The following is a 461,373-nucleotide window of genomic DNA, read 5'->3' as shown; positions in this document are numbered from 1 at the left end:
TTACGTGAACGGGAAATTGTTCATTCCCAACGCTTCAGAGAGGCTGTTGAAATTTTAAAAGATGATAGAGATCAAAAGAAAGTTTTCTAAGACAAAAATGGCTGGCTGTATCAAGGTGAACTTGACACAGCCTTGTTGTGGTTATTGAATATTTGAGAATAAGCTAAGATCTTTTCGATGACCAATCATTACTAATAAATCTTCCTTTTCAATAATTTGCTCAGGAGAAGGGGAGATAATAATTTCTCCCTCGCGCACAATCGCAATTACACTGACGTTATATTTTGCACGCAAGTCTAAGTCACGAAGGTTTTGTCCAGCCATTTTGGAAGGAATCATAATTTCTTCAATACTGTATTCCTTTGATAATTCGATATAATTCAACATATTTGGGGATAGGAGTTGATTAGCCACACGTTCACCCATATCCCTTTCTGGGTAAATAATCCAATCAGCTCCTACTTTATCTAACACTTGCCCATGTCTTTTACCCAGTGCCTTTGCAATCACTTTTTTGATCCCTAGCTCTTTTAATAAAGAGACGGTTAAAATACTAGATTGCATATCATTACCGATCGCCACGATAACACAATCGAAGTTACCAATACCAATCGATTTTAAGGCTTTTTCTTCTGTTGTATCTGCAACCACAGCGTGAGTCACATAGGGTTCGGCATCCTCTACTCTTTCTTCATTTATATCAATTCCTAATATTTCCTGTCCAGCTTCATGCAATCTGCGAGCGACGCTTGTTCCGAATCTACCTAAGCCAATCACAGCGTATTGTTTAATGGTCATAGCGTTTTGCCTTCCTCTCATTTGGTTATCCAATCATAATGTTTCCTTTTGGGTGGCGGAAACTCTCTTTTTTTCTTCGTTTTGCAATGGCAAAAGCAATGGTTAGTGGTCCTACTCTTCCTGCGAACATGGTAATAACCAGAAGAAGACGACCAGCAGGTGTTAGATCTGGGGTTAGGCCCATCGAAAGACCAACAGTACCAAATGCAGAGGTAGCCTCAAATAAATACATCATAAAGCTATGATGCTGTTCCGTGATACTGAGAAGAATCGTCACGACTACAACAATTAATCCTCCACACATTGTAACCGTCAAAGCCTTTAAAATAGTTTCAGTGACAATTCTACGTTTAAAGAGAACGACATCTTCTTTTCCTCGAATTTGTGACCACATAGTAGCCACTAAAACAGCAAAGGTTGTGATTTTAATACCTCCAGCAGTCGACCCAGAGCCTGCCCCAATAAACATGAAAATGATCATTAAAAATAATGTAGAATGCGTTAAGTCTCCAATAGCCAGTGTATTGGAGCCAGCAGTTCGTGGTGTAACCGCTTGGTAAAGCGAACCTAACACTTTACCCCATTCGGATAATGATCCAAGTGTCTTTTGGTTGCCATACTCAAACAAAAATATCAAAATGGTTCCACTAGCAGTTAGCAAAAGTGTGGTTACTAAGACTATTTTTGAATGGACAGAAAGCCTTTTAGTCACACGATATTCATACAATTCATTCATAACAATAAAGCCTAATCCACCGATTGTAATAAGAGCACAGATGGTGAAAACAACAAAGGGGTCATCAACATAGGCAGTCATTCCGTTAAAGCCACCCATTAAATCGAAGCCAGCGTTGTTGAAGTTGGATATGGCATGAAAAAATCCAAAATAAAGGGCCTTTCCAATGGGCATATCAAAAGAAAAACGAATCGATAGAATAAGACCACCAATTATTTCAATACATGCTGTAAAAAGCAATATTCTTTTTACTAATCGAACAAGACCAGCTATGGAGATATTATTAAATGCTTCTTTAAGCAGCAGTCTTTCTTTTAATGAAATTTTCTTTCCAAGCAGTAAAAATAATAATGTGGCAAATGTCATAAATCCTAAACCGCCAATTTGGATTAAGAATAAAAGAATCACTTCGCCAAAAGTAGAGAACGTATCACCTGTATCAACTACAATTAATCCAGTGACACAAGTAGCTGATGTAGCAGTGAATAAAGCATCTAAAAAGGGCAAACCCTTCCCATCCTCTGTAGAAAATGGCATTGTTAAAAGAAACGTCCCTATGGCAATAATGAGAGCAAAGCCCAATACGAGAACTTTTGGAGGGTTTAATGCTCTTTTAAAATTGTTCATTTTATTTTCCTCAATTCTGAATAGTAAACAACTGTTTGTTAAATGGCATAATAAAAAGACCTACGATAAGAGCATGAAAATGACAGAAAGCATGCTCATAATGGTGGTCAATAACGACCTCCTTCGCTTTAGCCGACGAAGTTAGCTGACGGGTAGGATGGCGAAAGAGCTTTCTCATCCCTTCTGCTAAAGCAGAATTAACCCCAAAAAATTGGTTCCTCCGTTCTCAAATAGTTGAGATTTGGCCGATATGAAATTGAATGTGATTATTCTACGCCCTTATTCTATTTTTTGTAAACCCCTTAATTGTTAGGAAAATGTAATTATTTTTATTGTGGGCGATTTCTGTATGAATAATTCGAGCAAAAATAAAACCAAAAATTCACTTGATAATTTCGCATACTTTCTATTGACCATTATTAGACAATACGATATAATTTTTTAGTACACAACAGAAGGTGATTTGCCTAATTGTGTATTGACGTGTGTTCGGAGGGAGGGAAAGAGAGATGTCAAAAACTGTCGTTCGCAAAAACGAATCGCTTGAAGATGCTCTTCGCCGCTTCAAACGTACTGTATCAAAAAGTGGTACAATTCAAGAAGTTAGAAAGCGCGAGTTCTACGAAAAACCTAGCGTAAAACGTAAAAAGAAATCAGAAGCTGCACGTAAACGTAAGTGGTAATTTAATTTCCCATTAAAAATCCCTACGTTCATAACACGCAATTGTATGATTCACTGAGCAGACAAAGTTATACCTGAAATTAATCACATTTTTGATTAATTTCAGGTATTTTACATTGCTCAACTTTACGTACATATGAAAAAGCCGAATGAATTCACTTTGATTCATTCGGCTTTTTTGCACATACTGTTGGTAATTGCATTAGATCGAATGATAAATAAGTGAATAAATTTTTAAGATTTGTGAAACTTTTCGCATGATTGACCGTATATACAGAGGAGAGGCATGTTAGAAGGGAGGGGAAAAGATGCGAAAACGGAGAATCCTCAGCTATTTACTAGTGATATGGATGACTTTTTTGTTAGCGTTTCCATTAACTTCGGCTTTTGCCAGTAATAAGGTTTATCATGTTCTGATTCATAATGAAGTAGAACGAGGACTTCATGCATTTTTAGAACGAGCTTTTAAAGAGGCTGAAGAAAACAATGCAGAGGCGATTATCTTAGAAATACATACGCCTGGCGGTTTTGTGAATGCGGCCAATGATATCGCCATGCTTATGGATGCAACGCAAATAAGGACGATTGCTTATATTAATAAGGATGCGCACTCAGCAGGAGCTTTTTTAGCCTTACATGCGGATGAGATCTACATGGTTCCAAATGGAACAATCGGTGCAGCGGCAGTTATCGATTCAGCAGGTAATGCGGCCGACCTAAAGGCTAATAGCGCTTGGCTTGCTCAAATGAAAGCAGCAGCAGAAACGTCAGGGCGCAACCCTAAGTATGCATTAGCAATGGCAGATACCAACTATGAACTACCAGAATACCGTGCTGGCGGAAAGAATTTGTTAACCCTATCTGCCTCAGAAGCATTAAAGGTTAAATATTCTGAAGGGACGGTTAAGGATTTTCAGGAGCTTTTAGACGTAACCAACTTGAATGGTAGTGATGTTGTTCCCATTGAACCGACCTTTTCTGAAAAATTAGCTCGTTTTATTACAAATCCCATCATTGTACCTATTCTATTGTCTATCGCTAGTTTAGGACTTGTGATGGAGCTTTATTCGCCAGGATTTGGTGTTCCAGGTATAATGGGCTTATCAGCACTTGGTTTATTCTTCTTTGGACATATGGTGGCCGGCTTTGCGGGATATGAAACATTATTGTTATTTATTGTTGGGTTAGCCCTTTTAATTGCAGAGTTTTTTGTCCCAGGTGGAATTGTTGGTATTTTAGGTGGTGTCTTAATAGTACTAAGTCTGATACTGGCAGGTGCAAATATGATGCAAATGATAGTAGCAATTCTCATTGCGGTTGTGATAGCGATGATAGGAATGGTGATTCTGATGAAATTTTTCGGAAAAAAACTGCATGTCTTAAACAGGCTTGTGTTAATGGATGCAACCACGACAGAAGAAGGGTATGTATCCAATGTGAATCGCACAGAACTGTTAGGGAAAATTGGGAAAACGCTTACGCCACTTCGTCCATCTGGAACAATGGTACTTGGTAGTGAACGCATTGATATTGTCTCAGAAGGTGGCTATATCGATGTCAATCAACATGTAGAAATTATTAAAGTTGAAGGCTCACGCATTGTTGTGAGACAAACAGATAAAGAGATGGAGGAATAGAAAATGGGTTTTGATTTAGCTTTGATTGGTCCTATTGCTGGACTAGTTATTTTATTCATTGTGCTTGCGGTATTCTTTACCTTTGTACCCGTAGCATTGTGGATTTCTGCATTAGCAGCAGGTGTACGTGTGAGTATTTTCACATTAATTGGGATGCGCTTACGCCGTGTAATCCCGTCTCGAATTGTTAATCCGTTGATTAAAGCACATAAAGCTGGTTTACCTGTAACGATTAATCAGTTAGAGAGTCACTATTTAGCAGGTGGTAATGTTGACCGTGTAGTGAATGCCTTAATTGCGGCTCATCGTGCCAATATTGAACTGTCATTTGAACGTTGTGCAGCAATTGATTTAGCTGGGCGTGATGTATTAGAAGCTGTTCAAATGTCCGTTAATCCAAAAGTTATTGAAACACCTTTCATTTCAGGTGTAGCAATGAACGGGATTGAAGTAAAAGCAAAGGCTCGTATTACCGTGCGTGCCAATATCGAGCGTTTAGTCGGTGGTGCTGGTGAAGAAACAGTTATTGCTCGTGTTGGTGAGGGGATCGTTTCAACTATCGGTTCAGCGACACATCATACAGAAGTTTTAGAAAATCCAGATATGATTTCGCAAACAGTATTATCTAAAGGTTTAGATTCAGGAACAGCCTTTGAAATCTTGTCCATTGATATTGCCGATGTAGATATCGGTAAAAATATCGGTGCTGAATTACAGATTGAACAAGCACAGGCAGATAAAAACATTGCGCAAGCAAAAGCCGAGGAACGTCGTGCTATGGCTGTTGCAAATGAGCAAGAAATGATTGCACGTGTTCAAGAGATGAAGGCGAAAGTAGTAGAAGCAGAGGCAGAAGTACCTCAAGCGATGGCTGAAGCCTTACGTTCTGGTAATCTTGGTATTATGGATTATATGAACTATCGTAATATCCAAGCGGATACAGCGATGCGCGATTCGATTTCAAAAGTGAGCACAGAAAAACCTGAAACAAATGAACCTAATGCTTAATAACGGAAAGGAGCAGAACTAATAATATGGAACAATTAATACTCTTTGCCATAATTGCCATAGTCAGCTCTATTTTCGGAAAATCAAAAAATAAAAAGCCTCAGAAGCAGATGCCTCCTTTTAATAAAGATACTGTGGTGGAGCCTCCGGTTACGGAGAAAGCGTCACATCGTACTGGGAAAGCACAGAGTTTTGAAGATTTTGCACGAGAATTTATAGGAGATTGGATTCCAGAAAATGAGAAAGTCGAGGAGCCTAAAAAATTTGTTGAAGAACAAGTGAAAAGAGAAATACCAAGCTATGTTGCCCCAACTGTCATTCCAGCAGATATCCCTAGCCGTTCTTCTAATCGAGAAAGTCGAGGACGATTAGGTGCTGAAAAAAAGGAAGTGCAGTCAGTTGGCTCACATTCGACTTTACAACTACCTCAATCTAAAAATGATCTTATGCAAGCAATCGTGATGGCTGAAATATTAGGGCCACCGAAATCAAAAAGAAAATAACTAGCATGTCCTCCTTTTTCGATGCATATATTGCCGAAGAAGGAGGCATTTTTTATGAAAAAATTATTTCAATTAACGCCACTACTTGAGTTGTTAGAATACGAATCATTAAAGATTATTGGACCCTACCGTTTTATTCATGCAGATGCGACGACCTGTTCGTTTGTCTATGCAGATTATCATATTACTGTCAATGCGGATTCAGTGACAATCAATGCGCTCAAAGAAGAAATGCTACATCTTACTGTTGACAATCTACAGGAGCTTCATATGAAAATGATAAAGAATATGGGTGTGAGCTAAAATGTGGAATAATCGGCCAATTATTATACGTATAAAGCGCCATGAAAATGTTCATCCTTTTATTCAAGCATTGCACGCTCAACATGTCCCATTAAAGCGTGTTGTCTTTCGTGAGCAGGAAGTTTCCTTTGAAACGACGATGCATTATCTACCAAAAATTCGCCGTGTACGAAGACGTTTTCGCTTAAAAATGGCTGTATTTTATGCAGATGAGCTTCAAGTTTTTCGAGCGCAAATTTGGACTTTATTGGGCTTAGCCTTTATGATTGCTATTCCAATTCTTTGTGCACAAGTCATATGGCGAGTGGACATCGAAGCCGCCACACCAGAATTAGAGCAGCGTTTAGGTAAGACTTTTCATGAAACCTTTCAACTAGAAACCCCTTTATCACAAAAAAAGTTACCTTCCAATACGGTTATACGACAAAAGCTGTTAGAACAACACCGAGAGCTATCGTGGGTTCATATTGATAAACAGGGCGGACGAGTAATTTTGAGACCACAAGAATCACCTAAACAAACTGAGCAAACAACTGATAAATTAGCCTCCCATATAGTAGCAACGAAAAGTGGTGTCATTACACATTTTAATATACAGCATGGTGAGCGAAAAATTTCAGTCAATGATACAGCCTACGAAGGTGACGTCCTCGTAAGTGGTGTATTAGAAAGTGGCACAGATCAAGTTTTTGTCGGGGCGAAGGGAGAGGTTTATGCAGATTATTGGCTTGAATGTTCATTTAAAATTCCAACAAAAATTACCGTGGAAACCTTGCAGCAAAAGCAATGGCGAGTGTTGATAAAGGGTATACATCAGGAAAAGGTGGATTATGTACAAAGGAAGGATTTACCGAATTGGCTATCCCCCTATGTTTCGATTGTAGAGGAGCAACAGACGAAAACCATGCAAGTAGAGTTGGATGAATCGAAAATTGAGTCATTGCTGATTCCTTTATTGCATGAAAAAGTATTACGCTCGTTACCTGCAAAAACAATCATCAAGAAAGAAAACCTTTTACAGGCAAAGTGGGGGAATGGTACAGTTGAAGGGAAAGTTCTATTTTTAGTCAATGAAAACATTGCAAGTCCAATACAAGGCCTACAAGGAGAATGATTATGTCAGAACAGTTAACTGTATTACAGGTGGATAATCCAAACGAAGCGGTTATGCTACTAGGTATTTCCGATGCAAATATGAAATTAGTTGAAGAAGCACTTAATGTTCATATCATTACGCGTGGTGAACAAATTCAACTTGCGGGTGAAGAAAATGCTAAGGAACAGGCAACATTTCTTCTGCAAGCTTTATTGAAGGTCATACGGAAAGGTATTAATATTGATCAACGTGATGTTACAACAGCTATTGAAATGACACAAAAAGGAACAATCGAGTATTTTGCAGAATTATATGATGAAGAAATAGCACGCACGACGAAAGGTAAGTCAATTCGTGCAAAAACAATTGGTCAACGAGAATACATACAAGCAATCCGTCATAAAGACGTCGTTTTCGGTATTGGTCCAGCCGGTACTGGGAAAACGTATTTAGCGGTAGTCATGGCAACACAGGCACTTAAAAACGGCCATGTAAAGAGAATTATTTTAACTCGCCCTGCTGTTGAAGCTGGAGAGTCTCTAGGCTTTCTTCCAGGGGATTTAAAGGAAAAGGTCGATCCATATCTACGACCTCTCTACGACGCTTTAAACGACATCTACGGCTCAGAACAAACACAGCGGCTAATTGAACGTGGAACAATTGAAATCGCCCCTTTAGCCTATATGCGTGGCCGTACATTAGATGATGCCTTTGTTATTTTAGATGAAGCACAAAATACAACACATCAACAAATGAAAATGTTCCTAACTCGTCTAGGCTTCGGCTCTAAAATGGTCATCACAGGGGATAAAACACAAATCGACCTACCCAAAAATACAGAATCTGGCTTGATTGTAGCAGAACGTACATTAAAGTATGTTAAATCTATCCATTTCCAAGTCCTAGAACAAGGTGATGTCGTACGTCACCCAATCGTAGCCAAAATCATTCAAGCCTACGAAGAACAGCAACTTTAGAATTGCATAGCAATTCTAAAGTCTGCCCCGCAAGCGAAGCGACAGGGGCAACGGGTTGTTAAAGTCTGCCCCGCAAGCGATAGGGGTAACGAGGTTTAAAACATCTATATAGTTAAAACCTAAACCACGAATTTAATCAAAATATGGAAAAAAATGTGACAGCTATGCGAAGATGCATAGCTGTTTTTTGCTTTCTTATACATTTTTCGAGAAAAATGTATGTTGAATTGGTATGATAGTAGGTAGATAGAGGAGGTGCCAGATGGAGAAACAACTTCGAAAATTTACAGAGCTTATCGGTTTTCGCTACTTTCTTATCATCATTCTCATTTTAACAGGTGGCCTACAATTTGGGTTCATGTATGGCAATGTTAAAGGAGTTACATATGATTTCAAACCATTACAGCTTGCGCCTGAAACCGTACGATCTACTAAAACGATTGAAGACACTTATAAAACTCAGCTAGAGCGAGAAAAAGCTGCCAATGCAGTGGATTCAGTCTATCAATTTTCGGAGGATGTCGCCAAGCAAAGAGCAGCGATTGTAACATCATTATTTGATTATGTTTTGGAAGTGAAAAAAGATGTTGCAAATAGTAAGGAACCTATTCCTATTGCAGACCAAGTTACACAGCTTCGAAAGAAATTTGAATCCATTGACGAAGACCAGATGCCGTTAATTTTTACAGATTCTCAGCTGGAAGGTCTGTTAGTGCAAAGTGAAGATGATTTAACTAGAACAAGTACGCAATTATCTAAATTTGTAGAGGAGTATTTACAAAAATCCATCCGACCAGAGAACGTCTTTGTTGCACAAAATGATTTTGAGACAAAGATTCGTGGACAACGAGGATATCCTGATAAAATATTCAATACAGTCGTGTTAATAGGACGTACAAGCATTATTGAAAATGAAACAATTAACGAAGAACAAACAAAGATTCGAAAACAGCAGGCCAAAGAAAGTGTAGAGCCAACGCGCATTTTACAAGGTCAGATTATTGTTCAAGAAGGCCAAGTTATTGACAATGAGGCTTTTAGACAATTAGAGCTATTAGGGATGGTTAGTAATAAAGCCTCCTTTAAGCCGATAGCAGGGCTTATTATTTTAACGCTACTGCAAATGATGTTTATGTATATTTTATTTGAGCGTTGGGAGACGAACGAACGAAAAAAACGTAATGCACTGTTAGTGACAGTGATTGTTTATAGCTTGTCTATTTTGCTCATGAAATTTATTAGCTTAGTTTCTAGTGGCTTTGATGTGACGATTGCCTTTTTATTCCCGACAGCACTAGCGACGATGCTTGTACGATTGCTAGCAGATGAGCGAGCAGCCGTATTAATTACAGTTATGACGGCTGCTTCAGCAGGAGTAATTTTTCAAGAAGGCTATTCCTCAGTTATGCAAATGGAAATTACGCTGTATATCATATTCGGAGGGTTTGCAAGCCTATTCTTTTTGCGTAGTGTGGAAAAACGCTCACATATTTTACATGCGGTTGGTGTGATTTCCCTTGTAAACATGGCATTTATCGCGTTTTATTTATTAATGACACAATCATCCTATGGCTTACCAGAATTAGCATTTTACTTAATAGCGGCGATGTTATCGGCCTTGCTTTCAGGGGCATTAACGATGGGACTTTTACCATTCTTTGAATCGGCGTTTAGTTTGCTTTCATCTTTACGTTTAATTGAGCTATCCAATCCCAACCATCCATTATTAAAAAAATTATTAATGGAAACTCCAGGGACATATCATCATAGTGTGATGGTAGCGAACTTAGCGGAAGCTGCGTGTGAAGAGATTGGTGCTGACGGTTTATTAGCGCGTGTAGGTTGTTATTATCATGATATTGGTAAAACCAAACGACCTTCCTTTTTCATAGAAAATCAGATGTCAGGCATCAATCCGCATGATTCTTTACCGCCTGAAACAAGTGCAGAGATTATTATCGCCCATACGACAGATGGTGCCAATATGTTAAAACGTTATAAAATGCCTCAAGAGATTATTGATATCGCTTTACAGCATCATGGCACAAGTTTGTTAAAATTCTTCTTGTTTAAAGCAAAGGAAGAAGGAAAAAATATTGATGAGGCAAAGTTCCGATACCCAGGGCCCAAACCACAAACAAAAGAAGCAGCTGTTATAAGTGTTGCGGATAGTGTCGAGGCAGCAGTACGTTCTATGAAAGAACCAAATGCAGAGAAAATTCAGAAGCTAGTACGAGCGATTATCGATGATCGGGTCCAAGATAATCAGTTTGATGAATGCGATATTTCAATAAAAGAGTTAAAATGTATAGAGAGAGTACTTTGTGAAACGTTGAATGGGATATTCCATTCACGTATTGAATATCCAAAGGCAGATAAGTAGGAGGATCTATGATTTTAACAATTGATTTTACGGATGAAACAAATGAAGTGGGGGCACAACATATCGAACTTGTTGAAAAGCTATTACAGCATGCTGCAAGTGTAGAAAATATTGAGCCAGAAACAGAGGTTTCGGTGACGTTTGTAACGAACAAGGCAATTCAAGATATTAATCGTGAATATCGTGGCAAAGATCAGCCAACAGATGTCATTTCCTTTGCACTAGAGGAGCTAGGGGAAGGGGAAATGGAAGTTACTTTTGAAGGGATGCCACGTGTATTAGGTGACATCATTATTTCGACTGATCGTGCAAAAGAGCAAGCAGAGGAATATAATCATTCCTTTGAGCGAGAATTAGGCTTTTTAGCTGTACATGGTTTTTTACATTTACTTGGTTATGACCATATGAAGCCAGAAGAAGAGAAAGTGATGTTTGCAAAGCAAGATGAGATTCTCCAAACTTATGGCTTAGGTCGAGATTAGATGAATTTTCGAAAATACTTGCGATCTTTTGGCTATGCTTTTGAAGGCATCATAACTGCAAGTAAAGAACAAAATTTGAAATCACATATAGTAAGTGCAATCATTGTTATACTGGCTAGTTATTTGACAGGTTTATCTCGTATGGAGTGGTATATTGTGCTACTATTAATAGCACTAATGTTTGCGCTGGAAATGATGAATACAGCTATCGAACGGGTAGTCGATTTAGCTTCCCCAGAGATACATCCGCTTGCTAAGCAAGCAAAAGATATTGCAGCAGGTGCAGTGCTTGTATTTGCGCTATTCAGTGCTATAATCGGATTACTCATCTTTCTGCCAAAATGGTTTTAATGGAAATGAGTGTCTTCTAATTGAAAATAAACCATAAATGTGAGGGAGAATTAGTATAGATGACAATGGATATGCATGCATTATTAGAAGAATCAAAAAAGGCACGTGAAAAAGCCTATGTTCCTTATTCAAAATTTAAAGTAGGGGCAGCTCTACTAACAAAAGATGGACAGGTTATTCACGGTTGTAATATTGAAAATGCAGGCTATAGTATGACAAATTGTGCTGAGCGTACAGCGTTTTTTAAGGCAGTATCGGAGGGAATTTACGAATTCGAGGCCATTGCCATTGTAGCTGATACGGACGGACCATGCGCCCCATGTGGAGCATGTCGCCAGGTCATGATGGAGTTTTGTACTCCAACTATGCCTGTTTATTTAACGAACTTAAAAGGTGATGTGACGGTAACGTCAGTGGGCGAATTACTACCGTTTGCATTTACGACGGAGGATTTAGAGAATGCAGGAAACTAAAAATGGCTATAAATCAGGCTTTATCTCCATCATTGGTCGTCCAAACGTTGGCAAATCGACATTTTTAAATCGTGTCATTGGTCAAAAAATTGCGATCATGAGTGATAAGCCACAAACAACACGAAATAAAGTACAAGGCGTACTAACAACAGATGATAGCCAAATGATTTTTATTGATACACCAGGTATTCACAAGCCAAAACATAAACTAGGCGATTTCATGCTGAAGGTTTCTAAAAACACATTGCGTGAAGTGGACGTTATTATGTTTATGGTTAATGCTGAGCAAAAACTCGGTAAAGGTGATGAATTTATTCTAGAAATGCTAGCAGGAAACCCAACACCTGTCTTTTTGGTCATCAATAAAATTGATGCCATTCATCCAGATGAACTAATGGGAATTATTGAGAGCTATAAAGAGCGCTATGACTTTGCGGAGATTGTACCGATTTCTGCGCTACAAGGCAATAATGTTGAAAATTTATTAGTGACATTGGCGAAGTATTTACCAGAAGGACCTCAGTATTACCCAGCCGATCAAGTGACAGATCATCCTGAACGATTTATTATATCTGAACTTATTCGTGAAAAAGTCCTACATTTAACGCGTGAAGAAATTCCCCATTCTATCGCAGTGGTAATTGATAAAATTCGTCGTGATGAAGAAAATGAGGATAAAATTCATGTAGCGGCTACGATTATTGTGGAGCGTGATTCGCAAAAAGGGATTGTTATAGGAAAGCGTGGAGCCTTGCTTAAAGAAGTAGGGACACGTGCGCGAAAGGATATCGAAATGCTCCTAGGGTCTAAAGTTTATTTAGAGCTATGGGTAAAGGTGCAAAAGGATTGGCGTAATAAAGCTACACATTTACGCGATTTTGGATTCCGTGATGATGAATATTAAGTTTTTTCCTGGCTTAGCAAATGAATTGTAACGTTCGCGAACATTGCCCGTTGAATCAGGAATAGACGCCAAATTTTGACGTGACGGTTTTAGGTTAACTTCTTCTTGTAGGCACAAAAGGATCTAGAAGTATTTGATCATTTTTATTTTTGAGCTGTCCAAAATTATTTTGGGCAGCTCTCTTTGCATGGATAGTTCTTTTATGAAAGGAGGGGGATTATGCTTCATAAATGGGAGGGGATTGTATTAAAGGTTCGCGCTTATGGGGAATCTAATAAGATTGTTATTTTGCTAACTCGGGAAGCTGGCAAAGTGGCTACGATGGCTAGAGGGGCAAAAAAACCTTCTAGTAGATTGGCTTCCATCACGCAACCCTTTACCTATGGGATGTTTATGGTACAACATCATACGGGCATGGGGACTTTGCAACAGGGAGAACATTTAAATTCAATGCGCCATATTCGTGAAGATATTATGGCTACTGCTTATGCTAGCTATATTATGGAATTAGTGGAGCGAGTTGTGGAAGAAGGAAAGCCAGAGCCTTTTGCATTCGATGTTTTACTACATGCACTACAAGCAATTGAGGATGGCTACGATCCTGAAGCCATTACGCTATTTGTTGAATGGAAAATGTTGCCCTATACAGGTGTACAACCTATTTTACATGCCTGTGCTGCGTGTGGCGCTGTAGATGGGGAATTTGCTTTTTCCTTTGCTCAAGGAGGATTTTTATGCCATCGCTGTTATCAGCATGACCCCTATATCATTCGCTTAACGCCAACACAGCTAAAACTGATTCGTATGTTCTATACTATTCCAATCGATCAAATAGGAAAAATAGAACTGAAAAAGGAAACAAAATATTTTATCAAAAAAATCATTACAACCATCTACGAAGAACAAACAGGTATTCGTTTTAAAACCCGGAAATTTATTGAGCAGCTAGAGCGAACACCTGAATTTCAAATTCGCTCAAAAGACGAAATGCCAGATGAATCATAATGTTCATCTGACATTTCACGTTATTTAAAATTCATCCTCATCCTCTGACACTAAAAAGGCCCATTGTCCAGCAATTTTTTTACTTTCAATATAAAGGTATGCTGTTTGATCATTACTACCTGTTAAATGGAGAATCGCTAGACCTTCAGCTTTTGGCGTAACATGTAGTTGTCCGTTAAGAATTGTAGCTTTTACAGGCACTGGCTCAAAACCAAAGCTTTCGAGTGCTACATGTGTTGGTTTAAAAGGTAATTCTAGCGTTGTTAGTATTAATTCATCTGTCAAATGATATAAATCAATGCTGCGAACAAAATCATAGGAATACACATCTGCAGCCATCTTTTGCTGTTGTGTCCCATTTGAAAATGTAACAATGAATTGTCCATTTTGCAAGATGGATAGTGTTTGATCTTGTTGATTAAAGTTATATAAATTTGAAGCGAGTGGCTGTCCATTCGTGTTTTGCACCGTCACCTCTGCTGGCATGAATGGTAATTTACTCTCAGACAAATCGAGTGGTAAATTTTCGATATAATCATCTTCATTTACTTCTTCAAGCGTTACCTTCAGCTTACCATTTACGTTTTTGACATGTACTAAATAAAAAATGTCAGTAAAATCCTCTGAATCATCAGTAAATCCAGTAATCACTAATTTGCCCGTACCTTCTTTTATAGGGGTTATCGTGATAGACTCTGTCATATCTTCCTCTTCATGCCATGTGAAAATATCCTCTGCTGGCTCAAGACCACCATAAGAGGCAAAAATATAGTCCTGCTTAAATTGATTTGCATAGACGGTTGAATTGCCTTGCAACTTTTCAGCTCGTACAACAAAAGCAGCCAATTGAGAGCGCTTTACATTGCTTTTTGGGCCGAAAGTCGTTGCAGATGTTCCTTTGGTAATCCCATTTGCAAACAATGCTTTAATATGAGGCTCAAATTCATTCCCCTTTTTAACATCTGTAAACGGTAATTGCGTGTTACTCGTACTTGTTAATCCAAAGCCTTTCGCAATCATTTTGGACATTTGCTCGCGAGTTATATGTTGAGTAGGGTAGTAGTAACCATTTGCACCATTAATAATCCCAGCATTTGCTAATGCTGCAATGGCTCCGTAGTTTTCATCGCCAGGTTTAATGTCTTTGAATTGAGGATTTTTTACGTGAACTGTATCTAACTTTAAAATACCTGCTAAAATCTTCGCTGCCTGTGTACGTGTAATAGGATTAGCAGGTTTAAATGTCCCATCCATATAGCCTGAAATAATGCCACGCTCTGCTAATTGAATAATAGCCTTACCTTCCTCAGTGGTTGGGTTGACATCAGGGAAAAATGATGCTGCATGTGCGGGTGGTGCGATAATAATCGCACTTGTTACTAAAGCAGAAGCCATAGCTAGTTGAAATAAACGTTGAGACTGCAATTAAATTCCTCCAAAAAGTACAATAGAAAATTTTATAGTATATATGTTTCTGGTTAGACCTTCCTATGTATCAGTTCAAACTTCCGGACGAATGAATGTTAAGGTGATGTGTCTTTAGCCTGTTAATTATTCATTATTTAACAGCTAATACTAACTATAATAACTTATTTATACCAAATAGATGGAACAACGCATAGAGGGAATTTCATCCATATCATGACGTGTTGGGTAATCAATGATGCCTTAAGTAAAAGGATGAGTTAAAACTAATTAACTTGCGTAGCGCAAAACTCGCTTCATTTTATCTTTTAAATAAAAAGAAATACCTTTGATTTTATAGGAGGATGCAACTATATTACCTTTCTTTTTAATGAATAAATTTCAATTTTTACAAAATAAAATTATTGCAGAAATTTAATTTTATTCGTTATTTTTTTGTCTTTAAATGAATAATATAAAGTCTTATTTATCTATATTTATATTTATATCTATATTTAGGAGTATTTTAATAGGTAAAAAGATTTGTATTTTTGTTTAGTTTTCATTATATAAGTGGTAGAAACTGTTCATTCGAGACCCATATACTAGTTGAAAAGGCATTTTAACCTATGATATTGTAAATGGTATAGATAATGGTAATTATATTTTTTAAATATAATTAAGTCGTTTAATCTCCATCGAAACTGATGTACGCTAGATCACTTTAGACATGCCTATGAAATATAAAAGCCTCTATCAGCAAAACGTATTGTTATACGTTTATCAGAATAGCGCAGTCCTATGGAAGAAGGAGGGAGTCACATAGTGCTTAGTACATTGCGTATGTGGCAAAATATATGCTACGAAAAGTAACCTTAAGTATTCGTGAAGTTGAAGCAAATGATATCTTAGCAGAAGATATTTTTTCAGAGTATCGTTTATTGGCTAAAAAGGATTTAGTTTTAACGGAGCGAATTATTGCCTTACTTAAACTTCGTAAAGTAGATGAATTATCTGTCTATTTGCCATCTGATTCAGTTCGAGTTGTCCATGATTTAAGTGCTCAACGAACAAGAGAATATGAAGATCTATTTGCCCCATTAATTGAAAAAAGAGATCCTGTGGATGATTATAAAGAGACAGTCAGTCAGCTTTTTATGACAACATTGGAAAATGTCGTGCACGAATTACGCTATGGACAAATTCTTAAAAGCATACAAGATACGGCTTATGTAAGAGGTGTTTTTGAAAAGATTTTGGAAAAAAAACATCGCTATGAGCTACTTATGCGTTTAAAGGAATGGGACGAGTATTCATTTGTCCATTCATTTGATGTGTTTGTATTAGGTACAATTTTTGCTAGATACCTAGGTTTAACAGATATTGAAACATTAGCTAGGGGCTACCTGTTCCATGATATCGGGAAGGTTTTTATACCACAAGAAATATTAAATCTGAAACGTAAACTCTCTGAAGATGAGTTTGATATTGTAAAGACGCACACAACAAAAGGCTACGAGCTACTCATGGAACATAACGAGGAAGACATTGCCTATTTGGCACGAGATCATCATGAACGTTTTGCGGGAAAGGGCTATCCAAATCAACTTTGTGCGGATGATATGAGTGATGGTGTACAATTATTACAAATTGTTGATGTATATTCAGCGATGACATCCAAGAGAGTCTATCATGTTGGCTATGGTGCTACAGATGCTTTAGCCGTCTTATACAGAGATCGACATTTATATAATGAGAGCTTTATGCATAAATTTGTAGAATGTTTAGGGATTTACCCAGTCAACTCTGTTGTTATGCTATCAGATAATCGCAGTGCACAAGTAGAACTTGTTTATGATTTATTTCCTACATTACCAAAAGTAAGATTGTTAGATGAGCAAAAATCAATGAATCTACCTTTGAACTATAGTGTGAGAATTACAAAAATGATCGACTATCGAGCTAATAGCTTCGAAGAGATTTTTAACTTATTTGTGGAGCAATTAATCCGCTGTGATGAAAATAATCTGAGAATTCATTTTAATAAATTAATTGACCATTTACATCCTAAAGAAATTGTCTTAAAAATTTTTCTGCCAGCCTTTCGTATTTTACGTTTACTAACAAGAGAAATCCAAACGGATATGACAAAGTATCGCAATTCTATTGGTATTTTAAAAACGCTACTAGAAGAGCAATTAAACGTTTTATATATGGATTATCAACATGAGCAAACGACCATATTAGTTGTGGAGACATCGTTGCGTGAAAATTTCTTCATTAAGCTTGTTCAAAGTATTTTGTATATTGATAAAATTGTGCCATTCTTTATAAACCCAGGTGATGATCAACGTATTACACAATTGATGGAACATTGTGATGTTAATGTCGCTTACTTTATTGAAGATGAACTAACTTTTGACAAACGGGTTCGTCCAATGCGAGAAGGTACATTCCTTTATTACTCACTAGCGGATATTGAGGAGCTATTAGTGAGCTTAATAGGTTTGAGCATGAAAAAGTTTTCATTCGAGGAAAAAATGCAAGAGCGCTTATTTTCAACATATAAAGCATAAGAAAGAGGGAGTTGCCTGCTGGCTACCCCCTCTTTTTTGAGCATTAAAGTGATTAGAATTGTAGGTGTTTTTCAATATAGGCTTTTACTTCAGCAATAGGCATACGAACTTGTGTCATAGAGTCACGATGACGTACTGTTACTTGGCCGTCCTCTTTTGAATCAAAATCATATGTGATACAGAATGGTGTACCAATTTCATCTTGACGACGGTAACGTTTACCAATTGATTGTGATTCATCAAAATCAACAGGGAAGGCTTTACGTAGTTCAGCCCAAACATCTGTAGCTTCATCAGATAATTTTTTAGAAAGTGGTAGCACGGCAGCTTTAAATGGAGCTAGAGCAGGGTGGAAACGTAAAACCGTACGTTTATCATCACCTTCTAGTTCCTCTTCATCATAGGCATCACACAGGAAAGCTAATGTTACACGATCAGCTCCTAATGATGGTTCAATACAATAAGGAACATAACGTTCGTTTGATACAGGATCAATGTAAGTGAAATCTTCACCAGAGTGCTCCATATGTTGTTTTAAGTCGTAATCTGTACGATCCGCTACACCCCAAAGCTCTCCCCAGCCAAATGGGAATTTGAATTCGATATCTGTTGTAGCGTTAGAGTAGTGAGATAGCTCATCATCCTCATGGTCACGAAGGCGCATCGAATCTTCTTTCATGCCTAGGTTTAGTAACCAATTTTTACAGAATTCTTTCCAATATGCATGCCATTCAAGGTCTTCACCAGGTTTACAGAAGAATTCAAGCTCCATTTGTTCGAATTCACGTGTACGGAATGTAAAGTTACCTGGTGTAATTTCGTTACGGAAAGATTTACCGATTTGCGCGATACCAAATGGTGTACGTTTACGCATAGAACGTTGAACGTTTTTAAAGTTCACGAAAATACCTTGTGCCGTTTCTGGGCGTAAATAAATTTCATTTGTAGAGGATTCCGTTACACCTTGGAATGTTTTAAACATGAGGTTGAATTGGCGAATATCTGTGAAATCAGCCTTTCCGCAATCAGGGCATACTACGTCATATTTAATCATTGTTTCTTTCATTTGGTCGAATGTCATACCATCAACGATGATTTCATCGCCCTTCGCTAATGCAGCGTCTTCGATAATTTTATCTGCACGGTGGCGGGCCTTACATGATTTACAGTCGATCATTGGGTCATTGAAGTTTCCTACGTGACCAGAAGCAACCCAAGCTTTTGGATTCATCAAAATAGCAGCATCGATACCTACATTGTATTCAGATTCCTGAACAAACTTTTGCCACCATGCTTTTTTAATATTATTTTTTAATTCAACACCTAGTGGACCATAATCCCAAGTGTTTGCTAAACCTCCGTAGATTTCAGAACCAGGGAAGACAAAGCCTCGATGCTTCGCTAAAGATACGATGGTTTCCATTGATTTGTTAGCCATAAAATAGCCTCCTTTAATTTTTTAATACGTTGTTTTAGCGGTAAAAACGCCAAAGTTTTTTTCATTCAGTTGCAACTAAATGAAAATAGCACCCGTCTCCGGGCACAATGTATGCCCAGGGACGAGTGCTAATACCCGCGGTTCCACCCTGATTGTTTTAAACAAGTAGTTTAAAACCTCTTTTCAAAAAGTTAGCTCAGGGAGTGCCTTTTCTCTGTTGCTGTGTAGACTTTCACCATCTTCTACTCGCTATAGAATGGAACAGATACTTTTTTCCCATCATCGCCTGTATAACGCAATTTGCTCGAAAATACAGATAGAGCAAGCGTATGTGTCAATATTGTAGCATGTAGTTCTTTAATTCGCAATAATTATTAAAATAGTATATAATAATTGAGCATAAGTATAACACTATTAGATTTGAGGCGGTGAGTCCAATCGAACTCAATAAACGTCAGGAAGACATATTACAAATTGTGAAAGAAAATGGCCCTATTACGGGGGAACATATTGCCGAACGTCTCAATCTGACAAGAGCAACTCTAAGACCGGATTTAGCAATCCTAACAATGGCAGGATTTCTGGATGCAAGACCAAGGGTTGGTTATTTTTATTCAGGTAAGAAGGCATCTGTTACATTAATAGATAGTATTCACAATTTAAAAGTGAAGGATTTTCATTCAGGGCCAGTAGTTGTCCCTGAAACAATGACGGTTTATGATGCAATTTGCTTTATGTTTTCAGAAGATGTTGGTACACTCTTTGTCGTAGATAAGAATGAGTTTTTGACAGGCGTACTATCTCGCAAAGATTTACTGCGTACAAGTATTGGTACGCAGGATTTAAATAAAATTCCAGTACATATTATTATGACGCGTATGCCAAATATTTCGTACTGTGAAAGATCAGATTCTTTAATTGTTGCAGCGAACAAACTTATTGAACGTGAGGTTGATTCACTACCAGTAGTTGAACCGCAAGAGGGTGGTTTAACGATTGTTGGTCGTCTTACAAAAACAACGATTACACGGGCTTTCTTATCTCTTGCACAAAATGTCTAAATGAAGGAGAGCTGCATGAAAAGATTACGCGTATTTGTTGTATCTGATTCTGTCGGTGAAACTGGTGATCAAGTTGCAAAAGCGGTTATTAGCCAGTTCCGACCGGGTCTTGAAAATACTGTAATTCGTCGATTTCCACATATTCAATCAGAGGAGCTTATCCGTAAAATTGTTTTTCTTGCTTCGCAACAGCGAGCATTTATTGTTTATACACTGGTTCGCCAAGAAATGCGTAAATTATTACATGATTTATGTGAACAAGAAAAAATTCAGGCTGTGGATATTTTAGGTCCGGCCTTACAATCAATGGCAGCTTTTATGGAAGAAAATCCATTGGAAACACCTGGCATTGTTCATCTGCTGGATGATGATTATTTCAAAAAAATTGAAGCGATTGAATTTGCGGTAAAATATGATGATGGTAGAGATCCACGAGGACTATTACAAGCTGATATCGTACTAGTTGGTGTATCAAGAACTTCTAAAACACCACTATCACAATACTTAGCCCATAAAAAATATAAAGTGGCGAATGTACCTTTAGTGCCAGAGGTAGAACCACCAGAAGAGCTATTACAGATAGACCCTAAAAAATGCTTTGGTTTAATTATTTCCCCTGAGAAGTTAAACTCAATCCGGAAAGAAAGGTTAATGTCTCTCGGCTTGAATGATGATGCTATCTATGCACAGCATGAAAGAATTCTTGATGAGATTCAGCATTTTGAAAAAATTGTCGGTAGAATAGGTTGTCAAGTTATCGATGTGACAAATAAAGCTGTTGAAGAGACAGCAAATACGATTATCGAACATATTTTGACCTGTAAATAAGGATAGAATTTTAAACCACCTCGGTTAGCAGAGGCGGTTTTTTTGAGTGGATTTTAAAAACGGTATAGATAAAAACTAATTTTTGTTTTATAATAAAATTGTGGTAAAAATATTTATAAGAGAAAAATCCTAATTTTTTGTCGAGAAATAAAGGAATTTTAAAACGAATAGCGAATTGTGTTTCTAGAACGCAAATATTAAAGATGGTGATGGATTTGGCAGGGAAGATTCCAGAAGAAGTAATTGAGCAGATTCGCACACAATCAGATATCGTGGATGTTATTAGTGAATACATGCAGCTTACTAAGCGTGGGCGAAATTGGTTTGGTCTCTGTCCATTTCATGGAGAGCAAACACCGTCTTTTTCTGTATCTACAGATAAGCAAATTTTTCATTGCTTTGGTTGTGGTGCAGGCGGCAATGCCATTACTTTTGTAATGGATATTGAAGGCATTTCTTTTCCAGATGCTGTTGTGAAACTTGGGGAACGTGTTGGCATACACTTAGATGTTGAGCCAAGTTTCCCTGGAGGAACGAAAAAGATATCTAAAGCGGATGAAAGGATGAAAGAAGCACACGCTTTTGCAGCAGATTTTTTTCATCATTTACTGTTGAATACAGAGGATGGTGAAGAACCTTTAAATTATTTGCTAGAAAGAGGATTTACAAGGGAACTTATCGAATCTAATAACATTGGTTGGTCTCTCCCAAGCTTTGATGCATTAACAATATTGCTTGAAAGAAAAGGTTATAACTTACAAGAAATTGCCGAAAGTGGCTTAATCATCAAAAGAGAGGGAGAAGAACGTTATTTTGATCGTTTTAGAGGACGTATCATGTTTCCTATTCGAGATGAGAACGGTAAAATTATTGCCTTCTCAGGACGTATCCTTTCATCCAATGGTGAGGAAGCAAAATATTTAAATAGTCCAGAATCACCAATTTTCCAAAAAAGTGAAGTGCTGTATAACCTAGATAAAGCACGAACTTCTATCAGAAAAAATCGTCAAGTAGTATTGATGGAAGGATTTATGGACGTTTTAGCAGCCAACTCTGTAGGTGTAATGAATGTTGTTGCGACAATGGGTACTTCGTTAACAAATCAGCATATCACAAAGCTAAAGCGCTTAGTAGAGCAAATTACGATTTGCTATGATGGTGATAATGCTGGATTTGATGCAGCGAAACGAGCGGCGCAGCTACTGCATACAGAGCGAATGAAAGTCGATATTGCCGTGTTGCCAGAAAAATTAGATCCTGATGAATACATTCACACTTTAGGTGGACAAGTATTTAAGGAACAAATTTTGGAAAAACCTCATGCGTATATTGCTTTTATGATGATGCATGCTAGACGCAATAAGAACTTTCAATTTGAAAATGATACGCTTCAATATATTCAAGAAGTTCTTGAGCATCTAGTGGGAAGATCTTCACCAGTTGAACGAGATTTGTATATACGACAGCTATCAAATGAAACAAACATCTCGGAAGAAGCCATTTATGCCCAATTCCGAAAACTGGAGGCTAATCAGGTACGTTCTGCTAAAGTAGAAATGCCTACACAGATACCTTCAATGCCAGTCACGCAACAACAAAAGCCTATGGACGCAGCTGAACGTGCCGAACGTTTATTACTGGCTCATATGCTTCATAATATAGATGTAGTGGACAGGGTATTACGTAGTGAGCAAAAAGAGCCATTTGTACGAGATGCCTATATGGCAGTTTTTGTTCGCTTAGTTGGATTTTATGAGGAGTATGGTCATCCTGATTATCAACGTTTTGTGGAAATTTTGGATGACGCTGAATTGCGAAAAATTGTCATGGAAGCGGCTTTAGTTGAGCGAGATCCTGATCAAGCAGAGGCAGAGGTTATGGACTCTATCCGTCAGCTTCAAAAACATAGAATTGAGCAAGAAATTTATCAAAAGATGCATGAGTCAAAGGAAGCGGAGAAGATGCATGAGTATGCACGTGCACTTGAAATCGCCCAACAGATTATTCATTTAAGAAAATCGTTATCGGCGATTTAACCCGATTCGGTTGTTTAGAAGGAGGAAGGTTTATGGCGGACAAGTCAGAACGTTCAAAAGAGATAGAAGTAGAAATTACATTAGATGATGCAAAAAAATTCCTACAAGAAAAAGCAAAAACAGAGGGTGAAATTTCAATGAAAGAAATTTCAGAGAAACTAACACCTTATGAATTGGAAAACGAAGAAATTTTCCATTTTGCTGAGGATCTTGAAAAGCATAAAGATATTCAAATCATTGGAAAAGAAGAATTTGAAGAAGAAAGTCTAATGAAAGAAGAAGCGAACGAAGAAACTTTCGACTTAAATGATTTGAGTGTGCCACCAGGTGTTAAAATCAATGACCCTGTACGTATGTATTTAAAAGAAATCGGCCGAGTGGATTTATTATCTGCTGAGCAAGAAATTGCACTTGCTGAACGTATTGAGCAAGGGGACGAGGAAGCACGTAAACGCCTTGCGGAAGCGAACTTACGTCTAGTTGTATCGATTGCAAAACGCTATGTTGGTCGTGGAATGCTATTCCTTGATTTAATTCAAGAAGGAAATATGGGTCTTATTAAGGCTGTTGAAAAATTCGATTACCGTAAAGGATTTAAGTTCTCGACTTACGCTACATGGTGGATTCGTCAGGCGATTACACGCGCAATCGCTGACCAAGCGCGTACGATTCGTATTCCTGTTCATATGGTCGAAACCATTAATAAATTAATACGTGTACAACGTCAACTTTTACAAGATTTAGGTCGTGAGCCTTCTCCAGAGGAAATTGGAGAAGAAATGGATTTAACACCTGAAAAAGTACGTGAAATTTTAAAAATTGCACAAGAACCAGTATCTCTTGAAACACCAATTGGAGAAGAAGATGATTCCCATTTAGGAGACTTTATCGAGGACTCAGAAGCACAATCTCCTTCCGACCATGCAGCCTATGAACTGTTAAAAGAACAATTAGAAGATGTACTAGATACATTAACAGACCGTGAAGAAAACGTACTTCGTTTACGTTTTGGGTTAGACGATGGTCGCACACGTACATTAGAAGAGGTTGGAAAAGTGTTTGGCGTAACGCGTGAACGTATTCGTCAAATCGAGGCGAAAGCACTAAGAAAATTACGCCATCCTTCTCGTAGCAAACGTTTAAAAGACTTCTTAGAATAAAATTTAAAATAGCTGGAGCTATCCAAGTAGTGAGATAATGACTAATTGGTATAGCTCTTTTTTATAGACTTGAAAAGTGAACAAAAAGAAATTAGCCCTGCTATTCACCTATCGATGTTATGCAATCATAGATAATTAGAATGAGGGAAATGCTAGATTTGCGACTTTATACAGATGTGTTTTCAAATAGTGTGAGATAAAATTGTAATACAACCATTATTAAGCAATGTTTGGAGCTAACACTATGACAAATCCTCGCAAAAAAATAATCCTTAATGAAATTTTGTTTTGGAAGCAAAATAAACTTTTACCTGAGCACTATTGTGACTTTTTAGCAGCTCTTTATACGGAGGGGGCTGATATAGAGGAGTTAGAACCAGTGCAACATCCTAAACAAGCGGTCTTGCCATCAGAAAAAAGAAAAATGATCCTATTGGTAGTGGGTCTATGTATCGCCATAATGGCTGTTTTGGCACTTTATTTTACAATGCAATCATTAACATTGATTTTTACAGTAATCGTGGGAGTAGGCGCATGCATCTTATTTATTGCTGCGTGGCAAATGGCTCGAAAAAAACATCTACTAGCTCCCATTTTTCATGTACTAGCGGCCATCCTGTTATTTAGTATGTCGATCCGCATTTGTACTACATATTTTAGTGGAAATAATACGGTTTTATTTTGCTTGATTGCAGCAAATTGTGTCATTTGGCTTTTGTCAGGTATTAAAATGAAACTTCTATATTTCACAGTCTCAGGTGCTTTAGGATTAATAGCACTAGTGGGGTACTATATCATAAATTTATCTTGATTTAGCAAATGTTATTTGTATCGATGTACAAAGGGCTCCATCTACTAAATCAGGTTAGAATCTTAATTGAACTTTAGTGTTTATATAAAACCATAATTTGTGACAATTTATCTATAGTAGGGTAAGTATTATGTTAAAGTTTTTACCTCAGGAGATTCAAAATCTGTACGCTAATTAGAAACGTACAGATTTTTAATTTTGGGTATATGAATGAGTGAAAAGGGTATGATAACAGCATAAATATAATGAAAAAGAAATTGTATAAAAGGATAAATTTGACCAATTTTGGATGTTGGCAAGACATATTTTATCCAATAGATACAGAAATGTCGAATTTGTTACAAACAAAGGAAAACTTAGCGAATAGGGCTTTTCGTTTCTTTGTTAATGAAGTACAATATTAGATGTTGACTGATTCTATATTATAATAGAAGTAGACTTAAAATGAGGAGGGGAAACTTATGAAAAACAATCCAGTCGTTCCTTACATCTTAATTCTTGCATTTGGTATTGGTCTTATTTTCTTCATGTCTTTACAAGGTGCAGATAACAAGAAAGAAATTGCTGCTGAACATGAGGGCGGTGGCGAAACTACAGAAACTACAGACGCAAATGCTGGTGGTGATGGAGCAGCATTAGTACAATCTTGTATCGGTTGTCACGGTGGTGATTTAACTGGTGGTATGGGTCCAAACCTACATGGCTTAGATGAAGCTCGTATCGTAGAAGTTTTAACAAAGGGTATCGAAGGTACTCCAATGCAACCAAACATGAAAACTGAAGAGGAAGCAAAAGCAATCGCTGAATACATTTCTACTTTAGAATAGTAAAACTGACAAGTAGCTGTACTGAAATAGTACAGCTACTTTTTAGATTTAAGCATCATGAAGATGGGGTTGTCCACATAGAAATGTGAGACAACTCCATTTGTTTTTTTTCACGACATCATCCATACTATTAATGGACTCTATTGAAGATAGGCGGTATAAAAATGAACGCACAAAAACTTTCAAAGCGATTAGAAGCAGTAGCAAAATTTGTTCCTACAGGAGCAGTCATGGCGGATATTGGTAGTGACCATGCCTATCTACCATGTTATTTAATTCACAAAGGGACTGCCTCATATGCCATAGCAGGTGAAGTTGTAAGAGGACCTTATGAATCAGCGGTAGGACAAGTACAGAAGGAAAACTTAACAGAAAAAATTACAGTACGCCTTGCAGACGGTTTAGCAGCGATCGAAGAAGCTGACCATGTGGATACAGTGACAATAGCTGGCATGGGTGGACCATTAATTGTTTCCATTCTAGAGAAGCATCCAGAAAAGCTTCAAGGTGTCACACGTCTAATCCTACAACCAAATATTCACGCCAAGGTTATCCGTGAGTGGGCTTTAGCACATCAATGGGCGATTCTTGATGAAGAGATTTTAGAGGAAGATGATAAAATCTATGAAATCCTTGTGTTACAAAGAGGCCAAATGGAGCTCTCTACAGCAGAGATTTTGTTTGGACCTAAGCTAAGCCTGCGTAAATCACCAGCATTTACGAAAAAATGGTTGCGTGAAAAAGACAATTGGCAACGTGCACTACAATCCATTGAAGAGGCAGAACAAACACCTGAAATTGAAGAAAAACGTGCAGAGTTAACGGCTCTGATACATTTAGTAGAAGGAGTTTTGTAAGATGAAAACGGTAAATGGCCAAGAAGTTATTCAAGTGTTCGAAGCATGGTCACCGAAAAAACTAGCTTGTATGGATAATGATCCAATTGGACTAGCGATAGGGACCCTCAACAAACCTGTCAGTAAAGTGTTGGTGACGTTAGATGTCAATGAAGCCGTGGCAAATGAGGCAATAGAAAAAGGCTGTGAGCTGATTATCGCACATCATCCACCAATCTTTAGACGCCTAGCGAATATCCGCACAGATCATCCAGCAGGGCGCTTATATGAAAAGCTGATTAAACACGATATTGCTGTATATGCTGCTCATACAAATTTAGATGTAGCCGAAGGTGGGGTAAATGATTTATTAGCAGATGCCCTACAGCTAAAAAACCGTTCAATATTAGAAGAAACGTATGCTGAGAATTTGTTGAAGCTGGCAGTCTTTATACCAACTGCTAATGCACAAGCATTACGTGAGGCGCTTGCAACAGCTGGGGCGGGTCGTATTGGCGACTATGAAGCATGTAGTTACACAACGACTGGAGAAGGTCGGTTCCGTGCATTAGCAGGAGCTAATCCGTTCGTTGGCTCTGTTGGCGAATTACATGTGGAGGAAGAAGTAAAGGTAGAAGTTGTTTTTCCTGAATCCATGAAAGGCCGCGTGTTAAAGGCCATGCTTACTAGTCATCCTTATGAGGAGCCTGCCTATGATGTGATACGTCTTGAGCAGCAAACAAATGTGATGGGATTAGGGCGTGTAGGTTACTTAACAAAGGAAATGACGTTACAACAATTTGCTGAATTCGTTAAACAGCAACTAGATGTGCCAGCTGTTCGGGTAGTGGGTGATTTACAATCGAAGGTCAGCAAGGTTGCGCTTGTTGGTGGAGATGGTAATAAATATATCTATGCGGCAAAACGTGCAGGAGCTGATGTTTTCTTAACAGGCGATATGTACTTCCATACAGCTCAGGACGCACAAGCCATTGATTTACAAATAGTAGATCCTGGGCATCATGTAGAAAAGGTAATGATTGCAGGAGTAGCAAAAAAAATGGCTGAACTATGTGAGGATAAAAAATACTTGGTTGAATTCATCCAATCAACGATCCATACAGAACCATTTTTATTTGTATAAGTGAGGGAACAAATATGGCTAATAAAAGACCAGCTGGTAATAAAGCCGGCAAGCTATGGATCATGATTGGTTTATTCATCGTTGTTTTTGGTATTGGTATGACGGTGATGACAAATATGGTCAATGATAAGAAAATCGATGCAATGACACAGCAATGTGAAGATGATGGTGGACAAGCGATTGTAGCAAAGGAGAAAAACTTTTTATCCACTAGCTACTCATTTGAATGTAAACAATGAGATGGAGGCTGAACGCTAGCAGTACTAGTGTTTCAGCCTTTTTGAATGCAAGGAATCTATGAACAGTGATAAGATGAAGAAAAAATTGATTAACAGAAGTGGAGAGAGTTGTCTTGTTTATTCGTTTATCTAAAGATCAACAGGAAATGATTCTTGCTGATATCCAACGGTTTTTTTATAATGAGCGTGATGAAGACATTAGTGAATTTGAAGCTGAACGTATGTTAGATTTTATCAAGGAGCATATTGCCCCCTATATTTATAATGCTGCCTTGTCTGATGCCAAGTATGTTGTGGAAAGACAATACGCCTCTATTGAAGAGGAATTAGAGGCATTGGAGCAGCCCATTAAAATAAAATAATCCTCCTTATCCCTCTAGTTTAAATATTTGACAGGTAAGAAAGCTTGATGGTACCTTAATCTTGAATTAGAGATAATTCAATTCTAACTATTCAGAGCTAATTATCAGGTGATGAATAAAGGGATATTTCCCTGACCAAAATGGTTACGAGTGGCGAACACGTATGAAGAACCGTGATGGAGTCACAAGAATGGATGATAAGAGGAGGCGTCATATGTTAAAAATCGGTATTATTTTAGGAAGTACGCGAGAAGGTCGTGTAAGCCCACAAGTTGGAACTTGGGTAAAGGAAGTTGCGGAAAAACGTCGTGATGCGGAATATGAAATAATTGATATCGCTGAATTTAAATTACCATTTTTAGGGGAACCAGGTGGAGATACTTCTGGGGTAGCTACATGGTCAGAAAAAGTAGCAGCTTGTGACGGCTTTGTCTTTATTGTTGCGGAGTACAATCACTCCATTACAGGTGCATTAAAAAATGCACTAGATTATTTACGAGTGGAATGGAACAATAAAGCTGCTGGTATCGTCTCTTATGGTTCTGTTGGAGGAGCGCGTGCAGCAGAGCATCTACGAGGAATTCTCGGAGAATTGCTAGTTGCTGATGTTCGAGTGCATCCAGCATTATCATTATTTACTGATTTTGAAAACGGCTCTGTCTTTAAACCAAAAGAGGTGCAAGCCGATTCTGTTCATCAAATGTTAGATCAGCTTGTGCCATGGTCAACTGCTTTGAAAACAATTCGATCCTAAACTTAAAGCTTTGATTCAGACGGCCGCTTTCAGAAAGCGGTCGTTTTTTGATGAGGTAATCATGAATGTTTGATTTCTTCAAGGACTTTTTCCTTTAAATCATTCTCCATCGAAGCTAGTTTTACTGTATTGGTGAGGCGCTCTTTTAGTTCTTTATCTGTCATAATGCCACGTTCCTCTAAGATTTGTACAAGGAGATTTAATGTCAGTATATTTTTAATATCAGCTGCTTTTGATGCCATATAAAACCCTCCATAATGATAGAATTACTACCTCTTAAGTGTACTCCTTTTTTAGAAGCATGGCACAAAAGGACAAAACAAAGCAAATTTATTTCGCGTTCCGGAATATGTAGGGAAAAATAAGCGATATAATTTCCCTTATGAATAGGGGAAATACTGTATTCGACACTTCACATTTTAGTATGAAAAGTATGTGCTGTTTCAAGCTAGAAAGCGAATATTGTAGTAAAAGGGGACATACCTTCCTATCAGGAGGGATTCAATGGGTAAACGGTTTGGGGTTGTCATCGGACTGTTGGTAGTCATTATATCTATGTTGGTCCTATTTGATAAATTTGCAGGAGAGAAAAGGTCAGAAGAAAATAAAAAGGCTCAATCGCTTATAACAAATGAAGAGTTGAGTCTAGCTCGATTGAAGGATAAGCTACTTGAAAAGTATGTCGGCATTGACGTTAAAACGACGGCAGAAAAGGAATTAGTAATCCAAGTTGTAGGCGAAGAAGACTATTTCCAGTCAATCAAAAAAGATATGGAATCCATAGCAAAAAATGCTTTAAAAACGTCTCCCTTAAAGGACTATCCCATAGTTTTTGAAAGATGGGAGTTTACCTCCTTGCTCGATAAAAACAAGATAATGGGAGATGATATGAACCTTTTGATGGAAGATTTAATTGCGGGTTTAGAAGCTTTTGACGTATATGAATATTTAGTCATTGAAAATCGAACAACTATTACCATACAAACAAGTATAAAGGGCGCTACGCATGAGGCACTTGAGTTAGCGTTAAGGATGGAAGAAGCCATCAAGAAGATTGTACAAGCAAAAGCATCACAAAATGATTCCTATGTTATTAACATATTAAATGCCCAACGAGAAAAAATAAATTAGCTGTATAGAAAAATAACATAGGATTAAGGCATCGAGATGTTAACGCTCGATGCCTTTGACATATTTAAGCAGCTATGTAGTTGTTGCAAAGAGAGCTTGATAAAGAGTTGCTAGGAGTGCAACAAAGCGCATATCATCCGTTTGGAAAAGCTTAAACTGTATGCCTATCTGTACTAGCTCAGTTTCAATAGAGCTTGCACTCGCAATCTTTTCGTCATTGCAATATAAATAAGCCGTAGAAGTAAAATCCTTTTCAAAACGAAATTCTAAATCGTCCATTTTGAATGAATAAGAGGATTCTAATAATTGCACTGTTTTCCGTTGAATGGGTATCAAGCTACCATCAGGCATAACAATTTGATGGCTGACTCCTTTTGTTAGCAGGGTAGATTGTACTTGAAAAAGTGGTACACCTAATGTAGTGCGTGTCTCATAACGGAATGGTAATGTTTGCTGTGCAGCTACCAGCAAGACAGCATTCAGTACTTTACCAGCAGAGGTACGTTCCATTTTTTGAAGTACACATACTGCTTCGTTGTGTTCATTCACGATTGGAATATCAGTAAAGCTTTTAAAGCCCTTCGGATAGGTAAGTGTAAAAGTTGTCATAAAGAGACCTCCAGTCATTATTGATACGAGTATGCAGTCGAGGAGGTTTCAAGAAACTAGCTCTACGGTGTTTTTTATTTACATACCTCTCTATAAATAAATGAACAGGCTGCTGAAGTAGCAAATTATTTCGCTTTCAGCAGCCCTTTTCTTTTTATGATATTTGGGTATGACCAGACAGAGCTCGCTTTTCCTGCTCTGTATCAAATTCTTTTTCCATTTTTGACACGACCACTGTTGCGACACCATTACCAATTAGATTTGTAACAGCACGTGCTTCTGACATGAAGCGATCTACGCCGATTAAAAGGGCAATCCCCTCTACTGGGATCATCGGGAATGCTGCTAATGTTGCTGCAAGTGTAATAAAGCCAGAGCCTGTTACACCAGCTGCCCCTTTAGAAGTAAGCATTAAGATGGCTAATAACGTAATTTGATGCCAAACATCTAAATCCACACCATAGGCTTGCGCAATAAAGATCGCAGCCATTGATAAGTAAATGGATGTTCCATCTAAGTTAAATGAATAGCCTGTAGGAATCACTAGCCCTACCACTTGCTTTGAACAACCATAGTTTTCAAGCTTACGCATCATGGAAGGTAATGCAGATTCAGATGAAGATGTTCCGATAACGATAAAGATTTCATCTTTAATGTACTTGATAAATTTAAAAATACTAAAGCCAAAATAATGGGTAATCAATCCAATAATCACAACAATAAAAATGAACATTGTAATGTAAACAGATAGCATTAAAAATCCTAAGTTTCCTAATGATTTAAGTCCAAAATTTCCGATTGTATAACTCATGGCACCAAACGCACCAATGGGTGAAATTTTCATCACCATGTTAACGATTTTAAAGAAAATATCTGCTACTTGCTCGAAAAATTTAATAACAGGTTTAGCTGGTTCTCCAATCGCCGCAGCAGCTAGTCCAAATAAAACAGCTGAGAACAAGACTGGTAATAATTCACCATTTGCTAAAGCACCAACTACATTTTCAGGAATAATTTGCATAATAAATGCACCTAAACCATGTTCTGCAGACGCCGCTTCGGTATATTGTGAAACATCAGCGCCGCTTGCTGCATCTGTATTAAAACCTTTACCTGGTTGAACAATATTGACAACGATTAAGCCAATTGCAAGGGCAAAAGTTGATACAATTTCAAAATAAATTAAAGCTTTTCCACCAATTTTACCAACCTTTTTGACATCCCCCATGCTACCAATGCCGATTACGACTGTTAAGAAGATAATTGGTGCTATTAACATTTTAATAAGTTTAATAAATATATCCGCCAATATTTTGAGCTTTGCCCCGAATTCTGGGAATGTTGCTCCGACGATAATCCCTAGGACAATGGCGATCAATACTTGTACTGTTAAGTTTTTAAAATTTATCCGCATATAGTTCTCCCCCTACAACATCTATGAATATTGTGTGAACGCTTTCATGTGATTATCATAGCTGAAATTTTCCGACAATAGTGTTTATGACCGTAATGGTTGTATTGTTCATTTTGTTCATTCTGAGAGAAGGGGGGATTAAAGCTAGTAATGTCAAGGGTTTGAAGCTGTTTTATAGTAGTTATGAGATTTTGGAATCTATTATAATACAAAAGAAAAAATCCTTACGTTTTGTAAGGATTTTTTCATTAATGAACAAAAGTATTAGGGAGCAACGATTTTTTCAATCTCTGCTAAGACATGATCGTTTTGAATATGACCTCTATAAAAATCATAAACAGGTACAAGTTGTTCCTTAAAGCGCTGTCTTTCTTGAGGACTCATTGTATATACATCAAAATCATCTAGCTGTTTCAGCTTGTCCATATCTTGTTCATTCATAAGTTCAGCCTGCTCAAATTGCCAATCGGTTGTTTCTTTCATAGCATCCAACAGCTGATGCTGAATTTTGATAGGTAGTGAATTCCAAAAGGTTTCATTCATTAATACAGCATAGCCTAAAATCCCATGCTGGGTGATAGTCATATGCTTTTGTACTTTATAAAAACCCTTTGAATAGATATTAGAAGCGGTATTTTCTTGTGCATCAATGGCATGCTTTTCTAAATCCGAAAAGACCTCACTAAAAGAAATAGGTACAGGTGTTGCATTGACCACTTCAAATTGCTTTTCTAATGTTTTACTTGGCATCGTACGTACTCGTAAGCCCTGTAAATCTTCAAATGTATGTATAGGCTGCTCAACAGAGGTTAGATGCTTAAACCCATTGTACCAAAAGCCAAGCCCTTTAATATGGAACGGCTCTAGCTCATTGACCAATTGTTCACCAATAGAACCCGTTAGGACTTCCTTTACTTGTTCATTTGTATTAAATAGAAAGGGTAAATCAAGCACCTGCCAATTAGGTACATAAGCTGTCATTTTAGAAAAAGTAGGGATGATCATTTCCACTTCTCCCTTTTGCAATGCCTCAAATTCATTTTCATCATTAAATAAAGAGGAGTTGGAGTAGACATGTACTTTGACCTTCCCGTTTGTTTTTTCTTCTACTAGCTCAGCAAATTTGTTGGCAGCTTGACCTTTAGGGGTATTTTCAGCGACGACATGACTTAAATGAATGGTTATCTGCGTGTCTAAACCCTTTTGCTCATCATCATAGGGAAGTGGCTTGGCGAATAGTAATCCTTGTTGAACACTGATAGTGAGGATTAACACAAGCACAGTTATAATCGTTCCAATAATAAATTTTTTCATTGTATACACCCAATTAATTCGTATTTTCTGATGTTTTTGTTATTCTAACATATGGAGTAAGCTAAAATATAGTAGAAGGGAGGCGGTCAGTTGAAATTTCAGAAGTTATCCATGCAAAGAAAAATTATGTCTCTGACTTTTTTTATTCTCATGCTTTCCTTTAGCATTGGCGGTACTTTTTTGTTAGGTTTTGTCATGAATGAGCAAAAGACTAAACTAAGTGATCAAGCACTCCTTGTAGCAAAAACCGTCTCACAGCTTCCTGAAATAAAAACATATATTGCTAGTGAAAATTACTATGATGCCGTACAGCATATTAATCCTGTTGTAGAAGAAATCCGTGATATCAATGGGGCAAAATATATTGTTGTTCTTGATATGCAACGACGAAAATATTCTCATCCTAATAGCCAGGAACTTGGTCGAATATCACAATCTGGCGATTTAAACGCTGCTTTTTCAGAGCACTACTATACGTCGATTGCACGTGGGGAACATGGTAATATGGTTCGTGCGTTTGTTCCGATTATGAATCGTGAAGGACACCAAATAGGAGTTACGGTAGTAGGTTACAGTGTTCTTACGGTAGTGGAGTTACTGCAAACAATGCAAACCGAACTAATGATTACTGTTTTATTATCGTTACTATTTAGTGCATGGGGAGCACGAACATTGGGGCTTCATATGAAAAAACAAATGTTTGGGTTAGAGCCGCATGAAATTGCCAAAATGTATGTAGAACGTACAGAAACGTTTAATGCCATGCACGAAGGCATCATTGCTATCGATAATGATTTGACCATTACGATTTTTAATGAAAAAGCCTGTGATATCTTAGGCGTTTATGAAAAACCCTCTACATTGATAGGACAGAAAATCTTTCATGTCTTGCCAGATACACGACTTCCTGAAATTTTAGAGCTGGATCAGCCGTTATTTAATCGTGAGCTGTATATTAATAATCATAGTATTATGAGTAATCGAATTCCGATACAGGTTAATGGCGAAACTGTTGGGGCAGTAGCCATGTTTAAAGACCGTACGGAAGTGAAAAAGCTTGCAGAAGAATTAACAGGCGTTAGAGCATTTGTCCAAGCCCTTCGTGTACAAACACATGAACATAAAAATAAACTGCATACGATAGCCGGTCTTTTACAGCTAGGTCATCATGAACAGGCACTTTCTTACTTAACACAAGTGAAGGAAGAGCATGATGAAATCACTAATTTTTTAAACGAACGAATAAAAAATGAAAATATTTCTGGGCTATTGCTCAGTAAAATTTCCTACGCGAAGGAACAAGGAATTCGATTGGAAATTGACCGTGAAAGCCGATTAACATCATTTCCAGCTAATTTGGATCATCATGATTTCGTCATTCTCTTTGGTAATTTGATAGAAAATGCATTTGATGCATTAAAGGATGTACAGGTCGAGGAGAAGGTGATTCATGTTTCTGTGGATGAAGATGATGACGTATTAGCTATATTAGTAACTGATAATGGTGTTGGCATGACGGAAGAGGTCAAGCAGCACATTTTTGATAATGGTTATTCTACAAAAGAGAAAAACTACCGTGGAATAGGGTTATTTTTAATAAAGGAAATCGTCGAAAAAGGACAGGGTGACATCGAAGTCATCACTGAGCCTAACAAAGGAACAAGTTTTTTAATCACCTTTTATTATTCTTAATGGGATGGAGGGCTAGCAGTGGCACAGATCAGAGTATTATTAATTGAGGATGACCCAATGGTACGAGAGGTAAATCGTCAATTTATTGAAAAGGTAGAGCATTTTCAAGTGGTTGGACAGGCACCTAATGGATTAGAAGGTATTACGCAAATTTGTCTTCTGAAGCCTGATTTAGTTTTTATGGATATTTTTATGCCAGAGCAAGATGGTATTACAAGCTTACGCAAAATACGTGAGCTCGATCTACCAGTAGATGTTATTACCGTGACGGCTGCAAATGATATGGAGACAGTGAAACAGATACTACATCTAGGTGTTTTTGATTATATTATGAAGCCCTTTTCTTTTGAACGTGTTAAAGGGACACTTGACAATTATTTACGCTTTAACAAGCAAACTCAAACAGAACGTGAGCTCACACAGGGAGAATTAGATCAGTTATTTCATTATCGTGATGGACAAACCATATTGGATCAATCTGTTACATTGAAATCCGAGAAAAATCTCCCAAAAGGTTTTAATCGTACAACACTTGAAAAGGTTGTGCACTTTTTACAATCGGTGGATGGTGCTTCAGCAGAAGAAGTAGCCAGTGGAATTGGCATTGCCCGCGTAACAGCTAGAAGATATTTAGATTATCTTGAAAAACAAGAGGAAATTACAATGGATGTCCATTATGGTGGCATTGGGCGTCCTATAAACTATTACTTTAGTAAATAAAGAAAATCCTGATTGTCATTATGCAATCAGGATTTTTTGCGAGTAATTAATAAGGCATGATTTTATCAACAGGTGTTGCTGTCTTAATCTTTGGCAGAATTTTATCTAGTGTCACTGTACGCTTAATCTCGTGTGTAGATGGATCATTTTCATCAAATTGATCAAGGAAGTTAATAACCTCTTTTACAATTGGCGTTGGCGTAGAAGCACCTGCTGTTACAGCAACGATGTTGATACCTTTTAACCATTCTACTTTTAGCTCTGAAACATCTGCAATGCGATAGGATGGTGTTCCTGCAATTTCTACAGAAACTTGTGTTAAGCGGTTCGAGTTATTGGATTTAGGATCACCAACAACAATAAGTAAATCTGCTTCACCTGCTTGCTGAGCAACAGCCTCTTGACGGACTTGTGTAGCTAAACAGATCTCTTTGTGTACCTCAATATGTGGGAATTTTTCTTTTAAACTATCCATTAAATGGGCGACATCCCATTGGCTCATTGTCGTTTGATTTGTGACAAGTAATTTATCATTCGTTAATTGTAAAGCATCAATATCGTTAGAAGACTGAACTAAGTGGACATGATCCGGGGCAACGCCAATAGCACCCTCTGGTTCGGGATGTCCTTTTTTACCAATATAAATAATGTCATAGCCTTCTGCTGATTTTTCACGAATTAAATCGTGGGTAACTGTTACATCAGGACATGTAGCATCAATGGACACTAAGCCTTTTCGCTTCGCAATCTCACGAATTTCCGGTGAAACACCATGTGCTGTAAAAATGACAGTACCTGTTTCAACTTGTTCAATAATTTCTAGGCGGTTATCACCATCTAACGTGATGATACCATCCTCTTCAAACGCATCTGTGACGTGTTTATTATGCACAATCATCCCTAAGATGTAGATAGGTCTTGGTAATGTTTTATCAAGTGCGGCGTTACGAGCGATCACCATCGCATCCACAACACCGTAGCAATAGCCACGTGGATTAATTTTTAATACTTGCATGGTGGTTGTGACTCCTTTCAAGCTTACCTATCTACATTATAACGGACAGTGACAGTGAATACAAAGAAACGTTCATTTACATTGGTGGTTGGAAAATACGTGGTTTAGATGGAAGTGGCTCGGGAGGCGTAAATGATGCACTTTGCCTAGATGACCGTCTACTTCCAGCAGCCTTACTATCGCTTCCTGCTGCTTCAGTTGCTCCACCGCCAGCGGAAGGAAGTCCTTGGAATCCTTTATACAATTTTAAGAGTGATGGAATATTTTTCACCATCGGCATAGCTTGTTGGATATAAGGGGTATAGGTTTTGGCTGTATTAAATAAACTATTGGCTTGCTGTAAAAATGAACCGACTTTCGAAGCTTCTTGCACAGGTGGCATCGGCATTTGCCCTCCAAATGAACCTATTCCATTAGCCATTGGAAAGCCGCCTGGAATTCGTGGTTGAACAGGGAAGCCTCCAGGCGGGAAAAAGGACTGTGGCGACATCTGTGGAGGTGTTTGCATGGGCATGGGCATTCTCATGCCACCCGGATACATTGGGTATGGATAAGATGGTCGAAATACCATAATGATCTCCTTTCAACTTGTTTTTCATTGATGACATACCTGACTATAGCTATGATATGCAAAGGCTAATAGGAGGGTTCGATAAAGCTAAATAAAATCAAATGTAATATGGAATTTGTAAAGTAGAAGTCCAAATACAACTAGACCTTAGGTTCCAAATTTATTCATCCTCTTCATGATAGCGAAGCATTCGATAGCCTATCCGTACATGTGTCTGAATAAGTTTGGGCTGTGCTGGATTAACTTCTATTTTTTTTCGAAGTGTAGCCATAAATACTCGTAAACTTGGAACATCTGATTGAAGAGCATTCTGCCAGATTTCCTTTAAAATATAATTATGTGTTAGAACTTTCCCAACATTTTTGGATAAAACAATTAAAAGTTTATATTCAATCGGTGTCACATGTATTTCTTTTCCATTTACAAATACTGTATGATCAATATAATTAATTTGAAGATAACCATTTGTGAAAATGGGATTCTCTTTTTCAAGTGGTTGTTCATAGGCCATTCTTCTTAAGGCAACCCGAATTCTAGCTAATAATTCTTCCACACTAAATGGCTTTGTTACATAATCATCTGCACCTGCATCCAAAGCATTAATTTTATCATGTTCTTCTCCACGAGCACTTACGACGATAATTGGTGTTTGATTCCAACTTCTAATTTTTGTGATTAGTTCTACGCCATCTATGTCTGGTAGACCTAAATCTAAAATAAAAACGTCAGGTTTTATGGTAAGAGCCTTTTGAAGTGCACTACTACCATCACGTGCAATGTCGTATTCATAATGGTTTGTCGCTAATGTCATTTTAATTAAATTGGCAATTGCTACATCGTCCTCTACTACAAGAATTCGTTTACTCATCAAATTTCATTACTCCTTTTTTCAGTGAAAAGTTAAAAATCGTTCCTTGAGGTTTATTATCTGAAACGTTTATGCTGCTACCATGTAATTTTAAAATTGTTTGACAGAGTGCCAAGCCTAAACCAAGACCTCGTCTACTATCGCTGCGTTGTACTTTTCCAGTTGTAAATGGCTCAAACAAGCTACTTTTTAAAGCGTCATCGATTCCAGGCCCATTATCAGAAATACTAAAACTTACGAACCCATCAGATTCTTTCACTATAATAGTAATGGCACTGCCTGATGGGGTGTAAGTCAATGCATTATCGATGATATTAATGAAAACTTGTATGATTAATCGAGCATCCATTACAGCAAATAAAAACTCAGGTTTAATTTCATAAGATATTTTATGTGTATTGTTGTGACGAACAACATGGGAAAGTGCCTCTTGAATAATATCTTCTACTAGTTCAATTTGCATTTCTAACGCAAATTGCCCATCCTCTAACTTAGATACAGCTAGTAAATTTTCAACCATTTGTACAAGCCATTTTGAATTTTTATAAATATCTTCATATAATTTATTTTTTTCAATCTCTGGTATTCGTGGTGCATTGTTGAGTAATATATCTGCATTTCCAGAGATAGCAGTGAGTGGTGTCCTAAGGTCATGAGAGATTGCACGTAAAAGGTTAGCTCGCATCTGTTCCATTTCAGCTTCTCGCGCTACTTCCTCATTAAGTTTCTGTAAATACCATTTATCCAAGGCGAATGAAAAATCATTAATAATGGCGTGCAAAATATTGCGCTCAAATGCAGGCAATGGGGAGACTTTAGATAGGGCAATACCTATAACACCCTTCACATCTCCATTAGAGATTACAGGTATATAATAAGCGTTCACTTCAGGAAATATGTCTGTGGATACACCTGCTACATGCCTATTATTTGTCACCCAACTAACAACACCACATTCATTTGGATTATCGAAAAGTACAGCTATTTTTTGATTTTCACTACTAGACATTGTTTCAGTACGAAAGAAAGAGGATTTCTCAATTACCTGGTTATTGATTTCGAAAAATTGTACAGGCTTTTCTACTAATTTAACAATTTGAGACATGCCTTCAACTATTATTTCTTCCATAGACTTAGCATGTTGAAGCCTACGATTTGTTTCAAGGAGTACCTCCATTCGATAAGATTTACGAATGGCTATTATGGTTTGCTCCTTTATCTTCTTTGTTAAGCTACTCGTAATTACGCCAGAGATAAACATGATAAAAAATGTCATTGGATAGTCACGATGATAAGCATCAAATGAAAATCGAGGCTCTGTAAAAAAGTAATTAAAAAGTAAGACAGCAATCATGGAGTTAATAATACTCATCATCGACCCTGTTGACCAAATAGCAAGGATGAGGACCCCTAAAATGTAAATTGTAATGATGTTTGACTCGCTTATACCAATTGTATATAGATATAAGCCGACAACTGATATGAAGCAAAATACGATAAACATTTTGAACAAATCAAGCCATTCAAATGATAATTTATTGCTTATACTAGGAAAATAAAATGGTTCATTTTCTTGATCTGGTACGATGTGTAGAGCTAAGTTCGGAACAAATTCATTCAGGCGGTCACTTATTTTTGTGCTAGGTCGCCACCATTTTTTCCTCATACTGGTTCGTCCGATAACAAGTTTGGTGACCCCACTAATTTGAGCATAATTAGCAAGGGCTGCTGCTACGTCGTCTTCTTGAACAATGACGACATGGCCGCCAAGCTGTTCCACAAGTTTAATGTGTTGTTGTAATCGTTCAGAATTTGCACTATTTCCTTCATTCTCCTGCAGGTTTTGCACATAAAGAGCAGTAAATTTACCGTGTAATGCTTGTGCAAGTCTTGCAGTGGTTCTAATAACTTTTGCATTTGTAGGAGAGCTACTGATACCAACTAGTAGGTGTTCTTCAATTTGTACAGGGTGTTTGACAGATTCATGGTTGTTTAGTTGTTTATAGTTAATTGTATCCGCTGCTCTACGTAATGCGATTTCTCGTAATGACACTAAATTCTGTTTGCGGAAAAAAGAATGCAGTGCTTTTTCCGCTTGTTGCTTTGCATAAACTTTACCTTCTTGTAGGCGTTGTATTAGCTCATCTGGTTCAATGTCTACGACTTTTATTTGAGATGCTTGATCAATTAAGTAATCAGGGATACGCTCTCGTACTTTAATATCAGTAATTTCTTCTACTAAGTCATGAAGGCTTTCAATATGTTGAATATTTACAGTTGTATAAACGTGAATCCCCTTTGAAAGTAGTTCTTCAACATCTCCAAAACGCTTCTTGTGCCGCATTGTTGGAACATTGGAATGTGCCAATTCATCGATAAGAACAATTTCTGGCTTGCGCTGCAATACGGCATCAATATCTAATTCATAAAACACTTTTTCTCTATAGGTTATTTTTTTCGTAGGAATTTGCTCAAGCCCTTCTAGTAAAGCTAACGTATCTGGACGAGGATGTGGTTCTACATAGCCAACCACCACATCTTTACCTAATTTTTGAGCTTGATGGGCTGCATCTAACATTGCGTACGTTTTACCTACTCCAGCAGCATAACCGAGAAAGATTTTTAAATTCCCTACAAATTGTTGCTCCTGTTGAAGTCTTGCTAAAAACATCTCAGGAGTTGGACGTGTATTTTCCATCCTCGTTCACCTCATTTGTATTATAGCGTTAACTCCCATTAAGAAAGTATAAAGATTTTGCCTCTTTATGCTTTCTTAATAGAAAAGTAGATTTCCTAACACTACATTAATTTGAAAGTGAGTATGATGAAAACAACCTAAATGAAGGAGGGGTATTATATTGATGGACTTTTATATGGTTGTATTGCTACTGATAAGCTTTGGAAGTCTTTTGTCATTAACCACATGGTGCTTCAAACTAGTGGATGAGCAATAAGGAGGAAATAGAAATGTGGATTTTTATCGGGATTGTACTTGTATTCTTGTTTGGTTATCTAGGGCATGCATTACTTTGTCCTGAAAATTATTAAAGGCTGCTAGGAGGTAATGCACTATGTGGCAAATAGCCATCGTATTAATTATTTATTTACCGCTCGTTATCTTAACTGGGCATTATCTATATCGGGTAACATTACACCAAAAAACATGGCTTGATCCTATTTTAGACAAAGTTGACGCAGTCATTTATAAATTGTGTGGCATTAAACAAGTAGATATGAATGGTAAAGAATATGTACTTTCATTAATACTTTCAAATGCATTTATGGTTTTTATTGGATATATTTTGTTGCGCATTCAAGCTTTACTGTTTTTAAATCCAAATAATATTAGCAGTATGGAAGCTACACTTTCATTTAACACGATCATTTCTTTTATGACGAATACAAACCTTCAACATTATAGTGGTGAATCTGGACTCAGCTATTTATCACAGATGCTAGTCATTATCTTCATGATGTTTACATCTGCAGCTACGGGTTATGCAGCTTGTATGGCATTCTGTCGTCGTCTTGTTGCAAAAACAGATACTATTGGGAATTTCTTTATTGATTTTGTTCGTGTTATTACGCGTATTTTAATGCCCATCTCCATCGTTGTTGCCATTATTTTAGTATCTCAAGGGACACCACAAACCTTAAGTGCAAATAAAACAGTACAAACGATCGAAGGAAAATTACAAGATATTGCACTTGGACCTGTCGCTTCTCTAGAATCAATTAAGCATGTAGGTACGAATGGTGGGGGCTTTAACGGAGCCAATTCAACAACACCTTTTGAAAATCCAACCGTTCTCTCAAATATAGTGGAGATGTTATCGATGATGCTATTGCCGGGCGCTTGTGTAGTTGCCTTTAGTTTGATGATCGCTTATAGAAAAAAGAAAACTATTTTTGGAAAACAAGGTTTAGCTATTTTTGGGGCAATGAGTATATTGTTTCTACTCGGATTAGTGACTGTGTACATAGCAGAGAAGGCTGGTAATCCAATGATAAGTGAACTCGGTATAACACAGGAGCTAGGGAGCATGGAAGGGAAAGAAATGCGTTTTGGAGTAGTACAATCAGCATTATTTACCACTGTCACTACCGCTTTTACAACAGGATCTGTTAACAATATGCACGATACATTGACGCCTCTTGGTGGTCTAGTGCCGATGTTTAATATGATGCTAAATGTTGTGTTTGGTGGTAAAGGGGTCGGCCTGATGAACATGATGATGTATGTTCTACTAACAATTTTTATTGCCTGTTTAATGATTGGGCGATCTCCTCAGTTTTTAGGTAAAAAGATTGAAGAGAAAGAAATGAAGCTAATTGCTCTATGCATTTTGATTCATCCGGCTATTATTTTGCTATTTTCAGCACTAGCAGTTGTAGCACCGTCAGGAATAGCAGGAATTACGAATCCAGGTGCTCACGGATTATCACAGGTTTTATATGAATTTGCCTCAGCCTCTGCCAACAACGGCTCAGGGTTCGAAGGGTTAGCAGATAATTCCACATTTTGGAACGTGACAACAGGACTTGCCATGTTCTTTGGACGATATTTAACCATTATCATTCAACTGGCGATTGCGTCTCTACTTGCCAAAAAATTTTGGCACAGTGATTCAATAGGAACATTAAAAACGGATAATACTACTTTTACTTTTTTACTAGTGGCTATCGTTTTAATGATTGGTGCGCTAACATTTTTACCAGCTTTAGCACTTGGTCCAATTACAGAGCATTTACAACTTTATTCTTAATTGAGGAGAGAGCATATGGAAACAGTAAGAAAGAGTTTTTTGACAAGTAAGATGCTGAAAAATGCAATGATAGACGCTTTAAAGAAGTTTAGTCCCACTTATATGCTAAAAAATCCTGTTATGTTTGTTGTAGAAGTAGGATTTTTGTTTGTGCTGCTATTAGTTCTTTTTCCAAATATGTTTGGGAGTGTAGTAGAAGAACACGCTCGATTATACAATGGCATAGTTGCTAGCCTACTTTTTGTTACAATTCTATTTGCTAATTTTGCAGAGTCAATTGCAGAAGGAAGAGGTAAAGCACAAGTTCAAACTTTAAAAAAAACAAAGACAGTGACACAGGCTCGTGTTTTGCTTCATGATGGTACGGAAATCCTTAAACAGGCCCATGACCTAAAAAAAGGAGATATTGTATTAGTTCAAGCTGGAGAGGTAATTCCAAATGATGGAGAAGTCATTGATGGCATTGCAACTGTGGATGAATCAGCAATAACAGGTGAATCTGCCCCTGTTGTAAAAGAACGAGGTGGAGATTTTTCATCCGTTACGGGTGGTACAACGGTTACGAGTGATTGGTTGATGATTGAAATTACTTCATTGCCTGGTGAATCATTTCTGGATAAAATGATTACGCTAATTGAAGGGGCTAGCCGTAAGAAAACACCAAATGAAATAGCCCTTAATACACTTCTAGTAAGTTTAACAATTATCTTTCTGTTAGTGGTAGTGTCCCTCTATCCAATGACTATTTATTTGAATGTGCCAATTTCTATCGCAACATTAATAGCACTTACAGTTTGTTTAATTCCTACAACGATTGGTGGATTATTATCCGCAATTGGTATTGCTGGAATGGATAGGGTAACCCAATTTAACGTCATCGCAATGTCTGGGAGAGCGGTGGAAGCCTGTGGAGATGTGGATACATTAATCTTAGATAAGACTGGCACGATAACATATGGAAATCGAATGGCAGCTGAGTTTCTACCAGTAAAAGGAGTTGTCAGGGAAGAGTTAATGCAAGCTGCATGGCTTAGTTCTCTAACAGATGATACACCTGAGGGAAAATCGATCTTATCGCTTGCTTGCGAATTAGGGGTGAATACGGACGGTGAAAAAAGCATTATCCAGACAAGTAAACATATTCCCTTTACTGCACAAACACGAATGAGTGGCTTGGATAGGGCGGATGGCACAAAAATTCGAAAAGGTGCCTATGATACGATAAAAAGAGAGAGTTTGAAGGCAGGGTACAGTATTCCTTCAAATTTAGAGTTGCTGGTTCAACAAGTATCTACAGTAGGGGGGACGCCTCTGGTCGTATCACTAAATGATAAGATTTTAGGCGTAATTTATCTAAAGGATATTGTCAAGTCTGGACTAAAGGAACGTTTTGAACAGCTTCGTGAAATGGGGATTAAAACCATTATGTGTACAGGAGATAATCCACTTACTGCAGCAGCCATTGCAAAGGAAGCTGGGGTAGATAGCTTTATCGCAGAAAGCAAACCTGAGGATAAGATTCAAGTCATTAAGGATGAACAGGCACAAGGGAAGGTAGTAGCAATGACTGGTGATGGTACAAATGATGCACCAGCGTTAGCGCAGGCCAATGTCGGGCTTGCAATGAATTCAGGTACAAATGCAGCAAAAGAAGCAGCTAACATGGTTGATTTAGATTCAAACCCAACTAAAATTATTGAAATTGTAGAGATAGGGAAGCAGCTTCTGATGACTCGTGGCGCTTTAACAACATTTAGTATCGCTAACGATATAGCAAAATATTTTGCCATCATACCTGCTATGTTGATGGTGGCTGTGCCTGAGATGAGCGCATTAAACATAATGAAACTTAATTCTTCAACAAGTGCGATTATTTCTGCCTTAATTTTTAATGCAATCATTATTCCTTTGTTAATTCCAATTGCAATAAAGGGTGTAACGTATAAACCAATGAGTGCTACAAAACTTTTGAATAAAAATTTATTCGTCTATGGTATAGGTGGTATTATAGCCCCTTTTATTGGGATTAAGTTAATTGACATACTAGTTGGTCCACTATGCCGTAGTTTTGGGCTATAGGAGGAAGGTACATGCGAAAATTATTTGTAAACTTAAAGCAAGCATTTCTTATTACTATAACAATGTTTATACTGTGTGGGCTAATCTACCCGTTTGCGGTGACTGCTTTAGCTCAAGGATTACTTCAGCATCAAGCAAATGGTAGTTTACTAGAAATCAATGGTAAAGCTGTTGGTTCAGAACTGATCGGTCAATCCTTTTCAGCACCATCATATTTCTGGGGACGTGTTTCAGCCATTCATTATAATGTTTATACTGAGGATGATACGGTACCAGACAAAAATGGTCAGTTAAATTATAGTGGAGTGACCTCTGGAACTTTTAACTATGCACCATCTAATCCAGAATTGAAGAAGCGAATTGAAGCAGATATCAAGAAGTTTCTACTAGCAAACCCAACAGTAAAACGCCAAGATATACCTGCAGATTTAATGACCGCTTCTGGCTCAGGGCTGGATCCACATATTAGTGTGAAGGCTGCAAACATTCAAGTGAAGCGCATTGCCCTAGCAAGCGGTCTTTCAGAAGAAGAGATTGAAAAAATCATTGAAGAAAATACGGAGAAACGAACACTAGGGGTCTTTGGAGAAAATAAAGTGAACGTTCTAATGGCAAATTTAACAATCATGAAAAAAATGGATAATAAACAACAATAATAACCATAAAATCAGGTAGAGAAATGCTTGGTTCTCTACCTGATCGTATTTTATGCTTGAGAATTTACCAAAATTTTAATATGATTACGTTCCTTCATTAATGCCTCAAAGCCTTCTGTTACCACTTCATCAAGAGCAATTCGTTTCGTTACAAGCTTGTCTGCAGGGAAGTAACCTTGTGTCATCAGCTCCATTACGGCTGGGAAGATATCGCGGTAGGCAATAATTCCTTTGACTGTTCGCTCTGATAAAACGATATTGTTCGGTTGGATAGCCGCTGTAGACTCCCAAATCGACACGATGATTGTTTCACCTTCAAAAGTTGTGGAGTCAATAGCTTGTTGTAATACCACAGGAACGCCCGTTACTTCAAAGGCAACATCTACACCACCATTTGTTAATTCATGTAGACGCGCAACGGCATCTTCCTCTTTAGGGTTAATGACGGCTGTTGCACCAAGTTCTAAAGCTTTTGCGGCACGCTCTGCTGAAAGCTCTACAGCATAAATTTCTGCTGCGCCCGCTGCACGTAATGCTTCAATGACAAGAAGCCCGATTGGTCCTGTTCCAAAGACGGCAGCTTTGTCACCGGCTTTTAATTTACTTTGACGCACGGCATGTAAAGCGACTGCTGCTGGTTCTACAAGTGCTCCTTGCTCATAAGAAAGCCCTTCTGGCATTTTGTGAACCATTTTTTCATCTACCATTGTATATTCGGAGAATCCTCCGCCACCGCCTGAAAGACCATGGAAACCTAAATGTTTACAAATATTATATTTACCTTTTTTACAGGCAGCACATTCGCCACATGCAAGGATTGGTTCTACTACTACAGGATCACCAATTTTAACAGATGTAACACCATCGCCAATTTCAACTACTTCACCTGAAAATTCATGTCCCATTACAATAGGTGCTATGTCTTTACTTACATAGTGAGGTTGCTCCACTGGAATAAAGATTGGCCCAGCTGCGTATTCATGTAAATCACTGCCACAAATCCCTGTCCAATGTACTTTGATTTTTACTTTTCCAGGTGCGATGACTGGTTCTTCAATGTTTTCTACACGGATGTCTTTTGCTTTATACCATCTTGCTGCTTTCATAATCTACCAACCTCCCATAATATCTTACAGCTCTATTATAACATGTGGGGAATCTGCTAATCATTAGTTCCCTATAAATTGACATAAAAATTACATATTACAAGCGTTTTCGAACATTGTTACAGCGCTTTTTTGATTGCATATTCTGCGTATTTCAAGTACCTTTGATAAGGGCTTTGTTACGGTGATAATAAAACATTAAAAATATGTTTATGCTAGTAAGAAATAGAACGTAAATATACCTTAAAGTTCGAATCATGGTACAATGAAAAAGATGTTAGGAGGAACGAATGATGTCAAAATATACTGATTATAATTTTCAGCCATTTTTGCAGGACGCCATTGCAAATCTTGGCTTTACAGAACCGACACCAATTCAAAAAGAAATTATTCCGCTTTTATTAAAAGGGAAAAGTGCTATTGGACAGGCACATACAGGAACAGGGAAAACACATAGTTTTTTAATTCCAATTGTTCAACGTATTGATGTAGAAAAACAGGAAGTACAGGCCGTTATTACTTCTCCTACACGAGAGTTAGCACAGCAAATTTTTGATGCATTAAATCAATTAATAGAAGGAACTGCTATTCAAGCAAAACTATTTATTGGGGGTACGGACAAACAACGCTCCATTGATAAATTAAAAACACAGCCTCAAATTGTTGTTGGAACACCAGGACGTATTCGTGACCTTGTTTCAGCACAAGCGTTATTTGTGCATACAGCACCAATTTTAGTTGTCGATGAAGCGGATCTAGCTTTTGATATGGGCTTTATTGAAGAGATTGATGGATTTGCTTCACAGATGCCAGAAAAGCTTGAAATGTATGTTTTTTCTGCAACAATTCCAGAAAAACTTCAACCATTTTTAAAGAAATATATGGAAGCGCCAGTGCATGTCCATATGAATGATAAACGACCCGTGGCAGAAGGCATCGATTTTGTGCTTGTACCAGTGCGCTCAAAATCGCGTAATAAACGTTTATTAGAAGTCATTGAGGGCATTAATCCTTTTTTAGCTGTTATCTTTACCAACACACGTAAGACAGCAGAACACGTTGCTGGCTACTTAAATGAGCATGGTATCCGTTGTGGCCAAATTCACGGTGATTTAAGTCCACGTGATCGTAAAAAAATGATGAAGCAAATCCGTGATCTTGACTACCAATACATTGTAGCAACTGACTTAGCTGCTCGGGGTATTGATATCCAAGGCATTTCTCATGTTATTAACTACGAGATTCCAGAGGACTTAGAATTCTTTATTCACCGTGTTGGTCGAACAGCGCGTGCAGGCAATAAAGGGACAGCCATTACTTTATTTGAGCCATCAGACGAGGATGCAGTAGTTCGCGTAGAAAAAATGGGCATTCCTTTTGTGCAAAAAGATGTAAAAGATGGCGAATGGTCAGAGTTAAAAGAGCGTCATGCACGTAAAAACCGTGTGAAGCAAGAGAATGAAATTGATGTGAAAGCAAAATCGTTGGTACGTAAGCCCAAAAAGGTAAAACCTGGCTATAAACGTAATATGAAGTGGGAAATGGAAAAAATTAAAAAACGTGAACGTCGCTTAAAGGCACGCGGTAAAAAATAAGGGGGCTTTTATATGTTACTTGGCTCACATGTTTCGATGAGCGGTAAAGAAATGCTACTCGGCTCTAGTAAAGAGGCACTGTCATACGGAGCCAATACATTTATGATTTATACTGGAGCACCGCAAAATACACGTCGCAAAGCCATTGCTGACTTGAACATTATGAATGGACTCCTGCATATGAAAGAGCATGGGATGACCAATATTGTTGTACATGCACCTTACATTATTAATATTGGCAATACGGAAAAACCAGAAACATTCCGTCTCGGTGTAGATTTTCTCCAATCGGAAATTGAACGTACTGCGGCACTGGAGGCAACGCAAATTGTTTTACACCCAGGTGCCCATGTAGGTGCTGGTGCTGATGCTGGTATTGCTAAAATCATTGAAGGTTTAAATGAGGTACTTTCTCAGGACTATCCCGTTCAAATTGCATTAGAAACCATGGCAGGGAAGGGGACAGAATGTGGACGTTCCTTTGAAGAACTTGCTAAAATTATTGATGGTGTAACGAATAACGAGCGACTTTCAGTATGCTTTGATACTTGTCATACACATGATGCTGGCTATAATATCGTGGAAGATTTTGATGGTGTATTAAACGAATTTGATAAAATTATAGGCGTGGAACGCATTAAAGTATTGCATATCAATGACTCCAAAAATGTGCGCGGTGCAGGCAAGGATCGTCACGAAAATATTGGCTTTGGTCATATTGGCTTTGATGCCCTCAACTATGTAGTACACCATCCACAATTAATGGATGTTCCTAAAATTTTAGAAACACCCTTTGTCCCTCTCAAGAGTGACGCTAAATCTAAGGTAGCTCCGTATAAAGTGGAAATTGATATGTTACGAAGCGGTACTTTTAAGCCTGAACATATTGAAGCTTTAAAAGGCTAAAAGCAATAACCCGAAATCAGGCTAGTTCTGATTTCGGGCTTTTTTTATTTTGTAAACAAGGCGATGAGTTGACGAGAGCGCTTTCTTCCTAAAACGGCCTCCACTTCAACAAGAATATCTTTAGGAATACCTAAAAATAGCCAAGAAAATGAGAATTGCTCCAAATAAGGTCGAAGTTTTTTTACTTCAGAAGTCGTAATGCTAAAGCCTTCTTCACGAGCAATCGCGACAATTTCCTTATCCGTGCTTTGTGCTAATTGCTGTAAAAATTGAATACTCAAAGTCAATCCTCCTTTATCTTATTTATTTTCACGAAATCATTTACACACTTGCAATCAGCTGTTCGAAAAAGCATCCATCCTCTTTTCTTTACAAAAACTGCACTTTCCTTTATACTTACAATTTGTAAATCGTAATGATTTTGAATTAGAAAGAAGCGATCATGCATGAAAACAACACTAATTGACATTGAAAATGTGTCATTTCAATATGACTATACGCAAGTTTTAAAAAACATTTCTTTTCGTGTAGAAGAGGGAGATTTTTTAGCACTACTCGGCCCAAATGGTTCGGGAAAATCAACACTACTAAAAATAATTTTAGGTTTGCTGAAACCTTTATCCGGAGAAATAAAATTATTTGGTGAACCAAGTGCAAATTTTAAGCACCGTGAATGGATTGGCTATGTCTCGCAAAAATCCAATGCCTTTAATTCTGGGTTCCCGGCAACCGTGCAAGAGGTCGTGAAAAGTGGATTAACGAAAAAATTAGGGCTTTTTAAAAGACCTGGCCGAGATGCCAAAGACAAAGTACAAGAAGCTTTAAAGGCAGTTGGCATGGATGCTTATATGAATCGCAACATTGGAGAGCTATCTGGTGGACAACAACAACGTGTTTTTATTGCAAGAGCTTTAGTCAGTGATCCCAAACTGCTCATTTTAGATGAGCCAACTGTCGGCATTGATCACGAGAATGTGCAGTCATTTTATGATATGCTGGCGAAATTAAATCGGGAACAAGGAATTACGATGATTCTTGTCACACACGATGTCGATACGGTATCGAATCGTATCAGCCATGTAGCGTGTTTGAATCAAACTATTCACTTCCACGGCTATAAAAATGAATTTGATAATATTTCTCAGGATGCGCTAGACGCTTGGTATGGCCATTCCGTGAGAAAGATTCACTAGAAGGAGCAGGCACATGATTGAAGCAATTTTACATTATGAATTTTTACAAAATGCCTTTTTCTCTGGATTATTAATTGGCATACTTGCGCCACTACTGGGTGTGTTTATTGTTGTACGTAGGCTATCCTTGATTGCGGATGCTTTGTCGCATGTAACACTCGCAGGAATTGCTGGGAGCTTATACATTAGTCAATCGGTAACAGCCTTTGCAATGCTCAATCCTATTTATCTAGGAATACTAGCCTCTGTGAGTGGCTCTGTCTTGATTGAGCGTTTAAGACGTTTGTATAAGCACTATGAGGAGCTTGCCATTCCAATCATCATGTCAGGTGGTATTGGGATTAGCGCCATCTTTATTTCACTTGCCAGTGGTTTTAGCACAGATTTAATGAGTTATTTATTCGGCTCGGTTTCTGCTGTATCTCGTCAAGACTTATGGGTAGTGATTGGCATTGCTGCCATTGTGATTATCTTTTTGTTTTTATTTTTTAAAGAATTATTTGTTTTGTCTTTTGATGAGGAATATGCAAAAGCTAGCGGACTTCCGGCTCGTTGGGTTCATCTTTTATTTATGATTGTGACAGCACTTGTCATTGCGGCAAGTATGCGCATAGTTGGTATTTTACTTGTATCATCTCTAATGACATTGCCTGTTGCAGCCGCAATGCGCTTAGCAAAGGGCTTTAAGCAAACCATCATTTTTGCCATTGTTTTTGGAGAAACAGCTGTACTAATTGGCCTAATTAGCGCATTTTATTTGGATTTAGCGCCAGGAGGCACGATTGTTGTCACTTCTATTCTGATTTTGTTACTTGTAATCCTAGGGAAGAAAGTAGCATTTAAAATGGCTGCAAAGCAGGGGGAGGTAGCGCAATGAATATTTCAAGAGCGTGGGAAATATTAAAGGAAAATGGCTATAAAAAAACAGATAAACGGGAGTTAATATTAGATATGTTTGCAGCAACAGATAAATATCTAACAGCTCGTGATTTATTAGATGTTTTAAAAAAAGATTTTCCGGGAATGAGTTTTGATACCATTTATCGTAACCTAGCTACTTTTGTGAAACTTGGAATATTAGAAGAAACAGAGCTATCAGGGGAACGTAATTTCCGTATGCACTGTGAATCTGCGCATCATCACCATCATTTTATCTGTATGGACTGTGGCAACGTCAAAGAGCTTAATCTCTGTCCAATGGAAATGTTAGGTGAAAAATTGCCTGATTATGAAATTGAAAATCATAAGTTTGAAATATATGGTAAATGTCCTGATTGTAAACATGAAACGCTGTCACATTAAATGTGACAGCGTTTTTTAGTGTTGAAAAACAAAACAGTCAATTGAAAGGTAGAAATGGATTGCCGTTGCAGGCTATTTGATTTTCTGTGGGCGAGCGCCGAGCCGCTTCCTCCGCTACCGCTCCGTTTAGGGGTTCGCCTGTCTCGCTATTCCACGGGAATCAAGTAGCCTTCCACTCCAATCTACAAAAGTGTTATCTTTTTAGCAAAGGTTTTCAAATAAAGTGAAGGTGTTCACTTCTTGTCACTCATCACTTCTCCACATTGAAAATAAGAGCTTATCCCCTCTATGAATACAGATAATGGGCAATTTTAATACTATGCTACTATGAAAAAAGTAAAGACACTTTGCAGAATGGTTGATTGGAGAGGAGCCAGTGTCACTCCTAGGGGATTTAGCGTCACTGATGAAACCCTGGAGCGAACGGAAGTGAGTGAAGCGGCTCATCGGACGCCCCCTGGAAAGGACGCTGGCGGAACGGAAATCAACCCCTCGCCTTGCAAAGTTGCTTCTTCTGTCGTTGACATCTTCTTGTTTCTATGTAAGAAGAGGGTGCCTATAGAAGGCTACCCTCTAAAAGGATTAAGCTACTGCCACTCGACGAATCGCAACAATTTTATTGCAATCTACGATTAAAGGAGAAGCAGCTGCTGCACCTGGCTCAAGGAAGTATGCACAGCAATTTCTTGGATCGAAGGAAATGAAAGTCACACCTAAGAAGCTAATACCTCCAGATAAGAAGATATCTAGTGTAGTAGCTAGTTCTAATTTTCTTAATTGGTGACAAATACACCCTCTACAGTTGCTGCTCATTCTTGGTGTACATTTTTCCTCTTTTTGACAAGGACATTTTTCAACTTTACGTTGACAGCATTTTTCCTCTTTTTTAGGACATTTACAGCCTTGCCAGTTCATATGTGACATGTATCTTTTATCTTCCATTGTCTAGACCTCCCTTCCTCTATTTTCGTAAAGGTAACCCTTACAGTAATAATCTATGTTTGGTGCATAGCTAGAGGCTGGCGATATGTCCGATAGGCAGCTTAAAAATCTATATTTTTCTCAAAAACTTTTGCAATGTGTAAAGCTCTAAGCTGAAATATTGCTATAAACATCTAATCAAGCTAATTGTATAGGGATAGATTTCTTATTTCCTTCTACAAGCGCGAAAAAAAGATGAGTCTTTACATTTCTGTAAAGATTCATCTTTTAAATAGAAGTTTATTGATGTTTTTGTTGGAAATCTACCATGAAATCTCGTAAAGCTTCACATGCCTCAAGGGGTACTGCATTATAAGTGGAAGCACGACAACCACCTACAGAACGATGTCCATTTAGCCCAACAAAACCTGCTGCCTTTGCCTCTGCAAGGAATTGTTTTTCCAGCTCCTCATCTGCAACGCGGAATGTAATGTTCATTAAAGAACGGCTTTCAGGTGTGGCATGGCCTTTGTAGAAACCGTTACTATTGTCAATGGCATCATAAATGACTTTTGCCTTTAATTCATTATGTTTTTCAACTTCTGCTACGCCGCCTTTAGCTTCAACCCATTTCAACACCTCGCCTAGCATATAGATTCCAAATGTTGGAGGTGTATTATAAAGTGAGTTACTATCTGCATGTGTTGTATACTTTAGCATCGTTGGAATATTTTTATTGGCTTTTTCAAGTAAATCTTTGCGAATAATTACGACCGTTACACCTGAAGGACCAAGGTTTTTTTGAGCACCAGCATAGATGATTCCGAACTTTTCAATATCAACTGGTTTAGATAGGATGTCACTTGACATATCTGCCACTAATGGAACATTTCCTGTATCAGGGTAGTTTTTCCATTGCGTACCATATATCGTATTATTAGATGTGATGTGAACATATGCATCATCTTCATTGAATTGGATATCTTCTAAAGCAGGAATATTGCGGTATTTGTTTTCTTTTGTGCTTGCAGCTTCAACAGGTATCCCAAATAATTTAGCTTCCTTAAAAGCTTTCTCAGACCATGAGCCTGATAATACATAGCTAGCTTTTTGCTCAGTTGTTAAGAAGTTCATGGGCACCATTGTAAACTGAAGGCTTGCTCCACCCTGTAAGAATAGTACCTCATAGTTTTCTGGAATAGCATAAAGTTTTTTTAATAAAGTAATGGCTTCGTTATGTACTTCATCAAAAATGGCACTTCGGTGACTCATTTCCATAATGGACATACCTGAATCACGGAAGTTTACTAATTGCTGTTGAGCATTTTCTAATACTTCTTGTGGTAGAGCAGATGGACCTGCGTTGAAATTGTATGCACGTTGTGTCAAAGTGGTACACTCCTTGTTTGGTTAATAACAGAACTTTACTGGATTATAACCTAATTTTCAAGAGAAAAAATAAAATTCTTAATATTTGAGCAGAATGGCGACAGGCTCGCAACAAAATGTACACATTTAAGCAGGTATTTTTCATTAAAAACGAACAAACAGAAGGTTATTTTCGAAATTAAGTTATATTTTCCGTATATTAAATATTTTTTATGGCAATAAAAATGATAATGTTCGTGTTTTATACTCCTTTATTAGAAGTGTGAAATCTACAGGCTAAAGCAAAACCATTAAAATCGCTTGTTAGAGAAATTGCCTTATTACTTTACGAGAGATAAGCAGGTTTTTGTATAATATTATAAAGAAAAGAAAAAGAGGTGTTTAGGATGTTTACCGTAGAGAAAGCTTGTTTAGTAGTTGTAGATGTACAAGGAAAGTTAGCAACAATTGTTGATGACAGTGAAATGGTAATTGAAAATGTGGCAAAGCTCGTACAAGCAATGCAGGCACTGGAAGTACCTATCTTATGGCTAGAACAAAATCCAAGTCGTTTAGGCGGAACGGCGCTTGAGATTGCTCAGCATTTACAAGGGCAACCGATTCCTAAAATGGCCTTTAGTGCGTGCCAAGAAGAGGCATTTGTAGAAGCGATGAAGGAAAATGGACGCACTCAATTCATTGTGACAGGTATCGAAACACATATTTGTGTGTACCAATCGGCTAGACAGCTGAAAGAACAAGGATTTGAAGTAGAGGTTGTTGTAGATGCCGTATCCTCTCGAACAAAGGCAAATAAAGAAATTGGGCTTACAAAGATGCATGCGCTTGGAATTTCACCAACTAGCACCGAAATGATCTTATATGAGCTACTACAACGTGCAGATCATGAACATTTTAAAACCATTTTGAAGCTTGTTAAATAATGCCAACTAAAATTGAAACAATGGGTATATGTATTCCAATCATTGTAATAACAATTTTGTTTTCAAGAGAAATATATACAAAGAAATTAGGTTAGATTGAAAAAGTGTAGATGTCCGAAGAGTCTATAGACCTTTCTCGGGCATCTTTTTTATTTAAGGGCTAGATTATACGTGACATTACTCACATAAAAACTTAGCTATTCCATTTGTTGTATACTATAATTAAAAATCGGGAATTCGTAATGGGTAAATAACATTTAATTAGGATGATGACTATGAATAAAAATGTGAGATGGTTACTGTTAATAGTTAGTGTCGTTCTTATTTCAATAAGTTGTACAGGTAAAGAAGTAGCTTTACAAAAAGAACCTCTTTCACCAACAGAACAATTTGTTATTCAAAATTTACTGAATGATGAAGGGTTAATAAGCACAGATTTAACAAGCCAGAAAGATTTATTTTTATCGGAATCAGTAGGACTATGGCTTGCTTATTTATTAGAAAAAGGCGATCGAGCTCGTTTCGATGACCAGGTCAATGTTATGAAATCCTACTTTTTAAAAAGCGACTTTATTGTCTGGCGAATAGAAGGCACAAAAAAAGCCACAGTTAATGCCCTAATTGATGATTTGCGAATCATCCGTGTATTACTAGAAGCAGGTGAAAAGTGGCATGAATCAACGTATGTCCAACTAGGAAAAAAAATTGGCGAAAATTTGACCATACATGGAATGAATGAAGGATTATTTGTGGATTATGTAGATGTTTCAAGCCATGCTCAAGCCAATACATTGACAATGAGTTACCTAATGCCTTCCGCTTTTTATGCAATGGAAAAACATGGATTGTTGTCTCGACAGCAAGTCCGAGATCAGTTAGCTATTTTAAAAAATGCCCCTCTCACTGAAGAAGGATTCTATCCAAAGTATTATGATATTCCCTCTAAAAGTTATAGATTTGATGAAGAACTACACATGATTGATCAATTATATGTAGCATATCATATGGTTTCCATTGATGAAGATACTGAACCTTTTAAACGCTGGCTATTAAAACTGTTGAAAAGAGACGGGAAATTATTTGGGCGTTATAACGGACAAACGAATCAACCAACCGTGAGCTATGAATCTCCTGCTGTGTATGCAATGGCAGCTCGATATATGCTTGTTTTAGAAGAGCAGCAAAATGCACAGATGTTCATTGAGAAAATGTTATCGCTAAAAGATCCTACTTCAGGTTATGTTGAAAAAAATACACGATCAACGCATAGTTTTGATAATTTACTACCACTATTAGCAGAAAAGGAGGTAGAAAATGCGATTAACAATGAATAGAAATAGAGCAATTTTTATATATGGGTCAATCCTTATCTTACTATTACAAATACCTGCCTATTTTTTATTGCGTCAGGATGCAGAAGGTTATTTACTTTACTTGTTTTTAATGCTTTTAATAGTGCTAACCCTTTGGAGAGGAATGGTATTTGGGCTTATTAGCAGTCTCATCTTTATTTTTATTACAGGTTCAACATTACTCTATACTGGAATAACTGGAACAATGACATTTCTAAACCCTTCATTTTCCATGCAGTTTTTTTTCCTTTATGGCATCGTGCTATTACTCCTCATACTTTGTGCAGGAAAGGTGCATGAATTAATGACAGAACAGGCAAGCTACATAAAAAAATTACAAGAAGATGTTAGAAACTATGTAGCAATTGATGTGGAAACAGGGTTTGATAATGAAACACGTATGCGAATAATTGTGAATGAAGAGATGCGTAGAGCAGATAGGCATAAGCACACTTTTGTCTTTATCATTTTAAAACTTGAGAATTATGATCAATTTCAAAAGCTTTATGGGGCTAAAGAAGTCCAACACTTATGGCAACAACTTTCTCAAAGGATACATCAAACGGTTAGACAAACAGATAAAAAATTTCGGTTTCGCCAAAATCATATTGGGTTATTATTAATTGATACAACAGACCAGTATATGGAAATTATTTATAATAAATTAGACCAAGCCTTAAAAAATCATCAATTGTTAAACGGAAAATGGGTAACATTAAATTATAAAACTAGTTTCTATACGTATCTTCCACTTACGGAGTCGACGTTCGATGAAATTTTATCGGATCTGGAAAGAGAGATGAAAACAAATGCGCTCTAATTATAGTTTTTGGATCGCCATTGGATTGCTTTGTTTTTATACTTTCACTATATGTGACTCTGTACTAGCATCCGAAAAAAATAAGGACATTGCATTGATTTATGTCACTAGTTCCAAGCAGCCTAATATCGATGTATTGGCATTACAAGACATGCTTGAAAATTTTACGTCAGTAGATGTTTTATCGATAGAAGATGTAAACGAACAGTTGCTTCAATCTTATAAACGCCTTGTTGTTATGAATAACTATCCAACTAGAATTCCTCCAGGTGCCTTGTCTGCAATAAATCAATTCTCAGGGTCGGCCATTTTGATTGGTGAAAATGTATTTCAGTTTTCTCCTTTTTCAAAATGGAAGGAGGGGCCAGTAGTGGAACTTCGAGCTATTGGGGGAGAAGTATTAAATAACCCTATAAAATGGAAAAGTGTAATACCATCAGGGGATTTTGAAATAGTAGAGAGAGCTACCTCTTTGAATAAGACATATCCTTTTATCGTCCAAAAAAATAATTGGTCTTTTATCGGTGATTTTATTAATAAAGATACATTGCAATATCAGTGGCCAGCGATCATGGGGGAGCTTTTGCAAATATCAAAGCCTCAGATACACCCCGCTTTTATTGTATTATCAGATATTAATATGAATACAGATATGCAAAAGTTAAAAAAGCTCGTGCTGGAGTTTTCAGCAAAAAAAATACCGATTGCTCTTGAAGTGGCACCTATTGTAGTAGATGAAAGTGATAAAAGATCCTACTATTTGCACGAAAATAAAAAACTATTAAGTTATTTACAAAAATTACAAAAGGAAGGTTATGCATTTATCCTTTCTTCATCTAATTCAACTGAAAAAAACCTTGAGTATTTAGTGCTACGTAAAATCTATCCTACTATAAGTCAGGGGGATAGTTCCCTTTTTACCAGTATTATCCAGAAGGACAGTCAGCAATTATTTATAACACAAAGCGAAGATAACCATACAATTTATCCGATTACAGCGGGATCTATGGCAGAAACATATTCTTTCTATCCGGTGAAACAAAAGATAAACCTTTTATTAAAAGTTCCTAGTTCTATCATCGGTATTCAATATCCTGCCTATTTTAATGCTTCCTATGTTCAGGAGCTTGCCGCTTATTTAAGGGAACATCCACAAATTGAACTACTTAATCTCAGACAGACGAAGCAACAAGTAACATCCAAAAATGTTTCGATTAAGCAACATGAAAACGGTGAACAAACAATACAATTAGCATTTACAAAGATCGAACGTTTAAAAATATTATTTGATGAACGACCATTTGAATTAATTTTATGGGTGCTTGTCTTGATTGTTTCGCTGTTTGTCACATTATTTTTTATTAGTACCTTGCGTTTACGTATTACCTTACGTAAGAGATTATTTGAGGAGAGGAAAACAAATGGCTAATACCTTATTCTTTATATCACTTTTCCTCATTTGGATCATGCTGCTATATCATATGTTTTTAATGGAGGGTGGTTACTTACACTTTCGTACTTTTGAAAAGCCAATTGATGACTGGGCTAAAAAAATGGACAAGGTTCCCTCTGTCAGTGTCTTTATACCAGCGCACAATGAAGCACTTGTGATTGAACAAACACTACGAGCCATGTCACGACTATATTATCCGAAAGATCAACTAGAGGTAATTGTTATTAATGATAATTCTTCAGATGAAACTGGTGCTATTGCAGCGCGGTACGCAGAAAAGTTCCCATTTATTCGTGTCATTGAAACAGTAGAGCCAAACAAAGGGAAGGGTAAATCCTCTGCCCTCAATTCGGCACTAGCTGATTCCACAGGGGATATCGTTGTTGTTTATGATGCTGATAATACACCTGAACGGATGGCCGTTTGGTATTTAGTGATGGGTCTCATGAATGATTCAAAAGCGGCTGCCACTGTGGGGAAATTTCGCGTTATTAATGCGGCAGAAACATGGTTAACTCGTTTTATTAATATCGAAACGATTTGTTTCCAGTGGATGGCCCAAGGCGGGCGTTGGAAATGGTTTAAGGTGGCAACTATACCTGGTACCAATTTTGCAATCCGACGGACAGTTTTGGAGCAATTAGGCGGTTGGGATGTAAAAGCATTGGCTGAAGATACAGAGCTAACCATCCGTGTTTACAATTTAGGCTACCATATTCGTTTTTTCCCAAAAGCCATTACGTGGGAGCAAGAACCAGAAACCTTAAAAGTATGGTGGAAACAGCGCACTAGATGGGCAAGAGGTAATCAATATGTAGTGCTGAAGTTTTTAAGTCAATTCTTCACACTAAAAAGAAAAAGTATCATGTTTGATTTATTTTATTTCTTTTTTACGTATTTTTTATTTTTCTTTGGTGTCATTTTATCCAATGCCCTATTTATTATTAATTTATTTTATGATATTGGATTGACCGTTGGCGACATTGCCCTTGTTTTATGGGTTTTAGCCTTCTTACTGTTTCTAGGTGAAGTGATGATAACCTTAAGTATTGAAAAAACAGAAATGAATCGGAAAAATTTCTTTTATGTCATACTTATGTATTTTACCTATTCTCAAATGTGGATTGTGCTAGTCGTTTGGTCATTACTATTAGAAATAAAGCGCATGTTTACTGGTCAAGAAGTTCAATGGTATAAAACAGAGCGTTTTTCCAAGCAATCAGATAAAGGAGCAGAATAATGAGAACCAAATTCTTCTATTTGTGCTTATTTTGTATTGTTTTTTTTAGTTTTGCTAACAATGCAGTTGCAGCTACCATTACCGTAGATGACAACACAATTGTAATAGAAGGCAATCAACAGCAGAAAAAGCCCTTACTAGCACAGCCAATCGAATTACTGGGACCTTCCTCTTCAAGAGATTTTTATTACAATCTAAACGAGGATGTCCCATCCAATAACCAGCAAGTGACATTTCAAATCCAGCATTCTGAGCTACTTATAGCACCATCCTCCTTCACAGTGAAAGTGGATGATGTAGCAATTAAAACAGTTCCATTGAAAGCAGATTCATTAAAACAGACTGTTACCGTTAACCTTCCAAAAGAAGCACTGCTAAAGGGTTCTCATAAAATCACAGCTAGTTTTTATGGAATTCTTAAGGAAGGAATTTGTGTGCCTCCTGGCAACGCAGGTAATTGGCTACGTATTGAAATACTATCGTCTATATCAGCATTTAGTGAGGAAAGTGATGCTTGGTCATTAAATAGCTATCCTGCTGCGTTTTTAGGCTATGAGGGCTATGCTACGACGGTTATTGTACCAAAGCAGACCTCTGAGGCCACTTTAAACAGTGCATATCAGCTCGCTGCCTTTTTATCCGAACATGGTGACACAGATGTACAGATTGAGCGTGAAGATGCTTTTAATAAGATAAGAGGTCCTATCATCATTGTAGGGGCAAAAAAGGAATTTAGTACAAGCCTATTAAAAAAGATGTTAGCAAACATAAGCGTTGAGCAAGATACTATGACACTTACGATGCAGGAGCTACTGAATACAAATTCGAATCGAAAAGTACCTCTTTTAGCTGTAACCTCTTCAAATGGCCAAGCTATTGAGGAGCGACTATCTTTTTTAACCGAAGCAACCTTATTCGAGCAATTAATTGGTGATACATTAGCGATTAACGATGTTCCTAAAATAGAAGAGTCATCTGATACGACGATTTCATTTAAGCAATTTGGCTTTGAGGATCGACTTTTATCCAGCCAAGCGACAATGACACCTCATTATTATGTGTCGTTGCCAAAGTTAGAGGCAAACAAGGAAGCTTTTATGCGCTTGATCGTTAAAAAATCAGCAACAATACCTGACAGTAAAGAGGATGAGGATCGAAAATTAGAATTGATCGCGTATATCAATAATGTTCCACATGCAGTAGATTTACGAAAATTAGAACAGACTACAACAGATATGTATGAGGCCATTATACCGATCCAAACAAATGTGCTCAACAAACTCTCAATGACCGATATTCAGTTTGAAGTAACAGGCTTTCAACTAGAGGATCCTTGCGAAACAACCAATGAACGCTATTGGATTTACATTGATAGTGATAGCACATTATCGATTACAAAAGATGATGCTGAACCAACGTTTACCTTACGTGATTTTCCTAATGCTTTTCATGAAAATACGTTAATCGTTATACCTGATAATGGAGGAATTGACGATACAACTATGGTATCACTTTATAAATCGTTGATGACGAATGGTAACATGGCAAAAACCTCGCTGATGAAGGATAAAAATGTGACAGAGGAAGCTTTACAAGGGCATGCAGTCATTTTTATGGGAGAAATGGAACAGCTAACATGGCTTTCCAAGCAAGCCTCAAAAATTCCTCACACATCTGAGCAGCTTATCTCGCAAGGGTTTTTACCAGAGGCAATTGGCCAATATGTGTTCATAACGAAAAATTTCTGGCAGCAAAAAGAGCCTTTATTATGGATTCATTCATTAGAAAATGCTTCTGTAAAAGGTGACTTTTATGCTCACTTGAAAGAGACGAATTCTCAGGCAGACGCTGCGATTGAAACAAAAGAAGGACAATTTGTCGTAGCCGTAGATCAAAATGCTGATAAGGAAGACGTGAAAGTAGCTAAAAAAGGTGAAATATCCTATGTTTTAATTGCAGAATTTGTTGGGCTCATCCTTGTCATTGCCGTTATACTGTATATCATCCTTCGTAAACGAAAGAAAAATCAACTAAAACAATAAAAGCAAAGTCGCGAATGTGCGACTTTGCTTTTTTATGCAGGCATGTCCGTTGGTGTTGGTTTTGCATAGCCCTCTTTATACGTGTCATCAATGAACTGACGAATTTCTTTTAAGCTCTTGCCTTCTTTGTGCAGTTGTGCTGATTGGACAGCAATCTCTAAGCACACTAAACAACGTGTCCCGTGATCATCCCAAACAATCGAACCATCCTCACGTTTTTCCTGAATAAAGCAATTTAAATTACTTTTATGGCCAGCAGATTCCCCACAGCCGCAATAGCATGGCATCCATTCGAGAATCTCTGTTGATTGTCCAGCGATTTGATAGACTAAGCGTATATTTTCTTGCTTGCCCTCTAAAAAGGTTGGTAGGACGTCAGCAGAAGCCGTTTCTTCTTGGATATCAACTGATGCCTCTGCATGGTCATGACCTTCATGTGAAGCGTCATTTGCTTTAGGAGAGGTTTCAGCACTGTTTTTATTTTCTCCACAAGCACTTAATAACAGTAACGCCAATACAACAAAAATAGTAATTGATTTCTTCAAAAATAGCGCCTCCTACATGTTAACAATACTTCCATTATAACATCGTTTTCATAAACATTTACAGACGCCTCGTTGAAAATCAGTGAAATATATCTAATCCACGTGTTTTGTTCATGAAATGTTCCATTTTCTCGCTCAATAATTTTTTTAAGAAGAATCCGAACAGGATAAAAATGGACCAGAAACCTAATAGGAAAATGAGGTCCATCCAGACTGTTGACCAAATAATTCCGCCGACAGCTTCACGCATCATTTCAATCGCATACGTAAAAGGTAAGAAAGGGTTGATTATTTGGAAGAACCTCGGCAATAACTCGACTGGATAGGTTCCACCAGAGCCTGCAATTTGTAACACAAGCATCACAATGGCTAATGCTTTTCCTACATTACCGAAGACAGATACGAGTGTATAGACAACCGTTACAAATACGAGACTAATAAAAAGTCCAAATAAGATAAAGTAGGTAGGTGCTTGAATGGAGCCGTCTACTAAGAAAATATCTCCAATGGTAATAATGAGAGTTTGAATAAACGAGAAAGTTGCAAATGTTAAGAGTCGACCAAAGTAAATTTCTCGAATACTATAAGGTGTATCTCCATGGAGATTCACAGACAATAATGAAATTAACAGTAAACAGCCTACCCAAATAGATAGTACTGTGTAAAACGGTGTCATGGCTGTTCCATAGTTCGCAATAGGGAATACGCGATGTTCCTTTAATTTAATAGGCTCCTCAAAGAAATCACGTTCGGCATTGACATCATTTTTAAGTAATTGCACAATCTCTGCTAGATCCGCTTCTTCTTCTAAAGTTCGTAGCTTATTCGCTAATTCTTTGATTTTAGCACTTAAAGTTGGAAATTCAGTTTGTATTTTTTGAATAGCTTGATTTGCTGTTCCTAGCGTGTTTTTGGCCTGTGTCAATTTATCTGTTGCCTGAGGTATGAATTGTTTTACATTTGTCAGCATGGTAGAAGCGTTAGTTAAAGTTTGTTTCGCACTGGTAAGGGTGGATCGAATTTGTGGCTCTAGACTTTCGTTATAGTAGGATAAGAATTTTTGCAAATTAGCTGTAGCATTTTGTGCGATTTGCTGAATAGCTGTAATGTCTTGCTTGATCACATCTTTATCAATTGGCTTTAATTGATCCACTTTATTTAGTAAATCGTCATGTAGAGTCTGTAATTGTTGTAATGAGCTAAGCGCATTTGACGTAGAATTAATGAAGTTTGGAGGATGTTCCAAGGCTTCGCGAATGGCTATAAGCTGTTCGATAATTGGTTGATTCGCTTCTGCATTACTTTCCTGTAAAGAACCAATAAGGGTTGTTAAAGAGTCTTCTAATTGCTTACGAGTCGAAGCATCTGCCTGAATTAATTTTTGCAGTGCCTCAAGCGTTTGAATACTCTTGGTTATGCTGTCTTTAGAAGTTGACAATTGATTTTTAAGTGCCTCTTTCGTTTGTGTAATAGAGGTAGGGTCAACATTTATACGATTGAGCTTATTGATGATCTCTGTAAAATGTTGGGCAATATTTTGAACAGTTGTGACATCCTTTTTGATGATAGGAGATAGTTCATTAAATAAAGCATCTGCTTCATTCACTAAACGTAAACCCTTTTGAATGGTAATTAAACCATCTGTTGTTAGTTGTTCCACCTGTGGAACTTGTGTCAGCGCCTGATTAAGTAATTGATTTGCCTCTTTTCCTTGGGTAGAGGCTTGCGTTAAAAATGAATTAATATCAGGTAAATGCTGTTCTATAGTAAAAACATAATTTTCAAATTTGCGGAAATCAGGAATGTCACGTTCCATTTCAATTCCAATTGTATTAAAAATAGAAAAAAGTGTCCCATTGACGGTGGATACAAATTCATTCGAAACCTGCTGTGTAAGTACGCTCGCGCCTTTACTTGTAATTTTAGGAGCAATAGGATTCTTTTTTTCATTTACATAATAATCAATACGGGCCTTCGTTGGTTTGTCGGTTAGAATAGAGGTTAGTTTTTGCGAAAAATCATTTGGAATGATAATGACTGCAAAGAAATCACCATTTTTTAATTGTTCCTTAGCTTTTTTCTCTGTTTCGAGCTTCCAAGTAAAGCTTTTATTCGTACGTAAAGTCTCAATTACTTCATTCCCGACATTTATTGCTTCATCTCTTACAGTGGTTCCCGTATCTTCATTGACAATCGCAATTTTCATATTAGAGGTGTGGGCGTAAGGGTCCATGGAGGCATAAATATTTAGCCAGGCATACAGAGAAGGAAGAAAAATTAGTCCACCTATAATGACAGCTACGACCCAGTTTGTGACAATATTCCGGATATCTTTTGTATAAATTTGAAAAACATGCTGGAACGAGTTTTTCATCATAATCACCCCACATTCAAATTTGCATGAACTCTCACTATGTATGTTCCCAAATATACTTTAAATTATGTTATAAATGTGAAATATCTTCATTTAAAGGCGAATTAGTTTACTAGGTTTTCAAAACAATTTATAATCAATCGCGAATGCACTAAAACTAGGGCTTTTAGTGTAAAAAAGGAGGTCACTACTTTAGTGAAAAAATTATTAATTATTGGTTCAGTGATTGTTGTTTTATTTGCAGCAATTATTGTGCTTACCAACGTCTCAAACAAAAGTAAATTAGAAAGCGCAAATAACCCTTATGGCGATAAAAAGCTAAAACAAGAAACAATTGATCAATTGGATGATGAAAACTATCAAAACATTATGTTACCAGACGAACTAGAAGCTAAAATTAAAGCGGGCGAACCGGTTAATGCTTACTTCTTCAGTCCAATCTGTGTACACTGTCAAGCATTTACACCAGTATTAATGCCAATTGCCGATGAGCTTGGTGTTGATATTGCTCAATTGAATGTCTATGAATACGATGATTTATGGGAAAAATATAATATTAAAGCAACACCAACATTCATTCGTTTCGAAGATGGTAAAGAAGTAAATCGCTTTGTAGGAGCTCTTAAAGAAGAAGATTTACGAACGTTCTTAAATACGGTTGTGCTAAATAAATAGAAAAGGAAGAGACTGTATCATAATTATTTAGATACGGTCTCTTTTGTTTTTGTAGTGTATACTAAAAATACTGAATAGTTGTACACTGGAGGAATGATGAATGTCAATGGATGATTATTTTTATAATGGTGAACTGATGAGATGCTATGAATTAGCGAAGCAGGTGACAAACGAAGAGGACAAAGCACTAGCACAAAAGTATATTCGATTATTAGAAGAATATGAATATGATCGTTATCCAAAGCCAACTGGTCATATCGAAGTACAGCATGTGGAACGCGCTGATGAAAGCTATCCAGAATCAGATCTAGTTGTAGAACTACGGGCAATAAAAGATGAAGAGTCATTTGCGAAGCGTATTCAGCAATTGGAGGAAGTCGCAAAAACTGGAACACCCGCAGACAAGGCGCAATCCTTTTTTACACAGGGAGAGCTGTTCCTATTCGCACATCAATACAATGAGAGTGTTCACTGCTTTCAACAAGCAGTAAAGGAAAATCCGAATAAGGCTGTCTATTGGGGAATCACAGGGCAGACGATGCATCGTTTTGGTTGGATGCCATTTGATGCGCTCGGTTATTTAGAACAAGCGATACAGCTAGATCCAACAAATCCTCGTTGGAAATGGAATAAAGCGCTTGTACTTATTCAATTAGCTAAGGATTTGCAAATGGCTCCATTTATGGCGAATGCAGCAATCACTTTAGAGGATGCACTAGCTTCTTGTGGCGAACAGCAGCGGTCATTGAAAGATGCCATTCAAAATACAGTAGATAATATGGATAGCTATGTTTTCTCCTAACATTCAGGAGTCTTCTACAGAAAACTAATTTCAATAGTTTTATAATATTATGCGGATGTCCCCAATGTATATGGAGACATCCTTATTTTGTTGAAATAAGATTATGCCAAGAGCGAAAAAAGACCTTTTGGCAAGGTGTGGGGTTGATTTCCGTTCCGCCAGCGTGTCCGATGAGCCACTTCACTCACTTGCGTTCGCTCCATGGGCTCACCTGTGACGAAGTAATCTGTAACGAAAATCTCTTTTCACCTTTCAAAAAATGCTTTAGATGATTTTGTTTTCCAACACAGCGAGGATGTCTCCAATGCATATGGAGACGTCCTTTTTACTGAGAAATCAAGTGAGCGGGGTTCGTTGCCATATTTCACAATCATGGTATGATAAGAAAGAAAATGATTTGTAGATATAAAGGACGGATTTTTTATGGCACAAGAAGCGGCAAATAAGTTTATAGAAAACGTATGTAATCATTTAGTTCGCAATATGAATATTACAAAAGTGGAAGAGCATTTTAAGGAAACAATTACTATGCAGCGACAATCAGCCGCAACATCTATGGACTTTTGGGACATGTTGATGATGAATATGCTTTATTTTACGGAGAATGAACAGGCTTGGGAGCAGGAATTTCTAAATATGCTTCAAGCTAAGGAGTGGCTAAAGCCATCAGCTCTTGAAGAGGAATTATTAATGCATCAGATGCGCATTCGTCAACAAGTGGCAGAGCAATTGGATGCTGCAAAGAATTTATTCCATAAGCAATATGAGACAGAAGGCATGACAGAGGAAGCAATTATTTATGACTATGCCTATAGCTCTGCTGGGCATTCCATGCGTATGGATTTATTAACCGTGCTTGTATCCACGCCAGAGCAATCAAAAATACTCTTTGACGCAGATCCACAAGAAACGATACGAATTGTCAATGGCTATATTGCCTACCATACAGATGGATTAATTAATAAAACAAAATTACACTAATTTTGTTACAAAGCTTCACGCGAAAGGAATTTGATTAAATGAATACACCATTTACTTTTAACCATACACAACCAACAAATATGGACCCTACGAAGAAATACCCTGCTATTTTTTTGCTTCATGGCATGGGCAGCCATGAAGATGATTTACCACAATTAGTGCAGGATTTTCAAGAGCAATGTCATATATTTAGCTTACGAGGGCCAATTACTCAACATCCCGGCTATGCTTTTTTTACCATTCAAGAGGTGGGGCAACCAGATCGTGCAATCTTCGATAAAGTGTTGATTGCATTGCAACGATTTATATTAGAGGCCATCGAAGAATATCAAATCGATCCTCATAAAGTATTTGTTTTAGGCTTTAGCCAAGGTGCGGTTTTAGCACAATCACTTGCCTTTGTTATGGGGAATTTAGTAACGGGTATTGTTGCATTAAGTGGCTACACGCCAAAGTTTGTGACGGAGGAATACGCTATTCGTTCTGTAGAACATTTACATGCTTTTATTTCGCACGGTGATTATGATTATGTAATACCTTCTCAATGGGGAATGGAAAGCAAGGAGATCTTTGAACAATTTGGTGCCACGGTGACATTCAAACAATACCCAGATGGACATGGTGTAACACCTGATAATTTTCGTGATCTAGTGGCATTTTTAGCGCAGCAACTACAGGAAGAAATTCAATAAAAGGAAATCCGAGGCAAAAATTTGTCTCGGTTTTTTTGGCTATCGTAATATGACCTATTATCAAATTATTTTTCTCCAATAGTGTTTGAAGAATCGAGGCAAGAAGGTTCAAATTCACGTCAGTCGGTGGTATCATAGTAGATGTTGTGAATGAACGTGCTTTGTTAGATGAAAACATGTACTTTATGTGAAAAGAGAGACAGAACAGATCTAAAAGGGGTAAAATAATAATTTGATGTGCTAGATGCAAATTTTGTCGCTTTCTATCGATGAAAGCGTGTAGAAATTATGGAGAAAAGGAATTAAGCTGAATGGAACAAAATCTGAAAACGGAGCATAAACCACTATCCTCCGAAAAAACAAGAGGGAAGTCATCACGTTCTTCTATTTTAGCGCAAACCGTCAAGACAGGGATTATCAAATCTAATTTAATACCTATGTGGGCTGGTTTAACGCTAGGCATGTACAAAAATAAAATGACGTTTGTAGACAATATACCAGAAATTATTTTTTCAACAATCGGTTCCGCCCTTGTCATTGGAGCTGCGGGGGCCTTTAATAATGTCTATGATCGTGATATTGATGCAATTATGCCTCGTACACAAAGCAGACCAACTGTAACAGGTGAAATGTCAGCAAAATCGACTTTATCATTAGCTGTTGTAATGTTAATTATTGGCGTAGCTGTGTTGGCACTTGCGTCACCTTTAGCAGCGGCATTTGGATTATTAGGTGTATTCCTATATGTAGTCCCTTATACAATGTGGACAAAGCGTCGTACGATATATAATACAGAAATCGGTAGTATTAGTGGTGCGGTGCCACCATTAATAGGTTGGTCTGCTGTATCTACAGATATTACACACCCAGCGATACTTGGTTTATTTTTTGTTATGGTCATTTGGCAAATGCCACATTTTTATGCTATTGCCATTCGCAAACGTGTAGACTATGAAGCAGCCAGTGTACCCATGCTACCAGTTATCAAAGGGATGCGTCGAACGTATTATCAAACCAATTTCTATTTAATACTATTGATTCTATCAAGCTTTTTATTTGGCTCGTTAAGTGTAGGCATCATGCTTGTGGCATTGATCTTAAGTGTTGCTTGGCTAGTGATGAGTATTTACGGTTATCATAGTAATACAGATCAAGTGAAATGGGCTACCAAAATGTTTGTTTTTTCCCTATTCCATATGACTATACTATTCTCAACAGTCATTGTGTACTCGCTAGTAGGAGTTATTTTTAAGTTATATTAATTTTTTCAAAAACTCTCTGAAAAAAATAACGCAGTGCGAAAACAATTACGAAAATAAAAAACCAACAAGTTCACTCGTTACTTGTTGGTTTTTTATTTTCGACAGAAATGATTTGGCGACTAGGCCATTCGAATGCATGTAATCGTCCGCCAAAAACAGCTCCACCGTCAATGCCAATAATATTATTTTCTCCGAAATAAACACGATAATCAGTTGGATCATGATGCAGGTTATAAGTAGGGGTATGGCCGAAGATTACTGTTTTTTCCCCTTGATAGCCTGCGTGGAATTCCTCACGAATCCAAAGTAAGCGCATGGGGTCAGTTTCGGCTATTGCAGCACCTGGCACAACGCCACCGTGGACGAAAATAGCATCCTCTAACTCAATATATATTTCAAATGTCTCGATTAACTGTAAATGTTCTTCGAGTTTAGGGAGCGTTTTAATAAAGCTAGGCAGAGTATTACTTTGGATGGCTTCCTCAAAGTCTGCCAACTGATAGCCATAGCTTGCTAATGTAGCCTCACCACCACAAAGCCCTACCCAATGGTTCCATGGCTTAGCAAGGCCTGAACGACATGCATTGAGCATGATCGCCTCATGATTGCCTAGTAAAACGCGTGCACCTTTTGTCTGTAATTCACTCACTAAATTTAACACACCACTAGAAGAGGGCCCTCTATCAATATAATCACCAAGAAGAAAAAGCTGGTCGTTCATTGGGTCATAGTTTGCTTTTAATAATAGTTCTTCCAGTAGCCCTAATTCTCCATGTATGTCACTAATTGCTAGTATACGGTTCATGTACGAGCATCCTTTCTAATAGTACAGCTTTACCCTTAAGTATAGAGAATTATTCTACAAGTTTCGACTTTTCTAGCTTCTCCTAGCTTTTTTCATAGAATTTTTAAAGAGACAATTCTCTTACTACTATGTTTATCATATGAAGGATGATTTTATAGCTTTATTCATTTGTCTAGAGAAGATGAGTTATGAGAGGAGGGGAAATGCTTGAAACGTAACAGCAGAAGCAAATTGCAATGCTCCTACTGTTTGACTTAAAAATTATATCTGTAGTTTTTCCCATGCTTGCTTGGCTATTTGTTCATCAAATGTTGAAATGAGGCGAAAATTATTGCTGTCTAAAATGCGATAATGCTGACTGATGACGTTTTGCTGTAGTCGAAAACCACCATACTCCTGAATGTTTTTCCACCATATGTATCCACCCATTGTTTTCTCCTTTGGCTGCAATGTTCCATTATTTGCGATTAAATCTACAACCTCTAATGGATCACCACCAAGCTCATGCTGTAAAATTGTACTGTCTCGACACAATGTGCAAACTGTAACAGTGGTTGTCCAGCCAGCTAGTATACGGCCCTTTTCAATTTGGACAAGTGTTTTTTTTGATAATCCTAGTAAATCACTCATTTGATCCTGTGTGAAAGCTTTTTCTGTACGGATTAATTTCAGTTTTTCTGAAACGAGTGTGATTAATTGTTCACGATTCATCCTAACACCCCTTATTTTCAGATTGTTAAGTTCCATTATACATGAAAGTAAAGAAGCGTGTTTTTCTTTCATCTTAGGAAGTGGCTTAGATCGCGTAAAATTGAAACAGACTGCCCCTAATGGACAGTCTGTTGGATGTTAGATTTCATATTTTTTCGTATCCGAGATCACCCTGAAGTGGATGCCTTTAATCTGAGCGCTGACTTTATGGCGGAGTGTATCAATATCCACAAGCTCCTCTTTATTTTTGACACACACAGCAATCTCTTGTAATAGCTTTGTAAAAGATTCTTTAAATAGTGAGCGCATATTATCGAAATCTAAACTACGAAAACTCCCATCAATATCGAAAGCTTCAACTGAATTTAATTGTTTGGAAGCTCCTGCAAAACGATCATCGTAGACTGTGTAATTTTCATCTGTTACCACGATAATAAATAGAACTTCTCCCGTGATTGTTTTTAACTCAATATTTGTTTTGTGTTTCTTTACGTCAGTAATAATGTGAATACCATCTGAATGATATAGCTTAAATAATGTCATGTGTATGGCCCCCTACAACTAAAATCATTTTTCTCTATTCATTATATAGTGAAATGGCTAATAATGGAATAAGGAATACTGTTTCCTACAGTTACGATTGAACCTCTGTTTTAAGAAGTAGATTTTTTCGAAGAGGACGAACCTCAATATAATGAATTTGATGACCTTGTTGCTCATAGATGCTAAAAATATAGGAGCCTAGTTCAATATTTTTTGATGCTTTAATGCCGTTATTTACAGTTAAGAACCAACCACCTAATGTTTCCACTTCTTCAGCTTCCAGCGTAATGTTTAATAGATTTTCTACATCTTCCACAAGCATTTTTGCATTTAATAAGTAGTGATGATCTGTAATTTTTCGAATATCTGCAATTTCATCATCATCAAACTCATCTCGAATTTCACCAACAATTTCTTCTAAAATATCTTCCACTGTTACAAGACCAGATGTACCACCATATTCATCCATTAGGATGGCCATATGGATTCGTTCCTTTTGCATACGTACAAGTAATTCTTGAACGGGCATTGTTTCAATTACGCGAATGACAGGATTTATGAAATCTTCTAGAACTAATGAGTCGTCTGTAAGTTGTTCAAGTAGACCATGGGTTAATAGTTCTTTCGCATTGATGAAACCTAATATATTATCTCGGTCCCCATCATAGATTGGGTAACGGGTATATTTTTCAGCAGCGATGTAATGAATAATGTTTGTAAAAGATTCATTTTGTTCAATTCCAACAATTTCTGTTCGGGGAACCATGATTTCACGAGCAATACGTTCATCAAATTCAAAGACGTTATTGACATATTTGAGCTCAGATTTATTGATTTCACCACTTTTAAAGCTTTCGGACAGTAATAATCGCAATTCTTCCTCTGTATGAGATAGCTCATGTTCGCTAGCAGGTTTCATACCGAATAAGCCAACTAACACACGTGCAGAACCGTTCAAGAACCAAATAAATGGATACATGATCTTATAGAAAAACATAATGGGTTTTGCAAAAAGAAGTGTAATGGATTCAGCTTTTTGGATGGCAGCCGTTTTTGGGGCTAATTCGCCGACCACTACATGTAAAAACGTAGCGATGGCAAAGGCTGTTCCAATTGTAAAGATTGTCATATATTTATCGGAAATGCCGATCATTTCGAATAGCGGGTGAAGCATAAATTCAAAAGTTTTTTCACCAACCATCCCGATACCAAGAGCGGTTACAGTAATCCCTAATTGACAGGCTGATAAGTATTCGTCTAAGTGTTGAACAACATGTTTCGCAGCAACTGCTTTTTTATTGCCTTCCGCAACCAGCTGGTCGAGTCTTGAGGAACGTACTTTTACAATGGCAAATTCTGTTGCCACGAAAAAGCCTGTTAAAGCTAATAAAATGGTAAAAATCGATAGGTTTATTATGGTCTCCAAATAGTCGTTCTGTAAAAACAGAACGTCACCTCCTAATTATGAATGAGTAATAATAAAGATTGCATTAATGCAATACTTTCGGGTGAAACATTTTTCTTAATCGTTTCAATTCTTTTATCATCTTGCTTGTTCATTTGTGCGAGCAGAGATGTAACATCATGCTCTAAATCTTGCATTTTTAAACGAAGCACCTGGACATCGATTTCTTCATAGGGTGTGATGTTTAGCTCATGTTGGATTTGTACAAGTGAGAGTCCCTGTTGTTTGCGCTGTTCAATAAATTGAAGCCGTTTAATCATGGCTGGGTCATAGTAGCGATAATTTGCTGCAGAACGTTCTGCATCTAGCAAACCAATATTTGTATAGTAATCGATTGTTCGTTTAGTAATGCCTGTTTTTTCTGCAAGCTCGCCAATCTTTAATTTTTCTGTCCCAATGCAAACACCTCCAAACCATCACGTGATACTTTGATTATAACGTGATGGTTTTAGTTTATTCAAATGATAGCCTTTGATATTTCGAAATTATAAGATTTTTTTCAAAAAAAGAACGTTTCTGCCATGATTAAATGGTAGAGACGTTCCTAAGTTTACGGAAGTAAATAAGTATCATATAGGTGATGGAGAGCTTCCTCACCATTTTTTTGTAAGAGAATTTCTTCATTATATGTAAGTGTTATGCTCGTTTGCTCGCTATCAATTTTGTCGTCAATTATTTTACAGGTAACAGTCACAAAGCCTGATTCAGCAAGCTTTTCTTTCATGTCGTCACTCCATGCCTGATCTGAAAATAGCGGAGGCTGCCAAGTACCTCTCACATGTAGCTCATTTTTTTCGAGGTCATAATCCCAGCGTATGTCACGTAAAATAGTTTTAAATAGGTCATTAACCGTAAACAATGTATCTTTATAGTTAATGTCTAGTGCACGTATTGCATGGACATCTCGGCTAACTGCACTAGCTGCGGAATTAGCAGCTGAATTGATGCCTGAAGCAGCATCTTTAATTTCTGAAAATCGACCACCACAGCCAGAAAGTAGTGCACAGATGCATGTGATACAAGCAACTTTTGTCATCCATTTCACAAGTAGTCCCTCCAGTCTAGTAAGTTGTTATAACTATCTTAACGAAAAGAAAAATATGAAGAAAGGGCATGAAGGCGGTAGTTTGTGACGGTTTTGCAACGATGCGACCTCCACTTGATTGTTCGGCATTTGGGAAATATATAAGTCTGAATATTTAGTAAAAAACGAAAAGAATAGGAGCGGTTTGTGATGAAAATTAATGATGAAATGCTTGATCGTTTAGGAACATACTTTGTTTATCATGCTGTTTATGATAATTATGGAATTACGTTTGAAAACTTTGTGGAGCGTTGGCTACGAGGCATACTTGACATATAGCGAGCTGTACTTTTAAAAACTCCTGGAAACAGGAGTTTTTATCTATAAAAAAGACATATTTCCTCTTGATTTAGATACTTTACTCATGGTGACTGATGCTATAATTAGCTTAATTGGTTACGTATCTATTACTTTCTATCTAAAGGGGATGATGCATATGAATTTATTGGGGAAAATTCTCGCAACTGTCATTGGGACAGTATTTGTCGTATTCGCAGTTATAACAGTTGTGAATATTTATCAAACAAAAAATTTAACAATAGAAACAGCTCAAAAAATGGCACAAGCAGAAACATCGGATCACGCCTACCAGATTCAAATTCACCTTGATTATGCTATGGATACAGCACGTACGCTTGCAGCTAATTTAACTACAATGGTGGAAGAACAAAAGGCTGATCGTACTTTAACAGATGCTATGTTCCAACGTATTTTGAAAAATAATGAGCAATTTATGGGTGTTTGGTCTGTATGGGAACCTAATGCCTTCGACGGGCAAGACGAAAAATACATAAACACAGAAAGACATGATGCATCAGGACGCTATGTTCCATTTTGGACGCGCGATGGTGATAGTATCGTTCCTTCTCCTATTGTTGATTATGATACGTCTGATTTTTATCTATTACCGAAACAAAAAGGACAGGAAATGATTTTGGAACCATTTGTTTATCCTATTGCGGGTAAGGATGTGTTATTAACGTCCATCATTGTGCCTGTTACGATTGACAATGAATTTAAAGGCATCGTGGCCGTGGATATGAGTTTAGAAACATTCGCTCAACTAAGCCAACAAGTAAAATTATTTGATAGTGGTTTTGGTTCGATTATCTCGAATAATGGCATGTTTGTGACACATCCAAACAATGATTATGTGACAAAGCCATTTGCTGAGCAAGAACAGTATACATATAGAAACGAGATTCAAACGGCCATTCAGCACGGCAAGGCTTCCGTTATTCAAGATTTTTCAAGCTATTTACAAGAGGATAGCTATATTGTCACTGCTCCCATTCAAATTGGAAAAACGGAAACTCCGTGGTCATTGCTTGTCACAGTACCGACTAAAGAAGTGTTAGCACAAACAACAAAACTCACATGGACAATGGTCATTATAGGTGTTGCTGGCCTGATTTATCTTTTAATCGTGCTAACATGGCTTATTCGTCGAATTGTTCGACCTATCGTAATGACAGTGGAGCAGGTGCAAGCGATTGCAGATGGAAATTTAGCAGTGGAACCATTAGCGGAGGATAGCAAGGACGAGCTTGGTCATTTAGCAAAGGCTGTCAATATCATGACAAGTAATACACGAACATTGATTCAGGAAGCAACGCAAATTTCAAATCAGGCAAGTACCTATAGTGATCGACTCATGTCTTCCACAAATAATATGAGTGTGAGTATTGATCAAGTGCTAACGACAACAGGTGAGTTAGCGACAGGAGCAACCTTACAAGCTGAGCACGCAGCCCTAACGCTAGGTGTAACGCAAGAGGTAGAGCAGAAATTGCATGCTATTCAAGTGGCTATCAAGGAAATGACTCATCGCTCTCAGGAGACAACGCAGGCATCCAAGCAAGGTTTGATTCATGCGGAACAATCGATTCAAGGCATGGAGGCGATGTCGGAGCAAGTCACATTAACAGCATCTGTTGTCCAGCAGCTGAGTGACCAATCGACTGAAATTAATCGTATTTTACAAGTCATAAATGCTATTGCAGGTCAAACGGATTTACTTGCACTTAATGCTGCGATAGAGGCTGCTCGTGCAGGAGAGCATGGGAAAGGCTTCTCTGTCGTAGCAGAGGAAGTACGCAAACTTGCAGAGGAGTCCGCCAAATCGACGAGTCAAATAGCAGCTATTATAGATACGGTTGTGAAGGAGACTGTAAAAGCAGGCGATGCCATGCAAAATGTTGTGGCTGCTGTGCAAACCAATACACAGTATCTTGATGCCAATAAACAAGCACTTGATGCCATCTTACAGCATATCGTTGATACTGTAGCGCAAATTGACGAAGTGACAACTGCCTCTCAGTTAATTCAAACGGAAACAGTAGAGGTAGTCCGGGCAGTGGAAAATATGACAGCTGTCAGCCAGCAGTCCTCAGCAGGAACAGAGGAGCTATTAGCAACGATGGAGCAGCAAAATACCGCAGTTCATGAGCTGAAAAATATGGCAGAAAGCTTATCTGGTATGACGAACTCCTTACAACAAACACTAGCAAAATTCCATTTTTAGTAGAGAACTAAGGCTGCGTGTCATCTTATGTATAACAGGAAGACATGCAGCTATATTGTAAGTTAAATTCTATAAGAATTATTTTTTCTGAATATTTAGTTATTTATTGACGCATAAATGCTATTATTTATTTAGTTGCTATAGGTGGGAGCTGGTACATATGAAATTATTACATAAAATATTACTGACTACGTTATCTACAATGATGATTGTGTTCATCATTATTTTAAGTGTCAATATTGTAAAAACTAATTCACTAGCAGTGGGGGATGCACGACAGCTCGCTCAATCGCAGGCGTCCGAAAGTGCATATCAAATGCAAATGGAACTTGATTATGCGATGGATACAGCAAGGACAGTAGCCTCTAATCTCCAAACAATGGTAGCCAATCATAAGGGAGATCGTGATTTAGCAAACGAGATGCTCAAACAATTACTCGAACAAAATGATACCTTCCTAGGGGTTTGGACGATTTGGGAGCCAAATGCCTTTGATGGACAAGATGCTCATTTTGCCAATTCGAAAGGGCATGATGCATCAGGTCGTTTCCTTCCATATTGGGCACGCAGCAACAATGGTGTGACACTTGCTCCTCTAGAAGACTATGAAACTAGTGATTATTATGTATTACCTAAAACGTTGAAACAAGAGGTTATTTTAGAGCCGCTAACTTACCCAATTGATGGTCAAGATGTATTGATGACTTCCACAGCTATACCTATTCAAATAAATGGAAATGTCGTTGGTCTTGTTGGAATTGATATAAGCTTAGAAACATTGGTTGCCATTAATAATGAAAATGTACTCTATGATACAGGGTATAGTGCCATTGTGTCTCATAAGGGGACATTTGTTGCCCATCCATCTCCTGATTATGTCAATAGACCAGTGACTGAAATGGAAAAATATAAAAGTGCGGATAAAGTTTTGTCTGCTGTTGAACAGGGCAAATCCTATTTAGTAGAGGATTATTCATCCTATTTACAAGAAGCTTCCTTTATTGCTGTCTCACCTATCCAAATTGGTCAAACGTCGACACCGTGGGCATTGCAGGTAATTATTCCATCTGATGAGGTAATGGCAGCCGCAAGTGAGGCAATGTGGTTATCAATACTACTAGCTATTATTGGTATTATTGTATTAGTTGGTGCCATTACTTGGATAGCTCAGCGGATCGTCAAACCAGTGGTTCAGACAGTGGAACAGGTCAAAACCATTGCTGGTGGAAATTTAGCAGTGGAGCCGTTACAGGTTCGTTCGAAGGATGAAATTGGCGAGCTTGCACATGCAATGAATCATATGACAGACAATATGCGCGAGCTGTTACAAGCGGCTACACTTATTTCCAATCAGGTGAATCTATACAGCGGAGAATTACGTGCTTCTACCAATGATATGAGCATCAGTATCGAACAGGTGTTAACAACAACAAGTGAGTTGGCGACAGGTGCTACCGTACAAGCCGAACAGGCGTCTACCACATTAGGCGTTACACAAGAGGTTGAGCAGAAATTGCAAGCAATTCAAATGGCAATTGAAGAAATGCTTCAGGATTCTCAGCTTACAACAACGTCTTCTAAACAAGGTTTAATTCATGCAGAGCAGTCTATTCAAGGGATGGGAGTGATGTCTGAAAAAGTGTCACTGACAGCTATGGTCGTCCAACAGCTCAGCGACCAATCAACAGAAATTAATCGTATTTTACAAGTCATTAATGCTATTGCAGGTCAAACAAATTTATTAGCATTAAATGCGGCGATAGAAGCTGCTCGTGCAGGTGAGCATGGCAAGGGCTTTTCGATTGTGGCAGAGGAAGTACGAAAGCTTGCAGAAGAATCAGCCAAATCAACAAGTCAAATCGCCTCCATTATTGATATGGTTGTGAGGGAAGCAGCAAAGGCTAGTGATGCTATGCAAAGTGTTGTCTTAGCTATGGAAAACAATACGCAATATATTGATGCCAATAAGCAGGCACTTGATGCGATTTTATGCCATATTATCGATACAGTAGCACAAATCGATAATGTGACAGCTGCCTCCAGTATCATTCAAAGGGAGACGCAGGAGGTTGTACGTGCAGTGGAAAATATGACGGCTGTTAGCCAGCAATCCTCAGCAGGAACAGAGGAGTTATTGGCAACGATGGAACAGCAGAATTTAGCGGTTCATGACATCAATAGCAAAGCCCAACAATTAACAGCTATGACGGACTCATTACAGGCAGCACTAGCTAAATTTCAATATTAAATTAAAAGAGCTGTAGGCAAGGTGAAATTTTCATCCAACCTTGCTTACAGCTCTTATACTTATTTGAAAAAGTGTGAAATAAATTGATTCGCTTCTTGCCAGTTATAAACCCTTACAACATTATTAGGAACGGCAAGCCGATTATAAGGTGTATCAAATAACACAACAGGTATTTTTAACTCCTCTGCCAGCATCACCGCATTATCATGTTTATCCTCAAAGAAAGCTTCTACATTATGTTTTTTTGCTGCGGCTAGTTTATCATGGCTGCCGAGAAGCTCGATATGGTCGTAAGGTATAGCTTGCGATTTAAACCAATTAACCGTGATGTCTGCTACATTTTCACCTCGTGCAGAAATATAATACAGCTCAAAGTTATTTTTCCAAGCGCTTAGAATATTTTTTGCATCTTTTGCCACTTCAGAGACTTCATACATGTAAGGTTCATTTTCCTTAAACCAAGTATTAAAGGCACTTCGGTCAATAGGGTGTGGGAAGGCAGATAAAAAATCATATTCACAAACATCATCCAGCGTAATATTTACATTGTACTGTTTATTAATATGTGGAATGAGTGTACTTGGACATGTCACAGTCCCATCAATATCAATACCAAAGCGGGGCTTTTTCATGCTAGCACCTCCTTAGGCATTTGCTTTTTGAGCTTCTTCCGCTGCGCGTTTTTCTTCCATTTCTGCTGCTAATTTATCAATTTCTTTCTTCAGTTCTTCCACCATTGTTTCTTCTGGCACTTTACGGACTGTTTTCCCCTTCATGAATAACAAGCCTTCACCACGGGCACCAGCAATACCGATATCTGCCTCACGCGCTTCTCCAGGACCGTTTACCGCACAGCCTAGAACAGCTACTTTTAACGGTACATTTAATTTTGAAATATATTCTTCTACTTCATTTGCGATAGAAATTAAATCAATTTCAATGCGTCCACATGTTGGGCAAGAAATCAGAGTTGCCATATTAGAAGCGAGACCAAAGGATTTTAATAGTTCTCGTGCTACTTTAACCTCTTCCACAGGGTCAGCAGAAAGGGAGATACGTAATGTATTTCCAATACCTTTTGATAGGATGGCTCCAAGACCTGCTGCTGATTTTACAGTACCAGCAAATAACGTCCCAGATTCTGTAATCCCTAAATGTAGCGGATAATTAAAGGCCTTAGACGCCTTTTCATAGGCTTCAATGGCAAGATTAACGTCAGATGCTTTCATTGATACGATAATATCGTGGAAGTCCAAGTCTTCCAAAATTTTAATATGGTGTAGAGCAGATTCTACCATACCATCAGCTGTAGGATAGCCATATTTTTCTAAAATATGACGCTCTAATGAACCGGCATTTACACCAATACGAATGGGTATACCTTTTGCCTTGGCTGCATTAACAACAGCTTCCACTTTTTCTTTACGACCAATATTACCTGGATTAATACGTACTTTATCAATACCATTTTCAATGGCTTTTAATGCTAATCTATAATCAAAATGAATATCAGCTACTAATGGAATATGAATACGTTTTTTGATTTCGGCAATCGCGTCTGCTGCACGTTCATCTGGGACAGCAACACGAACAACTTGACAGCCCGCTTCCTCAAGACGAAGAATTTCTGCAACTGTTGCTTCTACATCATGTGTTTTGGTTGTACACATACTTTGAATGAATAATTCATTACTACCACCAATTGTTAAGTTACCGACACGCACAGGACGTGTATTTGAACGGTGACAAATTTCACTCATTAACTTTCTCTCCTTTTCGGGCCACTATTTTCAGCCGTCACTGTCATTTATTTTAGCAGTGTAAGAAAATAAGGACAAGGAAGAAACGCTAACTTTTCATTTTCCGCATTTGTTTTCGAGCTCAAATGAGAGAGGAAGCTTGATATTTTCACCTGGAACTAGTGCTTGTAATTGTAAGTGTGGGTTTAAGTTGTAAAAAAGTTGTAAGCGTTCTGGAAAGGTCATGGGAACTTTAGCAGGGTGTAGAGCAAATAAACTATGAATGGTATCTCCTTCAATCGTTTGTACGGTAATATAATTTGGCTCACGCTGTTGTTCACAAAGTCCATTTTCTGAGCTCTTTGTGGATAAAGCCGCAAGTGGGATGGACCCTTCTGTTAAATCTACTTTGACGACAAAGGCAATTACGATGATGATAGTTGTCAAGATGAATGCTCGCAAAAAATCCCCTCCTTTTCTACACTATATTGAGAAGAGAGGGGATTCATGCACATTATTTTATATTTGGTTGTTTTGGATATTTTGTAAAGGCCACAATTAATAGAGAAATGGTTAAAAATAAAGATAGTACAGTGATAACAGTACTACTAACGGGCAGATAGTCTGTTAACATCGAAAGTAACGTAGCCCAAGTGATCGCAAAGGTAGTTGTTCTCCAGATATGGCGATACTCACCTCGACGCTTCATCGCTTTCAAGATAAATAAACCTGCTAAAGCATAAAGGGCAATTTGTGCAAAAATAAGCATTGTTGTCACGACGAAAAGCATTAGGAAGGTGAATGGATATAAGAGCCATTTAATGCCCTCTATGTAATCTGTTAAACCAGTTAAACTGTCCATATCGAATGTATCAACGGACATACCTGCTGCAAAACGACCTAAAGAGAATACAGACACAATGGTAATCAGTAGAAAAGTATATTGAATAACCTTTCCAATAGGTAATAAACGATAGGCTGCTAGTTTTTTAGGATGTATAAGACTATCAATAAAAAGCTGTGAGTGTTTCATGCTATATCTCCTCCAATCGATATTTTAACATGTTCAAAGAGGACAAGATATGAAAGAAATATAAATGAGGAGGGTCTTGATGTTAAAATGTTAACATTATGTAAAGAAGTTAAAGGATTTCTTTACTTTTTGTTTGGAATCATTTAATGATTAGAACGAGGATAGTAGAGATGTAGGAATTGGAGCGAAAACAATTGACAATAGATTGGCAAAGCATTCTCTTTCAGTTTTTAGGCGGGCTAGGGGTCTTTTTATTTTCCATTAAATTCATGGGGGATGGGCTTCAAAAATCAGCGGATGATCGGTTACGTGAATGGTTAAATCGCTTTACCACAAACCCTATTATGGGTGTCCTGGTTGGTATATTTGTAACAATTTGCATACAATCAAGTTCTGCCACAACAGTCATCACTGTAGGATTAGTGAGTGCTGGTTTTTTAACATTGCGTCAAGCAATCGGTGTCATTATGGGGGCAAATATTGGTACAACGATTACTGCATTTATTATTGGTATTAATATTGGACTCTATTTTTACCCTTTATTGGCAATTGGAGCAGCCTGTTTATTTTTCTTAAAGAAAGCAACGTATCAACATATTGGTCAGATTCTATTTGGCTTTGGCGGTTTATTTTTAGGGCTAGAGTTGATGAGTGCTAGTATGCAGGCGTTACATCAGCTTGCAGATTTTGCATCGTTAACGCTTCATTTAAGCAATCAACCGATAGTAGGCATATTTTTAGGAACCATTTTCACCTTACTGGTGCAAAGCTCTACCGCAACGGTGGGGGTATTGCAAGGTTTATATGCAGAACAATTAATTGGTTTAAATAGTGCCTTACCGATATTGTTTGGGGAAAATATTGGCACGACCATTACAGCTGTTTTAGCTTCTCTTGGTGCTTCTATTTACGCTAAGCGTGCAGCAGCGGCTCATGTATTATTTAATGTGATTGGGACGATTATTTTCATGTTATTGTTCACACCGTTTATGCAATATGTACAGTGGATCAGTGGCGTATTTCATTTAGAGCCTCGCATGCAGATTGCCATTGCTCATGGCTCATTCAATGTCTTTAATATGATGATCCAACTACCATTTATCGCTGGACTCGCAGCATTAGTTACAAAGCTACTGCCGGGACATGATGGCAATATCGATGTAACAACTAAGCATTTAGATCCATCATTCATTGATTCCTCACCTGCTATTGCGCTGGGTCAAGCTAAAGAAGAGGTATTGCGAATGGGTGAACATGCATTGCGTGGGTTGGAAGAAACGTTTCTATATATGAAATCTGGAGAGGTAGAGCATATTCCAACGGTGCTACAGCTAGAAGTCGGGCTTAATCATCTAGACAATGAAATTACTGATTATTTAGTAATGGTGTCTAAGCAGCCTCTTTCCCGTGCAGACTCAGTAAGACATCATACTTTATTGACAAATGTAAGGGATTTTGAACGAATTGGGGATCACTTTGAAAATATTTTAGAGCTTTTACAGTACAAGGATCACCACGAGGTAAGCTTAAGTAAATCAGCGCGACAGGACTTAATAGGTATGTTTAGTTTAGCCATAGAGGCAGTACGCAAAAGTATAGAAGCATTAGATACCGCTAGCCTGAGCTTAGCTCAAGAAGTAACAGAGCTAGAAAGCCTGATTGATGATATGGAAGATAAACTACGTCAAAAGCATATTGCCCGATTAAACACAAATGAGTGTAGTGGGGCTGCAGGAATTGTTTATATGGATATCGTTAGCAACTTAGAGCGTATAGGAGACCATGCAGTAAATATTGCAGATTCTATTTTAGGCATTCGTCATTAATGAAACTTTTCACTTTGTTATTTCGTATGAAAGGCAATGCACGTTAAAAGGAGAGAATCTTTATGGAAGTTGTTGGCTGGATCTTAGTGATTGCCTGCTTTATTATTTCATTTATTGGTTTAGTGTATCCAATTATTCCCGGAGTACTGTTTTTAGTCGGTGGATTTTTGCTCTATGGCTTATTTTTCTCATTCGCAGAGCTAAGCTGGTGGTTTTGGGTCATTGAAATACTATTTGTCGTGTTGTTATTTGGGGCGGATACTGTGGCAAATGCGTTTGGTATCAAAAAGTTTGGTGGTTCCAATGCTGGGATGTGGGGGAGCACCATCGGGTTATTAATTGGTCCATTTGTGATCCCTGTGGCAGGGATTTTAATTGGACCATTTTTAGGGGCTGTGATTGCGGAACTAATCGTTGAGAAACGTACATTTAGTGAGGCAGTGAAAAGTGGTGTCGGTTCTTTAATTGGCTTTTTGACATCTACTGTTGTCAAGGCTGTTATTCAAATTGTTATGATTATTGTATTTTTTATCGCCATCTAATGCCTCACTTTTAAGGTTTAGTGTGTGTGAGTAAAGGGTAAGATAGTAAACATATCGGTATTTCGGTCAAAAGGCTGAAATCTTCAAATTGAAGTATTTTTCGTTGAATGGTTTGACCAATTTTGATAATCTAAGGATGTACTAATTATTTCTTATTTTAGGGAGGAACTTAACAATGGCTTACGAATTACCACAATTAACTTACGCTTATGACGCATTAGAACCACATATCGATGCAAAAACAATGGAAATTCACCATTCTAAACACCACAATACTTATGTAACAAACTTAAATGCAGCATTAGAAGGTACTGAATTTGCAGATAAAGACATTAACGACTTAATCGCAAACCTAGATGCTCTTCCAGCTGACAAACAAACTGCTGTACGCAACAACGGTGGCGGACATGCTAACCATACATTATTCTGGGAAGTAATCGCTCCAGGCGGTTCAAATACACCAGTTGGTGAAGTAGCAAAAGCAATCGATGCTAAATTCGGTTCTTTTGATGCTTTCAAAGAAGAATTTGCTAAAGCTGCTACAACTCGCTTTGGTTCAGGTTGGGCTTGGTTAATCGTTGATGGTGACTCAGTTGCTGTTACGTCTACTCCAAACCAAGACTCTCCAGTAATGGAAGGGAAAACTCCAGTTTTAGGCTTAGATGTATGGGAACATGCATACTACCTAAACTACCAAAACCGTCGTCCAGATTACATCGGTGCTTTCTGGAACGTAGTAAACTGGGATGTAGTAGAAGCTAAATTCCAAGCTGCAAAATAATAACGAATAGAATAATTGGCTGTGCCTAAAGTGAGCAATCACGGGGCATAGCCTTTTTTGTTGGATTAAACTGCAAATTAAGGGATAGAATCTGAAAATATCAGGATAATGAAGCCGAAATATTAGGAGAGCGTGGAATAGGGCAACCTTTCTCCATAAAGTACCGTCAAATAAATGATGTTTTACATAAGAAATCGAAAGTGCGTGCTTTTCTGTCATACCTTCGAATGGTATACTAGGTATCGTGTATTGAAATGATCAGAAGATGAGGAGGGGAATACATATGCGCAAAGCACCAGGAAAAAATCGCGCGGCGAGTGTTAAAGCAAAACATCATTCTAACTTAACATTTCGTATGAATATCCTTTTCTTTGCAATATTTATCGTATTTTCAATGTTAATTTTTAGACTTGGCTATATGCAAATCGTCAAAGGGGAAGATTATGTACGTGATTTAGAGCGTAAAGAAGAGGTACCTGTGAATACAAGTGTACCAAGGGGACGCATGTATGATCGTTATGGTCGTATTTTAGTGGATAACCACCCAGAAAATGCCATAACGTATACGAAAATGCAAACGACCACAACAGAGGAGATGCTTGATATCGCGAAAAAGCTGGCACAATTGATAGAACAGCCAACAAAGCGTGTCACATTGCGTGATAAACAGGATTTCTGGATACTACAAAATCACGATGCAGCCTATGAAAAAGTCACAGAGGCAGAAAAAACAAAGATTAATGCACAAGAAAATATTACAACCAGCCAAATTAATGCAGAGATTGATAAACTGGTACGCGAACGTATCACAAACGAAGAACTTTTACAATTAACAGAGGCAGATTTAGAAGTATTAGCGATTTATCGTGAAATGGTGTCTGGCTATAATCTATCCCCTCAAATCATTAAAAGTGAGAATGTATCAGCAGATGAATTTGCTCGTGTATCGGAGCGTTTAACTGAACTACCAGGTGTTAATACAACAACAGACTGGAAACGTGTCAAATTATCATCTTTATCTATTCTTGGACGTACAACGGTCCCAACAAAAGGGATACCGAAAGAGAAGCTCAATTACTATTTAGCACGTGACTACTCACGTAATGACCGTGTGGGAGAAAGTTACATTGAAGCACAATATGAAGAATTACTACAAGGTCAAAAAACAGTCGTCAAAAATATTACCAATAAAAAAGGTCAGGTAGTCGATACAGTCACAACCTATGAAGGGGAGCCAGGTAAAGACTTAATCCTTTCCTTGGATAGTGAACTGCAGGCTGAAACGGATAAGATTGTAGAAGAAGAACTGCTTAAATTAAAAGCTCTTCCAGGTTCCTATCTATTAGACCGTGCCTTCCTAATTATGATGGATCCAAATACAGGCGACATTTTATCGATGGTAGGTAAGAAAATAGAAAAGAATCCCGAGACAGGGCAAAATGAAGTCGTTGACTATGCATATGGATCGTTTACAACGGCTTATGAGGCAGGTTCATCTGTTAAAGCAGCAACAGTTCTCACTGGCTACAATCAGGGCGTTATTTCGATGGGTACTTCAATGGGAGACGAGCCGATTAAATTAGCTAGCACGGATCCGAAAACGTCTATTTTTAACAGGGCTGGATATATTCCGATGAATGACTTGTTGGCATTAGAACGTTCTTCCAACTCCTATATGTTTAAAATTGCGTTGCTGCTTAATGGAACCCCTTATAGTTATGGTATGCCATTACGCTTAAAGGACGATACGTTCTCAAAAATGCGTAATAATTATGCGCAATTTGGTTTAGGTGTGAAAACAGGCATTGATTTACCAAATGAATTTAGTGGAGTGAGTGGTCCATCAGGTCCTACAATGGGTGGTAAAACACTCGACTTGGCTATTGGTCAGTATGATACGTATACACCGCTTCAACTTGCGCAATATATTTCGACAGTTGCCAATGGTGGCTATCGTATTCAGCCACATGTAGTGAAAGAGGTTCGTGACCCATCACAGGATGGAAAGCAATTAGGACAATTAGTAACTGAAGTAGGTCCAACTATTTTGAATCAAATTGATAATCCTAAAGAAGAGATCGATTATGTAAAGCAAGGGCTACGTCGTGTATATACTGGTTCACATGGTACAGCACGAGCACAATTTGCTGATGCTCCATATACAGCAGCAGGGAAAACAGGGACTGCAGAGGTAGTGTATTATGGTCCATTACGTGAGCACTACGGCATAAATACGATTAATTTAACGCATGTTGGCTTTGCCCCATATGAAAATCCTGAAATTGCCTATGCAGTTGTGATCCCATGGGTTAATACAAATTTAGCGCCACACTACTATCAAAATAATGTCATTGCTAGACGTTCTTTAGATAAGTATTTTGAATTAAAAGCTAAATATCAAGCTGAAAAAGTCACAGATAGTAATGTAAAACAGCCAATTTTACCAGCGATTACGGAAGAAAAAATTGGAGAGAATGAGCAGGAATAAAGGGTATTGGATATGCGCTAATACAAAACGGATTTGGAAAAATTATTTTCCAAATCCGTTTTATTTTCACTTTTTTAAGACTAGACATGAATAATGGAAAGGGGCGTTTGGATAGCAAAACGCCCCTTTCAGATATTTAGTGCCTTTATGCGGATAATTGCTGAATGGCTAATTCAAATTGCTCTCTTGGTTTTACACCATAAAGCTCTATATTGTTATAGAAATAAGAAGCTAGCATAAAATCAATCGCCTCTTGAAGTGTGTAGTCCCGATGTTCCATTACTAATGATAAATATGTTTTAAAATAATCGACATTTTGTACTTTTGCATGTTTCATGACAAAGGTCAAACGCTCCTTATCATTAAAATAAATATTTCCTGACACATTTGCTTATTATAACACCTTTCCTATAGGAAGCAAGTTTCCCCTATTGTAAATTCATCTTTACAAACGTTTACAAAGCATTACATTCCTTTACATCTCTTTTACGAACCGTTTATACGACTTCAACAATCAGTCATTATAGTAAAGATTGTAAGACAAATAACTATAAAACAGTTCATGACGGAGGCAAATGAGATGAAAAAGTGGAAGTACTTAACGATGACAGCGGTAATGGGTTCTGCATTAATGCTAGGTGCATGTGGTAGCGATTCTGCACAAAACGGAAACAATACAGAAACGAACGCACCAGCAAGCTCAGGACAAGAAGCTGCTGATGAAAAGCTACAAGGGTCTGTAGCTGGAGATGGCTCATCAACAGTAGCACCAATCATTGAGGCAGTTGTTGAAGAGTATGCAGGTACACAACCAGATGTCAAAGTATCAGTGGGGGTTTCTGGTACTGGTGGTGGTTTTGAAAAATTCATCGCAGGTGAAACAGACTTTTCAAATGCATCTCGTAATATAAAAGATGAAGAGAAAGCGAAATTAGAAGAAGCGGGCATTGATTTTACAGAGCTAGCTTTAGCATATGACGGTTTATCAGTAGTCGTGAACCCAGAAAATGATTGGGCGAAGGACTTAACGGTCGAACAACTACAAAAAATTTGGATTGAAGATGGAACAGAGAAAAAATGGTCTGATATTGATCCATCTTGGCCAGATGAAAAAATCGTTTACTATTCACCAGGTACTGATTCAGGCACATACGACTACTTTGATGAAGTGATTTTAGATGGAGCAGATCTAGTAAGCTCAGCAACATTATCAGAGGATGATAATATGCTAGTGCAAGGTGTAGCTGGTGATAAAAATGCGATCGGCTTCTTCGGTTATGCTTACTACCTTGAAAATAAAGATAAATTAAACATTGTCAAAGTAAATGGCGTAGAGCCAACAAATGAAACAATTGAAGGTGGCGAATATACACCACTTTCACGTCCATTATTCACATACGTAAAAAATAGTGCGATGAAGGACAATGAAGCAGCTTACGACTTCATTAAATTTACACTTGAAAACGCAGGCGATATGGCTGAAGCAGTGGGCTATGTTCGTTTACCTGAAGAAAAATATACTGAAGGCTTAAAAACTTTAGAAGGCTTAAAATAAGAAGACATGCATAGAGGGGAAGAGATGTATGCTCTTTCCCTCACTTATTTGAAAGGAGCTCCCAATGGTTTCTCAAAAGGAAGATAAGACATCATCTGTGCAGCAATTAATTGCAAATTCGCGCAACCAAAAAACAAAGAAAATAGTGGAAAAAGCCATGCCAGCTCTATTATTTTCTGCAGCTATTATTTCGATATTAACAACATTTGGCATTGTTTTCACCCTTATTTTTGAAACGTTTGAATTCTTTAAACGCGTGTCGATTACGGATTTCCTTTTCGGTACTAAATGGTTACCGTTTTCAGGTAACGAACCGTTATTTGGGATACTGCCATTAATCGCTGGTACATTAAAAGTGACACTTATTGCAGTTGTAGTAGCTGTACCATTTGGAATTGCTTCAGCTATCTATTTAAGTGAATATGCAAGTGAGAAAACACGACGTACAGTGAAACCTATTTTAGAGGTATTAGCAGGTGTGCCAACAATTGTTTATGGCTTCTTCGCTTTAACATTTGTCACACCAGTTTTACAAGAAATTGTACCTGGACTTAAACTATTTAATGCATTAAGTCCTGGTATTGTTGTAGGGATTATGATTTTACCAATGATTACGTCTCTTTCAGAAGATGCCATGTCATCTGTACCAAATAGTATGCGTGAGGGAGCCTTAGCTCTAGGTGCGACGAAATTTGAAGTAGCAATCAAAGTAGTATTACCTGCTGCGCTTTCAGGGATTATCGCTTCAGTTGTGTTAGCTATTTCCCGGGCAATAGGAGAAACTATGATTGTATCACTTGCAGGTGGTTCAACACCGAAATTTGACCTCAATGTGACAGACTCTATTCAAACAATGACTGCATACATTGTACAGGTTTCAACTGGTGATGCGGGTTACGGTACAACCATCTATTACTCAATTTATTCAGTAGGATTCACACTATTTATCTTTACGCTAGTAATGAATCTACTTGCTCATTATATTTCGAAACGCTTCAGGGAGGTTTACTAGCATGCGCTATATGGATGACACAGTCGTCATGAAACGAATGACAAAGCGTATTACAGCAAATAAAGTTTGGAAAACTCTATTTTTCTTAGCTACAACGTTTGCACTTGTTACTTTAGCTGTTTTACTGTACCGCATTGTGACACAGGGAATTGATTACTTAAACATCGATTTCTTGACGAATTTTGCATCACGATTTGCGGATAAGGCAGGTATCAAAGCTGCTTTAATCGGTTCGCTTTGGTTAATGGCAGTTGTAGCACCAGTATCGATTATTTTAGGAGTTGGTACTGCGATTTATTTAGAGGAGTATGCCAAGAAAAATAAAATCAATGACTTTATTCGCATGAATATATCGAATCTAGCAGGTGTTCCTTCCATTGTTTTTGGATTACTTGGATTAACTATTTTTGTACGTATGATGGAACTAGGAAAAAGTATTTTAGCTGCTGGCTTTACAATGAGTTTGTTAATTTTACCGGTTATCATTGTAGCAGCTCAAGAGGCTATTCGTGCAGTGCCAAACGAACAACGTGAAGCTTCATATGGCATGGGAGCAACGAAATGGCAAACGATTTTGCGTGTTGTATTGCCAGCTGCCATTCCAGGTATTTTAACAGGAAGTATTTTAGCCTTGTCTCGTGCCATAGGAGAAACAGCTCCACTAGTTGTAATTGGAATTCCAGTTATCCTACAGTTTTTACCGAATGGTTTACTGAGTCAATTTACAGCATTACCAATGCAAATTTATGATTGGGCAAAACGACCACAAGAAGCCTTTCAGTATGTAGCAGCCGCAGGTATTTTAGTGCTTATGACAGTGCTGTTATTAATGAATTCGATCGCCATCTATATCCGAAATAAATTCCAAAAACGTTATTAATGAGGTGACCTTATGGTATTAGATTTTAAAGAGGAAAAAACAATTGTCAAACGGAATCAGGCAACGACTAAGTCTGTAGCAGATGTGGCGAAAAATATTGTCTATGATACACGCAATTTAAACTTATGGTATGGTGACCATCATGGTTTAAAAGATGTTAATTTAAGCATCTATGAAAATGAAGTAACGGCTATTATTGGACCATCTGGCTGTGGGAAATCTACGTATCTAAAAACATTAAACCGCATGGTTGAACTTGTACCAATCGTTCGTACATCAGGAGAAATTTTATACCGTGAGCGAAATATTTTAGATAAAAACTATACGGTAGAGGAATTAAGAACACGTGTAGGAATGGTATTCCAAAAGCCAAACCCGTTTCCAAAATCTATTTATGATAACATTGCCTATGGACCAAGAATTCATGGCATTAAAAATAAAAAAATTCTGGATGAAATTGTGGAGAAATCATTAAGAGGGGCAGCCATTTGGGACGAGGTAAAAGACCGTTTGAATCAAAATGCCTACGGATTATCAGGTGGTCAGCAACAACGTATTTGTATTGCACGTTGCTTAGCGATAGAGCCTGATGTCATCTTAATGGATGAGCCAACATCTGCCTTAGACCCGATTTCTACATTGAAAGTGGAAGAGTTGGTCCAAGAACTGAAAAAGGACTATTCCATTGTCATCGTGACACATAATATGCAGCAAGCGGCACGTATTTCTGATCGTACAGCATTTTTCCTAAGTGGAGAGGTTGTCGAATACGATAAAACGGATGTTATTTTCCAAACACCAGCAGATCAACGTACAGAAGACTATATTTCGGGACGTTTCGGCTAAGGAGGAGCAATGAATGATCGTACGTGAACGTTTTGAACAAGAGTTAAAAGAGGTACAGGGGCAATTTCTTGCAATTGCCAATAGCAGTATCCTTGCATTAAAAACAGCTTTTGAAGCATTGGTAGAGCAGGATTTAGAAAAGGCTTTGAAAATTTTGGAAGACGATTTAATCATTAATCGCCTTGAAGAAGAAATTAATGATCATGTGATCCTAATGATTGCCAAGCAGCAGCCAGTAGCAACAGATTTACGCCGTCTCATGGTTCTTGTAAAGGCAGCTTCAGATATGGAAAGAGTAGGGGACTATGCGGTTAATATAGCTAAAGAAGCAATTCGAATCGGTAAGGAGCCAATGATTTTCCCAATAACAAATCTCCAAACCATGTGTAATAAAACAGTAGAAATGCTAGAGAGCATCATGAAGGCCTTTACGGAGGAAGATACGGTACGCGCTAAAGAGATTGCTGAGTTAGATGATTACGTGGACGATTTATACGGGGCAACGATCACCCTTTTACTTCGTGCTGGGGTAGAAAACCCCTCCCATATTTCACAGATTACGCACCTAACTTTTATTTGCCGCTATTTAGAACGTTCTGCTGATCATGCTACAAATATTGCTGAACATCTATTTTACTTAGTAAAGGGCAAACATTATGAATTAAATAATTAAGAGAGAAGAGCTGCGTTTTAGCTCTTTTTTTCATTTGTCGAAAAAAATCTCCTGAAGCAGCAACATTGTTTTTGGCTGTAGCGTCTTTATAGCGAGCGTTTTTGTATTGTCAAAAAAATTTTTTGGTTATACTATAGACATTATCCAAAAAATGTGGTGCTTAGGAGGTGCTGCTATATGAAAGATGCAATTGAATCCCTCATCAAGCAATTTGACAAGTCGTTGACAATAGAACAACTTGACTATTTACGTTTTCTCTATGAAAACCTACATATAGAGGAGTTAAGTGAAGGGGAACAACATTATTTTATCGATTATTTTTTCAAGAGTGAGCCATTACGAAATATGGCAGCATTTGCTCTGGAATTGACGGATATCATGCATGAAATCCAAGAGAATATTCCTGCTATTGAGAAGGCAGAACGCTTAGCAAACGGCAAAGAGCAACGCCAGCATTATGAACGAAAATGGTCAGAGCTTAGACGTCAAAAGCTTAAGCAACAGACAACGAAAAGCGGAAATATTTACTATGTACCCTTTCATGATTATCAACAAGACCCTGGCCCGATGATTATTTGTTTAGAACAAACGACAGGAATGGCCGCTTATTCTGAGATTTGTAAAAGTATGATTTTAGCGTTATTTATAAGTGCGCATCGGGAAGGCCGTGATTTATACATTGTACCGTATGATCGGCAAATTCATGTCCACTATCGTTTTGAAAATGGGCATTTAAATTTAGCTGATTTTAAGAGTTTTATCGAATATAAGGCAAGGGGAGAGGCGGCCATTTTACCTGTTTTACAATTTGTGAAAGCATTGCTACAGGAAAATCAATTAGGTACAGAGGCAGATGTCATTATTTTTACAGAAGGAGCACCTATTGATGGTCAGCATCTCGTTGGCAAGCAAGCCAAAACGATGCTAAAGGAAATGAAGCAAAAATATCATGCTGAATTTTCAGTGATTGCCATGCATGAACATAATTTTAATAAACAGCAATTTTGGTTTGCTAGTAAGGCTTTTTTTGCAGATGATGCCATACAATAACAAGAAGGGGCTCACCATTCCTGAAGGTCGGCTCCTTTTTGCTGGCGATACATAGGTAGTTATAAAGGAGAAATACATGGATTCATTACATTGGCTATTACCTAAATTTACAGTCCCAACTTGGCTAGATGGCTTAATTGCCGTCATTATTTGTTTAGTCGGGTGGCTTATTCAACGATTCATCATCAAAAAAATTATTCATCGTATCGTGCTATTTTTAAAAGATCGTCAGCGCAATTTCCAAGCAAATGTACTGGCTCAATTTAGTAAAGCAATTGGCTATGCCTTTATGACGACGGTCATTGTGCTCAGCTTATCTTATTTAATAAAAGTTCCTTTATTTACGCATACATCAACTAAGAATTTTGTATTGTCTATTATGGTGTTTCTTGCTTTTAAAGGGATTTATGATGTTTTGAATTTTTATACGAAACAACCATTTGAATTAACGAGCGAAGAGGATCAGAATGTTTTATTACCGTTTTTCCTACGAATAGGTAAAGTACTTATCATGATTTTTGCTATGTTTACGATTGCTTCCTTTTGGGATTTTAATCTGAATGGTTTTTTAACTGGAATCGGCTTAACGGGTGTGGCGATTGCCTTTGGGATTCGCGATACACTAGCGCATGTATTTGGTGGCATGTCCGTAGCTTTAGATAATCCATTCCAAATAGGAGATTGGATAGCGACAGAGGATCAAAAAATTGAAGGAACGATTGAGGATATCAATTTAAGAAGTACGTTAATTCAAACAGGAGACAAAGGACTTGTATATGTGCCGAACTCCTATTTAGTGAATCGTCCACTTTATAATTTATCTAAACGAGAAAAACGGAAATGTGAGCAGTTTTTATATATCGCTGCTGATAATGATGAGGAAGACATCCGTAGCGCTTTAACGGCCATTCATAAGGAAATATATTTACATGCTAAAACAGAGAAAGACATGATTCATGTATTTATAGATGAGTTTCATCATGATTCGTATCGCGTGCTTGTTCGATTCTTTGTTGCCACAAATGATACCGCTGTTATGCTGGAAGTACGACAGGATATTTTATTTGCCATTCGTCAAATAATGGAGGAGCTATCGATTACATTAGCTAGCCATCCTGAAGATGAAAGTCTACGAAATAAAAAATAAATTGAATTGTAAGATAGTTTGCTTTACAATATTACCAAGAAATCAGCTTTGATGAAGAGTAGTAGCTAGTACAATTTGTTATAGAGAGCTAGTGGTTGGTGAAAACTAGTACAAATGTTTAGTGAATGGACTTCGGAGCTCTAATCCTGAAAACAGTACGGATTAGCGGATGCCTACGTTATAAGGCTTAAAGAGGGTTTTCTTATCAGGAGACCAATGAAGGTGGCACCACGGCTTTTCCGTCCTTTTGTGATGGAAAGGCCTTTTTATATTTTTTTCTTTAGACAGCATATATTTTAGCTGAATGAAGAGAAAGCCTTTAGCAGATTTCTGCTGCTAAAGATAGATGAGGTGTAGATGAGCAGAGCTTAGAGAAGGAGAGAAGAGAGTATGACAGTTGAGCTTAGAAAGTATGCTATGAAAGTATTACAGGGGGATATGATGACCCCGATCTCTGTGTATCAATCACTGAAAGGGCAGCATAAAATGTTGTTCGAATCCTCAGCGAAACATGAGGAAAGTGGGCGATATTCCTTTATCGCCATCAATCCAGTGGCTGAACTAAAAGGAAACAATGAAGAATTCGTGTTTTCAAAAGGAGTAGAAAATGACAAGGCTAGGGGCAATGTGCTTGATCGATTAAAAGAACTAATACCCTTTCATGAAGAAAGCTACCCTTTTGCTTTCTTTGGAGGAGCTATAGGTTTCTTTGGCTATGAAACAGCATTTTACACAGAACAAATAGGTGACTATTTACAGGATGATTTAGCCATGCCTGATGTTCATGTTTTTTTCTATGATACATTTATTGTTTTTGATCATCTAACACAGGAAATTACACTCGCTTCAATTGATCTATTTCAGGATGGACGTTCATTACAGGAGATGGAAGCTGCTATTACAACGATGGAGCAACAGCTTTGTGCAGGTACAACCTTTGAGGCATTAAAGGTGGATGAGTTACAGTTTAAGCCAATGATTTCGAAGGAACGATTTATTGCTTTAGTGGAACGTGCTAAGCAGCATATTTTGAGAGGCGATATTTTCCAAATTGTGTTATCGCAACGTTTTTCTGCGCCGTTTACAGGTTCGCCATTCTCGCTCTATCGTCAATTGCGCACGTCTAACCCGTCACCCTATATGTTTTATATGGATTATGGAGACTATGTTATTTTAGGAACATCTCCTGAGAGTCTTGTAAAGGTAAAAAATCGAAAAGTGACAACCAACCCAATAGCGGGTACAAAGCCGCGCGGCACGACAATAGAACAGGATGAAGCAATCGCAAATGCGCTATTAGAGGATAGCAAGGAAATAGCTGAACACCGTATGTTAGTGGATTTAGGTCGCAATGATCTTGGTCGTATTGCAAAAGTCGGTTCCGTCAAGCTAACCAAATACATGAAAATAGAGCGCTATAAATATGTGATGCATATGGTTTCTGAGGTGGTTGCTGAATTGCGAGATGACCTTCATGTTCTGGATGTACTTCGTGCTTGTTTACCTGCTGGTACAGTGTCAGGAGCACCAAAAATTCGTGCCATGCAATTGATTAATGAATTAGAACCAATAAAGCGTGGGGTATATGCGGGAGCAGTAGGCTATATTTCGACAACTGGTGATATGGACTTGGCCCTCGCAATTCGCACGATGCTCATTAAGGACCAAAAGGCACATGTACAGGCAGGAGCAGGTATTGTTTATGATTCGATTCCATTGTCAGAATATCAAGAAACACTGAATAAGGCACGTGCCCTATTGGAGGTAAAAAAATGATTCTAATAATAGATAACTATGATTCTTTTACCTATAATTTATTTCAACAAATCAGTATGCTTGGAAAAAGCGTCAAGGTCATACGAAATGATGCCATTACTATAGAAGAAATTCAAAAACTATCGCCAGAAGCCATCATTTTATCACCAGGGCCAGGAACGCCAAATGAAGCAGGGATAACGATAGACGTCATCAAGGAACTCTATCAAAAATTCCCTATTTTAGGTATTTGTCTAGGGCACCAATCGATAGGGCAGGCTTTTGGCGCAAATATTGTGCAGGCCAAAAACATTATGCATGGAAAGCTGTCCCCCTTACAATACGAGCAAACAGGTTTATTTGCCCAATTAGATGGAGATATCGAGGTTATGCGATATCATTCACTTATTATTGAAGAACAAACTTTACACAAAGATTTTAAGATACTCGCCACAGCGGGTGATGACGGAGAGATTATGGCCATTCAACATAAAGAATATCCTCTTTATGGGCTGCAGTTTCATCCTGAATCAATTGGCACAAAAGAAGGCAGTATGATGATGCAAGCCTTTTTAGAAAGTATAGCTTAATAAAAAAGCTGTCGCCTCATATGAATGGGCGACAGCTTTTTAAGTTATTGTTTCTTGCCTGTAATTAAATTAGCTATTTCTTCTAAGGTCATGGAAGAATTGACCTCATAGGAGCCGATTTGTAAGCTTCTAGCATATTTAGGGTTAGCGAGTAGTAACTCCATTTCAACACTATTGGTAATAATACCACCGTCTTCAAGTTTTTGTGCCACACTATACGGTGTGATGCCACTATAGATTTGCAGAGACATCGTTGTTTCATCCGTAGCTGTTTCTTCATCAGCTTGTTCAGATGCATCTGTTGTAGAAGTTTTTTCAGTCGTATGTACTTGCTTTAATTGATCCTTTAACGAGGCAATTTCTTGATTGGCCTTACTTAATTTGTTTTGTAGTTCTTCTACCTGTTGTTGATTGGAAAATCCCTTGGTAGGAAGACCAATATTTACATCGAAGCGGTTTGCGAGTGCGAGCAATGCCCCAACAAGAAAAATGGCTATACCAAATGCACGAATGGCAGACTTATTCATCAATCAACGCCCCCCGTTTGCAATCACTTGCCGAACTTGCTCTTCTGTTAAATTTGAGCGAATACTAATATCTGCTACAGAAAGACCCTGTTTATTTAATTCAAGTACCTGACTAATAATAATTTGATGAATCGGTTTTGCGGGTGCTGTTGTTTGTCCAACTTTTGAAGCCTGTGCAGCCTGTTGAACGGCCTGCATGACTTGGTGCACTTTAGGATCTTGACCTTTTGGAGGGGTACTTGATTTTGATTTCACTTGGAACTCAGGCTCTAGTAAAAGTTCTTCCTCCACAATCTTAAGGCGACGCTTTAAATTATTCGTTTCTTGGAAAATGGAGATAGATAATTCTTCGACATCTTGTTCGATTTTTTTCGCGCTATTTTTGAAAAAGAACGAAACAATGATCAGAAAAATGCCGATACTCATTAATACGATGGATACATCCATTAGTTTCACCTCAATGTAGTATGTAATTATAAGATATTTTACCATATGCAAACTTAATATGAAATGAAGGTAGATTTTTTTTCAGTTTATGTTATAATAGGTTAGTCGTATAAATCATGCTCAAATTTAAATTCTTGATATAGAGTGGGAGGGTTAATGATGCGCGTAAATATTACTTTAGCTTGCACAGATTGCGGCGAACGTAACTACATTTCTAAAAAGAACAAGCGTAACAATCCAGAGCGTCTTGAACTTAAAAAATATTGCTCTCGCGAGAAGAAATACACTCTTCACCGTGAAACTAAGTAATCGCTCATTAAGCCAAAACCACAAGTGGTTTTGGCTTTCTACATTTTATCAAATCATTCAATGTAACAATTCCAGGAGGATATGACGTTTTACGATATAGGAGGTAGCCTAGATGGATAAAACAACTTTACGAAACACGGTACGCCAAGACCTTGCAACCTTGACAGATGAAGATTATTATCGTCAATCATTAACTGTGTTAAAAAAGGTGCTACAGGAACCATATATAATAGAAGCAAATACAATTGGCATGACCATTTCAAATAAGCCAGAAGTCGACACAATTCTTCTAATTGAGGAATTATGGAAACTAGGGAAAAAGGTCGCAGTTCCTAAATGTCACCCGAAAACAAGAGAAATGTCATTTTATGCAATTGATTCATTTGCACAGCTTGAAACTGTATATATGCATTTGCGTGAGCCCATTCCAGCAAAAAGTGAGTTTGTTGACGCAAATGAGATGGATATCATTATTGTACCAGGCGTTGTTTTTGATCCATACGGTTATCGAATTGGCTATGGCGGTGGTTATTATGACCGCTATGTATTAAACTATAATAAGGGTAAGCTGATGTCGTTGCTCTTTGATGAGCAAATCATTGATTGTGTTCCTACTGAAGCACATGATTGCCCAGTAGATATCATTGTGACGCCCACAAAACGTATTGACTGTGTTGCACAACGAGGAGCGAACGAAAATGGATAAAATGCTAGATATTTATGAACTCTTGAAAACATATGGTACCTATATTTATACACGTGATCCTATTGGCGATTTGATGCTGATGGAGGATGAAATACGTGAGCTCTATAAAGCGAATGTACTAGATATAAAAGATTATCAAATGGCCCTACTGCTTATTCGACAAGAAACAACAAGACTTCGTATGGAAGAGCATAAAAAGTAATGTTTGAAATATAATGTAATTGGGTATTGTAAAATTAATGTAACATGTATGTAATATTCTTAAAAACAGTGGGTTTCCGCTGTTTTTATGTTTTTATGAAACTTTTTACAATGCAAAACGTATATATAGATATCTGGTGCATAGAAAGAGCAAAGAGAAAAAATTTTCCATGAGATATGTGTTGATTATCTGTTAAAAAAGGATTAAGATATATTTTGTTTCCGTAACAAAATGTAAAAAATTATTATTTTTTTGTAAGGAAGTAGGGAGGATGTTAGGAATGAAATCAATAAAGTGGCCTAAACATTCATTTATGATACTAGCAATTATAGCAACTTGGATCAAAACGGTCATTGTTTACCACACAAGCTTTGAAATGAAAATTGAAAATGCAATGCAACAGTTTATTTTATTTATTAATCCATTAAGCTTCTTGCTATTTACGTATGGTTTATCACTATTCTTTAAATCAGCAAAAGCTAGAAATCGTTATTTGATTACGGTCAGCGTTATTTTGTCCATTGTTTTATACGGAAATGTAGCGTTCTATCGATTCTACAATGATTTTATTACGCTACCAGTATTATTCCAAACAAGTAACTTTGGTGACTTAGGAACATCAGTAGCAGCCATTGTTGAGCCTTGGGATGTATTATATTTCGTTGATGTCGTTATCTTAATCTTGGCGAATAAATTTTTACCAAAAATGAAAGATGCATTTAAAGTGAATATTGAATTCCGTCGTGCATTTTTTGTGCTTGCAATAGCAATGACATTCTTAAATTTAGGATTAGCAGAAACGGAGCGTCCACAATTACTAACACGTAGTTTTGACCGCGAATTATTAGTAAAAAACATTGGTACGTACAATTACCACTTGTATGACATTTATATTCAATCTAAATCATCTGCCCAACGTGCGTTAGCCGATGGTAGTGAACTAGTAGAAGTGAACAACTATATACGCTCTAATCAAGCTGCAGTAAATCCAGAGATGTTTGGGAAATATAAAGGTCGTAACCTGATTGTGGTATCGATGGAGTCATTACAAAACTTTGTCATTAATAATGACATGAATGGTCATGAAATTACGCCATTCTTAAACTCTTTAACAAAAGATAAAGATACGTATTATTTCAGTAACTTCTACCACCAAACAGGTTTAGGAAAAACATCTGACTCGGAGTTTATTGTTGAAAACTCATTGTTTGGTTTAGGTCGAGGTGCTGTATTCTTCACGCATGGTGGAAATACGTATAATTCAATGGCTGAACGCCTTGGAGAAAATGGATACTTTACAAATGTCATGCACCCTAATAATAAATCTTTCTGGAATCGTGACATGATGTATCAATCGTTAAAAATTAATAAATTCTACGATATAGATTCATATACTGTGGAAGAGGGGCAAGCTGTAAACTGGGGAATGAAAGATGTTCCATTCTTAGAGCAATCAGCTGCTTTAATGAAAGATATGCCACAGCCATTCTACTCTAGACTTATTACTTTAACGAACCATTATCCATTTACATTGGACCCAGAAGATATTATGATTCCTGAATATGATTCAAATTCAGGTACATTAAATCGTTACTTCCAAACAGTACGTTACATGGATGAGGCTTTAAAAGACTTCTTCCAACAGTTAAAAGATCAAGGTGTCTATGATAATTCTATTATTGTGATGTATGGGGATCACTATGGTATTTCTGAGAACCATAATAAAGCAATGGCACAATATTTAGGTAAAGATCAAATTACACCAATGGATAATGCAATGCTTCAAGAAGTACCTTTATTCATCCACATCCCAGGAGCGGGCGATGGAAAAGAAATGACTGAGATTTCAGGACAAATGGATTTACGTCCAACAATCTTACACCTTCTTGGCGTTGAAACGTCAAAAGATATGCAAATGGGTGCGGATTTATTCTCTCCAGAGCATGAGGACTTTGTAGTCTTCCGTGATGGACGCTTTATTACAGATAAATACGTCTATGCTGGTGAAGCTTGCTATGACAAAGCAACTGGCGAAGAAATAGATGGTGAGCCATGTCAGTCTTATGCTGATCGTGCCACAATGGAGCTAGAAAATTCCGATGCCATCATTAATGGCGACTTACTTCGCTTCTATGACGAAAAAACAGGTAATTTAAAGCAGGATTCAGTTAAGTAATCAATGAGAGATCTCGTATAGGGATCTCTCTTTTTATATAGCTAATATAAAGGAATTAGTCACAATCAACCATTCATAAAATTTTTTTGTGAATCTTATGCTAAAGAAAACACCTTTCGCAATGTTTTACAACATGATGCAACGTGAATACACTTTATTGGGCACTTCTTTTTATTGACAAATAGAAAGATACGATTATAATAAGTGTAAATATCTGCATAACGAAGATTTGTTTTTCGCATTTCGGAGTATAAGAGTGAAAGGCATTGAAAAGAACGAGTAACTTTAATGGAACTAACAGAGAGTAGCCGGTTGTTGAGAGGCGCAAGGGGATATTAAAGTGAATACATCTTGGAGCTGCGTACCGAAACTTTAGTAGGCTACGACGGGGTTGCATCCGTAATCATTGCAAAAGTATCGCTATGGCTGTACTTGTTGAGGAGGGCTATGTGAATAGCTCTCGAAAAAAGGTGGTAACACGTTTATCTACGTCCTTTAGGAATTTCCTAAAGGCGTTTTTTTATGCCTTTTAAGCAAAAACGGTACCCCACATTTACTCTTATAGAACTTGCAATATTAATATTTAATATTACAAGGAGATGTTTCGTATGTTTTTAACACCAAAGGAGCAAATGACGATTATCAAGAAAGGTGCTAACAAGATCGTTGACGAACAGGATTTACTTGAAAAATTAGAGCGATCATATAAAGAACAGCGACCTTTAACGATTAAGCTAGGGCTAGATCCGTCCGCACCAGATATTCATTTAGGTCATGCGGTTGTTCTACGAAAAATCAAGCAAATGCAAGATTTAGGCCATCATGCAGTTATTGTTATCGGTGATTTTACAGGACGAATTGGCGATCCTACAGGTAAAGCCAAGGGGCGAACAGCCTTAAATGACGATACAGTGAAGAAAAACGGCCAAACATATTGTGAGCAAATTTTTAAAGTGCTAGATCCGAACAAGACAACGGTTCGTTTTAATAGTGAATGGTTAGCGAAGCTATCCTTTGAAGAAGTCATCAAGCTAGCAGCCACAACATCTGTTGCTCGACTTTTAGAGCGCGAGGATTTTCAGAAACGCTACCAGCAGCACATTCCAATTGGTATACATGAGTTTTTCTACCCACTCATGCAAGCATATGATTCAGTAGAGCTTGTGGCAGATATAGAGTTAGGTGGAACGGATCAGACTTTCAATATTTTAATGGGACGCTCCTTACAAAAGCATCGGGGATTAGAAAAACAAATTGCTATTTTTATGCCCTTGCTAGAGGGATTAGATGGCAGAGAAAAAATGAGTAAGAGCTTAGGTAATTATATTGGCATCAACGAAGCACCTGAGATTATGTTTAAAAAGGTGATGGAAGTCCCAGATACTTTAATTATCAAATATTTCGAATTAGCAACAGATGAGCATCCACTACATGTGCAGGCTATTCAAGATAGACTACAAAAGGGAGAGAATCCCCGCGATTTGAAATTCCTATTAGCAGAAATTATAACGACTTTATACCATGGATCTACAGCAATGGAGGAAGCAAGAGCTTATTTTGAAGCAGCATTTCAAAAAAAGGAAATACCAAAAAACATTCCTATACTGCTCTTGGAAATTGATAAGGAAAGAATCGTGGATATCATTCCACAACTAGTGGTAATGGGTTTTATTCAAAGTAAGAGTGAGTTTTTGCGGTTAATCAAGCAAAAAGGAGTATCCTTGAATGGAGAAAAAATGGCGATGGATGACTTATCACAAGTGTTAATGAATAATGATATCCTACAAATTGGCAAGAAGCGATTTCTTCAATTCAATAAGTAATAACAGACAAAAAAGAGCAATCTCCGAGGAGACTGCTCTTTTTTTGTCTGAATTTTAGTGTAATTTTGGTGGGTAACCGCTGTGAACAATCGTCATGATGACGAACCATCCGAATACAGCAGCACTTAATAAGTTGAAAACAACGCTTAAAAGGTTCTTTTCTTTAATTGCTTGGAATGTACCAAATACAGCTAAAATCGCTACTAGACCAAAAATAACCATTAATAAGTTCATTAAAAATAGACACTCCTTTCGACATCAGAAAATGAATGTCGCAAACAATATTCCTCCTTAATTGTAAACGTTCTACTTGTTTTTGTCGAGGACTAAAATACTGTAAACTATGAACATTTATCGTCAAATTGTGGCAAAGCCTGTATAATAGGAAATTGAGGTGATAACTATGATGAACGTACGAAGTTATTCTCTTGGTCCCGTCCAAACGAATTGCTATATCGTATCGAATAAAGAAAAAGAATGTATCGTATTTGATCCAGGTGAAGAAGCGGAGCGTCTAATTAAAACAATCCGTAGCAACGGCTTAAAACCTCTTGCTATCTTTTTAACACATGCCCATTTTGATCATATAGGGGCAGTAGATGCAGTACGTGAGGTATTTGACGTTCCTGTATGGATTCATGAAAAGGAAGTTAGTTGGCTAGCAGATCCAACAAAGAATGGCTCTAGTAAATATCCTGCATTACCAGATTATAGGGTAGCTGCACCAGCGCAAGATACAATTATCAAAAAAGAACAGCAAATTGAAATGAGTAATTTTGTGTTTCAAGCAGTTTTTACACCTGGGCATTCACCGGGGAGTATTTCCTATATCTTTGAAAATGACGGTTTTGCCATCGTGGGAGATACGTTATTTGAACAAGGTGTAGGACGTACAGATCTATTAGGTGGATCAACCAAAATTTTATTGGAATCGATCCATCATAAACTGTTGACATTACCTGAGGATACTATTATCTATCCTGGACACGGTAATTATACAACGGTAGGCGCAGAAATGGAGACAAATCCTTTTTTAAATGGATTTTAAAATATGGCTAATAAACTGATTTAGCACAAAAAAAAAGCGTATCTCACCGAAAGTGAGATACGCGATTTTGTTTGTATTAATGACCGCCACCAGGTACGTGAATGAATGTTGTATAGTACGTGAAGCCAGCGAAGAATACAGTTAAATATGCTCCGAAAATGTACATGTACATACGTTCTGAAAGGTTTAAGAAGCCTAATAATAAGAATAAACCTGTATTACCTAAGAATAATAGCGATACCTCGTTCATACCTCCAAGGTAGAACATAACTGCAAAAATACCTGTCCAGAATGCCATAACTTTATACATATTATCCATGAAATTTCCCCTCCTTTTGCCCACGACACAATAATCTCTTACTCATTATAAATGATATGAAAGGTGTCTGTAAACTGGAACTTCTCCATGTTTGTGACAAACAAATGGATTTTTAATCTAGCTATCGATTTCTGTCACGTTTATTTCATATTTACATAAATCGCAATTATGTATCATACTTTCCATTTGCACAAATTCATTGTTCGTAAACAATGCATCTAATTGCCCTTTTAAATAGGATTCATGTAATGAACAAACAATTTTAGAATAGGCTGTCAGTTGCTCCTGGAATGGACAATTGAAAATGGAGAAGATTACTTTTTTTCCATGCTCAGTTTGTTGAATTTGTGGAATATAGCCAATTAAAGCGGCATTGTCCGTTAATAGCTGAAGTTTTTCATCGAAGGAAAGAGAATTACTTAATGTCAATTCAGCACTCATATAATTTTTCATTTGCTGGTAGCCATCTTGGTAGCTAATTTCCTGGCATTTTGTTAATGCAGATGGACCAAAGTCTTCAATTAATTGTATCGTCCATTTTAATAAACGATCTTCATCACGTCTTGGAAAAGTAAGAGATACGCCTTTTTCTGAAGCTTTATAAACACGTCCAGGTCTGCCACCTTTACCTGTTTTTACATAGTCAGCTGTAATAATGTTTATTTCTGAAAGCTTCGTTAAATGAAGTCGAGCAACGTTTGGATGGATACCGAATTTGTCAGCAATATGTTGTACAGTAACTGTTTTTTTCTCTTGCAATATGTACTCATAAATAGAGTATCTTGTTTCATCCGCTAGTGTACTAGTAATTTTTAATGGATGGATCATGAGCTTCACCTCTTTAATTTATTATAAAAATTATGTTCGTCTACCAAGTGTTAGGAAAATAATCATGTTGATACTATTATATTGTATTATTGAAAAAGATACAGTTCATTTCGGCATAAATATTAATTTTTTCATGTATTTATATTCTTTTTTAGTGGAAAATTGCACTTTATCCACATTTTTATAGCAAAAAACATTATTGGCAGAAAATTAACTTGCAAATTTTTATTTTCTGAAAAGGGCTTTTCTCGTGGCGAGTTCCTCCTTATACTAGGAAATAACGAATAGAGCGGTCATATTCGAATGAACTAAAAGAGAGGTGCATATATGCAGAGTTTTGAAACAGTTGTCGAACAAAAATGTGAGCAACTTTTACTAAAGGCCTATCATTTTGGAGCATCTGATTTATTGTTAGTTCCAGGAAACATAAAGTATCGGATCTATTTTCGGAAATATGATAAACTTCTCCACGCTGGTGAGCTACCTCATGAACTTGCAGAAAGAATGATCTCTTACTATAAATTTCTTGCCGAATTAGATATTAGTGAACGTCGTAAACCTCAAAGCGGTGCCTTTCAAAAAGCAATGGAGCAAAATTCTTATTCGTTTCGAGTATCCACACTGCCTTCTGTATTTTCAAAAGAAAGCTTAATTATTCGTTTACTTCTCCAAAATCATGCATTTCCACTAACTTCCCTAAGCTTTTCCAAAAGCGCAGCTCATCAACTCATGGAGCTGGTACAAAACCGACAAGGTCTTCTATTTTTTACGGGAGCAACAGGCTCTGGCAAGTCTACTTCACTTTATTCCCTAATCCATTACTGTTCCACAGAATTGAATCGACATGTAATTTCTTTAGAAGATCCTGTAGAAAACAGCCAAGCCAATTTACTTCAAATTCAAGTCAACGAGCGAGCAGGCGTTACATATGCTGCAGGATTAAAAGCCATTTTGCGCCATTCACCTGATGTCATTATGATTGGTGAAATTCGCGATAGAGAAACAGCAAATATTGCCATTCAAGCCTCTCTAACAGGGCACTTAGTTGTCTCCACTATTCATGCAAAAGACTCCATTAATTGTCTCTATCGTTTAATGGATTTAGGTGTGTCGATAGAGGAGCTTCGTCAAACGGTTATCGGTATAGTTGCCCAAATGCTTGTTCAGACCTCAGCTCTACATGGAGAACGTCGAGCTGTCTATGAAATATTACATGACGATCATCTATCAAGAGCCATCACCGCCATCAAGGATATGGGAAATTACAAACTTCCTTATGACTTAACATTAATGGGGCAAAAGGAATTAGTGGAGAGCCTATATGCAGTTACAAACATACATCGATAAAATTGTTCTTTTTTATAATCGGGCTACGAAATGGCGGGTAAAGGAGCAAGCTCAGCTTTTCAATCGTTTATGTGTATTAATGCAGGAAGGATATTTATTTCCCCAAGCTATTTCCATGTTACTACCTCATCATATCGAAGCACATGAGGACATACAGCACCAAATTGATGAAAAGCTCAGACAAGGAGTAGGGGTTGCAGGGATATTTGAAACATTACAGCTAGGGAATCATTATTTAATGGCAATTAAGGTGGCGGAAAACAATGGCCACATGATAGAAGCATTTAAAGGTGTGGCTAAACAGATAACAGTAAGTGAAAAGACTAAGAAAAAGCTAATCAAGCTGCTGATCTACCCTGTCACACTGATTATCTTTTTATTGTTGTTATTTTTTGTGTTTCGTACATTTTTTTTACCGAACATTGAAAGAATGGTCGTTAGTCGTACCTCTGAAACAGAAGAGACAAGTATTGCATTGTCCAATCTGTTATTACATGTACCAGATGTAGTTATCTCGACCATGTTCATAGTAATAGGTAGCTTAATCATTTTTCGATTCTATCTCAAACGACAAGCTGTTGCTCATCAACTAACAATTTTATTAAAAATCCCCTTTATACAGCGCTATTTTAGGCTGGCATTGACAAGGCAGTTTGCTGCTTATTTAGGCAGCCTACTACAAAGTGGATTTTCATTACAAGCAAGCCTTCAGCTATTAGAGGAACAGCAGCTACAACCATTTCTCCAAGTTCTTTCACAGCGTATAAAAGATAGAGTCATCTTTGGAGAAACACTGACACAGGCGGTAGCGATGATGGCCGTTTTTCAAAAAGATTTTCCAATGTTCGTAGAGCATGGCGAACACAGCGGTTATTTAGGAAAAGAATTAGTATTGTATAGCGATTTATTAATGGAAAAGCAGGAACAGCTTTTACAAAAAATATTAGCTTTTGTGCAGCCTAGTTTCTTTATCCTTATAGCTGCTTGTATAATAGCGGCTTATATCAGTTTATTATTACCCATCTATCACATGATTGAATTAGTTTAGGAGGAAGATGATGAAACGTCTCAAACAACAAGCTGGTTTTACTTTAATCGAGATGCTTATAGTTCTGTTAATTATATCCATTCTTATTTTAATTACAATCCCAAATGTTACAAAGCATTTCGCCACAATAGATAAGAAAGGCTGTACAGCTTATATAAGCATGGTACAAGGCCAAGTAGAGGCGTATCGTGTAGATTATATGGCTTATCCTACCTTAGATGATTTAGTGGCAAAAGGCTATTTAAAGGAAAATGAAACAACCTGCCCAAATAAAGAAGAAATAGTCATTACTAATGAGGGAGAGGTACGCCCAGCCAATGTCAACTTGGAAACAGGTACTGATAGCTAATGAATGTTCATAAAAACGGTGGTTTTACGATTCTTGAAATGCTGGTTGTCTTACTTCTTGTTATGAGTTTAACAGCGATTGTTAGTAAATTCTCATTGAAAATAGCAGAAACCAAGGAATTAGAACGATTTTTTATGCAATTACAACTGGATATTCAATATATTCAAACCTCTAGTATGAGCCAACGACAATATATAGCCCTGAAAATGGAAGGTTCAACAAATCGTTATACTATTCAAAAAGATATTTATACTCATTTATATGAACGCTCTTTTCCAAAGGGGGTTGAATTTTTGCCAGCTGAGAGTTCAATTCAAACACTTGTCTATAACTATAGCGGCAATGTGATGACAGCAGGCACCATGGCATTTAAAACACCACAGGGCAAGAAAAAAGTAATCATAACATTAGGACGAGGGAGAGCTAGGATTGAATGAGTCAGGCTATTCTTTTGTAGAAACTATTTTAGGTGTGGGTATTTTGATGTTACTTTGCACCTCGTTAATCCCCATTACTTATACGATGAAAACAAATCTTGCTAATAAAAAAATGGAGCTAATTGCAGCTGAAACAGCATACGAAGGTTTAAAACAGTACCATGCGATACAAGTAACAGAGGGCTCTCGAATCATTGAACAGGTTGCTTATCATTGGAAAGTTGACGAACAACAAGTTTGTGTCCAATTTCAAAATTTACTGGAGTCACGCCAAAAATGTATTCAAGTGACAGGTGAAGTGCATGAATGAGAAAGGCTATACTTTAATAGAAGCTATGTTTCAATTAGTCGTTTTTGTGCTTATTTCTCATTTTTTTGTCCTTATAATACTTTGGTTTGCTGAAATGAAGTCCACTATGCTAACAGATGAACAAACAAAGTGGGAACTATTTGTTTCTGATTTGAACCTCTCTCTAAAAGATATTTCCACCTTTTCCATTCGGGAGGATCAAAAAAGAATAACTTTCCAAACAGCTAGTACGCTCCATCATATTGATTGCTACTCGAATATTATTCGTGAGCAGGTAAAGGGTGGACATGTTCCTATGCTAATAGGAATCAATAAATGTCAATTTAGCTATTCCGAAAATAAGCTGACGATAGCTGTTGAAATGGATAGTGGTATTCAAAAGGAGCGAACCTTTTATGTGCCAATTATTGAAAAATGACAGAGGGGCTATTTTTTTGATCGCAATTGCATTATTATTTTTTGTAACTACTTTTGTTCTTGCGTATTATATGTCTTATGAAATGCAGTATCGAACATATGATGGGCTAGAAAAATTGAATGTTCGAGCTACGATAAATTTATTGGGACAAATTTTGTCAGACAGTGTAGAATCGTAGTTATAAGAAGGTGAATCGAATTGCGAAAAATATATTTAGTTGGTTTTATGGGTAGTGGAAAAAGTGCATTAGGAAGACGTTTAAGCTATTTATTGAAGATGCCATATTATGATATGGATCATGAGATTGTGCGTCAGCAGGGGATGACAATTCCACAGATTTTTGAAAAATACGGTGAGGCCCACTTTCGAGAAATAGAAACAGAATTTTTGAAAAATTTCAGGGACGAGGCTTGTATTATTTCGACTGGTGGTGGCGTTGCCATCAATGCTGAAAATCGAAAAATTATGAGACGCAGTGGACTGGTGTTTTTTTTAGATGCGTCGTTTGAGGATATTTATAAACGAGTTCAGCATGATCCAAATAGACCCATTGTACAGAGCTCTACAAAGGAGGAGCTAGAAAGTCTGTATCACTACAGAAGGAAGTTTTACCGTGATGCAGGTCATATTCAGGTACTGACAGAAGGTAGGACGATTCGCCAAATTCTAGAGTATTTAGTATTTCAAGTAAAAAGGTTGAAAAACGAACGATAATTTACTTTGTTTTATTTAATGTTCGTGTTTTATTATCTTTTAAAAAATGATTGCCTTTCCAATGCATTTAATGTTAGGATATAGACAAATAAGTAACTAAATGTTCATTGAATACTAAATAGTACCAAGATTTATCTTGGGCGGATGATTGTGCGGGGAGAGAGCGTGTAGACGCCACCGAAGGAGCAAGTAGCAATGGGCTATGAATCTCTCAGGTAAAAGGACTCGTACAAGACGCAACTCTGGAGAGAGCTGTAGTATAACAATAACAGCCACCAAAGGGGAAAGCCGACTGATTGGCAACGTAGAGCTTGCGAGCCAGTCTGGTGTAACTTTCAGGTGCAAGGACAGAGAATCCCGAAAAGGGGTTCGTCTGTCTTTTTTTATGTCTATAGCCTGATTTATGTAATTGACTGTAGGAATACAAAAAGCAGACGAACTACTACCAGTAAAAATGTAACTAACAATAAGGGGGCAAAAAAAGAATGGCGAATGAATTAAAACGTACACCTCTATTTGAAGAATACGCGAAATATGGTGCAAAAACAGTTGACTTCGGTGGATGGGAATTACCTGTTCAATTCTCTTCTATTAAAGAAGAACATGATGCAGTGCGTAATCGTGCAGGCTTATTTGATGTATCACATATGGGAGAGATTTTAGTAACTGGTCCCGATGCATTAGGTTTTTTACAAAATCTTTTATCAAATGATGTATCAAAAATTGTTGACGGTCAAGCACAGTACACGGCAATGTGCTACGAAGATGGTGGCGTTGTTGATGATTTACTAACATATAAATTAGCTGACAATCACTATTTATTATGTGTCAATGCAGCTAACATTGAAAAAGACTATGATTGGATGATGGAAAATCAACATCAATATGATGTGACGATTGATAACCAATCGGATGCCTATGCACAAATAGCTCTTCAAGGTCCACTAGCAGAAGAGGTTCTTCAATCCCTTACTTCGACGGATGTAAGTGCCATTAAATTTTTCCGCTTCCAAGAGAATGTGGAGGTTGCAGGACATAAAGTTTTAGTTTCTCGCAGTGGCTACACTGGTGAAGACGGCTTTGAATTATATGGTGCTCCAGAAGACATCAAAGCGCTTTGGGGTAAAATTTTAGAGGCAGGTCAAGAAAAAGGAGTTGTTCCAGCTGGACTAGGATGTCGTGATACACTTCGTTTTGAAGCTGGGCTACCACTATATGGTCAAGAGCTATCAGCAACAATTTCTCCTCTAGAGGCTGGTATTGGTTTCGCTGTGAAATTAAATAAAGAAGGCTTCATTGGTCATGAAGCATTAGTAGCTCAAAAGGAAAATGGTCTACCACGCAAACTTGTAGGCATTGAAATGGTTGATAAAGGCATTCCACGCCATGGCTACAAAGTGTTTAAGGATGGTCAAGAAATCGGTGAAGTGACAACGGGTACACAGCTTCCTTCATCTAAACGTAATGTTGGTCACGCATTAATTGACAGTCAATTCGCAACAATCGGAACTGAGTTAGAAATTGAAATTCGCGGTAAACACTTAAAGGTAATAACAGTAGAAACACCGTTTTACAAGCGTTCAAAATAATAGTTGAAAAGAGGGACCTACATTTATGAAACATCGTTATTTACCTATGACGGAGCAAGATCAAAAAGAAATGTTAGACGTAATCGGTGTATCCTCAGTCGATGAGTTATTTGAGGATATTCCTGAGAAAGTCCGTTTTAAAGGCCTTTATGATATTAAAGAAGCAAAATCAGAATCTGCTTTATTAAAAGAGTTAACGGCACTTGCTGCTAAAAATAAGGACACAAATGCCAACGTATCATTTTTAGGAGCAGGTGTTTATAACCACTATAAACCAGTGATCGTAGACCATGTTATTTCTCGTTCAGAATTCTATACAGCTTATACACCATATCAGCCAGAGATTTCACAAGGTGAGCTACAAGCCATCTTTGAATTCCAAACGATGATTGCTGAGTTAACGGGAATGGATCTTGCTAACTCTTCTATGTATGACGGTGGTACAGCATTGGCAGAAGCAGGTATGTTGGCAGCTGGTCATACGCGTCGCAAGAAAATTTTAGTGTCAGAAGCAGTGCACCCAGAATATCGCGATGTTGTTGCTACATATGCATATGGTCAATCCATTGATATCGTGACTATCCCGCAAAAAGACGGTGTGACAGATGTGGATGCATTAAAAGAGTTAATCGATGACAACACAGCAGCTGTTATTGCCCAATATCCAAACTTCTTTGGCCAAGTGGAAGATATCCAAGTGATCGGGGATATTGCACATGCTGCAAAAAGCTTACTCGTTGTATCTTCTAACCCATTGGCATTAGGAATTTTAACGCCTCCTGGCAAGCTTGGTGCTGATATTTGTGTAGGTGATGCGCAAGTATTTGGTATTTCTGAAGCCTTCGGCGGCCCACACTGTGGTTTCTTTGCAGTGACAACAAAATTGATGCGTAAGGTACCAGGACGTCTTGTTGGTGAAACAGTGGATGGTGAAGGCCGTCGCGGATACGTATTAACACTACAAGCACGTGAACAACATATCCGTCGTGATAAAGCAACTTCGAATATTTGCTCGAACCAAGCACTACTTGCACTTGCAGCTTCTGTAGCGATGACAGCTCTAGGAAAACAAGGAATTCGTGAAATGGCTACTCAAAACATCGCGAAAACACGTTATGCAAAAAATGCCTTTGAAGCAGCAGGCTTTACAGTAGCATTCCAAGGCGCACACTTCAATGAAATCGTTGTGAAAACGAATAAATGTGTGAAGGAAATCAATAAAGGCTTAATCGAAAAGGGTATTATCGGTGGCTATCCTTTAGGTCAAAATTATGACTCTCTTAAAAATCATGTGCTAATCGCAGTAACTGAATTACGCACGAAAGAAGAAATTGATGCACTTGTTGCAGAAATGGGGGCTCTTAATGCATAACGAAAATCAATCACTCATTTTTGAAATTTCAAAAGAAGGTCGCGTTGGCTATAGTTTAGAAGCACTAGATGTGCCTGAGGTAGACCTAACAGATTTATTACCTGCAAACTTAGTACGTTCAGAGGCAGCAGAACTACCTGAAGTGTCTGAGCTTGATATTATGCGTCATTATACAGCACTTTCTCGTAGAAACCATGGAGTAGACTCTGGCTTCTACCCGCTTGGCTCTTGTACGATGAAATATAATCCGAAAATTAATGAAACAGTTGCACGTCTTTCAGGATTTGCAAATGTTCACCCATTACAGGATGAATCAACAGCACAAGGGGCAATGGAGCTTCTTTATGATCTTCAAACTTCTTTAGTAGAAATTACAGGGATGGATGAAGTTACATTACAACCAGCAGCAGGTGCTCATGGTGAATGGACAGCGTTAATGATGATTCGTGCATTCCATGAAGCGAATGGTGAAGGTCACCGTAACAAGGTAATCGTTCCTGATTCAGCTCATGGTACAAACCCAGCATCAGCGACAGTAGCAGGCTTTGAAACAATCACTGTTAAATCAGATGAAAATGGCTTAGTTGATATCGAAGACCTTCGCAAAGTAGTAGGTTCTGATACAGCAGCACTAATGTTAACTAACCCGAATACACTAGGGTTATTTGAAGAAAACATTATCGAAATGGCAGAGCTAATTCACTCTGTAGGCGGTAAAGTGTACTATGATGGTGCGAACCTCAATGCTGTAATGAGTAAAGCACGTCCTGGCGATATGGGCTTTGACTGTGTGCATTTAAATCTACACAAAACATTTACAGGCCCACATGGTGGCGGTGGTCCAGGTTCAGGCCCAGTAGGTGTAAAAGCAGATTTAATTCCATTCCTACCAAAACCAGTATTAGTAAGAACTGAAGAAGGCACATACCACTTTGACTACGATCGTCCACAATCAATTGGACGCGTAAAACCTTACTATGGTAACTTTGGTATCAATGTTCGTGCTTATACGTACATTCGCACAATGGGTCCAGATGGCTTAAAAGCTGTTACAGAATATGCTGTACTAAACGCCAACTACATGATGCGTCGCTTAGAGCCATTCTACGAGCTACCATATAACCGTCACTGTAAACATGAATTTGTGTTATCAGGTCGTCGTCAGAAGAAACTAGGCGTTCGTACATTAGATATCGCAAAACGTCTGTTAGACTTTGGCTACCACCCACCAACAACATACTTCCCATTAAATGTGGAAGAGGCGTTGATGATCGAGCCAACTGAAACAGAATCAAAAGAAACATTAGATGCATTCTGTGATGTAATGATTCAAATTGCGAAAGAAGCAGAAGAAAATCCATCAATCGTTCAAGAAGCACCACATACAACAGTCGTATCTCGTCTAGACGAAACACGCGCTGCTCGTACACCAGTGCTTCGTTATCAAAAAGCATAGTCTACAAAACCGTTCACATTCATGTGAACGGTTTTTTTGCACCTTAAATTACAAGCTAAATAAATCTTCAATAGTGAAATGTATTACAGGATTATGTGATAGCTAATTTGCATGTTGTAAGTACAAAAGGTAAATCAAAAGTAAAAGATTCATTTTGCTTTATTAAATGTATGAAAAGACAGGCAATAGAGGTTTCGTTGATAAGTATATAAGATTGGTGATAAAAGACACTGATCTTGATTTATTTCCATTAAACGATTTAAACTGGGAAGATACTTGTAATGTTCAGAAAAATTTAAATCATTGTGTGGAAAAGGCACCATAAAGGGATTCGATTTATGGACTTAGAGTTAGTGCCTAACTATCTACAATCGATAGTATAATTAATCAAAATCTTTGATAGGTTTAGGGTGGTTCTATTAAGGGGGTTAAAGTAGTGGAAGAAGATATCAAGTTTGGTGATAGTCTATTATACTATAAATGTGATAATATTGAATTTTTAAAAGGTTATGGACAATTATATACAGAATTTGATGATGGCGTTGCAACTAGGCAGATCAACATAATTAACAACGATATGTATAGTTCTTCATCATTGCATGATTGGAACGAAGATATTGGATTTTTATTGTATGACGGACATATCGATAATTTAGATTTAAGCGATAGTATACCTATTACTCGATTAGAATTTGAGAATAAATGGCAGGAAGGAATTGTAGCTAACAAATCTCAAATTAACTACTTAAAGGGCGATGCTTCTCTTCCTTTAGAAGAACATACACTCATCATCCATGTTGTTAATATTTTAGGAATTTGGGGAAAAGGCTTTGTTTTATCTTTATCAAAGCAATTCCCTTTAGCCAAAAGGGAATATGTAAAATGGTCTAAGGATAAAGAAACTTTTGAGTTAGGAGAAGTTCAGTTTGTATGTGTAGACCAGCAGAAAGCTACTTTTGTTGCTAATATGCTTGCACAACATGGTGTGAGGAAAAATGACAAAGATCGTACAACCTATATGGATTATGATGCGCTTCGTTTATGTTTAAGAAAAGTTGCGAGATTTGCATTAAAAAATAGATTATCGATACAGATGCCTAAAATTGGTTCAGGTTTAACTGGAGGAGATTGGAGAGAGATTGAAAAAATAATAAATAAGGAATTGATTTATTATAAAGTTGAATGTACTGTTTTTGAATTGTGATAATTTAAAAAAAGTTAGGGGTGGTATCTATGGTAGATACAAAATTGCGGGAGCGGGTGTTTGACACTTTATACGGTGGGATTATTGGTGATCTAATGGGCGTACCTGTTGAGTTTAAACAAAGAGGGACTTTCCATGTGCAAGATGTGATGGGGTACGGTACTTATAATCAGCCACCTGGCACTTGGTCTGACGATACTTCTCTAACACTCTGCCTAGTCGAGAACATTATTGAAAATGGGGATACCAAAACATTAATGAACAAATTTGTACAATACATGGAGCAGGGCTATCTCACACCATTTGGCGAAATGTTTGATATTGGAATTACTACAGCGGATGCCGTTTCGAACTATAAAAAAGGTGTTCCGCCAGCACAATGTGGTAAAACGGGCGAGTTTGATAATGGCAATGGTACGTTAATGAGGATAGCTCCTTTAGTATTCATGGTCATGCATGAGGTAGATTTTACTAAAAGAAAAGAATTAGTTCATCAGTATACAGAGATTACTCATGGTCACCCGCGTTCCATAGTAGGGTCCATCATTTACATTGAACTATTATTAAGCTTATACCGAAATAATTCACTAGAAGTGGCCTTAAAAGAGGTCTTTGACTTACTGCAAAATAATTTACAAAATGAAATGAAAGCAGAGTTAAATGCTTATGCAAGGATTTTTCATGAAAACTTTTTAAATACGCCTGAAGACGAGATTCAATCGAGTGGCTATATTGTTCATTCGCTAGAAGCGGCTATTTGGTGTGTAGGTAATTCTACAACATTTAAAGAAGCGATTCTGACGGCAGTTAATTTAGGAGAAGATACGGACACCGTTGGGGCGATTACAGGATCAATCGCGGGTATGTATAAACAGTTGGACAAAATTCCAGAAGAATGGTTAGGTAAAATTGTCAGTAAACAAAAGGTAGATGACTTAATCTTGGCGTTTTATGAATTTTGTGCAGCACAGACGTAAAAAAGTTTATTGGAAAGGACGGTGACGACATGTTACCTATACATAATAGCTATACAGCAAATCCACCAGCAACAGATCACCATATTGTACACATAGAACATAGGCTGAATTGCCAACTTCCTAGTGCGTATACACTTGTATTAAAGGAAAGTAACGGTTTATCGTTTACGAATGGCGTGTTCATTTATGGTACAGAGGAAGTAATAGAAAGAAACGAGACTTGGGAAGTGGAGGAATATGCAAAAGGCTATATTGCAATTGGTGATGATAGTGGAGGAATGGTCTTTTTAATGGACATAAAGGTAGAGGATTCTCGTGTTTTAGCAGTAGATAGTGGTGATATGAATCCAAAGCATGCAACATTGATTACTTGTGATTTCTACAAGTGGCTACAAGAAGGGTGTCAGTATTAGCAAAAGAGACAAATGAAAAGCTTCTTCCTACTAGAAGGAAGGAGCTTTTCATTTGTTTTTATGTCTATTATTGGAGAAAAATAATTGAAAATAAAGCAAAATTATTACGTAATCTATTATTTTTTGAATTTTTTAGAAAATTATGTTGAATTATTGGAGAGAGGTAGTATAATGAAAATATAGTTACATAAATGGTTAATAATTCCTTATTAAAAGGAATTATTGGCAAAAAATAGTGACTATAAATTTAAAAAAATGAAGAAATGAGGCGATTTTAATGATTAACATGATTCAGTATTTAGAGCAAAATCCGACGTTAGTGACATTGTTAAAAGAAAAAAAAGCTTCTCTCATTGGTGTAACAGCATTAGAACAAAAGGCAATTTTGGATTCGTTTGATGAAGATTTCTGTTCTCAAAGTTTAATTTGGTACTAAAATACTTTATAAATAAACCTATATGGATAGCTATAAGTTTTTATTTATTTATTGGTTTATATTTAATTAATGTAACTTATAGCTCTCCTTCAATAAATATTGAAATTCAAGAAGAAGATGGCCAATGGTTCGTAAAGAAGCCATATTTTAAAAAATGGGCAGATAATCATCAAATAATGCTAGGGGATATTGTTTTAGAAGTTAATGGTACGCACACAGAAAATGTTTCTAATCTAAAATATGATTCTGTAATTAGAGCAGCAAATGAATTAGTAATAAAAAAGCCAGATGGCCAGATATTAGTGGTGAAAATAAGGCATTTAGATATTCCTCAACAATTCTATTATGTGTTAGTTATTCCTTCTTGTTATTTTCTACTCACTTTATTTATTACTTTATATATTAAATACAAACAAAAAAATTCTAACTTAATTAAATTACTTATTTTATTTATCCTTACTGTTTCTTTGGCATATGTTAGTAGTGGTGCTTCAAGTCGATTAGATCCTATTGGAATAATAGTAAACAGAAGCAGTATGTTGTTGTGTTTAGTAATTTTAATACATTTTTTAAAAGAGTACTTTTATTTTCTGAATCTCAAATGGATATTTTTTGAAAATGTAAAAATACTTTATTTAATTCCTATATCTGCTGTTATACTTAGTTTTTTTAGTTTAATTATTCCATATACACATTACTACCATTCTTATATTGTACTTGGTATTTTTTTCTTACTCTTGGTGAGCTTATTAACCATTATGATAGTGGGGTATCTAAAATATAAAATACCTCAACTAAAAGTTCTGTTGAGTAGTGTTTTTATACCATTTTTGCCTTTTCTTTTTATGTATGCTTTACCTGTAATAGTATTTAATAGGTATATACTTTCTGCAGAAATTTGTTCCCTATTCTTAATGCTTATTCCTTTTAGTTTTATCTTTACACAACTCACTGAACGTATATTCGATATGGAGTATTTTATTTCACGATTACGATATTACTTCAATTTCTCATTTGGATTTACTATTTGGTTATTAATAGGACTATATTTGCTCACGGATCTTTCAATTACGCGCATGACGGAGATTTTCTTTTTTGCCTTTCTATCGTTAATGGCGTTGTTTTACATCAAAGAGCGGATTGATTATCGTAAGCGGAAAATTTTATTTTCTACAAAAGGCGACTACATCCACCGTTTGTATACGACCGTTGAGAGTATTGGTAGAGTGGTGAAGATTGAGGACTTATTAGAGAAATTTGTACAAGAGGTTGTGGTTCAGCTTGAAATGGAAAGTGTGTATGTGCTCACATATGATTTTCGAACGCATCAAGTTACCTTAACAAATAAATCCAAAGAATACACGCAGCATCAAATAGATGAGGTATTAGTCGAACGATTAGGCTTGGGAGATATTAAAAAGACAGATCATTTCTATATTGCCTTTATTCATCAAGATGTGAACTATAAACGAATCCTTGTTGTGGATCATAATAAAACGATTTATCTCAAGGACGAGGAACTGCTATGGCTAGAATTATTGCTGCTCTATTTAAATAATTTTATCGAAAACACAAAAATGGTTGAGGAGCTTTTAAATCAGTTAAAGCATATGAAAGAAGCCGATAATCGACAGCTACCATGGCTCAATAAATTACTCTGGCTAAGGTTCGAGGAAGAAAAATATCAGTTGGCACAGGAACTTCATGATACGATTTTACAAGAACAATTGCACATTGCAAGGGAGATGGATGTCCTCATGCATACAAAAGAAAGAGAGGAGATCCCATCTAAACTTATAAAGCTTCATGAACATATGATTATCTCTCTGAATGATTTGAGGGGCTACTGCGAAAACTTAAAGCCACCTCTATTAGATACATTAGGCTTAAATGCAGCCCTTGAAAAATTAATACAAAAAATTCATAAACGTGCTAATTTTGTTTTGATATATACGATTGACCGCCTCTATTTAGAGGATGAGCGTTTAAATTTAATGATTTATCGACTGTTCCAAGAACTATTAAACAATGCATTAAAACATTCCTATGCTAATACAGTTGAAATACATTTACTGGGCACCGAAGAAGGATTCCAAATTTTGTATAGTGATGATGGTGTTGGTTGTAATATAGATGATATTCTACTTGCCGATTCTATGGGCATACAAGGAATGCAGGAGCGAGTTCAAGCTTTTAATGGGAAATTCGCATTAGATAGCAAAGTAGGAGAAGGGATGACGATTCGTATTCAAGTAAGTGAAACCCAACATACGAATCCCTATACCTATAAGACCCTGACCCGACCAACTTATATGATACGAGGATAACCAGATGAAGCGGAAGCATAAGTGCATATACTTTTTTAACACCTTTTAATCTCTTCGTAGAGGCTACGAATGTGGGTTAGAAGGCTTTTGTTTGAAAATGTATTTATTTATATAAGTTAATAAATCAAAAATGATAAAATGTTATCAAAAAAATATCATTTGGTAAATAGTAAATCAGGAAAAAATGCACTTTTTGGAGTATTTACCTAATATTCAAGGAAATTATGGCCATATGACCGATATAATCAGGAGAAGGATTGAGGAGGTCAATAGATTTGAATAAAAAATTATTTTTAACAGCAGCTATTCCTGTTGCACTTATTGTTCCCACTGTAGCAGGTGCGGCCGAAACAGTTTCAGTCACTGGAGATAATATTGTCAACGCAACATTAAAAGTAGAAAAATTACCAAATGATAGTATCGTCAATGCCTATCAATGGTATTATCTAGAGGAAATTACTGGGGAAGAGGGTTCAACAAATAAGCCCATTTCTGGAGCAACATCTATTTCCTTAAAAGTGCCTGTTGAAGCAGCTGGAAAAAGCGTTTTTGTGGAAGCAACTACGACAGACGGTAAAAAATTTAAAAGTGCACCGCGCACTATTCAGCCATTAGAGCTCGATATCACCATTCCGACGTTAGAAGGTCAATCCGCTGGTTTTGTAGCACCTGGAGAAACAGTGAAAGTAGCTGGTATTACTGTAACTGATAAGAAAGGTGCAAAATTGCAAAGTAATCAAATTACATATAGTTATCAATGGTTTTATAAATTAGGTGATAACTCCTTTACCATCATAGAGGGTGCTTCAGGTAGTACATATACGATTCCGAAGGATGCTATTGAAAAGGATATTAAAAATATTGCTGTCACTGTCAAAGCAAACGTGGGTCTTTCCTTTGCGGAATCTAAACTATCTGATACCATCACGGTCTCTAAACAACCCACTGATACTTTAACGAAAGAGATTAAAGCTTTACTGGTCAATGATAATAAATACAATGTATCAAGCATAGCAGAATTTGGTGCTAAAGTTGCGGAACTAGAAAAAAACTATCAATCCTTATCAGCAGCAGCTAAAGGTAATGTGTCTAATTATGATGTCTTAAAGCGAGCACTTGCTGATGTTGAATTAATAACTAAGTTAAATGAAAAATGGAGCAAAATAGAGACTAGTAATGAAAAAGAAATAAAGGAACTAGAAGATGCTTATAATAAGCTAGATCTGTTACAGCGTAGCTTAGATGTAGGTGAGACCCTATATACGGGCATTAAAAATCTGTTAAACGAGCCAAATGATCTTGAAGAGATAAAAGAAGTGAGAAAACTCAATCAAGCTATTATTAATTTATTATCTTATGAGAATTCACTTGTGAAGTATGTAGCTTCTGATGTTGATTCCTTACAAGCAAGCGTGAAGACAATCGAAGCAGATATTGAGAAATTATCACAAAGCTACCGAGCTGCTGTTCAAAACCAAGCAATTTTGTCTGAGGCTAAATCGGATATTAAAAAGGTCGAGCAATTCATTAAATCATTTGATAAATTAGCTACAAATAGTACGCCTAATAAACAAGTGACGACTGCTAAATCAATCCGTACAGCCTATGAAAAATTAACATATAAACAATTAAAGTTAGTGCCAGATGTGTATGTGCAGCGTTTGACTACAGCAGAACGTGCAGAAGAAAGCCAAATTATAAATTTAAATAATGTGATAGATAGCTATATTAGCGATGATGTCTATCCGTTTAATCCGTCTGCTGGTTCATGGCAAAGTCATGTCAATAATGTTAATCAAATGATTAAGGAGTATAAGAGCTTAACGAAAGCCTCGGCAGCACAAATTATTGGCTACGATAGTCTTGTTACCTTACAGAAAGATTTAAAAGCAGCTGAAAAAGTAATTAAAGATATGGATGCCTATCAAAAGTTATCTGCAACAACTGGTGTAACGGAAAGTAAACTTAATTCAAGCTATACCAGTACTTTAAAGGCTTATAATAATCTTACAAATTTACAGCAATCACTTGTATATAATGCTGAAGAATTTTTACTAAACACGCCAAAGATTTCAGTTGATGGCAATGGTAAAGTGCCTACAGATAAAGCAGCAGCAGAGTTGTTAAAGGCGGATATTGCCAAATTTGCGGATGTTACGAAATATTCATTCAATCAATTAGAAACCGCTGTTAATACAGCTTCTGAATCCTATAAAAAATTGTCTTCAGCTGCAAGAAAATACGTGACAAATTATTATTTATTAACAGCAGCAAATAAGGATATTACAGGTGTAAAATCCTTCTATAAAAAAATACAGACTGCTAGAGAAGAAACAGATGCTGCGAAAAAGGCTAAAAAAATTGAAACAGTGCAAAAAGCTTATGCTAAATTACCTGCGAATCAGCAGCATTTAGCAAAAGAACAATATGAAGCTTTATTAAAAAATCAAAATATAGATGAAAATGCATCGAAAATTACACAGTTAAATAATGATATTGCCACAATTGTTTCCAATAATCTCTATGTCGTAACGATTGAACGTATTAAAAATCTTTCTACACAATATAGTAGCCTTAGTTCAAGTGAGAAAAAACTGATTACGAACTATGATATTTTAAAAACTGCGCTTGCAGACGTGAAAAAAGTGGAAAGCTTTATGAAGACCTATGAGAAATCCTTTGCTTCAAATCCAAGCACTGTGATCAAGGCATATGAAAAGCTTACATCTAAACAAGTGAGCCTGATTGATGCAGGAACTAGACAATTGATTATTGATAAGCAAAAAGGACAACAGCAAACGAATGAAAATGCATTGTCATTAATTGAATCCATCAATTCACTTCTTGTAAAAGGTGAATATATCAATGGTTTACAGGAGAAAGTAAGTGAAATCCGTAAAGCCTATGATGCTCTGAGTGATGCTGATAAGAAGGTTGTTAAAAATTATTCGAAGCTCACACAAGCAGAGGGTGATTTGAAGAAGGTTGAAGAGGTGCATGCTATATACGAACCAGCAGGGAGCAGTAATGATGCTGCACGTAAAGCGTGGCAAACAGCCTATGGAAAGCTCTCTAAAAGATTAGAGTTACTCTATACAAACATGTATCCAACGGAGCAATAATTGCTACTTTCAGATGGCCTCGAACAATTTTCGAGGCTTTTCTTTATACATAAGATTTGTCTAGTAATTTGATTGTCCGCTATACTATGTACAACAAAGGAAGAAATTTTTTACATAAAGATTGTAGTTTCACAAAGAAGGTAGGAACAAAAGATGTATAAAATAGGTGTTGTTGGTCCCATTCAATCCGTTGAAAGAATTATTGCCTTAGCACGAGAAATCGAACAGGATATGGAATTTATTCCGTATATATATGAAATGGCGACGGAAACAAAGCATCTTGTGGAGACACATAATCAGGCTGTCGATTTCTGGTTGTTTTCTGGTTACATCCCTTATAAGCTTGCCAGTCAAACGAATGTATCCAAAGATAAATTGACCCATATTATTTTTTCCGAAGCGGCTATTTATCGGGGTTTTTTAGAGCAATCCTATCAGCAAAAAAAGTTTATAGAAAATGTTAGTATCGATATTATTCCTTCGCCTTCTCAAATGGCTTCAGAAAGTCTTGCAGAGATTCAGCATAATGTCCATCATATGTATCTAAAAGAATTTGATGTCGCTATTGATCCACAAGAGCTATTTGATTTCCACTATAGTCTTTGGCAGTCGGGCAAAATTGATTTTGCGATTACTTGTTATCCCTCTGTAGATGAAGAGCTGAAGAAACGAGGAGTTCCATCTTATTGGGTTTCCCCGACAAAAACAGAAATTTATCATACAGTTCAACTTTTTACAGAGAAGATCAAAACGTCCTATTACAAAGAGACACAAATTGGTGCAGTCATGCTTGAAATTAAGGACTTCGATTCATTAAAAGAGCGCATGAAGCAAGGCTATCGTATTCAATATTTAGAATTGCGTACGAAGGAAAATCTACTACAGCTCTGTGAACAGATTGATGGCTCTCTTATTGAAGAGGGGAATGGCAAATATACGATTTTTAGTACAAGAGGTGCCATTGAAGGGCAAATACGATTTTTACAGGAAAAAATGTATCAGTTGTCGATTGAAATGGAGACAAAGGTGACAGCAGGCATTGGCTTTGCTCAAACAGTGTTCAATGCTGAGTTACATGCTCACCGAGGACTAAGACAGACGAAGAAAAATGAGGCTATTGACATCGTGATGATACAGGATGATGGCACCATTATTGAATCAGTAGGGAATGTAGAAGAGCTATCCTATTCCTACCGAGCAGAAGACCCTTATATTTTAGAAAAACTAAAAAAAGGGAATATTAGTATTAAAACCTATATGAAAATCCATGCACTTGTACAAAAAATGCATTGGAAGCATTTTACGACAAAGGATTTAGCGACACAACTGCAAATGAGCGAGAGAAATGCCCAACGAATCGTAGCAGATTTATGTAATGTAGATTTAGCGAGAATTTGTGGGGAAGAATTGCAGCATACCCGAGGCAGACCTATTAAAATGTATCAACTTGTCTGAAAAATTACAGAAATGTTCCAAACCAATAAATGGTGTGGGACATTTTTTTATGCTTTTTGAAGCCTTAAATACTGATAAATCACTAAATTCAGCGGTTATTTAGGTAAATAATATGGATTTACGAAGACGATTATCTATTAGAAATTTTCAAAAAAATCTTGTCTTTTTATTGAACTTTGATTATTATACGAATATATAACGAAAATGTCGGTATATAAAAGGGGATTTAAGGACAAGGGGGCAAACATATTCAAGAATAGTCGTGGCAATAAAGAGAGGATTTCTATATATGGGAGGGATATAAATGACAACAAATGAAATAACGAAGAAATCTAGAAATGTCATCCTTGCACTTTTATTTTTAGGCTGGTCTTTAGGGAATTTAGATCGCTATATTATGAACTATGCAGTGGTTTCGATTACAGGGGATTTGCAACTGGATGCATCTTCTACGGGTATTATTTTAAGCGCTTTCTTTTTAGGCTATGCCATTATGCAAATACCGGGTGGCTGGCTGGCCGATAAATTTGGCGCAAAACGAGTTTTATTGATGGCTGTTATTATGTGGTCTATTTTTACGGGTCTAACAGCTATTGCGTGGTCTTTAACAGCGATGATTGTGATTCGTTTTTTATTTGGCATTGGTGAGGGTGGATTTCAGCCATCAAGCTCTAAAATTATTGCTACGATTTTCCCAAAAGAGGAAAGAGGTAGAGCGATGTCCATTATGCTTACTTCTGGTGGCATTGTTTCACTCATCGTCCCTTTACTAGCTGCTTATTTATTGGGAACGATTGGCTGGCGTATGATGTTTATCATTATTGGGGCAATTGGAGCAATAATTGCCTTTTTATATTGGAAATACATTAAACTCCCACAAGATGAGGCAGCTATAGCTGGAACAGAAAATACTACGAACAAAGTGAATTTTAAAGAATTATTGAAAACACCCCTAATGTGGAATTTAATCATTGCTTATTTTTGTATTTATGCAGTGAACTGGGGATTAGTTTCTTGGATTCCAACATATCTTCAAAAAAATCGAGGCTTGGATTTAATGTCCATTGGTTGGGCGCAAACAATACCTGCCATTACAACGATAATTGGTGTATATGGTAGTGGCTATATCATTGATAAGCTACCAAAAGGTATGGAGAAGGTGTTAGGCTCCATCTCCTGCGCAGTCATTGGTCTTTTATTGTATTTAATGTTTACTGCCAAAACAGTGTCGTTATTTATTGGTTACCAAACAGTCGTGTCGATATTTATTGCGTTTGTCATTACATTACTACCTGTTATTGTACTCAAGAAATTACCTTCTTCTATCACAGGTTCTGCAATGGGGATCGCTAATACAGGTGGACAATTAGCAGGATTTGTTACACCAATGGCAATTGGATTTATGGTTGATGCCTTTAATGGCTCCTTTGATGCAGCCTTTTGGATGTTAATTGGCTTTGCGCTTATCTGTATTGTGTCGCTTGTCACACTAAACGACCAAAAAGGAACATTGTTAAAAGCATAATGAAATTGGAGGGACACATATGAGTTATCATGAAAAAATTTCAACGTTAATTGAAGCAAAACAGCAAGCTACAGTAGCATTAAGCGATGCGATTTGGGCTGTGCCCGAGCTTCATTTTCAAGAAAAGAAATCGATGGAATATATGAAACAGGCACTAGAAAAAGAGGGTTTTCAAACACAAGTCGGTGTTGCTGGTCTTGAAACAGCGCTTGTTGGAACTTATGGTTCTGGCAAGCCTGTCATTGCCTTTTTAGGTGAATATGATGCGCTTCCAGGCTTGAGTCAAAAAGGTGGGGCAACACAACATGAGCCTCTTGAGGATGGTGGAAGCGGACATGGCTGTGGTCATAACTTATTAGGTACTGGCGCATTCGCAGCTGCTGTTGCTGTAAAAGATTATTTAGAGCAAAATCATCAGTTAGCAACAATCCGTTTTTACGGTTGTCCTGCAGAAGAGAATGGATCTGGTAAAGCTTATATGGCAAAGGCTGGCCTTTTTGATGATGTTGATATCGCGATCTCTTGGCATCCAGGTACGTTTTCGACTGTGATGACATGTAGTTCTCTAGCAAACTATGCAGCAACGTTTAAGTTTACGGGCAAAAGTGCTCATGCCGCAGCTGCACCACATCTTGGACGAAGTGCTTTAGATGCTGTTGAGCTTATGAATGTTGGGGTAAACTACTTACGAGAACACATCATTCCAGAAGCTCGTGTGCATTATGCCATTACTAATTCAGGCGGGACTTCGCCAAATGTAGTTCAACCATATGCAGAGGTAACGTATCTAGTTAGGGCACCTAAAAAGCAGCAAGTGCAGGAAATTTATCAGCGCGTTGAGAACATTGCAAAGGGAGCCACAATGATGACAGGGACGTCAGTGGACATTGAGTTTGAAGGTGCTGCTTCGAGTCTTATTACAAATAAAACACTTTATGATGTGATGTATCAACAAATACTTGAAATCGGTATGCCAGACTATACAATAGAGGATGAACAGTATGCGCAGGCTATTTTCAATACGTTTACACCAGAAGTACAAGCAGCTTCATTAGTGGGCTTGCGTAAAGAAGATGCCAAGCTATTACAAGGAAAAGTGATTGCTAATCATGTTCCAGGCATGCTACCTGAATTTATTATGGGTGGCTCTACAGATGTTGGAGATGTTAGCTGGAACGTACCAACCGTGCAGTGTACAACTGTATGCATGGCATTAGGGACACCATTACATACATGGCAGGTAGTGTCTCAGGGAGTTACCCCAATAGCGCATAAAGGAATGCTACAGGCTGCTAAAATTATGGCTTGTACAGCCTTAGCGTTGCTGGATAATCCTCTATATATTGAAAAAGCGAAAAAGGAATGGCAAGAACGTCTTGATGGTGAAACATATCAATCTTTAATTCCAGAGGGAACACAGCCACCTAAGCGCTAACGGGATAGAGTCTTCATAGGAGAACTATGGAGGCTCTGTTTTTGCCTCATTTTGAAAGGAGAACACAACATGTCAACACAACCGAATCATCAGCATCAACTTTTAACACAGTGGGTATCACAGTATCGTGCTACTGCCAAAGAAGGGCAATGCGCTAGTTATATCCCTGCTTTAGCCCAAAAAGATCCCAACCAATTAGCTGTGGCGATTGTTGGGACTGAAGGCCACGAAATCAAAGCGGGAGATACCGAAGAACTATTTACCCTTCAAAGCGTTTCCAAGGTCATTACCTTTATTTTAGCCTGTATGGATCGAGGCTTACCATATGTTTTAGAAAGAGTAGATGTTGAACCAACAGGAGATACCTTTAACTCAATTATTCGCTTAGAAAGTCATCAGCCAGGTAAACCCTTTAACCCGATGATTAATGCTGGAGCTATTACGGTATCCTCCATGTTGGCTGGTCATTCTCCACAAGAGAAGGTCACAAAGATTCTACAATTTTTAGAACAAATCATCGGCAAGCAATTAAGTATCAATGAAGAAGTATTCCAGTCAGAGTGGCATACGGCTAATCGTAATCGAGCATTAGCCTACTACTTAATGGATTCAGGGTTCTTAGATTGTCCAGTAGAAGCGGCGCTTGAGGTTTATTTGAAGCAATGTGCAATTGAAGTCAATGTATCAGATTTAGCCATGATTGGCCTAGTTATTGCGAATGATGGCTATCACCCACTGTTAAAGAAACAGCTATTCCCTAAACAAGTGGCAAAATTAGCGAAGGCCTTGATGGTGACATGTGGTATGTACAATGCCTCAGGGAAGTTCGCGGCATTCATCGGCCTTCCTGCCAAAAGTGGTGTATCAGGCGCGATTCTTGCGGCTGTTCCAGGGCATGCAGGTCTGCACTCACCGTTTCCTACTGGCTGTGGTATTGGAATTTACGGACCAGCGATTGATCCAATAGGAAACAGTGTGGCAGGTGTAAAGTTGCTAAAACAGCTAGCAACAGAATGGGATATGACTATTTTTTAATAAGTGAAGATGATTTCAGCGATTAGTCTGAAGTCATCTTTTTTTCATTTTATAAATAATAAATAAAGCGATAAACCAAATTGGTGTTAACAGCAGTGCTGTACGCGTAGCCTCAGAAATAAACATCACCATTAATAAAAAGGCAAAAAACGCAAGCACAACGTAGTTGATAAAAGGTGTCAGTGGTGCTTTGAAGATGGAAGCTTCATGTAAAGCGCGTTTTTTTCGTTTGTAGATGATGTGCGAAATGATGATAATGCTCCACACCCATATAAAACAAATTGCACTAATGGTCGTCACAACACTAAAGGCATTCTCTGGCATCAACTTACTTAACAGAGCACCAATTGATACAACAATAGCGGAAATAACGAGTGCATTACTTGGTACACTGTTTCTGTTGAGTTTTGCGAATGCTGGAGATGCCTGTTTATTGTTACCAAGATTATAGAGCATCCGACTTGTGGAGAATAACCCACTGTTACCTGCTGAAGCCGCTGAAGTAAGCACAACAAAATTTATAATACCAGCAGCAATCGGGATACCTGCTAATGTAAACACTTGGACAAAGGGGCTGCTTGAAGCAGACATCTCATACCATGGGTTAATACATAAAATGACAAATAATGCCCCTACATAGAAAAGCAAAATACGAAATGGAATTTTATTAATGGCAGAAGGAATATTTTTTTGAGGATCTGCTGTTTCAGCTGCTGAAACCCCCACTAATTCCACCCCAACAAATGCAAAGACAACCATTTGGAAGGCCATTAAAAAGCCGTATATACCATTTGGGAACATGCCTCCATGTGCCCACAGATTATCAACTGATACTGCTCCTGAACTAGTTTGAAAGCCAGTTACTAACATAAAAAGACCAATAATAATAAGCGCTACAATCGTAATAACTTTAATAATAGCGAACCAAAATTCTAGCTCACCAAAAAGCTTAACAGTTAATAGATTTAGTAATAATAACAATACGAGGCAACCAATGGCTGGCACCCATTGTGGGATATCAAACCAATATTGTGTATAAACCCCCACCGCAATAATGTCTGCCATCGCCGTCATAATCCAACAGAACCAGTATGTCCAACCTGTTACATAACCTGCCCAAGGCCCTATGTATTCGGATGCAAAATCCGTAAATGAAGTGTAGCCTGCATTGGATAGTAATAATTCACCTAAGGCACGCATCACAAAAAATAGCGCTGTCCCTACAATTAAGTAAGCTAGGATGATCGAAGGCCCTGCTAAGGCAATGGCTTTCCCAGAGCCTAAAAATAAACCAGTCCCAATTGTTCCACCAATGGCAATAAGCTGCACATGGCGATTTTTTAAATCTCGTTTTAATTGTTGCTGTTCCACGTTAATCCCCCTCAAAGATGCATAAAAAACTATGACTGGAAAAATAAAAAGAGACTAGTTGTAACACTAGTCTCGGAAAAACGTCAGAATAACAAATACCATTTACTCGCAGATGTCTACATGAAATAGGTAAAATATTTTATGTAGCATCGCTTATAAAAGCGTATTACTCCTCTGTCCTTTTGCCTGAGATAGTGAACCCTTCGGCGACGCAATGTGCGCTCTCTCCAGAACTGCTCCTGCTATAGTTTGATCCATAGCATTCATAGCTTATTAACTTGATATTCAATTATTATTGTAAGATATTATACATCCTAACAGTGCTTCTAAAATTATTCAACAATAAACTTTAGCTATTTTCAGAAAAATAGAAGAATAGGGTTCATAACTGGTATATCTCTAACGAAAAATAGTATTTTTGGTCATCAAAGTGTTTCGTGAAGGGGTTTTTAAATATGAGGTGGATTATTGGAAGCTCGCTTGGTTATAGCTATCGAAGCGCTCAAACATATGAGAAACCTTCTCCAAAAGAGTATTAAAGCGCTCATTTTGATGAGGACCCGACTCAAGTAGTGAAACTCGTTCAAAGTAGACTTGGTATCAAAAAGGGGACTATATTTCATTTTACTGCTGGATTTTTTCTATCCAACATATTATCACAGACTTAATATACAAAAAGCTCGTACAGCATCATTCGAAATAGATATAATATAGTAGAAACTCTGAATTTTTTAAAAAAGAAGTCGTCTCATAGTACTTTGAGACGACTTCTTTTGATGGGAGCATTAATATTTTTTTGCTTTTATTTTACCTGTCCAAGTTTTGAAACCACCTTGAAGTTGGTAAATTTGGTTGTACCCACGTTTTTTAAGAAATAGTGCAGCACGTGAGCTACGGCCTGTATTTTGACAGTATAGATATACTGGTAAATCTGGGCGGATTTCTTTATAACGTTGACGTAGTGTTGTCGAAGGAACATTTCGTGCACCAAGAATGTGACCAGCATCAAATTCCTTTTGCTCACGAACATCGATCAGCTGCGCTTTACGATAGCCTTCAATAAATTGCTCTTGTGTTAGGTTGGTTACGGCTTTTTTGAGTCGTAGTGCATTAATTCCGATATATGCAATTGTGACTACTAAAACGACACCGATTGTGATAAGTATGTCCAAGATTTTCTTACCCCTTTCTATCTTCTCTATTATTATAAAAGATGCGCTAGCGATAGTCCAATGAGTTTGATAAAATTAACTAGGTTGTAGTGAATTCGCCTTTTTCGTTTCACAAGCAATTGTTTGCAATTTGAATTGTAGCATAATATTCGTTCAAGTTGACCCACGGGTGGGGCCTGATGGATCAGTATATTTGTAGGAGATGAACATATGACAACTTGGTATTTTTTAAATTCAGGGAAATGTAGTCCTTCTTTTAATATGGCACTAGATGAAGCATTACTTGATTGGCATAGTGAGGGGTTAATTCCACCAGTAATTCGTTTCTACGAGTGGGAGCCTGCGACATTATCCATTGGGTATTTTCAACAAGCTAAGAGAGATATTAATTTAGATGCCGTGCGTGAACAAGGCTTAGGTTTTGTTCGTCGTCCAACCGGTGGACGAGCTGTCCTACATGAACATGAGCTAACTTATAGTGTCATCGTGACAGAAAGCTATCCGAATATGCCAGAATCTGTAACAGAGGCATATCGTGTGTTAAGTGAGGGAATCTTGCAAGGTTTCCATAACCTGGGTATGGATGCCTATTTTAGTGTACCTGATACAGAGGAAAAAAGAGCGGATCTGAAGAGTCCAAAAAGTGCTGTTTGCTTTGACGCACCAAGTTGGTATGAACTTGTCGTAGAAGGGAAAAAAATAGCTGGAAGTGCTCAAACGCGTCAAAAGGGTGTCATTTTACAGCATGGTGCCATTTTATTAGATTTAGATCAAGAGAAATTATTATCTGTATTTAATTTCTCCAGTGAAGAAGCGAAGAATCGTATGCGTAGAAAGCTACCAGAAAAGGCTGTTGCCATCAACAGTCTTGTAAAAGAGCCAGTGACAGTTGAACAATGTGTGACAGCTTTTAGAGATGGCTTTGCAAAATCGTTGCAAATTGAACTAAAACCATTTACACTTTCTGAGGAGCAATTAGAATATGTCCGAGCTTTAGAAGAAAAAAAATATGCTTCAGATGAGTGGAACTTTAAAAAGTAAAAAATGGTATGAAAAAAATATTTTTTAACGTTTAATCCTAGTCATAACAAGTAGTTCTGAATCTATTAAAAAAAGCAAGAGTTGAATTAAAAAACTATATATAGTATCTTTTTTAAAGACATATACACAATATGTAGTGTTTAACAACACGAGATATTGTGTATTTATTTTGTAATGAAGAAAATAAGGGAGGCAAAACGATGGTACTCACAAATCATCAACCCGAAGTAAACAATCAATTTGAACAGTTAAACAAGGATATTGAACAATTCCCGCAGGTACACCCCGTAACATCTGATATGCATATTACACACAAAGGTGTATCGAGACTTGTCATGATCGATCGCTATTCGTTTAAAGACACAGAAAAGAAAACATTGAAAGCTGGCGACTTTGTTGTATTAACGGTAAAAGCTGATCCGAAATTTCCTGCACGTGGTTTAGGGACAATTCAAAAATTGGATATGTCTACAAAAACAGCAGAGATTTTGATTGAAGAAGATTATCGTAGCGCATTAGACGATCCGCAAGAGCAAGAAACGGGTGTGATTACGCGTTCAATTGACGTGTTAGAAAAGCCTCTTGAGATATTTTATGAACAAATTGCAAAACGAAATGCAACAGGTCTTGCTGCTGTTGAAAAAACACCAGAAAAACGCCAAGAGTGGTTTGAGAAATTTTATAAGCAATTAGTCTCTTTAAAATTCATCCCTGCAGGGCGCGTAATTTATGGAGCAGGTTCTGAAACAGATGTAACTTTCTTTAACTGTTACGTGATGCCATTTGTCGCTGACTCTCGTGAAGGGATCAGTGATCATCGTAAGCAAGTAATGGAAATTATGAGCCGTGGTGGTGGTGTAGGAACAAATGGTTCAACTTTACGTCCACGCAACACGCTAGCTCGTGGTGTAAACGGTAAATCATCTGGATCTGTCTCATGGTTAGATGATATTGCGAAGCTGACTCATCTTGTCGAACAAGGTGGTAGCCGCAGAGGTAAGCATAATCTAGGTGCTTCTGCGTAAACAAACCTCGTGAATTGCTGGAAACTCTTTAACGGAAATATTGTCACTTTAATCGAGGTGGGAAATATGGATGTTTATGATGCGATACAACCACATGAAAATGTTAAAAAACGCATTATAAATGCACTGCTAGCTACAACGTAATCGGAAACGGTAAACGTGAATGCTTGAAAATAGCAGTGGGATAAAGACAATCAGCAGCCAAGCTCCTTTTAAAGGGGAAGGTTCAACGACCATCGAAAACACGCTAGGTTAGCGGAAGTGAGTAGAGTAGGAGTGAAGCCACTCCGAAGTGCGAGGGCATCTAATAAGATGTAAGATATGGTCTCAACTTCTATGGTGACATAGAGAGTGGGTGTAGCGAACCCGCGTAAGAAATCGGCACAAATGATTATGCTAGCAGATTGGCATCCAGATATTGTGGAGTTTATTATTTCCAAAATGCAAAATCCACGTATTCTGCGTTACCTGATCGAAAATACAACGGATGAAACAATCATCCGTCTAGCCAAAGAAAAATTAAACTTCAAGCCACTTTCTATGCAAGAGGAAGCGATGTATCAAGGCATCGTGAATTATAAAAACATTGAAGGCTTAGGTGGCTTTGATACAGCGATCATTCGTGATGCTGAAAATAAATTACGTGATGGTGGCACGTACACTGTTCATAACCCAGAGTTTTTAACAGGTGCCAACATTTCTGTGACATTAACAAAAGAATTTATGGAAGCAGTTGAAAAAGACGCTGACTTCGAGCTTCGTTTCCCAGCCGTTGAAGAATATACAAAGGAAGAAATGAGCGTTTACAACACGAAATGGCATGAAGTTGGTGATGTTCGTGAATGGGAGAAAATGGGCTATAAAGTCCGCACATACCGTACAATGAAAGCAAAAGAATTATGGAATTTAATTAATGTATGTGCAACATACTCGGCAGAGCCAGGTATTTTCTTCATCGACAACGCCAATGACATGACAAATGCCAAGGCATATGGTCAAAGTGTTGTAGCGACGAACCCATGTGGCGAGCAACCACTTGCACCCTATTCTGTGTGTAACTTAGCTGCTGTGAATTTAGCACAGTTTGCGAATAAAGAAAATCAATCAGTTGATTACGAAGCACTACGTGAAACAGTTCGTGTTGGTGTTCGTATGCAGGATAATGTGATTGATGCGACACCTTACTTCTTAGAAGAAAATCGTGTACAAGCTCTTGGTGAACGTCGTGTTGGTTTAGGCGTTATGGGCTTAGCCGATTTGCTGATTTACTGTGAAAAAGAATATGGTTCAGAAGCTGGTAATGCGTTAGTCGATGAAATCTTTAAAACAATCGCTGAAACTGCGTATGAGGCGTCTACAGAGCTTGCGAAAGAGCGTGGAAGCTTCCCATTCTTAGTAGGTGCTACAGACGAAGAAACAGCTCGTTTACGTAAAGCCTTCACAGAGACAGGCTTTATGCAAAAAATGCCTGCTCATATCAAAGCGCAAATTTTAGCGACTGGTATCCGAAACTCACATCTATTAACGGTTGCACCAACAGGGTCAACAGGAACAATGGTAGGGGTAGCAACAGGTCTTGAGCCATACTTCTCCTTCACGTACTATCGTTCTGGTCGTCTAGGTAAATTCATTGAAGTAAAAGCTGAAATTGTCCAAGAATATTTGAACCGTCATCCAGAAGTAAATGAGCAAGAGCTTCCAGAATGGTTCGTTACAGCAATGGAGCTAAAACCAGAAGCACATGCTGATGTGCAATGTATTATTCAAAAATGGATCGATTCCTCTATTTCTAAAACTGTAAACGCACCAAAAGGCTATACAGTACAGCAAGTTGAAAAAGTGTACGAGCGACTATATAAAGGTGGCGCTAAAGGTGGTACGGTCTATGTTGACGGTAGCCGTGATTCACAAGTACTTACACTAAAAGCAGAAGAAAATGATATGGATCAACTTTCATTTGAAGAGGAATTAGTTGAAGAACATACAAAACGTCCAGTCGTATTAGTAGATACGATTCAAGCGTTAGAGTCAACAACTGTTATTGGCTCAGACGTTGGGAATACATGCCCAGTATGCCGTAAAGGCACAGTCGAAGAAATGGGCGGCTGTAATACATGTACAAACTGTGGCGCACAGTTGAAATGTGGCCTGTAAATAATATTTTAAATTAATTTGTTGTGGCTTTGAAATAAAGTTGCAATCTATATAATGGCAATGAAATACCTCTTTAGATATTTTATCTAAAGGGGTGTTTTTCATGTTCAACACAAAAAGAACATCTAAAATTGGCTATATAACAAGAAGAATTTTTTTAGATGCAAATTACTTCAATTAAGAGACTTTTGTTGAGCTACGGGGAAGCTTAGTCCAACTAAAAGAAGTGTTGTTAGATATATTCAATAAACTAAATGAAAATGATTTTGTGCAGCAATTCATTCAAGTTAGGGGTGGCACTATCAACATCATTTTATGGGTGATAACATTAAAGCAAAATAAGATTTTCCAAAGCATGTCTCGTAAAGCAACCTGTGCAGACAATGCCGCAATGGAGAATTCTTTGGCTAAATGTATTACGGAGAAGAATTAATATCCTACAAAACGTTAAAGAAGAAAATAGAAAAGTATATCGATTACTATAATAATGATCGAATTAAACAAAAATTGGCCGGCATGAGTTCAGTATTTTACTGAACTTATGCCAGCCAATTAGCTGCATAAATAAAACTCTAACTTTAAGGAGTCACTACCAATACAAGCGGTCTAACATTTTTTCTTTTTGTTTTTAGCCTCTTGTATTTGGCTTTTTCTATTCTGAAAGCTGTTCTTTTCCAACTGTATCTTTTATATAAGAGTGAGAGTTTGCGGCTTCTTCAATTTCCTTGAATGCCCAATGTGTTGCTTTGACATCTGGGAAGCTTGGTTTTGTGACGCCGTTTAATGGACCACGTTCAAACATGCGATTCATCATTACGACTACTTGTGCACGTGTTAAAGCAGCATTTGGTGCAAAGCTTCCATTCTCAAGACCATTGATGATGCCAGCAGTACGGTTTGCTTCAATAATCCATTGTGCCCAGTGGTCTTTTGTATCCTTGAATGTAATCGCTGCCCCTTCTTCTACAGAAAGCTGTTTATAGTTGGCTACGACTGCCGCCATTTCAGCACGTGTGATGTTGGCATTTGTATGGAAGTTACCATTATTATCACCATTCATAATGCCCTGTTCTTTTACAAAGGCAATTGCTCCTGCAGCACTATGGTTTTTGGCTACATCCTTAAATGGTGCTTTCTTCAATACTTGTCCTTCTGTATAGCCTAAAATACGAGCCATCATGATCGCTACTTGTGCACGTGTAACATTCTTATCAGGACCAAATGTGCCGTTTGGGAATCCTTTAATATAAGCATCATGCTCGCTTACCTCTGGCTTTTCAAATTGAATAATGGTAAACGTACTGAACTTATCTACAGTGAAGCGTAGACCAAGCTCACCCTCTGCCATTGTGACGACTTCAGGAAAGACCACTTTTTTCTCACCATCTGAGTGTTCAATAAAGACGGCTAGTTGCTCTAAGAATCTTTGACGTGCTGCTGCTTCTGTTGGTACATTTACATCTCTTAGTGGTAGTGTTACTTGTACTGGACGACTTGGCATATTTGTTTCTATTGTCATTGGACGAGCTACCACACCCCAATCGTTACTTTGTAGTGTCTCTCGGACAACTTTTTCTACTTTAGCGCGTTCTTCAATCGCTTGACGCTCGCTTTCTTTCTTCACTGGTACTAAACGGAAGTAGAAGTTATCGTCAAGGCCTTCTATTGAGCTATGTGAAATTGCAATATGACCATTTACTGTTGAAATTTCTAGTGATAAACCATTGTCACGTAATGTTTGTAGAGATTGCTTTGGAATTTCTACTGTTACTTTATCCACTTCATCATTCACATCAGGAATGACGATACGGGCAATGTTATTGCCAATTTGTTTTGCTTTTTCTACAGTTTCTAATGCTTGCGATGGTGTGAAGTTGACGAAGTCTGTCATTTCACCATTGGCATGTTTAGTGCGTTCAATTTCCACTGTTGTTTTTTCAAGTGGATGGTTACCATCAATTTCTAATGGTACTTTGATTTTCGTTGTCGTCGAGCTTGGATTAGTTGTTGCAGGGATAGAATTTGGCGTCCATGTATCACCATTGCTACTTGATTTTTGAACCGTAAAATTAATTTTATATGTTTTTGTTGTAAACCCATCTTCTGCTGTGACAACAATTGTTGTTGTACCTGGTAAACTTGTTGCATTCGTCACAACAGCACTCGCTTTATCCTTATCTGCGACCGTCGCCATTACCTTCGGGACCATTGTAGTACCTGCTGGTAATTCTACGTTGTATATTTCTCTTTGAGATTCGAATTCTGCTACAGGTGAGGCGTTAACAATTAGATTACTTAATGTTGCATTATTGCTTAAAGTTGGTGTTAAATTCTTAACCGTAAAATTAATTCTATATGTTTTGGTTGTAATCCCATCTTCTGCTGTGACAACAATTGTTGTTGTGCCTGGTAAACTTGTTGCATTTGTCACAACAGCATTCGCTTTATCCATATCTGCAACCGTCGCCATTACACCTGGAACCGTAGTAGTACCTGCTGGTAATTCTACGTTGTATATTTCCCTTTGAGATTCAAACTCTGCTACAGTTGAAGCATTAACTGTTAAGTCTCTTAATGTTGCATTATTGCTTACAGTTGGCGTTGAATTATTTTCAACATCCTCTAAAGTCTGTTCAATATTGCTATCTAAACTATAAAAATACTCAACTGTTTTAGCTTCACCAGGTTTCATGTTACCAACAGCAAAAGTTAAACTAATCTGAGAATCATTTGTTGTTTCGGCTACTTTACCGTCATCATTAAATGCAGTTGGATCAAATGGGTTGGAACTATCAATGGATGCGCGTGATTTAGAATCTGTAGACATCAAAATCAATGCATTCCCAGTAATAGGACCCTTCGATAATACAACAGATTTAGCATCATTCGGATAGTTAAATGGAACCGAATTGATAGTATCAAAATTATCATTTTTATCCGCGTCAATATCAGGATCTACAGAACGCATATAACGTACATCTAAAAGTTCTCTATCTGTCATATTCGTCATTTTCACTGTAGCTTTAAAGAATTTATCATTTGCTTTAAATGAAACAGTTTGTTCTATTTTTAATGCACCATCAGATGTTAGCCCACTCGTTTTTGCTACTAAATTATCTTCTGTCGATAAATCTTCATTAGTGCTCATTAGAATCTCCATAGATCCTAAAGCATTTGCATTTAAAAATAATTTTGTGCTATCATCACTTTCTTTATAACCAACATAAAATCCTTCGTATGGGCTTCCAGGTAAGAAATAATCGCCACTGCTCATTGCTTCCCCATTATCAAACCCATCAGAATCCACTGTAAATCCTAAATTTGGACGTCCAGTAGGATGGAAACCTATCGGGGCTGCACTTTCCGTTCCAAACGAACCACCTTTTGAAATCCCCATTTCGATATATTTTCCTCCAAGGAAGATATCATCACCAACTTTTTCATGCCTCGCATAGGAAACATTTTCCGGAACTATCATCTCTTCAGGTTGAGATTTTTCCGGCGCTATCGGCTCTTCAATTTGTGATTCTTCTGCTCCTACAGAATTTACAGGAAACAAGCTAAGTAATAACATACAAATTGTCATTATTAATAATCCTTTGCTTTTTTTCATAACTTTTTCTCCTTTCCGAATAGGATAATGCCTCGTTTTATATTTTTTTATAATGAGGATTCATTAACAAAGTTATTATAAATAAACAAACTCTCAAATAACTCTCAAAAAATTAATGAATTTTCCTATTTAGATAGAAGAGTTTTCAAGTCTTTAATAAATACATTTACTCCATACTTATATTTGAATATGTAATCTTTTCGTGTTATTCAATAATTTATCAGATTTTTATCAGTTATTTTAAATATGCCCCTAAATTTTGCTCTTTGTTTTTAAATGAGCAGTTTTTACAATTATTAAAACAATCATGAAAATTACAAAAAGAAATCATTTCGATTGCTACTCCTTGTTTTTTTTGAGGGAATAGAGAGAGCCAATCATCTAGCTAGATTTGTAGAACGAGATGATTTTTTTGGATATTTATGTTAAATTCACTATAATGTATGTGGAGCAGGTTAGTTTATTGATTTGCTTAGAATATTAAAGCTTAAGGAGACAAGCATATGACGTTATATTCTGTCCTAGTGGCGAACAGTTCTTTACAAACAGTTGATTGTACAGGAATTGCTGAAATAACAGTAAGAGAATTAAAAAAATTATATCCAATTACAGAGAGTACACCAACACAGCCGTGGCATCTGATGGATGATGATGCACGAGTTTTACATGCAGCAGATGAATCGGCTTTTGGAAATTTGAATATATACCAATGGAGTAATCCACCTTATGACTTAGAGCTTTATAATGAAAAACCCTTTGTATACGGAATCGAGGGAAATTGGGGTCCTCAATTTTTAGAAGATTTTTTAAGTTATTTGAAGGAACATATACAACCACAGCAAGGAGCTGAATTAATTAGGTTTTGGGCAGAGGATTATGATAAAAAACTAAAAAGCCGTCGTATCACGATGAAAGACCTTGAATTGCATCACCTTGAAAGCTTAAAGAACGAGGAATACATACGTGTCGCTTTTGTATAGCTAACTCTGAATGATGGAATTCCACATAATAGATGCAGAGGAAAATCAAGCGTTATCAGAAGATGAGGTAGAAATTTATCAAAAGAAGTAGATAAATTATTTCAGGATGATTAATCTTAACTCTCTACATGTTATCAAGACAAAATTGATTAGCCTCATTCACAGAGTGGAAGAGGTTAGAAAAGGTATAGGTATAGTTAGTCGTCTCAAATTAAAATCCAATAATATAGCGGTAGTTGGAGGGAATAGATACCTAATCGAAAGCTGTCATTTTGTTTCAAAATGGCAGCTTTTTGACAATAGGGAGGCCTTTTTATTTGATGATTTTGGAAGGAGTATTCTTCGAAATGTGGAATTAAAATAAAGTTCGATAAAAAAATGCATTTTACCATCATCGATACTCAGTTTTAGTGGTTTGGCACATCACTTTATTAATCATTACATGTTTGGAAACAGAATGAACAATAAAAGGAGAGAAAAACATGAGTATAGAAATTTTTAATGGAGAACGATCTGTAGAGAGTGTGCAATTTGAAAAATTATTGTTTTCACAAAGTAATAAAAAGAGCTTTTCTAGTATTGAAAATGCTCAACAATTTATTAAGCAAAGAGGAACAGAAAATATTCACCCCTATGTGATTGGGGAGGATGTCAATCTTTTAAGCGATGTGAAGGAGCAAACATTTGAGGATATGCAGGTTTTTATTTTAAATGACCAAAAGTCCTCATCACAAATGGTGATTCTTTATATACATGGTGGAGCTTGGACAAATCAACCTTTAAATTTACACTGGTTGTTCATGGATAATATGGCACAAGCCTTAAATGCAAAAGTTATTGCGCCTATCTATCCAAAAGTGCCTCATTTTAACTATCAAGATACGTACCCAAAAATGCTCAGCTTCTATAAAGAGATTCTAGCATCTATTGAAAGCTCCAATCAATTAACCGTTATAGGAGATTCAGCAGGTGGAAATATAGCACTCGGTCTAATACAACAGTTGAAGCGGGACAATCTTCCTCAGCCGCAAGATATTATTTTATTGTCGGCATGTGTTGATATGAGTTTAGAAAATCCACTTATTCAGGAATATGAAGAAAACGATCCCATGTTAGCTAGTGAAGGAATGGAAGTCATAACAAAGATATGGGCAGCTGATAAAGCTCTGAAGGACCCATTGATTAGTCCTATTTACGGTGATTTTCAAGGGATTAGCAAGATTACTCATTTTATTGGGACTCACGAAAGCTTATATCCAGATGCAATACAATTTGATGAAAAGCTAACAGACCAAGGTGTTGCGATCACTACCTTTGTTTATCCTAAGATGAATCATGTGTTTGTTGTGATGCCGATCCCTGAGGCAGTGGATGCTCAACAGAAAATTATAAATATCCTAAGTAAATAATTCACAGAAAAACGTGTTTTGACCTATTCAAAATGCGTTTTTTCTATGTACATTTTTAGCAAGGTTTATTTATCTGTAGATGTTTGAAAAATAAAATTTGTGAATTGCAGATATCGCAGAAGGATTTGTCAAAATTAGTTGGTGTCTCAAAACAATCAATCATTGCAATTGATTTGGGAAAATTTAATCAATCATTAGAGCTTACCGCCAATATTTTAAAAGCTCCCGAATAGGATGGGTGTTTTTACTGTCCTGCTAGTAAGTAGAAAAACATTCTAAGTAAGCTAACTTGTACGTTTAACCCCTTGGATAGGCCTATCTAGAGGAGAGTTTTTTATCGTTCAAAAAAATCTTTTAGATTGACCACTTATTCCTTGATAACGACCAGTTGTCGATAATCCATTTACAACATGTATGGAAAAATTTATAGTGAGGCGTAGAAAGGACAGTGATCATATGAAGGTGGAAATATCGATTGACCCTACATATAAAGAACCCAAAGTAATCATTCTCACAGATAAAATGACTGATGACATTGAGCATCTTATACAAATTATTACTACGACAGCGGAAAGCACTTTATTAGCTTTCTCCCATAAAGGTGTTGAATTGATCGATAGTAAGGAGATCGTGCGTATTTATACAGAGCAAAAAAAGGTTTGTGTCCAGAGTATTCAGGGTGTTTATACGGTACGTTTGCGTCTTTATGAGCTGGAGGAAAAGCTCAATCCTCAAATGTTTCTCCGTATTTCAAATGCTGAAATAGTTAATCGCTATATGATCAAGCATATGGACATTAGTAGAACAGGTACAATCGGAGTTGAATTAAAGAATGGCACGAAAACATACGCTTCTAGGCGTTATGTGAGCAAAATAAAGAAGCAATTAGGAATCTGAGGTGATAAATATGCGAAAAGACATTTTAACACGTATTATTGGTGGATTTTTGATCGGTATAGTGATGGGACAAATTGTGCAATTCTTTGTCTCGATGGGCATAGGGCAAGGAAAATATGTTTGGGTGGTGCCAGAATTTCGTACTTACTTTACAGATGAAATAAGTGCAATTATTACTCAAATTCTATTAACGGGTGTCATAGGCATTACCTTTGCTCTTGCAGCACTTATTTTTGAAATGGCTAGTTGGGGAATGTTGAAGCAATATTTCGTTCACTTTTTCATAACGGCAATGATTTGGATACCGATTGTAACGCTACTATGGATGCCAAAAACAATGGCGAATGTTTTTTCTCTCATAGCCAGCTTTCTCGGAACTTATGTTGTGACATGGGTTTTACAATATCGATTTTCACAGCGTGACATAGAAAAAATTAATGCGATTCTTACTAATCGAGGTGAAGAGCATGATGATTAACATAAGAGATTTAACAAAGCTTTATAAAGAGCGTGTAGTCGTTAATCAATTAAATTTACAAATCCATCAAGGTGAACTTTTTGCTCTTTTAGGACAAAATGGCGCTGGCAAAACAACCACAATCAAAATGTTGTGTGGGCTCCTTTCACCTACAGAGGGGGATGCCACAATAGATGGAAAAAGCATTGTGCAAAATACACAGGCTGTAAAACAAGTGATTAATATTTCGCCCCAGGAAACGGCCGTTGCACCTAATTTAACGGTATATGAAAATTTATTATTATTCAGTCAGATTTATGGCTTTAAAAAAGAAAAAGCACAACAACAAGTATATGACAAAATGGCCTTATTCGGACTGACACCACATCAGCATGACAAGGCTAAGACACTATCAGGCGGCTATCAGCGTCGTTTAAGTGTAGCAATGGCCCTAATGTCAAACCCAAAGGTATTGTTCCTCGATGAACCGACTTTAGGAATGGACATACGGGCAAGGAATGATGTATGGAACACATTGAAGCGCTTAAAAGGACATGTCACGATTATTTTGACCTCCCATTATTTAGAAGAGATAGAGGCTTTGGCTGATCGTGTAGGAATTATGCATCATGGACAAATATGTGCACTAGGCACGATACAACAATTGATCACTGAAACAGGCAAGCATTCTTTAGAAGAAGTATTCTTGGAAAAAACAGAGGAGGTGTTATTGTGAGGGTAGCTGCGTTTGCAACAAGGAATCATAAAGAGATTGTCCGCGATCCAATCACTTTATTATTTGGTATAGGCTTACCAATCCTTTTATTAGGCTTGTTTTCTGTTATGCAAAAAAATATGCCACTTGCTTTATATGAAATGAATAATCTAGCACCAGGCGTCATTGTATTTAGTTTTTCTTTTCTCACACTGTTTTCAGGAATGTTACTAGGAAAAGATAAAAGCTCATCCTTTTTAATGAGGATTTTTGTTTCTCCTTTGTCTGCCGCTGATTACATTTTAGGGTATATGATACCTTTACTACCAATAGCCCTGCTACAAACTTTTGTTTGTTTAGCTACCGCCATGTTTTTAGGGTTGCCATTTAATAAGTCGATCCTCTTTCTAATCCTTGTACTTCTAATGATCTCACCACTCTATATTAGTTTTGGTTTATTATTTGGGACATTATTTACAGATAAGCAGGTAGGAGGGATATTTGCCATCTTTGTTAATGTGACAACTTGGTTAAGTGGAACATGGTTCGAATTAGATATGATTGGTGGAACATTTCAAAAGATTGCGCAGCTTTTACCTTTCGTGCACGGAGTCGATGCAGCTAGGGCTATCCTACATGCAGAGTATGCTCATATGTTTTATTCACTTATTGTCGTCATTAGTTATACAATAATTATGACAATTCTCGCTATCTTTATGTTTAAGCAGAAAATGCAAGGCAGTACAAAATGAAAAAAAGGCAGCTCCGACGTTGGGCTGCCTTTTTTATTAATCATGATTTAATGTCGCAGCGATTTCAGGTTGCTGCTCTACTTGGCGTAGCATATTAAAGGAAGCAATCGCTACTTCTACTTGATCGTCCTTCGGTTCACGAGTTGTTAGTAATTGGAGCCATAAGCCAGGGTAGCCAAGGAAGCGTAACACTGGAATATTACGGCAGGCATTTGTCGCTTGTAAGACTTCAAATGAGATCCCCAGAACAACAGGAATTAATAGAATACGATCTAAAATACGAAGCCACAGTGGATCTGTAGGCACAAAGAAATATAAAAACATCCCAACGAACACTGTGAATAATATGAAGCTACTGCCGCAACGATAGTGTAGGCGTGATTGAGCTTGAACATTTTTTACAGTAATGTCTAATCCAGCTTCATAGCAATTTATCACCTTGTGCTCTGCACCATGGTACTGAAATACTCGTTTAATGAGGGGCGTTAACGAGATAAAATATAAATAGGCTAGCAGTAATAATAGTTTAATACCGCTTTCTAGTAAAATTTGTCCCGTTTTTCCTTCAATCCATTTTGAGAAAAAATCAGCTATAAAAACAGGAATTAATGTAAAGGCAAATTTTCCAAATAAAAAGGAAAGAATACCTACTACAGCAACGCCTAGTATCATTTGAAGTTTAGAGCCTTCTTCTTTATGATCTTCCTCTTCACCAGGTGCCACATCATAACGATCCCCAGCAAATTGCATGTGACGAGAGCCTAAGCCAGCGGATTCAATCAGTGCGACCACGCCTCGTACAAATGGGATTTTTTTAAGCTTTTGTAAAAAAGGTTTTTGTACTTTTTTGAAATGATAATAATCAATGGAATCATCGTTACGACGAATGGCTGTAACAGTATGTTCCTTTCCTCCGAACATCACACCCTCTAATTGTGCTTGTCCCCCGTATACAGGTGAATTGCTCAAGGCTAACACCACTCTCTTTATATATTTCAACTGTACCATTGTACTAAATTTAGTGAAAAACCTCTACAATTACGCATAGTAAATTTTCTATATGGCTACACTAAACGTACATTTTAGGAAATAATTAGTGTGCATAAAGGAGAGGTATATGATGAAAGTAGCGACAATTACAGCACTTGTCAATGCGCTTGTTTTAGCGCTGTGCTTAAAAGGTTTACATTATTTCCATCTCATTAAATGGCATCCGATAGGGTTTTATAAAAAATGGAATTGGTTTGAAGAAAGCTCTAAATTATTTCAATGGACCTTTTTTATTTTTCTACTATTTATTATCGGCTTATTTTTATACATGACTATGCGCTATGTATATATCATTCCAGCTGTCTTTTCTTCCCTTTTATTAGGTCTGTTGGTGACCATCACATTGGAATGGATTGCTTTAGATTTACCATTACAGCTTACGTCTTTTAAAAAACTGTCAATTCCCTTTATGGTGACCGTTATTTGTTTATTACGTTTCTTGCTTGAAACCGCCAATTTCCATCAAAAGGAACATACGGCACAAAAACAAAGTTGAAGGTACAAAATATCCCCTTCGTTTAAGGGGGTATTTATGGCACCACCAGTTGAAATTAGTTGCTGAATGCATGGTGTATGATAAAATAAATGGCAAGTACATAGAAAGAGGCGAATAGAAGCGTGAAGTTATTATGTTTGAATGGACCTAACTTAAATCGACTTGGTAAACGAGAGCCACATATTTATGGACATGAAACATTGGATGATGTTCGAGAAAATGTTCAAAATCTTGCGGCATCTTTAGGTGCTACAGTTGAATTTCGTCAATCCAATCATGAAGGGGTACTAGTAGATTGGGTGCATGAAGCAGAGGACGAAAAATATGATGGTATTATCTTTAATCCTGGTGCATATACCCATACAAGCATCGCATTGCATGATGCGATAGCAGGTATTTCCGTGCCAGTTATCGAAGTACATATTTCCAATATCCACAAACGTGAGGCTTTCCGACATCATTCCTATCTTGCTCCGGCCTGCCTTGGTCAAATTTGTGGACTAGGTACGAAAGGCTATGAACTGGCACTACGTACATTTATCGAGAGGGAGAATTGATTATGTTGAAATTACAAAAGCTACGTAAAGCACTTCAAGAACAAAGCATCGATGGTATTTTAATTACGAATGGGTACAACCGTCGCTATATGACAGGTTTTACAGGGACAGCAGGCGTAGCAATTGTGTCTCAAAATGATGCTGTATTTATTACAGATTTCCGTTATACAGAGCAGGCTGCTGCACAAATTCAGGACTTCCGAATTGTCAAGCATGAAGCCACAATTATTGAAGAAATTGCTACTCAAGTAAATAATATGGGTATCAAATTATTGGGCTTTGAGAAAGATACTGTAAGCTATGGCACTTATGAACTGTATAAATCGAAGATTCAAGCAGATTTAGTGCCGATTTCTGGGCTAATTGAAAAAATTCGCTTGATTAAGACGGAACAAGAGATTAATATTATTAAGGCTGCGTGTGAAATTGCAGATCACGCATTTACACATATTTTAGGCTTCATCAAGCCTGGTAAAACCGAGCTTGAAGTTTCGAATGAATTAGAATTTTTCATGCGTAAACAAGGAGCAACTCAGTCTTCGTTTGACACGATTGTTGCGTCTGGTCTTCGTTCAGCATTACCACACGGCGTTGCAACGAATAAAGTGATTGAAAAAGGCGACTTTGTTACATTAGACTTTGGTGCGCTTTATAATGGCTATATTTCGGATATCACACGTACTGTGGCTGTGGGAGAACCATCTGAAAAATTGGTAGATATGTACAATACAGTCCTTGCTTCTCAACTGTTAGCACTTGAAAAAGTGGGTCCTGGATTAACAGGCATTCAAGCGGACGCGATTGCACGTGACTACTTAAAAGAAAAAGGATATGGCGAAGCATTTGGTCATTCTTTAGGACACGGTATTGGTCTTGAAGTACATGAAGGCCCTGGCTTATCGATGCGTTCTGATACAGTGCTAGAGCCAGGTATGGCCGTGACGATTGAACCAGGTGTTTACTTACCTGGAATCGGTGGTGTCCGTATCGAGGATGATATTTTAATCACAGAAACGGGTAATGAACTACTAACACATTCGTCAAAAGAACTCATTATTTTATAAACTATGGAGGAACACAAATGATCTCAGTAAACGATTTCCGTACAGGTCTAACAATTATTGTTGATGGCCAATTATACCGCGTGTTAGATTTCCAACACGTAAAACCAGGTAAAGGTGCTGCATTCGTACGTTCTAAATTACGTAACCTACGTAACGGCTCAGTGAATGAAAAAACATTCCGCGCTGGTGAAAAAGTTGAAAAGGCACAAATCGATAATCGTAAAATGCAATATTTATATGCACAAGGTGACGAGCATGTATTTATGGACTTGGAATCATATGAGCAAACTGAACTAGCTTCATCTGCTATTGAGTATGAATTAAAATTCCTAAAAGAAAACATGGAAGTGCATATTCAATCTTACCAAGGTGAAATGTTAGGTGTTGAATTACCAAACACTGTTCAATTAGAAGTAACAGAAACAGAACCAGGAATCAAAGGTGATACAGCTTCTGGCGGTACAAAACCTGCTACACTTGAAACAGGTCTAATCGTACAAGTACCATTCTTCGTTAACCAAGGTGACGTTTTAATTATTAACACGGATGAAGGTTCTTACGTTTCTCGTGCATAATGATCGACCTACTCTTTTCGATTAAAGAGTAGGTTTTTATTTTTTTCTTATACATATACTGTCAAACCGTTCATTTAATGTGATAATAGATAGAAGCACTAGTTAATTTTTATTGAAATACTATCAAGTGTCTATCATCAGATAGATGGTCATTACTGGTAGAATTGTTTACAATCAGAGTAAGGAGTGAAAGGTATGTTACAAACAACATTTGATATGCGATATCCAATTATACAAGCACCAATGGCAGGCGTGACATCGCCTAAATTTGTGGCGGCTTGTGCTGAGGCAGGGCTATTAGGTTCAATTGGTGCTGGTTACTTAGATGGTGAACAAACCAAGCAGTTTATTCAAGAAGTGAAGAAGTTAACGACAAAGCCCTTTGCGGTTAATTTATTTGTGCAAGAAGAACCCAAAATTGATGTCGAGGTTTTACAACAAGCCAGAATGGCACTGCAACCTTTTTACGATGAATTAGGATTATCCCCTGTACAGAGCGTAACATCAAAGGAAGTTTTTGCAGGACAGGTTCAAGCTGTGATTGAAGAAAAGGTAGCGATTTGTTCATTTACATTTGGGCTGCCATCTCCGGCAGTTCTTAAACAATTAAAAGAACATGGCGTCTATACGATTGGTACTGCTACCACATTAGAGGAAGCCATACTAGTGGAGCAAGCAGGAATGGATGCAGTTGTATTACAAGGGGGAGAGGCTGGTGGTCATCGAGGCTCTTTTACTGACCCTTTGCAATTAATTCCATTACATGACTTACTACAACAAGTAGTGGGAAAAGTTGCGATTCCGATTATAGCTGCGGGAGGCCTTGTGACCAAAGCGGATATTCAAAAGGCACTTGAAAGTGGCGCACAGACAGTTCAAATTGGGACGGCTTTACTAGTGGCAGATGAATGCGAAATTTCGCCACTCTATAAAAATGCTGTATTGGCATCAAAAGAACAACAAACGACGATTACGCTTGCATTTACTGGTAAACCAGCAAGAGGTTTAGCAAATGATTTTACGAAACGTATGGAGGATGCGACAGTAGCACCCTATCCGCTACAAAATTATCTAACGACTACCATTCGTAAGGAAAGTGCTGAGCAAGGTAATGCGGAATATTTATCCATGTGGATGGGTGAAAACAGTCATCTCATACAGCAAACGGATACGGTCAAAAACATTGTGAGCAAACTATTATAATTTTTAATCGTAGAAGATCTCTATACATCTGTATAGAGGTCTTTTTTTTTGAAGAGCGACATATATTGCTGTACACGAGGGGGCGTAGGAATGGAATTACAAGACGTATTAAGAGTTGCTGGAGTGGGACTAGTCGTTGCGCTTCTTCATGTTTTCTTTGATCAAACAGGGAAGAAGGAGTTTTCATTTTTCCTCTTTTTCATTGCTTATTTATATATGACAGCAGAATTACTTCGATTTTTACGTCTATTCTTTCATGAGATTTTAACCTTCTTCCAATGGCTTACCTCATCCGGGTAATGTGAATGGAAATTGTCATCGTTGCTGTTGTCATGCTGCTTTTATTATTGCTGATAAAAGAAGTTATACAGCCACTCCATGCGCTAATCAGTGTGATGTTTTCTTTTTTGCTTTTTGGCATGTTGTTCTCGACACTTTTATTGCCGTTCACCAAACAATTGTTAGAAACACTTGCGTTTTTACCTTATGCGAAGGCTATTTTAATCAGTGCAAGTATGTTCTATGTCGGGCAGTGGTTGGCATTGCTTTTGGCAGAACATAATTATAAAGTGCTCGGGAACATCGTTTTTGCTGCAGTGAAAATTGTGATTTTGCTGTATTGGTTCAAAGAATTTCTGGCTGTTCTACAGGAGGTGTCGGCCATTTTAAAAAGGCTAAACTAAGGAGCGAAGCCATTGCAGGAGCAAATATTATCGTTTTTAATCGACCCATTCTTTCTCTTGCTCAAGATGACACTCATGCTTTGCAGCTACGTCATCATCATTTTGATTGTGAACATGCTATTACCAGAGTTTGAAAAAGGGACAAGGATACTTTTTTTTCTTATCGTTTTAGCAACAATCGGTCCTGTTGTTGTCAACTCCTTTACATTAATCGATGAAATTGCACAAGGACTAGCCCATCTATTTACAGCATTTTATCCAATCCTTACATCGAGCTTTTTATTATCCAGTAGTATTACAGCGATTGCTTCCTGGCAGCCTTTTTTACTGTTTTTTGTACAAGTCCTCACCATTATCAGTAGTAAGTGGCTTATTCCTGGCGTGCTTTTGGCCATTGTCTTTGATGTATGCAGTGTGATTGTTAAGGAAATATCCTTTACTCGAATAGCTGAATTGATTCGATTTACAATTATGAGCATCGTGTCGGCCTCAGTTATTTGCTATGTCTTACTAATGACCGCAAGCGGTGTAGCAGCATTTAGTGTCAATGCGGCTGTAGCAGAGCCCGTCAAAAAATTAATTGAAGAAAATATTCCAGTTGTAGGTTCTTTTATTGTAGATAGTTTTTCGATGTTTCAGCATATGACTCAATTTACATCTTCTCTTACAAGTATTAGCGCCTTTATTGCCGTCATTACGGTGTCTTTTATCCCAACCGTGCAGCTTGTAGTTAGTGCCTATTCTTTGAAAATGCTTGCTGCTATTTTAGAACCGATTGCCTTTGATGATATTTGTAGACTACTAGATCAAGTTAGCAAATCGCTATTTACTTTATGTGCTGTATCATTTTTAATTGCTTTTTCATTTATGTTTTCTTGTTTTTTCCTCATTGTGTTCGTACAAGTCATGGCAGGGGGGAGATAGATTGATTCTTTTATTAGCATTGCTGTTTGTCTGTCAGATTTTTGTGTTTCTAACGGATGATAAGGAAATAATTTCACTGACAAAGTTGGTCATCACGTTAGTATTTTTGCAATTGCTATTAAAGATTCCATTTATCAATTCATAGGAAGAAACAAGCGTACATACACTTGAAAAAGAGAAGATGAAAGGAGGCAATGTACAAGTGATGTGGAAAAGACACGAAAAAAAACAACGTCATTAATGGTATTAATTTTGATAGCTGCCTCCGTGGGAATTTTCATCATTTTACCTATGTATCAAACGAATTCAACAAGCGACAAAGGTTCACCGCTCACAAATGAAGAAAAACTTGAGCAAACCCTGAAGGCAATGGAAGGTGTTGGGGAGGTTAAAGTCTACTTTTATTATGGAGAGATGACAGATGATCAGGATGCCAATAAACTATTCAGCCAATATTTTCGAGGGACTGAACAAGGCGCGAAAAACGTGACAGGAATGCTCGTTGTTTCAGAGGGTGCTTCCGATATCTTTGTAAAAAATGAAATTCGTGCTGTCGTCAGTCAAGTGATGCAATTACCGATTCATCGAATTATTATCGTTCCAATGGAAAATAAGGAGGAAAAGTAAATGCGCGTACGTAGAAGAACAGTTTGGTTTATGACATTATTAAGTTTAGTAGCAGTCATTTCAGTGTATTATTTGGTAGATCCAGCAAAGCAATTCAATGGTCTTACTATTTTTACAGATGATACACTGCAACAAACAGCTGTCACAGGTGTTACAGATCAGGAAGCAACAAATGATATAACACAAGAAGTATCTTCACCAAGTCACTTATTTGAAGAAATGCGTATGCAGGTTAGTGATGAGAGAAGCCAACTTCGTGAACAGTTAACACAAAAGATTGCCTCAGAAGAATATTCTGCCGAAGAAAAAAATGAGGCATACAATGAAATGGATGGCCTGATTAAACGTGAATCAGCGGAAGCTATGCTTGAGATGCTCGTAAAATCATTAGGCTACTCTGATGCGTTTGTACGTGCTGAGGGAGAAAAAGTGTCGGTGACAGTGATGGCAGAGGAATTGTCAAAAACACAAGCAAACGAAATTATCTATCTGGTAAAAACAGAGATGGAAGGCGCAAATGATGTGCAAGTCAAGTTCAGTGCAAATAATTATTAAAAAATAAAGAAAAAAATAAATTTTTAGTTAATTCATAAAAGGTTGTTATATATCAGCTTCATGAAAAGGCTTTCGCTTAGTAAAGGAAAGCCTTTTATTTTGTTCATATTTACTTAATTTTCATTTAACTATTTCAAATTGATACGAAAAAATATAGAATAGTTATTGTAGTAGATTTTAATTCATAAGGAGAGTTAGAAATGTTCAAAATTCAAGAAATTCGTGAAATTATCAAATTAGTGGATTCTTCTTCAATTGACGAGTTTGTGTATGAAGTAGATGGCGCAAAAGTAAAACTTAAAAAGAATAATGTTGTTGTTACAGAAACTGTAGCACCTAAAAAAGAAGTAGTAGCCCCTGTTGTACAACAATCTGCACCAGCAGAAGCTCCAGCAGTAACACCTGCACCAGCGAAAGAAGAAGCGCCAGCACCAGCTGCAGCGGCACCATCAGTTAACGACCCATCGTTACATAAAATTGTATCTCCAATGGTCGGTACTTTCTATCAAGCACCAAACCCAGATTCTCCTGCATACGTAAAAGTGGGTGACAAAGTAGGGGACGAAACAATCGTATGTATCGTAGAAGCAATGAAATTATTCAACGAAATCGAAGCAGAAGTGCAAGGGGAAATCGTTGAAATTCTAGTTAAAGATGGCGACTTAGTAGAGTACGGCCAACCATTATTCCTTGTAAAAGCTGAGTAAGGAGTGCAAAACAAATGAAAAAAGTTTTAATTGCAAACCGCGGCGAAATCGCTGTGCGTATCATTCGTGCTTGTAAAGAGTTAGGCATTCAATCGGTTGCTGTGTACTCTGAAGCAGATGCTGACGCATTACATGTGAAGTTAGCAGACGAAGCTTATTGCATCGGACCGAAGCTATCAAAAGATTCTTATCTTAGCTTCCCAGCGCTACTTAGTGTAGCTGAAAAGACAGGTGCTGATGGCATCCACCCAGGATATGGCTTCGTATCAGAAAACGCTGATTTTGCTGAAGCTTGTGAAAACGCTGGCATTAAATTTATCGGTCCATCCTCTGATTCTATTAAAATTATGGGCATCAAGGACGTTGCACGTACAACAATGGAAGCAGCAGGCGTTCCACTTGTTCCAGGTACTGGTATTGTACCAGATATCGAAACGGGTAAAGAATGGGCTGCTAAAATTGGTTACCCTGTCATCATCAAAGCAACTGCTGGTGGTGGCGGTAAAGGAATCCGTGTAGCACGTACAGAAGAAGATCTTGTAAAAGGTATTGAAATTACGCAAAAAGAGGCTGCTGCAGCATTCGGTAACCCTGGCGTATATTTAGAGAAATTTATCGAATACTTCCGTCACTGTGAAATCCAAGTTTTAGCAGATGGCTACGGTAACGTGGTGCATTTAGGCGAACGAGACTGTACGGTTCAACGTCGTATGCAGAAGTTAGTAGAGGAAGCTCCATCTCCAGCCCTATCTTCTGAGCGTCGTGCTGAAATGGGTGCAGCTGCAGTAAAAGCGGCACAGGCATGTAACTATGAAGGTGCTGGCACAATCGAGTTTATCTATGACTATCAAGAGGACAAGTTCTACTTCATGGAAATGAACACTCGTATTCAGGTTGAGCACCCAGTAACAGAAATGATTTCTGGTGTAGATCTTGTACAACAACAATTAAAAATTGCATCTGGTGAGAAGCTTCCATTCACACAAGATGATATAAAATTAAATGGTTGGGCGATTGAATGCCGTATTAACGCAGAGAATGCCTATAAAAACTTCATGCCTTCAGCAGGAACTGTTGATACGTATATAACACCAGGTGGCTATGGTGTACGTATTGATTCTGCTGTCTATGCGGGCTATACAATCCCACCATATTACGATTCAATGGTAGCAAAACTAATTGTTCATGCGGATACACGTGAAGAAGCGATTGCAAAAATGAACCGCGCTTTAAGTGAATTCGAAGTATCTGGTCCTGGAATTAATACAACCATTCCATTCCACCAAGCACTCATGAACAATGACGTCTTCAAATCAGCACAATTCAATACAAAATTCCTAGAAGAGAACGATGTATTGGGCGTAGCAGAAAAAGTGAAGTAAGTGTTCGCAAGTTTAAACCTCCTAGCTTTTATTAGTTAGGAGGTTTTTTATGTCTAAGCAAAAATAGATAGAGGACTTACTTGCAGGTAGGAAGATCAATCATAGAAGAAAGATTGACCGTTATAGAAGCTTAAACCGTTACTAATTGAAGTGTGGTGAAAAAGATTATAAAAGTTCTATTTTATAGATAGAAGATCGTTATCTGGTGTTAACATACCATTCTTTGTTGAATAGTCTCCTATGTTTCTGTAAAGCACAGCTGTTTTTATCGCATGGCCTTCTTTCGCAAATACAAGAAGGAAAATATCTTCCCGTACATCTAATCCACTAATACTACCTTTAAATTGAATGTCCATTGTTTCTTCAATCGCATCTTTCGTTGTATAAGGTCCAAAAATTTGCGCTTTTTCCCAATCAAAATCCGTTAATTTATTTAGTGAAACTACAGTTGTACCATTATTTGCTTTTTCCATTATATTTTTCGCAAGCAATGTATCTTCACTAGCACTATTCCCAAAAAATAAAAAACACATTGTAAACATGAGGACAACCCCACCGATACCAAACAACCATTTTTGTAACATACTCTACCTCTACTTTATCTTATATCAATTCTATATTATAGAAAGAATACTATATAATAGAAGATAGTGATAGTAATCCCCCTGAAAAGGAGTTAAACAATGGATGCCTATATACAATAAGCTAGTGAGGGATAAAATTTTAGAAGTAATGGAAGCGAAGGGTTTATCCTATCATGCACGCATTTTAGAACCTAGTGAGCTGATAAAGGCAATAAAAGCTAAAATGATAGAAGAAGCTACAGAATTTTACGAAGCCGAGGATAAAAAAGAAAGTGTTGAAGAGCTCGCAGACATACTGGAGCTCATTCATATGGCTATCGGTGTGCTAGATGTAAGCTTTGACGAACTAGAAGCGATCCGTGAACACAAGAGAAAAGCTCGTGGAGGATTTGAAAAGGGAATTTATTTAATCGATGTAGTGGATCAGTAAAGTCAGTTTTAAATTAAAACGGCTTTCGACAGCCAAACCTTCCTTTTTATAGTATAATAAATGTAAGTACAGCACTTGTTTGTGATGTGTAAGGGAAAGGATGATATTTGTATGGCAGAGAAAGTAGGACAATCTTTCGTACAACCAACACCTTCTGGGAAAGAAGAGCTTGGAAAAATTGAGGTAGCGGCAGAGGTGATCGAGGTTGTGGCTGGGATTGCTGTCAATGAAGTCGAAGGCATTGCTGCAACTCGTGGGAATATTGCGACGGGTGTCGTGGAACGTTTCGGTAAAAAAGTACACAATAAAGGCATTAAATCAGGTGTAACGGAAACTGGTGAAATTGCGATTGATGTATTTTGCTCTGTGAAATATGGATATGCCATTCCTAAGGTAGCAAAAGAAGTTCAAACGCAAATCCGTCAGGCTATTTTTAATATGACGGCACTAGAAACAGCAGAAGTAAATGTGCATATTACAGGTATTCACTTTGAAAAAGAAGAAACCGTAGTGCATGAATAAAAAAGAAAAGGATTGCCCAATGATGATTCGTTCATCAAATGGCAGTCCTTTTTATATGGATTTCTCTAGGGTTCATGTGGATGTATCGCTATTTTTATAATTCTATATGCTTTGGCTTTCTCCAGAATAACGCAAGTATGACGCCAAGCACCAATACGATTGTAGCAAAGTAGTATGGATAGTTCAGATTGATATCGAACAATACCCCACCTAGAATTGGGCCAAAAATATTACCAAGACTTGTAAACATAGAGTTCATTCCACCAACAAATCCTTGTTCATTTCCCGCAATTTTCGATAAATACGAAGTAACAGCAGGTCGAATTAAATCGAAGCCTACGAAAATAAAGAATGTAACGAATAAGATGGCAAAATAATGACTCACGATCGTCATGGCGAATGTTAATATTGCTGAAAGGATTAGTGAGTAACGAATAACATTAATCTCACCCATTTTCTTTGTCAGCCAATCAAATAGTATTAATTGAGCTAGTGCACCTACAATACCACTTCCTGTAATAATTATGGCAATATCCGATGGTGTAAACGCAAATTTGTGATCAACGAACAAGCTAAACAATGATTCGAATGCAGCGAGGCCAAATGATAACACGAAAATAAGAATGAATGGTATGAAGTAGAGTGGACTAAACACACGCTTGACACTACCTAACATGGATGGTGCTGCTTCTTCATTGTCTGTAGCACGTGCTGGCTCTTTTAAAAACAGGAATGACAGGATAGCTGCGAACAGACCAAGTACCCCAGCTGCATAAAATGGGACACGTGTACCAATTTCAGCCAAAAATCCACCGATCCCAGGACCAATAATAAAACCTGTGCTAATGGCTGCACTCATATAGCCAAGTGCCTTAGGGCGCTGTGCCAATGTCGTAATATCAGCTATATAGGCGGTTACGGCTGGCATAATGAAAGCTGCACTCACGCCACCTAACATACGCGAGACAAAAAGAATTTCAACAGAACGACCAAATCCAAATAAAAATTCAGAAAGTCCAAAAATAAAAAGACCTGCAACAATCATAACTTTGCGGCCAATAGTATCAACAAGCTTACCTGCAATTGGTGATGCAATTAGTTGTGTAATGGCAAAGGCTGCCACCATATAACCAACAACAGAACCAGAAATATGCAGTTCATTCATGATGGTTGGTAAAACAGGGATGACTAAACCGATCCCTAAAAAGGCAATGAAAAGATTAGATAATAAAATAGCTAAGGTTATATTTTGCTTCTTGCTCATAAACTTCTCCTTCTAATTGTTCGCGATACATGTTTTCAATCTACTAGAATAGAATATTTCCATGTAATACGATAAACCCTATAGTAACTATAGGGTCAAAAGATTTGTTTTTATTTTTTAAAATTTTTATCAGTTTGGGAGTTCTAGTAGGGAGTTATACGAATGCGCCACTAATTTTTCGGAGCATTTTTGTGTCTCTTGTTTTTGCCTAATCTTTAATTCTACTATAAATTTCTTTTCTTGCTCCATCGTGAGCGTTGCGGGCATGTATAGCTCATATACTTGCGACTCAAATAATTCCTGCTGAGCTAATACATGATTTCTCAATTTTTCATAGAATGAAAAATAAGTATCAGGGTCGTAAATAAAGGCAATGCATACATATTTACCTCCAGGAATAATGGTTTGTTGTATGTTTGGTGAAAGCTGCGAAAATGTGCGCTCCGTTAATAGAGGAGTGAAAATAGCATCATAAATGATGTCATTGACATCTTTATAAGGCTCTAGTGGATAAATACAACCATAACGACTGTTTAAGACACTGCCTTCCTTTTCGATGATTTTAATTAAAGTGGCATAGTATGTACTGGTGCTCGATGTGGGTGTTAATTCAGTAGTGGTTACTTGAAGAACGGGCATTGCTTCCTCTATCTGCACATAAATCTCACCGAAGACTGGGATATCAATTTGCTCTTGTAATTGCTTTTTTGTTTTCAGTAAGGTATTTTTTGCTTCGTTTAAACGTGAAATTTTTTCATTGATGCGTAGCTCCTGCTGTGCTAAAAAATCAAGCAATTCCTCAGAGGTTAATCTAAGTGCTTTTTTTATATCATCGAGCGTCACGCCGATATATTTAAGGGACTTTATAATGTCTAAATAGAATAGCTGGTTGCCTTTATAATATCGATAATTGGTGAAGGTATCGATATAAGCAGGCTTAAATAAATCAATTTGATCATAATAACGTAATGTCTGAACCGATAAGTTTGAAAGTTTGGCAACCTCACCTATCGTATAATAATGTTCCTTCATAAATGGCCTCCACTAATAAAAGCTAAAAAAGTTTCGAATGGCATCAAAACGAATTTTATGCTTGCAATCCACCTAGTAAAATAGGAGAGATTTACGTTCCTTCATTTGTTGATATTGTTCTTCTCTGTCAACCATTTTAAATGTTTTTTGCAGCTAGGACATATAGCTTCATGTTGCATTGTGACACCTCTAAAGTTTTTTCTTTATTATACCATTACGAACAGGAAACATTCATTTTTGAGTACCACTATTCCATGAGAAGTGGGCTTAAACAAAAAGTTCCTTGAAAAAGGTTCAGATTATTGAAAACTTGCTTGAAATCGTGTTTCTCGTGTGATTTTATGCTATTATAAACCTTAATGCCACTTAAGAAGGAGAGCTTTACATGAAACGACATGAAGCACGCGAAAAAGCGTTGCAAGTTTTGTTTCAGCTAGACAATACGGATCTAACCGTTGAAGAAGCAATGGGCCATATTAAAGGTCAACCTACCAATGCCTTCTACGAAAAGATCGTGAATGGAACAGCTGAACATCTGGAGGAAATCGATGCTACATTAGAACAGCATCTTGAAAAGTGGTCACTTGCCCGTCTACCCAAAATTGAAAGAACGGTTTTACGTTTAGCTGTATATGAATTGTTATACATGCCAGAAACACCAAAAAGAGTAGTACTAAACGAAGCAATCGAGTTATGTAAAACATTTGGCGATGATAGTTCATCTAAATTCGTCAATGGTGTACTTTCTAAATTTACAGAACAAGAATAATGTGTTGAATTGGAAGGAGTAACGAAGGTTTATGTCAAGTGCAATTATTAATGGTAAAGAGATTGGTCAAGAAATTCGTAATGCTGTAGCAGAGCGTGTCATTCGTTTGAAAGAGCGAGGGTTAACACCTGGTTTAGCGGTTGTGTTAGTTGGAGACAACCAGGCATCAGCTACATATGTGAGAAATAAACAAAAATCTTGTGAAGCGATTGGTATGTTTTCAGAACTCATTAAATTACCAGAAAAGACAACGCAAGAGGAATTACTAGCACAAATTGAGCTTTTAAATCAACGTGAGGATATTCATGGTATCTTAGTTCAATTACCACTCCCAAAACATATTGATGAGGATACAGTCATTGCAACGATTGCTGTCGAGAAGGATGTCGATGGATTCTCACCTGTAAGCGTTGGAAAAATGATGCTTGGCCAAGAAACATTTTTACCTTGTACACCGTTTGGCGTGATGAAGCTTCTTGAGTATTCAGGAATTGAAATCGCAGGAAAGCATGCTGTAATCGTAGGTCGTAGTCATATCGTTGGTAAACCAATGGGACAACTACTTCTACAAAAGGATGCAACGGTAACCTATACACACTCTAAAACGCCAGATTTACCTTCATTTACAAAACAAGCAGATATTTTAATTGCTGCAGTTGGACGTGCAAACTTTATTACGAAAGAGCACGTGAAAGAAGGGGCTGTTGTTATTGATGTAGGCATTAATCGCGATGACAACAATAAATTATGCGGTGACGTAAACTTTGCAGAAGTAGATGGAATTGCGTCTCATATTACGCCTGTACCAGGTGGTGTAGGACCAATGACCATCACGATGTTACTATTCAACACAGTGCAAGCAGCTGAAAATACGCTTGCAAAATAAAAAACCTTTTGAAGAAAGTCATCTCAACATTGTGTGAGGTGACTTTTTTGTTGTGTAAAATCAGAACTTTTCTTCGATTTGGTCGTCTAATGTAACGTTTGGGACATACATACTGAGGAGGAGGTTTTTATGGAAAATATCGATATGATGTTAATTGTCAAGCATATCATTATTGGACTTGTCCAAGGTTTTACAGAGCCAATTCCTGTATCGTCGAGTGGACATGTAATGATTGCTAGCGAAATGCTGGGACTAGGTGAACAAGGTTTTACTTTTGCCATCTTAACCAATACAGCTTCGTTACTCGCTATTATGTATATTTATCGTAAGGATATTGTTCGTCTGATCAGTCATTTTTTTCTTTACTTGAAAACTGGAGAAAAGCGGTATAACGCAGATTTTCGCTTTGCTCTCTATATTGTCATCGGTTCAATTCCTGCTGGCGTTTTAGGGGTGTTATTAAGTGATGTGATTGCAGATAACGTAAGTATGACGACGATTGCGCTCATGCTATTTGTGACAGGGACTGCATTATGGTTAATTCGTAATATGCGTGGCAAGAAGAAAGATGCAGATTTACGTGCTAAAGATGCCATCATTGTAGGGCTGGGGCAAGCAGTTGCTTTAACGCCAGGCATTAGCCGTTCAGGAGCTACGATTATTTCCGCCATAGCAGTAGGGATGAAGCAGGATACAGCCTTACGTTTTTCCTTTATGCTTTATATTCCTGTAAGTTTGGGTGGGGTAGTCCTTGGCATTACAGATTTTTTAGACGAGCCGAATAAAGGTGCCTTAGCTCTTCCATATGCCGCCACTTTCTTGGCAACACTCATTATGACTTATTTTGCGATGCGTTGGTTTATGGGCATTATGAAAAGTGGCAAACTTAGCTACTTTACGTATTATTGTTTTATTGTAGGAACTCTTTTATTACTATTTTATTAAAATATAAAGTCTCATAACGTATGAAGTTATGGGGCTTTGTTTGTTATTTGTCATAATATACGGTTTCTAATAGTGAGAACGTGTAGGAATGTGTTATAGTTGTTTTTCGATAGAAGAAAGACAGTCATTTTTTCTACCGAAACTGCATTTTGGCACGTCAACGACTGCAAAAAATGTTATGATAGTTGTAGTTTTGTGAAAAACTTGATTTTAGTAAAGGAGCCGAAAACATGTCCTCTGCTTCTTATTTAACAGTAAAGGCGTTAACAAAATATATTAAACGAAAATTCGATGCAGATCCACATTTACGTGAAGTGTATGTAAAAGGTGAATTATCGAATGTGAAAATTCATCAATCTGGCCATATTTACTTTACATTAAAGGATGATGGTGCCCGAATAGCTGCGACGATGTTTAAAACAGCTGCTACCAAATTAGCGTTTGAACCAAAGGAAGGTATGCAAGTATTTATCCGAGGGGATGTAAACGTTTACGAAGGCTATGGAACCTATCAGCTATATGTACAGGAAATGCAACCGGACGGCATTGGTAGCTTATTTGTTGCCTTCAATCAATTAAAAGAGCAATTACAAAAAGAAGGTCTTTTTAAACCTGAGTGGAAACAACCGATACCAAAATTTCCTGAAAAAATTGGTGTGCTCACATCAACAACTGGTGCAGCTATACGGGATATTTGTACAACCTTAAAGAGGCGTTACCCACTTGCTGAAATTTTGATTTATCCAACCCTTGTACAAGGAGCTCAGGCTGCACCGAATATTGTGCAAAATATTCAACGGGCTAATCAAGAGGGAAGCTGTGATGTGTTGATTGTCGGGCGAGGAGGAGGCTCCATCGAGGATTTATGGGCTTTTAATGAAGAAATTGTGGCAAGAGCTATTTTTGAAAGCCGAATCCCTATTATAAGTGCGGTTGGCCATGAAACAGATACAACGATCGCCGATTATGTCGCCGATTTACGTGCACCTACACCAACAGCTGCTGCTGAGATGGCTGTGCCAGATCAAGCGGATCTCTACCAACGAGTGCTTACGCAGAAATCACAGCTTCATCAAATGGTTAGGTCGCAACTTATGGCAGAGCGACAACGTCTAAATAAGCTCCAACAGTCTTATCCATTGTCAATGCCGGAAAGACTTTATCGACCTTTTACAGAAAGATTGGCACAGCTTGAGTCAGGATTACAGGCAGCAATGCAAATGAGCTTGATGAAAAAAGCTACCCAACTTCAACAATTACATAGTACGGTGGAGCAACATTCACCCAAAAAGGCACTTGCTTTTCATCAGAGAGAGCTTGAAGCGCGGATCCAACAATTATCACGTGCTACAACGTATTATGTGGCAAAACAGCAACAACAATTTGAGTCAACCGTTAGAACATTAGAAGCTTTAAATCCACTGTCTATTCTAACAAGAGGATTTACAGTAGCATATAAAGATCAGCAAATGATCAAATCATCCACTGAGGTGCAAAAGCAAGATCAACTGACACTGACCTTCCATGATGGAAAGGTTGTGGCTAAAGTGACGAATATCTTGCCAAAGAATGAGGGGGAATTGTTGTGACTGAAAAACAACAAACATTTGCAGAAGCCATGACGTCACTAGAAGAAATCGTTCGCCAGTTAGAACAGGGTGATGTGCCATTGGAAAATGCGATTGATTTATACAAGCAAGGAATGGAGCTATCAAAGTTTTGCCATAGTAAGCTGCAACATGCTGAGGAGCAGCTTGTATCAATTGTCCAAGAGACTGGTGAAACAACAGCATTTGATCCACTAAAGGGAGAGAATTAGGAAATGAATGAGCCATTAAAGTACTTTATTGAAAGCAATACACCACAAATTGAAGAGACGATGTTTTCGCTTGTTGAACAAATTGATGCACCAGCAGATTTAAAGGAATCTATGCTTTATTCATTAAAGGCAGGGGGTAAACGAATTCGTCCGCTTTTTGTGTTAGCGGTACTAGAGCTTTACCGTGAAAATCTTCAGGACGGTTTGATTGTCGGTTCGGTCATTGAAATCATTCACACGTATTCTTTAATCCATGATGATCTACCAAGCATGGATAATGATGATTTCAGAAGAGGCAAGCCAACAAATCATAAAGTTTATGGAGAAGCGCTCGCTACGCTTGCTGGTGATGCATTAAACACACTGGCATTTGGCATTTTAGCACGCATGGATATCGCTGCTGAAAAGCGTATTGAACTTGTCCAATTGCTAAGCATTGCAGCAGGTGCAGAAGGCATGGTTGGTGGTCAAGTACTAGATATGGAAGGGGAGCAACGTCAGCTTAATTTAGCTGAATTGGAACAAGTCCATGTCAATAAAACAGGTGCTTTATTGCGTTTTAGTATTGAAGCGGGAGCCGTACTTGCAGATGTATCAGCACAAGACCGTGCTACATTGAAAGAATATGCGCATCATATTGGTTTAGCTTTCCAAATTCAAGACGATATTTTAGATATTGAGGGAACGACTGAAGAACTAGGAAAAACAGCTGGAAAAGATGTCGCTAGTGATAAAAGCACTTATCCAGCCCTCTTAACCCTAGAAGGAGCGAAAGAAAAGCTTGCTGAGCATTATCAACATGCCATTAACGCACTCGATCAATTACCAATAGATGTCAGCCTATTACGTGACTTTGCTGCTTATATCGTTCATCGTAAAAACTAAGAGAAAATCAAGGCGTTGAAGGAAAAGAATATGCTAGAATAGGTGGGAACGTTTGCAATATGTAAACAATGAAGTGCTCGTACTTTTAGCATATTGATAACACTGCTATAATGGTGGAAACACAATTGCGGTGAATATTTTATTGAAAAGGTGTGTGAGAAAGGTGGATTTAAATAAAATAACTAGTCCATCCTTTTTAAAAAACTTAAATAAGAAGGAGCTTGAGCAGCTTGCCCAAGAAATTCGTACCTTCTTAATCGAAAAATGTTCTGTCACAGGTGGGCATATCGGGCCGAATTTAGGCGTAGTTGAGTTAACGATGATGCTGCATAAAATGTTTGACAGTCCTAAAGATAAGTTTTTGTGGGATGTTGGCCACCAAGCTTACGTGCATAAAATTTTAACAGGTCGTGCGAGTCAATTTGACACACTACGTCAGTTCAAAGGGCTTTGTGGATTTCCAAAGCGCGTGGAGAGTGAACATGATGAGTGGGAAACAGGTCATAGCTCGACATCTTTATCAGCAGCCATGGGTATGGCAGCAGCACGTGATATAAAAAAAGAAAACAACTTTGTTATTCCTATTATTGGTGATGGGGCTTTAACAGGTGGTATGGCACTTGAGGCTTTAAATCATATTGGCCATGCAAAAACAAATATGATTGTCATCCTCAATGATAATGAAATGTCGATTGCACCAAATGTTGGTGCATTACACAATGTTTTAGGTCGTCTACGTACAGCCAAGGAGTACTCAAAAGCCAAAGAAGAGCTGGAGTCACTTATTAATAAGATTCCAGTATTAGGTGGAAAGCTTGCCTCTACTGTTGAACGCGTAAAGGATAGCTTAAAATATTTAGTAGTATCTGGAGTGTTTTTTGAGGAGCTAGGTTTTAAATATCTTGGTCCAATTGATGGACATGATTTTGAAGCGCTTGAAATGACATTATCACATGCGAAAAAAGTAAAAGGGCCAGTCCTTGTTCATGTGATTACGAAAAAAGGAAAGGGCTATAAGCCAGCCGAGGATGATACAATTGGGAATTGGCATGGAACAGGTCCTTATAAAATTGAAAATGGTGCCTTTGTAAAGTCTGAGACTACTGGACCGGCTTGGAGTAGTTTAATTGCTGAGACGGTTCGTAAAATTGCTCATGAAAATGAGCGAGTGGTAACGATTACACCTGCCATGCCTGTAGGTTCAAAGCTACAGGGTATTCAAAAGGACTTCCCAAATCGTTTCTTCGATGTAGGGATTGCGGAGCAACATGCGGCAACGATGGCTGCAGGATTAGCTACGCAAAAGATGAAACCATTTTTAGCGATTTATTCTACGTTCCTGCAACGTGCATATGACCAAGTATTGCATGATATTGCTCGCCCAAATTTAAATGTCTTTATTGGTATTGATCGGGCTGGTTTAGTGGGAGCAGATGGGGAAACACATCAAGGTGTATTTGATATTGCTTTCCTTCGTCATATTCCAAACATGACCATCATGATGCCAAAGGATGAGAATGAAGGGCAACATATGGTAAAAACAGCGATTGATTATGATGGTGGTCCAATTGCACTTCGTTATCCACGTGGTAATGGAATGGGTGTGCCATTAGATGATGAGCTGATAGCTTTACCAATTGGTAGCTGGGAAGTTTTACGTGAGGGCAAAGACGCATCTATTTTGACATTTGGAACAACGATTCCAATGGCAATGGCTGCTGCTGAAATGCTAGCGCAACAAGGAATCGATATTGAAGTGGTCAATGCTCGCTTTATCAAACCGATGGATGAGGATATGCTACATCGTATATTATCTAGTCAAAAACCGATTTTAACAATTGAAGAAGCTGTTCTACAGGGTGGGTTTGGTAGTGGTGTATTAGAGTTTGCTCATGACCACGGCTATTTAAATGCGTTAGTTGATCGAATGGGCATCCCAGATCAATATATTGAGCATGGCAACGTAGATCAGCTACTCGCGGAAATTCATATGACAGCAGAAGATACGGTTGCACGTATGCACGTATTACTTCAACAAAAACAGCAAGTGGGTTTGAATAAATAATGACAAAACAACCAAAAGAACGAGTAGATATTTTACTTGTAGAGCGTGGACTATGTGAAACAAGAGAAAAAGCAAAACGGTCCATTATGGCAGGCCTTGTCTTTTCAAATGAAATACGAATTGATAAGGCAGGCGAGAAAATTGCCGTCGATGCACCGCTACAAGTAAAGGGCTCAGATTTAAAATATGTGAGTCGTGGAGGCCTTAAATTAGAAAAGGCGCTACAAATTTTTGATATGTCTGTAGAAGGGAAGCTAATGCTTGACATTGGCTCCTCTACAGGTGGCTTTACAGATTGTGCCTTACAACATGGTGCAAGACATTGCTATGCACTAGATGTTGGTTCGAACCAATTAGCATGGAAAATTCGCTCTGATGAACGAGTGACAGTAATGGAGAAAACGAATTTTCGCTATACAACGGCAGCCGATTTATCAGAAGGTTTACCTGATTTTGCAACAATCGATGTTAGCTTTATTTCATTATCACTGATTTTACCAGTATTAAAAACATTATTGCTGCCAGGCGGGGATGTTATGGCTTTGGTGAAGCCTCAGTTTGAAGCTGGGAAAGATAAAGTAGGTAAAAAAGGAATTGTGCGTGATAAAAAAGTACATTTAGAAGTTTTGGAAAAAACAGCTGCCATGGCAACTGAGGTTGGTTTTGTAGTAAAAGATGCTTCGTTCTCTCCAATCACAGGTGGAGAAGGGAATATTGAATTTTTATTCCATTTAGTGAATCCTATTGGACAAGAAGTGCTACCTGCATATACAGCTTTTAATGCACTCGTTGAAGAAGCGCATAATTCTTTAAAATAACACGTGCTCGCTTATAGAGCCGTGTTTTTTCTTGTGCTTTTTTGTTGAAAATGGTAGTGTGATTATACACATATACAATTATTTATAAGAGGTGATTTCGTTGAATAAAGGACAACGACATATACGGATTCGGGATATTATCGCCAATCATGAAATTGAAACACAAGATGATTTAGTCGATTTTTTAAAAGAAGCAGGCTATAATGTGACACAAGCTACAGTATCACGAGATATAAAAGAGCTTCATTTAGTAAAAGTACCATTACAGGATGGGCGCTATAAATATAGCCTACCCGCAGATCAACGTTTCAATCCAGTCCAAAAATTACATCGTGCATTAGCGGATGCTTTTGTAAGTATTGATGGGGCATCACATTTTTTAGTCATGAAAGCTCTTCCTGGGAATGCGAATGCCATTGCTTCCCTACTTGACCATTTAGATTGGCCGGAAATTTTAGGTACAATTTCTGGAGATGATACCATTTTAATTATTTGTCGAAATGAAAATGAGCGTGAAAATACAAAAAATCGTTTATTAGACATGCTATAAAAAATGGTTAATTTGATTTAGAGGTGACAATTTGTGTTAAGAGAGCTTAGTATTCGAAACTTTGCCATCATTGAGGATTTGACTGTCAGCTTTTTAGAAGGCTTAACAGTTCTCACTGGGGAAACAGGCGCCGGAAAATCCATTATCATTGATGCGGTGCATTTACTTGCAGGTGGACGAGGCAACACTGAATTTATTCGTCATGGCGCAAGAAAAGCAGAATTGGGTGGCTTATTTCAAATTTCGAGTTCAGTTCATCCTGTTCTGAAAAAGTTAGAAGAAGCAGGCATTGAAATAGAAGAAGATACAATTATTTTACGTCGAGATTTGAATGATACTGGTAAAAGTATTTGCCGAGTGAATGGTAAGCTTGTGCCTTTATCGGTACTAAGAGACATTGGGGCAAGTCTCATTGATATTCATGGCCAACATGAAAATCAAGAGCTAATGGATGAAAAGCAGCACATTAATTTGCTTGATCAGTTTGCAGAAGAAGAGCTGTCGCCGATTCAAAAAAACTATCGTGCCCAATATGATGAATACCGTTTGCTCAAAAAAGACTTAGCTTCTATATCCATTGATGAGCAGTTGATGGCACAACGTATCGATTTGTATCAATTTCAAATGAAAGAGTTGGACGAAGCTAATTTAAAGTTAGGTGAGGAAGACGAGCTTCTAGACGAACGCCGTCGTCTGATGAATTTTAATAAAATTTTTGAACGCTCTAGTGCAGCCTATGAAGCCATTCAGGGTGAAACAAAAGGGCTTGATTGGATCGGGACGGCAATGGGTGCTTTAGAAGATGCTGCAACGGTTGATGAGCAATTCAAAGAATCATCTGAGGCAGTTACAACTGCGTTTTATGCATTACAGGATGCAGCCTATCAGGTCAAAAATGTGTTAGATGAATTAGAATTTGACCCTGCACGTTTAAACGAGGTTGAGCAGCGATTAGCGTTGTTGCAAACTTTAAAACGCAAATATGGTTCGACAGTGGAAGAGATCTTGGCTTATTATGAAAAAATTAAAAACGAGTTAAATGAGCTGTTGAATCGTGATGAGATTTTGCAGGTGAAAGAACGACGTGTGTTAGAGATGGAAGCTGTACTCAATGAGCTGGCTAGTGAACTTTCAACTGTACGTAAAGCTGCAGCCCAACAATTGAGTGAAGCAATTATGGCAGAACTACGTGAATTACATATGGAAAAAGCAAAATTTATTGTCAATTTCGATGAATTACCCTATTTTGATGCCAATGGGAAAGATCAAATTATCTTCTACATTTCCACAAACGTTGGGGAGCCACCAAAGTCTTTACCGAAAATTGCATCAGGTGGAGAATTATCACGAATGATGCTAGCGTTGAAAACCATTTTCTCTTCTTCCAATGGAATTACTTCCATTATATTTGATGAGGTGGATACAGGTGTCAGTGGTCGTGTTGCGCAAGCGATTGCAGAGAAAATTGCCGCAATTTCTGTTAATTCTCAAGTTTTATGTATTTCACATTTACCTCAAGTTGCAGCGATGGCTGATCATCATTACTTCATCAAAAAAGAAGTCGAACATGATCGAACGTTTACTTCCTTATCAGAAATTGATCAAGATGCTCGTATAGAGGAAGTTAGCCGTATGATGTCTGGAACTGAAATTACAGCTTTGACACTACAGCATGCCACGGAGCTTTTAAAAATGGCAGATGAACGAAAAAAACAAATGCGTTAACCAAAAGCCAGAAACAGTTTCAGCTGTTTCTGGCTTTTTTCATTTTGCACAAATATTTACCGCTTATAAGAACGTCACAACAACACATAGTAAAAAGACAAAAATGAAAAGGAGGTGTCGTATGAATCGTCATTGGCGTCAATTAGTCATTTTGCCTATGCTCATCTTTTTATTAGTGATGCCTATACAAGCTTTAGCCGCCAAAAAGCTTATACCGATGGGCGAAGCAATTGGAATTCAACTTCAATTGTCACATGTATTTGTCGCACACGATGTACTGTTAGCTTCCAATCAGTGGATGAAAGGAGGCGCAGTTATAGAAAAAATAAATGATATACCAGTAAAATCCCTTGCTGATGCCAAGCAGGCTGTGGCAAAAGATGGCCAACAGAAATGGACGATCAATAGTGAAGGTCAACAAATCACATTGGAATTACAAAACCAAGAAGCAGAGCATGTCATTTCCTTTTTAAAAGATGAAACAGATGGAGTAGGAACACTGACTTATATTGATCCAGAGACAAAAAATTACGGTGCACTAGGTCATCAAATTGTCGATTCAACTCTACAAGAAGCCCCTGTTTTTAGAGCTGGCTCCATTTTTTTAGCTTCTATTCAGCAAATCCGAAAAAGCACACCAGGCCAACCAGGCTATAAAATTTCCTCCATTGAAAAGCATCAAGAACGTCTAGGCAGTATAGATAAAAATACTATTTATGGTATTTTTGGCCGCTGGGAAGACGGTTATCAACAAAGATTACCCAAAGCGATCGAAATTATGCATGAAAAAGATATAAAAACGGGGAAAGCTGAAATCTATACAGCCATTGAAGGCAGTAAGGTGGAAACCTTTTCAATAGAAATTACCAAAGTGGAAAATGAACGCCTTGAATTTATAGTATCTGACGAAAAGCTCATTGAAAAAACAGGTGGTATTTTGCAGGGAATGAGTGGCAGTCCTATTATCCAAGACGGTCGTTTTGTCGGTGCTGTGACACATATGTTTGTGGAGGAGCCGAAAAAAGGTGCAGCGCTAACAGTAGCGGAAATGTTAAGAAGGTCTTCATAAAAAGGTATGAAAGGTAAAAATCCGTTTAAATTTCCCCAGGCAGGACAAAAGCCGCGGGAAACTACACGGATTTTTTACCCTTATTTCATCGAAACCAACATGTATTTCCGATAATTTCCTGAAGAAGGCATGATATTTAAAAAAACTGTAGTTTTATCTACTAAATTTATCTAAAATAAGTTATAAGAGCATTCGACAAGTCGCGTCATTTAGCGTAACTTGTCGATATTAAAAGAAAGTATCGGACTACATACTCATTTTTGGAAATAGAAAAGGTTTTTAAAACAAAAATGTCGAAAATTCCACAGTGTGCCAAAAACGGCATTTAGGGGTTTAGGTTATCGCTTTGAGGTGTTCAAAGCAAGTCCAGAAGGAGGAATTGAAATGACAAAGGTAAAAGTAGCGATTGCAGATGATAATCGTGAGTTATTAAAAACAATGGAGCAGTATTTTCAAGGACATGCCGAAATAGAAATTATTGCAACTGCTTCAAATGGAAAAGTATGTCTACAAATGCTTGAGGAATTTACACCAGATATTTTACTTCTAGATATAATAATGCCTCATCTTGACGGTTTAGCTGTATTAGAGTCCATGTATCAAAATGAAAGAATGTCATCAATTCAAGTCATTATGCTAACGGCTTTTGGCCAAGAGGATGTCATGAAACAGGCGGTGGATTTAGGAGCTTCTTATTTCATGCTAAAGCCCTTTGAATTCGACCAATTGGTACAAAAAATTTTACATTGTGCTGGACAGAAGGCGACACTTCCGAAAAAGACAAGCGTATTACAACCAACAGTACCTCAAAAATTAAATCAGCATCAATTAGACAGTACGATTACAGCCATCATCAAAGAAATCGGTGTACCTGCACATATTAAGGGCTACTCCTACTTGCGTGAAGCCATTCAAATGGTCTTTGAGGATATTGAATTATTAGGATCTGTTACAAAAATTTTATATCCAGAAATCGCTAAAAAATTTAATACGACACCTTCCCGCGTGGAACGTGCGATTCGTCACGCCATCGAGGTAGCCTGGAATCGTGGCAATTATGAATCCATTTCCTCAATGTTTGGCTATACAGTCCATCACTTGAAATCCAAACCAACAAATAGCGAATTCATCGCCATGATCGCAGATAAAATTCGTATCGATATGATGGCTAGCTAGTCTAGCTAGTACCGATATATATCATTAACATATACAGCAATTATACTTCGCATAGTATAGCGCCTTTTTAAATCTTATTGTTTAAAGGGGCGCTTTTTTTGTTACTTGAACAAATACTGTGGAAATTTCTGTGGCTGATCTTTAACATTGAAACCGTTAAAAGAACGTCTAAATCAGCTAAAAATACACGATATATACATGAATAGTGAATTTAAAGTCATATTCTAAAGTTGAATAATTTGAGACCTTTTCATAAACTTATAAGTAGGTGATCACAATAAAAAGTATAAATTTCCAATTAGAGGGAATGAATTCGCTTGAAATCACACAGATAACAGAAGAGCTATTTGAGGTGCGTTTAGTATTCGATGGTAAAATAAGTATACAATATATGAATCGACAGCAATTGATACAACTAGGATCTACTTTCCAAATTGAAAGAAATATCAATACATTATTAGCTAAAAAGACCTATAAAGACCTATAGTTTAGTGGAAAGCACCCCCTGATACCTGTACTTGGAAGATGATTTATTCAAAACAGCCTGATGGAATTACTTTGAATTTATCGGTAATTTTAATAAAAAAACTCAAAAACAAACAATTTATTAGAATTAAATACCTACATTTTTTTAGAAAAAATAAAATATTGTCTTATATTTTAATGATTAAGTGGTACTATTTTCTTTCTCGGTAGTGACAATGGTCTCTAAACAAATGTAAGTGGATTGTATATACTTACATATAGAGGGAAGGAGGAGGTAGCTTGATTCTAGTTCGAAATGAAAACTTCGAAATTTCTGAGGAAAATGGCAAGGTATTTATGCTTACTTTTAGCGCAGGTTTCCCATTAAAAGAATTTGATAGCATCCTACGTAGTCATCCACGACTGAAATTATCTAATTTTTCAATTTTAAAAAATGTGTTATCAACTCAGAATACAAATCCTGTTGAAATTGGACGCTGGCTTCCGAACATTGAAGCAGAAGTGGCACGTGATAAGATGTCAGCCTCTGTTTTTATATATGAAACGCATGATTATATTCAAAATAATAAAGAAAAATTAACACAACAAATCCGAGAAACACTCAATGAAAATGGAATTATACACGGCATATTAGATTTTGATATATTGAAGGCTGAACCAGGAAAAGCATTCTTAATTGCTCAAGGCGAGCAACCTATAGCAGGAATAGATGCACAAATTACATATTTACCTAAACCCGAAAGAAAGCCGGTCATTCGTGAAGACGGTAAAGCGGATTACTATGATATGAATTTTATTTCGGAAATTTCAGAAGGCTCTTGGCTAGGTGAAAAGATCCCTGCTACATTAGGTAAACCGGGGAAAAATGTGCTAGGTCAAGAAGTTGCTGCTGTACCTGGTCGAGATTATCCTATCAAATATGATACAAAATCGGCCTATGAAGTGGAAGAAGACGGAAAAATCGTCATTCGCTCGAAAATTGCTGGCGTTTTAGATGATGTCAAAGGCATGATTGGTGTAAACAGGCATCTTCCTATAAATGGTGATGTTGGGGTAGAAACAGGAAACCTTGAATTTAATGGTTCACTTAGTATTAAAGGTACAGTAACAAATGGCTATACAGTTATTGCGACTGGCGATATTTCCATTGAAGGGGCTGAGGGTGTAAGCGGTGCTAAGCTTATTAAATCCATTGAGGGTGATGTATATATTCGTGGTGGCATCTTTGGGCTTGGTTCAACAGTGGTAGAAGCAGGTGGCAATATATTTGTTAAACATGTGAATGAAGCAAATTTATTTGCTGCTAATAGTATTCATATTGGTTTTTATGCACTAGGATCCCAGCTTTCTGCTCATTCGATATATGTGGATGAACGAAAAGGGAAAATTATTGGGGGACGTGCAGTAGCTAAAAATACGATTGTGACGGCCATTTCAGGAAACCGATTAGAGCGTCGAACAGATTTAATAATAGAAAGTATTAATAAGCAAGAAAATAATACCATGATGCAGGAAAAAGCAGCACAGCTAAAACAATTGCAAACAGAGATTTCCGCACACGAGAATAGCCTGAAAAATTTATTACCTTTTCTCAATCAAATGTCCAAAGAACAATCAGCGTCATTTGAGGTAACAAAACAAGCCTTAACTAAATTAAAGGCTGAAGCGATTACATTAGATCGTGAAATAAAACTATTAATGGATGAAATGCGTCATGTAGGGAAAGAAGAGATTACTGTGACAAAAGAGGCCCACCCTGGAACTTATATTCAAATTGGTAGAAAATCATCTTTATTAAGCAAAATGACGAATGGTAAATTCCTACTAGAATTTGGTGAGTTAAATGTCTAAGGCAGCTTTTATCCCTGTTTTTGCACATCGAGGTGCTTCTGCTTATGCATTAGAGAATACCTTTCAAGCTTTTGAAAAGGCATTAGAGCTAGGTGCTGATGGGATTGAACTAGATATTCAATTCTCAAAAGATGGATTACCTGTAGTGTATCATGATCCACAATTATCGAGGTTAGTAGGCACCAATAAATTGGTGAGCGATTGTACGATGGAGGAGCTTCTGCGCTTTAAACTTGGCAAGCCTTGGAGACGTCTATTTTCGTCCTATAAAATGCCAGCGTTTGAGGCAGTTTTAGCATGGGCAAATATACAGCAGATGCCGTTGAATATTGAATTAAAATCAACGATCTTGGACAATACGAGTGGGCTAATTCATTTTCTTGGAGGCTTGGCTCTGCCAAAAGGTAGTCATTTTTCATCCTTTCACTATGAGCTTTTAGAGATCGTAAAAAAGCATAGACCTGAATTTGAAACGGCCCTTATTGCAACGAAAAAAATAAAATGGGATCTTCTAGCTGATTATAAAGCGGCTGATAGTGTGCATATGCATAAAAGGTACTACAAACCAAGATATTTGGAGGCCTGTGTTACAAGTGAAAAAGCATGTCGTTTTTATGCTATTGATGGCACAGAACCATTTTTAACCAATCCGCACCCTTCTGTTATTGGTTGGATTACGGATTATCCTGATAAAATCATCACATCTCAGCAACGGGTATAAAAAGAGCTATCCAGTAAGTCTTGCATGACTTATTTGGATAGCTTTTTTTATTTTTTTTGGAAGCGTGGTGCTACTTTTCCGTTTTTTCGATCGCGATGCAGTAAAAATCCAGCGAAAAACCCAAAGCCTATGACGAAGAAAATAACACCAACTACAAATTGCAGCCATAAAAATGGGAATGGTGAAATGAGCTTACCAAATAATGTATCACGCATAAATTTAATGCCACCTGCAGCCATAAGACCTGGAATAAGCATTACAATAAATGCAGCTAAACGGGCCATGTATACCCCTCCTTATTCCTATGATTAATTTTACCTGTGGATGGGGGAATGTCAAGGAAGGGTATAAACCAATATAATATTTTTAGCTAAAAACATGGCAGGACAGAAAGTAGCAATTGTAACTGAATCTTTAGAAAATTCTTACTTAAATAAGAATATGTAATAATAGTTGCGAAATTGTGAATTTGTCAGTATTGTAAAAATAAGTGGAGCAATATTATCCATTACTAAACAATTTCTTCTGTAAGTATTAGGGTCTAAACACCTACTACCAAATAGGAGCTCAGAATTTGCTGAGTGAGGACGCTATGAAGATTAGATTGTTAGATAAAACTTGATTGGATGGGCATTTGGGGATGCACTTTCCAAAGCAAAGGGGCGAGTTTCATGGAAATCTTCAAGTATATGGAAAAGTATGATTACGAACAATTGGTATTTTGCCAAGATGAAGCATCAGGGTTAAAAGCGGTTATCGCTATCCATGATACAACACTTGGACCAGCACTAGGTGGAGCACGTATGTGGACGTATGCGTCGGAAGAAAATGCAATTGAAGATGCATTACGTTTAGCACGAGGAATGACTTACAAAAATGCTGCAGCTGGTTTAAACCTTGGCGGTGGAAAAACGGTCATTATTGGTGACCCATTTAAAGATAAAAATGAAGAGATGTTCCGTGCGTTAGGTCGTTTCATCCAAGGATTAAATGGCCGCTATATTACAGCTGAAGATGTAGGTACAACAGTATTGGATATGGATTTAATCCATGAAGAAACAAATTATGTAACAGGAATTTCTCCTGCATTCGGTTCTTCAGGTAACCCATCTCCAGTAACAGCTTATGGTGTTTACCGTGGTATGAAGGCAGCAGCAAAAGAAGCATTCGGTTCAGACTCACTAGAAGGATTAAAAGTTTCTGTACAGGGTCTAGGAAATGTAGCCTACAAGCTTTGCGAGTATTTACATAATGAAGGGGCAAAACTTGTTGTAACAGATATCAATCAGGCAGCTATTGATCGAGTTGTTAATGATTTCGACGCGATTGCAGTGGCACCAGATGAAATCTATGCGCAAGAAGTAGATATCTTCTCACCTTGTGCATTAGGGGCAATTTTAAATGATGAAACAATTCCGCAATTAAAAGCGAAAGTGATCGCTGGATCTGCAAATAACCAATTAAAAGATTCACGTCATGGTGACTACCTACATGAATTAGGTATTGTCTATGCACCAGATTATGTAATCAATGCTGGTGGCGTTATTAATGTTGCGGATGAATTATATGGCTATAATCGTGAACGTGCAATGAAACGCGTTGATGGCATTTATGATAGTATTGAAAAAATCTTTGCTATTTCAAAACGAGATGGCATTCCAACATATGTGGCAGCGAACCGCTTAGCGGAGGAACGTATCGCTCGCGTAGCAAAATCTCGCAGCCAATTTTTAAAAAATGAAAAAAATATTTTACACGGTCGCTAATTTACACAGTTGATACAAGAAGAGAAGTCGCATTGTCGACTTCTTCTATTTTCAACAAGAAATTGAGGTTTTAATGAAGTAAAGCTAAAGTTTTTCTAATGCAAGCACTGACTGTTAAAAAAATCACTTGGTTATTGTTTAATAGAATCCTTTAGCACTTTTCTCAATAGGGGGAATAAACATGGCTCAAAATTATGATGTTGTCATTTTAGGTGGAGGTACAGGTGGATATGTTGCAGCCATCCGAGCTGCTCAGCTAGGCTTAAAAACAGCCATTGTAGAGCGTGAGCGTTTAGGGGGTACATGCTTGCATAAAGGTTGTATTCCAAGTAAAGCCTTACTCCGAAGTGCCGAAGTATATCGTATGGCTAATAAAACAGCTAGCGAATATGGTGTCGATATTGAAGGTGTGACATTACAATTTGACAAAGTACAAGCTAGGAAGCAAGCAATCGTTGAGCAATTAAGTCAGGGTGTGAATACACTGATGAAAAAAGGCAAAATAGATGTTTATCATGGTACAGGGCGAATCTTGGGTCCATCTATTTTCTCACCAATGCCAGGTACAATATCTGTAGAAATGTCCAATGGCGATGAAAATGAAATGCTTGTGCCTACGAATGTTGTCATTGCAACGGGCTCAAAGCCTCGTGGTATGGCAGGGTTAACAATAGATGGGCAATATGTGCTGAATTCAGACCACGCATTACAGTTAGAAAGTTTACCAAAGTCACTGCTAATCGTTGGTGGTGGTGTTATTGGAATTGAGTGGGCATCTATGCTATGCGATTTTGGTGTATATGTAACAGTGATAGAATATGGTCCATCCATTTTACCAGCAGAAGATGCGGACATCGTTAAAGAAGTGACGAAACAGCTTGAGAAACGAGGCGTTCGTATTGTTACGAATGCTCGCGTAGATACAAATACATTCAAAATTGAAAATGATAACGTTTTCATTTCTGCGAAAGTGAATGAAAAAGAAGAAGTTTTTGAGGCTGATAAACTATTACTTTGTGTAGGACGCGAGGCGAATACGCAAGGTATTGGTCTAGAAAATACCGAAATTGAAGTGGAAAATGGCTTTATTAAAGTGAATGGTTCCTATCAAACGAAAGAGTCTCATATGTATGCCATAGGAGATGTGATTGGTGGCTTACAATTAGCGCATGTTGCTTCTCATGAGGGGCTTTCAGCTATTGAGCATATAGCAACAGGGAAAACCGAGACATTGGATGCACTAAAAGTACCGAAATGTGTCTATTCCTATCCAGAGGTTGCTAGCATTGGATTAACAGAAAGTGCTGCTAAAGAACAAGGATTTTCATTAAAGATTGGTAAATTCCCGTTTAAGGCCATTGGTAAAGCATTAGTAAATGGAGAGACAGAAGGCTTTGTCAAAATTATTGCTGATGAAGAAACAGATGATATTTTGGGTATTCATATGGTAGGGCCTCATGTAACAGATTTAATTGGTGAAGCATCCTTAGCAAAAGTGTTAGATGCAACACCATGGGAAATTAGTCAGGCCATTCATCCACATCCATCCTTAAATGAGGTGTTAGTGGAATCTGCTCTAGCAGTGGATGATCGCGCTATCCATTTTTAATTTTCTGAATTTCATAACTAACATATCCAAATGTGGGGATATAGGATAAGATAGTTATTTCTCTATAATACGAAAGGGGTGTTCGTATGCAAGATGTTCAAATCAAACATGAAGATTTAGGTTTGTCAAATGAAGATGTGCTTGCTATGTTCGAAACAATGTTAATGGCCAGAAGACTAGATGAGCGTATGTGGTTGTTAAACCGTTCTGGTAAAATTCCGTTTGTAATTTCCTGTCAAGGTCAGGAGGCGGCACAGGTTGGAGCAGCCTTTGCACTGGATAAAAGTAAGGATTATATTGCACCTTATTATCGTGATATGGGTGTTGTTTTACATTTTGGTATGACACCAAGAGAACTGATGCTATCTGCGTTTGCTAAAGCAGAAGATCCAAACTCTGGGGGTCGTCAAATGCCAGGCCACTTTGGTCAAAAGAAAAATCGTATTTTAACAGGTTCATCACCTGTTACGACTCAAGTTCCACACGCAGTGGGCGTTGCACTTGCAGGACGTCTACAAAAAGAAGATTTTGTTTCTTTCGTTACGCTTGGTGAAGGTTCATCCAACCAAGGAGACTTCCATGAAGGAGCGAACTTTGCAGGTGTGCATAAGCTACCAGTCATTATTATGGTAGAAAACAATCAATATGCGATTTCTGTGCCAGTAGAGCGTCAACTTGGCTGTGCAAAAGTATCTGATCGTGGGATTGGCTACGGAATGCCAGGTGTGACCGTGGATGGGAAAAATCCGTTACAAGTATATAAAGTGGTAAAAGAGGCTGCAGATCGTGCACGTAATGGGGAAGGTCCAAGCTTAATCGAAACGGTAACATATCGTTTAACAGCCCATTCTTCAGATGATGATGACCGTCAATACCGTACGGCTGAAGATATTGCAGAAGGCAAAGCAAAGGATCCAATTGTATTATTTGAAAAGTATTTAATGGATGCTGGCGTGATGACTGACGCGATACGTACTGAAATCGAAGAGCGTGTTATGGCAGAAGTAAATGAAGCAACTGATTATGCTGAAGCGGCTCCATATGCACAACCAGAGCATGCACTTAAATATGTTTATGCACCAGTGGACGGAGGTGACATGTAATGGCAGTAATGTCTTATATTGATGCGATTACATTGGCAATGAAAGAAGAGATGGAACGTGACGAACGAGTTTTCATTTTAGGTGAGGATGTTGGTCGTAAAGGCGGTGTATTCAAAGCCACTACGGGACTATACGATCAATTTGGTGAATACCGCGTGCTTGATACACCTCTTGCAGAAAGTGCGATAGCCGGTGTAGGTATCGGTGCTGCGATGTACGGTATGCGTCCGATTGCTGAAATGCAATTTGCTGATTTTATTATGCCAGCTGTCAATCAAATCGTCTCAGAGGCAGCCAAAATACGTTACCGTTCTAATAATGACTGGACTTGTCCAATGGTCATCCGCGCACCTTTTGGCGGAGGTATTCATGGGGCACTTTATCATTCACAATCCGTTGAAGCACTTTTTGCTGGTACACCTGGTTTGAAAATTGTCATTCCATCAACACCGTATGATGCAAAAGGTTTACTGAAAGCTGCTATTCGTGATGAAGATCCGGTATTATTTTTCGAACATAAACGTGCCTATCGTTTAATTAAAGGGGAAGTACCACTAGATGATTACACATTGCCAATTGGTAAAGCAGATGTAAAACGTGAAGGAGATGACGTGACAGTCATTACCTATGGTTTAGCAGTCCACTTTGCTTTACAAGCGGCAGAACGCTTAGCTGCGGATGGTATTTCTGCTCATATCCTTGATTTGCGTACAGTTTACCCTCTGGATAAAGAAGCGATTATTGAGGCTGCAAGTAAGACAGGTAAAGTATTGCTTGTCACAGAGGATAATAAAGAAGGTAGTATCATGAGTGAGGTTGCTGCAATTATTGCGGAACATTGTTTATTTGAGCTTGATGCACCAATTCAACGTCTAGCGGGACCTGATGTGCCAGCCATGCCATATGCACCAACGATGGAGAAATATTTTATGATTAATCCTGATAAAGTGGAACGTGCTATGCGAGATCTTGCTGCGTTCTAATAGATCACAACAAGGCTGAATGAAAATATAAAAGCCTCAGACGGAACAACAGATTTTGACTTTACCATATGAAAGTCAAAATCTGTCTATATGCCTATCTACGTTTAATGTTTTTAGCGCTACATCAGGTACAATGACGCCTAGGCTTATTTGATGGGAGGAATAAAGGATGTCGGTTCAAAATATTACAATGCCACAGCTCGGCGAAAGTGTAACAGAAGGTACAATTGAAAAATGGCTTGTAAAGCCTGGAGATACAGTTAAAAAATATGATCCATTAGCAGAGGTTGTTACAGATAAAGTAAATGCTGAAATCCCGTCATCATTTGAAGGGGTTATCACGGAGCTTCTGGCGCAAGAAGGTCAGACATTACCAGTTGGAGCAGTCGTTTGCTCGATTGAAATAGCGGGAGAAGGTGAATTACCAGCACCGCCACCTGAAAAAAAATCAGCGGTAAGTACGGCTATTTTAAATGCAGGTGTTCAAAAGAAACAGGAGGCACCACAGCAGGTAGCGGCTCCAGTATCTGCACCAAAAGAGGCACGTACGGGTAAAGTACGTTATTCACCAGCAGTTCTTCGACTTGCGCAGGAGCATGATATAGCTTTAGACCTTGTAACAGGTACTGGCGAGGGTGGTCGTATTACACGAAAAGACCTGTTAAAGCTAATTGAAACAGGTAATATCCCAACGGCAAATGATGTAGCACAAGCAGCTTCAACCGTTCAAACGACATCGGCACCCGCAGCAGCTTCAGTACCACAGCAACAAGTGGAAAAAGCAGCTGCACCTGTACAACCTATTCATCCAGGAGATATCGAAATTCCAGTGACGAAGATTCGTCGTGCCATTGCGAATAATATGGTGAAAAGTGTACATGAAGCGCCGCATGCTTGGATGATGATGGAAGTGGATGTAACAGATTTAGTGACTTATCGTGATAGCTTAAAGAATGAATTTAAGCAAAAAGAAGGCTTTAATCTTACATATTTCGCCTTCTTTGTAAAAGCGGTTGCTCAAGCTTTAAAAGAATTCCCAATGCTGAATTCGATGTGGGCGGAAGATAAAATCATTCAAAAACATGACATCAATATTTCGATTGCAGTAGCAACGGATGATGCCTTATTTGTACCTGTTATAAAACACGCGGATGAAAAATCCATTAAAGGAATTGCGAAAGAAATCAATGAACTGGCTATCAAAGTTCGCGCAGGAAAACTAGCAATGGATGACATTACTGGTGGTACATTTACAGTGAATAATACAGGTGCATTTGGCTCTGTTCAATCGATGGGCATCATCAATTACCCACAAGCAGCGATTCTGCAAGTGGAAAATATTGTAAAAAAACCTGTTGTTTTACCAGGTGGAATGTTTGCTGCACGTGATATTGTGAATTTATGTTTATCATTAGATCATCGTGTGCTTGATGGACTTGTCTGTGGTAAATTCCTAAATAGAGTAAAAGAAATACTCGAAAATACAAATAAATCTTCAACGTCAGTCTACTGATGACTCGTCGGAAACCTGCTGTATAAGGGTTTCCGATTTTTTTTATACTTTTCGAGTCGCAATTTGTCATGTAGAATAACAAATAGAAACTACTAAGGGGGGAAGCTGATTAAGCGTCCGCATGTCAAACAACATGAAAAATATTGAATTTGAAATACCAGCCTATTCAGACTGGCAAGATGCAGCAATCAAAGCTTTAAAAGGGAAACCATTTGAGTCACTATTCACAAAAACAAATGAAGGTGTTACACTACAGCCGCTTTACACGCAAGAAAGTTTAGTAGCTAAGCTTGGAGAAGAACTTGATTTACAAGTTGCCACAATCCGTTCCCTACAAAATGATCAAGTATTTCAGGTGGCACAACAAATTCACGCTGATTCAAGCGAAGCTTTTTTTGAACAGCTTGAGGATAGCCTAGCTCGAGGCAATGAAGTTATTACGATTGATAGCCGAGTGAGCTTTGCTTGGACAGAAGAAGTATTGGTCAAATTAGCATCATATTTCTCAGAATATTCGTTTAAAATTACTATTGAAAATTCAAAAGACCCGTTATTAGCAGTATTCGACAACATTCCAGTAGATCAACAAGAAGCCATTAAAGGTTACATTATTTCAAAAGACCCTATCACTTTGACTGCATTTCCGAACGTGCGCTCAGTCAGTGCAGACACAACGATTTATCATAATGAAGGTGCTAACGCTGTACAAGAATTAGCCTATGCACTTGCATTAGCAGCCAAATTTGCAGAACAAGAAGAAAGCTTTGAAGCGTTCTCGAAGAAATTCTTTGTATCTTTTGCCATTGATACACAATTCTTTACGGAGATTGCAAAACTACGTGCTTTTAAAGTACTTTGGAAAGCGTTCTCATCGGCTTATGGCGTAACAGATCATGTAAAAATCCCTACTGTTGCTGAAACATCATTAAGAAGCTTTTCTAAATTAGATGTGTATGTAAATTTATTACGCTCTTCAAATGAAGCACTTTCTGGTTTAATCGGTGGTGCTGATCTCTTTACGGTTCATCCACATGACGTGTTAACGAAGCCTACGGATCAATCCATTCGTATCGCTCGTAATGTGTCATTAATTTTAAAAGAAGAAACCAATGTCTTAAAAGTAAAAGATCCAGCAGGGGGCTCTTACTTTATCGAGTCGTTAACAGCAGATTTTGTGAAAGAAGCATGGGCATTATTTTTAGACATTCAGGCAGCTGGCGGTATCGATGAATATACAGCTTCTGGCAAGCTTGCAGAAGAAGTGGAAGAATCCTATCAAAAGCGAATCAAAGCTGCCCAAACACGTAAGCAATCATTAATTGGAACGAATATTTATGCTAATCCAGCTGATATCCTTGAACAGGATACAAATCCATTATTTGCTGATATTAAGCGTATTGCTGCTCCATTTGAGGATTTACGTGCAGACATGACAGCAGCAAATGTGAAAATAGGTATTTTAGCATTAGGATCATTAAAAAGCTCTAAACCACGCGCAGATTTTGTAGCGGGCTTCTTAAACACAGTTGGTCTTGTACCAGAAAAAAGTGAGCCAGTGACAACTGTAGAAGAGGCAGTGGCTTGGCTGAAGGCAACAGAGGCTAAGTATGTAGTGATTGCAGGCAGTGATGATGATACAAAAGCATTGGTATCGTCCATTTTAGCTGAGAAACCAGCGAATGTGCTTGTAGATGTAGCAGGCAAATTTAAAGACGAAGAAGAAGCATGGTTAGCCAATGGCTTAAACGGCTTTATTTTCGCAGGACAAAACATCATTGAAAAATTACAGTCCGTGTTTGCGAGCATGAAGGAGGTCCAACGATGAGCAAGCCAAATTTTAATGCAGTAGAAATAGAAAAGGTTTTAACAGCTGAAGCACCTCAAGCGTCTGAAGACAAGTTCATGACAAATGAGGGAATTGAAATTAAAGATATTTACACAAAAGAAGATATTAAAGAGGCTAAACATCTAAATGATGTGGCGGGGATTGCACCCAACACACGTGGGCCATACCCTACTATGTATGTAGCACGTCCATGGACGGTTCGGCAATACGCTGGTTTCTCAACTGCTGAAGAATCCAATGCCTTTTACAAACGAAATTTGGCTATGGGACAAAAGGGTCTTTCTGTAGCGTTTGATTTAGCAACACATCGAGGCTATGACTCTGATCATCCACGTGTAACAGGGGATGTAGGAAAAGCTGGGGTTGCGATTGACTCAGTAGAGGATATGAAAATCCTTTTCGATCAAATCCCGTTAGACCAAATGTCTGTTTCAATGACAATGAATGGTGCGGTATTACCTGTCCTTGCGTTCTATATTGTAGCAGCAGAAGAACAAGGGGTAACGCCAGATCAATTAGCAGGTACCATTCAAAATGATATTTTAAAAGAATACATGGTGCGTAATACATACATTTACCCACCAGCTATGTCAATGAAAATCATCGCAGATATTTTTGAATATACAGCGAAGTATATGCCGAAATTTAACTCTATTTCAATTTCGGGTTACCATATTCAAGAAGCAGGCGCAACAAATGACATTGAGCTTGCCTATACATTAGCTGATGGCTTGGAGTATGTACGAACAGGATTAAAAGCAGGTATTGATATTGATGCATTTGCACCTCGCCTATCGTTCTTCTGGGCAATTGGTATGAACTATTACATGGAAGTTGCTAAAATGCGTGCAGCACGTCGTATTTGGGCACAAATGATGTCTACGTTTAACCCAAAAAATCCAAAGACATTAGCATTACGTACGCATTCCCAAACATCTGGATGGTCATTAACTGAGCAAGATCCATTTAACAATGTTGCACGTACATTAATCGAAGCAAATGCCTCCTCGATGGGACATACGCAATCCCTTCATACGAATGCACTGGATGAAGCGATTGCACTTCCAACTGATTTCTCTGCACGTATCGCGCGTAATACACAGTTATTTTTACAAGAGGAAACAGCGATGACAAAAGTCATTGATCCATGGGGTGGTTCGTACTACGTGGAGAAATTAACAGAAGAAATTACGAAATCTGCTTGGGCGTTAATCGAAGAGATTGAAGCGCTTGGTGGTATGGCTAAAGCGATTGAAACGGGACTTCCAAAAATGAAGGTTGAGGAAGCAGCAGCAAAACGTCAAGCGAAAATTGATTCTAAAACAGAAACGATTGTTGGCGTGAATAAGTATCGCTTAGCAAAAGAAGAGCCAATTGATATTTTAGATATCGATAATACAATTGTTCGTCAAAAACAAATTGAACGTTTAGAAGCGATGAAGGCAGCTCGTGATGAAGCGGAAGTTCAAAAACATTTAGCTCGCTTAACAAAAGCTGCTCAAGATGGAGAAGAAAACCTGCTAGCGGTGGCAGTGGATGCAGCGCGCGCTCGTGCTTCTTTAGGTGAAATATCTGATGCAATTGAAGCAGTTTCTGGTCGCCATAAAGCAGTCATTCGTTCGATCTCTGGTGTTTACTCTGCAAACTTCTCTGATGAGGAGCAAATTGCGGAAGTGAAACAAATGACAGAAGAATTCCTTGAAAATGAAGGACGTCGTCCACGTATTTTAGTTGCTAAAATGGGACAAGATGGACATGACCGTGGTGCAAAGGTTGTCGCAACTGGTTATGCAGATTTAGGCTTTGACGTAGATATTTCTCCATTATTTATGACGCCTGCTGAGGCTGCTCAAATGGCTGTTGAAAATGATGTTCATGTTATTGGTGTATCTTCACTAGCAGCAGGACATAAAACTTTGGTGCCTGAATTGATAGCTGAGCTTGAAAAACTAGGTCGTGAAGATATTATCATTATTGTGGGTGGTGTTATACCAGCACAAGATTATGATTTCCTTTATAATGCCGGTGCAGTAGCCATTTTCGGACCAGGTACAGTGATTCCTGTATCCGCACAAAAAATTATTGAAGAAATCTACAAACGTTTAGGCTATGAGGAAGTGTCTGAATAATGGACAAAAATAAAGGAATGGAAGACAGTGCGCTATTTGTTATGGACGGAGTAGAGGCGACTCACGACGGGATGCAATATGGTACACCCAAAAAGTTCCGAAAGAAAAAGGCAGACATTCTAAATGTAGGAGAGCTTGCGCAACAAGTACGTGCGGGCTCTCGCACACATTTATCAAAAGCCATTACCCTCATTGAAAGTTCAAACGCTACCCATAAAGTACAGGCACAAGAACTATTGCAGGAGCTTCTTCCACATACAGGCAATAGTATCCGAATTGGCATAACAGGTGTGCCTGGGGCAGGAAAAAGCTCATTCATAGAGGCTTTCGGCACTATGCTTTGTGATATGGGGAAACGAGTTGCTGTTCTTGCCATTGATCCAAGTTCTTCTCTATCGGGAGGAAGTATACTTGGCGATAAAACGCGTATGGAAGAGCTCGTGAAGAAGCCTAGTGCATTTGTGCGTCCATCGCCATCGGCAGGTACCCTAGGGGGTGTTCACAAAAAAACACGGGAAACCATGTTAGTTTGTGAGGCAGCAGGCTATGATGTGATTTTAATTGAAACAGTTGGTGTTGGACAAAGTGAAACCTATGTCCGTGGCATGGTTGACTTCTTCCTGCTTCTTGTTTTAACAGGAGCGGGGGATGAATTGCAGGGCATGAAAAAAGGCATCATGGAATTAGCAGATGCAATTGTCGTGCATAAGGCGGATGGTGATAATGTTCGTCTAGCTAAAAAAACGGTTGCAGAGTACAAACAAATTTTGCACTTTTTACAGCCAGCTACACCTGGTTGGATGTCAACTGCCATGCCTGTTAGTTCACTAGAAAAACGAGGACTTGATAAGGTTTGGGAAACAATTGGGGAATTCAAGCAAATCGTAGAAGCAAATCACTATTGGGCTACCCGACGCCAACAACAAACAAAAGAGTGGTTCCAATCGATGATTACCGATCATTTAATTGATCTATTTTATGGAAACCCGCAACGTAAAGCACAAGTACAACAGCTTGAACGTCAAATTTTAAGTGGACAGTTGACAGTTACACAAGGTGTGGATCGTTTATTTAGCGAGGAGCGGGAAGACAAGTAAACGAGTCTTATTGAAATCGTAGTAATTTCAACTGAAATGTGTTGAGCAAGTAGGTGCACAAATTGCTTGCAAACTGCTATGATAAGAGATGGATAAGCGTCAAAAACCTACTATCTGAAATATAACTAAATTGGCGCGAACTTGAAAGGAGCTATCGCTATATGAATATGGATTACGATTTATTTATGCAGGAAATTTTAAAAACAGCACGTGCTGAAATTGAGGCAGCTGGTTATGAACAATTAACAACACCAGAAGCTGTAGAAGAGGCGTTTGCTCGTCCAGGTACAACATTAGTAATGGTGAACTCAGTATGTGGTTGTGCAGGTGGTATCGCTCGTCCAGCAGCAGCACAATGCGTTCATTATGATAAACGTCCAGACCATTTAGTAACAGTGTTTGCAGGGCAAGATAAAGAAGCAACTGCAGCAGCGCGTTACCATTTTGGAGAAGATCATTTACCTTCATCACCATCATTTGTTCTATTAAAAGACGGACAAGTTGTCGCAGAAGTGGGACGCTATGAAATTGAAGGGCATGACCCAATGTCAGTTGTGACAAATTTACAAGCAAACTTTGAAGAATATTGTGACGAGCTTTAAGTCCATTCTTGCATAAGAAAAATAATTTTCAATCAAGTAGAAAAGCCTCATAGATCATGCTATCTATGTAGGCTTCCTACTGATCCTCATGTATAGATAGTTTCATTATTGTTAAAATTTTTGTAATATTGGCTAAATAATTAGCTGAATGAGTGAAGAGTACTAAAGGATGGGAGGCAGTCGGCCTGAAGAAGTTTTCAATCGGCTATCGGACTTTAAAAACAGCAATTGGTGCGGCCATCGCTATTGCCATTGCACAGTATTTTGATTTAGCCTCATATGCATCTGCTGGTATTCTAACCATATTATGTGTGCAGCCAACAAAAAAGAAATCCATTTATGCAGCCTATACACGATTGGTTGCAAGTATTGTAGCAATGCTTTTTGCCTTTGTAAGCTTTGAGTTATTTGCTTACCATCCACTTACACTAGCAGGCATGCTTATATTCTTTATACCTACCATTGTATCTTTAAAGGTTGCGGATGGATTTATCTCCAGTGTCGTAATTATTATGCATATTTACGCTGCTGAAGGTTACTCATTGACACTTGTTTATAATGAATTAGCGTTGATGGCTATCGGTTATGGAACAGGGATTGCCATTAATATGTATATGCCAGACATTCAAAAGGAATTAAATTACTACAGAGTCAAAATAGAGGAACTATATAGTAAGATTTTTTTAGAAATTGCCAGCTATTTACGGCAAGGAGATACGTTGTGGAACGGCCAAGAAATTATCGATGCAATCAAAGCACTAGAAGAGGCTAAATCATTAGCGTTTAAAGATGTTCAAAACCATTTTACAAGACGTAAAAATGATTACTATGTATATTTCGATATGCGAGAGCAGCAGCTAGAAATTATCGAAAGAGTGCTACCCAAAGTGACGACATTACCTGTTATAGTACAAGAGGCTGAAATTGTGGCAGATTTTTTACAAGACCTAGGTGAGCATGTTCATTCGGGGAATACGGCTAGTCATTACCGTGAAAAGCTCGAACATGTTAAGCGCGATTTTTCTCAGCTTCCTTTACCACAAAGCCATGAGCAATTTATCGCTCAGGCAGCCCTCTATCAGTTTATAGAGGAGATGGACAGGTATTTAGAAATAAAGCAGTCATTTAAAGGGTTAAAGGCTAAAAAAGAGCGCCCACAGTAGTGTGGACGCCTCATGCTTTGCCTTAAATTATCATAGATAATCCGAATGCTAGAGATGAGATTAGCATAATTGCGATCATACTATAAATAACGACTTTTTGAAATTTTTTATTACTCATATGCTCGTTCGCTCCTTCTTTTCTTATAAATAGTTTAGCAAATCTGAAAAATTTCTCAAGTAGTAGAGTTTTGACAAAAAAATCTGTAAAATAGAGTATGTACCATAACAGAAGGAGATGTCACCATGGAGAAAGTAGACCATATTGGGATTGCAGTGCGCGATCTTGATGAACGCATTACATATTATACAGAAACTTTAGGCTTAAAGTTGATGAAAGTGGAAGAAGTAGAATCTCAACAGGTTCGTGTGGCATTTATCGATGCAGGGAACGTGAAAATTGAGCTATTAGAACCAATGAGTGATAAAAGTGCCATCCATGGTTTTATTGAAAAACGTGGAGAAGGAATTCATCATGTTGCGTTTGGTGTGACGGGAATTCGTGAACGAATGGCAGAGCTTCGTGAAAAAGGTGTACGTCTCTTATCAGAAGAGCCAGGGCCAGGTGCTGGAGGGGCAGAGGTTGCGTTTATGCATCCTAAATCCTCATTTGGGGTGTTGTATGAATTATGTGATAAAAGTGGAAAAGGGGATAAGTGATTAGTATGGATATGTTCGACAAAATCAATGACTTGTATGACCGTAAAACGGTAATTGAACTTGGTGGGGGCTATGATCGCATCGATAAGCAGCATGAGAAGGGGAAACTTACTGCTCGTGAGCGTATAGACTTGTTGCTAGACGAAGGTACATTTTTCGAAATTAACCCATTTATTACACACCGTACAGTAGACTTCGGCATGGAAAAAATGGAGGGACCTGGTGATGGTGTCGTAACTGGCTTCGGTAAAATTAACGGGCGTCCAGTATACTTATTCTCTCAAGATTTCACAGTGTTTGGTGGGGCACTTGGTGAAATGCATGCGAAAAAAATGGCAACAGTGATGGATTTAGCTGCTAAAAATGGTACACCATTTATCGGCATCAATGACTCAGGCGGTGCACGTATTCAAGAGGGTGTTCTTTCATTAGATGGCTATGGTCATATCTTCTACCGAAATGCCATTTATTCTGGTGTGATTCCGCAAATCTCTGTGATTATGGGACCTTGTGCTGGTGGAGCTGTTTATTCTCCAGCTATTACTGACTTCATTCTAATGGTGGATAAAACATCTCAAATGTTCATTACAGGACCTAAAGTAATCGAAACGGTAACAGGAGAGAAAATTTCTGCTGAAGATTTAGGTGGTTCAAAAGTAAATAATGCGGTCAGTGGGAATGCTCATTTCCGCGCTCCTTCTGAAGAGGCAGCGATTGATGAAATTAAAAAACTATTAAGCTACTTACCACAAAACAATAAAGAAAAGGCACCTCGTCAAGCTAGACCTGAAGGGGATGACTACCGTCCAGAAATCGTGGATACAGTGCCAATCGAAACAACACGTCCATATGATGTACGTAAAGTTGTTGAGCAAGTAGTGGATGAAGGTTCGTTCATGGAAGTACATGCAGAGTTTGCTAAAAACGTAGTAGTCGGTTTTGCACGTATTGCTGGCGAATCAGTTGGACTTGTTTGTAACCAACCAAAAGTTCTTGCTGGTGGCTTAGATATCGATTCTTCTGATAAAGCAGCTCGTTTCATTCGTACTTGTGATGCATACAATATCCCAATCATCACATTTGAAGACGTTTCTGGCTTCTTCCCAGGCGTTAAACAAGAACATGGTGGTATTATTCGTCATGGTGCGAAAATTCTTTATGCTTATTCAGAAGCGACTGTTCCAAAAATTACAGTGATTTTACGTAAAGCTTATGGAGGCGCTTACGTTGCCTTAAACTCGAAATCTATCGGTGCTGACCTTGTATTTGCATGGCCAAATGCTGAAATTGCTGTTATGGGTGCTGCTGGCGCAGCTAACATCATTTTTGCCCGTGAAATTGCAAAATCAGATGACCCAGAAGCAACTCGTGCAGCGAAAATCGAAGAATATAAAGAAAAATTTGCTAACCCATATGTTGCAGCATCTCGCGGTATGGTAGACGACGTAATCGATCCACGAGATACACGTATCAAGCTGATTCAAGGACTTGATATGCTGTCAAACAAACAAGAAACACGTCCAGAGAAAAAGCACGGTAATATTCCTCTATAATAGTAATACAAGCCTAGCAGCTCAAAAGTTGCTAGGTTTTTCATTGTCAAAAAGTGAAACATTTTTCTTTGTCATCCGTACTGATAGATAGGAGGAGTTGAGATGAATGGAATGGCAGCATTTACAAATAGAGCAAGAAAAGATTCATGCACAACTTAGAAAAGCATCTAGATTAAACGAACAAAATCAGTTAATTGATGGGCAAATTAAACATACACAACAGGAAATAGACAATCATACGGCAGCACTCCATCAAATTCGATCCAAACTTGATAAATTGGATGGTTTCTCGTTTATGAATATGATTCGTACGTGGACAGGGCAACAAGATGAACTGAGGGCAGAAAAAATTGATAAGGCGGCAGTACTTGAATTAAAGCTAAATGAAGCAAAGAAAATGCAAAAAGATTTAGCAGAGGACAACGTGCAAGTGATGAATCAGCTAGCCCAAATTGATGAAAATGCGCTTCAGCAATCACTTCAACAGGTCTTTTTTAAAAAGAAGAAGTATTTACAGATTCATGATGCAGCCCAAGCAGAAAGGCTAGAGTATTTAGCACATGAGGAAATGCTAACAAAGCAGCTCATAAGAGAAATTAAAGAGGCGGAGGAAGCAGGAGAAGTAGCTCTTACAAGGCTAGGGCAAGCAGCAGCTTCATTACATTCGGCCAATGGGTATTCCACATGGGATACATTTTTTGGTGGTGGGCTGATTGCTACGCACTTAAAGCATGATGCGCTCGATCAATCTGAAAACTATTTACACAGTGCTCAAATTGCCTTACAACGGTTTCATAATGAATTATTAGATGTTCATGAAATGTCTACGAAATCGTTGCATATTGAAACAGATGGGTTTGTGAAGTTTGCGGATTACTTTTTTGATGATATTTTTTCAGCATGGTCTGTTCATTCTAAAATCTCAACAGCAAGGGAACAGGTCTCACGTGTTCAAGATGATGTACATAATACGATTTGGCGCTTACAGGATAAACATAATAAAGCTGTCAACTACCTACAATCATTAGAAAAAGAAAAAGAGCGTATTTTCAATGACTAAGGAAAGTCTGAGATTTTTCTCAGCTTTTTCATGTTGTTGAAAAAAGATCGTGTCACTAGCAGAAAAAGACCTTTTGGCAAGGTGAGGGTGTGATTTCCGTTCCGCCAGTGTCCTTTTCAGGGGGCGTCCGATGAGCCGCTTCACTCACTGAGTTCGCTCCAGGGTCTCATCTGTGACTAAATCCCCTAGAAGTGACACTGGTGGAACGGAAATCAACGATGTGGCAAAGTGTCTTTTCATTATCTTTCATACTAGCTAGCCGTAGCAATCAAATTAACCCAATATTTGTATAATTAGAGAAAGAATAGACTCTTAATTTCATTGCGAAGAAGTGATTAGTTACAACCCCCCTCCATAAAATGGGTAGTGAGGACCTTCACTTTATTTGAAAACCTTTGCTAAAAAGTTAACATTTTGTAGGTTGGAGCGGGAGGCTACTTGATTCCCGTGGGATAGCGAGACAGGCGAGCCCTGCACGAAGCGGCTCGGCGCTCGCCCACAGGAAAGCAAGTAGCCTGCAACGGAAACCATTTTCACCTTTCAAAAAATTCTATTGATGGTTTTGTTCTTTAACACTATGGGAAAGTCTGAGATTTTTCTCAGACTTTTTATTTTGGTAGTATTGTTCAATGATTTCAACTCTTCTGACGTTGTGCTAAAATAATACGTATACTATAACGTGGAAATACACGTAAACTAAGGGAGTTTTACAACATGACAAGTCGTTTAGTAGAAGAGTTTTTTGAGCTCGTACAAATTGATTCAGAAACAAAACATGAACAACTAATAGCACCAATTCTTGTAGATAAGTTGACTGCACTTGGATTTTCAGTGATTCAAGACGATGCACATACGCGTAATGGACATGGGGCAGGTAATATTATTGCCACATTAAAGGGCACATTGGATGTAGAGCCAATCTATTTCACTTCTCATATGGATACTGTTGTTCCAGGGAAAGGCATCAAACCGTCTTTACGTGAAGATGGCTATATCGTATCAGATGGTACAACCATTTTAGGTGCCGATGATAAAGCAGGTCTAGCTGCTCTATTTGAGATGGTCAAACGTTTGAAAGAGCAAAATATTGCACATGGCGATATTGAATTTATTATTACGGCTGGTGAAGAAAGTGGCCTTGTTGGCGCTAAAGAGTTAGATCCAGCGAACATTAAAGCAAAATATGGATTTGCGGTTGATAGCGATGGCAAAGTTGGTGGTATCGTGACAGCAGCACCATTCCAAGCGAAAATTTTCACAAAGATTATTGGAAAAACGGCACATGCAGGAGTTGCTCCTGAAAAGGGTATTTCGGCCATAACAGTCGCATCAAAATGCATTGCTCAAATGAAACTAGGTCGTTTAGACGAAGAAACGACTGCAAATATTGGGCGTTTTGAAGGTGGACAAGCGACGAATATTGTTTGTGACGAAGTGACAATCCTTGCAGAAGCACGCTCTATAGACAAAGCTAAATTGGATGCGCAAACAAAGCATATGCAAGATACGTTTGAACAAGTATCTGCTTCGTTAGGCGCACGTGCAGAGGTAGAAGTGAAGCTAATGTATCCAGGCTTCCGTGTAACGGAATCTGATAAAGTAGTTCAGGTAGCTATGGCTGCTGCACGCAATGTTGATCGTACACCGACACTAGGCATTTCTGGTGGAGGCTCAGATGCAAACGTTATCGCAGGTTTTGGCATTCCTACAGTTAATTTATCTGTTGGATACGAGGATATCCATACAACGAATGAAAAAATACCAGTAGAAGAGCTTGAAAAATTAGCAGATTTGCTAGTAGAAATCGTCAAAGAATCGGCAAAAAACTAACAGTCGAATAAGGATGTGACCCTATGGAAAGTGTCAAAGCAGTCGTTTTTGCTTGTGGGACAGAGGAGTATGCTGTGCCTGTGGAGCAAGCGATTTCAATTGAAAAATTAGAGCAAGTAACACCTATTCCTCATTTACCTAACTATCTTCTAGGCTTTACAAGAATTCGCGGTGAGCTTGTACCTGTTCTTGATTTTGAACGCATACTGTACAATCGTTCATCGAATACAGCAACCGCACGTATCATTGTGTTGAATACTGATGTGGTTAATTATGGATTACTTGTTACAGAAGCACGAGAAATTCTTGATTTCGATGAATCAGTACTTCAGCAATTGGGTCTAGTCAATTATAGTAAAACGCGTTATTTTACAGCGGTAGCTAATCTTGAAAATCGTATGATAACATATGTTGATCCAAAAATACTGGTTAATTCATTAGAGGGCATTAGGGAAATTATCAATTATTTACACAAAATGCTTGAAAATGAAAAGGAAAACGTAGAGGCATAAGTACTCTACGTTTTTTTATGTTTGAATAGTAAATTTAACCTGTATTTTGTCGTTTTTACCTGATCATACATGTGACAATTATGCATTATACCTACAGACAAACCATTGCTAACCGCGTATGATAATGATTAAGAAAAAACTGAAAAAGGCAAACTTCATCGAAAGGGAGGGGCGCCAAGCTATGAGTCAAAACACTATAATTTAGTGCATGATTGTCAGGTTGCCAGGTTCTGTTCTAGGAGCCGTGGCGAGTAGAATGGAGTTAGTTCGTATGAAGAGACAATTAAAAGTATGGACCGCACTAATCGTCATTATGATTAGTTCATTAGCTTTATCAAGTGGAAAGGTTGATGCAATGGCTATACAGGGAAAGGCTACGTGGCTGTGGGATACATCCCTTATCATGGATGATCAAGAAAAAATATTATTATTTTTAGAACATAATGATGTCAATAAAGTTTATCTGCAAATCGATCAAGGCATAGCGAGCGATAACTATAAGCATTTTATTAGTAGCGCTTTTGACAAAGGTATACGCATTTATGCATTGGATGGTGCTGCAAGCTGGGTTTCAGCTGAGGGTAGTCGAAGCCAAGAAAAATTGTTTAATTGGTTACATACATATAATGAGAATTCAACTGAATCTGAGCGATTTTCTGGGGTTCACCTTGATGTAGAACCTTATTTAAATAGTGGATGGAGCTTACATCAAGCACAAACGATAGAATCCTATCAAACACTAATAATGAAAGCAAGTGAGAAAGCAAGTCAGTTACAACTTACTTTAGAAGTAGATATGCCATTTTGGTTTGATGAAGTTCAGTATTATAATGCATTTGGAAAAGGGTTATTAGCTGATTGGGTCATTGACCATGTGGATAGTGTGACGATCATGGCCTATCGTGATGCTGCAAAAGATATTATCTCTATTGTAGAACATGAAATCGCTTATGCTTCCACTGTGAACAAATCAATTGTAATTGGTGTAGAAACAGGCGCTTCAGAGGAAGGGGAAAATATTACTTTTTATGATAATGGAGAAGCCTTTATGAATGAACAGCTTATACTTGTTCAGCAACATTTTTCAAATAATGATGCTTTTCATGGAGTAGCCATTCATTATGTGGAGAATTGGATGACCATGCGTCCATAAAAAAAGTCCTTCCAGTGTTAAACTGGAAGGGCTTTTCTATTGGTATTAGGACAGTCGACCACTGTAGTCCTCGAATTTAAATTCTCGAATGACTTTAATACCTTCTTCATCATTATAAGAAACGATAGATGGTAGGTTGACACCGTTAAACATATGGTTTTTAACCATTGAATAATGAGCCATATCTGTGAATACAAGACGATCACCTGGTTTTAATGGCTGTTCAAACGAATAATCGCCAATCACATCACCAGCTAGACATGTTAGCCCGCCTAAGCGATATGTGTGTGCTAATTCATTTGCTTGTCCAGAACCAATAATCATTGGACGGTAAGGCATTTCAAGTACATCAGGCATGTGACATGTTGCTGATGTATCTAAAATAGCAAGATCCATTCCATTTTCTTGAATATCTAGCACTGTTGCTACTAAATAGCCTGTATTAAGGGCTACTGCTTCACCTGGCTCAAGATAAACAAGCAGGTTATACTTCTCTTGAATATAATTAATGATGTTCACAAGTTTTTCTACATCATAATCATCACGTGTAATATGGTGACCGCCACCGAAGTTTAACCATTTCATTTGGTGTAAAACATCACCAAATTTTTCCTCAACTACTTGAATAATACGCTCTAATGTATCCGAATTTTGTTCACACATCGCATGGAAGTGTAAGCCATCGATACCGTCAAGCTGTGATTTATCAAAGTTAGCCAATGTTGTACCAAGGCGAGAGTTTGTGTAGCAAGGATCGTAAAGGGCTGTTTCAATTTCAGAGTATTCAGGATTCACGCGAATACCACATTCAATTGTTTTACCAGCAGATTTCACTTTATCCTTGAACTGAGCCCATTGGTTAAATGAGTTAAATACGATGTGATCCACATAGCCTAGAAGCTCGTCCATTTCATGCTCAATATAAGCAGGTGCATAAACGTGAACTTCTTTGCCCATTTTTTCATAGCCAAGACGTGCCTCATGCAGTGAGCTAGCTGTAATGCCTGCTAAATATTCCCCTACTAGTGGGAATGTTGAATGCATAGAGAAGCCTTTAAGGGCTAATAAAATGCGGCAGCCTGTTCGATCTTGAATTGATTTTAAAAGCTCAAGATTCTTTATTAATAATCGCTCATCCACTACATAAGAAGGGGATGGAACTTTTGAAAAATCAATTGGTTTCATCGGCTTATTTCCTTTGCATCTAAATCAAGGTCTAATAATTCTGGGTTATGGCTTTCTTGCCATGGTAGACCCCATTTATTTAGTGCATCCATGAATGGATCTGGATTGAAATCTTCCACATTCCATACACCTGGTTTACGCCATTCACCGTTCATCACAAGCATTGCACCGATCATAGCTGGTACGCCAGTTGTGTAAGAAATCGCTTGTGAACCAACCTCGTTGTAGCACTCTTCGTGGTCACATACGTTGTACACATAGTACGTTTTTTCTTTGCCATCTTTTAGACCGCGAATGATACAACCAATGTTTGTTTTACCTTTTGTACGTGGTCCAAGTGAAGCTGGATCTGGTAATACCGCTTTAAGGAAGTGGATTGGTTGAATCATTTGCCCTTCAAATTCGATTGGCTCAATTGATGTCATACCTACATTTTCTAATACTTTTAAGTGTGTTAGGTATTTTTCAGAGAACGTCATCCAGAAACGGATTTGTTTTAAACCTTTGATATTTTTTGCAAGTGATTCTAGCTCTTCATGGTATAGAAGGTAAATATCTTTTGGTCCGATTTCAGGTAGGTTATACACTTCTTTTTTCTCAAGTGGTGCTGTTTCAATCCACTCGCCTTCTTTCCAGTAACGACCATTCGCTGTAATTTCACGAATGTTAATTTCTGGGTTGAAGTTTGTTGCGAAATGATATCCATGATCTCCCGCATTGGCATCCACGATATCGATATAGTGGATTTCATCAAATTCATGTTTTTGTGCATGAGCTGTGAAAACGCCTGTTACACCTGGGTCAAAACCGCTTCCAAGTAATGCAGTTAAGCCAGCTTTTTCAAACTTCTCTTTATAAGCCCATTGCCATTTATATTCAAATTTTGCCGTTTCAGGTGGCTCGTAGTTTGCAGTATCCACATAGTGCACACCTGTCGCTAAGCAAGCATCCATAATCGTTAAGTCCTGATAAGGTAAAGCCACGTTAATCACTACATCTGGTCCGAAAGCTTTAATAAGCTCAATAACCTCTTCTGTATTGTCTGCGTCTACCTGTGCAGTATGAATTTTTGTTTTTCCGCCGTCTAGTTTTTCTTTTAGAGCGTCACATTTTGAAACAGTTCTACTTGCGATACAAATTTCCTCAAATACGTCCGAATTTTGAACACACTTGTGTACCACAACACTGGCAACTCCGCCAGCTCCGATAATCAATGCTTTACCCAATTGTCTACCCCCAAGTTCATATAAAGTATTGTCAAACAAGCTGATTATACAGAAAATTGATATACTACTCAATCATTGTTTTAAAATTTTCTACAAAAAATTTTATTTTTCTACAACAATTAGACGTATATGGAGGGGAATACCTCGGAAAAGAAGGGAATCATGAATAAATCTACAACGTCATTTTAGTAAAAATAGAGGGAAATAGCTGTTGTATATACCCAAATAGATGGTGAAGTTTCATCACAATTCATCCTAGATTTTACGACATCAAGTAAATAATTGTCTAAATGAAAGTTATGACATATTTTCTCTCCCGATTGACTATTTGATTCCTGCTCCTAAATCATTTCTACTGACCTTACATAAAAAAATCCCTCTACCTATAGAAAGGGAAGGAACAGGAAACACATTAAACGTGCTACAGGTATCTGTGTAATGGAAAATGATGCATATTATTTCAGAAAACGATTGGATACTTGTTGTTTTTCTTCCCCCCATATATAGAAGAAAACCACAAGCAAAGTACTAAAAAAACCCACCACAAGAGCATACGTACTGAGGGCTACTCCCACTTGACTTTGCATGGCATAAATAAAAATGGCCCCTATTGTTAACAAGTTTCCTGTAACAATCGATATAAGATGAAAGCGTTTATTCATAGCAAGCCCTCCTATTAGATGAATTGGTAATGCTCAGGATTTAAGATAATTAACTTCAATTATCGCACAATTCAGAACTTATTCCAATGTTTTTATCTTACTAGAATGATTAAAGATGCTTTTTTAATACATCTTTTTGTAGTATGATGAAAAACAAAAGGAATATTCATAGATTATTACAAGAAAGGGGAGAGGATGGATCGTGAAATTACGCAATTCATTAACTTTTCAACTTGGGACGATTATCGCTGGTATTTTAGTGGTGATGCTAGGGATTACTTCGTTCGCTACATACATAACTGCTTACAATAAACTTTATGATGCTGCTGGTGTTGAGGCCTATGGCTGTGCCAATATTACGACAGGTTTGCTCGATCCACAACAATTGGACAAGGCCATTCAAGGCGATAAGGCTGTACAGGAAAGCATCGGGAACGATTTGAACTGGACAACAGGTCATAAAGATATTTTCCAAACGCAATATATAGTATCATTGGATGGCACATTATTAGCGCTTGATGATCATTTGGCTGAAAAAGGCTATGCCCCTGGTGATCAATTTTATTTAGATAAAGAAGCTATTGATATGTTGCTTACACATAAGCATCCAACATACTCACAGCCTTATACTTATGCAGGGATGGACCGTTTATCTGGCTATGCCCCTATTTTTAAAGACCATGATTCCAGTAAAGAGATTATTGCCATTAGTGTCATCGACTTTGATGCCAATATCGTGAAGGAGCGAACATGGGATGTTGTACGAAATGGGATTTTAATTAGTATTTTCCCTATGCTAATTGCTTCTATCATCACAGGCTTTTTAATCCGTCGTAAAGTAAGACCGATTAGTGTGCTGATTCAGCAGGCGAAAGAAATAGCCAATGGTAATTTAGCTGTACCTGAAACAAAAATTAACAGTAAAGATGAAGTAGCAGATTTAGCCAATACATTAAATCGAATGACAGCTAATTTACAAAATATGATTATGACGATGCGATCCACTTCTAATACTTTAACGAATAACGCAGATGAAACCGCTTCCACTTTGAACGATATGAGCAATACCATTCAAGGTGTCACCAATAATATCGAAGAGGTAACAAGTGCCGTGACGGCAGGGATGCACCATGCTGAAAATGCGACAGATGTTCTTACTTCTTTAGCGCAGGACCTTCAAAAGATTCAAAGCAATGCCAATAACAGTGCCGATAATGCTCGACAAACGATGGAATTAGCAACAGAGGGTGAGCGACTAGCAAAAGATATAAGCAATGATATGGCATTAATTCACAGCGGATCAGGTGAGGTACGACAAACAGTAGAAAACCTGGTTACATCTGCAACCAAAATTCAAACCATTACAACGTCTATTGCGAACATCGCATCACAAACAAATTTGCTAGCACTGAATGCTTCCATTGAAGCGGCTAGAGCAGGGGAGCATGGTAAAGGCTTTGCTATTGTTGCTGAGGAAGTACGGAAGCTTGCTGAGCAATCTAATCAAGAGGTATTGCAAGTTGAACAGCTTATTCAGGATATAATGAAGCATGTGCAGCAGGTCATGTCATCTACGAATGATAATACGCAATATATTGAAAAAGGAACAGAGACAGTGCGTCTAACAGCACAATCTTTAGGAAATATTTCGACAGCAGTGGCTGCAACAGTAGAAGAAATGATTACCATTTCTAATGCTATGACCGCTGAAAATCAAAAATCTACACGTATTGTGCAAATGATTCAACAATTAACAGAATCTATTCGTGATATAGAAGAAACGATGAATATGATTACTGTCGCAGCGCAGCAAACAACTGCAAGCATTGATGAGGTGGCACAAGGCTCTAATGAAACAAATCACATGGCACACACACTCGAACAGCATGTAAAGGCGTTTAAATTAAAAGAATAATAGAAAGATTAGGACATGTTGGCTTTTGCTTATACTACTTAAATGGTAAACTAGCAATAAGATTTTTCTTTTGCGAAGGTGAGGATTTTAATGGTGGTAAAACAAATGAACGAGCAAGTTCAACAAGTCAATGACTTATTTTTGAGTGGTCAAGTAAAGGAAAGTTATCAACTAGCTAAAGAAATATTGGGCAATGTTACAGCGATCGAAGAAGAGGCCTATCAAGTCATTCAGCAGCATGTGGCAATGCTAGAGGCAAATGGGTATGCAAATATGCCTCAGCCTACTGACGACAAAGTAAAGCAAAATGTGGAACGAACAGATGGCTCGTATCCAGAACGAGATGTTCTCGCAGCTTATATAGGTAGTCAGGATGATGAGCAATTTGGTAAAGTGGTCGATGAATTATTAGCAGGACCTTTAGAAGCGCAGGCGAACGCCTATTATACAATGGCGGAATATTATGTCCTTGCAAAAGAACAGGATAAGGCATCCGTACAATATGCGGAGGCAATCAAATTGCAGCCCAATAAGGCATTGTATTGGGGAGCATTTGCACAGTTTTTAAATCGTCACGAAGGTAGCCCATATTTGGCATTAAGACTGATTGAAGAAGCAATACTCCTAGATGGAATGAACCCTCGTTGGCACTATATTCAAGGTAATATATTTTTTCAGCTAGTAGCAGCGACAAAAAATTTAAGCTATTTACCTGCCTTGGAAGAAGCATGGGAGAAAGCTAAAAAACGTTGTACAGCTAAGCAGGTCACATTGAAATTGGATTTGGAGAAGTCAAAAGATTTGTTAGCGCAATGGAAAAAGCAAATGCTCTAACAGGTAAAAAGACATGTAACTTTTAATAATTATTTCCTTTCAAGTATAATTATGCTATAGTGAAACCATAAACGGACGTATGAAGCTTATCGATGACATGAAAGAAGTGTTTTTTTGAGTTTATATGTAGCGTATGTATTGGTAGGACTTGCCATTGCCATGCCTGTAGGAGCTATTACAGTAGAAATGACAAAGCAAGGACTCAAAAATGGTTTTATGCACGGCTGGGCTGTTGGGCTTGGTGGTATGACCATTGATATTGTATTGGTTTTTGCTCTGTATATGGGACTAGCCTCCATCTTGGCTATGCCTATGATTCAACTCCCTATGTGGATTATTGGAGCGGGCTTTTTATTCTTGTTAGGCTATGATTCTATCAAGAACGCTGACCATGATATTACATTGGCAGGAGAAAAAGTAACCAAATCGTTTTTTGCCTCTTATTTTAACGGCTTACTAGTGGCCATTTCACCTGGTAATCTCGTTTTTTGGGTCAACGTATTTGGTGTGGTGCTAGCAAAATCTTATGGACAAGGGGAGTCAACGAGCTTTTTAATTATTGCTGCTGGTGTTTTAAGTGGAATTTTACTCCACGATATCGGTTTACTGACCATTATCTCGGTTACTCGTAAAGCTATGAATCGGAAGATGATTAGGACATTTACAATTGTCGCAGGCTTCTTATTGATTGGTTTTGCTTGTTATTTTATCTATGAATTTATACAAGGAATTAAGATTTATATATGAAAAGTGCGATCCCTAAAGATCGCACTTTTTTTATTGCGCAATAGCCTCGGTATGCTCTTTTATACAAGCTAAAATTTCTTCTGCTACTTCATGCGCTAATGCTAGTTCTGAAGTAAAGCCAACACAAGAACAATTCATCTCACCTAAAATATAGCAATCCTCTCCGTCTTCATTGGTATCTAGCATAAAGTCAGCTGTCCAGATAAGCGGTAAATCATAATTACCTAGTAGGTTTGTTATTTGAGGGAGCTGCTTTAAAAAGTTTTGTACCAGCTCTTGCCAGTCTTCAGGCTTGTCATAGCGGTATTGAGCGCCAGAGAATAGAGTTGCGCTAAAGGCATCCTCGGTAGCAGCTGGTTTTTTATGTACGACATGTACGGGATGATCGCGCAACATGAATAAGCGAATTTCGCCTTCTGTAATCCTTGGAAGAAAGCGCATATCGATTAACATACCATTCGTCCCCGTAATATACTGCTCACAAAATGTCATAAAGTCGCCAAGCTGCCAATATTCTACATGATTATCTTTTGCTTCAGTACATTTGATTTGGGCATCAAGTGGCACTTCAGTGATACCCTCTGCTAGCGGTTCCACTAATTTTACACGCCAAATACCTTCGCCAGTTGAACCACGATTTTGCTTTAAAACACGCTCTGTTAAGGCTAAGGAAGTAGGGAATTGTTTTTTGAATGCTTCGATTGTGTAGTAGGCAAATGTATCATCAGGTACTAAATTCGTTGTCGTCAGTTTTGATAATACGTCTTTTGAACCATAGCTAATCATGGCGTCTGGATGTGGCATCCCTATAACGCCATCTTGGCATAGCTCTCGTAGCATAGCAAAGTACTCTTCCTCATGCTGTAAGTTACCTGGGTTAATGCGAGATACATAGGCAACACCATATTCCTTCACGTAGTGAAAGATTTCCTGCTTTTTTGTGATATCAAAGAAGAGTACCTCTGCATCCTGTCCACGTTGCTGTAGTGCTTCTACCATTGGCATTGTATCTGGGCGATAGCCATCTGGTCCTTTATCTGTGCCGCCTTCCACCTCGAAAAAAATAACTTTTTTATCCATAAAATACCTCCTTCTATTTGTTATTATGTACAGTATAGTAGACAAATAAGGAGAAAAGATAGATGAAATATGTAAATTTTATGTATAAATTCATATATTACTATCTCGGTAATAGGAGGTATTGACTATCAAAATCCATAATTATCTTAATTTTCTGTTTTTAATGCTGCTTTTTCTGAAATACTGTAAGATATAAAATCATAAGAAGAATTAGCAGTGTACCAATAAATTGATAGCCACCAAAAGCAATTTTTAACCACCAAACACTTGTGATGACAGCCATTAATGGTTCAAGACTACCTAGTAGGCTTGACTCCTTTGGTGAAAGATAGTGCAAGCTAGCAATATAAAACCAAAAAGCGAGCATTGTCCCAAAAATAACAATAAAGAGAAAATAGGCAATGGTTGAAAACGACCAATCTGATAGATCGATAGCCCATGGTGGGTGAGCTATACTCATTACTATACCACCGAGGATCATCGACCAGCCGACAACTAGTAATGAATGGAATTGCTGTAAAAGTGGTACGGCATAAATGGTATAGAATGCAACAGAAAGACCCGATAAGATACCCCACAACACAGCCATAAAAGGAACGGACAATGTTGAAAAAGAACCGTTTGTTAATAATAAAAAGGTCCCCACAAGTGTAAGTGACACAGCTATACCATCCTGCTTTGTCAATGGACTTTGCCTCGTTAGAAAATAATAAGCCATGATAAACAGTGGTGCTAAATATTGCAATAATGTGGCTACAGCTGAATTACCAATAGCGATTGACATCATATAGGTATATTGGACAGCAAGCATACCGAGTATGCTAAATAAAATTTGTCTAAAAGCATTTTGCTTTGTGCGCCATATGACGAAAATGGATTCATGCCGATGGGTCATTTTATAAATAGCAATTAGTAACAGACCTGCTAAAAGTAAACGACTAGAAACAAGCCAGCCGACCTCTAAATTGTCCTGCTGAAATAATCGTTGGGCAACGGTCCCTCCGATTCCCCAGAAACTTGCTCCAAGAATAACTAGTAGAAAGCCCAGTGTACGTTTATTTTGAATAATTTGATTCATCTGTTTACATCTCCTAAACTATCAATATATGATGATTATAAAGTGATGAAATGGAAATAAATATCGATTTAATCCAATAAAATATCAATATATTGAGGTGTTGTAGGTGCCGTTAACACATATTAAAATTGCCAAGGATTTACAAGAACTAACCTTGCACGGAACGAAGGAATTTCCAGTTGCCTTGTATGAAACGATTATGCGATTAGAAAGTATGGATTTTCTACCTCTCCATTGGCATAAAGAAATACAATTTGTTTTTATAAAAAATGGATGTGCACAGTATCGAGTGGGGACGGACGTTTTTGTATTGAAGCAAGGCGAGGGACTCTTTATTAATGCCTCCGGCTTACATGAAGCGAAACCTTATCAAATTGAACAAGCGATCGTTTATTGTGTAAATGTAGATCCCAAGTTAATGGGGGGGCATGAGGGCAGTATCTTTTTCTCAAAATATGTAGAACCTTATATTACAAGAAATCGAATACCTTATGTCAAACTAACAGGAGAGTTAGCACAGAAAGTAGCAACGATTGCGGAATTATTGCGAGAGCAAACCGCTTTTTTTGAGTTAATGGTACGGAGAGAGCTTCTATTTATTTGGGAATCCATGCTAACCCAATCCTTATTGACAGAACAAATAATGGATTCTGCCATTATTGTGCAGCATGAACGAGCAAAAGCTATGCTAGATTTTTTACATGCACATTATCAGCAGAAAATAGCATTAGAAGATTTAGCTAGCCATGTGTATATAAGTCGCGCTGAATGTAGTCGTTTTTTTAAGAAAATAGTGGGCATGACACCGTTTACCTATTTATGCCAATATCGACTGCGCAAAAGCATAGAATTATTGAAAGGTAATGAGCGATCTATAACAGAAATAGCGGTTGATACAGGCTTTAGTACTGTCAGTTATTATATTGAAAAGTTTAAAGAATACACTGGCTATCCGCCACATGTTTATCGTAAGAAGTTTTTAAGTGTGAAAAATAATTGAACGTGAATGGAAATAGGGCCATCTTTTATTCTCAAATTCTATACAAGATGAACCATTTGGCATAAAGTAAAATTATTAGTAGAGAGGGGGCATTGTGAATGATGGTCTTAAAAAGTAAGCAAAATATTTGGCTAGCCTTATTATTAGTGGTATTAGCGAGTAACTATACACTCTATAATACAGGATTTGGCACATCCCTTTTACCTATCAAAACAAATGGTGTTGTCATGGGCTCATTAATTGATTGTATTGTGGTGGTGCCTGTGCTATTTATGCTTTATAAAGGTAAATTTTCATTAAAGCAAGCCATCCTATTAGCTGCAGCTGGCTGTATTGCTGCACGTTTTATCATTCCTATGGAACACCTTCAGCCTTATGTGGCAGTGACATGGGCTGGATTTGCGATTGAAGGGTCTATTATTCTAGTAGAAATTATCCTAGTGGCAACACTTGTACGATACCTGCCAAAAATCCTAGGGGAAGTGCGGAGAAGCTCTTTACCAGATCTCTTTTCATTTTCAAAAGCTGTAGAAAAACATGCACCCAAGCATCCAGTTATTCAGATGATCTGTGCTGATTTATTAGTGCTTTATTATGGTTTCGCGAGTTGGAAAAGACAAGAACGACAAGGTTTATCTTTGCATAAAAATTCTAGCTATATCGCTTTTCAGCTCATGATTATTCATGGGATTGCTATTGAAACGATTGGTATTCACTGGTGGCTACATGAAAAATCAATGATACTTTCCATTGTGTTGCTTGTTTTTAATATTTATTCAGTAATCTTCTTTCTTGCGGATATGCAGGCTATTCGCCTAAATCCTGTTTATGTCACAAATGATACATTGTACTTATCTCTGGGATTAATGAAACGTACTGAAATTCGTTTTGCTCATATTGCTGAAATCATCGAAGACAAGGAGCGATTAGAGGGGAAATTATCAAAAGATACAATAGACTTTATAGCACGTGATTTCGGTGAGGCCTATCCGCACTTTATTTTGAAAATGAAAGAGCCTGTGGAAGTAACGTTTATGCTAGGGATCAAGAAGCACTATAGTCACATAGCCATTAAAGCAGACCAGGTACAAGAATTTAGACAAATGCTTGTAGAAGGAATGGCAATGAGCCAACATCATTGAAATTACTTATAAAAAATAGTCAATGTTTTGATCACAAAACATTGACTATTTTTTTATTGATTATAGTTTTAATGTACTGAAATAGGAGGGGTGTTAATTTCCAAGAAAAATGGCTGATTTACAGGAGGGCTTTGTTTTAGTGAAAGATTTATATGTTGAAAATTGTATGCTTATGATAAAAGTGAGAGAAAATTTTCTTAAATAAAAGACGGAGCGCATTTAATGGAGAAATATTATAATAAGCTTATTGAGCAACATAGAAGGCATCCCCCAAATTTTTATTCCCGTACACCCAATCGATGTACTTAATGTTAGAAAATGTACGAGTAAAGGTTATTACAAAAAGATACGAAAACAAAAAGCTCTTCCATCTTTCTAGTCGATCAAAATCTACGAGCAAGTATTCCATTACTGTTACTAGAAGGTGTTTTTTATGTAAAGGGAATCTGTCCTATTATGATAGACATTACAACAAGCAAAGAAGAGTTATTGCGAATCGCAGATTATTGTGAAGCGACTGCCATCTGTTCATTTGAAGAGGAATATAACCCATTAATCGGTACAAACCGAAAATTGGAGCTCTATCATATTACACCAAAGAAGTTAGAGTGCCTCGTTTTTAGCTTGCTGGGCAGCGTTGCAAAAATATAAAGCGGTTACAAAGATAATAAACAACTAGCATTGAAGAGGAGGGTTTATGTGTGAATGATTATATTCTTTTACAGTCTAGTCAAGATTGGCATCTACAAAGAATGTATATGAAGAAATTTAACAAACTGGTACTGGTAAAAAGTGTTCATTATAATACAGCAGAGACAAGAGCCAAACTACAATATGAATTTTCTTTGTTTTCGAATGAGCAAAATCCTTGGTTATTAAAGCCAATTGCTATTGATTATATAGATGATCAATATGCGATCATTTATGAAAACTTTAATGGCGTCCCCTTAAAGCAATTCAGTAATAACTTGATTTCTTTGCATCAATTTCTACAGATTGCGATTGACCTTGTCAATATTTGTATGAAAATGCAACAAAGTGGTTTACTTTACCTACACCTACACCCTAATCAAATCTTAATCAATCCTAATTCTTTAAAAATAAAACTATTAAGCTCTGAATTTAGTACAAAATATGATGTAGAATCTCCAGTTGTGATTGAAAATCCCTATGAACGACTAGAACAGCTACCCTATTATGCACCTGAGCAAACGGGCAGACTTCATTTAGAGGTAGACTATCGGACAGATTTATATGCACTGGGGACCATTTTTTACGAAATACTGGGCGGTCAATTGCCTTTTCAAGCAAAGGATGCCGTCGATTTGATTTATGAAATCATCACAAAAAAACCAGAACCATTGGTAAGTATAGACAGTCGTTATCATTCATTGCTTTGGGAAATTGTTGAAAAGCTATTAGCTAAAAACCCAGCTGATCGTTATCAAAGTGCCATTGGTTTGAGAGAGGATTTGCTACAAATCCAACAGAAACTTTTAGTAAACGAACCGCTTGAAAATTTCCTGCTTGGTGAACAGGATTTGCATCTGAATACGGGACTGTCTACAAAGTTGTATGGGAGAGAATCGCAATTCGCAGAGCTTTCCTCTGTTTTTCGTCAGGTTGCTAAAGGTGACAAAAAGATGGTTACGATATCAGGACAAGCAGGGTATGGAAAGTCCAAGTTAGTTCAAGAACTAAAGGGTGAAATAGCGGCCGCAAAAGGCTATTTTATTACAACTAAGTATGAGCAATTGCAATTAGAAAATGACTATTCCATTGTTATTCATCCTTTAAGGAGTTTATTGAAATTTGTTTATATGGAAGGTGAAAGGTCTGTCCATTTATGGAAAAAATTATTTCAAGAGGTTAAATTAGTTGTAACAGATGAACTTATCCATCTATTACCTGAACTTAAATGGTTTGCGAAGGAGGAAATACACTTCCAAAAAGAAGTTAGCCAAAATACAAAACAGCTCCATTCCTATACGTTTATATCGATTCAAAAAATTTTATTAACATTTGCTATGCAGAAGAAACCAGTTATATGGTTTGTAGATGATTTGCATTGGGCCAATCAAAGTACAGTTGAAATTATGACCCAAATTTTTGAGCAACATCGAGCAGGATACTTTATGATGATTGGTACATTCCGAGTGAATAAGGACAGCGCAGAGGAGGAAAATCAGCAAAGAACTTCTAGTTTTTCGAGCGGACATCATATCCACTTACCCTTGCTTCAGGAACAACATGTTCAACAATGGTTGGAGGCGTCTTTCCATGCAAAGCCTCATACCATACAGATCATTACCAAGCAATTATTTAATTTGACCAAAGGGAATCCGTTATTTGTGAAAGAAGCGTTTCGATCACTCCAGCAAGATAACACGATTTATTTTAATGCTACAACAAAAGAATGGGAGTTTAATCGTAAGAAATTTAATTTATCCCGATTGAACAACGAGCTACTTGTCTTTATTGAAACTAGAATGGCTATTTTAACAACAGAAGCCCATGAGATTTTACGCATAGTTGCATGTTTTGGTCAGCGCTTTGAATTTACAGATGTCTTAAAGCTCGTGTCCTTATCAGCTCAAGCGTTATTAAAACACCTGGAAACACTTGTTGAGAATGGCTTTATTATTCCGTTAGATGCCCATTATAAATGGGCAAGTACGTTAGAGCATGAAGGGATTTTACATACATTTTCTACCAAATTCCGATTTGTTCACGATCGTATTCAACAAGTAGCTTATCAGGACTTATCAGGGCAATTGCGTGCTAAATACCATTATCAAATTGGCCAGCTTTTAACAGGTGACTCTCAAATGGCTGCAGATCATGATCGATTAAGCGAAATCGTCATGCATTTCAATTACAGTCGCCACTTATTGACTGGGAAAGAAAAGCAAAAGCTGGCTATCTGGAATTATCAACTCGGTATTGAGGCTAAAAGAATAGGGCTCTTTGATAATGCGCTAAAATTTTTTACAACTAGTAAAGAACTATTGGCGCCTGATCATTGGGAGACTAGGAGAGAACAGTCGGTTAAATTATATGCGAATTTAGGTGAATGTGAATATTTAACAGGCCACTACGAACAATCGGAAATGCATTTAACAGAAGCTTTGCAACATGCACAGACAAAATTAGAAAAACTGATGATTAACAATTTGAAAACGGTATTATACATTGAGTCCGATAACCCTACTATTGGTCTAGAAGCAGGCTTGGCAGGTTTTCAAGTTGCGAATCTTAAAATTTCAGCATATCCTAAAAAGTCACAGCTTCTAAAAGAGTATCTATTGTTGAAATGGGCATTGCGACATATGTCTGACCAAGACTTGTTGCAGCATCCGCCAACGAATAGTAAAGAAATTGAAATTTTGATTCATTTAATTATTAATATGACGGCAAGTGCTTTCCTATTAAATCCTAACTTAACAGGCATTCTTTTAATGAAAGGGCTGCGTTTACAGTTGAAGTATGGCGCTACATCGAAAAGCGGCATGGTTTTGATTAACTATGCTATGCTTTTAAATGCAGGTTTTACTAATATAAAAGAAGCTACTCGCTTTGGCAAACTTGCCATCATTGTAGCGGATAAGCAAGAAAGCATATATATCAAGGGCCATACTTATTATGTGTATGGCGTGTTTATCAGTCATTGGACAGAGCCCTATGAAACCAGTATTCAATATATTAACGAGGCTCAAGCAAAAAGCCAAGAGCTTGGCTTATATCATTTAGTATCCTCAGCATCATGTTTTATTGTTGCGATACGACTTATTCAGGGTGTTGCCCTAGAGGATTTACAACAAGAAATTAAACGACAACAAGAGGAATTTTCTATTCATGCAAGTACCCTTTCAATTGACTTTTTAGCCGAAATGGGGAGATGGATGAATATCCTCCGCTCTCCTCATCATCCTGTACATTGGGCTTGTCCTATCACAATACAGGATCAGCCGGCTATAAAAATCATGCATTATTCAGTGCGTTTACAAATGTCCTTTTTATTAGCGGATGAAATACAAGGGAAAGCGATTCTCGTTGAATTAAAGAAGCTAAGTAAGGACAATTATACATTACCAATCACCACGGTCTATTATTTTTATCGGGCCATGTGGCAATTTCACTTTCTGCATAATCAAAATTGTCAGGTACAGGAGCAGAGGTTATATTTAACGGATATACGTCAAAGCCTCAAGAAATTTAAGAAATGGGCTGTTTATTCTTCAGAAAATTATGAGCATCTCTATGCTTTATTAATGGCAGAGAATTACCGTTTACACAACAACGACAGTGAGGCAGAACTCTATTATGACCGAGCAATACGATTAGCAAGTATGAATGGTTTTGTCCAGGACACAGCACTAGCATATGAACGAGCGGCAAGCTATTATTTCGCAAAACAGCAAAAGAAAACGGCAAGACATTATATACGAAATGGTATTCAAAATATTGAGACGTGGGGAGCAGAAACAGTTGCTAGAAGATGGGCAAGAGATTATCAAGTACATCGCAAACTGGAGAATCACAGTAGAGATTCACTCACGTTTGATATGATGACGGTTTTTGAGACGACTCAATCATTTGCAACAGCTATTCGTATGGAAGATTTACTGCATAAAATATTGTTTTCACTGTTAAAGCATGTGGGGGCAAATAGTGGTTATTTCATTCATAAACAGCAGCAGGAATTATTGGTGTTGGCAAAGGCGGAAGCTGCAGAAAAAACATTTACGATGTATGAACACCAAAGTATGGAGAATTTTAATGCGAATATGCAATCGATTATACGCTATGTTCTTAATAGTAAAGAGCATGTGATTATCGACAATGCACAAATGACTCAGCATCCTCTTTTCTCCTACTCGACGGCTAAATCTATTCTTTGCCTGCCGATTATCCATCAAAATGAAATTATTTCGATTTTGTATTTTGAGAATACCTTAATGACGAATGCTTTCCATCCATCTCATGTTCAGCTATTGAAAGTGATTGCGGCTCAAATTGCCGTTTCTTTTGAAAATGCGAAAATATATGGAGATTTAGAAAAACGTGTTCAGTTGCGTACTAGGGAGCTAGATGAGACGAATCGGCATTTGATAAAAATGAATGAACGTTTAGAAAAAAATGAATTGGAACGTAAAAAACTCTTGCATAGTATTTCCCATGAATTACGCTCCCCGTTAACCTCTACATTAGGGTATATAGAACTTATGTTAGAGGGTGTGATTGATGACGCAGTAGCCAGAAAGAAATATTTAATCAGGAGTAAAGAAAGGCTACTATCATTAAATAGCTTAATTCAAGATTTGTTTGATTTAGCAAATCTAGAAGCTGGTAGAGCAGAATTTTCTTTTACTGAGGTAAAGGCGAAGGAATTATTTTTACAAATGGTAACCCGTTATGAGGATGAAGTAAAACAATCAGGATTAACATTCAGTGCTCACTTTTATGGTCATGAAGAAGCTCAGCTCTTGATTGATAAAACAAGAATCAATCAAGTGATTGAAAATATCATGATCAATGCAATGAAATATACATCAAATGGTGGTATTCAAGTGTCCATCCATGTAGAGAACAAGCACTTGATTTGTTCAATAGCAGATAGTGGCATTGGTATTGCTGAGAGTGATCTTCCCTTTATTTTTGATAGCTATTATCGAGCAACTAACATCCATGAAGCACATTCGCATGGCATTGGCTTAGCTATTTGTAAACAAATTGTTCACCAGCATAATGGTGAGATTTTTGTTGAAAGTCGTGAAAATGAAGGAAGCATATTTAGCTTTACATTACCATTAGTTAAGGTATTGATAAAAAATTAAAAAGGGGTGGTGAGTGTTTTTTTACTTCTCACCACTCTCTTTTTTATAGACAAACTGGTAGCCAAAACCTCTCACTGTTTGAATCCATTTCGGCTTTGAGGGGATATCTTCAATTTTACGACGAAGTGTACTAATGTGGACAGATACTGTTTTCAAATCAGGGACACCGTCATAACCCCACACATGATCAATGAGTTGATCAACACTAATCACTTGATTCGCATGCTCAATTAGAAAAAAGAGGAGCAGCTTCTCCTTCGTAAATAAATTTAAAAGTTGACCATCCTTATAAACATTTTTCTCATCTAAATGTATGGACAAATTATCAATATGTACAATATTACTTTTCTTTGATGGGTTCCTTCTTTTTAAATGTGCTTGGATACGGGCCAATAATTCTTTTGGAATAAATGGCTTTGTCATATAATCATCTGCCCCCACCTCAAAGCCCTCAAGTTTCTGTTCAATTAGGTGATTGACGGTCACAAAAATGATAATGACATCCGACACATCACGGATACTTTTGGCTAACTCGAAGCCTGTACCATCTGGTAAATTAACATCTAATAAGATTAAATCTGGTTGTTGCGTGACAGCGAGATGCCAGCCACTGGATAGAGAGGATGCCTTTAATATACTATAGTTAGCATTAGCTAGCGTGAGCGATAAAACCTCCATAATATCTAGATCATCTTCCACTATTAAAATTTTCTCGTTCGACATATCTATTAATCACCTTCCTATTTCAAATATACCAACTTTTGTCTAGGTTGGGAATTAGAAGACTTAGGACTCGCATAATTTTAGAATCCCTCATAACCTTAGCCAAAATAATCATGCGAGTTTACTAAAAATAAATAAAGACTTCTATTTCCCATGAGAAAATGAAGTCTCTGAAAAATTAATCTAGGTGTGCGATAGCAGTGAGTAGATCATCTCGGATGGCCTCCCAAAATTGCTGCTGAACACTATCACTGTACGTATAAAGCTCTTTATGTTGAACATGGTCATAGATGGCAGCAATCGTTTCTTGATGAAAAGAGAGACGATGGTTTAATAGCTCTCGTTCTTCTTCAATACAAAATAGTTTATAAATATCGGAAAGGCGTTCAAACTTTGCTAATTTCTGTGTCATCACTTCATATTGTGTTTGATGAAAACGCCCTACGGCAGAAGTCATTGAGATTTTTGCCCGATGCCCTGCTTGTAATGTCCGATACTCCTCTTGACGGATGGCCACACGATACCAAAATTCATAGCGATTTGGTAATTCTTTTAGTTCATAGGTAAGTAATGATTTTAAAATTGAATGCACTTGTTCATATGTATCGATGATCTTCGCTGGTTCTTTAAAAATGCCAAACATACTACCACCCCCATGTAGTTTAATACTACGAGTGAAGATTAAAACCCTTTAAAATAATCATAATATTCAAAAGCGAGAACCTACTAATTATTGAAACCTTGACTCCGTAGTTACGTAAAGATTTACAGGGGGTGAGTCAATGTATGAGTATAAATTTGTACAAGCACATTTAGGTAGCTTTTTTCAGGAATCTACCTATCGGAAAACAATCGAAGAATACGCGAAGCAAGGTTGGCGTTTAGTGCAAGTATTGCCGATTGCTTATAATGGTCATGGGAAACCAACAGACTATGAAATCATTTTCGAGAGATTACTTTCATGACGTTCAATGAACGCTAGATTCTTGCCATAAATGGTGGGGGTTTAGCGTTTTCTTATTTTAGTACAAAATTTGCTGTTTTTATTAACAAAAATAGTGTATTCAGAAAAATATAGAAATAGCATTTACAAAACAAAAATATATGTGTTAACTTAAATAGTGTTAATGGTTAACTTAAAAGAGGGAGGTTAACAATGCAACATTTTTGGGTTGTCGGTACAGATACGGATGTTGGGAAAACAATTGTCACCACCATGTTGATGTGTCATTTACAAAAACAAGGCTTGAAAGTTTCACCATACAAGCCTGTGCAAACAGGAGAGGTATACGAAAACGATCGTGGCTATTATCATGATACAGCTATGTATGAAAAGTATTCCTTACAAAAGCTTCAACAAGAGCACCTCAATAGCTATTCATTTAGAGAAGCTGCATCACCACATTTTGCTGCGCAACTGGAAGGGCAGCAAATTGATGTCAAAGAGTTATTATCGCGGATTCAATTATTGCAAGCGTCCTATGATGTTGTGATATGTGAGGGAGCGGGTGGGCTTTTTGTTCCTTTTACTGCTCCCCATGGGATGACGCTGCTTGATGTTATCCTCAGTAGCAAGCTGCCAGTAGTACTTGTTACAAGGACATCCCTAGGGACGATCAATCACACATTATTAACAATAGAGGCATTGCGCGCTCGTCAAGTTGATGTTCTTGGCATAGTGTTTAACGGGGACACGGGCAGCAGTATGGAGCAAGATAATATACAAACGATTTTACAGTACCATCCCTTGCCCTATGCGATTATTCCAAAGCTACAAAATTTGTCACAGCTAATGGATTTTGCTATGACGCGCACCACACTGTTTGAAAGGCTTTTTAACTATGAAACAAGCATTAACTGATTTACAGCTAAGAGATTTACGTCATGTTTGGCATCCATGCTCACAAATGAAGGACTATGAGGCATTTCCACCCATCGTCATAAAAAAGGGACAAGGCGTGTGGCTTTATGACGAACATGATCAACGTTATTTGGATGCTGTATCTTCTTGGTGGGTTAATTTATTTGGACATGCCAATCCGCGTATTAGCCAAGCTTTAAGTGAGCAAGCATTTACATTAGAGCATACGATCTTTGCTAATTTTACACATGAACCAGCCATACAATTGGCTGAAAAATTAACTGCATTAGCACCACAGGGATTACATAAAGTCTTTTTTGCCGATAATGGCTCATCTGCTATTGAAGTTGCACTGAAAATGAGCTTTCAATACCATATGCAGACGGGGAAACCAGCAAAAAAGCGCTTTCTCGCCTTGACGGATGCCTATCATGGAGAAACTATTGGTGCTTTATCCATAGGAGGGGTAGGGCTTTACAATGAAGTTTACCAGCCTCTGTTATTAGATACTGTTCGTGCTAAAGGGCCAGATTGCTTCCGCTGTCCATTTCAGGAAGATCCAGCAAGCTGTAATGCACCATGTAGTCAATTTGTTGAGGAACAACTTCAAGCGTATCATGAGGAAATCACGGCAGTTATTATTGAACCATTAATTCAGGCTGCAGCAGGTATGAAAATGTACCCACCTGTCTATTTACAGCGCTTACGGGCGTTGTGCTCACATTATGATGTGCACTTCATTGCAGATGAAATTGCTGTAGGTTTTGGTCGGACTGGTACATTATTTGCCTGTGAACAGGCGGACATCATGCCAGATTTTATGTGTTTATCAAAGGGGCTAACGGGTGGTTATTTACCATTATCTGTTGTCTTAACGACGGAGCAAATCTATGACGCTTTTTATGATGATTACGGAACAATGAAGGCTTTTTTACATTCGCATAGCTATTCAGGCAATACTTTGGCCTGTCGTGTGGCGTTGGAAGTGTTAACGATGTTTCAAGAGGAACAAGTGATAGAGATGATTCAGCACAAGGGACAATACATGCGAGCGTTAGCCATGGAAGCTTTTCGTGATATGCCCTATGTGGGTGAATACCGACAAGTTGGTTTAGTGGGAGCGATTGAACTAGTGAAGAACCGGCGGACAAAAGAAGCGTTCACCAATGAGGAGCGAATCGGCTATCAAATTTATCAACGGGCTTTAACGAAAGGCTTACTCATCAGACCGCTTGGCAATGTTCTGTATTTTATGCCACCTTATATTATTTCTGAAGAGGAAATGGCCTTTATGATTCATACAACGAAAGAGACAATCGAACAATTTTTCAAGGAAAGGGGGGCTAAGATTGGGTAAGAGACATCAGACATTAGCGCTTGTCATGATTGCCATGTTTGCTGCTCTAACAGCAATCGGAGCTTTTGTTAAAATTCCATTGCCTGTCGTACCGTTTACATTACAGATTGTTTTTGTATTTTTAGCAGGCTGTTTATTGGGTAGTCGGAATGGTTTTTATAGTCAACTTGTCTATATCGGCGTGGGCTTAGTAGGCTTACCTGTTTTTACACAGGGTGGTGGTATCACATATGTCTTACAGCCAACTTTTGGTTATCTGATTGGCTTTGCCCTAGCCGCCTATGTGATTGGGCTCATTATTGAAAGGATTGAGACGCCGACGAAAAAGCATTTTATTGCAGCAACCATTATTGGGCTGGTTATTATTTATGCTGTGGCTGTTCCTTATTTGTATGTAGCATTGAATTTTTGGTTAGACATGAAATCAAGCTGGTCACATGTGTTTGTTGTCGGCTTTTTAAGTAGTATTGTCGCTGATTTTTGCTTAGCTATTACATCAGCGCTATTAGCTGAGCGCTTGTATAAAGTATTTCAGTCAGCAAGAAATGTGAAATTTTCACACGTAGAGGGGGAGAATGTAATATGAATTATTACCAATTAGCACAAGAAGTAATTGCTGGGAAGATCATTAGCAATGAAGAGGCACTCGCCATATTAAATAGTGAGGATGATGAGCTATTACAGCTTATGGATGGTGCTTTTGCAATTCGTCGTCATTATTATGGTAAAAAAGTTAAATTGAACATGATTATGAACGCCAAAAGCGGTTATTGTCCTGAGGATTGTGGCTATTGCTCCCAGTCCTCTAAATCAACTGCTCCTATTGAGAAATATCCATTTATTACAAAAGAGGAAATTTTAGCAGGTGCAAAGCGAGCGTTTGACAATAAGATTGGGACGTATTGTATTGTAGCCAGTGGTCGTGGGCCAACACGTAAGGATGTCAATGTCGTGAGTGAGGCGGTTGCTGAAATAAAAGAAAAGTATGGCTTGAAAGTTTGTGCCTGTCTTGGCTTACTAAAAGAAGAACAGGCACAGCAATTAAAGGAAGCGGGGGTGGATCGTTACAATCATAATTTAAATACATCGGAACGTCATCATTCCTTCATCACGACCTCACATACATATGAGGATCGTGTCAATACGGTAGAGATTGTGAAAAAGCATGGAATTTCACCTTGCTCGGGTGCCATTATTGGGATGAAGGAAACAAAAGAGGATGTCGTCAATATTGCACGCGCCCTCCATCAATTGGACGCTGATTCTATTCCTGTAAACTTTTTAAATGCAATTGATGGCACAAAGCTAGAAGGGACAAAGGATTTAAATCCCCGCTATTGTTTAAAGGTTTTAGCTTTATTCCGCTACATCAATCCGACAAAGGAAATCCGTATTTCGGGTGGTCGTGAAATCAATTTAGGCTCACTTCAGCCACTCGGTCTCTATGCAGCTAATAGTATTTTTGTTGGGGATTATTTAACAACAGCTGGACAGGAAGCGAATAGCGATTATCGTATGCTGGAGGATTTGGGCTTCGAAATTGAATTAACACATAAGCAGGAAGAAGTATTTTGTTAAACTTATGACATGTAAATCTACTACTACAGCAAAAACCGTACAGAAGTACGGTTTTTTTGCTGTAGATGAAAAGTGACGGATAGCCGTGTAATGTAGTGGATAAAAATTGAAAAGAGAAGGAAAAACCTGACATCACTAGCTGTTTATATACCTATAAAATCAATGTTTTCACAAATTGTTCAATGAAAGCGTTTTGAAATTGAACAGTTTGTGAAGACCTTCACATAAAGCTTTCTTTTTGAAAAAATCAGCGTAAAATAAGAATCAAGTAAGGAATTGTTATAAAACAGTTGATGAGTCGTATCACAAATTTTGGTGGTTGTTATATTACAAAAATAATGAGTGAAGGGAGCTTTTCACATGTGGGTTATTACAGTTTTTGATAAAAAGGACGTTCGAATTTTTGAGTATGCGAGCAAAAATGAGGCAACAGAAGCTTTAGCAAAATTCAAGAAAAATGCCGTTTTAACGTATACAAAATAAGTTGCTGATGAAGCAGCCCTCTACCGACAGAGGGCTGTTTTTTTAATGTGCAACAATGGAAACAGCACTGTACATTAATAATAGTGCCATGATCATGTTAAACGGTTTTCGGTATTGCTGTAGAACCTTTTGAAAAACGGAGCCACATAACGCCCAACTAAATGTACTGCTTACACCTACTAGCGCTAAAAAGAAAGAGAAAAATAGATAGCTTATGTAGGATGAGTAGTAGGGTAGGATGTAAGTTGCGACAACAGTAAGACCAAATAAAATACCTTTTGGGTTAATAAATTGAACGAACGCTCCTAAAAAAAATAGGTTTCGTTTTTCTTCTTCGTTGTCGGGATCCTCTAATTCTTTGCTTGTTAAAATTTTATAAGCCAGGTACAACATATAGCCTACACCAAATATGGTTAAGGGTAATTCAATGGCAGGTAAAATGTTTAACATGATCGTGTTAAAAAAACTACTAAGACCAATAATGATGAAAAAACCAATCCCTACACCTAAACAGAATGGAATCGTTTTCGCTAAGCCATATTGTTTAGCAAAAACCATCGCCATAAAATTATTAGGGCCAGGTGTAAAGCTTGTAATGATGATAAATAATAAAAAGGAAAATACAGGCAAAACAATCCCTTCTTTCAAGTTGTATGATATAATGCACGAAATAGACTGTATAACGTCGGTCTTTTTATTATACAAAACGTACGTTATATTGTACATATAAGGAGGACTTTTGATGGAAGAAATTCATCTCGTCTTTGCAAGAAATTTAAAGGCAATTCGAGAAAGGGAGAAATTAAGCTTAGAGAAGGTTTCTCAGCTTAGCGGCGTGAGTAAAACGATGATTGGTCAAATTGAGAGGGGAGAATCCAGTCCAACTTTGACAACGATTTGGAAAATTGCAAATGGATTAAAGGTTTCGTTTACAGAGCTTATGCATCCTCCCCAACCTGAGACGGAGGTTATTCGCAGTAAAGAGATTCAAGTATTGAAGGAAGACCATGGCCGATATATGATTTATCCTCATTTCCCCTATCAAAAGGATAGTCGCTTTGAAATTTATACAATTGAAATCAAACAAAATGGAACGTTAGATGCTGAGGCTCATCGAGAAGGAACGGAGGAATATATTACCGTTTTCGATGGGGAATTAATTATCCATATTCAGGGTCAGGATTATCGATTAACAAATGGTGATGCTATACGATTTAAGGCTGACCGTCCACACACATACAGCAATCCAGGTAGTACAGTAACACGACTTAGTATGACTATTTACTATCCACATTAAAAAACGTATAAACGCTTTTCACAGCGTTTATACGTTTTCGTTTTATAAAATACTAGCTAAACGTTTAATTCCCTCACGGATGACTTCAGGTGTTGCATTTGTATAGTTAAGGCGCATTGTATTCACATTCGTTTTTGATGTATAGAATGGATCGCCAGGCACGAAGGCTACCTTTTGTTCCATCGCTTTATTGAATACATCAAGGGCCGGTGTACCGTCCTTCATTGTGGCCCAAATGAACATGCCACCCTCAGGTCGTGTATATTCAACATGGGCAGGGAAAAACTCCTGCATAGCATCAAGCATCGCATCCGACTGATTTTTATATAAAGCAATAATTTTCTTTACATGTTCGGTATAATCATTACTTGCTAAGTAATCGTAGATAACATATTGTGAAAAAATATTAGTATGAAGATCAGACGCTTGCTTCGCTGTTTCAATATGCTGCAAAAGCTCTTTGTTTTTTGTGATAATAAAGCCGAGACGCATGCCTGGTGTGACCGTTTTAGAGAAAGAACCTAGTAAAATACTATTTTCTAATTTACCAGCACCGATATATGGAAGTGGCTCCCCTTGGAAACGTAGCTCTCCGTACGGATCATCCTCAATTAAAGCAACATCGTATTTTGCCACTATTTCACAAATTTGCTCGCGCTTTTCTTTCGAATATGTGAGTCCAGTTGGGTTTTGGAAGTTCGGCACCGTATAAATGAATTTTACATTTGGTTGTTGTAGAGCACGCTCTAGCTCTTCTAAGTTTAGGCCATCATTTTCTAGCGTAACACCATGGAAAGTTGGCTCTGTTAAAGTAAAGGCTTGGATAGCCCCTAGGTACCCTGGCTCTTCGATGATAATGCCATCGCCTTTATTGATAAGTACTTTACCAATAAGTTCAAGCGCTTGCTGTGAACCTGTAGTAATAAAGACATCGTCAGCATGTACATCAAGTCCATGAAGACGTTGATATTTCGCGGCAATATATTCACGCAATGGTGCATAACCCTGTGTAGATGAATATTGGAATAATCGACTGCCATTTACTGTAATAGCATGATCTACGGATGCTCTCAATGCATCAATTGGGAAAGAAATAGGGTTTGGAAGCCCACCTGCAAAGGAAATAACGTCCTCTGCATCTGTCACTTTTAAAATATTTCGAATAAATGAGGATGGTGTTTTTAAGATTCTTTCAGAATATTGCATAATTATCGGTCCTTTTTTTCTGATTTTTTAAAAATTATATCATTGTCATCGTGTGCATACAATATTATCATTGTATGCAAGACAATTAAACTATTGTATGCAAATTAAGAGAAAGAAGGGCCTAGTGAATGCCTATTAATTCATTTGACGAGTATCCAATGAGTTGGAAGCCGGATATTAGCAATATTTCTGCTCCATTATATATAGCCATCGCACATCAGCTAGAACAAGATATCAAGGATGGAAAGCTAGTACCCGGTACAAAATTGCCACCCCAGCGTGAATTAGCTGATTTTTTAGATGTGAATTTGAGTACGATTACAAGAGCCTTTAAGCTTTGTGGCCAAAAAGGATTAATCTATGCCTCGATTGGCAGCGGTACATTCGTTTCAACAGATGCGGCTAGCAATAAAATGTTACTCCCAACCAACCATGCCACACCTATCATTGAAATGGGCTCTGTATTACCAGATAATTTCGTTAATGATGATATTACACGCTTTATGAAGAAAATGATAAACGAACCTAGTTTTAGCATGCTATTTCAATATGGACGACCTGAGGGCAATGCATGGCAAAACGAAGCCGTGATGAAGCTACTCGAACTAGTAAATTTTCAAACAGATCAGCCAATTCTTCTAGGAGCAGGCGGACAAAATGCCATTGTGGGAACCCTTGCAGCTTTATTTCAGCCAGGCGACCGCATTGGTACAGATCCAATTACCTATGCAGGCATTAAAACAGCTGCAAATATGCTTGGTATCCAGCTTGTGGCTATCCAACAATGTCAGGGTGAAATGACAAAAGAAGGATTACTATATGCGTGTAAAAATGAGCATATCAAAGGAATCTATGTGATCCCTGATTTTCATAACCCAACGACTCATACGATGTCAGTAGAAACAAGAAAAATGATTGCAGACGTGGCAAGACAGAAGGATTTGCTTGTGATCGAGGATGCTATCTATAGCTTTCTTAAGGAGCAACCGCTTGCTCCAATTGCTTCTTATGCACCCGATAAGGTTATTTACATTGCTAGCCTATCTAAAACACTATCACCTGGTTTGCGATTGTCCTTCCTTGTGACACCGCCTGCGCTACGAAAAAAAATAATGGAAACGCTCTATAATATCAACATTTCCGTTTCTCCTATCATGCTGGAGCTTGCAGCACGATTAATCCATGAAGGTGTTGCCCAAACGATATTAGAAAAACACCGAGCATATGCCAAGCAGCAAAATGCGCTTGTTGATCAGTATTTAGGGGATTATCACATATTAGGGGATGAGGAATGTATTTTTAGGTGGCTCCAATTACCTGACAAATTTACGGGTGTTCAATTTGAATTGTTAGCTTCGAAAGCTGGTGTACAAGTCTATGCAGCGGATCGCTTTGCCGTAGGGAATACAAAGCCTGTCAATGCCGTTCGTTTAGCCATTGCAGCGCCAGAATCTCAACTTGAGCAAGCGCTAATTATTTTAAAGGACCTCCTCGAAAGTAATGGTGATTATGCATTTGTTGATTAGAGGTTACGGGGCGTATAATAAGGCTAAGAAAGAAACGAGGTGATGAGCATGGCGCATAAAGGGCGCGTTATTTTACACGTGGATATGAACAGTTTCTATGCTTCAGTGGAGCAAGCACATGATCCTAGTTTAAAGGGGAAGCCTATCGCGATTGCAGGGAACCCAAAGGAGCGGCGTGGCATTTTAGTAACTTGTTCATATGAAGCAAGAGCGCTAGGCATTTATACAACTATGACTGTTCATGAAGCGAAGCGTAAATGTCCTGAGCTATTGTTATTACCTCCAGATTTTCAAAAGTATCGTCAAGCATCTAAAGAAATGTTCACCATTCTTCGAAGTTATACACCATTAGTAGAGCCTGTTTCGATTGATGAGGGTTACTTGGATGTGACTGAGTTAAGCAAGGAACGGCATGCCTTAAGTATTGCCCAGGAAATACAGGCGCGCATTTTGGCCGAGCTGGATTTACCTTGTTCCATCGGTATTGCACCGAATAAATTTTTAGCAAAAACAGCCTCTGATATGAAGAAACCAATGGGGATTACCGTACTACGAATACGGGATATTGAACAGCAATTATGGCATCGTGAGGTTGTCAACATGCATGGGATTGGAGCAAGTACTGCTAAAAAATTAAATGCACAAGGCATCTTTACGATAGGTGATTTAGCTAAGACAGAAGAATTTAAAATGAAGCAAATTTTAGGGAAGAATGGGGTACGGCTTCGAGCAAGGGCCAATGGGGTGGATCAGCGCATGGTCGATCCTGAGGCAATCTTTGATACGAAAAGCGTTGGGAATTCAACAACATTACCAGAAGATGTAACAGATGTTCGTACACTTCATAAAACAATCGAAGGTCTATGTAAAAAAGTGGTGGAGCGTCTTGATGCCAAGCGCTTAGCAGGTTCAACTGTGAGCATTCAAATACGGGATGCTGATTGGCATAATCATACACGTTCGAAAACAATGTCCAATGTCCTGTATCGTTATGAAGAAATTTACGACATTGCTTGTACTTTATTTGATAAGCATTGGGATGAATCTCCTGTAAGATTACTTGGTGTAACGGTTTCCAATGTGGTGGATCGTAAAGATTATTCACAGCAATTATCGATATTTGATTTTCAGGAGCATGCGAAAGATGAACCGATTCTCAAGCTTGTCGATGAAATTGAGGGACGGTTTGGCAAGGGGGTTATAAAACGTGGTGTAGATTTAGGGAAACGTTCCTCCTATCAATCACAAACAAGCTTTAGTAAAGATTTTTTAGATGACCATGAATGAGGTAGAATGAAAGTAGGTGTATCGATGCAATACAAGGAGTATGGGGATGCTAACAATCCTTTTATGATGTTTATTCATGGAGGGGGCGTTGGAGGGTGGATGTGGGATCAGCAAGTTTGCCATTTTTCCCATTATCACTGTGTTATACCTGAGCTAATGACACACAATCCATTTTCCATTGAACAAAGTGCGAAAGAGCTTCTTCTGCTTATTGAGAAAAAAGCCAATGGGAAGCCTGTTATAGTAATTGGTTTCTCTTTAGGGGCGCAAATCGCTATTCAAATGCTAAGTCTACAGCCTAGTTTAATCGATTTTACGATCATCAATAGTGCGCTCGTAATACCCTCTCCTACTGTAGAAAGGATGCTTCAACCGTTTATTCGGCTGTCCTTTCCGCTTATAAAAAATAAAACATTTGCGAAACTTCAAGCAAAAGCCCTGTACATTCAAGAAGATTATTTTGAGCGTTACTATCAAGAGAGTGCCACGATGAAAGTAGATACATTGATTCAAATTTTGCGAGAAAATATGTCATTTTCCATCCCAGCTGACTTTAACAAAGCTCAAGGAAAGATCCTAATAACTGTGGGAGAAAAAGAGAAAAGCAACATGAGAAAATCCGCTAAAGCACTTGTGCAAAGTCATCCAAATAGCAAGGGTGTGTTATTGAAGAACATCGGTCACGGCGTCTCATTAGCCCAGCCTGCATTTTTTAATCGCTTTGTAGAGAATTGGATTAAGGATGGTCAATTACCTGAAGGGACAGTTATTCGGTAAGGGAACCCCATTACGAATCTTCATCCATAATGGAGTTGATGTATAGATCATTGAAAATAGTGAGGATATAAGTCTTTATGCTGCAATATCCATTCCTTCATCTCTATCATCATTTCTTCGTAGCTAGGGACAATAAATGAAAAGTCATTTCTTGTATTTATTAATGTTTTATTGATTTGAACAAGGTGATGAGGAAGAATTTTTATACTTTTGTTCAGGAAGTGCTTATTAAATAGATGCAGTAGATCGTGTTTAGAAATATTTGTCGTATTGACGAGATGATAGAGTCCTGTTAAATCTTGTTGTGCAGCACGTTCAATGGCTTTAGCCAAAGTAAGTGTTGTCACTCCCGTCCAAATAGCACCCGAATAGCCATAGACGGGACTTTTTTGTTGCATAAACCAATTGAAGAGTCCGATGCCATCCTTTTTCAAATCAGGACCAATTATGGAATTACGAAATGTTAGGTGCTTGTCGTTATTCACTTCCCCTATACCTTTTGTGCGGTCATAAAAGGTTTCCCCGTCTAGTACACTATCTTCATAGTAGGGAGCACTTTTGCCTGAAAATACGCAGTCGGTACTTAGATGAATAAGCTTTGTTTGTCGATTTTCAAGGAGAGATACAAGGGCATGCGGTAAATAGCTATTCAGTAAAACAGTTTGGGCAGGATGAGCCTCACAAGCATTGTTTAAAACACCAATACAATTAATGACGACATCTACCTCATTGTCTAGTAGTAGCGACCTTAAAAAATGGGAGTCTGTCACATCACCTGTTCTATTATTGCCATAGGGAAAAGGGGTTCGAGAGTATGTTGTTACATCATGCCCTTGTTCACATAAATAGATGGCAATGGTATGACCAGCCATGCCTGTAGCACCGAGCACTAAAAATTTCATGGTTTTCCTCCTGTCCAATGAAGGAGCTCTTCTTGTATAAGAGGCAATGTTAATAGCTTTACTTTAATGTCAGCCACACTTAATTGTTGGGTATTGTTCGAGTTATATTCATCCGTTAATGTAATTTTTGGAGAGCCCTCATCGAGGTATTTTCCATAATTTAAATCCCGATTATCCGCTGGGATTCGATAGAAATGGCCCATATCAATAGCTTTTGCTGCTTCTTCCTTCGTACATAATACTTCATACATTTTTTCTCCGTGCCGTGTTCCGATAATTTGCATGGCGTTGTTCGCTTGAAAGATCTCAAGTAAAGCCTGTGCTAAATTTTCTATTGTGGCAGCAGGTGATTTTTGCACCATAATATCCCCGTTTCGAGCATGTGTGAATGCGTACAATACCAGTTCTACCGCCTCGTCAAGGCTCATCATAAAACGTGTCATATGAGGGTCCGTAATCGTTAAAGGTTTCCCAGCCTTTATTTGATCAATGAATAATGGGATGACAGAGCCTCGTGAAGCCATGACATTGCCGTATCTAGTGCCACAAATTAGGGTATGGTGAGGATCAACCATTCGTGACTTCGCAATAAACGTTTTTTCCATCATTGCCTTGGATATACCCATCGCATTGACAGGGTACGCGGCCTTATCTGTTGAAAGGCAAATGACTTTCTTAACACCAGCTTGAATGGCGGCTGTTAGTACGTGATCCGTTCCTAAAATATTGGTTTTCACAGCTTCTAAGGGAAAAAATTCGCAGGAGGGGACTTGCTTGAGAGCGGCGGCATGAAATACATAGTCAACATTATACATCGCATTGTGAATGCTTTGGATATCGCGGACATCTCCGATATAAAATTTGATTTTAGTATGCTGATAGTGTTTCCGCATATCATCTTGCTTTTTTTCATCCCTTGAAAAAATCCGAATTTCCTTGATATCCGTATTTAAGAATCGCTTCAATACGGCGTTCCCGAAAGAGCCCGTGCCTCCAGTAATCAATAATATTTTATCTGTAAACATTGTATAGTTCGTTACACCTCCTGCATGCTGTTATTTTAATCCTCTTTGATGTAGGTCACATTCAGAGTTCTCTCTAGGGTAGTTGTACCAATAAGCAAATTCGTTAGTATATTTACTTGTCGGATTTTTATCCATTAGGGCGCAATTAAAATCCCAATCTCCTGCAATATCTTTACGTATCGTAAATTTCGCATCTCCAATTAAACTTCTCCTGATGATCTTAAATTGTCCAGGTAAGGAATAGCGGTTGGATTCATCTTTAATAAAAGCAAAGCCATTCTTAATAATCATGTTGTAATAGTAAATATCAAAAGTGCCATCCACTTGTGCAAGTACATTGCGAATAGCAGGTAAATAGTGGTCATCACTATCGATGATGGCTATATAATCTCCTGTCGCTTCTGCAATGCATCGATTGTAGGCAACACTTGCACCTAAATTCGTTGAGTGTACGATGATTTTTAAAGCCGCACAGTTTTTCTGATAGTCCTGTAAAATGGCTAGCGTATTGTCTGTAGAGCCATCATCCACCACGATAATTTCATAGGCATATTCTTTAGGAATACTATCAAGCATCGTTACGATCCATTCTTCGCTATTAAATGCAGGTGATAAAAAACTAATCTTCATCTGATCCCTCCATTCTAGGTTCATTAGTAGAGTTGTTCTATGTGACTGAGTAGATCCTTTAATACAATATGCGTAGACGTAATGCTACTGTAGGCAATTGCTTATTTTAGGGTGTTTTTAAGAGAGTCGTTTTTAGATAGAATTTTTATGTTTACTAGAGATATGGCATAAGAAAGGCGAAAATTTACTAACATAGGCACGTTTAGCAAGAGAGGTCATAAACTAGTGAGAGCGCTTTTTTTAGAAAGAGGGATACGATGACCAAAAGGATAGCCTTTATTTGTAGCGTGGAATCTTACAAACTTTCGGATGCCCATATTTTCAAAGATTTGTGTCTAGTGCCTATTTTACTGGGGGAACATTTAGGCTATGAGGTCACTATTGTCACGACAGAAATGAATGAAGCTCTTCTTCAACAAGTCTTTCCCACTGTGAAATTTGAGTCTGTCGCATTTGAAGATGATTATGTGGCGAATATGAATGCCTATTTAGCCCAGCATGCAAGGGACATCGACATTGCCTTTGCTATTGGACCCTATCCATCCTATTTAGCTATTTTGAAAACCTATAAGCACTTTAATCCACATGGCAAAATTTATATGAAATTAGATGTTAATCGATTTTGGCTAAATCGATTAAAAACCTATCCCTATTTTTTAGAGTTGTTACAGCTTTGTGATCTCCTTACCTCTGAATGCATATCTATGCAAACAGCAATCAAAGACTTTTCACAATTAGATGTTAAACATATACCCAATGGTTTTTATGAACATTTTCCCACAGAGCCAGTGCCGTTTTACGAGAAAGAAAATAGAATTCTAACAGTTGGGCGATTGGATGCACCAGAGAAGCAAACAATTTTGACAGTCAAGGCATTTCTCGCAGCACAACTGCCAGATTGGGAGCTTCGTTTAGTAGGGCCGATGTCAGTCTCATTTCAAGAAGAGCTGAGACTATTACTAGATAATCATCCACTTGCCGCTCAAGTGACGATAGTAGGACCTATTTTTGATAAGGTAAAGCTAGAGGAGGAGTATCGCAAGGCTAAAATTTTTTGCTTAACGTCTTTAGTCGAATGCTATGCCCATGTCTTTGCGGAGGCAGCTAAAAATGGTTGCTATATCGTGACAACAGATGTGGATGGTGCTGCTGATATTACACAACAACAGCGTTTTGGTACCATCCATCCTACACATGATTGGGAGGCAATAGGTCAGACATTGCAACAAGTTGCAGCACAGGAACCATTGTTGACAGATACTTGTGTCCAGCTTCAAGCATTTGCCCGCAAGGAATTAAATTGGAGGCAGATCGTCAAGAAGGTTGCCAATTATTTAGGTGAATAAAAGTGAATATTTTCTGGATTGAGAGGAGTATTCTTTTCTTTATACCAGTATTTCCTATATAATAAAAACTAGTTTTATAAAGCTAGACAATCATGGGTAGACACAAGGGGAGACTAGAATGGAAATACTACAAGCAACAATGAATGAACTAGAGGACTTAGCAAAACTGTTTGATGAATATCGTCAATTTTATGGAATTGAGTCAGATATAAGCAGTGCAAAGGCATTTTTACAATTACGATTGGCCTTGAAAGAATCTGTCATTTTCATCGCGCTGGTGGATGACAAGATGATTGGATTTACACAATTATATCCAACATTTTCGTCCATTGCTTTACAGCGTGCCTATATTTTAAATGATATTTATGTAACAGAAGATGCTAGAGGCCTAGGGGTGGGCCAGGCATTGATGGAAAAGGTATTTCATTATTGTGAGCAACAATATGCTCGCTATGTTACGTTACAAACAGCGGCTGATAATGTAAATGCCCGCAAGCTTTATGAAAAGCTACAAATGAAACAAGATGAATATTGTAATTATGTTAAATATTTTATGTAAGCTGAACTGGCGAGCGTTTCACCGTTGGATGAGAATGTTTCTTTCATATCTTAAAAATCCCTTAGATCGTTATGATCTAAGGGATTTTGTTTGATTTCTTCTATTTTATTTCAAGTGTATAAGGTTGTGTGCTAGCTTTGCCATCAAACTCACTTACTTCAATATAATATTTACCCGCATCCAGCTCCACCGTACCAACCTCGGCGTCTCCAACTCCGTAAAGATCGAATGTTTTGACGGTTTTTCCATTTGTATCTAATACTCGAATAACACCATCCAACGCTTTTTCTGTTTGAAGCGAGAAGAAGACTTCGCGTTTCTGGTCGTTATTCCATTCAAAATAGTCTTTATCGCCAAATGGTATACCTGCATTTAAATATTGCGTTGCAACCCATTTCTCATCCTTTTTCACAAGAATAGATGGCTTGCTAGGTACTCCATTTACTAATTTTGAATCCACATCTTCATCCACAAGCTTATGATCAAACAATGTCAATGAATAGGGCTGAATCGATACTTGGCCAAGTCCCATACTGTTGACTAGAATAAAATAACCTCGATCCTTCTTCGCCTTAAACGATGTATTTACATCGTCTGTACCCATCATTAGTAACATTTCAAGAATATTATCACCTAGTCCGAATGGAATTTCCGTTTCCATTTCTTTGGCATCAATCTTCATATTGCCGTTCGTATCTTCGATGATAGCTCCTGCAAATTTTAAGTCTTTTTGTAGTTCCTTAGGTAGCTGAGCTAATTGTTCATTTGTAAAGGGAACCGAAGAAAGAAGCAGACTCATGACCTCGTCATTGCCTTGTTGCTTATAGTAGTAATAATCTACATCATCTTGATAAATCAGGTGGTCTTTATAAGTAGTACCTGGTTGAATTTTTAGCGCTTTTGCTTCCTCATGATTGTTTGGATTGTACTCTGCTGGAATATCGCCTATTTTCTTTGTTTTCAATGTATAAGGCTCGGCAGATCGTTCTCCAGCATTGACAACTGCTACCACGTAGGTTTTGTCCTTTTTCAATGGAATAACCTTTGCATCGTCCTCCTTGCCAACTGAACCAAGTAGTAGCGCCAGTATGCCAAGGTCGTTTGTCAAGGAAGAAACGGGAATTAATTCCTTTGTTTTTTCATCATATTCAAATACTGTACCTGCAGGCATTTGATTCATGCCTTTCATAAAGCTGAAGCTATAAAGAGCGTCTTCCTTCGCTTTGAATAAGAAATAATCCTCGTCATAATCTGTTTGGAAATAAGCTTTTTGATCCTCGCCTATTTCAAAGCGGATTGCCTGTTTAATGATAGGGTCAACATTTTCTAGATTGCCTGAAGCTGTAGGATTCATTAACATGCTCATCAAGCTGTCAATTTCATTACGTTTTTTTATGTTGTTTTCTGTAAGTGGTAATTGGCCCTTAGGGATATTTTCTTCGATCATGGCTTCATCTACAGGTAGACCATCCTCATCAGGTGGGAGGGAAACTACTTCACCTTTTAATGTGTAAGGGATCATTGATTCACTAATTGTTTCTTCTTTTTCGATGCCGCCACTAAAGAACATCTCCATAGAAAACTCGCTATTACTTTCATTAGATACACTTAAAACGTACTCTTGATCTGGAACAGCATCGATAATCATACGAACCGGTTCACCTTTTGCAGTACCATAAGCGGTCTGCATTGGATAGGCTTCTTCTTCACCTTCATCATTTTCAGCTGGATCGATTTCTTCTGGTGGCACAGGATTAAAGTCATCTTTCAGATAAAGCTCCATAGAGGCAGTGACACCTGGAATTCCCGATAGATCAAATTGTAACGTCGTCGGTTTTTTGACAGAGAACGTGAAGTAATCTTGATCTTGTTGTTGATCTTTTGACAGTAGTGTATAGTTTTTACCTGCTGTACTATAAGGGAACTTTTTAATAGGCTCCATCGTAGATTTGTCTACTGTATCAATTGGTAAGTCCTTCGTCGTTTGTGCTGTGAAAATGTAAGTAGATTTGCCTTTTAAACTATAGCTTCCATTATGATCTTTGACACCAATGACAAGCGTTCCCTTTTGATCTGCTTTAAATAGATAACCTTCTTTTTTTCCTACGCGAACATCGTTGACATGGATAGGCTCTACATCACCAATCCCGCTATTTGGGTAGAAATATAAATCAAAGGCATAGTCGTATTTGTCAGCGCCTTTTAATGTCAATTGAGCATATTCATTTTCTTCAAGATCGACTTTATACCATTTCTTTTCGTCTTGCTGTTCAAAAGTACCTTGTTCTGTATTTAGCTTATTTTTAGTAAGGACCTTGGCGTTTTGAATGCGATCTTCCTTTGTCTCTGAATAATGCTTTGGTAATTTATTTAAATCAAATTGTAATGCTTCCACAGGGTCAACTAATCCGTGACCATAAGTAAGATCATAACCTTTCTCGCCCAAATCTTGTGCTGTCATTTCTAAAATCGCTTCTATTTGATGCGGTTTTAAAGATGGGTTTTTTGATTTAAGAAGAGATGCGATTCCTGCCACGACAGGAGAGGCCATGGATGTTCCACTAAACTTGACAAAAGATGATCCTTTCTTCGCATCATGAACGGTACTATAAATGTCTTCACCTGGTGCAACAATATCAACAGACGGACCGTAATTGGAGTAGCTTGATAGTTTGTTGCGTTCATTTGTTGAACCAACACTAATGACACCTTCGAAAGAAGCGGGGAAGGAATATTCATCTGTTGATTCATTTCCTGCGGCTGCCACAATTGTAATACCACTATCAATCGCTTTCTGAACGGCTTCCTTCATCAGGGGAGATTCACCATAGCCTCCTAGACTCATATTAATGACGTCAACGCCCTGCTCAATTGCATAAAGAATACCCTGTGCAATAATGAAATCATTAGCACCTTCTTTGCCGTTAAATACATCAATTGGCAGTAACTTTGCATTCGGATTAACCCCGTGCCCACCTACGCCATTATCTTTTGCTGCGGCGATAATACCTGCCACATGTGTTCCGTGATCGCCTGAATAAGTAGTATTAGCAGGTGCTGCTGCATTATAGGGTGGGAGTACTTGTGACTTTAGATCGGGGTGTTTAAAATCTACACCAGAATCAATGACAGCAACTGTAACATCATGGTTGCCTGCTAATTCTAGTGCCTTATCCATTTGCAGTAGGTTTAAATGATACATCTCTTGTTTCTTAGGATCAGCTTCATTATTGAAAGAATGATAGACGTAGCTAGGAGACACACTAGATATCCCGTTTTGCTTTAAATAGTAAGAGACGGCTTTTTCGATTGATACGCCTTTATTTAGTTGTACAACATCATAACCTAATGAAGGAATGGAGCGGATGACCTTGGAGCCAATTTTTTTATGTACGTTTTTATCAAGACCTGAATGCTTGATAACAATTGTATCCTTACTCATCCATTTTTCTTCATTCTTCTCTGTTTGTTTTGCACTGTTTGCCAGCATGTTTTTCGCTTTATGCTGTGGTGCCTCAGCAAAGGCAGAAGCAGCAGGAACCATGAGTGCAGCGGATGCTACAACAGCGACTGATTTTTTATACCAACTTTTCAATTGTTATCTCTCCTTGGTGTTATAAATTAAGTCTCGACTATAGTAATACGGACAAAGATTAGAAAAGTTTCGTAATGTAGGAAAATTTTTCTTTGCTATTTTAATTTTTGGTAGGTATAACGAAAAAACGGACAGCTAAACACTGCTTGTTTTTCGTATACCTAGCATTGTTAAAAGCTTTAAATTTGTTCTATTAATTGTTGTAACTCCTGCTTGGAACGAGGGATTTTGATATTTTCCTGCAATAGCTTCTTTTTTTGCAAAGCTATGACCATTTCAAAAATCCATGGACGTTCAAGATGCGCGCGATGTAACAATTCGTCTTCATAAAACAAGGCGATTGGATCACCGTTGTAAATAATTTTTCCAGCCTCCATAACAATGATTAGATCGGCCCATTCATAAGCGAGAGGTATATCATGTGTTGCTAGTAAAATGGTTCTCTCACCATTCTCTAATTTGGCTAAGTATTGTAATACTTGTGCAGCATAATAATTATCAAGACCTGCTGTTGGTTCGTCTAACAAAAGGACAGAGGGCTCCATCGCTAAAACACCTGCCATTGCTACACGTTTTTTCTGACCTACGCTTAAAAAATGAATGGGTTTATCAAGCAAATCTTCCACTTCGGTTTGCGCAACGGCCCATGCTATTTTTTCTTCCGTTTGTTCAGTAGACCAGCCGAGATTCAATGGGCCAAATGCTATATCTTGCTTGACGGTCCCTGAAAAAAGCTGATGATCTGCATTCTGAAAAACAATGCCGACTTTTTGGCGTAGGGTCTTTAAAGCTTTTCGACTATATTCCAGACCGTTGCCTTCGAATAAAATCGACCCAGCTGTAGGTTTTAAAATACCATTAAGATGCTGAAATAAAGTTGATTTTCCCGCGCCATTATGCCCGAGTATGGCGATTTTTTTACCTTTTGGAATGTCTAATGTAATATCTGATAACGCCTTCGTACCATCCGCATAGGCATAAGATAATTGGTTGAGTTTAAAATAAAATGTTGTCATGTGAAATACCCTCCGTATACGATGAGGACTAGTAAAATAGCTGCCATGCATAGCCAATTTTTCTTGCTATAAGTGCCCATCTCTTGCCAGTAGACGGCCTCGCCTCCACGTGATTGCATGGCGTTGTTGAGCTCCCGGCTACGTTGAAACATTTCCACAAATAATGCCACAATAAGCATGGAGACAGAGCGTAGCCATTGCATCGGTGAATGGTAGCCGAGACGTGCTTGCTGGGCGAGATGTATATTTTGCATGCTTTCTAAAAACATAAAAATAAAACGATAGGTTAGTTCGACGAGCTCCACTAATAAAGAGGGGAGTCGCCATTGTCGTAGCACATAACATATTCCTTGTACGGAAGTGGTTAGAATTAAAAAGTATAAACAACTAATGCTGCCAAGGACAATAAAGAACAGCTGTTGCGCTGCTAACACACTTGCGTTCCCAATAAAGACAGTCCAATTCCTCCATGTAAACGACCAAATATGGGCAGGGAGTGTATTCGTTGATGATGTAAAGGAAAGTAAAATAGATACAAGACTTGTTAATAAGAAAAAGCCAGGTAGCAATAATAATTTGCCATAGTATGTAAGCGGAATTTTGGCACCTAAAATGATAAAAGCACTCATTACAAAAAATGTAATGAGTGAAAGTCGTTCATCTCTCATGATGAGCGTTATGAGAAGTAATCCAAGTGAAAATATCATTTTTTCTAGCGGATGAACGGACGCTAGCTTATTCAGATAGGCATACTTATCAATGAGTAACATAATGGTTAACCTTCTTTGTGTTTGCCACGCATATAGCCGATGAAGTAGCCAATAAAGCCAGCTCCTATAGCTGCCTGTAGCACGAATAATAAGCTTTCGATTTCACCACTTGGTGGCTCCCATAGACTTTCAAACCATGGCTCATATTCCGCATTGATTTCACCAATAGCTGCTTCTGCTTCTCCATCAGCACCACCAAATTCAGCACCTTTTTGTATGAACAAGGGAATGATGGCTAATAACACAACAATTGCTAATAACAATAAATTTTTTTTCATCTGTTAATGTGCCTCCTTTGTTGAGAAAACACGTAAAGTTTTTAGTTCGCTAATATTGTATTTTTTCAAGAAATTCATCACTATGACCGTTAAAATTCCTTCACTCACGGCTAAAGGAATTTGAGTTAAGGCAAAAATTCCTGCAAACTTTGTAAAGGATGCCATAAAGCCTCCAACCTCTGAAGGAAAGGCTAGTGCTAGTTGTACAGAAGTCACAATATATGTACCTAAATCACCAAGCATAGCTGCAAAGAATACGGCTAGTGAAAATGACAAGCCTACTTTTTGAGCACCTTTAAAGACAAAGTAAGCAATAAAAGGACCAACAATAGCCATAGAAAAGGCATTAGCCCCTAAAGTTGTAATTCCTCCATGAGCTAATAATAAAGATTGAAATAATAAAACGATTGTTCCAATTACACTCATTGCTAGAGGGCCAAAGAGTACTGTCCCAAGTCCTACACCAGTTGGGTGAGAGCAGCTACCTGTAACAGAAGGGATTTTTAAGGCGGATAGCACAAAGGCAAAGGCTCCTGAAAGCCCCAAAAGCATTTTTGTTTCAGGATTTTCATCAACGGTTTTTCGAATAGAACGCAATCCTAGAATGATAAATGGAATAGAGATGACCCACCAAAAAATAGCCCATTCGATTGGTAAAAAACCTTCCATGATATGCATGGCAAAGGCACGTTTTGGCACGATTAAAAAGGCCAGTAAAAAATAACTAAGTTTCCACCATGAAAATTTCAAAAAGTTTTCCTCCTAACTAATTAGTAGATTTTTAGAATATTGCGTGCGTAATCAAAAAAAGCACTTCTCCACTGGTGGAAAAGTGCATAGCTAAAAAAGCAAATAACATTCTCATCTGCTAAGCCGCACACCTATCCTCGTAGGCTGAAACGATCACTTATTTTTCGGCAGGTCTCCTGGCTCTAGTTCAATGCTTTATAGGTCTTCCCATCCGTTGGACAGTGACATATTCTATAAAGCTCCCTATTACAGTGGCGGGACCGCGCCGGACTCAAACCGGCTTCCCTTTTAAGCAAAATGACAAGCACTTTGCACCGAAAAACATTCAAATTGTGAGATTTCACGACAAAGTGTAACATGAATTTCCATAAATATGCTATACCTTTTATAAATTTTTTTAATTAAAGGTCAATAGTGAATATTCTGATAACGAGTTGTGCGCAAATATTTTATAGATTGTATAAATTTCATACCTAGTTCCATTCAAAATTGATAAATTTGTCATAAATTTTTGAAGAAATATTGAAATTTTAAAAAAATAAGATATGATAAAGACAGTTTTCTATTTAAAATTCTAATAAAAATTTCATATAAAACGTCAATAAGTGCTCGAATAGCTCGAGATAATAGGGAAATTGGTGAAAATCCAATACAGCCCCCGCTACTGTAATAGCTGATGAAATCGCAAAGCCACTGGTGCAAACTTGGGAAGGTGCGACAGTAAAATGAAGCTTAAGTCAGGAAACCTGCTTATTTGATTGTGCATGCAAACTTTTCGGAGGGAGAAGTTGAAGCGAAAGCGAGTACCTGTATTTCATTCTATTCGTTTTTATTTGGCTTCTACAAAACCTTTACTCTTCGTTATAGAGTAAAGGTTTTTCTTTTTCCAAAAAGCAAATGAGGGGAGACAGAAGATGACAACTTGGAATTTAGAGGGGATGAAAACACATCTCTTTATTTGCAATGGCAGTAGCTGCATGAAAAAGGATGGGGAGGAAATTACCTTAGCCATTCGAGATGAGATACAGCGGCAAGCACTCGATCAAGAAATACATACGACAAGAACGCGCTGTAATGGACGATGCAAGGATGCTTGTGTGGTAATCGCTTACCCCCAAGGGAATTGGTATCGTGTGCCATCAACAGAGCATGCTAGAACACTAGTACAAGATTTACATCATGAATCCTTATACAACGAACATGTCTTTACACTTCGTGAAGGTACATTACAGCGTACTGCTCAAACAACTGCCATTAAAGGGATCGAAAAGGTGAAAGAGGGGTAACAACATGGCGCAAAAAGGAAAAATTTTCGTAGTAGGCTTTGGACCTGGAGATTTTAAGCATATTACGACACGTGCAGTAGAGGCTTTACAACAAAGTGATATGATTATAGGCTACAAAACCTATGTAGAGCTGATTCAAGATTTAGTAAGTGCAAAATCGATTGTTAGTACAGGCATGACAGAAGAAGTGTCGCGTGCACAGGAAGCCGTTCGTCAAGCCGAAGCAGGGAGCATCGTCTCGGTGATTTCGAGTGGTGATGCAGGCGTCTATGGCATGGCGGGTTTAGTCTATGAGGTGTTAATTGAGCTAGGCTGGACAGAAGCAACAGGAATTGAAGTAGAAATTGTTCCTGGGATTTCTGCGATTAATTCATGCGCTAGCATACTTGGTGCACCTATTATGCACGATGCTTGTACAATCAGCTTGAGTGACCATCTAACACCTTGGAATTTAATTGCAAAGCGTGTCGAGGCAGCTGCAATGGCAGACTTTGTCATTGCTTTATACAATCCTAAAAGTGGTCGTCGAACAAGACAAATTGTCGAGGCTCAGCGAATTCTCTTAGAATATCGTTCGCCAGACACACCAGTTGGGCTTGTGAAAAGTGCCTATCGAGAACGTCAAGAAGTAACCATGACAACACTAGCTGAAATGCTAGAACATGATATTGGTATGCTGACAACTGTAATTATCGGGAATTCGTCAACATTTTTCTATGACAATAAGATGATTACGCCCCGCGGTTACCAACGTAAATATACCCTGGGTGAAGAGAAACAGCCATTACGTCCACATCAACGTTTACGCGAAGAAAATGAACCTTGGGCAATGAACCAAGAGACAGGAACAGCGCGAAATGACTTTATGGCTGACCCTAATGCAGGGCGCTTTAATAAACCCAGTATAGCCGCTACGCCAAAGCCGAAAAAAACAGCTCTTGAAATGGCTACAGCGGCACTTGCAATGGTAAAAGGGACAAGCGTAGTCAAAGTAACAACGAAGCTTGTACAGCAAAAAATAGAATCTATATTTGAACTAGCAGTAAGCCCTGGAGTAGCCAATAAATTTTTTACTCCCCAGCAAATGATGACGTTAGCAGAGGTTGTTGGGGATGAGGGGACGATGGAATACACACCAGACCATCAAATTCATTTGAAAATACCAACGACTTCCCCTGAACAGATCACAGAGAAATTACAGGAAGTAGGATTTTTATTAACCCCAATTGGTGATGTGTTATCACTGAAGGCTTGTGATTTTTGCTACGGTGAAAAGGCTGATTCGATACCATATGCAGAGGAAATACAAGAAAAACTAGGCGGTATGTCCTTACCGAAGACATTAAATATCGGCTTTAATGGCTGTGGGATGGCCTGTTATCGGGCTGTATTTGATGATATTGGCATCGTCTACCGCAAAAGTAAATTTGATGTCTTTATTGGAGCAAAACCAGTCGGTCGTACGGCTCACGCAGCACAGCCTGTTGTAGAAGGGCTGGAGCCTGAGCAGTTGATTCCACTCATTACAGATATTATTGAAGAATATAAAGCAAATGCTCATCCAAATGAACGCTTATTTAAATATTTTAAACGTGTGAAAAAAATACTACATTTTACGTATCAAGATATGTCTTCCAAAATAAAAGTAGAGCCAGCTCCGTGCGGCGACTAGTAAGGAGTAGAGAGATGAAAGCTATTTTATTTGTCGGCCATGGGAGCCGTTTAGCAGCAGGAAATGATGAGGTTCGTACATTTATTGAACAAATGACACCGCGTATTGATGAACAATTTTTAGTGGAAACTTGTTTCCTTGAATTTGCTTCACCGAACATCGAAGAAGGTATTACAAACTGTGTGAAAAAGGGAGCTACAGAGGTACATGTAATTCCAATCATTTTACTGCATGCAGGCCATTCAAAACTGCATATTCCAGCGGAAATCGAGCATGCGCGTGAGCATTATCCAACGATTACCTTCACATATGGTCAAACAATTGGTATCCATGATGAAATCTTTGCCATTTTACAAGATCGCCTAGCTGAAATTGGCTTTAATTCAGAACAAGAGCAGGAAGACACAGCGATTTTATTGATTGCACGAGGTGGCAGTGATCCATCTGCTAATGGTGATTTTTATAAAATCACGCGACTTTTATGGGAAAAACTACCTGTAAAATACGTAGAAAGTGCTTTTATGGGTGTCACAGATCCACGAGTTGAAGAAGGAATTGAACGTTGTGTCAAACTTGGTGCAAAAAAAATCATCATGTTACCATACTTTTTATTCACAGGCATTTTGATGGAACGTATGCATGGCATGTGTGAGAAGTTTAATGAACTTTATCCAGATTGTGATATTCAAATTGCTAACTATTTTGGCTACCATGAACGGTTACAAAATGTTTTATTAGAGCGTATTGAACAGGCAATCAACGGTACATCAACAGGTATGCAAGATCTAGAAGAATATCGTGCCTATGCGGCAGTACATGGACATGCACATCATCATCACCATCATGATCACGATCATGGACATGCGCATCACCATCATGATCACGATCATGCGCATCATCACGATCACCATCATGATCATCACGACCATGACCATCATCATGAAGAGGAGCCGGTAAAATGATTTTCATGTTAGCAGGGACAAGTGATGCAAGGGATCTAGCCCTAGCATTACAACGTGCAGGTTATGCAGTAACCGCTACGGTCGTCACTGAATCGGCAGCCTCTAGTCTTGCTGACGTTGGCCTGCCACATTTAATCGGTAGACTGACAGCTGAGGAAATGGCGACCATCATGACAGAGCAGGGCTATCAATTGGTGGTAGATGCTTCTCATCCATTTGCGGAGGAAGCCTCTAAAAATGCGATGGCAGCGGCAGAGCAGGCAAAGATTCCTTATATTCGCTATGAAAGAGCTCATGAACATTATGCCCATCCTTTGATTACTGTTGTAAAGGATTATGAGGAGGCAGCTCAGCTAGCTGCAGAAAAACGCGGTGTCATTATGCTAACAACAGGTAGTAAAACACTCGCTACATTTACAAGGGTTTTACAGGGCTTAGAAAACACAAGAGTAATCGCTCGTATGCTTCCACGACTGGATAATATGGAAAAATGTGAGGCACTTGGTGTGGCGCAGCGAGATATTGTGGCTATTCAAGGTCCGTTTTCAAAGGAATTAAATGAAGCTCTCTTTCGTCAATACGGAGTGACGTTGATGATTACCAAGGAAAGCGGTAAAGTGGGCTCAGTTGATGAGAAGCTAGAGGCAGCTCTCGCATGCCAGATTGAAACGATTCTTATTGCACGACCAAATATACAATACGGCCAACAATATTCAACATTTGAAGAAGTATTACAGGCTGTTGAACATACAATTTAGGAGGCATTTCCCATGGATTTTAAAACAGATTTTAAACCATTAACGGTAGACCCAGATAAAATTTACGATTACAGTTTCTCTATTATTGCAGAGGAAATGGGCGAGCATGACTTCTCAGAAGATGAATGGAAAGTTGTACGTCGCATTATCCATGCGTCAGCTGATTTCGAGCTAGGCCGTAGTGTCATCATTACACCAGGTGCGATTGAAGCGGGTATCAAGTCTATTCTTGCAGGACGTCATGTCATTGCAGATGTGCAAATGATTGAAAGTGGCTCTGGTAAAAAGCGTTTCCAAAAACATGGTGGTGATTTGCATTGCTATATTGCGGATGAAGATGTGTCAATAGAAGCGAAAAAACAAAATACAACACGTGCCATTATTTCGATGCAAAAGGCATCAAAATTACATGAAGGTGGTATTTATGCCATTGGTAATGCACCAACTGCATTGCTGGAATTGATTCGATTAATTAAAGAAGGGCTAGCAAAACCAGATTTAATTATCGGTATGCCTGTTGGTTTTGTGTCAGCAGCTGAGTCAAAAGAAGAGCTGCTTAAACTTGAGGGGATTCCGTACATTACAAATGTTGGTCGTAAAGGCGGTAGTACAGTGACGGTTGCTGCTTTAAATGCCATCTCACTTTTAGCGGATGAACAGGCGAAAAAATAATGGAGCGGAAGCCAAAAAAGGACCCCAAGGACATGCGTCACGGCTATACGACGGGAGCCTGTGCAACTGCTGTATCAAAGGCTGCACTGCTTGCCCTTATTACCAAGGAGGAGCAAGAGACAAGCACGATTCATTTACCTATTGGTCGAGATGCAACCTTTACAATTGAAAAATGCATATTTGAAGAAAATGCTGTCAGCTGTGAAACGATTAAAGATGCTGGTGATGATCCTGATGCGACCCATCAGGCACTCATCGTTGGCACAGTGAGTTGGGCAGATACACCTGGGATTCATTTAGATGGAGGTATTGGCGTCGGGCGTGTCACAAAGCCTGGCCTGCCAGTGCCTGTCGGAGAGGCAGCCATTAATCCTGTACCCCGTAAAATGATTTATAGCACGGTCCAAGGTGTGTTGGACGAATTTCACATTACTCGAGGCGTGAATGTGGTGATTTCTGTACCTAAGGGAGAGGAGATTGCTAAAAAAACGTTAAATGGACGACTCGGTATACTTGGGGGCATCTCAATCTTAGGCACAAGGGGAACCGTCGTGCCTTTTTCGAGTTCTGCTTATATGGCCAGTATTGTCCAAGCCATCAGTGTAGCGAAAGAGGCTGGCTGTGAGCATTTAGTCGTGACAACAGGTGGACGAAGTGAGAAGTTTGCGATGAAACAATACCCACATCTAGCAGAAGAAGCGTTTATTGAAATGGGTGACTTTGTAGGTTTTACATTAAAGCATTGTAAGCGTCTAGGCATCAAACAAGTTTCACTCGTTGGGATGATGGGGAAATTTTCTAAAGTCGCACAAGGCGTCATGATGGTGCATTCCAAAAGTGCACCAATCGATTTTAATTTTTTAGCACAACTGGCAGAGGATATAGGGGCAGATAGAGAAACGATAGCACAAGTTCTGGAGGCAAATACAGCTTCACAAGTAGGTGAGATGATGATGGAGAAGGGCTATGATGCGTTCTTCCATCGTTTATGTGAGGCCTGTTGCTATTCCTCTATCCATCATATTAAGGGCGGTTTAACGCTTTCCACATCGATCTATTCGATGCAGGGACAATTATTAGGAAGGGCTGATGACATTGCATCGATCGATGAAGTTGATTGGGATCGGGGATAACGGATTAGCAAGCTTATTACCCCAATACCTTCAGTGGATTGAAGACTGTGAGGTACTTGTTGGTGGTGAGCGAGTACTTGATTTTTTCCCAAACTTTAGAGGTGACAAAATCCTGATAAAAGGAGGTCTTTCAACACTTGTTGAAAGATTGGCTGAAGAAACAAGAAATACCGTGATTCTTGCATCTGGGGATCCATTATTTTATGGCGTCGGAGGCTATTTAGCAAAAAAGCTACAAATAGAGGTTTATCCATATATGAGCTCTGTCCAGCTTGCCTTTGCGAAAATGGGAGAGAGCTGGCAGGATGCTTACGTAACGAGTATTCATGGACGACCAATGAAGGGCTTGGCACAGCGAATTGATAACAAAAAGAAAGTAGCACTTCTAACAGATGCAGAGAATAGTCCGAATGCTCTTGCTAAATATCTAAAGCATTTTGGAATGACGGAATATCGTGCATTTGTAGCTGAAAATTTACAGGGCGACAACGAAAAAAGTGGCTGGTACTCGCTCGACGAAATGGAAGTTACTCATTTTTCTCCTTTAAATGTCGTGATTTTAAAACAAACAATAGCACCGAAACGCTACACACTCGGGATTGATGATGAAGAATTTTCACAACGAAAGCCAGATAAAGGACTTATTACGAAGAAAGAAATTCGAGTTTTAAGTTTGCAAGCCATGCAGCTTCAACGGGATAGCATTATTTGGGATATTGGCACATGTACGGGATCAATGGCCATTGAGGCAGGTAAGCTTGCTCCTGAGGGACAAGTTTTTGCTGTAGAAAAAAATGCCCCTGATTTAGAAAACTGTCTTCAAAACCAACAAAAGTTTCGAGTCGATATAACGGCTATTCATAGTAAAGCACCAGAGGGTTTAGACAACTTTCCAGACCCTGATGCCATTTTCATCGGTGGCACTGGTGGTGAAATGGTTGAGTTACTGCAATTATGCTGCCAGCGTTTAAAGCAAAATGGGCGCATTGTATTAAATGCAGCGACCATTGAAAATTTATATAAAGCTGTTGAGGCTTTTAAAGCTTGTGGTTTTGCTGTTGACATTTTACAGGCTCAGCTTGCACGCAGTAAACCAATTTTAGATATGACACGCTTTGTGCCATTAAATCCAATATACATTATTTCCGCTTATCGAAAGGAAGAAAATCATGAGTAATCTAGGAATTTTATATGGCTTGGGCGTTGGTCCTGGCGATCCAGAATTAATTACAGTAAAGGCATTTCGAGTGATTCAGGAATCACCTGTTATTGCTTACCCAAAAAAACTAAAAGGCAGTAAAAGCTATGCCCATCGTATTGTAGATGTGTATATTAATCCAGAAGAAAAAGATATGCTTGGTCTTGTATTCCCAATGACAAAAGATGAGTCTGTTCTAGAACGTGAATGGACAAAGTCAGTAGAACTTGTCTACGAAAAATTACAAGCAGGCAAAGATGTAGCCTTTGTTACAGAGGGCGATCCATTATTGTATAGTACGTTTATTCATATGATGAAGCTAATGCAGGACAAGCATCCGGATGTCGAAATTCGAACGGTACCAGGAATTTCTTCGTTTAATGGCTCTGCATCGCGCTTAGGTATTGCGTTAGCGGATGGCGATGATCGTGTTGCGATTATTCCTGCGTATGACAATTACGAAGCAATGCGTGAAGCGATTGAAACGCATGATGCTGTTGTCTTTATTAAAGTGGCGAAAGTAATTGATTTAATGCTTGAAGTGCTACGCGATTTAGATTTATTAGATAAAGCATCCGTGGTGACAAAGGTAACATCTGATGAAGAAATCATTTGGGATGTGCGTGAGTTGGATGGGGTCGATTTAGAATATTTAACATTAATGGTGGTGCGTAAATAATGAAGAAAATCTATATTGTCGGCGCTGGTCCTGGTGATCCAGATTTAATTACAGTCAAAGGTTTACATATGTTACAAACAGCGGACGTTGTCATGTATACAGATTCTTTAGTGAGTGAGGATCTTATTGCGAAAGCTAGGCCAGATGCGGAGGTCATTCGTACAGCTGGTATGCATTTGGAGGAAATGGTTGCTGTGATGGTGGACCGGGTCAATGCTGGTAAAACAGTGGCACGTATGCATACAGGGGACCCAGCGATGTATGGTGCCATTATGGAGCAAGTTGCGCTATTAAAAAAGGAAGGCATTGGGTATGAAGTCATTCCAGGAGTTAGCTCTGTATTTGCATCGGCCGCTGCTATCGGAGCTGAGCTAACAATTCCTGATCTAACCCAAACCCTTATTCTAACACGTGCAGAGGGGCGCACACCTGTACCAGAATTTGAAAAGCTGCGTGATTTAGCGAGCCACCATTGTACAATTGCCTTATTCCTTAGTGCAACGCTGACGAAGAAAATTGTTAAAGAGCTACAAAGTGCTGGTTGGGCTGATGACACGCCTGTAGCAGTTATTCAACGTGCTTCATGGCCCGATCAAAAAATCGTACGAACGACTTTAATCGAGTTAGATGAAGCGATGCGTGTGAATGGTATTCGTAAGCATGCGATGATTTTAGCGGGCTGGGCGCTAGATCCGAACATTCATGATAAAGATCAATATCGTTCGAAGTTATATGATGCAAGCTTTACACATGGCTTTAGAAAAGGTGTGAAGACAAGTGATTGAGTTACAAGAGGGTGTGTTACCAGAGGTTGATCAACGTAATTCTTATGCCGTTGTAGCCATTACGAAGCATGGTGTCCAAATAGGACGTCGTCTGCAGCAAACCTTTGCAGCAAGTGATTTATATTATATGAGTAAATTTGAACAAGGCGATGAAGAAGAAAAGCATATTCAACTATTTACAGGAACAGTGCGCCTGCTATTGCCAACACTATTTAAGCAATATAAAGGGTTGATATTAATTATTTCACTAGGGGCAGTTGTACGAATGATTGCGCCGATTTTAAAGGATAAAAAGACAGACCCTGGTGTTGTGGTGATTGATGATCGAGGGGAAAATGTTATTAGCGTATTATCAGGGCATTTAGGTGGTGCCAATGAGCTCACACACGAGGTGGCAGCTGCACTTGGTGCAAATCCGATTATTACAACGGCTTCTGATGTGCAAAAGACGATTCCAGTTGATTTATTTGGAGCCCGCTTTGGCTGGGTATGGGATAGTGCGGATAAATTGACACCAGTTAGTGCATCTGTTGTAAATGAGGAACATGTAGCCATTGTACAGGAAACAGGCGAACGGGATTGGTGGATGCGTGATACACCGATGCCAGAGCAAATTAAGATCTATCCGTCCACACAGGCAGCTATCCAAGCAACTCCCCATGCCACATTATTAATAACAGATCGAATCATTGAACCTGAAGAAGAGGTTCTTCTAGAAAACGGTGTTATTTATCGACCAAAATCCATTGTATTAGGAATGGGCTGTAACCGTGGTACATCGTTAGAGGAAATTGAACAAGTAATCGATGAAACCTTGGCAGAGCTAAAGCTTTCAAAAAAAAGTGTGAAAGCCTTATGCACGATTGATTTGAAAAAAGATGAGCCATGTTTCTTAGAGATTACGAAGAAATATGATTGGGAGTTCGTTACGTATACACCGGATGAATTAAATGAAATCGAATTTCCATCACCCTCTGAAACAGTCTTTCAATATACAGGCGCATACGGCGTGAGTGAACCAGCAGCTATACGCTATGCACAGGTTCCATCACTTCTATTAGAGAAGAAAAAATCGGGTAATGCTACGATTTCGGTTGCTAGATACCTATTTTAAGGAGGAAGTCCATGCAAACAAATCGCTTTGTACTAGCTGGTACAGGTAGTGGGGTAGGCAAAACTACTTTTACCATTGGACTGATGAAAGCACTACAAAACAAAGGAAACGTGGTGCAGGGCTTTAAATGCGGTCCTGATTATATCGATCCAACCTATCATACAGCTGTAACGGGCAGAATATCACGTAATATTGATAGCTGGATGTTTTCACACGAAGCAGTACGTGATATTGTGGCACGTGCAAGTAGAGATGCAGATGTGTCCATTATTGAAGGGGTGATGGGCTTTTATGACGGTAAAAGCCCTTTATCTGATGCTGGGTCTGCTGCTGATATTAGCGTAGTGACAGAGAGCCCTGTTATTTTAATTGTCAATTGCGCTAGCATGGCACGTAGCGTAGCAGCAGTTGTGAAAGGCTTCCAATTACTATCAGATAAGCCGAATATCGTTGGTGTTATTGCGAACCAGGTTGGTAGTGTTGGTCATTACGAAATTGCGAAGGCAGCTATTGAACAAGAATGCGGCATTCCTGTTATTGGCTACTTAAAGCGTGAGGAAGGGATCGGTATCCCGAGTCGTCATTTAGGGTTAGTACCTGCTATTGAAAGAGGAGAGCTAGATTCATTTTTTGATAAACTAGGGAACCTGATGGCAGAAACAATTGATTTGGACCAATTAATACATTTAACAAAGGCTCCTATCTTGCAAGAATCAGGCCATTTATTTAGGGAGGAGCCTTCACGAAATATTTGTATAGCGGTTGCAAGAGATGCAGCTTTTAATTTTTATTATGAAGAAAACTTGGCTTTGTTACGTGCGAAAGGTGCGACCCTACAGTTTTTCTCACCGCTTGCGAATGAGCCTGTACCAGCTGAAGCTGATGGCTTGTATATTGGTGGTGGCTTTCCTGAGGAATTTGCAGAGTCACTTGCTACCAATACAGTCGTTAAAGACTCTATTCGTCAAGTCATTGCGAAAGGTCTTCCAACATTAGCTGAATGTGGGGGCTTTATGTATTTAACAGAGGCCATTACAAATAGCCATGGCGACCGCTATGACATGGTAGGGGTAATTCCTGGAGAAGTGGCGATGCAAACAAAACTAGCAGCACTTGGTTATCGTGAAATTTTTGGCACAGCCGATAATTTCTTAATTGGCACTGAGGAACAAGCGAAGGGCCATGAGTTCCATTATTCCAAATATAGTGGTTCTCACAATTCAGCAGCCTATGAAACGATTGGTCGTTTTGGCAAAAAGAAAGAAGGCTATCAAGAAGGAAATTTAGTGGCTGGCTATACTCATTTCCATTTTGTATCAAACCCAAAGCTAGTTGACAATTGGTTAACAGCTTGTAAGAAGGTGAAAAGTAATGACTAATTATTTTCCTATTCATATCAATCTAGAATATAAAACAGTAGTGATTGTAGGCGGCGGTCACGTAGCAACGCAGAAGGTAGCATCCCTGTTACCAGCAAAGGCAAACATCGTCATTGTCAGTCCAACCTTACATGACACATTACAGTCACTTGCTGAGTCAGGGCAAGTTACTTGGAAGCAAAAGGAATTTGAACCGCGTGATTTAGATGACGCCATTCTCATTATCGCTGCAACGAATGTAACAGCAGTTAACGAAGCCGTTCAAGAAGCAGCACAGCATTGGCAATTAATCAACCGAACAGATAAACAAAGTGAAAGTGATTTTATTACGCCTGCTACTGTTCGCCGTGGTCCATTGGTGGTAACTGTTTCGACATCGGGAGCAAGCCCAAGTCTAGCCCGCAAGATTAAAGCAGATTTAGAAGAGCAATTCGATGATGCTTATGATGACTATGTATGCTTTTTACAGCAAGCTCGATTAATGATTGCTGCTAAGTATGATAAAGGTCCACAAAGACGTGCGGCATTACAAGCATTGCTAGAGCCAAACATCCTTGAATGGACACGTCAGGGTGAGATCGATCGACGAGAAGCATATTTACAACAACTATTGATGGGAGCAGCGCAATGAAGGATGGAATCGTATATATCGTGGGAGCAGGTCCTGGCGATCCGAAGCTCATTACTGTGTATGGACTGGAATGTATTCAAAAGGCTGATGTAATTGCTTATGACCGTCTTGTAAATCCTAAATTGCTTGATTTTGCAAAAAAGGATGCGGAGCTCGTTTATTGTGGCAAATTACCTGGGAAGCATCATCTCATTCAAGAGGAAATAAATGCATTACTCGTTGAAAAAGCACAAGAAGGTAAAATTGTTACACGCCTAAAAGGTGGCGATCCCTTTGTTTTTGGACGTGGCGCGGAGGAAGCTGAAATAGTAAAAAATCATGGCATTGCCTATGAAATCGTTCCGGGGATTACAGCAGGAATTGCAGCTCCTGCATACGCAGGAATTCCAGTTACACATAGAGACTTCGCGACAAGCTTTGCCCTTGTAACTGGACATGGTCGTGAAGAAAAAGGACAAGATTTTTTGAATTGGCCCGCATTGGCTACGGGTATAGATACCGTTGCCTTTTATATGAGCGTCGGTAATATTGCCTACATTGCTCGAAAATTAATCGAAAATGGTCGGAAGGCAACAACGCCAGTAGCGGTCATTGAGTGGGGAACAACTGCTCAGCAACGCACGATTACAGGGCCGCTAGATGAGATAGCCAGCATCATTGAACGTGAAGGGTACCATAACCCATCTATGATTGTTGTTGGCGAGGTTGTCAATGTACGTGAAAAAATTCAATGGTTTGAAGAGCAAGGACTTACCTTTTCATAATCATTTCTTATAAGCGCACAAGGAGGAAGCACTATGACAGTCATTGAAGCATTAAAAAAACGTCGAGCGATTCGTAATTACACGACACAACCAGTAGAGAAAGAAAAAATTGAGCAAATTTTACAGGCAGCAACCTATGCACCGAATGACCGGATGCGTGAACCCTGGCATTTTTATGTCATTCAAGATGAAGCCATGAAGCGTTATGAAGAATTGGCAAGTGCTTATTTACAAGAACGTTTTCCCACGAAGCCAAATTTAGTGGAAAGTTCATTAAAGGTTGTACAAACAACCCCTGTAGCCATTGTGGTGACAGCTGACATAGTAGAGGGAGACACAGATGCGACAGAAGATAATATCTTTGCTGTATGTAGTGCCATTATGTCTATGTGGTTGACAGCAGAGCAGCTAGGTCTTGGCTTTGTTTGGCGTACACGTGGTGTTGGCCTCGTACATGATCCTCGTATGCATACGTTTATTGGTGCAAGCGACGCTCAAAAAGTAGTCGGTACAATATTTATTGGCTACCCACAGGAGCAAGAACAAACCGACAAGAAACGAACGCCGTTTGCAGAAAAGACAACATGGCTGTAAGGAGGCTATCAGCATGGCAAGAAAAGGCTTGTTTTTAGTATATACAGGTGAAGGTAAGGGCAAAACGACAGCATCTCTTGGTGTTACATTGCGTGCAGTTGGTCGAGGCTTAAATGTGCGTTATCTGCAGTTTATCAAATCCCCAGAACGTACTTATGGAGAGCAAATTGCCCTTCGTAAGCTAGGCGTAGAAATGGAACAGATGGGCATAGGTTTTACATGGACAAAAACACCTGAGGAGCATCGTGCTGCATTAGCCAAGGCTTGGAAAAAAACGAAGGCAGCTCTACAGGATGACAGCATTGATTTATTGGTCTTAGATGAACTGAACAATGCCCTAGCGATCACCAAGTTTCCAATCGATGATGTCCTTCCCCTAGCAGAAGTCATCGAGGCAATCCAACAGCGCCCTTCAACAATGCATTTGGTTGTCACAGGACGAAGTGCGAATCCGGCCTTACTAGCAATGGCTGATTTAGTGTCAACCATTGAGGCGACAAAGCATTATTATGATGAAGGGATTCCAGCGGTGAAAGGGCTCGAATTTTAAAGCCTTTTATAATTGCTGGATGAAAAATACCCGCGGAGCGAAGGTAAAAACCCGCGCTTCGCCATAGAATACCCGCGGAACGCAGGGAATTACTTGCGCTTCGCCTTAGAATACTTACAGAGGAGAGTGACTATGCCAGCAAAATCAATCATGATTCAAGGAACAGCTTCTGATGTTGGGAAAAGTATGATTTGTACTGCACTATGTCGTATATTTTCAGATGATGGACTGAAGGTAGTCCCATTTAAATCACAAAATATGGCTCTAAATTCATTTGTTACAAAGGATGGCGGTGAAATCGGCCGCGCACAAGGGGTACAGGCAGAGGCAGCTCGTGTTGTTGCAACGACGGATATGAACCCTATCTTGCTGAAACCGAAGCAAGATATGATGTCAGAGGTTATCGTTCATGGTAAGCATTTTTTAAATATGGATGCCAAAAGCTACCGCAATAATTTTGTGCAAGAAGCGATGCCAATTGTAGAAAAATCAGTACGCACGCTACAACATACATATGATGTCATTGTCCTAGAGGGCGCTGGTAGCCCAGCAGAAATTAACTTAAAGGATCGCGATATTGCTAATATGCGAATGGCTCACTTAGCAGATGCAGCGGTAGTCCTCGTTGCTGATATTGATCGTGGCGGGGTCTTTGCCTCGATTGTTGGTACACTGGCATTGTTAGATGAGGAAGAACGAGCACGTGTGAAGGGATTAATTATCAATAAGTTTAGAGGCATGCGTGAATTACTGGATGATGGTTTGGCATGGGTGGAGCGCGAAACGGGTATTCCGGTACTTGGTGTGATTCCTTATGTCGATGTCAATATTGAAGCAGAGGATTCACTTGCATTATCGTCACTACGTTTTAAAAAACCAAAGCTAGGCGAATTTGCTGTAGATGTAGCCATGATTCGTTTACCACGTATTTCAAACTTCACCGATATTGATCCATTTTTCGATGAGCCAGAGGTGGGTGTCCGTTTAATTGGTCATGTCCATGAACTAGGTACACCGGATTTACTCATTCTGCCAGGAACGAAAAGTACAATGGATGATTTAGCTTGGCTAAAAGCACAGGGTTTCGATCAAGCTATCACACATTTACGTGCGTGCGGTACTAAAATTATTGGCATTTGTGGCGGTTTCCAAATGCTTGGTGAAACATTACTTGATCCAGAAGCAGTGGAGGGGAATGGTGAATCTGCAGATGGTCTTGGGCTATTACCGATGGAAACCACTTTTGTAGGCAATAAAAAAACGGTGCAAATGACAGGCGTAAGAGGGCAGGACACATTGACAGGCTATGAAATCCATCTAGGGCGTACGAAAATTTTACGTGATGCGGTATCACCGTTTTTACTGTTAGAGGATGGAAGAGAAGATGGTGCGGTTAGTCAAGATGAGCAAGTGATTGGCACGTATTTCCACGGCTTGTTCCATAATCGTACCTTTACCCGTCAACTTGTTAATGAAATACGAGTGAAAAAAGGGCTAACAGCTTTACCAAGTGATGTGAAAAGTGACGCAGAACGAAGAGAAGATGCCTATAATATGTTAGCCGACCACGTTCGAGCAAATCTTGATATGAAAAAAATATATGAAATATTATCGTTAGAGGTATCTATATGACGAGAAAAGGACCGTTAGCCATTAACTATGAGGCATTATGGCAGGAAGGCATGAAGGACTGGCATGGCAATATGCCTGAACGAATGGTGAATGATCAGCTAGAGGAGCAATTTTGGGCGCAATCCGTGGCACGTAAAAAAGTGGGACAAACAGACCCTTATGCTGCATTGATTTTTCAGGAGCTTCAAAAAAAGATTGAACCTCAGCATTCTGTATTAGAAATTGGTCCTGGGTGGGGCAATTATACATTTCCATTAGCTGATAAAGTAAGCAAGCTCACATGTGTGGATAGCTCTAAAAGCATTTTGCATTACTTACAACAATGTATGCCGCAGGAGAAGCACGTTTCCTATATTCATGCAAAGTGGGAAAGTTTAGAGCAAGATGAGATTGAACCGCATGATATCGTCTTGGGCGTGAATTGTTTTTACCGAATATATGAAATTAAAGCAGCTTTATATCATATGAATCGGCTGGCGAGGAAGCGTGCCATCATTGGGATGACGACAGGGCCCATTCAGCCACACTATGAACAGTTATATGAAAAGTATGGTTATGACATTAAATTTCCCCGCAGAGATTATATCGAGTTTTTGAATCTCCTCTATGAAATGGATATCTACGCGGATTGTCAGATTATCCCGCTCGAACGTGTCTATGAATATGAAAGCTATGAGCAGCTTGTGACAACGCAGAGTAAAAAAATATTAACGACGAATTTCCAGCGAGCCCATGTAGAGGAATCACTACTACCTTTTATCGAAGAAAAGGATGGACGTTATTATTATCGTCATGATTTCCATGCGGCGCTTGTTTCATGGCAACCAAAATAATCAAGAAACCTTTGGAGAAACTGTACACCAAAGGTTTTTCTTATGGGAATGGATAAGGTACAATAAAACGATATAAAGAAGAAGTGAGGTGGCATATGTTGCAGCTGCATTTTCTAGGGACAGGCGCAGGCATGCCTTCAAAAGAACGAAATACAAGTGCTCTGATGGTAAAGCTATTAGATGAAGTGAGTGAAATGTGGCTATTTGACTGTGGGGAGGCGACACAGCATCAAATCCTTCATACGTCGTTAAAGCCACGGAAAGTAACGAAAATTTTTATTACACATTTACATGGAGATCATATTTTTGGACTTCCAGGCTTTTTAAGCTCGCGTTCCTTTCAAGGTGGGGATGAGCCGCTAACGATCTTCGGGCCATCTGGCTTACAGCAGTGGATTGAACAAACATTGGCCCTATCAAAAACCCATTTAACATATCCTTTACGCTTTGTAGAGGTACAAGAAGGCATTATTTTTGAGGATGCTCATTTTACAATTCATGCTAAGGAATTACGCCATGTTGTACCTTGCTATGGGTATCGTATCGAACAAAAGGATTTACCAGGCGAATTATTAATCGACAAAGCACAGGCACTTGGTGTTCCAAAGGGACCTTTATTAGGGCAATTAAAAGATGGCCACGATATTGTACTTGAAAATGGAGATGTGGTACATGCGAAAGACGTGGTGGCACCAGCCAAAAAGGGCTTTACATTGTCAGTCTTAGGCGATACAAAATATTGTGAAGAAGCAATCCAATTATCAATGGGTGCTGATATCATTGTGCATGAAGCAACTTTTGATGGTACAACAACAGATTTAGCAGCAAGCTACGGTCATGCAACAAATGTGGAGGCTGCAAAAGTCGCACAGCAAGCTGGTGCACACTATTTATTATTAAATCATTTAAGCGCACGTTTTCTTCCATACGACTTACCTCAATTTTTAGCTGAAGCACAGGGGATTTTTCCGAATACATGCCTAACAGCTGATCAAGCCGTTTATACATGGCAACACAATAAATTATTCTGATATAATTATTAAATAGAAAACATCTATTAGGGGAGATTCCTTTAATAGATGTTTTTAGTTTATAGTCCTAAAGATGTGTAGATAATTTTGTTTAAATATTACTGTTTAATCATGAGAATTATGCTTTTTTGCATGCTTCTACTAGTACAAAATAGTTAGTTTTATCCTCCATGCTTATCTATTTCGAAATTTTTACAAATTAATGACAATTTGAACTTCTTCAAAACTTATTATTTTATATTTAATAAATTGTTAATGAAATATATGGAAGTGATATTGTATGATGAAGTGGAAATAATCGTAATTTTTAGGGGGATCTCATCATGAGAAAGTCAATGAAATGGAAAATGCTTCTGGAGATTATGGGCATTGTGGTGTTCATTATAGCGGCATTTTCTATTTATGTTTATCAAGCTACATATAAAAGTGAAAAAAGCAATGGAGAAGCAATCGCCAACTCTATTGTCATGGGATTGGAAGGAGCGATTCAATCTAGAGAAAAAGCAGAAGAAATTATGGAAAAAGAAATGATTGCTGAATCTGTAATGGCTTCTTATATCATTGACAAAGGTGCTACATATGAGGATTTAAAGGCCATTGCTGAGCGTGGTGGCATCGATGAGATTTGGAGTACAGATGATAAAGGGAATACAACAGTGACATCAGTAGCTCCAACTGTTGATTTTAACTTTGGCGCTGATCCAAACGGACAAGCTGCCGAATATATGCAACTCTTAGATGGAAGAGCGAAAGAAATTGTCCAAAAAGCACAAATTCGCGATGTCGATGATCGATTTTTCAAATTTGTCGGGGTAGGTAGCTGGAATCCAGCAACTCCACAAATTGTACAGGTGGCTCGCCATGGACAACAGCTACTAGATTTAGAAGCAAGTATCGGCAGTGAATCCTATATCGATCAACTGGACAACTATTTATCCTCAACCGTATTATTCGCCGCTATTGTAGATGAAAAAGGTCAAACCATTGCCGCTACAGCAAAACAAAATTTAGCGGATATTGGTTTTGAGCCAGCCCAATTTTCAGCACAAAAGTCAACTGAATTTTCAGGGCGCTACGATGGCACTCGTGTCACGCAATATGTAAAGCCATTATCAAACGGTACATACTTAGCTATTATTGTATCCAATGCTATTCTCTCGCAAATTTTGGTAGGCACAATTGTAGCTTCATTGATTGTTGTCTGTGTGATTTTCTTCACTACCGGCCTGTCTATTTCGAAGCAAGTTTCGCGTATTTTAAGTGTGCGCAATTCCTTAGAGGAAATTAGTAAAGGTGAAGCAGATTTAACCAAGCGTATTCCAATCCATGCAAAAGATGAGATTGGCCAATTAGTGACATCATTTAATGGGATGATGGATAATTTCCAACAAATTATGTGTGAAATCAAGCAAGGGGCCAATCAAATAAAAGAAGCTACCTATACCATTCAAGAAAATGCTCATGAAACACTTGAATCAGCCGCAATTATCCAAGGCGAATCTAGTCAGGTAGCGCAGGCCTCCTTTGCACAACAGAATAATACGGCAGACAGTGCGCATTCAATGGAGGAATTGGCACGCAGCATTCAATATATTTCGGAATCCATAGCAGAAATTTCTAGTATTTCGCGTAATACCGAGGAAAACGCAGAAAATGGATTACAAATTATGCAGTCCTTACAAAAGCAACTGGTGACTATTCATGAGAAAACGAATTTTGCGGTGATTGGAACACAGGAGCTTGAAAAACTATCTACAATGATTGGGGAATTTACCAATGTGATTACAGGAATTTCTGATCAAACGAATTTACTGGCATTAAATGCATCTATTGAAGCGGCGCGTGCTGGTGAAGCGGGGAAAGGCTTTGCCGTTGTAGCTGAAGAAGTTCGTAAATTAGCTGAAGATTCTAAGAGTGCGGCGGATAGAATCACCCAGGTGGTGATGAATGTCCAAAAGGAAACAGCCAATATTGTAGCAACCATCCAAGCGACAGCAGATGTCTTACATGCAGGACGTGGAATCGTACAAGAAGCACAGCAGTCGTTTGAAGGAATTCATAATGATGTACAGGTCTTAGCAACACAAGTGGATTTAGTATCAAGCTCCACTGAGGAAATTGCTGCTAGTACAGAGGAAGTAACAGCTACCATGGAAGATGTTTCGCTCTTGGCTAAGCAGACATCGCAAAGTGTTGATGCCGTTGCTCAAAAGGCTAAACATCAAGCCGAAAATATGGAGAACATGACCGCATTTATCGACCAATTAAATACAACAGCGGAAAACCTCCAACTATCAGCAGACAAATATAAAGTATAAAAGGAAAAATATAGTACGATAAATCACTAGATTCCCGTATAATTGAAAAAAGGGGTGTGGTTTAAATGAATCAACAAAAGATGCCGCCAGCATTATTGCGATTAATCGTCATTTTTCCAAATGTGCTGAGCTATTTACTATTATTCGGTCTAATTATTTTTGTCATGACAAATTATGAAACATTAAAAGCAACAAATAATTTAACTGTGTGGATTATTTTTATTGTCGTGTTAGCACCCGCTGCTGCCTACACGACTTTCAGCATCGTGAAAAAAATTCGGGCAGGGCATATGTAAGAATATTAACGACTTCCTATTCAACATAGTAGGAAGTCGTTTCATATTGTTGAAAAACAAAACCATCAATAGAATTTTTGTGAAAGGTGAAAATGGTTTCCGTTGCAGGCTACTTGCTTTCCTGTGGGCGAGCGCCGAATCGCTTCCTCCGCTACCGCTCCGTTTAGCGTTTTGCCTGTCTCGCTATCCCACGGGAGTCAAGTAGCCTTCCACTCCAACCCAGAAAACGTAATCTTTTTAGCAAAGGTTTTCAAATAAAGTGAAGGTTTATGAAGAGGTGTTGTCACGCATCACTTTTCTACATTAAAAATAAAAACCTTTCCTTTTTCTAATCATGCAAATCATGGGCTATTTTGATTGCTACCGCTAGTATGAAAAATGAGGAAAAGACACTTTTGCAGAATGGTTGATTTCCGTTCCGCCAGCGTCACTCCTAGGGGATTTAGCGTCACAGAGGAGACCCTGGAGCGAACGGAAGTGAGTGAAGCGGCTCCTCAGACGTCCCCTGGAAAGGACGCTGGCGGAACGGAAATCAACCTCTCACCTTGCAAAGTTGCTTTTTCTGCCGTTGACATCATCTTTTTGCAACAACATGTAACGACTTCCTATTCAACATAGTAGGAGGTCGTTTTACTTAAAAGAGAATAAAAAACATATAGAGAGAAAAACTATCGTAAACAGTGATGAAATGAAGAGGTGTGTATATCATATGGATCCAACAAATTGTGATTTTTCACCAATGAAAGAAACTTTAAAAGATGAGCTTCTCGAAGTGATCATGTCCTTACAACAGAGTGTGCAGGAAATGGATACCGATGCAAATTGTCTCCTCGGTAATTTTGAGAAAATTAAAGAGAAGTTTATGACAATTGAAATGAAAGCTGCAACGTTCTATTTAAATTGTTATCTTTCCCCGTTTACTGAAAAGTATCCAGAGTTATCACACAGTGTGCAAAATATGTCTTTGAGAAGACATGGTGGTTTAATTGTTATTCAAAGACAGGATTCTTTAGAGAATCTAATTCAGCCTGGTATTCATATTGGTGCGGATTTAACCCATTCTTTATTAGAATCGATTTTCTTCCCTGGTAATCCACTTCATGATGGAGCGGTACTTGTCTATCAAAATCAAATTGAGTCAGCTGCCAATGTACTGCCATTGTCAGAGCGGTATACAGGGGAAAAGAAATTAGGAACAAGACATCGTGCAGCGCTGGGATTGAGTGAGCTAAGTGATGCACTTGTAATGGTTGTATCAGAAGAAACGGGTAGAATTTCTTTTGCTCTTAAGGGCAATTTATATCCTGTTACAACACCTGGCATCATATAGGGAGTCTCCCTATGTTAGAAAATATCTTGAATTCAAGATATTTTTCTTGCGGAAGTATCACTTGCATGGTAAAGTGATAACTGAAGGGAGGGTGAAGTCATGAGAAATCATACACTAGGCACCTTAACATGGATTCGGATGATGCGCTTTACAACGCAAAGTAATCAGTTATCGAATGAATTTTTAAAACGTTTCGACTTAACGACAGCACAATTTGATGTGTTAATCCAGATCAAAACATATGCCCCGATTACACAGTCTCAATTAGCAGAAAAAGTAACTGTAACACAAGGTGGCATGTCCCGCATGCTTGCCCGACTGGAAAAAGAGGGACTAATCGAGCGTAAACAAAATTGGAAGACGAAAACCATCTCATTGACATCAAAAGGGGAGCAAATGATTGATGCAGCAACACCTAGTCAACTTCACTTCCAGTCTTCGTTTTTTGAAGAAGTATTAACAGCTGAGGAAATTAAATCTTTATATATTGCGATGACAAAGCTTGAAAAACATAGCCGAGAAAAAAAATTGCCGCCTGTGTAATTTTTTTTGTAAAATCACTTGCCTAGTCAAGTGAAAATAATAAGGAGGAACAATTAATGAACAAATTAAGCGGACACCATCATATATCTATGTTAACGAAAAATGGTAAACAGAATAATCACTTCTACACAACCATTTTAGGGTTACGACGTGTGAAAAAAACGGTGAATCAAGACTCCCCTTCCATGTATCACTTATTTTATGGAGACTTAACAGGAGCAGCAGGTACAGAATTAACATTTTTTGAAATGCCCGTTGCAGGGCGTACAGTGCGAGGGACGAATGCTATTACGCGTATTGGCTTACTTGTACCTAGCTCCGAAAGCCTACTATATTGGAAAGAACGCTTTCAACAGCTAGAAGTAGAACATAGCGATATCACTACGTATGCAGGCAAAGAGGCTTTGTTTTTTGAAGATCATGAAGGTTTACGGATGGTATTGTTAAACCATCAAGGACAAGAAACGCCTGCTCAATGGCAACCATGGGATGGAAATGATATACCGAAGGAACATCGTATTTTAGGCATGGGAACGATTGAAATCACTGTGCGATATTTACAAAGAACGGTCAATTTATTACAAGATTTATTTCACTATACAGTTATTGCAGAAAAGGACAAAGAAACGGTCCTACAATCGATAGAAGGGGAAGTGCTTGGCGAGATTGTTGTCAAAGAAGTAGAAGGACCAAGCGAGAAACCTGGTAAAGGCAGTATTCACCATCTTGCGTTACGTGTTGCAACCGTTGAAGAATTACAGCAATGGGATACCAAAATTAAGGAGCTAGGATTGGAGAGTACTGGTGTGGTTGATCGTTATTATTTCCAAAGTCTATATTTTAGAGATCGTAATGGTATTTTATTTGAAATGGCGACAGATGGGCCAGGGTTTACGGTAGATTCAGCAGTCGAAGAACTTGGCAAAGAGTTAGACCTCCCGCCATTTTTAGAAGAGAGACGTTCAGAAATTGAAGCTATTTTAGAACCGCTAGAATAAGGAGAGATAACACATGATGGAAAAATATCGTATTGATCAAGCACAAGGACTCGAATTCGGACTGTACTCTTTAGGTGATCATATCCCTAATCCACTAACGGGCGAGCGTATTTCTGCTCAACAACGCCTAAAAGAGCTTGTTGAAGCAAGTCAATTAGCAGAGCAAGCAGGAATTGATGTATTCGGCATAGGTGAAAGTCATCAGTCTTATTTTACAACACAGGCACATACGGTCGTGTTAGGGGCTATCGCACAAGCCACTTCTACTATTAAATTGTCTAGCTCCGCAACCGTATTAAGTGTTTCAGACCCTGTACGAGTATATGAGGATTTTGCCACAATTGATTTATTATCAGATGGTCGTGCAGAAATTGTAGCGGGACGTGGTTCCCGTGTAGGTGCCTATCACTTACTAGGTGTAGATTTACAAGATTATGAAGAAATCTTTGAGGAAAAATTAGAGCTTCTTATGAAAATCAATGATGAGGAGCTAGTGACGTGGGAAGGGCAATTCAGAGCACCCCTCCATCATGCACAAATTTTACCGCAGCCAAAAAACGGCTCGTTGCCAATATGGCGTGCGGTGGGTGGACCACCTGCCAGCGCCATTAAAGCAGGATATATGGGCATTCCGATGATGCTTACAACATTAGGTGGACCTGCTATCAATTTTAAACCGTCAGTTGATGCCTATCGCGAAGCGGCAGAGCGCAAAGGCTTTGATCCAAATGAATTACCTATTGCCACAACAAGCTTGTTTTATGTAGCAGACACGACAAAAGAGGCATTGCAAGGCATGTACCCACATTTAAATGGTGGTTTCCAAGCTATTCGTGGTGGGGGCTATCCAAAGCAACAATTTGCACAAGCGCCTGATACACGTGATGCTTTAATGGTGGGCAGTAAAGAGCAAATTATTGAAAAACTACTTTATCAGTACGAACTATATGGCATGCAACGCTTTATGGCACAAATCGATTTTGGTGGCGTACCATTCGAAAAAGTGATGAAAAACATAGAAATCATTGGCAATGATATTATGCCAGCGATAAAAAAACATACAGCAAAATAAGGAATGGTGGATTATGAAAATTGTCGCACTTGCGGGTTCTATTGTCGGCTCAAAAACAAGAACAGCTACACAAAAAATGGTCGAGATGTTACAAGTAAAATACCCAGAACATGAAGTAATCTTACTAGATCTTGCTGACTATCAACTAGTTTTTAGTGACGGACGTAATTACTTTGACTGCGAAGGTGATACAAAATATGTGACAGAAACCCTGATGGCTGCAGATGCAATCGTTATTGGGACGCCAACATTCCAAGCATCTATACCAGCTACATTAAAAAACATCTTTGACCTTTTACCTGTCAATGCCTTCCGCGATAAAGTCGTCGGTGTCATTGTTACAGCGGGTACATCCAAGCATTATTTAATGGTGGAACAGCAACTAAAGCCGATCCTTGCTTATATGAAAGCGCACATCGTACCGACCTATGTATTTATAGAAGAAAAGGATTTTTTACGTAAAGAAATTGGCAATGATGATGTCCTTTTTCGTTTAGAACGGTTAGCGGAGGATACCGTGATGATTACAGAGGCTTTTGCAGAAATTCGTGCCAAAAAAGATGCTGAATATGATTTTTAAAAATTAATAGAAGAAACGCTGTGAAAGTAGCATGACACAGCGTTTCTTTTTGTGTCTAAGCTAACTATTTGACCATTCAAACCATCGTGCATGCCCATCTGGACGCGCCATTGTACGAATGGGTTCTATAGTGCCTTGATCTATAAAATCTTGATGAAGTTTTGTATCAAATAAATTGTTATAGCAATGATAGAGAGGTCGCTCAAGGCTAATTTCTTTTAATTGCTCTATTAATGTATGACGTAATTCAATTGGTATTTGATTTGCGACATGTGTATGATAAATAACTAACATCGCCTCTTGCTCTATTGTTCGACTGAGCTCTTTAATCAGTTGAATCGCATCCCCTTTTACCAACTGAATATCTAATTGATTGATGATGGGAAGAGCCTGATTGAATAACATTCTACGTTCATGATGTTCAGGCCAAATTAACGCTTGAAGCCATTGACTTTCTTCTTTATTACCAAGATCAATTGGATGTAAATCGATCCCTATTCTCTGCCAAACAACAGGAGGCTTTGACAAAGAGGCAGGCAATGTTTCACCACGATTTTCTGAGATCAACACGATATCATTCTTAGTATTAGTAATCGCTAAGTGTTGGTTATAGCAATAATTGTAGTGATCCATGCCAAGCTGAAGCCCAGCACTTGCGCCAATTTCGATGAAAGCCAATGGTTGTTGATGTTTGGCATAGATTTCAGTCATCATTGGGTAGAGATACGCACAACGTCGAATTTCATTTGTTTGTACCAGCTTTTCTTGAAACAATGTCGTTAATTCATTTGTATGTGACAGTACAAATGCTTTTAAAATAGGGAACACCTCCTGTATTGGATGCGGGAAAGGTGTGAAAGATGCATAATAATTTGTCAAAGGATCATTGGATGTAGCTAATAAATAATGAACTGCTGCTAACAATAAATTGGGTGCAGGCTGACCCTGTGGGATCAAGGAGGCAATATCTAACAAATCTTCATCATCGGCAATTTTATTTGCTAAATGTTCATATAGCAGGCTTGAGCCTTGACATTCCTGTTGAGCAAACATCTGAAATTGACGACTTAATATCGTGTGCTGCATATGATTCTCTCCTTTTTGCATACATAATCTAGTTCATCATCAGTCTATTCTTATTGTATAATTTAGTAAATTAAATATATTTAATAAATTTAATTAAGATTATTAATCAATGAGGTGAGGTTTTGGAATATAAATGGTTACAGTCTTTTATCGTCGCAGCCCAGACCTGTAATTTTCGTACAGCAGCGGAACAACTTCATTTATCTCAGCCAAGTATAACGGTTCATATTCAGCAGTTAGAGGAATTTCTACATGTACAATTATTTAAGCGTGAAAAAAATCGTGTGCAATTAACAGACACTGGAAGGCTTTTTCAAGTAGAGGCACAGGAAATGGTCAAACAGTGGGAACTAAGCATTGAACGGATTCGATTAGCAAGTAAAGGTATTCAAGAAAAGGTTATGATTGCTATGACCCCGTTAATGGTTGAAACGATTCTGCCTCATGTGATTTATCAATTTATCAATGATAACCCTTCACTTGAGATCTCAATTTTAGTAGAGGATTCAGCTAAAATAGAGGATTTAGTCAATCAGGATCAAGCTCATATTGGCATTTCATTATTACCAACACGTTATCGACATTGGCATCAAGAACTGCTGATCGATAGCCCATTAGAGTTTGTAATTCCCCTTGATGCCTATGATGATGAAACAGGCACTTATATTGATTATGAGGAGTTATTTCAAACGTATACTTTATTTACGCACCATCATCCAACAATTTGGGGAGAGCTATTACGTAAATTACGAGAAAAATATGTTTTAACGAAGCAAGTATCTATTTCTCAATCCTATGTGGTGAAAAGGCTAATAAAGGATGGTTTAGGGTTGTCGTTTTTACCTCGTATGATTGTAAGAAAAGAACGCATGGAGGGCCGATTTAATATAGTTCCTTTTGAAGATTTACCATTACCGAGTGTACCCGTATACTTCTTTTATAAGGAATCTACACAAGTGCCAGATGGATTATTAGATTTATTACAAACTAGAAATTATTTATAAGATGGTCAAAAATCAATGGAATCTACTATCACCTTTTTAAAAGTATATTTAGAACAAATACAGATGATTTATGACAAAACCATGATAGTAGGTATATTGTTAAATATATATAAAGAAAGAGAGAACATTTGAAAAAACATTGGTGTTTACTTAAATATTGAACAAATCTTTATTGAATTTAATACACTATAGTAAAGCAGGCGCTCATATTGTTCCTTCAAAACCTAAATGGAGGAGTAGGGGAAAATGGTTATTGAAAATACAGTTTTAAAGTTGCTTAAGTATAGTGTGTCAAAACCTTAATTGGAAATTTCGTGTTAAAATGGTAATATTAGCATATTTGAAATTGATACATTTTACGATTCCGATAATGGATTGGAACTTGACGATGATAAATATAGAGAATATCATGCAGCACTAGTTATAGATGTGTCTAATAATTATCAGTATGTTGAAATAGGCACAGGAGAAAATAAATCTAAACTTATTAAGTTAGTGGATACAAGAGAAATAATTTTTAAAAGTGATTTATTTTTTTGCAACCAGAAGAGAATAAATATAATTACAAAGCCCAGATACTCAAATTGAACTGCTCGAAATAATAAAAATAGTATTAAGCGGCTTGAGACCTGAATTCTAGGGGATTCAAGTCGTTTAAAGATTTCTGTGATTATAAAAATGAATATACTCATCACTTGCTTGTTTTAACGATTCGTAGGAATCATACTTATGTAAATAATACTTTTCAACTTCAACGTACCTCAAATCCTTCAATCGGTCCGTTTTCAATACATCGACCAACACGCGACATGCTTTGTGTTATATTGGCTTTGTTTAAGATTCATTTAAATTCCTTCGAGGTATATTGAAAACCTCGATCACTATGTATTTTTGACAACTCGCCTGGCTGTAATGATTCATTTGCATTTTTTATTGTATTGAAAACGAGGGAATTATTATTCGAATGACCCAAAAATGCCCAATTAAATGGATTCTCTGCCACATGATGAGCTGGTGATACGATAAGGCTTACCTTACGCCGAATAACAGATTTCAATCCGCTCACTTGCATTAAACGATAGATACGGTTCTCGTTAACTATCCCTGGAGTACTTTCTTTTCGCAGACGGTTGATTGCCAGCGTTGTACAAGGTGAAATAATATCGACAAGTAGGAGATGTTATTCATAATACTTTAAATATAAGGAGATCTAGATGGATAAGAGAATAAAAGAATTAATTGATTATACAAAAGAAAAATACTGCTTACACGCATATTATTTGCATACATTTGATATCAACCGAAGTATAACAATTTTCAAAGATACCGTTTATAGTCTAAGCATGGAATGGTTTCCAAATCATATTAAAAATTGGGATGATGAAACCTATAATCCAGAAGGGACGGCTTGTATTGAGATAGACATCCATTCAAGAAAGATTAAACATGTGATTTTTAGTAAGGGTATATCAATTGTTGATGGTATGACATTTGATTTGAATAACAGGCATGAAATCATCAAGTGGATTGAAAAGGAAACTGGATTGAAGTACGGAAGACAGTTTGAGTTATGGAAGGAAGAAGAAAGAGAGCTTCATTTCAAGGAGTTTATAGATGGGGTTGCAGTTTCTCCGTCTGGTAATATTACTTTAAAACTGGATAAAGAAGGTAGGCTCACCTTATTTTCCGTATATGGACAGTTTCAATCAGATAAATATGTAAAAAAAGACAAATATTCACTTTCCTTCGAACAAGTAGAAAAGTTAGCTAAGGTACAATTGAAGTTAGTTGAGTTTCCAGCCATTGAACAAAAAAAGCTCGTTCCAGCATTTGCAATCGAGGAGGTTTATATTAAGAATAACTGTTTTTCTACCTTACCTTTTGAAATCTTTGTAAATGATAAATTTTCTTTGCAAATGGATAAAGTGATAGAATGGGATGATAATATTCAAAAAACTTTCCAAGGTAAAATACTATCACTCATTGAAAATGTCACACCTGATCAAGCGTTTCAGTGGGAACCACATCCAGATTTGCAGCCAATCACAGAGGAAGAAATTAAAAAGTGTGTCAGTAACATAAAAAATTTTTTAAGTCAAGAATACACGAATGATTCGGGAAAATGGGCATTAAAGTCGCTATATCGAGATAAGAGATACATCCATGCAACATTAAACGAAAAGGAACAGAAAGAGCGTGTATTTAAAAGAAAAGTGAAGCTGTTCATCGACTCAGAGACTTATCAAGTATTAAATTACATGGATAATAAGCAGTTTTTAAAAATGTATATGGAACTAGAAGAAGCAGAGGAAATAAAGATTTCAAAAGAGGATGCATTTGAAAAATTAAAAAACTTCATTGAATTGACACCATATTATGTTTATGATTTTGAGCAGGGTTACTATATATTATGCGGAAAGTTAGATTGTCAATATGCAGTAAAGGCGAATAATGGAGAAGTTGTTAAACTAAATGAAATGTAATGTAAATAATATTGCTTCATTTAAAATATTGAGACCTCACTATTTTTTTCTAATTCAACAATCTGGTGCATATCTTTTTTTGAACTGAACCGAATAGTGGACACTTAAAAAAATGGACCGATTCGAGGTTCAGTTCATTGTGAGTACCTGGTCATTTTTTGTTTCTACAAAATTCACTTACCAAACACAAATTTCAGCCAATTCCTCTATTTGAATATGGACGCTTGGTTTTATTTTTAATTATGTATAATGAGTTGGTTTTTTCTTGTTATCTAAATAACGCTCTCTTGAATGTTGTGTGAAGTCATTAAACAATTTTGAAAGTGAAGTAGAGTCAAGACTAGATTGTATAACCTCAAATAATTGTGGGTCATATGAAATAATTTTATCTTTATATGAACCTAAAATAATGATTTTCAGTAATCCTATATCACCCAGACGTTTATAATGCTCACTTGTAATAATGATTTCTTGTTCTGGGTGCAATTTTAACCATCTTCTTATGCGGAATTTATTCATATTTACCTCTCCTATATCTATAAAAGTTAAACATTATTTGATAGAAATTTGGTGTTTCTCATTAAGTAGTGTTGTACCGTTTACTTTAACAACAATATTTAGACTTAGTAATCCACCAATTTTTACTTTTACTTTAGATATGGTTTCATTAGCTTCTGTAATTTCACCTTTCAATTTTACAAAGGGGTAGACTTGTTTGAACATATTGTCTCTACTTTTTTTATCTATTACCTCATTATTAATATAAAGAACTTCTTCTGTCATTGCATTTACAATTCGAATGATATGCTCTTTATACTCTAACTGCCATACTTTAAATACTTCTTTTTCTAAATCCTCGGTTGTGTTTTCCATTCTTCTTTTAGTTCTTCACGAAAATTTTTAAACAAGTTATTTCCTCCAAAAAAAATTTAAACATTAATTAATAGGGTAGCGTCCATCTATTCAATATTATGCAATTAAGGTAATTTTATAGAAAATACTTATAATTGTATATACAACAAATATACGCTGTGTTAGTTTTCTGTTTATCTATCTAAATCCATGTACAACAAAATATCTTCAAAGGAACAAAAATAGTTAAATTGTCACCAAACAAGACATATGGCGTTACCTTAATCGGTAATGAGTTTTTTTAATATAATATAACTATTACTTTGTCAATAGATGTTTAAGTACAAATTGTTAATTTATGATTGCAAAATGAATCGTTACTACAATGTAATTAAAGTCAAGAAATTATTAAATGTTGGTAATGTACTTTAGTATCGAAAAGCAAATTCATTCTTTATGGATAGTTATGAATTGAATGTCGTTTAAATCATTAGTAATGTGTTTTTTTTCTTTTGATTTAAAAGTACAAATAATGCTATCTGAGAAAGTATCGTTAATTGTTACAATATAGTCGGAAATATGATCGAGTAGTTTTTGTAAGCTTACAATAAATTGTTGATGAGTAGTGTTGGGATAAGTATTCTTTTGTATAAATTTAATTAATTCTTCTTCAATAAATTTAATATCTTCGTCAGTTGCAAGACGACCAATTGTTTCGTGATTATTTTGAATTAATATTCTTTCAATTTCTTCTTGAGTAAGATCCCTTTCAGCTGATTCTTTAGTCATTTCATCACTCCTTAAGAATGTGTATACCTAATATTGTATTGGTAAATAATTGAAGTGTAAAGAGGTATCCAATTTTGAGGTACGCTAGTCAAGGGCTAAAAACCAAGGTAGAGGAATTACTTATTAACCATCTGAACAAATGAGCAGATGTTCATTAATTTAAGCCTGAGCATTTTTAATAGATATAATGAGTTGGCTTTTTTTATTACTTAAATACTGTTCTCTCATTGTTTGAGTGTAATCCTCTACTACTTTTGAGACACTGCGTATGAACTTTGAAAGTTTTTAATGAAGGTGATTAAGGGTAAATATTACTGATGGAGGGTGAGAAGATAGAACTGGTTCTTCTGCAGCTAACGAAGCAGTATACTTCCATATGGAGATAGGAACTTTTATTAGTTCCCTACGTTTTAAAATTAAAGAGAACGTGTAGAAAACTTGAGATATAAGTGTGACATTTAAAATGTGGTAAAAAAAGTATGGAGATAGTACCCCCTTATTTTTAACGGGTGTTAGTTAAAGAAACTGATATTGTTAAGGGCGATATAGAATCTCTACTAAAGTAATTAGATAGTGTAGTTTTCTTTAATGCAAATGATGGGAGAGATGGTATGGAAAACGACTGGGACAAAGCTATAGGTTCTCTTTCTAAAATAAATGTTTTTTCAAACCCAAATAACGAGCCGGTAACCATAAGTGGTGAAGCTGATGATTTGAAGTGTATAGGTGTTGGGACAGATGCGGCTGTTTTTCAATCTCTTTCCGCTCCAGCGTATGCATTTAAAGTATATGCCAAAGACAAAGTACACAAAGTAAAAATTGAAGCAAATGTTTATGAAATATTAGGAGATTCACCTTTCTTTTCAACATGCTTTGCTTCATATGACGAATACCTTGTTTTAAGTTACGAAGAAGGAAAAACGCTCTTTGATTGCATTCTACAAGGTATTCACATTCCAAAACAGGTTATAAATGAAGTGGAGGATGCAAGAGAATATGTTCGGAAGAAGGGCCTTAACCCTCGAGATATTCATTTGAAAAATATTTTGCTACAGAATGGCAGGGCAAAAATAATTGATGTCTCTGAGTACACACTACAGGGTAATGATTATCGATGGGAGCATTTAAAAAAAGGATACGAGCAATATTATCATGTAATAGATGGGAACTCTGTGCCGTTTTGGTTAGTAGAAACAATACGAAAGTGGTATAACCAGCGTGGAAAGAATTCTTCATTTGAAGAATTTTCAAAAAATATTTTAAAATTTCTGTTAAAAAATAATTGAACTTACAGGAGCTAACTTTTACGAGATGATTTCATCTTGGTCAGTAACGCTACTCACACCGAGTAGCGTATTTTTAATCGTAAGAGGGTGAGAGTATGTCAATTTATTGCAACTATGTTTTTGTCTCTTCAAAGAGCAACTGCCCTCTTTTTTAAAGAAATCTATCTTGTAAAATACAAACCCATGGTATAAAAAGCTGCTGCAGGAGCAACATAGCAATGTCATTACTTCATTTAAGATTGTAAAATTGATTTTTTATAGAAGGTTCTTTTCTTTTGATGTTACCCAGTACCCTTCTAGTAAAGCTTCTTTAACTTCTTTGATAGTATTTCCTTATTAGGATTATTACGAAAATGTTGTTCTAGTTTATTCATTAAAGTGTCCTTCTTTAGCTTAGTGAAAAATTAAAGAGGCATCTGTTATATACAAAACAAAGAATCCAGTACTCAAATAACTTTGAGACTGGTTTTTTTAAAATATTTGACCAGAGCAAGATGCTCTTTTCTCTAGAATTCTAAATTCAATTTAGATAGTAAAAATAGCTGCAAGCTTAGATGTTTTTGCGGCTTTTTGCTTTTTTTAAGGAAATTTCAATTTGATAATATTTAGATTCTTGCAAAAAGATGCATCATTCGTCTTTTATGCTCAACCCTACCAAATTATACATATTTACAAACAACTTAGGTTGATTAAGGAATATTAATGTATTGTAAATTTTATAAATTGATGTAAAGATATTTCAGAATGGATTGAAAAACTGCAAAAAGATGATTAATATTGCAAATGTAAGCAAGAATTTGCAAAGGAATAAATAAGTTAAGTGCAAAAAGCAGTAGATTAAGAGGGAAGAAGAGTGATTTAATGGGAATTTTTTTTAATCCAGTAAAAATTAATATTGGGGAATTAAAGGTTTTAAAGCGAGTAATTGAAGAAATGCCCCAAAAGGTAACAAAAGTGCTTTTACTTACTCGTGGGGGTAATTTTAATAAATCGCCAGAAAGCGCTGAAATGAGGAAATGTTTACAGCAGTATGAAATGCAGCAAGTAGATATTGAAATTTCAAATCCTACTGTAGATGATTTATTCGCATTGTTCAATGAGACAAAAGATTTTGATTTTGATTGTATCGTAGGTATCGGAGGGGGGAGTGTACTAGATTTATCTAAATCATTAGTAGCGATTAAAGGAATGCAAATTGAAAACTCTAAGCAGCTGTTGACAATTATTGAACAAAAAAACTACAAGAATAACGAGCAGACAATACCTTGGATTGGAATTCCTACTACTTCCGGTACTGGCTCGGAGCTAACATGCTGGGCAACAATTTGGTATGACAAGCAAGGAATCAAACTATCTATTGATAACCCATCATTATATGCCTATGCAGCAATTATTGACCATACACTAACAACTTCATTACCAATTAGTATTACTGTTTCGACAACATTGGATGCATTATGTCATGCAACAGAGGCCTATTGGTCAAATAAGTCGAATGAAATTTCTAGAGTTTATGCAAAAGAGGCCATTCAGCGAATTATGCAATATTTAGAATCGCTAATTGAAGTACCAAGTAATATAGAATATCGACGTGAGATTGCTTTAGCAAGTATGTATGCAGGCTTGGCCTTTAGTAATACGCGTACAACAGCTTGCCATTCCATTTCTTACCCACTAACAATGGAGCTTGGGATTTCACATGGTGTGGCAGCAAGCCTAACATTAGCAAAAGTGTTAGCTATTAATTTTGAGAGTATCCCTGAAAAACAACAACTTCTTGAAGCATTTGGTCATCGTTCGTTTAAAGAAATACAACAATGGATAGAAAGCGTACAGGAAAGAGCGGGTTTTGCTACAAGACTTGTGCAATACAAAGGAACACATGAAAGTATTAATCGTATTGCAGAAAATGCGTTTACAAAAGGTCGTATGGATAACAATCCAGTCCCCTTAACAGAAGCGGATGTAAAAAATATTTTAATCTCAATCTATGAATAGGAAGGTATAGAACAATGAAGAAAACAATTTTAATGTCATCAGTTTTAGCACTATCAATCGCTTTAGCAGCATGCTCTGGACAAACAACAGAAAGTAAAGTAGACGACAAAATCGACATTGTTTGGTACCCAAATGAATCAGGCTCTGATTTAAAGGCATCACGTGATGAGATAGGAGAATTAATCGAGGAAGCCACAGGTAAGGAAGTGAAGCATCACTTAACGACAGACTATGCTATCGCGATTGAAACAATTGCAAATGGCAATGCAGATATGGGTTTTATGGGTTCAAACAGCTATATTGAAGCGAAGAAAAAAAATGATGCAGTTATTCCGTTAGCAGTACAATCTGGCGCATCTGGAACATTAGATGATGCAATTTATTATAGTTGGTTAGCTGTAGATGTAAATGAACAGGATGCATTCAAAAAGGATGATGAATTTTCATTAGATACAATTGAAGGGAAATCAATTTCATTTGTATCAAATAGCTCAACCTCTGGCTTTAAAGTACCATCCTCAACAATCATTAAGCATTTCTCAGAAACGGATAAATACGCAGACTTATCTGAGGAAAGCATCATGACAGGTGCTGAATTATTTGAGCAAGTATTATTTGGTAACTCTCACCAAGGATCGGCGGTGAACTTGTTAAATGGTGATGTAGATGTAGCCGCATTCTGTGATACATGTGTAGAAGAGTATGTAGAGCTCAAAGACGGAGAAGCAAATAGACAAGGTGCTATTTATACAGTAAAAGAAAATGCAGCAGAGCCATTTAACAAAGTAGCAGGTAAGGATTTTACATTAATGAACGTAACACCTGTATTAAATGAACCATTCGTTGCAAATTTAGAAACTATGGGTCAAGAAGATTTTGATACAATTCAAGCTCTATTTACTTCGGATGAGTTTGCAAATAACGAAATGGTTTTTGGTTTAGAGGGTAGTGAGACTGCAACATTATTCACAAAGGAAGAGAATGAGCGTTTCCTTAAAGTTGAGGATGCATGGTTTAACCCGATTCGAGAATTAACAAAATAATTAGCGACATTAAAAAGCGAGGATATTCGAGATGATACCATTATTGCAGGTTAATAAAGTAGAGAAGTTTTATAACGAAGAAACAAAAGTATTAAAGGATATTAGCTTTGAAGTTTATCCAGGAGAGTTTATTTCCATTATTGGTCCTTCTGGTGCAGGAAAATCCACGTTACTACGCTGTATTAATCGAATGGTGAATTTTAATCAAGGAACAATCCTATTTGATGAACAAAATATCGGTCAACTAAATAAGAAGGAGCTACGAAAAGTACGTACGAAAATCGGCATGATTTTTCAGCATTATAATTTAGTTCCACGTCTTTCGGTTTTAGAAAATGTACTGCATGGTCGTTTTGGTTATAAAACGACTTTGCAGGGAATTTTTAATCGCTATACGCAAAAGGAAAAGGAGCGTGCCTTTTTCCTCTTAGAAAAGCTTGGTATTGAGGAACATGCATATAAACGTTGTGACCAATTAAGTGGGGGACAGCAACAGCGAGTTGGGATTTGTCGAGCGCTTATTCAGGAGCCTTCACTAATATTATGTGATGAACCAATTGCCTCGTTGGATCCGAACTCCTCAAAAATTATTATGGATTATTTGAAGATGATTTCCTCTGAGCTAGGAATTGCGGTAGTCGTTAATCTACATCAGGTGGAGGTTGCGCAGCATTATTCGGATCGTATCATTGGCTTAAACAAAGGCAATATTGTCTTCAATAATCGCAGTGCTGCACTGACGAATGTGGAAATCCAAAATATTTATAGTTCGAACATGCAAGATTTAATCATGATATAAGGAGATCTAACATGATTGACAACAAACTGAAACGTAGTAACTGGCATATATGGTTTTTTCTAATCGCCATTATACTATTTACCTATGGCTCTGCTGCCATCACTCAATTTAATGTTGTAGAAGGTATGATTACCTTGCCAGATGCTCTATTGTGGATGTTATCGAATTTATTTGTAACAGGTGAATCATTAGAAAAATTACCGATTATACTTGCAGCATTATTTGAAACGATTTTTACGTCTATTGCTGCTACTGTGTTTGGTGCAATCATAGCACTATTTTTAGGGTTATTTGGCTCTTCTAAAACGATGATCAATAAACCGTTAATGCTAGTTTCTCGCTTTGTAGCATCGCTTTCCCGAAATATTCCAGTTGTTGTCTGGGCGCTTGTATTATTGTTATCGTTTGGACAGAATTCGGTGACAGGTTTTTTAGCTTTATTTGTAGGCTCAACAGGTTTCCTAACACGCGCATTTATCGAATCGATCGATGAAGCAGGTGATAAGTCTATTGAAGGCTTACAAGCAACTGGAGCAACATATTTTCAAATCGTCTTTAAGGGCGTATTGCCACAGTGTTTACCGCAGGTTATTAGCTGGATCTTATTCATGGTTGAAACAAATATTCGTAATGCAACATTGATAGGCATTTTAACTGGTACTGGCATCGGCTATGTGTTTGATATTTATTATAAAATGCTGAACTATAATGTAATTTCACTCATTACACTCTGTATCGTAGTAGCCGTTATTGTTATTGATGTGTGTTCAAATCATGTACGAAAGGTGATTTTATAAATGGTACAGGCTATGGAAAATAATCCGCCTCGCAAAAGGCATATTCCATTAAGGAAATATTCACGAGCAGATATTTATATCCGTGTGATGCTACTAATTTTCACACTATCAACAATTTTTTCGTTCTTTATATTTAACTATAAAGGGTTTGAGCTAAAAACAGCGATTGTTGATACGTTAAGCAATATTAAAATAATGATTTTAGAACCAGGGCTATCGCATTTTAGCTGGGGAGAAGCATTTTACCAAATTGGCATCACAGTTGGTCTTGCTTTTTTATCAACAATTATTGGGGCAGTGATTGCATTAGGGTTAGCTTTAATGGCAGCTACAAATTTATCAAATGAATGGTTGTCCAAGATTGTACGAATGGTGATGGCATTTATTCGTGCGGTACCCACAGTTTTATGGGTATTGATCTTTGCAATTTCTGCTGGTTTAGGGAGTGAAGCCGCGGTATTAGGGATGCTACTGCATTCGGTAGCATATTTAGTAAAGGCATTTTCTGAGGCTTTTGAGGAAATGGATTCAGGCATTATTGAGGCGTTACGAGCTAGTGGGGCAAATTGGTGGCATATCATTATTCATGCAGTCCTTCCTACGACATTTACCTATTTACTATCATGGGTATTTTTACGCTTTGAGATTAATTTTGGTGTAGCTGTTGCAATGGGTGCAGCGGCAGGTGCAGGTGGCATTGGCTTTGAATTATTTATGGCATCAAGCTTCTATTTTGACTTGCGTGAAGCAGGGATGATTACATACTTTATTTTAATCATCGCGATTCTATTAGAAATTACATCAACACAATTAAAAAAACGTTTCTTCCCAGCGAAGGCTTAGTAGGGAAGATTATTTGGAGGACATACTATGAAAGCAATTGAAGGAATTATTTTGGATTGGGCAGGGACAACAGTAGACTTTGGCTGTATGGCCCCAGTTAATGTTTTTGTAGAAATTTTTCACGATGCAGGTGTTGAAGTCACGATTGAAGAAGCAAGAAAACCGATGGGTATGCTTAAAATTGATCATATCCGTACGATGCTTCAAATGCCAAGAATTGAACAGCTCTGGCAGGAGGTACACGGAAGCCCCTTTACTGAACAGGATGTAGAGGCACTTTATGTAAAATTTGAAAAAAGTTTAATGAAAACATTGGCTACCTTTACGGATCCGATTGACCACGTAGTAGAAGCGGTTACACAATTGCGGAGTAAAGGGCTAAAAATTGGTTCGACAACAGGTTATACACAAATGATGATGGATGTCGTTGTGCCAAATGCTAAGGCAAAAGGCTATAGTCCAGATTTTTATATTACACCTGATGCAACTAACTCATTAGGAAGACCATATCCATACATGATTTATCGTAATATGGAGCAGCTTCAATTACAGTCTGTACAACAGGTTGTTAAGATTGGTGATACAGTTTCAGATATTAACGAAGCATTAAATGCAGGGGTTTGGGCTGTCGGTGTAGTGATTGGAAGCTCTGAAATGGGTTTAAGCAAAGAAGAGTATGAAGCATTGACTTCTGAGGAAAAGGAACAAATCATTGAAAGAACCGCCCAAAAATTTATAGATCTTGGCGCGCATTATACAATTCGTACAATGAATGAGTTACCTGGGTTAATTGATAAAATAAATGAGCGCATAAATAGGTAACGAAATTCTCCAAGATAGCAATGCTTAAATATATTTTTCTTCATTCAGCGACATAAAAATAAAGCACTCCAAATGTTAGAGTATGTCTAACATTCGGAGTGCTGTTAACATTTGTATAGGGAGCTTTTCAATCACACATTAAATGTTTGTTGTTTATTTTGTGTATGTATCTGAAGTCCCGTGTTTTACTATTTTTGGTTACTCTATAACCTTAATTTGGAGAAATAATTCTTATATCATGACTACTATAGTCCTCTATTGTTTTAGCTGAAATTGAACTATCAGATACGATGAGATCAATTTCATTTAAAGGACAGATGTTTATATAAGATGAAGTCTCAAATTTTGTAGAATCAGCCACTACAATTTTATGATTTGATCGAGAAAGGATAGCTTTAATCACGTCTACTTCGTGGATTCTAAAATCTGTTAAGCCGTTTTTTAGTGATAAGCCATTCACTGTTATAAATGCAGTATCAATATTAAAATTTGAGAGAACTTCCTCGCATTGCTTTCCATATAAAGTATACTCATCAGGATTGTAAAAACCACCAGAAAGAATGACCTTAAAATTTTTATTCGCCCCTAAAATACTTAGAATACGAATATCATTTGTAATGATGGTTAAACGGTGGAACTTTTCTACTAAAACCTTGGCGATTTCAATGGTAGTTGTTCCACCATTTAATGCTATTGCCTGTCCCTCTTCAATTAGTTCAGCTGCTACAGACGCTACCTCTTGTTTCTTTTCTAAATTTTCTACTTCCCTTTCAACAAATAATTTATTAAGTACATTTTTATTATTTTGCTTCAAAATGGCTCCTCCATGTACTCGTTTAATGGTGCCTTTTTTTTCAAGAGTTTCTAAATCTCGTCGAATGGTGTCTATGGATACATTTAATAATGACGCAAGTTCAGTAGCTTTTACAGCTTTCTGTTGTTTTAAATATATTTCTATTTTTTGATGTCTATGTTCTTGTAACAATTGTATAACCTCCATTTATTCTTGCAATTAATAATTGCTCTAATCTAAATATTATCAATCATTTAATTAAAAAATGCAAAATACAGCAAATGTGAAAGTGTGTACAAAGTAATTATTCCATGTTTTCTATGTGAATAAAGTTAATGTTATGTAAAGAAAGTGCTAGCTAGATTGTAAAACAGCAGAAAACAGATTATTCTTGCATTATACAGCAGAAATAACAATAAAGGAGGTGGGGAATTAAGGTGTAATTAAAATTAAGTTATATATTTTTTCAAACCAATTATGGAATTAATTTTTGGACTACACAAACTCTTTTAAAAGAAAGGAAGTTTTTCGTGAATAAGACAAAAGCGGTATTATCGTCTACTTTAGCATTATTAATGTTAGGTCAAAGCTCAGTATTAGCAGAATCTCAAATGGCTGAGAGGGAAACACTTACTCAGCTACTTGTTGAAACAAGTAAATTAGAAGGGCTATTTTTTGACCCTGAAAAGAAAAACTCAGTGCAGCTAAATAAAGAATTGGAAAATGTTCCATCAACTTATGAAATGATTGCGAAATTTGAGCCGAATTTAAATCAGCGTCAAATATTGTTTGGGAATTTTAAATCAGGAAACAAAACTGCATATAATATTGAAATAACAGCTGATAATCAACTTAGATATTATGAAATAAATCAATTTGGCACTATTGATAAAAGAACAGTAGAAGCAAATATTACAACAGGTGAATGGACACATCTTGCTATAATTAGAGACGTTTCGAATAAAAAAATAGTCTTTATTCAAGATGGAAAAGAAATAGCTTCGTTTGATAACGTAGATTTAGCGGAAGAGCTTGCTTTTGAAAATTATCATAGTATCGGTAAAGATACTAGGGATCAATATCACCCGAATGCTGAAATAAAAGAAGTTCGTTTATGGGACGATGTTCGTACGTTGGAAGAGATTAAAGATAACGTTGATGTAGACATTAAAGGTAATGAAGAAGGGTTAACGCATACTTGGATGTTAGATGATTCCGTATATGATAGTCCTAATGTCTATGATAAAGCGGGAAAAATTGATGGAGTGGCATTTGGGTTCCAAAAAGAGTCTGTGATAGAAATACCAGAAGAGAGTGCTTATAAAGGAACAGGTATTGATTTTTCAAAGGGTGACTTGGAGATTGCAGCAGACGAACCTATTACTGAAGCTCCTCGTACAGTTGAAGCATGGGTGAAAATTCCAGCAGATACACCAAAAGAAAAACGTGTAGGGAATATCATCGGAAATTATTACCACGAATACTATAAAGACAAATCCAGATTCAATTTTGAAATTACTAGCAACGGTAATCCAAGAATTTATTGGCAAGCTCATACCGCTCATACACTTGATTATTCAACAAATGTGAATGTCAATTTAGGTGATTGGGTTCATGTTGCCATGGTATTGGATGACAAGCAGAGTATTGGAGCGACATATATAAACGGGGAAAAAATTAACGAACAATCTATTAATACACCTATTCCGAGTATCCCTCCTAGAGAAGAACTTAAAATCGGCTCGGATTATAGAGGTTACACAGCTGATGGTAAGCCTGAATATAATTTTAATGGTGAAATAGCGGATGTTCGGTTATGGTCTACTGCTAGAACTTCAGAAGAAATTAAAGCAAATTATAATAAAGCATTGGAAGGAAACGAAGAAGGATTAATCGGTAATTGGAAATTGGATGATGGAAAAGATGGAGTGTATCCAGATCATTCAAAGAAGAAGAACCATGCTCATGAGTATGATAATGAGAATAGCAACTGGATTGATCCTGACTTTGCAAAAGGGGACTACTCAATTGCTGTAATTCCTGACACGCAGTATTTTGTTGAACATTTCCCAAATGAATTTAAGGAATATATGACTTGGTTTAAAGACAATAAAGATGATTTAAACATAGAACTTGTAATGCAAGTAGGAGATTTAGTTAATAATCCAGGAAGTATAAAGGAATGGCAAACAGTTCAAGAAGGTATGTCCTATTTAGATGGTGTAGTGCCTTATGTTTTTGTTCCTGGAAATCATGATTATAACGATCAAATTAAACGTACTACAACTAATTTTAATCAATACTTCTCTTATGAAAAATTTTCAAAAAGTTCTACATTTGGTGGTGCTTTTGAAATAGGACAGATGGAAAATACGTATTCTTTCTTCGATATACATGGAGTAGAATATATGGTGATTAATTTAGAATATGGCCCACGAGATGAAGTGCTAGAATGGGCTAACCAATTAGCAAAAAATAATGAAGATAAAAAAATTATTGTCAACACTCACTCTTACTTATATCACAATGGAGAGCATCAATCGCTAGACCATATGGATAACCCAGGAAGATACATTTCTGATGCCAATAATGGAGATCAAGTATGGGACAAGTTTGTAAGGAAGCATAAAAATATTATTCTAGTAACAGCTGGACATATTGGTAGCGAGGATTTAGTTGTGAGAGAAGATATTGGTGATCAAGGTAATTCCATTAAACAAATATTAGTTGATGCACAGTTTATGAAGCCTTATGATTTAGGGATGGTAATGCTCATGACCTTCAAAGAGGGAAGCAACGATGTAGACGTGAACTGGTATTCAGTTAAGAAGGATAAGCTATTCCGTGCTGACAACCAATTTACTATAAATTTAAACGTTTATGATGATGAAAAGTCAAACCAATTTATTGGTGATGTAAATGGTGACAATGTCATAGATGTTCAAGATGCTTTTTTCTTGAAAAATCATATCAATAAGCCTGGTAAGGGTCCAGACAAAGCAGATATTAATAAAGATGGAGCCATCGATGCTAAAGATATGAAAATTATTGTAGACAATTACTTAAGGGTAAATGAAAAAGTAGAAAATGCACCAAGGCCAAAAGAGAAACATGGAGGCCAAACGCTTGAAGATATTCTTGAGGATTTGGATATGAAGGATTTAATAAAATAAAATATATTTATTAAGCCGGGACATTACTGGTCAAAACGTTACAAAGCGTGAGAAATCAATTTTAGAAACGTTGATTTCTCGCGCTTATCTGATGTGATATTTTTTAATTTTGCTTTGATAATATACTTATGTCCCAGCGTTTTGATAAGAGTTTTCAGTCGCAGATTGGTGTACGGTTAATGATTTAGTACGATAGTTGACTCCAAAATGTTCCATATTGCGTAAGCTAGTTTATTTTAGAAGTCTAACTTAAATTGTTTAGTTAGAATTACTTCATGTTATGCCTTATCCATAGAATCATTCATCTCAACGTTTTTGATCTTTAATCTTCTGAACCTAGCTACAAGTAGCAAAATTAATGGTAGTAAAGTAGCGAAAACACCTATAGCTAATGGCCAAGTTTGCTGGTTGTATATATCCGAATGAATGATGTTCGCATGAACAACTTGTGAAAGACCTATGGAAACCATTCCAAGTGGTAGAATGAGAGGTCTATGATCTTTTAGTTTAAGCATTTGGCTTATTCCGATTAAAGAAGCATAAAAATATATAAAAGATCTTACAAATATTGTAACCATCCACATGAAAGCCATAATAATTTCTATGCGTTGCAAAAAATCCCCAATAGAAATTTTTTGAGCTAACGTATAACTCGGAAATGTTCTTAAAGATGTATTGGTTACGCCCAATACTAAAATTGATAATGCTATAAAAGCAGTTATAATAAATCCCCCCACTAATGTGCCAATATAAAAGCCCTTCTTGCCAGATTGAAGGTTATTAATAGCCGAAGGAAAAATCATTAAAAGGACAATTAATGGAAAAGAAAATAACCCCATAAAATGTAATACACTATATATCAGTGGTGGAATGGATACTTCAAAAACAGGTTGTATATTTCTAATGTCAATTTGCGGTGAAACAAAGAACATAAAGATAATAAAAATGAACAAAAAAATTGGAAAAAGTAATTCTAAAGTGCGGGCAAAAACTTCTATACCCTGATATGCAGCAAATAGAATAATAAAGTTGAAAAGTATGGCAAATACTACTGGCGGTGTTTCAGGCATCACCTCTGTTTGTAGAAAATTACCAATTAAGTATAATAACTCTCCTGATGAAAGTAGTGTTAACAGCACAAAACAGAGAGAAATAAATTTACCGACAATGTTTCCTAAGAACTTTTCAGTTACTTCTACAATAGAAAGGTTCGCCATTTTACGTGATAGAATGATATAAAGCTTTATTAAAAATAAACTTAATAAGGTACCTATCGTGGCTACAATCCAAGCGTCTTGTTTTACTTCTGAAGCTATGCTTGCTGGTATTATTAATATTCCTGTACCTACCGTATAGAGAGTAACAATGATAGTGAATTGGCGGGAGCTTATCAATTGTTTTTTCATAATAGATGCCTCTTATTAATTATTTTTTATTTAACAAATTCTCCATTAAAAAGTCACTGATTGGTTGAAAAATATAAATGATGGGGTCCAGTGGGCTAATCATTGAAACATTTAAACTGATAGCAATGTTTAAGACTGCTCCTATGACTAACAAAAACAAGAATATCCAAGTTAATTTTGTATCGTCTTTTTTCAATTTAGGCAGTTCAATTAAAACAATAACAATTGAAATGATTAATATGCCTAAGGTGATAAACATAGTCAATTTTTACTCCTTTACTTTTGAGTTTTGCATAGTCCCTAACCCTTGTGTATTGACGTTAACCTTAATATTTACTTCTACCTCAGGATAGATTGTTTGCCAGTCGTCTTTGATTTTTCCCCAAAGTGTAGGGTCTGCACGATGAATCGCTTCTCCAAAACCAAGTACATCAGCTTGATAATTTTCTTGAAGGGTATTCAGCACTTGCTCAACATTTTTCTGAATGTGTTCTTCAGTTTGATTATTAATCCAATCTATCTTTTTTAATGTTGTTAAATCAATATCACAATTGACCTCGGCAACATTTTGAACAACATTCATGTTAATCTGAATAGTAGGCTTACCATCAATAATTACTCCTTTTGTTTTCGCTTTAGATTGAGTAATCTCAGTTGATAATTCTCCTTTCGAAGGACAACTAATAATTTCAATCGTTGATTTAATGTGATTGTTTAAGTAATTTAAACTTTTACTATCATACTCATCAAGATAACCTAGTAATTTATCCTCTTTAAAAATAGCAAGCCCTGTAAACTTCAACATTACTGGCGTTTCAATTCTTTCTACATTTGTTTGGTCAATTCCCAAGCTTTTGTCTCCTAATACTTCAATTGCTGATAGAACAAAATACTGATCGTTTATGCCTAATTTAGTGACTAAATCTTCAATGTCAACTTCTAAAGTAGAGCCCCATGCATCTTGCATTACTTTTAAGGAATTTAACATTTTATTCGCAGGTATTTTTTCTATAGGAGTTAAGACGTTTAAAACATCTTTCGCAGTTGCTTGCTGTGATACTATAACTGTAAAGTCATTTCTTATCTCTTGATCTCTTCCTAAAAAATCTACGGTATCTCGTAAACCGTTTAAAGCTAATTCTTCACCGATAACAACCAATTGTAAATGGGCAAAGTATAATTTTCGGGGTGAAGAAGCCAATATTTTTCTAATTGCTTCAAACACAGTTTTTCCTTGAGCATGATAAGTTACAACAGGTGCTTGTCCACTTGCAGATTGTTTTGACGAAACTTGACTAGGATCAATTACTTGTGCAGAAATAACGTATTCGTCATCAACAAGATCTATACCTAATGCTGCAACAAGCGCTAATTCATTTAACTCACGTTTACTCCAACAACCGCTTAGAATCAAAATTAGAAAGATTAATGAAAAAATAATTAAGTTCTTTTTCATAAGGTAACCCCATTTAACAGTTAGTTATGACCGATCTTTACGCCCTCTTACATTATTAATCTGGCTGATCAATCGTGGACGTGTAAGTAGGGATCCACGTGGGAAAATAATTAAGGCATCTTTTTGATCTTTAGGTATTAATGGTGCAAATGGGCTCATATACGGAACACCAAATGAACGCAAACTACATAAGTGGATAATCAAAAGCATAAGCCCTACAAAAACACCAAACAATCCAAACATCGCTGCTAACACCATTAATGGAAAACGTAAAATTCGGATAGAATTGGATAGACCATATGCAGGGAAAAGAAAACTACAAATGGCTGTCAAAGCTACAATAATGACCATTGCTGCTGAAACAATACCTGCCTCAACGGCTGCTTGACCAATGATAAGTGTTCCGACTATAGAGATTGCGGATCCAATCATTCTAGGCATCCTTAAACCTGCTTCCCTTAAAATTTCAAATGCAATTTCCATAATTAAAGCTTCTATAAATGCTGGGAAAGGAACGCCTTCTCGTTGTGCATATATACTGATGAGCAGCGGTGTTGGAATCATTTCGTGATGAAAAGTTGTTAGAGAAATATAGAGAGAAGGAGCAACTAATGCAAGACTAATACCTAAAAAACGAATAAGTCGAATAAACGAACTAACAATTGCATTTTGATAATAATCTTCTGCAGATTGCAAGAAAGAAGTGAATAATGCAGGTACAATTAAAACAAATGGCGTGCCATCAACTATAATCGCAATTTTGCCTTCTAATAACTCTCCGGCTATAACATCTGGGCGTTCGGAATTATAAACGGTAGGAAATAAATTAAACTTTGAGTCTTGAATTAATTGTTCAATATAACCACTCTCTAAAATACCATCAATATCTATTTGATCTAATCTATGAAGTACTTCGTTAACAATCTTCTCATTCGCTATACCGTTTATATACATAACAGCTATTTCTGTTTGAGTAACTTCACCAATCACTCTTGACTTTATCCAAAGATTTGGACTTTTGATTTTGCGTCGAATTAAAGCTGTATTGGTTCTTAATGTCTCTGTAAATGACTCTCTTGGCCCCCTAATAACAGCTTCCGTGGCTGGCTCTGTTATTGCTCTATCTTTGGAATTTCTAGTACTAGTAGAAATACCTAATGCAAGTCCATTTATTAATAGAATGGTTTCTCCACTCAAAATAGCGTTAAACAGAGAAGGGAAATCTGCGACATCTTTTATACTTCCAACAGCTAAGCAATATGTTTTTAATCGTAGCGCAATATCTTGTAATGTAGTTTCAGACGTCACCTCAAAATCAGAAATAATAGACTCTAATAAAAAGTCCGTAATTGAGGTGTTATCAGCTAGACCATCCGTATAAATAATAGCTATTGGGAACTCGATCGGTTTACCAATCAAAAATTCTCGAGTAATAATATCATTGCTGTTGCCTAGTGAATTTTTAATAGTTTTGATATTTTTCAGGAGAGATGTAGAAAGAGAATTAACTATTTTACTTTTTATGAGATTATCTATTTCTGAATTGCTCACTACAAGGTCCTCCTTTAGTTTTCTAATTAATAGAATATGCAAAAGATAGAGAGATTATACTTTGTCTATTTAAGAGAAGAAGAACTTAATAGAATTGTTCATTTGTTTTTAACAGAAATAAAAAAACAGACAACAAATTTCGTTGACTGTTTTAATAACTTTATTTGTTTAAAATAGTAGGTTTATCAAATGAAACAATATCAATTATATGGTCTAAACAAACAATCTGATAATGGAATAGCTCCTTGTAGGAATAGATATCGAGAGCTATAGTTCCTTTACTTATAAAATCTAAATAAGTTGATTTTGTAAAAAGACGTACTGAGTTACCCAAGAAATTATCTTCTTGATTTACAAAATGAAATGATTCGTCAAAAACAGTATAGGCTACATATGAATCGAATTCTATATGTATGACCGGTAATGTCTTATCAATTTCAATAGGATGGACATCATTTATTGTATTTTCCTCAAAACTTATATCCTCGCTTTCGGAGCTAACGGAAGCTCTAGAAATAGAAACTCGCAAAGAGTTTGTCCCTGGCTCTAGTATATTATCTAAAAACAAATAACCTTTCCATTGCATTAAATCTTCATAGTTCATACAAATCACCCTTCCACATTATCACTAGAGATTATGGTCATTTTATAGTTAGAATTTCAAAATGTCAATTTGGGATTGTTTGAATTAGGATAAAAATTTATTGTTTTTCAATAAAAAATAATTGACTTAGAATATATTTTGGATTTATGATTGTTACGGTAAGTTGAATTAAACCTTTTTACATTGAATGGAGGAAATAGGTTATGAAAAAATATATTTTTGCATCAATGCCAATCATATTAGGCGTACTTAGTTTTTTAATCTTTATGGTGAAAGGGAGTAATGTAGCACCTGATGGTACATTAGAAGAACCATTCTTTCTTATTCCAATAGGATTTTTACTGTTATTTATTGGATTTATATGTGTAGTAGGGGTAGCATTAATTTCGTTTAATAAAAAGACACAATACGTTAAATAATAGAAAAACAACTAGGTCATACTCTGTAAGATTAAGTACAAGTAATTGTACATTAATTCTTATTTAATCGTGTTTGACTTATAATGTTACACATTTAATAAAAATGCACATTACTAATCAATTTAGTGGTGTGCTTTTTTATTTTGGCTATCTTTCTCATTTAGATTTGTTGAAAGACTGAACATTTTACAATGACGAAAAAAAACATTAACATAAGAACGTTCGTTCTTTTTAAGGGGGATAATAATGTATTGGTTTGAGTATTGTCCAAAGCATATAAAAAGTAAGTATGAGCTACTTGTATTTAAAGAAAATCAACCCTTTCTACCTTTAACAGATTACTACCATGACTGTTTAGGAAGAATAGACAAAAGTTCTGCCGTCTCCTATTTGAATTGTCTACTTCCATTTTTTAAATGGTTAGAGAAAGAAAATAACTATCAAGGAAACAACGTGCAATGGAATGATTCAGAAGAAAAAATACGTGTTGTGGTTGAAGATTATTTGATGCATGAAATGAAGTGTAAGATTCGTGAGAAAGACACGTTTCGCTTTATAAATTTAACTAGTAAAAGCCCTAATACGATAAGCCTTTTTTTGTCAGCATTAAAATCTTTTTATAAGGCTATAATTCGTTTAAAACAGTATCCGTATAGTAATCCATTAATAGATGGTCAAGCTATCTTGCTAAGCTACAAAGAGGAGATAAAGGGTGTTCGGGAAGATAAGCCAAGAATGCCTTCAATTGCAGGTACAGAAGAAGCTATTCCTCACCGAAGATTAACAGATTCCTATTTTAAAATTATCAACGAAGAGTGGCAACCACAGATTATTGATGATATAGATTTACCGTATCAAATATATCAAGCTGGTAAAAAAGCAAGTTGGTCACTTCGAGAAATGGTAATAGCCCGTATGCTATTTGAAACAGGTGCAAGAGCATCAGAGATTATTGAGCTAACAGTTGGAGATTATCGCAAACGTAAAAATCATCAAGAATTTATAACCTTCAATAAAGGGAGTCATGGTATTGGCATTCAAACTATTGACTTTCTTGTCGCTCAAGATATTCCAGTAACCTATCACAACATTAGCGAGCATTCCAAATCTTTTGACGATAACGGTAAAGGCATACATATGAATACCATTAAGCGTAATGAGGAACTACATGCATATTATAAACAGCATAGCAGAACCTATAAAGTAAAGAACACTCGCAAAAAATCAGTAATGCCTTCTAAATTTGACGAGACAGCACTAAGAAGGATTTCTTCTGAACGTGATGTAAATAACGCTAAGAAGAAATATATGCAGCTTTCAAAAGAGGAGTTAGTGAATCGCTTAATAGCAGTTGAACAATATGTAGCTGAAAATCATCAACGATGGGTCGCAAATCATTTTGAATAGTTCGAATAATTCAAAAAATATGGGCATTTGCAATAAGTGGTGGACTGACCATTCTTTTTCTTACTAAACAATTTGTTCGTTCAATCGTTTAGTATTGCTTCATTCGGTATATTTATTTTTGGTAATAGAGTAGTGGTAAATTTCAATATCTGAATCAATGAAACCTCTTCGTTTCGCTCCATGCAGTGTTTGATACATATTCTCTCTACCAACAGGGTTATCCGTATGAATATATATTTTATTTGCCCGTAATCCTTTTTCACAAATATATTTTACTAAGTCATAACCTGTTGGCAATAGATTACCTTGTAGATCTTCTCCTAAATCATGGTCAAGAGAAAGTATATCTACTTCGTGAGTTTCAAGTAAGTGAATGGCTTCTTGAAACGTTCTTGCCACGACAAAACCAATCGGACAATCTCTTAAATCATCTACATATACATTCATCATCATAGTAATTCCTTTCCCTACGATATGTTTCAAATACGCAGTGAAATATAATTTTTAAAAATTAGTTTCCACTACTTGTTACGAATAGCCAAAGATATTAACGCTCGGTCTAAAGACCTCACTACGCCTCCAGCTGTGGGCTACGTCCCTAAAGAAACAAACGTACGTTCTTGTTTATAGTATACATACTATACGATATTTTAAACAGATATTTTCAACATCTAATCAACGAATATAATATGCATAGGAAAAGAGGATATATGCTCATATATTGAACATAATATCCTCTTATTAGTTTAGTCTATATAAATTTGTAATAAAATTGATTAATATCTTCCCTTCTCTGTAAATTTCTTAAAGGTTAGATGATTCTTTATTGGATATTTATGTTAATTTAACTGTAAAGATTGTGATGAAATGTACTTAAACTAACGGGGCAGGTTAGTTGAATAAGAAAAACAAATAAAGTGATTGAAATATACTTATTTATGTGGAAAATATTAGTTTGGATATTTATGGTACTATTGAAATGGGGAGAGAAGTGAATTATGGGGTCATATAAAGAAATTCTCGAAAAAATAGCTCAAGCGTCTAAAATACTATTATTATTAATTGTTTCTACTATTTTCTTGTTTGGTTGTAGCAATACTATAGTTGCAGAGCTTGCAATTGTTAATGAAGTAAATAAGAATTCAATTGTCATAGAAAATTTATCAGGAAAAACCGCGGAAATAGCTATTTCTCCTACTAATGATTTTATTTTTGAAGAAAACGAAGAGTATTTTTTTAGGTATGAAGTTCTCAAAAGTAAAAAAGCTGTTTTAATTTCAGTGGAATCTATCGAAAATTAAGGTTCTGAGACTGGGCTTGCGATAATTACGGTCATATCACAGGTATAAACAAAATGCCACTAATGTTGTTAAATCAACGTTCGTGGCTTTGAAGATCATTGAGCTGTTTTAGACAGCTCTTTCTTATTGTACTAACGAGGCAGGATAGTTGAAGCAGTATTGAATATTATTTAATTTCTGTTAAAATTTTCAACAAGACGCTTTGATTTATAGTTGTCTAAATAAATACTTGGAGTGAAAATATAATGTTGATAGCACCATCCATTTTGTCAGCCGATTTTGGGCAATTAAAAAACGACTTAGAACAGGTAAAAAAAGCAGGGGCGGACTTATTACATATTGATATAATGGACGGGCAATTTGTTCCAAATATTAGTCTTGGTATTCCTGTGATGGAGGCTATTAATACTTACTCTGATTTACCAAAAGATGTACATCTAATGATTAATAAACCAGAAAATTTCATAAAAAAGTTTATCGAACTAGGGGCAGACTATGTAACTGTTCATCCGGAGTCTACCAATCAGCTGGAATATTGTTTAGAGTTGATCAAAACCAATGGAGCTAAAGCGGGTATCGCCTTAAACCCAGAAACTGGTTTGGATGTCGTGTTGCCATATTTACATGAAATCGATTTATTATTATTTATGACTATAAACCCCGGTTTCGGTGGCCAAAAATTTATACACAGTGTAGTAGATAAAATGTACGAAGCAAATAGTTACAGAGAGTTTCATGAATTAACTGATCTGCTATTTGAAGTAGATGGCGGAATTAATGAACAGACTGCAAAAATTTGTTTAGAAAATAAAATCGATATTTTAGTTTCTGGCTCAACAATCTTTGGATCAAATGATAAAAAGAGAATAATCCAAAACCTTAGAAATCCTTATTGAACTAACGGGGCAGGTTAGTGAAAGAAGAAGGTAATCAGATATAGTAGTAATAAATGTAATATTCAAAGGAATTGAGGAGAATTGGATGTCGCAAGAGGGAATTGTTTTAGTTGCAAGTGTATCAATCTTTAGTGATGATAAAGTCTTGATTATAAGAGAGAATAAATCTACTGCTGTTGATAAGTGGAACTTTCCAGGTGGACGTATTGAATATGGTGAGGACATTCTCTATTCACTCTTAGGGAAGTTAAAGAGGAAACGGGGTTAGAAGTAAAACTGATTGGCACTACTGGTGTATATAATTTTATTAGTAGTACGAACAATCAAGTTATTTTATTTCATTTTATCGGTGAGATTACTGGAGGTTCTTTAAATCTCGAAGAAGATGAAATTTCTGACAGCAAGTGGATAAAAGTAAATGAGCTTGAAAGATTAGAAAATGAAGACTTACGAGAACCAAGTGTATTAAAGCAAATAATTGATAACTTATTAAAAGAGAACGTACACTCAATTAGTTTGTATAATGAGCAATTTAATAAATAGTTCTTATTGAACGGGGTGCTTTACTTGAAGATCATTGAGTTGCATATGCAGCTCTTTTTTTCTTATTGAACTTAACGCAGCAGTTTAGTTTAATAACCGTATTAAGTGGTTTTAGAACTCTTATACAGGCATATACTCAAATTAAAGAAGGAGTGTACTAACTGAAAAAGAGTAAAGTCATTTTTATTGGGACCATTCTAATTTTATTTGTTATAACCTTTCTATTTATCAATAACTCCTCATCAAAAGGAGATATATCCGAAGCTCCACCTACGATAAGTACACAGCAACAAGCAGAAAATGAAAAAAATTGACGGAGATTGAAAATTTCATCTACGGAGATAGTGGAATTATTAAACAAGTAAATGATGAATTAGTGAAAAAAGGTTATAGATTTCAGACGTTGATTATGGCAAATTCTGTGGACGATGTTCCTTAAACAATAAAAACGCTAATGAATCCGAACAAGAAGTCGTAAAATCAATTTTCTTTGAAATAGTTAAAAAGAATAATTTAGATTCAAATGCATTTAACCTTAAAGTGGCTGATAGTGATGATGGACCAGATTGGTAATTTAGGTGCTTTTTTCACTAACGGGGGCTTTAATTGAATATTCGCATCCCGAAATAATCAAACTTTTTTATAAAAACCAAACTAGATAAATAAAGAACCAACTGTTTTGATCAAACTTTGTTTCAATACAGTTGATTTCTTTCTGTAAAAAATCAGCGTTTGCAACTTACTTTTAATCGAACTTTATTAAAAAGCTACATCTATATAAAAATAAAAGCAGAATTAGTCCTTCAACTAATTCTGCAAAAAGCTATTATAATGTGTAACATTCTATTTGTCATATTGTTAAATCTTTAATAAGAGAAAATAACTTGACTTTTAATAAAAACATAAGAGACCTGGTTGTTTTTAATATTTATTTTACTCAAAGAAAATATTATTTTTTTAAATTATACTGCTCTCCCCAATCTCTCATAAGTTTTATGATTGGTTCAAGTGTTCGACCGAATTCAGTTAGTGAATATTCTACTTTGGGTGGTACTTCTTTAAAGATTTCTCTATGGATTATTCCATCCTTCTCTAATTCACGGAGTTGTAACGTTAACATTCTTTGAGTAATATCGGGCATTAAACGTCTAAATTCATTGAAACGCTTCGTTCCTGACATAAGATGATATAAAATAACGCCTTTCCATTTACCACCAATTACTGCAAGTGTTGCTTCAACGGGACACCCATAGGCATCAGGACAAGCTGAATAAGGGTTAATTTGATTGCTATCTGTCATTAAAATTCCTCCAGATTATTTATTTAGTATAAAAATTGATACTATACAACAAAAATGTGCGTACTTACATAAAATATATCATCATATTATTATAGCTGACATAAGGAAATAAAATATAAAGGCAAAAGGAGCAATTTTAATTATGGAAAAAATGAAAGCTGTAGGTTTACATCACTACTTACCTGTTGATCATCCAGAGAGTTTAGTAGATTTACAAATTGTAAAGCCAAGTGTCAAAGATAGGGATTTATTAATTAAGGTAAAGGCCGTTTCAGTAAATCCTGTAGATTATAAAGTAAGATCACCCAAAGAAAAGTTTGAGGACATTCCTAAGATTTTAGGGTGGGATGTGGCAGGCATTGTTGAAGAGGTTGGTCCATTATGTACATTGTTTAAACCAGGTGATGAGGTATATTATGCAGGCGATATAACACGTCAAGGTTGTAATAGTGAATTTCACCTTGTTGATGAAAGAATTGTTGGTCATAAGCCGAAATCTTTAAACTTTGCAGAAGCTGCTGCATTGCCATTGACTTCAATCACTGCGTATGAGTCCATATTTGATAGAATGAAAGTTAGTAGTTTTTCAAACGAAAATAACAATAAAACAATATTAATTATTGGTGCAGCGGGGGGAGTAGGTTCTGTCGCAATCCAACTAGCTAAGTGGGCTGGGCTAACGGTTATCGGTACAGCTTCTAGGCAAGAATCACGCGATTGGGCAACCGACCTAGGTGCAGACTATATAATCAATCACTATGAGAAATTTATTCCACAGCTTAAAAAAATCGGTTTTGAAGCAGTAGATTATATTTTATGTTTGAATTCGACACAAGCATATTGGACTAGAATGGCAGAGGCTATCGCTCCACAAGGAACAATTTGTTCTATAGTAGAAACAGACGAGCCTATTAATTTGACATTACTTAAAAATAAAAGCGTTACATTTGTGTGGGAGTTTATGTTTACACGATCTATGTATCAGACTGAAGATTTGATTGAACAACATAAATTATTAAATAGAATAGCTATTTTAGTTGATAGCAATATTATAAAAACTACAATTTCTAAAATCTTATATCCCATTAATGCAGAAAATATGAGAAAGGCACACTCAATTCTTGAAAGCGGAAAAACCATTGGGAAAATAGTACTTGAAGGTTTTGAACGATAAGTTTGTGACTGCCTTTTATTCAGGGCAGTCATTTTCGTTTAATGACTGTACATTAATTTTATAAGAAAAACTTATGTTAAAGATTAATAATATTTTATGAAAGTTATTTTGCTTAACGCTACAGTTTTCATGAAGTTTATGGAATTGTGGTATGATTATTTTTAGAGAGTAGGAGGTCAATAACATGGTATTTTCTCTTTTTAAAAAAAAGAAGGAACCACAGCAGCTAAAAAATAGAGTGGAGTTTTGTATCACTAATTTATCACTTGGTGCGGCAGATGCGTACGATGTATTAGTAGAGCGAGAAGATATTGAGATAGAGGAGTCTGGTTGTACATCCCATTGTGAAATCTGTGAGCAAGGTATTTTTGCAATAGTAAATGGAGAAGTTGTGACAGCAGATGACGCGGAGACATTGGTACAGGCTATTGATGAAGAATTAAAACAAAATCCACTTTTCTAATGAAAAAACAGCTTGCTGGAGCACAAGCTGTTTTTTTGATGGAAATGTAATTACCAACCACGAACGTATTGTACGGGAGGCTGCACGTCTTCTCCTAGCTCTTTAGCTGCATGTAGTGCCCAGTAAGGGTCTCGTAATAAAACACGCGCTAAGAATATTAAATCTGCACGATTATTTTGGAGTATCTCTTCGGCTTGAATGGCTGTTGTAATAAGACCAACTGCACCAGTAGGTATATCGGTCCCATGCTTAATGGCTTCTGCATGTGGTACCTGATAGCCTGGAAAGACATTGATGGCTGCTGGTACAACGCCCCCTGTTGACACATCAACTAAATCAACACCTTGAGATTTCATCCAGCGGCTAAAAACAATAAAGTCATCCATTGTTGTCCCATCTTCCGCATAATCTTCCGCAGAGACACGTACCAATAAAGGACCATCCCATACACTGCGAACAGCATCGATGACTTGACGTAGAATGCGATATCGATTTTCCTGTGAGCCCCCATATTGATCTTTACGTTTATTGGTAGCAGGTGATAAAAACTCGCTAATTAAATAGCCATGTGCGCCATGAATTTCTAGTACATCAAAGCCAGCCTTTGCGGCACGAACAGCTGCTTGTTTAAATGCCTCGATGACATAGTGAATGTCCTTTTCTGTCATTTCTGTTGGCGTTTTATAGTCTGAATTAAAGGCAATAGCTGATGGAGCAAAAATTTCGCCATCTACTGTTGCTTTACGACCAGCATGTGCAAGCTGGATGCCTGTTTTAGCGCCGTACGCTTTCATCCCTTCAACTAATTGACTTAATCCTTCAATATGTGCATCATCCCAAATCCCTAAATCCTTATTTGAGATACGACCTTCTGGCACAACACCAGTAGCTTCTAAAATGATTAAGCCTACTTGACCAGCTGCACGTGTTGCATAATGGACGAAATGAAAGGGTGTTACCATGCCATCGTCTTGTGCTGAATACATGCACATAGGGGCCATCACAACACGGTTTTTTAAGGTGATAGATTGCAATGTATAGGGTTCGAATAATTTACTCAAAATAAAGCCTCCTAATTCCTAGTGATACACTCTATTTTGCACATAATGTTACCCATTTGCAAGTGAACGAGATCGTGCCTCCGCTTCTTTAATGCAGGCTTCGATCGCTTCATTAAATTGATATTGCTCTAATGCCTGTATACCTGCCTCCGTCGTGCCACCTGGACTCGTCACCTTTTTGCGTAAGACATCTGGTTCATCTAATGACTGCTTGAGCATCTCAGCTGTCCCCGCAAGTGTTTGAGTCATCAGTAAGCGCACTGTATCTTTCGATAAGCCTACCTTCGTCCCTACTCGTTCAAAAGCTTCCATTAAATAATAGATATAGGCAGGGCCACTACCTGAAAGGGCTGTGACAGCATGTAACTGATCCTCATCGACTTCAATAACGGAGCCAACAGCCTCTAATAACTGGAGGAAAAGGAGACGCTGGTCTGCAGATACCTCGATATTGAATGCAATGCCACTTGCTGACATGCCGATTGTAGCGGAAGTATTCGGCATCACCCTTGCTACTGGGCGTCTCCCTAAAAATTCTGTAATCGTATCAATCGCAATGCCTGCTAAAATAGATAGTACAGCAGTGTGTGATGTAAGTTTAGGCTTTAAATCACACATAGCAGCAATAGCATCTTTTGGCTTCATCGCTAAGATAATCAGATCTGCCTGTTGAAAAATCGCATGATCAAACACACAATGGACACCATATGTTTCATGTAAGAAATGTAAGCGTTCTTTGTCAGAGCGATTGGTGACATAAATTTCCTGTGGTGTGAACACCTTTTGTTTAATCCAGCCTTGCATCAATGCTTCCGCCATTGAGCCTGCACCGATAAATAAAATTTTTTTCATGAACAAAACCTCCAGTTCAAAATAAAAAAGCGCTCTCGTCCTTATCTAGAAGGACGAAAACGCTCTCGTTTCCGCGGTACCACCTTTGTTTGCCAATTGTTGGCACAACTCTTAGCCCTCTTATCGCAAGGGAAACGGTTATGTTTGCATAACTGCTCAGAAGTAGGTTCGGTAATGGGAGCGGGTGATGTTACTCTCAGCATATGTAACACTCTCTAACACCTTCACCAGTTACGTACTCGTCTTCTTCAACGCACATAAATAATTAGATTATTCAAAATTATAGTGAGGAATTGGCAACCTGTCAACAGGAGGATGACGAAAACAGAAAAAACTTGTAAAATAGAATGAATCAGTATTCACAAGTGCGTGAAAAGGGGGAGACAACTTTGTCTATATACAAAATAGAAATACCAACACCCTATGCAGTAGGAGATGTCAATGCATTTATTGTAAAAGGCGATGCACTTAGCATTTTCGATGTTGGACCAAAAACAATGGAAGCCTATGATGCTTTAAAATGGGGGATTCGAGCAGCAGGCTTTGACATGCAAGATATTGAACAGGTTGTGTTAACCCATCATCATCCAGATCATGCGGGATGGGTCGATGCTTTTCCACATGCAGAAATTTTAGGGCATGCCTATAATGACAAATGGCTTCGTCATGATGAAGACTTTTTACGCTATCATGAACAATTTTACAGTGAACGTTTATTGGAGCATGGGGTACCACAAGAATATATTGCAAAAAGTGTCCATGTTCGTCGTGAATTGGAGCTTGTCGGGGAACGGCCATTAACGCAAATCTTGGCAGATGGAGATGAAGTGCCTGGGCATCCAGGATTAAAGGCAATCGAAACATTAGGTCACGCACAAAGTCACTTCATTTTTTGGGATGAAAAAACTCATCATGTGATTGGTGGAGATTTATTGCTTGAAAAAATAACGCCCAATCCATTAATAGAGCCACCATTGGATCGTACCGTAGGACGTACAAAATCTTTATTACAATATAATGCATCCCTTGAAATTCTACGTCAATTGCCTGTCAAAATGATGCATACAGGGCATGGAGCAGAGCTAGAGGATATTCCGTTGTTAATTGATAAACGATTAGAGCGACAGCACCAGCAATCAATGAAGGTTTTTGAATTATTAGGCGATGATCAATTAACAGTTGTCCAAGTAACAAAACGCTTGTATCCGGCTATCTTCCAGCATCAGCTTGGTTTAACTTTATCTAAAACACTTGGTCATTTAGATTATCTAGAGGCCAATGGGTATATTACGTCAACGAAGACAGAAGCAGGTATCTATTTATTTCAAAGGAAGTAGGTTTATACATGAAACATCCTAACAAAACAATCTTTGTGACAGGAGCAACAAGTGGGGTTGGCTTAAAAATAACTGAATTACTAGTAGCTCAAGGGCATACCGTTTATGCCACAGGTCGCAATGCCGTTGCATTAAAGGTGCTAGAGCGTTTAGGTGCTCAAGTGATCCAAGCGGATTTAACCAATTTACATACACTTGATGATGTTTGTGCGCAGCTACCACCGATTGATGTAGCGATTCTTTCAGCAGGTGTAGGGAAGTTTGCTGTAGCCCCTGCTTTACAGGATGAGGATATTGCGCAAATGATTGAATTAAATGTTAGTGTACCGATTTATCTTGCCAAACGATTAGCCGCTAAGATGATAGAGCGCAAACAGGGCCATTTAATATTCATTGGTTCTCAGGCTGGGAAGGTGGCCACACCAAAAGCGAGTGTCTATGCTGCGACGAAACATGCTATTGTCGGTTTTACCAATGGGTTGCGTATGGAATTGGCTCCGTACAATGTAAAAGTGACAGCTATCCATCCTGGTCCCATTGATACACCATTTTTAGATAAAGCCAATGATACAAGTGGCTACCGAGAATCCTTAGGGCGCTTTTTATTGTCAGCGGAGGAAGTAGCTCAAGAGACAGTGAAAACGATTGATCGTCCTGTTCGTGAAATTAATCTACCTAGAATTATGGGATTAACAAGTAAATTGTATGCATTAGCCCCTGCAACCATTGAATGGTTAGGCAAATCATTTTTCCATAAGAAATAACAATATTTGAAACTGTAAACATGCTTCACGTGCATGTCTACGGTTTTTTCATATTTACATATATTTATAGCTATAGTAGTAAAGAGGAAGAGTTGAAAAGGAGACTTAGATGTATACAATTGGTCAAGTTGCAAAATTTTTAGGAGTTTCTAGAGATACCTTAAAATTTTATGAAGAAAAAGGATTAGTAAAGCCCCAGCAAAATAGTGAGAATGGGTATAGAACATACAATCATTTTGATATATATGATATCACAACAATCAATTTTTATAGAGAAATTGATTTTGAAATCAAAAAGATTCAGGAATTGAGAAAAGGCAAGAGTATAGAGGGCATCCAATCATTGTTAGTAGAAAAAGAACAAGTAATGTTAGAGGAAATAGCTTATAAAAAGCTACAATTAAAAAAGCTCCAGCTTGTAAAAGAGGATTGTCAAAAAATTAGCCAATATCTAGGCACGTATACTATAAAGGAAATGAAACCATTAGAAATAATGGGCGTAATAGATCATTATACAGCCTATGATGAATATGATTCGTTAAAAGAAAATGCAGACAGTATAAAGAAAGCGGTAATTCTTACTTCTTTAAGAAGAGTTATTAGATTTGATGATAGCGGAATGCTCGAAAATAAATTTATGGTTGTCAGGAAAGTAGAAAATAGCGATCATCCAATTAAAGGTGAAGTTTTAGCGCATCCAAAATGTCTTTATACAGTTATTGAAGATGGGCGCTGGTCAACAGGTGGCAAAAATACAGACAATAAAGTAGAGGCTAGTATAAGAAAAGTAGCTAAGGAAAATGGCTATGAGCTTTTAGGGCTTGTTTATATCAACTTATTGCTTACCACTTATGAAGAAGGGCTTGAACGTATTTTTTTAGAAATGTATGTACCGATAAAATAATGGCAAAATGGGTTTGACCTGTGAGCAACCCCTAGGTTTATGCTGAAGATATTCAGATGAAATGGGGGATCTACTTGCGTAGAAAAAAGAAATTAAAAAAACCAGTAGCAAGCTTTATTATTTTAACCAATATTATTTTTTGGCCACTTTTCTGTGTTGTAGGAGCCATCAAGCTATTAGGCTATCCTACTTGGCTATTTGATACCGTACGCTGTCTATCGGCTTGGTCATCCACCTTTGCCTTTGCGTTACTATTTCCAAGAATCTATCCTGGGCAACGTTTTATCCACTTTGTCAAACAAAAATTCAAAAACAAATTGTCACTTTCAGTAATTGTTTTAATCGTGATGATACAAACAGCTATCTTTATCATGATCTTGTTTCAAATCATGAATAATTATGAAGAAAACTCTATTTTTACGCTGTCTTCATGGGGCATGCTCAGTTTTTATTTTGTTAAAACGCTTTTGTCAGGACCACTGGGTGAGGAGTTAGGATGGAGGGGCTTTGCACTGCTGGAACTGCAAAAGAAGTATTCGCCATTAATAGCTTCAATTATCATAGGCTTTTGGTGGGGAATGTGGCATTTACCGATATGGCTTACAACAGGGTTTATGGGAATGGATTTGATCAAATATAGCTTCTTCTTTATGTTAACGATTATAGCTACGACCATCATCATGACAGTATTTTATACGATCAATCAGAATTTAATCATTCCTATTATTATTCATCAGCTCTTTAATTTTTTTATCGGCTCCATTAATGGAAACCTAATTGATTTAATTATGTATAATGCCATTTTATATTCGGCGGTGGCCGTTCTACTTATTTTGATTAATCCTAAAAAAGTATTGTATAGGATACAATCAGCCAAGTAACTAGAAAGAATCCAGTTTGTATCATGGATTCTTTTTTTTCGTCCGTTGCTAAATTTATATAGTATACATTTATATATATAGTAAAAAAACGTTTTTTCGAGTGAATTGCCATGGAATTCTTTCCAACCTTATACAAGGAACGACTTACTTGTGACAATAAAAATAAAAGTCTATGAATTTATAAAAATACACTTGTATTTATTTTTATAACATGATACTATTCGTGTATAAACTTTTAAATGAATGTATAAACATACATATCGATAGAGCAATGGAGGCGCATTTTTAATGGCAAATAAAAAAGTGGTATTAGCTTATTCAGGTGGACTTGATACTTCGGTAGCAATTCCATGGTTAAAAGAACAAGGTTGGGACGTAATTGCAGTATGTCTTGACGTTGGAGAAGGGAAAGATCTTGAATTCGTAAAAAATAAAGCGCTTCAAGTAGGAGCGATTGAATCTTATATGGTGGATGCGAAAGACGAATTTGCTGAAGGGTATGCATTAATTTCTTTACAAGCACATACTTGGTATGAGCAAAAGTATCCATTAGTATCAGCACTTTCCCGTCCACTTATCTCGAAAAAACTAGTAGAGATTGCGAATCAAGTAGGCGCAGATGCTGTTGCGCATGGTTGCACAGGTAAAGGGAATGACCAAGTTCGTTTTGAAGTATCGATTAAAGCATTAAATCCAGATTTAGAGGTATTAGCACCAGTACGTGAGTGGGGCTGGAGCCGTGATGAGGAAATCGAATATGCAATGAAGCATAATGTACCGATTCCTGCAACATTGGATTCACCATTCTCAATCGACCAAAACCTATGGGGCCGTGCGAATGAAGCTGGCATCATGGAAGACCCATGGGTGTCACCACCAGAAGAAGCTTATGGCTTAACTGTTTCTGTTGAAAATGCACCGAATGAAGCAGAGTATGTGGAAATCGAGTTTGTAGCTGGTAAACCAGTAGCATTAAACGGAAAAGAAATGAAGCTTGCTGATTTAATTCAAGAATTAAATGCAGTAGCAGGTGCTCATGGAGTAGGACGTATCGATCACGTTGAAAATCGTTTAGTTGGTATTAAATCTCGTGAGGTTTATGAAATTCCAGGTGCTAAAGTGCTGTTAACAGCGCATAAAGAGCTTGAGGACTTAACGCTTGTAAAAGAATTAGCACACTTCAAGCCAGTTATTGAGAAAAAACTTTCTGAATTAATTTACGACGGTCTATGGTTCTCACCATTACGTGATGCTCTTGAAGCATTCCTTGCGCAAACACAACAATATGTGAATGGTACAGTACGTGTGAAACTATTTAAAGGACATGCGATTGTAGAAGGACGTAAATCACCAAATTCATTATACAGTGAAAAGCTAGCAACATACTCGAAGGAAGATCAATTCAATCACGCTTCCGCGGTAGGCTTTATCGAGTTATGGGGTCTACCAACTGTAGTGAACTCATCTGTGAATAAAAAGTAATGTTGAACAAGCAAGGTGTGGTGAGGCATTTGTGCTTGTACTACACCTTTTAATAAGTAATCGAGGAAAAGGTGAGCTGACATGACAAAACTTTGGGGTGGACGTTTCCAAAAATCAGCAGAAGCATGGGTAGACGAATTTGGCGCATCCATTGGCTTTGACCAGCAACTTGTGCTAGAGGACCTTGAAGGTAGTGTTGCACATGTCACAATGCTTGGTGCCACAGGAATTTTACCAGCAGCTGATGTAGAGGCCATACTAGGTGGTCTTGCCCAATTAAAAGATAAGGCAATTGCGGGTGAGCTTGAATTTAGCGTTGCCAATGAAGATATTCACTTAAATTTAGAAAAAATGTTAATTGATTTAATAGGTCCTGTCGGTGGCAAACTACATACAGGACGTAGCCGAAATGACCAAGTAGCAACGGATATGCATCTTTTCTTGAAAAAGCGTGTGCAGGAAGCCATTGATTTAATTGTGACGTTCCAACAAACGCTTCTAGACAAAGCACAAGAGCATATTGAAACGATTGCACCGGGTTATACGCATCTACAACGTGCACAGCCAATCTCCTTTGCACACCATTTAATGGCTTATTTTTGGATGCTAGAGCGTGATAAACAACGTTTTACAGAATCCATAAAACGTATTGATATTTTACCTTTAGGTGCTGGGGCAATGGCAGGGACAACTTTCCCGATTGACCGTTTAAAATCAGCAGAGTTATTAGGGTTTAGCGAGGTTTACGCAAACTCCATGGATGCGGTAAGTGATCGTGATTTTATCGTGGAATTTTTAAGTCATTCCTCCTTACTTATGGCGCATTTATCACGCTTTGCTGAGGAAATTATTATCTGGTCTACAGATGAATTTAAATTTATCGAACTGGATGATGCCTTCTCAACAGGTTCTTCGATTATGCCACAAAAGAAAAACCCAGATATGGCAGAGCTTATTCGTGGTAAAACAGGGCGTGTTTATGGGAATCTAATGGGCCTATTAACGGTGTTAAAGGGCACACCATTAACATATAACAAAGATATGCAGGAGGACAAAGAGGGGATGTTTGACACTGTTCATACGATTCTTGGTTCACTTAAAATCTTTGAAGGTATGGTTCGTACAATGACTGTCAACACGGAACGCTTACATCAGGCTGTTCACGCTGATTTTTCAAATGCAACGGAGCTAGCAGATTACCTTGCAACAAAGGGGATGCCATTCCGTGAGGCACATGAGGTGACAGGTAAGCTTGTCTTTACATGTATTCAAAAGGGTATTTATTTATTAGACTTACCATTGGAAGAAATGCAGCAAGAAAGTACCTTAATTGAAGCGGATATTTATGATGTACTAGCGCCAGAAGCTGCTGTTCGCCGCCGTCATTCTTTAGGTGGTACTGGCTTTGAACAAGTAAAAATCCAAATAAAAAAAGCGAAGGCCTGCCTTGTAGCCATTTAATTTTTGCGTGCATGTCCTTGTGACTTTTTGCATAGATATTCATTAAAGCTGTCCTGTGAGGCACTATGAAAACCTTTATCCTTTTTCAACTGAGCCAGAGGGTGACGTGAAGAAGAGAACCTTACATATGTGAAGGACAATCCCCAATTCTGGAGACGCGGAATTGGGGTTTTTGTATAAGTAAATGTAGGAGGGATGAAGAAATGAATGAACGTTTTACAAAGGGGCTCGAAACAATTAAACAATATGTGACAGAGGAAGAAGCAGCACGGATGATTAAATCCGATGCATTAGCCGATATCGCACCCGATTTACGCAAAATGATTATTGAATTTGCTTACGGTGATGTCTATGCACGACCTGGGCTGGATGCAAAGAGTCGAGCACTTGTCGTGATAACAGCAGTTGTTACACAAGGTGCTGCACCACAAACCAAAACGCATATTCAGCGTGGATTACATGCAGGCTTGACCCAGACAGAAGTGGTCGAGACACTTTTACAATTAGTACCCTACATCGGTTTTCCAAGAGTGCAAAATGCTTTAACGATAGCCCAACAAGTCTTTGCAGAAAAAAGCTAGAGCATGTATAAAAAATAGAAGAAGGCTCATAATAAGAGAGGAACCACTTATTAATCTAATCTGATGGGGAGGATGCAGAATGAGTAGTAATAGTCAAACACCCAAAGACCAAGAATCTCAGGAAAGTCCGCCACAACTGTTGAAGGTTGAAGCTTCATAAATCTTAAGCCTAAAGGTGAAACAGACTATTCTGTTTTGCTATAGATTAAGAAGAAGTGTAAACCATATCAGTTAAAAATCAAATAGAAGCAATAAGTGTCCATGGACCCAGAATTATTCTGGGTCCTTTTTGTTTCCTATGAGATCTAAAGTACGCAAGATCCGCTCAAACTGAGACTCAAAGGGCTCCAAAGGGGGGAGAGCCCGCTCTAAATGTAGTTCAAAGCGCTCATCCAAGGAAGGCTCCCGCTCTTATTGTGACAAAACCTCTTCTCTACACACATAAAAAGCCCTCTCCATAAAAAATTCCTTCATTTGACATTAGAGAAAATCTGTATTACTCTATACATAACAGATTTCTGTTTGGTTATAAGCAATACAGATTGGGGGAGTTTTATGCAAATACAATTAGATCCAAACAGTGAATTGCAGCTATATAAACAATTGGCCAATCAAATAATAGAATGCATTGCGCAAGGCGAGCTGAAAAATGGTGATACTTTACCGTCCGTACGTTCGATGGCTACAGATCTAGGCATTAACGTTAGCACGGTCAGTAAAAGTTATCATGAACTTGAAGAGAAGGGCTTAATTGAATTGAAGCCGAAAGCAAAAGCGGTCATTATTGGTGGTCAAAAGAGAGAGCTGGAAGAAACGGAGGTTGAAAAAGTCGAAAATGCCTTGAAGCCTATCATGGCGGAGGCTTTTGCGCGTGGCCTCGAAAAAGAGCAAATGACAAGTTTGTTCCAGCGAATTTTAAAACAATGGAAGTAGGGGTAGTATGCTTATAATTGTAGGCATCTTTATCATTGTCGGAATTATGGAAACGATAACCCCACATTTAACAAGAAAAACACTTGTTTTTGGTGTTTCCATACCCGAACCTTATGTCAAACATCCACAATTAAAGCTGTGGAAGAAGCATTATAGCCAAATCATCGCAGGGATTACCGGCTTATTTTTAGTAGGTCAAATCGCTCTCTATCATTCACCTATACAAGAGGAGAAGGTATCTTTAATTTCCTTTATTCTTTTGTATGTCATGCTCCTTTTGTCATCAGGTCTTTACATGAGTTATCATGTTAAAACGAAAAAATTAAAGGTGCAGGAGCAGTGGAAGACACAAATAAAAACAGTATATGTGACAGATTTGTCTATCCGTCAGAAAGAGGAAACATTGTCACCTATATTTTTTAGTGTACCCATCATCATCACACTTGCATTAATTGCTTTTACGTACATGAACTATGAGACAATCCCAGAGGTTTTTGCGACACATTGGAATGGAGCAGGAGAGGTCGATGGTTGGACTCAAAAATCACGGCTCTCGGTCATCAGTATGCCGCTTATATTATTGGCAATACAAACTAGTTTTTTCATGATGAGTCAAGGCATGAAAAGTGCCAAAATCCAATTAAGTGCACAGGCCAAAGAAGCATCCATTCATCGGGAGTTAACTCAGCGTAAATACGGAAGCTGGTACCTGGCAGCCATTAATTTTAGTATGACAATTCTATTTGTTGTTTTACACTATACAACTGTTATTTTACAAGACCAAACGGCTCCCTACTTCTTCCCACTTTTTCTTGTCTTTAATGTCGTTACGTTGGGTGGTTTACTAGTGTTCATTTGGAAGCTCAGTAAAAGTAATGAACGTTTTGATGAGGTACATACAAATGAAACAGCTGCCACAGATGATCAATACTGGAAATGGGGTATTTTTTATTGCAATAAAAATGATCCATCCTTATTAGTGCCTAAAAAGTTCGGAATCGGTTGGACTGTTAATTTCGCGAACAAATGGTGTTACATCTTAATAGCTATTACGTTACTGCCAATTTTATTGGTGATTTTCATATAGAAAGGAAGATTTGATGAAAAAATGGTTATTGATTTGCTGTACAATTTTACTTTTAGCTGCCTGTGAGCAAAAAGAGGTCACTGCACAACAAACAGGATCAAAGGGGACAAATGCAATGAATGAACAGTTTATTGGAAAATGGGAAGGAACTATTGAAACACCAAATGGACCATTACCGATTATTATCGATTTAAAGAAGGAAAGTGGAACATTATCCGTGCCAGCACAGGGCTTATCTAATTTTCCATTTCAAAGTGTGACGTATACAGGTGATAAAGTAAAAGTGTTCATCAATTTAAACGGCTCGGCTATTGCCATTAATGGCACAATCAAAAATGAACAAATAGAGGCTACATTTCAACAAAATGGTGGGAAATTTCCTTTAATACTAAAGGCTTATAAAGAGCAACCTGTTACCTATGACACATTAAAAATTCCCGTGCAAAACGGCAACTTAACGGTAGCTGTAGAAAAGGCTTCTCCATCTCCATCACCAGTGGCACTGATAATAGCAGGATCGGGGCCAACTGATAAAGATGGTAATTCCGCATTGGCTGGAAAAAATAATAGCTTGAAAATGTTGGCGGAAGGTTTAGCACAACAGGGCATTGCGACAGTGCGTTATGATAAGCGAGGACTTGGTGACAATCAAGCGCTCTTAACAAAGGAAGAGGATGGAACGTTTGACCAATACGTTGATGATGCTGTACAAATTATCCAAACATTGATGGCTGATAAAGCCTACACAAGTGTCCATGTGATTGGCCATAGCGAAGGCTCACTCATTGGTTTGCTCGCGGCTCAAAAGACAGGCGTAGCATCCTTTGTCTCCATTGCCGGTGCAGGTAGATCGTTAGATGAAGTGCTTTTAGAGCAATTAAAAGGTCAATTAGCACCAAAGCTTTTCAATGAATCCACGAATATTTTGACAGCTTTAAAGCAAGGGGAGCAAGTGAAAAATATTTCGCCAGAGCTACAAGCCCTTTTCCGTCCATCTGTACAGCCTTTTCTGATTTCCTTGCTAAAATATCAACCTGCTCATGAGCTTGCAAAAGTAAAAAGCCATGTATTGCTAGTACAAGGAACAACGGATTTACAAGTGAAGGAAGCCGATGCTGAGGCATTGAAAAAAGGCAAACAAGAGGCAAAATTACTTTATCTAACGGGTATGAATCACGTATTGAAAAAGGCACCAGCCGATCGTGCCAAAAACTTAGCAACCTATGCAGACCCTTCGCTGCCATTGCATGATGAATTACTACCAGCAATTGAGCAATTTATTAAAAATGAAAAGTAGGATGATGAACCTTGGGAGTAATTGTCTATTTAATTATCATGCTGCCGTTTCTCATCTTCGCCATTGTTCTATCACAAGGTAAAGGAGCTTTTCTACTTGCTGGCTTTCATACGATGGCACAGGAGGAAAAAGAACATTATGATGAAAAGGCACTGGCAAGATTTATGGGAAAAATGATGTATGGCTACTGTTTTTGTGTCCTTTTATGGATACTAAACGAATTATTCCATACACAATGGTTATTTCATGTAGGTCTTGTACTTTTTGTCGCCCTTACGATATGTTTATTGATCTATGTAAACACAAGTAAAAAATAGCATGTAAAACAAAGTAGAACCATTTTAGAATGGTTCTCTTTTTTTGTAAGCGCTTTACGAAAATTCTTTAAAATCTAAATATTTGGAAAATCGTAATTTTAGTGTCACGAATATGCTCGTTCATACGTTGTTTTTCTTCTTTTCTGTAAAAGTAGAATTTTGAGAATAATTAGTATTATTATAGGTGACATTAAAAAATTACTAAGTTAGGAGAATTCTTTGATATGTCGCAAATGTTAGCACTGACGATAGTACTTGCTATTCTTTACATCGGAGATATCGTAGCAACAAGAACGAAGGCGTGGATTCCATCTGTGTTCGTCTGTGCGGTATTATTTTTAATTGGCTATTGGACATTCTTCCCAAAAGATATTGTTAGTATTGCCGGGATTGGTCCAGTCGTTGCCACGATGTTAATGTATTTATTAATTACGAATATGGGTACACTTCTGTCCCTTAAGGAATTGAAAAACCAGTGGAAAGCCATCGTTATTTCTATAGCTGGTATTGTAGGCATCATCGCCATATTATTTACAATTGGTGCCTTGCTATTTGATTTAAAAACGATGATTGTTGCAGTTCCACCATTAGTCGGTGGTGTTGTGGCAGCACTAGTGATGTCAGAAGGCGCTTCTGCAGCTGGCTTAGAGGATCTAGCCGTCTTTGCCATTGTGATTTACGTCATTCAAGGTTTTGCAGGATACCCCATCACGTCCATTGTATTGAAGCGTGAAGCAAAACGTTTATTAAAAGAACACCATCAAGGGAATATACAATCGATAACAAAGGTAGAGGAAGATGTTGAACAGTCATCTGAGCAACCAAAATTATTGAGGAAAATTCCTGCCAAGTACAATACAGAATACTTTAAATTTTTCCGTTTAGCGCTTGTTGGATTATTAGCGTATGGTACATCTACAGCATTAGCACCTGTTGTGACAGTCAATGCATTAGTGCTATGCCTAGTGTTTGGTGTCCTTGCATCGACATTTGGTTTTTTAGAAAGACAACCATTGCAAAAAGCAAATGGCTTCGGTTTTGCCATTATGGGGTTAATGCTCTTTATATTTGATGGCTTAAAACAAGCTTCCCCTGAAATGCTGATGCGTATTATTGTGCCATTAGTAGTGTCTATTGTCTTAGCAGTCATTGGTATGTATATTTTCTCTTTCATCGCAGGGAAAGTGTTAAAGGTCAGCCCGAATTTAGCGTTTGCTGTATCCTTAACAGCGCTCTATGGGTTCCCAGCAGATTATATTTTAACGAATGAAGTAGTGAAATCGTCCACAACCGATGAAAAAGAACGTGAAATACTGTTAAGCCATATGTTGCCACCGATGCTTGTAGGCGGCTTCATTAGTGTAACGATAACATCTGTTATTTTAGCAGGTATTTTCGTAAGTTGGTTATAAAACAAGGAGAGAGTAATCATGAACAATATTAAACGCATTATTGCGGAATTAAATAGTGAGCTTGTGACGATTCGTCAAAAATTGCACAGTGAGCCAGAGCTTTCTTGGGAAGAATATGAAACAACGAATTATGTAGCAACGTATTTAGAGAACCTTGGTATTCCGTATAGACGAACAGAGCCAACAGGCATTATTGCGGAGTTAAAAGGGGGCAGGGAAGGAAAAACCGTTGCCTTACGTGCGGATATGGATGCATTGTCAGTTTATGAAATACGAGAAGATATTCCGTATCGCTCTAAAACGGATGGTAAGATGCATGCCTGTGGTCATGATGCGCATACAGCCATGTTGCTGATTGCAGCTAAGACATTACATACGGTACAAGAAGAAATTGAGGGAACAGTTCGTTTTATTTTCCAGCCAGCCGAAGAAGTAGCTACAGGCGCAAAAGCGATGGTAGAGCAAGGAGCAATGAAAGGTGTAGATAACGTCTTTGGTATTCATATTTGGTCACAAATTGACACAGGGAAAATTCAGTGTAATAAAGGTCCTGCCTTTGCCTCTGCTGATATTTTCAAAGTGCGCTTTAAAGGGCAGGGCGGTCATGCCGCAGTCCCACATGATGCCATTGATGCCGTAATGATTGCTTCAACGTTTGCTTTGAATGTCCAAACAGTTGTGGCACGTACAGTCAATCCACTTCAACCTGCCGTTCTTACAATTGGAAAAATGGAGGTTGGCACACGCTTTAATGTAATTGCTGAAGATGCCATTTTAGAAGGGACTGTGCGCTGTTTTGATCAAGAGGTCCGTTCACATATCGAAGCGCAAATTCGTCATTATGCTGACCAGATTGCCTCACTTTATGGTGGCACAGCAGAGGTCGTTTATGAATATGGTACACAAGCCGTCAACAATGATGTGGCGAGTGCCAGCTTAGTCGAGCGCCTTGCAGCTGAACATTTTGGCGTGGATGCTTATCATGTTGATGATCCGACAATGGGTGGAGAAGACTTTAGCTTTTACTTAGATGAAGTACCTGGCTGTTTTGCTCTAGTAGGCTCAGGCAATACAGAAAAGGACACACGCTGGGCACATCATAACGGCCATTTTAATATCGATGAAGATGGTTTGCGCGTTGGAGCCGAATTATATGTACAATATGCGTTAACTTGGTTAAGCGAAAACTAATAAAGTGAAGTAACTAAGCTTCTTATGAAATTAGTATAAATTCACCTTAGCTGGTCATAATAAAGAAGATTTCACTTATGAAATCTATAATGATGAGGAGGATGAAAAATGAGTAGGTTCGAACAACTAGACCCCAAATCTCAAAAAATCCACCGCAACTGGTCAAGGATTAAGCGATCAAAATCGCAAGTAAATGGTGAAACGGAGATTACTCTCCATAACCGTCTCTTGCGAAGTGAAGCAAAGGCCCGTCAGTTTTAATCATGCTAGAAAAGTAAGTGTCATCAAGCCCAGAAAAAAATTCTGGGTTTTTCTTTATGACTAAGAAAGATGTATTATATTGTAAGAAAGTAATATCTAACAGAAAAGGAGAGGAAAGCTATGATTAATCCTATTCCCATTTATCTACAGCAATTTGCAGGAAACGTCCAAATTTTAGATGATGTTGAATCCCAGTTTCAGCTTCATTCTAGTGCAGGCAATGAACAATTTGAAATTTGGTATTACGGTGATTTACTAATGATTGAAGGGGAGGAAATGCCTTATATTACAGGCCCAACCGCTAGAATCGTTGCTAAAGATCCTTTATCCGCCGAGGAAATTTTGCTCTTTGATGCGACTCTACATGGTTATAATGCGCTATTTTGTGAGGCGTATACAGAGAATCACCGTGACAACCGTCCACTAGAAAAATATAATTTACCCGAAACAAAAGTCATATTATCATTTTTCTATAACATCGACTATGACGAAGAAATAGACGACTATGAGGTAGATGAACAAGAAAATGTTCAACTTATCAATGGAGAAACCACTAACTGGGAAACGATTAAAAGAAATGGCTATGATGCATTTGCTTTTTATATCAAAAAAGAAGATGGAACTCTTTTAGCATTTGCTGAAGAAGAACTAGCCTAATAAGAAAGGATTTTTGCGAAATGCAACTGATACAATTTACACAAGATTTAGCAAACCCCATTCATCAATACCAATCCATCGATACATTCTATAGAAAAATCACGAAAACAGAAGTGCCTACGACGATCGGTTTCATCTATATTGAGTCAGGTGGAGTGGTTGGTATGCATGAAGCCCCTGTTCCACAGCTATTTATCGTTATTAATGGCGAAGGATGGATAAGAGGTGAAGATGGTGAAAAAATCACCATAAAGACGGGACAGGGAGTACTATGGCATCAAGGACAGGCACATGAATCTGGTAGTATAACTGGCTTAACAGCACTTGTTATCCAAGCGGAGCAGATAAATCTTACATAAATAAAAGTGTAACGGTAGTTGCAAGAACCGTTACACTTTTTCATATTGTTTAACCAATTTAACTGTCTTAAGTAGATGACCATCAAATTGTTCATCAAATTCTTCTATTGCTACAAATCCCTTTGCTTGATAAAAATGCATACCAATTTTATTTTCTTTGTCTACACAAACAAATAAAGACGATAGATTTGGGAGCATGCGTAGTCCTTCCTGTAAAAGTGCGGTACCCACGCCCTTACCATGCATATGAGGATGTAAATAAATCGCATGTAGCTCTGCCTCACCTTGTGTTACATTTGAAAAATTAGCAAAGCCTACTAGCCATTCGTCAAAAATTGCAACAAGAAACGGACTGTTGATAAGACGTTTGATTAATCGTTCTCGACTATAGGCTAGTTGTAAAAAACGATCTTGAATGTCACGTGGAATGATTCTTTCGTATGTATGATGCCAGCTTATTCTAGCAATTTCTTGTACAAAAGTAATGTCATTTTCTTGCATCTGTCGTATAATAAGTGTCAACACTTTTCACCTGCAATTCCAATTTTTTTCTTTATTGTAACATTCAATCATTCAAAGGGGGTCACTTTCATGCAAGTAATTGAAAAAGCATTTGGCTATATTACGCGAACGCATGAGGATCAATTACAGGTACTCGTATTTGAACAGAATTCAGTTGGGGCAGGTATCCAGGTGCCCAAAGGTACGGTTGAGGAAGGGGAAACACCTTTAGACGCTGTGAAACGTGAAATGCTAGAAGAAACAGGTCTAACCACACTTGTCGTTCAAGCGTTAATAGCACAGGACTATTTTAATCATCCATCAGGTGTTTTACAGAAACGGTATTTTTATCATTTAACATCCGATGAAACACGGGATGCATGGCAACATCATCCAACAGGCTTAAACGAAAGGGATTTAATCTTTTCGTTCTATTGGATTTCAGCTGAGCAAGATGCCCTGCTAGCAAAGGGGCATGGCGATTATTTATACCGATTGTTAGCAAAGGTGAGAAATTGAACCTATTATAATAAAACCGCGTCAACTGGACGCGGTTTTTATGTTGATTCAATTAGCCTTGGCAGCAATCTCTAGGGCTTGTGCAAAATCAGCAATTAAGTCATCAACATGCTCAAGTCCTACAGAAAAACGTAGAAGGCCATCTGTGATGCCTCGTTTAGCACGCTCTTTTGGCTCCATAGCAGCATGACTCATTTTTGCAGGGTAAGAAAGAATAGATTCTACTCCTCCAAGAGAGACCGCAAATACTGGAATTGTCATCGCCTCAACCAATGCCTTTGCAGCTGCATAGCTTGGTAGTCGGAAGGATAAAACGGCCCCAGGACTTGTGCTTTGACGTTGATGAATAGCGTAGCCAGGATGTGAAGCAAGCCCTGGATAGTAGACCTGCTCAACTAGTGGATTACTAGCCAAATAAACAGCAATTTTTTGTGCAGATTCAGCAGAACGACTAAAACGTACATCTGTTGTTTTGATGTTTTGTAGAAGTGTGAATGAATCCTGTACACCTAAAATATTACCGAATGAATTTTGGATAAAGTAGAGATCCTGACCTAGCTTATCATCGGCAGTAACCGTTAAGCCAGCAATAATATCAGAATGTCCAGATAAAAACTTTGTTGCACTATGAATAACGACATCTACACCAAGTTCTAGTGGGCGTTGGTGTAACGGTGTCATAAAAGTATTATCCAAGAATGTAAGGCAGTGGTGTTGCTTGGCAAGCGCCACTACACCACATATATCTGTAATGCCTAACGTTGGATTTGATGGGGTTTCCATATAAAGTAGTTTTGTAGCTGGCGTGATTGCTGCTTCTACAGCTGCTAGATCCGTAAAATCTACAAATGTATGGGAAATCCCAAAGCGTGGCAACACCTTTGTTACAAAACGATAGGTTCCACCATAAACATCCTCAGTCATGACGATATGATCTCCCTGCGATAACAGCATTAATGCTGCTGATACGGCAGCGATTCCAGATGAAAATGCATGGGCACGAACACCACCCTCAAGCTCTGCTACAGCTTTTTCTAATGCATCTCTTGTAGGGTTGCCTGAACGAGCATAATCATATTCTCCGAATTCATCTATACTTTCTTGATGGAAAGTAGAGGACAGATACATCGGGACATTAACAGCCCCTTTTTTATCACCATAGCCATCACGAACACCTGCGTGAATGAGGCTTGTTTCAATACGTTGCTTCATCCATTACGCCTCTTTTCTAAGGATATCAAATACTTGTCGTAAGTCTGCAATTAAATCTTCTGCTTCCTCAATGCCAACAGAGAAGCGTAATAAACGATCACAAACGCCACGCTCCACACGTTTTTCATAAGGCATATCTGCATGTGTTTGTGTAGCAGGATACGTAATAAAGCTTTCAACACCGCCAAGACTTTCAGCAAAAGTAATTAACTTTAAGTTACGAAGGAATGGGTCAATCCACTCAGGCTTTTGCAAGCGGAATGACAGCATGCCACCTTTTCCAGTATAAAGGACATCTGTCACTAACTCTTCTTCCTCTAAGTAAGCAGCAATCGCCTTCGCATTGGCATCATGTTGCTTTAAGCGTAGATGCATTGTTTTTAGACCACGAATAAGTAACCATGAATCCATAGCTCCTAGCACCATGCCACTACCATTATGAATAAAGCCAATACGTTCAGCTAATTCTGTGCCTTTAGCAACCACTAGCCCAGCTAAAACATCATTATGACCACCAATATACTTCGTTGCAGAATGAAGCACAATATCTGCGCCTAATTCAATAGGGCGTTGGAAGTATGGCGTATAAAATGTATTATCCACAATTAACCATGCCCCATGCTTATGTGCTAACTCCGCATACACTTGTAAATCAAATTCCTGCATAAGTGGATTTGTTGGTGTTTCAATAAATATTGCACGTGTATTTTCATTCATTAATGCTTCCACCTGTTCAACTGATTCAAATTTTGAATAAACAGGCTTGATATTATAAGTATCTTGGAAGAAGTTAAATAGTCTATATGTACCGCCGTATAAATCATCTGGCACGACTAATTCATCGCCTGGTTTAAATAGGGATAATACCAATTGAATGGCAGCCATCCCGGAACTACAGGCAAAGCCCATATCGCCACCCTCTAAATCAGCAATTCCTGCTTCTAAAAGAGCACGTGTTGGATTTTTTGTACGTGTATAGTCAAAACCTGTAGATTCACCAATCCCAGTATGTTTATAAGCAGTCGATAAATGAATGGGCGGACTCACAGCTCCTGTTGCTGGGTCACTTAAATTACCAAGTTGTACAAGCTTTGTTTCAATACTTCTGTTTAATGTCATGACGTCACTCTTTTCTTCAATATTATTAAAAGCAACAACTTTCGCTTTCAATTTAATAGTATTCTCAATAATTGTTACCAATTTAACATGGATACTAAAGAAGAACAAGGTGATTTCTGAAAATTAGCTAGATTATTTATAGTTAAACACCTAGGAATAGTAGGAGATTCCGGAATAAAGATAGAGCTGAAGAAGTGGAGGATAATTTCAAGTTAGCGGATACAAGATAGAAAGTAGCGGATAGAACGTGAAAAGTGATGAATAGAGCGGACAAAGTGAGGGATAGGTTCTGAAATAGCGGATAGAACGTGAAAAGTAGCGGATACAACGTGAAAAGTGATGGATAGAGCAGACAAAGTGAGGGATAGGTTCTGAAATAGCGGATAGAGCACAAAAAGTAAAGGATACAAAATAAAAACATCTGCCTCCTTTAAATGAGAGACAGATGCTTTAACAACATGTTAGGCTTGTTCTTTTTTCAGTAAGTCGCGAATTTCTTTGAGAAGCTCTTCTTTGGCGTCGAGTTCAGGTGCTGGTTCTTCCACGACTGCTTCTTCTTTTTTACGTGTAAGCTTAGTCATAATTCGTAAGGCCATAAAAATGGCAAATGCTATGATTAAAAAATCAATGATGGATTGTAGAAATACACCAAAATTGATTTGAGCTTCACCTGAGCCAAAAACAAAACTCTTTGTTAAATCAATACCACCCGTTAAAATACCGACCAATGGCATGATGATATTTTCAACTAAGGAGGTAACAATTTTACCGAAAGCACCACCAATGACTACTGCTACTGCTAGATCGACAATATTGCCTTTCATCGCAAATTCTTTAAAGTCTTTCCACAAAATAAATTCCTCCCTATTAATATCCAATAAACGAATCAATCTGTATTTTACTATATTTTTACTAAACCTTTCAACTGCTTTCATAGTGGAAATTGGAAGACTTCGATCTTTCAAAATTAAAAGATACTGCACATTACGGAAAATTTGGTAATATAGAAAAAGAATACTAGATTAGGTGTGACGTATGGCAAAGAAAAAGAATAACAAACCCATGTTATCACCCGCGACAAAATTGGGTATGATAGCATTATTGATTCCAATTGCAATTACTGTGTATGTCCTCACATTTTTTGCTTGGAAGGAGCTTCAAACATTACCGATATTCGAAAAGCTTGTCCAGCAAAAGGCAATTGAGGAGATTCAACAGCATTTCGATATGAAAATTCCTGAGCAATACATTCCCGTTTATGTAGCTGCAGAAGAAAAATATGGGGTACCATGGACATTACTTGCTGCGCATCATCGTATTGAAACGCGTTTTTCTACGGTAAAATCAATGGTATCATCTGCTGGGGCAGAGGGGCATATGCAATTCATGCCCTGTACATTCGTCGGCTGGCAACATCCCACATGCGCTGGTTTAGGAAAAGGAAACATCACGAAAAATGAATTGATGAATCCTGAGACAATTGCTAAATACGGAGGATATGGCGTAGATGCAAATGGGGATGGAATAGCAGATCCTTATGATATTGAGGATGCAGTATTTAGTGCTGCAAATTACTTATCTAAATACGGTGCTGCGACAGGGAATATTAAGAAAGCTGTTTATCAATACAACCATAGCGAGAAATATGTCGAGGATGTGTTATATTACTACCAGTTGTATGATGATTTTCACGATGAACTCCAAGCAGCTGTTCTTTTACATGAAGAAAAATAAAGAGCCATCACACTGGATGGCTCTTCATTACATATTTAAGTTGCTTTACGCATACCTTTTAAAATAAGGCTGACGATAAAGATCAACACGATAGCACCGATTAGTGCTGGGAACACGTAGAAATCACTTACTCTCCAGCCCCAGTTCCCTAAAACCATACTACCAATCCAAGAACCGACAATACCTGCAATAATATTCCCGATGATGCCGCCTGGTACATCTTTACCTAAAATGACGCCAGCTAACCAACCAAGAATTCCTCCAATAATTAAATACCAAATGAAACTAATCATTACTTTCATCTCCTTAAATTTAAGATATAATGGCGATTACTTAGTTATACCCTGAATGGAGTAGATTAAACACTGTGATTTGTTTAGTAATTATTACATGTTGTAAATAAGGCTGTAGACAAATGAATGCAGCTCCTTTGCTGTGCTCACTTTATAGCTAATCCAACTGCATAAATTACTGTGAAAATGGCCACATTAACGACAATTACTTCTATATTGTACATACACCGATTATCGCTTACTTCTATAGTATGTTCATGCATTCAATTCGTACCAGAAATGCATGCAACGCCCAATCGACAGTAACAATAAAATACAGCCATTTAACTAAATTATTTACTACAATAGCCATTTCATTCGTGAAAAAATACATTATTTATTGAAACAGAATGTCAATTCCCTGTACAATTCCTTATTTCCTGTGAGAATTTTTAGAGTAGAGAAAGAAAAATGGGTAAATTTCCACTTTTTAATAGTTTGAAAATTCTGTATAAAGGGATTATAATGTAGAAAAGGAGCGTGGTCGTATGAATATGGCTGTTATGAAACGTTTAAATCGTCAAGGCTTTTTAATTGCTGGTTTGCATTTATTAGTGATGCTAAATCTTGCAGCTGATTTCTTATACGCATCGTAACCAATTTAATAGAAAGGTGAATGAAATGTTTATCCTATATTAAAACAACCGTGTAGTCTTATTGTAAAACAGGCGCACGGTTGTTTTATTTTGTTTAATTAACTGAAAAAAGGAATTATTCCGTTAAGTGTCAAATACATAGTACAGACAAGGGAGTGATGAAATGACGTTCAGATTCGATCAAGCATTTTGTGATTTGGAAAGGCCATTTGCATGGTTAGACTTAGATGCACTAGATAAAAATATACAAATGGTTCAAGATGCTTGTGGTGGAAAACAAATTCGTATTGCAACAAAATCGATTCGTTCTATTGAGGTGCTTCGTTATATACAGAAAAAACTTGTGAATGTTGTGGGATTAATGACATTTACTGCAACAGAGACCCTTTTTTTATTAGAGCAACAGTTTGATGACTTATTGCTTGGCTATCCAGTAATGGAGGAAGCAACGATTCGTCGATTGTTGTATTTTGTAAAGGAAGGAAAAATCGTCACCTTTATGGTAGACAGACCAGAACATATCCAACTATTGGCTAAACTAGCACAAGAGATTGGCGTACGTGTACAGGTTTGCATTGATCTTAATGTGTCAAATGATTTTAAAGTATTGTATTTTGGAACAAAGCGTTCGTCATTGTCTTCTCTTGAAACGTTGACACCTTTTTTACAAACCATACAAAACACCCCTGTAATTGAAGTGGTAGGAGCGATGGGCTATGAGGCTCAAATAGCAGGGGTTGGCAATCGTCCAGCAAATGCTGTAAAAGGTAGAGTCATAGAAGCCATGCAAATACAAGCCAAAAAGCAAGTAACACAGTTTCGTCGATTAGCGGTCGCCCATATCAAGGCTTATTTTCCAAATCTGCGCTTTGTTAATGGTGGGGGATCAGGAAGTATGACGTACACCAATCAACAGAAGGAAGTAACGGAAATTACAGTTGGCTCGGCTTTTTATGCACCTGCATTGTTCGATCAATTTACACATTTACAGCTAGAAAAGGCTGCTGGATTTGCCTTACGTGTAACAAGAATGCCTGAAAAAAATATCGTTGTTTGTCATGGGGGAGGCTATACGGCTTCTGGAGCAATTGGGATGGATCGTTTGCCTGTATTCTATGACCCTACCACTTTTGCATATCTTAGCCTAGAAGGCGCAGGGGAAGTGCAAACACCCATAAAGGTCAAAGAGAAAAGTATCAATGTTGGCGATACCATTTATTTTCGACATGCGAAGGCTGGAGAGCTTTGTGAGCGCTTTCAGGCCCTGCATGCTATTCGTGGGGACAAGTACGCTGGACATTACACAACATATAGGGGGGATGGACAATGTTTTCTATAGAAAAATGGCGGAATGGTGAAAAGTGGACAAACTGGGCTGGTAATGTTATTTCCTATCCGAGTGAAATGTATTTACCACACTCCATTGATGAAGTTTCAGCAATTGTGAAGCATGCGTGTCAATCAGGAAAGACAATTCGTGTCACAGGTGCTGCTCATTCTTTTAGCGCTGTGGCTATGCCTGAGCATATAGCTATTTCCTTACATAATCTGCGTGGATTAATCGCTGTGAATGAGGAAAGGCAGGAGGCAACATTATGGGCAGGGACCTACCTATATGAAATTGGTCCGATGCTAGCAAAACACGGTTTTGCGTTAATCAATATGGGCGATATACAGGAGCAAACCATTGCAGGGGCAGTGTCAACTGGCACACATGGCACAGGGGTTACACTTGGTTCTCTCTCGTCAGCTGTCCAAGCATGGGGATTTGTAGATGGTACTGGTACTTATCAGGAACATAGGAGAGGGATGGATGATTTATCTGAAGCGCTGCATGTATCTCTTGGGATGTTAGGTGTTCTGGTCAAAGTAACGATTAAGGTCATACCATTATATGGTTTGCATTATGTGGGGGCAAGAGAAACATTGACAAATGGTCTCTCGTTATTTGCTGAGGATATTCGTCAACATCGTCATGTGGAATGGTTTTATTTCCCAGGTAGTGAAACAATTCAAGTAAAACGGATGAATACGGTCGCGCCCGTCTTTCAAAGCGAATGGAATAAAAAAATAGAAACGTTAAAGCTACAAATAGTAGAAAATGGGGCTTTTTTTGCGATGTCAGCGCTTTGTAAGTGGAAACCAGGTTTAAGTGGTACCATGAGTAAGATAGCGGCTGCCAATGTGGTAGAAAGTGAAAAAGTAGGGATAAGCTATGAAATTTATCCTTCACCTCGTAGCGTGAAGTTCCAAGAGAGTGAATATGCCATCCCGTTATCACAGTTTGAAGCTTGTTTGGAGGAAATCCATGCAACGTTTAAAAAAGGGACTTTTAATGTGCATTTTCCTTTAGAGTGTCGAACAACAGCAGGCGAAGCAGGTTTTTTAAGTCCAACACAAGGGCGTGAGTCAGCTTTTATAGCCTTTCATATGTATAAGGGAATGGCAGAAGAGCCTTATTTTAAATGGGTGCATACATTGATGCAAAAATATGAAGGTCGCCCTCACTGGGGAAAACAACATCATTTAACAGCGCAAACGGTCTATGCGTTGTATCCAGAGATTGAAAAGTTTTTAAATATTCGACACCAATATGATCCTGAACAAGTATTTTTTACAGGATACTTAAAAAAGTTGTTTCTATTGTAAGCGTTATCTTGAGGATTGAATGATTTAGCTTATTCAAATATATGGCAATTATTTATTTACTCATTTTTGCTTATTATTAAAAAATTAAAATTTGAACGAAATGTCAAAATTATTATCAAAGCGAGATAAAACTGATGCTTAATCAGCATGTAAACGATTTCAATTTTGACAGATTTTTTGAATTGTTTAAACAATTCAAAAAATACTGTTGACGAGACCTTTTTTTCGTACTATGATAACAACAATCTTTACAGCAGTAATCGTCTAAGAGACTATTACTCTATAAACAAAAAATAAAAAGACAGAACATTTTGTCTATATAAATGAACATAGTATGGATAGCAATGAGGGGCGTTTAAAATGAGAAGTGACATGATTAAAGTAGGCGTAGATCGAGCGCCACATCGAAGTCTTTTATATGCAACAGGCAAAGTAAAAGCAAAAGATCTAGGCAAACCATTTATTGGGGTTTGTAACTCTTATATCGACATAATACCAGGTCACGTTCATTTACGTACGTTCGCTGATGTAGTGAAAGAAGCTATTATAGAAGCGGGTGGTATTCCATTCGAATTTAACACAATTGGCGTCGATGATGGTATTGCAATGGGGCATATAGGTATGCGTTATTCCTTACCGAGTCGTGAAATTATAGCAGACTCTGCTGAAACTGTTATTAATGCACATTGGTTTGATGGCGTATTTTATATTCCAAACTGTGACAAAATTACACCAGGAATGCTTATGGCAGCAGTTCGTACGAATGTACCATCTATCTTTGTTTCAGGTGGTCCAATGGAGGCGGGAACTTCTGCAGCAGGGAAACAGCTTTCCTTAACATCTGTGTTTGAAGGTGTAGGAGCCCACAAATCAGGAAAAATGTCTGCGGAAGAGCTGTTGGATATTGAGAATAATGCTTGTCCAACATGTGGCTCATGCTCAGGCATGTTTACAGCAAATTCGATGAACTGCTTAATGGAAATGCTTGGTGTTGCTTTACCTGGAAATGGTACAATCGTTGCCACTTCTGAAGAGCGTCACAAGCTGATTAAAGAAGCAGCTAAACAATTAATTCGCATGGTCAAGGAAGACGTTAAACCTCGCGATATTATTACAAAAGAGGCAATTGATGATGCATTTGCTCTTGATATGGCAATGGGAGGCTCAACAAATACAGTTCTTCATACATTAGCAATTGCCAATGAAGCCGAGATAGATTACAACATTGAAGATATTAATAAAGTAGCGGAAAGAGTGCCTTATTTAGCAAAAATCATGCCTGCTTCAGATATTTCAATGGATGATATTAATAAAGCAGGTGGCGTAAGTGCCATTATTAATGAATTAACATCTATTCCAGGTGCTATTCATCCAGACCGTCCAACCGTAGCAGGCGTTACAATGGGTGAGCTTGTCAAAGATTATCACATCACGAATGATCAAGTCATTCGAACAAAAGACAATCCATATAGTGCTGTAGGTGGATTATCAGTTTTATTCGGTAACATCGCACCAGATGGCTCTGTTATTAAAGTAGGGGCAGTTGATCCTTCTATCAAAGTATTCAAGGGCGAGGCTATCGTCTTTGATTCACAAGAAGCAGCACAAGAAAACATTGATAATGGAACGGTGAAAGAGGGCCATGTAGTCGTCATTCGCTATGAAGGACCTAAGGGTGGCCCAGGGATGCCAGAAATGCTCGCACCAACATCTGCCATTCAAGGTCGAGGCCTTGGTACAAAGGTTGCATTAATTACAGATGGTCGTTTCTCAGGGGCATCTCGAGGTATTTCAATTGGCCATATTTCACCAGAAGCTGCTGAAGGCGGTCCAATCGCTTTAGTAGAAAACGGAGATATTATCGAAATTGATCTACCAAATCGTACGATTAATTTACAAGTTTCAGATGAAGTTTTAGCTGAACGTCGTGCAAAATTACCAGTCTTTGAGCCAAAAATCAAACGTGGTTGGTTAGCAAGATATTCAAAATTAGTGACGAGCGCTTCTACTGGAGGCGTAATGAAAATTTAACAACTAGATAAATAAAAACGTTGATGAGGTTAAAGGTTCTAGAGCCTTGTATCTACCAGAGAGCCGGTCGTGCTGGAAGCCGGCGATACAACTAGATCCGACATCCCCTCGGAGTGGGCTATTAAACGTGTTTACACCATTAGATAGCTCCGGGCATAGTCGAAAGTGCTCGTTATTAATGAATAAATGTTTTATGACGCTATATTGGATGCGATGTCTTTCGCATTGGTGCATAAATGCAGTCATTTATTCGCGAGGTAGCAATTATTTGCTATAAAAAAGGGTGGTACCATGGAAAGTCTTTTTCATCCCTACGTAAGGTAGTTCTTTGCGTGTGGAGAAAAAGGCTTTTTATTATTTTCACGATGCAATTGAACAGCCTCTCAACGAAAAGGATGAGAGGAATAGTCAATCCAGCTATTGACACTTCACTAATCTACAACACTGTTGTGTGAGTTTGAAAGAAATGAAGGAGGCATAATTTGATGAGTGCGAATGTTTCAATCAATGAACAAGAACAATTAGCTACAACAGCAACAGCTGAACAAACCTATCAAGCGAAGGACGGTGCAGATGTATTAGTGCAGGCATTGCACGATCAAGGGGTTGAAATTGTCTTTGGCTATCCTGGAGGAGCCGTATTACAAATTTACGATGCGATGTATAAAAACCCTATTCGCCATATTTTAACAAGACATGAACAGGGTGCTATTCATGCGGCGGAAGGCTATGCTCGTGTTTCAGGTAAAACAGGCGTTGTTATTGCCACAAGTGGACCTGGTGCAACAAACCTTGTAACAGGTATTGCGGATGCCATGATCGATTCTATTCCATTGGTTGTTTTTACAGGACAGGTTGCGACATCTGTGATTGGAACAGATGCTTTCCAAGAAGCGGATATTATGGGGATTACAACACCGATTACAAAGCACAACTATCAGGTGCAGGATGTCAATGATATCCCCCGCATTGTGAAGGAAGCTTTCCATATCGCTAGCACAGGTCGTAAGGGGCCAGTTGTCGTGGATTTCCCAAAAAACGTTTCCCAAATGTTGTTTGATGTAGAGAATCCACCGCAAGCACCTGATGAAATTTATTTACCAGGTTATCAGCCAACATATAAACCAAATTATTTACAAATCCAAAAGGCGATTCAAGCCATTTCATTGGCAAAAAACCCAATCATCTTAGCAGGTGCAGGTGTTCTTTTTGCGGATGCACGTGAGGAATTAACGACTTTCGCAGAAAAATATCGTATTCCAGTAACGAACACATTGCTAGGCTTGGGCTCCATCCATGGTGAACATGACTTATTCCTTGGAATGGCTGGGATGCATGGAACAGCTACAGCAAATACAGCGATCACAAAATCGGATTTATTACTCAATATTGGGGCACGATTTGATGATCGTCTAACAGGTAATCTAGCTACATTTGCACCAAATGCAACGATTATCCATATCGATATTGATCCTGCTGAAATTGGCAAGAATGTACCGACAGATATTCCAATTGTTGCTGATGCCAAAGAGGCTTTAAAAGCACTGTTGAAAAAGGATTTCCAAGGTCCTGATACAGATGATTGGTTAGCTTATTTAAGGAATCATGCGATGGAATATCCATTATGGTATTGCAAGGATACAAATACGCAAGAAATCCTACCACAAGAGGCATTGCAATTAGTGCACAAGATTACTGAAGGGAATGCCATTGTGACGACAGATGTTGGGCAGCATCAAATGTGGGCAGCGCAATATTATCATTTAAATAATGATCATGCATGGGTAACGTCTGGTGGACTTGGTACGATGGGCTTCGGCTTCCCGGCCGCAATTGGCGCTCAATTTGCGAAGCCAGACAAAAAAGTTATCTCGATTGTAGGAGATGCAGGATTCCAAATGACGGCACAGGAGCTATCCATCCTACAGGAATTTAACTTACCAGTAAAAATAGTGATTTTGAATAATAGCTGTCTAGGCATGGTGCGTCAATGGCAACAAACATTCTATGAAGAGCGCTATTCATCATCACTTATGCCGATCCAACCAGATTTTGTTAAGTTAGCTGATGCTTATAACATTAAAGGCTATCGAATTAACACAATCGATGAAGCAGAGTCTATTTTCCGTGAGGCACTGCTGTCTGATGAGCCAGTATTAATTGACTGTCGAGTGAAACAGCTTGAATGTGTTTACCCAATGGTAGCACCTGGCAAAGGCTTACATGAAATGATTGGGGTGAAAAAGAATTGAAGCGAGTAATTACCGTAACTGTGATTAACCAAAGTGGTGTATTAAACCGTTTGACAGGTTTATTGATGAAGCGTCAGTTCAATATTGAATCGATTACAGTAGGTCATACGGAGCAACCGAATTTTTCAAAGATGACCTTCGTTGTCAACGTAGAGGATGAACGCAAAATTGAACAGCTAGTGAAACAGTTATCCAAGCAAATTGATGTGTTAAAGGTCAATGACATTACCGATAAATCGATTGTTCTGCGAGAGCTAGCACTAGTAAAGGTGATTTCCCCACCAAATTTACGTTTGGAAATGAATTCAATTGTTGAACCGTTCCGTGCCCAAATTATTGATACAGCCAAAAATGTTGTGACGTATCAAGTAGTAGGGCATCCAGAGAAGATTGATGCCTTTATCGAACTTATTCGACCATATGGCATTAAAGAACTTACACGTACAGGAGCAACTGCCTCCGTTCGTGAAACACAAAAAGTCTCAAACCCGCAGCTCTCTATTTTAAAATAGTTTGCATATAAAAATGAATAGCTTTATAGACAGAGCAAGTATCTAAAGCTAAAAAAACAAAACATATTCTAGGAGGAAATTAACTATGGCTACAATGTACTATGAGCAAAATATCAACGAGGACGTATTAAAAGGAAAGAAAATCGCAATTATCGGTTACGGTTCACAAGGTCATGCACATGCTTTAAACCTTAAAGAATCAGGTTTTGACGTGGTAGTAGGGGTTCGTCCAGGTGGATCTTTCGATGCGGCAAAAGCAGATGGTATTGACGTAAAAACAGTGGCTGAAGCAGCACAAGAAGCAGATGTTATCCAAATTCTACTACCAGATGAGCGTCAAAAAGCAGTTTATGAAGCGGAAATTGCGCCACATTTACAAGCTGGTAAAGCATTGATGTTTGCACATGGCTTCAATATTCATTTCGGTCAAATTACACCACCAGCAGATGTTGACGTATTTTTAGTAGCACCAAAAGGACCAGGACATCTAGTTCGTCGTCAATTCCAAGAAGGTGCTGGTGTACCAGGACTATTTGCTATTCACCAAGATGCTACAGGTCAAGCAAAAGATTTAGCGCTTGCATATGGTAAAGGAATCGGTGCTGCCCGTGGTGGACTTCTTGAAACAACATTCAAAGAAGAAACAGAGACAGACTTGTTTGGTGAACAAGCGGTACTTTGTGGTGGGGCAACACAGCTAGTAAGAGCAGGATTCGAAACATTAGTAGAGGCTGGTTATCAACCAGAATTAGCTTACTTTGAAACATTACATGAGCTTAAATTAATTGTTGACCTAATGTTTGAGGGCGGTATGGCAACAATGCGCTACTCAGTTTCAGATACAGCAGAGTGGGGAGATTATGTGGCAGGACCACGCATCATCGATGATTCTGTAAAAGCTCGTATGAAGGATGTATTAACAGATATCCAAGATGGTACATTTGCTCGTCGTTGGATTCAAGAAAATGAAAATGGTCGTCCAGAATATACAAAATTCAAAGAAGCTGGTGCGAACCATCAAATCGAAGAAGTGGGCGCGAAACTACGTGCTATGATGCCATTCATCAACGAAGGTAAAGAAAAAGTTGTGAGAGAAGTGGCGACAAGTGCGAAAAATTGATATTTTCGATACGACGCTTCGCGATGGTGAACAATCTGCTGGGATCAACTTAAACACAGCCGAGAAGATTGAAATTGCCAAACAATTAGAGCGCCTTGGTGTGACAATTATAGAAGCAGGATTTCCTGCTTCGTCACCCGGTGACTTTGATGCAGTCCATCGCATTGCAGGTACAGTAAAAAACTCCATTGTGACGGGGCTAGCTCGCTGTATCCAAAAGGATATTGATGCTACATGGGAAGCGATAAAAGTAGCACAACAGCCACATATTCATATTTTTCTAGCCACATCACCTATTCATATGGAATACAAATTAAAAAAATCTCCTGATCAAGTGATGGAGCAAGCGGTAGAGGCTGTTAAATACGCTAAAAAGTTCTTCCCACTTGTACAATGGTCTGCTGAGGATGCATTCCGCTCTAATCGCGAATTTTTAGTGAGAATTATGAACGAAGTGGTTGCTGCTGGTGCAACAACGATTAATGTTCCAGACACTGTAGGATATGCATCCCCACAAGAATATGGTGCATTATTTAAGTTCCTACTGGAAAATGTCAAAGGTGCTGACAAAGTAAAATTCTCCGCCCATTGTCATGATGATTTAGGGATGGCAACAGCTAACACGATTGCCGCAATAGAAAATGGTGCTGCACAAGTCGAAGGAACGATCAATGGTATCGGCGAACGCGCAGGTAATGTGGCACTCGAGGAAATTGCTGTAGCACTTCATATTCGCAAGGACATCTATCAGGTGCAAACAGGCATTCAGTTGCAAGAAATTAAACGTACGTCTCAATTAGTCAGTAAATTGACAAATGTTGTGATTCAGCCAAATAAAGCGATTGTAGGAAGAAATGCATTTGCACACGAATCGGGCATCCATCAAGACGGTGTCTTAAAAAATCCAGAAACCTATGAAATTATTTCACCTGCTTTAATCGGCGAAGGTGAAATACCATTAGTTCTCGGGAAACATTCTGGTCGTGCAGCCTTCCGTGATCGTGCGGAAACAATGGGCTTTCATCTTTCTGATGAAAAGTTGAACAAAGCATTTGTGGAATTTAAAAAATTGGCTGATCGTAAAAAAGAAATTACAGGGGAAGATTTACTCACACTTCTTACTGAGCAACAAGTTCAAGTAGAAGATGTACCACTCTTTGATTTGAAAATGGTGCAGGTTCAATATGGTACTGAAAATATTCCTACAGCGACAGCCATTGTGCTTACACCTGAGGGACTAGAAAAAACCGTTGTAGCTACTGGCTCTGGTTCAGTAGAAGCCATTTTTAATACACTGGAGCAACTTGTACCTGGAGCTGTACATGTCATTGATTACCGTGTGACATCGGTTGGCAAAGGACGAGATGCACTGGGTGAAGCGGTTATTAATATTCGCTATGATGAGGTTTCGACTACAGGCCGTAATTCCTCTCAAGATGTTTTAGAAGCATCGGCAAAAGCTTATTTAAATGCTATTAACCGTCATTTAATACAAGCAAGCCTTCGCGCACATCCTGTATAGGTCTCTGAGATAGTGAATTGTATGAAGTACCATTCACAAGTCGGATGCAATGATGTCATGGCGTATTGTATCAATTAACCAAAAATTACGCTTAGACGTAATGACTACGCTCACTTTGATAAAAGGTAGGTGAGCGTCTTTACTAAATTAGCGAATACGCTATACAAAGAAAGGTGTTTTGACGATGGAGAGAAAAATTACAGTACTTCCTGGTGATGGAATTGGTCCAGAGGTTGTTGCTTCTGCTGTGCGTGTATTACAGGTGATTGGTAAACGATTTAATCATACATTTCATTTAGGATATGCAACAATTGGTGGTGCTGCAATCGACCAGCACAATAATCCATTACCGGATGAAACGATCGAGATGTGTGAAAATAGTGATGCGATTTTATTAGGAGCTGTAGGTGGTCCAAAGTGGGATCAAAACCCTCCTGAATTACGCCCAGAGAAAGGGTTACTGCGAATTCGGAAACACTTCGATTTATTTGCCAATCTACGTCCAGTAAAGGCGTTCCCGAGTTTACTAGATGCTTCACCATTAAAGCGTGAAGTGGCTGAGAACGTTGATTTAATGATTGTACGTGAACTAACAGGTGGCGTATACTTCGGGGAACCACGTATGCGTACTGAAAATGGCGCAATTGATACAACGGTTTACTCTAAAGCAGAGGTAGAGCGTATCGTTGAAAATGCCTTTGAACTAGCACGTTTACGTGGTGGCAAATTATGCTCTGTTGACAAGGCGAATGTGCTTGAAACAAGTCGCTTATGGCGTGAAGTTGTAGAAGCAAAGAAAAAAGAGTATCCAGATGTAATCGTAGAACATAATCTAGTAGACTCTGTCGCAATGAAACTTATTACAAATCCTGGACACTATGATGTAGTCGTTACTGAAAATATGTTTGGTGATATTTTAAGTGATGAAGCATCTGTTATTACTGGTTCTCTAGGTGTTTTACCATCTGCATCCATTCGTGGTGATAATTTTGGCTTATATGAACCAGTACATGGCTCCGCACCAGAAATTGCAGGGCAAGGTGTAGCAAATCCTGCTGCAACCATTTTATCCGTAGCAATGATGCTGCAATATTCATTCGGCTTAAAAGAAGAAGCAGCAGAAATTGAACGCGCTGTAAGTGCAGTATTTGATGATGGCTACTTTACAGCAGATCTTGCTCGCGACGGCAGTCGCATTTTATCAACTAATGAATGGACAGATAAGGTAATTAACGAAATTGATACTAGCTTTGTATCACAAAGTATTATGACAACATATATTTAAAGAAATAGGTGAAGACAATGGGTAAAAATATAATTGAAAAGATTTGGGATAAACATGTTGTTTATCAGGAAGAGGGCAAACCGGACCTGTTATATATTGATCTTCATTTAATTCATGAAGTAACATCTCCGCAAGCTTTTGAAGGGTTACGCATGAACGGACGTAAAGTGCGCCGTCCTGATTTAAGCTTTGCGACAATGGATCATAACGTACCAACAAAAAATTTACCAACTATCCATGATCCCATTGCACGCAATCAAATCGAAACATTAGCTAAAAATGCTGAGGAATTTGGTGTTGAGTTAGCAGGCATGGGACACCCTGACCAAGGGATTGTCCATGTTATTGGGCCAGAGCTTGGATTAACACAGCCTGGTAAAACCATTGTTTGTGGGGATTCTCATACATCGACTCACGGTGCCTTTGGGGCCATTGCATTTGGTATTGGGACATCAGAGGTGGAGCATGTATTATCGACGCAAACGCTATGGCAAAATAAGCCGAAAACGATGGAGATTCGTGTCGAAGGGGAGCTACCAGTTGGAGTAGCAGCAAAGGATATTATCTTAGCCATCATTGCCAAGTTCGGTATTGGTGTTGGTACAGGACATATTGTGGAATTCACTGGAGAGGCTATCCACAAACTATCTATGGAAGAACGCATGACCATTTGTAATATGTCAATTGAGGCAGGCGCAAAAGCTGGACTTATCTCACCTGACCAAACAACAGTCGATTATATTCGTGGACGCAAATATGCACCGCAAGGAGAAAAATTGGAAGAAGCAGCCGCTTACTGGTTAAGTCTTGCTTCAGACGAAGATGCAACGTACGATACGGTTCGTATTATAAAAGCTGAAGAAATTGAACCAATCATTACGTGGGGAACAAACCCATCAATGGGTACTGGTGTTTCTGGGCATGTTCCAACACAAGCAGATTATGAGGATGAATCTGACAAGGCGGCACTTCAAAAAGCACTGGCCTATATGGGCTTAGAGGAAGGACAGCCATTAACATCCATTGACATCCAGCATGTCTTCATTGGCTCCTGCACAAACTCACGCATTAGTGATTTGCGTGCAGCTGCTGATGTTATTAAAGGGCGTAAGGTGCATGACAAGGTCACAGCCATCGTTGTCCCAGGCTCACATACAACGAAAAAACAAGCAGAGGCAGAAGGTTTAGATAAAATATTTATAGATGCAGGCTTTGAATGGCGAGAGTCTGGTTGCTCGATGTGTCTTGCGATGAATGATGACGTCGTACCAGCTGGAGAACGCTGTGCCTCTACCTCAAACCGCAACTTTGAAGGACGTCAGGGCGCTGGAGCTCGTACACATTTAGTGTCACCACCAATGGCAGCAGCCGCTGCGATTGCAGGTCACTTCGTCGATGTACGTGAATTTGTGAAGGAAACGGTGTAAGTCTTGCTTTACTCGAAAGGGATGATTGAAAAATGGAACCAATTAATATCGTAAATAGTGTCATCACACCACTTGATCGAAAAAATGTTGATACCGATCAAATTATTTCAAAAGAATTTCTAAAACGTATTGAGCGCACAGGTTTTGGACAGTTTTTATTTTACCATTGGCGTTTCGATGCACAAGGGAATGAAATAGCTGACTTTGTGTTAAATAAACCTGAATTTAAAGAATCTAAAATTCTAGTGGCACAAGATAATTTCGGCTGTGGCTCCTCTCGTGAACATGCACCATGGGCTATTTTAGATTACGGCTTTAACGTTGTCATTGCACCTTCCTTTGCAGATATTTTCCATAATAACTGCTTCAAAAACGGTATCTTACCGATTAAGCTAACAGAATCGGAATGTGATGCTATTTTAGCAAAGGGCTTAGCAAAGCCCTATAGTATGGAAGTAAATCTTGTCGAGCAAACCGTAACAGGAGAAGATGGTACAGTCTATCATTTTACAATTGACCCGTACTATAAAGAAACGTTACTGAATGGTTGGGATGAAATCGCCTTAACCTTTATATATGAGGACCACATCGCCGCATATGAGGCGAAGCGAGTAGCCTATTAATTGATATGACTGAAGACAAATTTGATGTTGTCTTCAGTTTTTGTTTGTAGTGTATTTCCTATATGAAATTATTTATAATAAAGAAAACATCAAATGCGAAGATGGCACTATGTTATCATTATAAAATTATTTGTATATTAAAGGACAAATCCAGCCAGCTTTTGAAAACGTCCCTAAAACAGTCGATAGGTATTTCGAAAATTTTTAGTTTATACGAACTTTTATACTGTTAAGCTACTGAAATGATACCGCTCATTTCAGTTATTTTTTATTTTATCAAAAGATGAAAGGTAGGAATTCCATGATTACAGTTATAGGAAGTTTAAATATGGATTTAGTTGTACAAATGAATGCTTTTCCAAAGCAGGGAGAAACCATTCTAGGTAACTCGTTTCAAACAGTTCCAGGAGGAAAAGGGGCTAATCAAGCAGTTGCCGCAGCTCGTCTTGGCAGTGAGGTGGCGATGGTTGGCTGTTTAGGGAATGATCATTTTGGTGAGACATTACATGCCGCTTTACAAAAAGAGCAGATTCAGACAAAGGCCCTTGTAAAAAGCACCACTGCTCCTACAGGCATAGCTAATATACTTATTTACAATAGCGATAATCGAATTGTTGTCGTTCCGGGAGCTAATTATGACTTAAGCATATCCCATCTTGAAGCTTCAAAAGAGTTGATACAAAAAAGTCACTTGGTAATTATACAGCTTGAAATCCCTAAAGAGACGACAGCCCATGCTATTCATTTATGTAAAGAAGCGGGTGTTCCGATACTGTTAAACCCTGCCCCAGCAGCTAATTTTGAGGTGCAGTGGATGGAGGATATTACCTATTTAACACCTAACGAAACGGAATGTGCTGAAATTTTTAACGAGCCAGTGGAACAAGTTTTAGAAAAATATCCTAATAAATTAATCGTGACGCTAGGAAGTGACGGTGCACGTTATTTCGATGGCTCCTATCCAATTCATGTACCAGGTTATATGACAACAGTCGTGGATACTACGGGGGCAGGTGATACCTTTAATGGGGCTTTAGCCTATGCTTTAGTAGAAGGGCAATCGTTGGATGAGGCTGTATATTTTGCTAATATCGCTGCTTCTTTATCTGTAGAGAAATTAGGTGCCCAAGGTGGAATGCCAGCACTTGGAGCTGTTTATGCACGTATGGCTGGTTTGGAGGAATAGGACAAAGGTCAGCTATTCAGCAACCTTGGAGAGAAATCTCCAAGCCTAATACTTCTAAACTCATAGCTGGTACTATTCCCTTTAGTCTGTGTAGCAATCATATATGAAGCAGACAAGAAATAGGTGTAAGGATGAATTCCTATTTGTCATATAATCGAATAAGTATATTGTCCTCTTTTCATCCATCCATGTATTAGAAAAGCCATAGTTTCATTTATAATGGTCTTATAGATACATACGAAAAGAGGTTTTGAGGATGACGAACATTGACAATACGCCAATCGAAAATACAACCTCAGCGAATAATATTTTGCCGCAATTTGTTGACCAACTACGACACTTGTATGGCATCATCGTCCAAAATACATATGTGAAAGATACAGCAAAACATTTAAATCGAATCATTCAAGATGCCAATAACCAGACCATGATTTTAATAGTTGGAAAAGAGCGGGTGGGCAAAACAACACTTGTGAATGGACTTCTAGGACGCGAAATATTATCGGTAGATGATCAGCATCCAACAAGTGTAAATACGTTTATACGATACGGCGAGCAAGAAGAGATTAAAGCTTATTTTTTAGATGGTGTTGTCGCTGTATTTGATCTCAGTAAATTAGAACTACTAACAACTGGCGATACGTTTGCTTCCCAGATTTTACGTGAACATTTAGATTACCTAGAAGTCTATTTGAAAAATGATTTATTAAAATCCGTGACAATAATTGATTCTGTGTCATTAGAAGCTGGCGGGGGAGAAATGGCTTATTTTTCAGAGGCGCTTATGAATCGTGTTGATGAAATTTTCTGGGTGTTACGCGCTGGTTCAATGGCAATGGATGCTGAACTTCTATTGATTGAAACGTTAAAAAATAAAGGTGTTGAACCTTTATGTGTCATCAATGGCATCGATGATGAGGAACATCCCACAGCATTTATGGAATCTGAACAACAACGTATTGGTCATTTGATGAGTGATTTTATAGGGATTTCAGCCATTAATGCACTAGTAGCCAAACGCACAGACAATCATGAGCTTTGGCAAAAAAGTCAGTATGATCAATTAATTACTCACATTCATCGTGTGGCTGAAAACAGTGATAAAAAAACATATGCCATCCTAATTCGCTTCTTACAATGGCTTGAACGATTCCGCTTCGAATTGACTGTAATTCCACAACGAGATCCATTTCAATCTGCTGTAGAGAATATTGAAAAATACGCAGGCGATACCCAATATGAATATTCTCGCTATCAACGTGACTTAGCAATTGTCAAAGAATATGAGCAAGAATATGAACAGGTAGCGAATACGTTTAAACAGGTTCAAACACTGTATCAGCTATTACAAACGATAGCGCAACATGATTATTTACACGATTCCAAGGTGGAAGAATTTACTGAAATTGCTGTGCACTATCAACAAATGTTGCGTGAATACCGCAACATGCACAGTGAGTATTTACGCGAATATGAACGTTTAGATGCACAACATAAAAAAATTCATGGTAAAGGTCTAATGAAAGCTTTCTTTGGCCAACATACACAAAATGAATTTTTCAAAGAGCGTGTTCAAAAACTAAATGAGCAGCAAGAGGTTTGTATCGCCCAATATGCCATGGTACAACAGGCAGAGGTTTCAATGCTACAGGCAATTCGAGACACACAGCCTGTTTTAATTGACTTAGTGAAAGAACGCATGAGCCGTATTGAACAAAAGGTACAAAAACTAAATCAACAGCGTGCAAAAGATAAGCGTCAGTTAAAGCGCTATGCTGAAAAATTAAATGAATTTTCTTGCTTAATCGAAGCACAGGGTTATATAAAAGAGCATCTTCAACCATTTTTAATGAATGAGCAAATGCCGTTGAAATCGAAGGATATTACTATGCTTGAGGAAACTGTTCAGGCTATTTTAGCCATTGATTTATCGAACAATGGCTTACTCGCACGAAGTCAAATGAATAATAAAATGGAAAGTATTGCAATACCTTTTGATGTGCAAGAAAAATATCCCCTGCAAATGCTTGCCTTAAGGGAAGAAGATGTAAAATCAAATGATATACCCGAAATACCCAAAAAATTAGTTGTCCAATATGAAGATTAGATTTTCACCAACGTTCTAAAAGTAGCATGCTTTTAGAACGTTTTCTTTATGGTATGAAACAAATCATTCCAGTTTTACGTATAAGTAGTAAGGAGGGATACACTTGATTGAAATAAATGGACGCTTCACGAATGCTAAAATTTTTGCGCAAACAGCATTACAAACAGCTGTTGATCAGATTCAAGAATTAACAGACCAGGCTTTCATGGCAGGCACTAAAGTACGTATTATGCCAGATTATCATGCGGGTAAGGGATGTGTCATTGGTACGACCATCCAATTGCAAGACCGTGTTGTACCGAATCTTGTCGGCATTGATGTGGGCTGTGGTGTATTTGTAGCACAACTAGACGTAACGACAGTTGATTTTGCTCAACTCGATGCCATCATTCGCACATATGTACCAAGTGGGCAGGATATTCATAAAGAAGTATCGCCAAGTCGACATTTTGTCGAGTTTGAAGGTAAACAATTTCGAGCAAGCGGCTTGAAAGACGACTATACGAACTTGTCATTAGGTACACTTGGGGGAGGTAATCATTTTATTGAACTTGCCAAAGATGAAGATGATCAGCACTATTTGCTCATCCATACGGGGTCACGCTATGTAGGGGCAAAGGTTGCTAATTGGCATCAAAAAAGAGCTTATGATAATTTACGTCGAGAAGATTTGACGGAAAAAATAGAAGCAATGAAACAGCAAGGACGACAACAAGAGATTCAGTCCATGATACAAGCCTATAAAGAACAAACACCGTTCATTCCGAAAGACTTGTCATATTTAGAGGGGGAAGCTTTCTATGATTATATTCATGATATGAAGATTGCACAGCAATTTGCACGGATGAATCGTTGGACCATTGCAGAAACCATTGCTAAACAGATGGATTGGCATTTTACAGATACGTTTGATACGATTCATAACTATATCGATACAGAAACGATGACGCTTCGCAAAGGGGCTGTTCGTGCAAATAAAGATGAAAAGCTAGTTATTCCAATGAATATGCGGGATGGATCTCTGATTTGTATAGGGAAAGGCAATGCAGAATGGAATTATTCAGCCCCCCATGGAGCAGGACGTATGTTTTCACGACGCACAGCGAAAAAAGCTTTGAATATGGCTGATTTTAAAGATACGATGCAGGGGATTTGGACAACATCAGTCAATGAAGAAACCTTAGATGAGGCGCCAATGGCCTATAAGCCAATGACAGAAATTACTTCTGCGATTGGGGAAACTGTAGATATTGTCAAAGTGATTAAACCTGTCTATAACTTTAAAGCGAGTGAAGCTGCAAAGCCATATGAGCGAAAAGGTTAAGGGAGAGAAGGAATCATCACTATAATCACTATTCTATAAATGGTATAATATAGCTTCACAATGATGAAATGGGTGGTTTTTTTGGTATCTTCAAAAGATGTGGCGAAGCATGCTGGTGTCTCACAAACAACTGTATCTAGAGTATTGAATACACCAGAGCTTGTAAAGCCAAAAACAATTGAAAAAGTAATGCAGGCGATAGAGGAGCTTAACTATGTGCCAAATGATATAGCAAGATCGCTTGTTCAGAAAAAAACAGGCATTATTACATTGATTTCGGGGCCCTTACACAACCCTTTTTTTGTTGATACAACTACAGCTATCGTGAATTATGTTAATGCACGTGGCTATAAAGTGAATGTCTACTTTGGCACAGAGGATAATCTAAATTCAATCTACAATGCTGTTTTAGAAACGAAAGCAGACGCAATTATTTTGTCTTCTATGCTGTATCAGGATGATTTATTTTATAAACTAGAGAAACTAGCTATTCCATTTATTATGTTTAACCGTAAGCATAAAGAGAATAGACATTTTGTGGAAATTGATAATGTTCAAGCAGGTTACCTTGCGACCAATCATGTCCTATCATTAGGGCATGACTCTTTATGTTGGATAGGGGGGCCACATCAAATGAGCACCTTCTATGGACGCTATCTGGGATTTGAACAAGCTTTACAGGATTATGGGCTAGATGCAAAATTAGTGCCTACTTTTTTAACGAACACCAATAAAATAGATATTGAACGAGCGTTTACAGAGCTTTTACAACTAGAAAAAAGACCAACAGCTATTTGTGCTGCTACCGATGCCATTGCCATTGAAATATTGAATCTTTGTTTAGAGAGAGGTTTTCAGGTTCCGAGAGATTTTAATATCATTGGTATTGATAATGTAGAGCTTAGTAAACATCACTCTATTGCCTTAACAACAGTAGGTTTAACATCAGAAGAGAACTTAGGTTTTATTGCTATCGAAAAATTATTTGAGGTAATGGAGAAAAAAAGTACTTGCATTAGACAAACAGAGTCTGTTAAGATTTTCCCAAGAAATACAACGTGTAAAATAAACTGATAGATCATCAGTTTATTTTTTACACCAAAATGGTTACGTATTCATTTCTTTATTTTCTGAAATGAATACGTAACCATAAAAAGAAAGGAGTGAATTACGATTGAAAAAGGGCTTATGGATCAATGGAGAATGGAAGATGACTGCTCAATGGATGGAGATCCAAGCTACCTATTCGCAAGAGGTATTGGCACACTTTGCGATGGCCACTGAAAAAGATGTACAGGAGGCCATTGAAAGTGCACATGCTGCAGCTCCTCAAATGGCTGCATTAACTGCTTTTCAACGAGCAGAGATATTAGAGCAGTTATCCACCCTTTTTGCAGAAAATAGAGATGAAGCAGCAAGTATCATTGCAATGGAATCAGCCAAACCGTTAAAGTATGCTTACGCTGAAATTGATCGCACAGTTGAAACCTATAAATTTGCGGCAGAAGAAGCAAAGCGACTTACTGGTGAAATGGTTCCAATGGATGCATCAAAAAATGGAGAGGGGCGCTTTGCTTATACATTAAGAGAGCCAATCGGTGTTGTGGCAGCGATTACGCCATTTAACTTTCCGCAAAATCTAGTAGCACACAAAGTTGGGCCAGCATTAGCTGCAGGCAATACGATTGTATTGAAACCTGCCACACAAACAGCACTATCAGCCCATTTTTTGGCAAAATTATTGGCGCAAACAAATTTACCAGCAGGTGCCTTTAATCTTGTAACAGGACAAGGTAAATTAGTAGGCGATGCATTTTTAGCACATCCCAATGTTAAGATGATAACGTTTACAGGAAGTCCAGCGGTAGGGATTTCTCTACGCAATCGTGCAGGCTTGAAGAAAGTAACCTTAGAATTAGGTTCCAATGCAGGCGTAATTATAGACGAAGGGGTACAGCTTGAGCGTATTATGGATCGTATTGTGATGGGGGCCTTTTCCAACCAAGGTCAAGTCTGTATTTCTTTACAACGTATCTATGTCATGGAAAGTATGGTGGAGGAATTTTTAATACGGCTGAAGGAAAAAATAGAGCAGCTTACAATTGGTGATCCAATGGATAATCAAACAGATCTTGCTATGATGATTTCACAAGCTGAACAACAGCGTGCTTATCAATGGATTGAAGAGGCAGTAGCTGAAGGGGCCCAAGTAATTACAGGTGGTCACATTGACAATCATATTTTATTGCCCACTGTTTTATATAATGTTCAACCACAGAGTCGTGTATCCTGTGAAGAGATTTTTGCACCTGTTGTTATCGTCAATAAGGTATCCACCATTGAAGAAGGGATAGCGGCTATCAATGATTCTCACTATGGCCTACAGGCAGGCATCTTCACTCCTTCTATTCAGACAGCTTTTCAAGCTACAAAAGCATTGCACGTTGGTGGAGTCATCATTAATGATGTACCTACTTATCGAGTAGATCACATGCCGTATGGTGGTGTAAAGGAAAGCGGCACAGGCCGTGAAGGCATTAAATATGCATTAGAAGAAATGACGGAAATGAAGCTAGTAATTTGGAATAACCAATAATAATCACGAATGGAGATGGGAAAATGAAAATGATTAAACAACATCCAAAATTGTATGTGATGGACAATGGTACGATGCGAATGGATAAAAATTATATGATTGCGATGCACAATCCAGCAACCATCGATCATCCAAACCAGCCAAATGAATTTGTTGAATTCCCTGTTTATACAGTACTGATTGATCATCCAGAAGGTAAAATTCTATTTGATACAGCATGCAATCCAAACTCGATGGGTCCAGAAGGGCGATGGGGTGAATTTACGCAAAAGGCATTTCCTATTAATATGCCAGAAGAATGCTATTTACATCATCGTCTAGAAGAATTAAATGTTCGTCCAGAGGATATCAAATATGTTGTTGCTTCCCATTTGCATCTCGACCATGCAGGGTGCTTAGAACTCTTTACAAATGCGACAATTATTGTACAGGAAGATGAGTTCAATGGCACATTACAAACATACGCTAGAAACGTAAAAGACGGTGCCTATGTTTGGGGTGACATTGATATGTGGATTAAAAACAATCTGCAATGGCGCTTAATCAAACGTGGCGAGGATCATGTAAAACTAGCTGAAGGGATACAAGTATTAAATTTTGGTAGTGGTCATGCTTGGGGAATGTTAGGTTTGCATATTCAAATGCCTGACACAGGTGGTATTATCTTAGCTTCAGATGCCATTTATACGGCAGAAAGCTTTGGCCCTCCTGTCAAGCCACCAGGCATTATCTATGATTCTGTAGGTTATAATACAACAGTGGAACGGATTCGAAGACTAGCACATGAAACAAATTCACAAGTATGGTTTGGCCATGATCCTATTCAATTTAAATCATTTAGAAAATCGACGGAAGGCTATTATGAATAGATAGGAGTAGAGAAGCCATGCATAAATTAACCTTTACGCCTGCTAGCTATACTGGCTGGGGCTGTTTAAGTCAGCTTCTGCTAGAGGTAAAGAAGTTTAACGCTCACAATATTTTGATCGTGACAGATCCATTATTAAAAGAAATAGGTCTAACGGACAATGTCGAAAAGCCTTTGATTGAGAAAGGCTATACAACAACCATTTATACTGATATTGCACCAGAGCCTCCGCTTGCAATTGGCGAAAAACTAGTTGATTTTACGAGAAAGCATCCATTTGATTTGGTGATTGGTGTAGGTGGGGGCAGTGCACTAGATTTAGCGAAGCTTGCCGCCGTATTAGCAAAACATGATGGAAAAGTTGCAGATTATTTAAACCTAACAGGAACGAAAACATTGGATAATAAGGGGTTACCTAAAATTTTAATTCCTACCACTTCTGGGACAGGCTCAGAGGTTACAAATATTTCTGTGCTATCACTGGATACGACCAAGGATGTTGTGACACATGATTATTTATTAGCGGATGTAGCGATTGTAGATCCTGCCTTAACGATTTCCTTACCATCAAAGGTAACGGCTGCGACTGGGGTAGACGCGTTAACTCATGCGATAGAAGCCTATGTATCAGTAAATGCGAATGCAGTAACAGATGCACTTGCACTACAAGCTATCCGTTTAATTAGCCAGTCAATACGAACAGCTGTCCATAATGGGCAAGACAAGCAAGCGCGCACAGATATGAGTTATGGCAGCTATTTAGCAGGGTTAGCCTTTTTCAATGCTGGTGTAGCAGGCGTCCATGCTTTAGCCTATCCCCTGGGAGGTCAGTTCCATATAGCTCATGGTGATTCCAATGCAGTACTATTACCATATGTCATGGGTTATATTCGTCAAAGTTGTGAAAAACGAATGAAAGATATTTTAGATGCCATGGGGATATCATCTTCCTATTTATCGCAAGAAGAGGCTTCCTATAAATGTGTTGACGCCTTACAACAACTCGTTCAAGATGTGAAAATTCCCTCAACATTACAAGGATTCAATATCCCTGCCTCAGCACTTGAACAGCTAACAGAGGATGCTACAAAACAAACGCGTATTTTAGCGCGAAGTCCAATGCCATTAGAGCGTGAAGATATCTATCAAATCTATCAAGCTGCCTTTGATGGAGTGGTAAGAGAACCGTAATGAGGTTTTCAAAAGATTCAATAACTAAAAAAATCTGCCTTAATGGCAGATTTTTTTCATGTTGTTGAAAAAGATGATGTCAACGGCAGAAAAAGCAACTTTGCAAGGTGAGAGGTTGATTTCCGTTCCGCCAGCGTCCTTTCCAGGGGACGTCTGAGGAGCCGCTTCACTCACTTCCGTTCGCTCCAGGGTCTCCTCTGTGACGCTAAATCCCCTAGGAGTGATGCTGGCTCCACTCCAATCAACCACTCTGCAAAGTGTCTTTACTTTTTTCATACTAGTATAGAAATCAAATAACCCAATATCTGTATTCTTAGGTGGGATAAACTCTTATTTTCAATGTGGAGAATTGAAGCGTGACAACACCCCTCTATAAAGAGTAGTAAACACTTGCACTTTATTTGAAAACCTTTGCTAAAAAGTCAGTGGGTTGAAGTGGAAGGCTACTTGACTCCCGTGGGATAGCGAGACAGGCGAAGCCCTGCACGGAGCGGTAGCGGAGGAAGCGATTCGGCGCTCGCCCACAGGAAAGCAAGTAGCCTGCAACGGAAATCCATTTCTACCTTTCAATTGACTGTTTTGTTTTTCAACACTATGAAAAAAATCTGCCTTAATGGCAGATTTTTTTATAAGAAATATTACGCTTCCGCATCTGGTGTAAATGTACGTGTAGCCAATTCTGCATCTAGCATAAAGATTGCGTTTGAGTCAGTTTCGATACGCTCAATTTTACGAATTAATGTATCAAATGTAGATTCTTCTTCTACTTGCTCGTCGATAAACCATTTTAAGAAGGCCATTGTCGCATGCTCACGTTCATCTAAAGCAATGTCTGATAAATTGTAAATACGGCGTGTTACTTCTTTTTCGTGTGATAGAGCCGTTTTAAAGGCATCTAAAATGGATTCGAAATGATTGCCTGGGCTTTCAAAACCTTGAATTGTTGCGCGGTAGCCCATATCACTTAAGAAATTATAAAATTTCATGGCATGGAAGCGTTCTTCTTCGGCTTGTACTAAAAAGAAGTTAGCGAAGCCATCATAATCTTGATCAGTGCAATAGGCTGCCATTGCCATATAGGCATGCGCAGAGTAGAATTCAAAATTCATTTGTTCATTAAGAGCTGTGTGTAGTTTTTCAGATAACATAAAAGTTTTCCTCCTTTTGCAGTAAATGACTTCTTTACTAGTATACAGTGTTGAGGCAGTAACATACAAAAAATTTAATTTTTAAAGCAATTCATGCAAAATTTAATTGATATTCGTTCTCAATTAGAAAATCTCTTCTTTTATACTTTTAAGAAGATAAAAAAAATCGCCTCGATCGTAATCGAAGCGATTTTTCATTATTATTGTTCTTGTTTCTTTTGATTTTTCACACCGATTAGGTAGCCACCTAATGCGATAGCAATTAAGACAATCCAGAAAATAGCTTTCCAAATAGTGGAGTGGGGGAATTCGTGTGGAATCACACCCAATTTTTCATGTGCTAATGTTAATACAGCTAATTTTACACCAACCCAGCCGACAATTAGGAAAGCAGCTGTTTCAAGTGATGGGAATTTGTCGAGAACCTTTACAAACCAACGAGCTGCGAAACGCATCATGATGACACCAATAATACCACCTAAGAACATCACTGCGAACTGACCTGCGTTAATCCCGCCAATATCAAAATCACCGATATGTGGAAGTGTGACAGCAATGGCAACCGCTGCAAGAATAGAATCCACAGCAAATGCGATATCAGCAAGTTCTACTTTTACAACCGTCATCCAGAAGCCAGATTGTTTTTTCGGCTCTTGAATTTCTTCGGAGTTTTGGGATGCTTTCCGCGAATCATAAATATGCTTAATAGACATAAACAGTAGATAAGCTGCACCTATTGCTTGGATCTGCCAGAAATTAACGAGCGTTGTAATAAGGAATAATGCGGCAAAACGGAAAACAAATGCCCCCACTAATCCATACAATAAAGCTTTTTGTTGTTGTGCCTTTGGTAAATGCTTAACCATAACAGCCATTACGACGGCGTTGTCTGCTGCTAACAAACCTTCTAGTACAATTAATACGACAAGTACCCATGCGTATTCTAAAAATATTGCCTCCAAATTTATTGCCTCCTTTAATTGTTGAACAGAAATGAATGGCTTGCTAACTTATTCTTTCCCTATTTTAAGCAAAAGAAAAAGACCCCTGCCTAAAAAATAGGCAAAGGTCTTGCTAAGCAATTAACTGTTCGTTGCACAGAAAGTTTTCTGTGTGACAAGAAATGCCATCACACCCGATGGTAATATACCATGTAATGACGAATGTGAATCAGATGCTTCGATCGCATCTGCTAGCTACTCCCCTTTGACAATAAAGTCAAAAGCTATTCAATTCTTACTAACATAGTAACATGCAACAATATAAAAGTAAATAAAAATATACTGCTATGGAGAAAAAATACTTTTCCGTTACGTTTGCACAAATGGTACTATAAAAAGATAGGCAAAATTTTTACAACTTAGAGAGGAGACAAACATGTATAGAAAATTTTTTTCCTACTACAAGCCACATAAACGATTGTTTGTCATCGATTTTTCAAGTGCCATTATTGTAGCAATCTTAGAGCTTGCGTTTCCATTGGCTGTTCAATGGTTTATCGATGAGTTATTGCCAACAGGAGATTGGGGCATGATCGTGAAAATAAGTGTCCTATTACTGCTTGTTTATGCCATTAGTACATTATTGAACTTTATCGTTAACTATTTAGGACATAAACTAGGCATAAATATCGAAACGGATATGCGTCAGGAATTATTTACGCATGTACAAAGGCAATCATTCCGATTCTTTGATAATACGAAAACAGGTCATATTATGAGTCGCATTACCAATGATTTGTTTGATATAGGTGAGTTTGCCCATCATGGACCTGAGGACCTCTTTATTGCGATCATGACCTTTGTTGGGGCCTTTGCCATTATGTTTAATGTGAATCCAACACTTGCTTTGATTGCAGCGATTATGGTGCCATTTTTAACATGGCTCGTGACATTTAGTAATATAAAAATGAACAATGCTTGGAAAACGATGTATGGTAAAATTGCTGATGTGAACGGACGTGTAGAGGATAGTGTGTCCGGTGTCCGTGTTGTGAAATCCTTTACAAATGAAGAATTTGAAATTAAACGCTTTAAGGAGCAAAATGGATTTTTCCGTACGGCTAAATTATATGCCTATAAAATTATGGCAGGGACACACGCCAGTATTTACATGATGACGCGCCTCCTTACATTAATGGTGTTAGTAGTCGGCGCTTGGCTAAGCTTTAATGGGAAATTATCTTATGGGGAGCTAGTGAGCTTTGTTTTATACACGAATGTTCTGATTAAACCAATTGATAAAATTAGTGCTTTATTAGAGCTTTATCCGAAAGGAATGGCTGGCTTTAAGCGTTTCCGTGAATTAATTGAACAGGAGCCAGAAATTCAAGATCGTGAGGATGCAAAGGTTATTAAACATTTAGATGGAAATATTGCCTTCAATCATGTTCATTTTAATTATGATGCATCCAAACAGGTTTTACATGATATAACATTTGATGTAAAAGCTGGCCAAACTATTGCCTTTGTAGGTCCTTCGGGTGCTGGCAAAACTACAATCTGCTCATTGATTCCTCGATTTTATGAGGTGACAAAGGGCGCTATTACGATTGATGGTATCGATATACGTAATATGACACAAGCGTCATTACGTGCTCAAATCGGTATCGTACAGCAGGACGTCTTTTTATTTACAGGTACAATTCGTGAAAACATTGCCTATGGAAAATTAGATGCAAGTGAAGCGGAAATTAGAGAGGCAGCGAAAAAAGCCCATCTAGAGGCATTTATCGCAGAGCTGCCCGAGGGCTATGATACACAAATAGGTGAACGTGGCTTAAAATTATCAGGAGGACAAAAGCAACGACTCGCGATTGCTCGTATGTTCCTAAAGAACCCGCCTATCTTGATTTTAGACGAGGCAACCTCTGCCTTAGATACAGAAACAGAAATGATTATTCAGCAATCGTTAACAGAGCTTGCTGAAAATCGTACAACACTAGTTATTGCCCATCGACTGGCAACTATTCGCAATGCTGATCGTGTATTAGTTGTGACACCGAAGGGCATTGAAGAGGATGGCACTTATGATGAGCTAGTGGCTCAAAATGGGATTTTTGCAAAGCTTCATCATATTCAATTTCGCAAGGGACAAACAGAACAAAGCGTTCAGAAAGATTTTGTGGAATTGACGTAAATGAAGGAAGGGGAGATTGTTTTTTTAAACAATTTCCCTTTTTTAGTTGCTTCCCCTTAGTTACATGTACTGCTCATGTTGTAGCCAAAGCACACTAACACGCATAATGAAGGTTTTTGTAGAAAGAGGGAATCGATTGAAAGGTAATGCCATCGAATATTCAAAGGGTACCAGGTCAAATCGCTGATATGGAAAATGGAGCATTCATTTATGAATACATAGAAGGAATGTTTAGCAAGTTTATCGAATAGAACTACAGTTCACTATAAAGGTCAAAAAATAGAGGTGAAGCAATGGATAACGAAAGAATCATCGGTCAAACGAAAAGTGTGGGTTTTCAAATCGGGGTTAGAAGGACGTTTCCAATTTCGCAGGAGCAAGCATGGACATTGATCACGACAACAGAAGGGGTACGTACATGGCTGGGGGAAGGCACTTCAGTTATATTTGAGCCTGGGCGCAAATACCATTCAAAGACAGGGTCAGGCGAAATCAGGATTGTTAAACCGTTAGAGCAGCTTCGATTAACTTGGCAAAAGGAAGAGTGGTCAAAACCATCTACCGTACAAATCCGTATTTTACCAAAAGGTGGTAATAAAACAACCATTAGCTTTCATCAGGAACATCTTTCTGATCAGACAGTACGAGAAGAAATGAAAGGTCATTGGGAAAGTGTACTGGACCTTATAAAAGAAAGAGTCCAAAATCGTTGAGCGAATAAAAATAGCATCCCTTCACAATCGATAGGGATGCTATTTGTTTTTATTTGGAGAATCCTTGTTTTCATGTCCTTTTGAAGTTCGTGTATAATCCTGTGGAGCAAGTGCTTTGTTACGTTCTGTATAGCCCTTAGGTGATAATCGAAAGATGGATTTTTTAATGGTTGCCCAATTTAGATCTGTTGCCAGGTTCATGTAAGAGTAGCCGTAAATTCGAATATTACTTACGTAAAGCAATGTCAGGTATAAAGAAACAAAGAAGCCAAATAATCCGAAAAAGGCACTAGCAAAGATAAAGGCAACGCGTAATATGCTGACCGAAGTAACAAGCGACTGATTCACTAATGTAAAGGAGGCAATGGTAGAAATAGCGATGACAACGATCATTTCAGGACTGGTTACACCTGCTCGAATGGCTGCATCCCCGATAATTAATCCACCTACAACACTGATGGTCCCACCAATAACGGAAGGGAGACGCAAGCCTGCTTCACGAAACAATTCAAACATCAGCAACATGAGCAACATTTCAAGCGAAGAGGGGAGCGGTAAGCCCGCCTTCGCTTGTACAACGGTTGCGAGTAGTTGAAGTGGCAATTGGTTTTGGTGATAGGTTGTCAAGGCAAGCCAGAATGCAGGAAGTAGTAAGCCAATTAAAATACCAAATATTCTCAATAATCGTTCGAGTGAACTGAAAATAATAGGATATTCATTATCCTCAGCTGATTTCAGTAAGAGAAACAAATTGACAGGGGTAATGATGGCATAGGCGACGCCATCTACAAAAATAATAAAGCGTCCTCTTGCTAAGGCCTGAACCGCATAATCAGGTCGTCCTGTATAATCAAACTTCGGAAAAAGCTTGGAATTTTTATTCACCTGTTCCATCAATAAATCGCCACTAAAAACAATATCTGTATCAACGGCAGCGAGCTGCTTTTTGATGCCATGTAAAATATCCATATCCACAATATCATCAAAATAAAGAATGGCTACCGTAGTTTTTGATCGTTTCCCAAGCTCCACTTTTTCCACACAAAATGAGTTGGTCGGCAAGCGTTTTCTTACTAGTGCGATATTGACGCGTATATCTTCAATGAAATTATCTCTGGGCCCTTTAACAAGAACCTCCATGCGTGTTTCTTCAGGCTGGCGATTCGGCTTGTGGGCAATATTGCTTGCATATAAAAGATTGCCTTCATCAAAATACAACAACAAGAAGCCACTATAGACAAAAGTTATCAGCTGTTCCTTGTCTTGTACTTTTTGAATACTTGGAACATGAAGATGCCTTGCGATATTCTCTTCAAAGGGGACCTCATCCAAATGATCATATAAATACTGAATACGTTGAATAATCACTTCATTAAGCATTTGTTGATCAATCATAGCATCACACGTAATAAAGTGTACTTTCTGCTGATTAAACATATATTCCTGAAATTGAATATCTGCCGATTTTTGAAATAATTTTCTGATCGTACTAAGATCTAGCGCCTGTTCTTGCTGAGGCATTATGATTCACCACTTTTCCTATCTTGTTTTTCAGTTTTCCCCTTTTTAGAAGATTTATCCGACAAGAAAGCTACGACTACGAAAAATATTGAGAGTAAAAAGAAAAAAATAAAAGTGGCTGTAAGAATATAATGTCCTTTAACTTTTAAAAATAGGCTTTCATTTAGCATGATTAATGGTAAACAAAGAATAAAGAAGGGAGGAGCAAGCATTTGCCATATACGCTTCGGATCTCCTGTCATCTTCAATAAATCTGCCACAATGTACAAAAGGAAACTAACACGAATAAAGGTTCCTGTCAGCCATTGATAAATGGAGAAAAAGTCAAGATGCTCGATATAGCGACCGATTGTCACTAATCCCCATTCTTCGTAGGCAGGATAGCGTTGCTTAGCTGCTTCATTCGGTCCAAATTCTGTAATGGCCCCAATTAATGGTCCTAATGTCAGTCCTACTAAAATGGCCAGCATAATAGCAAAATGGTACCAGCGAATACGTTCCTTAAATTGATGCTGTAAAAATAGCAACATTAAAAGCTCAATAAACCCGGATGCAGGGAAAATCATGCCTCGCAATACAGGCTGGAATCCATGTTCAAAAAATGGACGCAATAATTCATAATCTTTTACCTGCATGTTCGTAAAGGCAACGAAAAAGCCAAAGATAACTACACCGAATAATACAAAAACGTTTAAAATGACAATTGTCTGTAAGCTAGTCGCCACAAGAAGAATACACAGAATGGTATAGATAAATAATAAGATGATCACAGGTGTTTGAGGTAAAAATGTAGTATTAACCCATTGCAGTGTTTCAATCATTGTAAAAGCTGCGATAATCATTAAAAAAATAGCAACTGTATAAATAACAATAGTAGAGCCAATTTTCCCGATTTTTGAATCAAGCCAATCTCGGATGGGCTCCTGTTTAGATTTCGATTGAATATATACTAATAAAAATAGCCAAAAGAAAATAATTCCTCCAGCAAACAATACAGATAGCCAGCCATCTCTTTTGGCCACATCTAGCAGTGGAGGAATAATGGTTACATGATTTTTTAAGCCAATAACAGTCATTGATAGGAAGATGACATGTAAAATACTGATTGATCCTACACTTTTCATGTTGAAAACCCTCTAACATTGATTGATACATATTAGCTTTGACAAAAAAAGTCGGCTTTATAAGCAGAAAATGGTATGGTTTCATGAAAAAAATGAGGTATTGGACGACACCATCATCCAATACCTCATCATAGGAAACGTAAGCTAAATTAATGAATATATTTTGTGCTTACAAGATCTTCTTTTAAGACATCTGTTGGGATTTCAAACTCTACAACGCCCATATAGCCAGGTGCCACTTCATATTTATCAAAGGAAATCACAAGCTTGCCTTTATCAGAAATGTAGAATTGCTGATCAGGTTTAATGGCTGTAAATTCTTCCATTAACTCTTCATCGGCAAGGCCAGCACCCTTTACCCAGTAAACTTTATCTTGATTCGATTCAGCTATTTGTGTACGCATTTGTTCTTTAATATTTTCACTAATTGTTTCAATATAGTGCTGATCTTTAAAGAGCATTGGTAAAGTAATTAAAATTTCGTTTTCTTTATCGATCGTATCGTATTCCATCACCGTTGAAGACGAACCAACAGTATTTACAACATAACGGCCGATCGATAAAATTTGTTCATTATCAGTTTTGATTTCGAAACCACTATCAATACCTAAATGACCACCGCCATTTAATTTTAAATCGCCCACTTCTGCCATAAATTCATCGTAAAGTGTTTTACCTTCTGCACGATACTTTTCATTTAATGTATTCGCCAGATCTTGATTTTCTAAGTTTTCAATAGAAGGTACTTTAATGTTGGCATCATAAGTATCTTCAGCCACTTCATATTCTGTCCAAGTCAATACTTTTATCACACTACCAACCACGGGAATTTCTGAGAGTGTACGTGCCATTGCAGGACTTACATTTAAACCAGCTGTAAATAGCATGGCTGCAGCGGCAGATCCAAGGACCCATTGAGGTGTACGATTTTTTTTCTTTTTTTGACCTTGCTTAAGTGCTTTTTCAACCACGAAGTCTAGCTCTTTTGGAATCGGGACTTTCATATATTGTTTCTCTAACTCCTGTAATTTTTTATCCATGTGCAGTTTCTCCCTTCACATCTTCCAGTTGTATTTTCAATAGTTTTAATGCTTTATAAAGACGTGATTTGGCTGTACTCAACTTAATGTCGAGGATGTTCGCCACGTCAGCGAGTTTTAAATCCTCGAAATAATGGAGAATGACAACCTCTCGATACATTTGCGGGAGTTCATCCAACGCATGCTCCAAGTCAACATTCTCATAAACATCCTCTTGAGCAGGTGTTAAATATTGTAATGTATCATCATCTGTCACTTGTAAGCGTTTATGCTTACGTAAAAAATCTATGGCTGTACGGACAACTATTTTATAAAACCAGCTTTTCATATAGGTCACATTTTCAAGTCGATCTAATGAAAGCATGGCTTTTTGGATACTGTCTTGTACAACATCTAGTGCGTCCTGTTCATTTTTTGTATAGCTATACGCGAGCAAATAAAAACGCTCTTTTTGTTCTCGAATGAATTGGACAAACACCTCTTCATGTTGAAATGCATTTCTTGTTCTCATGTCCAAAGAAGCTCCTTTTTTAACATTGTCAAATTGTATACATTTACTAGACGTACGAGGAGAGGGAAAAAGTTGATGCCATGAAAAAAACTTACCCCAATTGAGATAAGTTTGATCGTTCTATAGTATTGGCATACGTTAGTATAACGGCTGATCATGAAAAATAGTCATATGTATTTTTCAAGAGTAATAGAATGGTCACAACGATAAATAATTTACGTACATAGCCACTGCCGCGTTTAATGGCAAATTTTGAACCAACAATAGCTCCTGCAATTTGCGCAAGACCCATTGGTAGTCCGTAGGCATAATTTATTTGTCCTAAGTATATAAACATAAGGAGGGCAGCTACATTACTGCCGAAATTTAAAAATTTGGCGTTTCCTGCTGATTGTAAAAAATCAAAGCCAACTAGGAGAAAAGCAAAGAGTAGAAACGAGCCTGTCCCAGGACCTAAAAAGCCATCATAAAAGCCAATAAGTGTAATCACAAAAACAAAAATAATAGAACGCTTTGGGGTTAATTGTTTATAGGTGGTCATACTGCCCCAGTCTTTTTTAAAGATGGTATAGATAGCAACGGCTGCAAGCATAATCAGCATTAATGGCTTCAGTACACTTGGGTCCATTAAGTGGACAATCCAAGCACCCAGCATAGAGCCAAAAAAGACGAAGGGGAAAAGCTTATAAACGGCTTTTATATCTAATTTACCAGAGCGATAAAATGTCACTGTGCTAGTAAGGGAACCCATTGTACCTGCCAATTTATTGGTTGCTACTGCAGTAGAGGGAGGAAGACCAACGAACATAAGAGCTGGTAATGAGATAAGCCCACCTCCTCCAACCACTGAATCAATAAAGGCTGCTAAAAAACCGAAGAGGATTAAAATTAATAAAATATTTACATCTAAATCAAAAGGCACAAAAGGTCATCTCTTTTCTATCATAATAATCTGATAGTAGCGAACTGAGGATAGGCTGTAAATACTCTAGCTGCTATTTTTTAATAGAAATAAATGAAGTGATCGTATAGAAAATGACGATAATTTCTACATAACACAAAAAAATTCTACTTGGAGTCATTATTTTGATGTATTATGTAGTTGATGGTGTTTTTACGTAAAGGGGACGTGATGACATGAGTTTAGGAAATCATATACGTGTATTTCTCTGTGTTGTGTTTATGGGAGTACTTGTAGGGTATGTCTTTAATGCAAAAAAAGATATAACAGATCATGAGTATATTGATACTGTAAAGGAAGGCTATTTGGAGAATTTTTCAGATGTCACAGTTCGAAATGCTTTTAATTACGCTTTTTTTGAACCTTACTGGCGCTATTATGAAGCGAAAACTGGGGAGCAAGTTGTAGAATTGTCAGGTGATATTACGTTTCAAGACGCAAAAGGACATGCTATTCTCCAATTTGTCGTGAACGAACAAACGCAGCAATTTTCCCTAGAGGCAATGAAATTTAAAGATGTCGTATTAAACCAGCAACAACAACAAAAGCTTGTTGGCATGGTCTATCACACTTGGGAAAAGAAACAACTAGCTTATGAGTAAGGTTTTTTATTTTGTAAATCATCCAAACTGTATTACAGTAAAAGGGGGAGCTAGAGACAGAGAGGATGTTTTACATGAGATTAAGTATTTTAGATCAAATGCCGATTCCAAAAGGTCATTCTGCAGAAGAGGCCTTCCAACGTACAGAACAGCTGGCATTGCTAGGTGAAGAGCTTGGCTATCACCGTATGTGGCTTGCTGAACACCATAATAGCCAGTCATTGGCGAGTTCAGCTCCTGAAGTAACTGCTGCTTTTTTAGCTGCTAAAACACAGCGGCTTCGCATTGGTACGGGCGGTGTCATGATGATGCATTATTCACCCTATAAGCTAGCAGAGGTCTTTAAAACATTATCAGGGCTGGCACCCAATCGTATTGATTTTGGTGTGGGGAGAGCTCCTGGGGGTGATCATGCCGCTATTTATGCATTGGCAGAAGGAAGACGACAACGCTTCACGGAACAGTACGATAAGCTAGAAATCATATTAAAACTAATGAATAATCAAAAAACAGGTGAACATGTCTATGATCAAGTCGTTGCAGCTCCTGCTCATATTTCATTACCAGACGCTTGGTTACTAGGTTCTAGTGGTCAGAGTGCCATGCAGGCTGGCCAGCTGGGAGTAGGCTATTCGTATGCACAATTTTTCACGGGCAATATGTCAAAGGATATCTTTGATGCCTATAAAGCCTATTTTACGCCTTCTTATTATATGGATAAACCACAAATCATTGTGACATATGCAGCAACAGTTGCCCCTACCTTAGAAGAAGCGGAATATTTAGCTAAACCGATTGATATTTCTCGTCTTCAATTAATGAAAGGGCAAATCATTCAAACAATGTCACCCGAAGAAGCGAAGGATTATCCATTAACTGAAATGGATAAATTGACGATTGACAATAATCGCAAGGCGAATCTTGTCGGGACACCCCAAGACATTGCTTCTTTTTTAAGTGCTGAGCAAGAACGCTATGGCTTTGATGAAGTAATGCTAAATTGCAATCAATATGAATTAGAAAGTCGTTTAAATACCTATAGATTCCTTGCAAAGGAATTAATTAGATAAGAGGAAAAGCCATATTCATCTGAATATGGCTTTTATGTATTTAGAATAACGGCTTTACAATTAGAAAAACCCGGAAATAAATTTCCGGGTCTGATTACCACTTACATTTTCTGCTCCATGACACACTGCCTCGCTTCCGCATAGGATCTTAAGATATTCCTAAGAAATCTGTACTTTAGCTTATTCAGTTTTGATGGTCCTTCTGAGTTATCGATCAATCGCACTCATCGGGTTAACCCTCCTAGTCATTGGATTTGAAGTGAAATCTTTAATAGTATAGCTCAACTTCTATTTCTTATACCTCTTGTAATTATTTTTTATGCTAAAAAATAATTACAAGAAAACATACAGTCATTACCAGTTAACAATGAGATAAAAACGCTCGTCTGTTTGAAGAAAAGAATAGTTGCATCCATAATGTACAGGCTACTTGTACAACTGGCTGTGATTTTAATTATTGATAGATATTTCCATAAATGTGATTGACTTAAAATGTGTATTAAGCATATAATACATTTTAAGAAGTGTATTAACTGTTTAATACATTTTTTTATTGTCGGTGTATTAAGTGCTTAATACGCTGAGGTGTTAACGAGAGAAAAAATATGTCCATGTTGATAGGTGCAACCCATCATTCTACGTACTGTGTATTAAGTGGTTAATACGCGGAATTAATTTTTTGAGGAGTTGAGTTATTTGACTATAAATTTTAATAATCGGGACCCGGTGTATGTCCAAGTGATTCGGCATCTGAAAGAACAAATTGCCAAGGGATTTTATGAGCCAGGACAGGAGATTCCATCCAGAAGGGAATTAGCCAATCAGTTAAAAATTAACCCAAATACTGCGCAACGAGCTTATAAGGAAATGGAGGAACAAGGATTGATTTTTACAGAGGGGAATATGCCTAGCTGCATTACGAAAGATGAAGCGGTCCTTAAAAATGTCCGTGAGGAATTGATTATCGAAGCGGTTGACTTATTTTTAGGCTCTATTAAATCTATCGATGTGCCGTTAGCCGAAGTATTGGAACTTGTAAAGAAAAAACATGATGCCGAAAGCGGAGAAGCGGAGGAATCGAAATGATAGAAGTAAAAAATGTTAACAAGAAATATGGCAGGAAACAGGTTTTAAAAGACATTTCTTTTACTGCAGAAAAAGGAGAGATTACTTGTTTAATAGGAATAAATGGTGTAGGTAAGACGACCATTATGAAAGCTATTATGGCGCTCACACCAATTAATAGTGGTGAAATTTTAATGGATGGAGAAAAAATCACAAAAGAAAGTTTTGAAAAAATAACCTTCATCCCAGACACAATAACGATGTTGCCACAAATGAAAATCAATGAAGCTTTTACGTTCATGGCTGATTTTTATAAAAGCTGGAATCCTCAGAGGGCAGAAGAATTACTACAATTTTTTAAACTTGATCCGAATGAACGTATTGCTAACTTATCGAAAGGAAATACAGCAAAAGTGAATATGCTACTGGGTTTGTCACTTGATGTCGATTATTTACTGATGGATGAACCATTCTCTGGCATTGATATTTTCTCTCGTGAGCAGATTGCAGAGGTGTTTACAAGCCATTTAATTGAAGAACGTGGTGTCATTATAACAACGCATGAAATTAGTGATATTGAGCATTTGATTGATAAAGCAGTCCTTATTGATGACGGTGCAGTATTGAGGGAATTTAGCGTGGAGGAAGTACGTGAAAATGAAGGGAAATCAGTGGTTGATGTGATGAGGGAGGTATATCGAGCATGAAAAACTATTTAAAACTTGTTCATTTTGAAGTAAATCGATTTTTTAAATTGTATTTGATTTTAATAGGCTTGACCATGCTCAGCCAGCTTATGGGAGCAGGAATTATCTCACAAACTTATATGAAAAATGCTAAACAGTTGATGGCAGAAAACCAGTTATCCATGAACCAGTATGTGGAGCAATACGGGACTTTTTCTTTCGATCGATTCACTGATTCAGAATGGTTTCTGCTGCCAATCTTTTTTTGTATCGCCATGTTGATGATTTATGTTTTCTTTATTTGGTATCGAGATTGGTTTGGCAAAAATACGTTTATTTACAGATTATTCATGTTACCAACTGAAAGAATCGCCATTTATTTTGCGAAATTAACGACGATTATGCTTTTAGTTCTTGGCTTGATTGCCTTGCAAATATTGCTAATTTTGATGGAAAAACAAATAGTGAATAAGATTATACCAATCGATCTCCAATCAAATTTCTCAATTTATACTAGTTCTACTTTAAATATGTGGAGGTGGCTGTATCCGACTACCTTTACAGAGTTTATCCTAGTATATGCACTTGGATTACTTTTCGTGGCAGTAATATTTACCGCGATTTTAATTGAGCGAAGTTATGGTTTAAAAGGAATTTTTTACGCTATTTTTTATGGCTTACTGTCACTTGGGGTATTTTTTGCTCCAATCCTATTAGTTAATGTTTATACAAATTACTTTTACCCACTTGAGATTTTCTTCATGGTACTGGTAGCGAGCATGATCGTTTTAGGAAGTGCCATTTGGATTGCGAATCATTTACTAAAATATAAAATCAGGGTCTAGAGGAGGTATAACAATGAAAAAATATTGGAAAACAATCAGTATTTGTTTCTTCATCTTGGTATTTATCAGTTCTTACTATATCCAAAAAACAGCAATGGCTTCGAAAAATGACAGATCCTATAAAATTGAAACGATCAGCGGAAATAAGGAAGAAATCGAAAATCTTATCCTTCAAACAAGTTATCAGAGTAATGATCTTTATCATATGTTGTACATATCAAAGGATGGTTCCACGAATCCCAATAATCAGTCTTTTTTTGGCGATTTAATTGCCCCAAATGAACCTATGATTCTTCGGAAATATATTGAGGAACACCGTAATTTTATGCGAGGGAAAGAATTTGATCCAAGAAAATATTTTGAAGACAAAGCACGCTTGATTTATACAACGTTTCTAGATGATGGTAAAAAAGAAGCTAGAGGCAATGTCGTAACGCTTCAAATTGATACACTTGATAAAAATACAAATGACAGTTCTTCCTTTAAAATCGATATACCAGTCAAAGCTAGCTATGATTGGATTAATGTGAATGACGTCTACGTAGGAGATGGAAAGATAAATATTTTAACAACAAACTATTTATCAGCCAACTATCTTATAAAGGCTAGGGAAGAGTTGCATGTCTATACGATTGATGTGGAGAAGAAGGAATTAGTAAAGGATGCCATCCTTGCAGAATTAGTGTCAGAAGAAAGAGGCACTTCCAGTATCCGTATTTTTAATGAATACAATACTACTACTCAAAACGAAAATTATTATTTATATATGGTAGAAAAATACAGTGAGCGAAAAGAAGATACTGAGCTAGAAGTTATCTCTAGTCAAATATATCTCTATGATAATGCCAAGAATGAAGCAGAGGAATGGACTATGCCAGAAGAATTAAAACCCTATCGGAAGTCAATGCGGATTCATAAAGAAACGATATACATTCCTGTTTATTCAGCCAATGGTCTAACGCTGAATCGTTATCATATTGAAAAGAAACAGTGGGAAGAACCCTTAACCCTTCAATATTCAAGCATTGCGAATGAGAAAGATGCTCCATATTTACGTATAGCAGAGGGAAAATTTTATTTAGTATATCGTGTTTCCGATGGACAGTGGTTGTCTATCGTTGATTTACGTACAGGTGGATTGATTTATGAAGGGAAAATCATTTCCGAAGACAAGAAAAATCAAGAGGCGGATTCCTCACTTACGATCGAACAATTATATACGATGCATTAAGGAACAGGAATACGGATAACCTACAATTTATAACTTCATATGTAAAAAAACTCCATGTTGATCAGTCTTTGTTCAACATGGAGTTTCTGTCTGTATCGATGAACTTATACACGAGCAGAGCCACTCACAAACGCGGCATCTGGATAATACATATTTTTTACAAGTACATTTGGCCCTAAGCATTTGACTGCTGGACAATGGCAGTTAAGCGATTTTGCCAAGTCGGTCGCCATCCATTTATCAAAGATCAATGGTAGTTCGTCATGTACAATATTGCCGAGGGCTGGTGTGTCACCAAAGTCGGTAACGATCACATCACCTGTAAAGATATTGATATTCAATCGTGAACGACCGTCTGGGTCATTACGCATCGTGACATTCTTCTCAGTACGGAGACGTTGTAACAGCTTTTGATCTTCTTCGTTCATGCTACATGGGTAGAATGGTAGTGTACCAAATAACATCCATGTATTGTCATCACGGATATCTAGCAGGTGATGAATGGCTTCACGTGTTTCCTCTAGTGATAAAGAAGTAAGTGCACTTGCAAAGTCGGATGGATACATTGGATGCACCTCATGACGTGCACATTTCATCTCATGGATAATTTGGTGATGAATATGTTCTAAGTATGGTAAAGTTTTTTTGTTTAACATTGTTTCTGCTGATACCATTACACCATGTTCAGCTAGCATTTTTGCGTTATCAATCATGCGTTGGAATAAGGCTGCACGTTGGTCGTATGTTGGTTTGCGTTCCATCATTGCAAAGCCCGTTTCGACGAATTCATCGATTGTTCCCCAGTTATGTGAAATATGAAGGACATCAAGATAAGGTGCAATCAGTAAATAACGTGCTGGTTCCAATGTTAGGTTGGAGTTAATTTGTGTCCGTACACCACGTTCATGCGCATATTTTAAAAGTGGCAACACATAATTCTGGACGGACTTTTTACTCATCATAGGTTCTCCACCAGTAATGCTGAGCGTTTTTAAATGGGGTATTTCATCTAATCGTTTTAGAATTAATTCAATTGGTAATGCCTCAGGGTCTTTATTTTGTAATGTATAGCCTACTGCACAGTGTGCGCAGCGCATATTACAAAGTGTTGTTGTTGTAAATTCAATATTTGAGAGTGTCATTTGTCCATGTTGTTCTACATCTAAATAGGCTTCCCAAGGATCATAGACAGGTGTTATTTTTTGTAAGGTCGTCATCTTTCGTACATCTTCCTTTCTAGCAATCTATTGTCTCATATTCAACGATAATTTCAAATATGAAATTGCAGAACGAGCTTATTTAGGGCTAGTCGAATATTTTTTTCAATATAGAAAAAGTTCCCTCGTTTCAATGGTCGGATAGGCATGTGTATAAAGCGCATACATGTTCTAATATTCTGTCATAGGACATTTTACTGTTATTTTTCATAAAAAACGTTATCATGATATAGAGTAAATAGTCACAATGCATCGAAGAAAGTGGGAATGAACATGACGAAATATGAGATCTTATTGTTTGACGTAGATGATACATTACTAGATTTTGATTTAGCTGAAAATGCAGCACTAGACCGCATGTTTAGAGAGGAAAAGATAGCCACTACGCCCGAGATGATTGCGCGCTACAAAGAAATTAATGAATCGATGTGGCGAGCTTTTGAGCGTGGGGAAGTGACAAAAAATACACTACATAATACAAGGTTTGCGGTTGCTTTAAAGGAATTTGGGATGGAGGTCGATGGCGTCTACTTTGAATCACTATTCCAAAAATACTTACAGGAAGCACACCATTATGTAGAAGGGGCTTATGAAGTTATCGCTCAACTAGCTAATCACTATCATTTGTATGTCGTATCAAATGGCGTAACGTTGACACAGAATAAACGACTAGTGGATGCCGATTTAGCACAATATTTTAAAGGCATCTTTATCTCCGAGCAAACGGGCTATCAAAAACCAATGCCTGCCTTTTTTGATTATGTATTTGAGCGGATTGAGCATTTTGATAAAGCTAAAACGCTTATAATCGGCGATTCTTTGACATCAGACATTAAAGGCGGATTGCTGTCAGGCATTGATACATGTTGGTTTAACATCCGCAATGTTGAAAATACGAGTGGGATTGAACCGCATTATGAAATTAAAAAATTGCATGAGTTACATGAGCTATTGCATACAAAAATAGCACTATATTAAGACAGAAGGCACTTCCTTTGTTCCGTGAACAAAAGGAGGTGTTTTTTATGTTTTTTGTGGCTAATAAAAATTAAATTATCACTACCATACTGACAAAATAATCGAGTGCTTGCTATGTATAAAATACAATAGAAAAGGCAAAACCTTTTATGAGACTAGTTTCCATGAAAGGGGAAATATTCGATGAATATGGTTTTAACTGCCAGTAAACGTCAAAAGGGACGACAATCTTCTTTAACACAGCTTCGACAAAATGGGGGCATTCCAGGTGTGGTTTACGGCTTTCAAATGGAATCAACGGCAATTATGTTAGATGCGAGAGCCTTTGCAAAAATGTTAGCTACACACGGTACGAAAAGTGTTTTCCAATTAGATGTTGAAGGAAAACGCATTAATGCAGTTTTGACAGAGGTACAACGTTGTGCATTAAAAGGGAATGTTAAGCATGTGGATTTTAAATCCATCAATATGTCAGAGGAGCTAGAAGTGGATATTCCAGTGACTGTAATTGGGGATGCAGTGGGAGTTGCTGATGGCGGATTCCTGCTCCAGCCTAATCGTGAAGTGCGTATTAAAGTGAAGCCAACTGACATTCCAGAAACCATTGAAATAGATGTTACACATGTTGCCATCGGGACTTCTCTATACGTCGGAGATATTCGTCAACAGTTCTCGTTTGAAATTTTACAAGAGGATGACTACACACTTGTGACGATTACACCACCGGCTGCTGAAAACGTACAGGAAGATGATACAGTGGACGATACACCAGAAGTGATGGAAGCAACAGGACAAAATACTGCTGAACCAGAAGCATAAAGGAAAGAGGAGCCTCCTTACACTACGTAAGGGGCTCCTCCTGTTGTTGAAAAAGATCATGTCACTAGCAGAAAAAGACCTTTTAGCAAGGTGAGAGGTTGATTTCCGTTCCGCCAGCGTCCTTTCCAGGGGACGTCTGAGGAGCCGCTTCACTCACTTCCGTTCGCTCCAGGGTCTCCTCTGTGACGCTAAATCCCCTAGGAGTGACGCTGGCTCCACTCCAATCAACCATTCTGAAAAATGTCTTTACTTTTTCATACTAGCATAGCGATCAAATAGCCCATTATCTGTATTCTTAGAGGGGATAAGTTCTTATTTCCAAGGTGGAGAAGTGATGCGTGACAACACCTCTTCATAAAGAGTAATGAACACCTTCACTTTATTGCCCACAGGAAAGCAAGTAGCCTTCAACAGAAATCCATTTTCACCTTTCACAAAAATTCTATTGATTGTTTTGTTTTTCAACACTATGAGGAGCCTCCTTACACTACTTAAGAAGCTCCTTATTATTTGCTATAAAAATTGCTGTATGGATTTACGATAACGATAATAGAGTGTGATGTAAATACTACAAGTTGCTAAAAATAGCCATGGTGGAAGAAAGCGCATGATGGCAAAGGGTGTTTCAAATAAAAAAGCAAAAAGGAAGGCAGCACCTTCTTTATCCCATAAACCTGGGGTATAATATGCGCTTTTTATACTGAAAAAGGGAGCGACGTTATCGTTGCCATAAAAAATCATTAAGAAGATAAGAGAGAGTATTGCCCAATTGCTTGCATGTTTCATTAAACGTTTATATTTCGCAATGTGGGAATCATGATCTGAAAATAATTCATCATTACCATCTTTACTTTTTGTCCAATAAAAAGTGCCATCATATGATTTTTCTTTTACTATACGCCAGCCAAAATCCTCATGTAATTGCTTATAGGTAGCTTTATTTTCTTTGCGAAGCTCCTGCTGACAATCAATCCGAATAACTTGTTCAAGATCTTCAGTAGGCTGAAATGTATAAATACCTGCTGAGTTAATGTTGGAGCATCGCCAACCCTTAGCTAACATTTCATTTAACCAGCGCTCTTCCTTTTCGATATCAAAAAAGACTTTAAATTTTATCATGTTTGCCAGCTCCCTCATATAAAGCTAAAATGTGCTGCAATCTTTGTTGCTCTGCCGCTAATATTTCTAGACCCTCTTCGGTCGTTTGATAAACCTTGCGTCTTGAATCCTGGGTTTCAACAGGTGTAATCCAATGATATTTCAATAAATTTTCAATGGCTCCATACATAGTACCAGCAGCAATCCTTACTGTACCAGCACTCATTTCCTCAATTTTTTGCATCATCGCATAACCATGCAGTGGTTCACGTAAGGCAAGTAAAATGTAATGCATGGTTTCAGATAAAGGTAATAATTTATGTTTTTTCACATCTTCACCTCAAATATACAGTCAGACTATATAGTTTGATTATATATAGTTGAACTGTATATTTCAACTGTAAAAAAAGACAATGCAAAAACTGCATTGTCATTAAAGTTTAGACAACAGCGCTTTTCACGCCTGTCCATCGCATAAATAATTTTTCGTTATAGGATAAGGCAAATTGTACGATTGGTCCAAGTCCAAATGCCATAAATACCGTACCGATACCAATAGGACCGCCAAGTAGGAAGCCAATAATTGCAACCGTTACTTCCATTGTTGTACGAGAGCGAGTCACACTCCAGCCAAGCTTATGGACCATCATCAGCATGAGTGTATCACGCGGTCCAATACCTAAGTTCGCCACCATATACATCCCACAGCCCCAGCCAAGTAAAACTAACCCTGTTAGGTAAGAGATAAGTTGCATCCAAAAACCATCAATATCAGGTAACCAATAGTTAAAAATATCAATAAAAATGCCTGCCAAAAACATATCGATAAACGTTCCAGGTAAAGGGAATTTTTTTGTAATCAGCATATCAAATGCTAAAATAGCAAGTCCCAAAATAATGGACCATGAACCGATTGATAAGCCTACTGTTTTTGTTAAGCCAATATGTAGTACATCCCATGAGCCCACTCCAAAAAGTTGGCCTTTAATTGTTAAGGTGATACCAAAAGAAAGCACGATAATGCCTGTTATGAAAAACAAACAGCGCGTAAAAAAAGCTTGTTTCATTATTAACCCTCATTCATTCGAAAATTCCTGTTGTCCATCCAGTTATTATAACAATAGATTTTCATTATGCCCGAAGATTGTCATTTCACATTTTTCAAAAAAATACGGTTTAGCTTTCTTGGGAAAGGGCAAAATAGGTATATAGATGAAAGGATGGGATACTATGACTTCTGTACGTGATGAAATTTTAGAAGTATTAAATCGAGAAAAGATTGGAACATTGGCAACTGTTGAAAATGGCAAGCCTTACTCACGATACATGACATTCCAGCATGAAGATTTTGTATTGTATACAGTGACGAATAAACATTCAGAAAAAATGGAAGAGCTACGCAAAAACCCATATACCCATATTTTATATGGCTACGAAAATGGTGGCTTTGGTGATACGTATGTGGAAATAGAAGGGAAACTTACGGAAGTACATGAAGAAGGGATAAAAAATAAACTAGCTGAATTTTTTACGAGTATCTTTATTGGCAATCAGGATGAAATGGTGACATTAAAGATTGAGCCTATTCGTATGCGCTTAATGAATAAAAAAGGGCAGCCACCTAAAGAGCTAGAATTTTCAAACGACCATTGACAATGGTCGTTTTTTACTGATGTAGCGATAAATAGTTGCAATGGTTAGCATCTTTTTGGCATGATAGTTCTTAAAAGAAAAGGGAGTATAGGTTATGTCGATAAAATTACAGCAGCTAACACAAAATGTATTATCCTCTCAAGGAAAATTAGAGGCAGATTTTATACTGAGAAATGCGCAAATTGCGGATGTTTTTTCGTTAACATGGCAAAAAGCAGATATCGTCGTGAAAAATGGTATGATTGTTGCTCTAGATCGCACGAATAAGTTTCATGCTAAACAGGAAGAGGATGCGGCAGGAGGCTATGTCATTCCTGGTTTAATTGATGGTCATATACATATTGAGTCTTCTATGTTGACACCAGGGGAATTTAGTCGTGTTTTACTTCCTCATGGGATTACAACGGTGATGACAGATCCTCATGAGATCGCCAATGTCGCAGGAGCGGAAGGCATTCAATTTATGCTAGATGATGCACAAAAGGCAGATATGGATATTTTTGTGATGCTGCCATCAAGTGTGCCAGGTACACAGTTTGAAAATGCAGGCGCTACACTAACAGCTAAGGATTTGGCGCCATTTCTACCACATGAACAGGTTCGAGGATTAGCTGAGGTCATGGATTTCCCAGCGGTATTAAATGGGCAAGAGGACATGCTTCAGAAAATTTTATTATCACAGGAAGCAAATTTAGTCATTGATGGGCATTGTGCAGGCTTACAAAGCGAGCAAATTACAGGCTATCGAGCTGCGGGTATTCACACAGATCATGAGTGTGTAACGGCTGAGGAGGCCATTGATCGTGTAGAGCAGGGGATGTATGTACTGATCCGAGAAGGTTCAGCCGCTAAAAACTTACGTGACTTATTGCCAGCTGTCCAGTCACATAATGCTCGGCGCTTTGGTTTCTGTACAGATGATAAATATGTGGATGAGTTAATCGATGAAGGCAGCATCAATTATGATATCGCCATGGCAATAGCTGAAGGGATGCCACCATTGCAAGCAATCCAGTTAGCAACCGTTAACACCGCAGAATGCTATCGTTTATTAGATCGAGGTGTACTCGCACCAGGCTATAAGGCAGATTTTGTGTTAGTAGAGAATTTGTCAACAATGCAGGCAAAGGCCGTATGGAAAAATGGGCAGAAAGTGGCTGAAAATGGTAAAATGCTGACAAATCGTCAAGAGCCAGTTGTGCCTGCTCATATCCATCAATCTGTCCATTTACCAACCATTACAAAGGATAGGCTACAACTAGCATTCACAAAGGGTACAAAGGCGAATGTAATGGAGATTGTGCCGAATCAGCTAATTACCAATCATGTAATAATGGATGTACCTGTAAAGGATGGTGTTTTCGTCCCTTCTGTAGAACAAGATCTACTGAAACTAGCCGTCATCGAACGTCATCATCAGCTACACACGACAGGTTTAGGAATCGTCAAAGGCTTTGGCTTACAAAAAGGGGCAGTTGCCACAACAGTAGCCCACGATTCCCATAATGCCCTTGTTGTAGGAACAAATGATGAGGATATGGTCCTGGCGCTTACACGCATTCAGGAAATTCAAGGAGGCTTTGTCATTGTAGCGGATGGCCAAATTCTAGCCGAAATGCCATTAACCATTGGAGGCTTGATGACAGATGTACCAGCTCAGCAAGCAAAGGAGCAGCTAGCAGGCTTGCACAGTGCATTAAAGACGCTTAATCCAACATTAGATTTCCATTTTCTACTAACGTTTTCTTTTGTGGCATTACCAGTTATCCCTGCTTTAAAGCTAACAGATACAGGATTATTTGATGTGACAACCTTCCAGCATATCTCAGTAGAAGCATAGATGAAAAAACGACCTACTAGCTTTCATTAAGCTTTTAGGTCGTTTTCTTCTATTGCTTATTTAGTGCTAGCTCTCATTCACCATTATTTACGAACTATAAACATGCTTACAAGTCATTGTAATATGGAATTAGTCGTAAAATTAAGGATTGTGTGTTAATTATTTCAACCTCTTATTTTTAAGATATTTTCGTCTAAACATCACTACTAAAAATACATACATTAATATATAAAAGGGGGTGAGATTGACAATGAAAAATAATGATCGATTTATGAAAGTAGTTAGTATTCCTACGCCTTTATATGAATCCTTATTAGGTCAATATTTTGTTGGGCAAACCGAGTTAATTACCTTACAAAAAGGAAGAAATGCGTGGGGAAGCTTAAGTAATCCTAAATATTCTAATGTGGATTTGTTTGTAAATGCGTTTACCATTACTAATTTTTCTAAAAAACCTATTCTAGCTGAAATTTGGTTTAATGCCATACCTCCTGGGGATTCAATGATTTCTAAAAATGTAACGCCTACAAATACAGCCATTTATCCACCACCAAATCCAGACGTTAAAATTGAATTTGCTGAACTTGTTGAAGGGCACCCCTATAAAGGAGTAAATGCTTTTAAACGAATTGTTCCACCACAAAGTACTTTAGTAAGCGATGAAGATGGAAAATTTATTTTTCCATCTGGTGAATCATTTGTAATTTTTTTAGTTACACAGGACAATGAATGTATAGAGGCTGAAATAGCATTTGGGTGGTTTGAAAAAATGAAAAAGTACCATTAAATAATAAGGATATTGGTAGTAGAATATAATTTATAGGGATATCGATATCAATTAGTTAGAAAAAAGAAGCTAAAGCTCTCAAATATCTATTGAGAACTTTAGCTGCTGTATTATTGACTGGTTAAAGCATTTTTTCGAATCTATCAATGGCTTTATTAAATTCATTGTGAGTTTCTGTTACAACTTTCTTCAAATCATGTGTAATATTATCGACCTTTTCCGTATCACTTTCTATAGTCATTACATTATATTCGATATTTCGAAGTGCATTATCAACATTCAGTGCTAATTTTCGTACCTCTTCTGCTACGACTTTAAATCCGCGACCTTTTTCACCAACACGTGCAGCCTCTATTGCGGCATTCAGTGCTAGGACATTTGTTTGTTTAGCGATAGTATGAATCACTTTTACAGTATCTCTAATTGCGTCAACTTCTTTGGCAAGTGATGCTACGGCTTTTATGTTTTCTTCTGAATTGGATACAACAATTTCTACTAACTCCTGAGGCATACTTTTTAGTTTAGCAATAATCTCTAAAGTATTGAATTCTCGATTTGTAATATCTGTTGAAATTTTTAATATGGAACTTACCTTATTATTGTCATTGAAAATGGGGAGGTAAGTTGCTTCAAGCCATATAGAATCGTTCATTTTACTTATTCTTTCAATTTTTCCTTCATATTTTTCTCCATTTAATAAACCTTGCCATAGGAGATGATAGTCTGGGCTTTGTATAAAATCCGGTTTACAAAACTTTTCATGACCCATCCCAATAACTTCATCCACCTGATATCCTAGAACCTCTGCAAATTTTTTATTAGCCCAAATCACTTTTCTATTCAAGTTAAACTCTACGAGGGCTAAATTTTTTTTCATTGAATCTACAATTGCATTTTCATTCATATGTTTTGTCTGAATATTCATATTTTCAAATCCTTATATTAGGTAGCTAAGCTAAATTTAGTTCATACTTAATGATTATTAGATATGCAACATTACTTTTTCACTAGGTTTGTTATGGAGTTCCGTATTAAAGAGATCTATTTTAGGTAAAGGTTTCACTGCAAATTGTGCTAGACCATGCTTTTGTAGAATTCCATTAGAAGTAATGCGGGCAGACTCCAATATAATCGGTAAACCACTTCCTGGATGTGTACCACCGCCAACTAACCAGCTATTTTTTAATTCTTCAAATTTATTGTGAGGGCGGAATGTCAGCATCTGTGTAAGCTGATGACCTAGGTTAAAAGTTGCTCCTTTATATACACCTAAATTCTCTTCCCAATTTTTCGGTGAAATTATGTGTTCTTCTTCAATGTATTGCTCTAGATTTTCAATGCCAAGTTTGTCCTCAATTAACCCAATTAGCATGTTACGATAATCTTGTTCACAGGTATCCCACTCAATATGACTGAAATTATTAGGTACTGGTGCTAATACATATAGCGTTGATTTCCCTTGTGGGGCAACTGTTGGATCTGTTACAACTGCATTTTGAATGTAGATAGATGGATCATCCGACAACAATTTATGGTTAGTAATTTCTTCAACATTTTTTCGGTAATTTTTTGCAAACCAAATCGTATGATGGGGCAAATCAAATTTTTTATTGACACCTAGATAAAGCATAAAAGTAGAGCAAGAGTATTTTTTCTTCTCTAACTTTTCTTTAGTGTATTTTTTAAGAACACCAGGCTCGACTAAATGAGTCATCGCATGACCAAAATCACTATTTATTATTACTTCATTCGATGCTATTTTTTCGCCATTATCTAAAATGACACCCTTTACCTTTCGACCATCCAACCAGAGCTTTGAAACGCCACAGTTCGTGTAGATCTCGCCACCATTTTCTCGTACAACCTTTGCCATTGCCTGTGTTAACTTATTAATGCCACCTGTAATGTGGTAAACACCATAAGCATGCTCAATAAAAGATAGAATGGAAAATGCACCAGGACTTTCCCACGGAGACATGCCTAAGTATTTTGCTTGGAAAGTAAAGGCAAGTTGTAATTCCTCTTGCTTGTAAAATCGTGAAAGCGTATCGATTAAAGATCTACCGATTTCAAGCTCACCCAATGCCTTTAAAACTTTTGGTTGTAGTAAATCTGTATAACGATTCATGCTTGCTTGCAATACAGGTACTAACGCTTCTAATTTGTGATTAGTTTCCTTCATATATTTTTCAAAAGAGCCCTCATTGCCTGGAAATAGTTCATTTATTTGACGAGTCATTTCCTCACGATCACGAGTCATTTTAATGCGCTTATCGTGAAAAATTAATTCATACATTGGATCTAGGTTTACTAGATCTATATAATTATGTATATTTTTACCGGCAAGCTCGAATATTTCTTCAATAATATAAAACATATTTAAAAATGTGGGGCCCATATCAAATTTATATTCTCCTAGCTTTATTTCACTTGTTCTACCACCAATATAGGGTTGTTTCTCGTAAACTTTGACATTAAATCCTTTAGCGCTAAGCAGCATTGCCGACGCTAAACCACCTGGACCAGCTCCTATAACAATAATCTCCTTTTTCATTGTGAAAAACCTCCGTATCTGCTATTTAGTCTTATCACACTACCTGTATTGAGTCATGATTTATAAATAGATAAAAATATTTATTGATTGTACAAAAGTTATACAATGATTATACAATTAGTGTACAAAAATGTGCAAACTATATATTCTTGAAATTTAAAAAATTATTTTATGGCTATTGCGTGCAAAAAAAATCATAGACAAAAGCATGTGTAACCAATGCTTTCATCCATGATATTCTCGTTGAACTTCTCAATAAAATAGATTGTAAGAGCAATGCCTTATTTAAACAGGGATAGCAGTATTAATAAACTTTTTAACTTTTGCTTATAGTACTAGTTCTAACCAAAACGTTAAACTCCTACTAAAAATAAATGTTATTTAGAGTGAGAGTTTATAAGTTATTTATAACTTCATCAATAGTACTGGCAATAGCAATAGAATGTAAGGAATGTGTTTTTAAATACTCTTCAGAGCCAGCACCCCCCATATAAAATCGAATAGAGGGATGTTTTGCAGCGAAGTCATCTAATTGCTGAATGCTAGTAGGGTATAACTCAAATGGCCTTGTAGTCATAGCAGATAATAGAACCACCTTTGGTTTAAAATGTATGATTAAAGATTCAATTGCCCCAACAGCTGGAGAACTGCCAACAAGGAATGATCGCCAACCAGTCATCATTGCTTGCAACAATAAAATATGAAGTTGAACTTCATGATGCTCCCCTGGTAAGCATGCGCCCATTATTAGTGGTGCATCCTCTTTAGAGTGGTAATTCCGTCTTAATTGTACTAAATAATCTCTAACAATCATTGTAGTAACAGATTCTTGATACTCGGTCCATACCTGTTTTTCCCATAATCTTCCTACCTCTTGTAAGAAAGGAATAATCACATGAGATAGAAATTTTGCTAATCCTAATGAATGATTTGCTTGTTGCAGGAGTCGATTTAGTTCTACTTCATTGCAAAGTCTTCCTTCTTCCAATAAAAGATTACAGAAATGATCTACATTGTCGCTTATGGTCAACACTGTGGGGGTAACTGCCTCTAAAACATTTTGATTGCTAAGTACAATTGTCACTGCTTGTTTTATAGAATAGCCTTGGTTTGAAAGGCTAAGTACTTTTAAATATAGCTGCACATCCTCTTCACTATAAACACGGTGTCCATTTTCTAATCTTTTTGGATGAACAAGTTGGTAGCGCTCTTCCCATTTACGTATCACTTGTTTGGATAGCCCTGTGATTTCAGATACCTGCGTAATATTATATTGCCAATCTGTTGGTGTCATTATTTCCCTGCCTTTCTATAGCTAGTAACATTCATGATTGTGAGTATTTGTGTGCCGTAGTGCTTTCCGAAACCTTACAACTTTTCATATTATAATATAGATATTTAAAAGTTGTACAACAATTGTATAACTATAGTGGTTGAATATTGAATAAAAAGGAAATAAGGGTGGGGAATTTAATGAGACAATTTGTTGGTTTTTTCTTCCATACCATAATGAGTAGGCTATACGATTTTATAGATAAGCTAATGGCTTTAAATAATTTATTCATGTTATGTAAGCGGAGTAATTATAAGTCGGAATGGGTAATGAATATATTGAATTAGATGATGTAAATGAGAGGGGGAAAGAACATGAAATGGCTTGCACTCATAAGTTATTTCGCCATGGTTATTATTAATGGACTAGCTAGCACGGTGGGGATTAATGGGAAAAAGACAGGTGAAATTTCTAATCAGGTAGATGTATTGTTTATTCCAGCGGGTTATGTTTTTAGTATTTGGGGCTTGATTTATTTTTTATTATTCATTTGGCTTGTACAACAATTTCGATCTTCAACTACTAATCGTATAAATAGCAAGCTTGGTCTCTTTGTAATCACTGCATTATTAAATATCGCATGGTTGTTGAGCTGGCATTATGAATTGTTTATAACGTCCATTGTTATTATGGTCGGCTTATTGGTTCATATAATTTTTCTGTATGTAAGTTACCCGAAAGAGGATAATCGTTTTTCAGGGAGGCTTCCATTTTCTGTATATCTAGGGTGGATTAGTGTGGCGTTGATGGCTAATATTAGCTTTGTGCTTAAATATTATGAGTGGGATGGGTTTGGGCTCTCGGAGGAAATATGGGCACAGTTATTACTTATTCTTGCGACTGTGCTAGCTACTTTTATACGTGTTTATAAGCAAGATGTATTTTTTCCATTAGTAATTATTTGGGCTTTTATAGGAATCGCTATCAAGAATGGAGCAGATGCAGGGAGTATTTTCTATATGCCATTTATATATAGTTTGTTCCTGGTAATTTGGATTTTCATTGGAAGGCCTAAAAGAATATAGTTAAAGTATCTATAATATTTGATAGAAAGCGTGCTTTGAAAAGAAAATTTATTTATAAAGAAACCCAAACTAATGAAGTGTTATGAGCTTCTGTGTAGTTTGGGTTTTTTGTAAAGTTAGGTGACCTTTCATCCAATTCTTCTTATCCAATGATTAAAATGTATTCACTTTTTTGAATGTAGAAATAATGGAAATATAAAGGGAATAAGCTCTTTTTGTCGAATCTTCTTATGATGAAAGGAGTAATCAAGTTTTGCTTGTCACAAATTATTTTTATGATCTACCAGAAGAGACTAAAGAATCTATTTATTTATATGAATATAATCTTATATTGAGTAAAGAAGTTGAAATCATTCAATTACATCGAAAACGGTCAATTGTTTATGAAATGAAAAACAAAGGAATTATATTGAAAAAATTTTTATCTGAAGGAAAAGGGGATAACGATATTTACGCATTGTTAGAGTTAAACAGTAGTCCTTATTTTCCTAAAATTTATGCATATAAAAAAAGGGAGTTTTTATTTTTAGAAAAAGTGAATGGTAAAACTTTATCACAGGTTTTAAAAGAAGGCATAACTAACAACGAATTAAAAGAAATTGTTTTGAAAATGATTGAAGCAAAAAAAGATATGATGAATGTAGACAGATATGATTTTGATTTTAAATTTGAACATATATACTGGGATACGGTAAATAGCACTTTGAAATGGATTGATTTGGGTGCTTGTGTAAAAAACCCAATAGGATATTCTGAAGAAGAAAAAAAGAAACGAATTGAATATTGTATTAACCAAGTCAAACAACAATTTGCTAAATATGGGTATAGTTTGTTGGATAATTTAGAGGGGTTATAACTAACTATTGATTTCATTTTTTATCCTAGTTTAATTGAACATATTTTAAAAGTATACATGCTAATTGTAATCGAATTTTTCGATTTATTTTATCGAAATAATCATCTTTATCGATTTGTGAAATCATAATAAGCTATTGATATACGGGGACACTAGTTAAAACTTTAAGGAAGTAGGGATACTAAATGTCAATAGCAGTTATTTACGGTGGAAATCGTCCTGATGGGAATGTAGAGACATTAACAAAATTAGTTACTCAAGGCCTAATGGTAGAGGAAATTTATTTAAAGGAATTTTTAATTCAGCCGATCATGGATAAGCGTCATACTGAGGAGGGCTTTTCTAATATTAACGATGATTATAACGCCATCATTGACCGCATACTTCCGCATGATATTCTTATTTTTTCTACGCCTATTTATTGGTATAGCATGACAGGAATAATGAAGAATTTTATTGATCGATGGTCGCAAACTTTAAGGGATCCAGATTATCCTGATTTTAAGGCCCTGATGTCTTCTAAAAAAGCATATGTCATTGCAGTTGGTGGAGATGAGCCCTATATAAAAGGGTTACCCATGATTCAGCAATTTCAATATATATTTGACTTTATTGGGACAAAATTTGAAGCTTATATTGTAGGACAAGGAAACAAGCCAGGCGACATTCTACAAGATTTAAAAGTGTTATCTGCAGCTAATCTTCTAAAAAAAGAATTAGCAGGGAACGAGTAATTAATAGCAGGATCAAAAGACTTATTTGGAAACTATTATGACCCAAATAAGTTTTTTTATTTAAATTTGAATGGCAACAGGCTTGGCTCCATCGTTTCACGATTGCTTTGTTCGCAAGCCTGTGTCCCTGTCACTTAGCTACTAACTAGTGTAAACTGAAATTTACTATCGATAAAGATGAATGTTTCGGTAAAATTGAATTAAAGGGGTTTGAGTGAATGGATATGAAGCAACTTCAGACGTTTTTAACAGCAGCTGAGACCTTAAGCTTTACTCAGACAGCACAGCTTCTTGACTACGCTCAATCAAGTATCACTGCCCAAATTAAAACATTAGAGCAGGAATTGGGTGTTATTCTTTTTGAGCGCCTAGGAAAACGTATTGTCCTGACAGAAGAGGGTAACCGTCTACAACAGTATGCTAAAAAAATGCTAGAGCTAGATCGTGATTTGAAAAAAGCTATGTCCACTGAGCCCGAACAAATCGTCTTAAAAATTGGGGCTCAAGAAAGTCAGTGTGTCTATCGACTACCAATTATTTTACAGCAATTTCAACAAGCACACCCGCAAGTGAAAATCATTTTTAAGCCAGTTCATACAACAGCTATTGCAAAGGATTTATTACAAGCTGGTAAACTTGATATTGCATTGATAACGGACATTTATCAGGAAACTGCCATGCTCAAGCGAGAGCGATTGATTCAGGAACAGCTTGTTTTTGTGAGTGCCGCCAAAGAAATTAGTCAGCCTCTATCGGCTCAACAAATATCAACTGAAACGATGCTGTTAACAGAAACAGGGTGCTCCTATCGTAATCATTTAGAGGCACAGCTACAGCAAGAGGGTGTCAAGCCCTTACAAATGATTGAATTTGCCAGTATTGAAGCGATCAAGCAATGTGTGATGGCAGGGTTAGGAATTACATTTTTACCTAAAATGGTTGTAGAGAAAGAGCTGGAAAGCGGGCAATTAATGGAAGTACCATCCACAGTTGATTTAGCGCCGATTTATACAGATATTGCATGGCATAAAGATAAGCATATGCATCCTTGTCTCGAAGATTTTATTGCCATCGCCAAACATAGCTATGAAGCTTTTAAGGATGAAAAAAGAGCCTGAATGAATCAGACTCTTTTACAAATTATTGCTGCTTGAGGGTACCCGAAAAATTGGTGCCTTCATTACGTTCAGCATGACAATCAATCTCGGACACCTTTAAGGCATTATTGGATAAACGTTCAAACTCGACAACACAACGATTGCCATTCGAGGATGTATTCATAAGGGCTTTCGTATTGCTTGTGATTGTGGCTGTGCCGTTTACACTACCTGAAGCAGTGCCATCATTCGCTGTTAAAGCAATAGAAAAGCTCTTGTTTGTGGCATTGGAGATTATCGCATCACGGCGGTTAAACTCATTTGTACCCTTACCCCATTTATAGTAATAGGTATACACACCTTCCCATGCGCTTTTACTAGGAGTAGCCTGCTGTAATGATTTGTCGAGCTGATTTTGAGCATTTTTTGCCCTATTATTTAAAGATACGTTGTTGGCATTCTCATGAATGGCTTGTGCATCTGCTGAAATTTCATAATAATTTCGTTCATCCATACGATAGAGCATCGTGACAACTTGCGCACGGGTCATGTTGCTTGTCACGCCATAAAACTTTTGTAAATTACGCTCTTCATACTGTGGATTTAGCCCAGAAGAAATATAGGTATCAAGTAAAAATTGAATAGATTGATTTAAGCCCTTCTTACCGCTAGCTAAATGAGCAATAGCCTGTGCCACTACACCACGCTTCACAGTAGCCGCTCGGATTCGGTTGTCAAAATAGCCATTTAAAGGCACCCCATAGCTTGCGAGCTGGTTATAGAAATCATCCGACCAGTTTGCCGAAGGAGTTTGCTTTTTTAATTCGTCCATGGGCGTTTCGAGCTCATAAAAATTGGCTAATAATTTTGCTAATTGCTGTTCAGTAATGGTAGCATTCGGTTTAAATGTACCGTCTGTAAAGCCATTAACAATATCATATTCTTCTGCCCATAAAATAGCTTCATAGGCATAATGATCCTTTGATACATCCCGAAAGCCAGCAGCTTGTACATTGCCTGCACTAGCTATAATCAGAATAGAAAATAATAATGTACCTATTAATTTTTTCATTTGTTGTCTTCATCCTTTCTTGCTCGCTTTAGTAATAGTTTGCAGGAAATGGATAAAAACTGCAAATTTTTCTAGTGAAAAAATAATCGCTGTCCATTGTCGGGAAGCGATTATTTTAAACGTCGTTATTGGGCTGTGTAGCCACCATCTACTGTTAATGTGTTCCCTGTCATAAACGTCGAATCATCACATGCCATAAATAAAACAGCTTTCGCCATTTCCTCTGGTTGTCCTAGTCGTTGCATAGGAGTGATCTGACGTAATGGCTCCTTACTTTCTTCTGGGATAATTGGTGTATCAATAAAGCCCGGACATAGCGCATTGACACGAATCCCTCGCGTAGCAAATTCCAATGCTAATGAACGTGTTAAATTAATCACGCCTCCTTTTGCTGCATTATAAGCAGCTGATCCTGGCGAGCCAACCCAACCATACATCGAAGCTGTATTAACGATTGTACCACCATTCGCTTTTAGCATTTCTTTGATGGCAGCCTGCGCCATTAAAAATACACCATCTAAGTCTACATTTACAGTTTGACGCCATTCTGTATAAGGAAGCTCCTCAGTTGGCGTAACACGACCAATCCCTGCATTATTAAAAAGGACATCGACTTTGCCAAATGCCTCAATAGTTGTTTGATAAATAGCTGCTACTTCCTGTTCATCCGTTACGTTTGCTTTGATAAACATGGCTTCTGCGCCTGTTGCCTGTAGTTCAGCTGCAAATGCTTGGCCTTTTTCCTCGTTTAGGTCTACAAGCACGACTTTTGCTCCCTCTGCTACAAATAATTGGGCTGTTGCAGCACCGATACCAGAAGCACCACCTGTGATAATTGCGACTTTATCTTGTAATTTCCTCATACATGACAACTCCCTTAAACAATCTTTTTTCTTGCACACTGTGTAAATCACGGTGTACTTTTATTGTAAAACGCCTGAAAACGGAAACAATCATTAATGTCGTAGTAAATATCTAACTAGTAGACATATGTGCCTGAAATGTCTAAAAGGGGGAAGTAAAATTGCCAAAATGGACTCAAAGACAAGAAAGAACCCGCCGTCATTTTTATGAAGCGTTTGTCGAGTTAATGAAACAGCATGGTTTTCAAGCCATTACAGTGAAGGATATTGTAGAACGAGCGGGCTATAACCGTAGTACCTTTTATGTGCATTTTCAAGATAAATTTGAACTAGCAGAGAATTTACTAGAACAAATGCTGAATGGTCTGGAAGTGGCAGTAGGTGAACCCTACCTATATGGTGAAAAGGTATATACGACAAAATTGAAAGCACCATCCTTTAATATTATTCATTACATTTATAACCACCGTCTGTTTTTCGAGCTGCTGAATGTGGAAGATACGATTCCTGGGTTGCACACCCGTATGCCGTTAACGATCACAAAAATTTATCAAGAGCAATTTAAATTTGAGACGATCAATCAGCAGCCTGTCAACATGAACATGTTCAAGCATTATACTTCCTACGGCTTTTATGGATTGATGATGCAATGGATTGCAAGCGGTTATGAAAAATCAGAAGAAGCTTTAATCAAGGACATTATTGAATTAACGAAAACACATATTTATGCATTTGAATTTATAGGAAAGCCGCTGGAAAAAGAAGAATGAAAGTATATTAACATAAATTTATGTATTTTTATAAAAGAATCTCTAATGTCTGCATTAGAGGTTTTTTTGTTTGGGCTAAACTAATTTTTGTGTAAGAAAAAAATTTTTTAAAAGAAATTTTTATAAAGTAGTTGAATTTTATTTGTATTAAGCATATATTTTTCCTAAGGGAAACAAAATATCTCCAAAGAAAGAAGAGTGCGTGAATGAAAGATTTAGGTGATTTCAAGCTGACGATTCTTCCAATGGCCATTTTAATTATTTTAGCAATCGTATGGAAACTGACCGATTCAGTAGGCGCAGGTATGATGTTAATCCTTTTCTGGATGAGCTGGCGCCAGCTTATCAGGAAAATGAATATAAATTAAGGTATTGTGTGGAAAAAGTTGGGATATTGGCGTTAAATACGACTAGGGCGGGCATGACAAACAATTTACGGCTTGTCCGCCAATTGGTTACTTCGTAGTTTAGGCACTTTTTTCAAACAATTGCTTAATAAAGAGAAAGTTGAGGTAGGAAAATGAAACAATGGTTAGGTGTGGTGGTATTATCACTCTCATTTCTATTATTAGGCTGTTCAGCAGAAACAGAGGGTGAAAAAGAAGGCGTTGTGGTTGCAACCACTGGACAAATTGCAGATGCGATAAAAGAAATCAGTGGTGATCATTTACAGGTATCAGCATTGATGGGTCCAGGTGTAGATCCCCATCTCTACAAGGCGACTCAAAGTGATTTATCAAAATTGGATAAAGCAGAAGTCATTTTTTATAATGGCTTACATTTAGAAGGACAAATGCTCGATATATTTGAACAAATGGCGAAGGATAAAACGGTCTTGGCAGTGGGCGAGACATTAGATGAAAAGCAACTGCTTGCCAGTGATACGGATGCCATGCTTCATGATCCACATATTTGGTTTGATATTGAGCTTTGGAAAGGTGTTGTCAAGGCAATCAGTACACAGCTTCAGGAAGAATACCCTGAATTTAAAGCAGATTTTCAAACAAATGAAGCAGCTTACTTGAAAAAGCTGGATGATTTACAAAGCTACGCAGAAAAGCGGGTGAATGAAATACCACAACAACAAAGAATATTAGTAACGGCTCATGATGCATTCAATTATTTTGGCAGAAGTCAGGGATTTGAAGTACGTGGCTTGCAAGGGCTGAGTACGGATTCAGAGTATGGAGTGAAAGATGTTCAGGAGATGGTTAATTTCTTAGTAGAAAATAAGATTAAGGCTCTTTTTATAGAATCCAGTGTGTCCGATAAGGCGATGAAAGCTGTTATTGAAGGGGCTAAGGAGAAAGGCCACGACATTGTCATCGGTGGAGAATTATTCTCCGATGCGATGGGAGCTGAAGGAACAACAGAAGGTACGTATGTAGGTATGTATCAACATAACATCGACACGATCGTCGATGCATTAAAGTAGGTGAAGAATATGTATGCATTAACAGTGGAAAATCTATCAGTGGCGTATGATAAAAAAACAGTATTAGAAAATGCCTGTGTAACAGTGCCTACAGGTCATCTAGCTGCCATTATTGGCCCAAATGGTGCAGGGAAATCCACATTTTTAAAGGCCATTTTAAATCAGCTTCCCAATAAAGTAGGAAAGGTAGAAATTTTAGGGAAGGTGTTTGAACCAAAGAGTTTAGTAGTAGGCTATGTGCCTCAGCGTAATGCGGTGGATTGGGATTTCCCAACAAATGCGTTGGATGTGGTGCTCATGGGGCGTTATGGCCATACAGGTTTATTTAAAAGACCGTCTAGGCAGGATAAAATTGTTGCTCGACAAGCTTTAGCAAGTGTTGGGATGCAGGATTTTGCAGAGCGTTCCATCGGGCAGCTTTCAGGAGGTCAGCAACAGCGTGTATTCCTGGCTAGAGCCCTTGCACAAAATGCAGATATCTATTTTTTAGATGAACCATTTGCAGGAGTAGATGCTGCGACAGAAAAAACGATTATTGATATTTTAAAGGATTTAAAGGCACAGGGAAAAAGTATTTTTGTTGTGCATCACGATCTTCAAACCGTTAAAGAATATTTTGACTATACGATTCTATTAAACAAAACGATTTTAGCATCAGGCGCAACAGAAGATGTTTTTACACCAGAGCAATTACAAAAAACATATGGTGGTAAACTTTTCATGATGCAGCATGTGTAAGGAGGGACATAATGTTAAGCGGTAACTTATTGTGGGTACTGAGTGGAACGATGTTACTTGGCATTGCAGCAGGCATCACAGGCACGTTCTCCTTCTTACAAAAACAAAGTCTAGTTGGGGATGCTGCTGCGCATGCAGCATTACCAGGCATTGCCCTTGCGTTCCTGCTAACAGGTCAAAAGGAATTGCCGATTTTAATGCTAGGAGCGGGCATTACATCTGCATTATCTGTGTATTGTATTCAATGGATTGTGTCATTTTCAAAAATGAAGGCTGACGCTGCCATTGGATTAGTCCTCACTGTATTTTTTGGTGTGGGTGTTGTATTTTTAACAGTGGTCAACCGTAGCCCACTGGGGAATCAGAGCGGTCTGAATAATTTTATCTTCGGTAAAGCAGCGACGATGACCAAGGCAGATTTAATGTGGCTCTTTATTAGTGCAACCATCATTATTGTAGTTAGTCTCTTGCTTTATAAGGAATGGAAGCTACTGATCTTTGATCCTGTTTATGCAAAAGGGATTGGCTTACCGATAGAGGCTTTAAAGGCAACATTAACGGTTTTAATTGTTATGACAATTGTTACAGGTATACAAGCTGTTGGCGTTATTTTAATGTCAGCTCTATTAATTATTCCTGCTGCCAGTGCCAAGCTATGGACAAAAAAATTGAGCACAATGCTCATTTTAAGTGCTGCGATTGGAGGTATCGCTGGCATAACTGGAACCTTTATTAGTGCAATTCGAACAGGGTTATCGACGGGTCCGATAATTGTCTTAGTGGCAGCAGGTATATTCTTTATTTCGTATTTTATAAGTCCAACTGGTCAAATTAGTAAATATCGTAGGAAAATGCAATTTCGAAAGCAGGGTGATGTAAGATGATCGAATTTTGGGTTGTATTCACGGGACTCTTAGTTGGGATAACTTGTGGAATTGCAGGTGTCTTCCTCATCTTGCGTAGAATGTCCATGATTGCAGATGCGATCAGTCATACAGTGCTCTTTGGCATTGTGATGGCTTACCTTATTACCCAAACGTTGAATGGCTTTTGGATGTTGGTAGGTGCTGCGTTTGCAGGGATTTTAACAGCCTATCTTGTGCAATTATTACATTCTTCTGGTATTCAAGAAGACGCAGCGATAGGCGTAGTGTTTACATCTCTATTTGCAGCAGGTGTTCTCCTTATCACCTTATTTGCAGGCAATGTGCACTTAGATGTTGAGCATGTTTTAATGGGAGAAATTGCTTTTGTTCCTTGGGATCAATGGACATTGCTTGGGCTGGCAATGCCTAAGGCAGTATGGATGCTCTTGCTCGTCCTCGTCATTAATATTGGGTTCCTACTTCTATTCTTTAAAGAAATGAAGCTTGCGACGTTTGACCCTGTGTATGCAGCAACCATTGGCATTCCTGTTGTCTTTCTTCATTATGGCTTTATGACATCGATTTCGTTTACAACAGTGGCAGCTTTTGATAGTGTAGGGGCCATTTTAGTGGTTGCCATGTTAATTGGACCAGCTGCAACTTCCTATTTAATCAGCAAGACGATTAAGCAAATGTTTGTCTATAGTATGCTCTTTGGAGCTGCTGCTTCCGTCATTGGCTATTATTTAGCGAAATTCTGGGATACCTCTATAGCAGGTATGATGGCGACAACAGTCGGCTTCATTTTTATCATGACGTTCATCTGTCAAAAAATCGTTGAGCGTAGAAAGAAAGCACTTGTTCATAAACTAGAAACCTCTTAACGAAAAACATCGTTTGATACGCTCATCAAACGATGTTTTTTCTATTGGGGGCAAGTTCAAACTTTTGAATGAGTACGCCTTCTAGGAAAAATAGTATACTCGTTAAGATAAACTAGAAAGAGAAAGTGTAGCATAGCATCTAGCAAATTTTTCTATATTTTTATGTACGAATATTTAAAATTTTGTTACGATAAATTTTATGATAGCAACAAGGAGAACAGCATGTGGAGAAATCGAAACGTATGGATTATTTTATTAGGTGAATTTGTCGTAGGTCTCGGCTTATGGGCTGGCATTATTGGCAATTTAGCCTTTATGCAAGAGGTAGTACCTTCTGACTTTCACAAATCATTAATTATTTCTTGTGGTATTTTAGCAGGCTTAGTCGTTGGTCCAATGGCAGGGCGTATCATTGACCAATCGAAGAAAAAAACGGTTGTCCAGTTGGCGAGTATTGGACGCATCATCAGTGTTTTATTTATGTTTATGGCACTTTATACTAATTCGGTCATTTGGATGATTCTATTTTTAATCACACTGCAGATAGCAGCAGCATTTTATATGCCTGCCTTGCAATCTATTATTCCCATGATTGCGAAGGAACAGGATTTAATTACATTAAATGCTTGGCAAATGAATGCGAGAACCATTTCAAGGATCATCGGTACAGCCGCTGCCGGGTTTATGCTCAGTTTTTTTGAGTTAAAATGGTTATATATTATTTCATTTATTGTCTATTTAGGCATGTTTGTCATTACTAGTTTATTGCAATTGGATGAAGCATCTACTGAAACGATGACAAACAAAGAAAAAGGGAATTTTAAAGAAGTGTTACCGATGATCAAAGAGCATCCAGTCGTCTTGATGACGCTTGTCTTAATGTTAATTCCTACATTATTTTTAGGCTCTTTTAATTTAGTAATTATGAAAATAGCTGAAATTCATCAATCTACCACAATTTCCGGATTATTGTATACGGTGGAAGGTATCGGATTTATGCTTGGTGCAGCTGGTTTGAAAATGATTGCTGACCGTGTACAAATGGGTACACTGCTTTTTTCATTAGCCTTTATTATCGGCTCAATGGAGCTCCTATTATTACTGGCAGAGACTCCATTTTTCGCTTTAGTGGCATTTGGCGTTTTTGGCTTTTCAGTTGGCTGTTTTTTTCCAACAACAATGGTAATCTTCCAAAAGCAAGTACCCAAACAGTTCCATGGACGCTTTTTCTCATTCCGCAACATGATTGATTCCGTCGTCTTTCAAATCGTGCTTTTATCGACAGGCATGATGCTAGATGTAATTGGTTTAAGTGGTATGGGACTTGTTTTCGGAATCATAAGCTTAAGTTTAACCACTACTTTCTTATTTTACGCTAAGAAAAAGAATGTCGTTATGCATGCACATTAATATCATGTCCTTTATGCATGACACCAATTGGGGCATACGATAGAGGTATAAAAAGATGGTAGCATAGGAAAGGAACTGTCTAGATGGAGACGGTTCCTTCTTCATTAATTCAAGTAATCTTGTTTGATATACATAGAGAAAGAAGGTTGAAAAATGGTTGAAAAATCTCAAGAGTCAATTGTGTCCTATATTGAGTCACCAGAAAAACTAAAAAACCTATATAGGCATGTACTGATAGTTGTTAGCTTATCCCAAATTTTTGGTGGAGCTGGACTTGCGGCGGGTATTACTGTAGGCGCTCTACTGGCACAACAAATGCTTGGAACGGATGCCTATGCGGGTGTACCCTCTGCATTATTTACATTAGGCTCTGCGGTCGCGGCTTTCATTGTAGGAAAACTATCACAGCGTTATGGTCGCCGCATAGGCTTATCAACAGGTTTTATAGTGGGTGGACTCGGTGCAATAGGTGTAGTCCTTGCTACTTTAATGAATAGTATTGTGTTATTGTTTGCCTCTCTATTAATCTATGGAGCTGGTACGGCAACTAATTTACAGGCACGCTATGCCGGGACAGATTTAGCCAATAATAAGCAACGTGCTACAGCAATCAGTACAACCATGCTTATGACCACGTTTGGTGCTGTTTTAGGTCCAAATTTAGTAGAATGGATGGGAAAAGTTGCCCTGTCTATCGGTATTCCAGCTCTAGCGGGTCCATTTCTATTATCTGCTTTGGCTTTTATTATGGCGGGGCTTGTATTATTTACTATGTTGCGTCCTGACCCTCTAGAGATAGCGAAAGCCATAGAGGCACATAAGCAAAAAATGAACAAAGAAAATCAAACACCATCCATGCCTATATCAAGCAATAAAAGAGGCCTAGCGGTAGGAGCAACAGTTATGGTCCTGACACAAATTGTCATGGTGGCCATCATGACAATGACACCTGTACATATGAAACATCATGGACATGGATTAGCTGAGGTTGGTATTGTGATAGGGTTTCATGTAGGTGCTATGTATCTGCCATCACTCGTCACAGGTATGCTTGTTGATAAAATCGGACGTACGGCAATGAGTATTGCTTCAGGTGTTACGCTGCTGCTCGCGGGCGTAGTGGCTGCATTTGCACCAAGCGATTCCATGGTGTTACTCATTGTGGCACTTTCTTTACTGGGATTAGGTTGGAACTTCGGCTTAATTAGTGGAACTGCTCAAATTGTTGATGCGACGGAGCCTTCTACCCGTGCAAAAACACAGGGGAAAATGGATGTCTTTGTGGCATTGGCAGGTGCATCAGGTGGTGCGCTATCAGGTATGGTAGTGGCGAATTCAAGCTATGCAGTGTTGTCCCTAGCAGGAGGGCTATTGTCGTTAGTATTGATTCCTGTTGTCATTTGGTCTAGAAGAGCAGCTTAATCTATGCTAATTATTATCCGAGGAAATTCAGGTAGTGGGAAAACGACCATTGCAAAGAAACTTCAGGATTATCTTGGACATCGTACATTTTGATTGCGCAAGATGTTGTCCGACGTGATATGTTAAAGGTGCATGATCGAGAAGGCAATCTTTCTATTGAATTAATTCGGCAAATCGCAGAGGATGGTAAAGGTCGTTGTGAAGTTGTCATTGTAGAAGGAATTGTATACCAGTCGTTATGGAGCTATGTTAAAAGATTTAATCCACTTCTATGATCAGAAGGCCAATACTTATTATTTTGATTTATCTTTTGAGGAAACCGTTATTCGTCATCATTCTAGCGCCAAAAAAAATGACTTCGGGGAAGATTCTTTACGTGCTTGGTGAAATCCGCATGATTATCTTGGGTGGATGTGGAAACGCTGCTGACGGAAGAGATGTCACAGGATGATCGATTAAAATTGATGGTAAAGCAACTATAGAAGTAACAAAAACTTACCCTTTCTTAGGGTGAGTTTTTTTCATAGTGTTGAAAAACAAAACCATCAATAGAGCTGTTGTAAAAGGTAAAAATGGATTTCCGTGCAGGTTACTTGCTTTCCTCTTTGGCGAACACAGCTCCGTTTAGGGGTTTACCTGTATCGCTATCCCAGAAGATTCAAGTAGCCCTCCATTTTAGAAAAATTTATTAAATAAAACAAAGGTGTTCACTACTTTTTATGGCGAGGGTAGTCACTCATCACTTCTCACTACTGCCAGTATGAAAGAGGAAAAGACACTTTTGTAGAATGGTTGATTGGAGAGGAGTCAGCAACACAGAGGAGACCCCTGAAGCGAACGTCCTGGAAAGGACACTGGCGGAACGAAATCAAACCCTCGCCTTTTAAAATTGCATTTTCTACCGTTGACATCACATTTTTTCAATTGGAACTATTTTATTGAAGAAGCGTTACAATATTAAATCGTTAGAAAGTGAAGAGTAGGTACATATGTGGATTTAATAACAGAAAAATTAATCATGATTGCTTTATTTATTTTAATCATTCATGCGATTGAAACGCTTGCCTATGCCGTACGTTTATCAGGAGCACGTGTCAAATTACTAGCATCGGCTTTATCTCTTTTTAATGTAATGGTCATGGTGTCGAGGTTAGCAAATATGATGCAACAACCATTTACAGGGAGCCTTGTTGATACAGCACCTACGGTTAATGCGATGACATTTGTAGAGCATCAATTTCGACTAATTATTGGAGCGGCTTCACTTGGAACAATAGTAGGAATCTTATTTATCCCCACCTTTGTAGCCATTTTTTCAAGGGCTATCGTTCATTTGGCTGAGGAAAGAGGTTCAATCCCGTCTTTATTGAAAAAGGGCTTTACATTTGACTATGTAAGACGGGGGATTAAGCATATTCATAAACCAAATTTTAGTTATTTAAAAGGCATTCATCTACAGGATATCCCGATTAAATTATTTGTCATCAATATTGTCATTACAGCTATCTATACGATTGGCGTTTTATCTGCATTGTATGCCACATTATTAGTACCAGAATTAAAGACTACGGCTGTTATGGCATCTGGATTAATTAATGGCATTGCAACGATACTATTAATCCTATTTATTGACCCGAAAATATCCATTCTAGCAGATGATGTGATCAATAAGAGAGGAAGCTATCTAGACCTGAAAAGAATGTCTGTTATGATGATGTTTTCCAGATTTTTAGGAACCATTGTGGCACAGTTATTATTGATTCCAGGGGCTCATTACGTTGCATGGTTTGCAAAGCTAATTGCTTGATTAGAACCACTTCCTTTATGTTTTTTAGGAAGTGGTTTTTTACTTTTAGGACACAGCAATTAATCGTGAGGTGTGGTAGGGGAGAAGTAAAGAAACTATATAGTATAATGTGGGTGAATAATAGATTCGAAAAGAGGGGAACGAATGTATGCCGACGATACTTGTTGCGGATGACGATGCGAACATTCGTGAACTTGTTTGCCTTTTTCTGCGCAAAGACGGGTTCACTACAATGGAGGCAGGAGATGGTAAAGAAGCATTAGCCATCTACGGCTCAGCACCTATTGATCTTGTTGTACTGGATATTATGATGCCAACGATGGATGGCTGGACACTATGTAAGGAGCTCCGCAAAATGAATACGGATCTTCCTCTACTGATGCTGACTGCAAGAGGGGAAACATGGGAAAAAGTGAAGGGCTTTGAGCTTGGAACGGATGATTATTTAACAAAGCCATTTGATCCGTTAGAGCTAACTGTACGTGTAAAGGCACTTTTAAAGCGCTACAGGATTGGCCATTCGCAGACCATTCAACTTGGTCAAGTCACGCTGGACCGTCAGACCTATAAAGTAATGAGAGGAAAAGATGTTATTTCACTACCACTCAAGGAATTTGAATTATTATATAAGCTTGCAGAAACACCTGGACAAGTCTATACAAGAGAACAACTGATCGATCAAATTTGGGGGATTGATTATGCGGGAGATAATCGAACCATCGATGTACATATTAAGCGCCTGCGTGAGCGCTTCAACACCATCACTGATTTTCATATCGATACTATAAGGGGTCTGGGCTATAGGCTTGAGGTTGAGGAATGATTAAATCTTTATATACACGCGTCGTTTTAATCTTTCTAGTTGCTGTCATTGGGGGAACTGTTATCTCTTTTTTCATGGCAACATGGGTATTTAAAGATAAATTAAATGAAAACTTGCAAATTCCCTTATTCAATTTTGGACAAGACATGGTACAAATTTTTGATACATTGCCATATCATGAAGCAGATCGTTTTATACGTGATATGCATCAGCTTGAATCCTATCATATTCGCATTTATGAAGAAACAGGGCAGTTTACGTCTTACGGAAAGCTTCATGGCAATCAGTTAGCCCCTGTAACAATGGAACAAGTACAAGCTGTTCTGGATGGAGAGGTCATTCAAGTAATTCCAAGTGGTATTTCATCCATACTTGTCGGCATACCTCTAACAACTGAAATAGGAACGAGAGCGATGTTTATCCAAACGATTTCTTTACCTTCAACCTCTTTTTCCATTAAGTTGATTTTGAATTTTGCTACTTATGCCCTTATTATTGGAAGCGTTGTGTTTTTAGTTGCAGCGATGTTTTTAGTCAAGCCAATCAAAAAACTAACACAAGCAACTAAACATATTGCTGGTGGTGATTTCAATGTCGAATTAAATATTAAGCAATCAGGGGAGTTAGGTACGTTGGCTAAAAGCTTTGAAGACATGGCGGAGGAGTTACAGCAGCTAGAGCAAATGAGGAGGGATTTTGTATCAAATGTATCTCATGAGGTGCAATCTCCACTTACCTCCATTTCTGGTTACGCATTAGCACTGAAACAAGTCGATGTAACGGATGATGAGAAACGCCGTTATCTTGATATCATCATTTCAGAGGCCAATCGAATGTCTAAGATGAGTGATAGCCTTTTAAAGCTGAGCTTACTAGAATCAAAGACACAGCCAATGCTTCTCGATACGTTCAGTCTAGATGAACAAATTAGACGTGTTATAGTCTCCCTCCAGCCTCAATGGTCCTCTCGTAATATTGATTTTGAGCTTCAGTTGAAGGCTGTTCGCCTCATGGTTGATTACGATCAATTACATCAGGTATGGACAAATATTCTTACGAATAGTATTAAATTTTCAAATGCTAATGATACGATTGAGATCAGCATGAAGCAAAGTGCAAATCATGTGACAGTCCGAATAGCGGATAGAGGCATTGGGATTTCTTTAGAGAATCAGCAACGTATATTCGAACGGTTTTTCAAGGCTGATCGTTCCCATAGTCATAAGTATGAAGGCAGTGGGATGGGGCTTGCTCTCGTAAAGCAAATCGTCTCGCTACATCGTGGAGAAATTGAAGTCGAGAGTGAGCTTGGATATGGGACGACAATGATTGTCAGATTACCTATCACCTTAAATTAAAGAGAGAATGTTTGTCGTATCATTTTTTTGTTGTTCATCTTGTGTTCATCTTGTCGTCATGCGTAAGACATCTCTCTCCTTTATAGTAACACTAACAGCTCAAAAGTAGCTGGAATAATCGTAGTAAAGGAGGGAGGCACGAGTAAAGGTGAATCCCCCTCGTGCATCAAACATGAAAAAATTTATGCGTGTTTTACTGAAATCAATGGCAGTCCTAGGTGTATCAATTGTGGGGTTACTTCTCATTGTTTTTACAATAAACATTATTTGCAACAAAATAGAGCAAGGAAAAATAGAACCCTATGGTCAGCTCGTCTCCGTTAATGGGGAAAAGATGAATGTCACTATTCAAGGAAAGGGTACTGAAACCATCGTATTACTACCTGGCTTTGGGACTGCAGCACCGACGCTTGATTTTAAGCCATTGATAGATGAACTAGCTCCCTATTATAAGATCGTCTCAATAGAGCCATTTGGCTATGGCTTAAGTGAGGATACAGCTAAAGAACGAAGCACAGAGAATATTGTGAGTGAAATTCATGAAGCTTTACAGGAGTTAAAGATTGATCGGTATATGCTAATGGGCCATTCGATAGCAGGCATCTATGGACTCGATTATGTTAATAAATATCCGAATGAGGTAACTGGATTTGTGGGGATTGATAGCAGTGTCCCTACACAGGATGGTATGGACACGAAGTTTCCAATCAAGTCGTTACAACTTCTAAAAAAATCAGGGATTGCAAGAATTCTTATAAAATTTTCAGATGATCCCTATGCAGGTCTTCCTTATGATGATGACACAAAAGAGCAAATTAGGATGATTACACTCAAAAACTTTTATAATACAAGTACTTCAAATGAATTAGAATATATAAGCGAAAATTTTACAGCAGCAAAAAATCTTACATTTCCTAAAGATTTACCGCTTCTCTTATTTGTCCAAGCAAAAAGTGGTGGAGTTGAAAAGAACTGGATACCACTGCATGAAGAACAAGTCAAACATTCCGTATACGGCAAAGTAATCACACTGGATGGGGATCATTACTTACACCATACAAAATCGCAGGAAATCGCAGACAACGTCAGATCTTTTATGCAAAGTAAATAATCCATAGTATCTTACCTCTTTGCTTTTGGAGGTAAGATTTTTTAATACTACCCTCTTCCTTACGAAATCTTATAAAATCTTTCAATTGAGTTGTAATCCATACTTCGATGAGCATTGAAATACTTCCTGATTATAATGGACGTAGAACAATTATTCTATCAGGTAAGGAGCTATTGGATGAAAAATTATCAATTTATTGCTTTATTAGTAGTAACGACCTTTTTAATGGGTTCATCATTTGCCATTGTTAAATTAGGCTTACCGTATGCCTCGCCTTTATTATTGGCTGCACTTCGTTTTATATTGGCTGGTATAATCATGGCGATCGTTGTTATCCTCTTGAAGAGACCCCATCCTATTACAAGGAGGGAGTGGTTCAAGTTATGCATGATCGGGCTCTTTCAAACGGCAGGTGTGATGGGGTGTATTTTTTTAAGTCTACGCACCATCACAGCAAGTGAGTCTTCTATTTTAACATTTACAAACCCCTTACTAGTTGTGATTTTTGCCACCATTTTCATGAAAGTACGCTACCGTTTCTATCAATGGATTGGGGTTTTGTTTGGCTTAATCGGGGTGATGATTACGATGGGGGCACAAGTTGAATTGAAAGTAGGGATCCTTTTTGGCTTGCTATCAGCTATTTTTTGGGCTACTGCCACCCTGTTAGTGAAAAAATGGGGCGTGTTATTTGATACGTGGGTTTTATCTGCTTATCAGATGCTGTTTGGTGGTTTACTCTTATTAATAGGAAGTTTACTGTTAGAACAGCCATTTTTTATTGTGAAGCCACAATCGTTATTTATTCTATTGTGGCTTAGTATTTTTTCCTCCATCATTCAATTTGCAGGGTGGTATTATCTTCTGCAAAATAGTGATCCAGGGAAAACAAGTGCCTATTTATTTTTAGCTCCTTTTTTTGGCGTATTAACAGGCTGGGTGTTATTGGATGAACCGTTAAAACCATCACTAATGGTTGGCGGCTTACTCATCATCATGGGCATTTATTTAGTAAACCGTACTTTTAGTAGAGAAAAGGGCTAGGAGATAACTCCGTGCCCTTTCCTCTTTTACAAATCTAAATGAAAGATCTCTTTAAAGCCTATTTTCCCTTTCTCCGTCACTTTAATGGCGCGAATAGAGGGAACGCGTAAAAGCCAACCAAGGTTGAAAAATTGATTTAATAGCTCACAGCCTAATGCACCAGCTAAATGATAACGCCGTTCACTCCAATCTAAACAGGCATGAGAAAAGGATCGTCGTTTTCTCTTTAAAGCAGTTAAATCGATTCCGAATGTCGTAAAAAATAATGTGCCCTCATCTGTCAGGACAAATTGTTTACCCTCCAATGTAAGATAGCCTGCCTTCAGCATTGATTCCGTTAATTGGACACCTAATTTACCAGCAAGGTGGTCATAGCAAGTTCTAGCATCCTGTAATAACTTGATTTGGCTCGATTGCTTTAATGAACGTACTTCAGGTGGTGGAGAGATGGCTAGGAATGACTCTAAAAAATGAGCAATGTCCTCACCAGCCAATTGAAAATAACGATGACGGCCCTGTTTTTCAACTTTTATCAGCTTTCCTTCTACTAATTTAGCAAGATGAAAGCTAGCAGTTTGTGGTTTGATGGCAGCCATATAAGCTAGTTCACTAGCCGTATGAAAACGACCGTCCATCATACTAGCAAGTATGGTTGCCCTTGACGTTTCACCAAGAAGTGCCGCTATTTCTGCCATGTTTGGATTAATTCCCATTCTGTCACAATCCTTTCAGTGTCCTATATTTAGATTTTAGTCAAAGTCATTATGGTTTACAATAAAAGTAATAGAGGAGGAGAAATAAATGGAAACATATTATGCAGTGATTTTTACATCGCAAAGAACTGAGCAAGATGGGGATGGCTATGGCAAGATGGCTGACCTAATCGATGCCTTAGCACAGCAACAGCCTGGTTTCATTCGTGTTGAAAGTGTTAGAAATGAGGAAGGAAAGGGCATAACGGTGTCTTATTGGGAATCGCTAGAGGCTATCCAAGCATGGAAAGACAATGCCAAGCATTTAACAGCACAACAATTGGGTAAAGACAAATGGTACACAAACTATAAAGTGGAAATCTGCCAAATGATAAAAGATTATTCATTTGCCAAATAGCAAGTGAGAAGGAGGCTTATTTTTTATGACGATTGTGGAAGAATGGCACGAACTAAGACAAAGATTTAATCCTTCCAATCCGATAACCATTAATCAAATGCATATTTTTAAAGATCAATTAAAGCAGGTTCAACAAACAGAAGAAACATTAAGGATATTAGTAGAGGTTTACTGTTTACTTAGGATGTATCCTGAGGCATATCAGTTATTTACTGTCATTATGAATAAAGACGATAAAAAGGATCGAAAAAAGTATGGCGTTCTCCAGACCTACATAGATAAACCAAATTCGGTGAATCCTCTGCTGCCAAGAAAAATTAGAGACCATCAGCAGCTTAAAACGAAAATTCCAATGTTTAAATATCTACCAAACCCTCTAGAGGCTGAAATTTTTGAAACAGATGAAATCGTTGTATGTGATTGTTGCGAGCAAGAAGTGGATGTCTATTATACTGGTGGTATTTATGCAATTGAGGAAGTAGATTATCTTTGTCCTTCCTGCATCCATAGTGGAGAAGCAGCTCAAAAATATGATGGTTCTTTCCAGCAAGACTTAATGGATGATGAACAGGTTACGAACCCCAAGTTTGCTGAGGAAGTACTCTTTCGGACGCCTGGCTATGTAAGCTGGCAGGGCAATAATTGGGTGGCACATTGCTCTGACTATTGTGCGTTTATCGGCTATGTTGGTTGGCGTGATTTAGTAGAGCTAGGAATTGAGGATCAATTTGATAATTATACCGGCTTTTCAAAAGAAGAACTTTCTGCATCCTTAATGAACAATGGGCATCATCAAGGCTATTTATTTCAATGCTTGGAATGTGACCGTTATGTGCTTTATTCAGATTTTAGTTAGTCGTTGTTTGAGGGGGTAGAGAAGTGGAACAATTTCTACAACGATATATCTATTCATGGCGTTTAAATGGTTGGCTCATCCATGATATTTTTTTCTGCATCGTGCTGGGCATAGGATTTTTACTGTTAATGTTTATCGTCATGAAACGTAAACGCCTCGTTACTTCTAGCATTTTGCTCATTGCTTTTTTATTGGTCAGTAATCTATTAATGATTGTTTTTGGCTTAGCAGGGAGAGGTTTTCCCATCAAATCAGATTCTCCTATCTATACAGATGATTCACAAAGTATTGCTGTTCAAATGGTGCAAGGCTCAGAAAATAATGGGATATCGAATGGTATTACGCATGTAATCGCCCACCATCTCCTAGTAGCTGTGAATTTACAAACAGGTGAAAAGCAATGGACAAAATCAGTTTCCTATAAAGAAACACTGCTTGGGGAATTTATGGGTGGTGTTCTTGTCCATCATCGTGATGATGAATTTGGTCAATTATTACTGGTAGATATGGAAACAGGCAAAGAACTACTTTCTGAAAAAGATTTTCGAACGTACCATCCGTCATTAATAGCGATATTGAGCAATAATGCACATCAAATGGCTGTCCTAGAGAACCATTTATATTTGGAGGGGGTCGATGGCAAATTCTATCGCTTTGATGGTAAAACATTAAGTGAGGATGCGAAGGCTCAAGATTACCTATCTGCCCGTTTTTTCATCGAGACAGAGTTGCCGGGCTATTTTGCTACACATCCACAGCCTGTAGAGGATTATCAGGGCATTCGAGATTTTAGTCAAGCTGTCCTAACCGAGCCAGCCATTCAACCCTATGAAAATTTACAACCAAAAGTGGTGGATGTAGATATCATAGAAAAAACGGCTCTTGTTTCATATCGACAAACACAGCGAGAAAGTGCTGAACACATGTTATTGCTCTATGATATGAACAAACATCAAATATTGTGGGAACGCAATATTGGCATCATTAATTCCCAGCAGCAACAGCCCGCTGTACGGACTTTAGAGAATCGCTACATAATTCAAGCTGGTGATAGATTACTGGTATTGGACAAACAAATGAATAAGAGATCTGTTCACTATCATCTGCGCTGGAATCGTCCTATTGATGAGTGAAATCTACTGGAAATATCGTTCTTTTTTTGATTCGCCAAAAAAGGAGTATAATTTAATAGGAAGAAACTCTGATTAAAAGGACGGCATGCGAATATGGATGAGCAATTAGTAGAGTGGATTATACGCTTTCAAAGGGACAAGGATATGGAAGCACTGGCCCATTTAAAAGATTATTGTTATGAGATGGTCGAACCTTTAATGGAAGAATTTACGCTGAAGTATGGCGAAGAAGCAGGCGAGTTATTACGCCTAAAGTGGGATAAACGATTTTATTTTATATTTACAAAATATCAAGTGAATGTAGGGCTACCCCTAGAGACATTTGTAAAAAATACGTATCGTTTTTATTTCATGCAGGTGTTACAAAAGGCTGGTTATAAGTAATCGAAAAAACCCTTCATTTGGGAACTGACAGTCGTTTTTGAGACAGTCAATCCCATAATGAAGGGTATTTATTTTGTCTTTACCCTCTTATAAGTAATTGATAATAAAGTTTTTTATAAATAAATGCGTTTAGATGAATTGGCTATGTTCAATTCTTTACGATATTTTGAAACTGTGCGTCGTGAAATTCGAATACCCTCAGTTTCTAATTTTTCAGTTAATTGTTGATCTGATAAAGGAGTTTTTCTATTCTCATTTTCTACTAATTCTTTAATGCGACTTTTTATATAGGACACAGAATCAAGCTTTCCTGAATCGTTGATAATTCCTTTTGTAAATAAAGACTGGAGTGCAAAGATTCCATGTGGTGTACGGATAAATTTATTTTTAACCGCACGACTTATGGTGGATTCATGCATATTTAATGCTTGTGCAACATCTTTTAAACGCATAGGAGATAAGGCTTTTATTCCATGTTCAAAGAATGAAGCCTGTAAATCAAGCAGTAATCGTGTCAGGCTGTATAAAGTTTTATCACGTTGAGCTATTCCTTGCGTTAAAGCTATAATATCGTTCATGCATTGTTGGTAATAGGCATAATCTTCAACGGATTCTTTTAATAGATCTACGTAATCTTGATTAATTTCTATTTTAGGTAAAAACCGATTATTTAGTTCTATTATCCATTCCCCATTCAATTTGCTAATGATTATATCAGGTATAATATACACGCTAGTAGCATTATTATCCAATGAAGCTGGAATGGGTTTTAGGTTTCGTATATATTGTATTGTTCTTTGAGTTTCTTCTATTGAAATGTTGTAAGTTGTACTTAATAATTTAATTGATAAATTAGCTACTTGTTCTAAATGATGTTGAATGAATGGAGCTGCAAATGGTGGGGCCTCTATATCATTGTAAATTTGAATTAATAAATATTCTTTCATATTTCTAACGCCAACGCCAAGAGGTTCGAATGTTTGTAATAGATCTAACAGTGTATTTATATGGTCTAAAGAGGTGTTAAATGATTTAGCAACTTTGGATAAATCTACATTTAAAAATAGATGTTCATCGAGGTTATGTATGAAATAGTTTAAAATTTCTCTGTCATGTGGTGTAAGACTTAGGTGTAAAGGTATTTGATCGAGTAGTTGGGTAATATATGAATGTTGCTGTGTTAGCCGAGTTTGAATGAAATCATACTGTTGCTTTTGCTTCGGTTGAATACCTTTTATAGACATTGTGGCAAGGTCTACAATATCCTTTGTGTGATTCATGCTTTTCTCAATGACAGTTAATAGTGGATTTTCATTTGATTTCTCATAAATATGTTGTTCTAATTCGGAGCTGGAGTATTGTAGTAGTTCCAATTGATGAATGAGTTCAGTTGTCAACGTTTGAGTAATTTGTTGTGAGACGTTTAAATTCATTTTCAAGGGAATCACCTCATTTTCTCTATGTAATGTTATTATTATCTAATCTACAAATTTTGTCTATAATGGATCAGATATTTAGTAAAAAAAACATAATGTTTAAGGTAAATAGTTCTTACAATGAGTAGGAAAGCAGATAAAGATAAATGAGCTGTTGTTGAATGACATAGACTTCTAGTTTAGAGAATGATATAGAATATAGACATAGTTATAAATGTTAGCTACCCAGTCATGGAATGCCCATTTAAAGTTGGATATTCTGTTTAACTTTTATGGGGCAATTCAATTTTGGGTGGCTTTTCTGTTGAGGATTCCACTTACAAGTTCGACTATTTGGAAAGTCATTCTCTATAATCCGAACTTGAAGAAAATTATAAAGGTAAGATGTAACTTTTGGCGAATTAAAAAAGATAAGATAATTAAACTTCCGTAAAAGGTGTAATTTCCATGAAACATAATCTATTAACTTTTTATTTTTACGGACTATTACGAGCTATTTTCACTATAAACAATTTGGCTATATTACTTTTTCGATTTTTGTGGGGGGAATATCATGTTGAATGCCGAAAAATTAGTGCAATCTATGCTAGATGCATTTGGTGAACTATTACAATTGGAAATGGCCTATTTCACTTCGAATGGTGAAGTTTTTATAGCAACGGAAGAATATAGAAAGCAAAAAGGGATACAGGTACACCTTCCGTTCTTTCAGAAGTATTATTCTAAATCTGTTCAATATTTACAAAAACCTGGACAAATGAAAGTGTGTTCTGGTTGTAGATTCCAAAATAACTGTCCATCTAAAGTGGAAATGTTAATGAATTTAGTAAAAGGAGATCGTCACTTCGGATATTTGACATTTGTTAGTTTTACAGATGAGGGGGAGAAAAAATTTTCATCTGAGCCGAAGGAATATCAGTATTGGTTAGCTCGGTTGGGAGATATGATTATGAATGCCTTGAATAACGAAGGATCCTATTTATTGCTTGAACATAAAAAAGGATTTGATACGAAATATGTATTAGGCAACGCACCTCACTTACAACTTATAAAGAGTAAGTTAAGTAGTATTGCAAATAGCCCCTCTTCAATTGTCATAACAGGGGAGACAGGAACAGGGAAAAGTTTATTAGCTAAATATATTCATTCAAATAGCATTACACACAAAGGGAAATTTATAGAGTTGAATTGTGCAAGCATTCCAGAAAACTTGTTTGAAAGCGAGTTATTTGGCTATGATGAAGGGGCGTTTACAGGGGCTAGAAGAAAAGGGAAAATGGGCTATTTTGAAGTAGCAGATAAAGGTACTTTATTTCTCGATGAAATTACAGAATTACCATTACATTTACAAGCGAAGCTATTAACAGTTTTGCAAGATGGGCTTATCTATAGAGTTGGAGCAATTGAGCCTAGAAAAGTAAATGTAAGGATTATTGCTGCGACAAATAAACCTTTAGAAGATATGGTGAGAAAAGGTGAGTTTCGTTCGGATTTATATTATCGACTAAATGTGATCCCTTTAACATTACCTCCTTTAAAAGAAAGAACAGATGAAATAGAATATTTGATTGTAAAGTTACTTGAAAAGATTCAGCATAAAACAGGGAAATTTATTAAAGATTTTACGCAGGAATTTTTGGAGGAATTGAAATTATACTCTTGGCCAGGGAACATAAGAGAGTTAGAAAATGTATTAGAGTACAGTATGGTAATGGAAAATTCCTTACAATTAACAAGGGAAAGCTTACCGAAATATATCATCGAGAATAATCAAGCACAAAATCTTTATAGCAATTCTAATCTATTGAAAGATACAGAATTGGAGGTCATTTACCAAATGCTCTCTATATATGGAAATGACACTGCTGGAAAAGAACGTGTTGCTGAAGAATTAGGCATAAGTACAAGAACGCTTTATAGAAAACTAAAAAGTGTAAATTTATAGTTTAAGTTTGACACAAATACCTTGCTTTTAGAGATTTTTAAATTTCTCACCTCCTTAATGGGGAATTTAAAATGAACTTCCTAGGTATTTGTGTTTTTTTATGGCTAATTTTAATGACAAAAGTGACAACGGAATTGACAAATTTGGCAAAAGGAAATTTAGTATATTGCTGAATCTTTTACGATACATATTTTGAAAACCCATTAACATCAGAAATTTCTGATATTTTGTAGATTAAAATGGTAAATGGATTTGTGTTTCTACACTTGGCACGTATTTTGCTAGATATATAGTAAGCAAAGGGAAGGAGGAAGATTTATTTGGTAGATTATTTTGAATTGGAAGGTAAGGTGGCTGTGATTACAGGAGGTGCCTCAGGGATTGGCCATGCAACAGCTAAATTATTAAGTGAGTTGGGAACTAAAACTGTGATTTTAGATATTGATCAACAAAAAGGTAAGGATACAGAAAAAAGCTTTCAAGAAGCTGGTTTAGATGTTGAGTTTTTAAAATGTGATGTAACGAATACACAAGATTGCAAAAGTGTGGCTGATTCTATACAGGAGAGATACGGAAAAGTCGATGTACTTTTTAATAATGCAGGCATTATCCGTAGAAAAACCGTAGTGGATTTAGAGGAAGCAGATTGGGATGCGGTTATTAATGTTTCTCTAAAAGGGGTCTATCTACTTTCGAAATACTTAATCCCACTCATGAGAGGAAATGGTGGCAGTATCATTAATACTGGTTCTGGGTGGGGAATCAAAGGTGGAGACAAAGCAGCATCTTACTGTGCTGCAAAAGCAGGGGTTGTAAATTTAACAAAGGCTATGGCTATTGATCATGGTCCAGAAAATATTCGCGTAAATTGCATTTGTCCTGGAGATACAGATACGCCATTACTTCGTGGAGAAGCAAAACAATTAAATATAGATGAATCAAGTTTCTTACGTAGTTCAGCTGTTGATAGACCGTTAGCAAGATTAGGAACACCTGAAGATATTGCTAAGGGGGTACTATTCTTGGCAAGTAATTTATCTGCTTGGGTTACGGGAACGACATTAACAGTTGATGGTGGCGGCTTAGCCTAAAAATAATTATAGAGGGAGGCAAATTAAATGAGTAAAAAGGTCCATCCATATATCCCCAATATGGTATCTGAGGTAAAGCAAGAAATGTTAGATGAAATTGGTGTTCAATCCGTTGAGGAACTTTATTCGTGTATTCCAGAGGATTTACATTTTAAAGGTACCATGAATATTCCAAAAGCTTTGAATGAATTAGAGTTACGACGCCATATTGAGGGTCTTTTAAATAAAAATATAAGTACCTATGAATATATTAATTTTCTAGGAGCTGGTTGCTGGCAACACTTCATACCAGCCGTATGTGATGAAGTGAATCAACGTGCAGAGTTTTTAACAGCTTATGCAGGAGAGCCTTATGAGGATCATGGACGCTTTCAAGCATTATTTGAATATCAAAGCTTAATGGCGGAGCTTGTGGATATGGAAGTAGTGAATGTTCCTACATTCGATTGGGCCCAAGCTGCATCTACATCGATTCGTATGGCGAGTCGGATTACAAAGCGTACGAAAATATTACTTGCTAATACACTTTCTCCCGAACGCAGAAAAGTTATTACAAACTATGGTACACCACAGTTATCATTTGAAGGAATAAAATTCAATCTTAATACAGGATTAATGGACTTAGCCGATTTAGAAGCAAAGTTGTCAAACGAAGTTGCAGCTATTTACTTTGAAAATCCATCCTATTTAGGTTTTATCGAGTCGCAAGGTCAGGAAATTTCACAACTTGCTAAAAAATATGGCGTACTTATGATAGTAGGAGTTGATCCAAGTTCTCTAGGGGTATTGGCACCACCAAGTCAATATGGAGCGGATATCGTCTGTGGAGATCTTCAACCATTAGGTATGCACATGAATTATAGTGGAGGGCAAGCTGGATTTATTGCAACATACAATGATCCAAAATTTGTTAATGAATATCCATCACGATTGTTCGGTATTATTCCGACTGTGAAGAAAGGTGAATATGGTTTTGGTGACATTGCCTATGATCGTACGTCCTTTGCAGATAGAGAAAACGGTAAGGAGTCTGTAGGCACACAAACAGCTCTTTGGGGAATTACAGCAGGTGTGTATTTATCATTAATGGGACCAAATGGCATGTACGAGTTAGGTCAAGCCATTATGCAAAACAGTCAGTATGCAGTAATGCAATTGAATTCTATAAACAATATTCGGGGTTCAAGAATTACCTCTCCATTTTTCAAAGAGTTCATTATAGATTTTAACGATACAGGATTAACAGTAGAAGAAATCAATTCACGGTTACTTGAGCAAAAAATCTTCGGTGGTAAAGACTTATCGTTGGAATTTCCTGAATACGGTCAAGCAGCACTTTATTGTGTAACTGAAGTTCACACTAAAGAGGATATTGATAAGTTAGTCAATGCTTTAGCTACAATTGTTGGATATTAAATAGGAAGAAAGGAGTTTTAACGTGGATAAGATTCTAAGAGAGAATGTAAATAAAGATTTTCATCAAGCTAAATGGAATGAACCTATCATTTTTGAGTTACATCAATCAGGAGAAGTCGGAGTAGAAGTTCCGCAACCTTCAAATGAGATTGTAGAAGCAGTCGGGGATGGCATTTCATCCTTACCTCAGAAAATGAAAAGAACAAATAAACCGAATTTACCAGAAATAGGTCAAGCACGTGTGTTACGACATTATGTAAGACTATCGCAAGAAACATTAGGCTCTGATTTTAATGTTGAAATTGGACAAGGCACTTGTACGATGAAGTATATTCCAAAAATTAATGAATTGCTTATTCGTAATCCTAAAATAATGGAACTCCATCCTTTACAAGAGGGTAGTACTGTCCAAGGAATGCTAGAAATCATTCACAATTTGGACTTAGCGATGCGTGAGATTTCGGGGATGGATTGTTTCTCTTTCCAACCAAGTGGTGGTACACAAGCATTGTTTGCTATGGCATCGATTGTGCGCAAATATTTTGAAGTAAAAGGTGAGGCAGATCAACGTAATGAAATTATTACAACCATCTTCTCACACCCTTCTCAAGCAGCAACCGCAGTAGTCAAAGGTTATAAAATAATAACTATTCATCCAGATAAAAATGGTTTTCCGGATATGAATAAATTGAAAGAAGTTGTATCCGAAAGAACAGCTGGTTTTGTTGTAGCTAACCCTGAAGATACAGGGATTTATAATTCTAAAATTAAAGAATTTACGAAAATAGTACATGATGTTGGTGGAATTTGTTATTACGATCAGGCAAATGCCAATGGACTGTTAGGAATCACACGTGCAAGAGAAGCAGGTTTTGACATGTGTTTTTTCAATCTACACAAAACATTTGCAGCACCTCACATGTGTGGAGGACCAGCAACAGGGGCTCTTGGGGTCACAGAAGAATTAAAGCCTTATTTACCAGGCCCAATTGTTGAAAAAGAGGGAGACCAATATGTGTTAAATGATCAATTAGAGCATTCGATTGGAAAAGTACGATCTTTCCATGGGGTAGCTCAAACGATTTTGCGTTCTTATGCTTGGATTAGGGCATTAGGCACAGATGGACTTAAAGCTGTGGCAGAGACAGCCGTATTAAATAACAATTATCTGTATAGTAAAGTAGCAAAAATTCGTGGTGTAAGTGTGCCATATATACAAGGGCAACGATTAGAGCAAGTTCGTTATAGTTGGGAGCAGTTGGAGAAAGAAACAGGTGTTACAACAGAGGATGTACAGCGCCGAATGACTGACTTTGGTTTACATTACTGGACTAGTCATCATCCTTATATTGTTCCGCAACCATTTACACTTGAACCAACAGAATCTTATTCTAAGGCAGATTTAGATGAATATATTCAAGCGCTTGAGCAGATTTCTAAAGAAGCGTACGAAACGCCAGAAACTGTTAAAGCAGCACCGCAAAATAGTACAATTCATCAGTTAATAGAAGCAGACTATTTAGATGAGCCTTCTAAATGGTGTATTTCATGGAGGGTATATCTACAAAAGGTGAAAAATAAAAAGGATGTATTAATTAATAACCATTAGGGGGTGTATGAATGAGCACCAATCATAGAAGTTTAAAAAATAAGAGAGTAGTTATTACAGGAGGTGCTAGTGGTATAGGATTAGCCACCGCACAACGTTTTATAGAAGAAGAATCGATAGTGGCTATTTTAGATATTAATAAAGAGGGTATTGAACAGTCGATAAAAGAAAATCCCGGAATGGCTAAAGGCTATGTAGTAGATGTTAGTAATCCTGAAAATGTAAACGCTGTTTTTGAGAATATAAAGAGGGATTTAGGTGGTGTAGATGTTTTTATTGCGAATGCAGGTATTAGCATTCGCAATAAGTTTCTTGATATTAGTCCTGAACAATGGAGTAAAGTATTAAACATTAATCTTAACGGTGTATTTTATACTTCACAAGCAGCCGCAAAAATGATGATGGAGCAGGGCAAGGGTGTCATACTTATGACAGCGTCTACAAATGGAGTGACAGGACATCCATTCTATGCTGACTACAATGCTTCAAAAGCAGGGGTTAATCTTTTAGCACGAACAATGGCATTGGAGCTTGCTCCAAATATCCGAGTTAATACGATATGCCCTGGATACGTACTAACCCCTATGCAAATGGCTGAGTATACACCAGATATGTTGGAAGTTGTAAATGAAGGTATCCCTCTGAAACGACATGCAGATCCTAAGGAAGTCGGAGCATTATATGCTTTCCTTGCTTCGGATGAGTCATCTTATATTACCGGACAAACAATTGCTATTGATGGTGGAGAGCTAGCTTAATTAAATGGAAGGGGTTATTTAATGAAGAAAAATATATTCTATTTATTATTGGTGTTGGTTATTTCGCTGATGGCGGCATGTTCGGAAAATAAAACAAATACACAAGTTCCAGCTACTGCGGATGCAAAAAATGAGGATCAGGATAAAAGTGTAACAACAGAAATGAAATTGGTTAAGGATGGCAAGTTAACATTTGCAATGAGTGGTTTACTCAAACCATTAAATTATAAGGAAAATCAAGAATTAGTAGGCTTTGATGTTGAGATAGGGAAAGAAATTTCAAAAAGGATTGGGCTTGAAGCAAATCCTATAACAAATCCATGGGAAACAATTATTCAAGGGTTACGAGGAAATAAATATGATGCCATTATTGGCAGTATGACAGCTACCGAGGAAAGGTCTAAACAGGTCGACTTTTCAATCCCTTATTATGTTTCAGGTGCTACAGTATTTATCTCGAGTGAAAATAATGACATTAAAACGGTAGAAGATTTAAAGGGAAAAACGATTGGCGTTATGCAAGCTAGTACGTATGTTGAAGATGCTAAGAAATATACAGATAAAATCAAAGAATTCCCTAGTGAAATCTATGCATTACAGGATCTTCCACCAGGTCGGCTAGATGCAGTAATTACTGATAGAATTGTAGGTATTTCAGCCATGCAAGAATCAGGATTGAAGATTCAAGCCCTAGGAGAGGTCATTAAAAGAGAAGAAATTGCAGTGGCGATTAATAAAGATAATGAAGTTTTATTAGAAGCGATTAATAAGGCGATTGAAGAGATGGTTAAGGATGGAACGTATAAAGAAATAAGTATGAAATGGTTTGGGAAAGACTTGTTAGAATAACTGTTCAAAATAGTGTGCCTAGTATGCTAAAGACGTACTAGGCATAGCTATTAATTGTTCTAAAATATTAAAATTGCAGACTAAATAGATTGAAAATTCTTTCTATTTTACTTCCCGCCAAAATCTAATTTTATTAATAAATTTTAGCTATCTATAGGAGTGTTTGTCTTTTACGTCCACATACTTAAAAGAGGTTAGGTGATTAATATGGATTTTCTCACAAATGTAACATCAATATTTCAAAAGCATGGCATTGAGTTTTTAAAAGCGACAGTTTTAACTATTGAATTAACAATTGTTTCTTTATTTATTGCTTGTGTGATTGGGTTAGTGTTTGCCTTCTTCAAAGTATCCAATATAAAAATATTGGAAAGTATTGCTAACGCTTACATTTTTGTTGTTCGTGGTATGCCATTAATCGTACAACTTATGTTCTTGTACTATGGTATTTCTAGTATTTTCACTTTATCAGACTTTGCAGCAGGATCCATTGCGCTCGGAATTCATTCAGGAGCATATATTGCAGAAATTTTTCGTGGATCCATTCAATCTATTGATAAAGGCCAAATGGAGGCTGGTCGATCATTAGGAATGACATATTTTAAAACAATGAGAAGAATTATTTTACCACAGAGTTTTAAAAGAGCGATTCCAGCATTAGCTAATCAATTTATCATAGGGTTAAAAGATTCGTCTTTAGTAGCTTATATCGCAGTATCAGAATTGTTTAACCATGCACTGTCAACTCAAGCATACAACTATATGCCTCTTGAAACATACTTTGTTGTGGGAATTTACTATTTAATTTTAGTCTTATTATTCACGCTATTATTTAATAAACTTGAAAGTCGACTGGATGTTGGAAGGAGGAAAAAACGTGATAAAGTTGAAATCGCTTTCTAAATCATTTGGTGACTTGGAGGTTTTAAAAGGTATCAATCTTGAAATTAATAAATCAGAAGTGGTTGTTCTAATAGGGGCTAGTGGATCAGGGAAGAGCACTTTATTACGATGTATGAATTTTTTGGAGATATTAGATTCAGGTACGATAAGCATTAATGATGAGATTATTGATGTAAAAAGAACTAATTTAAATCATGTAAGAGAAAATATGGGGATGGTATTTCAACATTTCAATTTATTTCCCCATTTAAGTGTTTTACAAAATGTAATAGAAGCACCAATTCAGGTGAAAAGGCAAAGTAAAGAGGAAGCGATTAAATTTGCTATGAATTTGTTAACACGAGTAGGTCTTGCTGATAAAGCTAATTACTATCCTGAACAACTATCTGGTGGTCAAAAACAACGAGTTGCTATTGCTAGAGCACTGGCAATGAATCCAAGTGTTATGTTATTTGATGAACCAACATCAGCTTTGGATCCTGAGTTGGTAGGAGAAGTCTTAGAAACGATGAAAAACCTTGCTAAAGATGGAATGACGATGGTCGTCGTAACCCATGAAATGGGCTTTGCTAAGGAAGTTGCGGATAGGGTGATTATGTTAGCAGATGGCAAAATTATTGAAGAGGGCTCTCCAGTAGAAATTTTTAAAGCGCCAAAACAAGAAAGAACGATTAAGTTTTTGCAACAAGTTTTATAATTATTATCTTTAATTAGGGGATGATGAGAGATGTTAAAAACGTATGAAGAAGTATTAAAGGTTACGAACGAACTTGTAAATATTGAAAGCATTGTTAATACTGAAGGGGAAATTAACATATCAAAGTCATTGGCTAAAACAATTTCTAATTTACCTTATTTCCTGAAAAATCCTAAATATGTGTTTACTTCACGAACAATTAATGATGAGGTTGAAAGGTACAATGTGTTTGCATTTGTAAAAGGGACTAAAGGAGATAGTAATAAAACGGTTGTGCTAATGGGACATACAGATACGGTGGGTATCGATGATTATAATAGTTTGAAAGAGAAAGCTTGTTTTCCTAATGAACTGCATGAAGCGTTAAAGGGTGAAGAAGTTCCGCCGTTGGTTCGAGAGCATTTAGAATCAAATGATTGGTTATTTGGAAGAGGAACACTTGATATGAAGAGCGGTGTTGCAAGCCATTATTATCTATTAAAATATTATTCAGATCACCCAGAGGAACTGAATGGAAATATCGTATTTTTTGCTGAATGCGATGAAGAGGATAGTTCTCATGGCGTATTGTCTGGTTTAAATGATTTAAAAATGTTAAAAGTAGAGCATGGGTTTGATTACGCGGCATTAATTAACTCCGATTTTGTTGCTCCTAAGTATGAGGGGGATGAAAGTAGATATATATATAAAGGAAGCGTTGGTAAGCTACTTCCTTCTTTTTATATAACTGGGGTGGAAAGCCATGTAGGCTCTAGTTTTGAAGGAATCGACCCTAACTATATTGCTGCGGAGTTAACTAGACAAATTGCATATAACCCAGAGCTATGTGATAAATCGTTAGGAGAAACACCAATGCCACCTGTAAGTTTGAAGCAAACTGATTTTAAAGAGACTTATACAGTTCAGACAGCTCTTGCTTCATATGTATATTATAATTTCTTTGTGCAATCATGGTCACCTAAAGATGTGTTAGAAAAGTTAAAAGTCCATGCTGAAATTGCATTTAATAATGTAATAACTAATTTAAATCATCATTATAAGAGGTATTGCGAAATTAGTGGGCAGGAATATACAAAATTGCCATGGAAGACGAGGGTATTGTTCTATGAAGAATTAGAACAATCAATTATTGTTGATTATGGGGACCATTACAAAGAGCATATAAAAAATTTTAAACACGAATTATTAAAAAATAAAGAGTTAGATGTACGCATGTTTTCTGCAAAAGTGGTAGAAGAAGTTTGGAAGTGGACCAAGGATAAGAGTCCTGCAATCATTATTTTTTATTCTTCATTGTACTCACCATGTGTAGAAGTAACTGGTAAAAATGAAAAAGAAAAAAATTTACTGACCGCCTTAGATTATGCAGTTGAAAAAGTTCAACCACATTATGATAAGCCTATTGTACAGAAAAATTATTTCCCTCATATTTGTGATATGAGTTGCGTGGCTATAAATGTCGATGAAGATAGTGTGAATTCAGTTGTTAACAATAACCCTAGCTGGAGAACTAAACATTATGTAAATTATGATGCCATTAGAGAATTAAATATCCCTGCAATCAATATTGGACCATATGGCTATGATGCACATAATAGATATGAAAGAACAGAATTGAAATATACTATGGAAATAATGCCTAATTTAACAAAGCTAGTAATAGATAAATTACTTGAAAATTAAAGTGTATCATGGCATTCGTTTAAAGTAGCATCATGAACATGCATAGGAGATAACTGCTATGAAAAATTAATATAACCTTCAATGACCTGTTCTTAGAGTTCGGTCAGAAAGATCTCGATTGGGGGATGATTGACTGTGCCTTTAGGGGACATGCTCATGGTCATTCCTTTTTTACTTCTTGTTGATATTACAAATAGATAGAGTCTCAATCTATATACAAGGTAACTCTTTCTGACAGATGATGTGACTGAAGAAGTGTACCTAAGATAAAAAAATGTAGACGCAATATTTGGCGGGGACTATTGCTTATCTTATTTTTTTCTTCTATATAATAACTTACTCTTGTTCACATAAAAAACACCTTCACGTTGATTGTTCGGGATGCTTATCCCCTTATTTCAACGAAAGGTGTTTTCATTTGTATCAGCTTTTAGATTAGTGCTTGGTAAAAAAACAAATCAAGGGTTAATTATAGAGTAGATCTTCTGCTAAATGACTAAACACTTCACCGATTATCGACTCTTCATCATAGACCGAGGAACCTGTATTTTCCTCAGGTTGAGCAAAAGGAATTTGAGCGATTACATCTGCCTGCAATAAATCTGCTAATTGTTTGGCTCCACCTTGTCCAAATAGATAGTTTTTTTGACCGTCAGGACCTTCAAAATAGGCCATGTTTTCAACAACACCAAGAATCGTGTGTTTCGTATGTTGCGCCATCAAGCCTGCACGAGAAGCAACATGAGAAGCGGCAAGATGCGGTGTTGTCACGATGATTTCGTGAGCTTGTGGAATCATCGCAGCCATATCAATCGCAACATCTCCTGTACCAGGTGGTAAATCGATAAGGAGGTAATCTAAATCTCCCCATAGCGTGTTGACAAGGAAATTGCGAATCCACTTATTGAGCATAGGACCACGCCACATAACAGGCTGGTTGTCATTTGTAAAAAAGCCCATCGACATTATTTTTACGCCGTGACGTTCTACGGGAATCGCCGTTTGATCAAGCATGGTAGGCTTTTGATCAATCTTCATCATGGCAGGGATACTGAAACCATAAATATCAGCATCTAAAATACCTACACGTTTGCCAAGACGAGCAAGTGCAACCGCTAAATTAATGGTCACCGTAGACTTTCCAACACCGCCTTTACCACTTGTAATGGCAATGAATTGAACACCAGAATTAGGCAGTAGCATGTTTGGCATTCCTTGTTCAGTTACATTTTTTGCTTGTAGAGAGGCTGTTAATGTGCGTCGCTCCTGATCTGTCATTGCACCAAAGTTAATGGTAACATGGGAGGCACCAAGTGCTTGTAAGGCCTCCTCCACATCTTGCTGTATTTTTGCCTTTAACGGACATCCTGGAATGGTCAAAATAATATCCAGCGCTATATGGTTGTCATGTAATTGGATATTGCGTACCATATTCAAATCTACAATACTCTGTTGTAGCTCAGGATCATTCACCTGTTTCAATGTGTTTACAACATTTTCTTTTGTTAACATTTAGGAACCACCTTATTCTTTTAAGCCTTTGCCGAGTCCCTTTAAGAAATGAACCCCAAAACTGAGCGCACGATTGACATCTGGATCATTTAACATTTTCATGAGCTTAAAAGCACTGACTTTTTCATTCGATTCAAGTGTTTTGCTGGCTTCATCTACGCCTGTATTTAAGCCTTTGATCAGCTTAGTCGTTGTTTCAGGATTAAGCTCCGTCAATGCTCCCGCAACACCCATTAAATTGTTAATGATATTGGTTACAGGCTTACGTGTTAATTGTCCAAGTGCAATATGGGCCACTTCTTCTTTGGCTTCGAGTAGCTTCATTGCTGCTTCTAGTGCACCGATATCATTTAATTCAGCCATAATACTAAACACTTGATTGACGGCTTCTTCATTTTCAGAAAGCAGTTCTTTTAGATTGTCTAATTTTTGTTCCTTTAGTTGTTCTTCCGTTAATTGTTGTTTTTTAATGCCTGTAATGGGTACAGCCATGCTCTCACTCTCTTTCGTTTATGGTTGTTAAGTGAACGTAGCCAGGACGATTCCATTTTCGTTGTACCTCAACACCATTTTGAGGATGACGCTTTTTATAGCGTGGGTTTGTGCGAGGAAGTGGTGATTTACCTTTTGCTTTTAGCACTTCTACTCGTACTTTTGTTTGTTTATAAGCTGGTGTTGATGTATTCACATCTGCTGCAGGACCAGTTAGGAAGTTGATGGCTGAATCTTTGCTAACAGAGTTCATTGGTAAGAATAATTCGTTTCCTTGTACGCGATCTGTAACAAGAGCATTTAGCTTCAAGGCACCATATGGAGACACTAAACGAAGTAGGGCTCCATCTGCAATGCCTCGTTCTTTCGCCAATTCTGGTGATACTTCAACGAAAATTTCAGGTACTTTCGATTGAATACCTTTCGATTTATTAGTTAGATTTCCTTCATGGAAGTGTTCAAGCATACGGCCATTATTAATATGACAATCGTATTGTGCTTCAAACTCAACAGGTTGCACCCAATCATTTAAAGCAAAACGAGCTTTTTTGTCAGGGAAGTTAAAGCCATCTTCATATAATAAGGGCGTATCCTTACCATCATGGCTACCCCAACAGAAGCTTCCCCAGCCCTCTAGAACCTCATAGTTGGCTTGTGAGAAGAGGGGAGACAGGCTCGCCATTTCATCAAAAATGTCACTTGGATGATCATAATGCCAATCTGCTCCTAAACGACGAGCAACCTCTTGTAAGATTTCCCAATCTGCTTTCGACTCACCAAGTGTTGGTAAAACTTGATAGAGACGTTGAACGCGACGTTCTGTATTCGTGAATGTACCTTCCTTTTCAAGCGAAGGCGCAGCAGGTAAAATCACATCTGCATATTGTGCTGTGCGTGAGAGGAAACAATCTTGGACAACGAAAAAGTCAAGCTGTGAAAGCACCTCATCTACATGGTTGGCATTACAGTCAACGAGTGCCATATCTTCACCTACTAAATACATTGCTTTCATTTTCCCTTCCATAATCGCATCTAACATTTGCATATTATTTCGACCAGGCTGTGGTTGAATAGGGACACCATAGGCTTTTTCAAATTTTGCACGTGCCTCGTCATCTGTGACTCTTTGATAGCCTGGCAATAGATTTGGAAGTGTCCCCATATCGCAGGCACCTTGCACATTGTTATGACCGCGAAGTGGGTAGGCACCAGCACCTGGACGACGATAGTTCCCAGTTGCTAAAAGTAAATTTGAAATCGCTGCGGATGTATAGGAGCCACCAGTATTTTGTGTTACACCCATGCCCCAAAGAACACATGTCCCATCTGCATCACGAATCATTTCAGCCACTTCGATCAATGTTTCCTTACTAATACCAGTCATTTCTTGTGCATAATCAAGTGTATAGGTTGCAAGTACTTGTTTAAAATCATCATAATGAAGGACGTTTTCTTGAATAAACGCTTCATTATGCCAACCTTGATCAATGATATATTTGGTAACAGCCATTAACCAAACTTGGTCAGTACCTTGCTTTGGACGCATAAAGATGTCGGAACGCTCTGCCATTTCATGCTTACGAATATCAGCAACAATTAATTTCTGACCATGTAATTTATGTGCACGTTTCACACGTGTTGCTAAAACAGGATGTCCCTCAGCTGGATTAGCCCCAACAATAATGACAAGTCCAGCCTTAGCAATATCTTTGATCGTACCAGCATCTCCTCCCATGCCAACTGTACGTAATAAACCATCTGTTGCAGGAGATTGACAATAACGAGAACAATTATCGACATCGTTTGTTCCAAATAATTGACGGGCCATTTTTTGAATTAAGTAATTCTCTTCATTTGTAATTTTAGAAGAGGAGATAAAGCCAACAGAACCCGAGCCATATTGTTGTTGAATGCCACCTAGTTTTGTTGCAATTAAATCCAGGGCTTCATCCCACGACGATTCCACAAACTCATTATTTTTACGAATGAGTGGTTTTGTAATACGTTCCTCAGAGTTGATAAAATCCCAGCCGAATTTCCCTTTGACACATGTAGAAATCGCATTTACTGGACCATCGGAAGGCTGTACTTTTAAAATTTTACGACCCTTTGTCCAAACTTCGAACGAGCAGCCTACACCACAGAAAGTACATACTGTTTTTGTTTTTTTTGTGCGTTTACTACGCATGGCTGCTTCCACTTCAGAAACGGCAAAAATACCGCTATAGCCTGGTTCAACTTCCTTAATCAAACTGATCATCGGATCTAACATATCCTGTTTGAGGCCAGTCATAAATCCAGCCTCTCCAAGCATGGATTTTTCCATTAAGGCATTACATGGACATACGGTTACGCATTGACCACAACTTACACAGGAAGAATCATTGATAGCAACGCCCGTATCCCAAATGACACGTGGTCTTTCTGCTTCCCAATCAAGGGATAATGTTTCATTTACCTGTAGATTTTGACAAACCTCTACGCACTGACCACAAGCGATACATTGGTTAGGATCATATCGATAAAACGGATGTGACATATCCACTTCATGAGGTTCAACTTTTGGTTGGTAGGGATATTTTTGATGCTCGATTTCCATCATTTCAGCTGTGTTGTGTAATGCACAATTGCCATTGTTGTTATCACAAACTGTGCAATACAGTAAATGATTTTCAAGTAGACGGTCCATCGCTTCTGTTTGTGCCGCTTTTGCTTTGTCAGAAGTTAGGAATACATTCATGCCGTCTACTGCCTTTGTAGAGCAGGAACGAACTAATTGGCCATTCACTTCCACGATACATGTATCACATGTTTCAATTGGGTCAACAGCAGGCACATGACAAATCTGTGGATGCGGAATGTCATGTTGATTAATGGTATCAAGGATTGTAGCTCCTTCTTTTACTTCATACGGTACGCCATTAATATTAATTTGAGTCAAGGTAACTTCCTCCTTTTGCACTTTGAGTCGAATCGGATAACATGGTACAGCTTAAGACAAAAGGGAATAACAAATCGAGTTGGTGATTGTTGAAAAGATTGTCTTGTTATCATTGTAATTCCCAATGGTTTTTGAAGCTACCTCAAAATAGGTAAATTGCTAGATCATAACATGTTATCCATGATGTCTCGGTTTTGAAAAAATAAAAAAAATCCACCATGAAATCACATGTCCTAGACATGCTACTAATTCATGGTGGATAAAATTCTTAGCAGGTCTTGCTAAAAACTCAATCTACTTTTATTTTTTGATTACAATAGAATTCAACTATTAAAAACACTATGCAACATCGTAACATAGGGATCAAAATAAATTAATTCCATTTGTGATATGCATATTATAGCCCTTTCCTTCAAAATGAACAATATTTATCATAAAATTTATTAAATGAGAATAATTATCAAAAAGTATTTTCACTTTTATTTTTTTAAAAGTTGCTATATCATTAACAAACTGTAAGGGTGGCCTACATAACCATTTGCCTAAAAAAGTTTAATTATGATGGGAGAATCGTTGCTATGTCTAAAAAAATCCACGAATTTAATGACATGATTCGAAAGTTAAGGAAGGAAGTATTTGGTAAAGGTCCGGAGCGTATTCATACCGTTTTTGTCGAGAATATGGCTGTATCTACCTTATACGGAAATATCACTCCGACAGAAAAGTTTATTGCCAGTACACCAGAAGGGCTGAAAATGGTCCATGCTGCAAGGACGAGTATGATTCAAGATTTATATAGACAATCGCCACCAGAGGGTATGGAGGAATTGATGGGCAGCAAATTACTTCACTTATTTTCAGATATTAAAATTGAAGAGGATTTTGCGATTTCCGTCTTTGTTTTTGAAAAGCATATCAGTGAATAAAGGGGGTGCCTTATGGATCGAGCAATGACAAGAAAAATTGTGCGTGTTGAAGGACAACGAGTGACAGAAATGGTTGATTTAATTGTTTCAGAATACGCTGTGACCGTAAAAATTAATCAGCAAGAATTTGTCACGATGGTATGTACACCGGAGTATGTGGAAGATATGGTTATTGGCTACTTAGCTTCTGAACGAGTGATTCGTAGTTTTGAGGATATTGAGGAAATTTGGCACCAAGAGAAAGAGGGTTTTGTGCATATTAAAACAAAGCATATTAATCCTTATTACCAACAGACGCAAAACAAGCGCTATATTACGTCTTGCTGTGGGATGAGTCGACAAGGATTTGTGTTTACGAACGATGCATTAGTAGCGAAAAAAATGGATCAAGTCCATGTGCAAATAACGACCGAGGATTGCTTCCGTCTAATGCATGCGATGCAGGATAGTGCCGATATTTTTAAGAAAACGGGTGGCGTGCATAATGCTGCACTCTGTGATGTAAATGGCATCGTCCTAAGTCGCATGGATATTGGACGTCATAATGCTTTGGATAAAATTTACGGCTATTGCCTACGCAACAACATCCGTATGGAAGATAAAATTATCGTCTTTAGCGGACGAATATCATCAGAGATTTTACTAAAGGTTTCCAAAATAGGCTGTTCCATTGTGTTATCAAAATCAGCACCAACCGAATTAGCATTGCAATTAGCAGAGCAGCTTGGTATTACGACGGTTGGCTTTATTCGGCAACAGACATTGAATATTTATACACATCCACAGCGCATCCTATTACCAGCTAATGAATTGAAAGAAGGAGATTAAATGACGAATCTACAAGACCAATTACACAGACCGTTAAGAGATCTAAGAATATCCGTGACAGATCGTTGTAATTTTCGCTGTCGCTATTGTATGCCAGCAGAAGTATTTGGTCCAGATTACGCATTTTTACCGTCTGATAAAATATTAAGTTTTGATGAAATTGAACGATTAGTAAAAATCTTTGTTTCATTGGGCGTGAAAAAAATACGGATTACAGGTGGGGAACCCTTGCTACGTCGTGATTTACCCGAATTAATTGCCCGTATTCACCGCATAAAGGGTGTAGAAGATATTGCTTTAACAACCAATGGCTCGTTATTAAAAAAATACGCACAGCCATTGGCACAGGCAGGCTTAGCCCGAGTGTCTGTTAGTTTAGATTCACTTGATGATGAGCGTTTTTTCGAGATGAATGGTTATAGAGGCAAGGTATTGCCAGTGTTAGAGGGAATTGAAAAGGCTGCAGAAGCGGGCTTACAAGTAAAAATTAATATGGTTGTTCAAAAAGGGAAAAACGAACAAGATATTGTTACCATGGCACAGTTTTTTAAAGAAAAACAACATATTCTACGCTTTATTGAATATATGGATGTAGGGAATTCGAACGGCTGGCGCTTGGATGATGTGGTGTCCAAAAAAGAGATCATTGAGCAAATCCATCAGTTTACGCCATTACAACCAGTAGCCCCCAATTATAAAGGAGAAGTGGCAACGCGTTATCAGTATCAAGACGCTCAAGGTGAGATTGGTGTTATTTCATCTGTAACAGATTCATTCTGCTCCAATTGCTCACGTGCTCGTATCTCTGCAGAAGGGTCATTATACACTTGTTTATTTGCAACAGAAGGCACGGATTTAAGGGAATTGTTACGTTCAGGGCAAGATGATGCTGCCATCATCAAGTGCATTACGAGCATTTGGGAAACAAGAAATGATCGTTATTCAGATGAACGCAATGAACAAACGATGGCAAAAAGGAAAACGTCAAAAATTGAAATGTCTCATATTGGGGGGTAACGTGTAAAAAACAGAAAAAATCGGCACAATAAGGCCGAATTTTTTCTGTTTATTTATGCACAAAAGTGCCACTTTTCCCACCTGTTTTTTCAACAAGGTAAGTTTCTTTGATGACCATCGTCTTATCAACGGCTTTGCACATATCATAGAAAGTTAGTGCAGCGACAGACACAGCAGTGAGAGCTTCCATTTCAACACCCGTTTTTCCATTACATTTAAGAGTGGCTTGAATATGGAGCTCATAGCCATTCTCTCCTTTTTCATAATCAAACTGGAAATCAGTGCCCTGTAGCATAATGGGATGGCACATGGGAATGATATCAGCTGTTTTTTTAGCTCCCATAATCCCTGCAATTTGCGCAACTTGCGTCGGATCACCTTTTTTAATGCCACCTTGTTGGATGGCTTCATAGACCGCATCGGATAAAAGAATCGTACTGCGTGCAATGGCTGTACGTGTGGTGATTTCTTTTGTGGAGATGTCGACCATTTTAGGACGACCTTCTTCGTTCCAGTGTGTAAAATTATTCATTATTAAACTCCTTTTTACTTGTTTGTGACCAGTCTTGTTGTGCGTTGATATTGATAAATGTTGAGCCATCGTCATCAAAAGGGACATAACAAACACGAAGTTGCTCTAAAAGCACTTTCATACTCCGTTTATTTTGTGCCGTTAATTGTGTCGCCTTTGGTAAAGCCGTACGTCGATATAATGCAGCTAATGGCTGATCGCGTAGTGCTTGGGTCGGAACAATGGCATCATAAGTGTCATGAATCAGCCCTAACATTTTTTGGATAAATTCTGCATTCATATAAGGCATATCGCTTGCTACGACAAAAAACCATTCCACATCAGGATAGGCTGTCATGATATGATGCACAGCAAAAAGAGGGCCTTGATGTGGCTGCTTTTCAATGACCCATTGGACATTTTCCTGTCCAAACTGATGTTGTAAGTGCGCATTCGTAGCGATAATAAGAGGATCTAGCTGATTTTTTTGCAGGGCTATGAGACTATGTTTATATAATGGCTGTCCAGCAAACATCTCAAACATTTTTGGCTGTCCATAGCGAGAGGATTGACCCCCAGCTAACACTATACCTGCAATTTTCATAAGCGCTTTAACTCACCGACAAAATGTTGGACTGTAGGTACTATAAGCTTCGTCATAGCCAAAGTCACCGCATTTGTGGAGCCTGGTAAAACATAAATGGCTGTTTGCTGGAGACTTCCAGCGGTGGCACGACTAAACATCGCCTTTGGGCCAATTTCTTCATAGCTGAGCATTCGAAATAATTCACCAAACCCCATCATTTCTTTTTCAAACAGAGGCAGAATGGTGTCATAGGTTTGGTCTCTTGGTGTAAATCCTGTTCCACCCGTAACGATAATGGTATTAATTGTTGGATCGCTGCACCATTTTTTAACATAACGAGTGATATCGAGCGGTTCATCTTTTGTTAGTTGGTAGTCTACAACTTCAAATGCAGCTTCCTGTAGTAAGGACTGAATACGCTGACCAGCATGATCATCTGCCTTTGTGCGTGTATCACTGACCGTTAAAATGGCAGCTTGAATTGGTTGCTGCTGATGTGTGGGATGCACAGTAAGACCTCCTTCAAATGCGTTTTTGCTAAAAAACATTGCTTTTATTATAATGCTATAAATGAAAAGGTCAAACGAAAATTCATAGAAAGAAAGGCCTCATACGTATGCAAAATAGATATTCTAGACAACAATTATTTCACCCCATCGGACAAACAGGGCAACAATCCCTTCAGCAAAAACACGTCCTTATCATAGGTGCGGGGGCATTGGGGAGTGCTAGTGCAGAAGCGCTTGTGCGAGCGGGTATTGGCAGGCTGACCCTCATTGATCGTGATTATGTAGAGTGGAGTAATTTACAAAGACAGCAATTATATACAGAGCTAGATGCACAAAAAAAAATGCCCAAAGTTATCGCAGCTAAAAAGCGTCTCCAACAAATAAACACAGAGGTAGAAATTCATGTCGGCATTATGGATGCTTGCACAGAGACCTTGCTACCATTACTAGAAGATGTTGATGTGATGGTCGATGCGACCGATAATTTTGATGTTCGCTTTGTCATGAATGACCTTGCCCAAAAATATCGTATTCCTTGGGTATATGGCTCTTGTGTGGGTAGTTATGGTGCGACTTATACAATTGTGCCAGGCAAAACACCTTGTTTGCATTGCTTATTAAACGTGATGCCTCATACTGGGATGACTTGTGATACGGTAGGAATTATTAGCCCAACGGTACAAATCGTAGCTGCTTATCAAGTGGCAGAGGTTTTCAAGCTGCTTGTTGGGGATGACAAAGCCTTACGAAAAAGCTACTTAACGTTTGATGTTTGGCACAATCAACACTATGAAATCAATGTGGAGAAAATAAGGCAGGGAGATTGTCCATCCTGTGGCGACAAGCCGACCTATCCTTACCTATCCTATGAAAATCAAACGAAATTACAGATCCTTTGTGGCCGAGACGCGGTACAAATTCGACCACCAAAGCCTATCTACTATTCGCTCGACCAGCTGGCAAATCAGCTCCGTTCCCACGGAGAAGTTCAGATTAATCCGTATTTGCTATCTTGCCAAGCGGACGATTACCGAATCGTTATTTTCCAAGATGGGCGAGTCGTGATACATGGTATACAAGATATACAGAAAGCCAAAAGCATTTATTATCGTTTATTAGGTTAAGGGAGTGTACCAAATGGTAGAAAAAAGACAACCAATTCCTGTGGCAGAAGCCGTTCATCGTGTAATGGACTATGCCTTTCAAGCAAAAAAGGAGCATGTGCCATTAATGCGAGCGCATGGACGTTTTATAGCACAAGCTATTAGAGCCGATCATGATGTACCAGCTTTTGATCGTTCACCCTATGATGGCTATGCCATTCGTTCCATCGATAGTCAAGAGGCATCTTCACAGCATCCAGTCCGCTTTCAAGTCGTTGGAGAAATTGGCGCAGGCTATGTCTATGAAGACGTAGTTGGCGATCATCAAGCAGTCCGCATTATGACCGGGGCGCCGATACCGCAAGGATGTGATGCAGTGGTCATGCTAGAATTAACCCAAACATTCGAAGAAAATCATCAAAAGTATATGTCGATTAAACGACCTTTTGAAGCAGGTACTAATATTTCCTATAAAGGGGAAGATGTGCAGCAAGGCGCAGTCCTCATTGAACAAGGCCAATATATTAACCCGGGTGTGATGGCCTTACTTGCTACTTTTGGCTACGAGCAAGTACCTGTTTATCGTAAAACAGTTATTGGTGTGCTTGCTACTGGTAGCGAATTACTAGAGCCAGGTGAAGCTTTACAGCCAGGCAAAATTCGCAATAGTAATGCCTATATGATGATGGCGCAAATTGAGCGTGCTGGTGCAGAAGTGAAATATTTTGGCAAGTTTAGTGATGATCTTGCGTTATGTATTGATCGTGTTGAAAAGGCACTACAGGAAGTTGATATTTTAATTACAACGGGTGGCGTTTCCGTAGGTGATTATGATTATTTACCAGCTATTTATGAGGCGATCGATGCAAAGGTATTGTTTAATAAAATAGCGATGCGTCCAGGTAGTGTGACAACGGTTGCTGCTCGCAACGACAAATTATTATTTGGTCTTTCTGGTAATCCTTCAGCCTGCTATGTTGGCTTTGAGCTATTTGTACGTCCGATTATACGTTCTGCATATGGGCATACTCAACCACATTTACGCAGAGAGCAAGCTATTTTAGGGGCTGATTTTACAAAGCCCAATCCCTTTACACGCTTTGTACGAGCTCGTATCGAATATGAAAAAGGGAAGCTCGTAACTGTCCCATCTGGGTTCGATAAATCGAGTGCAGTTTCATCTTTAGCGACAGCCAATGCATTCATTGTTTTACCAGGTGGCTCTAGAGGCTATGAAAAGGGTATGCAAGTGGATGTCCTTTTGCTAGAAGATTTGCAAGGAAGTGAGTGGCCTTGGGACAATATCGAAAAATCTTACAGATAGTGGGCTATCAAAATAGTGGGAAAACAACATTGATGGCGCAATTGATCAGGCAGGCTACATTGGAAGGGCTAAGGGTAGGAACCATTAAGCATCATGGACATGGTGGAGTACCGACGATCGAAACTTCCAAGGATAGTAGTCGGCATGAGCAAGCAGGTGCGGTTGTTACAGCAGTGGAGGGGGCGGGTACTTTACGTATGAGTATCCACCAAAATAGCTGGCAATTGGCTGATATACTTGCGATTTATGATTCTTTTCCCCTGGATATCATGCTAATTGAAGGGTATAAAAATGAACATTATCCGAAGGTTGTGCTACTGCGCACTGCTCAGGACCAAGTACTGCTACAGCAAGTAACCAATATCCTCTGTGTAATTTATTGGCCAAGCTGTCCGCTTGATCTATCCCTTGCAATCCCTGCTTTTTCGATTTATGAAGAATCACAATATATGGAATTTTTGTTGACAGAAATGAGGGGAAAACGATGACGACAGCGTTATTTGAAATTATCGATCAACCGATAGATGTGGAGGAAGTAAGGCAAAAAGTCCTTAGTCGAAATGCTGGAGCCATCACATTATTCATCGGCACAGTGCGTGAAATGACGAATGGTAAAAAAACAATGCATTTGGAATATCAAGCCTATCCAGCAATGGCGATTAAAATGTTTGAACAGATTGCAAAGGAAATACAAGAAGAGTGGCCAGAAGCAAAAGTGGCTATCACCCATCGTGTCGGGCATTTAGCTATTTCCGATATTGCCGTAGTGATTGCTGTGTCATCACCGCATCGTAAAATAGCTTACATGGCGAATGAATATGCAATTGATCGCATAAAACAAATCGTGCCTATATGGAAAAAAGAACATTGGGAGGACGGGACAGAGTGGATTGGTGATCAATTAGAAAATGTTCCCTATCCGCAAGGGAAACCAGCCATTCAGGAGGAGGAAAACCTGTGATTAACATTTTATTATTTGCCCACCTACAGGAAGCACTAGGTGAATCAAAGCTCTCAGTAGAGCTGTCAGATGTGACAGTTGCACAGTTAAAAGAGTGGATGGAAAAGCGCTACCCTCAGCTATCATTACAACAGATCATGACAGCGGTTAATGAGGAATTTGCAACGGATACGACGATTGTTAAATCTGGCGACACAATCGCCTTTATTCCACCGATCAGTGGGGGATGAGCAAAAAGAGGTAGTTGGCTTGAGCCAACTACCTCTTTTATACTTTGAGGATATGGATAGTAAGAAGTAAAAGGAAAGAAATAGCGATCATACACAGAACCCATGTCCAGGCAAGGGTCATGTTTCCAGAATCAATGGCCATATATATTGCGAGCGGTGTTGTTTGTGTTTTCCCTGGAATATTTCCCGCAAACATGAGTGTCGCTCCAAACTCACCCAAAGCGCGTGTGAAGCTTAGAACCCCGCCAGCAATAAGTGCCTTTAATGCAAGGGGAATGGATACATAAAGAAAGACCTGCCATTCATTCGCCCCATCCACACGTGCTGCATTTTCAATATCTCGATCGACAGAGGCAAAGCCAGTTTTAGCTGATTGATACATTAATGGAAAGGCAACGATTGTAGAAGCGATGACGGCCGCCCACCATGTGAACATGATAGGTTGATCGAATAGCCAGATAATGCTATCTCCTAACATACTATTTTTCCCGAAAATGACGATAAGCAGGAAACCGACTACTGTAGGAGGTAATACCAATGGTAATAGCAATGCCGTTTCTAGCACTAGTTTACCTTTGAAATCATGGGTTGCCATCCATTTCCCCATTAAAATACCTGCTATACTAGCGATGATCCCTGCAACAAAAGCAATTTCGATCGAAAGCCTAAGTGGAGACCAAAAATCGGTACTCATCTTTTATTGAGCCCCTTTAAATCCATACTTTTCAAAGACATCCATCGCTTCATCACTTTGTAAAAAGTGATAAAAATCCTCCGCCTCTTGTGCATGTTTACTAGCTTTTAAAACACCTACAGGATAAATAATCGGTGCGTGCATAGCATCATCGGCAGTTGCCACGACATTGACCTTATCAGAGACAAGGGCATCTGTTTTATAGACCATCCCAGCATCCACATTTTCTGTTTCTGTATAAGTAAGTACTTGACGTACATCTTTTGTATATACTACTTTTGATTCGAGTGAATCCCAAAGTTGCATATTTTTTAATGTGTCCACACCATACTGTCCAGCAGGAACCGTTTCGGGCGTACCGAGTGCAATTTTTCCTGCTTGTTGTAAATCTTCAAAGGATTGAATTTCCTTTTCATTGTTTTTAGGCACGATTAATACTAAGTCATTGGCTAAAAGATCCGTTCCAAGCTTTTGATCGATCATTTCTTTCTCTACAAGCACATCAAATTTATCCTCCGCTGCGGAAAAGAAAAGGTCTGCAGGAGCCCCTTGTAAAATTTGTTGCTGTAAAGCACCTGAACCACCAAAGTTATAGAGGATGTTGATTGTATCGTGTTGTTTTTCATAGGTTGTTTTCAATTCTTCTAAGGCATCCTGTAGACTAGCCGCCGCAGAAATCGTGAGTTCAACAGGTTCGTTTGTTGCTGCCTCTTTTTCTTGGTTACCACAGGCTGCTAATAGTCCAACTAGTACGAACAGTGTCGTACATAAACGATAAAATTTTTTCACTATGAATATACTCCTTTTATAACTCGTTATAACAAGACATAACTAATTATAATCAGATATAAATAAAAAAGAAAGTTAGTCAGGGTAGAAAATGTCAAGATGTTCATAAAGCTATAAATACGTTACCATGTAAATAGAGGCTTATAGGAGGAGAACTTTTACATGTCACAAGAACAATCCTATACGATTGAAGAGGTTGCACAATTATTAAAGGTTTCAAAATTAACAATTTATGATTTAGTGAAAAAGGGTGATTTGCCAGTTTTCCGCGTAGGACGGCAAATGCGGGTAGATCGTGCTGACTTGCAAACCTATATACAAAAACGAAAAACAGGTAGTATGCCAGCTGTGGCACAGGCTTCCATAGCCACTCCGACTAAAAATCACGCGAAAATTATAGTGAGTGGGCAAGATTTAGTATTAGATATTTTAGCAAAATATATCGAGAAACGACGATCTACGAAAGTATTACGCTCACATGAAGGTAGTTTTAATGGTGTAATGGCGTTGTATCACGGAGACTGTGATATTGCGAGTTTACATATGTTTGATGGGGATACAGGGGATTATAATACTCCTTATGTAAAAAAAATCTTTGTCAGCCATGCCTTTGTTCTCATCAATGTTGTATCACGTAAAGCAGGTTTCTATGTTCAAAAGGGGAATCCGCTGGAAATACGCACATTTGAAGATTTCCAAACAAAGACATTCACATTCATCAACCGTGAGAAAGGCTCAGGTGCTCGTACGCTGTTAGATGAGCAATTGCGCATTCACGGTATCGCTCCATCCACGATTGCAGGCTATACCCATGAAGAAATGAGCCACCTCGATGTCGCCTCTGCAGTTGCCAATGGACGTGCAGATGTTGGGATTGGCATTGAAAAAATCGCCAAGCTTATTCAGGTCGATTTTATACCAATGGTCACTGAACGTTACGATATTGTGTTATTAAAAACACCAGAAAATCAACCGCTCATCGATATGGTGAAGGAGATTTTAAATACACCTGATTTCCAATCTGAAGTAGCTGCATTAGGAGATTATGACATCTCTTTAATGGGCCAAGTCATGTATGAAACGCTATAATCAAAAATTCATATTGAGTTTAATAAAAAAATCAATTACAATTCTAACTAGGAAATTTTATGGTCGTTGTGTCAATTAGTATGGCACAGCAGCTATATTCTTTTATGATACATGGTGAGATGGATAAATTAGTAGGTACTACTGCTAGGATATTAGCCCACCATAAAATAGCTTGCGTATTCAATGCGCAACTATTTTATGGTGGGCTTTTTTGTATAGTAAAAAGGAGATGGATGATGTGACATGGTCAGTATTACATATCATTGGCATGATTGCCTACGCCATTAGTGGAGCATTTGTTGCGTTACAGGCCAACTATTCTTTTATTGGTATATTTGTGCTTGGTCTGACAACGTCTTATGGTGGTTCCATTATCCGCAATGTTGTACTGGATATCCCTGTGTCAGATATATGGGAACGGCAATCCTTATTAGTCGTTTTAGTCACGCTGACGACCATTTTATTTGTCAAAAGGAACTGGATTCATCATTGGAACCGCTGGGGCTATTTCTTTGATTCAATTGGCCTAGCTTCTTTCGCCATACAAGGCGGATTGTTAGCAAAAAGCTTGCATCACGACCTAGGTATCATTATTATAGCGTCGATGTTTACTGGTGTTGGTGGAGGGATGGTTCGAGATTTGTTAGCTGGTAGAACACCGCTTGCATTAAGAGAAGAAATCCATGCTGTCCTAACATTTGTATGTGCCCTTTGTATATGGTTAGGGTGGGACAGCCCGCTTGAATTGTCAGTCATTGTTATTTTTATAGTAGTGATTCGCATGTTATCTGTGAATAATAAATTAAAATGGAAGCCTCCTTTTCAACATTCCTATAACAATGCAAAGGAAAAATAGGTTGATTGTCGAAATAGGTGAAGGTAGTTTTAATTCGAAAAAGGAGGGGGGGAAATGGCAATAGAACGTTTACGCGAGTGGTTACTATCTTCAAATAATACAGTGATTCTAACAGGAGCGGGCATGTCAACGGAAAGTGGAGTTCCCGATTTCCGTTCAGCATCTGGTTGGTGGAAACAAATGGATCCAAGAACTGTCGCAACAACGGAAGCATTAACAAATCATTACTCTTTATTTCATGAATTTTATAAAACACGTATTGAAAACCTAGAAAAGGTGGCTCCCCATGAGGGGCATCTTATATTAGCTGATTGGGAACAAAGAGGTTTAGTGTCGCTAATCGCTACTCAAAATGTGGATGGTTTTCACCAATTAGCGGGAAGTCAATACGTCGAGGAATTACATGGTTCCATTCGGTCTATTCGTTGTCAATGTTGCCAGCAGGCTGCTGGCATGGAAAGCTTCTTAAACAAGGCTAATTGCACCCATTGTGGTGGGAAACTTCGTCCAAATGTCGTGCTATTTGGAGAAAGCCTACCACAAGCAAGCTGGCACCGTTCCATGGAGGCAATCAAAACAGCTGAACTTGTCCTTGTCATTGGAACGAGTCTTGAGGTGTATCCCGTCAACCAACTGCCTATGATGACAACAGGAAAAGCCGTTTATATTAATATGGATATTTCACAGCAGACAACCTCATTTGATCTGACGGTGAGAGGGAAAATAAAAGAAGTGTTGCAAACACTTCAAATCTAAAAAAGGCGCCCTTGCAATTCCAAGTGGCGCCTAAAACATTTGGGGTAGAAATTCCCTCATGAATCGTGGGTTTTTTCGTAACCATATCTTCAAAATCATACGATGTGTTAACAGTTTATGCCTTTTATTTGGTCTCGCCTTTGCTTCTATGAGGCTCTGTAAAAGAATACAAGTTTCAGGTGCAAAAGCTTGAGGTTCAACGAGAACATCCAGCTTGTAATCAATCAACTGGGCTGTCTGAACCTTGGCAAGTAATTGCGCAAATTGTGTATTCATGGTAGCGTAATTTTCCTCTAATTCTAGGTCAATCAATGAATAGAGCGTTTGCTCTATTTCAACTTCTAATTCCTCCAGTAACTCTTTTGACGGCAGTGTCAATAGTTCACCCTCTTTTATACGACTAGATAACCAATAGCTGCACTAAGTATGCCAATTAGCAAGGTACTGGCAATATAGCTAATGGCTTGTCTCCATTTTTGTTGTTCTATAAGCTGTAGACATTCAAATCCAAAAGTAGAAAAAGTTGTGTAGGCTCCTAAAAAACCTATGCCAATTAATTGCCATAACCAATCACTAAGATGTAGGGCAAATAAGAAACCAAGCGCAAAGGAGCCTGTACAATTAATAATAAAAGTCGCCCATGGATAGGGATGTACAAGTAATTTTCCTAAATAAAATCTAGAGAGAGCGCCAAAAAATCCACCAATTCCAACTAAAATCATGCAATACGCCCCCTAGCAAGTCGTATTCCCAGCCATGTGCAAGCTAATCCACCTAAAACACTCACTGTAACATAGAGTACAGCCTGTAGCCACTCGCTATTTTCTAGGAGTAATAGTGTCTCTAAGGAAAATGTCGAAAAGGTAGTAAAAGCGCCACAAAACCCTGTACCTACTCCTAGTATAATAGGTGTGCGTTTTATAAAAGAAGTAAAAAGCCATGCTAAGCAAAAGCAGCCCAGTAAATTAATAAACAGTGTTGTGAATGGAAATATTTCTGTATTGGGAACGGCGAGACTCAGACTATATCGACAGATGGCACCAAGCATTCCACCAATTCCCACGGCTAGAAATGACCTCAACATAAAAACCCCTTACTGAAAATGACTATAATGAAAGTGTATCATGAGACAAAAATTTTAGAAATATTTCAATTCAAGTTATGTCCCCAAATCGATTATTAAAATGTATATAGTGTATAGAAAGATAAATGCTTATGAAATAATATTTCGAAATATTATATATGGAAAATGAAATTACATGGACAATTCTTTGTCCATTTTATGTGAATCCGTTGACGGAAAACCCGATGACGGCTAAACCATAAACGGAAATCACGACACTACTAAATAATAAATAACTAAATAATAAATAACTAAATAAAGATGATGATAAGCATATGGACGGAGTGCAACAGACGCAAAGAGAATATTCTATTGTCTGCTATTTGGTATCAAAATCACTAGTCGTGTATTTCAGTCTTTAGGTTAATGTTTGTGCTGTAGAATTATTGTAAGGTTATAGACAACACTGTAATTTTAAGCATGTTCTCCCTTTGATTCCTTAGAGCGTTTCAATGCTTTAAAGCGCTAACTATTTCCTGAAAATGATAAAAAATAACAGGGTGATAGTTGACAAATATTTCTATAGTGTGATAATCTTCAAGAACACTATAACAAATAAACTAAAGGAGGGCATGACAATGTTAATTTTATCAGTATCAAATTCAATCACAGTTACATACATTGTCCGTGCCTAACGCTTTATTTACTATTGCAGAACTAGGCATGGAATTACCCTGCCTTTTATAAGAGACACTTACTCTTTTAGGGTATGTGTCTTTTTTTGTGCAAAAAAGGTTGTAGTGAAAACAAAAAAGGAGTGTATGTATATGACAAAAACAGTTAGAAGAATGATTTTCAAAAAGGAATTTCTAGAAAGTGGGTAGTCATCCACAACAGCACGGAGGAAAGAAGGTTATGATGTATGTTTGATGTGTTAAGTAAATTAGGCTGGTTCTTTAAAAAATACTGGAAGCAATATACGGTGGCCATTATTCTACTAATGGTTGCCAGTGGATTAGAGGTTGTCCCTCCCTATTTACTCGGTTCTATTATAGATCTATTGACTGCAGGAGAAATGACACCAGCTATTTTAACAAAGTATGTCTTGATTTTTATTGGGATTATTATTGGGGGCTATTTATTAAATTTTGTGTGGCAATTCCGACTATTTGAAGGAGCTATCAACCTTGAGAAAATTTTACGTCGTAATTTAATGCAGCATTTTTTACGCATGACCCCAACATTTTATGAAAAAAACCGTACTGGTGACCTGATGGCACGTGCAACAAATGACTTGAATGCCGTATCCATGACAGCAGGTTTTGGCATTATGACGTTGATTGATTCAACGATTTATATGGGCTTTATCATTTTTGCGATGGGCTATATGATTTCGTGGAAGCTCACATTTTTTGCCATGTTACCAGTCCCTATTATGGCGATCCTCATTCAATATTTAGGGAAAATTGTTCATGAGCGATATATGAAGGCACAAGATGCTTTTGGGGAACTAAACGATAGTGTGCTGGAATCTGTAGCAGGAGTGCGAGTGGTGCGTGCCTATGTGCAGGAAAAAAAGGATGAAGCTAATTTTGCAGATATGAGTGAAGTTGTGTATGCGAAAAATATTCATACAGCGAAAATCAATGCTTTATTTGGCCCGATTACAAAAGTTGGAACAGGCATTAGCTATGTTGTAGCACTTGGTTACGGGGCTCATTTAGTGGCAACAGAAGCGATGACGGTTGGGCAACTGGTGACGTTTAATGTTTATTTAGGTTTGGCTGTTTGGCCGATATTTGCGATTGGTGAGCTCATCAATGTTATGCAGCAGGGGAATGCCTCACTAGATCGCGTCCAGGAAACATTGAACTACGAGGCGGATGTTCGAAATATTCCGAATCCCCAAATGATTGTGACACCAAATGCGATTGGCTTTGATGCCTTAACATTCCAATATCCGATGAGTCAGGTGAAAAACCTACAGCAGATTTCACTTTCCTTGAAAAAAGGTCAAACCCTTGGCATTGTAGGTAAAACTGGAGCAGGTAAAACAACCTTCCTACGTCAATTATTGCGAGAATACCCAATTGGTCAGGGACAGCTTGCCATTGACGGTATCGATATTACGGCTCAAACGAAGGAGCAGATCCTCGATTGGATTGGTTATGTGCCACAAGATCATGTGCTATTCTCACGAACTATTCGTGAAAATATATTATTTGGGAAAGAAGATGCAACACAAGCAGAGTTGCAGCAGGCGATACGTGCCGCTTATTTTGAAAAGGATTTAGACAATCTACCAATGGGCCTTGAAACACTTGTTGGAGAAAAGGGTGTCTCTCTTTCAGGCGGTCAAAAACAACGTGTGTCTATTGCTCGTGCTTTAATTAAAGATCCTGAAATTTTAATGCTGGATGATTCGCTTTCTGCTGTTGACGCGAAGACAGAGGCAAGAATTATTGAAAATATTCAGCGTGAACGTCAAGGTAAAACGACGATTATTACGACACATCGCTTGTCTGGTATTCAGCATGCCGATGTCATCATCGTACTGGATGATGGGCAAATTGTAGAGCATGGAACACATGAGGAACTTCTTGCGCAACAAGGATGGTATAAAGAGCAATTTGACCGTCAGCAGCTAGAAGGAGGTGCCTCATGAGTACGAGTCAACGTTTAATACGCTATGCGATGTATTTTAAAAAGCCGATACTATTAGGTTTATTCTTCCTAACAATTGCCGTATTCACAGAGCTTGTTGGACCGTTTATTGCGAAACATATTATTGATAATTACATGACAATCGGTCATATAGAAATCAAACCGATTACATGGTTGCTCATTGTTTATTTACTTTTAGCCATTGCAACAGCCATATTACGTTATTTTATGTATATTTATTTGCAAATTGGGGCAAACCGTGTCATCCAAAAATTACGTAAAGATGTCTTTGAACATATTCAAACTTTACCGATCCAATACTTTGACAATTTACCAGCGGGTAAAATTGTTGCGCGTGTCACAAACGATACAGAGGCAGTTCGGAATTTATATGTACAGGTACTATCCAATTTTGCGACGAGCTTCATTTCTATTTTTGGGGTGTATATAGCGCTCTTTATTTTAAATTGGAAAATGGCAATGCTTGCTTTAACCATGATTCCAATTGTTTATGTGTGGATGATTTTATATCGAAAATTTGCCTCTAAATACAACGATGTCATTCGTACAAAAATTGCAGATATTAATGCCATGATTAATGAATCCATTCAGGGCATGACAATTATTCAGGCGTTCCGTCGTGAGCAGCAAATGACGAAGGAATTTGATGACATGAATAATGAGCATTATGCGTATGAACGTAAGCTGCTGGTGCTAGATTCAGCTACATCCTTTAACCTTGTGAATACGTTAAGACTTATCATGTTTACGGTCTTTATTTTCTACTTTGGTACACGCTCATTCACAGCAACTGAAGTGATTACGGCAGGGACATTGTATGCATTTGTTGATTACTTAACAAAGCTATTTAATCCGATCACGAATATTGTGAACCAGTTTTCACAGCTTGAGCGTTCACTCATTGCAGGTAAACGTGTTTTTGAGGTGCTCGATACCAATGGTGAGCCTGTTTCTGAAAAGAGCATCCCACGATATAAAGGAAATGTGGTTTTCGAAGATGTTTCCTTTGCCTATAAAGATAATGAATATGTGCTGAAAAACCTGTCATTTGAAGCACATCAAGGTGAAACAATTGCCTTAGTTGGTCATACAGGTTCAGGGAAAAGTTCCATCATGAACTTGTTGTTCCGCTTCTACGACCCGTCAAAAGGCAAAATAACCATTGATGGCATTGATATTACCTCTGTTCCACGTCAAACGATGCGTGAACATATGGGTATTGTGCTACAGGACCCTTACTTATTTACGGGTACGATTGCATCCAATGTTAGCTTAAACAACCCGCGCATCTCTCAGGAGAAAATAGAAGCTTCCTTAAATGCTGTCGGTGGGGAACGCGTTTTAGCTAATTTACCAAATGGCTATGAGGAGCCAGTCATTGAGAAGGGCAGTACATTATCTTCAGGACAACGTCAGTTGATTTCATTTGCACGCGCTCTAGCATTTGATCCAGCCATTTTAATATTAGATGAAGCGACATCGAATATTGATACGGAAACGGAAGAAATTATTCAGCATGCGATGGATGTTCTGAAAAAAGGACGAACAACGTTTATTATTGCTCATCGACTTTCTACGATTAAAAATGCAGATCGTATTCTTGTACTTGATCGCGGGAAAATTGTAGAAAACGGCACGCATGATGAACTGCTAGCACTTGGCGGCATTTATGACAAAATGTATCAAATGCAAGCGAACTCCTTACAATAACGCAATAGCTATGAAAAGCCCCACTTCAACTGAAGCGGGGCTTTTCTATTTATCTTACATATTTGAAGACATTGACAAAGAATAACAGGACAGACAACGCTACAGCAATACCACCACCAGACACGAAAAGCTCAAATAACCAGCGTGGTACATCCCAATACACCATCATCATGCCAACAAAAAGGAAGGGTAAACCGAGATTGTAAAGCCAGAACTGTGCTTTGGCGAGACCTGTCTCGGCAGCATTTTTATAAGTCGAATAAATTAAACCAATGAATCCAGTAGTCAGCCAACCTACCACACCAATATGAGCGTGTGTCGCTTTCCATTGAAGTTGAACCGTATAATGCATAAACAGGCCAAAAGCAAAAACAATCAATAAATAAAAGACTGAAACCTTTATCCATTTAGCACCCATTATCCACAACTCCTTTCTTGAAAGTGATTTTAGCTAGCTGCTACAGTATATTCTTGTCAAATTAAAAAGATGCTTGTATGTATTTGAAAATAAATGTTGTTGGTTTTCATTAAACTAAAATAATTAATGGGAACTTTTTGTAATATGTAAACTTTTCATGGAGTTCTGCGTTGTATAGGCAGAAGGGAGGTGGACATGGTAAAGCAATCAATGAATGCGTTTCTACAGCAAGCAGGAACGCTGCTATATCGTTATTTGAGAAAACGTGGATTAGCCCATGAGGATGCAGAAGATATCGTCCAAGATACATGTTATAAATTTTTATTACATAAAAATGGAATTCAGTCAGACAAAGTAATGAGTTGGTTATATCGTGTAGCAACCAATCAATTTTATGATCTCAAGAGAAAAGAAACACGTCATCCAACAACAGAATTAGATGAGGTTCAATTGACTTCATTCCTTCATATTCCTGAGATCCAGATGCTAAAGAAAGAAAAATTAAAGGACATACAGAACACACTCGAAACGCTATCCATTTTGCATCAGGAATTATTAATCCTGAAATATGAGCTGGGATTATCGTATAAGGAAATTTCAGCCTTGATGAATAAGAATGAAAACACACTAAAAACGCATGTCAGACGTGCTAGGGAAGAATTTACAGAACGATTTAAGGAGGATATTCATGATGAATAAAGAAGAAAATGAATTTTTGTTTGATGATAAACAAACGAAAAAAATAATGAGAAAGGCAAGGTTGTGGTCAACAGTCAAAATGATTGGGATTACATTGGTCGTTACCCCCATTGTGCTAATAGCATTATGGTATGGGCTGAGGGCTTTATCGTTAAATAGCGCGCAAAAAGTAATGGATGATATTCATTTATTTAACGAAATAAGTGCGCCCAATGTCCAAATTAGTAATCAGGCTTATGACGATCATTTGCTGGGAGGGAAAATAACAACAACAACCTATAAGGTGCTTGGAGATCAGCATCGTCCATATATTTGGAAGCCTATCAAAAGCGATTATAATTTATTTGGAACGCTTACACGAACGTCCATTTCTAGCTCTATCCAGATAGAAGGTTCAGAATCACTGGCAGAAACATATCAATTCGAACGGTTTAATGACTACACAGGTGACCGAGAAATGTTTTTTTATCATCCAAGGATTTCCTACGATCATTACCAAGATAATATGAGTAAACTGCATCAATTGGAGAAAAATACTTTAGTAGAAATAGCTATTTCCTTTGATGATGCCTATAATTTTGGTGAAATTAAAAGCAAGCTACCTTCTGAAGTACAAGTAGATTGGTGGTGGGTGGATGCCTATACAGATGCTACACTAGATTTTTTTAAGCAAGGACAGAATACTATTTCAGCCAATGATCCATACATTTACGGCTTCCAATCAGAGCAATCCAAACCAAAACCTCGACGCTCTTCAAACGACGAGGTTGAGACCTTTATTCGAAACATTGAGCTTCTTCGTAAAAGCAAGAACTTTGAGTGGGAAACAAATCAGGTTTATCAAGCTTTAGTAGGGGAAAATGGAACCCTAGAGAAAAGTGATGTGAAAATAACTGGGGCTGTAGTAACTGGTACTCCAGAGCAATTGCAGTCTTTACAAGGACAATCCTACATTAAAGGGTCTATATTTGGTGTAATATCGAATCAGAAATAGAGCGCTGGAAAAGAGTAATCGGACAATCAATTTTAGAAAAGCTTATTTTGGATTAACACTTCTCTAGAATAGGCTTTTTTATCTGAAGCATTTTAGTTTAAAACTAAATAGTTTAATGTTAAACTATTAACGGATAACCAAGAAGGAGATGTTGATTCAATGGGTAAGCTACAAAACAAAGTGGTCATCATAACTGGTGGTGCAGGTGGTATTGGTAGTGGAATGGCAAAAGCTATGGTAAAGGAAGGGGCGATTGTGACAATTGTTGACTTAAATACAGAAGCAGGCGAGGCAATGGCAAAAGAATTACAAGAAATGTCTCCGAAGTCTATGTTTTTACAGGCTAATCTAATGGAACGCGACCAATTACCAAAAATTATTGATACAGTCGTAGAAAAATACGGTAAACTAGATGTGCTAGTTAATAACGCTCATGCTGCTAAACAAGTTACAATAGAAGAAACTACACAAGCAGATCTTGATTTGTCATTTGGAACAGGTTTTTATCCAACCTTCTATTTAATGCAAGCAGCCCTACCGCATTTAAAAGAAACTAAGGGTAATATTATTAACTTTGCATCTGGAGCAGGCATTCAAGGTCATGAAACACAGGCTGCTTATGCCGCTGCCAAGGAAGCCATTCGTGGTATTTCCCGTGTTGCCGCAAATGAATGGGGACGTTTTGGTATTAATGTCAATATTATTAGTCCGCTTGCTGATTCACCAGGTGTACAAGCATGGGCAAAAGCACAGCCAGAGTATTATGAAGCGGTGAGAAGTAAAATCCCGTTAGGCCGTTTTGGTGATATTGAGCAAGATATCGGTCGAGTAGCTGTTTTCTTAGCTTCTGACGATTCTCAATACATTACAGGTCAAACGATTATGGTGGATGGAGGCTCACTAATGCTTCATTAATTCTCAGCGTTTGAGGAGGATTTTTTTGAAACAGACAAATATTTTTAAACTGATTCATATGATTGAACAGGTGAACAATGCGAATATTATACGTTTTACAAAAGCGTTCCCATATCCTTTAGGAATTTCACCAATTTTAGTTTTAAATGAGCTACATGTCAAAGGCCCACAAAAACAAGCCGAATTAGCTGAGACAATCGGCTATACAAAAGGTGCTATGACGAGCATTGCCGAAAAGCTGGTCAAGCTTGGATTAGCAGAAAGACTATATGATCCATCCGACCGTCGCACCATTCGCTTACAAATTACAGATGAGGGTCAAAGTGCTTTAGCAAAGGCTCAATCTATCGGAAAAGAGGTCTTTGTACAGCTTTTTGAAGTATTAGATGATGAGGAAATTGCCCAATACTTGCGGATTCAAGAAAAATTAGTACAGGGTATCCAGCAGAAATAACCATGTAAAAAGATCAACCTACCTTTTAAGAGGTGGGTTGATTTTTCTTTGTTTAGGCGGATTGGGTACGTAAACTGGCGGATAAAACTCAAAATGTGACGGATAGAAAGAGGATTCTGGCGGATAGCTTTCTTTTTTTGCATGATAGAATGGCTCTAAGTGGATAGAATGTCCAAACTGGCGGATAAAACTCAAAATGTGACGGATAAAAAGAGGATTCCAGCGGATAGCCTTCCTTTTTTAGGTGATAGCCAGGCTCAGCACAATCCGAATGTCCATAGGAACTGCTTGAAATGAAATCGTGCATTTAAAATCTAATTGTAAAATAGTTGAATTTATTGAAAATTGTCCGTGTTCATTTTATAATCAAAATACGGTTCTATTATAGAGACATTTGAGGTGTGAAATGACATTAAAAACATTAGATAACTCATTGGAGGTACTGAAATATTTTAATAAGGAAAATCCTACATGGGGTGTTCGTGAGCTAGCAAAAGAGATGGATATTAGTCACTCCATTATTTATCGGATTTTAGCAACCTTCGAAAAACAAGGCTTTCTTATTCAAAATCCGGAGACAAAAAAATATGAATTAGGGCTTCGCTTTCTAGAATATGGCCAGATGGTTAAAGATAAATTAAATCTTTCTGACTTTGTTTTACCAATTATGATCAACCTTGCAGATACCATCAAAGAATCCGTATTTTTAACTTGGTTGGATGGCACAGATGGTGTCACAGTAGAAATAGCTGAGAGCTCTCAAACCATTAAGTTTTCAGTGTCGATTGGCACGCGGACACCACTACATATCGGGGCATCTTGTAAAGTCATCATGGCTTATCTACCTGAAGAGAGAAAAAAGGAGATCATGGAGCATGGGATGAAAAGATTAACTCCTGAAACCATTACTGACCCTGATGAAATGTTAGCCGATTTAGAAAAAATACAACAGCAAGGCTGGTGCTTTTCAACGGGAGAGTACTCTCATTCAGTATTTGGGCTAGGTGTACCTCTTTTTAATAGTAAAAAAGAAGTCATTGCCTCTTTAACAATTGCTGGTCCTATTTATCGTAAGCCAACAGAGGAGAAATTACCTGAAATGGTGAATGTTCTTCAATACGGAGCGATGAATATTCAACGTTATTTCGATCAATACAGCTTTAAATTATATCATGAATAAGCATGAAAAAATGCTCAAGATAGTGAATGTCTATCTTGAGCCTCTGCTTGAATTTTTTTCATAATGGATACGGCCTTGTCAATTTCTTCAAACGTATTAAAATAGTGTGGTGAAAAACGTGCCATTTTAGAAATCTGATTGCGTTCCATAATGGTATTCGCCATAAATGTGCCAGCTTCAATGATGACCCCATGCTCTGCTAAAGCATTGGTTAGCTCATCTGGTGACAGCCCTTCAATGTTAAATGGCGTAATCGATAATCGATGAGCCCTATTTTGAGGACCATATAAGACAATGCCTGGAATGGTGGCAAGCTGTTCAATTAAATAGTTTGTTAGCTGCTTTACACGATCATATATGTGGTGGATACCGATATTGTTCGCATAATCAATAGCTGCCCCTAATCCAATAATACTTGGAATAATTGGACAACCTGGCTCAAAACGTTTAGCGGTTTCTACAAAAGAATAGGCATTGTTCTGATAATCCCACTGGGTGCTGCCCCAGCCAATCATAATAGGCGTCAATGTTGGAATGAGTGCTTCTCGTACATATAAAATACCTGATCCTTCAGGGCCGCGTAGCCATTTCCGCCCACTTGCAACTAGAAAGTCACAGTCAAGTTCGGCAACATTAATCGGTGTTAAACCAAGTGTTTGATTGGCATTCATCAATGTTAGTACATGGTGTTGCTGGGCGAGCTGACATATTTCTTTGGCGGGCTGGATTGCCCCAGCAGCGTTAGACATATGGGCAAAGGTAATCAATTTCGTTTGTGGTGTGATGAGTTGCTCAAGTGCATATAAATCTACCATATATTCATCATTGGTTTTTAACACTTTCAGCTGTACCCCTTGCTGCTGAAGGGCAAGCCAAGGCACATAGTTACTCAACATTTCTGTGTCGAGCACTATGACCTCATCTCCCTGTTTCCATGGCAAGCCTCCTGCGACATAATTAATCGCCACTGAACCGTTTGGCACAAAGGCAATTTCCTCTTTTGTTGCGCCGATGAACAATGCGGCTTTTTCTCGAATAGCCTCTACCTGAGCATACGTTTCTTGACGAAAAGAGGGCAAGTAGGGACCAATACTTGCTTGTTTTTGAAGATAGCTAGTCATTTCATCCACTACTGGCTGTGGCATGGCAGATGCAGCAGCTGTGTTTAGGTAAATATAGTGTTCAAGTAGCGGCATATCCTGTTGTATTTTCCTCATATCGATCATTGTACACACCAACCTTATAAAATGATTAATTCTTTCGAATAGGTCATGAAATTTTCGTAACCATTTTCTGTGACGATTAAATTATCCTCGATACGAACACCACCAACATCCTGCACATAGATTCCTGGTTCCACGGTAAAGGCCATGCCTGGCTTTAACACTAGCTGATTACGCTGCATCATATAAGGCTCTTCATGTGCACTTAAACCAATGCCATGGCCAAGTCGGTGTGTGAAATAATCATCATAGCCGGCATCACGAATAATGCCTCTTGCCAAATCATCAATGGCATGAGCTGTCATACCTGGTTTTATGGCTGCTATGGCTGTTTCATTTGCTTGCTTCACAATGCTATAAATGGTTTTGAGTGTTGGAGAAACTTCTCCTAAAGCAACTGTTCTAGTCATATCCGCCACATAGCCCTTATAAATCGCGCCAAAATCTATGACGATTAATTCACCTGTCTCTATTTTCTTTGTGCTCGCTCTACCATGAGGAAGCTCACCTCGATAACCAGAAGCAACAATGGTTCCAAAAGGTGTTCCCTCTGATCCACGTCGTCTCATTTCATATTCTAATTGGGCTGCGACTTCCATCTCTGAAATACCAGCTTGAATAATCGGTAATGTGGCTGCAAGACTTTCTTCGACAATCTGTACAGCCTGACGCATGAGGGCTATTTCGTGTTCATCTTTTTCCATACGTATATCACGAATGGTTTCACCGATATCACATAAATTGTCATATGTAAGGTTTTCGATAGCTTTCTGTTCTTTCACGCGCATGGTGTCAAACTCAACGCCAAGTGTCTGCGCTGTTTCTAGTTCTTTTTTTAGTTGCTGGATGGCCTGTGACGGTCCTTCCTCATCCGAATAGGATAAGATTGTCCCTCCATTCCGCAAGTCTACTTTTGTTAATTCTACTTGTGGAACGAGAAAGTATAATTGATGATGAGCAGTAATAGCGGCTACCGTTAGGCGTTCACTTTGCTTTAACTGAAGACCTGTAAAATAATACATGTTTGACCCTGGTACTAGCACTGCTACATCAATTGACTGTTGCTGCATACGGGAAATGAGCTGCTCTCTTCTTTTCTGAAACATTGAGTGATCCCTCCTGAAAAAACGTTTCTATTATAGAGACGTTGTATCTGAAAATTAGTATATATCAACAATAATGAATTTTCAATAAATTAAGATAGCATCATTTTGATAGAGGAGAAAGAAGATAATTGACAAATGAGGGAATAGTATGTTGTAAATTTAGTAAATACTAGTGTACGTCTTTTTTTCGTTCATTATGCATATAAGTAGACTAGATAAACTTTTTTCCAACTTAATACGTCAAAAAGAGGGGCAAAATTGTTAAGCAAGAAAGGACTTATGTATGGAAAAAAACATGAAACGCTCAAAAGAGAAAAAGAGCAAGAAAAAATTATGGCTGTGGATTGTTGGTAGCCTATTAGCAATTTTTTTAATTTTTATAGGTACTGCCTACTTTACCATCCAAAAAACTATGAATAAAATAAATACACCACTTATTCAAACAACAGATGCAGCACAACCAGAAGAAAAAACAGTGATTAAAAAAGATCCCTTTTCGGTTCTAATGCTTGGGGTCGATGAACGTAAAGATGATAGTGGACGTTCCGATACCATGATTGTAATCACTGTAAATCCTGAAAAGCAGACGATGAAAATGCTTAGTATACCCCGTGATACTCGAACAGAAATCGTTGGTCATGATACGGTAGATAAGATTAATCATGCCTATGCCTTTGGAGGCGTCCCTATGGCTGTGGATACGGTCGAAAATTTTTTAAATATTCCCATTGATTATTATGTTTTTATTAATATGGAGGGCTTTTTACAAATTATTGATACACTTGGTGGCGTAACAATCGATAATGATATGGATTTAACCTTTGACGAATACCATTATCCAAAGGGAGAAATCACATTAGATGGTAATGAGGCCCTTATTTTTTCTCGTATTCGTTATGAAGATCCTCGAGGTGATTTTGGACGCCAAATTCGACAACGTCAAATCATTGAAGCGGTGATGAAAAAAGCCTCCACACCATCAACATTATTAAAAGCAACCGATATGTTGAATGTACTAGGCGACAATGTTCGCATGAACTTTTCGGTGAAGGACCTTATTCAGCTACAAAGTATTTATAAAAAAATGGATAAGGATATTGAGCAGTTATCGTTTGAAGAGGGAGATGGTGAAAGGATTAACCGCATTTGGTACTATATTCCGAATGAGGCAGAGCTTCAAAAAATACAAACAGATTTAAAAAACCATTTACAAAAATAAGGAAGCAAGTTGCTTACAAATGTCGCATACTAGTTGTAAACTTTTTGGCCCCGAAGGGAGGGAGATGAATGAATGGGAGGACCCAGGTGCTGAGGTATACAGCGCTGAATCATTGCATGCAAAGCTATGTACCTAAACGTAAAGTGCGAAAAAATCCAGTCCAATCAGCAATAAGAGGCCTACAAGTATTATGTTTAAAATTATTTATGTAAGGGATAAAAAATCATTCAGGTAGGGTGCATGCCTAGTTGAATGATTTTTTTGCTGTTATTCATCATTTTTCGATATTTCTTGAAATATCAGAAAATTAAGTGTATACTGACATTAGAAATGGTTAAAGGAGTGATTGTGATGATTGTAGGCACAATTTTATTAGCATTTGCATTACCAGTGGGTATCGTATTAGCAGTAGATTTATTAAACGAGCAGCATCACTCTGCTACACAAACTAACCATTCATAACGATGAAACAGCAAAATATCAATTTCTAGACAATGTTACTTTGTAGCCTTGTCTATTTTTCTATGAATAGGAAACAATTTGTGTTATTCATTCGTCAATAATAGTGAGAAAATGTTATACTATTAAAAAAACAGTATCGGGGAATGAGCATGCAAGCGGAAAAAACATCCAATCTTAAAAAAGAAATAGTATCCTACATCAAAATTATTGTCATTACAGCTGTTGTTGTTTTTGGCTGTAAGCAATTCTTATTTGCACCGATTAAAGTGCAGGGAGCATCCATGTATCCGACTTATCACGATAAGGATATTATTATTGTAAGCAAAACAAGTAAAATCGAGCGTTTCGATCAAATTGTTTTCCAATCACCTGTTGAAGATGAGTTATATATTAAACGTGTCATTGGTCTTCCAGGGGATAAAGTGGAAATGAAAGATGATGTATTGTACGTCAATGGCAAAGCATACAAAGAAGATTATGTGAACCGTCAAACGGATGATCCTAATCAATTACGCATTACGGAAAACTTTACATTGGAACAATTAGTGAATGAAAAAGAAGTGCCAGAGGGCATGTATTTTGTGCTTGGTGACAATCGCCTAAAAAGTAGTGACAGTCGCCATTATGGTTTAATTTCAGAGGATGCTGTATATGGTGAATCAAAATTAATACTCTATCCATTTAGTCATTTTCATATTGGCTCAAAATGATGAAAAAAGAGGTCACTCCATTGAGTAGCCTCTTTTTTATTGTTGGGGTAAATCGGTACAGCTTTTATACGTGGGATAATAGACACAAATCCTTGAATTTTCAACGGTTTCCTTGATGGGCGATGGCTTACTTTTCATGGGAGATTGCATTGCTGGTTCTTCATTTGTGAACGCTTCTTCTACTAATTCTACGCCATAAAATAGTATTAAAAAATAGCAGACAAATCCTACTATACGCAAACGATCACCTCGTAAAATAGTTATTGTATGTTACTATATATGGTCAAATTCGTCGAAATATAAGCAGAAAATCGAAATTTTCTCTTGCCAAAAAAATTTTTAGAGGCAATGAATTCTATGAAAAAAGCTATTGTCAATGAAATTTTGATGTGCTACTATAGCTAAAGTAAATATTTGATCTGTATAACCTCAATAATATGGATTGAGGGTCTCTACCAGGAACCATAAAATCCTGACTACAAAACTTTGCTTCATTTTTGTAGTCAGGATTTTTTTAGTTTGTTTTAAAACAATCTCCTACAAAAATGAATGTGTAACGAAGGGGAGATTACGATGAATTGGCGAGTTTATATTCTTGCTGTGACTACCTTTGCAGTAGGGTTAGTTGAATTAATTGTTGGCGGAATCCTGCCAAATATTGCAGAGGATTTAGATGTGTCTTTAGCGACAGCGGGACAATTAATTACTATTTTTGCACTTGTTTATGCGATTTCTGCGCCTGTCCTACTATCCTTGACAGCCAAGGTGGAACGGAAGCGCTTATTCCTTATTTCTTTATTTATTTTTACGTTAGGAAATCTAATGACCTTCTTTAGTACAACGTTTATCATTGTGCTAATCGCACGTATTTTCACAGCTATGAGTACAGCGCTAGTGATTGTTTTATCATTAACGATTACAACTAAAATCGTAGAGCCTCGCCATCGTGCTAAAGCACTGGGGCTTGTTTTTATGGGTGTAAGTTCTGCGCTGGTGATCGGTGTGCCAATGGGTATTTTTATTACAGAAGCGTTTGGCTGGCGAGCCGTATTTTTGGGTATTAGTATCCTATCAACGATTTCAATGATATTAATTGCTTTATTACTTGAAAAAATGCCAATTGGAGAAGTAGTGCCACTTAAGGCGCAAATTAAATCGCTGGCGAATTTAAAAATCCTGACAGCACAGTTAACTACCCTATTTATGCTAGCGGGTCATTACATGCTCTACGCCTATTTAACACCATTTTTAGTAGAGGCATTTGATATGAATGCTTCATGGATTAGTATCTGTTACTTAATCTTTGGTATTGCCTCTGTCAGTGGGAATGCTGTAGGTGGATGGGTGAGTGATAAAATTGGCACAAGTAAAGCCATAATTTTAATTGTCTCAGCTTTTGCCATTGTCTTATTTAGTATTCCTTATACAATTATTGCCCTTCCACTGTTTTTAGTATTTACGGTTTTATGGGGTGCGTTGAGCTGGGCACTGACACCGCCATTACAAAATTACTTAATTCAAGCGGATCCTCAATCATCGGATATTCAGCAAAGCTTAAATACAGCAGCCCTGCAAATTGGTATTTCTATCGGATCAGCAGTGGGTGGCGCAATGTTTGCTTGGACAGGGTCCGTTATGCACCTAGCTAGCTTTGGTACGATTCTAGTTCTTTGTGCATTAGGCTGCGCCATCTTTTCTATTAAAAGGGCACCTCTTGGACAGGAGCAGCACGTAGATTATCAGTCAGCACATCATAATTCATAATCAAGCAATAGCCCTGAAAGGTATTGGGAAAGCCATCCCAATACCTTTTTAATTGGTTTGCATGAATCTATTTTCGTACACTTCCCAAAATTAAATTCTCTATGGTTTCTTAGCATACTCTAATTACCTATGGAATAGATTGTTGTAGTTAATGAATTTACAGATTTGAGAAGTTTGAGATTTTAAGAACGAATATTATTTTTAAGAAAAATAGTAGGAGACTTTCAAATCTTGTAAATGGAAGGAGAACTCAATGACTGAATATCATCAACAATCATCTGCTGAAGTTATGAAGATATTGAACGTCACCACGCAAGGTTTGACTGATGATGACGTCCAAAAGAGGCAACAGGTCTATGGCTATAATGTATTAGAGGAAGGGAAAAAGACAAGTACGTTGGCTGTTTTTATGGGCCAATTCAAAGATTTATTGGTCATCATTTTACTCGTTGCTGCCTTCGTTTCCTTTCTACTAGGAGAAGTAGAAAGCACCATTGTGATCATGATCGTGGTTATTTTAAATGCCATTTTAGGTACAGTGCAGCATGTGAAGGCCGAACAATCATTAGATAATCTGAAAGCATTGACCTCTCCCATTGCCAAGGTCATGCGTCATAATCAACTAGTAGAAATTCCTTCTGAAGAAATTGTAGTAGGCGACCTTCTGATGTTGGAGGCGGGAGATTATATTAATGCGGATGGAAGACTACTAGAAAGCCATAATTTACACATCAACGAAAGCTCTCTTACAGGCGAATCAATTGCTGTGGCAAAAAGTACAGACCCCATTCGGAAGCAGAATATCACCATTGCGGATAAGAAAAATATGGTGTACTCAGGAAGCTTTGTGACCAATGGACGTGGCATCGTGATGGTTACGGCAATTGGGATGCAGACGGAAATCGGAAAAATTGCGAATTTACTCGATACAGCAAAGGAAAAGAAAACGCCATTACAAATTAGTCTCGATCAATTCGGTGAAAAATTAGCCTTAGGGATTACGCTGATTTGTTTAGCAATCTTTACGATTGATCTTATCCGAGGACGAGCCTTAGTGGAATCCTTTATGTTTGCTGTATCTCTTGCTGTGGCGGCTATCCCTGAGGCTTTAAGTTCTATCGTGACCATCGTATTAGCTTTTGGTACCCAAAAGATGGCAAAGGAAAATGCGATCATCCGCAAGCTGTATGCTGTGGAAAGCTTGGGGAGTGTATCGGTCATCTGTTCTGATAAAACAGGTACTTTAACAGAAAATAAAATGGTGGTACAGGAAGTTTTTGTGGACCAGAAGAAAATTCCTCATGATTGGCTCAATCCAATAAATCCAGTGGAAAAAGAACTAATGGTAAAAGCGCTTTTATGTAGTGACGCTGTCGAGCGTGACCACAAAGAAATTGGTGATCCTACAGAAATTGCGCTCGTGAAGTTGGGGAAACAGTATGGTTTAGATGAATTGAAGATACGTGAGCAATATCCACGTTTGGCTGAAATTCCATTTGATTCGACGAGGAAGCTTATGAGCACTGTCAATCAGATGGACAAGCAGCCCATCATGATTACCAAAGGGGCTCTGGATGTACTCTTACCAAAAGTGACGCGAATCAAAACATCAACAGGTATTTTTGAGATCACCCCGCAGCATCGCCAGAAAATCGAGGCAGTGAATCGTGATTTTTCTATGAATGGTTTAAGGGTGCTAGCCATTGCTTATAAGGAGGTCTTGCCTCTACAAAAAGTCGATCCACGAGCGGAACGAGATTTAATCTTTGTCGGCTTAGTTGCGATGATGGACCCTCCAAGAAAAGAGTCGAAAGAGGCTGTGGAAAGCTGTATAAAGGCAGGTATTAAACCCGTCATGATAACAGGAGACCATAAAATTACAGCTACCGCGATTGCCGAACAAATTGGTATTTTGCAAAATCCAGCTGAAGCTATAGAGGGACATGCGCTCGAAGGCTTAACGGATCAAGAGCTGCAAGATAAAGTACAGGATTATTCAGTTTATGCCCGTGTGACACCAGCTCAAAAAATTCGAATTGTTAAAGCATGGCAGGATAAAGGACATGTGGTTGCCATGACGGGAGACGGTGTCAATGATGGACCTGCTTTGAAGCAAGCAGATATTGGGGTGGCTATGGGCGTAACAGGCACAGAGGTTGCAAAAGATGCCTCATCCATGATTTTAACGGATGACAATTTTTCAACAATTGTTAAAGCAATCGCCAATGGCCGTAGCATCTATACAAATATTAAAAATGCCATTCTGTTCTTATTATCTGGAAATGCAGGCGCTATTTTTGTCGTGTTATATGCAACGGTTCTGGGCTTACCTGTTCCTTTTGCACCTGTCCATCTTCTATTCATCAACTTATTAACAGATAGTCTGCCTGCTATTGCCATCGGTTTAGAGCCAAATAATAAGAAAACGATGAAGGACAAGCCTAGAAACATTCATACTCCTTTATTAAATAAAAAATTTACCACACAAGTTGTGCTTGAAGGGATATTAATCGCCATCTCCACCATTATTGCGTTTCAAATTGGTTTATCGACAGGCGATACGTTAACAGCAAGCACGATGGCCTTTACAACACTATGCCTGTCAAGGTTAGTGCATGGCTTTAATTCTCGATCCAAACAATCCATCTTTGCGATTGGTGTATTTTCGAATAAATATACGTGGTTCGCCTTTATCATTGGTGTGCTAAGTTTACACATGGTCTTATTTATGCCGATGCTTACAACGGTCTTTGAGGTAGCTCCATTAACACCAGCTCAGCTGGGCTTTATTTATAGCCTATCGGTGTTACCATTCCTAGTCAATCAATGGTATAAGCTACTGTTCGTAAGAAATCGATAAAGATTAAAAAAGGAAGCTTCCGTTAGTTAATCAAACGGAGGCTTCTTTTTAGTGAGTAGAGGCTAATAACCAGCCTTTACTCTTACTTAGATCAATCAATTTCGCTCCAAGTAGCGCATAACGCATATGGAGTTCACCATATTTGGTTAGATGTGTTTTCTTTACTGCCAGTTCTAAAGCTTGGCTTACGGCAATCAAAGAGGAGGCAATATTCATCGATAAAATAGCACTTATTTCGCTATCATTAATGAAGGATTTCCCACGAATATCCGTTATTTTCATTTTACTGTATTCTATCGATGCTGTTGGTGCCAGCACACCGTTTTCCTTTAATAGCAGTGTTAGCTGTTTATTTTCCTCTTTTAAACATTGAATAAATTCCAATGTAAGGATTTTTAAGTTTTTATCACGCGTATGCTTAAAAAAAGCATGACTGGAAGCAATATAGCCTTGATTGATCCCAAGCTGTGACCAAAGCTTGAAAATCTCCTTAAATCGTAACGATGCTAGATTTTCATTTATCATTGTCATCCTGACACTTCCTAACTCTTAGGTTGATTTAAGATTAGGATGTAGCAGTAAATGACATTCTATTCATTTTTTACAATAAAAAATGTATAAGAGGTCGCTAATAGTAGGTGCCATAAGGGTACATAGGAGGGTAACGATAGGGATAAGGGTATGGACATGGTTTCATATATTGCTGTGGCATGGTTGGTTTAGAAGGGGCTTGATCGGTTGCTGATCGGACACGATTGCAGCCTTTTGCTGGTCCGATATAAGTCGTAGGAACAATCGGTGCAATTGTTTTCTTCCATTGTTCTTCATCTAAACAATACGTATGGGCCATCATATTGGCTGGTGTGAATTTTAAGATATCAGAGCCTAAAATGACCTCTGGCGTTGGCGCATCAAAAATAGCAAGTAGATGCGTGTCATCTTCTGTGGCTACTTCATAATGCCACCAGCCCTGTGGTACATTGGCAACCTGCCCAGGCTTGATAGGATAGTGTTGAATTTTCTTGGTAAAGGGATTCAATAGAGAAACCGTTGCTGCTCCTGCAATACAATAGACAAGCTCTGCAGCATTTTGATGATAATGTGGCTCGATGACATTGTCTTTACTTAAAAAAATATCAAGCAAAGATGTATTTTCTAATGTATTTAATTGTTCTACACCGAGAATATTAATGTAATTTCGGGAGTCTTTTTTAAAAAGCGTACTTTTATTGACATCAAAAGTGAACGCTGCAGAAGGGGAGCTATAATCGATATTTGAGCTGATACTTACATCCTTTCTCATATAAATTGAGCTATTCATCATCATAGATTATGTTTTAGGTGCTCCTAGACTTACACAAATGCCTAGCTACAGCTAGCCTCTGTCTGGGTAAAAATTAGCTAAAATTACCACTTCTATTTCAGAACATACGTGCGTATAATAAAAACACAAACGTTTGTTCTTAGTTATCAAAAACTCTGTTCAACATGAACGCAAACAGAGTCAGTAAAGGAGCATTCAACATGAAAGAACAGTTGAGAAAAGCCATGCATCGTCACCAAATCGTCCACATGATGTATCTAGCGAAATCAGGTGCCATTACGAAAAGGCGCGTGAAAATCATCCACATTCAAGGTGATTCCTTTACCGCCTTTTGTTTTACAAGGCTAGCGAAGCGTACGTTTCATATTAACAATGTTCTAGCACTTCTGCCCATTCTCCAACGGGAGTCTGAGGTGATATGAATTACAACGACTTCCCACAGAAAGATATTTTTTGTATTGATATGAAGTGCTTTTATGCAAGCTGTATTGCCATGCTAGAAGGGCTAGATGTGCTGACAGATCCAATTGCCGTCATCGGTAATTTTGAACAACCTGGCAGTATTGTGCTAGCTGCATCACCAGTGATGAAAGAAAAATTTAACATTAAAACAGGGAATCGGCGTTATGAAATTCCCAAACATCCAGATATTAAGTTGTTTGAACCAAAAATGTCCTTTTTTCTAGAGATGTCCATGGCCATTACGCGTCTGATTGCACAATATGTCCCTCCAGAGGCGATCCATGTTTATAGTGTGGATGAAAGCTTTATAGATCTAACAGGCACAGAGCAACTTTGGGGTTCGCCTGAGCAGGTAGCCAAATTGATTCAGGAAGACATCTATGAAAAGTTTCGCATTCCGTCCGCCATTGGCATGGGACCAAACATGTTGATGGCTAAATTAGCGTTAGATTTAGAGGCAAAAAAAACAGGCTTTGCCAAATGGACCTATGCCGATGTCCCAACAAAGCTTTGGCCCGTGCGTCCTCTGTCTGATATGTGGGGGATTGGGAAACAGATGGCAGCCAATTTAAATGCGATGGGCATCCAAACAGTCGGTGGATTAGCCCATGCCGATTTAGCCGAATTAGAAAAGCGCTTTGGTATTATGGGTAATCAATACTATTACCATGCATGGGGCATTGATCTCTCCACATTAGGTGAGCCATTAGTGAACAATAAGGCATTAAGCTTTGGGAAGGGCCAAATGCTCATGAAGGATTATCATACACGAAAGGATATTGCAGTTGTACTCCTCGAAATGTGTGAGGATGTGATGCGACGTACACGGGAAGCAGGCTATGTCGGGCGGACTGTTAGCTTGGGGCTCTCTTACAGTCGCAATGCGATGACGAAAGGGTTCCATCGCTCAAGAACCATGGAAAGTCCAACCAATGAGACCCTTGTTATGTATCAGACTTGTCTGGCCTTACTAGATGAGCATTTTGCGGGTGAGCCAGCGCGTCAATTATCTGTTAGATTGACAAACTTAGAGGCAGAACGTAGCATTCAGCTTGATTTATTTGATGAGCGTAAGGACCAGCGGCAGGTCATTGGTCATGTCATGGATGCGATTCGTAGAAAATATGGAGTGGTGGCCTTATTACGCGCAGCCTCCTATACCAGCGCTGGTACAGCTATTTCACGGAATCGCTTAGTGGGCGGGCATTTAGCATAAGGAGTGAAAAAAATGATAAGAGATAGAGGCACGATGAAATGGACAGCGATGATGCTACCAGAGCATTTAATGCTTTTGAAGGCATGGAAACAAGAGGTGTTGACAGAGTTGCCTCGGGAACATGCTGAATGGGAGCTTGAAGAATTACAGCAAATAATCACACAAGCATTCACACAGCATAACTATATTATGTTAACTATATGGGAACATGGTAACTATGTGCAATGGGGAGGTACCATTCAAGCGATGAACGAGGACCAGCTGCTACTAGAAACCATTACCACAACGAAGCGCATCCCATTAAGATACATTTATGCGGCTCGTATAGAAGATGATGGATGTGATTAATGGAGAGCAACGACGATTATTACATCAATATTTGCTGCTTGATTTAGCTGTGAAATCCTTGCAGCACGATCTAACAGTGGCAGAGCATTTTAAGATGAAGCGTGTATTTTTACCTGCTATGGATGCTTTATTAAAGCAGCTACACAAAGATTATTTTCAATTAAAACGTCAGCTCGCCCAACAAAAAATACGATTAGTTGGCTGGCATCGAATTGATGATTACTTTAGTGATGTGCAGGTGGCTACGGCAGGCAATGATGAGGTACTACGCTATGCCAATCAAGCGTTAAAAACCCAAGTCGAAGAGCTAATGAATAAACATTTACACAATGCCTAGGCTTACGTCTACGATGAAAAAGCCAAAAGCTGATGACAGGAGTGGTCAGCTTTTGGCGGCTTTAATTCTCGATAGGTTTCACATCAATTTGCTCAACTAGAAATTCATTGTTAGTACGATCAAATTGATAGGTAATACGAACATCGGCTACATAAATAGGTGAGATGCCAATCGATCCAGGGATGTTTAACATTATTTTTTGATTTGCTACTGTATAAACGACCACACCACCGAAAGCAAGTTGCGCTTGATTGATATCTGGTGCTGGATCAAAATCATAATCAAATGTAGATTCTTTTCCCTGTGCTTTTATCGTAATCGCTAATGTGCCATCATTATTTTTAGTAATCGTTGATTCAATAGTATGTGCAACGATGTCTTCATAATGTTGGACATTCATCTCCGATAAATCTTCTCCATTTACAACATGAATCTCATAGTGATTAAGGCCTGTCCCTCGTCCCGTTTGGATAATCATAACAGCCTCTTCCTTATGATCATTTGTCAGATCTGTGTAGAATAACTGAGGTTTAGTTCCTGTATCAGGAATTGTCCAGTCAAAATTTTTTCGTTTACCATCAATATCTAAAGTTACCTCTGTAATTTCATTTTGTGCTTCATTTCGTGCAAATAATTTCACCTTCTCATCATCGGAAACGGCGATCAATGGAGCCTCATGCTGTATCTCCAGCTGTGATGAGACCTGTTCAGCAGGGGTGTTTACTGTCTCGTTTGGAACAGTAACACTACATCCAGCTAGTAGAGAAATTCCTAATAACCATAGCCACATCTCTTTTTTCAATGTCTAGTTCCACCTTTTCTATAGCTAATTGACTTTATTATACTGTATAAACATGCCCCATAGCAGTTGAATTCGTGAAGGAAAAGCTTATATGCCAGGGAGTGGAGGTGTAACAATGAAATTCTTAGAGATGGTAGGGGAAAATAGAATTCCATTGTTTGTAAGGCGTCTCTCATTTTGAAAAGCAAATGAGTGACGATTTCTTTACAGCGGCAAATTCATAACGATCTGCTCACCAATAGGTCCCATTCTTCTTTCTCCATGATCCACAAAGCCTACTTTGACATATAAATTCTGTGCAGCTATATTTTTATGATTGACGACTAACACTACTTCATTACATTCTTTAAACTCCTGCTTCACAAAATCAGCAAGTGCAGACATAGCCTTTTTAGCATAGCCCCTACCTTGCTGCTGATGGTCGATGGACAGGGCAGTTAGTAACATTGCCTGAGGATTACTAGAATATTGTTGGACTCTGTCCGTTGCATGAAGCACAAAAAAGCCGACAGGTACGCCACCACTTAAAATCACAATTGGATACTGTCCGACCTTCTCGATTGAAATCTCTTGAGGAAGTGCCGTAAATTGGTGTTGTTCTTCAGGTAATTCAAAACGATTTAACTGCTCTACATAGCTTTCAGAGAAATGTACTAACTCAATATTCGTTGTTTCTTGCATAAAAAAGCCTCCTTTTCTAATAGTTTAACTATAGAACAAACGTTCGTCAAGGAGGCTTGTATTAAAATAATGTGGGGGTAGGTCATTTTAACTTAAAAGGGTACCAAAAAGTAAAATAAAAGAAATACTAATCATCACAATAAGTGTAATGACCATTGTTAAAATTCCTCGAAGCAAGGTCGTTAAATTTTTAACATTTTTCATACCGACCAGGCTTAGGTAGAAACAGGCAATAGACAAGAGTAGTGTCAACAGTAATGGATGGAAATGAAGATAGGTGTCAAAGAAGTCTTTCATTGAACCTGATAGAAAAAATAATAGAATACAGCCCAAAGATAAGATAAATGACCAGAGATTTAAATTAATTCCCATTGTTTTCCTCCTTCCTATAAAAACGAATTTGTTGTAGGAATGTTCCGATGATTCCGCTTGATAGGGAAAAGGAGAAACTAAATGTGTGTTGCTAGAACAGGGTCACTCGGACGAAAGTGACCCCAAGTACCAAAAGGAGTGTAAAGTAAAGTGGAAAGAACTTTACACTACTATTATTATGTGAAGCTAGCGGTTTAAGATAGTTATCTATCTAAATTACTAGCTTTTAATTGTGAGTAAAAATAAATGAGCTAGAAAAAAACGAAAAGGAAGGAGATTAGACAGAATAGCTGTGGTAGCGATTCATTGTAAAAAGGCTTTAGCTTCTGTAATGGAACAGAGGCTAAAGCCTGAGACGATCAATTAACACATGAAGCTAGCACCAACGATAATAAGAAGGATGAATAGTACAACAATAAGCACGAATGTAGAGCTATTGCCGCTTCCATTGTCCCCGCCACAGTAACTATTGAAATTACAGTAACTCATGAAACACACCTCCTTTCTTTCTTCTAAAGTATGTATAGGACAAAAAGGGGGGAGCGAGCCAAGCTACAACTAGAGAAAAAATGAGTTGTCCCTTCATTCGGGAATAAAGCGGTGAAAGCTTTACTTTATTATTATGATGGAATAGTAGCTTGAGCTAGTTGTTAGCCTGTATAGCACTAGAAAATGCTCAAATAGCATCAAGAATAATGAAACAAATTTTACTAATTGTTTTGATATTCAACACGATGTAAAAAAACATCCGTTCTAGGATGTTTTTTAGTATAACGGCTGCTGCGTATGACAAGGGGGAAAGCCGTTCACATCATGAATCATATGAAGGTCGTACTGCTTTAAGGCAAATTGACTTTGATACAAATATTCAAGAACAAGAAGTTTTCCTCCAGATACGCCACAGAGGACACCAGAAGTTCCTTGACCATTTGTAAAAGAAACACCAACAGGCTGACCGATTAAATACGGAATTTTATGTTGCCAAGGCACAATAGCCACTCCTTTCACTATAATATATGAAAGGAGTGGCTAAAGGTTCTTACCTTCACAAATCGTACACTCTGTTGTTGGAGATGCTAACTAAATACTGACAAATCGATCATTCTTTCATTACTATTTATATGGTAATATAATCTATAAATGGGGTTATAAAGAATTACTAGTTATTAACGATCGGGAGGAAAATGGATGAAATTTAAAAAGGGGGTCACCTTTATTCTAGGCTTCTTATTACTCATGCTTGCTGCCTGTACACCAACAGAAAAAAGTGAGAGCCAACTTCATGAGAAAAAGCAAATAACAGATGATGAAGAGATCGTGTTCTCATTTGAGCACCCTCAAACCAAACAAAACTACAAAATCATTCATGCCAATCAACTGTTTTATCCGTATATGGAAAAGGTCAAAGAGAATCCGAATCTTTCAAGCTCGGAAACTCTGGAACTGTATAATAAGGAGGTTATTCAACCGATCTACCAGGATTGTTTTGAAAATGGGGAATATTATCATATGGCAGAAAACCTGCTTAATACGGTTCCTAGCAGGCTAACAGAAATACAAATGGTGAGTGAAAAAATGGAGACGCATAAAGCAGAAATCAATCAACTTATTCAAGAATCGCTATTGAAATCCGCAGACCTCTTACCCTCTCAAAGCGATGTAGCCGTTTGTGTATTCCCTTCCGCAACCAATAATAGAATACCCTTCGCAGTTGGAGCGGGCAAAATAATCCTCCCGCTTTATCTAAATGTTTTGGATGATGGTATAAAGTCAACTGTTGCCCACGAATACCATCACAGCGTTTGGGCGGAAAAATATTTTAATAAAGATGTCGGAGCTTCGGTATTGGATAGTATCGTCTTTGAAGGAAAAGCGGTCATATTTGAAAAAACTGTTTATCCCGACTACGGCTATACAGCAAAGAATGTAACTTACAACAAGGAATTATGGTCTAAAGTAGAACCTGATTTACATAAGTACGACAGTAATCGTACCTCAGACATCTTATATGGTGGAAAAGGGTTACCGAAAAATTATGGTTACAGTGAAGGCTATAAGATGGTTAAATCCTATCTTGACTTGCATCCTGATCAAACACCAGAGGATTGGACAGCCTTAAGTGCACAAGAAATTTTCGAACAAGGAAAATACTTGGAACACTATCAATAACTATTTTGAAGACACTTATTTGTGAGGGTTCAAAATTAAAGACAGAGCACTTTTACTGATTACAATATGAACTCGTAAAACATGCAACGTAATAATGATAGGACTTTCTCAATCGAAAAACGACATAAGTCACGACGGTTTTAAATCGCAGTGGCTTATGTAATGAGGAGAACCTTCCCAAGAATAATGCAACGGCTTATTAATGAATTAAATCTTGCGGAAATTTCCAACTAAACAGAGTATGTAAAAAGGGATAGCATTGTACAAAAACATCTTGGGGGCGATGTTAAAGGTGCTATCCCGACATTAATGTATGTGAAAGAACTTAAGAACATTACCACTGTAAGTAAATTGAAAAGTAATTAAAATAAGGGTGTAAAGCTTTTATTATAGGTATCATCTGAGGCATCATGGATAAATAACAGGTGGTTTTTCCTTGTGTGCGATGGTTGAATTTATATTTTCTTTCTAATAGAAAATTTTTGGCACATAATTTAAGTCTTGCCATTAAACCATATTATGTAAATTAATGGCGTAAGACCAGCTTATTATAGCTACCAATCCACGAGTCATATTATCTGATTTGGGACAATGAATAAACTGTAAAACGAAGAAGCCATGTGGTGTTGAAAACATAACAACACCACATGGCTTCTTTATTTATAAGAATATTAATAATTTTTAATCTCTTCGAAAGTCCCGAATGTTGCATCCCGTAGATTAATTGTACCATATATATTTTTCTTCCCATCAATCACTAGCACCTTTGGATGCATGTATTGTCTTGGAATACTTGATTTTTGTCCGTCCGTTTTATGGAATGCTAATATTTGTTGCAATGTCACATCATCGGTATACGTAAATCCACTGAAATCATCATTATAGGTATGAAAAGGTACAGGTCGAATGATAGGTAAATAATAAAATGTACGATCTTTTAATACTTTTCCTTCAAATAGAACGTCTCCACCATTTGTTACTGTGTAACGCTTATCACCGATATGATTCATGGCATCTGTATCAAATACCATGACACCTTGATAGTCGAAATAATATCGGTAGTGTACAGTCTTCGGTGTTCTTATAATTTCTTCATTATCAATAGATAATACATTTCCATTGACTGTATGCTCTATTATGCCCGAATCACTGTTTATGAAATACATAGATACACCTTGTTGATCGATATATCCTGCTTCTGATCCATATTCTCTTCCTGTATCTAATAATTTGTAATGCGCATCTGTAAAACTATGCATTAAGAAAAGATTCATATTAATATATCCATGTTGACCTGGAATGTATTTATTTACAATGGAGAAAGCATTTGATTGCATAAATTGATTTCTTAGCTGTAATCGTGATTCGTGAGGGCGACCAAAAAGGCTAGTCCCTTCAATTAGCACTTCTTCGTCGATGGCAAAGTTACCATCATAGCGTGCATAAATATGAAGAAGTGAATTAGAAAAGGACACTTGTAAATGGGATTTATTGACCGTTGTTACATTTGAAATTTTTTGGAATCCTAGCGCTTCAGCTGTTTTTTCAAAATGAATAACATGGTGATTGCGCTCAATTAATTTGATTGTTCTTGATAAAAAAGAAGCAAACTGCACACGTGTCACACTGTTTTTGGGATTGAAAGTATCTACATTGGAAATGCCTAAAGCATTAAGTGCCTCTATATAGGGTCTAGCTTCTTTATTTGCTTTCTGTATATCCACTACATGACTTTGCAAATCATAGGCATAGTCAATCAATGAATAGTTACGGGCTAATACCATAAGTCGGTTTAACGTTAGTGCCATTTGTTCTCGTGTCATGTGATGATATGGATTTAGACGTCCATTTTCTCCCTTAAAGATGCCATTATCGTAAAGTAAAGTTGAATACTTTAGCAATTCACGATCCTTCACACGAAGGGGCATATCCATAAAGCGATCCATTTCCTCCCAATTTTTATCAACCTTCGCTATGCCATTCTGTTCGATATAGCGTCCCATCATGATGACAACTTGACCACGAGTAATTGTAGAGTTTGGGGAAAAAGTTGTCGGTGTTGTCCCCTTAATAATATTTCTTTTTGTTAAATCCTGTACTTCTTGTTGCATTTGATTCGGCAGTTTTTTTATATCATCAAAGCCACTTGCAGAGACAGAAATGGGATTCATTAAAAAAACGAAACAGAATAAAACGAACATCATTGTATAAATAAGCTTTCTTTTCATCTTTCACCTGCTTTAACCAATATCCACAAAATGATAGCATGTTTAAACAGATAAATTCTATTGGTAATGAATAACAAATATAAAGTGACCTAGAGCTAACTAGATTTATAGATGTTACTGCAACTACTTTAGGTTCTCTTCACAATAATTATCATACGACAATCATAAAAGAGGCAGTGGCAAGTTCAAGTGATAAAAAGAGATTAATAGCATTAAATACGTTAAGATCAAATAAGGTGAAAGTTATTCATTCTTTTCAGTTATTAGCGATAATTTTGAAAGGCAGAAATTCCTTTCACTTAAGAATATATTGATCGGCCTAGGGTAAAAGATATAGGTTTTCATTACATTTTGTCATGAGAAAGGGTGGTAATATGAGTAGGAATTTTATTATCTTTGGAGCTAGCCAAGGATTGGGAGATGCATTTGTTAAGGGTTTACCTGTCAAAGGTGATACAGTATGGATGGTAGCAAGAACGAGACCTAATAGTTTAGAACTAAATGACGGAGTAAATCGTCACTGGCTATCCATTGATCTGTCTAGCCAACAACAAATTTCCACTTTAAAAGAAGTGTTACAAGGCATTCCTCTCGATGTATTAATTTATAATGTGGGTGTCTGGGAAAAGCATGGTTTTGAAGATAATTATACATTTGATAAAGATGAAGTAGAGGATATTTCGAACTTAATCAATATCAATCTAACCTCTACTATTACATATATACAGGCACTTATACCCAACTTAAGACAAGCAGAGCATGGAAAAATTATTTTAATTGGCTCTACAGCAGGCTTAGACCATACAAACAATGCACAAGTTTCATTTGTCACATCCAAATTCGGCGTAAGGGGCATTACAAATGCACTACGAGAACATTTAAGGAAAGATAAAATTGCTGTCACATGCATTAATCCTGGTGAACTGGCAGCAGAAGTACCCTATGAAGAAGGGGCAGAGAAAGCTATTCATTTATATGAAGGTACACGAATCCCCGTACAAGATATTGTATCTCTTGTGCAATGTGTCATTAATCTATCAGCAGTCTCCTGTGTAAAAGAAATTAATGTCCCAGCCATAACGGATTTAAATGCATGATTACTCAGTGAACGCTACTCAAAATTGAGTAGCGTCATAGTGTTGAAAAACAAAACCATCCATAGAATTTTTGTGAAAATTGAAAATGGTTTCCCTTGCAGGCTACTTGCTTCCCTGTGGGCGAGCGTCGAGCCGCTTTTCCGTTATCGCTCCGTTTAGTGGCTCACCTGTCTCATGTTATCCCACGGGAGTCAAGTAGTCTTTCACACCAACCCACAAAACGGTTTTTTAGCAAAGGTTTTCATTACTCTTTATGGAGGGGGTGTCACTCATCACATCTCCACATTGAAAATAAAAATCCGATCCCCCTAAGAATAAGATATTGGACTATTTGATTGCTATGCTAGTATGAAAAAAGTAAAGACACTTTTGCAGAAGGGTTAGCGTCACAGATGAGACCCTGGAGCGAACGGAAGTGAGTGAAGCGGCTCATCGGACGCCCCCTGGAAAGGACGCTGGCGGAACGGAAATCAACCCCTTGCCTTTCAAATTTTCTGCAGTTGACATCACCTTTTTTCAACAACAGGACGCTAGTCAATAGTGAGTAGCGTTTTTTAATAAAAAGGAGAAATAGATTGCTTGCCTTAGAAAAAATTTTCACGATCCCTTCACACATAACACTACAATAAAGCTCATATAAATAAAGGTAGTAAAAAAATCAACATCCTTTCATCGTCATAACCAATTCTAAAAATACTTCCAGCCTATTAAATCTTAAGAAAATCTTCAGGTTCTACTAGGAAATATTTAAGATTCGCTGTGTATAATTATAAAAAAAGGAAATTAACGAAACCATTTGAAGATTTAAAACGTATTGGTAGTAGGAGAGAGAATATTAAGTAGGTGAAGATATGGCACATACGATTTACATAGTATTAACCAAAACAGGGACGTTATTATCAAAAGCGATCGGCATGTATACGGGCAAGGAGATGAATCATGCATCCATAGCCTTTGATGAGGGGCTTTTTGAGATGTATAGCTTTGGTCGAAGGCAATTGAACAATCCGTTAAGTGGTGGCTTTTTACGAGAGGATGCAGAAAGAGGGCTATTTGAGTGTGCGGATTGTGTTATTTATCGCTGTCGTATATCCCATTATCAATATTTAGATATGATGAAAATTGTCCGTTATATGTATTGGAATCGAGATCGCTATAAATATAATTTTATCGGACTTTTTGGTGTGGTGATGCAAAAAGAAGTGAGACGTGAGCGTGCTTATTTTTGTTCCCAGTTTGTAGCGACGCTACTAAAGGTGGGAGGGCTAAAAATAGTTCAAAACCCAGCATTAATGACGCCTCATTGTCTGGCGCAATTACCGTATTTAGAGAAAGTATTTGCAGGGAAACTGGCAGATTATTTACAAACGGTTCGTGAACCAGCTATGCTATATGGTTAAGATACACTACCTGACGTTTAAATCGTAAAATAGACACTCACGCGACAATCTTCTATTTTGCAAGAGGATTGTCTTTTTATCTTTCAACAGAAAAACGCCCTTCATTATCAGTGGTGAGATGAATATACAAATTGTAGTTTTTTATTCAATGGGTTTCTCAATACTTGTCGAGCCAGCTCGAAAAAACTGAACGCAATTACGCTAAGGCGCCATCAATATTAGTCATATTTACCCCATATAGAATGTCAATAAACCTAGTTACTGGAAAGTGGAAAATGAGTCCTATTCCTGTTAAAAGAGTCACCATAAAATTGCTATCATAAATAATAGATACGTACGTTCTACGAGTGAATATCAGCAAGGAGGATATGGAAATGAGTGATGAAATAGCAGCAGTTGGCTGGGATGCGATTGATCAGGCATTAGCACAGGTATATGGTGAGCAGGAGCCAAAGCATTATGGAACTTTAATTCCCTATTCACTAGGAGGACAAGATCCTTTAGATGGAATTAGTGTTTATAAAAGCGAAACATCCATCCCACATTGGCATTTTGTTACATATGGCTTTTCGGAACTATATGAAAAGGAATTTGAAAACAAGGACTATAGTGGATATGGATTTGAATTAACATTTCGACTAGTACGTCAACTAGATGAGGAAGAGCCACCTGCTTGGGCATTGAATTTACTACAGAATATGGGCAGATATGTGTTTAATAGTGGAAATGTTTTTAGAGCTGGAGATTATTTGGATGCAAATGGTCCGATTTGCCTTGATGCTGACACGCAATTAACTGCACTAGCCTTTACACATGATCCAGAGCTTGCTGAAATTGATACACCAAATGGCAAGCTGGAGTTTATCCAAATGGTTGGTATTTCAGAGGATGAGTTAGAAGCGATGCAGACGTGGAATACGCTTGGTGTACTACAGGCTGGCATGAAGCAAATACCAAGCTATACTACGGATTTAACAAGAACTTCTCTCTTACAAAATCCTGAAGTCGCCGAGGCAGTTGTGCGAGGAATGGAGGAAGATGGTTCTAATACGGGGTTTCTTTTCGTAGATCAACTCGCTTGGGAAGTAGAAAAAAAGAGTTGGTTTAACAAACCGTCTAATGTTGTTCAACTTGGGGCAAAGCAAGCAGCTGTCATTAGTAAATTATTACGTGGACGCATTCTGAAAGATAAAGATCTTACCTTAGTCGGTCAACAAATAACGATCATATTTAGAGCAGGCCCACAGGTAGGCTATTCTGAGAATGGTCAAGAAATCACGATTACATTGAACAAGGCAGCAGTAGAAGAATTAAGTCAGAGGCTGATACCGCAAGAAAGTCAATTCACTATTTCTTCTTTAGCTGGCGTAAGCTTTCAAATTTTGAAGACACATATTAAAAATCAAGAAGGAGCGGTTGTGAAAACAATCGGATAAGATGAATCTCTCGCTAAGGCTTTAGCGGGAGATTTTTCTCTAACAATAGAAAGGGAAGATGTACAGTGAAGCAGTGTGTAGAGCATTTTCTAGCGGCTGTGTGGGAGCAACTCACGGCTGTTTATCAACAAGAGAGTAAACGAATAACAGGGCTGAAAGAGCAAAGTAGGTTACAAGCAGGCATCCTTCAATATTTGAAAGTTGCCTGGAAAAAGGGAAAAAGTCCTAATGGCACAATCTTTATAGATGTTTATGAGCCATTTAGTTGGAGTGATAGTTCCTATAAGGTGGAAGCGGGTTCATACATACAAGAATTTACAGATGTCCAGCATATTGAAGAGCTTTTTAGTGCTTTATGTACTAAAACAGAGGAAGTATTTCAATCTGAGCAATACGGTCCCCGATTTTTTGATTACCGCTTTGAGGTAGTGCTGGAATTTGAACATGATAAAACGGTGCTTCATTATCAAAAGGAGCTGTTGAATAATCGTAAACTAGCGTCAACGAAACAAGTGCTGGCAAGTTTTATAGAAACAAAGGTGATGGCAGAGCTACCAGTCAGACCAAGTGACAATGATGAGTTTTTCCTTGCGAAGCATTTGGTCAATCCACATTTTTTCCATCAAACAGCTGAGGAAGTTGAACCACTTATTCACCGGCTTCAAGAAAAGCATCGGGCGAATAAAGAACGTTTAGACCGATGGATTTATTATTATACAATGGCCTTTAAGCAGTGGGCAGAGGAGCATTTTTTAACACACTATTTTGAACAAGCGGGCGATTATAGGAAAGAGTGGGTATTGAAAACAGAGGACTCGGTACAACAACTAGAGCAGGAAAAACTAGATTTCTTTCTTTATGTCGCGTTGAAGGTTGGTCAAAAAGAGCCAGCCACACGATTAGAATACTTGGAACTTGCGAAGCAGCTTGGCTCGCTGCAGGCAGCTAATTATTTGGAAAAAGGAAGCGGGCGTTTTGAAAGTATTAGAAAGCAGGATGTATGCCAAGAACAGGCAAATGATATTTTACAAACGATTGATATACGAGTGATGGTAGAAGAGGAAAACGCTTATCGTGAAGCCCTTTACTATATCATTCAACTGCTACAAGAAGGTTTTCCAAAGGGCTATAAGCTGACTTTAAAGAGTAAAGCGAAAAATTATCTTCCTATTAAAAAGTTAGCTAAATCAAAGCTTCATCAGTTTTTCGCCAATTGCCTACAATATCCAAATCTTTTCCCTTTATTAGCGGACTATTCCGAGCTTGCTATGGAGGAATTTGCTTGGTATCAGGATGTTGAGCCGAGCGAAAAATCAGCTATGCCCAGCACCTATGCGGTTTTTGGATTAGGGCTTTATAGTAAGGATTATTTTCCGCTTGTTCAACGATACATGTTACTCGTTGATACAGAGCATCAATCCGTGCAAGATGCTTATGCGGAAGCCTTTCTTGAAGCTCATGGCTTATCAGTAGAGATGATGCCTGTGTTTGTAGCTATTTTACTTGGTGCAAGTGAATCAGCTAAGCCAATAAAGAACATTGACATCATGGATTTAGATTTGCTCGTGGCACTCGGACAAGAACTTGAACAGAAAGCAGATTATCAGCGTCCATTTGTTTTATATCGAATATTCGGTAGTTCCAAGAAGCTTGCTCAGCGACTAAAGCAAGAATCAGCACCCATAAGGGAAGAGCTTGAGAAATTACGGCAATGGATGGATTCCTGAAGGGGGTAGACGAATGGAATGGACGGAAGTGAGTAAATCCAAGGATTTAGAGGTCGTTCGGGAGGCCATTAGTAAATTAGATGTAAATGAGCGAGATGCACGTGGGAGAACACCATTGATGCTTTTTATAACGAATCGAATGCCACATGAAGGAATCAAGCTTCTTTTGGCACAGCATATAGACTTGGAGGCACGAGATAAGCTTGGTGATACAGCGCTTAAAAAAGCGGTAAAGTTTAAGCAGAAAGAAGTGATTTCTTTACTACTTGCAAAGGGTGTAAATTTATCTGAGCCAGAGGGGATTACCGCTACAGCTTGGTTTGCGGCAAGGGAGCATGCAAGAATAGCTGATTTATTGGTAGATACACCAGGTGCAATCCGTCTAACTTTGAATGCAGAAGAACAACAGCAAGTTGATGCCATTTTATACGAGGATTCTCTCAATACAATGTGCCAGCGCATAAGCAAGGTATCATCAGCTGTTATTTTACATGCCATTGTCAATAGCTATAACTGGGATGATGGCCCCGAGCCTATGCTCGCAGCATTAGCTAATCCAGTTTGTGCCCCTATTACCATGCTAGACATGTATGAGCTAATGGAAGGAGAATATTGGCTAGCACTAACAGAGGAAGAGATAGCGAGTTCCAATTGGAAGCGACCATGGAAAGAGATGGCACTAACCTTACAAGAAAAATTAAAGTGCTAGCTAGCGAGGAGAGAGTAATGGACCAAAAAGCAAGGAAAATATTAATGCAAACCTATTGGCAATCTGGTGGATGGCGTTCAGGTGGTTATACCTATACAGAAGAAGATTTTCAATATGCTAAAAGTAAGGGCTTGATGTTTGATCGATTAACGATTTCCCATGATGAATGTGTACAAAGATTGCAACAGCTTCACGAGAAATTTTTAACAAAGGAGCTTGTGGTAAAGGCATTTTTGCATAGCTTATCGACGCGCAAAGTACATTTACGCAGTGCCTTCTCGAGCTGGGCTCTAACGCATGATTTACCAATGCATACGTATGATGAACAACCTGTGGCATTGGTCTCCTATAGTGGCTGTGGCTACTGTAATGAGCGGAAAATCATGTCCAATGATACGTATGTCAATGAAGATTTAAATGTGCTTAATTTTGAACGCATCAAGTGGGGAGGGGTTCGCCTCAATTGGCTTGTCTATTGTTTACTAGACTTAGAATGCCTAGTGAAAGAACAAGAAGCATTGAATGTAAGTGAGGATGACGTAGCCATCTTAAAACAGATGGTAGCAGCAATAGAATCCTGTAACGACACAGATGCAGCTAGACAACTTGAAAAGCGCTGGAAAGATGTTTTCAAGTCCAATAAACATGAACGAGATGTGGTCATGGAAATCTGGGGTTACGCGGGACTACTCGTATCAAAGGATGATTATCGCAAGGAGCGTGGACGTGGAACGGATTTTATGTCAATGGCTACTTGGAGAGGACAGGATGGCTATTCACAAGAAAAGATGAAGTTTTACTTTGGCTCCTACCTATAAAAAGGAGCAGTATTCGATCAAAAAACGCACCAAAGGATGCTGAGAATTATTGATATAGCGAAGGAATTTTAAGAGCGCATATCATAATGGACTGCTGCCATGGTCATGCACTAATAAAGTACCAATTTTATGTTTACCAGAGCTTTACTACAATAAAAAAAGAGAGGTGCAGTGAGATGGGGGCTTGGGGATACAAAGCATTGGAAAGTGATGAAGGATTAGATGTAGTGGCGTTTTTACAGGAGTTTATGGAACAGCAAAAGGAATCCAATCAGCTAACATTATCGGGTATTGTACAGGCAATGAAACAGCAAGGCTTTTTTGGTAAAACATTTGAGGATATTGATTTTTTCTATGATATAAGTGCCCTGGCTTTGGCAGAACTTTATAGTCATTATCTGCATACGGGAACCATTTATGGTCAAGAAAGTAAGGATAGGCAAATACAATGGATAGTAGATGAAAGCTCTTTGACATTTATATTGCGGTATTTACAGGACATTAGAGATGAAGTACCTGATCAACATGGTAGTAGAGAGATTGTAGAATTATGGCAAGAGTCCAAGAGTTGGCCCGAATGGCAGTCCAACTTAGCCTATCTTATTCAGACGGTGGAACAAGCGATTAACCGTTTGCCACAATAAAAATAGATGGAGTGATTGGAAATGACCTATGATTCCATTCTCTATCAGGTATTACAAGAACAACACTATCCTCGAAAACTTTACTATGGGACATTATATGAACAACAGCTGAAGAAATTTTGGGTATGATAGCATCAAAAAGGATTCGTAACACTTTCTATAAAAAGTGTACGAATCCATATGCTAGAACCTATACAAAGAAAAAGCTGGATAGAGATAACGCAATTGAAATGATCACAATAGGTCCAATCATTTTCATATGTCGTTTTCGTGCCATTACAACAATCGCTACATATTCACGAATCATCGCATTTGGCCAATAATAAAAGGCTGTCTTAGAGCCAATGCCCTGACTATCTAAGCCCGCGAGTCTTGCATAAATACCCGCACGAAAAAGATGAAAATTATTCGTGGTGAAAATACTGTTGTAGGCTTCACCCTGTTTCCGGGCATCCATAAGCTGCTTAGAAAATAACATATTTTGATAGGTATTCACAGAGCGGTTCTCCTGAAGTGTATGCTCAATGGGTATGCCTTTTTCAATCGCATATCGTTGCATCGCTTCAGCTTCGGGTAGATTTTCATCAGGACCTTGTCCACCAGAGAAAATAATGGTAGGTGGAGTAGTCACTGCTGCTTGCTTATGATAGAAATCAATTGCCTTTTGAATTCTACTAGCTAAAAGTGGAGGCACTTTATCATTAATTAATCCACTGCCTAGCACAATAATAAAATCTTGATTCAATCGAGGGCGATTGAATTGGTAGAGAAAATAAGCAGATAAAAAATTGGATAAATGGATAAAAAAATAAAACGTAATGAGTGAAATTCCACCAAAAATGGGCTGGAGGTGGACTGAAAACAAACTTGCTGGATTGAGAATCGGTAATAGGATAAAAAGTAAAATGCCAATGGCCACAAGTAATGTTAAGGAATTGGCTAAACGTCTACCTTCTCGCTTCATTAATACTCTCGCATTTAAAAATAAACCAAACATTAAAGCAACAATGCCAAAAGGAATTAAGATGAAAAGAGCAATTAGTGGAATAATGACAATCAGCCTTAAAAAGTAATGGTCAGATGCCAAAGATAGAATGACGCAGAATAGCAGAAATGAACAGACAAATAGATTAAATAATAGCCCGTTGATCATTTTTCTTGGGTCTTTGAAGTAAGAAATAAGAAAAACGATGAAAAGAATCAGTGGAATAATGCCAAAATACATACAAAATACACCTCTAGTGATGGAGTTGGTTAATGATATCTCTATATTATAAGTAATTATTGGATGAAATCAACCATCGATGAAAAAGTGGAGGGGGAGCATCTAGAAGCTCCCTCTATTTTTTGTGTGTACGATGATAGGTTTTATTGAGGTAATGAATATATTGGGTGCGGGTCAATCCACCCGTCTGGCGATTAAAGTCATCGTAGGAGATATCTTCTGGTAAATTAAATTCAGCGAGTGCCCGCTGACGATCTTCGTGGAAGTGAGGATGATCTAGCGACTCTGTTACAATTCCTTCCTCTTGCTTCAACCAATCACTGGCAACGCCTGCATAAACACCATGATTGGTAAAACGGCTAGCTGTTTGATAAGAAGTGGAATGTGCAGGTTTACTAATTGTTCCTGTCCCCCAGGATAGACGATATCGGGGCTCTTTCCCATAGTTTAGTGTCACGCCATAGCCCATTGGAAATACAATATCGGATTCTGTTAACATTTTATGGCCTATCTTTTCATAGCATCCTCGCATAAAATGGTCATCCATCACAATATGGGTTTGAGGGGCCAATGGAGCAGATATGATTTCCTCAAGAGAAGGCAGGCGCTCAGTCGTTGTCAATAAATAGGGCCGTACAAACAATGGCATTGTCATTACATTATGCCAAATACTATCTTCTCCAAATAGATGATCCTTTTGCATTTGTCGTAAATCGCCAATGACAAGCACATAGCCATCTACAAATAAATCGATTTCTACACGAAAAATATCACCTGGCACAGTCTTATAGCGTAGACTTTTCATCTTGGTTAGCTTTTCTAGCTTGTCTGAGTAATCTGCAGGAAGCTGGGAGGGAAATTGCTGTAACCAATTCAAGAGAGCCGACTTAGTCGTTAAATGCTCAAAGCCTGTTAATGGTAGCTGGTAATATGTTTTAGTGTTACGAGCCGTGATATAGCTAGATGGATGGTTTTCATTACCTAGTCCAGCAGAAAAAACAACGCCTGCAGCTTTCACAGCGGAGATATTGGTATAATTCAATTTCTTTTCTTTTCCACGCGCGGTTTGAGGGACAATGACTTCACGATTACGCGTTAAAATGTCAACATCCGCTTCTTGGTAGCTATGCTCATTCACGAAAATTCTTTTTTTAATGAGATCACCTTCAAGGCAAATAAAATAATCCTCTCGAATCGGAATCGTTTCCCAATGTGCTTCTAAAGTATGTAGGCCGAAATAGGGGCGCAATGAATTGGTTAACCAACTAGTAAATGGTGTCAATCGGATTTCCTCCTAGCTATTGTTTTGTATTTTGGTCAAGTATACTGAATTTGGTGGGTGTCGAAAATAGCTTAGATGGAAAATAGTTACTTTTATGCAGTGATAATAATTGCTTTTGGAGCAGATGCCTACCTTTTTCTTCAGGCTATAGAACTGCTATAATGACAGACAGAGGTGATGAATATGCATATTGTGACGATTGAAGGCATACCCTATGCTTGGCTTGAACAATTACAATAAATCCACGCGCACGTTTTTGATGGAGCTAATTTGCCACTCGAAAAGCTAGAAAAGAAAGAAGGCCTTCTTTGCATATTGGCTAGTGGAAGGTGACACATTGATGGGCTTTAAACTAGGCTACCCACATCCAGATGGTCTTTTTTATCTTGATTCATCAGAAAACGCCACCTCTATTGGTGATGGGATGAATGGGATGAATGCACAATTGTTCTCTTTGATTTAATGGGTGTCCAAATACCGACTGAATCAAGATAAAAGCCCCAACGGATGTCACAGATTTTGAAGAGGAGCTTTTCGAGCAAGCTCGAAAAAATCTGGACGCAATTACGCAAAGGCGTAATTGATAGTTGGTTTGGTGGCGTTCATGTGGCACATCGAGGTCAGGGAATTGCAAGTCAATTAATGAAACAACAGCATGAACATATCAAGACTTTAGGCTTTTACAAAGTTCGTACATACGGAAGAAATACATTCAAAACCATGCTTATTACCAACCTCAAACATGGTTTCGATATACTATCAACATTTATTGATGAAAAAGGCAGACATAAAATTATGGTTGAAAAAACAATTGATGAAGGAGTTTTATACATGAAAGCATATTTAGCAAATGGGTTATTTTCGTTAGGCGATCGTTTTGTAAATGAACAATTGGCAGCAGCTATTCGCGAGGCAGTGCCAGGCATCGCATTATACCTACCCCAGGAGAATGAAGCCATCAATGATAAATCTGCCTATGCAGATAGCTTAGCGATTGCCCAAGCAGATTTAGAGATGCTACAGAGTAGCGATGTTCTGATAGCTGTATTAGATGGGGTGGAGATCGATTCTGGCGTTGCCGCAGAGATAGGTGCGTTTTCGATGCTGAATCGTCCTATTATTGGTGTGCTAACTGATGTTCGTCAGCAAGGGCGGGACAATATGCAAAAAATAGAGGCACTGATCCGAGATGGGCTAGAGAATCAGTTTGTTTATCGTAATTTATTTGTTGTGGGGTTAATTAAACGCAATGGCGTGATTACATCTTCTATTGAAGAGGCTGTAAAAGCAATACAAAAACTACAGAACGGGGAGGCATCATGATGCTATTAGCTACATCAGACATGGTGGCAGGAAAAGATATTATGGAAACATTAGGGCTAGTGAAAGGGAATTCAGTTCAATCTAGAAATATTGGTCGTGACATGATAGCAGGACTTCGCAATATTGTAGGTGGAGAAATGAAGGAGTATGCGGAGATGCTTGTGCGCTCTCGTGAAATTGCCACAGAGGCAATGGTAGAGGAAGCCAAACAATTAGGTGCAGATGCAGTTGTAGGCGTTCGATATGCTACTTCATCTGTCATGGATGGTACATCCGAAGTATTGGTATATGGAACAGCTGTAAAATTCAAATAAAAGAGTAGCAGGACTTTCATTCAATGAAAGTCCTTTTTCAATGGTTAAAAAGTGACACATTCATCTAAAATGCTGTAAAATTTTAGTTAATTATGTCAAAAATACAGTCTATTGTGCTGCTTGAATGGTGATTTATTATAGGATGCGTATAGTACAAATTATACCAATAAAGTAGAAGTTTATCTTGATTCAGTTTATAGATAAGAGATGAATGCACAAAATGGTTCTCTTTGATTTAGTGGGTGTTAACATACCAACTGAATCAAGATAAAAGCCTTAGCGGATGTCACAGATTTTGAAGAGGAGCTTTTTGGGCAACTCGCAAAAAATCAGGACACAATCTGTGGGAGGGCCATCTCTGGCCAATGTATTGCAAGCTAGGCATGATAGAAGAAAGAGTGGGATATATGGTAGATTCACAACAAGGCAAAGGCTATCGCGTTCTATCGATGTTTGATCGATTGATGGATGGCCAAGGAATCAACAAGAAGCAAGAAGCATTGACACATCAGGTTGGCGAAAAAACCATACAACGGGATATCGATGAAATTCGTACGTATCTAGAAAAGGCTAAGCTAGATTACCATTTACAATATGTGCGTTCAGAAAAAGTGTATAAATTAATAAATACAAAAAACAATCGTTTATCTAAAGAACAGGTACTAGTCATCGTTAAAATTCTGATTGCCTCAAAAGCTCTCGTAAAATCGGATATTGGTGAGATCATTGATCAACTTCTCTCACATGTAGCAGTCGATCCACTGTTATTAAATGAAAAAGTTGTATATGAAGATCTTCATCAAAACAAGTCATTATTGTCCTTAATATGGGGAATTTCCACAGCCATTCAAAAGAGAAAGGTCATTACCATTGATTATTTACAGGAGGGTGAAGCGATTCCAACTGCAAAAATTTTAAAGCCGCTCGCTGTTATCTTTTCAACACATTATTTTTATTTGATAGGAGATAATCAAGACATCCCAACTGTTTACAGAATGGATCGTATTCAGCATTTTCGTGAAATGGCTATCAATTTTGAATTTCCATCTGTACATCCATTACAAGTAGAGGACGCTAATGACCTTACTCATATACGTCTTCTCTATAAAGGTCGTTCTCCTGAAATAGTCTACAGTCGTTTCCCAACAGCCCACCTAGTTTCACAAAACAATCATGAATATGTTTTTGAGGCAGAAGTGTTGGAATATGGCGTGAAAGAGTGGTTGCTAAGTCAAGGAGCCGATATGGAGGTATTAGAGCCAATTGAACTGAGAGAAGAGATCATTGAGACCGTACAAGCTATGCAGCAAAATTATCGTTACATATAAAAACCCGTGTGTACATGCACGGGTTTTTACGCTTACTGAAACAATTGTTTGATAAATGTCATATCGATATCCTTAGTGAGCTTATAATCTTTCATGTAATTTTCCTCATATAAATACACGAATAAATGCTGGTCATCATCTAAACGCAAGCCAATTTCCCTGTTGTCATTAATTGAGAGTGTTAGCCAGTATGCTTCATGAGAATCAGAATTCGAAAACCACACCTTTTTTAAAGATAGGTCCTTGAACGGTTGCATAATTTGATTGATTTCTGCTGCGTCAGTAATCGTTACTGTTTTTTCATCTGAGGAACGAATAATTTCAATCTCATGAATTTCCTCCATTTCGAGACGTTCTGTTACCTCTGTTGTAAAATCGGTGTCTCGTGTTAACAGCATTGTCGAGATATACAGAATAAGTAGTGGTAGTAAAATGCCTAGAAGTAGTTTGTATCTTTTTTTCATGCTCGTCTCCTTAAATTCTAAAAATTCGCACATATGTATTCTTTTCCACGCTATAATTGAGCATATACTGAAATGATGAAGGAAGGCAATTAAATGACACATAATCATGAAGAAAAAGAACTATTTTACCCAAGTGGCATCATCATGTATCGAGGTGGCGTCAAGAAGAATGATTTTGGTCACGATATTTATGACGGCAAAGGCTCGCTATTTGATCAAGAGGGAGAATTATTATTCGAGGGTGAATTCGTCAATCATATGAAGCAAGGCAATGGCATTATGTATTTGAAAGGACAACTCATTTATCAGGGTGAATTCATACAAAATAAAAAACAGGGTCATGGCATTTTATATAAGGATGGGCATATCCATTATGAAGGTCATTTTCGCAATGATTTAATGGATGGCTATGGTGTTTTATATTATGAAGAAGAAGTAATTAGCCCTTATCAAACACTACGAGCACAGTATCCACATTTAAATCAACCGCAGTATGAGGGTGACTTTGTCCACGGCATGAAAAAGGGAAAAGGCAAGCAATACTATCCAAATGGATTTTTACAATATGAGGGTGATTTTATTTGGCATCATTTGCAAGGGGCTGGGAAGCTTTATTATCCTACGGAATCACCAACAGCTGAGGAGCTTGCACGTGGTGTAACTACACTTCACTATGAAGGTCATTTCTTTGAGGACTTAAAGCATGGTAAAGGCAAAGTATATTCTAGGGATGGAATTCTAGAAGCGGAAGGGCAATTTAAAGAGGATATGATGACAGGGCAAGGAACGCTCTATTATGCCAATGGGCAAGCTTCCTATATTGGTGACCTCGTTCAAGGCAAAAAACATGGACGAGGCGATTATTATAATGAAGAAGGCAAAATTATCTATAGTGGTGAATTTATCAACGATGAGCGGTTACGCATTACACCTGAAGTCGAGCAAGAGATTGCCAAGCTACAAAAACAATTAGATAGTCTTGTAGGTCTTCCGAATGCAAAGAAGGAATTACATAATTTAATAAACTTTATTAAAATTCAAAGTCTGCGTGTGGATCATGGTTTAACAAGCTTTCCTATTACGTATCATCTTGTCTTTTCGGGCAATCCAGGCACAGGTAAAACAACAGTGGCACGCATTATTGGCCAAATCTACAAGCATCTTGGCGTCCTTTCAAGTGGGCATTTTGTGGAAACAGATCGTGCAGGGTTAGTCGCTGGCTATGTTGGACAAACAGCATTAAAGGTTCAGGAAGTCGTTAACAAAGCAAAGGGCGGGGTACTTTTTATTGATGAAGCCTATTCATTAATGAATGATAAACAGGATGCATTTGGGAAGGAAGCTATTGATAGTTTATTAAAGGCAATGGAGGATCTACGCGATGACTTAGTAATTATCGTTGCGGGCTATACAGAGCTAATAGAAGATTTTTTACAATCTAATCCAGGCTTTAAATCTCGCTTTAATCATTTTGTACAATTTGATAATTTTAGCACGGATGAACTCTATGATATTTTTGCGATGCTTTGTCAAACGAACGATTATCAATTTGGCGAAGCATTTGCCCAACATATGAAAACACAGCTACGTCATATGCCGATTGAAACCATCCCTAATTTCTCGAATGGTCGTTATATTCGAAACTTGTTTGAAAAACTAGTGACGATCCAATCAAACCGATTGATTCAACAGGCAACAATCTCGAGAGAAGAACTCATGACATTTGAGGAGCAGGATATTTTACAAGGCATTGCAGAAAAGTTGTTTGACAATACTTTTTAAGACAAGGAGTAAATTCATGAAAAAGCTATTAGTGTTTATTTTAGTGTGTGCATGTATTTTACCACGACTAGTAACAGTTCATGTTACAGTGAATAATCATATGAATGTACGCCATAAAAACGATAAAAGTTGATGAGTGATGTATAAAGTGGTAATATAAGACAAAACATACGCTATCGTATTTTTTGGAGGGCGATTATGCAAGTAACGAAAGAGGATTGGATTAGAGCGGGTCTAGAGCAATTAGCAGAAGCAGGGGTCCATAAAGTAAGTATTGAAGCACTGGCTCGATCATTAAACATTAGTAAAGGTAGCTTTTATCATTATTTTCGTGATCGTCAACAACTTTTAGATGCCATGCTAGACTATTGGGAAAACCATGCAACAAAGGCCATTATTCAAAATATGGAGCAAGTTGATGCTACTTTAGAGCAGCTTTTACGGATAAGTTTTCACAAAAATAAAAAGATGGAGATAGGTATTTATGCTTGGGCCAAATATGATTCAGATGTCGCAACGCGTATCGTTCAAATAGAGGAGCAGCGAATAGCCTGTGTGGCGACACTCTATCAAAAAAGTGGTATAAGCATAGACGAATCCACTGATCGTGCAAGATTAGCTTATTTAACCTATATAGGCTGGATGACACGATTTGAAGCCAATCCTCATTTCGATCTCGAAAAAATGATTAAGCTGTTAATACAGTAAGAAGGTCTCTCAGAGCTAATATGGGCTTTGAGGGACTATATTTAACGCTAGAACATACGGTAGCGTATGTAAATGTGAAGAGGAGGTAGAACATGTTTATTTTATCAATTGTCGCAGTGGTACTATTAGGGCTCATTAGTATCCTACATATTTATTGGGCCTTTGGTGGTCGATGGGGTACAGAAGCTGTTATTCCTATGAAAGAAGGCAGCCAACAAGCCGTTTTTACTCCTAGAAAATGGGGAACGCTCTGTGTTGCCATGCTGGTGATGCTAGCAAGTGGTATCATCCTTGTTCAAGGAGGCTTCATGCCATTTTTTCAAGCCTCTATTTTTTCAAAAGTAGGAAGTATCGTTTGTGCGCTAGTATTTTTGCTACGAGCAATTGGTGATTTTAAATATGTTGGTATTTTTAAAACGATTAAGCATTCCAAGTTTGCTCAATATGATTCAAAATGGTATAGTCCTTTATGCTTGTTTCTTAGCTTTGTGTATGTGTTGGTGTTAGTTTAACAGCAATTTTACTTTAACAAGGGGAGCAGGATGGGGGAAATAAAAATGGAGCAAATGATTTACTTACTTCGTCATGGTGAGACGAATTATAATACGCAAGGAAGATATCAAGGTCAGCTTGATTCACCACTCACTGAGCGTGGTCGGGAGCAGGTTCAGCAAAATGCACGTATGCTGAAATCACTTATTGGCGATGCAGATGAATGGACCATCCTATCAAGTCCAATGGGAAGAGCCATGCAAAGCACAGCCATACTTTGTGAAACTCTTGGCTATGACAGCAACAAGGTGAGGCAGGATACACGTTTAACAGAGGTTGCTGTGGGACAATGGGCTGGATTAACCATGGCGGAAATACAGCAACAATGGCCTGCCTTGTTAACGAACACAGATGCCTTCAATTGGTATTTTCGTGCACCAGATGGGGAAACCTATGAAGCGGTTGTAAAGAGATTAACTGCTTTACTTGAAACGATTCAACCACTTTCAAAAGTGATTGTTGTCTCGCATGGCTTGACTGGTCGTATTTTACGCGGCGTCTATGCGGGTCTAAGCAAAGAAGAGA

The 461,373-nt window shown here is 37.8% G+C and carries 449 protein-coding genes, 4 pseudogenes, 7 riboswitches and 2 other annotated features (2 of these 462 only partly in view); of the genes and pseudogenes, 330 read left to right on the top strand and 123 right to left on the bottom strand.

Going from position 1 to position 461,373, the window contains the following annotated elements; translation table 11 throughout:
• On the top strand, positions 1–90 hold the final stretch of the coding sequence (locus tag JIN86_RS03180; protein ID WP_004227065.1) for a manganese catalase family protein. Its footprint begins 480 nt before the window's first position; 90 of the gene's 570 nt are visible here — the last part of the coding sequence; the start codon falls outside the window, past its left edge; its stop codon occupies positions 88–90.
• 51 nt (positions 91–141) lie between these two features.
• Here JIN86_RS03180 and JIN86_RS03175 read toward each other — a convergent pair whose 3' ends face one another.
• Both JIN86_RS03175 and JIN86_RS03170 read right to left on the bottom strand, forming a co-directional pair.
• Positions 142–798, bottom strand: coding sequence for a potassium channel family protein (locus JIN86_RS03175; RefSeq protein WP_004227067.1), 657 nt, complete (start codon positions 796–798; stop codon positions 142–144).
• Between the two features lie 25 nt (positions 799–823).
• A complete protein-coding gene (locus JIN86_RS03170) occupies positions 824–2,161 on the bottom strand; it encodes a TrkH family potassium uptake protein (protein ID WP_202341252.1) in 1,338 nt (445 codons plus the stop codon).
• 115 nt (positions 2,162–2,276) lie between these two features.
• A riboswitch (cyclic di-AMP (ydaO/yuaA leader) is annotated at positions 2,277–2,418 on the bottom strand.
• 252 nt (positions 2,419–2,670) lie between these two features.
• Here JIN86_RS03170 and rpsU point away from each other — a divergent pair.
• The 13 genes from rpsU (at position 2,671) to recO (ending at position 13,965) form a co-directional block, all read left to right on the top strand.
• Positions 2,671–2,844, top strand: a complete 174-nt coding sequence (gene rpsU / locus JIN86_RS03165; RefSeq protein ID WP_004227078.1) for a 30S ribosomal protein S21 — start codon at positions 2,671–2,673, stop codon at positions 2,842–2,844.
• A 307-nt stretch (positions 2,845–3,151) separates the two neighbouring features.
• Entirely contained in the window at positions 3,152–4,480 is a 1,329-nt protein-coding gene (locus tag JIN86_RS03160; protein WP_202341251.1) for an NfeD family protein, read from the top strand.
• Between the two features lie 3 nt (positions 4,481–4,483).
• Positions 4,484–5,488: a flotillin-like protein FloA gene (floA, locus tag JIN86_RS03155; RefSeq protein WP_202341250.1), complete on the top strand. Its 1,005-nt coding sequence runs from the start codon at positions 4,484–4,486 to the stop codon at positions 5,486–5,488.
• Positions 5,489–5,514: 26 nt separating this feature from the next.
• A complete protein-coding gene (locus JIN86_RS03150; protein ID WP_004227092.1) occupies positions 5,515–5,991 on the top strand; it encodes a hypothetical protein in 477 nt (158 codons plus the stop codon).
• 54 nt (positions 5,992–6,045) lie between these two features.
• The gene (locus JIN86_RS03145) at positions 6,046–6,294 is read left to right on the top strand and encodes a hypothetical protein (RefSeq protein WP_202341249.1); all 249 of its coding nucleotides are present in this window, start codon (positions 6,046–6,048) and stop codon (positions 6,292–6,294) included.
• Between the two features lies 1 nt (position 6,295).
• The gene (locus tag JIN86_RS03140) at positions 6,296–7,408 is read left to right on the top strand and encodes a sporulation protein YqfD (RefSeq protein ID WP_202341248.1); all 1,113 of its coding nucleotides are present in this window, start codon (positions 6,296–6,298) and stop codon (positions 7,406–7,408) included.
• A gap of 2 nt (positions 7,409–7,410) precedes the next feature.
• Entirely contained in the window at positions 7,411–8,367 is a 957-nt protein-coding gene (locus JIN86_RS03135) for a PhoH family protein (RefSeq protein ID WP_004227104.1), read from the top strand.
• Positions 8,368–8,629: 262 nt separating this feature from the next.
• Positions 8,630–10,750 (top strand): HD family phosphohydrolase, encoded by a 2,121-nt coding sequence (locus JIN86_RS03130; protein WP_202341247.1) that lies wholly within the window; start codon positions 8,630–8,632, stop codon positions 10,748–10,750.
• An 8-nt stretch (positions 10,751–10,758) separates the two neighbouring features.
• Positions 10,759–11,232 (top strand): rRNA maturation RNase YbeY, encoded by a 474-nt coding sequence (ybeY, locus tag JIN86_RS03125; protein ID WP_202341246.1) that lies wholly within the window; start codon positions 10,759–10,761, stop codon positions 11,230–11,232.
• Positions 11,233–11,583, top strand: a complete 351-nt coding sequence (locus tag JIN86_RS03120; protein WP_004227121.1) for a diacylglycerol kinase family protein — start codon at positions 11,233–11,235, stop codon at positions 11,581–11,583. It begins immediately after the preceding gene.
• Positions 11,584–11,642: 59 nt separating this feature from the next.
• Entirely contained in the window at positions 11,643–12,056 is a 414-nt protein-coding gene (locus JIN86_RS03115; protein ID WP_202341245.1) for a cytidine deaminase, read from the top strand.
• Positions 12,043–12,960, top strand: coding sequence for a GTPase Era (era, locus tag JIN86_RS03110; protein WP_004227129.1), 918 nt, complete (start codon positions 12,043–12,045; stop codon positions 12,958–12,960). The genes JIN86_RS03115 and era overlap by 14 nt, the downstream gene beginning before the upstream one ends.
• A 219-nt stretch (positions 12,961–13,179) precedes the next feature.
• Positions 13,180–13,965 carry a DNA repair protein RecO gene (recO, locus tag JIN86_RS03105; protein WP_004227133.1) on the top strand — a complete coding sequence of 262 codons (786 nt, stop codon included), beginning with the start codon at positions 13,180–13,182 and terminating at the stop codon, positions 13,963–13,965.
• A gap of 24 nt (positions 13,966–13,989) precedes the next feature.
• Here recO and JIN86_RS03100 read toward each other — a convergent pair whose 3' ends face one another.
• Positions 13,990–15,390 (bottom strand): S-layer homology domain-containing protein, encoded by a 1,401-nt coding sequence (locus JIN86_RS03100; RefSeq protein WP_202341244.1) that lies wholly within the window; start codon positions 15,388–15,390, stop codon positions 13,990–13,992.
• An 836-nt stretch (positions 15,391–16,226) separates the two neighbouring features.
• Here JIN86_RS03100 and JIN86_RS03095 point away from each other — a divergent pair.
• Positions 16,227–17,945: an HD-GYP domain-containing protein gene (locus tag JIN86_RS03095; RefSeq protein WP_004227139.1), complete on the top strand. Its 1,719-nt coding sequence runs from the start codon at positions 16,227–16,229 to the stop codon at positions 17,943–17,945.
• Between the two features lie 52 nt (positions 17,946–17,997).
• Here the strand turns inward: JIN86_RS03095 and JIN86_RS03090 are convergent, their stop codons facing one another.
• Positions 17,998–19,383: a glycine--tRNA ligase gene (locus JIN86_RS03090; protein WP_004227145.1), complete on the bottom strand. Its 1,386-nt coding sequence runs from the start codon at positions 19,381–19,383 to the stop codon at positions 17,998–18,000.
• A 428-nt stretch (positions 19,384–19,811) separates the two neighbouring features.
• Here JIN86_RS03090 and ccpN point away from each other — a divergent pair, with 428 nt between their 5' ends.
• The 11 genes from ccpN to JIN86_RS03035 all read left to right on the top strand — a co-directional run bounded on the left by ccpN (position 19,812) and on the right by JIN86_RS03035 (position 29,441).
• The gene (gene ccpN / locus JIN86_RS03085) at positions 19,812–20,444 is read left to right on the top strand and encodes a transcriptional regulator CcpN (protein WP_004227151.1); all 633 of its coding nucleotides are present in this window, start codon (positions 19,812–19,814) and stop codon (positions 20,442–20,444) included.
• A 15-nt stretch (positions 20,445–20,459) separates the two neighbouring features.
• Positions 20,460–21,272 (top strand): pyruvate, water dikinase regulatory protein, encoded by an 813-nt coding sequence (locus JIN86_RS03080; RefSeq protein WP_004227157.1) that lies wholly within the window; start codon positions 20,460–20,462, stop codon positions 21,270–21,272.
• Positions 21,273–21,475: 203 nt separating this feature from the next.
• On the top strand, positions 21,476–23,308 hold the full coding sequence (gene dnaG, locus JIN86_RS03075; protein ID WP_004227161.1) for a DNA primase: 1,833 nt from the start codon (positions 21,476–21,478) through the stop codon (positions 23,306–23,308).
• A gap of 32 nt (positions 23,309–23,340) precedes the next feature.
• On the top strand, positions 23,341–24,468 hold the full coding sequence (gene rpoD / locus JIN86_RS03070; protein ID WP_004227165.1) for an RNA polymerase sigma factor RpoD: 1,128 nt from the start codon (positions 23,341–23,343) through the stop codon (positions 24,466–24,468).
• A gap of 244 nt (positions 24,469–24,712) precedes the next feature.
• Positions 24,713–25,279, top strand: coding sequence for a hypothetical protein (locus tag JIN86_RS03065; RefSeq protein ID WP_004227167.1), 567 nt, complete (start codon positions 24,713–24,715; stop codon positions 25,277–25,279).
• 461 nt (positions 25,280–25,740) lie between these two features.
• Positions 25,741–26,106: a c-type cytochrome gene (locus tag JIN86_RS03060; RefSeq protein WP_004227169.1), complete on the top strand. Its 366-nt coding sequence runs from the start codon at positions 25,741–25,743 to the stop codon at positions 26,104–26,106.
• Positions 26,107–26,270: 164 nt separating this feature from the next.
• Positions 26,271–26,963 carry a tRNA (adenine(22)-N(1))-methyltransferase gene (locus tag JIN86_RS03055; RefSeq protein WP_202341243.1) on the top strand — a complete coding sequence of 231 codons (693 nt, stop codon included), beginning with the start codon at positions 26,271–26,273 and terminating at the stop codon, positions 26,961–26,963.
• 1 nt (position 26,964) lies between these two features.
• Positions 26,965–28,086 carry a Nif3-like dinuclear metal center hexameric protein gene (locus JIN86_RS03050; RefSeq protein WP_202341242.1) on the top strand — a complete coding sequence of 374 codons (1,122 nt, stop codon included), beginning with the start codon at positions 26,965–26,967 and terminating at the stop codon, positions 28,084–28,086.
• Positions 28,087–28,100: 14 nt separating this feature from the next.
• A complete protein-coding gene (locus JIN86_RS03045; protein WP_009370123.1) occupies positions 28,101–28,325 on the top strand; it encodes a hypothetical protein in 225 nt (74 codons plus the stop codon).
• A gap of 113 nt (positions 28,326–28,438) precedes the next feature.
• Positions 28,439–28,687, top strand: coding sequence for a DUF2164 domain-containing protein (locus tag JIN86_RS03040; RefSeq protein ID WP_009370125.1), 249 nt, complete (start codon positions 28,439–28,441; stop codon positions 28,685–28,687).
• Positions 28,688–28,901: 214 nt separating this feature from the next.
• Positions 28,902–29,441, top strand: coding sequence for an NADPH-dependent FMN reductase (locus JIN86_RS03035; protein WP_009370126.1), 540 nt, complete (start codon positions 28,902–28,904; stop codon positions 29,439–29,441).
• Positions 29,442–29,500: 59 nt separating this feature from the next.
• Here the strand turns inward: JIN86_RS03035 and JIN86_RS03030 are convergent, their stop codons facing one another.
• Complete coding sequence (locus JIN86_RS03030; protein ID WP_202341241.1) at positions 29,501–29,683, bottom strand: hypothetical protein; 183 nt, start codon at positions 29,681–29,683, stop codon at positions 29,501–29,503.
• Between the two features lie 262 nt (positions 29,684–29,945).
• Here JIN86_RS03030 and JIN86_RS03025 point away from each other — a divergent pair, with 262 nt between their 5' ends.
• Complete coding sequence (locus JIN86_RS03025) at positions 29,946–30,572, top strand: hypothetical protein (protein WP_202341240.1); 627 nt, start codon at positions 29,946–29,948, stop codon at positions 30,570–30,572.
• A 72-nt stretch (positions 30,573–30,644) separates the two neighbouring features.
• On the opposite strand, the gene JIN86_RS03020 is transcribed toward JIN86_RS03025, so the two are convergent.
• From JIN86_RS03020 to JIN86_RS03010, 3 genes are all read right to left on the bottom strand, one after another.
• Positions 30,645–31,181: a tubby C-terminal domain-like protein gene (locus JIN86_RS03020; protein ID WP_202341239.1), complete on the bottom strand. Its 537-nt coding sequence runs from the start codon at positions 31,179–31,181 to the stop codon at positions 30,645–30,647.
• 154 nt (positions 31,182–31,335) lie between these two features.
• Positions 31,336–32,595, bottom strand: coding sequence for a dicarboxylate/amino acid:cation symporter (locus JIN86_RS03015; RefSeq protein WP_009370130.1), 1,260 nt, complete (start codon positions 32,593–32,595; stop codon positions 31,336–31,338).
• 264 nt (positions 32,596–32,859) lie between these two features.
• Positions 32,860–33,909 (bottom strand): TRAP transporter substrate-binding protein, encoded by a 1,050-nt coding sequence (locus JIN86_RS03010; protein ID WP_004227208.1) that lies wholly within the window; start codon positions 33,907–33,909, stop codon positions 32,860–32,862.
• Between the two features lie 111 nt (positions 33,910–34,020).
• Between JIN86_RS03010 and JIN86_RS03005 the strand changes: the two genes are divergently transcribed.
• A complete protein-coding gene (locus JIN86_RS03005; protein WP_039884643.1) occupies positions 34,021–35,601 on the top strand; it encodes an ATP-binding protein in 1,581 nt (526 codons plus the stop codon).
• A gap of 18 nt (positions 35,602–35,619) precedes the next feature.
• A complete protein-coding gene (locus JIN86_RS03000) occupies positions 35,620–36,321 on the top strand; it encodes a response regulator (protein ID WP_004227213.1) in 702 nt (233 codons plus the stop codon).
• Between the two features lie 46 nt (positions 36,322–36,367).
• On the opposite strand, the gene JIN86_RS02995 is transcribed toward JIN86_RS03000, so the two are convergent.
• The 4 genes from JIN86_RS02995 to JIN86_RS02980 form a co-directional block, all read right to left on the bottom strand.
• Positions 36,368–37,336: a 4-hydroxy-3-methylbut-2-enyl diphosphate reductase gene (locus JIN86_RS02995; protein WP_004227216.1), complete on the bottom strand. Its 969-nt coding sequence runs from the start codon at positions 37,334–37,336 to the stop codon at positions 36,368–36,370.
• 76 nt (positions 37,337–37,412) lie between these two features.
• Positions 37,413–37,907, bottom strand: coding sequence for a VrrA/YqfQ family protein (vrrA, locus tag JIN86_RS02990; protein WP_202341238.1), 495 nt, complete (start codon positions 37,905–37,907; stop codon positions 37,413–37,415).
• A 160-nt stretch (positions 37,908–38,067) separates the two neighbouring features.
• Positions 38,068–38,775: a response regulator transcription factor gene (locus JIN86_RS02985; RefSeq protein ID WP_202341237.1), complete on the bottom strand. Its 708-nt coding sequence runs from the start codon at positions 38,773–38,775 to the stop codon at positions 38,068–38,070.
• Positions 38,768–41,473: a sensor histidine kinase gene (locus tag JIN86_RS02980; protein ID WP_202341236.1), complete on the bottom strand. Its 2,706-nt coding sequence runs from the start codon at positions 41,471–41,473 to the stop codon at positions 38,768–38,770. Before JIN86_RS02980 ends, JIN86_RS02985 begins: the two co-directional genes overlap by 8 nt.
• A gap of 373 nt (positions 41,474–41,846) precedes the next feature.
• Here JIN86_RS02980 and kdpA point away from each other — a divergent pair, with 373 nt between their 5' ends.
• Genes kdpA through kdpC form a run of 3 tightly spaced genes read left to right on the top strand, consistent with a single transcriptional unit; the run spans position 41,847 to position 46,276 of the window.
• Complete coding sequence (gene kdpA, locus JIN86_RS02975; RefSeq protein ID WP_202341235.1) at positions 41,847–43,541, top strand: potassium-transporting ATPase subunit KdpA; 1,695 nt, start codon at positions 41,847–41,849, stop codon at positions 43,539–43,541.
• Positions 43,542–43,556: 15 nt separating this feature from the next.
• Positions 43,557–45,620 (top strand): potassium-transporting ATPase subunit KdpB, encoded by a 2,064-nt coding sequence (gene kdpB, locus JIN86_RS02970; RefSeq protein WP_202341234.1) that lies wholly within the window; start codon positions 43,557–43,559, stop codon positions 45,618–45,620.
• A gap of 11 nt (positions 45,621–45,631) precedes the next feature.
• Positions 45,632–46,276, top strand: coding sequence for a potassium-transporting ATPase subunit KdpC (gene kdpC / locus JIN86_RS02965; protein WP_202341233.1), 645 nt, complete (start codon positions 45,632–45,634; stop codon positions 46,274–46,276).
• A 50-nt stretch (positions 46,277–46,326) separates the two neighbouring features.
• On the opposite strand, the gene JIN86_RS02960 is transcribed toward kdpC, so the two are convergent.
• Complete coding sequence (locus JIN86_RS02960) at positions 46,327–47,382, bottom strand: 2,3-butanediol dehydrogenase (RefSeq protein ID WP_004227230.1); 1,056 nt, start codon at positions 47,380–47,382, stop codon at positions 46,327–46,329.
• A 293-nt stretch (positions 47,383–47,675) separates the two neighbouring features.
• On the opposite strand from JIN86_RS02960, the gene JIN86_RS02955 reads away from it, so the two are divergent.
• Positions 47,676–48,977 (top strand): DEAD/DEAH box helicase, encoded by a 1,302-nt coding sequence (locus tag JIN86_RS02955; protein ID WP_004227232.1) that lies wholly within the window; start codon positions 47,676–47,678, stop codon positions 48,975–48,977.
• A gap of 12 nt (positions 48,978–48,989) precedes the next feature.
• Entirely contained in the window at positions 48,990–49,883 is an 894-nt protein-coding gene (locus JIN86_RS02950) for a deoxyribonuclease IV (RefSeq protein WP_202341232.1), read from the top strand.
• Between the two features lie 44 nt (positions 49,884–49,927).
• Here JIN86_RS02950 and JIN86_RS02945 read toward each other — a convergent pair whose 3' ends face one another.
• On the bottom strand, positions 49,928–50,164 hold the full coding sequence (locus JIN86_RS02945; RefSeq protein WP_004227236.1) for a Nif11 family protein: 237 nt from the start codon (positions 50,162–50,164) through the stop codon (positions 49,928–49,930).
• Between the two features lie 165 nt (positions 50,165–50,329).
• Between JIN86_RS02945 and JIN86_RS02940 the strand changes: the two genes are divergently transcribed.
• The 3 genes from JIN86_RS02940 to JIN86_RS02930 are packed head-to-tail and all read left to right on the top strand — an operon-like array spanning position 50,330 to position 52,378.
• A complete protein-coding gene (locus tag JIN86_RS02940; RefSeq protein ID WP_004227240.1) occupies positions 50,330–51,076 on the top strand; it encodes a metal ABC transporter ATP-binding protein in 747 nt (248 codons plus the stop codon).
• Positions 51,077–51,089: 13 nt separating this feature from the next.
• Entirely contained in the window at positions 51,090–51,953 is an 864-nt protein-coding gene (locus tag JIN86_RS02935; RefSeq protein ID WP_202341231.1) for a metal ABC transporter permease, read from the top strand.
• The gene (locus JIN86_RS02930; protein WP_004227247.1) at positions 51,950–52,378 is read left to right on the top strand and encodes a Fur family transcriptional regulator; all 429 of its coding nucleotides are present in this window, start codon (positions 51,950–51,952) and stop codon (positions 52,376–52,378) included. The genes JIN86_RS02935 and JIN86_RS02930 overlap by 4 nt, the downstream gene beginning before the upstream one ends.
• A 582-nt stretch (positions 52,379–52,960) precedes the next feature.
• On the opposite strand, the gene JIN86_RS02925 is transcribed toward JIN86_RS02930, so the two are convergent.
• On the bottom strand, positions 52,961–53,320 hold the full coding sequence (locus JIN86_RS02925) for a hypothetical protein (protein ID WP_004227250.1): 360 nt from the start codon (positions 53,318–53,320) through the stop codon (positions 52,961–52,963).
• A gap of 279 nt (positions 53,321–53,599) precedes the next feature.
• Positions 53,600–54,688 (bottom strand): 3-phosphoserine/phosphohydroxythreonine transaminase, encoded by a 1,089-nt coding sequence (serC, locus tag JIN86_RS02920; RefSeq protein ID WP_004227251.1) that lies wholly within the window; start codon positions 54,686–54,688, stop codon positions 53,600–53,602.
• A gap of 386 nt (positions 54,689–55,074) precedes the next feature.
• On the opposite strand from serC, the gene JIN86_RS02915 reads away from it, so the two are divergent.
• The 6 genes from JIN86_RS02915 to JIN86_RS02890 all read left to right on the top strand — a co-directional run bounded on the left by JIN86_RS02915 (position 55,075) and on the right by JIN86_RS02890 (position 62,518).
• The gene (locus JIN86_RS02915; protein WP_004227254.1) at positions 55,075–55,611 is read left to right on the top strand and encodes a hydrolase; all 537 of its coding nucleotides are present in this window, start codon (positions 55,075–55,077) and stop codon (positions 55,609–55,611) included.
• Between the two features lie 275 nt (positions 55,612–55,886).
• Entirely contained in the window at positions 55,887–56,945 is a 1,059-nt protein-coding gene (locus tag JIN86_RS02910) for a glycosyl hydrolase family 8 (RefSeq protein ID WP_237497104.1), read from the top strand.
• On the top strand, positions 56,926–57,783 hold the full coding sequence (locus JIN86_RS02905) for a diguanylate cyclase domain-containing protein (protein WP_202341229.1): 858 nt from the start codon (positions 56,926–56,928) through the stop codon (positions 57,781–57,783). Before JIN86_RS02910 ends, JIN86_RS02905 begins: the two co-directional genes overlap by 20 nt.
• Positions 57,773–59,212: a DUF2334 domain-containing protein gene (locus tag JIN86_RS02900; RefSeq protein WP_202341228.1), complete on the top strand. Its 1,440-nt coding sequence runs from the start codon at positions 57,773–57,775 to the stop codon at positions 59,210–59,212. Before JIN86_RS02905 ends, JIN86_RS02900 begins: the two co-directional genes overlap by 11 nt.
• Positions 59,205–60,476 (top strand): glycosyltransferase family 2 protein, encoded by a 1,272-nt coding sequence (locus JIN86_RS02895; protein ID WP_048392227.1) that lies wholly within the window; start codon positions 59,205–59,207, stop codon positions 60,474–60,476. The genes JIN86_RS02900 and JIN86_RS02895 overlap by 8 nt, the downstream gene beginning before the upstream one ends.
• Positions 60,476–62,518, top strand: a complete 2,043-nt coding sequence (locus JIN86_RS02890; RefSeq protein ID WP_202341227.1) for a cellulose biosynthesis cyclic di-GMP-binding regulatory protein BcsB — start codon at positions 60,476–60,478, stop codon at positions 62,516–62,518. The genes JIN86_RS02895 and JIN86_RS02890 overlap by 1 nt, the downstream gene beginning before the upstream one ends.
• Positions 62,519–62,550: 32 nt before the next feature.
• Here the strand turns inward: JIN86_RS02890 and JIN86_RS02885 are convergent, their stop codons facing one another.
• Both JIN86_RS02885 and JIN86_RS02880 read right to left on the bottom strand, forming a co-directional pair.
• Positions 62,551–63,063, bottom strand: a complete 513-nt coding sequence (locus JIN86_RS02885) for a PCYCGC motif-containing (lipo)protein (protein WP_004227258.1) — start codon at positions 63,061–63,063, stop codon at positions 62,551–62,553.
• A 79-nt stretch (positions 63,064–63,142) separates the two neighbouring features.
• Positions 63,143–65,437: a YhgE/Pip domain-containing protein gene (locus JIN86_RS02880; RefSeq protein WP_202341226.1), complete on the bottom strand. Its 2,295-nt coding sequence runs from the start codon at positions 65,435–65,437 to the stop codon at positions 63,143–63,145.
• A 195-nt stretch (positions 65,438–65,632) separates the two neighbouring features.
• On the opposite strand from JIN86_RS02880, the gene JIN86_RS02875 reads away from it, so the two are divergent.
• The 5 genes from JIN86_RS02875 (at position 65,633) to cyoE (ending at position 69,849) form a co-directional block, all read left to right on the top strand.
• Positions 65,633–66,112, top strand: coding sequence for a thioredoxin family protein (locus JIN86_RS02875; protein ID WP_004227263.1), 480 nt, complete (start codon positions 65,633–65,635; stop codon positions 66,110–66,112).
• Positions 66,113–66,212: 100 nt separating this feature from the next.
• Positions 66,213–66,914 carry a tetratricopeptide repeat protein gene (locus tag JIN86_RS02870; protein ID WP_202341225.1) on the top strand — a complete coding sequence of 234 codons (702 nt, stop codon included), beginning with the start codon at positions 66,213–66,215 and terminating at the stop codon, positions 66,912–66,914.
• A 423-nt stretch (positions 66,915–67,337) separates the two neighbouring features.
• Positions 67,338–67,895, top strand: coding sequence for a hypothetical protein (locus tag JIN86_RS02865; RefSeq protein ID WP_202341224.1), 558 nt, complete (start codon positions 67,338–67,340; stop codon positions 67,893–67,895).
• A gap of 38 nt (positions 67,896–67,933) precedes the next feature.
• The gene (locus JIN86_RS02860) at positions 67,934–68,587 is read left to right on the top strand and encodes an alpha/beta hydrolase (protein ID WP_202341223.1); all 654 of its coding nucleotides are present in this window, start codon (positions 67,934–67,936) and stop codon (positions 68,585–68,587) included.
• Positions 68,588–68,898: 311 nt separating this feature from the next.
• Positions 68,899–69,849 carry a heme o synthase gene (cyoE, locus tag JIN86_RS02855; protein ID WP_131520585.1) on the top strand — a complete coding sequence of 317 codons (951 nt, stop codon included), beginning with the start codon at positions 68,899–68,901 and terminating at the stop codon, positions 69,847–69,849.
• Between the two features lie 70 nt (positions 69,850–69,919).
• On the opposite strand, the gene JIN86_RS02850 is transcribed toward cyoE, so the two are convergent.
• From JIN86_RS02850 to JIN86_RS02825, 6 genes are all read right to left on the bottom strand, one after another.
• Positions 69,920–70,654 (bottom strand): metallophosphoesterase, encoded by a 735-nt coding sequence (locus tag JIN86_RS02850; protein ID WP_202341222.1) that lies wholly within the window; start codon positions 70,652–70,654, stop codon positions 69,920–69,922.
• A gap of 261 nt (positions 70,655–70,915) precedes the next feature.
• Positions 70,916–71,365, bottom strand: coding sequence for a helix-turn-helix transcriptional regulator (locus tag JIN86_RS02845; protein WP_009370152.1), 450 nt, complete (start codon positions 71,363–71,365; stop codon positions 70,916–70,918).
• Positions 71,366–71,503: 138 nt separating this feature from the next.
• Positions 71,504–71,908: a hypothetical protein gene (locus tag JIN86_RS02840; RefSeq protein WP_004227282.1), complete on the bottom strand. Its 405-nt coding sequence runs from the start codon at positions 71,906–71,908 to the stop codon at positions 71,504–71,506.
• A 91-nt stretch (positions 71,909–71,999) separates the two neighbouring features.
• Complete coding sequence (locus tag JIN86_RS02835) at positions 72,000–73,334, bottom strand: hemolysin family protein (RefSeq protein WP_004227284.1); 1,335 nt, start codon at positions 73,332–73,334, stop codon at positions 72,000–72,002.
• Positions 73,335–73,366: 32 nt separating this feature from the next.
• Positions 73,367–73,708: a MerR family transcriptional regulator gene (locus tag JIN86_RS02830; RefSeq protein WP_036218600.1), complete on the bottom strand. Its 342-nt coding sequence runs from the start codon at positions 73,706–73,708 to the stop codon at positions 73,367–73,369.
• Positions 73,709–73,923: 215 nt separating this feature from the next.
• Complete coding sequence (locus JIN86_RS02825) at positions 73,924–74,409, bottom strand: hypothetical protein (protein ID WP_225341044.1); 486 nt, start codon at positions 74,407–74,409, stop codon at positions 73,924–73,926.
• Positions 74,410–74,607: 198 nt separating this feature from the next.
• Between JIN86_RS02825 and JIN86_RS23730 the strand changes: the two genes are divergently transcribed.
• From JIN86_RS23730 to JIN86_RS02815, 3 genes are all read left to right on the top strand, one after another.
• On the top strand, positions 74,608–74,736 hold the full coding sequence (locus JIN86_RS23730) for a hypothetical protein (RefSeq protein WP_004227289.1): 129 nt from the start codon (positions 74,608–74,610) through the stop codon (positions 74,734–74,736).
• A gap of 157 nt (positions 74,737–74,893) precedes the next feature.
• Positions 74,894–76,981, top strand: coding sequence for a methyl-accepting chemotaxis protein (locus JIN86_RS02820; RefSeq protein ID WP_202341221.1), 2,088 nt, complete (start codon positions 74,894–74,896; stop codon positions 76,979–76,981).
• A gap of 160 nt (positions 76,982–77,141) precedes the next feature.
• The gene (locus JIN86_RS02815; RefSeq protein ID WP_202341220.1) at positions 77,142–79,229 is read left to right on the top strand and encodes a methyl-accepting chemotaxis protein; all 2,088 of its coding nucleotides are present in this window, start codon (positions 77,142–77,144) and stop codon (positions 79,227–79,229) included.
• Positions 79,230–79,288: 59 nt separating this feature from the next.
• On the opposite strand, the gene JIN86_RS02810 is transcribed toward JIN86_RS02815, so the two are convergent.
• The 4 genes from JIN86_RS02810 to JIN86_RS02795 all read right to left on the bottom strand — a co-directional run bounded on the left by JIN86_RS02810 (position 79,289) and on the right by JIN86_RS02795 (position 82,001).
• Positions 79,289–79,861 carry a 5' nucleotidase, NT5C type gene (locus JIN86_RS02810; RefSeq protein ID WP_004230984.1) on the bottom strand — a complete coding sequence of 191 codons (573 nt, stop codon included), beginning with the start codon at positions 79,859–79,861 and terminating at the stop codon, positions 79,289–79,291.
• A 12-nt stretch (positions 79,862–79,873) separates the two neighbouring features.
• Positions 79,874–80,989 carry a flavodoxin-dependent (E)-4-hydroxy-3-methylbut-2-enyl-diphosphate synthase gene (gene ispG / locus JIN86_RS02805; RefSeq protein WP_004230987.1) on the bottom strand — a complete coding sequence of 372 codons (1,116 nt, stop codon included), beginning with the start codon at positions 80,987–80,989 and terminating at the stop codon, positions 79,874–79,876.
• Positions 80,990–81,085: 96 nt separating this feature from the next.
• On the bottom strand, positions 81,086–81,430 hold the full coding sequence (locus tag JIN86_RS02800) for a hypothetical protein (protein ID WP_004230996.1): 345 nt from the start codon (positions 81,428–81,430) through the stop codon (positions 81,086–81,088).
• 52 nt (positions 81,431–81,482) lie between these two features.
• Positions 81,483–82,001 (bottom strand): DUF1189 family protein, encoded by a 519-nt coding sequence (locus tag JIN86_RS02795; RefSeq protein WP_004230997.1) that lies wholly within the window; start codon positions 81,999–82,001, stop codon positions 81,483–81,485.
• A 194-nt stretch (positions 82,002–82,195) separates the two neighbouring features.
• Here JIN86_RS02795 and JIN86_RS02790 point away from each other — a divergent pair, with 194 nt between their 5' ends.
• From JIN86_RS02790 to JIN86_RS02775, 4 genes are all read left to right on the top strand, one after another.
• Positions 82,196–83,827 carry a Na/Pi cotransporter family protein gene (locus tag JIN86_RS02790; RefSeq protein WP_004230998.1) on the top strand — a complete coding sequence of 544 codons (1,632 nt, stop codon included), beginning with the start codon at positions 82,196–82,198 and terminating at the stop codon, positions 83,825–83,827.
• A gap of 62 nt (positions 83,828–83,889) precedes the next feature.
• A complete protein-coding gene (locus tag JIN86_RS02785; RefSeq protein WP_004230999.1) occupies positions 83,890–84,369 on the top strand; it encodes a DUF456 domain-containing protein in 480 nt (159 codons plus the stop codon).
• 175 nt (positions 84,370–84,544) lie between these two features.
• On the top strand, positions 84,545–85,150 hold the full coding sequence (locus JIN86_RS02780) for a superoxide dismutase (RefSeq protein ID WP_202341219.1): 606 nt from the start codon (positions 84,545–84,547) through the stop codon (positions 85,148–85,150).
• Between the two features lie 283 nt (positions 85,151–85,433).
• Positions 85,434–87,638 carry a peptidoglycan D,D-transpeptidase FtsI family protein gene (locus JIN86_RS02775; RefSeq protein ID WP_202341218.1) on the top strand — a complete coding sequence of 735 codons (2,205 nt, stop codon included), beginning with the start codon at positions 85,434–85,436 and terminating at the stop codon, positions 87,636–87,638.
• A 145-nt stretch (positions 87,639–87,783) separates the two neighbouring features.
• Here JIN86_RS02775 and JIN86_RS02770 read toward each other — a convergent pair whose 3' ends face one another.
• On the bottom strand, positions 87,784–87,975 hold the full coding sequence (locus JIN86_RS02770; RefSeq protein ID WP_009370174.1) for a hypothetical protein: 192 nt from the start codon (positions 87,973–87,975) through the stop codon (positions 87,784–87,786).
• Positions 87,976–88,218: 243 nt separating this feature from the next.
• On the opposite strand from JIN86_RS02770, the gene JIN86_RS02765 reads away from it, so the two are divergent.
• The 9 genes from JIN86_RS02765 (at position 88,219) to JIN86_RS02725 (ending at position 97,146) form a co-directional block, all read left to right on the top strand.
• Positions 88,219–89,193, top strand: a complete 975-nt coding sequence (locus JIN86_RS02765) for a PstS family phosphate ABC transporter substrate-binding protein (protein WP_004231003.1) — start codon at positions 88,219–88,221, stop codon at positions 89,191–89,193.
• A 64-nt stretch (positions 89,194–89,257) separates the two neighbouring features.
• Positions 89,258–90,205, top strand: coding sequence for a phosphate ABC transporter permease subunit PstC (pstC, locus tag JIN86_RS02760; protein WP_004231004.1), 948 nt, complete (start codon positions 89,258–89,260; stop codon positions 90,203–90,205).
• A 1-nt stretch (position 90,206) separates the two neighbouring features.
• The gene (pstA, locus tag JIN86_RS02755) at positions 90,207–91,085 is read left to right on the top strand and encodes a phosphate ABC transporter permease PstA (RefSeq protein ID WP_004231005.1); all 879 of its coding nucleotides are present in this window, start codon (positions 90,207–90,209) and stop codon (positions 91,083–91,085) included.
• A gap of 12 nt (positions 91,086–91,097) precedes the next feature.
• Positions 91,098–91,931, top strand: coding sequence for a phosphate ABC transporter ATP-binding protein PstB (gene pstB, locus JIN86_RS02750; protein ID WP_004231006.1), 834 nt, complete (start codon positions 91,098–91,100; stop codon positions 91,929–91,931).
• A gap of 13 nt (positions 91,932–91,944) precedes the next feature.
• A complete protein-coding gene (gene phoU / locus JIN86_RS02745; RefSeq protein ID WP_004231007.1) occupies positions 91,945–92,604 on the top strand; it encodes a phosphate signaling complex protein PhoU in 660 nt (219 codons plus the stop codon).
• 177 nt (positions 92,605–92,781) lie between these two features.
• Positions 92,782–93,654 carry a vWA domain-containing protein gene (locus JIN86_RS02740; RefSeq protein ID WP_202341217.1) on the top strand — a complete coding sequence of 291 codons (873 nt, stop codon included), beginning with the start codon at positions 92,782–92,784 and terminating at the stop codon, positions 93,652–93,654.
• 76 nt (positions 93,655–93,730) lie between these two features.
• Positions 93,731–94,801, top strand: a complete 1,071-nt coding sequence (locus JIN86_RS02735) for a mechanosensitive ion channel family protein (RefSeq protein WP_004231009.1) — start codon at positions 93,731–93,733, stop codon at positions 94,799–94,801.
• 39 nt (positions 94,802–94,840) lie between these two features.
• Positions 94,841–95,051: a binding site (T-box leader), on the top strand.
• Positions 95,052–95,191: 140 nt separating this feature from the next.
• Positions 95,192–96,577 (top strand): anthranilate synthase component I, encoded by a 1,386-nt coding sequence (gene trpE, locus JIN86_RS02730; RefSeq protein ID WP_004231010.1) that lies wholly within the window; start codon positions 95,192–95,194, stop codon positions 96,575–96,577.
• Positions 96,574–97,146, top strand: coding sequence for an anthranilate synthase component II (locus tag JIN86_RS02725; RefSeq protein ID WP_004231011.1), 573 nt, complete (start codon positions 96,574–96,576; stop codon positions 97,144–97,146). The genes trpE and JIN86_RS02725 overlap by 4 nt, the downstream gene beginning before the upstream one ends.
• Positions 97,147–97,190: 44 nt before the next feature.
• Here JIN86_RS02725 and JIN86_RS02720 read toward each other — a convergent pair whose 3' ends face one another.
• Both JIN86_RS02720 and JIN86_RS02715 read right to left on the bottom strand, forming a co-directional pair.
• Positions 97,191–97,673, bottom strand: coding sequence for a hypothetical protein (locus JIN86_RS02720; protein ID WP_004231012.1), 483 nt, complete (start codon positions 97,671–97,673; stop codon positions 97,191–97,193).
• 3 nt (positions 97,674–97,676) lie between these two features.
• The gene (locus JIN86_RS02715; RefSeq protein WP_202341216.1) at positions 97,677–98,120 is read right to left on the bottom strand and encodes a hypothetical protein; all 444 of its coding nucleotides are present in this window, start codon (positions 98,118–98,120) and stop codon (positions 97,677–97,679) included.
• 159 nt (positions 98,121–98,279) lie between these two features.
• On the opposite strand from JIN86_RS02715, the gene rpmG reads away from it, so the two are divergent.
• The 5 genes from rpmG (at position 98,280) to tyrS (ending at position 103,336) form a co-directional block, all read left to right on the top strand.
• The gene (rpmG, locus tag JIN86_RS02710; RefSeq protein ID WP_008408521.1) at positions 98,280–98,429 is read left to right on the top strand and encodes a 50S ribosomal protein L33; all 150 of its coding nucleotides are present in this window, start codon (positions 98,280–98,282) and stop codon (positions 98,427–98,429) included.
• Positions 98,430–98,541: 112 nt separating this feature from the next.
• Positions 98,542–99,135, top strand: a complete 594-nt coding sequence (locus tag JIN86_RS02705) for a 5-formyltetrahydrofolate cyclo-ligase (protein WP_004231015.1) — start codon at positions 98,542–98,544, stop codon at positions 99,133–99,135.
• Positions 99,128–99,337 (top strand): YqgQ family protein, encoded by a 210-nt coding sequence (locus tag JIN86_RS02700; protein ID WP_004231021.1) that lies wholly within the window; start codon positions 99,128–99,130, stop codon positions 99,335–99,337. Before JIN86_RS02705 ends, JIN86_RS02700 begins: the two co-directional genes overlap by 8 nt.
• A 280-nt stretch (positions 99,338–99,617) precedes the next feature.
• Positions 99,618–101,513 carry an LTA synthase family protein gene (locus JIN86_RS02695; RefSeq protein ID WP_004231024.1) on the top strand — a complete coding sequence of 632 codons (1,896 nt, stop codon included), beginning with the start codon at positions 99,618–99,620 and terminating at the stop codon, positions 101,511–101,513.
• Between the two features lie 257 nt (positions 101,514–101,770).
• Positions 101,771–102,012: a binding site (T-box leader), on the top strand.
• A 109-nt stretch (positions 102,013–102,121) separates the two neighbouring features.
• The gene (gene tyrS / locus JIN86_RS02690) at positions 102,122–103,336 is read left to right on the top strand and encodes a tyrosine--tRNA ligase (protein ID WP_202341215.1); all 1,215 of its coding nucleotides are present in this window, start codon (positions 102,122–102,124) and stop codon (positions 103,334–103,336) included.
• A gap of 54 nt (positions 103,337–103,390) precedes the next feature.
• Here the strand turns inward: tyrS and JIN86_RS02685 are convergent, their stop codons facing one another.
• Entirely contained in the window at positions 103,391–103,570 is a 180-nt protein-coding gene (locus JIN86_RS02685) for a DUF2759 domain-containing protein (protein WP_004231029.1), read from the bottom strand.
• A gap of 169 nt (positions 103,571–103,739) precedes the next feature.
• Between JIN86_RS02685 and JIN86_RS02680 the strand changes: the two genes are divergently transcribed.
• Positions 103,740–104,384 (top strand): MBL fold metallo-hydrolase, encoded by a 645-nt coding sequence (locus JIN86_RS02680; protein ID WP_009370182.1) that lies wholly within the window; start codon positions 103,740–103,742, stop codon positions 104,382–104,384.
• Positions 104,385–104,460: 76 nt separating this feature from the next.
• Here JIN86_RS02680 and JIN86_RS02675 read toward each other — a convergent pair whose 3' ends face one another.
• Both JIN86_RS02675 and JIN86_RS02670 read right to left on the bottom strand, forming a co-directional pair.
• Positions 104,461–104,703 (bottom strand): DUF2626 family protein, encoded by a 243-nt coding sequence (locus JIN86_RS02675; RefSeq protein WP_004231035.1) that lies wholly within the window; start codon positions 104,701–104,703, stop codon positions 104,461–104,463.
• Positions 104,704–104,820: 117 nt separating this feature from the next.
• Entirely contained in the window at positions 104,821–105,531 is a 711-nt protein-coding gene (locus JIN86_RS02670) for a helix-turn-helix transcriptional regulator (RefSeq protein ID WP_004231037.1), read from the bottom strand.
• Between the two features lie 327 nt (positions 105,532–105,858).
• On the opposite strand from JIN86_RS02670, the gene comGA reads away from it, so the two are divergent.
• The 21 genes from comGA (at position 105,859) to JIN86_RS02565 (ending at position 128,500) form a co-directional block, all read left to right on the top strand.
• The gene (comGA, locus tag JIN86_RS02665; protein ID WP_202341214.1) at positions 105,859–106,878 is read left to right on the top strand and encodes a competence type IV pilus ATPase ComGA; all 1,020 of its coding nucleotides are present in this window, start codon (positions 105,859–105,861) and stop codon (positions 106,876–106,878) included.
• On the top strand, positions 106,853–107,926 hold the full coding sequence (gene comGB / locus JIN86_RS02660; RefSeq protein WP_202341213.1) for a competence type IV pilus assembly protein ComGB: 1,074 nt from the start codon (positions 106,853–106,855) through the stop codon (positions 107,924–107,926). Before comGA ends, comGB begins: the two co-directional genes overlap by 26 nt.
• Positions 107,927–107,936: 10 nt before the next feature.
• A complete protein-coding gene (gene comGC, locus JIN86_RS02655) occupies positions 107,937–108,275 on the top strand; it encodes a competence type IV pilus major pilin ComGC (RefSeq protein ID WP_004231042.1) in 339 nt (112 codons plus the stop codon).
• Complete coding sequence (gene comGD, locus JIN86_RS02650; protein WP_202341212.1) at positions 108,275–108,712, top strand: competence type IV pilus minor pilin ComGD; 438 nt, start codon at positions 108,275–108,277, stop codon at positions 108,710–108,712. Before comGC ends, comGD begins: the two co-directional genes overlap by 1 nt.
• Positions 108,705–109,022 (top strand): hypothetical protein, encoded by a 318-nt coding sequence (locus JIN86_RS02645; protein WP_009370183.1) that lies wholly within the window; start codon positions 108,705–108,707, stop codon positions 109,020–109,022. Before comGD ends, JIN86_RS02645 begins: the two co-directional genes overlap by 8 nt.
• Entirely contained in the window at positions 109,015–109,440 is a 426-nt protein-coding gene (gene comGF / locus JIN86_RS02640; protein ID WP_202341211.1) for a competence type IV pilus minor pilin ComGF, read from the top strand. Before JIN86_RS02645 ends, comGF begins: the two co-directional genes overlap by 8 nt.
• Before the next feature lie 16 nt (positions 109,441–109,456).
• Positions 109,457–109,618 carry a hypothetical protein gene (locus JIN86_RS02635; RefSeq protein WP_225340350.1) on the top strand — a complete coding sequence of 54 codons (162 nt, stop codon included), beginning with the start codon at positions 109,457–109,459 and terminating at the stop codon, positions 109,616–109,618.
• A gap of 20 nt (positions 109,619–109,638) precedes the next feature.
• Positions 109,639–110,154 (top strand): shikimate kinase, encoded by a 516-nt coding sequence (locus tag JIN86_RS02630; protein ID WP_004231053.1) that lies wholly within the window; start codon positions 109,639–109,641, stop codon positions 110,152–110,154.
• A gap of 144 nt (positions 110,155–110,298) precedes the next feature.
• A riboswitch (glycine riboswitch) is annotated at positions 110,299–110,391 on the top strand.
• Positions 110,392–110,639: 248 nt separating this feature from the next.
• A complete protein-coding gene (gene gcvT, locus JIN86_RS02625; protein ID WP_004231055.1) occupies positions 110,640–111,743 on the top strand; it encodes a glycine cleavage system aminomethyltransferase GcvT in 1,104 nt (367 codons plus the stop codon).
• A gap of 25 nt (positions 111,744–111,768) precedes the next feature.
• Positions 111,769–113,115 (top strand): aminomethyl-transferring glycine dehydrogenase subunit GcvPA, encoded by a 1,347-nt coding sequence (gene gcvPA / locus JIN86_RS02620; protein WP_004231057.1) that lies wholly within the window; start codon positions 111,769–111,771, stop codon positions 113,113–113,115.
• Positions 113,108–114,571: an aminomethyl-transferring glycine dehydrogenase subunit GcvPB gene (gene gcvPB, locus JIN86_RS02615; protein WP_202341210.1), complete on the top strand. Its 1,464-nt coding sequence runs from the start codon at positions 113,108–113,110 to the stop codon at positions 114,569–114,571. The genes gcvPA (JIN86_RS02620) and gcvPB (JIN86_RS02615) overlap by 8 nt, the downstream gene beginning before the upstream one ends.
• Positions 114,572–115,007: 436 nt before the next feature.
• Positions 115,008–115,775, top strand: a complete 768-nt coding sequence (locus tag JIN86_RS02610; protein WP_202341209.1) for a macro domain-containing protein — start codon at positions 115,008–115,010, stop codon at positions 115,773–115,775.
• A 29-nt stretch (positions 115,776–115,804) separates the two neighbouring features.
• Complete coding sequence (locus JIN86_RS02605) at positions 115,805–116,752, top strand: ADP-ribosylglycohydrolase family protein (protein WP_202341208.1); 948 nt, start codon at positions 115,805–115,807, stop codon at positions 116,750–116,752.
• A 29-nt stretch (positions 116,753–116,781) separates the two neighbouring features.
• Positions 116,782–117,165, top strand: a complete 384-nt coding sequence (locus tag JIN86_RS02600) for an SMI1/KNR4 family protein (protein ID WP_202341207.1) — start codon at positions 116,782–116,784, stop codon at positions 117,163–117,165.
• 277 nt (positions 117,166–117,442) lie between these two features.
• Positions 117,443–117,601 (top strand): competence pheromone ComX, encoded by a 159-nt coding sequence (gene comX, locus JIN86_RS02595; protein WP_009370188.1) that lies wholly within the window; start codon positions 117,443–117,445, stop codon positions 117,599–117,601.
• Positions 117,592–119,928: a sensor histidine kinase gene (locus tag JIN86_RS02590; RefSeq protein ID WP_202341206.1), complete on the top strand. Its 2,337-nt coding sequence runs from the start codon at positions 117,592–117,594 to the stop codon at positions 119,926–119,928. The genes comX and JIN86_RS02590 overlap by 10 nt, the downstream gene beginning before the upstream one ends.
• Before the next feature lie 275 nt (positions 119,929–120,203).
• Positions 120,204–123,050 (top strand): hypothetical protein, encoded by a 2,847-nt coding sequence (locus JIN86_RS02585; protein WP_202341205.1) that lies wholly within the window; start codon positions 120,204–120,206, stop codon positions 123,048–123,050.
• Between the two features lie 153 nt (positions 123,051–123,203).
• A complete protein-coding gene (locus JIN86_RS02580) occupies positions 123,204–124,505 on the top strand; it encodes a hypothetical protein (protein WP_009370191.1) in 1,302 nt (433 codons plus the stop codon).
• Positions 124,506–124,809: 304 nt separating this feature from the next.
• A complete protein-coding gene (locus JIN86_RS02575; protein WP_004231067.1) occupies positions 124,810–126,030 on the top strand; it encodes an MFS transporter in 1,221 nt (406 codons plus the stop codon).
• A 19-nt stretch (positions 126,031–126,049) separates the two neighbouring features.
• Positions 126,050–127,465, top strand: a complete 1,416-nt coding sequence (locus JIN86_RS02570) for a M20 family metallopeptidase (protein WP_004231069.1) — start codon at positions 126,050–126,052, stop codon at positions 127,463–127,465.
• 69 nt (positions 127,466–127,534) lie between these two features.
• Positions 127,535–128,500 carry a glutaminase gene (locus JIN86_RS02565; protein ID WP_004231070.1) on the top strand — a complete coding sequence of 322 codons (966 nt, stop codon included), beginning with the start codon at positions 127,535–127,537 and terminating at the stop codon, positions 128,498–128,500.
• A 33-nt stretch (positions 128,501–128,533) separates the two neighbouring features.
• Here the strand turns inward: JIN86_RS02565 and JIN86_RS02560 are convergent, their stop codons facing one another.
• Complete coding sequence (locus tag JIN86_RS02560) at positions 128,534–129,871, bottom strand: amino acid permease (protein WP_004231071.1); 1,338 nt, start codon at positions 129,869–129,871, stop codon at positions 128,534–128,536.
• A gap of 164 nt (positions 129,872–130,035) precedes the next feature.
• Positions 130,036–130,112: riboswitch (glycine riboswitch) on the bottom strand.
• 544 nt (positions 130,113–130,656) lie between these two features.
• A complete protein-coding gene (locus JIN86_RS02555; RefSeq protein WP_004231073.1) occupies positions 130,657–131,043 on the bottom strand; it encodes a rhodanese-like domain-containing protein in 387 nt (128 codons plus the stop codon).
• Between the two features lie 210 nt (positions 131,044–131,253).
• Here JIN86_RS02555 and JIN86_RS02550 point away from each other — a divergent pair, with 210 nt between their 5' ends.
• The 4 genes and pseudogenes from JIN86_RS02550 to JIN86_RS23920 all read left to right on the top strand — a co-directional run bounded on the left by JIN86_RS02550 (position 131,254) and on the right by JIN86_RS23920 (position 135,800).
• Complete coding sequence (locus JIN86_RS02550) at positions 131,254–132,084, top strand: lipoate--protein ligase family protein (protein WP_009370193.1); 831 nt, start codon at positions 131,254–131,256, stop codon at positions 132,082–132,084.
• A 200-nt stretch (positions 132,085–132,284) separates the two neighbouring features.
• Positions 132,285–133,082, top strand: a pseudogene (locus JIN86_RS02545) (ribonucleotide reductase N-terminal alpha domain-containing protein); the annotation flags it as partial.
• A gap of 399 nt (positions 133,083–133,481) precedes the next feature.
• Positions 133,482–135,263, top strand: a pseudogene (locus JIN86_RS02540) (vitamin B12-dependent ribonucleotide reductase); the annotation flags it as partial.
• A 411-nt stretch (positions 135,264–135,674) separates the two neighbouring features.
• Positions 135,675–135,800, top strand: coding sequence for an IS3 family transposase (locus JIN86_RS23920; protein WP_081456929.1), 126 nt, complete (start codon positions 135,675–135,677; stop codon positions 135,798–135,800).
• A gap of 115 nt (positions 135,801–135,915) precedes the next feature.
• On the opposite strand, the gene JIN86_RS02530 is transcribed toward JIN86_RS23920, so the two are convergent.
• A complete protein-coding gene (locus JIN86_RS02530; RefSeq protein WP_202341204.1) occupies positions 135,916–138,876 on the bottom strand; it encodes an S-layer homology domain-containing protein in 2,961 nt (986 codons plus the stop codon).
• A 503-nt stretch (positions 138,877–139,379) separates the two neighbouring features.
• On the opposite strand from JIN86_RS02530, the gene JIN86_RS02525 reads away from it, so the two are divergent.
• The 6 genes from JIN86_RS02525 (at position 139,380) to JIN86_RS02500 (ending at position 144,086) form a co-directional block, all read left to right on the top strand.
• A complete protein-coding gene (locus tag JIN86_RS02525) occupies positions 139,380–139,856 on the top strand; it encodes a hypothetical protein (RefSeq protein WP_202341203.1) in 477 nt (158 codons plus the stop codon).
• A 482-nt stretch (positions 139,857–140,338) separates the two neighbouring features.
• Positions 140,339–141,265 (top strand): alpha/beta hydrolase fold domain-containing protein, encoded by a 927-nt coding sequence (locus JIN86_RS02520; protein WP_202341202.1) that lies wholly within the window; start codon positions 140,339–140,341, stop codon positions 141,263–141,265.
• A gap of 456 nt (positions 141,266–141,721) precedes the next feature.
• On the top strand, positions 141,722–142,162 hold the full coding sequence (locus JIN86_RS02515) for a LytTR family DNA-binding domain-containing protein (protein WP_202341201.1): 441 nt from the start codon (positions 141,722–141,724) through the stop codon (positions 142,160–142,162).
• Positions 142,163–142,172: 10 nt separating this feature from the next.
• Positions 142,173–142,640, top strand: coding sequence for a DUF3021 domain-containing protein (locus JIN86_RS02510; protein WP_004231100.1), 468 nt, complete (start codon positions 142,173–142,175; stop codon positions 142,638–142,640).
• On the top strand, positions 142,630–143,355 hold the full coding sequence (locus tag JIN86_RS02505) for an ABC transporter ATP-binding protein (protein WP_202341200.1): 726 nt from the start codon (positions 142,630–142,632) through the stop codon (positions 143,353–143,355). The genes JIN86_RS02510 and JIN86_RS02505 overlap by 11 nt, the downstream gene beginning before the upstream one ends.
• Complete coding sequence (locus tag JIN86_RS02500) at positions 143,352–144,086, top strand: ABC transporter permease (RefSeq protein ID WP_202341199.1); 735 nt, start codon at positions 143,352–143,354, stop codon at positions 144,084–144,086. Before JIN86_RS02505 ends, JIN86_RS02500 begins: the two co-directional genes overlap by 4 nt.
• A gap of 36 nt (positions 144,087–144,122) precedes the next feature.
• On the opposite strand, the gene JIN86_RS02495 is transcribed toward JIN86_RS02500, so the two are convergent.
• Positions 144,123–145,094 carry a DUF1385 domain-containing protein gene (locus tag JIN86_RS02495; RefSeq protein WP_050779473.1) on the bottom strand — a complete coding sequence of 324 codons (972 nt, stop codon included), beginning with the start codon at positions 145,092–145,094 and terminating at the stop codon, positions 144,123–144,125.
• Between the two features lie 112 nt (positions 145,095–145,206).
• Here JIN86_RS02495 and JIN86_RS02490 point away from each other — a divergent pair, with 112 nt between their 5' ends.
• The 13 genes from JIN86_RS02490 to accC all read left to right on the top strand — a co-directional run bounded on the left by JIN86_RS02490 (position 145,207) and on the right by accC (position 153,909).
• Positions 145,207–145,632: a hypothetical protein gene (locus JIN86_RS02490; RefSeq protein WP_004231110.1), complete on the top strand. Its 426-nt coding sequence runs from the start codon at positions 145,207–145,209 to the stop codon at positions 145,630–145,632.
• A 122-nt stretch (positions 145,633–145,754) separates the two neighbouring features.
• A complete protein-coding gene (aroQ, locus tag JIN86_RS02485) occupies positions 145,755–146,189 on the top strand; it encodes a type II 3-dehydroquinate dehydratase (protein ID WP_004231111.1) in 435 nt (144 codons plus the stop codon).
• A gap of 2 nt (positions 146,190–146,191) precedes the next feature.
• Positions 146,192–147,253 carry a M24 family metallopeptidase gene (locus JIN86_RS02480; RefSeq protein WP_081010950.1) on the top strand — a complete coding sequence of 354 codons (1,062 nt, stop codon included), beginning with the start codon at positions 146,192–146,194 and terminating at the stop codon, positions 147,251–147,253.
• A gap of 17 nt (positions 147,254–147,270) precedes the next feature.
• Positions 147,271–147,828 (top strand): elongation factor P, encoded by a 558-nt coding sequence (efp, locus tag JIN86_RS02475; protein ID WP_004231115.1) that lies wholly within the window; start codon positions 147,271–147,273, stop codon positions 147,826–147,828.
• Positions 147,829–148,023: 195 nt separating this feature from the next.
• Positions 148,024–149,031, top strand: a complete 1,008-nt coding sequence (locus JIN86_RS02470) for an NAD(P)H-dependent flavin oxidoreductase (RefSeq protein ID WP_202341198.1) — start codon at positions 148,024–148,026, stop codon at positions 149,029–149,031.
• Positions 149,032–149,121: 90 nt separating this feature from the next.
• Positions 149,122–149,331, top strand: coding sequence for a hypothetical protein (locus JIN86_RS02465; RefSeq protein ID WP_004231117.1), 210 nt, complete (start codon positions 149,122–149,124; stop codon positions 149,329–149,331).
• 5 nt (positions 149,332–149,336) lie between these two features.
• The gene (locus JIN86_RS02460) at positions 149,337–149,714 is read left to right on the top strand and encodes a hypothetical protein (protein ID WP_004231118.1); all 378 of its coding nucleotides are present in this window, start codon (positions 149,337–149,339) and stop codon (positions 149,712–149,714) included.
• Between the two features lie 12 nt (positions 149,715–149,726).
• Complete coding sequence (locus tag JIN86_RS02455; protein ID WP_004231121.1) at positions 149,727–150,638, top strand: stage III sporulation protein AE; 912 nt, start codon at positions 149,727–149,729, stop codon at positions 150,636–150,638.
• A 1-nt stretch (position 150,639) separates the two neighbouring features.
• Complete coding sequence (locus JIN86_RS02450) at positions 150,640–150,783, top strand: hypothetical protein (protein ID WP_004231124.1); 144 nt, start codon at positions 150,640–150,642, stop codon at positions 150,781–150,783.
• Between the two features lie 62 nt (positions 150,784–150,845).
• Positions 150,846–151,265, top strand: coding sequence for a hypothetical protein (locus tag JIN86_RS02445; protein ID WP_004231129.1), 420 nt, complete (start codon positions 150,846–150,848; stop codon positions 151,263–151,265).
• On the top strand, positions 151,266–151,820 hold the full coding sequence (locus JIN86_RS02440) for a SpoIIIAH-like family protein (protein ID WP_202341197.1): 555 nt from the start codon (positions 151,266–151,268) through the stop codon (positions 151,818–151,820).
• Between the two features lie 200 nt (positions 151,821–152,020).
• On the top strand, positions 152,021–152,527 hold the full coding sequence (gene accB, locus JIN86_RS02435) for an acetyl-CoA carboxylase biotin carboxyl carrier protein (RefSeq protein WP_004231133.1): 507 nt from the start codon (positions 152,021–152,023) through the stop codon (positions 152,525–152,527).
• Positions 152,528–152,541: 14 nt separating this feature from the next.
• On the top strand, positions 152,542–153,909 hold the full coding sequence (gene accC / locus JIN86_RS02430) for an acetyl-CoA carboxylase biotin carboxylase subunit (RefSeq protein WP_004231135.1): 1,368 nt from the start codon (positions 152,542–152,544) through the stop codon (positions 153,907–153,909).
• A gap of 176 nt (positions 153,910–154,085) precedes the next feature.
• Here accC and JIN86_RS02425 read toward each other — a convergent pair whose 3' ends face one another.
• Positions 154,086–154,493 (bottom strand): hypothetical protein, encoded by a 408-nt coding sequence (locus tag JIN86_RS02425; protein WP_202341196.1) that lies wholly within the window; start codon positions 154,491–154,493, stop codon positions 154,086–154,088.
• A 103-nt stretch (positions 154,494–154,596) separates the two neighbouring features.
• Here JIN86_RS02425 and JIN86_RS02420 point away from each other — a divergent pair, with 103 nt between their 5' ends.
• Positions 154,597–154,923, top strand: a complete 327-nt coding sequence (locus JIN86_RS02420) for a nucleoside triphosphate pyrophosphohydrolase (RefSeq protein ID WP_004231140.1) — start codon at positions 154,597–154,599, stop codon at positions 154,921–154,923.
• A 111-nt stretch (positions 154,924–155,034) separates the two neighbouring features.
• Positions 155,035–155,445 (top strand): Asp23/Gls24 family envelope stress response protein, encoded by a 411-nt coding sequence (locus tag JIN86_RS02415; RefSeq protein ID WP_004231142.1) that lies wholly within the window; start codon positions 155,035–155,037, stop codon positions 155,443–155,445.
• A gap of 94 nt (positions 155,446–155,539) precedes the next feature.
• Here the strand turns inward: JIN86_RS02415 and JIN86_RS02410 are convergent, their stop codons facing one another.
• Entirely contained in the window at positions 155,540–156,709 is a 1,170-nt protein-coding gene (locus JIN86_RS02410) for an MFS transporter (protein WP_202341195.1), read from the bottom strand.
• A gap of 129 nt (positions 156,710–156,838) precedes the next feature.
• Positions 156,839–157,741 carry a MerR family transcriptional regulator gene (locus tag JIN86_RS02405; protein ID WP_004231145.1) on the bottom strand — a complete coding sequence of 301 codons (903 nt, stop codon included), beginning with the start codon at positions 157,739–157,741 and terminating at the stop codon, positions 156,839–156,841.
• 385 nt (positions 157,742–158,126) lie between these two features.
• Here JIN86_RS02405 and nusB point away from each other — a divergent pair, with 385 nt between their 5' ends.
• From nusB to JIN86_RS02330, 15 genes are all read left to right on the top strand, one after another.
• Positions 158,127–158,510: a transcription antitermination factor NusB gene (gene nusB, locus JIN86_RS02400; protein ID WP_004231146.1), complete on the top strand. Its 384-nt coding sequence runs from the start codon at positions 158,127–158,129 to the stop codon at positions 158,508–158,510.
• A 31-nt stretch (positions 158,511–158,541) separates the two neighbouring features.
• Positions 158,542–159,396: a bifunctional methylenetetrahydrofolate dehydrogenase/methenyltetrahydrofolate cyclohydrolase FolD gene (gene folD / locus JIN86_RS02395; RefSeq protein ID WP_202341194.1), complete on the top strand. Its 855-nt coding sequence runs from the start codon at positions 158,542–158,544 to the stop codon at positions 159,394–159,396.
• Between the two features lie 129 nt (positions 159,397–159,525).
• Entirely contained in the window at positions 159,526–160,341 is an 816-nt protein-coding gene (locus tag JIN86_RS02390; RefSeq protein WP_004231157.1) for an undecaprenyl-diphosphate phosphatase, read from the top strand.
• Positions 160,342–160,571: 230 nt separating this feature from the next.
• The gene (gene xseA / locus JIN86_RS02385) at positions 160,572–161,930 is read left to right on the top strand and encodes an exodeoxyribonuclease VII large subunit (protein WP_004231159.1); all 1,359 of its coding nucleotides are present in this window, start codon (positions 160,572–160,574) and stop codon (positions 161,928–161,930) included.
• Positions 161,927–162,160: an exodeoxyribonuclease VII small subunit gene (locus JIN86_RS02380; RefSeq protein ID WP_004231161.1), complete on the top strand. Its 234-nt coding sequence runs from the start codon at positions 161,927–161,929 to the stop codon at positions 162,158–162,160. Before xseA ends, JIN86_RS02380 begins: the two co-directional genes overlap by 4 nt.
• A gap of 3 nt (positions 162,161–162,163) precedes the next feature.
• Positions 162,164–163,045: a polyprenyl synthetase family protein gene (locus JIN86_RS02375; protein WP_004231163.1), complete on the top strand. Its 882-nt coding sequence runs from the start codon at positions 162,164–162,166 to the stop codon at positions 163,043–163,045.
• Between the two features lie 163 nt (positions 163,046–163,208).
• Positions 163,209–165,110 carry a 1-deoxy-D-xylulose-5-phosphate synthase gene (gene dxs, locus JIN86_RS02370; protein WP_004231165.1) on the top strand — a complete coding sequence of 634 codons (1,902 nt, stop codon included), beginning with the start codon at positions 163,209–163,211 and terminating at the stop codon, positions 165,108–165,110.
• On the top strand, positions 165,110–165,928 hold the full coding sequence (locus JIN86_RS02365) for a TlyA family RNA methyltransferase (RefSeq protein ID WP_004231167.1): 819 nt from the start codon (positions 165,110–165,112) through the stop codon (positions 165,926–165,928). The genes dxs and JIN86_RS02365 overlap by 1 nt, the downstream gene beginning before the upstream one ends.
• 100 nt (positions 165,929–166,028) lie before the next feature.
• Positions 166,029–166,478, top strand: a complete 450-nt coding sequence (gene ahrC, locus JIN86_RS02360) for a transcriptional regulator AhrC/ArgR (protein ID WP_004231170.1) — start codon at positions 166,029–166,031, stop codon at positions 166,476–166,478.
• A gap of 33 nt (positions 166,479–166,511) precedes the next feature.
• Entirely contained in the window at positions 166,512–168,203 is a 1,692-nt protein-coding gene (gene recN, locus JIN86_RS02355) for a DNA repair protein RecN (RefSeq protein ID WP_004231172.1), read from the top strand.
• Positions 168,204–168,324: 121 nt separating this feature from the next.
• On the top strand, positions 168,325–169,272 hold the full coding sequence (locus JIN86_RS02350; protein WP_009370207.1) for a SpoIVB peptidase S55 domain-containing protein: 948 nt from the start codon (positions 168,325–168,327) through the stop codon (positions 169,270–169,272).
• Between the two features lie 384 nt (positions 169,273–169,656).
• Entirely contained in the window at positions 169,657–170,448 is a 792-nt protein-coding gene (gene spo0A / locus JIN86_RS02345; RefSeq protein WP_004231179.1) for a sporulation transcription factor Spo0A, read from the top strand.
• A 307-nt stretch (positions 170,449–170,755) separates the two neighbouring features.
• On the top strand, positions 170,756–170,935 hold the full coding sequence (locus tag JIN86_RS02340) for a hypothetical protein (RefSeq protein WP_202341193.1): 180 nt from the start codon (positions 170,756–170,758) through the stop codon (positions 170,933–170,935).
• Positions 170,936–171,213: 278 nt separating this feature from the next.
• Positions 171,214–172,785, top strand: a complete 1,572-nt coding sequence (locus tag JIN86_RS02335) for a flagellar assembly protein A (RefSeq protein ID WP_004231182.1) — start codon at positions 171,214–171,216, stop codon at positions 172,783–172,785.
• The gene (locus tag JIN86_RS02330; RefSeq protein WP_202341192.1) at positions 172,778–173,506 is read left to right on the top strand and encodes a glycerophosphodiester phosphodiesterase; all 729 of its coding nucleotides are present in this window, start codon (positions 172,778–172,780) and stop codon (positions 173,504–173,506) included. The genes JIN86_RS02335 and JIN86_RS02330 overlap by 8 nt, the downstream gene beginning before the upstream one ends.
• Before the next feature lie 47 nt (positions 173,507–173,553).
• Here JIN86_RS02330 and JIN86_RS02325 read toward each other — a convergent pair whose 3' ends face one another.
• On the bottom strand, positions 173,554–173,790 hold the full coding sequence (locus JIN86_RS02325; RefSeq protein ID WP_004231186.1) for a DUF2627 domain-containing protein: 237 nt from the start codon (positions 173,788–173,790) through the stop codon (positions 173,554–173,556).
• Positions 173,791–174,177: 387 nt separating this feature from the next.
• Here JIN86_RS02325 and JIN86_RS02320 point away from each other — a divergent pair, with 387 nt between their 5' ends.
• The 10 genes from JIN86_RS02320 (at position 174,178) to JIN86_RS02275 (ending at position 187,317) form a co-directional block, all read left to right on the top strand.
• Positions 174,178–175,272 carry a Leu/Phe/Val dehydrogenase gene (locus JIN86_RS02320; RefSeq protein ID WP_004231189.1) on the top strand — a complete coding sequence of 365 codons (1,095 nt, stop codon included), beginning with the start codon at positions 174,178–174,180 and terminating at the stop codon, positions 175,270–175,272.
• A 181-nt stretch (positions 175,273–175,453) separates the two neighbouring features.
• On the top strand, positions 175,454–176,881 hold the full coding sequence (gene lpdA, locus JIN86_RS02315; protein WP_202341191.1) for a dihydrolipoyl dehydrogenase: 1,428 nt from the start codon (positions 175,454–175,456) through the stop codon (positions 176,879–176,881).
• A gap of 86 nt (positions 176,882–176,967) precedes the next feature.
• Positions 176,968–177,984: a thiamine pyrophosphate-dependent dehydrogenase E1 component subunit alpha gene (locus JIN86_RS02310; RefSeq protein ID WP_004231196.1), complete on the top strand. Its 1,017-nt coding sequence runs from the start codon at positions 176,968–176,970 to the stop codon at positions 177,982–177,984.
• Entirely contained in the window at positions 177,984–178,967 is a 984-nt protein-coding gene (locus JIN86_RS02305; RefSeq protein WP_009370211.1) for an alpha-ketoacid dehydrogenase subunit beta, read from the top strand. Before JIN86_RS02310 ends, JIN86_RS02305 begins: the two co-directional genes overlap by 1 nt.
• Positions 178,968–179,136: 169 nt before the next feature.
• Complete coding sequence (locus JIN86_RS02300; RefSeq protein WP_202341190.1) at positions 179,137–180,480, top strand: dihydrolipoamide acetyltransferase family protein; 1,344 nt, start codon at positions 179,137–179,139, stop codon at positions 180,478–180,480.
• 121 nt (positions 180,481–180,601) lie between these two features.
• A complete protein-coding gene (locus tag JIN86_RS02295; protein WP_202341189.1) occupies positions 180,602–182,305 on the top strand; it encodes a methylmalonyl-CoA mutase family protein in 1,704 nt (567 codons plus the stop codon).
• Entirely contained in the window at positions 182,302–184,455 is a 2,154-nt protein-coding gene (gene scpA, locus JIN86_RS02290; RefSeq protein WP_004231201.1) for a methylmalonyl-CoA mutase, read from the top strand. The genes JIN86_RS02295 and scpA overlap by 4 nt, the downstream gene beginning before the upstream one ends.
• Positions 184,455–185,552 carry a methylmalonyl Co-A mutase-associated GTPase MeaB gene (gene meaB / locus JIN86_RS02285; RefSeq protein ID WP_004231202.1) on the top strand — a complete coding sequence of 366 codons (1,098 nt, stop codon included), beginning with the start codon at positions 184,455–184,457 and terminating at the stop codon, positions 185,550–185,552. The genes scpA and meaB overlap by 1 nt, the downstream gene beginning before the upstream one ends.
• 161 nt (positions 185,553–185,713) lie before the next feature.
• Complete coding sequence (locus JIN86_RS02280; protein WP_004231203.1) at positions 185,714–186,154, top strand: BrxA/BrxB family bacilliredoxin; 441 nt, start codon at positions 185,714–185,716, stop codon at positions 186,152–186,154.
• A gap of 152 nt (positions 186,155–186,306) precedes the next feature.
• Positions 186,307–187,317 (top strand): aromatic acid exporter family protein, encoded by a 1,011-nt coding sequence (locus JIN86_RS02275; protein ID WP_009370217.1) that lies wholly within the window; start codon positions 186,307–186,309, stop codon positions 187,315–187,317.
• 22 nt (positions 187,318–187,339) lie between these two features.
• Here JIN86_RS02275 and prli42 read toward each other — a convergent pair whose 3' ends face one another.
• Positions 187,340–187,435, bottom strand: coding sequence for a stressosome-associated protein Prli42 (prli42, locus tag JIN86_RS23725; protein WP_009370219.1), 96 nt, complete (start codon positions 187,433–187,435; stop codon positions 187,340–187,342).
• Between the two features lie 125 nt (positions 187,436–187,560).
• Between prli42 and mce the strand changes: the two genes are divergently transcribed.
• From mce to JIN86_RS02240, 6 genes are all read left to right on the top strand, one after another.
• Positions 187,561–187,974 (top strand): methylmalonyl-CoA epimerase, encoded by a 414-nt coding sequence (gene mce, locus JIN86_RS02265; RefSeq protein WP_004231207.1) that lies wholly within the window; start codon positions 187,561–187,563, stop codon positions 187,972–187,974.
• A 5-nt stretch (positions 187,975–187,979) separates the two neighbouring features.
• Complete coding sequence (locus JIN86_RS02260) at positions 187,980–189,527, top strand: acyl-CoA carboxylase subunit beta (RefSeq protein WP_202341188.1); 1,548 nt, start codon at positions 187,980–187,982, stop codon at positions 189,525–189,527.
• A 106-nt stretch (positions 189,528–189,633) separates the two neighbouring features.
• Positions 189,634–190,587, top strand: coding sequence for a hypothetical protein (locus JIN86_RS02255; protein ID WP_202341187.1), 954 nt, complete (start codon positions 189,634–189,636; stop codon positions 190,585–190,587).
• Positions 190,588–191,301: 714 nt separating this feature from the next.
• Positions 191,302–192,417 carry a M20/M25/M40 family metallo-hydrolase gene (locus tag JIN86_RS02250; protein ID WP_202341186.1) on the top strand — a complete coding sequence of 372 codons (1,116 nt, stop codon included), beginning with the start codon at positions 191,302–191,304 and terminating at the stop codon, positions 192,415–192,417.
• A 23-nt stretch (positions 192,418–192,440) separates the two neighbouring features.
• On the top strand, positions 192,441–192,929 hold the full coding sequence (locus JIN86_RS02245; RefSeq protein ID WP_048392313.1) for a chemotaxis protein CheW: 489 nt from the start codon (positions 192,441–192,443) through the stop codon (positions 192,927–192,929).
• Positions 192,930–193,066: 137 nt separating this feature from the next.
• Positions 193,067–193,157, top strand: a riboswitch (cyclic di-GMP riboswitch).
• A 43-nt stretch (positions 193,158–193,200) separates the two neighbouring features.
• The gene (locus JIN86_RS02240; protein WP_237497100.1) at positions 193,201–194,082 is read left to right on the top strand and encodes an amidase; all 882 of its coding nucleotides are present in this window, start codon (positions 193,201–193,203) and stop codon (positions 194,080–194,082) included.
• A 45-nt stretch (positions 194,083–194,127) separates the two neighbouring features.
• On the opposite strand, the gene nspC is transcribed toward JIN86_RS02240, so the two are convergent.
• The 3 genes from nspC to JIN86_RS02225 all read right to left on the bottom strand — a co-directional run bounded on the left by nspC (position 194,128) and on the right by JIN86_RS02225 (position 197,155).
• On the bottom strand, positions 194,128–195,267 hold the full coding sequence (gene nspC / locus JIN86_RS02235; protein WP_202341184.1) for a carboxynorspermidine decarboxylase: 1,140 nt from the start codon (positions 195,265–195,267) through the stop codon (positions 194,128–194,130).
• Positions 195,264–196,493: a saccharopine dehydrogenase family protein gene (locus JIN86_RS02230; protein ID WP_036076596.1), complete on the bottom strand. Its 1,230-nt coding sequence runs from the start codon at positions 196,491–196,493 to the stop codon at positions 195,264–195,266. The genes nspC and JIN86_RS02230 overlap by 4 nt, the downstream gene beginning before the upstream one ends.
• A 455-nt stretch (positions 196,494–196,948) precedes the next feature.
• Positions 196,949–197,155, bottom strand: a complete 207-nt coding sequence (locus JIN86_RS02225; protein ID WP_202341183.1) for a hypothetical protein — start codon at positions 197,153–197,155, stop codon at positions 196,949–196,951.
• 202 nt (positions 197,156–197,357) lie between these two features.
• On the opposite strand from JIN86_RS02225, the gene JIN86_RS02220 reads away from it, so the two are divergent.
• The 3 genes from JIN86_RS02220 to JIN86_RS02210 all read left to right on the top strand — a co-directional run bounded on the left by JIN86_RS02220 (position 197,358) and on the right by JIN86_RS02210 (position 200,651).
• Positions 197,358–199,070, top strand: coding sequence for a methyl-accepting chemotaxis protein (locus tag JIN86_RS02220; RefSeq protein WP_202341182.1), 1,713 nt, complete (start codon positions 197,358–197,360; stop codon positions 199,068–199,070).
• Positions 199,071–199,160: 90 nt separating this feature from the next.
• Entirely contained in the window at positions 199,161–199,904 is a 744-nt protein-coding gene (locus JIN86_RS02215; protein WP_004231227.1) for a tetratricopeptide repeat protein, read from the top strand.
• Positions 199,905–200,018: 114 nt separating this feature from the next.
• Positions 200,019–200,651, top strand: a complete 633-nt coding sequence (locus JIN86_RS02210) for a LysE family translocator (RefSeq protein ID WP_004231229.1) — start codon at positions 200,019–200,021, stop codon at positions 200,649–200,651.
• A 30-nt stretch (positions 200,652–200,681) separates the two neighbouring features.
• Here JIN86_RS02210 and JIN86_RS02205 read toward each other — a convergent pair whose 3' ends face one another.
• Together JIN86_RS02205 and JIN86_RS02200 are read right to left on the bottom strand one after the other, a co-directional pair.
• On the bottom strand, positions 200,682–201,731 hold the full coding sequence (locus JIN86_RS02205; protein WP_202341181.1) for a Cj0069 family protein: 1,050 nt from the start codon (positions 201,729–201,731) through the stop codon (positions 200,682–200,684).
• A 160-nt stretch (positions 201,732–201,891) separates the two neighbouring features.
• On the bottom strand, positions 201,892–202,809 hold the full coding sequence (locus JIN86_RS02200; protein WP_202341180.1) for a DMT family transporter: 918 nt from the start codon (positions 202,807–202,809) through the stop codon (positions 201,892–201,894).
• Positions 202,810–202,915: 106 nt separating this feature from the next.
• Between JIN86_RS02200 and JIN86_RS02195 the strand changes: the two genes are divergently transcribed.
• The 4 genes from JIN86_RS02195 (at position 202,916) to JIN86_RS02180 (ending at position 210,788) form a co-directional block, all read left to right on the top strand.
• A complete protein-coding gene (locus JIN86_RS02195) occupies positions 202,916–203,809 on the top strand; it encodes an AraC family transcriptional regulator (RefSeq protein WP_202341179.1) in 894 nt (297 codons plus the stop codon).
• A 98-nt stretch (positions 203,810–203,907) separates the two neighbouring features.
• Positions 203,908–204,951: a beta-carotene 15,15'-monooxygenase gene (locus JIN86_RS02190; protein ID WP_202341178.1), complete on the top strand. Its 1,044-nt coding sequence runs from the start codon at positions 203,908–203,910 to the stop codon at positions 204,949–204,951.
• Positions 204,952–205,407: 456 nt separating this feature from the next.
• Entirely contained in the window at positions 205,408–205,602 is a 195-nt protein-coding gene (locus JIN86_RS02185; protein WP_202341177.1) for a hypothetical protein, read from the top strand.
• A gap of 50 nt (positions 205,603–205,652) precedes the next feature.
• On the top strand, positions 205,653–210,788 hold the full coding sequence (locus JIN86_RS02180) for an ATP-binding protein (protein WP_202341176.1): 5,136 nt from the start codon (positions 205,653–205,655) through the stop codon (positions 210,786–210,788).
• Between the two features lie 21 nt (positions 210,789–210,809).
• On the opposite strand, the gene JIN86_RS02175 is transcribed toward JIN86_RS02180, so the two are convergent.
• Positions 210,810–211,511, bottom strand: a complete 702-nt coding sequence (locus tag JIN86_RS02175; protein ID WP_004231247.1) for a response regulator transcription factor — start codon at positions 211,509–211,511, stop codon at positions 210,810–210,812.
• A 178-nt stretch (positions 211,512–211,689) separates the two neighbouring features.
• Entirely contained in the window at positions 211,690–212,154 is a 465-nt protein-coding gene (locus tag JIN86_RS02170; protein ID WP_004231249.1) for a hypothetical protein, read from the bottom strand.
• Positions 212,155–212,293: 139 nt separating this feature from the next.
• Here JIN86_RS02170 and JIN86_RS02165 point away from each other — a divergent pair, with 139 nt between their 5' ends.
• The 6 genes from JIN86_RS02165 to JIN86_RS23720 all read left to right on the top strand — a co-directional run bounded on the left by JIN86_RS02165 (position 212,294) and on the right by JIN86_RS23720 (position 216,790).
• The gene (locus JIN86_RS02165; protein ID WP_004231251.1) at positions 212,294–212,476 is read left to right on the top strand and encodes a DUF4177 domain-containing protein; all 183 of its coding nucleotides are present in this window, start codon (positions 212,294–212,296) and stop codon (positions 212,474–212,476) included.
• A 191-nt stretch (positions 212,477–212,667) separates the two neighbouring features.
• Positions 212,668–213,372 (top strand): dethiobiotin synthase, encoded by a 705-nt coding sequence (bioD, locus tag JIN86_RS02160; RefSeq protein ID WP_004231252.1) that lies wholly within the window; start codon positions 212,668–212,670, stop codon positions 213,370–213,372.
• On the top strand, positions 213,353–214,729 hold the full coding sequence (bioA, locus tag JIN86_RS02155) for an adenosylmethionine--8-amino-7-oxononanoate transaminase (RefSeq protein WP_202341175.1): 1,377 nt from the start codon (positions 213,353–213,355) through the stop codon (positions 214,727–214,729). Before bioD ends, bioA begins: the two co-directional genes overlap by 20 nt.
• A complete protein-coding gene (locus JIN86_RS02150) occupies positions 214,722–215,315 on the top strand; it encodes a biotin transporter BioY (protein WP_202341174.1) in 594 nt (197 codons plus the stop codon). The genes bioA and JIN86_RS02150 overlap by 8 nt, the downstream gene beginning before the upstream one ends.
• Positions 215,312–216,307 carry a biotin synthase BioB gene (bioB, locus tag JIN86_RS02145; protein WP_202341173.1) on the top strand — a complete coding sequence of 332 codons (996 nt, stop codon included), beginning with the start codon at positions 215,312–215,314 and terminating at the stop codon, positions 216,305–216,307. The genes JIN86_RS02150 and bioB overlap by 4 nt, the downstream gene beginning before the upstream one ends.
• A 360-nt stretch (positions 216,308–216,667) precedes the next feature.
• A complete protein-coding gene (locus JIN86_RS23720; RefSeq protein ID WP_004231260.1) occupies positions 216,668–216,790 on the top strand; it encodes a hypothetical protein in 123 nt (40 codons plus the stop codon).
• A gap of 42 nt (positions 216,791–216,832) precedes the next feature.
• On the opposite strand, the gene JIN86_RS02140 is transcribed toward JIN86_RS23720, so the two are convergent.
• Positions 216,833–217,420 carry a LysE family transporter gene (locus tag JIN86_RS02140; RefSeq protein WP_202341172.1) on the bottom strand — a complete coding sequence of 196 codons (588 nt, stop codon included), beginning with the start codon at positions 217,418–217,420 and terminating at the stop codon, positions 216,833–216,835.
• A 112-nt stretch (positions 217,421–217,532) separates the two neighbouring features.
• Here JIN86_RS02140 and JIN86_RS02135 point away from each other — a divergent pair, with 112 nt between their 5' ends.
• Positions 217,533–218,087, top strand: a complete 555-nt coding sequence (locus JIN86_RS02135) for a helix-turn-helix domain-containing protein (protein WP_202341171.1) — start codon at positions 217,533–217,535, stop codon at positions 218,085–218,087.
• Between the two features lie 42 nt (positions 218,088–218,129).
• Here JIN86_RS02135 and JIN86_RS02130 read toward each other — a convergent pair whose 3' ends face one another.
• The gene (locus JIN86_RS02130) at positions 218,130–219,293 is read right to left on the bottom strand and encodes an aminotransferase-like domain-containing protein (protein ID WP_004231267.1); all 1,164 of its coding nucleotides are present in this window, start codon (positions 219,291–219,293) and stop codon (positions 218,130–218,132) included.
• 128 nt (positions 219,294–219,421) lie between these two features.
• On the opposite strand from JIN86_RS02130, the gene JIN86_RS02125 reads away from it, so the two are divergent.
• The 3 genes from JIN86_RS02125 to JIN86_RS02115 are packed head-to-tail and all read left to right on the top strand — an operon-like array spanning position 219,422 to position 222,883.
• Positions 219,422–220,819, top strand: a complete 1,398-nt coding sequence (locus tag JIN86_RS02125; RefSeq protein WP_202341170.1) for an aminotransferase-like domain-containing protein — start codon at positions 219,422–219,424, stop codon at positions 220,817–220,819.
• A gap of 48 nt (positions 220,820–220,867) precedes the next feature.
• Entirely contained in the window at positions 220,868–222,106 is a 1,239-nt protein-coding gene (locus JIN86_RS02120; protein ID WP_202341169.1) for a DNA polymerase IV, read from the top strand.
• Positions 222,107–222,130: 24 nt separating this feature from the next.
• Positions 222,131–222,883 carry an alpha/beta fold hydrolase gene (locus tag JIN86_RS02115; protein ID WP_202341407.1) on the top strand — a complete coding sequence of 251 codons (753 nt, stop codon included), beginning with the start codon at positions 222,131–222,133 and terminating at the stop codon, positions 222,881–222,883.
• Positions 222,884–222,930: 47 nt separating this feature from the next.
• On the opposite strand, the gene JIN86_RS02110 is transcribed toward JIN86_RS02115, so the two are convergent.
• From JIN86_RS02110 to JIN86_RS02100, 3 genes are read right to left on the bottom strand one after another with little or no spacing between them, the layout of a single operon-like run.
• Complete coding sequence (locus JIN86_RS02110) at positions 222,931–223,785, bottom strand: SDR family oxidoreductase (protein ID WP_202341168.1); 855 nt, start codon at positions 223,783–223,785, stop codon at positions 222,931–222,933.
• Complete coding sequence (locus JIN86_RS02105) at positions 223,782–224,810, bottom strand: polysaccharide biosynthesis protein (protein WP_004231277.1); 1,029 nt, start codon at positions 224,808–224,810, stop codon at positions 223,782–223,784. The genes JIN86_RS02110 and JIN86_RS02105 overlap by 4 nt, the downstream gene beginning before the upstream one ends.
• A gap of 30 nt (positions 224,811–224,840) precedes the next feature.
• Positions 224,841–225,440: a glycosyltransferase family 2 protein gene (locus JIN86_RS02100; protein WP_004231279.1), complete on the bottom strand. Its 600-nt coding sequence runs from the start codon at positions 225,438–225,440 to the stop codon at positions 224,841–224,843.
• Positions 225,441–225,697: 257 nt separating this feature from the next.
• On the opposite strand from JIN86_RS02100, the gene JIN86_RS02095 reads away from it, so the two are divergent.
• Positions 225,698–226,786, top strand: a complete 1,089-nt coding sequence (locus JIN86_RS02095) for a glycosyltransferase family 4 protein (RefSeq protein ID WP_202341167.1) — start codon at positions 225,698–225,700, stop codon at positions 226,784–226,786.
• A gap of 118 nt (positions 226,787–226,904) precedes the next feature.
• Positions 226,905–227,345 carry a GNAT family N-acetyltransferase gene (locus tag JIN86_RS02090; RefSeq protein ID WP_004231281.1) on the top strand — a complete coding sequence of 147 codons (441 nt, stop codon included), beginning with the start codon at positions 226,905–226,907 and terminating at the stop codon, positions 227,343–227,345.
• A 100-nt stretch (positions 227,346–227,445) separates the two neighbouring features.
• Here the strand turns inward: JIN86_RS02090 and JIN86_RS02085 are convergent, their stop codons facing one another.
• The 5 genes from JIN86_RS02085 to JIN86_RS02065 all read right to left on the bottom strand — a co-directional run bounded on the left by JIN86_RS02085 (position 227,446) and on the right by JIN86_RS02065 (position 233,754).
• The gene (locus JIN86_RS02085; protein ID WP_202341166.1) at positions 227,446–230,940 is read right to left on the bottom strand and encodes a S8 family peptidase; all 3,495 of its coding nucleotides are present in this window, start codon (positions 230,938–230,940) and stop codon (positions 227,446–227,448) included.
• 179 nt (positions 230,941–231,119) lie between these two features.
• Positions 231,120–231,956, bottom strand: coding sequence for an energy-coupling factor ABC transporter ATP-binding protein (locus tag JIN86_RS02080; protein ID WP_202341165.1), 837 nt, complete (start codon positions 231,954–231,956; stop codon positions 231,120–231,122).
• Positions 231,953–232,726 carry a cobalt ECF transporter T component CbiQ gene (cbiQ, locus tag JIN86_RS02075; RefSeq protein WP_202341164.1) on the bottom strand — a complete coding sequence of 258 codons (774 nt, stop codon included), beginning with the start codon at positions 232,724–232,726 and terminating at the stop codon, positions 231,953–231,955. Before cbiQ ends, JIN86_RS02080 begins: the two co-directional genes overlap by 4 nt.
• Before the next feature lie 5 nt (positions 232,727–232,731).
• A complete protein-coding gene (locus JIN86_RS02070) occupies positions 232,732–233,004 on the bottom strand; it encodes an energy-coupling factor ABC transporter substrate-binding protein (protein WP_009370241.1) in 273 nt (90 codons plus the stop codon).
• 3 nt (positions 233,005–233,007) lie between these two features.
• The gene (locus JIN86_RS02065; RefSeq protein ID WP_004231293.1) at positions 233,008–233,754 is read right to left on the bottom strand and encodes an energy-coupling factor ABC transporter permease; all 747 of its coding nucleotides are present in this window, start codon (positions 233,752–233,754) and stop codon (positions 233,008–233,010) included.
• Positions 233,755–233,903: 149 nt separating this feature from the next.
• Positions 233,904–234,088, bottom strand: a riboswitch (cobalamin riboswitch).
• Positions 234,089–234,340: 252 nt separating this feature from the next.
• A riboswitch (cobalamin riboswitch) is annotated at positions 234,341–234,522 on the top strand.
• A gap of 146 nt (positions 234,523–234,668) precedes the next feature.
• On the opposite strand from JIN86_RS02065, the gene JIN86_RS02060 reads away from it, so the two are divergent.
• The 25 genes from JIN86_RS02060 to JIN86_RS01940 all read left to right on the top strand — a co-directional run bounded on the left by JIN86_RS02060 (position 234,669) and on the right by JIN86_RS01940 (position 258,564).
• Entirely contained in the window at positions 234,669–235,040 is a 372-nt protein-coding gene (locus JIN86_RS02060; RefSeq protein ID WP_004231296.1) for a (2Fe-2S) ferredoxin domain-containing protein, read from the top strand.
• Between the two features lie 4 nt (positions 235,041–235,044).
• A complete protein-coding gene (gene cobJ, locus JIN86_RS02055) occupies positions 235,045–236,712 on the top strand; it encodes a precorrin-3B C(17)-methyltransferase (protein ID WP_004231298.1) in 1,668 nt (555 codons plus the stop codon).
• 14 nt (positions 236,713–236,726) lie between these two features.
• Positions 236,727–237,674 (top strand): sirohydrochlorin chelatase, encoded by a 948-nt coding sequence (locus tag JIN86_RS02050; protein WP_004231300.1) that lies wholly within the window; start codon positions 236,727–236,729, stop codon positions 237,672–237,674.
• The gene (gene cobK, locus JIN86_RS02045; protein ID WP_004231302.1) at positions 237,671–238,432 is read left to right on the top strand and encodes a precorrin-6A reductase; all 762 of its coding nucleotides are present in this window, start codon (positions 237,671–237,673) and stop codon (positions 238,430–238,432) included. The genes JIN86_RS02050 and cobK overlap by 4 nt, the downstream gene beginning before the upstream one ends.
• Positions 238,433–238,444: 12 nt before the next feature.
• A complete protein-coding gene (locus JIN86_RS02040; protein ID WP_004231303.1) occupies positions 238,445–239,104 on the top strand; it encodes a precorrin-8X methylmutase in 660 nt (219 codons plus the stop codon).
• Positions 239,104–240,237 carry a cobalt-precorrin-5B (C(1))-methyltransferase gene (locus JIN86_RS02035; protein WP_004231305.1) on the top strand — a complete coding sequence of 378 codons (1,134 nt, stop codon included), beginning with the start codon at positions 239,104–239,106 and terminating at the stop codon, positions 240,235–240,237. The genes JIN86_RS02040 and JIN86_RS02035 overlap by 1 nt, the downstream gene beginning before the upstream one ends.
• Positions 240,194–241,414: a precorrin-6y C5,15-methyltransferase (decarboxylating) subunit CbiE gene (cbiE, locus tag JIN86_RS02030; RefSeq protein ID WP_202341163.1), complete on the top strand. Its 1,221-nt coding sequence runs from the start codon at positions 240,194–240,196 to the stop codon at positions 241,412–241,414. Before JIN86_RS02035 ends, cbiE begins: the two co-directional genes overlap by 44 nt.
• Entirely contained in the window at positions 241,407–242,114 is a 708-nt protein-coding gene (gene cobI / locus JIN86_RS02025; RefSeq protein WP_202341162.1) for a precorrin-2 C(20)-methyltransferase, read from the top strand. Before cbiE ends, cobI begins: the two co-directional genes overlap by 8 nt.
• Positions 242,114–242,899 (top strand): precorrin-4 C(11)-methyltransferase, encoded by a 786-nt coding sequence (gene cobM / locus JIN86_RS02020; protein WP_004231312.1) that lies wholly within the window; start codon positions 242,114–242,116, stop codon positions 242,897–242,899. Before cobI ends, cobM begins: the two co-directional genes overlap by 1 nt.
• Positions 242,892–244,013, top strand: a complete 1,122-nt coding sequence (locus JIN86_RS02015; RefSeq protein ID WP_202341161.1) for a cobalt-precorrin 5A hydrolase — start codon at positions 242,892–242,894, stop codon at positions 244,011–244,013. The genes cobM and JIN86_RS02015 overlap by 8 nt, the downstream gene beginning before the upstream one ends.
• An 11-nt stretch (positions 244,014–244,024) precedes the next feature.
• Complete coding sequence (locus JIN86_RS02010; RefSeq protein ID WP_202341160.1) at positions 244,025–245,392, top strand: cobyrinic acid a,c-diamide synthase CobB; 1,368 nt, start codon at positions 244,025–244,027, stop codon at positions 245,390–245,392.
• Positions 245,385–246,023, top strand: a complete 639-nt coding sequence (locus JIN86_RS02005; protein WP_202341159.1) for a precorrin-2 dehydrogenase/sirohydrochlorin ferrochelatase family protein — start codon at positions 245,385–245,387, stop codon at positions 246,021–246,023. Before JIN86_RS02010 ends, JIN86_RS02005 begins: the two co-directional genes overlap by 8 nt.
• Positions 246,020–246,787: a uroporphyrinogen-III C-methyltransferase gene (cobA, locus tag JIN86_RS02000; RefSeq protein WP_004231320.1), complete on the top strand. Its 768-nt coding sequence runs from the start codon at positions 246,020–246,022 to the stop codon at positions 246,785–246,787. The genes JIN86_RS02005 and cobA overlap by 4 nt, the downstream gene beginning before the upstream one ends.
• Before the next feature lie 33 nt (positions 246,788–246,820).
• On the top strand, positions 246,821–247,381 hold the full coding sequence (locus tag JIN86_RS01995) for a nitroreductase family protein (protein ID WP_202341158.1): 561 nt from the start codon (positions 246,821–246,823) through the stop codon (positions 247,379–247,381).
• A gap of 13 nt (positions 247,382–247,394) precedes the next feature.
• Entirely contained in the window at positions 247,395–247,931 is a 537-nt protein-coding gene (locus JIN86_RS01990) for a cob(I)yrinic acid a,c-diamide adenosyltransferase (protein WP_009370255.1), read from the top strand.
• A gap of 132 nt (positions 247,932–248,063) precedes the next feature.
• A complete protein-coding gene (locus tag JIN86_RS01985; RefSeq protein ID WP_202341157.1) occupies positions 248,064–249,563 on the top strand; it encodes a cobyric acid synthase in 1,500 nt (499 codons plus the stop codon).
• On the top strand, positions 249,560–250,396 hold the full coding sequence (locus JIN86_RS01980; protein WP_202341156.1) for a class I SAM-dependent methyltransferase: 837 nt from the start codon (positions 249,560–249,562) through the stop codon (positions 250,394–250,396). Before JIN86_RS01985 ends, JIN86_RS01980 begins: the two co-directional genes overlap by 4 nt.
• A gap of 98 nt (positions 250,397–250,494) precedes the next feature.
• On the top strand, positions 250,495–251,427 hold the full coding sequence (rnz, locus tag JIN86_RS01975; protein ID WP_202341155.1) for a ribonuclease Z: 933 nt from the start codon (positions 250,495–250,497) through the stop codon (positions 251,425–251,427).
• Positions 251,428–251,750: 323 nt separating this feature from the next.
• Positions 251,751–253,745: a methyl-accepting chemotaxis protein gene (locus tag JIN86_RS01970; RefSeq protein WP_202341154.1), complete on the top strand. Its 1,995-nt coding sequence runs from the start codon at positions 251,751–251,753 to the stop codon at positions 253,743–253,745.
• A gap of 65 nt (positions 253,746–253,810) precedes the next feature.
• Positions 253,811–254,041, top strand: coding sequence for a hypothetical protein (locus tag JIN86_RS01965; RefSeq protein ID WP_009370265.1), 231 nt, complete (start codon positions 253,811–253,813; stop codon positions 254,039–254,041).
• Between the two features lie 709 nt (positions 254,042–254,750).
• Entirely contained in the window at positions 254,751–255,371 is a 621-nt protein-coding gene (gene cdaS, locus JIN86_RS01960) for a sporulation-specific diadenylate cyclase CdaS (protein ID WP_004231336.1), read from the top strand.
• 99 nt (positions 255,372–255,470) lie between these two features.
• A complete protein-coding gene (locus tag JIN86_RS01955) occupies positions 255,471–255,914 on the top strand; it encodes a MarR family winged helix-turn-helix transcriptional regulator (RefSeq protein ID WP_004231341.1) in 444 nt (147 codons plus the stop codon).
• A 56-nt stretch (positions 255,915–255,970) separates the two neighbouring features.
• Complete coding sequence (locus JIN86_RS01950) at positions 255,971–256,912, top strand: ring-cleaving dioxygenase (RefSeq protein WP_202341153.1); 942 nt, start codon at positions 255,971–255,973, stop codon at positions 256,910–256,912.
• Between the two features lie 16 nt (positions 256,913–256,928).
• Positions 256,929–257,984, top strand: coding sequence for an LLM class flavin-dependent oxidoreductase (locus tag JIN86_RS01945; protein ID WP_039885009.1), 1,056 nt, complete (start codon positions 256,929–256,931; stop codon positions 257,982–257,984).
• A 13-nt stretch (positions 257,985–257,997) separates the two neighbouring features.
• A complete protein-coding gene (locus JIN86_RS01940; protein WP_202341152.1) occupies positions 257,998–258,564 on the top strand; it encodes an NADPH-dependent FMN reductase in 567 nt (188 codons plus the stop codon).
• 60 nt (positions 258,565–258,624) lie between these two features.
• Here JIN86_RS01940 and JIN86_RS01935 read toward each other — a convergent pair whose 3' ends face one another.
• The gene (locus tag JIN86_RS01935) at positions 258,625–259,650 is read right to left on the bottom strand and encodes a DUF2332 domain-containing protein (RefSeq protein WP_202341151.1); all 1,026 of its coding nucleotides are present in this window, start codon (positions 259,648–259,650) and stop codon (positions 258,625–258,627) included.
• Between the two features lie 122 nt (positions 259,651–259,772).
• On the opposite strand from JIN86_RS01935, the gene JIN86_RS01930 reads away from it, so the two are divergent.
• Positions 259,773–260,654, top strand: coding sequence for a LysR family transcriptional regulator (locus tag JIN86_RS01930; RefSeq protein WP_202341150.1), 882 nt, complete (start codon positions 259,773–259,775; stop codon positions 260,652–260,654).
• A gap of 1,214 nt (positions 260,655–261,868) precedes the next feature.
• The gene (locus JIN86_RS01925; protein ID WP_202341149.1) at positions 261,869–263,137 is read left to right on the top strand and encodes a hypothetical protein; all 1,269 of its coding nucleotides are present in this window, start codon (positions 261,869–261,871) and stop codon (positions 263,135–263,137) included.
• A gap of 240 nt (positions 263,138–263,377) precedes the next feature.
• On the opposite strand, the gene JIN86_RS01920 is transcribed toward JIN86_RS01925, so the two are convergent.
• From JIN86_RS01920 to JIN86_RS01910, 3 genes are all read right to left on the bottom strand, one after another.
• The gene (locus JIN86_RS01920) at positions 263,378–263,656 is read right to left on the bottom strand and encodes a hypothetical protein (RefSeq protein ID WP_202341148.1); all 279 of its coding nucleotides are present in this window, start codon (positions 263,654–263,656) and stop codon (positions 263,378–263,380) included.
• Between the two features lie 33 nt (positions 263,657–263,689).
• Positions 263,690–264,010, bottom strand: a complete 321-nt coding sequence (locus JIN86_RS01915; RefSeq protein ID WP_237497099.1) for a hypothetical protein — start codon at positions 264,008–264,010, stop codon at positions 263,690–263,692.
• 426 nt (positions 264,011–264,436) lie between these two features.
• Positions 264,437–264,778: a hypothetical protein gene (locus tag JIN86_RS01910; RefSeq protein WP_202341147.1), complete on the bottom strand. Its 342-nt coding sequence runs from the start codon at positions 264,776–264,778 to the stop codon at positions 264,437–264,439.
• 611 nt (positions 264,779–265,389) lie between these two features.
• Between JIN86_RS01910 and JIN86_RS01905 the strand changes: the two genes are divergently transcribed.
• From JIN86_RS01905 to phnX, 7 genes are all read left to right on the top strand, one after another.
• Positions 265,390–266,064: a serine/threonine protein kinase gene (locus tag JIN86_RS01905; RefSeq protein ID WP_202341146.1), complete on the top strand. Its 675-nt coding sequence runs from the start codon at positions 265,390–265,392 to the stop codon at positions 266,062–266,064.
• An 861-nt stretch (positions 266,065–266,925) separates the two neighbouring features.
• Positions 266,926–268,062, top strand: a complete 1,137-nt coding sequence (locus tag JIN86_RS01900; RefSeq protein ID WP_202341145.1) for a phosphonoacetaldehyde reductase — start codon at positions 266,926–266,928, stop codon at positions 268,060–268,062.
• A gap of 14 nt (positions 268,063–268,076) precedes the next feature.
• Positions 268,077–269,105, top strand: coding sequence for a PhnD/SsuA/transferrin family substrate-binding protein (locus tag JIN86_RS01895; RefSeq protein ID WP_202341143.1), 1,029 nt, complete (start codon positions 268,077–268,079; stop codon positions 269,103–269,105).
• A 34-nt stretch (positions 269,106–269,139) separates the two neighbouring features.
• Positions 269,140–269,904, top strand: coding sequence for a phosphonate ABC transporter ATP-binding protein (gene phnC, locus JIN86_RS01890; protein ID WP_202341406.1), 765 nt, complete (start codon positions 269,140–269,142; stop codon positions 269,902–269,904).
• An 11-nt stretch (positions 269,905–269,915) separates the two neighbouring features.
• Positions 269,916–270,701, top strand: coding sequence for a PhnE/PtxC family ABC transporter permease (locus JIN86_RS01885; protein ID WP_202341142.1), 786 nt, complete (start codon positions 269,916–269,918; stop codon positions 270,699–270,701).
• Positions 270,702–271,544, top strand: a complete 843-nt coding sequence (locus tag JIN86_RS01880) for a PhnE/PtxC family ABC transporter permease (RefSeq protein ID WP_202341141.1) — start codon at positions 270,702–270,704, stop codon at positions 271,542–271,544.
• Between the two features lie 27 nt (positions 271,545–271,571).
• Positions 271,572–272,366 carry a phosphonoacetaldehyde hydrolase gene (gene phnX, locus JIN86_RS01875; protein WP_202341140.1) on the top strand — a complete coding sequence of 265 codons (795 nt, stop codon included), beginning with the start codon at positions 271,572–271,574 and terminating at the stop codon, positions 272,364–272,366.
• 211 nt (positions 272,367–272,577) lie between these two features.
• Here phnX and JIN86_RS01870 read toward each other — a convergent pair whose 3' ends face one another.
• On the bottom strand, positions 272,578–273,351 hold the full coding sequence (locus tag JIN86_RS01870; RefSeq protein ID WP_202341139.1) for a DeoR/GlpR family DNA-binding transcription regulator: 774 nt from the start codon (positions 273,349–273,351) through the stop codon (positions 272,578–272,580).
• A gap of 338 nt (positions 273,352–273,689) precedes the next feature.
• On the opposite strand from JIN86_RS01870, the gene JIN86_RS01865 reads away from it, so the two are divergent.
• On the top strand, positions 273,690–276,332 hold the full coding sequence (locus JIN86_RS01865; protein ID WP_202341138.1) for a LamG-like jellyroll fold domain-containing protein: 2,643 nt from the start codon (positions 273,690–273,692) through the stop codon (positions 276,330–276,332).
• A 278-nt stretch (positions 276,333–276,610) separates the two neighbouring features.
• Here JIN86_RS01865 and JIN86_RS01860 read toward each other — a convergent pair whose 3' ends face one another.
• The 5 genes from JIN86_RS01860 to JIN86_RS01840 form a co-directional block, all read right to left on the bottom strand.
• Positions 276,611–277,738, bottom strand: a complete 1,128-nt coding sequence (locus JIN86_RS01860; RefSeq protein WP_202341137.1) for a GerAB/ArcD/ProY family transporter — start codon at positions 277,736–277,738, stop codon at positions 276,611–276,613.
• 19 nt (positions 277,739–277,757) lie between these two features.
• Positions 277,758–278,003, bottom strand: a complete 246-nt coding sequence (locus JIN86_RS01855) for a hypothetical protein (RefSeq protein WP_202341136.1) — start codon at positions 278,001–278,003, stop codon at positions 277,758–277,760.
• Between the two features lie 3 nt (positions 278,004–278,006).
• Positions 278,007–279,194, bottom strand: coding sequence for a Ger(x)C family spore germination protein (locus JIN86_RS01850; protein WP_202341135.1), 1,188 nt, complete (start codon positions 279,192–279,194; stop codon positions 278,007–278,009).
• 24 nt (positions 279,195–279,218) lie between these two features.
• On the bottom strand, positions 279,219–280,745 hold the full coding sequence (locus JIN86_RS01845; RefSeq protein ID WP_202341134.1) for a spore germination protein: 1,527 nt from the start codon (positions 280,743–280,745) through the stop codon (positions 279,219–279,221).
• A 160-nt stretch (positions 280,746–280,905) separates the two neighbouring features.
• Positions 280,906–281,349 carry a hypothetical protein gene (locus JIN86_RS01840; protein WP_202341133.1) on the bottom strand — a complete coding sequence of 148 codons (444 nt, stop codon included), beginning with the start codon at positions 281,347–281,349 and terminating at the stop codon, positions 280,906–280,908.
• A gap of 203 nt (positions 281,350–281,552) precedes the next feature.
• On the opposite strand from JIN86_RS01840, the gene JIN86_RS01835 reads away from it, so the two are divergent.
• Both JIN86_RS01835 and JIN86_RS01830 read left to right on the top strand, forming a co-directional pair.
• Positions 281,553–281,768 carry a DUF3955 domain-containing protein gene (locus JIN86_RS01835; protein ID WP_202341132.1) on the top strand — a complete coding sequence of 72 codons (216 nt, stop codon included), beginning with the start codon at positions 281,553–281,555 and terminating at the stop codon, positions 281,766–281,768.
• Positions 281,769–282,014: 246 nt separating this feature from the next.
• Positions 282,015–283,175, top strand: a complete 1,161-nt coding sequence (locus JIN86_RS01830; RefSeq protein WP_237497096.1) for a site-specific integrase — start codon at positions 282,015–282,017, stop codon at positions 283,173–283,175.
• 99 nt (positions 283,176–283,274) lie between these two features.
• Here JIN86_RS01830 and JIN86_RS01820 read toward each other — a convergent pair whose 3' ends face one another.
• On the bottom strand, positions 283,275–283,625 hold the full coding sequence (locus tag JIN86_RS01820) for a cyclic-phosphate processing receiver domain-containing protein (protein ID WP_202341404.1): 351 nt from the start codon (positions 283,623–283,625) through the stop codon (positions 283,275–283,277).
• Positions 283,626–284,173: 548 nt separating this feature from the next.
• Here JIN86_RS01820 and JIN86_RS01815 point away from each other — a divergent pair.
• The 3 genes and pseudogenes from JIN86_RS01815 to JIN86_RS23910 all read left to right on the top strand — a co-directional run bounded on the left by JIN86_RS01815 (position 284,174) and on the right by JIN86_RS23910 (position 285,915).
• Positions 284,174–284,476: a glycosyl transferase gene (locus JIN86_RS01815; RefSeq protein WP_202341131.1), complete on the top strand. Its 303-nt coding sequence runs from the start codon at positions 284,174–284,176 to the stop codon at positions 284,474–284,476.
• A gap of 245 nt (positions 284,477–284,721) precedes the next feature.
• The gene (gene rpe, locus JIN86_RS01810; protein WP_237497095.1) at positions 284,722–285,372 is read left to right on the top strand and encodes a ribulose-phosphate 3-epimerase; all 651 of its coding nucleotides are present in this window, start codon (positions 284,722–284,724) and stop codon (positions 285,370–285,372) included.
• Positions 285,373–285,457: 85 nt separating this feature from the next.
• A pseudogene (locus JIN86_RS23910) lies at positions 285,458–285,915 on the top strand (NUDIX hydrolase).
• 949 nt (positions 285,916–286,864) lie between these two features.
• Here JIN86_RS23910 and JIN86_RS01800 read toward each other — a convergent pair.
• Positions 286,865–287,215 carry a winged helix-turn-helix transcriptional regulator gene (locus tag JIN86_RS01800; RefSeq protein ID WP_008174966.1) on the bottom strand — a complete coding sequence of 117 codons (351 nt, stop codon included), beginning with the start codon at positions 287,213–287,215 and terminating at the stop codon, positions 286,865–286,867.
• Between the two features lie 142 nt (positions 287,216–287,357).
• Here JIN86_RS01800 and JIN86_RS01795 point away from each other — a divergent pair, with 142 nt between their 5' ends.
• Together JIN86_RS01795 and JIN86_RS01790 are read left to right on the top strand one after the other, a co-directional pair.
• Positions 287,358–288,389: a zinc-binding alcohol dehydrogenase family protein gene (locus JIN86_RS01795; RefSeq protein ID WP_370568622.1), complete on the top strand. Its 1,032-nt coding sequence runs from the start codon at positions 287,358–287,360 to the stop codon at positions 288,387–288,389.
• Between the two features lie 184 nt (positions 288,390–288,573).
• Positions 288,574–288,852, top strand: a complete 279-nt coding sequence (locus tag JIN86_RS01790; RefSeq protein WP_202341130.1) for a YuzB family protein — start codon at positions 288,574–288,576, stop codon at positions 288,850–288,852.
• Positions 288,853–288,902: 50 nt separating this feature from the next.
• Here JIN86_RS01790 and namA read toward each other — a convergent pair whose 3' ends face one another.
• Both namA and proC read right to left on the bottom strand, forming a co-directional pair.
• Complete coding sequence (gene namA, locus JIN86_RS01785; RefSeq protein WP_202341129.1) at positions 288,903–289,913, bottom strand: NADPH dehydrogenase NamA; 1,011 nt, start codon at positions 289,911–289,913, stop codon at positions 288,903–288,905.
• 48 nt (positions 289,914–289,961) lie between these two features.
• Positions 289,962–290,765 (bottom strand): pyrroline-5-carboxylate reductase, encoded by an 804-nt coding sequence (gene proC / locus JIN86_RS01780; protein WP_202341128.1) that lies wholly within the window; start codon positions 290,763–290,765, stop codon positions 289,962–289,964.
• A 347-nt stretch (positions 290,766–291,112) separates the two neighbouring features.
• Between proC and JIN86_RS01775 the strand changes: the two genes are divergently transcribed.
• The 16 genes from JIN86_RS01775 (at position 291,113) to JIN86_RS01700 (ending at position 305,689) form a co-directional block, all read left to right on the top strand.
• Positions 291,113–292,102: an MBL fold metallo-hydrolase gene (locus JIN86_RS01775; protein ID WP_202341127.1), complete on the top strand. Its 990-nt coding sequence runs from the start codon at positions 291,113–291,115 to the stop codon at positions 292,100–292,102.
• Between the two features lie 8 nt (positions 292,103–292,110).
• Positions 292,111–292,866, top strand: coding sequence for an SDR family NAD(P)-dependent oxidoreductase (locus JIN86_RS01770; protein ID WP_202341126.1), 756 nt, complete (start codon positions 292,111–292,113; stop codon positions 292,864–292,866).
• A gap of 109 nt (positions 292,867–292,975) precedes the next feature.
• Positions 292,976–293,770 carry a MerR family transcriptional regulator gene (locus JIN86_RS01765; RefSeq protein WP_004231362.1) on the top strand — a complete coding sequence of 265 codons (795 nt, stop codon included), beginning with the start codon at positions 292,976–292,978 and terminating at the stop codon, positions 293,768–293,770.
• 74 nt (positions 293,771–293,844) lie between these two features.
• A complete protein-coding gene (locus JIN86_RS01760; protein WP_202341125.1) occupies positions 293,845–294,651 on the top strand; it encodes a CPBP family intramembrane glutamic endopeptidase in 807 nt (268 codons plus the stop codon).
• Positions 294,652–294,939: 288 nt separating this feature from the next.
• Positions 294,940–296,133 carry an argininosuccinate synthase gene (locus JIN86_RS01755; protein WP_004231366.1) on the top strand — a complete coding sequence of 398 codons (1,194 nt, stop codon included), beginning with the start codon at positions 294,940–294,942 and terminating at the stop codon, positions 296,131–296,133.
• An 81-nt stretch (positions 296,134–296,214) separates the two neighbouring features.
• Positions 296,215–297,594, top strand: a complete 1,380-nt coding sequence (argH, locus tag JIN86_RS01750; protein WP_202341124.1) for an argininosuccinate lyase — start codon at positions 296,215–296,217, stop codon at positions 297,592–297,594.
• Between the two features lie 203 nt (positions 297,595–297,797).
• Positions 297,798–298,175 carry a carboxymuconolactone decarboxylase family protein gene (locus JIN86_RS01745; RefSeq protein ID WP_202341123.1) on the top strand — a complete coding sequence of 126 codons (378 nt, stop codon included), beginning with the start codon at positions 297,798–297,800 and terminating at the stop codon, positions 298,173–298,175.
• Between the two features lie 555 nt (positions 298,176–298,730).
• Entirely contained in the window at positions 298,731–299,108 is a 378-nt protein-coding gene (locus JIN86_RS01740) for a GntR family transcriptional regulator (RefSeq protein ID WP_009370283.1), read from the top strand.
• Between the two features lie 7 nt (positions 299,109–299,115).
• Positions 299,116–300,195, top strand: a complete 1,080-nt coding sequence (locus JIN86_RS01735) for a DUF1648 domain-containing protein (protein ID WP_202341122.1) — start codon at positions 299,116–299,118, stop codon at positions 300,193–300,195.
• A 13-nt stretch (positions 300,196–300,208) separates the two neighbouring features.
• Positions 300,209–301,492: an alpha/beta hydrolase gene (locus tag JIN86_RS01730; RefSeq protein ID WP_202341121.1), complete on the top strand. Its 1,284-nt coding sequence runs from the start codon at positions 300,209–300,211 to the stop codon at positions 301,490–301,492.
• Positions 301,493–301,503: 11 nt separating this feature from the next.
• The gene (locus JIN86_RS01725) at positions 301,504–301,809 is read left to right on the top strand and encodes a DUF3784 domain-containing protein (protein ID WP_202341120.1); all 306 of its coding nucleotides are present in this window, start codon (positions 301,504–301,506) and stop codon (positions 301,807–301,809) included.
• 224 nt (positions 301,810–302,033) lie between these two features.
• The gene (locus tag JIN86_RS01720; protein ID WP_004231376.1) at positions 302,034–303,221 is read left to right on the top strand and encodes a hypothetical protein; all 1,188 of its coding nucleotides are present in this window, start codon (positions 302,034–302,036) and stop codon (positions 303,219–303,221) included.
• Between the two features lie 18 nt (positions 303,222–303,239).
• Positions 303,240–304,412: an amidohydrolase gene (locus tag JIN86_RS01715; protein WP_004231379.1), complete on the top strand. Its 1,173-nt coding sequence runs from the start codon at positions 303,240–303,242 to the stop codon at positions 304,410–304,412.
• A 108-nt stretch (positions 304,413–304,520) separates the two neighbouring features.
• Entirely contained in the window at positions 304,521–304,673 is a 153-nt protein-coding gene (locus JIN86_RS01710; RefSeq protein ID WP_004231380.1) for a YpzG family protein, read from the top strand.
• Positions 304,674–304,793: 120 nt separating this feature from the next.
• Entirely contained in the window at positions 304,794–305,330 is a 537-nt protein-coding gene (locus tag JIN86_RS01705) for a hypothetical protein (protein WP_004231381.1), read from the top strand.
• Between the two features lie 20 nt (positions 305,331–305,350).
• Positions 305,351–305,689 (top strand): cupin domain-containing protein, encoded by a 339-nt coding sequence (locus JIN86_RS01700; RefSeq protein WP_004231385.1) that lies wholly within the window; start codon positions 305,351–305,353, stop codon positions 305,687–305,689.
• Between the two features lie 30 nt (positions 305,690–305,719).
• Here JIN86_RS01700 and JIN86_RS01695 read toward each other — a convergent pair whose 3' ends face one another.
• Positions 305,720–306,211 carry a GNAT family N-acetyltransferase gene (locus JIN86_RS01695; protein ID WP_202341119.1) on the bottom strand — a complete coding sequence of 164 codons (492 nt, stop codon included), beginning with the start codon at positions 306,209–306,211 and terminating at the stop codon, positions 305,720–305,722.
• A 69-nt stretch (positions 306,212–306,280) separates the two neighbouring features.
• On the opposite strand from JIN86_RS01695, the gene JIN86_RS01690 reads away from it, so the two are divergent.
• Complete coding sequence (locus JIN86_RS01690) at positions 306,281–306,709, top strand: NUDIX hydrolase (RefSeq protein WP_009370292.1); 429 nt, start codon at positions 306,281–306,283, stop codon at positions 306,707–306,709.
• A 48-nt stretch (positions 306,710–306,757) separates the two neighbouring features.
• On the opposite strand, the gene JIN86_RS01685 is transcribed toward JIN86_RS01690, so the two are convergent.
• From JIN86_RS01685 to mscL, 3 genes are all read right to left on the bottom strand, one after another.
• Positions 306,758–307,921 carry an aminotransferase class I/II-fold pyridoxal phosphate-dependent enzyme gene (locus JIN86_RS01685; RefSeq protein ID WP_202341118.1) on the bottom strand — a complete coding sequence of 388 codons (1,164 nt, stop codon included), beginning with the start codon at positions 307,919–307,921 and terminating at the stop codon, positions 306,758–306,760.
• A 3-nt stretch (positions 307,922–307,924) separates the two neighbouring features.
• Positions 307,925–309,040 carry a methionine biosynthesis PLP-dependent protein gene (locus JIN86_RS01680; protein WP_039884999.1) on the bottom strand — a complete coding sequence of 372 codons (1,116 nt, stop codon included), beginning with the start codon at positions 309,038–309,040 and terminating at the stop codon, positions 307,925–307,927.
• Between the two features lie 461 nt (positions 309,041–309,501).
• Positions 309,502–309,891: a large conductance mechanosensitive channel protein MscL gene (gene mscL, locus JIN86_RS01675; protein WP_004231397.1), complete on the bottom strand. Its 390-nt coding sequence runs from the start codon at positions 309,889–309,891 to the stop codon at positions 309,502–309,504.
• A gap of 184 nt (positions 309,892–310,075) precedes the next feature.
• Here mscL and JIN86_RS01670 point away from each other — a divergent pair, with 184 nt between their 5' ends.
• Positions 310,076–310,774 carry a lytic transglycosylase domain-containing protein gene (locus JIN86_RS01670; RefSeq protein WP_004231399.1) on the top strand — a complete coding sequence of 233 codons (699 nt, stop codon included), beginning with the start codon at positions 310,076–310,078 and terminating at the stop codon, positions 310,772–310,774.
• Between the two features lie 35 nt (positions 310,775–310,809).
• On the opposite strand, the gene JIN86_RS01665 is transcribed toward JIN86_RS01670, so the two are convergent.
• On the bottom strand, positions 310,810–311,067 hold the full coding sequence (locus JIN86_RS01665; RefSeq protein ID WP_004231402.1) for a GlsB/YeaQ/YmgE family stress response membrane protein: 258 nt from the start codon (positions 311,065–311,067) through the stop codon (positions 310,810–310,812).
• 798 nt (positions 311,068–311,865) lie between these two features.
• On the opposite strand from JIN86_RS01665, the gene JIN86_RS01660 reads away from it, so the two are divergent.
• From JIN86_RS01660 to JIN86_RS01580, 17 genes are all read left to right on the top strand, one after another.
• Complete coding sequence (locus JIN86_RS01660) at positions 311,866–313,041, top strand: amino acid deaminase/aldolase (protein WP_004231407.1); 1,176 nt, start codon at positions 311,866–311,868, stop codon at positions 313,039–313,041.
• Positions 313,029–314,351, top strand: coding sequence for a D-arabinono-1,4-lactone oxidase (locus JIN86_RS01655; RefSeq protein ID WP_004231409.1), 1,323 nt, complete (start codon positions 313,029–313,031; stop codon positions 314,349–314,351). The genes JIN86_RS01660 and JIN86_RS01655 overlap by 13 nt, the downstream gene beginning before the upstream one ends.
• Positions 314,352–314,711: 360 nt before the next feature.
• Positions 314,712–316,382: a dihydroxy-acid dehydratase gene (gene ilvD, locus JIN86_RS01650; protein ID WP_004231412.1), complete on the top strand. Its 1,671-nt coding sequence runs from the start codon at positions 314,712–314,714 to the stop codon at positions 316,380–316,382.
• Between the two features lie 485 nt (positions 316,383–316,867).
• A complete protein-coding gene (gene ilvB / locus JIN86_RS01645) occupies positions 316,868–318,634 on the top strand; it encodes a biosynthetic-type acetolactate synthase large subunit (protein WP_202341117.1) in 1,767 nt (588 codons plus the stop codon).
• Positions 318,631–319,146, top strand: coding sequence for an acetolactate synthase small subunit (gene ilvN, locus JIN86_RS01640; protein ID WP_004231416.1), 516 nt, complete (start codon positions 318,631–318,633; stop codon positions 319,144–319,146). Before ilvB ends, ilvN begins: the two co-directional genes overlap by 4 nt.
• Before the next feature lie 85 nt (positions 319,147–319,231).
• Complete coding sequence (gene ilvC, locus JIN86_RS01635) at positions 319,232–320,266, top strand: ketol-acid reductoisomerase (RefSeq protein ID WP_004231418.1); 1,035 nt, start codon at positions 319,232–319,234, stop codon at positions 320,264–320,266.
• Positions 320,253–321,788, top strand: a complete 1,536-nt coding sequence (locus JIN86_RS01630; protein WP_202341116.1) for a 2-isopropylmalate synthase — start codon at positions 320,253–320,255, stop codon at positions 321,786–321,788. The genes ilvC and JIN86_RS01630 overlap by 14 nt, the downstream gene beginning before the upstream one ends.
• A 184-nt stretch (positions 321,789–321,972) precedes the next feature.
• On the top strand, positions 321,973–323,073 hold the full coding sequence (gene leuB / locus JIN86_RS01625) for a 3-isopropylmalate dehydrogenase (protein WP_004231422.1): 1,101 nt from the start codon (positions 321,973–321,975) through the stop codon (positions 323,071–323,073).
• Between the two features lie 17 nt (positions 323,074–323,090).
• Positions 323,091–324,500, top strand: a complete 1,410-nt coding sequence (gene leuC, locus JIN86_RS01620; protein WP_004231424.1) for a 3-isopropylmalate dehydratase large subunit — start codon at positions 323,091–323,093, stop codon at positions 324,498–324,500.
• 32 nt (positions 324,501–324,532) lie between these two features.
• Complete coding sequence (leuD, locus tag JIN86_RS01615) at positions 324,533–325,123, top strand: 3-isopropylmalate dehydratase small subunit (RefSeq protein ID WP_202341115.1); 591 nt, start codon at positions 324,533–324,535, stop codon at positions 325,121–325,123.
• A 301-nt stretch (positions 325,124–325,424) separates the two neighbouring features.
• On the top strand, positions 325,425–326,309 hold the full coding sequence (gene rbsK, locus JIN86_RS01610; protein ID WP_202341114.1) for a ribokinase: 885 nt from the start codon (positions 325,425–325,427) through the stop codon (positions 326,307–326,309).
• A gap of 256 nt (positions 326,310–326,565) precedes the next feature.
• Entirely contained in the window at positions 326,566–328,416 is a 1,851-nt protein-coding gene (locus JIN86_RS01605) for a dynamin family protein (protein ID WP_202341113.1), read from the top strand.
• 103 nt (positions 328,417–328,519) lie between these two features.
• On the top strand, positions 328,520–329,740 hold the full coding sequence (locus JIN86_RS01600; RefSeq protein ID WP_004231433.1) for an RtcB family protein: 1,221 nt from the start codon (positions 328,520–328,522) through the stop codon (positions 329,738–329,740).
• Positions 329,741–329,812: 72 nt separating this feature from the next.
• Positions 329,813–330,814 carry a LacI family DNA-binding transcriptional regulator gene (locus JIN86_RS01595; protein ID WP_225340293.1) on the top strand — a complete coding sequence of 334 codons (1,002 nt, stop codon included), beginning with the start codon at positions 329,813–329,815 and terminating at the stop codon, positions 330,812–330,814.
• Between the two features lie 100 nt (positions 330,815–330,914).
• A complete protein-coding gene (locus JIN86_RS01590; protein WP_202341112.1) occupies positions 330,915–332,336 on the top strand; it encodes an aldehyde dehydrogenase family protein in 1,422 nt (473 codons plus the stop codon).
• A gap of 23 nt (positions 332,337–332,359) precedes the next feature.
• The gene (gene ahlS / locus JIN86_RS01585; RefSeq protein WP_004231440.1) at positions 332,360–333,205 is read left to right on the top strand and encodes an AhlS family quorum-quenching N-acyl homoserine lactonase; all 846 of its coding nucleotides are present in this window, start codon (positions 332,360–332,362) and stop codon (positions 333,203–333,205) included.
• Positions 333,206–333,222: 17 nt separating this feature from the next.
• Positions 333,223–334,395 carry an iron-containing alcohol dehydrogenase gene (locus tag JIN86_RS01580; protein ID WP_048392395.1) on the top strand — a complete coding sequence of 391 codons (1,173 nt, stop codon included), beginning with the start codon at positions 333,223–333,225 and terminating at the stop codon, positions 334,393–334,395.
• A gap of 638 nt (positions 334,396–335,033) precedes the next feature.
• On the opposite strand, the gene JIN86_RS01575 is transcribed toward JIN86_RS01580, so the two are convergent.
• Positions 335,034–335,543: a ferritin gene (locus JIN86_RS01575; protein ID WP_009370301.1), complete on the bottom strand. Its 510-nt coding sequence runs from the start codon at positions 335,541–335,543 to the stop codon at positions 335,034–335,036.
• 200 nt (positions 335,544–335,743) lie between these two features.
• Complete coding sequence (locus JIN86_RS01570) at positions 335,744–336,505, bottom strand: TerC family protein (RefSeq protein WP_004230735.1); 762 nt, start codon at positions 336,503–336,505, stop codon at positions 335,744–335,746.
• A 415-nt stretch (positions 336,506–336,920) separates the two neighbouring features.
• Between JIN86_RS01570 and JIN86_RS01565 the strand changes: the two genes are divergently transcribed.
• A complete protein-coding gene (locus tag JIN86_RS01565) occupies positions 336,921–338,681 on the top strand; it encodes an ABC transporter ATP-binding protein (protein WP_202341111.1) in 1,761 nt (586 codons plus the stop codon).
• Between the two features lie 293 nt (positions 338,682–338,974).
• Positions 338,975–339,394 (top strand): SRPBCC family protein, encoded by a 420-nt coding sequence (locus JIN86_RS01560; RefSeq protein WP_202341110.1) that lies wholly within the window; start codon positions 338,975–338,977, stop codon positions 339,392–339,394.
• A 39-nt stretch (positions 339,395–339,433) separates the two neighbouring features.
• Here JIN86_RS01560 and JIN86_RS01555 read toward each other — a convergent pair whose 3' ends face one another.
• The 5 genes from JIN86_RS01555 to JIN86_RS01535 all read right to left on the bottom strand — a co-directional run bounded on the left by JIN86_RS01555 (position 339,434) and on the right by JIN86_RS01535 (position 344,512).
• Positions 339,434–340,915 carry a spore germination protein gene (locus JIN86_RS01555; RefSeq protein ID WP_004230729.1) on the bottom strand — a complete coding sequence of 494 codons (1,482 nt, stop codon included), beginning with the start codon at positions 340,913–340,915 and terminating at the stop codon, positions 339,434–339,436.
• Positions 340,915–342,039, bottom strand: a complete 1,125-nt coding sequence (locus JIN86_RS01550; RefSeq protein WP_004230728.1) for a GerAB/ArcD/ProY family transporter — start codon at positions 342,037–342,039, stop codon at positions 340,915–340,917. The genes JIN86_RS01555 and JIN86_RS01550 overlap by 1 nt, the downstream gene beginning before the upstream one ends.
• A gap of 149 nt (positions 342,040–342,188) precedes the next feature.
• Positions 342,189–343,079 (bottom strand): anti-sigma-V factor RsiV, encoded by an 891-nt coding sequence (gene rsiV / locus JIN86_RS01545; RefSeq protein ID WP_202341109.1) that lies wholly within the window; start codon positions 343,077–343,079, stop codon positions 342,189–342,191.
• Positions 343,072–343,590 carry an RNA polymerase sigma factor SigV gene (locus JIN86_RS01540; RefSeq protein WP_004230723.1) on the bottom strand — a complete coding sequence of 173 codons (519 nt, stop codon included), beginning with the start codon at positions 343,588–343,590 and terminating at the stop codon, positions 343,072–343,074. Before JIN86_RS01540 ends, rsiV begins: the two co-directional genes overlap by 8 nt.
• A 154-nt stretch (positions 343,591–343,744) precedes the next feature.
• Positions 343,745–344,512 (bottom strand): sulfite exporter TauE/SafE family protein, encoded by a 768-nt coding sequence (locus tag JIN86_RS01535; protein ID WP_004230722.1) that lies wholly within the window; start codon positions 344,510–344,512, stop codon positions 343,745–343,747.
• A 215-nt stretch (positions 344,513–344,727) separates the two neighbouring features.
• Between JIN86_RS01535 and JIN86_RS01530 the strand changes: the two genes are divergently transcribed.
• From JIN86_RS01530 to JIN86_RS01505, 6 genes are all read left to right on the top strand, one after another.
• Complete coding sequence (locus JIN86_RS01530; RefSeq protein WP_004230721.1) at positions 344,728–345,153, top strand: hypothetical protein; 426 nt, start codon at positions 344,728–344,730, stop codon at positions 345,151–345,153.
• Positions 345,154–345,227: 74 nt separating this feature from the next.
• A complete protein-coding gene (locus tag JIN86_RS01525) occupies positions 345,228–346,223 on the top strand; it encodes an LLM class flavin-dependent oxidoreductase (RefSeq protein ID WP_202341108.1) in 996 nt (331 codons plus the stop codon).
• A gap of 696 nt (positions 346,224–346,919) precedes the next feature.
• The gene (locus JIN86_RS01520; protein ID WP_004230719.1) at positions 346,920–347,309 is read left to right on the top strand and encodes a GntR family transcriptional regulator; all 390 of its coding nucleotides are present in this window, start codon (positions 346,920–346,922) and stop codon (positions 347,307–347,309) included.
• Positions 347,306–347,995, top strand: coding sequence for an ABC transporter ATP-binding protein (locus tag JIN86_RS01515; protein ID WP_004230718.1), 690 nt, complete (start codon positions 347,306–347,308; stop codon positions 347,993–347,995). Before JIN86_RS01520 ends, JIN86_RS01515 begins: the two co-directional genes overlap by 4 nt.
• Positions 347,992–348,819, top strand: a complete 828-nt coding sequence (locus JIN86_RS01510; protein WP_004230717.1) for a hypothetical protein — start codon at positions 347,992–347,994, stop codon at positions 348,817–348,819. The genes JIN86_RS01515 and JIN86_RS01510 overlap by 4 nt, the downstream gene beginning before the upstream one ends.
• A gap of 13 nt (positions 348,820–348,832) precedes the next feature.
• Positions 348,833–350,050, top strand: a complete 1,218-nt coding sequence (locus JIN86_RS01505; RefSeq protein ID WP_202341107.1) for a hypothetical protein — start codon at positions 348,833–348,835, stop codon at positions 350,048–350,050.
• A 104-nt stretch (positions 350,051–350,154) separates the two neighbouring features.
• On the opposite strand, the gene yfkAB is transcribed toward JIN86_RS01505, so the two are convergent.
• Positions 350,155–351,267: a radical SAM/CxCxxxxC motif protein YfkAB gene (gene yfkAB / locus JIN86_RS01500; protein ID WP_004230715.1), complete on the bottom strand. Its 1,113-nt coding sequence runs from the start codon at positions 351,265–351,267 to the stop codon at positions 350,155–350,157.
• Between the two features lie 273 nt (positions 351,268–351,540).
• Here yfkAB and JIN86_RS01495 point away from each other — a divergent pair, with 273 nt between their 5' ends.
• Positions 351,541–352,245, top strand: a complete 705-nt coding sequence (locus JIN86_RS01495) for a YjjG family noncanonical pyrimidine nucleotidase (RefSeq protein ID WP_202341106.1) — start codon at positions 351,541–351,543, stop codon at positions 352,243–352,245.
• A gap of 183 nt (positions 352,246–352,428) precedes the next feature.
• Positions 352,429–353,064 (top strand): 50S ribosomal protein L25/general stress protein Ctc, encoded by a 636-nt coding sequence (locus tag JIN86_RS01490; protein WP_004230698.1) that lies wholly within the window; start codon positions 352,429–352,431, stop codon positions 353,062–353,064.
• Positions 353,065–353,376: 312 nt separating this feature from the next.
• On the opposite strand, the gene JIN86_RS01485 is transcribed toward JIN86_RS01490, so the two are convergent.
• The 4 genes from JIN86_RS01485 to JIN86_RS01470 all read right to left on the bottom strand — a co-directional run bounded on the left by JIN86_RS01485 (position 353,377) and on the right by JIN86_RS01470 (position 355,229).
• Positions 353,377–353,532, bottom strand: a complete 156-nt coding sequence (locus tag JIN86_RS01485; RefSeq protein ID WP_202341105.1) for a hypothetical protein — start codon at positions 353,530–353,532, stop codon at positions 353,377–353,379.
• A 45-nt stretch (positions 353,533–353,577) separates the two neighbouring features.
• Positions 353,578–354,183, bottom strand: a complete 606-nt coding sequence (locus JIN86_RS01480) for a DUF2812 domain-containing protein (protein ID WP_202341104.1) — start codon at positions 354,181–354,183, stop codon at positions 353,578–353,580.
• Positions 354,170–354,457 carry a PadR family transcriptional regulator gene (locus JIN86_RS01475; RefSeq protein WP_036218718.1) on the bottom strand — a complete coding sequence of 96 codons (288 nt, stop codon included), beginning with the start codon at positions 354,455–354,457 and terminating at the stop codon, positions 354,170–354,172. Before JIN86_RS01475 ends, JIN86_RS01480 begins: the two co-directional genes overlap by 14 nt.
• 145 nt (positions 354,458–354,602) lie before the next feature.
• Positions 354,603–355,229 carry a YczE/YyaS/YitT family protein gene (locus JIN86_RS01470; RefSeq protein ID WP_004230690.1) on the bottom strand — a complete coding sequence of 209 codons (627 nt, stop codon included), beginning with the start codon at positions 355,227–355,229 and terminating at the stop codon, positions 354,603–354,605.
• A gap of 163 nt (positions 355,230–355,392) precedes the next feature.
• Between JIN86_RS01470 and JIN86_RS01465 the strand changes: the two genes are divergently transcribed.
• The 3 genes from JIN86_RS01465 (at position 355,393) to JIN86_RS01455 (ending at position 358,442) form a co-directional block, all read left to right on the top strand.
• Positions 355,393–355,815, top strand: coding sequence for a pyridoxamine 5'-phosphate oxidase family protein (locus JIN86_RS01465; RefSeq protein ID WP_004230687.1), 423 nt, complete (start codon positions 355,393–355,395; stop codon positions 355,813–355,815).
• A 94-nt stretch (positions 355,816–355,909) separates the two neighbouring features.
• Positions 355,910–357,655, top strand: a complete 1,746-nt coding sequence (gene ade / locus JIN86_RS01460) for an adenine deaminase (protein ID WP_202341103.1) — start codon at positions 355,910–355,912, stop codon at positions 357,653–357,655.
• Positions 357,656–357,905: 250 nt separating this feature from the next.
• Positions 357,906–358,442 carry a DUF6143 family protein gene (locus JIN86_RS01455; RefSeq protein ID WP_202341102.1) on the top strand — a complete coding sequence of 179 codons (537 nt, stop codon included), beginning with the start codon at positions 357,906–357,908 and terminating at the stop codon, positions 358,440–358,442.
• A 121-nt stretch (positions 358,443–358,563) separates the two neighbouring features.
• Here JIN86_RS01455 and JIN86_RS23865 read toward each other — a convergent pair whose 3' ends face one another.
• The 3 genes from JIN86_RS23865 to JIN86_RS01440 form a co-directional block, all read right to left on the bottom strand.
• On the bottom strand, positions 358,564–359,367 hold the full coding sequence (locus JIN86_RS23865; protein ID WP_004230681.1) for a methyl-accepting chemotaxis protein: 804 nt from the start codon (positions 359,365–359,367) through the stop codon (positions 358,564–358,566).
• Between the two features lie 57 nt (positions 359,368–359,424).
• Positions 359,425–360,996, bottom strand: coding sequence for a phytoene desaturase family protein (locus tag JIN86_RS01445; protein ID WP_202341101.1), 1,572 nt, complete (start codon positions 360,994–360,996; stop codon positions 359,425–359,427).
• 394 nt (positions 360,997–361,390) lie between these two features.
• Positions 361,391–362,290 (bottom strand): MerR family transcriptional regulator, encoded by a 900-nt coding sequence (locus JIN86_RS01440; protein ID WP_004230677.1) that lies wholly within the window; start codon positions 362,288–362,290, stop codon positions 361,391–361,393.
• Between the two features lie 353 nt (positions 362,291–362,643).
• On the opposite strand from JIN86_RS01440, the gene JIN86_RS01435 reads away from it, so the two are divergent.
• The 4 genes from JIN86_RS01435 to JIN86_RS01420 all read left to right on the top strand — a co-directional run bounded on the left by JIN86_RS01435 (position 362,644) and on the right by JIN86_RS01420 (position 366,062).
• On the top strand, positions 362,644–363,354 hold the full coding sequence (locus tag JIN86_RS01435) for a TspO/MBR family protein (RefSeq protein WP_202341100.1): 711 nt from the start codon (positions 362,644–362,646) through the stop codon (positions 363,352–363,354).
• A gap of 253 nt (positions 363,355–363,607) precedes the next feature.
• Entirely contained in the window at positions 363,608–364,210 is a 603-nt protein-coding gene (locus JIN86_RS01430) for a hypothetical protein (RefSeq protein ID WP_004230670.1), read from the top strand.
• 185 nt (positions 364,211–364,395) lie between these two features.
• Complete coding sequence (locus tag JIN86_RS01425; protein WP_004230668.1) at positions 364,396–364,944, top strand: flavodoxin family protein; 549 nt, start codon at positions 364,396–364,398, stop codon at positions 364,942–364,944.
• Between the two features lie 218 nt (positions 364,945–365,162).
• A complete protein-coding gene (locus JIN86_RS01420) occupies positions 365,163–366,062 on the top strand; it encodes a LysR family transcriptional regulator (protein WP_202341099.1) in 900 nt (299 codons plus the stop codon).
• Between the two features lie 22 nt (positions 366,063–366,084).
• Here the strand turns inward: JIN86_RS01420 and JIN86_RS01415 are convergent, their stop codons facing one another.
• Together JIN86_RS01415 and JIN86_RS01410 are read right to left on the bottom strand one after the other, a co-directional pair.
• A complete protein-coding gene (locus JIN86_RS01415) occupies positions 366,085–367,113 on the bottom strand; it encodes an S-layer homology domain-containing protein (protein ID WP_202341098.1) in 1,029 nt (342 codons plus the stop codon).
• Positions 367,114–367,238: 125 nt separating this feature from the next.
• Positions 367,239–367,976 (bottom strand): SDR family NAD(P)-dependent oxidoreductase, encoded by a 738-nt coding sequence (locus JIN86_RS01410; RefSeq protein WP_004230659.1) that lies wholly within the window; start codon positions 367,974–367,976, stop codon positions 367,239–367,241.
• A gap of 161 nt (positions 367,977–368,137) precedes the next feature.
• Between JIN86_RS01410 and JIN86_RS01405 the strand changes: the two genes are divergently transcribed.
• The 14 genes and pseudogenes from JIN86_RS01405 (at position 368,138) to JIN86_RS01340 (ending at position 381,644) form a co-directional block, all read left to right on the top strand.
• Positions 368,138–368,746: a TetR/AcrR family transcriptional regulator gene (locus JIN86_RS01405; protein WP_202341097.1), complete on the top strand. Its 609-nt coding sequence runs from the start codon at positions 368,138–368,140 to the stop codon at positions 368,744–368,746.
• 206 nt (positions 368,747–368,952) lie between these two features.
• On the top strand, positions 368,953–369,114 hold the full coding sequence (locus tag JIN86_RS01400) for a hypothetical protein (RefSeq protein ID WP_004230657.1): 162 nt from the start codon (positions 368,953–368,955) through the stop codon (positions 369,112–369,114).
• 152 nt (positions 369,115–369,266) lie between these two features.
• Positions 369,267–370,181, top strand: coding sequence for a metal ABC transporter solute-binding protein, Zn/Mn family (locus JIN86_RS01395; RefSeq protein ID WP_202341096.1), 915 nt, complete (start codon positions 369,267–369,269; stop codon positions 370,179–370,181).
• A 9-nt stretch (positions 370,182–370,190) separates the two neighbouring features.
• A complete protein-coding gene (locus tag JIN86_RS01390; protein WP_004230653.1) occupies positions 370,191–370,919 on the top strand; it encodes a metal ABC transporter ATP-binding protein in 729 nt (242 codons plus the stop codon).
• Between the two features lie 11 nt (positions 370,920–370,930).
• The gene (locus JIN86_RS01385) at positions 370,931–371,803 is read left to right on the top strand and encodes a metal ABC transporter permease (RefSeq protein WP_004230651.1); all 873 of its coding nucleotides are present in this window, start codon (positions 370,931–370,933) and stop codon (positions 371,801–371,803) included.
• Positions 371,800–372,669 (top strand): metal ABC transporter permease, encoded by an 870-nt coding sequence (locus tag JIN86_RS01380; RefSeq protein ID WP_202341095.1) that lies wholly within the window; start codon positions 371,800–371,802, stop codon positions 372,667–372,669. The genes JIN86_RS01385 and JIN86_RS01380 overlap by 4 nt, the downstream gene beginning before the upstream one ends.
• Before the next feature lie 222 nt (positions 372,670–372,891).
• Positions 372,892–374,079, top strand: coding sequence for an MFS transporter (locus JIN86_RS01375; protein ID WP_202341094.1), 1,188 nt, complete (start codon positions 372,892–372,894; stop codon positions 374,077–374,079).
• Between the two features lie 153 nt (positions 374,080–374,232).
• Positions 374,233–375,501 (top strand): MFS transporter, encoded by a 1,269-nt coding sequence (locus JIN86_RS01370; RefSeq protein WP_202341093.1) that lies wholly within the window; start codon positions 374,233–374,235, stop codon positions 375,499–375,501.
• Positions 375,502–375,504: 3 nt separating this feature from the next.
• Positions 375,505–375,983, top strand: a pseudogene (locus tag JIN86_RS01365) (AAA family ATPase).
• A gap of 536 nt (positions 375,984–376,519) precedes the next feature.
• Positions 376,520–377,308, top strand: coding sequence for a lipid II flippase Amj family protein (locus tag JIN86_RS01360; RefSeq protein WP_237497128.1), 789 nt, complete (start codon positions 376,520–376,522; stop codon positions 377,306–377,308).
• Between the two features lie 148 nt (positions 377,309–377,456).
• Entirely contained in the window at positions 377,457–378,131 is a 675-nt protein-coding gene (locus JIN86_RS01355; protein ID WP_004230633.1) for a response regulator transcription factor, read from the top strand.
• Positions 378,128–379,489 (top strand): sensor histidine kinase, encoded by a 1,362-nt coding sequence (locus tag JIN86_RS01350; RefSeq protein WP_202341091.1) that lies wholly within the window; start codon positions 378,128–378,130, stop codon positions 379,487–379,489. Before JIN86_RS01355 ends, JIN86_RS01350 begins: the two co-directional genes overlap by 4 nt.
• Positions 379,490–379,637: 148 nt before the next feature.
• On the top strand, positions 379,638–380,600 hold the full coding sequence (locus tag JIN86_RS01345) for an alpha/beta fold hydrolase (RefSeq protein ID WP_370568620.1): 963 nt from the start codon (positions 379,638–379,640) through the stop codon (positions 380,598–380,600).
• Between the two features lie 177 nt (positions 380,601–380,777).
• Complete coding sequence (locus JIN86_RS01340) at positions 380,778–381,644, top strand: DMT family transporter (RefSeq protein ID WP_202341090.1); 867 nt, start codon at positions 380,778–380,780, stop codon at positions 381,642–381,644.
• A gap of 26 nt (positions 381,645–381,670) precedes the next feature.
• On the opposite strand, the gene JIN86_RS01335 is transcribed toward JIN86_RS01340, so the two are convergent.
• Positions 381,671–382,357 carry an ArsR/SmtB family transcription factor gene (locus JIN86_RS01335; protein WP_202341089.1) on the bottom strand — a complete coding sequence of 229 codons (687 nt, stop codon included), beginning with the start codon at positions 382,355–382,357 and terminating at the stop codon, positions 381,671–381,673.
• A gap of 88 nt (positions 382,358–382,445) precedes the next feature.
• On the opposite strand from JIN86_RS01335, the gene JIN86_RS01330 reads away from it, so the two are divergent.
• The 4 genes from JIN86_RS01330 to JIN86_RS01315 all read left to right on the top strand — a co-directional run bounded on the left by JIN86_RS01330 (position 382,446) and on the right by JIN86_RS01315 (position 385,127).
• A complete protein-coding gene (locus JIN86_RS01330) occupies positions 382,446–382,754 on the top strand; it encodes an antibiotic biosynthesis monooxygenase family protein (protein WP_016991657.1) in 309 nt (102 codons plus the stop codon).
• 25 nt (positions 382,755–382,779) lie between these two features.
• Positions 382,780–383,610, top strand: a complete 831-nt coding sequence (locus JIN86_RS01325) for a CbrC family protein (protein ID WP_202341088.1) — start codon at positions 382,780–382,782, stop codon at positions 383,608–383,610.
• A gap of 23 nt (positions 383,611–383,633) precedes the next feature.
• The gene (locus JIN86_RS01320; RefSeq protein WP_202341087.1) at positions 383,634–384,743 is read left to right on the top strand and encodes a PA2928 family protein; all 1,110 of its coding nucleotides are present in this window, start codon (positions 383,634–383,636) and stop codon (positions 384,741–384,743) included.
• Between the two features lie 93 nt (positions 384,744–384,836).
• Positions 384,837–385,127, top strand: coding sequence for a hypothetical protein (locus tag JIN86_RS01315; protein ID WP_202341086.1), 291 nt, complete (start codon positions 384,837–384,839; stop codon positions 385,125–385,127).
• 113 nt (positions 385,128–385,240) lie between these two features.
• Here the strand turns inward: JIN86_RS01315 and rpoN are convergent, their stop codons facing one another.
• A complete protein-coding gene (gene rpoN, locus JIN86_RS01310) occupies positions 385,241–386,560 on the bottom strand; it encodes an RNA polymerase factor sigma-54 (protein ID WP_237497126.1) in 1,320 nt (439 codons plus the stop codon).
• A 556-nt stretch (positions 386,561–387,116) separates the two neighbouring features.
• Here rpoN and JIN86_RS01305 point away from each other — a divergent pair.
• The 9 genes from JIN86_RS01305 (at position 387,117) to JIN86_RS01265 (ending at position 397,514) form a co-directional block, all read left to right on the top strand.
• A complete protein-coding gene (locus JIN86_RS01305) occupies positions 387,117–388,508 on the top strand; it encodes a sigma-54 interaction domain-containing protein (RefSeq protein WP_004230614.1) in 1,392 nt (463 codons plus the stop codon).
• Positions 388,509–388,828: 320 nt separating this feature from the next.
• Positions 388,829–389,599 carry an SDR family NAD(P)-dependent oxidoreductase gene (locus tag JIN86_RS01300; protein ID WP_004230612.1) on the top strand — a complete coding sequence of 257 codons (771 nt, stop codon included), beginning with the start codon at positions 388,829–388,831 and terminating at the stop codon, positions 389,597–389,599.
• Positions 389,600–389,626: 27 nt separating this feature from the next.
• Positions 389,627–391,015 (top strand): aminomethyl-transferring glycine dehydrogenase subunit GcvPA, encoded by a 1,389-nt coding sequence (gene gcvPA / locus JIN86_RS01295; RefSeq protein ID WP_004230611.1) that lies wholly within the window; start codon positions 389,627–389,629, stop codon positions 391,013–391,015.
• Between the two features lie 22 nt (positions 391,016–391,037).
• On the top strand, positions 391,038–392,624 hold the full coding sequence (gcvPB, locus tag JIN86_RS01290) for an aminomethyl-transferring glycine dehydrogenase subunit GcvPB (RefSeq protein WP_202341084.1): 1,587 nt from the start codon (positions 391,038–391,040) through the stop codon (positions 392,622–392,624).
• An 11-nt stretch (positions 392,625–392,635) separates the two neighbouring features.
• Entirely contained in the window at positions 392,636–393,382 is a 747-nt protein-coding gene (locus JIN86_RS01285) for an SDR family NAD(P)-dependent oxidoreductase (protein WP_004230607.1), read from the top strand.
• A gap of 21 nt (positions 393,383–393,403) precedes the next feature.
• Positions 393,404–394,231 carry an ABC transporter substrate-binding protein gene (locus JIN86_RS01280; RefSeq protein ID WP_202341083.1) on the top strand — a complete coding sequence of 276 codons (828 nt, stop codon included), beginning with the start codon at positions 393,404–393,406 and terminating at the stop codon, positions 394,229–394,231.
• Positions 394,232–394,438: 207 nt separating this feature from the next.
• The gene (locus JIN86_RS01275) at positions 394,439–395,134 is read left to right on the top strand and encodes an amino acid ABC transporter permease (RefSeq protein WP_004230603.1); all 696 of its coding nucleotides are present in this window, start codon (positions 394,439–394,441) and stop codon (positions 395,132–395,134) included.
• Positions 395,109–395,831, top strand: coding sequence for an amino acid ABC transporter ATP-binding protein (locus tag JIN86_RS01270; protein ID WP_004230601.1), 723 nt, complete (start codon positions 395,109–395,111; stop codon positions 395,829–395,831). Before JIN86_RS01275 ends, JIN86_RS01270 begins: the two co-directional genes overlap by 26 nt.
• Before the next feature lie 30 nt (positions 395,832–395,861).
• Positions 395,862–397,514, top strand: a complete 1,653-nt coding sequence (locus JIN86_RS01265; protein WP_202341082.1) for a M20/M25/M40 family metallo-hydrolase — start codon at positions 395,862–395,864, stop codon at positions 397,512–397,514.
• A 465-nt stretch (positions 397,515–397,979) separates the two neighbouring features.
• Here JIN86_RS01265 and JIN86_RS01260 read toward each other — a convergent pair whose 3' ends face one another.
• Genes JIN86_RS01260 through fdhF form a run of 3 tightly spaced genes read right to left on the bottom strand, consistent with a single transcriptional unit; the run spans position 397,980 to position 402,459 of the window.
• On the bottom strand, positions 397,980–399,026 hold the full coding sequence (locus tag JIN86_RS01260) for an Mrp/NBP35 family ATP-binding protein (protein ID WP_202341081.1): 1,047 nt from the start codon (positions 399,024–399,026) through the stop codon (positions 397,980–397,982).
• Between the two features lie 12 nt (positions 399,027–399,038).
• Complete coding sequence (locus tag JIN86_RS01255) at positions 399,039–399,518, bottom strand: helical membrane plugin domain-containing protein (RefSeq protein WP_202341080.1); 480 nt, start codon at positions 399,516–399,518, stop codon at positions 399,039–399,041.
• 4 nt (positions 399,519–399,522) lie between these two features.
• Positions 399,523–402,459, bottom strand: a complete 2,937-nt coding sequence (gene fdhF / locus JIN86_RS01250; protein WP_202341079.1) for a formate dehydrogenase subunit alpha — start codon at positions 402,457–402,459, stop codon at positions 399,523–399,525.
• A gap of 578 nt (positions 402,460–403,037) precedes the next feature.
• On the opposite strand from fdhF, the gene JIN86_RS01245 reads away from it, so the two are divergent.
• The 3 genes from JIN86_RS01245 to moaA are packed head-to-tail and all read left to right on the top strand — an operon-like array spanning position 403,038 to position 405,230.
• Complete coding sequence (locus JIN86_RS01245) at positions 403,038–403,385, top strand: Na-translocating system protein MpsC family protein (protein ID WP_004230595.1); 348 nt, start codon at positions 403,038–403,040, stop codon at positions 403,383–403,385.
• A 12-nt stretch (positions 403,386–403,397) separates the two neighbouring features.
• Positions 403,398–404,213, top strand: coding sequence for a formate dehydrogenase accessory sulfurtransferase FdhD (gene fdhD, locus JIN86_RS01240; protein WP_202341078.1), 816 nt, complete (start codon positions 403,398–403,400; stop codon positions 404,211–404,213).
• Positions 404,214–405,230 (top strand): GTP 3',8-cyclase MoaA, encoded by a 1,017-nt coding sequence (gene moaA / locus JIN86_RS01235; RefSeq protein ID WP_004230593.1) that lies wholly within the window; start codon positions 404,214–404,216, stop codon positions 405,228–405,230.
• Positions 405,231–405,279: 49 nt separating this feature from the next.
• On the opposite strand, the gene moaC is transcribed toward moaA, so the two are convergent.
• Genes moaC through JIN86_RS01220 form a run of 3 tightly spaced genes read right to left on the bottom strand, consistent with a single transcriptional unit; the run spans position 405,280 to position 406,836 of the window.
• Positions 405,280–405,762 carry a cyclic pyranopterin monophosphate synthase MoaC gene (gene moaC, locus JIN86_RS01230; protein WP_202341077.1) on the bottom strand — a complete coding sequence of 161 codons (483 nt, stop codon included), beginning with the start codon at positions 405,760–405,762 and terminating at the stop codon, positions 405,280–405,282.
• Positions 405,755–406,345 carry a molybdenum cofactor guanylyltransferase gene (gene mobA / locus JIN86_RS01225; protein ID WP_202341076.1) on the bottom strand — a complete coding sequence of 197 codons (591 nt, stop codon included), beginning with the start codon at positions 406,343–406,345 and terminating at the stop codon, positions 405,755–405,757. The genes moaC and mobA overlap by 8 nt, the downstream gene beginning before the upstream one ends.
• Positions 406,342–406,836: a MogA/MoaB family molybdenum cofactor biosynthesis protein gene (locus JIN86_RS01220; protein WP_004230590.1), complete on the bottom strand. Its 495-nt coding sequence runs from the start codon at positions 406,834–406,836 to the stop codon at positions 406,342–406,344. The genes mobA and JIN86_RS01220 overlap by 4 nt, the downstream gene beginning before the upstream one ends.
• Positions 406,837–406,943: 107 nt before the next feature.
• Here JIN86_RS01220 and JIN86_RS01215 point away from each other — a divergent pair, with 107 nt between their 5' ends.
• Genes JIN86_RS01215 through moaD form a run of 5 tightly spaced genes read left to right on the top strand, consistent with a single transcriptional unit; the run spans position 406,944 to position 410,454 of the window.
• Complete coding sequence (locus JIN86_RS01215) at positions 406,944–407,960, top strand: thiazole biosynthesis adenylyltransferase ThiF (RefSeq protein WP_004230589.1); 1,017 nt, start codon at positions 406,944–406,946, stop codon at positions 407,958–407,960.
• A gap of 13 nt (positions 407,961–407,973) precedes the next feature.
• Positions 407,974–409,263 (top strand): molybdopterin molybdotransferase MoeA, encoded by a 1,290-nt coding sequence (locus tag JIN86_RS01210; protein WP_202341075.1) that lies wholly within the window; start codon positions 407,974–407,976, stop codon positions 409,261–409,263.
• Positions 409,233–409,751, top strand: a complete 519-nt coding sequence (mobB, locus tag JIN86_RS01205; RefSeq protein WP_202341074.1) for a molybdopterin-guanine dinucleotide biosynthesis protein B — start codon at positions 409,233–409,235, stop codon at positions 409,749–409,751. Before JIN86_RS01210 ends, mobB begins: the two co-directional genes overlap by 31 nt.
• The gene (locus tag JIN86_RS01200; protein ID WP_004230586.1) at positions 409,748–410,224 is read left to right on the top strand and encodes a molybdenum cofactor biosynthesis protein MoaE; all 477 of its coding nucleotides are present in this window, start codon (positions 409,748–409,750) and stop codon (positions 410,222–410,224) included. The genes mobB and JIN86_RS01200 overlap by 4 nt, the downstream gene beginning before the upstream one ends.
• Positions 410,221–410,454, top strand: coding sequence for a molybdopterin converting factor subunit 1 (gene moaD, locus JIN86_RS01195; protein WP_004230585.1), 234 nt, complete (start codon positions 410,221–410,223; stop codon positions 410,452–410,454). The genes JIN86_RS01200 and moaD overlap by 4 nt, the downstream gene beginning before the upstream one ends.
• 37 nt (positions 410,455–410,491) lie before the next feature.
• Here the strand turns inward: moaD and modB are convergent, their stop codons facing one another.
• Both modB and modA read right to left on the bottom strand, forming a co-directional pair.
• On the bottom strand, positions 410,492–411,148 hold the full coding sequence (modB, locus tag JIN86_RS01190) for a molybdate ABC transporter permease subunit (RefSeq protein ID WP_202341073.1): 657 nt from the start codon (positions 411,146–411,148) through the stop codon (positions 410,492–410,494).
• Between the two features lie 3 nt (positions 411,149–411,151).
• Positions 411,152–411,937, bottom strand: a complete 786-nt coding sequence (gene modA / locus JIN86_RS01185; protein WP_202341072.1) for a molybdate ABC transporter substrate-binding protein — start codon at positions 411,935–411,937, stop codon at positions 411,152–411,154.
• A gap of 162 nt (positions 411,938–412,099) precedes the next feature.
• Between modA and JIN86_RS01180 the strand changes: the two genes are divergently transcribed.
• From JIN86_RS01180 to JIN86_RS01170, 3 genes are all read left to right on the top strand, one after another.
• Positions 412,100–413,026 carry a helix-turn-helix transcriptional regulator gene (locus JIN86_RS01180; protein ID WP_004230582.1) on the top strand — a complete coding sequence of 309 codons (927 nt, stop codon included), beginning with the start codon at positions 412,100–412,102 and terminating at the stop codon, positions 413,024–413,026.
• 229 nt (positions 413,027–413,255) lie between these two features.
• A complete protein-coding gene (locus JIN86_RS01175; RefSeq protein WP_225341040.1) occupies positions 413,256–413,882 on the top strand; it encodes a trimeric intracellular cation channel family protein in 627 nt (208 codons plus the stop codon).
• A gap of 54 nt (positions 413,883–413,936) precedes the next feature.
• The gene (locus JIN86_RS01170; RefSeq protein ID WP_202341071.1) at positions 413,937–414,638 is read left to right on the top strand and encodes an SIR2 family NAD-dependent protein deacylase; all 702 of its coding nucleotides are present in this window, start codon (positions 413,937–413,939) and stop codon (positions 414,636–414,638) included.
• Positions 414,639–414,668: 30 nt separating this feature from the next.
• On the opposite strand, the gene JIN86_RS01165 is transcribed toward JIN86_RS01170, so the two are convergent.
• Genes JIN86_RS01165 through crcB (JIN86_RS01155) form a run of 3 tightly spaced genes read right to left on the bottom strand, consistent with a single transcriptional unit; the run spans position 414,669 to position 415,722 of the window.
• A complete protein-coding gene (locus JIN86_RS01165; protein WP_004230577.1) occupies positions 414,669–415,016 on the bottom strand; it encodes a hypothetical protein in 348 nt (115 codons plus the stop codon).
• A 14-nt stretch (positions 415,017–415,030) separates the two neighbouring features.
• Positions 415,031–415,360, bottom strand: coding sequence for a fluoride efflux transporter CrcB (gene crcB / locus JIN86_RS01160; protein ID WP_202341070.1), 330 nt, complete (start codon positions 415,358–415,360; stop codon positions 415,031–415,033).
• Positions 415,357–415,722 carry a fluoride efflux transporter CrcB gene (crcB, locus tag JIN86_RS01155; RefSeq protein ID WP_036218665.1) on the bottom strand — a complete coding sequence of 122 codons (366 nt, stop codon included), beginning with the start codon at positions 415,720–415,722 and terminating at the stop codon, positions 415,357–415,359. Before crcB (JIN86_RS01155) ends, crcB (JIN86_RS01160) begins: the two co-directional genes overlap by 4 nt.
• A gap of 901 nt (positions 415,723–416,623) precedes the next feature.
• Here crcB (JIN86_RS01155) and JIN86_RS01150 point away from each other — a divergent pair.
• Positions 416,624–418,366, top strand: a complete 1,743-nt coding sequence (locus tag JIN86_RS01150) for an ABC transporter ATP-binding protein (RefSeq protein WP_202341069.1) — start codon at positions 416,624–416,626, stop codon at positions 418,364–418,366.
• Positions 418,363–420,096: an ABC transporter ATP-binding protein gene (locus JIN86_RS01145; protein ID WP_202341068.1), complete on the top strand. Its 1,734-nt coding sequence runs from the start codon at positions 418,363–418,365 to the stop codon at positions 420,094–420,096. Before JIN86_RS01150 ends, JIN86_RS01145 begins: the two co-directional genes overlap by 4 nt.
• Before the next feature lie 49 nt (positions 420,097–420,145).
• On the opposite strand, the gene JIN86_RS01140 is transcribed toward JIN86_RS01145, so the two are convergent.
• The gene (locus tag JIN86_RS01140; protein WP_004230571.1) at positions 420,146–420,514 is read right to left on the bottom strand and encodes a hypothetical protein; all 369 of its coding nucleotides are present in this window, start codon (positions 420,512–420,514) and stop codon (positions 420,146–420,148) included.
• Between the two features lie 195 nt (positions 420,515–420,709).
• Between JIN86_RS01140 and JIN86_RS01135 the strand changes: the two genes are divergently transcribed.
• The 5 genes from JIN86_RS01135 (at position 420,710) to JIN86_RS01115 (ending at position 424,756) form a co-directional block, all read left to right on the top strand.
• Positions 420,710–421,213, top strand: a complete 504-nt coding sequence (locus JIN86_RS01135) for an RNA polymerase sigma factor (RefSeq protein WP_004230570.1) — start codon at positions 420,710–420,712, stop codon at positions 421,211–421,213.
• Positions 421,203–422,207 (top strand): anti sigma factor C-terminal domain-containing protein, encoded by a 1,005-nt coding sequence (locus tag JIN86_RS01130; RefSeq protein ID WP_237497092.1) that lies wholly within the window; start codon positions 421,203–421,205, stop codon positions 422,205–422,207. The genes JIN86_RS01135 and JIN86_RS01130 overlap by 11 nt, the downstream gene beginning before the upstream one ends.
• Before the next feature lie 159 nt (positions 422,208–422,366).
• Complete coding sequence (locus tag JIN86_RS01125; protein ID WP_004230568.1) at positions 422,367–423,122, top strand: SDR family NAD(P)-dependent oxidoreductase; 756 nt, start codon at positions 422,367–422,369, stop codon at positions 423,120–423,122.
• Positions 423,123–423,147: 25 nt separating this feature from the next.
• The gene (locus JIN86_RS01120) at positions 423,148–423,576 is read left to right on the top strand and encodes a MarR family winged helix-turn-helix transcriptional regulator (protein WP_004230567.1); all 429 of its coding nucleotides are present in this window, start codon (positions 423,148–423,150) and stop codon (positions 423,574–423,576) included.
• A 406-nt stretch (positions 423,577–423,982) separates the two neighbouring features.
• Complete coding sequence (locus JIN86_RS01115) at positions 423,983–424,756, top strand: IclR family transcriptional regulator (protein WP_004230566.1); 774 nt, start codon at positions 423,983–423,985, stop codon at positions 424,754–424,756.
• Positions 424,757–424,770: 14 nt separating this feature from the next.
• Here the strand turns inward: JIN86_RS01115 and JIN86_RS01110 are convergent, their stop codons facing one another.
• Positions 424,771–425,982: an aminotransferase class V-fold PLP-dependent enzyme gene (locus JIN86_RS01110; RefSeq protein ID WP_202341067.1), complete on the bottom strand. Its 1,212-nt coding sequence runs from the start codon at positions 425,980–425,982 to the stop codon at positions 424,771–424,773.
• A gap of 14 nt (positions 425,983–425,996) precedes the next feature.
• Entirely contained in the window at positions 425,997–427,085 is a 1,089-nt protein-coding gene (locus tag JIN86_RS01105; protein WP_202341066.1) for a M24 family metallopeptidase, read from the bottom strand.
• 283 nt (positions 427,086–427,368) lie between these two features.
• Here JIN86_RS01105 and JIN86_RS01100 point away from each other — a divergent pair, with 283 nt between their 5' ends.
• The 5 genes from JIN86_RS01100 to JIN86_RS01080 all read left to right on the top strand — a co-directional run bounded on the left by JIN86_RS01100 (position 427,369) and on the right by JIN86_RS01080 (position 434,100).
• Positions 427,369–428,304, top strand: a complete 936-nt coding sequence (locus JIN86_RS01100) for an LCP family glycopolymer transferase (RefSeq protein WP_004230561.1) — start codon at positions 427,369–427,371, stop codon at positions 428,302–428,304.
• 351 nt (positions 428,305–428,655) lie between these two features.
• Entirely contained in the window at positions 428,656–428,766 is a 111-nt protein-coding gene (locus tag JIN86_RS01095) for a hypothetical protein (protein WP_004230560.1), read from the top strand.
• Between the two features lie 149 nt (positions 428,767–428,915).
• Entirely contained in the window at positions 428,916–429,476 is a 561-nt protein-coding gene (lepB, locus tag JIN86_RS01090) for a signal peptidase I (protein ID WP_004230559.1), read from the top strand.
• A 399-nt stretch (positions 429,477–429,875) separates the two neighbouring features.
• Positions 429,876–429,975, top strand: a riboswitch (purine riboswitch).
• A gap of 74 nt (positions 429,976–430,049) precedes the next feature.
• Complete coding sequence (locus JIN86_RS01085) at positions 430,050–431,240, top strand: MFS transporter (protein WP_004230558.1); 1,191 nt, start codon at positions 430,050–430,052, stop codon at positions 431,238–431,240.
• A 253-nt stretch (positions 431,241–431,493) separates the two neighbouring features.
• Positions 431,494–434,100: a cation-translocating P-type ATPase gene (locus JIN86_RS01080; RefSeq protein WP_004230555.1), complete on the top strand. Its 2,607-nt coding sequence runs from the start codon at positions 431,494–431,496 to the stop codon at positions 434,098–434,100.
• A 48-nt stretch (positions 434,101–434,148) separates the two neighbouring features.
• Here JIN86_RS01080 and JIN86_RS01075 read toward each other — a convergent pair whose 3' ends face one another.
• Positions 434,149–434,631 carry a DUF3231 family protein gene (locus tag JIN86_RS01075; RefSeq protein WP_237497091.1) on the bottom strand — a complete coding sequence of 161 codons (483 nt, stop codon included), beginning with the start codon at positions 434,629–434,631 and terminating at the stop codon, positions 434,149–434,151.
• Between the two features lie 97 nt (positions 434,632–434,728).
• Positions 434,729–435,385 carry a cupin domain-containing protein gene (locus tag JIN86_RS01070; protein ID WP_036218725.1) on the bottom strand — a complete coding sequence of 219 codons (657 nt, stop codon included), beginning with the start codon at positions 435,383–435,385 and terminating at the stop codon, positions 434,729–434,731.
• 239 nt (positions 435,386–435,624) lie between these two features.
• Here JIN86_RS01070 and JIN86_RS01065 point away from each other — a divergent pair, with 239 nt between their 5' ends.
• Genes JIN86_RS01065 through JIN86_RS01050 form a run of 4 tightly spaced genes read left to right on the top strand, consistent with a single transcriptional unit; the run spans position 435,625 to position 437,787 of the window.
• Entirely contained in the window at positions 435,625–435,846 is a 222-nt protein-coding gene (locus JIN86_RS01065) for a hypothetical protein (RefSeq protein ID WP_004230548.1), read from the top strand.
• Positions 435,843–437,102 (top strand): Y-family DNA polymerase, encoded by a 1,260-nt coding sequence (locus tag JIN86_RS01060; RefSeq protein ID WP_202341065.1) that lies wholly within the window; start codon positions 435,843–435,845, stop codon positions 437,100–437,102. The genes JIN86_RS01065 and JIN86_RS01060 overlap by 4 nt, the downstream gene beginning before the upstream one ends.
• A gap of 12 nt (positions 437,103–437,114) precedes the next feature.
• The gene (locus JIN86_RS01055) at positions 437,115–437,450 is read left to right on the top strand and encodes a YolD-like family protein (protein WP_202341064.1); all 336 of its coding nucleotides are present in this window, start codon (positions 437,115–437,117) and stop codon (positions 437,448–437,450) included.
• The gene (locus JIN86_RS01050; protein ID WP_009370358.1) at positions 437,434–437,787 is read left to right on the top strand and encodes a YhjD family protein; all 354 of its coding nucleotides are present in this window, start codon (positions 437,434–437,436) and stop codon (positions 437,785–437,787) included. Before JIN86_RS01055 ends, JIN86_RS01050 begins: the two co-directional genes overlap by 17 nt.
• A gap of 61 nt (positions 437,788–437,848) precedes the next feature.
• Here the strand turns inward: JIN86_RS01050 and JIN86_RS01045 are convergent, their stop codons facing one another.
• From JIN86_RS01045 to JIN86_RS01025, 5 genes are all read right to left on the bottom strand, one after another.
• Positions 437,849–438,589, bottom strand: coding sequence for a hypothetical protein (locus tag JIN86_RS01045; protein ID WP_202341063.1), 741 nt, complete (start codon positions 438,587–438,589; stop codon positions 437,849–437,851).
• 204 nt (positions 438,590–438,793) lie between these two features.
• Positions 438,794–439,270 carry a GNAT family N-acetyltransferase gene (locus JIN86_RS01040; protein WP_202341062.1) on the bottom strand — a complete coding sequence of 159 codons (477 nt, stop codon included), beginning with the start codon at positions 439,268–439,270 and terminating at the stop codon, positions 438,794–438,796.
• Positions 439,271–439,357: 87 nt separating this feature from the next.
• Positions 439,358–439,642, bottom strand: coding sequence for a hypothetical protein (locus JIN86_RS01035; RefSeq protein ID WP_036076476.1), 285 nt, complete (start codon positions 439,640–439,642; stop codon positions 439,358–439,360).
• A gap of 363 nt (positions 439,643–440,005) precedes the next feature.
• Entirely contained in the window at positions 440,006–440,131 is a 126-nt protein-coding gene (locus JIN86_RS01030) for a YjcZ family sporulation protein (protein WP_081011033.1), read from the bottom strand.
• A gap of 276 nt (positions 440,132–440,407) precedes the next feature.
• On the bottom strand, positions 440,408–440,632 hold the full coding sequence (locus JIN86_RS01025; RefSeq protein ID WP_004224247.1) for a hypothetical protein: 225 nt from the start codon (positions 440,630–440,632) through the stop codon (positions 440,408–440,410).
• A 198-nt stretch (positions 440,633–440,830) separates the two neighbouring features.
• Between JIN86_RS01025 and JIN86_RS01020 the strand changes: the two genes are divergently transcribed.
• Entirely contained in the window at positions 440,831–441,811 is a 981-nt protein-coding gene (locus JIN86_RS01020; protein WP_202341061.1) for a DUF2268 domain-containing putative Zn-dependent protease, read from the top strand.
• A gap of 671 nt (positions 441,812–442,482) precedes the next feature.
• On the opposite strand, the gene JIN86_RS01015 is transcribed toward JIN86_RS01020, so the two are convergent.
• On the bottom strand, positions 442,483–444,039 hold the full coding sequence (locus JIN86_RS01015; RefSeq protein WP_004225015.1) for an S-layer homology domain-containing protein: 1,557 nt from the start codon (positions 444,037–444,039) through the stop codon (positions 442,483–442,485).
• A gap of 374 nt (positions 444,040–444,413) precedes the next feature.
• Between JIN86_RS01015 and JIN86_RS01010 the strand changes: the two genes are divergently transcribed.
• The 7 genes from JIN86_RS01010 (at position 444,414) to JIN86_RS00980 (ending at position 451,870) form a co-directional block, all read left to right on the top strand.
• Complete coding sequence (locus tag JIN86_RS01010) at positions 444,414–445,136, top strand: SDR family NAD(P)-dependent oxidoreductase (RefSeq protein ID WP_004225017.1); 723 nt, start codon at positions 444,414–444,416, stop codon at positions 445,134–445,136.
• A gap of 851 nt (positions 445,137–445,987) precedes the next feature.
• Positions 445,988–446,536, top strand: a complete 549-nt coding sequence (locus JIN86_RS01005; RefSeq protein ID WP_115673295.1) for a hypothetical protein — start codon at positions 445,988–445,990, stop codon at positions 446,534–446,536.
• A 374-nt stretch (positions 446,537–446,910) separates the two neighbouring features.
• On the top strand, positions 446,911–447,972 hold the full coding sequence (locus JIN86_RS01000; protein ID WP_004225027.1) for a suppressor of fused domain protein: 1,062 nt from the start codon (positions 446,911–446,913) through the stop codon (positions 447,970–447,972).
• 65 nt (positions 447,973–448,037) lie between these two features.
• On the top strand, positions 448,038–449,699 hold the full coding sequence (locus tag JIN86_RS00995; protein WP_202341060.1) for a DUF6138 family protein: 1,662 nt from the start codon (positions 448,038–448,040) through the stop codon (positions 449,697–449,699).
• A 13-nt stretch (positions 449,700–449,712) separates the two neighbouring features.
• A complete protein-coding gene (locus JIN86_RS00990; RefSeq protein WP_202341059.1) occupies positions 449,713–450,408 on the top strand; it encodes a DUF4274 domain-containing protein in 696 nt (231 codons plus the stop codon).
• 17 nt (positions 450,409–450,425) lie between these two features.
• A complete protein-coding gene (locus JIN86_RS00985) occupies positions 450,426–451,226 on the top strand; it encodes a hypothetical protein (protein ID WP_202341058.1) in 801 nt (266 codons plus the stop codon).
• A gap of 176 nt (positions 451,227–451,402) precedes the next feature.
• A complete protein-coding gene (locus JIN86_RS00980) occupies positions 451,403–451,870 on the top strand; it encodes a DUF4259 domain-containing protein (RefSeq protein ID WP_202341057.1) in 468 nt (155 codons plus the stop codon).
• Positions 451,871–452,060: 190 nt separating this feature from the next.
• Here the strand turns inward: JIN86_RS00980 and JIN86_RS00975 are convergent, their stop codons facing one another.
• Both JIN86_RS00975 and JIN86_RS00970 read right to left on the bottom strand, forming a co-directional pair.
• Positions 452,061–453,095, bottom strand: a complete 1,035-nt coding sequence (locus JIN86_RS00975) for a YdcF family protein (protein ID WP_202341056.1) — start codon at positions 453,093–453,095, stop codon at positions 452,061–452,063.
• A gap of 115 nt (positions 453,096–453,210) precedes the next feature.
• Positions 453,211–454,377, bottom strand: coding sequence for an immunity 26/phosphotriesterase HocA family protein (locus JIN86_RS00970; protein WP_004225040.1), 1,167 nt, complete (start codon positions 454,375–454,377; stop codon positions 453,211–453,213).
• A 340-nt stretch (positions 454,378–454,717) separates the two neighbouring features.
• Between JIN86_RS00970 and JIN86_RS23705 the strand changes: the two genes are divergently transcribed.
• The 4 genes from JIN86_RS23705 to JIN86_RS00945 all read left to right on the top strand — a co-directional run bounded on the left by JIN86_RS23705 (position 454,718) and on the right by JIN86_RS00945 (position 457,342).
• On the top strand, positions 454,718–454,840 hold the full coding sequence (locus JIN86_RS23705) for a hypothetical protein (RefSeq protein ID WP_255538110.1): 123 nt from the start codon (positions 454,718–454,720) through the stop codon (positions 454,838–454,840).
• A 56-nt stretch (positions 454,841–454,896) separates the two neighbouring features.
• Positions 454,897–455,700, top strand: coding sequence for a nucleoside 2-deoxyribosyltransferase (locus tag JIN86_RS23405; protein ID WP_237497090.1), 804 nt, complete (start codon positions 454,897–454,899; stop codon positions 455,698–455,700).
• On the top strand, positions 455,700–456,014 hold the full coding sequence (locus tag JIN86_RS00950; protein WP_004225046.1) for a YbjQ family protein: 315 nt from the start codon (positions 455,700–455,702) through the stop codon (positions 456,012–456,014). Before JIN86_RS23405 ends, JIN86_RS00950 begins: the two co-directional genes overlap by 1 nt.
• Positions 456,015–456,379: 365 nt before the next feature.
• Positions 456,380–457,342, top strand: a complete 963-nt coding sequence (locus tag JIN86_RS00945) for a helix-turn-helix transcriptional regulator (RefSeq protein ID WP_202341055.1) — start codon at positions 456,380–456,382, stop codon at positions 457,340–457,342.
• A 32-nt stretch (positions 457,343–457,374) separates the two neighbouring features.
• Here JIN86_RS00945 and JIN86_RS00940 read toward each other — a convergent pair whose 3' ends face one another.
• Positions 457,375–457,806, bottom strand: a complete 432-nt coding sequence (locus JIN86_RS00940) for a hypothetical protein (protein ID WP_202341054.1) — start codon at positions 457,804–457,806, stop codon at positions 457,375–457,377.
• Positions 457,807–457,899: 93 nt separating this feature from the next.
• On the opposite strand from JIN86_RS00940, the gene JIN86_RS00935 reads away from it, so the two are divergent.
• The 4 genes from JIN86_RS00935 to JIN86_RS00920 form a co-directional block, all read left to right on the top strand.
• A complete protein-coding gene (locus JIN86_RS00935) occupies positions 457,900–459,588 on the top strand; it encodes an AAA family ATPase (protein ID WP_202341053.1) in 1,689 nt (562 codons plus the stop codon).
• 198 nt (positions 459,589–459,786) lie between these two features.
• Entirely contained in the window at positions 459,787–460,296 is a 510-nt protein-coding gene (locus tag JIN86_RS00930) for a TetR/AcrR family transcriptional regulator (RefSeq protein WP_202341052.1), read from the top strand.
• 92 nt (positions 460,297–460,388) lie between these two features.
• Positions 460,389–460,808, top strand: coding sequence for a DUF3995 domain-containing protein (locus tag JIN86_RS00925; RefSeq protein WP_202341051.1), 420 nt, complete (start codon positions 460,389–460,391; stop codon positions 460,806–460,808).
• A 45-nt stretch (positions 460,809–460,853) separates the two neighbouring features.
• Positions 460,854–461,373, top strand: partial view of a histidine phosphatase family protein gene (locus tag JIN86_RS00920; protein ID WP_202341050.1) — the 5' portion only. It continues 98 nt past the right edge of the window; only the first 520 of its 618 coding nucleotides appear in the window; it begins with the start codon at positions 460,854–460,856; the stop codon falls past the right edge of the window.

This window comes from Lysinibacillus sp. HST-98, from assembly GCF_016757845.1.
Classification (GTDB): Bacteria; Bacillota; Bacilli; order Bacillales_A; family Planococcaceae; genus Lysinibacillus; species Lysinibacillus capsici.
Note: the sequence above shows the minus strand (reverse complement) of the source record. Positions and strands in the feature narration are given on the sequence as shown.

Excerpts from the sequence above, each read along its gene's own strand:
- JIN86_RS03175 (WP_004227067.1), bottom strand. The coding sequence starts at position 798 with ATGACCATTAAACAATACGCTGTGATTGGCTTAGGTAGATTCGGAACA.
- JIN86_RS03170 (WP_202341252.1), bottom strand. The coding sequence starts at position 2,161 with ATGAACAATTTTAAAAGAGCATTAAACCCTCCAAAAGTTCTCGTATTG.
- rpsU (WP_004227078.1), top strand. The coding sequence starts at position 2,671 with ATGTCAAAAACTGTCGTTCGCAAAAACGAATCGCTTGAAGATGCTCTT.
- JIN86_RS03160 (WP_202341251.1), top strand. The coding sequence starts at position 3,152 with ATGCGAAAACGGAGAATCCTCAGCTATTTACTAGTGATATGGATGACT.
- floA (WP_202341250.1), top strand. The coding sequence starts at position 4,484 with ATGGGTTTTGATTTAGCTTTGATTGGTCCTATTGCTGGACTAGTTATT.
- JIN86_RS03150 (WP_004227092.1), top strand. The coding sequence starts at position 5,515 with ATGGAACAATTAATACTCTTTGCCATAATTGCCATAGTCAGCTCTATT.
- JIN86_RS03145 (WP_202341249.1), top strand. The coding sequence starts at position 6,046 with ATGAAAAAATTATTTCAATTAACGCCACTACTTGAGTTGTTAGAATAC.
- JIN86_RS03140 (WP_202341248.1), top strand. The coding sequence starts at position 6,296 with ATGTGGAATAATCGGCCAATTATTATACGTATAAAGCGCCATGAAAAT.
- JIN86_RS03135 (WP_004227104.1), top strand. The coding sequence starts at position 7,411 with ATGTCAGAACAGTTAACTGTATTACAGGTGGATAATCCAAACGAAGCG.
- JIN86_RS03130 (WP_202341247.1), top strand. The coding sequence starts at position 8,630 with ATGGAGAAACAACTTCGAAAATTTACAGAGCTTATCGGTTTTCGCTAC.
- ybeY (WP_202341246.1), top strand. The coding sequence starts at position 10,759 with ATGATTTTAACAATTGATTTTACGGATGAAACAAATGAAGTGGGGGCA.
- JIN86_RS03120 (WP_004227121.1), top strand. The coding sequence starts at position 11,233 with ATGAATTTTCGAAAATACTTGCGATCTTTTGGCTATGCTTTTGAAGGC.
- JIN86_RS03115 (WP_202341245.1), top strand. The coding sequence starts at position 11,643 with ATGACAATGGATATGCATGCATTATTAGAAGAATCAAAAAAGGCACGT.
- era (WP_004227129.1), top strand. The coding sequence starts at position 12,043 with ATGCAGGAAACTAAAAATGGCTATAAATCAGGCTTTATCTCCATCATT.
- recO (WP_004227133.1), top strand. The coding sequence starts at position 13,180 with ATGCTTCATAAATGGGAGGGGATTGTATTAAAGGTTCGCGCTTATGGG.
- JIN86_RS03095 (WP_004227139.1), top strand. The coding sequence starts at position 16,227 with ATGCTACGAAAAGTAACCTTAAGTATTCGTGAAGTTGAAGCAAATGAT.
- JIN86_RS03090 (WP_004227145.1), bottom strand. The coding sequence starts at position 19,383 with ATGGCTAACAAATCAATGGAAACCATCGTATCTTTAGCGAAGCATCGA.
- JIN86_RS03080 (WP_004227157.1), top strand. The coding sequence starts at position 20,460 with ATGAAAAGATTACGCGTATTTGTTGTATCTGATTCTGTCGGTGAAACT.
- dnaG (WP_004227161.1), top strand. The coding sequence starts at position 21,476 with ATGGTGATGGATTTGGCAGGGAAGATTCCAGAAGAAGTAATTGAGCAG.
- rpoD (WP_004227165.1), top strand. The coding sequence starts at position 23,341 with ATGGCGGACAAGTCAGAACGTTCAAAAGAGATAGAAGTAGAAATTACA.
- JIN86_RS03065 (WP_004227167.1), top strand. The coding sequence starts at position 24,713 with ATGACAAATCCTCGCAAAAAAATAATCCTTAATGAAATTTTGTTTTGG.
- JIN86_RS03060 (WP_004227169.1), top strand. The coding sequence starts at position 25,741 with ATGAAAAACAATCCAGTCGTTCCTTACATCTTAATTCTTGCATTTGGT.
- JIN86_RS03055 (WP_202341243.1), top strand. The coding sequence starts at position 26,271 with ATGAACGCACAAAAACTTTCAAAGCGATTAGAAGCAGTAGCAAAATTT.
- JIN86_RS03050 (WP_202341242.1), top strand. The coding sequence starts at position 26,965 with ATGAAAACGGTAAATGGCCAAGAAGTTATTCAAGTGTTCGAAGCATGG.
- JIN86_RS03045 (WP_009370123.1), top strand. The coding sequence starts at position 28,101 with ATGGCTAATAAAAGACCAGCTGGTAATAAAGCCGGCAAGCTATGGATC.
- JIN86_RS03035 (WP_009370126.1), top strand. The coding sequence starts at position 28,902 with ATGTTAAAAATCGGTATTATTTTAGGAAGTACGCGAGAAGGTCGTGTA.
- JIN86_RS03030 (WP_202341241.1), bottom strand. The coding sequence starts at position 29,683 with ATGGCATCAAAAGCAGCTGATATTAAAAATATACTGACATTAAATCTC.
- JIN86_RS03025 (WP_202341240.1), top strand. The coding sequence starts at position 29,946 with ATGGGTAAACGGTTTGGGGTTGTCATCGGACTGTTGGTAGTCATTATA.
- JIN86_RS03020 (WP_202341239.1), bottom strand. The coding sequence starts at position 31,181 with ATGACAACTTTTACACTTACCTATCCGAAGGGCTTTAAAAGCTTTACT.
- JIN86_RS03015 (WP_009370130.1), bottom strand. The coding sequence starts at position 32,595 with ATGCGGATAAATTTTAAAAACTTAACAGTACAAGTATTGATCGCCATT.
- JIN86_RS03010 (WP_004227208.1), bottom strand. The coding sequence starts at position 33,909 with ATGAAAAAATTTATTATTGGAACGATTATAACTGTGCTTGTGTTAATC.
- JIN86_RS03005 (WP_039884643.1), top strand. The coding sequence starts at position 34,021 with ATGCAAAGAAAAATTATGTCTCTGACTTTTTTTATTCTCATGCTTTCC.
- JIN86_RS02995 (WP_004227216.1), bottom strand. The coding sequence starts at position 37,336 with ATGCAAGTATTAAAAATTAATCCACGTGGCTATTGCTACGGTGTTGTG.
- vrrA (WP_202341238.1), bottom strand. The coding sequence starts at position 37,907 with ATGGTATTTCGACCATCTTATCCATACCCAATGTATCCGGGTGGCATG.
- JIN86_RS02985 (WP_202341237.1), bottom strand. The coding sequence starts at position 38,775 with ATGAGTAAACGAATTCTTGTAGTAGAGGACGATGTAGCAATTGCCAAT.
- JIN86_RS02980 (WP_202341236.1), bottom strand. The coding sequence starts at position 41,473 with ATGGAAAATACACGTCCAACTCCTGAGATGTTTTTAGCAAGACTTCAA.
- kdpA (WP_202341235.1), top strand. The coding sequence starts at position 41,847 with ATGTGGCAAATAGCCATCGTATTAATTATTTATTTACCGCTCGTTATC.
- kdpB (WP_202341234.1), top strand. The coding sequence starts at position 43,557 with ATGGAAACAGTAAGAAAGAGTTTTTTGACAAGTAAGATGCTGAAAAAT.
- kdpC (WP_202341233.1), top strand. The coding sequence starts at position 45,632 with ATGCGAAAATTATTTGTAAACTTAAAGCAAGCATTTCTTATTACTATA.
- JIN86_RS02960 (WP_004227230.1), bottom strand. The coding sequence starts at position 47,382 with ATGAAAGCAGCAAGATGGTATAAAGCAAAAGACATCCGTGTAGAAAAC.
- JIN86_RS02955 (WP_004227232.1), top strand. The coding sequence starts at position 47,676 with ATGTCAAAATATACTGATTATAATTTTCAGCCATTTTTGCAGGACGCC.
- JIN86_RS02950 (WP_202341232.1), top strand. The coding sequence starts at position 48,990 with ATGTTACTTGGCTCACATGTTTCGATGAGCGGTAAAGAAATGCTACTC.
- JIN86_RS02940 (WP_004227240.1), top strand. The coding sequence starts at position 50,330 with ATGAAAACAACACTAATTGACATTGAAAATGTGTCATTTCAATATGAC.
- JIN86_RS02935 (WP_202341231.1), top strand. The coding sequence starts at position 51,090 with ATGATTGAAGCAATTTTACATTATGAATTTTTACAAAATGCCTTTTTC.
- JIN86_RS02930 (WP_004227247.1), top strand. The coding sequence starts at position 51,950 with ATGAATATTTCAAGAGCGTGGGAAATATTAAAGGAAAATGGCTATAAA.
- JIN86_RS02925 (WP_004227250.1), bottom strand. The coding sequence starts at position 53,320 with ATGGAAGATAAAAGATACATGTCACATATGAACTGGCAAGGCTGTAAA.
- JIN86_RS02915 (WP_004227254.1), top strand. The coding sequence starts at position 55,075 with ATGTTTACCGTAGAGAAAGCTTGTTTAGTAGTTGTAGATGTACAAGGA.
- JIN86_RS02910 (WP_237497104.1), top strand. The coding sequence starts at position 55,887 with ATGAATAAAAATGTGAGATGGTTACTGTTAATAGTTAGTGTCGTTCTT.
- JIN86_RS02905 (WP_202341229.1), top strand. The coding sequence starts at position 56,926 with ATGCGATTAACAATGAATAGAAATAGAGCAATTTTTATATATGGGTCA.
- JIN86_RS02900 (WP_202341228.1), top strand. The coding sequence starts at position 57,773 with ATGCGCTCTAATTATAGTTTTTGGATCGCCATTGGATTGCTTTGTTTT.
- JIN86_RS02895 (WP_048392227.1), top strand. The coding sequence starts at position 59,205 with ATGGCTAATACCTTATTCTTTATATCACTTTTCCTCATTTGGATCATG.
- JIN86_RS02890 (WP_202341227.1), top strand. The coding sequence starts at position 60,476 with ATGAGAACCAAATTCTTCTATTTGTGCTTATTTTGTATTGTTTTTTTT.
- JIN86_RS02880 (WP_202341226.1), bottom strand. The coding sequence starts at position 65,437 with ATGAAAAACTCGTTCCAGCATGTTTTTCAAATTTATACAAAAGATATC.
- JIN86_RS02870 (WP_202341225.1), top strand. The coding sequence starts at position 66,213 with ATGTCAATGGATGATTATTTTTATAATGGTGAACTGATGAGATGCTAT.
- JIN86_RS02865 (WP_202341224.1), top strand. The coding sequence starts at position 67,338 with ATGGCACAAGAAGCGGCAAATAAGTTTATAGAAAACGTATGTAATCAT.
- JIN86_RS02860 (WP_202341223.1), top strand. The coding sequence starts at position 67,934 with ATGAATACACCATTTACTTTTAACCATACACAACCAACAAATATGGAC.
- cyoE (WP_131520585.1), top strand. The coding sequence starts at position 68,899 with ATGGAACAAAATCTGAAAACGGAGCATAAACCACTATCCTCCGAAAAA.
- JIN86_RS02850 (WP_202341222.1), bottom strand. The coding sequence starts at position 70,654 with ATGAACCGTATACTAGCAATTAGTGACATACATGGAGAATTAGGGCTA.
- JIN86_RS02845 (WP_009370152.1), bottom strand. The coding sequence starts at position 71,365 with ATGAATCGTGAACAATTAATCACACTCGTTTCAGAAAAACTGAAATTA.
- JIN86_RS02840 (WP_004227282.1), bottom strand. The coding sequence starts at position 71,908 with ATGACATTATTTAAGCTATATCATTCAGATGGTATTCACATTATTACT.
- JIN86_RS02825 (WP_225341044.1), bottom strand. The coding sequence starts at position 74,409 with ATGACAAAAGTTGCTTGTATCACATGCATCTGTGCACTACTTTCTGGC.
- JIN86_RS23730 (WP_004227289.1), top strand. The coding sequence starts at position 74,608 with ATGAAAATTAATGATGAAATGCTTGATCGTTTAGGAACATACTTTGTT.
- JIN86_RS02820 (WP_202341221.1), top strand. The coding sequence starts at position 74,894 with ATGAATTTATTGGGGAAAATTCTCGCAACTGTCATTGGGACAGTATTT.
- JIN86_RS02815 (WP_202341220.1), top strand. The coding sequence starts at position 77,142 with ATGAAATTATTACATAAAATATTACTGACTACGTTATCTACAATGATG.
- JIN86_RS02810 (WP_004230984.1), bottom strand. The coding sequence starts at position 79,861 with ATGAAAAAGCCCCGCTTTGGTATTGATATTGATGGGACTGTGACATGT.
- ispG (WP_004230987.1), bottom strand. The coding sequence starts at position 80,989 with ATGAGTGAAATTTGTCACCGTTCAAATACACGTCCTGTGCGTGTCGGT.
- JIN86_RS02795 (WP_004230997.1), bottom strand. The coding sequence starts at position 82,001 with ATGAAACACTCACAGCTTTTTATTGATAGTCTTATACATCCTAAAAAA.
- JIN86_RS02785 (WP_004230999.1), top strand. The coding sequence starts at position 83,890 with ATGGAAGTTGTTGGCTGGATCTTAGTGATTGCCTGCTTTATTATTTCA.
- JIN86_RS02780 (WP_202341219.1), top strand. The coding sequence starts at position 84,545 with ATGGCTTACGAATTACCACAATTAACTTACGCTTATGACGCATTAGAA.
- JIN86_RS02775 (WP_202341218.1), top strand. The coding sequence starts at position 85,434 with ATGCGCAAAGCACCAGGAAAAAATCGCGCGGCGAGTGTTAAAGCAAAA.
- JIN86_RS02770 (WP_009370174.1), bottom strand. The coding sequence starts at position 87,975 with ATGAAACATGCAAAAGTACAAAATGTCGATTATTTTAAAACATATTTA.
- JIN86_RS02765 (WP_004231003.1), top strand. The coding sequence starts at position 88,219 with ATGAAAAAGTGGAAGTACTTAACGATGACAGCGGTAATGGGTTCTGCA.
- pstC (WP_004231004.1), top strand. The coding sequence starts at position 89,258 with ATGGTTTCTCAAAAGGAAGATAAGACATCATCTGTGCAGCAATTAATT.
- pstA (WP_004231005.1), top strand. The coding sequence starts at position 90,207 with ATGCGCTATATGGATGACACAGTCGTCATGAAACGAATGACAAAGCGT.
- pstB (WP_004231006.1), top strand. The coding sequence starts at position 91,098 with ATGGTATTAGATTTTAAAGAGGAAAAAACAATTGTCAAACGGAATCAG.
- phoU (WP_004231007.1), top strand. The coding sequence starts at position 91,945 with ATGATCGTACGTGAACGTTTTGAACAAGAGTTAAAAGAGGTACAGGGG.
- JIN86_RS02740 (WP_202341217.1), top strand. The coding sequence starts at position 92,782 with ATGAAAGATGCAATTGAATCCCTCATCAAGCAATTTGACAAGTCGTTG.
- JIN86_RS02735 (WP_004231009.1), top strand. The coding sequence starts at position 93,731 with ATGGATTCATTACATTGGCTATTACCTAAATTTACAGTCCCAACTTGG.
- trpE (WP_004231010.1), top strand. The coding sequence starts at position 95,192 with ATGACAGTTGAGCTTAGAAAGTATGCTATGAAAGTATTACAGGGGGAT.
- JIN86_RS02725 (WP_004231011.1), top strand. The coding sequence starts at position 96,574 with ATGATTCTAATAATAGATAACTATGATTCTTTTACCTATAATTTATTT.
- JIN86_RS02720 (WP_004231012.1), bottom strand. The coding sequence starts at position 97,673 with ATGAATAAGTCTGCCATTCGTGCATTTGGTATAGCCATTTTTCTTGTT.
- JIN86_RS02715 (WP_202341216.1), bottom strand. The coding sequence starts at position 98,120 with ATGGATGTATCCATCGTATTAATGAGTATCGGCATTTTTCTGATCATT.
- rpmG (WP_008408521.1), top strand. The coding sequence starts at position 98,280 with ATGCGCGTAAATATTACTTTAGCTTGCACAGATTGCGGCGAACGTAAC.
- JIN86_RS02705 (WP_004231015.1), top strand. The coding sequence starts at position 98,542 with ATGGATAAAACAACTTTACGAAACACGGTACGCCAAGACCTTGCAACC.
- JIN86_RS02700 (WP_004231021.1), top strand. The coding sequence starts at position 99,128 with ATGGATAAAATGCTAGATATTTATGAACTCTTGAAAACATATGGTACC.
- JIN86_RS02695 (WP_004231024.1), top strand. The coding sequence starts at position 99,618 with ATGAAATCAATAAAGTGGCCTAAACATTCATTTATGATACTAGCAATT.
- tyrS (WP_202341215.1), top strand. The coding sequence starts at position 102,122 with ATGTTTTTAACACCAAAGGAGCAAATGACGATTATCAAGAAAGGTGCT.
- JIN86_RS02685 (WP_004231029.1), bottom strand. The coding sequence starts at position 103,570 with ATGAACTTATTAATGGTTATTTTTGGTCTAGTAGCGATTTTAGCTGTA.
- JIN86_RS02680 (WP_009370182.1), top strand. The coding sequence starts at position 103,740 with ATGATGAACGTACGAAGTTATTCTCTTGGTCCCGTCCAAACGAATTGC.
- JIN86_RS02675 (WP_004231035.1), bottom strand. The coding sequence starts at position 104,703 with ATGGATAATATGTATAAAGTTATGGCATTCTGGACAGGTATTTTTGCA.
- JIN86_RS02670 (WP_004231037.1), bottom strand. The coding sequence starts at position 105,531 with ATGATCCATCCATTAAAAATTACTAGTACACTAGCGGATGAAACAAGA.
- comGA (WP_202341214.1), top strand. The coding sequence starts at position 105,859 with ATGCAGAGTTTTGAAACAGTTGTCGAACAAAAATGTGAGCAACTTTTA.
- comGB (WP_202341213.1), top strand. The coding sequence starts at position 106,853 with ATGCAGTTACAAACATACATCGATAAAATTGTTCTTTTTTATAATCGG.
- comGC (WP_004231042.1), top strand. The coding sequence starts at position 107,937 with ATGAAACGTCTCAAACAACAAGCTGGTTTTACTTTAATCGAGATGCTT.
- comGD (WP_202341212.1), top strand. The coding sequence starts at position 108,275 with ATGAATGTTCATAAAAACGGTGGTTTTACGATTCTTGAAATGCTGGTT.
- comGF (WP_202341211.1), top strand. The coding sequence starts at position 109,015 with ATGAATGAGAAAGGCTATACTTTAATAGAAGCTATGTTTCAATTAGTC.
- gcvT (WP_004231055.1), top strand. The coding sequence starts at position 110,640 with ATGGCGAATGAATTAAAACGTACACCTCTATTTGAAGAATACGCGAAA.
- gcvPA (WP_004231057.1), top strand. The coding sequence starts at position 111,769 with ATGAAACATCGTTATTTACCTATGACGGAGCAAGATCAAAAAGAAATG.
- gcvPB (WP_202341210.1), top strand. The coding sequence starts at position 113,108 with ATGCATAACGAAAATCAATCACTCATTTTTGAAATTTCAAAAGAAGGT.
- JIN86_RS02605 (WP_202341208.1), top strand. The coding sequence starts at position 115,805 with ATGGTAGATACAAAATTGCGGGAGCGGGTGTTTGACACTTTATACGGT.
- JIN86_RS02600 (WP_202341207.1), top strand. The coding sequence starts at position 116,782 with ATGTTACCTATACATAATAGCTATACAGCAAATCCACCAGCAACAGAT.
- comX (WP_009370188.1), top strand. The coding sequence starts at position 117,443 with ATGATTAACATGATTCAGTATTTAGAGCAAAATCCGACGTTAGTGACA.
- JIN86_RS02580 (WP_009370191.1), top strand. The coding sequence starts at position 123,204 with ATGTATAAAATAGGTGTTGTTGGTCCCATTCAATCCGTTGAAAGAATT.
- JIN86_RS02575 (WP_004231067.1), top strand. The coding sequence starts at position 124,810 with ATGACAACAAATGAAATAACGAAGAAATCTAGAAATGTCATCCTTGCA.
- JIN86_RS02570 (WP_004231069.1), top strand. The coding sequence starts at position 126,050 with ATGAGTTATCATGAAAAAATTTCAACGTTAATTGAAGCAAAACAGCAA.
- JIN86_RS02565 (WP_004231070.1), top strand. The coding sequence starts at position 127,535 with ATGTCAACACAACCGAATCATCAGCATCAACTTTTAACACAGTGGGTA.
- JIN86_RS02550 (WP_009370193.1), top strand. The coding sequence starts at position 131,254 with ATGACAACTTGGTATTTTTTAAATTCAGGGAAATGTAGTCCTTCTTTT.
- JIN86_RS23920 (WP_081456929.1), top strand. The coding sequence starts at position 135,675 with ATGTATTACGGAGAAGAATTAATATCCTACAAAACGTTAAAGAAGAAA.
- JIN86_RS02530 (WP_202341204.1), bottom strand. The coding sequence starts at position 138,876 with ATGAAAAAAAGCAAAGGATTATTAATAATGACAATTTGTATGTTATTA.
- JIN86_RS02525 (WP_202341203.1), top strand. The coding sequence starts at position 139,380 with ATGACGTTATATTCTGTCCTAGTGGCGAACAGTTCTTTACAAACAGTT.
- JIN86_RS02520 (WP_202341202.1), top strand. The coding sequence starts at position 140,339 with ATGAGTATAGAAATTTTTAATGGAGAACGATCTGTAGAGAGTGTGCAA.
- JIN86_RS02515 (WP_202341201.1), top strand. The coding sequence starts at position 141,722 with ATGAAGGTGGAAATATCGATTGACCCTACATATAAAGAACCCAAAGTA.
- JIN86_RS02510 (WP_004231100.1), top strand. The coding sequence starts at position 142,173 with ATGCGAAAAGACATTTTAACACGTATTATTGGTGGATTTTTGATCGGT.
- JIN86_RS02505 (WP_202341200.1), top strand. The coding sequence starts at position 142,630 with ATGATGATTAACATAAGAGATTTAACAAAGCTTTATAAAGAGCGTGTA.
- JIN86_RS02495 (WP_050779473.1), bottom strand. The coding sequence starts at position 145,094 with ATGGTACAGTTGAAATATATAAAGAGAGTGGTGTTAGCCTTGAGCAAT.
- JIN86_RS02490 (WP_004231110.1), top strand. The coding sequence starts at position 145,207 with ATGAAAGTAGCGACAATTACAGCACTTGTCAATGCGCTTGTTTTAGCG.
- JIN86_RS02480 (WP_081010950.1), top strand. The coding sequence starts at position 146,192 with ATGTTGAAATTACAAAAGCTACGTAAAGCACTTCAAGAACAAAGCATC.
- efp (WP_004231115.1), top strand. The coding sequence starts at position 147,271 with ATGATCTCAGTAAACGATTTCCGTACAGGTCTAACAATTATTGTTGAT.
- JIN86_RS02470 (WP_202341198.1), top strand. The coding sequence starts at position 148,024 with ATGTTACAAACAACATTTGATATGCGATATCCAATTATACAAGCACCA.
- JIN86_RS02465 (WP_004231117.1), top strand. The coding sequence starts at position 149,122 with ATGGAATTACAAGACGTATTAAGAGTTGCTGGAGTGGGACTAGTCGTT.
- JIN86_RS02460 (WP_004231118.1), top strand. The coding sequence starts at position 149,337 with ATGGAAATTGTCATCGTTGCTGTTGTCATGCTGCTTTTATTATTGCTG.
- JIN86_RS02440 (WP_202341197.1), top strand. The coding sequence starts at position 151,266 with ATGCGCGTACGTAGAAGAACAGTTTGGTTTATGACATTATTAAGTTTA.
- accB (WP_004231133.1), top strand. The coding sequence starts at position 152,021 with ATGTTCAAAATTCAAGAAATTCGTGAAATTATCAAATTAGTGGATTCT.
- accC (WP_004231135.1), top strand. The coding sequence starts at position 152,542 with ATGAAAAAAGTTTTAATTGCAAACCGCGGCGAAATCGCTGTGCGTATC.
- JIN86_RS02425 (WP_202341196.1), bottom strand. The coding sequence starts at position 154,493 with ATGTTACAAAAATGGTTGTTTGGTATCGGTGGGGTTGTCCTCATGTTT.
- JIN86_RS02420 (WP_004231140.1), top strand. The coding sequence starts at position 154,597 with ATGCCTATATACAATAAGCTAGTGAGGGATAAAATTTTAGAAGTAATG.
- JIN86_RS02415 (WP_004231142.1), top strand. The coding sequence starts at position 155,035 with ATGGCAGAGAAAGTAGGACAATCTTTCGTACAACCAACACCTTCTGGG.
- JIN86_RS02410 (WP_202341195.1), bottom strand. The coding sequence starts at position 156,709 with ATGAGCAAGAAGCAAAATATAACCTTAGCTATTTTATTATCTAATCTT.
- JIN86_RS02405 (WP_004231145.1), bottom strand. The coding sequence starts at position 157,741 with ATGAAGGAACATTATTATACGATAGGTGAGGTTGCCAAACTTTCAAAC.
- nusB (WP_004231146.1), top strand. The coding sequence starts at position 158,127 with ATGAAACGACATGAAGCACGCGAAAAAGCGTTGCAAGTTTTGTTTCAG.
- folD (WP_202341194.1), top strand. The coding sequence starts at position 158,542 with ATGTCAAGTGCAATTATTAATGGTAAAGAGATTGGTCAAGAAATTCGT.
- JIN86_RS02390 (WP_004231157.1), top strand. The coding sequence starts at position 159,526 with ATGGAAAATATCGATATGATGTTAATTGTCAAGCATATCATTATTGGA.
- xseA (WP_004231159.1), top strand. The coding sequence starts at position 160,572 with ATGTCCTCTGCTTCTTATTTAACAGTAAAGGCGTTAACAAAATATATT.
- JIN86_RS02375 (WP_004231163.1), top strand. The coding sequence starts at position 162,164 with ATGAATGAGCCATTAAAGTACTTTATTGAAAGCAATACACCACAAATT.
- JIN86_RS02365 (WP_004231167.1), top strand. The coding sequence starts at position 165,110 with ATGACAAAACAACCAAAAGAACGAGTAGATATTTTACTTGTAGAGCGT.
- JIN86_RS02350 (WP_009370207.1), top strand. The coding sequence starts at position 168,325 with ATGAATCGTCATTGGCGTCAATTAGTCATTTTGCCTATGCTCATCTTT.
- spo0A (WP_004231179.1), top strand. The coding sequence starts at position 169,657 with ATGACAAAGGTAAAAGTAGCGATTGCAGATGATAATCGTGAGTTATTA.
- JIN86_RS02340 (WP_202341193.1), top strand. The coding sequence starts at position 170,756 with ATGAATTCGCTTGAAATCACACAGATAACAGAAGAGCTATTTGAGGTG.
- JIN86_RS02330 (WP_202341192.1), top strand. The coding sequence starts at position 172,778 with ATGTCTAAGGCAGCTTTTATCCCTGTTTTTGCACATCGAGGTGCTTCT.
- JIN86_RS02325 (WP_004231186.1), bottom strand. The coding sequence starts at position 173,790 with ATGGCCCGTTTAGCTGCATTTATTGTAATGCTTATTCCAGGTCTTATG.
- JIN86_RS02320 (WP_004231189.1), top strand. The coding sequence starts at position 174,178 with ATGGAAATCTTCAAGTATATGGAAAAGTATGATTACGAACAATTGGTA.
- lpdA (WP_202341191.1), top strand. The coding sequence starts at position 175,454 with ATGGCTCAAAATTATGATGTTGTCATTTTAGGTGGAGGTACAGGTGGA.
- JIN86_RS02310 (WP_004231196.1), top strand. The coding sequence starts at position 176,968 with ATGCAAGATGTTCAAATCAAACATGAAGATTTAGGTTTGTCAAATGAA.
- JIN86_RS02305 (WP_009370211.1), top strand. The coding sequence starts at position 177,984 with ATGGCAGTAATGTCTTATATTGATGCGATTACATTGGCAATGAAAGAA.
- JIN86_RS02300 (WP_202341190.1), top strand. The coding sequence starts at position 179,137 with ATGTCGGTTCAAAATATTACAATGCCACAGCTCGGCGAAAGTGTAACA.
- JIN86_RS02295 (WP_202341189.1), top strand. The coding sequence starts at position 180,602 with ATGTCAAACAACATGAAAAATATTGAATTTGAAATACCAGCCTATTCA.
- scpA (WP_004231201.1), top strand. The coding sequence starts at position 182,302 with ATGAGCAAGCCAAATTTTAATGCAGTAGAAATAGAAAAGGTTTTAACA.
- meaB (WP_004231202.1), top strand. The coding sequence starts at position 184,455 with ATGGACAAAAATAAAGGAATGGAAGACAGTGCGCTATTTGTTATGGAC.
- JIN86_RS02280 (WP_004231203.1), top strand. The coding sequence starts at position 185,714 with ATGAATATGGATTACGATTTATTTATGCAGGAAATTTTAAAAACAGCA.
- prli42 (WP_009370219.1), bottom strand. The coding sequence starts at position 187,435 with ATGAGTAATAAAAAATTTCAAAAAGTCGTTATTTATAGTATGATCGCA.
- mce (WP_004231207.1), top strand. The coding sequence starts at position 187,561 with ATGGAGAAAGTAGACCATATTGGGATTGCAGTGCGCGATCTTGATGAA.
- JIN86_RS02260 (WP_202341188.1), top strand. The coding sequence starts at position 187,980 with ATGGATATGTTCGACAAAATCAATGACTTGTATGACCGTAAAACGGTA.
- JIN86_RS02255 (WP_202341187.1), top strand. The coding sequence starts at position 189,634 with ATGGAATGGCAGCATTTACAAATAGAGCAAGAAAAGATTCATGCACAA.
- JIN86_RS02250 (WP_202341186.1), top strand. The coding sequence starts at position 191,302 with ATGACAAGTCGTTTAGTAGAAGAGTTTTTTGAGCTCGTACAAATTGAT.
- JIN86_RS02245 (WP_048392313.1), top strand. The coding sequence starts at position 192,441 with ATGGAAAGTGTCAAAGCAGTCGTTTTTGCTTGTGGGACAGAGGAGTAT.
- JIN86_RS02240 (WP_237497100.1), top strand. The coding sequence starts at position 193,201 with ATGAAGAGACAATTAAAAGTATGGACCGCACTAATCGTCATTATGATT.
- nspC (WP_202341184.1), bottom strand. The coding sequence starts at position 195,267 with ATGAAACCAATTGATTTTTCAAAAGTTCCATCCCCTTCTTATGTAGTG.
- JIN86_RS02225 (WP_202341183.1), bottom strand. The coding sequence starts at position 197,155 with ATGAATAAACGCTTTCATCTTATATCGATTGTTACAGGAAACTTGTTA.
- JIN86_RS02215 (WP_004231227.1), top strand. The coding sequence starts at position 199,161 with ATGGTGGTAAAACAAATGAACGAGCAAGTTCAACAAGTCAATGACTTA.
- JIN86_RS02205 (WP_202341181.1), bottom strand. The coding sequence starts at position 201,731 with ATGGATAAAAAAGTTATTTTTTTCGAGGTGGAAGGCGGCACAGATAAA.
- JIN86_RS02200 (WP_202341180.1), bottom strand. The coding sequence starts at position 202,809 with ATGAATCAAATTATTCAAAATAAACGTACACTGGGCTTTCTACTAGTT.
- JIN86_RS02190 (WP_202341178.1), top strand. The coding sequence starts at position 203,908 with ATGATGGTCTTAAAAAGTAAGCAAAATATTTGGCTAGCCTTATTATTA.
- JIN86_RS02185 (WP_202341177.1), top strand. The coding sequence starts at position 205,408 with ATGATAGACATTACAACAAGCAAAGAAGAGTTATTGCGAATCGCAGAT.
- JIN86_RS02175 (WP_004231247.1), bottom strand. The coding sequence starts at position 211,511 with ATGTCGAACGAGAAAATTTTAATAGTGGAAGATGATCTAGATATTATG.
- JIN86_RS02170 (WP_004231249.1), bottom strand. The coding sequence starts at position 212,154 with ATGTTTGGCATTTTTAAAGAACCAGCGAAGATCATCGATACATATGAA.
- JIN86_RS02165 (WP_004231251.1), top strand. The coding sequence starts at position 212,294 with ATGTATGAGTATAAATTTGTACAAGCACATTTAGGTAGCTTTTTTCAG.
- bioD (WP_004231252.1), top strand. The coding sequence starts at position 212,668 with ATGCAACATTTTTGGGTTGTCGGTACAGATACGGATGTTGGGAAAACA.
- bioA (WP_202341175.1), top strand. The coding sequence starts at position 213,353 with ATGAAACAAGCATTAACTGATTTACAGCTAAGAGATTTACGTCATGTT.
- bioB (WP_202341173.1), top strand. The coding sequence starts at position 215,312 with ATGAATTATTACCAATTAGCACAAGAAGTAATTGCTGGGAAGATCATT.
- JIN86_RS23720 (WP_004231260.1), top strand. The coding sequence starts at position 216,668 with ATGTGGGTTATTACAGTTTTTGATAAAAAGGACGTTCGAATTTTTGAG.
- JIN86_RS02135 (WP_202341171.1), top strand. The coding sequence starts at position 217,533 with ATGGAAGAAATTCATCTCGTCTTTGCAAGAAATTTAAAGGCAATTCGA.
- JIN86_RS02130 (WP_004231267.1), bottom strand. The coding sequence starts at position 219,293 with ATGCAATATTCTGAAAGAATCTTAAAAACACCATCCTCATTTATTCGA.
- JIN86_RS02125 (WP_202341170.1), top strand. The coding sequence starts at position 219,422 with ATGCCTATTAATTCATTTGACGAGTATCCAATGAGTTGGAAGCCGGAT.
- JIN86_RS02120 (WP_202341169.1), top strand. The coding sequence starts at position 220,868 with ATGGCGCATAAAGGGCGCGTTATTTTACACGTGGATATGAACAGTTTC.
- JIN86_RS02115 (WP_202341407.1), top strand. The coding sequence starts at position 222,131 with ATGCAATACAAGGAGTATGGGGATGCTAACAATCCTTTTATGATGTTT.
- JIN86_RS02110 (WP_202341168.1), bottom strand. The coding sequence starts at position 223,785 with ATGAAATTTTTAGTGCTCGGTGCTACAGGCATGGCTGGTCATACCATT.
- JIN86_RS02105 (WP_004231277.1), bottom strand. The coding sequence starts at position 224,810 with ATGTTTACAGATAAAATATTATTGATTACTGGAGGCACGGGCTCTTTC.
- JIN86_RS02100 (WP_004231279.1), bottom strand. The coding sequence starts at position 225,440 with ATGAAGATTAGTTTTTTATCACCTGCATTTAATAGCGAAGAATGGATC.
- JIN86_RS02095 (WP_202341167.1), top strand. The coding sequence starts at position 225,698 with ATGACCAAAAGGATAGCCTTTATTTGTAGCGTGGAATCTTACAAACTT.
- JIN86_RS02090 (WP_004231281.1), top strand. The coding sequence starts at position 226,905 with ATGGAAATACTACAAGCAACAATGAATGAACTAGAGGACTTAGCAAAA.
- JIN86_RS02080 (WP_202341165.1), bottom strand. The coding sequence starts at position 231,956 with ATGACAACATTTTATTTTAAACTCAACCAATTATCTTATGCCTATGCG.
- cbiQ (WP_202341164.1), bottom strand. The coding sequence starts at position 232,726 with ATGTTACTCATTGATAAGTATGCCTATCTGAATAAGCTAGCGTCCGTT.
- JIN86_RS02070 (WP_009370241.1), bottom strand. The coding sequence starts at position 233,004 with ATGAAAAAAAATTTATTGTTATTAGCAATTGTTGTGTTATTAGCCATC.
- JIN86_RS02060 (WP_004231296.1), top strand. The coding sequence starts at position 234,669 with ATGACAACTTGGAATTTAGAGGGGATGAAAACACATCTCTTTATTTGC.
- cobJ (WP_004231298.1), top strand. The coding sequence starts at position 235,045 with ATGGCGCAAAAAGGAAAAATTTTCGTAGTAGGCTTTGGACCTGGAGAT.
- JIN86_RS02050 (WP_004231300.1), top strand. The coding sequence starts at position 236,727 with ATGAAAGCTATTTTATTTGTCGGCCATGGGAGCCGTTTAGCAGCAGGA.
- cobK (WP_004231302.1), top strand. The coding sequence starts at position 237,671 with ATGATTTTCATGTTAGCAGGGACAAGTGATGCAAGGGATCTAGCCCTA.
- JIN86_RS02040 (WP_004231303.1), top strand. The coding sequence starts at position 238,445 with ATGGATTTTAAAACAGATTTTAAACCATTAACGGTAGACCCAGATAAA.
- JIN86_RS02035 (WP_004231305.1), top strand. The coding sequence starts at position 239,104 with ATGGAGCGGAAGCCAAAAAAGGACCCCAAGGACATGCGTCACGGCTAT.
- cbiE (WP_202341163.1), top strand. The coding sequence starts at position 240,194 with ATGACATTGCATCGATCGATGAAGTTGATTGGGATCGGGGATAACGGA.
- cobI (WP_202341162.1), top strand. The coding sequence starts at position 241,407 with ATGAGTAATCTAGGAATTTTATATGGCTTGGGCGTTGGTCCTGGCGAT.
- cobM (WP_004231312.1), top strand. The coding sequence starts at position 242,114 with ATGAAGAAAATCTATATTGTCGGCGCTGGTCCTGGTGATCCAGATTTA.
- JIN86_RS02010 (WP_202341160.1), top strand. The coding sequence starts at position 244,025 with ATGCAAACAAATCGCTTTGTACTAGCTGGTACAGGTAGTGGGGTAGGC.
- JIN86_RS02005 (WP_202341159.1), top strand. The coding sequence starts at position 245,385 with ATGACTAATTATTTTCCTATTCATATCAATCTAGAATATAAAACAGTA.
- cobA (WP_004231320.1), top strand. The coding sequence starts at position 246,020 with ATGAAGGATGGAATCGTATATATCGTGGGAGCAGGTCCTGGCGATCCG.
- JIN86_RS01995 (WP_202341158.1), top strand. The coding sequence starts at position 246,821 with ATGACAGTCATTGAAGCATTAAAAAAACGTCGAGCGATTCGTAATTAC.
- JIN86_RS01990 (WP_009370255.1), top strand. The coding sequence starts at position 247,395 with ATGGCAAGAAAAGGCTTGTTTTTAGTATATACAGGTGAAGGTAAGGGC.
- JIN86_RS01985 (WP_202341157.1), top strand. The coding sequence starts at position 248,064 with ATGCCAGCAAAATCAATCATGATTCAAGGAACAGCTTCTGATGTTGGG.
- JIN86_RS01980 (WP_202341156.1), top strand. The coding sequence starts at position 249,560 with ATGACGAGAAAAGGACCGTTAGCCATTAACTATGAGGCATTATGGCAG.
- JIN86_RS01970 (WP_202341154.1), top strand. The coding sequence starts at position 251,751 with ATGAGAAAGTCAATGAAATGGAAAATGCTTCTGGAGATTATGGGCATT.
- JIN86_RS01965 (WP_009370265.1), top strand. The coding sequence starts at position 253,811 with ATGAATCAACAAAAGATGCCGCCAGCATTATTGCGATTAATCGTCATT.
- cdaS (WP_004231336.1), top strand. The coding sequence starts at position 254,751 with ATGGATCCAACAAATTGTGATTTTTCACCAATGAAAGAAACTTTAAAA.
- JIN86_RS01955 (WP_004231341.1), top strand. The coding sequence starts at position 255,471 with ATGAGAAATCATACACTAGGCACCTTAACATGGATTCGGATGATGCGC.
- JIN86_RS01950 (WP_202341153.1), top strand. The coding sequence starts at position 255,971 with ATGAACAAATTAAGCGGACACCATCATATATCTATGTTAACGAAAAAT.
- JIN86_RS01945 (WP_039885009.1), top strand. The coding sequence starts at position 256,929 with ATGGAAAAATATCGTATTGATCAAGCACAAGGACTCGAATTCGGACTG.
- JIN86_RS01940 (WP_202341152.1), top strand. The coding sequence starts at position 257,998 with ATGAAAATTGTCGCACTTGCGGGTTCTATTGTCGGCTCAAAAACAAGA.
- JIN86_RS01935 (WP_202341151.1), bottom strand. The coding sequence starts at position 259,650 with ATGCAGCACACGATATTAAGTCGTCAATTTCAGATGTTTGCTCAACAG.
- JIN86_RS01925 (WP_202341149.1), top strand. The coding sequence starts at position 261,869 with ATGGATAAGAGAATAAAAGAATTAATTGATTATACAAAAGAAAAATAC.
- JIN86_RS01920 (WP_202341148.1), bottom strand. The coding sequence starts at position 263,656 with ATGAATAAATTCCGCATAAGAAGATGGTTAAAATTGCACCCAGAACAA.
- JIN86_RS01915 (WP_237497099.1), bottom strand. The coding sequence starts at position 264,010 with ATGGAAAACACAACCGAGGATTTAGAAAAAGAAGTATTTAAAGTATGG.
- JIN86_RS01910 (WP_202341147.1), bottom strand. The coding sequence starts at position 264,778 with ATGACTAAAGAATCAGCTGAAAGGGATCTTACTCAAGAAGAAATTGAA.
- JIN86_RS01905 (WP_202341146.1), top strand. The coding sequence starts at position 265,390 with ATGGAAAACGACTGGGACAAAGCTATAGGTTCTCTTTCTAAAATAAAT.
- JIN86_RS01900 (WP_202341145.1), top strand. The coding sequence starts at position 266,926 with ATGGGAATTTTTTTTAATCCAGTAAAAATTAATATTGGGGAATTAAAG.
- JIN86_RS01895 (WP_202341143.1), top strand. The coding sequence starts at position 268,077 with ATGAAGAAAACAATTTTAATGTCATCAGTTTTAGCACTATCAATCGCT.
- JIN86_RS01885 (WP_202341142.1), top strand. The coding sequence starts at position 269,916 with ATGATTGACAACAAACTGAAACGTAGTAACTGGCATATATGGTTTTTT.
- JIN86_RS01880 (WP_202341141.1), top strand. The coding sequence starts at position 270,702 with ATGGTACAGGCTATGGAAAATAATCCGCCTCGCAAAAGGCATATTCCA.
- phnX (WP_202341140.1), top strand. The coding sequence starts at position 271,572 with ATGAAAGCAATTGAAGGAATTATTTTGGATTGGGCAGGGACAACAGTA.
- JIN86_RS01860 (WP_202341137.1), bottom strand. The coding sequence starts at position 277,738 with ATGAAAAAACAATTGATAAGCTCCCGCCAATTCACTATCATTGTTACT.
- JIN86_RS01850 (WP_202341135.1), bottom strand. The coding sequence starts at position 279,194 with ATGAAAAAGAACTTAATTATTTTTTCATTAATCTTTCTAATTTTGATT.
- JIN86_RS01840 (WP_202341133.1), bottom strand. The coding sequence starts at position 281,349 with ATGAACTATGAAGATTTAATGCAATGGAAAGGTTATTTGTTTTTAGAT.
- JIN86_RS01835 (WP_202341132.1), top strand. The coding sequence starts at position 281,553 with ATGAAAAAATATATTTTTGCATCAATGCCAATCATATTAGGCGTACTT.
- JIN86_RS01830 (WP_237497096.1), top strand. The coding sequence starts at position 282,015 with ATGTATTGGTTTGAGTATTGTCCAAAGCATATAAAAAGTAAGTATGAG.
- JIN86_RS01820 (WP_202341404.1), bottom strand. The coding sequence starts at position 283,625 with ATGATGAATGTATATGTAGATGATTTAAGAGATTGTCCGATTGGTTTT.
- JIN86_RS01815 (WP_202341131.1), top strand. The coding sequence starts at position 284,174 with ATGGGGTCATATAAAGAAATTCTCGAAAAAATAGCTCAAGCGTCTAAA.
- rpe (WP_237497095.1), top strand. The coding sequence starts at position 284,722 with ATGTTGATAGCACCATCCATTTTGTCAGCCGATTTTGGGCAATTAAAA.
- JIN86_RS01800 (WP_008174966.1), bottom strand. The coding sequence starts at position 287,215 with ATGACAGATAGCAATCAAATTAACCCTTATTCAGCTTGTCCTGATGCC.
- JIN86_RS01795 (WP_370568622.1), top strand. The coding sequence starts at position 287,358 with ATGGAAAAAATGAAAGCTGTAGGTTTACATCACTACTTACCTGTTGAT.
- JIN86_RS01790 (WP_202341130.1), top strand. The coding sequence starts at position 288,574 with ATGGTATTTTCTCTTTTTAAAAAAAAGAAGGAACCACAGCAGCTAAAA.
- proC (WP_202341128.1), bottom strand. The coding sequence starts at position 290,765 with ATGAAAAAAATTTTATTTATCGGTGCAGGCTCAATGGCGGAAGCATTG.
- JIN86_RS01775 (WP_202341127.1), top strand. The coding sequence starts at position 291,113 with ATGAATCAGTATTCACAAGTGCGTGAAAAGGGGGAGACAACTTTGTCT.
- JIN86_RS01770 (WP_202341126.1), top strand. The coding sequence starts at position 292,111 with ATGAAACATCCTAACAAAACAATCTTTGTGACAGGAGCAACAAGTGGG.
- JIN86_RS01765 (WP_004231362.1), top strand. The coding sequence starts at position 292,976 with ATGTATACAATTGGTCAAGTTGCAAAATTTTTAGGAGTTTCTAGAGAT.
- JIN86_RS01755 (WP_004231366.1), top strand. The coding sequence starts at position 294,940 with ATGGCAAATAAAAAAGTGGTATTAGCTTATTCAGGTGGACTTGATACT.
- argH (WP_202341124.1), top strand. The coding sequence starts at position 296,215 with ATGACAAAACTTTGGGGTGGACGTTTCCAAAAATCAGCAGAAGCATGG.
- JIN86_RS01745 (WP_202341123.1), top strand. The coding sequence starts at position 297,798 with ATGAATGAACGTTTTACAAAGGGGCTCGAAACAATTAAACAATATGTG.
- JIN86_RS01740 (WP_009370283.1), top strand. The coding sequence starts at position 298,731 with ATGCAAATACAATTAGATCCAAACAGTGAATTGCAGCTATATAAACAA.
- JIN86_RS01735 (WP_202341122.1), top strand. The coding sequence starts at position 299,116 with ATGCTTATAATTGTAGGCATCTTTATCATTGTCGGAATTATGGAAACG.
- JIN86_RS01730 (WP_202341121.1), top strand. The coding sequence starts at position 300,209 with ATGAAAAAATGGTTATTGATTTGCTGTACAATTTTACTTTTAGCTGCC.
- JIN86_RS01720 (WP_004231376.1), top strand. The coding sequence starts at position 302,034 with ATGTCGCAAATGTTAGCACTGACGATAGTACTTGCTATTCTTTACATC.
- JIN86_RS01715 (WP_004231379.1), top strand. The coding sequence starts at position 303,240 with ATGAACAATATTAAACGCATTATTGCGGAATTAAATAGTGAGCTTGTG.
- JIN86_RS01710 (WP_004231380.1), top strand. The coding sequence starts at position 304,521 with ATGAGTAGGTTCGAACAACTAGACCCCAAATCTCAAAAAATCCACCGC.
- JIN86_RS01705 (WP_004231381.1), top strand. The coding sequence starts at position 304,794 with ATGATTAATCCTATTCCCATTTATCTACAGCAATTTGCAGGAAACGTC.
- JIN86_RS01700 (WP_004231385.1), top strand. The coding sequence starts at position 305,351 with ATGCAACTGATACAATTTACACAAGATTTAGCAAACCCCATTCATCAA.
- JIN86_RS01690 (WP_009370292.1), top strand. The coding sequence starts at position 306,281 with ATGCAAGTAATTGAAAAAGCATTTGGCTATATTACGCGAACGCATGAG.
- JIN86_RS01685 (WP_202341118.1), bottom strand. The coding sequence starts at position 307,921 with ATGAAGCAACGTATTGAAACAAGCCTCATTCACGCAGGTGTTCGTGAT.
- JIN86_RS01680 (WP_039884999.1), bottom strand. The coding sequence starts at position 309,040 with ATGACATTAAACAGAAGTATTGAAACAAAGCTTGTACAACTTGGTAAT.
- JIN86_RS01670 (WP_004231399.1), top strand. The coding sequence starts at position 310,076 with ATGGCAAAGAAAAAGAATAACAAACCCATGTTATCACCCGCGACAAAA.
- JIN86_RS01665 (WP_004231402.1), bottom strand. The coding sequence starts at position 311,067 with ATGATTAGTTTCATTTGGTATTTAATTATTGGAGGAATTCTTGGTTGG.
- JIN86_RS01660 (WP_004231407.1), top strand. The coding sequence starts at position 311,866 with ATGACGTTCAGATTCGATCAAGCATTTTGTGATTTGGAAAGGCCATTT.
- JIN86_RS01655 (WP_004231409.1), top strand. The coding sequence starts at position 313,029 with ATGTTTTCTATAGAAAAATGGCGGAATGGTGAAAAGTGGACAAACTGG.
- ilvD (WP_004231412.1), top strand. The coding sequence starts at position 314,712 with ATGAGAAGTGACATGATTAAAGTAGGCGTAGATCGAGCGCCACATCGA.
- ilvB (WP_202341117.1), top strand. The coding sequence starts at position 316,868 with ATGAGTGCGAATGTTTCAATCAATGAACAAGAACAATTAGCTACAACA.
- ilvC (WP_004231418.1), top strand. The coding sequence starts at position 319,232 with ATGGCTACAATGTACTATGAGCAAAATATCAACGAGGACGTATTAAAA.
- leuB (WP_004231422.1), top strand. The coding sequence starts at position 321,973 with ATGGAGAGAAAAATTACAGTACTTCCTGGTGATGGAATTGGTCCAGAG.
- leuC (WP_004231424.1), top strand. The coding sequence starts at position 323,091 with ATGGGTAAAAATATAATTGAAAAGATTTGGGATAAACATGTTGTTTAT.
- leuD (WP_202341115.1), top strand. The coding sequence starts at position 324,533 with ATGGAACCAATTAATATCGTAAATAGTGTCATCACACCACTTGATCGA.
- rbsK (WP_202341114.1), top strand. The coding sequence starts at position 325,425 with ATGATTACAGTTATAGGAAGTTTAAATATGGATTTAGTTGTACAAATG.
- JIN86_RS01605 (WP_202341113.1), top strand. The coding sequence starts at position 326,566 with ATGACGAACATTGACAATACGCCAATCGAAAATACAACCTCAGCGAAT.
- ahlS (WP_004231440.1), top strand. The coding sequence starts at position 332,360 with ATGAAAATGATTAAACAACATCCAAAATTGTATGTGATGGACAATGGT.
- JIN86_RS01580 (WP_048392395.1), top strand. The coding sequence starts at position 333,223 with ATGCATAAATTAACCTTTACGCCTGCTAGCTATACTGGCTGGGGCTGT.
- JIN86_RS01575 (WP_009370301.1), bottom strand. The coding sequence starts at position 335,543 with ATGTTATCTGAAAAACTACACACAGCTCTTAATGAACAAATGAATTTT.
- JIN86_RS01565 (WP_202341111.1), top strand. The coding sequence starts at position 336,921 with ATGTATAGAAAATTTTTTTCCTACTACAAGCCACATAAACGATTGTTT.
- JIN86_RS01560 (WP_202341110.1), top strand. The coding sequence starts at position 338,975 with ATGGATAACGAAAGAATCATCGGTCAAACGAAAAGTGTGGGTTTTCAA.
- JIN86_RS01555 (WP_004230729.1), bottom strand. The coding sequence starts at position 340,915 with ATGCCTCAGCAAGAACAGGCGCTAGATCTTAGTACGATCAGAAAATTA.
- JIN86_RS01550 (WP_004230728.1), bottom strand. The coding sequence starts at position 342,039 with ATGAAAAGTGTAGGATCAATCAGTATTTTACATGTCATCTTCCTATCA.
- rsiV (WP_202341109.1), bottom strand. The coding sequence starts at position 343,079 with ATGGATAAAAAATTACAGGAGTTAGAGAAACAATATATGAAAGTCCCG.
- JIN86_RS01540 (WP_004230723.1), bottom strand. The coding sequence starts at position 343,590 with ATGAGAACAAGAAATGCATTTCAACATGAAGAGGTGTTTGTCCAATTC.
- JIN86_RS01530 (WP_004230721.1), top strand. The coding sequence starts at position 344,728 with ATGAGTTTAGGAAATCATATACGTGTATTTCTCTGTGTTGTGTTTATG.
- JIN86_RS01525 (WP_202341108.1), top strand. The coding sequence starts at position 345,228 with ATGAGATTAAGTATTTTAGATCAAATGCCGATTCCAAAAGGTCATTCT.
- JIN86_RS01515 (WP_004230718.1), top strand. The coding sequence starts at position 347,306 with ATGATAGAAGTAAAAAATGTTAACAAGAAATATGGCAGGAAACAGGTT.
- JIN86_RS01510 (WP_004230717.1), top strand. The coding sequence starts at position 347,992 with ATGAAAAACTATTTAAAACTTGTTCATTTTGAAGTAAATCGATTTTTT.
- JIN86_RS01505 (WP_202341107.1), top strand. The coding sequence starts at position 348,833 with ATGAAAAAATATTGGAAAACAATCAGTATTTGTTTCTTCATCTTGGTA.
- yfkAB (WP_004230715.1), bottom strand. The coding sequence starts at position 351,267 with ATGACGACCTTACAAAAAATAACACCTGTCTATGATCCTTGGGAAGCC.
- JIN86_RS01495 (WP_202341106.1), top strand. The coding sequence starts at position 351,541 with ATGACGAAATATGAGATCTTATTGTTTGACGTAGATGATACATTACTA.
- JIN86_RS01490 (WP_004230698.1), top strand. The coding sequence starts at position 352,429 with ATGAATATGGTTTTAACTGCCAGTAAACGTCAAAAGGGACGACAATCT.
- JIN86_RS01480 (WP_202341104.1), bottom strand. The coding sequence starts at position 354,183 with ATGATAAAATTTAAAGTCTTTTTTGATATCGAAAAGGAAGAGCGCTGG.
- JIN86_RS01475 (WP_036218718.1), bottom strand. The coding sequence starts at position 354,457 with ATGCATTACATTTTACTTGCCTTACGTGAACCACTGCATGGTTATGCG.
- JIN86_RS01470 (WP_004230690.1), bottom strand. The coding sequence starts at position 355,229 with ATGAAACAAGCTTTTTTTACGCGCTGTTTGTTTTTCATAACAGGCATT.
- JIN86_RS01465 (WP_004230687.1), top strand. The coding sequence starts at position 355,393 with ATGACTTCTGTACGTGATGAAATTTTAGAAGTATTAAATCGAGAAAAG.
- ade (WP_202341103.1), top strand. The coding sequence starts at position 355,910 with ATGTCGATAAAATTACAGCAGCTAACACAAAATGTATTATCCTCTCAA.
- JIN86_RS01455 (WP_202341102.1), top strand. The coding sequence starts at position 357,906 with ATGAAAAATAATGATCGATTTATGAAAGTAGTTAGTATTCCTACGCCT.
- JIN86_RS23865 (WP_004230681.1), bottom strand. The coding sequence starts at position 359,367 with ATGAATATTCAGACAAAACATATGAATGAAAATGCAATTGTAGATTCA.
- JIN86_RS01445 (WP_202341101.1), bottom strand. The coding sequence starts at position 360,996 with ATGAAAAAGGAGATTATTGTTATAGGAGCTGGTCCAGGTGGTTTAGCG.
- JIN86_RS01440 (WP_004230677.1), bottom strand. The coding sequence starts at position 362,290 with ATGACACCAACAGATTGGCAATATAATATTACGCAGGTATCTGAAATC.
- JIN86_RS01435 (WP_202341100.1), top strand. The coding sequence starts at position 362,644 with ATGAAATGGCTTGCACTCATAAGTTATTTCGCCATGGTTATTATTAAT.
- JIN86_RS01425 (WP_004230668.1), top strand. The coding sequence starts at position 364,396 with ATGTCAATAGCAGTTATTTACGGTGGAAATCGTCCTGATGGGAATGTA.
- JIN86_RS01420 (WP_202341099.1), top strand. The coding sequence starts at position 365,163 with ATGGATATGAAGCAACTTCAGACGTTTTTAACAGCAGCTGAGACCTTA.
- JIN86_RS01415 (WP_202341098.1), bottom strand. The coding sequence starts at position 367,113 with ATGAAAAAATTAATAGGTACATTATTATTTTCTATTCTGATTATAGCT.
- JIN86_RS01410 (WP_004230659.1), bottom strand. The coding sequence starts at position 367,976 with ATGAGGAAATTACAAGATAAAGTCGCAATTATCACAGGTGGTGCTTCT.
- JIN86_RS01400 (WP_004230657.1), top strand. The coding sequence starts at position 368,953 with ATGAAAGATTTAGGTGATTTCAAGCTGACGATTCTTCCAATGGCCATT.
- JIN86_RS01395 (WP_202341096.1), top strand. The coding sequence starts at position 369,267 with ATGAAACAATGGTTAGGTGTGGTGGTATTATCACTCTCATTTCTATTA.
- JIN86_RS01390 (WP_004230653.1), top strand. The coding sequence starts at position 370,191 with ATGTATGCATTAACAGTGGAAAATCTATCAGTGGCGTATGATAAAAAA.
- JIN86_RS01385 (WP_004230651.1), top strand. The coding sequence starts at position 370,931 with ATGTTAAGCGGTAACTTATTGTGGGTACTGAGTGGAACGATGTTACTT.
- JIN86_RS01380 (WP_202341095.1), top strand. The coding sequence starts at position 371,800 with ATGATCGAATTTTGGGTTGTATTCACGGGACTCTTAGTTGGGATAACT.
- JIN86_RS01375 (WP_202341094.1), top strand. The coding sequence starts at position 372,892 with ATGTGGAGAAATCGAAACGTATGGATTATTTTATTAGGTGAATTTGTC.
- JIN86_RS01370 (WP_202341093.1), top strand. The coding sequence starts at position 374,233 with ATGGTTGAAAAATCTCAAGAGTCAATTGTGTCCTATATTGAGTCACCA.
- JIN86_RS01360 (WP_237497128.1), top strand. The coding sequence starts at position 376,520 with ATGATTGCTTTATTTATTTTAATCATTCATGCGATTGAAACGCTTGCC.
- JIN86_RS01355 (WP_004230633.1), top strand. The coding sequence starts at position 377,457 with ATGCCGACGATACTTGTTGCGGATGACGATGCGAACATTCGTGAACTT.
- JIN86_RS01350 (WP_202341091.1), top strand. The coding sequence starts at position 378,128 with ATGATTAAATCTTTATATACACGCGTCGTTTTAATCTTTCTAGTTGCT.
- JIN86_RS01340 (WP_202341090.1), top strand. The coding sequence starts at position 380,778 with ATGAAAAATTATCAATTTATTGCTTTATTAGTAGTAACGACCTTTTTA.
- JIN86_RS01335 (WP_202341089.1), bottom strand. The coding sequence starts at position 382,357 with ATGGGAATTAATCCAAACATGGCAGAAATAGCGGCACTTCTTGGTGAA.
- JIN86_RS01330 (WP_016991657.1), top strand. The coding sequence starts at position 382,446 with ATGGAAACATATTATGCAGTGATTTTTACATCGCAAAGAACTGAGCAA.
- JIN86_RS01325 (WP_202341088.1), top strand. The coding sequence starts at position 382,780 with ATGACGATTGTGGAAGAATGGCACGAACTAAGACAAAGATTTAATCCT.
- JIN86_RS01315 (WP_202341086.1), top strand. The coding sequence starts at position 384,837 with ATGGATGAGCAATTAGTAGAGTGGATTATACGCTTTCAAAGGGACAAG.
- rpoN (WP_237497126.1), bottom strand. The coding sequence starts at position 386,560 with ATGAATTTAAACGTCTCACAACAAATTACTCAAACGTTGACAACTGAA.
- JIN86_RS01305 (WP_004230614.1), top strand. The coding sequence starts at position 387,117 with ATGTTGAATGCCGAAAAATTAGTGCAATCTATGCTAGATGCATTTGGT.
- gcvPA (WP_004230611.1), top strand. The coding sequence starts at position 389,627 with ATGAGTAAAAAGGTCCATCCATATATCCCCAATATGGTATCTGAGGTA.
- JIN86_RS01285 (WP_004230607.1), top strand. The coding sequence starts at position 392,636 with ATGAGCACCAATCATAGAAGTTTAAAAAATAAGAGAGTAGTTATTACA.
- JIN86_RS01280 (WP_202341083.1), top strand. The coding sequence starts at position 393,404 with ATGAAGAAAAATATATTCTATTTATTATTGGTGTTGGTTATTTCGCTG.
- JIN86_RS01275 (WP_004230603.1), top strand. The coding sequence starts at position 394,439 with ATGGATTTTCTCACAAATGTAACATCAATATTTCAAAAGCATGGCATT.
- JIN86_RS01265 (WP_202341082.1), top strand. The coding sequence starts at position 395,862 with ATGTTAAAAACGTATGAAGAAGTATTAAAGGTTACGAACGAACTTGTA.
- JIN86_RS01260 (WP_202341081.1), bottom strand. The coding sequence starts at position 399,026 with ATGTTAACAAAAGAAAATGTTGTAAACACATTGAAACAGGTGAATGAT.
- JIN86_RS01255 (WP_202341080.1), bottom strand. The coding sequence starts at position 399,518 with ATGGCTGTACCCATTACAGGCATTAAAAAACAACAATTAACGGAAGAA.
- JIN86_RS01245 (WP_004230595.1), top strand. The coding sequence starts at position 403,038 with ATGTCTAAAAAAATCCACGAATTTAATGACATGATTCGAAAGTTAAGG.
- fdhD (WP_202341078.1), top strand. The coding sequence starts at position 403,398 with ATGGATCGAGCAATGACAAGAAAAATTGTGCGTGTTGAAGGACAACGA.
- moaA (WP_004230593.1), top strand. The coding sequence starts at position 404,214 with ATGACGAATCTACAAGACCAATTACACAGACCGTTAAGAGATCTAAGA.
- moaC (WP_202341077.1), bottom strand. The coding sequence starts at position 405,762 with ATGAATAATTTTACACACTGGAACGAAGAAGGTCGTCCTAAAATGGTC.
- mobA (WP_202341076.1), bottom strand. The coding sequence starts at position 406,345 with ATGAAAATTGCAGGTATAGTGTTAGCTGGGGGTCAATCCTCTCGCTAT.
- JIN86_RS01215 (WP_004230589.1), top strand. The coding sequence starts at position 406,944 with ATGCAAAATAGATATTCTAGACAACAATTATTTCACCCCATCGGACAA.
- JIN86_RS01210 (WP_202341075.1), top strand. The coding sequence starts at position 407,974 with ATGGTAGAAAAAAGACAACCAATTCCTGTGGCAGAAGCCGTTCATCGT.
- JIN86_RS01200 (WP_004230586.1), top strand. The coding sequence starts at position 409,748 with ATGACGACAGCGTTATTTGAAATTATCGATCAACCGATAGATGTGGAG.
- modB (WP_202341073.1), bottom strand. The coding sequence starts at position 411,148 with ATGAGTACCGATTTTTGGTCTCCACTTAGGCTTTCGATCGAAATTGCT.
- JIN86_RS01180 (WP_004230582.1), top strand. The coding sequence starts at position 412,100 with ATGTCACAAGAACAATCCTATACGATTGAAGAGGTTGCACAATTATTA.
- JIN86_RS01175 (WP_225341040.1), top strand. The coding sequence starts at position 413,256 with ATGGATGATGTGACATGGTCAGTATTACATATCATTGGCATGATTGCC.
- JIN86_RS01170 (WP_202341071.1), top strand. The coding sequence starts at position 413,937 with ATGGCAATAGAACGTTTACGCGAGTGGTTACTATCTTCAAATAATACA.
- crcB (WP_202341070.1), bottom strand. The coding sequence starts at position 415,360 with ATGATTTTAGTTGGAATTGGTGGATTTTTTGGCGCTCTCTCTAGATTT.
- crcB (WP_036218665.1), bottom strand. The coding sequence starts at position 415,722 with ATGTTGAGGTCATTTCTAGCCGTGGGAATTGGTGGAATGCTTGGTGCC.
- JIN86_RS01150 (WP_202341069.1), top strand. The coding sequence starts at position 416,624 with ATGTTTGATGTGTTAAGTAAATTAGGCTGGTTCTTTAAAAAATACTGG.
- JIN86_RS01145 (WP_202341068.1), top strand. The coding sequence starts at position 418,363 with ATGAGTACGAGTCAACGTTTAATACGCTATGCGATGTATTTTAAAAAG.
- JIN86_RS01140 (WP_004230571.1), bottom strand. The coding sequence starts at position 420,514 with ATGGGTGCTAAATGGATAAAGGTTTCAGTCTTTTATTTATTGATTGTT.
- JIN86_RS01135 (WP_004230570.1), top strand. The coding sequence starts at position 420,710 with ATGGTAAAGCAATCAATGAATGCGTTTCTACAGCAAGCAGGAACGCTG.
- JIN86_RS01130 (WP_237497092.1), top strand. The coding sequence starts at position 421,203 with ATGATGAATAAAGAAGAAAATGAATTTTTGTTTGATGATAAACAAACG.
- JIN86_RS01125 (WP_004230568.1), top strand. The coding sequence starts at position 422,367 with ATGGGTAAGCTACAAAACAAAGTGGTCATCATAACTGGTGGTGCAGGT.
- JIN86_RS01115 (WP_004230566.1), top strand. The coding sequence starts at position 423,983 with ATGACATTAAAAACATTAGATAACTCATTGGAGGTACTGAAATATTTT.
- JIN86_RS01110 (WP_202341067.1), bottom strand. The coding sequence starts at position 425,982 with ATGATCGATATGAGGAAAATACAACAGGATATGCCGCTACTTGAACAC.
- JIN86_RS01105 (WP_202341066.1), bottom strand. The coding sequence starts at position 427,085 with ATGTTTCAGAAAAGAAGAGAGCAGCTCATTTCCCGTATGCAGCAACAG.
- JIN86_RS01100 (WP_004230561.1), top strand. The coding sequence starts at position 427,369 with ATGGAAAAAAACATGAAACGCTCAAAAGAGAAAAAGAGCAAGAAAAAA.
- JIN86_RS01095 (WP_004230560.1), top strand. The coding sequence starts at position 428,656 with ATGATTGTAGGCACAATTTTATTAGCATTTGCATTACCAGTGGGTATC.
- lepB (WP_004230559.1), top strand. The coding sequence starts at position 428,916 with ATGCAAGCGGAAAAAACATCCAATCTTAAAAAAGAAATAGTATCCTAC.
- JIN86_RS01085 (WP_004230558.1), top strand. The coding sequence starts at position 430,050 with ATGAATTGGCGAGTTTATATTCTTGCTGTGACTACCTTTGCAGTAGGG.
- JIN86_RS01080 (WP_004230555.1), top strand. The coding sequence starts at position 431,494 with ATGACTGAATATCATCAACAATCATCTGCTGAAGTTATGAAGATATTG.
- JIN86_RS01075 (WP_237497091.1), bottom strand. The coding sequence starts at position 434,631 with ATGACAATGATAAATGAAAATCTAGCATCGTTACGATTTAAGGAGATT.
- JIN86_RS01065 (WP_004230548.1), top strand. The coding sequence starts at position 435,625 with ATGAAAGAACAGTTGAGAAAAGCCATGCATCGTCACCAAATCGTCCAC.
- JIN86_RS01060 (WP_202341065.1), top strand. The coding sequence starts at position 435,843 with ATGAATTACAACGACTTCCCACAGAAAGATATTTTTTGTATTGATATG.
- JIN86_RS01055 (WP_202341064.1), top strand. The coding sequence starts at position 437,115 with ATGATAAGAGATAGAGGCACGATGAAATGGACAGCGATGATGCTACCA.
- JIN86_RS01050 (WP_009370358.1), top strand. The coding sequence starts at position 437,434 with ATGATGGATGTGATTAATGGAGAGCAACGACGATTATTACATCAATAT.
- JIN86_RS01040 (WP_202341062.1), bottom strand. The coding sequence starts at position 439,270 with ATGCAAGAAACAACGAATATTGAGTTAGTACATTTCTCTGAAAGCTAT.
- JIN86_RS01035 (WP_036076476.1), bottom strand. The coding sequence starts at position 439,642 with ATGGGAATTAATTTAAATCTCTGGTCATTTATCTTATCTTTGGGCTGT.
- JIN86_RS01030 (WP_081011033.1), bottom strand. The coding sequence starts at position 440,131 with ATGAGTTACTGTAATTTCAATAGTTACTGTGGCGGGGACAATGGAAGC.
- JIN86_RS01020 (WP_202341061.1), top strand. The coding sequence starts at position 440,831 with ATGAAATTTAAAAAGGGGGTCACCTTTATTCTAGGCTTCTTATTACTC.
- JIN86_RS01015 (WP_004225015.1), bottom strand. The coding sequence starts at position 444,039 with ATGAAAAGAAAGCTTATTTATACAATGATGTTCGTTTTATTCTGTTTC.
- JIN86_RS01010 (WP_004225017.1), top strand. The coding sequence starts at position 444,414 with ATGAGTAGGAATTTTATTATCTTTGGAGCTAGCCAAGGATTGGGAGAT.
- JIN86_RS01005 (WP_115673295.1), top strand. The coding sequence starts at position 445,988 with ATGGCACATACGATTTACATAGTATTAACCAAAACAGGGACGTTATTA.
- JIN86_RS01000 (WP_004225027.1), top strand. The coding sequence starts at position 446,911 with ATGAGTGATGAAATAGCAGCAGTTGGCTGGGATGCGATTGATCAGGCA.
- JIN86_RS00990 (WP_202341059.1), top strand. The coding sequence starts at position 449,713 with ATGGAATGGACGGAAGTGAGTAAATCCAAGGATTTAGAGGTCGTTCGG.
- JIN86_RS00985 (WP_202341058.1), top strand. The coding sequence starts at position 450,426 with ATGGACCAAAAAGCAAGGAAAATATTAATGCAAACCTATTGGCAATCT.
- JIN86_RS00980 (WP_202341057.1), top strand. The coding sequence starts at position 451,403 with ATGGGGGCTTGGGGATACAAAGCATTGGAAAGTGATGAAGGATTAGAT.
- JIN86_RS00975 (WP_202341056.1), bottom strand. The coding sequence starts at position 453,095 with ATGTATTTTGGCATTATTCCACTGATTCTTTTCATCGTTTTTCTTATT.
- JIN86_RS23705 (WP_255538110.1), top strand. The coding sequence starts at position 454,718 with ATGGGCTTTAAACTAGGCTACCCACATCCAGATGGTCTTTTTTATCTT.
- JIN86_RS00950 (WP_004225046.1), top strand. The coding sequence starts at position 455,700 with ATGCTATTAGCTACATCAGACATGGTGGCAGGAAAAGATATTATGGAA.
- JIN86_RS00945 (WP_202341055.1), top strand. The coding sequence starts at position 456,380 with ATGTATTGCAAGCTAGGCATGATAGAAGAAAGAGTGGGATATATGGTA.
- JIN86_RS00940 (WP_202341054.1), bottom strand. The coding sequence starts at position 457,806 with ATGAAAAAAAGATACAAACTACTTCTAGGCATTTTACTACCACTACTT.
- JIN86_RS00935 (WP_202341053.1), top strand. The coding sequence starts at position 457,900 with ATGACACATAATCATGAAGAAAAAGAACTATTTTACCCAAGTGGCATC.
- JIN86_RS00930 (WP_202341052.1), top strand. The coding sequence starts at position 459,787 with ATGCAAGTAACGAAAGAGGATTGGATTAGAGCGGGTCTAGAGCAATTA.
- JIN86_RS00925 (WP_202341051.1), top strand. The coding sequence starts at position 460,389 with ATGTTTATTTTATCAATTGTCGCAGTGGTACTATTAGGGCTCATTAGT.